The sequence below is a fragment of the Stenotrophomonas sp. GQ19 genome, assembly GCF_059758695.1.
This window is the reverse complement of record NZ_JCAXES010000002.1, coordinates 398,997-726,799: the sequence shown is the minus strand read 5'-3', so window position 1 is coordinate 726,799 and position 327,803 is coordinate 398,997. Positions and strand designations below refer to the sequence as shown.

271 protein-coding genes, 1 other RNA gene and 1 riboswitch (1 of these 273 only partly in view) are annotated in these 327,803 nt (G+C 67.8%); of the genes, 157 read left to right on the top strand and 115 right to left on the bottom strand.

Annotation, left to right across the window (positions count from 1 at the left end):
* Positions 1–492 precede the first annotated feature (492 nt).
* A complete protein-coding gene (locus tag AC6CHL_RS07180) occupies positions 493–1,161 on the bottom strand; it encodes a TetR family transcriptional regulator (protein ID WP_038686169.1) in 669 nt (222 codons plus the stop codon).
* 232 nt (positions 1,162–1,393) lie between these two features.
* On the opposite strand from AC6CHL_RS07180, the gene smeD reads away from it, so the two are divergent.
* Genes smeD through AC6CHL_RS07165 form a run of 3 tightly spaced genes read left to right on the top strand, consistent with a single transcriptional unit; the run spans position 1,394 to position 7,154 of the window.
* Positions 1,394–2,569 carry a multidrug efflux RND transporter periplasmic adaptor subunit SmeD gene (gene smeD, locus AC6CHL_RS07175; protein ID WP_038686171.1) on the top strand — a complete coding sequence of 392 codons (1,176 nt, stop codon included), beginning with the start codon at positions 1,394–1,396 and terminating at the stop codon, positions 2,567–2,569.
* A gap of 12 nt (positions 2,570–2,581) precedes the next feature.
* A complete protein-coding gene (smeE, locus tag AC6CHL_RS07170) occupies positions 2,582–5,770 on the top strand; it encodes a multidrug efflux RND transporter permease subunit SmeE (RefSeq protein ID WP_051598725.1) in 3,189 nt (1,062 codons plus the stop codon).
* Entirely contained in the window at positions 5,763–7,154 is a 1,392-nt protein-coding gene (locus AC6CHL_RS07165) for an efflux transporter outer membrane subunit (RefSeq protein WP_038686173.1), read from the top strand. The genes smeE and AC6CHL_RS07165 overlap by 8 nt, the downstream gene beginning before the upstream one ends.
* A gap of 240 nt (positions 7,155–7,394) precedes the next feature.
* Here the strand turns inward: AC6CHL_RS07165 and AC6CHL_RS07160 are convergent, their stop codons facing one another.
* The 4 genes from AC6CHL_RS07160 to AC6CHL_RS07145 form a co-directional block, all read right to left on the bottom strand.
* Complete coding sequence (locus AC6CHL_RS07160) at positions 7,395–7,841, bottom strand: low affinity iron permease family protein (protein ID WP_498293996.1); 447 nt, start codon at positions 7,839–7,841, stop codon at positions 7,395–7,397.
* 70 nt (positions 7,842–7,911) lie between these two features.
* Complete coding sequence (locus AC6CHL_RS07155) at positions 7,912–8,253, bottom strand: hypothetical protein (RefSeq protein ID WP_038691801.1); 342 nt, start codon at positions 8,251–8,253, stop codon at positions 7,912–7,914.
* 62 nt (positions 8,254–8,315) lie between these two features.
* Complete coding sequence (locus AC6CHL_RS07150) at positions 8,316–8,606, bottom strand: hypothetical protein (protein ID WP_448134440.1); 291 nt, start codon at positions 8,604–8,606, stop codon at positions 8,316–8,318.
* Between the two features lie 257 nt (positions 8,607–8,863).
* Positions 8,864–9,316 (bottom strand): nucleoside deaminase, encoded by a 453-nt coding sequence (locus AC6CHL_RS07145; protein ID WP_463601701.1) that lies wholly within the window; start codon positions 9,314–9,316, stop codon positions 8,864–8,866.
* A gap of 145 nt (positions 9,317–9,461) precedes the next feature.
* Here AC6CHL_RS07145 and ubiE point away from each other — a divergent pair, with 145 nt between their 5' ends.
* The 6 genes from ubiE to AC6CHL_RS07115 all read left to right on the top strand — a co-directional run bounded on the left by ubiE (position 9,462) and on the right by AC6CHL_RS07115 (position 18,079).
* A complete protein-coding gene (gene ubiE / locus AC6CHL_RS07140) occupies positions 9,462–10,223 on the top strand; it encodes a bifunctional demethylmenaquinone methyltransferase/2-methoxy-6-polyprenyl-1,4-benzoquinol methylase UbiE (RefSeq protein ID WP_038686180.1) in 762 nt (253 codons plus the stop codon).
* 68 nt (positions 10,224–10,291) lie between these two features.
* Positions 10,292–11,155, top strand: coding sequence for a GGDEF domain-containing protein (locus AC6CHL_RS07135; RefSeq protein ID WP_447595764.1), 864 nt, complete (start codon positions 10,292–10,294; stop codon positions 11,153–11,155).
* A gap of 84 nt (positions 11,156–11,239) precedes the next feature.
* Positions 11,240–13,165, top strand: coding sequence for a M1 family metallopeptidase (locus tag AC6CHL_RS07130; RefSeq protein WP_038691803.1), 1,926 nt, complete (start codon positions 11,240–11,242; stop codon positions 13,163–13,165).
* A 1,254-nt stretch (positions 13,166–14,419) separates the two neighbouring features.
* Positions 14,420–15,151: a hypothetical protein gene (locus AC6CHL_RS07125; protein WP_038686184.1), complete on the top strand. Its 732-nt coding sequence runs from the start codon at positions 14,420–14,422 to the stop codon at positions 15,149–15,151.
* Positions 15,148–15,771: an HAD family hydrolase gene (locus AC6CHL_RS07120; protein WP_498293993.1), complete on the top strand. Its 624-nt coding sequence runs from the start codon at positions 15,148–15,150 to the stop codon at positions 15,769–15,771. Before AC6CHL_RS07125 ends, AC6CHL_RS07120 begins: the two co-directional genes overlap by 4 nt.
* A 322-nt stretch (positions 15,772–16,093) precedes the next feature.
* The gene (locus AC6CHL_RS07115; protein ID WP_498293991.1) at positions 16,094–18,079 is read left to right on the top strand and encodes an LTA synthase family protein; all 1,986 of its coding nucleotides are present in this window, start codon (positions 16,094–16,096) and stop codon (positions 18,077–18,079) included.
* Between the two features lie 355 nt (positions 18,080–18,434).
* On the opposite strand, the gene AC6CHL_RS07110 is transcribed toward AC6CHL_RS07115, so the two are convergent.
* Positions 18,435–19,373, bottom strand: coding sequence for a carbohydrate kinase family protein (locus AC6CHL_RS07110; RefSeq protein WP_038686188.1), 939 nt, complete (start codon positions 19,371–19,373; stop codon positions 18,435–18,437).
* Positions 19,374–19,658: 285 nt separating this feature from the next.
* Here AC6CHL_RS07110 and AC6CHL_RS07105 point away from each other — a divergent pair, with 285 nt between their 5' ends.
* From AC6CHL_RS07105 to AC6CHL_RS07065, 9 genes are all read left to right on the top strand, one after another.
* Positions 19,659–20,705, top strand: a complete 1,047-nt coding sequence (locus AC6CHL_RS07105) for a rod shape-determining protein (RefSeq protein WP_038686189.1) — start codon at positions 19,659–19,661, stop codon at positions 20,703–20,705.
* A gap of 129 nt (positions 20,706–20,834) precedes the next feature.
* Entirely contained in the window at positions 20,835–21,911 is a 1,077-nt protein-coding gene (gene mreC, locus AC6CHL_RS07100) for a rod shape-determining protein MreC (RefSeq protein WP_498293990.1), read from the top strand.
* Positions 21,908–22,393: a rod shape-determining protein MreD gene (mreD, locus tag AC6CHL_RS07095; RefSeq protein WP_038686193.1), complete on the top strand. Its 486-nt coding sequence runs from the start codon at positions 21,908–21,910 to the stop codon at positions 22,391–22,393. Before mreC ends, mreD begins: the two co-directional genes overlap by 4 nt.
* A 1-nt stretch (position 22,394) precedes the next feature.
* Complete coding sequence (gene mrdA, locus AC6CHL_RS07090; protein ID WP_498293988.1) at positions 22,395–24,464, top strand: penicillin-binding protein 2; 2,070 nt, start codon at positions 22,395–22,397, stop codon at positions 24,462–24,464.
* Positions 24,461–25,573, top strand: a complete 1,113-nt coding sequence (rodA, locus tag AC6CHL_RS07085) for a rod shape-determining protein RodA (protein WP_038686196.1) — start codon at positions 24,461–24,463, stop codon at positions 25,571–25,573. The genes mrdA and rodA (AC6CHL_RS07085) overlap by 4 nt, the downstream gene beginning before the upstream one ends.
* A gap of 204 nt (positions 25,574–25,777) precedes the next feature.
* On the top strand, positions 25,778–26,908 hold the full coding sequence (gene rodA / locus AC6CHL_RS07080) for a rod shape-determining protein RodA (RefSeq protein ID WP_498293986.1): 1,131 nt from the start codon (positions 25,778–25,780) through the stop codon (positions 26,906–26,908).
* Positions 26,909–27,500: 592 nt separating this feature from the next.
* The gene (gene mltB / locus AC6CHL_RS07075) at positions 27,501–28,646 is read left to right on the top strand and encodes a lytic murein transglycosylase B (RefSeq protein WP_137190388.1); all 1,146 of its coding nucleotides are present in this window, start codon (positions 27,501–27,503) and stop codon (positions 28,644–28,646) included.
* Positions 28,643–29,875 carry a septal ring lytic transglycosylase RlpA family protein gene (locus AC6CHL_RS07070; RefSeq protein ID WP_498293984.1) on the top strand — a complete coding sequence of 411 codons (1,233 nt, stop codon included), beginning with the start codon at positions 28,643–28,645 and terminating at the stop codon, positions 29,873–29,875. The genes mltB and AC6CHL_RS07070 overlap by 4 nt, the downstream gene beginning before the upstream one ends.
* Positions 29,876–29,979: 104 nt before the next feature.
* Positions 29,980–31,194, top strand: coding sequence for a D-alanyl-D-alanine carboxypeptidase family protein (locus tag AC6CHL_RS07065; protein WP_038686203.1), 1,215 nt, complete (start codon positions 29,980–29,982; stop codon positions 31,192–31,194).
* A gap of 627 nt (positions 31,195–31,821) precedes the next feature.
* Here AC6CHL_RS07065 and AC6CHL_RS07060 read toward each other — a convergent pair.
* Positions 31,822–32,886 carry a lipid A deacylase LpxR family protein gene (locus AC6CHL_RS07060; protein WP_498293982.1) on the bottom strand — a complete coding sequence of 355 codons (1,065 nt, stop codon included), beginning with the start codon at positions 32,884–32,886 and terminating at the stop codon, positions 31,822–31,824.
* A gap of 193 nt (positions 32,887–33,079) precedes the next feature.
* On the opposite strand from AC6CHL_RS07060, the gene AC6CHL_RS07055 reads away from it, so the two are divergent.
* From AC6CHL_RS07055 to gnd, 7 genes are all read left to right on the top strand, one after another.
* Positions 33,080–33,358, top strand: a complete 279-nt coding sequence (locus tag AC6CHL_RS07055; RefSeq protein WP_038691809.1) for a DUF493 family protein — start codon at positions 33,080–33,082, stop codon at positions 33,356–33,358.
* Positions 33,346–34,053: a lipoyl(octanoyl) transferase LipB gene (lipB, locus tag AC6CHL_RS07050; protein ID WP_038686207.1), complete on the top strand. Its 708-nt coding sequence runs from the start codon at positions 33,346–33,348 to the stop codon at positions 34,051–34,053. The genes AC6CHL_RS07055 and lipB overlap by 13 nt, the downstream gene beginning before the upstream one ends.
* Positions 34,054–34,070: 17 nt before the next feature.
* A complete protein-coding gene (gene lipA, locus AC6CHL_RS07045) occupies positions 34,071–35,081 on the top strand; it encodes a lipoyl synthase (RefSeq protein WP_038686209.1) in 1,011 nt (336 codons plus the stop codon).
* Positions 35,082–35,633: 552 nt separating this feature from the next.
* Positions 35,634–37,811, top strand: coding sequence for a carboxy terminal-processing peptidase (locus AC6CHL_RS07040; protein ID WP_038691811.1), 2,178 nt, complete (start codon positions 35,634–35,636; stop codon positions 37,809–37,811).
* 127 nt (positions 37,812–37,938) lie between these two features.
* The gene (locus AC6CHL_RS07035; protein WP_498293980.1) at positions 37,939–38,568 is read left to right on the top strand and encodes a DUF2242 domain-containing protein; all 630 of its coding nucleotides are present in this window, start codon (positions 37,939–37,941) and stop codon (positions 38,566–38,568) included.
* 70 nt (positions 38,569–38,638) lie between these two features.
* Positions 38,639–39,865, top strand: a complete 1,227-nt coding sequence (locus AC6CHL_RS07030) for a hypothetical protein (RefSeq protein ID WP_498294018.1) — start codon at positions 38,639–38,641, stop codon at positions 39,863–39,865.
* 18 nt (positions 39,866–39,883) lie between these two features.
* Positions 39,884–40,786 (top strand): phosphogluconate dehydrogenase (NAD(+)-dependent, decarboxylating), encoded by a 903-nt coding sequence (gene gnd, locus AC6CHL_RS07025; RefSeq protein WP_448134429.1) that lies wholly within the window; start codon positions 39,884–39,886, stop codon positions 40,784–40,786.
* A 75-nt stretch (positions 40,787–40,861) separates the two neighbouring features.
* On the opposite strand, the gene AC6CHL_RS07020 is transcribed toward gnd, so the two are convergent.
* The gene (locus AC6CHL_RS07020; RefSeq protein ID WP_498293978.1) at positions 40,862–41,905 is read right to left on the bottom strand and encodes an oxidoreductase; all 1,044 of its coding nucleotides are present in this window, start codon (positions 41,903–41,905) and stop codon (positions 40,862–40,864) included.
* 170 nt (positions 41,906–42,075) lie between these two features.
* Here AC6CHL_RS07020 and AC6CHL_RS07015 point away from each other — a divergent pair, with 170 nt between their 5' ends.
* The 4 genes from AC6CHL_RS07015 to AC6CHL_RS07000 all read left to right on the top strand — a co-directional run bounded on the left by AC6CHL_RS07015 (position 42,076) and on the right by AC6CHL_RS07000 (position 46,867).
* Positions 42,076–42,453 carry a BON domain-containing protein gene (locus AC6CHL_RS07015; RefSeq protein WP_038686217.1) on the top strand — a complete coding sequence of 126 codons (378 nt, stop codon included), beginning with the start codon at positions 42,076–42,078 and terminating at the stop codon, positions 42,451–42,453.
* A 638-nt stretch (positions 42,454–43,091) separates the two neighbouring features.
* Positions 43,092–44,909, top strand: coding sequence for a sensor histidine kinase (locus tag AC6CHL_RS07010; RefSeq protein WP_498293976.1), 1,818 nt, complete (start codon positions 43,092–43,094; stop codon positions 44,907–44,909).
* Positions 44,906–45,346 (top strand): response regulator, encoded by a 441-nt coding sequence (locus AC6CHL_RS07005; protein WP_038686220.1) that lies wholly within the window; start codon positions 44,906–44,908, stop codon positions 45,344–45,346. The genes AC6CHL_RS07010 and AC6CHL_RS07005 overlap by 4 nt, the downstream gene beginning before the upstream one ends.
* Positions 45,347–45,349: 3 nt before the next feature.
* On the top strand, positions 45,350–46,867 hold the full coding sequence (locus AC6CHL_RS07000; RefSeq protein WP_038686221.1) for an ATP-binding response regulator: 1,518 nt from the start codon (positions 45,350–45,352) through the stop codon (positions 46,865–46,867).
* A 12-nt stretch (positions 46,868–46,879) separates the two neighbouring features.
* Here the strand turns inward: AC6CHL_RS07000 and AC6CHL_RS06995 are convergent, their stop codons facing one another.
* Positions 46,880–47,617, bottom strand: a complete 738-nt coding sequence (locus AC6CHL_RS06995; protein ID WP_038686223.1) for a proteasome-type protease — start codon at positions 47,615–47,617, stop codon at positions 46,880–46,882.
* 84 nt (positions 47,618–47,701) lie between these two features.
* Between AC6CHL_RS06995 and folK the strand changes: the two genes are divergently transcribed.
* Positions 47,702–48,193, top strand: coding sequence for a 2-amino-4-hydroxy-6-hydroxymethyldihydropteridine diphosphokinase (folK, locus tag AC6CHL_RS06990; RefSeq protein ID WP_137190379.1), 492 nt, complete (start codon positions 47,702–47,704; stop codon positions 48,191–48,193).
* A gap of 162 nt (positions 48,194–48,355) precedes the next feature.
* Here the strand turns inward: folK and AC6CHL_RS06985 are convergent, their stop codons facing one another.
* Complete coding sequence (locus AC6CHL_RS06985) at positions 48,356–49,093, bottom strand: pteridine reductase (protein ID WP_448134426.1); 738 nt, start codon at positions 49,091–49,093, stop codon at positions 48,356–48,358.
* A 56-nt stretch (positions 49,094–49,149) separates the two neighbouring features.
* On the opposite strand from AC6CHL_RS06985, the gene AC6CHL_RS06980 reads away from it, so the two are divergent.
* Positions 49,150–50,334: a class I SAM-dependent methyltransferase gene (locus AC6CHL_RS06980; RefSeq protein WP_038691815.1), complete on the top strand. Its 1,185-nt coding sequence runs from the start codon at positions 49,150–49,152 to the stop codon at positions 50,332–50,334.
* 1 nt (position 50,335) lies between these two features.
* A complete protein-coding gene (locus tag AC6CHL_RS06975; RefSeq protein WP_498293974.1) occupies positions 50,336–50,725 on the top strand; it encodes a VanZ family protein in 390 nt (129 codons plus the stop codon).
* Between the two features lie 288 nt (positions 50,726–51,013).
* On the opposite strand, the gene AC6CHL_RS06970 is transcribed toward AC6CHL_RS06975, so the two are convergent.
* From AC6CHL_RS06970 to AC6CHL_RS06960, 3 genes are all read right to left on the bottom strand, one after another.
* Positions 51,014–53,350 carry a family 20 glycosylhydrolase gene (locus AC6CHL_RS06970; protein WP_498293972.1) on the bottom strand — a complete coding sequence of 779 codons (2,337 nt, stop codon included), beginning with the start codon at positions 53,348–53,350 and terminating at the stop codon, positions 51,014–51,016.
* A 96-nt stretch (positions 53,351–53,446) separates the two neighbouring features.
* Positions 53,447–56,074: a TonB-dependent receptor gene (locus AC6CHL_RS06965; protein ID WP_137190375.1), complete on the bottom strand. Its 2,628-nt coding sequence runs from the start codon at positions 56,072–56,074 to the stop codon at positions 53,447–53,449.
* Between the two features lie 138 nt (positions 56,075–56,212).
* Positions 56,213–57,241, bottom strand: coding sequence for a glucokinase family protein (locus tag AC6CHL_RS06960; RefSeq protein ID WP_448134423.1), 1,029 nt, complete (start codon positions 57,239–57,241; stop codon positions 56,213–56,215).
* A 368-nt stretch (positions 57,242–57,609) separates the two neighbouring features.
* On the opposite strand from AC6CHL_RS06960, the gene AC6CHL_RS06955 reads away from it, so the two are divergent.
* The 7 genes from AC6CHL_RS06955 (at position 57,610) to AC6CHL_RS06925 (ending at position 67,574) form a co-directional block, all read left to right on the top strand.
* Positions 57,610–58,902, top strand: coding sequence for a sugar MFS transporter (locus tag AC6CHL_RS06955; protein WP_038686234.1), 1,293 nt, complete (start codon positions 57,610–57,612; stop codon positions 58,900–58,902).
* A 42-nt stretch (positions 58,903–58,944) separates the two neighbouring features.
* Entirely contained in the window at positions 58,945–60,012 is a 1,068-nt protein-coding gene (locus AC6CHL_RS06950) for a LacI family DNA-binding transcriptional regulator (protein ID WP_038691819.1), read from the top strand.
* A gap of 6 nt (positions 60,013–60,018) precedes the next feature.
* A complete protein-coding gene (locus AC6CHL_RS06945; RefSeq protein ID WP_498293971.1) occupies positions 60,019–61,047 on the top strand; it encodes an SIS domain-containing protein in 1,029 nt (342 codons plus the stop codon).
* Positions 61,047–62,195, top strand: coding sequence for an N-acetylglucosamine-6-phosphate deacetylase (nagA, locus tag AC6CHL_RS06940; RefSeq protein ID WP_498293970.1), 1,149 nt, complete (start codon positions 61,047–61,049; stop codon positions 62,193–62,195). Before AC6CHL_RS06945 ends, nagA begins: the two co-directional genes overlap by 1 nt.
* A complete protein-coding gene (locus AC6CHL_RS06935; protein WP_498293969.1) occupies positions 62,192–63,259 on the top strand; it encodes an acyltransferase family protein in 1,068 nt (355 codons plus the stop codon). Before nagA ends, AC6CHL_RS06935 begins: the two co-directional genes overlap by 4 nt.
* Before the next feature lie 118 nt (positions 63,260–63,377).
* On the top strand, positions 63,378–66,371 hold the full coding sequence (locus tag AC6CHL_RS06930) for an autotransporter family protein (protein WP_498293968.1): 2,994 nt from the start codon (positions 63,378–63,380) through the stop codon (positions 66,369–66,371).
* Positions 66,372–66,530: 159 nt separating this feature from the next.
* Positions 66,531–67,574: a S41 family peptidase gene (locus AC6CHL_RS06925; RefSeq protein WP_498293966.1), complete on the top strand. Its 1,044-nt coding sequence runs from the start codon at positions 66,531–66,533 to the stop codon at positions 67,572–67,574.
* A 54-nt stretch (positions 67,575–67,628) separates the two neighbouring features.
* Here the strand turns inward: AC6CHL_RS06925 and AC6CHL_RS06920 are convergent, their stop codons facing one another.
* Positions 67,629–68,849, bottom strand: a complete 1,221-nt coding sequence (locus AC6CHL_RS06920) for a multifunctional CCA addition/repair protein (protein ID WP_498293964.1) — start codon at positions 68,847–68,849, stop codon at positions 67,629–67,631.
* Between the two features lie 615 nt (positions 68,850–69,464).
* Positions 69,465–71,456, bottom strand: a complete 1,992-nt coding sequence (locus tag AC6CHL_RS06915; protein ID WP_320491786.1) for a transglycosylase SLT domain-containing protein — start codon at positions 71,454–71,456, stop codon at positions 69,465–69,467.
* A 132-nt stretch (positions 71,457–71,588) separates the two neighbouring features.
* On the opposite strand from AC6CHL_RS06915, the gene AC6CHL_RS06910 reads away from it, so the two are divergent.
* From AC6CHL_RS06910 to AC6CHL_RS06900, 3 genes are all read left to right on the top strand, one after another.
* Positions 71,589–71,996, top strand: coding sequence for an ExbD/TolR family protein (locus AC6CHL_RS06910; protein ID WP_498293961.1), 408 nt, complete (start codon positions 71,589–71,591; stop codon positions 71,994–71,996).
* Positions 71,997–72,213: 217 nt separating this feature from the next.
* Positions 72,214–75,087 (top strand): TonB-dependent receptor plug domain-containing protein, encoded by a 2,874-nt coding sequence (locus AC6CHL_RS06905; RefSeq protein WP_038686246.1) that lies wholly within the window; start codon positions 72,214–72,216, stop codon positions 75,085–75,087.
* Between the two features lie 330 nt (positions 75,088–75,417).
* Entirely contained in the window at positions 75,418–76,044 is a 627-nt protein-coding gene (locus AC6CHL_RS06900; RefSeq protein ID WP_038686248.1) for a LysE family translocator, read from the top strand.
* Positions 76,045–76,267: 223 nt separating this feature from the next.
* Here the strand turns inward: AC6CHL_RS06900 and fhuE are convergent, their stop codons facing one another.
* Positions 76,268–78,445 (bottom strand): ferric-rhodotorulic acid/ferric-coprogen receptor FhuE, encoded by a 2,178-nt coding sequence (gene fhuE / locus AC6CHL_RS06895; protein ID WP_498293959.1) that lies wholly within the window; start codon positions 78,443–78,445, stop codon positions 76,268–76,270.
* A 324-nt stretch (positions 78,446–78,769) separates the two neighbouring features.
* Here fhuE and AC6CHL_RS06890 point away from each other — a divergent pair, with 324 nt between their 5' ends.
* Positions 78,770–79,249: a VOC family protein gene (locus AC6CHL_RS06890; protein ID WP_038686251.1), complete on the top strand. Its 480-nt coding sequence runs from the start codon at positions 78,770–78,772 to the stop codon at positions 79,247–79,249.
* A 60-nt stretch (positions 79,250–79,309) separates the two neighbouring features.
* Positions 79,310–79,798 carry a LuxR family transcriptional regulator gene (locus AC6CHL_RS06885; protein ID WP_498293957.1) on the top strand — a complete coding sequence of 163 codons (489 nt, stop codon included), beginning with the start codon at positions 79,310–79,312 and terminating at the stop codon, positions 79,796–79,798.
* Positions 79,799–79,842: 44 nt separating this feature from the next.
* Here AC6CHL_RS06885 and AC6CHL_RS06880 read toward each other — a convergent pair whose 3' ends face one another.
* Positions 79,843–80,313 (bottom strand): Lrp/AsnC family transcriptional regulator, encoded by a 471-nt coding sequence (locus AC6CHL_RS06880; protein ID WP_159497894.1) that lies wholly within the window; start codon positions 80,311–80,313, stop codon positions 79,843–79,845.
* Between the two features lie 73 nt (positions 80,314–80,386).
* On the opposite strand from AC6CHL_RS06880, the gene AC6CHL_RS06875 reads away from it, so the two are divergent.
* Complete coding sequence (locus tag AC6CHL_RS06875; protein ID WP_498293955.1) at positions 80,387–81,259, top strand: EamA family transporter; 873 nt, start codon at positions 80,387–80,389, stop codon at positions 81,257–81,259.
* Positions 81,260–81,651: 392 nt separating this feature from the next.
* On the opposite strand, the gene betA is transcribed toward AC6CHL_RS06875, so the two are convergent.
* The 7 genes from betA to AC6CHL_RS06840 all read right to left on the bottom strand — a co-directional run bounded on the left by betA (position 81,652) and on the right by AC6CHL_RS06840 (position 90,360).
* On the bottom strand, positions 81,652–83,322 hold the full coding sequence (betA, locus tag AC6CHL_RS06870) for a choline dehydrogenase (RefSeq protein WP_498293953.1): 1,671 nt from the start codon (positions 83,320–83,322) through the stop codon (positions 81,652–81,654).
* Between the two features lie 25 nt (positions 83,323–83,347).
* Positions 83,348–84,820: a betaine-aldehyde dehydrogenase gene (gene betB / locus AC6CHL_RS06865; RefSeq protein ID WP_498293951.1), complete on the bottom strand. Its 1,473-nt coding sequence runs from the start codon at positions 84,818–84,820 to the stop codon at positions 83,348–83,350.
* Positions 84,821–84,854: 34 nt separating this feature from the next.
* Positions 84,855–86,834 carry a choline BCCT transporter BetT gene (betT, locus tag AC6CHL_RS06860; RefSeq protein WP_038686262.1) on the bottom strand — a complete coding sequence of 660 codons (1,980 nt, stop codon included), beginning with the start codon at positions 86,832–86,834 and terminating at the stop codon, positions 84,855–84,857.
* A 237-nt stretch (positions 86,835–87,071) separates the two neighbouring features.
* Positions 87,072–87,809, bottom strand: coding sequence for an endonuclease/exonuclease/phosphatase family protein (locus tag AC6CHL_RS06855; protein WP_181406277.1), 738 nt, complete (start codon positions 87,807–87,809; stop codon positions 87,072–87,074).
* Between the two features lie 53 nt (positions 87,810–87,862).
* Positions 87,863–88,690, bottom strand: a complete 828-nt coding sequence (locus tag AC6CHL_RS06850; protein WP_137190346.1) for a thiol:disulfide interchange protein DsbA/DsbL — start codon at positions 88,688–88,690, stop codon at positions 87,863–87,865.
* 124 nt (positions 88,691–88,814) lie between these two features.
* A complete protein-coding gene (locus AC6CHL_RS06845; RefSeq protein ID WP_038686266.1) occupies positions 88,815–89,459 on the bottom strand; it encodes a thiol:disulfide interchange protein DsbA/DsbL in 645 nt (214 codons plus the stop codon).
* Positions 89,460–89,565: 106 nt separating this feature from the next.
* The gene (locus tag AC6CHL_RS06840; protein ID WP_038686267.1) at positions 89,566–90,360 is read right to left on the bottom strand and encodes a c-type cytochrome; all 795 of its coding nucleotides are present in this window, start codon (positions 90,358–90,360) and stop codon (positions 89,566–89,568) included.
* Between the two features lie 153 nt (positions 90,361–90,513).
* Here AC6CHL_RS06840 and yihA point away from each other — a divergent pair, with 153 nt between their 5' ends.
* Complete coding sequence (yihA, locus tag AC6CHL_RS06835) at positions 90,514–91,137, top strand: ribosome biogenesis GTP-binding protein YihA/YsxC (RefSeq protein WP_038686269.1); 624 nt, start codon at positions 90,514–90,516, stop codon at positions 91,135–91,137.
* A 1,036-nt stretch (positions 91,138–92,173) separates the two neighbouring features.
* Here yihA and AC6CHL_RS06830 read toward each other — a convergent pair.
* The 3 genes from AC6CHL_RS06830 to AC6CHL_RS06820 form a co-directional block, all read right to left on the bottom strand.
* A complete protein-coding gene (locus tag AC6CHL_RS06830) occupies positions 92,174–93,151 on the bottom strand; it encodes an MBL fold metallo-hydrolase (RefSeq protein ID WP_498293949.1) in 978 nt (325 codons plus the stop codon).
* Positions 93,152–93,251: 100 nt separating this feature from the next.
* Entirely contained in the window at positions 93,252–94,082 is an 831-nt protein-coding gene (locus tag AC6CHL_RS06825; RefSeq protein WP_498293947.1) for a helix-turn-helix transcriptional regulator, read from the bottom strand.
* Positions 94,082–94,780 carry a VIT1/CCC1 transporter family protein gene (locus tag AC6CHL_RS06820; protein WP_038686275.1) on the bottom strand — a complete coding sequence of 233 codons (699 nt, stop codon included), beginning with the start codon at positions 94,778–94,780 and terminating at the stop codon, positions 94,082–94,084. The genes AC6CHL_RS06825 and AC6CHL_RS06820 overlap by 1 nt, the downstream gene beginning before the upstream one ends.
* Positions 94,781–94,980: 200 nt before the next feature.
* Here AC6CHL_RS06820 and AC6CHL_RS06815 point away from each other — a divergent pair, with 200 nt between their 5' ends.
* Positions 94,981–96,345: a glutamate--cysteine ligase gene (locus AC6CHL_RS06815; RefSeq protein ID WP_038686277.1), complete on the top strand. Its 1,365-nt coding sequence runs from the start codon at positions 94,981–94,983 to the stop codon at positions 96,343–96,345.
* 355 nt (positions 96,346–96,700) lie between these two features.
* Here the strand turns inward: AC6CHL_RS06815 and AC6CHL_RS06810 are convergent, their stop codons facing one another.
* The 3 genes from AC6CHL_RS06810 to AC6CHL_RS06800 all read right to left on the bottom strand — a co-directional run bounded on the left by AC6CHL_RS06810 (position 96,701) and on the right by AC6CHL_RS06800 (position 99,522).
* Positions 96,701–97,036, bottom strand: coding sequence for a hypothetical protein (locus AC6CHL_RS06810; protein WP_498293945.1), 336 nt, complete (start codon positions 97,034–97,036; stop codon positions 96,701–96,703).
* A 45-nt stretch (positions 97,037–97,081) separates the two neighbouring features.
* Entirely contained in the window at positions 97,082–97,957 is an 876-nt protein-coding gene (locus tag AC6CHL_RS06805) for an RHS repeat-associated core domain-containing protein (protein ID WP_498293943.1), read from the bottom strand.
* A gap of 506 nt (positions 97,958–98,463) precedes the next feature.
* A complete protein-coding gene (locus AC6CHL_RS06800) occupies positions 98,464–99,522 on the bottom strand; it encodes an NAD(P)-dependent alcohol dehydrogenase (protein ID WP_447595680.1) in 1,059 nt (352 codons plus the stop codon).
* A gap of 106 nt (positions 99,523–99,628) precedes the next feature.
* Between AC6CHL_RS06800 and AC6CHL_RS06795 the strand changes: the two genes are divergently transcribed.
* The 4 genes from AC6CHL_RS06795 to AC6CHL_RS06780 are packed head-to-tail and all read left to right on the top strand — an operon-like array spanning position 99,629 to position 101,630.
* A complete protein-coding gene (locus AC6CHL_RS06795; RefSeq protein ID WP_038686281.1) occupies positions 99,629–100,522 on the top strand; it encodes a LysR family transcriptional regulator in 894 nt (297 codons plus the stop codon).
* A 37-nt stretch (positions 100,523–100,559) separates the two neighbouring features.
* Complete coding sequence (locus AC6CHL_RS06790; RefSeq protein WP_498293940.1) at positions 100,560–100,712, top strand: hypothetical protein; 153 nt, start codon at positions 100,560–100,562, stop codon at positions 100,710–100,712.
* A gap of 31 nt (positions 100,713–100,743) precedes the next feature.
* Positions 100,744–101,409 carry an SMI1/KNR4 family protein gene (locus AC6CHL_RS06785; protein ID WP_498293938.1) on the top strand — a complete coding sequence of 222 codons (666 nt, stop codon included), beginning with the start codon at positions 100,744–100,746 and terminating at the stop codon, positions 101,407–101,409.
* An 8-nt stretch (positions 101,410–101,417) separates the two neighbouring features.
* Positions 101,418–101,630 (top strand): hypothetical protein, encoded by a 213-nt coding sequence (locus tag AC6CHL_RS06780; RefSeq protein ID WP_185753454.1) that lies wholly within the window; start codon positions 101,418–101,420, stop codon positions 101,628–101,630.
* A gap of 170 nt (positions 101,631–101,800) precedes the next feature.
* On the opposite strand, the gene AC6CHL_RS06775 is transcribed toward AC6CHL_RS06780, so the two are convergent.
* Positions 101,801–102,904 carry an alkene reductase gene (locus AC6CHL_RS06775; protein ID WP_498293936.1) on the bottom strand — a complete coding sequence of 368 codons (1,104 nt, stop codon included), beginning with the start codon at positions 102,902–102,904 and terminating at the stop codon, positions 101,801–101,803.
* A 127-nt stretch (positions 102,905–103,031) separates the two neighbouring features.
* Here AC6CHL_RS06775 and AC6CHL_RS06770 point away from each other — a divergent pair, with 127 nt between their 5' ends.
* From AC6CHL_RS06770 to AC6CHL_RS06760, 3 genes are all read left to right on the top strand, one after another.
* The gene (locus tag AC6CHL_RS06770) at positions 103,032–103,940 is read left to right on the top strand and encodes a LysR family transcriptional regulator (RefSeq protein ID WP_498293934.1); all 909 of its coding nucleotides are present in this window, start codon (positions 103,032–103,034) and stop codon (positions 103,938–103,940) included.
* Positions 103,941–104,020: 80 nt separating this feature from the next.
* A complete protein-coding gene (locus AC6CHL_RS06765; RefSeq protein ID WP_244880174.1) occupies positions 104,021–104,740 on the top strand; it encodes a hypothetical protein in 720 nt (239 codons plus the stop codon).
* A gap of 19 nt (positions 104,741–104,759) precedes the next feature.
* Positions 104,760–105,746: an alpha/beta hydrolase family protein gene (locus tag AC6CHL_RS06760; protein WP_498293932.1), complete on the top strand. Its 987-nt coding sequence runs from the start codon at positions 104,760–104,762 to the stop codon at positions 105,744–105,746.
* A gap of 12 nt (positions 105,747–105,758) precedes the next feature.
* On the opposite strand, the gene AC6CHL_RS06755 is transcribed toward AC6CHL_RS06760, so the two are convergent.
* The gene (locus tag AC6CHL_RS06755) at positions 105,759–106,316 is read right to left on the bottom strand and encodes a DUF4240 domain-containing protein (protein ID WP_498293930.1); all 558 of its coding nucleotides are present in this window, start codon (positions 106,314–106,316) and stop codon (positions 105,759–105,761) included.
* Positions 106,317–106,438: 122 nt separating this feature from the next.
* Between AC6CHL_RS06755 and AC6CHL_RS06750 the strand changes: the two genes are divergently transcribed.
* Genes AC6CHL_RS06750 through fghA form a run of 4 tightly spaced genes read left to right on the top strand, consistent with a single transcriptional unit; the run spans position 106,439 to position 109,087 of the window.
* Complete coding sequence (locus tag AC6CHL_RS06750; protein WP_038691827.1) at positions 106,439–106,714, top strand: metal/formaldehyde-sensitive transcriptional repressor; 276 nt, start codon at positions 106,439–106,441, stop codon at positions 106,712–106,714.
* Between the two features lie 55 nt (positions 106,715–106,769).
* Positions 106,770–107,879, top strand: a complete 1,110-nt coding sequence (locus AC6CHL_RS06745; protein ID WP_038686296.1) for an S-(hydroxymethyl)glutathione dehydrogenase/class III alcohol dehydrogenase — start codon at positions 106,770–106,772, stop codon at positions 107,877–107,879.
* A gap of 7 nt (positions 107,880–107,886) precedes the next feature.
* Positions 107,887–108,246, top strand: a complete 360-nt coding sequence (locus AC6CHL_RS06740) for a YqcC family protein (protein ID WP_038686297.1) — start codon at positions 107,887–107,889, stop codon at positions 108,244–108,246.
* A gap of 10 nt (positions 108,247–108,256) precedes the next feature.
* A complete protein-coding gene (fghA, locus tag AC6CHL_RS06735) occupies positions 108,257–109,087 on the top strand; it encodes an S-formylglutathione hydrolase (RefSeq protein ID WP_038686298.1) in 831 nt (276 codons plus the stop codon).
* Between the two features lie 235 nt (positions 109,088–109,322).
* Here the strand turns inward: fghA and AC6CHL_RS06730 are convergent, their stop codons facing one another.
* From AC6CHL_RS06730 to AC6CHL_RS06720, 3 genes are all read right to left on the bottom strand, one after another.
* On the bottom strand, positions 109,323–110,183 hold the full coding sequence (locus tag AC6CHL_RS06730) for a PA4780 family RIO1-like protein kinase (RefSeq protein ID WP_038686301.1): 861 nt from the start codon (positions 110,181–110,183) through the stop codon (positions 109,323–109,325).
* Positions 110,184–110,305: 122 nt separating this feature from the next.
* Positions 110,306–110,998 carry a M23 family metallopeptidase gene (locus AC6CHL_RS06725; protein WP_498293927.1) on the bottom strand — a complete coding sequence of 231 codons (693 nt, stop codon included), beginning with the start codon at positions 110,996–110,998 and terminating at the stop codon, positions 110,306–110,308.
* Between the two features lie 4 nt (positions 110,999–111,002).
* Positions 111,003–111,968 carry a L,D-transpeptidase family protein gene (locus AC6CHL_RS06720; protein WP_498293925.1) on the bottom strand — a complete coding sequence of 322 codons (966 nt, stop codon included), beginning with the start codon at positions 111,966–111,968 and terminating at the stop codon, positions 111,003–111,005.
* A gap of 187 nt (positions 111,969–112,155) precedes the next feature.
* Between AC6CHL_RS06720 and AC6CHL_RS06715 the strand changes: the two genes are divergently transcribed.
* Positions 112,156–113,598 (top strand): GGDEF domain-containing protein, encoded by a 1,443-nt coding sequence (locus AC6CHL_RS06715; protein WP_498293923.1) that lies wholly within the window; start codon positions 112,156–112,158, stop codon positions 113,596–113,598.
* Between the two features lie 20 nt (positions 113,599–113,618).
* Here the strand turns inward: AC6CHL_RS06715 and AC6CHL_RS06710 are convergent, their stop codons facing one another.
* Together AC6CHL_RS06710 and AC6CHL_RS06705 are read right to left on the bottom strand one after the other, a co-directional pair.
* Entirely contained in the window at positions 113,619–114,077 is a 459-nt protein-coding gene (locus AC6CHL_RS06710; RefSeq protein ID WP_244880175.1) for a hypothetical protein, read from the bottom strand.
* Positions 114,078–114,113: 36 nt separating this feature from the next.
* The gene (locus AC6CHL_RS06705; RefSeq protein ID WP_314404064.1) at positions 114,114–114,560 is read right to left on the bottom strand and encodes a universal stress protein; all 447 of its coding nucleotides are present in this window, start codon (positions 114,558–114,560) and stop codon (positions 114,114–114,116) included.
* Positions 114,561–114,708: 148 nt separating this feature from the next.
* On the opposite strand from AC6CHL_RS06705, the gene AC6CHL_RS06700 reads away from it, so the two are divergent.
* The 4 genes from AC6CHL_RS06700 to AC6CHL_RS06685 all read left to right on the top strand — a co-directional run bounded on the left by AC6CHL_RS06700 (position 114,709) and on the right by AC6CHL_RS06685 (position 119,846).
* On the top strand, positions 114,709–115,617 hold the full coding sequence (locus tag AC6CHL_RS06700) for a LysR family transcriptional regulator (RefSeq protein WP_038686309.1): 909 nt from the start codon (positions 114,709–114,711) through the stop codon (positions 115,615–115,617).
* A 181-nt stretch (positions 115,618–115,798) separates the two neighbouring features.
* Entirely contained in the window at positions 115,799–117,352 is a 1,554-nt protein-coding gene (locus AC6CHL_RS06695) for an MFS transporter (protein ID WP_498293920.1), read from the top strand.
* A gap of 17 nt (positions 117,353–117,369) precedes the next feature.
* On the top strand, positions 117,370–118,425 hold the full coding sequence (locus tag AC6CHL_RS06690; protein ID WP_498293918.1) for an HlyD family secretion protein: 1,056 nt from the start codon (positions 117,370–117,372) through the stop codon (positions 118,423–118,425).
* The gene (locus tag AC6CHL_RS06685) at positions 118,422–119,846 is read left to right on the top strand and encodes an efflux transporter outer membrane subunit (RefSeq protein WP_498293916.1); all 1,425 of its coding nucleotides are present in this window, start codon (positions 118,422–118,424) and stop codon (positions 119,844–119,846) included. Before AC6CHL_RS06690 ends, AC6CHL_RS06685 begins: the two co-directional genes overlap by 4 nt.
* Positions 119,847–119,917: 71 nt before the next feature.
* On the opposite strand, the gene AC6CHL_RS06680 is transcribed toward AC6CHL_RS06685, so the two are convergent.
* The 5 genes from AC6CHL_RS06680 to AC6CHL_RS06660 form a co-directional block, all read right to left on the bottom strand.
* Positions 119,918–120,259, bottom strand: a complete 342-nt coding sequence (locus AC6CHL_RS06680; protein ID WP_463601656.1) for a hypothetical protein — start codon at positions 120,257–120,259, stop codon at positions 119,918–119,920.
* Positions 120,260–120,363: 104 nt separating this feature from the next.
* On the bottom strand, positions 120,364–121,308 hold the full coding sequence (locus tag AC6CHL_RS06675) for a DegV family protein (RefSeq protein ID WP_038686319.1): 945 nt from the start codon (positions 121,306–121,308) through the stop codon (positions 120,364–120,366).
* Positions 121,309–121,400: 92 nt separating this feature from the next.
* Positions 121,401–122,030 (bottom strand): 2-hydroxychromene-2-carboxylate isomerase, encoded by a 630-nt coding sequence (locus AC6CHL_RS06670; RefSeq protein WP_498293914.1) that lies wholly within the window; start codon positions 122,028–122,030, stop codon positions 121,401–121,403.
* Between the two features lie 54 nt (positions 122,031–122,084).
* The gene (locus AC6CHL_RS06665; RefSeq protein WP_498293913.1) at positions 122,085–123,371 is read right to left on the bottom strand and encodes an amidohydrolase family protein; all 1,287 of its coding nucleotides are present in this window, start codon (positions 123,369–123,371) and stop codon (positions 122,085–122,087) included.
* The gene (locus AC6CHL_RS06660; protein WP_498293911.1) at positions 123,368–124,777 is read right to left on the bottom strand and encodes an amidohydrolase; all 1,410 of its coding nucleotides are present in this window, start codon (positions 124,775–124,777) and stop codon (positions 123,368–123,370) included. The genes AC6CHL_RS06665 and AC6CHL_RS06660 overlap by 4 nt, the downstream gene beginning before the upstream one ends.
* Before the next feature lie 232 nt (positions 124,778–125,009).
* On the opposite strand from AC6CHL_RS06660, the gene AC6CHL_RS06655 reads away from it, so the two are divergent.
* From AC6CHL_RS06655 to AC6CHL_RS06645, 3 genes are all read left to right on the top strand, one after another.
* Positions 125,010–128,567, top strand: coding sequence for an autotransporter domain-containing protein (locus AC6CHL_RS06655; protein WP_498293910.1), 3,558 nt, complete (start codon positions 125,010–125,012; stop codon positions 128,565–128,567).
* Between the two features lie 116 nt (positions 128,568–128,683).
* Entirely contained in the window at positions 128,684–129,460 is a 777-nt protein-coding gene (locus AC6CHL_RS06650) for an AMP nucleosidase (protein ID WP_038686330.1), read from the top strand.
* A gap of 53 nt (positions 129,461–129,513) precedes the next feature.
* Positions 129,514–130,053, top strand: a complete 540-nt coding sequence (locus tag AC6CHL_RS06645; protein ID WP_038686332.1) for a DUF924 family protein — start codon at positions 129,514–129,516, stop codon at positions 130,051–130,053.
* A gap of 553 nt (positions 130,054–130,606) precedes the next feature.
* Here AC6CHL_RS06645 and grxD read toward each other — a convergent pair.
* Positions 130,607–131,533 (bottom strand): Grx4 family monothiol glutaredoxin, encoded by a 927-nt coding sequence (gene grxD / locus AC6CHL_RS06640; RefSeq protein ID WP_498293909.1) that lies wholly within the window; start codon positions 131,531–131,533, stop codon positions 130,607–130,609.
* Positions 131,534–131,590: 57 nt separating this feature from the next.
* Here grxD and AC6CHL_RS06635 point away from each other — a divergent pair, with 57 nt between their 5' ends.
* Positions 131,591–132,373, top strand: a complete 783-nt coding sequence (locus tag AC6CHL_RS06635; protein ID WP_498293907.1) for a polysaccharide deacetylase family protein — start codon at positions 131,591–131,593, stop codon at positions 132,371–132,373.
* An 18-nt stretch (positions 132,374–132,391) separates the two neighbouring features.
* On the opposite strand, the gene AC6CHL_RS06630 is transcribed toward AC6CHL_RS06635, so the two are convergent.
* The 4 genes from AC6CHL_RS06630 to AC6CHL_RS06615 are packed head-to-tail and all read right to left on the bottom strand — an operon-like array spanning position 132,392 to position 135,402.
* Entirely contained in the window at positions 132,392–132,745 is a 354-nt protein-coding gene (locus AC6CHL_RS06630; RefSeq protein ID WP_498293906.1) for a hypothetical protein, read from the bottom strand.
* 60 nt (positions 132,746–132,805) lie between these two features.
* Positions 132,806–133,447, bottom strand: a complete 642-nt coding sequence (locus AC6CHL_RS06625; protein WP_498294016.1) for a class I SAM-dependent methyltransferase — start codon at positions 133,445–133,447, stop codon at positions 132,806–132,808.
* 56 nt (positions 133,448–133,503) lie between these two features.
* Entirely contained in the window at positions 133,504–134,127 is a 624-nt protein-coding gene (locus AC6CHL_RS06620; RefSeq protein WP_447595617.1) for an SGNH/GDSL hydrolase family protein, read from the bottom strand.
* A complete protein-coding gene (locus tag AC6CHL_RS06615; protein WP_038686340.1) occupies positions 134,128–135,402 on the bottom strand; it encodes a pyridoxal phosphate-dependent aminotransferase in 1,275 nt (424 codons plus the stop codon).
* Positions 135,403–135,545: 143 nt separating this feature from the next.
* On the opposite strand from AC6CHL_RS06615, the gene rsgA reads away from it, so the two are divergent.
* The gene (gene rsgA / locus AC6CHL_RS06610; protein WP_463601650.1) at positions 135,546–136,643 is read left to right on the top strand and encodes a ribosome small subunit-dependent GTPase A; all 1,098 of its coding nucleotides are present in this window, start codon (positions 135,546–135,548) and stop codon (positions 136,641–136,643) included.
* A gap of 116 nt (positions 136,644–136,759) precedes the next feature.
* Entirely contained in the window at positions 136,760–138,001 is a 1,242-nt protein-coding gene (locus AC6CHL_RS06605) for a flavohemoglobin expression-modulating QEGLA motif protein (protein WP_038686344.1), read from the top strand.
* Between the two features lie 53 nt (positions 138,002–138,054).
* Here the strand turns inward: AC6CHL_RS06605 and AC6CHL_RS06600 are convergent, their stop codons facing one another.
* The gene (locus AC6CHL_RS06600) at positions 138,055–138,600 is read right to left on the bottom strand and encodes a DUF4274 domain-containing protein (RefSeq protein ID WP_498293903.1); all 546 of its coding nucleotides are present in this window, start codon (positions 138,598–138,600) and stop codon (positions 138,055–138,057) included.
* Positions 138,601–138,798: 198 nt separating this feature from the next.
* On the opposite strand from AC6CHL_RS06600, the gene AC6CHL_RS06595 reads away from it, so the two are divergent.
* Positions 138,799–141,096, top strand: a complete 2,298-nt coding sequence (locus AC6CHL_RS06595) for a TonB-dependent receptor (RefSeq protein WP_498293901.1) — start codon at positions 138,799–138,801, stop codon at positions 141,094–141,096.
* A gap of 70 nt (positions 141,097–141,166) precedes the next feature.
* Here the strand turns inward: AC6CHL_RS06595 and AC6CHL_RS06590 are convergent, their stop codons facing one another.
* The 12 genes from AC6CHL_RS06590 to AC6CHL_RS06535 all read right to left on the bottom strand — a co-directional run bounded on the left by AC6CHL_RS06590 (position 141,167) and on the right by AC6CHL_RS06535 (position 154,607).
* Positions 141,167–141,373 carry a PAAR domain-containing protein gene (locus AC6CHL_RS06590; protein ID WP_463602108.1) on the bottom strand — a complete coding sequence of 69 codons (207 nt, stop codon included), beginning with the start codon at positions 141,371–141,373 and terminating at the stop codon, positions 141,167–141,169.
* Positions 141,374–141,461: 88 nt separating this feature from the next.
* Complete coding sequence (locus AC6CHL_RS06585; RefSeq protein WP_463601648.1) at positions 141,462–141,968, bottom strand: META domain-containing protein; 507 nt, start codon at positions 141,966–141,968, stop codon at positions 141,462–141,464.
* Complete coding sequence (locus AC6CHL_RS06580) at positions 141,965–143,533, bottom strand: hypothetical protein (RefSeq protein WP_498293899.1); 1,569 nt, start codon at positions 143,531–143,533, stop codon at positions 141,965–141,967. The genes AC6CHL_RS06585 and AC6CHL_RS06580 overlap by 4 nt, the downstream gene beginning before the upstream one ends.
* Positions 143,530–145,524 (bottom strand): T6SS phospholipase effector Tle1-like catalytic domain-containing protein, encoded by a 1,995-nt coding sequence (locus AC6CHL_RS06575; RefSeq protein WP_498293898.1) that lies wholly within the window; start codon positions 145,522–145,524, stop codon positions 143,530–143,532. Before AC6CHL_RS06575 ends, AC6CHL_RS06580 begins: the two co-directional genes overlap by 4 nt.
* Positions 145,517–146,017, bottom strand: coding sequence for a DUF3304 domain-containing protein (locus AC6CHL_RS06570; protein ID WP_498293896.1), 501 nt, complete (start codon positions 146,015–146,017; stop codon positions 145,517–145,519). Before AC6CHL_RS06570 ends, AC6CHL_RS06575 begins: the two co-directional genes overlap by 8 nt.
* Before the next feature lie 175 nt (positions 146,018–146,192).
* Positions 146,193–146,873, bottom strand: a complete 681-nt coding sequence (locus AC6CHL_RS06565; RefSeq protein ID WP_498293894.1) for a DUF3304 domain-containing protein — start codon at positions 146,871–146,873, stop codon at positions 146,193–146,195.
* Positions 146,866–147,450, bottom strand: coding sequence for a DUF3304 domain-containing protein (locus tag AC6CHL_RS06560; RefSeq protein WP_498293892.1), 585 nt, complete (start codon positions 147,448–147,450; stop codon positions 146,866–146,868). Before AC6CHL_RS06560 ends, AC6CHL_RS06565 begins: the two co-directional genes overlap by 8 nt.
* 131 nt (positions 147,451–147,581) lie before the next feature.
* Positions 147,582–148,427, bottom strand: coding sequence for a DUF4123 domain-containing protein (locus AC6CHL_RS06555; protein WP_498293890.1), 846 nt, complete (start codon positions 148,425–148,427; stop codon positions 147,582–147,584).
* Positions 148,424–150,937, bottom strand: a complete 2,514-nt coding sequence (locus AC6CHL_RS06550) for a type VI secretion system Vgr family protein (RefSeq protein ID WP_498293889.1) — start codon at positions 150,935–150,937, stop codon at positions 148,424–148,426. Before AC6CHL_RS06550 ends, AC6CHL_RS06555 begins: the two co-directional genes overlap by 4 nt.
* Before the next feature lie 350 nt (positions 150,938–151,287).
* Entirely contained in the window at positions 151,288–152,028 is a 741-nt protein-coding gene (gene phbB, locus AC6CHL_RS06545) for an acetoacetyl-CoA reductase (RefSeq protein ID WP_128097684.1), read from the bottom strand.
* 25 nt (positions 152,029–152,053) lie between these two features.
* The gene (locus AC6CHL_RS06540) at positions 152,054–153,382 is read right to left on the bottom strand and encodes a CitMHS family transporter (protein WP_498294014.1); all 1,329 of its coding nucleotides are present in this window, start codon (positions 153,380–153,382) and stop codon (positions 152,054–152,056) included.
* A 40-nt stretch (positions 153,383–153,422) separates the two neighbouring features.
* Positions 153,423–154,607, bottom strand: coding sequence for an OprO/OprP family phosphate-selective porin (locus AC6CHL_RS06535; protein ID WP_498293887.1), 1,185 nt, complete (start codon positions 154,605–154,607; stop codon positions 153,423–153,425).
* Between the two features lie 182 nt (positions 154,608–154,789).
* Here AC6CHL_RS06535 and AC6CHL_RS06530 point away from each other — a divergent pair, with 182 nt between their 5' ends.
* The 4 genes from AC6CHL_RS06530 (at position 154,790) to AC6CHL_RS06515 (ending at position 158,786) form a co-directional block, all read left to right on the top strand.
* The gene (locus AC6CHL_RS06530; protein WP_038686349.1) at positions 154,790–155,491 is read left to right on the top strand and encodes a response regulator transcription factor; all 702 of its coding nucleotides are present in this window, start codon (positions 154,790–154,792) and stop codon (positions 155,489–155,491) included.
* Positions 155,481–156,863 carry a sensor histidine kinase N-terminal domain-containing protein gene (locus AC6CHL_RS06525; protein ID WP_414715946.1) on the top strand — a complete coding sequence of 461 codons (1,383 nt, stop codon included), beginning with the start codon at positions 155,481–155,483 and terminating at the stop codon, positions 156,861–156,863. Before AC6CHL_RS06530 ends, AC6CHL_RS06525 begins: the two co-directional genes overlap by 11 nt.
* Positions 156,860–157,921 carry an ABC transporter substrate-binding protein gene (locus tag AC6CHL_RS06520; protein ID WP_498293884.1) on the top strand — a complete coding sequence of 354 codons (1,062 nt, stop codon included), beginning with the start codon at positions 156,860–156,862 and terminating at the stop codon, positions 157,919–157,921. The genes AC6CHL_RS06525 and AC6CHL_RS06520 overlap by 4 nt, the downstream gene beginning before the upstream one ends.
* Before the next feature lie 208 nt (positions 157,922–158,129).
* A complete protein-coding gene (locus tag AC6CHL_RS06515) occupies positions 158,130–158,786 on the top strand; it encodes a LuxR C-terminal-related transcriptional regulator (protein ID WP_448134378.1) in 657 nt (218 codons plus the stop codon).
* Between the two features lie 1,060 nt (positions 158,787–159,846).
* Here AC6CHL_RS06515 and AC6CHL_RS06510 read toward each other — a convergent pair.
* Together AC6CHL_RS06510 and AC6CHL_RS06505 are read right to left on the bottom strand one after the other, a co-directional pair.
* On the bottom strand, positions 159,847–162,492 hold the full coding sequence (locus AC6CHL_RS06510) for a hybrid sensor histidine kinase/response regulator (RefSeq protein WP_498293882.1): 2,646 nt from the start codon (positions 162,490–162,492) through the stop codon (positions 159,847–159,849).
* A gap of 56 nt (positions 162,493–162,548) precedes the next feature.
* Positions 162,549–163,715 (bottom strand): OprO/OprP family phosphate-selective porin, encoded by a 1,167-nt coding sequence (locus AC6CHL_RS06505; protein ID WP_447595595.1) that lies wholly within the window; start codon positions 163,713–163,715, stop codon positions 162,549–162,551.
* Between the two features lie 314 nt (positions 163,716–164,029).
* On the opposite strand from AC6CHL_RS06505, the gene AC6CHL_RS06500 reads away from it, so the two are divergent.
* Both AC6CHL_RS06500 and AC6CHL_RS06495 read left to right on the top strand, forming a co-directional pair.
* Positions 164,030–165,379 (top strand): dicarboxylate/amino acid:cation symporter, encoded by a 1,350-nt coding sequence (locus tag AC6CHL_RS06500; RefSeq protein WP_038686359.1) that lies wholly within the window; start codon positions 164,030–164,032, stop codon positions 165,377–165,379.
* Between the two features lie 247 nt (positions 165,380–165,626).
* On the top strand, positions 165,627–167,918 hold the full coding sequence (locus AC6CHL_RS06495) for an NADP-dependent malic enzyme (RefSeq protein ID WP_038686361.1): 2,292 nt from the start codon (positions 165,627–165,629) through the stop codon (positions 167,916–167,918).
* Between the two features lie 384 nt (positions 167,919–168,302).
* Here the strand turns inward: AC6CHL_RS06495 and AC6CHL_RS06490 are convergent, their stop codons facing one another.
* The gene (locus AC6CHL_RS06490) at positions 168,303–169,010 is read right to left on the bottom strand and encodes a basic secretory protein-like protein (RefSeq protein WP_498293880.1); all 708 of its coding nucleotides are present in this window, start codon (positions 169,008–169,010) and stop codon (positions 168,303–168,305) included.
* A 128-nt stretch (positions 169,011–169,138) separates the two neighbouring features.
* Complete coding sequence (locus AC6CHL_RS06485) at positions 169,139–172,489, bottom strand: GH92 family glycosyl hydrolase (protein WP_498293878.1); 3,351 nt, start codon at positions 172,487–172,489, stop codon at positions 169,139–169,141.
* Positions 172,490–172,878: 389 nt separating this feature from the next.
* On the opposite strand from AC6CHL_RS06485, the gene AC6CHL_RS06480 reads away from it, so the two are divergent.
* From AC6CHL_RS06480 to AC6CHL_RS06470, 3 genes are read left to right on the top strand one after another with little or no spacing between them, the layout of a single operon-like run.
* Complete coding sequence (locus tag AC6CHL_RS06480) at positions 172,879–173,076, top strand: zinc-finger domain-containing protein (RefSeq protein WP_312239123.1); 198 nt, start codon at positions 172,879–172,881, stop codon at positions 173,074–173,076.
* A 15-nt stretch (positions 173,077–173,091) separates the two neighbouring features.
* A complete protein-coding gene (locus tag AC6CHL_RS06475) occupies positions 173,092–174,204 on the top strand; it encodes a glycosyltransferase (RefSeq protein WP_498293877.1) in 1,113 nt (370 codons plus the stop codon).
* A 10-nt stretch (positions 174,205–174,214) separates the two neighbouring features.
* Positions 174,215–175,519 (top strand): O-antigen ligase family protein, encoded by a 1,305-nt coding sequence (locus tag AC6CHL_RS06470; protein WP_498293875.1) that lies wholly within the window; start codon positions 174,215–174,217, stop codon positions 175,517–175,519.
* A 160-nt stretch (positions 175,520–175,679) separates the two neighbouring features.
* Here the strand turns inward: AC6CHL_RS06470 and AC6CHL_RS06465 are convergent, their stop codons facing one another.
* The gene (locus AC6CHL_RS06465) at positions 175,680–176,600 is read right to left on the bottom strand and encodes an LpxL/LpxP family Kdo(2)-lipid IV(A) lauroyl/palmitoleoyl acyltransferase (protein ID WP_038686370.1); all 921 of its coding nucleotides are present in this window, start codon (positions 176,598–176,600) and stop codon (positions 175,680–175,682) included.
* Between the two features lie 86 nt (positions 176,601–176,686).
* On the opposite strand from AC6CHL_RS06465, the gene waaA reads away from it, so the two are divergent.
* The gene (gene waaA, locus AC6CHL_RS06460) at positions 176,687–177,985 is read left to right on the top strand and encodes a lipid IV(A) 3-deoxy-D-manno-octulosonic acid transferase (RefSeq protein ID WP_498293873.1); all 1,299 of its coding nucleotides are present in this window, start codon (positions 176,687–176,689) and stop codon (positions 177,983–177,985) included.
* A 21-nt stretch (positions 177,986–178,006) separates the two neighbouring features.
* On the opposite strand, the gene mgtE is transcribed toward waaA, so the two are convergent.
* The 5 genes from mgtE to AC6CHL_RS06435 form a co-directional block, all read right to left on the bottom strand.
* Positions 178,007–179,389, bottom strand: coding sequence for a magnesium transporter (mgtE, locus tag AC6CHL_RS06455; RefSeq protein WP_498293872.1), 1,383 nt, complete (start codon positions 179,387–179,389; stop codon positions 178,007–178,009).
* 120 nt (positions 179,390–179,509) lie between these two features.
* Positions 179,510–180,178 (bottom strand): PA4824 family protein, encoded by a 669-nt coding sequence (locus AC6CHL_RS06450; protein WP_498293870.1) that lies wholly within the window; start codon positions 180,176–180,178, stop codon positions 179,510–179,512.
* A gap of 515 nt (positions 180,179–180,693) precedes the next feature.
* Positions 180,694–182,055, bottom strand: a complete 1,362-nt coding sequence (locus AC6CHL_RS06445; protein ID WP_447595576.1) for a TolC family outer membrane protein — start codon at positions 182,053–182,055, stop codon at positions 180,694–180,696.
* Between the two features lie 16 nt (positions 182,056–182,071).
* Positions 182,072–182,719, bottom strand: a complete 648-nt coding sequence (locus tag AC6CHL_RS06440; protein ID WP_038686379.1) for a protein-L-isoaspartate O-methyltransferase family protein — start codon at positions 182,717–182,719, stop codon at positions 182,072–182,074.
* Positions 182,720–182,857: 138 nt separating this feature from the next.
* Entirely contained in the window at positions 182,858–183,529 is a 672-nt protein-coding gene (locus AC6CHL_RS06435) for a TetR/AcrR family transcriptional regulator (protein ID WP_498293868.1), read from the bottom strand.
* 125 nt (positions 183,530–183,654) lie between these two features.
* Between AC6CHL_RS06435 and AC6CHL_RS06430 the strand changes: the two genes are divergently transcribed.
* Genes AC6CHL_RS06430 through AC6CHL_RS06420 form a run of 3 tightly spaced genes read left to right on the top strand, consistent with a single transcriptional unit; the run spans position 183,655 to position 189,111 of the window.
* Positions 183,655–184,785 (top strand): efflux RND transporter periplasmic adaptor subunit, encoded by a 1,131-nt coding sequence (locus AC6CHL_RS06430; protein ID WP_498293867.1) that lies wholly within the window; start codon positions 183,655–183,657, stop codon positions 184,783–184,785.
* Between the two features lie 3 nt (positions 184,786–184,788).
* Positions 184,789–187,959 carry an efflux RND transporter permease subunit gene (locus AC6CHL_RS06425; RefSeq protein WP_463601626.1) on the top strand — a complete coding sequence of 1,057 codons (3,171 nt, stop codon included), beginning with the start codon at positions 184,789–184,791 and terminating at the stop codon, positions 187,957–187,959.
* 6 nt (positions 187,960–187,965) lie between these two features.
* Positions 187,966–189,111 carry a hypothetical protein gene (locus tag AC6CHL_RS06420; protein WP_498293865.1) on the top strand — a complete coding sequence of 382 codons (1,146 nt, stop codon included), beginning with the start codon at positions 187,966–187,968 and terminating at the stop codon, positions 189,109–189,111.
* A gap of 68 nt (positions 189,112–189,179) precedes the next feature.
* Here AC6CHL_RS06420 and gdhA read toward each other — a convergent pair whose 3' ends face one another.
* The 10 genes from gdhA to ilvC all read right to left on the bottom strand — a co-directional run bounded on the left by gdhA (position 189,180) and on the right by ilvC (position 200,297).
* Positions 189,180–190,523: an NADP-specific glutamate dehydrogenase gene (gene gdhA, locus AC6CHL_RS06415; protein ID WP_463601624.1), complete on the bottom strand. Its 1,344-nt coding sequence runs from the start codon at positions 190,521–190,523 to the stop codon at positions 189,180–189,182.
* A gap of 110 nt (positions 190,524–190,633) precedes the next feature.
* Entirely contained in the window at positions 190,634–191,695 is a 1,062-nt protein-coding gene (leuB, locus tag AC6CHL_RS06410) for a 3-isopropylmalate dehydrogenase (protein WP_498293864.1), read from the bottom strand.
* Positions 191,685–192,263: a 3-isopropylmalate dehydratase small subunit gene (gene leuD, locus AC6CHL_RS06405; RefSeq protein ID WP_038686391.1), complete on the bottom strand. Its 579-nt coding sequence runs from the start codon at positions 192,261–192,263 to the stop codon at positions 191,685–191,687. Before leuD ends, leuB begins: the two co-directional genes overlap by 11 nt.
* Positions 192,263–193,684 carry a 3-isopropylmalate dehydratase large subunit gene (gene leuC / locus AC6CHL_RS06400; RefSeq protein WP_498293862.1) on the bottom strand — a complete coding sequence of 474 codons (1,422 nt, stop codon included), beginning with the start codon at positions 193,682–193,684 and terminating at the stop codon, positions 192,263–192,265. Before leuC ends, leuD begins: the two co-directional genes overlap by 1 nt.
* Before the next feature lie 34 nt (positions 193,685–193,718).
* Entirely contained in the window at positions 193,719–194,504 is a 786-nt protein-coding gene (locus tag AC6CHL_RS06395) for a methyltransferase domain-containing protein (RefSeq protein ID WP_447595562.1), read from the bottom strand.
* Positions 194,505–194,513: 9 nt separating this feature from the next.
* Positions 194,514–196,067: a 2-isopropylmalate synthase gene (locus AC6CHL_RS06390; protein WP_425598293.1), complete on the bottom strand. Its 1,554-nt coding sequence runs from the start codon at positions 196,065–196,067 to the stop codon at positions 194,514–194,516.
* The gene (locus AC6CHL_RS06385; protein ID WP_463601620.1) at positions 196,064–197,161 is read right to left on the bottom strand and encodes a threonine dehydratase; all 1,098 of its coding nucleotides are present in this window, start codon (positions 197,159–197,161) and stop codon (positions 196,064–196,066) included. Before AC6CHL_RS06385 ends, AC6CHL_RS06390 begins: the two co-directional genes overlap by 4 nt.
* A gap of 150 nt (positions 197,162–197,311) precedes the next feature.
* Complete coding sequence (locus tag AC6CHL_RS06380; protein ID WP_038686396.1) at positions 197,312–197,566, bottom strand: ACT domain-containing protein; 255 nt, start codon at positions 197,564–197,566, stop codon at positions 197,312–197,314.
* A complete protein-coding gene (ilvG, locus tag AC6CHL_RS06375; protein ID WP_498293860.1) occupies positions 197,550–199,283 on the bottom strand; it encodes an acetolactate synthase 2 catalytic subunit in 1,734 nt (577 codons plus the stop codon). The genes AC6CHL_RS06380 and ilvG overlap by 17 nt, the downstream gene beginning before the upstream one ends.
* Positions 199,284–199,322: 39 nt before the next feature.
* Positions 199,323–200,297 (bottom strand): ketol-acid reductoisomerase, encoded by a 975-nt coding sequence (gene ilvC / locus AC6CHL_RS06370; RefSeq protein WP_038686400.1) that lies wholly within the window; start codon positions 200,295–200,297, stop codon positions 199,323–199,325.
* Positions 200,298–200,948: 651 nt separating this feature from the next.
* Between ilvC and ggt the strand changes: the two genes are divergently transcribed.
* The gene (ggt, locus tag AC6CHL_RS06365; protein ID WP_498293858.1) at positions 200,949–202,667 is read left to right on the top strand and encodes a gamma-glutamyltransferase; all 1,719 of its coding nucleotides are present in this window, start codon (positions 200,949–200,951) and stop codon (positions 202,665–202,667) included.
* A 283-nt stretch (positions 202,668–202,950) separates the two neighbouring features.
* Here the strand turns inward: ggt and AC6CHL_RS06360 are convergent, their stop codons facing one another.
* Positions 202,951–204,519 carry a BCCT family transporter gene (locus AC6CHL_RS06360; RefSeq protein ID WP_498293856.1) on the bottom strand — a complete coding sequence of 523 codons (1,569 nt, stop codon included), beginning with the start codon at positions 204,517–204,519 and terminating at the stop codon, positions 202,951–202,953.
* Positions 204,520–204,765: 246 nt separating this feature from the next.
* Positions 204,766–204,867, top strand: a riboswitch (TPP riboswitch).
* Between the two features lie 112 nt (positions 204,868–204,979).
* On the opposite strand from AC6CHL_RS06360, the gene thiC reads away from it, so the two are divergent.
* From thiC to AC6CHL_RS06335, 5 genes are all read left to right on the top strand, one after another.
* Positions 204,980–206,857 (top strand): phosphomethylpyrimidine synthase ThiC, encoded by a 1,878-nt coding sequence (thiC, locus tag AC6CHL_RS06355; protein WP_498293854.1) that lies wholly within the window; start codon positions 204,980–204,982, stop codon positions 206,855–206,857.
* 100 nt (positions 206,858–206,957) lie between these two features.
* Complete coding sequence (locus AC6CHL_RS06350; protein ID WP_498293852.1) at positions 206,958–207,635, top strand: ion channel; 678 nt, start codon at positions 206,958–206,960, stop codon at positions 207,633–207,635.
* Positions 207,636–207,885: 250 nt separating this feature from the next.
* Complete coding sequence (locus tag AC6CHL_RS06345; protein WP_038686410.1) at positions 207,886–210,207, top strand: winged helix-turn-helix domain-containing protein; 2,322 nt, start codon at positions 207,886–207,888, stop codon at positions 210,205–210,207.
* A gap of 123 nt (positions 210,208–210,330) precedes the next feature.
* Positions 210,331–211,212, top strand: a complete 882-nt coding sequence (locus AC6CHL_RS06340) for a helix-turn-helix transcriptional regulator (RefSeq protein WP_038686412.1) — start codon at positions 210,331–210,333, stop codon at positions 211,210–211,212.
* Between the two features lie 68 nt (positions 211,213–211,280).
* Entirely contained in the window at positions 211,281–214,151 is a 2,871-nt protein-coding gene (locus AC6CHL_RS06335; protein ID WP_038686415.1) for a TonB-dependent receptor plug domain-containing protein, read from the top strand.
* A 644-nt stretch (positions 214,152–214,795) separates the two neighbouring features.
* Here AC6CHL_RS06335 and AC6CHL_RS06330 read toward each other — a convergent pair.
* Complete coding sequence (locus AC6CHL_RS06330) at positions 214,796–215,917, bottom strand: HDOD domain-containing protein (protein ID WP_498293850.1); 1,122 nt, start codon at positions 215,915–215,917, stop codon at positions 214,796–214,798.
* 150 nt (positions 215,918–216,067) lie between these two features.
* Positions 216,068–216,604 carry an inorganic diphosphatase gene (gene ppa, locus AC6CHL_RS06325; RefSeq protein ID WP_354284549.1) on the bottom strand — a complete coding sequence of 179 codons (537 nt, stop codon included), beginning with the start codon at positions 216,602–216,604 and terminating at the stop codon, positions 216,068–216,070.
* Between the two features lie 185 nt (positions 216,605–216,789).
* Here ppa and AC6CHL_RS06320 point away from each other — a divergent pair, with 185 nt between their 5' ends.
* From AC6CHL_RS06320 to AC6CHL_RS06295, 6 genes are all read left to right on the top strand, one after another.
* On the top strand, positions 216,790–217,707 hold the full coding sequence (locus tag AC6CHL_RS06320; RefSeq protein WP_498293848.1) for a hypothetical protein: 918 nt from the start codon (positions 216,790–216,792) through the stop codon (positions 217,705–217,707).
* A gap of 50 nt (positions 217,708–217,757) precedes the next feature.
* Positions 217,758–218,978 carry a helix-turn-helix domain-containing protein gene (locus AC6CHL_RS06315; RefSeq protein WP_498293846.1) on the top strand — a complete coding sequence of 407 codons (1,221 nt, stop codon included), beginning with the start codon at positions 217,758–217,760 and terminating at the stop codon, positions 218,976–218,978.
* 45 nt (positions 218,979–219,023) lie between these two features.
* Positions 219,024–219,692 (top strand): Vgb family protein, encoded by a 669-nt coding sequence (locus AC6CHL_RS06310; protein ID WP_498293844.1) that lies wholly within the window; start codon positions 219,024–219,026, stop codon positions 219,690–219,692.
* A gap of 60 nt (positions 219,693–219,752) precedes the next feature.
* A complete protein-coding gene (locus AC6CHL_RS06305) occupies positions 219,753–220,253 on the top strand; it encodes an RNA polymerase sigma factor (RefSeq protein ID WP_038686421.1) in 501 nt (166 codons plus the stop codon).
* Between the two features lie 132 nt (positions 220,254–220,385).
* A complete protein-coding gene (locus AC6CHL_RS06300; protein ID WP_498293842.1) occupies positions 220,386–221,348 on the top strand; it encodes a FecR family protein in 963 nt (320 codons plus the stop codon).
* A gap of 157 nt (positions 221,349–221,505) precedes the next feature.
* The gene (locus AC6CHL_RS06295; RefSeq protein WP_498293840.1) at positions 221,506–224,430 is read left to right on the top strand and encodes a TonB-dependent receptor; all 2,925 of its coding nucleotides are present in this window, start codon (positions 221,506–221,508) and stop codon (positions 224,428–224,430) included.
* 54 nt (positions 224,431–224,484) lie between these two features.
* Here AC6CHL_RS06295 and AC6CHL_RS06290 read toward each other — a convergent pair whose 3' ends face one another.
* Positions 224,485–224,742, bottom strand: a complete 258-nt coding sequence (locus tag AC6CHL_RS06290; protein WP_498294013.1) for a DUF2789 domain-containing protein — start codon at positions 224,740–224,742, stop codon at positions 224,485–224,487.
* 203 nt (positions 224,743–224,945) lie between these two features.
* Here AC6CHL_RS06290 and AC6CHL_RS06285 point away from each other — a divergent pair, with 203 nt between their 5' ends.
* Genes AC6CHL_RS06285 through AC6CHL_RS06265 form a run of 5 tightly spaced genes read left to right on the top strand, consistent with a single transcriptional unit; the run spans position 224,946 to position 227,884 of the window.
* Positions 224,946–225,539 (top strand): biliverdin-producing heme oxygenase, encoded by a 594-nt coding sequence (locus AC6CHL_RS06285; RefSeq protein ID WP_447595530.1) that lies wholly within the window; start codon positions 224,946–224,948, stop codon positions 225,537–225,539.
* Entirely contained in the window at positions 225,539–225,916 is a 378-nt protein-coding gene (locus AC6CHL_RS06280) for a YbaN family protein (RefSeq protein ID WP_038686428.1), read from the top strand. The genes AC6CHL_RS06285 and AC6CHL_RS06280 overlap by 1 nt, the downstream gene beginning before the upstream one ends.
* 52 nt (positions 225,917–225,968) lie before the next feature.
* Positions 225,969–226,715, top strand: a complete 747-nt coding sequence (gene exbB / locus AC6CHL_RS06275; RefSeq protein WP_428711083.1) for a tonB-system energizer ExbB — start codon at positions 225,969–225,971, stop codon at positions 226,713–226,715.
* A gap of 9 nt (positions 226,716–226,724) precedes the next feature.
* A complete protein-coding gene (gene exbD / locus AC6CHL_RS06270) occupies positions 226,725–227,150 on the top strand; it encodes a TonB system transport protein ExbD (RefSeq protein ID WP_447595524.1) in 426 nt (141 codons plus the stop codon).
* Positions 227,147–227,884 (top strand): energy transducer TonB, encoded by a 738-nt coding sequence (locus AC6CHL_RS06265; RefSeq protein ID WP_498293838.1) that lies wholly within the window; start codon positions 227,147–227,149, stop codon positions 227,882–227,884. The genes exbD and AC6CHL_RS06265 overlap by 4 nt, the downstream gene beginning before the upstream one ends.
* A gap of 39 nt (positions 227,885–227,923) precedes the next feature.
* On the opposite strand, the gene AC6CHL_RS06260 is transcribed toward AC6CHL_RS06265, so the two are convergent.
* On the bottom strand, positions 227,924–229,951 hold the full coding sequence (locus AC6CHL_RS06260; protein ID WP_320489447.1) for a sodium-translocating pyrophosphatase: 2,028 nt from the start codon (positions 229,949–229,951) through the stop codon (positions 227,924–227,926).
* Positions 229,952–230,356: 405 nt separating this feature from the next.
* Between AC6CHL_RS06260 and AC6CHL_RS06255 the strand changes: the two genes are divergently transcribed.
* On the top strand, positions 230,357–230,860 hold the full coding sequence (locus AC6CHL_RS06255; protein ID WP_038686436.1) for a hypothetical protein: 504 nt from the start codon (positions 230,357–230,359) through the stop codon (positions 230,858–230,860).
* A gap of 66 nt (positions 230,861–230,926) precedes the next feature.
* Here the strand turns inward: AC6CHL_RS06255 and AC6CHL_RS06250 are convergent, their stop codons facing one another.
* On the bottom strand, positions 230,927–231,724 hold the full coding sequence (locus AC6CHL_RS06250) for an OB-fold protein (RefSeq protein ID WP_038686438.1): 798 nt from the start codon (positions 231,722–231,724) through the stop codon (positions 230,927–230,929).
* A gap of 158 nt (positions 231,725–231,882) precedes the next feature.
* Positions 231,883–233,142, bottom strand: a complete 1,260-nt coding sequence (locus tag AC6CHL_RS06245) for a 6-phosphofructokinase (RefSeq protein WP_038691859.1) — start codon at positions 233,140–233,142, stop codon at positions 231,883–231,885.
* A gap of 141 nt (positions 233,143–233,283) precedes the next feature.
* Here AC6CHL_RS06245 and AC6CHL_RS06240 point away from each other — a divergent pair, with 141 nt between their 5' ends.
* The 3 genes from AC6CHL_RS06240 (at position 233,284) to AC6CHL_RS06230 (ending at position 236,140) form a co-directional block, all read left to right on the top strand.
* Positions 233,284–233,847 (top strand): adenylate kinase, encoded by a 564-nt coding sequence (locus tag AC6CHL_RS06240; RefSeq protein WP_038686440.1) that lies wholly within the window; start codon positions 233,284–233,286, stop codon positions 233,845–233,847.
* 312 nt (positions 233,848–234,159) lie between these two features.
* Positions 234,160–235,524 (top strand): UDP-N-acetylmuramate:L-alanyl-gamma-D-glutamyl-meso-diaminopimelate ligase, encoded by a 1,365-nt coding sequence (gene mpl, locus AC6CHL_RS06235; RefSeq protein ID WP_447595515.1) that lies wholly within the window; start codon positions 234,160–234,162, stop codon positions 235,522–235,524.
* A 19-nt stretch (positions 235,525–235,543) separates the two neighbouring features.
* Positions 235,544–236,140, top strand: coding sequence for an LON peptidase substrate-binding domain-containing protein (locus AC6CHL_RS06230; RefSeq protein WP_448134345.1), 597 nt, complete (start codon positions 235,544–235,546; stop codon positions 236,138–236,140).
* A gap of 102 nt (positions 236,141–236,242) precedes the next feature.
* Here AC6CHL_RS06230 and AC6CHL_RS06225 read toward each other — a convergent pair whose 3' ends face one another.
* A complete protein-coding gene (locus AC6CHL_RS06225) occupies positions 236,243–238,240 on the bottom strand; it encodes a bifunctional DedA family/phosphatase PAP2 family protein (RefSeq protein WP_038686446.1) in 1,998 nt (665 codons plus the stop codon).
* Between the two features lie 102 nt (positions 238,241–238,342).
* On the opposite strand from AC6CHL_RS06225, the gene AC6CHL_RS06220 reads away from it, so the two are divergent.
* From AC6CHL_RS06220 to AC6CHL_RS06205, 4 genes are all read left to right on the top strand, one after another.
* Entirely contained in the window at positions 238,343–239,005 is a 663-nt protein-coding gene (locus AC6CHL_RS06220) for a protein kinase family protein (RefSeq protein ID WP_038686448.1), read from the top strand.
* Positions 239,002–239,511 carry a DUF2867 domain-containing protein gene (locus AC6CHL_RS06215; protein WP_448134343.1) on the top strand — a complete coding sequence of 170 codons (510 nt, stop codon included), beginning with the start codon at positions 239,002–239,004 and terminating at the stop codon, positions 239,509–239,511. The genes AC6CHL_RS06220 and AC6CHL_RS06215 overlap by 4 nt, the downstream gene beginning before the upstream one ends.
* Positions 239,501–239,653, top strand: coding sequence for a hypothetical protein (locus tag AC6CHL_RS06210; protein ID WP_185753456.1), 153 nt, complete (start codon positions 239,501–239,503; stop codon positions 239,651–239,653). The genes AC6CHL_RS06215 and AC6CHL_RS06210 overlap by 11 nt, the downstream gene beginning before the upstream one ends.
* Before the next feature lie 1,000 nt (positions 239,654–240,653).
* Complete coding sequence (locus tag AC6CHL_RS06205; RefSeq protein WP_498293835.1) at positions 240,654–241,214, top strand: hypothetical protein; 561 nt, start codon at positions 240,654–240,656, stop codon at positions 241,212–241,214.
* Positions 241,215–241,293: 79 nt separating this feature from the next.
* On the opposite strand, the gene AC6CHL_RS06200 is transcribed toward AC6CHL_RS06205, so the two are convergent.
* Positions 241,294–241,977, bottom strand: coding sequence for a hypothetical protein (locus AC6CHL_RS06200; protein WP_498293833.1), 684 nt, complete (start codon positions 241,975–241,977; stop codon positions 241,294–241,296).
* Positions 241,978–242,086: 109 nt separating this feature from the next.
* Between AC6CHL_RS06200 and AC6CHL_RS06195 the strand changes: the two genes are divergently transcribed.
* The 3 genes from AC6CHL_RS06195 to AC6CHL_RS06185 all read left to right on the top strand — a co-directional run bounded on the left by AC6CHL_RS06195 (position 242,087) and on the right by AC6CHL_RS06185 (position 245,088).
* Entirely contained in the window at positions 242,087–242,905 is an 819-nt protein-coding gene (locus AC6CHL_RS06195) for an SDR family oxidoreductase (protein ID WP_038686455.1), read from the top strand.
* 86 nt (positions 242,906–242,991) lie between these two features.
* Entirely contained in the window at positions 242,992–243,957 is a 966-nt protein-coding gene (locus tag AC6CHL_RS06190) for a YiiG family protein (protein WP_498294012.1), read from the top strand.
* Between the two features lie 141 nt (positions 243,958–244,098).
* Positions 244,099–245,088: a YiiG family protein gene (locus AC6CHL_RS06185; RefSeq protein WP_498293831.1), complete on the top strand. Its 990-nt coding sequence runs from the start codon at positions 244,099–244,101 to the stop codon at positions 245,086–245,088.
* A gap of 51 nt (positions 245,089–245,139) precedes the next feature.
* Here AC6CHL_RS06185 and AC6CHL_RS06180 read toward each other — a convergent pair whose 3' ends face one another.
* Positions 245,140–246,012, bottom strand: a complete 873-nt coding sequence (locus AC6CHL_RS06180; RefSeq protein ID WP_448134335.1) for an ion transporter — start codon at positions 246,010–246,012, stop codon at positions 245,140–245,142.
* A 66-nt stretch (positions 246,013–246,078) separates the two neighbouring features.
* On the opposite strand from AC6CHL_RS06180, the gene AC6CHL_RS06175 reads away from it, so the two are divergent.
* Entirely contained in the window at positions 246,079–247,308 is a 1,230-nt protein-coding gene (locus AC6CHL_RS06175) for an acetylornithine transaminase (protein ID WP_498294010.1), read from the top strand.
* Between the two features lie 55 nt (positions 247,309–247,363).
* Here AC6CHL_RS06175 and AC6CHL_RS06170 read toward each other — a convergent pair whose 3' ends face one another.
* Entirely contained in the window at positions 247,364–247,975 is a 612-nt protein-coding gene (locus AC6CHL_RS06170) for an HAD-IA family hydrolase (RefSeq protein ID WP_498293829.1), read from the bottom strand.
* A gap of 113 nt (positions 247,976–248,088) precedes the next feature.
* On the opposite strand from AC6CHL_RS06170, the gene azu reads away from it, so the two are divergent.
* Positions 248,089–248,547, top strand: coding sequence for an azurin (azu, locus tag AC6CHL_RS06165; RefSeq protein ID WP_498293827.1), 459 nt, complete (start codon positions 248,089–248,091; stop codon positions 248,545–248,547).
* 1,642 nt (positions 248,548–250,189) lie between these two features.
* Here azu and hemL read toward each other — a convergent pair.
* Both hemL and thiE read right to left on the bottom strand, forming a co-directional pair.
* Entirely contained in the window at positions 250,190–251,479 is a 1,290-nt protein-coding gene (hemL, locus tag AC6CHL_RS06160) for a glutamate-1-semialdehyde 2,1-aminomutase (protein ID WP_498293825.1), read from the bottom strand.
* Positions 251,480–251,494: 15 nt separating this feature from the next.
* Complete coding sequence (gene thiE / locus AC6CHL_RS06155; protein ID WP_498293823.1) at positions 251,495–252,130, bottom strand: thiamine phosphate synthase; 636 nt, start codon at positions 252,128–252,130, stop codon at positions 251,495–251,497.
* 72 nt (positions 252,131–252,202) lie between these two features.
* Between thiE and AC6CHL_RS06150 the strand changes: the two genes are divergently transcribed.
* Positions 252,203–252,394: a rubredoxin gene (locus AC6CHL_RS06150; RefSeq protein WP_037553342.1), complete on the top strand. Its 192-nt coding sequence runs from the start codon at positions 252,203–252,205 to the stop codon at positions 252,392–252,394.
* A 37-nt stretch (positions 252,395–252,431) separates the two neighbouring features.
* Here AC6CHL_RS06150 and AC6CHL_RS06145 read toward each other — a convergent pair whose 3' ends face one another.
* From AC6CHL_RS06145 to AC6CHL_RS06110, 8 genes are all read right to left on the bottom strand, one after another.
* Positions 252,432–253,277 (bottom strand): SirB1 family protein, encoded by an 846-nt coding sequence (locus tag AC6CHL_RS06145; RefSeq protein ID WP_038686470.1) that lies wholly within the window; start codon positions 253,275–253,277, stop codon positions 252,432–252,434.
* 157 nt (positions 253,278–253,434) lie between these two features.
* Positions 253,435–253,884 (bottom strand): DUF192 domain-containing protein, encoded by a 450-nt coding sequence (locus AC6CHL_RS06140; protein WP_038686472.1) that lies wholly within the window; start codon positions 253,882–253,884, stop codon positions 253,435–253,437.
* A gap of 52 nt (positions 253,885–253,936) precedes the next feature.
* Entirely contained in the window at positions 253,937–254,584 is a 648-nt protein-coding gene (gene rpiA, locus AC6CHL_RS06135; RefSeq protein ID WP_038686473.1) for a ribose-5-phosphate isomerase RpiA, read from the bottom strand.
* 30 nt (positions 254,585–254,614) lie between these two features.
* Positions 254,615–255,091, bottom strand: a complete 477-nt coding sequence (locus tag AC6CHL_RS06130) for an EVE domain-containing protein (RefSeq protein ID WP_137190237.1) — start codon at positions 255,089–255,091, stop codon at positions 254,615–254,617.
* Positions 255,092–255,104: 13 nt separating this feature from the next.
* Positions 255,105–255,704 carry a 5-formyltetrahydrofolate cyclo-ligase gene (locus AC6CHL_RS06125; RefSeq protein ID WP_038686478.1) on the bottom strand — a complete coding sequence of 200 codons (600 nt, stop codon included), beginning with the start codon at positions 255,702–255,704 and terminating at the stop codon, positions 255,105–255,107.
* 80 nt (positions 255,705–255,784) lie between these two features.
* Positions 255,785–255,969: non-coding RNA, 6S RNA (ssrS, locus tag AC6CHL_RS06120), on the bottom strand.
* Between the two features lie 187 nt (positions 255,970–256,156).
* Positions 256,157–256,453 (bottom strand): cell division protein ZapA, encoded by a 297-nt coding sequence (locus AC6CHL_RS06115; RefSeq protein WP_038686480.1) that lies wholly within the window; start codon positions 256,451–256,453, stop codon positions 256,157–256,159.
* The gene (locus tag AC6CHL_RS06110) at positions 256,450–256,671 is read right to left on the bottom strand and encodes a TIGR02449 family protein (RefSeq protein ID WP_038686482.1); all 222 of its coding nucleotides are present in this window, start codon (positions 256,669–256,671) and stop codon (positions 256,450–256,452) included. The genes AC6CHL_RS06115 and AC6CHL_RS06110 overlap by 4 nt, the downstream gene beginning before the upstream one ends.
* 198 nt (positions 256,672–256,869) lie before the next feature.
* On the opposite strand from AC6CHL_RS06110, the gene AC6CHL_RS06105 reads away from it, so the two are divergent.
* Positions 256,870–257,418, top strand: a complete 549-nt coding sequence (locus tag AC6CHL_RS06105) for a UPF0149 family protein (protein WP_354284618.1) — start codon at positions 256,870–256,872, stop codon at positions 257,416–257,418.
* Positions 257,419–257,425: 7 nt separating this feature from the next.
* Positions 257,426–258,751, top strand: a complete 1,326-nt coding sequence (locus AC6CHL_RS06100; RefSeq protein WP_314404263.1) for an aminopeptidase P N-terminal domain-containing protein — start codon at positions 257,426–257,428, stop codon at positions 258,749–258,751.
* A 143-nt stretch (positions 258,752–258,894) separates the two neighbouring features.
* Here the strand turns inward: AC6CHL_RS06100 and pepQ are convergent, their stop codons facing one another.
* From pepQ to rph, 7 genes are all read right to left on the bottom strand, one after another.
* Positions 258,895–260,223 (bottom strand): Xaa-Pro dipeptidase, encoded by a 1,329-nt coding sequence (gene pepQ / locus AC6CHL_RS06095; RefSeq protein WP_498293820.1) that lies wholly within the window; start codon positions 260,221–260,223, stop codon positions 258,895–258,897.
* An 82-nt stretch (positions 260,224–260,305) separates the two neighbouring features.
* Positions 260,306–260,659, bottom strand: coding sequence for a PilZ domain-containing protein (locus tag AC6CHL_RS06090; protein WP_038686485.1), 354 nt, complete (start codon positions 260,657–260,659; stop codon positions 260,306–260,308).
* On the bottom strand, positions 260,656–263,124 hold the full coding sequence (locus AC6CHL_RS06085; RefSeq protein WP_498293818.1) for a DUF1631 domain-containing protein: 2,469 nt from the start codon (positions 263,122–263,124) through the stop codon (positions 260,656–260,658). Before AC6CHL_RS06085 ends, AC6CHL_RS06090 begins: the two co-directional genes overlap by 4 nt.
* A gap of 396 nt (positions 263,125–263,520) precedes the next feature.
* Positions 263,521–264,747 carry a radical SAM family heme chaperone HemW gene (gene hemW, locus AC6CHL_RS06080; protein ID WP_137190231.1) on the bottom strand — a complete coding sequence of 409 codons (1,227 nt, stop codon included), beginning with the start codon at positions 264,745–264,747 and terminating at the stop codon, positions 263,521–263,523.
* A gap of 58 nt (positions 264,748–264,805) precedes the next feature.
* Complete coding sequence (gene rdgB / locus AC6CHL_RS06075) at positions 264,806–265,402, bottom strand: RdgB/HAM1 family non-canonical purine NTP pyrophosphatase (RefSeq protein ID WP_463601590.1); 597 nt, start codon at positions 265,400–265,402, stop codon at positions 264,806–264,808.
* A complete protein-coding gene (locus AC6CHL_RS06070; protein WP_447595489.1) occupies positions 265,399–265,785 on the bottom strand; it encodes a VOC family protein in 387 nt (128 codons plus the stop codon). The genes rdgB and AC6CHL_RS06070 overlap by 4 nt, the downstream gene beginning before the upstream one ends.
* On the bottom strand, positions 265,782–266,510 hold the full coding sequence (gene rph, locus AC6CHL_RS06065) for a ribonuclease PH (protein WP_038686489.1): 729 nt from the start codon (positions 266,508–266,510) through the stop codon (positions 265,782–265,784). Before rph ends, AC6CHL_RS06070 begins: the two co-directional genes overlap by 4 nt.
* A 124-nt stretch (positions 266,511–266,634) precedes the next feature.
* Here rph and AC6CHL_RS06060 point away from each other — a divergent pair, with 124 nt between their 5' ends.
* The 18 genes from AC6CHL_RS06060 (at position 266,635) to AC6CHL_RS05975 (ending at position 289,915) form a co-directional block, all read left to right on the top strand.
* The gene (locus tag AC6CHL_RS06060) at positions 266,635–267,495 is read left to right on the top strand and encodes a YicC/YloC family endoribonuclease (RefSeq protein ID WP_038686490.1); all 861 of its coding nucleotides are present in this window, start codon (positions 266,635–266,637) and stop codon (positions 267,493–267,495) included.
* Positions 267,492–268,157: a guanylate kinase gene (gene gmk / locus AC6CHL_RS06055; protein ID WP_051598735.1), complete on the top strand. Its 666-nt coding sequence runs from the start codon at positions 267,492–267,494 to the stop codon at positions 268,155–268,157. Before AC6CHL_RS06060 ends, gmk begins: the two co-directional genes overlap by 4 nt.
* 112 nt (positions 268,158–268,269) lie before the next feature.
* A complete protein-coding gene (rpoZ, locus tag AC6CHL_RS06050; RefSeq protein WP_005410877.1) occupies positions 268,270–268,569 on the top strand; it encodes a DNA-directed RNA polymerase subunit omega in 300 nt (99 codons plus the stop codon).
* Between the two features lie 237 nt (positions 268,570–268,806).
* Complete coding sequence (locus tag AC6CHL_RS06045) at positions 268,807–270,966, top strand: RelA/SpoT family protein (RefSeq protein WP_038686491.1); 2,160 nt, start codon at positions 268,807–268,809, stop codon at positions 270,964–270,966.
* Positions 270,967–271,324: 358 nt separating this feature from the next.
* Complete coding sequence (locus AC6CHL_RS06040) at positions 271,325–271,717, top strand: RidA family protein (RefSeq protein ID WP_038686492.1); 393 nt, start codon at positions 271,325–271,327, stop codon at positions 271,715–271,717.
* A gap of 1 nt (position 271,718) precedes the next feature.
* Positions 271,719–273,830 (top strand): ATP-dependent DNA helicase RecG, encoded by a 2,112-nt coding sequence (gene recG / locus AC6CHL_RS06035; protein WP_447595483.1) that lies wholly within the window; start codon positions 271,719–271,721, stop codon positions 273,828–273,830.
* A gap of 220 nt (positions 273,831–274,050) precedes the next feature.
* Positions 274,051–274,986, top strand: a complete 936-nt coding sequence (locus AC6CHL_RS06030; protein ID WP_498293811.1) for a nucleoside hydrolase — start codon at positions 274,051–274,053, stop codon at positions 274,984–274,986.
* 112 nt (positions 274,987–275,098) lie between these two features.
* On the top strand, positions 275,099–275,341 hold the full coding sequence (locus AC6CHL_RS06025) for a type B 50S ribosomal protein L31 (protein WP_038686500.1): 243 nt from the start codon (positions 275,099–275,101) through the stop codon (positions 275,339–275,341).
* A gap of 246 nt (positions 275,342–275,587) precedes the next feature.
* On the top strand, positions 275,588–276,955 hold the full coding sequence (locus tag AC6CHL_RS06020; protein WP_414715949.1) for a citrate synthase: 1,368 nt from the start codon (positions 275,588–275,590) through the stop codon (positions 276,953–276,955).
* A 554-nt stretch (positions 276,956–277,509) separates the two neighbouring features.
* A complete protein-coding gene (locus AC6CHL_RS06015) occupies positions 277,510–277,872 on the top strand; it encodes a NirD/YgiW/YdeI family stress tolerance protein (RefSeq protein ID WP_498293808.1) in 363 nt (120 codons plus the stop codon).
* Between the two features lie 479 nt (positions 277,873–278,351).
* Entirely contained in the window at positions 278,352–278,855 is a 504-nt protein-coding gene (locus tag AC6CHL_RS06010; RefSeq protein ID WP_498293806.1) for a CS1 type fimbrial major subunit, read from the top strand.
* 62 nt (positions 278,856–278,917) lie between these two features.
* Positions 278,918–281,641 (top strand): TcfC E-set like domain-containing protein, encoded by a 2,724-nt coding sequence (locus AC6CHL_RS06005; RefSeq protein ID WP_498293804.1) that lies wholly within the window; start codon positions 278,918–278,920, stop codon positions 281,639–281,641.
* 11 nt (positions 281,642–281,652) lie between these two features.
* Positions 281,653–282,777, top strand: coding sequence for a CblD like pilus biogenesis initiator family protein (locus AC6CHL_RS06000; protein ID WP_498293802.1), 1,125 nt, complete (start codon positions 281,653–281,655; stop codon positions 282,775–282,777).
* Between the two features lie 17 nt (positions 282,778–282,794).
* Positions 282,795–283,490, top strand: coding sequence for a pilus assembly protein (locus AC6CHL_RS05995; protein WP_498293800.1), 696 nt, complete (start codon positions 282,795–282,797; stop codon positions 283,488–283,490).
* A 67-nt stretch (positions 283,491–283,557) separates the two neighbouring features.
* Positions 283,558–287,727, top strand: a complete 4,170-nt coding sequence (locus tag AC6CHL_RS05990) for an ESPR-type extended signal peptide-containing protein (protein WP_498293798.1) — start codon at positions 283,558–283,560, stop codon at positions 287,725–287,727.
* Positions 287,728–287,784: 57 nt separating this feature from the next.
* Positions 287,785–288,225, top strand: coding sequence for a hypothetical protein (locus tag AC6CHL_RS05985; protein ID WP_038686515.1), 441 nt, complete (start codon positions 287,785–287,787; stop codon positions 288,223–288,225).
* A complete protein-coding gene (locus tag AC6CHL_RS05980; protein WP_498293796.1) occupies positions 288,216–289,025 on the top strand; it encodes a hypothetical protein in 810 nt (269 codons plus the stop codon). The genes AC6CHL_RS05985 and AC6CHL_RS05980 overlap by 10 nt, the downstream gene beginning before the upstream one ends.
* Positions 289,026–289,084: 59 nt before the next feature.
* Entirely contained in the window at positions 289,085–289,915 is an 831-nt protein-coding gene (locus AC6CHL_RS05975) for a hypothetical protein (protein WP_498293794.1), read from the top strand.
* Between the two features lie 82 nt (positions 289,916–289,997).
* Here the strand turns inward: AC6CHL_RS05975 and AC6CHL_RS05970 are convergent, their stop codons facing one another.
* Positions 289,998–290,645: a hypothetical protein gene (locus AC6CHL_RS05970; protein ID WP_498293792.1), complete on the bottom strand. Its 648-nt coding sequence runs from the start codon at positions 290,643–290,645 to the stop codon at positions 289,998–290,000.
* 228 nt (positions 290,646–290,873) lie between these two features.
* Entirely contained in the window at positions 290,874–293,294 is a 2,421-nt protein-coding gene (locus tag AC6CHL_RS05965) for a penicillin-binding protein 1A (protein ID WP_498293790.1), read from the bottom strand.
* 224 nt (positions 293,295–293,518) lie between these two features.
* Here AC6CHL_RS05965 and AC6CHL_RS05960 point away from each other — a divergent pair, with 224 nt between their 5' ends.
* The 13 genes from AC6CHL_RS05960 (at position 293,519) to tkt (ending at position 309,198) form a co-directional block, all read left to right on the top strand.
* Entirely contained in the window at positions 293,519–294,577 is a 1,059-nt protein-coding gene (locus AC6CHL_RS05960) for a pilus assembly protein PilM (protein ID WP_038686523.1), read from the top strand.
* Positions 294,577–295,413 (top strand): PilN domain-containing protein, encoded by an 837-nt coding sequence (locus tag AC6CHL_RS05955; RefSeq protein ID WP_498293788.1) that lies wholly within the window; start codon positions 294,577–294,579, stop codon positions 295,411–295,413. The genes AC6CHL_RS05960 and AC6CHL_RS05955 overlap by 1 nt, the downstream gene beginning before the upstream one ends.
* Positions 295,410–296,087, top strand: coding sequence for a type IV pilus inner membrane component PilO (locus AC6CHL_RS05950; RefSeq protein WP_038686528.1), 678 nt, complete (start codon positions 295,410–295,412; stop codon positions 296,085–296,087). The genes AC6CHL_RS05955 and AC6CHL_RS05950 overlap by 4 nt, the downstream gene beginning before the upstream one ends.
* Positions 296,084–296,617, top strand: coding sequence for a pilus assembly protein PilP (locus tag AC6CHL_RS05945; protein WP_038686530.1), 534 nt, complete (start codon positions 296,084–296,086; stop codon positions 296,615–296,617). The genes AC6CHL_RS05950 and AC6CHL_RS05945 overlap by 4 nt, the downstream gene beginning before the upstream one ends.
* A 20-nt stretch (positions 296,618–296,637) precedes the next feature.
* The gene (locus AC6CHL_RS05940; RefSeq protein ID WP_498293786.1) at positions 296,638–298,608 is read left to right on the top strand and encodes a type IV pilus secretin PilQ; all 1,971 of its coding nucleotides are present in this window, start codon (positions 296,638–296,640) and stop codon (positions 298,606–298,608) included.
* Positions 298,609–298,744: 136 nt separating this feature from the next.
* Positions 298,745–299,779 carry an AAA family ATPase gene (locus tag AC6CHL_RS05935; protein WP_038686533.1) on the top strand — a complete coding sequence of 345 codons (1,035 nt, stop codon included), beginning with the start codon at positions 298,745–298,747 and terminating at the stop codon, positions 299,777–299,779.
* A gap of 5 nt (positions 299,780–299,784) precedes the next feature.
* The gene (locus AC6CHL_RS05930) at positions 299,785–300,711 is read left to right on the top strand and encodes a DUF58 domain-containing protein (protein ID WP_498293784.1); all 927 of its coding nucleotides are present in this window, start codon (positions 299,785–299,787) and stop codon (positions 300,709–300,711) included.
* Positions 300,708–301,169, top strand: a complete 462-nt coding sequence (locus AC6CHL_RS05925) for a DUF4381 family protein (RefSeq protein WP_498293782.1) — start codon at positions 300,708–300,710, stop codon at positions 301,167–301,169. Before AC6CHL_RS05930 ends, AC6CHL_RS05925 begins: the two co-directional genes overlap by 4 nt.
* Before the next feature lie 5 nt (positions 301,170–301,174).
* The gene (locus tag AC6CHL_RS05920; RefSeq protein ID WP_498294009.1) at positions 301,175–302,197 is read left to right on the top strand and encodes a vWA domain-containing protein; all 1,023 of its coding nucleotides are present in this window, start codon (positions 301,175–301,177) and stop codon (positions 302,195–302,197) included.
* Positions 302,194–303,945, top strand: coding sequence for a VWA domain-containing protein (locus tag AC6CHL_RS05915; protein ID WP_498293780.1), 1,752 nt, complete (start codon positions 302,194–302,196; stop codon positions 303,943–303,945). The genes AC6CHL_RS05920 and AC6CHL_RS05915 overlap by 4 nt, the downstream gene beginning before the upstream one ends.
* Positions 303,942–305,636: a BatD family protein gene (locus tag AC6CHL_RS05910; RefSeq protein WP_498293778.1), complete on the top strand. Its 1,695-nt coding sequence runs from the start codon at positions 303,942–303,944 to the stop codon at positions 305,634–305,636. The genes AC6CHL_RS05915 and AC6CHL_RS05910 overlap by 4 nt, the downstream gene beginning before the upstream one ends.
* 66 nt (positions 305,637–305,702) lie before the next feature.
* Complete coding sequence (locus AC6CHL_RS05905) at positions 305,703–307,025, top strand: dicarboxylate/amino acid:cation symporter (protein WP_447595434.1); 1,323 nt, start codon at positions 305,703–305,705, stop codon at positions 307,023–307,025.
* A gap of 163 nt (positions 307,026–307,188) precedes the next feature.
* Positions 307,189–309,198: a transketolase gene (tkt, locus tag AC6CHL_RS05900; RefSeq protein ID WP_463601572.1), complete on the top strand. Its 2,010-nt coding sequence runs from the start codon at positions 307,189–307,191 to the stop codon at positions 309,196–309,198.
* 1,322 nt (positions 309,199–310,520) lie between these two features.
* On the opposite strand, the gene AC6CHL_RS05895 is transcribed toward tkt, so the two are convergent.
* The gene (locus tag AC6CHL_RS05895) at positions 310,521–312,473 is read right to left on the bottom strand and encodes an acetyl-CoA hydrolase/transferase C-terminal domain-containing protein (protein ID WP_498293776.1); all 1,953 of its coding nucleotides are present in this window, start codon (positions 312,471–312,473) and stop codon (positions 310,521–310,523) included.
* Between the two features lie 31 nt (positions 312,474–312,504).
* Complete coding sequence (locus tag AC6CHL_RS05890) at positions 312,505–313,062, bottom strand: flavin reductase family protein (protein ID WP_498293774.1); 558 nt, start codon at positions 313,060–313,062, stop codon at positions 312,505–312,507.
* A 118-nt stretch (positions 313,063–313,180) separates the two neighbouring features.
* On the opposite strand from AC6CHL_RS05890, the gene AC6CHL_RS05885 reads away from it, so the two are divergent.
* The 3 genes from AC6CHL_RS05885 to AC6CHL_RS05875 are packed head-to-tail and all read left to right on the top strand — an operon-like array spanning position 313,181 to position 315,337.
* Entirely contained in the window at positions 313,181–313,546 is a 366-nt protein-coding gene (locus tag AC6CHL_RS05885; protein ID WP_141057423.1) for a BlaI/MecI/CopY family transcriptional regulator, read from the top strand.
* Positions 313,539–314,765, top strand: a complete 1,227-nt coding sequence (locus tag AC6CHL_RS05880; RefSeq protein ID WP_498293772.1) for a M56 family metallopeptidase — start codon at positions 313,539–313,541, stop codon at positions 314,763–314,765. The genes AC6CHL_RS05885 and AC6CHL_RS05880 overlap by 8 nt, the downstream gene beginning before the upstream one ends.
* 17 nt (positions 314,766–314,782) lie before the next feature.
* Complete coding sequence (locus AC6CHL_RS05875; RefSeq protein ID WP_498293770.1) at positions 314,783–315,337, top strand: hypothetical protein; 555 nt, start codon at positions 314,783–314,785, stop codon at positions 315,335–315,337.
* 169 nt (positions 315,338–315,506) lie between these two features.
* Here the strand turns inward: AC6CHL_RS05875 and AC6CHL_RS05870 are convergent, their stop codons facing one another.
* Both AC6CHL_RS05870 and AC6CHL_RS05865 read right to left on the bottom strand, forming a co-directional pair.
* Positions 315,507–316,313, bottom strand: a complete 807-nt coding sequence (locus AC6CHL_RS05870; protein ID WP_498293768.1) for an MBL fold metallo-hydrolase — start codon at positions 316,311–316,313, stop codon at positions 315,507–315,509.
* Between the two features lie 9 nt (positions 316,314–316,322).
* Complete coding sequence (locus AC6CHL_RS05865) at positions 316,323–317,138, bottom strand: S1/P1 nuclease (protein ID WP_038686556.1); 816 nt, start codon at positions 317,136–317,138, stop codon at positions 316,323–316,325.
* Between the two features lie 104 nt (positions 317,139–317,242).
* On the opposite strand from AC6CHL_RS05865, the gene AC6CHL_RS05860 reads away from it, so the two are divergent.
* A complete protein-coding gene (locus tag AC6CHL_RS05860) occupies positions 317,243–317,944 on the top strand; it encodes an aspartate/glutamate racemase family protein (protein ID WP_448134293.1) in 702 nt (233 codons plus the stop codon).
* 503 nt (positions 317,945–318,447) lie between these two features.
* Here the strand turns inward: AC6CHL_RS05860 and AC6CHL_RS05855 are convergent.
* Positions 318,448–319,077: an OmpW/AlkL family protein gene (locus tag AC6CHL_RS05855; protein ID WP_038686559.1), complete on the bottom strand. Its 630-nt coding sequence runs from the start codon at positions 319,075–319,077 to the stop codon at positions 318,448–318,450.
* 199 nt (positions 319,078–319,276) lie between these two features.
* On the opposite strand from AC6CHL_RS05855, the gene gap reads away from it, so the two are divergent.
* From gap to pyk, 6 genes are all read left to right on the top strand, one after another.
* A complete protein-coding gene (gene gap / locus AC6CHL_RS05850; RefSeq protein WP_448134292.1) occupies positions 319,277–320,281 on the top strand; it encodes a type I glyceraldehyde-3-phosphate dehydrogenase in 1,005 nt (334 codons plus the stop codon).
* 183 nt (positions 320,282–320,464) lie between these two features.
* Positions 320,465–323,161, top strand: a complete 2,697-nt coding sequence (locus AC6CHL_RS05845) for a DUF2339 domain-containing protein (RefSeq protein WP_498293765.1) — start codon at positions 320,465–320,467, stop codon at positions 323,159–323,161.
* Positions 323,161–324,525: a DUF3999 domain-containing protein gene (locus AC6CHL_RS05840; RefSeq protein WP_498293763.1), complete on the top strand. Its 1,365-nt coding sequence runs from the start codon at positions 323,161–323,163 to the stop codon at positions 324,523–324,525. Before AC6CHL_RS05845 ends, AC6CHL_RS05840 begins: the two co-directional genes overlap by 1 nt.
* An 869-nt stretch (positions 324,526–325,394) precedes the next feature.
* Positions 325,395–326,570, top strand: coding sequence for a phosphoglycerate kinase (locus AC6CHL_RS05835; RefSeq protein ID WP_038686567.1), 1,176 nt, complete (start codon positions 325,395–325,397; stop codon positions 326,568–326,570).
* A complete protein-coding gene (locus AC6CHL_RS05830) occupies positions 326,570–327,235 on the top strand; it encodes an HAD hydrolase-like protein (protein WP_498293761.1) in 666 nt (221 codons plus the stop codon). The genes AC6CHL_RS05835 and AC6CHL_RS05830 overlap by 1 nt, the downstream gene beginning before the upstream one ends.
* A 213-nt stretch (positions 327,236–327,448) precedes the next feature.
* Positions 327,449–327,803 carry the beginning of a pyruvate kinase gene (pyk, locus tag AC6CHL_RS05825; protein ID WP_137190187.1) on the top strand. It continues 1,112 nt past the right edge of the window, so the window shows 355 of its 1,467 coding nt (coding positions 1–355); it begins with the start codon at positions 327,449–327,451; the stop codon falls past the right edge of the window.

The window sequence follows — 327,803 nt, the reverse complement described above, 5'->3', positions numbered from 1 at the left end:
GAGCGCCTTGCTCGTTTGTGCAGTCCTGCACAAACGGCAAGACCGGGGTTGGGCGTCCTGCCCAACCCGTCCGGCGCATGCGCCGGACCCATGGCGCCCAACGGTCCCGCAAACTCCCACGCCCCCACCCTCGACACATTCCTGTTTCGCACAGAGAGAGCAACGGCACAGCGCGCCCTCAGGCCACGGAGGTGCTGCAAATTCGTCGCCTTGAACAAGAGGGACAATTCCGCAGTAAATAAATGGATGTCACAGCAATTCGCGCCCGCGTTGGCTGTTGCGTCTCCCAAGGCCACCAGCCCATTGTCGAGGATGGGGCGGTGTGGGTTCGCGGGACCGTTGGGCGCCATGGATGGCGCTCACGAGCCTCCAGGGATGGATTCACGGCGTGTCCCGTGAACCCACACCGCCCCGCCCAACCATGGACAAGCGGAATCTGCCTGGCTTCGGCTTCGGCTTCGGCCTTACGCCTTAAACCTCAAACCTCAAACCTCAAACCTCATCCTCAGTAGGCAACGCCGTCGGCGCCGCCCCCGGGGTGAACACACCCGGCTTCACGAACGCACTCAGAATCGCGTCCAGCGTCTGCGCGCCGTCGCGTTTGATCTCGAACAGCTCCGGCTCCAGCATCGCGCTGTACAGCACCCCGGTCAGACTCGTGCTCACGATACGGGCCACCGTGTCCACGTCCACCCCCTCGCGCAACTGCCCCAACTCGCGCGCGCGCTGGAACGCCGCCGCGAAAATGCCCAGCTCCTCGCGCGATGCCTCCAGCTGCAGCTCCTGCATCGCCTGGCTCTCCACCGACAGATCGTTGCGCAGCATGATCTCCATCATGTTGCGCAACCGCTCGTCATCGGCCAGCTCCTGGAACGACACCAGCAAGGCTGACCGCAGATCCAGCACCGGCGTCGTGCGCTTGGACGACGTCGTCCGCCGCAACCGCTCGATGAACGGAACGCGCTCACGGTCGATCATCGCCGTCAGCACCTCCGTCTTGTTCTTGAAGTGCCAGTACACCGCCCCCCGTGTATAGCCGGCGCGCGCACCGATCATCGCCAGGCTCGTCCCTGCCACCCCGAATTCATGGAAACAGGCCTGGGCCGCGTCGAGGATCCCCGCACGGGTGGCCTGCGCCTCTTCTTTGGTCTTTCTGGCCATTGCGCTTTGCAGTTGCTGGATGAAACCGACCTGAATTGTACCGCTTTACAAACAAACATGCATGTATGTATATTTCCGTCCCACTGATTCCCGGTGAGGACCGCGCGTAGCCGCGCCAAAGCCGAAACCGTCAGATTTGCCGTATTTGCCGCCCTGTTGGCTGTCATTCGTCGCTTTTAAAGGCGGGGTAGTGCTGCAGGCGACCCTTTTTCGTTTCCTGTGAGCCCCCACCATGTCCCGAACCCCGTACCGTCTTCTCGCGCTGTCCCTCGCGATCGCCTTGACCGTGTCCGCCTGTGGCGGCGGTGAGCAGGAGGGGCCGCAGGGCGGCCCGGGCCAGGTCACCGTTGCCACCCTCAAAGGCGAACAGGTCAGCCTCACCCGCGAACTGCCCGGCCGCACCAACGCCTTCCTGGTCGCCGAAGTGCGCCCCCAGGTCAGCGGCATCGTCGCCAAGCGCCTGTTCACCGAAGGCGGCCTGGTCACCGCCGGCCAGCCCCTGTACCAGGTGGATGACGCCAGCTACCGCGCCCAGGCCAACAGCGCCCGCGCCCAGCTTGCCCGCGCCGACGCCACCGCCAACGCCGCGCGCCTGAGCGCCAAGCGCATCACCGAACTGGCCAAGGTCGACGCGGTCAGCAAGCAGGACCTGGAAAACGCCGTGGCCGCACAGAAGCAGGCCGAGGCCGACGTGGGCGCCGCCAAGGCCTCCCTGGATGCCGCCAACGTCACCCTGGGCTACGCCCGCATCACCGCCCCGATCAGCGGCCGCATCGGCAAGTCCTCGGTCACCCAGGGCGCGCTGGTCAGCGCCGGCCAGGCCGACGCGCTTGCCACCGTGCAGCAGCTCGACCCGATCTATGTCGACCTGACCCAATCGGCCAGCGAACTGCTGCAGATGCGCCGTGAACTGGCCAGCGGCCGCCTGCAGGACAACCAGACCTTGCCGGTCACCATCCTGCTCGACGACGGCACCGAGTTCGCCCACAAGGGCACCCTGGAGTTCTCCGAAGTCAGCGTCGATCCCACCACCGGCAGCTACGCGCTGCGGGTCAAGGTCGACAACCCCGACCAGGTCCTGATGCCCGGCATGTACGTGCGCGCCCAGGTCGGCAGCGGCGTGCGCGAGAACGGCATCCTCGTGCCCATGCAGGGCATCGCCCGCGATCCCAAGGGCGACACCACCGCCATGGTGGTCGGCAAGGACAACAAGGTCGAAGTGCGCCCGGTCAAGGTCAGCCGCGCGGTCGGCAGCAAGTGGCTCGTCGAAGACGGCCTGAAGCCGGGCGACAAGGTCATCGTTGAAGGCCTGCAGAAGATCCAGCCGGGCATGCCCGTGCAGGCCACCGAGATGGGCGCCGCGCCGGCCAAGCCGGCCACGCCGGCGGCGCCGGCCGACAAGCAGTAAGCGGAGAATCCAATGGCTCGTTATTTTATTGATCGCCCCATCTTCGCGTGGGTGATTGCGATCATCATCATGCTCGCCGGTGCGCTGGCCGTGGTGAAGCTGCCCGTGTCGATGTACCCCGAAGTGGCACCGCCCGCCGTTGAAATCAGCGCCACCTACCCGGGTGCGTCGGCCAAGGTGGTGGAAGACTCGGTGACCCAGATCATCGAGCAGAACATGAAGGGCATCGATGGCCTGATCTACTTCTCCTCCAACAGCTCGGCCAACGGCCAGGCCACCATCACCCTTACCTTCGAGAGCGGGACCAACCCGGACATCGCGCAGGTGCAGGTGCAGAACAAGCTGCAGCTGGCCATGCCGCTGCTGCCGCAGGAAGTACAGCGGCAGGGCATCAACGTGGCCAAGTCGAGCAGCGGCTTCCTGCAGGTGATCGGCTTTGTGTCCAACGACGGCAGCATGGACGCCAACGACATCTCCGACTACGTCGGCTCCAATGTCGTTGACCCGCTCAGCCGCGTGCCGGGCGTGGGCAACATCCAGGTGTTCGGTGGCAAGTACGCCATGCGCATCTGGCTGGACCCCAACAAGCTGCACACCTACAAGCTGTCGGTGGACGAAGTGACCGCGGCGATCACCGCGCAGAACGCGCAGGTGGCCATCGGCCAGCTCGGCGGCGCGCCGTCGGTGAAGGGCCAGCAGCTCAACGCCACCATCAACGCGCAGGACCGCCTGCAGACCCCGGAACAGTTCCGCAACATCCTGGTCCGCGGCGGCACCGACGGCAGCGAGCTGCGCCTGGGCGACGTTGCCCGCGTGGAACTGGGCGCGGAAAGCTACGACTTCGTCACCCGCTACAACGGCAAGCCGTCCACCGGTATCGCCATCACCCTGGCCACCGGCGCCAACGCGCTGGACACCGCCAACGGCGTGCGCGCCGCGCTGGAGGACATGAAGTCCAACTTCCCGGCCGGGCTGGAATCGGTGGTGCCGTATGACACCACCCCGTTCGTGCAGGTCTCGATCAAGGGCGTCATCAAGACCCTGATCGAAGCGATCGTGCTCGTGTTCGTGGTGATGTACCTGTTCCTGCAGAACTTCCGCGCCACCCTGATCCCCACCATCGCGGTACCGGTGGTGTTGCTGGGCACGTTCGGCATCCTGGCCGCGCTCGGCTTCTCGATCAACATGCTGACCATGTTCGCCATGGTGCTGGCGATCGGCCTATTGGTCGATGACGCCATCGTGGTGGTGGAGAACGTCGAACGCATCATGTCCGAAGAAGGCCTGTCACCGCTGGAGGCCACCCGCAAGTCGATGGGCCAGATCACCGGCGCGCTGGTGGGTATCGGTCTGGTGCTGTCGGCGGTGTTCGTGCCGATGGCCTTCATGAGCGGTGCCACCGGCGTCATCTACCGGCAGTTCTCGGCCACCATCGTGTCGGCCATGGCGTTGTCGGTGCTGGTCGCCATCGTGCTCACCCCGGCGCTGTGCGCCACCATGCTCAAGCCGCTGAAGAAGGGCGAGCACCATGTGGCGCACAAGGGCTGGTCGGGCCGGTTCTTCGGCGGCTTCAACCGCGGCTTCGACCGCTCCAGCGAAACCTACCAGCGCGGCGTCAAGGGCATCCTGGCCCGGCCGTGGCGCTTCATGTCGATCTTCGCCGTGCTGGCACTGGTGATGGGCCTGCTGTTCATGCGCCTGCCCAGCTCGTTCCTGCCCAACGAAGACCAGGGCATCCTGATGGCACTGGTGCAGACCCCGGTCGGCGCGACCCAGGAACGCACCCTGGAAGCGATGTACCAGCTGGAAGAACACTTCCTGAAGAACGAAACCGACGCGGTCGAGTCGGTGTTCTCGGTGCAGGGCTTCAGCTTCGCCGGCATGGGCCAGAACGCGGGCATGTCCTTCATCAAGCTCAAGGACTGGAAGGAGCGCGACGCCGACCAGGGCGTGGGGCCGATCACCGGCCGCGCGATGGGCGCACTGGGCCAGATCAAGGACGCCTTCATCTTCGCCTTCCCGCCGCCGGCCATGCCGGAGCTGGGCATCGGCTCGGGCTACACCTTCTTCCTGAAGGACACCAGCGGGCAGGGCCACGAAGCACTGCTCAACGCACGCAACCAGCTTCTGGGCGGCGCAGGCGGCAGCAAGCTGCTGGCCAACGTGCGTCCCAACGGCCAGGAAGACACCCCGCAGCTGCGCATCGACGTGGACGTGGAGAAGGCCAATGCGCTGGGCCTGTCGGTGGCCTCGATCAACAACACCCTCGCCACCGCGTGGGGCAGCAGCTACATCGATGACTTCATCGACCGTGGCCGGGTCAAGCGCGTGTATGTGCAGTCCGATGCGGATTTCCGCATGAACCCGGACGACTTCAACGTGTGGTCGGTGAAGAACAGCCAGGGCGAGATGGTGCCGTTCAGTGCCTTCGCCTCCAAGCGCTGGGACTACGGTTCGCCGCGCCTGGAGCGCTACAACGGTGTGTCGGCCATGGAAATCCAGGGCGAGCCGGCCCCGGGCGTGGCCTCCGGCGATGCCATGGTGGAAATCGAGCGTATCGCCAAGGACCTGCCGCCGGGCTTCGAGATCGAATGGACCGCGTTGTCCTACCAGGAACGCCAGGCCGGTTCGCAGACGCCGCTGCTGTACACGCTGTCGCTGCTGATCGTGTTCCTGTGCCTGGCTGCGTTGTATGAAAGCTGGAGCGTGCCGACCTCGGTGCTGCTGGTGGCCCCGCTGGGCATCCTCGGCGCGGTGCTGGCCAACACCATGCGTGGCATGGAACGCGACATCTACTTCCAGGTGGCCATGCTCACCACGGTGGGTCTGACCAGCAAGAACGCGATCCTGATCGTGGAGTTCGCCAAGGAAAACCTGGAGAAGGGCGCTGGCCTGATCGAGGCCACCATGCATGCCGTGCGCGACCGTCTGCGCCCGATCATCATGACCTCGCTGGCCTTCGGCCTGGGCGTGCTGCCGCTGGCGATCGCCTCCGGTGCCGGTTCGGGCGCGCAGCGCGCGATCGGTACCGGCGTGCTCGGCGGCATGGTGGTGGGCACCGTGCTGGGCGTGTTCTTCATCCCGCTGTTCTTCGTGGTGGTGCAGCGCCTGTTCAACCGCAAGCTGCGCGCGGCCGAGGCGTCCCCGCAGGCCGGCACGCAACACAACGGCGATACGCCGGAAGGTGGCAATCATGAGTAAGGCATCCTCCCTGCTGGCCCTCGCCGTGGCCGCGGCGCTGTCCGGCTGCGCCACGCTGGTGCCGTCCAGCACCGAGGTCGCGCCGGCGATCCCGGCGCAGTGGCCGGCCACCACCAGCGGCACGTCCTCGGCCACCGTCGAGGTGGCCGACATCGGCTGGCGCGATTTCTTCGTCGACCCGCGCCTGCAGGCGGTGATCGCTCAGTCGCTGGACAACAACCGCGACCTGCGCGTGGCCGTGCTCAACGTCGAAAAGGCGCGGGCGCAGTACCGCATCCAGCGCGCCGACCGCGTGCCTGCGGTCGGCGTGCAGGGGCAGATGACCCGCACCGGCGGCGATGCCCCGGTCACCGAGCAGTTCAGCGCGAACCTCGGTGTGGTCGAGTTCGAGCTGGACCTGTTCGGCCGCGTGCGCAACCTGAGCCAGGCGGCGTTGCAGCAGTACTTCAGCGAGGCGGCCAACCGGCGCAGCGCGCAGCTCAGCCTGGTGGCCGAAGTGGCCAATGCCTGGCTGACCCTGGGCGCGGACAACGAACAGCTGCGCATCGCCCAGGCCACCCTGGCCAGCTACGAAGACTCGCTGCGGCTGGCCGAGGCGCGTCATCAGCTGGGCGGCGCGTCGTCGCTGGAACTCAGCCAGACGCGTACGCTGGTGGAGACCGCACGCACCGACGTGGCCCGCTTTGCCGGGCAGGTGGCGCAGGACCGCAACGCGTTGGTGCTGCTGGCCGGTGGGCCGGTCGATGACACCCTGTTGCCGGCAACCGAAGTGACCGAGATCGCGGCGGTGCGCCCGCTGCCGGCCGGCGTTCCCGGTGAGGTGCTGCTGCGCCGTCCCGACGTGATGGCCGCCGAGCACACGCTGCTGTCGGCCAATGCCAACATCGGTGCGGCCCGTGCGGCGTTCTTCCCGTCGATCAGCCTCACCGGCAGCATCGGCTCGGCGTCGTCGGAGCTGTCCAACCTGTTCGACAGCGGCACCCGTGCCTGGAGCTTTGTGCCGACGCTGAACCTGCCGATCTTCCAGGGCGGCAAGCTGCGCGCCAATCTGGGCGTGGCCACCGCCAACCGTGACATCGCACTGGCGCAGTATGAGAAGGCCATCCAGTCGGGCTTCCGCGAGGCGGCCGATGCATTGGCGCTCAACGACAGCCTGGATGCGCAGCTGGCCTCGCAGCAGGCCCTGATGGCGGCGGCCACGCAGGCACAGACGCTGTCGCAGGCACGCTACGACGCGGGGCTGGATAGCTTCGTGACCCTGCTGGATGCGCGGCGCACCGCGTACACCGCGCGCAAGTCGCTGGTCAGCACGCAGCTGGCGCAGCAGTCCAACCAGGTCGCGCTGTACAAGGTGCTGGGCGGCGGCTGGCACGAGCGCGGCTGAGCCGGTAGCGCTCGACGCACGCGGCGGGCATGGAGGCGTGCGCAATGCGGTAGAGCCGGCTGGTCGCTGACCGGTAGAGCCGACTGTTAGTCGGCTGCTTTCCGGTGGCAGGCAAGGGCAGCCGACTAACAGTCGGCTCTACCATTCGGCTCTACCGGTCGTGATTTCTTTTCGGTGGTCGGTAAGGGCAGCCGACTAACAGTCGGCTCTACCATTCGGCTCTACCGGTCGGCTCTACCGTCATGATCGGTCGTGACCTCGGTCATCCACCCGGTCATCATCCCGCCCATCGCCATGGCAGGCACGCGCGCGTTCCAGCGCGTCACCGGCTTCGCGTGCCATGCGCTCGTATTCGCGGCGGATCTCTTCCAGGCGCTCTTCGTCGAGCTCTTCCAGGTCCAGCAGTTCGTTGTTGGCCTCGGCGGTGGCCCGGATCAGCTCATCGAGCTTGATCTGCACCGCAGCCGCATCCGCGTTCTGGCTGTGCTGGATCAGGAACACCATCAGGAAGGTGATGATCGTGGTGCCGGTGTTGATCACCAGCTGCCACGTATCGTTGAATTTGAAGACGGGGCCGCTGAGTGCCCACAGCGCCACGATGGACACGGCGGCAAGGAACGTCCAGGGCGTTCCTGCTGCATAGGCCGCCTTCTTGGCGACCAGGTTGAACACACTTCGAAGGCTCATGCGGCACGGCAGGGTAGCAACGGGACCCCATCATTGGCGGCGCGCCGTGTACGCGCCGTGCAGCGTGTGCTCAGGCGCGTGCGGCACCCAGGCGCGGGCGCGTGGCCACGTCGTGGCGGCTGGCCAGGTACACATGTTCCCAGCAGGACTCGACGAATGCGCGGGCCTGCTCTTCAGTGAGGCGCGGCATGATCTGCAGTGCGTACTGGGTCTGGAACGTTTCATCGCGCTGCTCGTCGCTCGCGCGCGGCTGGGTGATCAGCGAATCGCAGGCGAACTTGATCCACGGCACGTAGTGGCCGAACGACCCCGAGCCCGTGCCAAGGTTGCCGTCGGCGTGGCGCTGGCGCCAGTACGCAACCTCTGCGTCTACGTCGATCACGGCAGGGATGGAAAGCTGAGCGGAAGACATGGTGGCATCGATATGCAAGGAGGGAGTTTTACAAGAGTGCGTAAAGCGCAGTGCATGCGATGTCATTGTGGTGTCGACTCCGCGTGGCGGTCCTGGCTGACATGTTCAGCGCAGCGTTCGCCCAGCAACTGCGCATGATCGACCACGCCCAGCTGTTCGGCCAACGTGGCCAGCTGGTTGCAGACATCGATGCGCCGCTCCGGATGGGCGTCGGTCAAAGCGTCCTGGATGGCCTGGTAGGCGGTCCAGAACGGAGCGGAGTTCTGGTAGGTGGCGTAATGCACCTGCAGCTGTTCCCAGGCAGTAACCAGCGCGGGGTCCATGGCGGCGGTGCGGCGTATTCGGGCATTCATGACGTCTCCTCGACGCTGCTGCCCCCTGTGCATCCACCATAGGCGGTCGCTGTGCAGGGTTTGTTAGTGCAGCGTCGTCGCGCGGTGCCGCAGGTGTGGACACTGCGGTGCGCGAGGACGGCCATACGCTGCTGGCACAGCGCGTTCACCCGGCTGACGGGAACTGAAGCGTTCAGAACCGGAGATGCTGCGATCGGGTGTCACAGCACCTCACAGGCGCAGCGGAACGGCTCACTCCACTGCGCGAAGCATCGCGATCACTCGCCGATGTCTTCGTTCCAGACCTCCGGGTGGGCCGAAATGAAGCCGCCCAGCAGGTCGATGCAGGCCTGGCTCTGCATGTCGATGACTTTGACCCCGTTTTCGCGCAGCCAGTCGATGCCGCCCTGGAAGGTGACCGACTCGCCTACCACCACGGTGCCGATGTTGAACTGGCGCACCAGCCCGCTGCAGTACCAGCACGGGGCCAGCGTGGTGACCATGATGGTGTCCTGGTAGCGGCGCTGGCGGCCGGCCTTGCGGAACGCATCGGTTTCCCCGTGCACCGACGGGTCGCCTTCCTGCACCCGGCGGTTGTGGCCGCAGCCCAGCAGGCGGCCGTCGTTGTGGTACAGGGCAGCGCCGATCGGGATGCCGCCTTCGGCCAGGCCCTGGCGGGCTTCGGCGATGGCGGTTTCAAGCAGGGCGGCGTAGTCGGGGGTGGTGATCATGGGCGGTCCGTAAGCATCTGGACCGCCATGATAGTGGCCGCCAGCGGCTTCGGCACCGGCCGGCACCGGCCGGCACCGGCCCCCTGCGGCGCCCGGTCGCAGGGGGCGGGTGCCGCAGCGCGCCGAGCGGTGCGATAATCCGTCCATGAGCGAATCCCCCTACAAGACTGGCACCACCCATTTCGGCTTCCGCGATGTCGCAGCCAAGGACAAGCAGAAGCTGGTGGGCGAAGTGTTCACCTCGGTCGCGCGCAGCTACGACCTGATGAACGACCTGATGAGCCTGGGCATCCACCGGGCCTGGAAGCGCTACTACGTGGCCACCGCGCAGGTGAAGCCGGGCGACCGCGTGCTCGACCTGGCCGGCGGCACCGGCGACATCGCCGCGCTGATCAAGGAGCGGGTGGGTGACGAGGGTGAAGTGGTGCTGGGCGACATCAACGCCGGCATGCTGTCGGTGGGCCGCGACCGGTTGATGAACCGCGGCCTGGTCAAGGGCCTGGAGTACGTGCAGTGCAATGCCGAGGCGCTGCCGTTCCCGGACGCCAGCTTCGACTTGGTGACCATCGCCTTCGGCCTGCGCAACGTGACCGACAAGGACGCCGGCCTGCGCGAGATGTACCGCGTGCTCAAGGTGGGCGGCCAGGCGCGCGTGCTGGAGTTCTCCGAAGTCACCGCGGACTGGTTCAAGCCGATCTACGACTTCCACTCGTTCAAGATCCTGCCCAAGCTGGGCCAGCTGTTCGCGCGTGACGGCGACAGCTACCAGTACCTGGCCGAGAGCATCCGCAAGCACCCGCCGCAGGAACAGCTCAAGACCATGATGGGCGAGGCGGGCTTCGCGCGCTGCCATTACAAGAACCTGACCGGCGGCATCGTCTCGATCCACTCCGGCTACAAGGTTTGAGACACCGGTCCAGTTCCCGCTGAGGGAGCTGGTCCACACTGCGGGCAGGCTGTCAGAGAGGGCCTGCCATGCGTCTGTACCGCGGCCTGGCCCGCGTGTTTCCCCGGTCGTTCAGCGCCAAGCTGATGACCGTGGTGTTCATCGGCGTGCACGTACCGCTGCTGGGGCTGCTGCTGTGGATGGCGGTCAGCGGCCACTACCAGCGCGACACGATGTGGACCGTGGTCGGCGTGGTGCTGGGCGCCACCCTGGTGGGCACCGCGATGGCGATGATGGCGCTGTACCGGCTGATGGCGCCGCTGCGCCAGGCCGCCGACGCGCTGGAGGCCTACTACGACGAACAGCGCCTGCCGCACCTGCCCGACCTGGGCCATGACGAGATCGGCCGGCTGTTGCGCAGCATCAACCGCAACCTGCACGGCGTCGACGCCGGCCTGCGCGACCTGCGTCGCAGCGTGCTGCTTGATCCGCTCACCCAGGCGCTGAACCGGCGTGGCTGCGAGCAGGCCCTGGCCGACTCGGCGCAGCTGGCGCAATCGCGGCGGCAGCCGTTGAGCCTGTTCGTGGTGGACCTGGACAACCTCAAGCCGATCAATGACGCGCACGGCCACCTGGCCGGCGACCAAGTGCTGGTGCGCCTGGTGGAATCGGCGCGGCAGTGGCTGCAGCCCGGCGACTGGATCGGGCGCTGGGGCGGGGATGAGTTCGTGTTGGGCGTGCACGCCAGCCACGCGGTGGCCTGCGTGCGGTTGCGCCACTGGTTGGCCGTGCTGGCCGCGGACAGCGGTGAGCAGACGCCGCTCAAGGCCAGTGCCGGTGGCGCGGCGTATCGACCGGGCGAAGACCTGCGCGAGGTCTACCGCCGCGCGGACGCGGCGATGTACCGCGCCAAATACGCCGGCGGCGCGCGGTTGCTGTGCGAACCCGACTGAATGCGCAGCCCGGGGCGCCGGCGCTGCGGGGCGGGGCGGACAGGGGGTAAACTGGTCGTTTCACCCTGATCGGTCCCGATGTCCATGCGATCTCCGTTCCTGCTCATTCCCCTTGCCGTGGCGCTGGCCGCCGGCTGTTCCAAAGAAGCGGCCGCCCCGGCTGCCGCGCCCACCGCCACCGCACCGGCGAGCACTGCCATGAAAGCCGACAGCCGCAGCCACGATGAAAGCTCCTACGCCGAGCCGGACAAGGTGGTGGTCAAGGACCTGGCGCTGGACCTGAAGCTGGACTTCGACGCCAAGCAGATCGGTGGCACCGCCACCTACACCCTGGAGTGGAAGGACAAGGCGGCCAAGCAGCTGGTGCTCGACACCCGCGAGCTGACCGTGTCGAAGGTCGAGGCGATCGACGCCGACGGCAAGGCATCGCCGCTGCAGTTCGTGCTGGCCCCGGCCGACAAGGTGTTCGGCAGCAAGCTGAGCATCGAGGCGCCTGCGCAGCCGGCCAAGGTGCAGATCACCTACCACACCGCCCCGACCGCCTCGGGCCTGCAGTGGCTGGAGCCGTCGATGACCGAGGGCAAGAAGCTGCCCTTCATGTTCAGCCAGTCCCAGGCCATCCACGCCCGTTCGTGGGTGCCGTTGCAGGACACGCCGAGCGTGCGCTTCACCTACAGCGCGCATGTCACCTCGCGCGCGGACGTGATGGTGCTGATGAGCGCCGACAACGATCCCAAGGCCGCGCGTGATGGTGATTACACCTTCAAGATGCCGCAGCCGATCCCGTCCTACCTGCTGGCCATCGCCGCCGGCGACCTGGTGTTCGAGCCGATCTCCGGCCGCTCCGGCGTGTGGGCTGAACCGACCATGGTCGGCAAGGCTGCCAAGGAATTCGAAGACACCGAGAAGATGATCGGCGCCGCCGAGAAGCTGTACGGCCAGTACCGCTGGGGCCGCTACGACATGCTGGTGCTGCCGCCGTCGTTCCCGTTCGGTGGCATGGAAAACCCGCGCCTGACCTTCGCCACGCCCACCGTGATCGTGGGCGACAAGTCGCTGGTGTCGCTGGTGGCCCACGAACTGGCGCACAGCTGGTCGGGCAACCTGGTGACCAACGCCAGCTGGAAGGACATCTGGCTCAACGAAGGGTTCACCACCTACGTGCAGGGTCGCATCACCGAAGCGCTGTATGGCCAGGAAATGGCCGAGATGGAGCGCGAGATCGACCAGAACGACCTGCTGGCCGAAGTGAAGGACATGAGCCCGGCCGACCAGGCGCTGGCGCTGCCGCCGCTGACCGAGCGTGATCCGGACGACGCGCTGAGCCAGGTCGCCTACGTCAAGGGCGCCTGGTTCCTGCAGTTCCTGGAGCAGCGTTTTGGTCGCGAGACCTTCGACCCGTTCCTGCGCGGCTGGTTCGATGACCACGCCTTCCAGAGCGCGAACACCGACCAGTTCGTTGCGTACCTGAAGAAGAACCTGCTGTCCAAGAAGCCGGGCGCCGTGACCGACGCCGAGCTGAAGGCATGGCTGGACGAGCCGGGCATTCCGTCGTTCGCGACCAAGGCCCGCTCGCGCAACTTCTCCATCGTCGATACCGCGCGCATCGCCTGGCAGGGCAGCAACACCCTGCCGAACGTGCAGATCACCGGCGAGTGGGGCACCCAGGAATGGGTGCACTTCATCGATGGCCTGGGCAAGACCCTGCCGTTGGACAAGCTGGCGGCGCTGGACAAGGCGTACCACTTCACCGGAACCGCCAATGGCGAAATCGCGATGCGCTGGTACCCGCTGGCCATCCGCAGTGGTTACGCCGAAGCCAACGAACCGGCCGCGGCCTTCATCGAGCGCGTGGGCCGTCGCAAGCTGATCCTGCCGATCTACGCAGAACTGGTGAAGACCCCCGAAGGCCTGGCATTCGCCAAGGCGGCCTTCGAGAAGGCCAAGCCGGGCTACCACCCGATCACCACCGCGTCGGTGCAGGACATGCTGGACAAGGCAAGCAAGTAGTGCCGGCCGCTGGCCGGCAACTCAGCCCAGCCAGCACCGCGCGACGCACTGCATGAAAACGGCGGGGAAACCCGCCGTTTTTTTGTGCGCGACGCCATGCGCAGCGGCGCCCCGTCAGATCGACACCGCGCTACCCCGGTAGGGTCGCATCCCGATCGACCGCTATTGCATCGCCCCCGTTCGATATCTGCATGAACATCAACGGAGAGAGCCTCGGCTCCGTCCCAATTCACGCCCCCACCGCACGCAGGCCCGCCGAGGGCGGTCGATAGGGATGCGACCCTACCGACACAGGGACCCGTCAGCTCGACGCCGAGCGTCCCCGTCACAGGGATCCGTCAGATCAACGCCGCGCTACCGAGGTAGGGTCGCATCCCAATCGACCGCCATTGCATTGCCCACGTTCGATACCGACATGGACATCAAACGAAAAGAGCCTTGGCTGCGTCCCAGGTCATGCCACCACCGCACGCGGACCCGCCGAGGGCGGTCGATAAGGATGCGACCCTACCAGCCGTCACAGGGCCCCGTCAGCTCGACGCCGAGCGTCCCCGTCACAGGGATCCGTCAGATCGACACCGCGCTACCGAGGTAGGGTCGCATCCCAATCGACCGTCATTGCATTGCCCCGTTCGATATCGGCATGAACATCAGCGGAGAGGGCCGCGGCCCCGCCCCAGGTCATGCCCCCACCGCACGCAGACCCGCCGAGGGCGGTCGATAGGGATGCGACCCTACCGACACAGGGCCCCGTCAGCTCGACGCCGAGCGTCCCCGTCACAGGGCTCCGTCAGATCGACACCGCGCTACCCCGGTAGGGTCGCATCCCAATCGATCGCCATTGCATTGCCCACGTTCGATACCGACATGGACATCAAACGAAAAGAGCCTTGGCTGCGTCCCAGGTCATGCCACCACCGCACGCGGACCCGTCGAGGGCGGTCGATAAGGATGCGACCCTACCAGCCGTCACAGGGCCCCGTCAGCTCGACGCCGAGCGTCCCCGTCACAGGGATCCGTCAGATCGACACCGCGCTACCCCGGTAGGGTCGCATCCCAATCGACCGCCATTGCATTGCCCCCGTTCGATATCGGCATGAACATCAGCGGAGAGGGCCGCGGCCCCGCCCCAGGTCATGCCACGACCGCACGCAGGCCCGCCGAGAGCGGTGGATGGGGATGCGACCCTGCCTGCTCCCCCGTTACAGTAGACCGGTGACGCCATTGGGCGCCTTGCCAATCACGGAGTACGCAATGAAACGACTGATCCTGGCCGCTGCCTGTGCCTTCGCGCTGGTTGCCTGCAGCAACCCCGAGGAAGAGCGCAAGGCGCAGGAAGCCGCCGCTGCTGCCGCCAAGGCGCAGCAGGAAGAAAAGGCCGAAGGCGTGGCCAAGCAGTACGAGATGGCGGTGGCCGCGCAGGACTGGGAGCGTGCGCGCATCCATGGCGGTGCCTTGCTGGACCAGTACAAGGACACCGACGTGGCCGCGCGGATCGAGCCGGGCTTCGCCGAGGTGCAGGCCAAGGGCGATGCCGCGCGCGACCTGCGCCGCATGCAGGGCCTGTGGCAGTACAACCAGATTCCCGTGGGCAGCAAGGGCATGCAGGTCTCGGCGCAGATCTACAGCAAGCAGCGCGTCGACGTGGACGGCAGCGGTGCCAAGCCGGTGCAGCTGGTGTTCCGCGACCACCCCGAATGGAAGCGGCATGCCTACCTGGTGCTGCAGGCCGGTGACTTCCGCTGCCCGCAGTGCAAGGTGCAGGTCAGCGTGGACGGTGGCAAGCCGATCGCGATGGCCGCCTGGCGGCCCAAGACCGACGAGGCGATCGCGATGTTCATCACCGACCAGAAGGCGCTGTGGAAGCTGGCGCGCAAGGCCAAGGTGATCAGCATCGAGTTCCCGGTCAAGGCCGGCGGCACCCGTACCGCGGTGTTCGAGACCGGCGGGGTGGACCCCAACCGCATGCCGAAGTGGTGGGAATGACGGCGGCGGGCGACCCGGCCGCGGCGTTGCCGCTGTCGGCGATCCGCCACTGGGTGTTCGACATGGACGGCACCCTGACCGTGGCGGTGCACGACTTCGAGCGGATCAAACGCGAACTGGCGATCCCGGTGCAGGACGACATCCTCACCCACCTGGCCGGGTTGCCCGCGGCGGAGGCCACGGCCAAGCACGCCTGGCTGCTGGCGCATGAGCGTGCGCTGGCGGCCGAGGCCCAGCCCGCGCCGGGCGCGGTGGCGCTGGTGCGCGCGCTGCAGGGGGCGGGCTGCCGGCTGGGCATCCTGACCCGCAACGTGCGCAGCCTGGCGCAGATCACCCTGCAGGCGATCGGGCTGGACGACGTGTTTGCCGAGCAGGACATCATCGGCCGCGACGAGGCCGAGCCGAAACCCTCCCCGGCCGGGCTGCAGTACTTCGTGCAGCGCTGGCAGGTGGACCCGGCGCAGGTGGTGATGGTGGGCGACTACCGCTTCGACCTGGAATGCGGCCGTGCGGCCGGCACCCGGACGCTGCTGGTCAAAGCCCCGGACAACCCGTGGCCGGGCATGGCCTGCTGGCACCTGGCCGATTGCCGCGCGGTGCTGGCGCACTGCCAGCGCTAGCGCAGGGCGGGCAGCCGGTGGAAACCGCCGCCCAACGCCGGCAAACGGGGGATCACGTTTCCGGTCGACGCAGGCGCTAATCCCTGTATTGTTCGGAACCGGCCGTGTGTCGGATGGATGACGGACGGGTCGGGCGTGGGGCGCGGTGCGGTTGGGGAACCGCCGCCGCTGACCGGTGCGGCCTGATCCAGGCGGTGGGCGTTGAACGCTGCCGGCGGCAGGTGCGCTGCGCTGGCGGGTGTGTCGGGTAACACGTGGTCGGGTGTGGCCCGCTGCCAGGGATGGGCGCGGCTGTTCGTAGTTCCCTTTCTGGATTCCTTTCATGCTCCGAGCTGTATGGGTGTCGCTGTACCGGCGTCTGTCTCCGATTGCCGCCTTCTTCCTGTTCGGCCTGGTGGCCCTGTCGGTGTCCCGGCTGGGGCTGGCGCTGTGGCATGCCGCGCGGGTCAGCGCGGCCGACGGCTGGGGCACGGTGTTCCTGCAGGGGATACGGGTGGATGTGGCCACCCTCTGCCTGCTTTATGGCATTCCTGCGGTGCTGGCGCTGCTGCTGCCGGTGGACGGGCGGCTGGGCCGCGCCTGGCGCCACCTGCTGCGCGGCTGGCTGATCGCGGCGAGCGTGCTGCTGGTGTTCATGGAGCTGGCCACGCCCAGCTTCATGGCCGAATACGGGCTGCGCCCGAACCGCCTGTTCCTGGAATACCTGATCTATCCCGAAGAAGTCGGGATGACCCTGCTGCGGGGCCACCTGCTGGCCGTGGTGATCGAGGTGACCGCGGTGATCGTGCTGTTCTGGGTGTTGCTGCGCGGCTCGCGCCGCTGGGTAGTGCCCACGCCGACGGTCCCCGTCGAGGCCGGCTGGCTGTGGCGGCTGCCGTTGGCGATGCTGGTGCTGCTGCTGGCCGCCATGGGCGTGCGCTCCAGCCTGGGGCATCGGCCCTTGAACCCGGCGCTGGTGGCGTTCTCCACCGACCCGACCATCAATGCGCTGCCGCTGAACTCGCTTTACACCGTCGGCTTTGCCGCGCGGCAGCTGGCAACCCGCAGCGAAACCTCGCGCGTGTATGGCGACCTGCCGCTGGCCGAGGTGGTCAGCGAACTGCGCGTCACCAGTGGCCTGCCGGCATCGGCGTACGTGTCCGATGACCTGCCGAGCCTGGCGCTGCGCCCGCCGATGCACACGGGCAAACCGCGCAACCTGGTGATCGTACTGGAAGAAAGCCTGGGCGCGCAGTTCATCGGCAGCCTGGGTGGGCGGCCGCTGTCGCCCAACTACGACCGCTTGAGCACGCAGGGCTGGGCGTTCGAGCGGCTGTATGCGACCGGCACGCGCTCGGTGCGCGGGATCGAGGCGGTGCTGACCGGCTTCCCGCCCACCCCGGCCGAATCGGTGGTCAAGCTGCCTGCCTCCCGCCAGCGTTTCTTCACCCTGGCCGATGTGCTGGGGCGGCATGGCTACGACACCGGCTTCTACTACGGCGGTGAAAGCCACTTCGACAACATGCGCGAGTTCTTCCTCGCCAACGGTTTCACCCGCATCGTGGACCGCAAGGACTACCGCAAGCCGGCGTTCGTCGGGTCGTGGGGGGCGTCGGATGAGGACCTGTTCGGCCGGGCCGACCAGCAGTTCCGCGAGTTGAATGCGCAGGGCAAGCCGTTCTTCGGGCTGGTGTTCACCTCCAGCAACCACGATCCGTTCGAATTCCCCGACGGCCGCATCGACCTGTACGAGCAGCCCAAGCAGACCCGCGACAACGCGGCCAAGTACGCCGATTACGCGCTGGGCGAATTCTTCCGCAAGGCGATGGCGTCACCGTACTGGGAAAACACCGTGTTCCTGGTCGTGGCCGACCATGATTCGCGGGTGTTCGGCAAGGACATGGTGCCCATCGCCAACTTCCACATCCCCGGGCTGATCCTGGGCGGTGGCATCGCGCCACGCCAGGACGCCCGCATCGTGAGCCAGATCGATCTGCCGCCGACGCTGTTGTCGCTGCTGGGCATTGCCGATCCCACGCCGCTGGTCGGGCAGGACCTGACCGACGCGCGACGGTTGCAGCCCGGGCGCGCGCTGATGCAGTACGACCGCAACCTGGCGTGGATGGAGGGCAACGAGGTGGCCATCCTGCAGCCGGACAAGCCCGCACAGGGCTACCGCTACGACCCGGCCAGCGACCAGCTGCAGCCGCAGCCGCTGAACCCGGCGCTGGCACGGCGCGCCCACGCCTATGCCATGTGGGGCACGCTGGCCTACGAAAAAGAGCTGTACCGGTTGCCGGAGGAGGCCAAGCCGACGCCCCGGCCCTGAGCCGGGCGGACGGGGCAAGGTTGGGCGTTGAAGCACCCGACAGCCGTGACCCCGACCCTGGTAGGGTCGGATCCCGATCGACTGCCGATGTCGCCCATCGGCGCGACGAACGCCGGATGCCTGCCGCAGCCGCGCGCCGCAATGCACAGCAGCGTTCCCGATCCAGGGCCATGCGTTACAGCAGTGGCCGGCAAGGTCGGCAGTCGATCAGGATCCGACCCTACCAGGCGGGTATTGCGCCCGACGCCGCATGAACCAACAGGTCGCGTCCCACCCTCTGGTGAAAAGCCCCCTTGATGTTCAAGGGGGCGCGCCGACAGGCGCGGGGTTTAGGTGGAATGCGCGGGCAATTTGGTTACGCGTTCAGCGCGTAACCAAATTGCTGCTTGAACTGCTCGTTGAACTCTTCAAACGTGAAGCGCTGGTTCTGCGTGCCCGGGTGTTCCACCTTCAGCGCGCCCATCAGGTTGCCCATGCGGCCGATGGTGAGCCAGTCGAAGCCCTTCTCGATGCCGTAGATCAGGCCGGCGCGGAACGCGTCGCCGCAGCCGGTCGGGTCGACCACGCGACGCTCGTGCGCCGGCGGGATGTCATAGGTCTTTTCCGGGGTGTGGATCACCGCGCCCTTCGGGCCACGGGTGGTGATGTAGGCCTTGACCCGGCTCACGATCGCCTTTTCGTCCCAGCCGGTGCGCTCCTGCAGCAGGTTGGACTCGTAGTCGTTGACCACCACGTAGTCGGCCTGCTCGATGAAGGTGCGCAGCTCCGGGCCGTTGAACAGCGGCATGGCCTGGCCCGGGTCGAAGATGAACGGCACGCCGGCCTCGAAGAACTCCTGGGAGTTCTGGATCATGCCCTCGCGCCCGTCCGGGCCGACCAGGCCCAGGGTCACGCCCGGCACGTCCTTCACGTGGTTCTCGTAGGACCGCATCATCGCGCCCGGGTGGAAGGCGGTGATCTGGTTGTTGTCGTGGTCGGTGGTGATGAACGCCTGGGGCGTGAACAGCTCATCGATCACCTTGACCCGCGCCAGGTCGATGCCCAGGCCCTGGAAGTACTCGCGGTACGGGCCGAAGTCCGAGCCCACGGTGCCCATCGGGATCGGGTCGCCGCCCAGCAGGTGCAGGTTGTAGGCGATGTTGCCTGCGCAACCGCCGAATTCACGTCGCATGCGCGGCACCAGGAACGACACGTTCAGGATGTGCACCTTGTCCGGCAGGATGTGATTCTTGAACTGGTCCGGGAACACCATGATGGTGTCGAAGGCAAGAGAACCACAGATCAAAGCGGACATCGATTAAGGCCTATGCGGAAGGGAGTTTGAGGCCCGCCAGGCGGGCAACGAAACGGCGCCTCGAGGCGCCCTGCGGCGCAAAGGTTAACGGGTGAGGCGGCTTTGGGCCAGAACCGGTGCTGTCCGAGCCGGGTCAAATTCGCCTGAATGGCCGTGAAGGCTGGCTTTGCACCAGATTTGTCCTTGCTCGCGCACAGGGGGATTGCTAGGCTTGTCGACCTCGAATTCTGCCCATTTTTTCGCCATCCCGCGTTGGGCGCGACACCCCTCAGGATCAACTCCCAGATGTTCAAGAAACTGCGCGGCATGTTCTCCAATGACCTGTCCATCGACCTGGGCACGGCCAACACCCTCATCTATGTGCGTGGGCAGGGAATCGTGCTGAACGAGCCGTCCGTGGTCGCCGTGCGCCAGGACCGTGCCATCGGTGGTACCCGTTCCGTGGCTGCCGTAGGCGCCGAAGCCAAGCAGATGCTGGGCCGTACCCCGGGCCACATCACCACCATCCGCCCGATGAAAGACGGCGTCATCGCCGATTTCACCTACACCGAGGCGATGCTCAAGCACTTCATCAAGAAGGTGCACAAGTCGCGCTTCCTGCGCCCGAGCCCGCGCGTGCTGGTCTGCGTGCCGGCCGGCTCGACCCAGGTCGAGCGCCGCGCCATCAAGGAGTCGGCCGAGGAGGCCGGTGCGCGTGACGTGTTCCTGATCGAAGAACCGATGGCCGCGGCGATCGGCGCCGGCATGCCGGTGACCGAAGCCCGTGGCTCGATGGTCATCGACATCGGCGGCGGCACCACCGAAGTGGCCGTGATCTCGCTGAACGGCATCGTCTATTCGGCCTCGGTGCGCATCGGCGGCGACCGCTTCGACGAGTCGATCACCAACTACGTGCGCCGCAACCACGGCATGCTGATCGGTGAAGCCACCGCCGAGCGGATCAAGGTGGAGCTGGGCTGCGCCTACCCGCAGGCGGAAGTGATCGAGATGGAAATCTCCGGCCGCAACCTCGCCGAGGGCGTGCCGAAGATGATCAAGATCAACTCCAACGAAGTGCTGGAAGCCCTGCACGAGCCGCTGTCGGGCATCGTCAGCGCGGTCAAGCTGGCGCTGGAACAGACCCCGCCGGAACTGTGTGCCGACGTCGCCGAGCGCGGCATCGTGCTCACCGGCGGTGGCGCACTGCTGCGCGACCTGGACCGCCTGATCTCCGAAGAAACCGGCCTGCACGTGCAGGTGGCCGATGACCCGCTGACCTGCGTGGCTCGCGGCGGTGGTCGTGCGCTGGAGCTGGTGGACATGCACGGCAACGAGTTCTTTGCGCCGGAGTAAGCCGAACCGGCTGCGCTCCCTGCACGCGCCCCTGCGGCGTGATGCCCACTGCGTGCCTGCCACGCCGGGTATCGCAACGCCGGGGCGTTGTCGCATCCTTCTTTCGTTTTCCTCCAGTCGAAGCCAGTCGTGCCGCCCTACGCCGGTCCCCCCGTAGCCTCCCGCCAGGGCGATGCCGCCAGTCCACTGCGGCTGCTCGCCTACCTGGCCCTGGCCATCACCCTGATCGTGCTCGATGACCAGGCCGGCTGGCTGGCGCGCCTGCGCGCGCAGGCCAACGTGCTGGTGCAGCCGGTATGGGCGCTGGCCGGGTTGCCCGGCAAGCTGGGCACCCAGGTCAAGGACAATGCCGCCAGCCATGGCCAGCTGGTGGAAGAGAACCGCGCGCTGCGCAACAAGCTGCTGATCGCCAACGCCCGCCTGACCCGCCTGCAGACCGCCGCGCTGGACAACGCGCAGCTGCGCGAGCTGCTCAACGTGGCCGAGCGCAGCGGGTTGGACGTGCAGCTGGCGCCGATCCTGGACATCGACCTGGACCCGGTCCGGCAGCGCCTGGTGCTGGCCGCCGGCAGCCGCGACGGCGTGCACCTGGGCCAGGCCGTGATCGATTCGGGTGGCCTGATGGGCCAGGTGATCGCCACCACCGGCAGCAATGCCACGGTGCTGCTGCTCACCGACCCGGACCACGCCGTGCCCGTAACCGTGGCCCGCAACGGCGTGCGCCTGATCGTGTACGGCCGGGGCGACACCCTGGAACTGCGCGACATTCCGCTCAGCGCAGGCGTGGAAGTGGGCGATGAGATCGTCACCTCCGGCCTGGGCGGGCGTTTCCCGGCCGGGTTCCCGGTGGGCAAGATCACCGCGCTGCGCCCCGATGACACCCACGCTTTCCTGGTGGGCGAACTGAAACCGGCCGCCCAGCTCGACCGTGGCCGCGATGTGCTGCTCCTTCGCCCCGGCGCGGCGATTCGGATTCCGCCCAACCTGAGCCTCTCCGGCGAAGCCGGCGGACCGTCGGCGGTACCGTTGCAGGAGGCAGCTGGTACGACGGCCCAGCCCCCGCAGCCAACCACCACCCCGGTAGTGCCGGCCGCTGGCCGGCAACCCTCGCCGGCCCAACCCGTAGCGCCGGACTCTGCCCGGCAACCCCAGCCGGTAGTGCCGGCCGCTGGCCGGCAAGCCCCGCCCGTGGAGAATCGCGAATGAGCCGCCTGCGCGATAAACCGTGGGTGCTGCCGGTCAGCGTGGTGCTGGCGCTGCTGCTGGGCCTGCTGCCGCTGCCGGCACTGCTGCAGCCGCTGCGGCCGTACTGGCTGGCGCTGGTGCTGGCCTACTGGGTGATCGAAGCGCCGGACCGGGTCGGGCTGGGCATCGCGTTTGCCAGCGGCGTGGTCGCCGACCTGCTGTACGGCGGGGTGCTGGGCGAACAGGCGCTGCGCCTGGTCATGCTTACCTTCATCCTGCAACGCTTCCGCGCGCGCATCCGCTTCTTCCCGATGTCCCAGCAGATGCTGGCCATTGGCGGTTTGCTGTTCAACGACCGCATCGTCAGTTCGGTGGTGCACATCGTGGTGGGCGAGCCGACCCTGCCGTGGTCGTACTGGTGGGCCCCGCTGCTGGGCATGGGCCTGTGGCCGCTGCTGTTCATCCTGCTCGACGCGGTCCGCTTCGGGCGTCGCGGGCGCTGACGTGTACGTGCGCCGCCAGGCCAAGAACCCCCACGCCGAGGGCGAACAGTTCCGGCGTCGCGCCGCGCTGGGCTTCCTGGGCGTGCTGGTCTGCCTGCTCGGGCTGGGCGGCTGGTACTTCAAGCTGCAGGTGCTGGACCACGACATCTACGCCACCCGCTCGGAAGCCAACCGGATCAAGCCACGGCCGGTAGTGCCCGGGCGCGGCATGATCTACGACCGCAACGGGCGCCTGCTCGCCGAGAACGTGCCTGCGTTCCGGCTGGACATCACCCCGGACAAGGTCAAGGACATGGACGCCACCCTGGCCGGGCTGGCGAAGATCCTCGCGCTGAGCCCCGAGGACATCGAAACCTTCAACAAGTCGCGCAAGGCGCGCCGCAAGTTCCTGCCGGTCACGCTCAAGCTGCGGGTCACCGATGAGGAAATGGCGCGCTTCGCGGTGGACCGCTGGCGCTACCCCGGCGTGGAGCTGGAGCCCTACCTGACCCGGCGTTACCCATACGGCGACCTGTTCGCCCACATCATCGGCTACGTGGGCCGGGTGGACGACAAGGACCTGGAGATCCTCGGCGAAGGCAATGCCGCGCTGACCCACATCGGCAAGTCCGGGCTGGAGCGTTACTACGAGTCGCAGCTGCGCGGGAAAGTGGGCTACGAGCAGGTCGAGACCAACGTGCAGGGCCGCGCCATCCGCACCATCGGCCGGGTGGCCGCGCAGTCCGGCAGCGACCTGCGACTGTCCATCGACGCCGACCTGCAACGGGCGATGGTGGCCGCGTTCGGCGAGTTCGAAGGCGCGGCCGTGGCGATGGACCCGCGCACCGGCGAAGTGCTGGCGATGGTCAGCCTGCCCTCGTATGACCCGAACCTGTTCGTCAACGGCATCTCGCATGCCGATTTCCAGGCGCTCAACAGCAACCCCTCGCGGCCGCAGTTCAACCGGCTGGTGCTGGGCGGCGTGGCCCCCGGTTCGACGATCAAGCCGCTGATCGGCCTGGCCGGTCTGGACAGCGGCACGCGCAAGCCGGAAGACAAGATCCTCTCCACCGGCATGTTCTACCTGCCGGGCACCTCGCGTGGCTGGGGCGATGCCAACCGCGGCGGCCACGGCTGGACCGACCTGCGCAAGTCGATCACCCAGTCAGTGAACACGTACTACTACAAGCTGGCGCTGGACATGGGCATCGAGCGCTTCGACCAGTACATGGGCTACTACGGGTTCGGCGCGCCCACCGGCATCGATCTCACCGGCGAGATCGGCGGCATCCTGCCGTCGCCGCAGCACAAGTACAAAACGCGCAAGGAACGCTGGTACCCCGGCGACACGGTCAACGTGAGCATCGGCCAGGGCGACTGGAAGGTGACCCCGCTGCAGCTGGTGCACGGGGTGAGCGGCATCGGCAACGGCCAGCTGCGCACCCCGCACCTGGTGATGCAGCAGCGCGCCGGGTTCGACGCCGACTGGACCGCGGTGCCGGCCGGCGACACCAAGCCGGTCAGCCCCAGCCCGGGCAACCTGCAGGCGGTGCGCGAAGGCATGATGGGCACGATGCGCCCGGGCGGAAGTGGCGCGCGCGCCGCGGCCGGCGCGCCGTACACCATTGCCGGCAAGACCGGTACGGCGCAGGTGATCAGCCGCCGCGGTACGGCCGCGGTGAATCCCAAGAGCCTGCCGATGCACCTGCGCCACCGTTCGTTGTTCGTGGGCTTCGCGCCGGCCGAGAACCCGGTGATCGCCGTGGCGATCGCGGTCGAGGGCGGCGGCTACGGTGGCTCGGCGGCGGCGCCGATCGCGCGCAAGCTGTTCGATGCGTGGCTGCTGGGCAAGATGCCCGACGGGCTGGAGCCGCTGGACAGCGAGCGCGGCACCACGGCGATCGGAATCACCGGGTTCGAGAGCAGCGACAACAACGCGCGCGCGGCCGGTGATGCGGCCGCGGCGGTGCTTGAATCGCTGCCGATCCAGGTGGGCCTGCCGGTTGCACCGGCCCCGGTGCCATCGCCGGTGCCAGGCGCCCCGGTGCCCGCCACCACCGCACCGCCCACTGCGCCGGAGCGCTCACGATGAAGGTGTTCCTGCGTTGGGCGACCGACATGGTCGTGCGCTTCAGCAGTTCGCTGGACTGGGTGCTGTGCCTGGCCCTGGGCATGCTGATGCTGATCGGGCTGGCGGTGCTGAAGAGCGCTGGCGGCGACGGGCTGGTGTTCGCGCAGGGCGCGCGCTTCGCCGTGGGCCTGGGCGCGATGTGGGCCATTTCGCGGATGTCGATCCTGCGCATCCGGTCGGCGACGCCGTTGATCTATGCGATCTCGATGATTCCGCTGCTGGCGGTGTTCGTGCTGGGCACGGGCAAGTACGGGCGGCAGTGGCTGGATCTGAAGCTGTTCTACCTGCAGCCGGCGGAGCTGTTGAAGGTGAGTCTGCCGATGATGGTGGCCTGGTACCTGCACAAAATGCCGTTGCCGCCGCGTTTTTCGACGGTGATGGTGAGTGCGGTGATCATCGGGGTGCCGACCGGGCTGGTGATGCTGCAGCCGGACTTCGGGACCGGGGTGCTGATCGCCGCGAGCGGTGCGTTCGTGCTGCTGCTGGCCGGCCTGCCGTGGTGGTGGGTGGGGGTGGCCGTGGGCGGTGTGGCGGCGGCGGCGCCGGTGGCGTGGATCTGGCTGCTGCGTCCCTACCAGAAGGACCGGATCATGATGTTCCTGGACCCGGAGATGGACGCGCTGGGCGCCGGCTGGAACATCATCCAGTCGAAGATCGCGATCGGGTCGGGCGGGTTCGACGGGAAGGGCTGGGGGCAGGGCTCGCAGTCGCACCTGAACTTCATTCCCGAGCAGACGACGGACTTTGCGTTCTCGGTGCTGAGTGAGGAATTTGGCTGGATCGGCGTGGCCACGGTGCTGGCGCTGTATCTGGTGGTGATCGGGCGCTGCCTGTGGATCGCGTCGCAGTCGCGGGATTCGTATTCGCGGTTGTTGGCCGGCGCAACGGGGTTGGCGTTCTTTGTGTATGTGCTGGTGAACGGCGGCATGATTTCCGGGCTGTTGCCCGTGGTGGGCGTGCCGATGCCGCTGATCAGCTACGGCGGCACGTCGGCGGTGTCGCTGCTGGCCGGGTTCGGGCTGGTGATGGCGGCACGCAGCCACCAGCCGGTGCACGGCGGCTACGGCTGACGCGTAGCGCCGGGCGCTGCCCGGCTGCTCTTCTGTATTAAAACGACAACATGACCCACCGCGCCCGTGCGCGGGTTGGGCCTGACTCAGCTTGCCCACCGAGCCACATGCTACGGTCGTCCGCTTGCGCCGGACCGCTCGGGTCCGCTTTTTGTTGCCGTGTCGCCGTTTGCTTTGCGTCGCGCATTTCCAGGAGTCGCCCGCATGGTCGAACACCTGCAGCGCGTACGCGCCGCGTTTCATTTCTTGCTGCATTCGCTGGACCTTCCGCTGTTGGTCGCGTTGTGCCTGCTGATGCTGGCCAGCCTGGCGGTGTTGCACAGCGTGGAAGGGCCGGTGCAGGCGCAGGCGATGCGCTATGCGGCGGGGCTGGCGGCGATGTGGGGGTTGTCGCGGCTGCCGGTGCTGCAGTTGCGGGCGTGGTCGCCCTGGATCTATGCGGTGTCGCTGCTGCCGTTGTTGGCGGTGTATGTGGTGGGCACGGGAAAATACGGGCAGCGCTGGTTGAACCTGGGCGTGTTCTACCTGCAGCCGTCGGAGCTGCTCAAGCTCAGCCTGCCCATGATGATGGCCTGGTACCTGCACCGGCAGCCGCTGCCGCCGCGGCCGAAGGTGGTGCTGGTGGCCGCGTTGTTGATCGGAGTACCGGCGGTGTTGATCCTGCTGCAGCCGAACCTGGGCACGGCCACGCTGGTGACGGCCAGCGGGATGTTCGCGCTGCTGTTGGCCGGCCTGCACTGGGGCTGGGTGGCGCTGGCGCTGGGCGGGGTGTCGGTGGCGGCACCGCTGGCGTGGTTCGGGCTGCTGCGGCAGTACCAGAAGGACCGCGTGCTGACCTTCCTGTATCCGGAGAATGATCCGCTGGGTACCGGCTGGAACATCATCCAGTCGCGCATCGCCATCGGGTCCGGTGGGATGCACGGGAAAGGCTGGGGGCAGGGCACCCAGGCCGCGCTGGATTTCCTGCCGGAGTACACCACCGATTTTGCGTTCTCGGTGCTGGCCGAGGAGTTCGGCTGGGTCGGAGTAGTGGCGGTGCTCGGGCTGTTCCTGTTCGTCATCGCGCGCTGTCTGTGGATCGCGGCGGGCACCCGCTGCGGCTACTCGCGATTACTGGCCGGTACGACCGGGCTGGTGTTCTTTGTCTATGTGCTGGTCAACGGCGGAATGATCTCCGGGCTGCTGCCGGTGGTGGGGGTGCCGATGCCGCTGATCAGTTATGGCGGCACGTCGGCGGTGTCGTTGCTGGCGGGGTTCGGGCTGGTGATGGCAGTGCAGGGCAGGCAGCCGGTCCACGGCCGCCAGCGCCACCGTCCGCTTCCAACCGCCGCGTAACCGGTAGTGCCGGCCGCTGGCCGGCTCCTCCAGATGCTCGACCCCCGACGCCCCCAGCAGCGCACCCGTTTCGCAAAATTGCGGAATTCGCGTCATCTGCTGTCGTGTTTGGTGCAGGTTTCGTCAAGAAAGTGGCGCAAAAGTGAGATGTGGCGCACACATATGACGTCACTTGATCCTGATCAATGGACTTGTCGTAAACGGCCTGCACAATGGCGGCCCGTCAGCAGGGTGCAGTGAGCCAAGCGCTGCATCTGGGGAGCTCGACGGGGAGTAGTTGACCTTACGGGTACAAGGAGCGAGGCGCGCGCTGGGGAGTTGCGCGCCGCGCTGGTACCGACCTGGTCGGTTTGGCCGGTTGCGTCCATGGGGATGGGGGCGCAGCCGGCACGACCTCAGTGGCCATGGGGCCCGCACGTTTTGAACCCGTAGCCCAGCTGCCGCTGATCAGTACGCGGCGCTTTATCTGAATGGGGATGTGATCCCCATCGAAATACACATCGCCTTAACGACTCGGCACTGACTGCCGCAATTCGTTGTGATTCATGGTGTTAGGGGTTTTAATTCATCCTTGACCTGCTAACCTGCCGCGATGATTCGACGCACTCTGGCCTGCATGCTCACGCTCGGTTTGGTCGCCTGCGCGACCCAACCGCCCTCTCCGTCACCGTCACCGCAGGCATCGGGTGCACCGAACAAGCCGGTGCCCGGGCAGAAAGGCCCGGCCGAAGCCGCGCCGGAAGCCGCTGCGGCCACCGCTGCGCCGGTCGACCTGACCCCGGTGCCGTTCGAGGTGGCCCGCGCCAACTTCGTGCGTGATACCGCCCAGCGCTACGGCATTCCGGCCGCGCAGATCGAGGCGACGCTGGCCCAGGCGCAGATCCGCGACCCGATCATCGCCGCGATGTCGCGCCCGGCCGAACGGGTCAAACCGTGGAACGAGTACCGGCCGATGTTCATCAGCCAGGCCCGGATCGACGGGGGCCGGAAATTCCTGGCCGAACACCGCGATGAACTCACCCGCGTGCAGCAGCGCACGGGCGTGCCGGCCGAAGTGATCGTGGCCATCATCGGCGTTGAAACCAGCTATGGCCGCAATACCGGCAGTTATCGCGTGCTCGACGCGCTGTATACGCTGGCCTTCAAGTACCCGCGCAGCGGCGACCCGGCCAAGCTGGAACGCGAGGTGCGCCGTGAACTGTATTTCCGCGATGAGCTGGCGCGCCTGTTCGCGCTGACCCGCGACGAGAAGCTGGACATCACCGCGATCAAGGGCAGCTACGCCGGTGCGATGGGCATGGGCCAGTTCATGCCGTCCAGCTACCAGGACTTCGCGGTGGACGGCAACGGCGATGGTCGCCGTGACCTGTTCAACAGCTACGACGACGTGTTCTCCTCGATCGCCAATTACTTCGTCAAGAAGGGCGGCTGGGTGCGCGGCGGCCCGGTTGCGGTACCGGCCACGCTGGCCGCGGGGCGCGAGGAGTTCAACCCCACCGAATGGGCGCCCACCTGGACCCTGTCCGCGTTGGCCCAGCGCGGTTACCAGCCCAGTGTCACCGTACCGGCCGGGCTGACCGCCACCCCGATCACGCTGGAAGGCAGCACCGGCAAGCAGTACTGGCTGGGCTTCCAGAACTACTACGCGATCACCCGTTACAACCTCTCCAAGATGTACGCGATGGCCGTGTTCCAGTTGTCCCAGGCCATCGCCGGACAGGAGTTGCCCCCGGCATGAACGCACGCGCACGCTGCAGATGGCTGGTCCCAAGTCTGCTGATCCTGGCGCTTGCCGCCTGCAGCAGCGCGCCCAAGAAGCCGGCCACCGCCGGTAGCGCCAAGCCCGGTGGCACCCTGGTGCAGGGCAAGGGCAAGGGCGGACGCCCGGCCCATTGCCCGGATGGCTCGCCGTACAAGGCGGCCACCGAAGATCCCAGCACCCGCGGCGACTATCGCGCCGGCGGGCTGTACAAGCCGGGCGTCAACGACAGCACGCCCACCTACATTCCGAACGTGGCCTGCATTCCCGAGCCGGACGTGGTCGCCCTGCCGCGCTCGCCGGTGGGCAACAAGTCGCCGTACGTCGTGCTGGGCAAGCAGTACCAGGTGCTGGACAAGACCAGCGGCTATGCCGAGAAGGGCACCGCCTCGTACTACGGCGCCAAGTTCCACGGCCGGCTGACCTCCAACCGCGAGGTGTACGACATGTACGCCTTCACCGCCGCGCACAAGACCCTGCCGCTGCCCAGCTTTGCCCGGGTGACCAACCTGGACAACGGCGAATCGGTGATCGTGCGGGTCAACGACCGCGGGCCGTTCCATGATGGCCGCGTGGTCGACCTGAGCTACGCCGCCGCCGTGCGCCTGGGCATTACCCAGCGCGGCACCGGCAACGTGGAAGTGCGTGCGCTCAGCCCGGGCGACGACAACCTGCTGGTCGACAAGCCCTCGCGCCGCGAGCGGCGTGCCGCGGCCGCCGCCAGCGTGGCCAGCGCCGCGCCGGCGCGCACGCCCAGCGACATGGACACGCTGGTGGGCCGGCTGCCGTCGCCGTCGACGGCGTCACCCAGCGCGGGCCGTCCGGCCGCTACCCAGGCCGCACAGATCGACAATGCCCCGGTCACGGTGAGCGCGCTGCCCGCCGCCCCGGTGGCCGTTGCCGCCGCCGCCCGCCCGGCACCGCGCCCGGCAGCGGCCGCCACGCCTGTCCCGGGCAGCACCCTGCAGCAGCAGGTGGGCAACGTGTTCCTGCAGGTGGCCAGCTTCGCCAGCCGCGACAACGCCACCCGCGCGCTGGGGCAGTTGTCCTCGGCCGGCATCGTCGGGGCCAGCATCAGCGACATCGTCAGCGGGGGCCGCACCCTGTGGCGCCTGCGGGTTCCGGCCGCCGACCACGCCAGTGCGTCGGAACTTGCCGGCCGCATCGTGGGTCTGGGCTTTGGATCGCCGCAGATCGTGAAGGATTGACCGGCACGGCGGCCCCGCCGGCCGCCACACGCCGCACCGTTGCATGGGCCTACAATGGCCCACCCCTCTTTCCACCTTGGCGCCCTCCAGGAGCTTGCTGTCCGATGAAATTCCGCTTTGCCGCTGCTGCCATGGCCACGACCCTGTTGGTGGGCGTGGTCTCTGCCCAGACCCCGCAGCCGGCCCCGCAGCCGACGCCTGCTCCTGCCGCCGCCCCGATCACCGTTGCCACCCCGCCGGCGCCCAAGCCCAGCGTGTCCAAGGCCTGGGTGCTGATGGACTACGCCACCGGCCAGGTGCTGGCTGGCGAGAACGAACATGAACAGCTGGCCCCGGCCAGCATCACCAAGGTGATGACCTCCTATGTGGTCGCCGCCGAGGTCAAGAACGGCAAGGTCCGTCCCGACGACCAGGTGATGATGAGCGAGCGCGCCTGGCGCGAAGGTGGCGCCGGTACCGACGGCAGCTACAGCGGCTTCCCGGTCAACCAGACCGCGCGCCTGGAAGACATGGAAAAGGGCATGGCGATCCAGTCCGGCAACGATGCCGCGATTGCCCTGGCCGAGCACGTGGCCGGCAGCGAAGAGGCCTTCGCCTCGCTGATGAACAGCTACGCCGCCAAGATCGGCATGAAGAACTCGCACTTCGTCAACGCGCACGGCCTGACCGCGCCGGGCCACCACAGCACCGCCTTCGACCTGGCGCTGCTGGGCCGGGCGATGGTGCGCGACTACCCGGAGACCTACGCCTACAACAAGGTGAAGGAATTCACCGTGGGCACCATCAAGCAGCCCAACCGCAACCTGCTGTTGTGGCGCGACGGCAGCGTGGACGGCATCAAGACCGGCCACACCTCCGAAGCCGGTTACTGCCTGATGAGCTCGGCGCAGCGCGGCGACCAGCGTCTGATCGCGGTGGTGCTGGGCGGCAGCTCGGAAAAGCAGCGTGCCGATGACAGCCTGGCGCTGCTCAACTGGGGCTTCCGCTTCTTCGAAACCCACCGCATGTACGAGCCGGGCAAGGCCGTGGCCGAACACAAGGTGTGGAAGGGCAAGACCGACACCGTGCAGCTGGGCGTGGCCCAGCCGCTGCTGGTGAGCGTGCCGCGTGGCCGTTACAACGACCTCAAGCCGACCATCGACGTGCCCAAGACCCTGGAAGCGCCGTTCACGGCCGGCCAGCAGATCGGCTCGCTGAAGGTGACGCTGGACGGCAAGGTGGTGGCCGAAGCGCCGCTGGTGGCCGTGGCCGCCGTGGAAGAAGCCGGCTTCTTCAAGCGCCTGTGGGACAGCTTCTGGATGTGGTGGGAATCGGAGTGATTCCTGCCCGACCGTAGTGAAAAAAGACCGGCGCACGCCGGTCTTTTTTTTGGTGCGATGCGCCGATTGATGGTGTGCCGACCAACGGTCGGCACCTACCGCGGGAAGCGGTGCGTGTACCGGGTGAACCGGTGCGAATCTGCGTGAACCGCTGCGAATCCCGGGTGAACCGGTGCGAATCCGGGACGAACGGTGCGATTCCGCGTGAACGGCTGCGAATCCCGGGCGAAACGGTGCGATTCCGGGACGAACGGTGCGATTCCGGATGAAACGGTGCAATTCCGGATGAAACGGTGCAATTCCGGGTAGTGCCGGCCGCTGGCCGGCTCCTCGCACACCCGGCTGGGGTCATGGGGCGCCGACCAACGGTCGGCACTACCGGTGTTTGGCTGGGGTCATGGGGCGCCGGCCAGCGGCCGGCACTACCGGTGTTTGGCTGGGGTCATGGGGCGCCGACCAACGGTCGGCACCTACCGGTGTTCGGATGGGGTCATGGGGAGCCGGCCAGCGGCCGGCACTACCGGTGTTCGGCGGGGGAGGCAAAAAAGACCGGCGGGTGCCGGTCTTTTTCTTTTCGGTGTGCCGACCAACGGTCGGCAGCTACCCGCTTCACCATCAGTCGCTCGCCTACAGCGAGCGGCTGATGGTGAAGCTGCCGAATACCGGCGACTGGCGCTGGCCGTCGAACTCGCGGGTGCTGTGGTAGCGGGCCACGGCGAACTTCCAGCGGCCGCGCATCACCGCCACGCCGTAGCCGGCCTGGCCCACCACGTGGCGCTTGTCCACGCTGTGGCTGTTGCGGAAGGTGTTGCCGTCCAGGGTGATGTCGCGGATCACCCAGGCCGCGTCGGTGGTGGCGAACAGATGCCAGGACCAGCCCGCCGGCTTGCCGCCGCGGGTGGGGGCGGTGTTCTCGCCAGCCGGGCGCAGCGGGGTGCTGCCGAAGTCGTCGGGCAGCTTCCAGCCGAAGCGCACTTCACCGCCCGCATTGACGTGGGTGGCCAGGTTGCCCACCGCGCCGCCGTAATGGCTGATCGCATCCCAGCCCCAGCCGGTCGCGTTGTCGGTGGCGTCGGCCGGCCAGCGGCGCATGCGCTCGTGGGTGAGCATGAACACCGGTTCGTTGTGCAACTGGTTGTCCCAGCCCTGGAACTTCTCGTCGCCCAGCAGCTCGTGCACTGCGTTCTGCACCTGCTCGCCCTGTGCCCACGGGCCGACCACGCCCACGGCCAGCTGGGTGGTCTGCAGGCTGTCGCCCCGGCGGGCGTTGTAGCCGAAGCTGCCGATCAGCACGCCGGCGTAGGGCCGGTCGTCCTCGATCAGGTCCTTCCGGGTGAAATCGGTGGGGGTGAAAATGCCCTGGGCCAGGCTGAAGATCATGTTCTGCTGCTCGAACTCGCCCGGGTGCAGCTTTTCCAGGTGCCGGTTGACCCAGCGCGCCAGGCGCGGCAGGCAGGGGTCGTCGGTGTAGTCCACCAGGTTGGGCGAGACCAGGGTGAGCTGGGCGCCGTTGGTGTAGCCCTGATCCTGATCGGCCCCGCCGAACAGGTCGTTGTCGACGCGGAAGTTCACCTGCGGGGGGTGCTCGCGCATCGCGTCGGGGCCGCACTGGTTGGCGGCCTGCACCGCGGGGGCGACGAACGCCAGGGCGCCGGCAAGTGCGGCCGACAACGCATAGGGCTTCAACGACATGGAATTCCCGCTCAGGATTTGTTTTGTTTTTAAGCGCATGCAGCGTAGTGAACGCGTGATGTACTGACCATACCCGCGCACGCACTGGAGCGTTTTGCTGGTGAAGGCCGATTTTCACGTAGCGTTGGGTGCAGCTATGGGCACGATCATGCAGCGCTTGGGTTCGGCCGCTGGCGTCCCCATAATCGCGGTCATGGAGATCAAGTCTGACAACCCCGACCACGGCTTCCAGTTCCCCGGCCAGTTCGAACTCAGCGCCATGGGCGCGGCCGGCCAGGAGCTTGAACGCGAATTGCCGCGCCTGCTTGAGCAGGCCGGCGTCGAAGTACTGACCGAGCGGGTCAGCTGGAAACACTCGTCCAACGGCAAGTATGTGTCGGTGCGACTGGTGTTCAAGGCCGACAACCGCGAGCAGTACGACGCCGCCCACGCCGCGCTGCGTGACCACCCGGAAGTGAAGTGGACGCTGTAGCCGCCTGCGACAGCGTTCCCAGCCCGGGCGCGCGCCCGCCGCAGCCGGCGCGCGTGCGCCAGCTTGGCCGGCAGCCTTATGCCCCGGTCTGGCATGCCATGCAGCGGTTCACCGACAACCGCGACGACACCACGGCCGATGAGCTGTGGGTGGTCGAGCACGACCCGGTGTTCACCCTGGGCCAGGCCGGCAAGGACGAGCACGTGCTGGCGCCGGGCGACATTCCGGTGCTGCACGTGGACCGCGGCGGCCAGGTGACCTACCACGGGCCCGGCCAGATCGTGGTCTACCCGCTGCTGCAGCTGCGCCGGCTGGGGATCGGGGTGCGCGATTACGTGTGCCGGATCGAGCAGGCGATCATCGACACGCTGGACGAATGGAATATCGGCGCTGAACGGCTGGACGGGGCGCCCGGGGTCTACGTGGGCGGCGCGAAGGTCGCCGCGCTGGGCATCCGGGTCCGCCGCGGCTGCACCTTCCACGGGTTGGCCTTCAACGTGGCCATGGACCTGGAGCCGTTCCACCGCATCAACCCCTGTGGCTACGAAGGGCTGCAGGTGACCTCGGTGGTAGACTTGGGGGGACCGTCCGGCATGGCGGCCGTGACGCCGGTGCTGCTGGGCCATCTGGCCCGCCAGTTCGGCCTGGACCTCCAGCCGACCACTGATTTGCCCGATCTGACAGAGGCGGCGTAACGCCGCCGACCAAGGCCATGACTGAAACCACCGCTCGCCTCATTCCCCTGCAGATCGTGCAGGGCGACACGCCGTCCGTTGCGCCGCTGCAGACGGGCGTCAAACAGCTGGGCGGGGACAAGATCGGCCGCTCGCCGGTGCAGTTCGCCGATGCGCCGGTGCTGCGCAAACCGTCGTGGATCCGGGTGCGGATTCCGTCGGGCAACGCGGTGCAGACGCTGAAGGCCAAGCTGCGCGAGAACCGTCTGGTGACGGTCTGCGAGGAAGCCAGCTGCCCGAACATCCACGAGTGCTTCAGCCATGGCACGGCGACGTTCATGATCCTGGGCGAGGTGTGCACGCGGCGCTGTTCGTTCTGCGACGTGGCACATGGCCGGCCGAAGCCGCCGGATGCCAACGAGCCGGCCAGCCTGTCCCAGACGGTGGCCGACATGGGCCTGAAGTACGTGGTGGTGACCAGCGTGGATCGTGATGACCTGCGCGATGGCGGTGCCCAGCACTTCGCCGACTGCATCGGGGCCATCCGCGAGAAGTCGCCGAACACGCGCATCGAGGTGCTGACCCCGGACTTCCGTGGCAAGGGCCGCATGGAGCGCGCGCTGGACATCCTGGCGACCAACCCGCCGGACGTGTTCAACCACAACATCGAGACGGTGCCGGACCTGTACCGCAATGTGCGGCCGGGTGCGGACTACCAGTGGTCGCTGACGCTGCTGAAGAACTTCAAGGCGCAGCATCCGTCGATTGCGACCAAGTCCGGCATCATGCTGGGCCTGGGCGAGGATCTGGACCAGGTGCGGGCGACGATGCGCGACCTGCGCGCGCACGACGTGGACATGATCACGATCGGTCAGTACCTGCAGCCGACGCCGCATCACCATCCGGTGTTGCGCTATTGGACGCCGGACGACTACAAGGCGCTGGAGGTCTACGGCTACGAGCTGGGCTTCAGCCACGTGGCCTCGGGCCCGATGGTGCGCTCGTCGTACCACGCCGACGTACAGGCAAAAGGCGCAGGCGTAGCCTGATTCCGCCTGGCGCTGCTCGGCAAACGCTTTGCACGTAGCGCCGGGCTCTGCCCGGCATCGCTTTACACGTAGTGCCGGGCTCTGCCCGGCATCCAGCAAAACAGCACACAGCAGCGCTTCAGTTCTCCACGTGCCCGGAGGGGGCAGGCCGCCTTCTCCAGGACACGCCAGATCCCCTCCATGGTGCTCGTCTGGCGCCATCCATGGCGCCAACGGTCCCGGAGAGGGCGTCCTGCCCCCTCCCCGACAATTTCCTGCGCTGGCGGTTGCCTACCGCGGTAGGTACCGACCGTTGGTCGGTACGGGCTCGCCCGCCCGGTGTGCGCCACCTCACGTTCAACCCCCACGTTCCGCCCGTTTCCACCGACCAACGGTCGGTGGCTACCCGGCGCGGTGGCGCTGCCTCCACATTCACAATTTGCTACAGACCCCGGTTTAGGCTGGAAATACGTGTTGCGCGGCGATGGATGACAAACCCGGCAACTTTCGGCACTGTCGTGTGGTCTGATCCGCACGCAGTCTCCCCCTTGGCAAGGTGCCATGAGCAAGTTGATGAAATTCAAAGCCCCCGCATTCCTGATGGCCCTGGCGCTCACCGCGCCGCTGGCACTGGCCGCCTATGCCGATTCGCCGGCGCTGCCGTCGGCGGCCACGGCCGACCAGGTGACAACCTCCAAGCTGGTGTACGGGCTGCTCTCGGACAGCCGCTATGCCTACCGTCCGCGCGCGCTTGACGCGGCCACCTCCAAGGACGTGTTCAAGCGGTACCTGGAGGCGCTGGACGGCAGCAAGCAGTTCTTCACCCAGGCCGACATCACCAAGTTCGCACCGTTCGAGGCGAACATCGCCACCGCCATCCGTGGCGGCGAGCTGGAGCCGGCGTTCCAGGTGTTCGCGGTCTACAAGCAGCGCGTGGGCGAGCGGGTCGGGTATGCCCGCAAGCTGCTCAAGCAGGACTTCGATTTCAGCAGCGACGAGAAGTTCGAGTACGACCGCAAGGACGTGCCGTGGGCGGCCAGCAATGCCGAACTCGATGACCTGTGGCGCAAGTCGGTCAAGAACGATTGGCTGCGCCTGAAGCTGGCCGGCAAGCAGCCGGCCGAGATCCGCAAGACGCTGGACAAGCGATACGCGACGCTGGAAAAGTCGGTCAATGAGCTGAAGGGCGAGGACGTGTTCCAGTTCTTCCTCAACTCCTACACCAGCGCGGTGGATCCGCACACCGACTACTTCACCCCGCGCACCGCCGAGAACTTCAACCAGGCCATGTCGTTGTCGCTGGAAGGCATCGGCGCACAGCTGCAGCGCCAGGACGACATGGTGGTGATCCGCGAGGTCATCGCCGGCGGTCCGGTGGCGGTCAATGGCACGCTCAAGGCGGGCGATCGCATCGTTGGCGTCGGCCAGGGCAAGTCCGGGCCGATCGAAGACGTGATCGGCTGGCGCATCGATGACGTGGTGGCCAAGATCCGCGGCAAGGCCGACACCCAGGTGCGGCTGGAATTCATCCCGGCCGAGGAAGGCGTGGACGGCAAGCACCACACGCTGGTGCTGACCCGGCAGAAGGTGCGCCTGGCCGAGCAGGCCGCCAAGGGCGAAACGTTGACCATTCCGGCCAAGGACGGGGAACCGGCGCGCAAGGTCGGCGTGATCAAGCTGCCCACCTTCTATCAGGACTTCGAAGGCCGCCGCCGCAACGCCACCGACTATGCGTCGGCGACGCGTGACGTGGCCAAGCTGCTGGCCGGCTTCAAAACCGACAAGCTCGACGGCGTGGTGCTGGACCTGCGCAACAACGGCGGTGGTTCGCTGGACGAGGCGATCGAACTGACCGGCCTGTTCATCGAGCAGGGCCCGGTGGTGCAGGTGCGCGAGTCTGGCGGCCGCGTGACCGTCAACAGCGACCGCAGCGAAGCGGTGGCGTGGGATGGCCCGCTGGCGGTGCTGATCAACCGCGGCTCGGCCTCGGCGTCGGAGATCTTCGCCGGTGCCATCCAGGACTACGGTCGTGGCCTGGTGATCGGTGAGACCACCTTCGGCAAGGGCACCGTGCAGAACATCGTGGACCTGGACCGTTGGCCCACTGGGGAAGCCCAGCGCTACGGGCAGGTCAAGCTGACCATCGCCCAGTTCTTCCGCGTCAGCGGCAGCAGCACCCAGCACAAGGGCGTGGTGCCCGACCTGGCCTTCCCGGCCAGCGTGGACGCCAGCGAGTACGGCGAAAGCACCTACGACAACGCGCTGCCGTGGACCCGCATCGCCGCCGTGCCGCACACCCAGTACGGCAACTTCGGCCCGCTGCTGCCCAAGCTGGAAACCCGCCATGCCTCGCGCATCGCCGCCGACAAGGAGTTCCAGTGGTGGAACGAGGATGTCGAGCAGTTCCGCGCCGAAAAGGCCAAGAAGTACATCTCGCTCAACGAGGCCGAGCGCCGCGCCGAGCGTGAGAAGCAGGACAAGCAGCGGGTGGATCGTCAGGTGATCCGCAAGCAGCTGGGCCTGGATCTGGACCCGCTGGCCGACGACAGCAACGACGATGGCCTGACCGGCAACGAGCGTGACATCGTCAAGGATGCCGCCCGCGAAAAGGCTGCCGAAAAGCGCCCGGACCCGCTGCTGCGCGAGTCGGCGGCGATCCTGGCCGACGCGGTGAACCTGCTGGAAACCGACCGTCCGCTGTCGGCGCAGGTGCTGCCGCAGTCCACCGGCGTAGGCCGCTGGGCGGATTGAGGGCGGTAGCCGGGCATGAACCGGAAACAACGAAGGGCCGGCCAATGTGCCGGCCCTTCGCCGTTTAGACCCGGCACATACGCCGGGGTGGCTATGCTGGGCGCAGTCTGTCCTTGCAGGAGCGCGCATGCGCCTGTCCCAAGCAATCCCGGCGGGCCTGCTGGCCGTGTCGCTCACCGCCTGCGGCGGCCGCGCCGCCGACAGCACCCTGATCCGCGAATCCTTCGATTCGGGCGACACCTATTCGCGCACCGTGCCCGGCGCCCCGGCGCAGGCCTGCGAGGCGGCGCGCCGCACCCTGCTCAGCCAGGGCTATGCCATCGCGCGGTCCGACACGGCGGCGGTGGAGGGCAACAAGAACTTCCAGCCCCGCGATGACGAGCACGAGCAGCTGGTGCTGCGTATTTCCTGCGCGCCGCGCGGCGACCAGGCGCTGGTGTTCGTCAGTGCGGTGCAGGACCGTTACGCGTTGAAGAAGAGCCCGACCTCGGCCAGTGTCGGCGTGGGCGCGCTGGGCTCGGTGTCGCTGCCGTTCGGCAGCAACGACGACTCGCTGGTGAAGGTGGCCAGCAGCACCGTGCAGGACGCGCAGTTCTACCGCCGTTTCTTTGACCGTCTGCAGCAGTACCTGCCGGTAGTGCCGGCAACGCCGCCGCCCGCCCCCGTGGACCCGGCCGCGCCGCCGACCGCCGCACCGGCCCCGGTGCCCGAGCCAGGCCCCGCGCCGGCGGCCGATACCCCGGTGCCCGCGCACTGACCAGGCGGGCAGGGTGCCATCACCAACCGTAACGCGTGGGTCGCGCCGGTGGCCGCAGCTGCTGGCGGCCATGCTGTGCGCGGTGACCATGGGCACCGTGACTGCCGCGCCGGGGCCGAGCTGCACGCAGGCGCTGCTGGAAGAGCTGGGCTGGCGCTTCGTCGACGCGCCGGTGGCCACGCCGGTCATCCACGGCGGCCCGGTCTGCACGCGCGCCACGTTGCCGCAGGCGCAGCAGGCGGGCGACCTGCGGGTGCAGGTGCCACAGGCGTGGACAGCCACCCAACGCGCCGCGTTGATGACCGGCTTGTTCGACACCTCGGCCACGCTGTGCGCCTATACGTTCAAGCTGGGCCAGGCCACGCGCCGGGCCACCACGCAGCTGCAGGACAATCCCGGTTACCGCTTCTCCGCCCTGCAGCTGGGCTGGATCGGTTTCGGTGCACGCGGTGCGCAGGCGCAGGGTTGGCAGCGCTTCCGCAGTTTCGGACGTGGCTACCAGCCGGCCGGCGCAAACAGCGCCGCGCTGCAGCACTTCTATGATGGCCGGGTGCGCTCCGAATGCGGGGTAGGGCGGCAGGTGGCGCAGCTGGCCACCCAGCGCGAGCTCTATGGCGATGCAGCGTTCGATACCGAGTTCAGCCCTGGCGAACTGTCGATCGGCACCTTCCTGACCCTGCATGACACCGACAGCATCCTGCTCGGCCGCCATGCCGGCGCGTTCCTCGCCGACGGCAAGGCGGTGAAAACCGCGCAGCTCGGCCGCCAGGCCTTCGTCGGCGCGCCCGGCTTCATCGAACACGTGTTCGACAAAAGCTACCTGGACGACATCAACAACCAGGCCGAGAACTTCGTGGTGGTCGATGTCAGCGACGCGGCCGCCGAGTCGCTGCGCGCGCACGGCGGGTTTGCCCACTACGATACGATCAACCGCCAGATCTGGGCGCTGGCCCAGCGCATGCGCGGGCCGGGACCGCGTCGCTTCGAGCGGCTGCTGATCGAACGTGACCCGGTGTGGCGCAAGGGCCTGCCGCCGGAGCAGAAACCGCTGCTGGCCGAACTGGACGCGCTGCTGGACGATCCGTTCTACCAGGGGTTCGTGATTTACGTGCATCCTCGCGGTATACGTCCTGTGCGGTATCACATCGCACGCCTGCTCGACCGCAACCCGCGTACGCCGTTTGCCTTCGAACTGGGCCTGCACAACCTGCATACCACGCTGTACCGACGCTGGATCGACGCACGCCTTCGCCAGTGCGATTCCCCCTCGGCAGCACCCCCACAACACCACTACTGACACGCTGGAAGGAGATACATGGACATTGCAATGATCGGCCTGGGAAAGATGGGCGCCAACATGGCCGAGCGCCTGCATCGCGGCGGCCATCGGGTGATCGGCGTCGATCCCGGTGAGGGCGCGCGGGACAGCGCGGCCAAGCGCGGTTTCGAGGTCAGTGCCTCGATCGCCGATACGCTGGCGCAGTTGCCGGTGCCGCGCGTGGTGTGGCTGATGGTGCCCGCTGGCGTGGTCGACCAGACCCTGGCCGCGCTGGCCCCGCACCTGTCCGAGGGCGATGTGGTGATCGATGGCGGCAACTCGTACTACAAGGACTCGATGCGCCGCGCCGAACAGCTCAAGGGCGAAGAGGTCAGCTACATCGACTGCGGCACCAGCGGCGGGGTGTGGGGCCTGCAGGAAGGCTACAGCCTGATGATCGGGGGCGAGACGGCGGCCGTGGCGCAGGTGGGCGCGATCTTCCGCACCCTGGCGCCGGGCGAAGACCGCGGCTGGGCGCACGTGGGTCCCAGTGGCGCCGGCCACTTCTGCAAGATGGTCCACAACGGCATCGAGTACGGCATGATGCAGGCCTACGCCGAAGGCTTCGCGCTGATGCAGCACAAGACCGACTTCAACCTGGACCTGGCCCAGGTGGCCAAGGCCTGGCAGCACGGCAGCGTGGTGCGGTCGTGGCTGCTGGACCTGAGCGCCGATGCGCTGGGCCGCAACCCGCAGTTGGACGGGATCGCGCCGTACGTGGAAGATTCCGGCGAAGGCCGTTGGACCGTGGCCGAAGCGATCGACCTGGACGTTCCCGCACCGGTCATCACCTTGTCCCTGCTCGAACGCCTGCGCTCGCGCGAGAAGAACTCCTTCAGCGACCGCCTGCTGGCGGCGATGCGCAACGAGTTCGGCGGCCACGCCATCAAAACCCGGTAGTGCCGGCCGCTGGCCGGCTCCCCGCCAACCCGCCAACCCACCACCCTGCGCCGACGCGCGCAGGGCGGTGGGACGCTAACCCAGATCCACCCGTCGCCCGCTGCGCGCACTCTCCGTGCCGGCCTCCAGCAGCCGCATCAGCTGCAGCGCTTCGGCCGCGCTCACCGTGGGCGCGCCGGTACCCTGCATCGCATCGCGGAACGCCGCATACAGGCGCCGATAGTCGCCCAGGGCGTTGTCCACGCTGGCCGGGTGTTCGTGGCCCGCAGCATCCACGGTGACATGCTGGCCATGCACCGGGTCCAGTCCCCAACCTGGCGCGCCCGGGGCGATGCCTTCGCGCAACTGGTCTTCCTGCACGTCGCGGCCCTGCTTGAGGTAACTGCCCCGGCTGCCGTGCACGGCAAAGCGCGGACGGGCGGCGGCCACCAGCGAGCCGGCATGCACGATGGCCCGGTGCCGCGGGTAATGCAGTACCGCATGGAAATAGTCGTCGCTGCGCGCACCGTCGCGTTGCGCCATCAGGTCGGCGCTGATCGCCTGCGGCCAGCCGAACAGCTGCAGCATCTGGTCAAGCAGGTGCGGGCCCAGGTCCATCCACAACCCGGCCCCGGGCGCATCGCTTTCGCGCCAGCGGTCGCGCACCTGCGGGCGGTAGCGGTCGAAGTGCGAATGGCACTCGGCCACCTCGCCCAGCACGCCATCGGCCAGCAGCTGCTGCAGGGTGAGGAAATCGGCATCGAAGCGGCGGTTCTGGAACACGGTGACCACGCGCTCGGCGACCTGCGCGGCACTCACCACGGCGTCGGCCTCGGCCAGGTCCAACGCGAACGGCTTGTCCACCAGCACGTGCTTGCCGGCCTGCAGCGCGGCGATTGCCAGTGGTGCGTGTTCGGCGTTGGGCGTGGCGATGACCACCGCGTCCAGCGCGGGATCGGCGAACAGCTCGGCGGGGTGGTCGCAGATGCGTACGTCGGTGAAGCTGCGCAGCAGGCGATCGCGCTGCGAACTGGCGATGCTGTGCAACGCCAGGCCCGGGGTGTGCTGGATCAGCGGCGCGTGGAAGACGCTGCCGGCCAGCCCGTAGCCGATCAATCCAACCTGCAGGGGCGTGGTCATGACGGGGACTCCAGGCATGCGGGCTGCACAGCGTAGCGCGGGTTGTTGCAGTGCGGAACCATGAACGGTTGTGCATCAACCTGAGCGGTTCACGGCGGCGTTATGTCTTGCCCACGTACTGCACACAGCCCGACACGGAGACTGGCCACACACCCAAGGAGACACCGAACATGACCAACACGACCCGTAATCTGCTTGCTGCTTCGCTGGCCCTCGGCATGGTGCTGGGCACGTCGTCGGCCATGGCCAAGGACCCGCCGAAGACCACCGATCATGCCGCCATGACCCATGCCGATACGCATGATTCGGCCGAGCCGGTGACCGACAGCTGGATCACCACCAAGGTCAAGACCGACCTGCTCACCAGCAAGAATGTGCCGGGGACCGAAGTCAAGGTGGAGACCGTCAACGGCGTCGTCACCCTGACCGGCACCGTGGCCAGCCAGGCCGAGCATGACAAGGCACTGCGCGTGACCAAGGGCATCAAGGGCGTCAAGAGCGTCGATGCCAGCGGTCTGAAGGTCGCGGCCGCCGCTGCCAAGCGCTGATTCCAGCAGCTGTTGCAAGCAACAGGGCGCGCCTTCGGGCGCGCCTTTTTTTCTCCCATCTGCGGGCAAACAGAAACGTGCTTGACGCTTTTCCGGCGCAGCCGTCGGTGGGTCGGGCGCTGGGCTCCCATGCCCTTTCCGGCGAATGTCCCCCGGCGTCGGCCTGCGGCCGCCACCTCCTCCTTTATTTCGCCTCCAAGGGCATGGGAGCCCAGCGCCCGACCCACCGACAGCGCCAGAAAAGCCTGGCTTCCCCTGCTTACCGCAAGCCGAGGCCCCGTAGCAGCCGGTAGGCTCCTGGGCAAAATAAAGGAGGAGGCCGCCCCGCGGCCGGGGGACATTTGCATCAGGGGCCTACCGGCTGCTACGGGGCCCTCACGCTCGCGACCGACCCGGATCGGAGAAGCCAGCCGATCTGACCACCCCCGGCCACCCGCATAGCGTCACGGCCGAAGAACCCTTTTTTATCGGCGGCTGCGCACGAACAGCGTTCGCTTAATTGTTCAGAAAAAAGGGCGCATCCTATTCACAATGCGCTGCGGTATATTGACGGCTTCGCCCGCGACGGCGTGCCAGGGAAGCCGAGGCGGCCGCGACAGGGCACCGCCGGCAACGGCATCGCACGGTGAAGAGGAACTATGGCGCTGGCTTTCAGTGATGAAATCTGGGATCGGTGGCGTTTGCCGGCGTTGGCATTGGCCGCGGCGGCGATCATCGTGGTGCCGTGGGTCACCCTGCGAAAACTGTCTGACGACAATGTCCAAGCCATGCGCTGGGTCACCCATACCCAGGACGTCGGTGTGGCGGTGTACCAGCTGCAGGCCGACGTGCGCGATGTGGAATCGGCCGCGCTGACGATGTCCAAAGGCATCGATGCCCCGGGCCTGCGTGAGCGCCTGGGCCAGTCCAAGGACATCCCGCTGCGCCTGCAGACGCTGGCCGAACTGACCCGCGACAATCCCGAACAGCTGGTGCGCATCGGCCGCATCCAGTCGATGGTCGAGCGGCGCATGGAGGTGGCCAAACAGTTGGCCAAGGCCTCGCCCAACTCCGACCAGCGCGAGCTGGTCCAGGACCTGACCACGCGCTACCCGATCCGCAACCTGATCGAAGAACTGCAGGCCAGCGAAGAGAAGCTGCTGGCGCAGCGCACTGCAACGTTCCAGAAGCAGCAGCGCCAAGGCGAGTTCGTCTCATGGACCGCCCTGGCCGTGCAGCTGGCCCTGCTCGCCCTGGTGCTGTGGCTGCTCTATCGCCAGGCCGGCCATCGTGCCGCCGCCGAGCGCGCCTCGCAGCGTTCGGCCGCGCGTGCGGCCTCGGTGCTGCACACCGTGCGCGAACCGATCGTGCTGCTGGACCGCGAACTGAAGGTGCAGCTGCACAACCCGGCCTTCGCCGAGCTCTACGGCCTGGAGGACGACAGCGGCGAAGTGCGGTCGCTGGACAGCATCGGCGACGGTGCCTGGAGCGATGCGGTCGTGCGCCAGCGCTTGACCGACGTGCTGCTGCGCGGCCGCGAACTGTGGGACTACGAACACGAACAGCGCACCGCCGACGACCAGGTGCGCACCATGTTGATCAACGCCCGCCGCATGCCCTTGCCCGACAAGGACGATGAAGTGGTGCTGATGACGGTCAGCGACGTCACCGTGCAGCGCGCCGTGCAGCAGCGCGTGGAAGAACTGAACCGGCAGCTGGAAGGCAAGGTCGAGCAGGTGTCCGAAGTGAACCGCGAGCTGGAAGCCTTCAGCTACTCGGTCTCGCACGACCTGCGCGCCCCGTTGCGTCACATCGGCGGCTTCTCGGACAAGCTTGCGCGCCACCTGGGCGACGAGGCCGACGAAAAGTCGCTGCACTACCTGGGCGTCATTTCCAATTCGGCGCGGCGCATGGCAGCGCTGATCGACGACCTGCTGGTCTACTCGCGGCTGGGCCGCGCGGCGATGCGCATGCAGGCGGTGGACATGCAGTCGCTGGTGGCCGACACCCGCGCGATGCTGGACGCCAACGTACAGAGCGAGGCCGAAGAGACCGGCGTGGCGCGCCACATCGAGTGGAAGATCGCGCCGCTGCCGATCCTGGTCTCCGACGAAAACATGATGCGCCAGGTGTGGTTGAACCTGCTTGGCAACGCCATCAAATACTCCTCCACCCGCGATCCGGCCCGGATCGAGGTGGAGTACCAGCAACAACCCGACGGCGGCCACCTGTTCACGGTGCGCGACAATGGCGCCGGTTTCGACATGGCCTACGCCGCCAAACTGTTCGGCGTGTTCCAGCGCCTGCACAAGGCCAGTGAATACCCCGGCACCGGCATTGGCCTGGCCAGTGTGCGCCGCGTGTTGACCCGCCACGGCGGCCGCATCTGGGCCGAGTCGGCCGTCGACCAGGGCGCCTCCTTCCACTTCCTGCTTCCTCCTGCGCTCGACGCAATCAACAAAGGCTCCGCCGCATGACCGCTCTCCGCACCATCCTCCTCGCCGAGGACAGCCCTGCCGACGCCGAGATGGCCGTCGACGCCCTGAAAGAGGCCCGCCTGGCCAACCCCATCGTGCATGTCGAAGACGGCGTGGAAGCGATGGACTACCTGTTGCGCCGTGGCGCCTATGCCAACCGCGAGGAAGGCCTGCCGGCCGTCCTGCTGCTGGACATCAAGATGCCGCGCATGGACGGCCTGGAGGTCCTCAAGGAAATCCGCAACACCGACGAGCTCAAGCGCCTGCCGGTGGTGATCCTGTCGTCCTCGCGCGAAGAAAGCGACCTGGCCCGCAGCTGGGACATGGGCGTGAACGCGTACGTGGTCAAGCCGGTGGACGTGGACCAGTTCTTCGGTGCCGTGCAGACCCTGGGCAAGTTCTGGGCCGTGATCAACCAGGCGCCGGAAGTCGAATAACCCATGCCGCTGACTGGCCCCTCCCTGGGTATGTTGCGCGTCCTGCTGGTGGAAGATTCCCCGGAGGACGCCGAACTGATGTGCGAGCAGATGCTCGATGCGGGGCTTGAAGCGAGCTTCGAGCGGGTGGAGAGCGCGCGCGAATTACGCGACGCGCTGACCCGCTTCTCGCCGGATATCGTGCTGTCGGACCTGAGCATGCCGGGCTTTTCCGGCAACCAGGCGCTGGAAATCGTGCGTGCGTGGCATCCCGATGTGCCGTTCATCTTCGTGTCCGGCACGATGGGCGAGGAAAACGCGGTGGCCGCGCTGCACCAGGGCGCCAACGATTACATCATCAAGCACCAGCCGGCGCGTCTGCCGTCGGCGGTGGCACGTGCGGTGCGCGAGTCGCGCAGCACGATGGACCGCCAGCGGGTGGAAGCCGAACTGATGCGCGCGCAGCGACTGGAAAGCCTGTCGCTGCTGGCGGCCGGGCTCAGCCACGACCTGCGCAACATCCTGCAGCCGCTGTTGATCATGCCGGACCTGCTCAAGGCGCGCAGCGACGACCCGCAGCTGCACCACCTGGCCGACATCATCGCCGAGTGCGGCCGGCGCGGGCACGAGATGGCCGAATCGATGCTGTCGTTCGTGCGCGGTTCGCGCAAGCCGAGCGAGCACATCTGCATCGCGCACCTGTTCGAGGCCGTGGAGCTGCTGTTGCGCAGCAACCTGCCCAACAAGGTCAGCCTGCACCTGGATGTGGCCGACGACGGCCTTGGCGTGGACGCCAACTACACCGAACTGCAGCAGGTGCTGTTGAACCTTGCGTTGAATGGGATCCAGGCGATGCCGAACGGCGGTCGCCTTACCCTGCGCGCGTCTGCCGATGCGGGCGGGCAGGGCGAGGAGTGGTTGCGCATTTCGGTGACCGACGAAGGCACCGGCATGGATGCCGAGACGTTGTCGCATCTGTTCAATCCGTTCTTCACCACCAAGGCCAACGGTACCGGCCTGGGCCTGATTTCGTGCAAGCGGATCGTGGAAGGTGCCAACGGCAGCATCCATGTGGACAGCACGCCCGGTGTGGGAACGCGCTTCGACCTGCTGCTGCCGATGCGTGAAGTGCCGGCCGAGGGCGAAGCGGTCGACGCGCCGATCGCCGCCGGTGCGGGCCAGACCATCCTGGTGGTGGATGGCGAAGCCACGCGTCTGTCGCTGCTGGGCAATGCACTGTCCAGCCAGGGCTACCACCTGCAGCTGGCATCGGACGGCGCCGCGGCGCTGCGCTGGATGCAGCAGGAGGCGATGCCGGCGCTGGTGATTGCCGACGCGGGCTCCAAACTGCTGTCGGCCAGCCATCTGCTGGGCGAGATGGCCGCGCTGGGCTACCGCGGTCCGGCGCTGGTGCTGGAAGAGGCCGACGTCACCGTGCCGCTGGCGGTGTTCCCGCCGATCATCAACGTGCACGTGCTGCGCAAGCCGTTGGAGATGCAGCAGGTGTTCCGCTCGGTCGCCGAGGCGTTGGAGACGGCGTAGCCGGGCGTGCGGTCATCGCCCTTCCCAGGGGAATCCCGGCAGGCTGGCCACGGCCTGTTCCAGTTTGTGCGACCAACTCCCGTGGATTTCGGCGTACAGCGGCGAATCGCCGGCCAGCCGCATGCGCTGGCTGATGCGCAGGTCGCCGGTGCGGATCAGCACCAGGTCCACCGGCAGGCCCACCGACAGATTGGAGCGGATGGTGGAATCCAGCGACACGATCGCGGTGCGCGCCGCGTCTTCCAGGCGCGTCTGCGGGCGGATGATGCGGTCCAGGATCGGCTTGCCGTACTTGGATTCGCCGATCTGCAGGAACGGGGTCTCCGGCGAGGCGGCGATGGCGTTGCCCAGCGGGTAGATCATGTACATGCCGGGCTGTTCGCCGCCCACCTGGCCCCCCAGGATCAGCGTGGCCTGCGTGTTGATGCCGTCGTGGCCGTGCTCGGGCGTGCTGGATTTGACCTGGCTGTCGACCAGGATGCGGCCCACGTACTCGGCCACCTCGAACAGGTGCCGGTAGGCGCACAGGTTCTGCTCGCGCTGTTCCTCCACGTCGCGCCGCAGCCGCGAGATCAGCAGCTGGGTGGTAGCCAGGTTGCCGGCGGCCATGATCACGAAGGCGGCCTGGCCCGGGAACTCGAACTCGTGCAGCTTGCGATGCACCCGCACGTCGTCCAGCGACGCGTTGGTACGGGTGTCGGCGGCGAAGACCAGGCCTTCGTCCACCTCGATGCCGACGCAATAGGTCATGTCGGTGTCCTATGATGTGCACCCCGATTCTATGCGCTGGCCCTGTTGGCCCGGTGTGGATTCGCCCCACGCATGCTGAATACCATGACCACTGTGCTCCTGAGCCTGGGCAGCAACCTGCAGCCGCAACAGCACCTTCACGCCGCGGTCGAGGCCCTGCGCGCGCGCTTCGGCGCCGTTGCGGTCTCTCCGGCCTACCGGACCGCCGCCGTCGGTTTTGACGGCCCGGATTTCCTCAACAACGCGGTGGCCATCGAGACCGACCTGCCGCTGGACGCGCTGGATGCCTGGCTGCATGCGCTGGAAGACGCACACGGCCGCGATCGCAGCGGCCCGCGCTTCTCCGACCGGACCCTGGACCTGGACGTGGTGTTCTACGGCGACCTGATCGTGGAAGGCCCCGGCCACCTGCGCATCCCGCGCCCCGAGCTCAAGCACGCCTTCGTGCTGAAGCCGCTGGCCGATATCGCGCCGACGTTCATCGACCCGGTCAGCGGGCTGGACCTGGCCACGCTGTGGCGCGCACACCGCCAGCACGGCGACGCGTTCGAGACGATGGACCTGTTGCCGGGGTAAGCGATGTAGCGCGGATGCCGGCCCCTGGCCGGCAACCCCGCGATGCCCACCGTACCCGGTAGTGCCGGCCGCTGGCCGGCAACCCCGCGATGCAGGTTCCATGCAGAGCCGGCCAGCGGCCGGCACTACCGTTGAGCGGGGCGCGAGGGTGCGACCAAGCCCTTACGACAACGTCCGCCCGCCATCCACGCGCAGCGTATGCCCTGTGATGAATGGCGCGTCGGTCACCAGCCAGTACACCGCCTCGGCGATCTCTTCCACGGTGCCGGTACGCGCCAGCGGCGTGCGCAGCAACAAGGCCTGCTGCGCGTAATCGTCCTTGCCCTGCTCGGGCCACAGGATCGCGCCGGGGGCCACCGCGTTCACCCGCACCTTGGGGGCCAGTTCCAGCGCCAGTGACCGGGTGACCATTTCCAGCGCCGCCTTGGCCGCGCTGTACACCGGGTGGTCGCGCATCGGCTGGGTCCCATGCAGGTCGGTCAGGTTGACGATGCAGCCCTGGTGCCGGCGCAGCTGCGGGGCGGCGGCCTGGGCCAGCAGCAGCGGCGCGCGGGCGTTGACCGCGAACAGGTCGTCCCAGTGGTCGGCGGTGATCTGACCCAGCAGGGTGGGGTAGAAGTTGGAGGCGTTGTTGACCAGCGCGTCCAACCGCCCGAACTGGGCCACGGTCTGTTCGACCAGATCGGGCAGGGTGTCGGCGTCGCGCAGGTCGGCCTGCAGGGCCAGCACGCTGCCCGGGCGCAGCATGTCCAGGTCGAAGGCCATCTGCTGCAGTTCGGCGGTGGATGTATGCGCGTGCAGCACCACCGACCAGCCGCAGGCGTGGAACTGGCGGGCGATCGCCGCGCCGATCCGGCGTGCGCTGCCAGTGATCAGCACGACGGGGGCGGTATCGGTCATCGGGGGTAACTCCGGGCTCGGCTATGCTGTGCATTGTCACCGCAATCGCCTGCACCATGCATTCCCCACTGCCGACCCCCGATACCGACGCCCTGGCCCACAGCGATCAGCTGGCCGCGGCACTGCGTGCTGAAATCCTGGCCAACGGCGGCGCCATGCCGTTCGCCCGGTTCATGGAGCTGAGCCTGTACACGCCGGGGCTGGGGTACTACAGCGCCGGTGCCAGCAAGTTCGGTCAATCCGGCGACTTCACCACCGCGCCCGAACTGGGCCCGTTGTTCGCCGCCACCCTGGCCAACGCGATCGCGCCGGTGATGCAGCAGCTGGGGCCGCAGGCGCGTTTCATGGAGTTGGGCGGCGGCAGCGGCGCGTTTGCCGAGGTGCTGCTTAAGCGCATGCTCGAGCTGGACGCGCTGCCCGACCGCTACGCGATCCTGGAACCCAGCGCGGACCTGCGCGAGCGTCAGCGCGAGCGTCTGGAAAAAACGCTGGTGCCGCCGCTGTTCGCACTGGTGGAATGGCTGGACGGCCCGTTCGATGACGACTGGGATGGCATGGTGTTCGCCAACGAAGTGATCGACGCGCTGCCCACCCCGCGCTTCCTGGCCCGCGATGGCATGGTCTTCGAGGAAACCGTCGAGCTGGATGCCGACGGCGCCTTCATGCGCGGCGCGCAGCCGGCCGACGCCATGCTGAGCGCGGCGGTGCGGCATATCGAGCATTACCGCGAAAAGCCGTTCGCTGATGGCTACCGGTCCGAGCTGCTGCCGCAGCTGCCGTACTGGATCCAGGCCGTGGCCGGTGGCATGCAGCGTGGCGCGATGCTGTTCGTCGACTACGGCTACCCGCGTGGCGAGTACTACCAGGACGAGCGCGACGACGGCACGGTGCGCGCGTTCTACCGCCACCAGGTGCACAACGACCTGTACCGCTGGCCGGGCCTGCAGGACCTGACCGCCTCGGTGGACTTCACCGCGTTGGCCGAAGCCGGTACCGGCGCCGGCTTCGAGCTGGCCGGGTACTGCACGCAGGCCAACTTCCTGCTGGGCAACGGCCTGGATGCGTTGTTGGCCAAGGCAGACGCGCGCACCGATGAATTCGGCAAGGTGCGCCTGCGCGACCAGGTCAAGAAACTCACCCTGCCCACCGCCATGGGCGAGCGCTTCCAGGTGATGGGCTTCCAGCGCGACGTCGATTTCGAGCCTGCCTTCACGCTGGGCGATCTGACTTGGCGCCTCTGACATGAGTGCCACGGGACTGTTGAAGCCGCTGCGGTTTGCGCGGTTCTGGCTGGCGCTGTGGTGGATGGCCATTGCCGCCACCATCGCCGTCTGCCTGGTCCGGCTGCCGCCGATGGCGCTGCCGGACAACAGCGACAAGGTGGAACATTTCCTGGCCTACTTCCTGCTGGCCGGCTCGGCGGTGCAGATCTACCGCACGCGCGCCGCGCTGGTGTGGGCGGGCGTGGGCCTGGTCGGTATGGGCATTGGCATCGAGTTCGCCCAGGGCGCCCTGACCGCCACCCGCATGGCCGACCCGATGGACGTGCTGGCCAACAGCATCGGTGTTGTTGCCGGCCTGTGCCTCACCTTCACCCCGTTGCGCGACCTGTTGGTGCGTTTGCGCGGGTGACAGGTAGTGACGACCAACGGTCGTCATCTACCGATAGTGCAGGTTCGGCGGGTGTCGGTGGCGCAACGGGTGCTGTCTTCGGCGCGAACGAACCGAGGGCCTCCAGAGCGCGCACCCGGTAGTGCCGGCCGCTGGCCGGCAACCCGACGCGGTGGGGTCATGAGGAGCCGGCCAGCGGCCGGCACTACCGAGGGACGCGGCGGGTGCCGGGTCCGCGCGGTGACGACCCACGGTCGTCACCTGCCGAATTACCGGTAGGTACCCACCGTTGGTGGGTACGCGCCGCAATCAACGCGGCTGCAACGTCACCTCATCCACCACCCACATGGTCGGGCGGGTGTCGCCGGTGAAGCGCACGCACAAATCCTGGGTGCCCTTCAACGACCGCGGCAGCGCCGCCTCCAGCGTGATGAAGCCATCGGCGCCCGGCGTGGCCGGCAGTGGCACGCTCACCAGCGGCGTGCCGTCGCAGGTGCCGTTGAGCACGTCCATTTCGCCATGCGCGCCACGCGCCGGGCTGAACTTCCGCGCCGGTTCGTCGTGGGCCAGCTGGAAGTAATACGGAATCTGCCCGGCCCGCACACGCAGCCTGGTGATGCCGTCCACGTCGGCGTCCTTCCACAACCAGCACGGGTTGAAAATGTTGACGTTGAAGATGGCGCGTTCGCCGTCGGCCGGGCCGTCGTCTTCCAGCCGCAGCAGCAGCTTGCCTTCGCCCGGGCACATCGCCAGCTGCTGATCGTTGCGGGTGAGCAACGACGTGGCCGTGATATCGAAGCGGCTGGCGGCATTGGCCAACGCCTTGCCGTTGAAGAACGTGGCGGCCTGCAGCGCGATCGGCAACGGCTGGGTCAGCGGCGCGGTGTAGCGCGGCGACTGCGCGGTGACCGGGCTGCCATCCACGCTGTAGTGGATCTCGTAGCCCAGCGGCGTGCTCAGCGCCAGCGTCGCGGTGCCGGCCTTGCGGTCGTCGCGGCTGTCCTGCTCCACCTGGAACGGGGTCTGTGCATACGCAATGCCCATTGCCTGCCAGCGCTGCAGCTGGTTGGGCAGGCGCGCCAGGAAGTCGGCGTAGTCGCGGCGTTCGCGCGGCGACCAGCCGGTCTCGGCCACCGCGGCCAGGCGCGGGAACAGGTTGTGCTGCAGGCGCGCGTAGGTGCGCGTATGTTCGGTGAACATGTTGGCCTGCAGCCCGAGGATGTGCTGCTGCTTGTCCTTGGGCAGCGCATCGGGCACCGGCTCGAAGCCATACACGCGCGCCAGCGAGGTGACCAGCGGGCGCCCCGGCGGTTCGTTGTCCGAGGTCGTCTGCAGGTAGTCCATGTACATGTCGGTGACCGGCGACATCACCACGTCGTGGCCTTCGCTGGCCGCCTTCAGGCCGCCTTCGGTGCCGCGCCACGACATCACCGTGGCTTCCGGCGGCAGGCCGCCTTCGAGGATCTCATCCCACCCGATCAGGCGGCGGTCATGCTGCTCCAGGAAGGTCTCCAGGCGCTTGATCAGGTGACTCTGCATTTCCATTTCATTGCCCGCGCCAACCTCGCGCATGCGGGCCTGTACGCGTGCCGAGGCTTCCCACTGGTCCTTGACCGCCTCGTCGCCGCCCACGTGCACGTACTTGGACGGGAACAGCGCGATGACTTCTTCCAGCACGTTTTCCAGGAAGGTGAAGGTGGTTTCTTCGGTGTTGAACAGGTTCGGGAACACGCCCCATTCGCTCAACGGCTTGAGCGGCGTATCCAGCGTGCCCAGTTCCGGATATGCGGCGATCGCCGCGGTGGCGTGGCCGGGGACGTCGATCTCGGGGATCACCTGGATATGGCGCGCGGCCGCATAGGCGATCACCTCGCGGATCTGGTCCTGGGTGTAGAAGCCGCAGTACGGACGCTCGGCGCCGGTGGCGGGGTCGCGGCCACCATCGCCGGCCGGGATGCGGCAGCTGCCGACCGCGGTCAGCTTCGGGTAGCGCTTGATCTCCATGCGCCAGCCCTGGTCATCGGTGAGATGCCAATGGAAAGTGTTGAGCTTCTGTTCGGCCATCGCGTCGAGCACGCGCTTGATCTCGTCCAGGCTCTGGAAGTGGCGGGCAGAATCGAGCATCAGGCCGCGCCAGCTGAAACGCGGGGCATCGTCGATGTGCAGTGCCGGCAGGGCACCGTCGGTGTTGCTGGTGAACAGTTGCGACAACGTCGCCGCCCCGTAGAACAGGCCGGCTTCGGTAGCCGCGGCAACGGTCACGCCATCGCCGTTGGAGCGCAGCTGGTAGCCTTCGGCGCCGGTCTTCAGCGCGGTGTTGAGCACGAAGTTGACGCCGTTCTTGCCGTTCCCGTTCTTGACCTGCAGGGTGGGGCCGCCGCTGTCGCGCAACAGCGTGCTGAACTGGCGTGCCACGCGCGTGGCCGCGTCGCCGCGCGCCCACACCGGGGTGCTGGCTTCCACCTTGAAGGGCGCGCCATCGAGGCGTTCCACGTGGGCCGGTGCGGGAATCAGCGACAGCGCGTCGGGGCGGGCCCGCGGGCCGTCGGGCGCCTGTGCATCGGTGGCGTGCGCGAGCGGTGCCAGGGACAGGGCCAGTGCGAAAGACAGCAGCGACAGCGAGGTACGACGGGTGCGGGTGTGCATCGGGTCATTCCTTTGTAGCGAATCGGGTTCCACCTGTAAAAACGGGCCCGGAGGTCCGGGCCCGTCGATCAGGCGTTCAGCATGGTAAGGCAGTGATCAGAACTTGAAGTGCACCGTGGCCATGTAGCGGCGGCCGCTCTTGTAGCGCGATGCCAGGTGGTCCTTGTCGCCCAGGTACTGGAAATACTCCTCGTTGAGCAGGTTCTGTGCGTCCAGGGTCAGCGACCAGTTCTCGTTGAAGGTGTACCCGAAGCTGGCACCCAGTTCGGCGTAGTCGTCCACGCTGGCCGGCGCCGAGCCTGCGACGTAACCACCGGCCAGGTAGCTGTCACGCCAGTTGTAGGTCAGGCGTGCGTTGATCGGGCCCTTCTCGTAGTACGGGCTGAACGCGACCGAGTTGCGCGACTGGTAGGGCAGCGGGTCACCGGAGTTGTTCTCGCCATTGGCGTAGGTGTAGTTGGCGGTCAGGCCGAACCCGCTTTCGCCGAAGGGCTGCTGGAAGCTGAGGTTGAAGCCCTTGACGTGGCCGCTGCCGGCATTGCGCGGACGCTGGATGCTGTAGTCGCAGTAGCCATCGGCGGTGCAGCCGTTGGTGCCCACGACATTGGCCCAGGTGGCCGGCGAGGTGTCGCGGATCGAGTTGTACTGGCGCTCGATGACCGCGCTGCTGTCGATGTAGTTGTCGATCTTCTTGTAGAACAGCGACCAGGCCACCACCGACTGCGGGGCGAAGTAGTACTCGGCCGACAGGTTGTAGTTCCACGATTCGTACGGGGACAGGTCGGCATTGCCGCCGCTGCCGTTGAGCGTGGTGTCGTTGAGGAAGGTGTTGTTCACCATCTGGTTGTACGGCGCCCAGGCGATGACCTTGCTGGCACCGAAGCGGAACACCCAGTCATTGGCGGTGTCGTAGACCAGATTGACCGACGGCAGCACGAAGTCTTCCTTCTTGGTCTGGGTCTGCCACTTGCTGTCCAGGTCGGTCAGGGTCGGGGTGCCGCCGTAGACGAAGCCGCTGCCGTCGGTCTTGGAATCGACATAACGCAGGCCGACGTTGCCGCGAACCGGGCCGTTGGAGAAGTTCAGCTGTGCATAGGCGGCGTTGTTGGTCTGTTCCAGCGCCCAGGTGTTGTTGAGGTAGCTGGCCGGATCGGGGTTGGCGAAATCCAGCGGGCTGCCCGTGACCCAGTTCAGCACGTTGTCACGGCCGGCCTGCACATGGCGGCCCTGGCCATCGCTGAAGCCCTGGATGTTGGTCAGGCCGATGGTGCCGACGTCGGCCAGGGTGCCCGGGCGGACGCCGCCATAGACGTTCAGGTCGAAGCTCTCTTCATGCTTGCCGTGGCGTACGCCGAACTGCAGCTGGTTGAAGATGCTGTCGAACTGCACGTTGAAGTCGAGCTGGGCGTAGGTGTCCTTGCTCTCGGTGGAGAAGATGCCGTTGTTCCCGAACCAGCCGCCGGCCGAACCCCAGTTGGCCGGGTTGCGCGCTGCATCGGGGTTGTCGAAGGTGATGCCCTTGTCCAGATTCCAGCTGAAGCCGCCGTTGTAGAACGGTTCGATGAAGTACTGGGCCAGGTCCTTGTTCTCGGACTTGCTCTGGCCGGCCTGGCCGCTGATGCCCCAGCTTTCGCCCTTCCAGGCACCACGCAGGTCCAGGCCCTTGGTGGTGACCTCGGATTTGCGTACGTTGTTGTCGTAGATCACCGTGCCGCTGTTGGCGGTGGCGCTGGCGTTGGAATGGCCGCTGTTGACCACGCCGTTGCGCACGTCGCCGAGCTGGTTGACCGCACCGACGGTGCCGGGGTTCCAGGTCAGGAAGGAGTACATCGACTGGTTGTAGTTGTCGAAGTTTTCCTTGATGTACAGGCCGCTCAGGTTGAACTCGAGTTCGTCGGTCGGCTTGAACTGCAGGTTGACCACGGCGCTGTCGCGCTTGCGGTCCTGCTGGAACCATGCGGCGTTGACCGAGTTGGGCACGTCGGCATTGGGATCCACGCCCGGTGCATTGGTGAAGGTGGAGGCCTTGGCGTAGCCGAATACCTCCATGCCCTGGCGGTCCACGCGCTCTTCATAGTGCTGCGCGGCCACGTTGATGCCGAAGGTCTCTTCGTCGTTCTTCCAGCTGTAGATCGCCGAGGCGTTCGGCTTGCCTTCGCTGGCCTGGTCGCTGTAGCTGTAGCCCACCGAGGCGGCCACTTCATTGGCGCGCATGTCCAGCGGTTGGCGGGTGTGCATCAGGATCGTGCCGCCCAGGCTGCCTTCGGTCAGGCGCGCTTCGGAGGACTTGATCACTTCCATGCGGCCCAGGATCAGCGGCGACAGCAGGGTGTAGTCGAAGCCACGGTTGGGCTGTTCGCCATACAGCCAGATCGCCTGCGCGACCGGGTGGCCGTCCAGGAAGGACAGGTTGAGGCTGGGGTCGGTGCCATCGATGCTGACCCGCTCACCCTGGCCGAAGCGACGGTCCAGCGAGATGCCCGGCAGCTGCGACAGCGCTTCGGCCACGTTGGTGCTGGGGAACTTGCCGATGTCTTCGGCGGTGATCGCCTCGGAGATGGTCACGTTGTTGCGCTTGGTGTCCAGCGACTTTTCCAGGCTGGCGCGGATGCCCACGACGCTGACCGTGTCCAGGTCGGTCGGGGTAGCGGTTTCCTGCGCCTGCGCGCCGAACACAAGACAGCTGAAAATGGCTGCCGAAAGCAGACTCTTGCGGTGGTTCATGATGTCTCTCCTCATCAATCCGATGGTTCGCCGGCGACGGCGTGTCTTCTTGCGTCTGGTACGACTTTGCCGCGCCCCCCGTTGCCGGGTGCGCCTGGGTGCCACGTACTGCTTTTTTGCTGCGTACCCGCTACGCCGTCAGACGCGCGGGTCGTCCCTATGGCCGAGGTACCAGCTGGCGGCGCCGATGACGCCCAGCTGCCCGTGCTCGACCACCTTCACGGGAATGCGTTCCAGCGCCTCGCGCATCGGCCCCTTGTTGAGGTACCGGCGCACGAAACTGCTGTTCAACAGGAATTCGCGGATCTGCGGCAGGATGCCGCCGGCCAGGTAGACCCCGCCGGTGATGCCGTACTGCAGGGCCATGTCGCCGATGGTGCTGCCGAGCAGGCCGCAGAAGACCTCCAGGCTTTCGCGCGCCAGCGGGTCCTGGTTGGCCATGGCCGCGGCGGTGATCGCATCGGGCGTGGCCAGCGTGGGGGCCACGCCGTTGAGGGCACACAGAGCGCGATACAGATTCATCAGGCCTGGGCCGGACAGGGCGTGTTCCACCGACACATGCGCATGCTCGCGCTGCATCTGGCGCACGATCGCCATTTCCAGTTCGGTGGTGGTGGCCAGGGTGGGCTGGCCGGCTTCGGTGGCCAGCACCACCGCACCGTGCGCGGTGGGAATCCACACGGCCGCGCCCAGTCCGGTCCCCGGGCCGACCACCAGGGTCGGGCCACGCGGGGCGGTGGTCGGGCCGGTCAGCTGCAACACACCGCTGGCGTCCACCTGCGCGGCGGCATAGGCCACCGCTTCAAAGTCGTTGACGATGTAGACCTGGTCCAGGCCCACGTCCTGTTCGATCCGGCGCGCCGACAACGGCCACGGCAGGTTGGCGCTGATCACGGTGCCGTCCAGCCGGGCAACGCCGGCGGTGGCCACCACGCAGTGCGCCGGGCGCTCGCCGGTACCGAGGAACTCGGCCAGGATCGCGCTCAGCCCGGGGTAATCGGCATTGCGGAACTTGCGGTATTCCAGCAGCTGCACCGGATGGTCCGGTTGGGCGCTGGCCTGCACCCGGGCCACCCGGACATGCGTGCCACCCACATCGGCGGCCAGGAACGGCGGCACCGCGGCGGGCAGGGCATGGGCCGGTACAGAGTGGGCGGCTGCGGTCACACGGGCTCCCTTGGATTGTGCAGGACCGGTCCGACCCGGCGATTGAGGCGGAGTCTGTAATCGTTCTGACAACGATGTCAACGATAACCTCAGACTTTCGATGTTGCGCCGCAGCGGGCGCTGTCATCAGAAAACGTTTTCATCCATTGCCCGCCATGTTTTTGCAACCTGCCTGAAATGGCGGGGCCGGGGACCGTCAAGCGTGGCGGGGCGTGCGATCTGCGCAGGTGCAGCACGGCGCGGATCCGCACCGTGATGAAAACCGCTTGTTGACAAACCCGGCAGCGGCGACGAATAAATGTGACAACGTTGTTCCCAGCCACTCTTCCGGTGCGCCATCGCGGCCCGCCGATGCAGGAGCTTTCTTGATGTCTGCCGTGCCTGCTGCCTCCGCGCGTTCGAGCGTGCTTACTTCGATCCTGATCATCGGCGTGCTGTTCTTCCTGATCGGCTTCTTCACCTGGCTCAACGGGCCGTTGATCACCTTCGTCAAACTGGCCTTCGAGCTGGACGAGGTCGGCGCCTTCCTGGTGCTGATGGTGTTCTACCTGTCCTACTTCTTCCTGGCGCTGCCGGCCTCGTGGATCCTCAAGCGCACCGGCATGAAGAAGGGCTTGAGCCTGAGCCTGCTGGTGATGGCCGCCGGCGCGGTGGTGTTTGCCCACTTCGCCCAGCAGCGCTGGTACCCGGGGGCGCTCAGCGGCCTGTTCATCATCGGTAGTGGGCTGGCCCTGCTGCAGACCGCAGTGAACCCGTACATCAGCATCCTGGGCCCGATCGAGACCGCGGCGCGGCGCATCGCGCTGATGGGCATCTGCAACAAGATCGCCGGCATGCTGGCCCCGGTGCTGATCGGCACGCTGGTGCTGCATGGCATCGGCGACCTGGACGCGCAGGTGAAAGTGGCCGATGCGGCCACCAAGACCGTGCTGCTGGATACCTTCGCCGCCAAGATCCAGATGCCCTACATGGCCATGGCCGGGCTGCTGGTGGTGCTGGCGGTGGGCGTGCTGTTCTCGCCGCTGCCCGAACTGAAAACCGCCGAAGCCAACGCCACCCCGGCGCGCGCGCCCGGCACCGCCGAACGCACCAGCATCTTCCAGTTCCCGCACCTGTGGCTGGGCGTGTTGTGCCTGTTCGTGTACGTGGGCGTGGAGGTGATGGCCGGCGATGCGATCGGCACCTACGGCCACGGCTTCGACCTGCCGCTGGACCAGACCAAGATGTTCACCTCGATCACCCTGGGCGCGATGCTGGTCGGCTACCTGGCCGGGCTGGCGTTGATCCCGCACGTGGTTTCGCAGTCGCGCTACCTGAGCGTCTCGGCAGTGCTGGGCGTGGTGTTCTGCATCGGCGCACTGCTCAGCCACGGCTACGTGTCGGTGGGCTTCGTGGCCGCGCTGGGCTTTGCCAACGCCATGATGTGGCCGGCGATCTTCCCGCTGGCCATCCGCGGCCTGGGGCGGTTCACCGAAACCGGCTCGGCGCTGCTGGTGATGGCCATTGCCGGCGGCGCGATCATTCCGCAGGCCTTTGCCGTGCTCAAGCAGCACTTCGACTTCCAGTGGGTGTTCGCCGGGCTGATGGTGCCGTGCTACCTGTACATCCTGTTTTATTCGGTGCGCGGCCATCGGGCCGGCCTGCCCCGCGACGGCCAGTGATCGGCGATCATGGACGTCCAACCGGACCGGCAGGAAAAGAGCATGCGCAGAGCGACCATCAAGGATGTGGCTGAGCGGGCCAAGGTGTCGCTGAAGACGGTATCGCGGGTCATCAACAACGAGCCGTCGGTGATGCAGGCCACCCGCGCGCGCGTCCTGCGCGCGATCGCCGAGCTGGATTACGAGCCCGATCCCGCCGCGCGCAACCTGCGCACCGGCACCACGCTGGTGGTCGGGCTGGTCTACGACAACCCCAACCCGTACCACATCATCGGCGTGCAGAACGGTGTGCTGGCGGCCTGCCGCGAGACCGGCTTCGGGTTGCAGATCCATCCCTGCGATTCCAGCTCGCCGATGCTGGCCGAAGAGCTGGCCGACTGGGTGCAGCGTTCGCGCCTGGCCGGGCTGGTACTGACCGCGCCGATGTCCGAACGCCGTGACCTGGTGGCGGCGTTGACGGCGCGCGGCATCAAGCTGGTGCGGATCATCGCCGCCACCGCCGATCCTGAAGACGGCGCGTGCGTGTTCGTCGATGACCGCGAAGCGGCCTATGAAATCACTGAGCATTTGATCCAGCTGGGCCACCAGCGCATCGGCTTCCTGTGGGGCGGCACCTCGCACCGGTCCAGCGGCGAACGCTATGCCGGCTACGAAGCGGCGCTGCGCGACTACGGCATGAGCATCGACAAGCACCTGGTGGTGCAGGGCGACTACACCTTCGACGACGGCTTCCGCGGCGCACGCCGGCTGCTGGCGCTGCGCGAACCGCCCACCGCGATCTTCGGCTCCAACGATGAAATCGCCGCCGGCGTGCTGGCCGCGGCCAAGTCGGCGGGCATGAACGTGCCTTACGACCTGTCCATTGCCGGCTTCGAGGACAGCCCGTTCTCGCGCCAGTCGTGGCCGCCGCTGACCACCGCCAAGCAGGCCACCGAAGACATCGCCCGGCATGCGGCGCGGTTGCTGATCGCCCAGCTGCGCAGCGATGCCTACGACGACGCACCGCTGCAGCTGCAGAACCAGGGCTTCGTGCCGCAGCTGGTGGTGCGTGGTTCCACCGCGCCGATGCGCCCGACCGGCGCACGCCCTCCTTCCCCTGAAACCACCTGAGTTCCCATGTCCCTGCCTGCTCCCCACGACACCCTGATGTACCGCGAAGCCGCCGAAGCCGCCGACGTGATTGCCGCGCAGTTCGCGCGCAACCAGGTGGCGGTGGAAACGCTGGCCGCCAGCCTGCGCGCGGCGCCGCCGCCGTTCGTGGTGACCTGCGCGCGGGGCAGCTCGGACCATGCCGCCACCTACGCCAAGTACCTGCTGGAAACCCGGCTGGGCCTGGTCACCGCGTCGGCCTCGCCGTCGGTGGGCTCGGTGTACGAAGCGCCGCTGAAACTGCGGGGCGCGCTGTACATCGTCATTTCGCAGTCGGGCAAGAGCCCGGACCTGCTGCGCAACGCCGAGGCCGCGAGTGCGGCCGGTGCGCGCGTGGTGGCACTGGTGAACGTGGAGGATTCGCCGCTGGCGCAGCTGGCCGAAACGGTGATCCCGCTCGGGGCCGGTGCCGAACGCAGCGTGGCGGCGACCAAGAGCTACCTGGCCTCGTTGTCGGCGATCCTGCAGCTGGTGGCCTACTGGAGCCAGGACGCGGCGCTGATCGCCGCGCTGCGGGCGCTGCCCGATGCGCTGCGCCAGGCCTGGAACAGCGACTGGTCGGCGCTGACCGACGGCCTGGTGCCGGCGCACAACCTGTTCGTGCTCGGCCGTGGCCTGGGCCTGGGCGCGGCCCAGGAAGCCGCGCTGAAGTTCAAGGAAACCTGCGGCCTGCATGCCGAAGCCTACAGCTCGGCCGAAGTGAAGCATGGCCCGATGGCGCTGGTGGGCCCGGGCTTCCCGGTGCTGGCGTTTGCCCAGCCCGATGAAACCGGCGCGGGCACCCGCGCGGTGCTGCAGGAGTTTGGCGCGCGCGACGCGCAGGTGTGGCTGGCCGACGTCGATGGCGACCTTGCACTGCCGGTCGCCCCGCACCCGGCCTGCGCACCGCTGCTTACCGTGCAGGCGTTTTATCGTGCGATCAACGCGCTGGCGCTGCGCCGCGGGCACAACCCGGACCTGCCGCCGCATCTGAACAAGGTGACGGAAACCGTCTGATGAAAACCGTCCTGCGCAATGCCCGGATCCTGGCCGGCGATGAGTTCCGCGACGACTTGGCGGTCGTCATCGAAGACGGTCGCATCACTGCGCTGGTGTCCGACGCGGCCCCGCAACTGGGCAGCGCCGACGAACAGGTGGACCTGGGCGGCGGCTGGCTGCTGCCGGGCTTCATCGACGCGCAGGTCAACGGTGGCGGCGGCGTGCTGTTCAACAACACGCCCGACGTGGACAGCCTGCGCACGCTGGCTGCCGCGCACCGCCGCTTCGGCACCACCGGGCTGCTGCCCACGCTGATCAGCGACGACGTGCAGGTGATGCGCCGCGCGGTCGACGCCACCCGCGCGGCCATCGCGCAGGGCGTGCCCGGCGTGCTCGGCATCCACCTGGAAGGCCCGTACATCGCGCCGGCGCGCAAGGGCACGCACGACGCCAACAAATTCCGCGTGCCCGACGCCGACGAGATCGCGATGGCGGCCTCGCTCGACAACGGCGTGACGCTGTTGACGCTGGCCCCCGAACGGGTGCCGCTGGAGAGCATCCGCGCGCTGGTCGAACGCGGCGTGATCGTGGCCGCCGGGCATACCGCGGCCAGTTACGAAGAAGCACGCGCCGGGCTGGATGCGGGCATCCGCGGTTTCACCCATCTGTACAACGCGATGTCGCCGTTGACCGGGCGCGAGCCGGGTGCGGTGGGCGCGGCGCTGGAAGACCGCGACAGCTGGATCGGCATCATCGCCGACGGCGTGCACGTGCACCCGGCCAGCCTGCGCGTGGCGCTGGCGGCCAAGCCGCGCGGCAAGGTGATGCTGGTCACCGACGCGATGCCGCCGGTGGGTGCCGACAGCCCCAGCTATGAACTGTATGGCGAAGTGATCACGGCCGTGGACGGCGTGGTGCGCAATGCCGCCGGTTCGCTGGCGGGCTCGGCGCTGGACATGGCCACGGCGGTGCGCAACGCGGTGCACCTGCTTGGCCTGCCGCTGGACGAGGCCGCACGCATGGCCTCGCGCTACCCGGCGCAGTTCCTCAATCTGGACGACCGCCTGGGCGAGATCGCCGAGGGCTACCAGGCCGACCTGGTGCTGCTCGACGACGCGCTGCAGGTGCGCGCCACCTGGATTGCCGGCGAGCGCGAGGACGCATGACCGCCTCCCCATCGCCACGCATGGGCTCGATCGATGCCCTGCGCGGGCTGACCGTGGCGGCGATGCTGCTGGTCAACAACCCCGGCGACTGGGGCCACGTGTATGCACCGCTGCTGCATGCGGACTGGCACGGCTTCACGCCCACCGACCTCATCTTCCCGCTGTTCCTGTTCATTGCCGGCGTGTCGATGGCCTTCAGCCTGTCGCCGCGTGCGGGTGAGCCGGCGTTGCGCCCGGCCCTGCGCAGTGGCCTGCTGCAGCGTGCGCTGCGCATCGCGGTGGCAGGCGCGTTGCTGCACCTGCTGGCGTGGTGGCTGATGGACCTGCCGGCCTACCGGCTGTGGGGCGTGCTGCAGCGGATCGCATTGTGCGTGGCGGTGGTCGGGCTGCTGGCGATCCAGACGCGCGCGCGCACGCAATGGGCGGTGCTGGTCGGGCTGCTCCTTGCGTACGCGGCGATCCTGCTGGGGGCCGATTCGCTGGCACCGTGGGTCAACCCGGCCAGCCGCCTGGATACCGCGTTGTTCGCGCCGCTGCTCTACAAGTACGACCCGCTGACCGGGCTCGGCCACGACCCCGAAGGGCTGCTGAGCAGCCTGGGCGCGCTCGCCAGCACGCTGCTGGGGCTGCGTGCGGGCGCGTGGCTGCGGGCGGGGCAGGTGGGCGGACTGGCGGCGCTGGCCACGGCATGCCTGCTCCTGGGCGGCGTGGCCGCGTTGTGGCTGCCCCTCAACAAGCAGCTGTGGACCCCCAGTTTCGTGCTGTGGACGGGCGGGATGTCGGTGGCGGCCTTGCTGCTGGCCCACCTGCTGGTGGATCGCTGGGGTGCGCCGGCGCTGGGCCGACGCTTCGGCGTCAACGCCATTGCCGCCTACCTCGGCTCGTCGGCGATGGCCCTGCTGCTGATGGCCAGCGGCGCGTGGGGATGGCTGTACCAGACGCTGTCGGCGCTGCTGCCGACGGCCCCCGCACTGGCCTCGCTGCTGTGTGCGCTGGGCTTCGTGGTGGTGTGGTGGGGCGTGGTGTGGGCGCTGGACGCCCGGCGCATCTACCTCAAAATCTAGGATGGGCGTGCCGTACGTTTACCCCCCCATCACGGCGCGGCGGTAAAAGTACTGACGCCGGTCTGCGTAGAAGCACTGGGCCGTTGCCGTACCCCCTCTTGTTGAACAGGAAAGGCGTATGCGCTCGATGCCCGTTTCGCCGGCACGCACGGTGCTGGCAGACCGTATTTCACATTGGCTGCGTCGGGGCTGCGGGGGCGCGCTGGGTACGGTCCTGCTGGCCGGTACCGCGCCGGCCTGGGCCGGCTGTGACAACCCCGCGCCCGGTCAGGGCCAGACAGTGACCTGCTCGACCGCAGCGCCCAATCCGGATCCGGTGCCGATCGTCACCGCCGGCGGCGCCTCCAACACCACCGTCAACGTGCTGGCCAACGCGCAGCTCGGTGTCGCCAGCGGCAATGCCATCACCGTGCAGGCCGGCACCGGGCATGTCATCAACAACAGTGGCAGCATCATCGCCAACGCCGGCCGCGCGCTGCAGCTCAACGGGGCCACCTACCTGGTCAACCGCGGCACCATTGCCGGCAGCACGGGCGGGGTCGTGTCCGGTGCCGGCAACGACCGCATCGACATGCTCGGCGGCAGCATCCAGGGCGGCGTGCTGCAGGGCGCAGGCAACGACGCGCTGGTGATCCGCGACGGCGTGATCGACAGCGTCGACCAGGGCGATGGCGAGGACAGCCTGGAGATCAGCGGCGGCAGCGTGACCGGCACGGTGCAGCAGGGCTCGGGCATCGACACCTTCCTGATGACCGGCGGCAGCATCGGTGCCCTGCTGCAGGGCGATGCGCTGGACCGCTTCCGCATGACCGGCGGCCGCATCGTCGGCGCGTTCGACGATGGCGACTACGCCGAAATGACCGGTGGCCGCATCGGCCGGGTCAACATGAAGCTGGACGACAACACCTTCCTGATGTCCGGCGGCACCATCGACGGCAACCTGGTGACCGGTTTCGGTCGCGACACCATCGTGCTGTCCGACGGCTACATCGGCGGCAACATCAGCGTCAGTGGCGGCGACGACGCGGTGACCATCACCGGCGGCACCGTGCGCGGCGAGATCCGGCTGAGCTTCGGCAACGACAGCCTGACCTGGAACGGCGGCGGCGTGGTGCACGGCGCCATCGATTTCGGCGAAGGCGATGACCTCGCGCAGCTCACCAACCTCAATACAGCCCACCTGGGCGCACTGCCGGTGTTCGACGCTGGGCTGGGCAACGACGTGCTCGGCTTCGACAACGTCAAGACCGGCGGCGTGGCGCGCTTTGCCAACTGGGAACAGGTGGCGCTGCGCGACGACACCCAGCTGGCCTTCGACGGCACCCTGGTGTTGGGCGACAGCGCCAGCGGCACCGGCCGCCTGGACATCGATGCCACCAGCGCGGTGTTCGGCGGTGGCAGCAACGGCGGCGTCGCCCCGTTCACGGCCGGGCAGCTGGCCACGCTCACCAACGCCGGCCGCATCGATCTGAGCAACGGCGGCGGCGTGGGCGACACCTTCACCGTGGTCGGCAATTACGTTGGCAATGGCGGCGCGCTGTATCTCAACACGGTGCTGGGCGACGACAGTTCGGCGTCGGACAAGCTGGTGATCTCCACCGGCAGCGCCAGCGGCACCACCGGCGTCGGCATCCTCAACGCCGGCGGCGCCGGTGCGTCCACCGTGGCCGACGGCATCCTGGTGGTGCAGGCGATCAACGGCGCCACCACCGCGCCCACCGCGTTCGCGCTGTACAACCCGGTCGCCGCCGGTGCGTACGAGTATTTCCTGTTCAAGGGCGGGGTCAGCGGCGGCACGGCCGAGAACTGGTACCTGCGCTCGACCCTGGTGGCCAGCGTCACCCCCGCACCCGCGCCGCCCCCGGGCGGGGGCACTACGTTGCCACCGCCGCCGCCGGACAGTACCGGCACGCCGCCGGTCGACCTGCCGCCTGCACCGCCGCCGCCGCCGGACGTCAATCCGCCGGATGATCCCAACCCGGCCGCACCCGAGCCGGCCCCGCCGCCGGAGCCGGCCGATCCCGCCGACGTCGCGCCGCCCAGCATCGATACCCCGCCGCCCGTGCCCACCGACGTGGCCGGGGTGCCCGGGCCGCTGGCGGTGCCGCCCACGCCCGGTGCGCGCCCCGCGCAGGGCGACATCATTCCGCTGTACCGCGTCGAGACCGGCCTGTACTCGGTGGTGCCGCCGCTGCTGCGCGAAACCAGCCTGGCCAGCCTGGGCACCTTCCACGAACGCCAGGGCGAGCAGCGTCTGCTGGCCGGGCAGGGCGGCGTGCGTGCGGCCTGGGCGCGGCTGGTGGGGCAGAGCCACGAACAGCAGTGGGACGGCGACGCGCAGCCCGGCTTCGATGGCGATATCCAGGGCATCCAGGCCGGCCTGGACCTGTACGCCAACGCGGGCGATAGACACCGCGACCAGTTCGGCGTATTCGTCGGGCGCACCCGCGCGCAGGGCAACGTGACCGGTTTTGCGATCGGCTGGGAGAACGTCGCGGTGGGCCGCACGCGGCTGGATGACAAACACGTGGGCGTGTACTGGACCCGCGCCGGCAGTGCCGGTGGCTACCTGGACGCGGTGGTGATGCAGAGCCGCTACGACGGCGACGCAACGTCCTCGCGCGGGCTGGGCATCGACGTGCGCGGCGATGGCACCACCGCCTCGCTGGAAGTGGGCAAGCCGCTGCTGCGGTTCGGGCAGAGTGCGTGGTGGCTGGAACCCCAGCTGCAGGTGATCTGGCAGCGCACGTCGGTGGACGATGCCGGCGACGCGGTGTCCGCGCTGCGCTTTGACAACGACAACGCCTGGACCGGACGCGTGGGCCTGCGCCTGGCTGCCGACTACGACATTGCCGGCAACGGCTGGCAGCCGTACATCAAGCTCAATTACTGGCAGACCCTGGACGGCGAGGACCGCATCGATTTCGACAGCAACCGCATCGTCAACCAGCAGGATGCGCGTGCGCTGGAAGTGGGCGTGGGCGTGGTGGCGCGTTTCAACAGCAACGTCAGTGCGTTTGCGGTAGCCGATTACACACGTGACCTCGAAAGCAGCGCACGCAGGGAACGCAAGGTGATCGAAGGCAATATCGGGCTGCGGCTGGACTGGTAGGGCGACGGCCGGTAGCGATCCGCGGCGGCACGCTGGACGGAACCGGCGATGCCGGCTGCGTTGGGGTGGCATGCGTCGCTGGTTATGCGAACGGCGCACTGTACCAATGCCCGCGTGCAGCGCTAAGCTGCGGCCTCTTCACTACACGGATGTAGCACGATGATCGCAGGACGTGGTTGGCTGTTGATGGTGGCGCTAGCAACGGCAAGTGGCGCTGCACACGCGCAGGACGTACCCAGTGCCGAGGCACAGGCGCGGATCCTGGATCTGCTGCAGCAGCAGTCGCTGTATCGCGACCGCGTGGACTGGTCCAAGGCCCGCGCGGAGTTGGCGGCTGCGGGCGACCCGGCGCAGACGCGGCGGTTGCTGGACGATGTGATCCAGCGCAGCAGTGGCGGGCACGGGCGATGGATATCGCCCAGCCAGTTGCGCACGGAGTCGAAACGCGCACCGGCCACGCAGGCAGCGATGGGCGCTGCGCCCCTTCAGACAGAGGACGCCAGCACCGGACCGACAGCGCGGCTGGGGTGGATCAAGGTGGGCGCCTACATGGACGACCAGACCCAGCCCCAGGAAGTGCAGTACCAGGCCCGCAAGCAGGCGGCCATTGCGCTGCAGGCGCGCATCCAGGAACAGGACGATGGCAACCGCTGTGGCTGGGTGGTCGACCTGCGCGGCAACAGTGGCGGCAACATGTGGCCGATGCTGCTTGGCCTGGGCCCGTTGCTGGGCGATGCCAAGGGAAGTGATCCGGTCGGCATGTCCCTTCGCGCGGACAAACAGCAGCCGTGGACGTATCGCGATGGCGCGATCTGGTCGGACGGGAACGGGATGTTGGGATCGAGCAACACGCGGTACACGCTGCGCCGCCCGGGCGCCCCGGTGGCCGTCCTGTTCGGGCCGCGCACTGCCAGTTCCGGCGAGGCATCGGTACTGGCCTTCCGCGGCCGGGCAGCGTCGCGCAGCTTCGGCCAGCCCAGTGCCGGCTATTCCACCTCCAATACCCCGCAGCGTCTGCCCGATGGCAGCATGCTGCTGTTGACCGGCAGCGTGATGGCCGACCGCAACGGCGTAGGCGATGGCAACCGCCTGCAGCCTGACGTCACGGTGGCCCCAGGGCAGGACGCGGCCGCGGTGGCGCGCGAATGGCTGCTTGCGCAGCCGGCCTGCAAACAGGCCGCTGCCGTGGTGGATGCACGCTGAAACCGGATGCGCCGCGCTGGCCCGTTGATGCACGGGCCGCAGGGGCGCAGACGTTCAACGCACCGCCGCAATCGCCCGCGTACGCGCTTTGGCCAGCGCTTCCCCCACCGCCGGTCCCTTCAGGTGGGTGAGGTCCAGGTCGCGCGCCTGGATCGCCAGCGCCGCCTGGTGCAGGCGCGTGAGCGTTGCGCCCTGCAGATAATCGCTGTCTTCAAACCCCAGCCGGCCCCGCTTGTCGGCCTCGCAGCACAGCGCGATCTGCGCGATGCGCTCCGGGCGGCGGAAGCCGTCGCAGCGGCCCAAAAGTTCCAGGACGGTGGCATCGCGCAGTTCATCGATGCGGTGCACGTTGAGGTGGTCGCGGCACACCGCTTCGGCCAGCTGGCGGTGGTCCAGCGGCACCTTCAGGCGGTCGCACAGGGCATGCAGCGGGGCGACGCCGCGCTGCTCGTGCATGATGTGGCGCGGCCATTCCGACGGTGGCGTCAGGCCTTTGCCCAGGTCGTGGGTGAGCGCGGCGAAGCCGATCAGGTCGTCGCCCGGCGCCAACCGCGCGGCCATGTCGCTGACCATTTCCTGGTGCACGCCGGTATCCACTTCGGGATGGAATTCGGCCCGTTGCGGCACGCCATACAGCGCTTCCAGCTCGGGCAGGATCGCGCGCAAGGCGCCGGTCTCGTGCAACGTGCGCAGGAAGGCCGACGGCTGGGCGCTGCGCAGCACGCGGCGCAGTTCCTGCCAGACGCGCTCGGGCACCAGCGCGTCCAGTTCGCCGCTGTCGGCGATCTGGCGCATCAGGTCCAGGGTTTCCGGGGCCACGGTGAAACCGAGCGGCGCAAAGCGGGCCATGAAGCGCGCCGCGCGCAGTACCCGCAGCGGGTCTTCCACGAATGCGGGGCCCACGTGGCGCAGGATGCGCTGCTGGATGTCGCGCGCACCGCCATACGGGTCCACCAGCGTACCGGTGGCCTCGTCGCAGGCGATTGCGTTGATGGTGAAGTCGCGGCGCAGCAGGTCGTCTTCCAGCGTCACTGACGGGTCGGCATCGACCACGAAGCCGCGGTAGCCGCGCCCGGATTTGCGCTCGGTGCGCGCCAGGGCGTATTCCTCGCCGGTGTGGGGGTGCAGGAACACGGGGAAGTCGCGGCCCACGGCCTTGTAGCCCTGCGCTTCCATGTCCGCTTGGGTGGCGCCCACCACCACCCAGTCGCGGTCACCGGGGGTCTGCTGCAACAGGCGGTCGCGTACGGCGCCGCCAACAAGATAGATCTTCATGCGCCCATGATGCCGCAGTGGGCCAACGCGACGCCAACCGGTAGTGCCGGCCGCTGGCCGGCTCGCCAAGAATCCTGACAATAACGTAGTGCCGGCCGCTGGCCGGCTCCTGGGAATCTTCGGGCAATGCGAGGAGCCGGCCAGCGGCCGGCACTACCGGGGTGTTCGGGCAATGCGAGGAGCCGGCCAGCGGCCGGCACTACCGGGGTGTTCGGGCAATGCGAGGAGCCGGCCAGCGGCCGGCACTACCGGGGTGTTCGGGCGGTGCGGGGAGCCGGCCAGCGGCCGGCACTACCGGGGTGTTCGGGCGGTGCGGGGAGCCGGCCAGCGGCCGGCCTACCGGGGTGTTCGGGCAATGCGAGGAGCCGGCCAGCGGCCGGCACTACCGGGGTGTTCGGGCGGTGCGAGGAGCCGGCCAGCGGCCGGCATTTCCAGGGTGTTCGGGCGGTGCGGGGAGCCGGCCAGCGGCCGGCACTACCGGGGTGTTCGGGCGGTGCGGGGAGCCGGCCAGCGGCCGGCCGTGCCGGGGTGTTCGGGCGGTCCGCATAGCCGGCCAGCGGCCGGCACTACCGGGATCGTCGCCGAGCCCGCCAGCGGCCGGCATACCGGGGCGGGTCAGTCGCCGCCCTTGTCTGCGTTGGCGGCGCACGCGAAGTTCTTGCGCTTGGCCTGCAGGCGGCCGTTCATGCGGTCGGTCACCGGCAGGGCGTTGCCGTTCAAGCGCCAGTCGTAGATCACGCTGAAGGCCAGGATGCGGGCCACGTACTCGCGGGTTTCCTTGTAGCTGATGGTTTCGATCCAGATGTCCGGGTCGAAGCCCGGGCGCTGGGTCTGCCAGCGCGCGGTTGGCGTGGGGCCGGCGTTGTAGGCGGCGATGGTGATGTAGGGCAGGCCCTCGTACTTGTTCATCAGCTGGCGCAGGTAGGCCGTGCCCAGGGCGATGTTGGTGTCCGGGTCGTACAGGCTGGCGGCGCCGCCATAGTTGGTCAGGCCGATCGACTTGGCCACGCTGGCACCGGTGGCCGGCAGCACCTGCATCAGGCCCATGGCATTGGCCGGCGAGCGTGCCTTCGGGTTGAAGATGCTCTCGGCGCGGATCTCGGCGGCCACCCAGGCCGGGTCGATCGCGTTGCGGGCCGATTCGCGGCGGATGGCGTCGTCGTGGTGCAGCGGGAAGCGCAGCGAATACAGGCGCTGCTCGTCCGGGGTCTTGCCAAGCGAGAACACCGCACGGTCGAACCAGCCGTTGTCGCGCGCCACTTCCACCGCGATGCGGCGCTGGGTGGTGTCGTAGCGGCTCAGGGCGTCGTTCCACTCGGCCACGGCCCAGCCGGCGCGTTCGATTTTGAACAGCTCCATGGCCCGCACGATGGCCGGGTCGCGGGCGACCGCCGCCTGCGCCTGCGCGCTGTCGTTGGGTTCCCACGGGCACAGCGTGTAGGTGGACTGGCCGAGCTGGTCGGCGGCGAGGAAGCCATGGAAGGTGGCCGCACGTGCCGCCTCGCGGTACAGCGGCTGGGCCTCGCTGCGCTTGCCGGTTTTCTCCAGCATGCGGGCCTCGAAGTAGCGCCAGCGCGAGTCGCTGCGCTGGGTCGGGCCCATCTTGCGGATCGCGGCCAGCGCCTGCGGCCAGTCGCCGCGCGACATCGCCTCGCGCGCGCGCCATTCGTGCAGGCGCTCGTCGTAGGCCGAATCGGGCACCGCGTTGAGACGGCGCGCCGATTCGGGGCCGTACGAGGCCACCGTCCACAGCGCCACCTGGTACAGCACCTGCGCCTGCTGGGCCGCGCTCAGCTGCAGCGCGTTGGCGTACTGCGGCAGCTGCTGCTCGGTGGCGGCCGGGTCGGCCTTGGCCAGCTTGGCCAGGCCATCGGTGGCGATGCGCCGGCTGCGCTCGTTGCGCGGCCAGTTCAACGCGCTGGCATTGGGTTTGTCGACGAAGGCGGCATAGGTGTTGGCCAGTGCCAGGTCGGCGGCGGGCAGGCCGCGCGCTGCGCTGCGCATCACCGCCGGCTGCTGTTCGTCGGCGGCCGCATCGATACGGGCCCAACGCAGGTCGGCGCTCAGGCCGCCCTTGGCATCGAGCACGGCGAACACCGCGTCGCACGCATCGGGCAGCGACTTGCCGGTGCTGCGCCAGATCGCCTGGGCCTCGCTGGTCCACTGTGCGTCGGCCTTGCCGGTGGCCTGGCGTGCATTGAGCTGGGCACAGCGCAACCCGACGTTGTCGGTAGGCACCCAGTTGGCCAGCAGCGTGGGCCAGTCCTGGCGGCGTGCCAGGGCCGGCAGCCAGACGCTGCGGAAACTGCTGGCCACGGCCTGGCCGTTGTAACGCTTGAGGAAGTCCTGCGCCTGCGTGGCGCTGACGGTGTCGATGTTCCGGCGCAGGTTGGCGTATTCCAGCCAGCCGTACAGCGGGTGCCTGGCCAGCGCTGCGGCCTGGGCCGGGTCGTACTGGCCGCGCTCGGCGTTGTCGATGGCTGCCTTGAGCTGCGCGCGCTGCGCATCCAGGTTCTGCGCATCGGCCACCGGGCTGACCCCGGTGCAGGCCAGCAGGACGGAGGCGCTGAGGAAATACAGGGGAAGTCGAGTCATGGCCGAAAGCATAACGGCGCGCGGTGAAGGGCGGTGAGGGCAAGCCGACTCGATCATGAACGAGCGCCGCACAACGCCGTGAAGACCCGCCGCGCCGGGCGTAGTGTCGGCCATGGGGCAGCCCGCTCCAGGGAGAGACAGAGCATGGCATTCCGCGCAGCCGCGACGTCTGGACCACTGGCCGAAATCAACGTCACCCCGTTGGTCGATGTGATGCTGGTGTTGTTGATCATCTTCATTGTGACCGCCCCGATGGTGTCCATGCCCATCCCGGTCAACCTGCCGCAACGCACCACCACCGTGGTGCCGCCCACCCAGCCACCGCCGCCGATCGAGCTGCGCGTGGATGCGTCCAACCAAATCACCTGGAACGGGCAGGTGGTGCCGGTCGCCTCCCTGCAGGCACGCATGCAGGAGCAGGCCCAGGCGCACGCCGGCAACCTGCCGGAGCTGCGCATCGCCAGCGACCCCGACGCCGCGTACGCGGTGATGGCCAAGGTGCTGGCGGCCGCCAGCAACGCGCACCTGGAGCGCATCGCCTTCGTGCAGTAGCGCGGGTACGCACTGCAGCGCACCAAACAACGCCCTTGCCTGCAGGGGCGTTTTGCGTTGCGGCGCCTACATGTTGCCTGTTCGGATTTGTCGTAGCGACGTGAAAAGGTGCCTTCCGTCACGACCGGCGTTTTACCGTTTGTTTACAAAGGAGACGTTGCCGCCATGCAGGGGGAGTGCGGCAGCCCAGCCCAACATTCCTTTGTGGAGAGAGCGAATGAACGACCTGCACTACCGCCCCTTGGCGGTCGCCGTATCGCTGTGTCTGTTGTTGGCAGTGCCCGCGCTGGCCGGCGCGCAGGAAACGCCCCGTACGACCACCGAGCTGGACCGCGTCGAGGTGACCGGCAGCCGCATCAAGCGCGCCGAAGTAGAAGGCCAGGTCCCGATCCAGACCCTCACCCGCGCCGAGATCGAACGCACCGGCATGAATTCCATTGGCGAAGTGCTGCAGCAGCTGACCGGGTCCGGGTCGGCGCTGAACGCCAAATTCAACTCCTCCGGCAACTTCGGCTTCCCGCCTGACGGCAGCGGCGTGGGCGCCGGTTCGGCCCAGGTCGATCTGCGCCACCTGGGGGCCAAGCGCGTGCTGGTGCTGGTGGACGGCATCCGCTGGGTCAACGAATCCTCGGCCTCCGGCGTGGGCGCGGCGACCGATCTCAATACCATTCCGCTGGCGATCGTCGAGCGCATCGAAGTGCTCGAAGATGGCGCGTCGTCGCTGTACGGCTCCGACGCCATCGCCGGCGTGGTCAACATCATCACCCGGCGCGAGTTCGACGGTGGCCAGGTCACGCTGAACTACGGCGAATACAGCAAGGGCGACGGCACCCAGAAGGGCGTGGACCTGGCCTGGGGCACCAGCGGCGACCGCTACACCCTGTTCCTGGGCGCCAGCTGGACCAAGCAGGACCCGGTGTATGCGCGGGACCGCGAGCAGTCGCGCTTCCCGATCCCCGGCACCGGGCTGGCGTTCGGCAGCGGTGGCATTCCGCAGGGCCGCTTCGCCTTCGTCGACCCCAACACCGGGGCCGAGCAGGACATCGTGCCCAACACCGGGGTGAGCAACCCGCGCTACGACGGCAGCGCCGGTTGCAGCCGTACCGACGACTACCACTGCTTCACCTCGGCCGACCGCTTCAACTTCGCCGAATACAACATGGTGCTGACGCCGTCGGAACGTAAGGGCATCTTCGGCCAGTTCCGTTTCGACATCACCGACAACGTCCAGTGGTACATCAAGGCGCTGGGCAACCGCCGCGAATCGACCAACCAGGCCGGCCCGGAGCCGCTGTTCTTCGGCCCCGATGGCGCCACCGGCAACCCGCTGGCCGACAACATCGTGGTGTCCGCGCTCAACCCGTACAACCCGTTCGGGTTCGACCTGGTGTCCTCGGGCAACATGAGCCTGATCGGCCGGCGCCCGGTGGAAGGCGGCGCGCGCATCTTCGAGCAGGAGGTCAACACCCAGTACTTCGCCACCGGCCTGGTGGGCCAGTTCGAGGCCGGCAGCCGCAGCTGGTTCTGGGACGTCAACGGCATGTACAGCAAGAACAAGGCCGAACAGACCAACTACGGCAGCTATGACATCTTCAAGGTGAACATGGCCCTGGGCGACCCGGCCGTTTGCGCGGCCACGCCCGGCTGCGTGCCGCTTAACATCTTCGGGGGCGCGGGGTCGATCACCCCGGCGATGCTGGACTGGATCCAGCCGGTGGTGCGCGACCGCAGCCAGAACGAGTTGAGCCTGTTCACCGCCAACCTGAGCAGTGACCTGTTCAACCTGCCGGCGGGCCCGGTGTCGTTCGCCACCGGCTACGAGTACCGCAAGTACGAGGGCCGCTACGATCCCGATCCGCTCACCGTGATCGGTCATTACAACGGCGTGCCGTCGCTGCCCACCTCCGGTTCCTACGACGTCAATGAAGCGTACCTGGAGCTGAGCGTGCCGATCTTCGCCAAGAGCGCGATCGGCGAGAAGCTCGACCTGAGCCTGGCCGGGCGCTACTCGGACTACTCCACCTTCGGCGGCGAGTTCACCCCCAAGTACGGCCTGCGCTGGCAGGTGACCAACGACTTCGTGCTGCGTACCAGCTACGCCGAAGGCTTCCGCGCACCGTCCATCGGTGAGCTGTATGGCTCGGCGGCGCGTGCCGACCTGCAGCTGTTCGACCCGTGCTCGATCGGCCTGGGCGGTACCGCGCCGCGCGGCAACCCGGCCAACTGCGCCGCGCTCGGCGTACCCAGCGGCTTCCAGCAGGCCAACTCGCAGATCTCGGTCACCACCGGCGGCAACGCCGAACTGGATCCGGAGCGCTCGCGCAGCTTCAGCGCCGGGTTCGTGTGGAGCCCGTGGTTCGGCAACGATGCGGCGTGGTCGGAGCGCTTCGACGTGGAAGTGACCTTCTACCGTCACACCATCGAAGGCGCCATCCAGGCCATCAACGCGCAGACCCAGCTGGACCTGTGCGTGGACACCCTGGACCCGGTCTACTGCGAGGGCATCAGCCGCGCCTCCACCGGTGCGGTGAGCAGCTTCAACAACCGGCTCACGAACCTGGGCTCGATCAAGACCGACGGCTGGGACGTGGACCTGTTCTGGACGTTCCCGCAGAGCGACATCGGCCAGTTCAAGCTGGGCTGGCAGAACACCTTCGTGGGGCGCTATGAAGCGCTGGGCGCGGCGGGCCAGCGGCAGCCGCAGAAGCCGGGCGTGGAAGTGGCCGACAGTTCGATCCCGGAGTGGACCAGCAACGCGACGCTGAGCTGGGCCCTGGCCAACTGGAGCGCGTCCTGGACCGTGCGGCACATCTCCGAGCTGACCGAGGACTGCGGCGACGCGGTGGCGTTCCCGGTGTGCAGCAACCAGCAGGAGGGCACCAATACGCTGGATGCCACCACCTTCCATGACCTGCAGGTGGGCTACAAGGTGGACTGGATGAAGGGCCTGCAGCTCAGCGCCGGCTTGAACAACGTGTTCGACAAGGATCCGCCGATCTGCCTGTCGTGCTCGCTCAACGGCTACGACGCGTCCACCTATGACATCCCGCGTGGCCGCTACTGGTACCTGCGCGCGGACCTGCGGTTCTGATCCGGCGCTGACCCACCGGCCACGGTCCGCCACCCGGGCCGTGGCCGGTGGCACCGCGTAGCGCCGGGTTCTGCCCGGCTGTCCATGCCGATCGCAGCCACGTAGAGCCGGGCTCTGCCCGGCTGTCGCTGTCGATCGCGTGGCCGATGCAAGCCGGGCAGAGCCCGGCTCTACGTGGGGTTGGCCGTCCCATTGCAGCTGGGCAGAGCCCGGCTCTACGTGATTGGTCGATCGCAGCCGGGCAGAGCCCGGCTCTACGGCGGCGGCCGCGTCAGGCATCATGTACAGCCGGGCAGCGCCCGGCTCTATTCCCTTCAGAACGTTGTTGCCATGAACCTGCATACCTGGTGGATCTTCGCCGTCACCGTGTTCGTCCTGTGCGGCACCCCGGGGCCCAACATGCTGCACGTGATGACCCGCAGCGTGCGGGTCGGCTTCCGTCGCAGCGTGGCGGCCATGGCCGGCTGCCTCACGGCGCTGGTGCTGGCCCTGTCGATCTCCGCGGCCGGGCTGGGTGCGGTGCTGAAAGCCTCACCGATGGTGTTCGACGTGCTGCGCTATGCGGGCGTGGCCTACCTGGTCTACCTGGGCATCAAGGCCTGGCGTGGCGGCGACGCGCCACTGGACGTGGGCAGCGCGGCAACGATCGCGCCCAGCTCGCGGCGCATCCTGTTCCGCGATGGCTTCATCATCGGCATCAGCAACCCCAAGCTGCTGTTGTTCGCGTCGGCGTTCCTGCCGCAGTTCGTCGACCTCGGCCAGCCGCAGCTGCCGCAGTTCGTGGTGCTGGTGGGAACCTTCGCGCTGATGGAAATGTTCTGGTACGCGGTGTACGCCGCCGGTGGGCGCGGCCTGGCCAGTTATCTGGCGCGCCCGGGCCTGCGCAAGGTGTTCGATCGCGTGGTGGGCACCATCTTCATCGGCTTCGGGCTGGCGCTGCTGCGCGCCCGACCGTAGTGCCGGCCGCTGGCCGGCAACCAGGCAAGACCGTCATCGTTCATGAGGTTGCCGGCCAGCGGCCGGCACTACCGGCGCCCGGCCAGGCGTGGCCGCGCGACGCATCGCGCCGCGGCCGGTAGAGCCACGCCATGCGTGGGTGCGCATCCCCCGCGCGTCGTGCAGAACGCAGAACGCCGGGCAATGCCCGGCGCTCTGGTGTCCGCTTGCGGTCAATGACCGGTCAGAACGACCAGTTGAACGTGATCGAGCCGTTGCGGCCGTCGCCGTAGGCACCGTAGCCGTTGATCTGCGAGAAGTACTTCTTGTCCAGCAGGTTGTTGAGGTTGGCCTGCACGCTGAACTCGGGCGAGATGCGGTAGCGCACGAAGGCGCTGACCAGTGCATACCCTTCCTGCTCGATGCGTCCGTACGCGGGCACCGGGTAATAGATGCGGTTCTGCCAGTTGGCACCGCCGCCCACGGTCAGCGCCGTCAGCGACTGCGGGGTGTAGCTGGTGAACAGCTTGATCGTCGTCTGCGGCAGGTTGGTGTTGATGTCCGCGTCGTTGATGTCCTTGGCCACGTAGCGCGAGGCACCGAAGGTGGCATTCCAGCCCGGGGCCAGTTCGCCGTTCACTTCAAACTCGACGCCACGGCTGACCGTGCCGCGCGCGGCGATGTAGGCGGTTTCGCCGCCCGTTCCGCCCACCACCGGTTCGCCGGTGGACTGGCCCACGTTGTCCTGCTCGATACGGAACACGGCAAGCGAGGCATTCAAGCGGTCGTCGAACCATGCGCCCTTGACGCCCACTTCGTAGCTCTTGCCGTCCACCGGGTCCAGGTAGCTGCCGGTGCGGTTCTTCAGCATCTGCGGCTGGAAGATCTCGGTGTAGGACGCATAGGTGGAGTAGGTGTCATTGATGTCAAACACCAGGCCGGCATACGGCGTGGTCACCTTGTGCGAGCGGTCGGCGTCTTCGCCTTCGCTCTTCCAGTCGGTGTAGCGCGCGCCGATGATCAGCTTCAGCGGGTCAGCCAGCGACAGGCGGGTGGCGGCGTAGCCGGCCTTCTGGGTGATGGTGCCTTTGCTCGCGAGCGTCAGTGGGTTCCAGTTCGGCTCCGGGAAGTTGCCCGTCCATCCAAGGTAGCTGTCCAGTGGCTGCCAACCAGGATTGTCCGCTGTGCCCTGATAGTCACCGTAGTTGGCGAAATCGCGCTTGTTGTAGCTCAGCCCGGCCATGAACTGATGCTCCCGCCCGAACAGCTGGAACGGACCTTCCACGTAGCCGTCCACGGCATCGACCTTGCGCTCGGTATTGTAGAAGCCTGCCGAGCCCACCACGCCTGCGCCAGTATCCTTGTCCAGGTTGGAAGCACCGGTCACCCAGTCGTTGTAGGCCGGGTAGAACAGCTTGTCATCGGCGTTGGTCTTGTCGTGCGAGGCTCCAATCCTGACCTTCCAGTCATTGGCGAACGCATGTTCCAACGTGGCGAACAGGCGCTTGCTGGTGGTGTCCCAGTAGGTCCAGTTCGGGCTGGCGTTGAACGATGCGTCGTAGCCGGTGGAGGTGCCGTCGGAGTACAGCATCGGGAAGCCACCCCAGGTGGCGCCGTTGGCCCGCTTCTGCTGGTAGTCGTAGCCCACGCTCAACTGCGTGTCCGGGGTCAGGTCAGCATCGATCACCGCATAGCCCAGCGTCTTGTGCTGGTTGTAGCGGTCCATCTGTGCGTCGGTGTCCAGGTAGCTGCCGATCACGCGCGCGCGCACCGAGCCGCTGGCATTCAGCGGGGTAGTCACGTCCACGGTGCTGCGGGTGCGGCCCCAGCTGCCCACGTTGACCGACACGGTGCCCGTCAGCTCAGCGCTGTCGGCGTGCTTGCGGATCAGGTTGACCGAGGCGGAGGGATTGCCCGCGCCGCTGAGCAGGCCGGTGGCGCCACGCACCACTTCCACGCGGTCATACAGGGCCAGGTCCAGGCCGGAATCGCCGTAGCTCCAGTTCTGCACCATCTGGGTAGGCAGGCCATCGAACTGGTAGCTGTCGATGTAGAAGCCACGCGCGTAGAACTCGGTGCGTTCGGTATCGGACTGGGTGCTGCTCACGCCGGTGGTGTTGGCCAGCACGTCGATGATGTCATCGAGGTTCTGGTCCTCGATGCGCTGGTGGCTGATGATGCTCAGCGACTGCGGGATCTCGCGTGGGGCCAGGTCGAAACGCGTGCCGGCCGAGGTCTTGCGCACGGAGTAGCCTTCGGCACGCTCACCCTTGACCACCACCTTGTCCAGGGTGGTGGCATCGGCAGGGGCGTCCTGCGCGAACGCAGGGGCGGCGGCCAGCGCGCACAACGCAGCGAGCAGGGCCTGGGTCAGGCGGGCCTGTGGCAACAGGCGGGGCAGCACAACGGAAGAACGGGTCATCGGCGGTTCCAGGGCGGCAGCACGCACATGGCCGACATCCTCGGTGGCCGGGCGCGCTGCAGTGGGTGGGGGTCAGTACGCGGCTGGCGGAGGCCTTGCAGGACAAGGCGCGGGCGCAGGCACTGATCGCCGCAGCGCCTCCCTGGCGCGGACGGGATAACGCCATGTTAATGCGAATCAGTCGTATCAGCAATTCAGGCTGGTCCATCGGGCCGCATCCGGACACCCCCGACGCCTTGCGCTGCCTGGGTCTGGGCCTGCTGGGCAGCGGCTTAACACCGTCGGTCGTAGGCTGGCCCCACTCGATCGCTGCAGGAGACCGCCATGGTGGCCAGGAACACGATCTGCCTCTGGTACGACGGCACCGCGCTGGACGCGGCCACGTTCTACGCCCAGACCTTCCCCGACAGTGCGGTCAATGCCGTGCACCACGCGCCAAGTGACTTTCCGTCCGGCAAGCAGGGGGACGTGCTGACCGTGGACTTCACCGTGGCCGGCATCCCGTGCATCGGTCTCAATGGCGGGCCGGCGTTCAAGCACAGCGAGGCGTTTTCCTTCCAGATCGCCACCGACGACCAGGCCGAGACCGACCGGCTGTGGAATGCCATCGTCGGCAACGGCGGCCAGGAAAGCGCCTGCGGCTGGTGCCGCGACAAATGGGGCCTGTCCTGGCAGATCAGCCCGCGCGTGTTGACCGAGGCGGTCACCAGCAAGGATCCGGCAGTGGCCAGGCGCGCGTTCGAGGCGATGATGACCATGCGCAAGATCGACGTGGCGGCGATTGAAGCAGCCGTCCGGGGCTGATCTCGCCACCGTTGCCCCGTGCACGGTTCACGTCGTGCACTCACCCAGGAAGGAGCTTCCATGAAGAGGATGTTCGCCGTCTGCCTGACCACGGCCGTACTGCAGGCCGCGCCGCTGATGCTGTTTGCCGCCACGCCAGCCGCGTCCCCCCTGGCCGGACGCTGGGCGATCGATGTCGCCACGCTGCCGATGCCGACGGCCGACCGGCCCAAGAGTGTGCTGCTGGAGTTCAAGGATGCCGGCGCGGGTCGCTGGACCACCCGCGCCGAGATCGTCGATCCGAAAGGCGGAAAGATGACCGCCGACAGTACCCTGCCGCTGGATGGCACGCCCGGCCCGATCGTGGGCAACTACGGCGCCGACGTGGCCTCGCTCAGCATGCCCGCGCCGAATGTCCTGGTGATGCAGCTGGTGGACCACGGCACGCCGGCCTCCACGCGCATCTATACCGTGGCCGGCGATGGCAACCGGATGACCGAGTCCAAGGCGTTCTTCAGCAAGGACGGCAAGCCGATCCTGATGACGATCCACTTCACGCGCATGCCCTGAGGGCGCGGGTGGCCGGTGCACCCCCCGCGGGCGCGCCGGCCGTCCTACAGCGGCACGTCCAGCCCCCGCTTCAATGTACTCAGCGCCACCGCCGTGCGGTAGCGCTCGATGTTGTCGTCGTTGCCGAACAGGCGTTCGCTGATGGCCTCGTACTCTTCCATGGACGCGGCGGTGAGGATCAGCAGGAAGTCGGCGTCGCCGGTGATCGCATAGCACTGCTGCACGGCCGGGTCGTCCTGCACGCGGCGGCGGAACGGGGCCACGCGATGCGGCTGTTCGCTGCTCACGCGCACCTCGACCATGATGGTCAGCGGGCGGCCGAGCCGGCTCTGGTCGAGCACGGCCACGTTGGCGCGGATGAAGCCGGCTTCCTGCAGGCGCTTGATCCGGCGCTGCACGGCGGGCGCGGACAGGTGCACGGTCTCGGCGATCTCACGCTGGGCGGTGGTGTTGTCGCGCTGCAGGATGGCCAGGATGGCGCGGTCGAATTCGTCGGGGGCGTACGCGGCGGTCATGGGTGAGTGAAACATGCAGGAAGGCCCCTGCAATTGAGCATCTCCTTCGGCCGCTACGCAATATGCTGGCCGGATGTCGACCTCCCGCCATGCTTCGCTCATTCCCGTCCTGGCCGTGCTCGGCTCGGTCACCGCCCTGTCCGTGGGCACCTCCTACGCCAAGCAATTGTTCCCGCTGATCGGCGCGCAGGGCACCAGCGCGTTGCGCGTGGGGTTCTCGGCGCTGGTGCTGCTGGCAGTGTTCCGGCCGTGGCGCTGGACCACCACGCGCGCCGACGCCGGGGCGATCCTGCGCTACGGGATCACACTGGGGGTGATGAACCTGCTGTTCTACATGGCGCTGCGCACGATTCCATTCGGCATCGCGGTGGCCATCGAGTTCTGCGGGCCGCTGGCGGTGGCGATGTGGTCCTCGCGCCGGCCGATCGATTTTGTCTGGGTGGGCTGCGCGCTGGTCGGGCTGCTGCTGTTGTTGCCGCTGGGCCATGGCGCGCCGCTGGATCCGGTGGGGGTGATGTTCGCGCTGGGCGCGGCGGCCTGTTGGGCGATGTACATCATCTTTGGCAAGCGGGCAGGGCATCTGCACGCCGGGCACACGGTATCGCTGGGGTTGTGCGCGGCGGCGCTGGTAGTGGTGCCGGTGGGCATCGCGCACGCCGGCATGGCCTTGCTGGACCCGAAGATCCTGCTGTTCGGGCTGGGCGTGGCGATCGTCTCCAGCGCGATTCCGATGTCGCTGGAGATGATGGCGCTGAAGCGGCTGCCGAAGGAGACGTTCGGCATCCTGATCAGCATGGAACCGGCGGTGGCCGCGTTGCTGGCGATGGGGCTGCTGGCCGAGCACCTTACTCCGCTGCAGTGGGCGGCCATTGGCTGCACGGTGGTGGCGTCGGTGGGAAGCACGGTGACGGCACGGCGGGTGGCGCCGGCCGTACCGGTCACATGACCCGGTAGTGCCGGCCGCTGGCCGGCTGCTCAGGATCCAACGGTATCGGGAGCCGGCCAGCGGCCGGCACTACCTCAGGATCCAACGGTATTGGGAGCCGGCCAGCGGCCGGCACTACCTCAGGATCCAACGGTATCGGGAGCCGGCCAGCGGCCGGCACTACCTCAGGATCCAACGGTATCGGGAGCCGGCCAGCGGCCGGCACTACCTCACGATCCAACGGTATCGGGAGCCGGCCAACGGCCGGCACTACCTCAGGATCCAACGGTATCGGGAGCCGGCCAGCGGCCGGCACTACCTCACGATCCAACGGTATCGGGAGCCGGCCAGCGGCCGGCACTACCTTGGCGCGCGCCCACCAACGGTGGGCGCCTGCCGTTTTCGCCGCGGTTTCAGCGCCTTACCGGCGCGTCCCCGGCCACGTAGTAGTCCGCCGTGCTGCGGGGCAGCGGGGCGCGGCCGCGGATGCGGTCGGCGATCTTCTCGGCAATCATGATGGTGGTGGCGTTGAGGTTGCCGGTGATGATGCGCGGCATGATCGAGGCGTCCACCACGCGCAGGCTTTCCATGCCGTGCACGCGGCCCTGGCCGTCCACCACGCTCATCGCATCGGTGCCCATCGCGCAGGAACACGACGGGTGGTAGGCGGTCTCGGCCCGCGCCCGCACGAATGCATCCAGCTCCGCATCGGTCTTGCAGTCCGCACTCGGGCTGATCTCGCGGCCCCGGTATTCGTCCAGCGCGGGCTGGGCGATGATCTCGCGGGTGATCCGGATGGCATCGCGGAACTCCTGCCAGTCCTGGTCGGTGGACTGGTAGTTGAACAGGATCGACGGATGCTCACGCGGGTCCACCGATTTGGCATGCACGCGGCCGCGACTGGGCGTGCGCATCGAGCCCACATGCGCCTGGAACCCATGCTCCTTGACCGCATTGGTGCCGTTGTAATTGATCGCCACCGGCAGGAAGTGGTACTGGATGTTGGGCCATTCGAATTCGTCGCGGGTGCGGATGAACCCGCCGGCCTCGAACTGGTTGCTGGCGCCGATGCCGGTGCCGGCGAACAGCCACTCCGCGCCGATGGCCGGCTGGTTCCACCACTGCAGCGCCGGGTACAGCGACACCGGCTTCTTGCAGGCGTACTGCATGTACACCTCCAGGTGGTCCTGCAGGTTCTCGCCCACGCCGGGCAGGTCGTGCACCAGCGGCACGCCAAGCGCGGCCAGCAGCGCCGGCGCGCCCACGCCGGAGCGCTGCAGGATCTGCGGCGAGGCGATGGCACCGGCGCACAGCAGTACTTCGCGGCGCGCGGTGGCATCGATCGGCTCGGCGCTGTTGCCGGCCAGGTAGCGGACGCCCACCGCGCGCTTGCCGGCGAACAGGATGCGGTCGGTGGTGGCGTGCACCACGATCTCCAGCCCGGCGCGGTCCTTGGCCATGTCCAGGTAGCCGCGTGCGGTGCTGGAGCGGCGCCCGCGCGGGGTCACGGTGCGGTCCATCGGACCGAAGCCCTCCTGCTGGTAGCCGTTGAGGTCGTCGGTGCGCGGGTAGCCGGCCTGCACGCCGGCCTCCACCATCGCGTGGAACAGCACGTTGTTGCCGTTCTTCGGGGTGGCCACGCTGACCGGGCCCTCGCCGCCGTGGTAATCGTTGGGGCCGATGTCGCGCGTTTCGGCCTTGCGGAAATACGGCAGCACGTCGAGGTAGCTCCAGTCGTCCAGGCCGTCGAAGCGGGCCCAGTTGTCGAAGTCCAGCGCGTTGCCGCGGATGTAGCACATGCCGTTGATCAGCGACGAGCCGCCCAGGCCCTTGCCGCGCCCGCACTCCATGCGCCGGTTGTCCATGTGCGGCTCCGGCTCGGTTTCATAGGCCCAGTTGTAGCGTCGGCCCTGCAGCGGGTAGGCCAGCGCGGCGGGCATCTGGGTGCGGAAGTCCAGCCGGTAGTCCGGGCCGCCGGCTTCCAGCAGCAGCACGCTCACGCCGTCGTCCTCGGTGAGGCGCGCCGCAAGCGTGTTGCCGGCCGAGCCGGCGCCGATGATGATGTAGTCGTACTCGCGCTTCATCGCGGTGTTCTCCTGTCAGGCCGGTTCAGAACACCGACGCGTAGCGGTCCAGTTCGATCTGGATGGACTTGGTGCGGGTGTAGGCGCGCAGCGTGGCCAGGCCGTTCTCGCGGCCCACGCCGGACTGCTTGTAGCCGCCCACCGGCATCTGTGCCGGTGATTCGCCCCAGCAGTTCACCCAGCAGATGCCGGCCTCCAGCTGGTGGATCAGGCGGTGCGCGCGGCTCAGGTCACTGCTGACCACGCCTGCGGCCAGGCCGTACTCGGTGGCGTTGGCGCGGCGCACGGCTTCCTCTTCGGTCTGGTAGGCCAGCAGGCTCAGGACCGGCCCGAAGATCTCCTCGCGCACGATGCGCATGTCATCGCGGCAGTCGCTGAACAGCGTGGGGGCCACATAACAGCCCTTGCCGAACGCACCGTCGGTGAGCCGCTCGCCACCGCAGACCAGGCGCGCGCCTTCGGCCTTGCCGCTGGCAATGTGGTCCAGCACGCGCTGCATGTGCGCGGCGCTGACCAGCGGGCCGAAGTTGGTGTCCTCGTTCAATGGATCGCCAATGCGGATGCGTGCGATGCGCTCGCTCAACGCCTGCTCGAAGTCGGTGAGCAGCGCCTGCGGTACGAACACCCGGGTACCATTGGTGCAGACCTGGCCGGCGCTGTAGTAGTTGGCCATCATCGCCACGTCGGCGGCCAGCTCGATGTCGGCGTCGGCGCAGATGATCAGCGGCGACTTGCCGCCCAGCTCCATGGTCACTTCTTTGAGGGTGGAGCTGGAGGCGCTGGCCATCACCTTGCGCCCGGTGCTGGTGCCACCGGTGAAGGAGATCTTCTCGATGCCGGGGTGCTCGGTCAGCGCCGTACCCACGCCGGCACCATCGCCGGGCAGTACGTTGAACACGCCATCGGGCAGGCCGGCTTCGGTGAAGATCTCGGCCAGCTTCAGCGCGGTCAACGGCGTCACTTCGCTGGGCTTGAAGATCATGGCGTTGCCGGCGGCCAGCGCCGGGGCGGCCTTCCACAGCGCGATCTGGATCGGGTAGTTCCATGCGCCGATGGCGCCGACCACGCCCAGCGGCTCCTGCCGGGTGTAGAAGAAGCTGCCTTCGCGCAGCGGCACCTGGCTGCCTTCCAGTCCGTGCATCACCCCGGCGTAGTACTCCAGCACGTCGGCACCGGTGACGATGTCCACGCTGCGCGTTTCGCTGAGCGGCTTGCCGGTGTTGAGCGTTTCCAGCTCGGCCAGCGCGTCGTTGCGCTCGCGCAGCAGGGCAACGGCGCGCAGCAGGATGCGCGAGCGCTCCACCGTGGTCAGCGCGGCCCACACCTTCTGGCCGGCCTGTGCGCTTTCCACGGCCGCATCCAGGTCGTCGCTGTTGGCGCTGTGCACCTTGGCCACCACCGCCCCGGTGGCCGGGTTGATCACCTCGAAGGTGCGTCCGCCCTGCGAGGGAACGTAGCGGCCGCCGATGTAGAGCTGTTGGTCGGGGAATGTAGGCATGTCGATGACTCCTTTGCAGCGGGAGACCAGCGGTTCAACGGGTCAGATGCAGGAACTGCAGGTGGCGCTCGTACTGGTCGATGATGTCGTTGATGATCTGCTGCCGGCTGTAGCCGAACAGCTCGTAGTCCTGTCCACCTTCATAGAGGTGTACTTCGGCGCGGTAGTAGCGCAGGTTGCGGAAGCGCTGCGCGGCGAACGACGGGGTGAGGTAGCCGCGCATGATCACCTGGTAGGTGAACACCTGCTGCTCGCCATGGTCCACGGTCAGTTCCATCTGGCCGGGTTCGAATTTGGTCTGCACGTCCAGGCCTTGTTCGCCCAGTTGCGCGGCCACCGCTTCGATCGCCGGCTTCACGTCGGTGTCCATGAACCGGTACACCTCGTCGCGCACCGGGAAATGCACGGCCTGGGTGATGCGCTGGCGCCAGCCACGCTGGTGCCGTGACTGCCCGATCAGCGGAATCGGCGAGTACTGCGAGGCCTTCTTGCGCTGCGATTCCTCGCCCAGGGCGCGGGTCAGTCCCCAGATCATGAGCAGCAACACCACCGAGAACGGCAACGAGGCCAGCACCACCGCCGACTTGAGCGCGTCCATGCTGCCGGCCAGCAGCAACCCGGCGGTGACCAGCCCGGTCATCACGCCCCAGAACACGCGCAGCCAGCGCGGGCCGTCGTCTTCCGGTGCGCCGCCATGCGAGGACAGCGTGGACAGCACCACCGTGCCCGAGTCGGCCGAGGTGACGAAGAACACGAAGCTGACGATCACCGTGACCGCGATGACCGCGCGGCTCCACGGGTAGCTTTCCAGCAGCGCGTACAGCACGGTGGGCGGGTTATCCACCGCCATCTGCGCCAGGTGCACCTGGTCGTGGTGCAGGATCTGGTCCAGCGCGCTGTTGCCGAAGATCGACAGCCACGCCAGGGTGAAGCCCAGCGGGATCAGCAGCACGCCGAGCACGAATTCGCGGATGGTGCGGCCGCGCGAGATGCGCGCGATGAACAGCCCCACGAAGGGCGCCCAGCCGATCCACCAGGCCCAGTAGAACACCGTCCAGTTGCCCAGCCAGTCCGGGCGCCCGCCGTAGGCATACACGTCGAAACTCTTGCCGACCACGTTGCCCAGGTAGTCGCCCATGTTCTGCATGAGCGCGTTGAGCAGGTACTGGGTGGGGCCGGCGAACAGCATGAACAGCAGCAGGCCGATCGCCAGCAGCATGTTGATGTTGGACATCCAGCGCACGCCTTTTTCCACGCCGGAGACGGCCACGGTGATCGCCGCGCCCATCATCAGCACGATCAGCCCCACCTGCACCCAGGCCGCATGCGGCACCGGGAACAGGGTGTTGAGCCCGGCGTTGAGGTGCAGCACACCAAAGCCCATGTCCGCGCCCAGCCCGAACACGGTGGCCACGATGCCCAGCGCGTCCACGGTGTAGCCGATCGGCCCGTTGATGCGCTTGCCGATCAGCGGGTACAGCGCCGAGCGCAGCGCCAGCGGCAGGTTGTGGCGGTAGGCGAAGTAGGCCAGCGCCATGGCAGCCAACGCGAACACGCCCCAGCCGTGCAGGCCCCAATGCAGGAACAGCAGCTGCATTGCCTGGCGCGCGCTGGCTTCGCCTTCGCCCACGCCGCCCTGCGGGGGCAACAGGTAATGGGTGAGGGGTTCGGACACGCAGAAGAAGAACAGCGTGATGCTGATACCGGCGGCAAACAGCATGCCGGCCCAGGACAGATAGCTGAACTCCGGTTCGTCGTGGTCCGCGCCCAGCTTGACGTTGCCGTAGCCGGACAAGGCCACGCCGACCACGAAGACCAGGTACACGGTCATGGCCAGCAGGTAGTACCAGCCGACATTGCGCGACGCCCAGGTCTGCGCGTCCAGCAGCAGGCTGCCGGACTGGATGGGAAACACGGCGACCAGAATGGCAAATGCCGCCACGATCGTGGCGGCAAGCAGGAAGACCGGTCGAAGCGTGCGTACCTCGTAGGGAGGCGACTCCACAGCGCTCATGGGGAGCAATACTCTCGGTGCCGAACACGGCAGACCCGGAGCATTAGCGCATAGCGGCTGTGGACGGGCTGTTTACGCGACCGCCAAGCCCGTAGAGCCGGGCTCTGCCCGGCTGTCGGGGTGCATGCGAAATGCAGCGGGGCAGAGCCCCGCTCTACGAATTCTGGTGCAGCGGGGCAGAGCCCCGCTCTACGAATTCTGGTGCAGCGGGGCAGAGCCCCGCTCTACGGGGACGTGTCAGCGCAGTGCGTGGCTGGGGACGTCGATTTCCATGGCCAGCGCCAGGTGGTCCGAAAAGGCGGCCGGGACTGCTTCGGCGCTGCGTTGCTGCAGGCCGGTGCTGAGCAGGATGTGGTCGATGGCCCGGTCCGGGCGCCAGCTCGGGAACGTCGGCACCGCGCAACCCGGCGGTTGCAGGTTGGTCTTCTGGTACAGCGCCTGCATTTCCGGGCGGTCGGCCAGGCAGTTGAAATCGCCCATCAGCACCGCGTTGGGATGGTCGGTGAGCAGGTCGGCGATGAAGGCCAACTGCGACATCCGCGAGTTGGTCCCCAGCGACAGGTGCGCCACGGCAACCGCCAGGCCTTCGCTGCCTTCGCCGAACTTGGCCAGCAGCACGCCGCGCCCGCCGATGCGGCCGGGTAGGGCGTGGTCCTGTACTTCCACCGGTTCCAGTTTGCTCAGCAGGCCGTTGGCGCTGGACGCCACCCCGCCCATGCGGCGGTTGGGCTGGTGGCTCCAGTAATTGAAGCCGGCGCGCTCGGCCAGGTAGTGGGTCTGGTTGGTGAAGCCCGAGCGCAGGCTGCCCGGATCGGCCTCCTGCAGGCCAACGATGTCATGACCGCGCGCCAGCTGGGCAATGGCGTCCAGGCTGGTGCGCTTGCGCCCCGCCGGCAGCGCATGCGACCAGCTGCGGGTCACATAGTCGCTGTAGCGGCGGGTGCTGCTACCGGCCTGGATGTTGGCCGTCAGCAGGCGCAGGGTCCGCGTGGTGGGGGAATTCACGACGGTTGCAGGCTCGGTAGGAATCAGTTGCCCTTGGCGGCGCGTTCGCGGGCGATCAGGTGATCGGCGATGCGCAGCATGTCGGGGAAGCTCTTGCCCTTGACCAGGTACTTGCCGTTGACGATCACCGACGGCGTGCCGGTGATCTGGCTGCGCTGGGCGAACTGCTTGGCGGCGTTGGTCTTGGCATTCACCGCGAAGCTGCTCATGGTGCTGGCGAACTGCTTGGCGTCGGCACCGTGCTTGCCGTAGAAGGCGGCGATGTCTTCGACCGAATCACGGCCGCGCTCGCCCTTCAGGGTCTGCTCGGCGTGGATGGCCGAATACAGCGCTTCATGGGTCTTTTCCTGCAGGCCCATGCTCTGTGCCGCATAGAAGGCACGCGCGTAGTTGTCCCAGGTGCCGCCGAACATGGCCGGCACGTAGACGAAGTTGACATCGCTCGGCAGGCCCGCCTTCCACGGCCCGATCAGCGGCTGGAACGCGGCGCAGGCCGGGCACACGTAACCGAAGATCTCCGCCACTTCGATCTTGCCGGCGGCCGGCTGGAACGGCTGGCCGTTTTCAATCAGCACGTAATCGGTGCCTGCCACCGGCTCCGGGCCGGTCGGGCGCGAGGACGCCGCGGCCGGGGCCGGGGTGGTCGCGGCGGCAGCGGCGGTTTCGGCGGCGGCGGTGTCACCGCTAGCAGCCGGTGCCTCGGTGGCGGGCGCTGCCGGTTCGGCGGCCGGGGTGCTGCTCGGGGTGGCCGGTTCGGTCGGAGCGGTGGTGTTGGCGGTGCCGTCCTGGGCCTTGCAGGCCGCCAGAATCGGCAGCAGGGCCAGCAGCGAAATCGCGAAACGGGTCTTCATCTAGGCATCTCCAGCGGATGAACATGGTGGGGCCGGCACCCGGGGTGCCGGCCAGAGGGGAATGATGGCATGCGCCAACGCGCGTCCGGCGTGGACGGTGTGTGACGGTTCAGCGAGCCTGCACTCAGCGCGTGCGTTCGCTGCGGGCCTTGGCGATGAGGGCATCGGCGTTGCGCAGCAGCGCTTCGAACGAGTCGCCCTTGACCAGGTAACGGCCATTGACCACCAGTGCCGGGGTGCCCGGCACCTTGGTGCGCTGGGCGAAGGCGCGGGCGGCCTTCAGCTTCTGCTCGACCGCATCGCCCTTGATGGTCGCCAGGAAGCGCTCTGGTGCCACACCGTAGTCTTTGTAGAAGACGGCCAGTTCGTCCGGCGAGACGTTCTGCATGGGCAGGCTGTTCTTCTCATGCAGCGCCTCGAACATGGCCCGATGGCTGCGCTTGGCCACGCCCAGCTGGTCGGCGCTGAAGTAGGCGCGTGCGAACGAATCCCAGACACCGCCGAACGCGGCCGGCACGGGGGTGAAACGCACATCCTTGGGCAGCTTGGCGGCCCAGGCTTCCAGCTGCGGCTCGAAGCGCGCGCAATGCGGGCAGGTGTAGCCGAACATTTCCACCACTTCGATCTTGCCGGCCAGCGGCGCATACGGGCCGGGCTGTTCGATCAGTTCGTAGTCGGTGCCTTCGACCAGGGCGACCGGCGCGGCCGCCAGCGTGGACAGGGGGCTCAGGGCCAGCAGCAACAACATCAGGCGGGGCATCAACGTCATCTACATCCATCTCCATCGGAAAAAACAACGCCGGCCCAGTGCCGGCGTGGCGGTGAACATAACCCGCCACGGGGGCGGGGGCGGCCATTGCGCCGCCGAGCGGTCTTTACGGGGCCTTCGCCGGTTGCGCGGGCGTGGCCGAGGCCACATCGTCGGCACGGTTGTGCAGGCCCTGCAGGTAGCTGCCCAGGGCCTGGATCTCCTGCTCGGTCAGCTGCTTTGCAATGGTGGCCATGATCTGGAAGTGTGCCTTGTCGGTTTCCTGGGTGGTGCCGGCCTGGTACTCCTGCAGCCGGCGCGCCACGTAGGCCGCATGCTGCCCGCCGATATGCGGGTAGGCCGGGCCCGGGTTGCCGGCACCGGTGGGACCGTGGCAGGCCATGCACGCCGGGATGCCGCGTTCGGCATCACCCCCGCGATACAGCTGCTGCCCGATCTCGTAGAACTTCTTGCCGGCGTACGGACCTTCGCCCACCAGACCGTCGTCGGCAAGCCCGGCGCTGGCCTTCTGCGTTGCGAAATACGCACCGATGTCGCGCATGTCCTGCGGGGTGAGGTCCTGCACGAACGGCACCATCGCCGCCGAGGCCCCGGAGGTGCGCTGGCCGTTGGCGATCAACGCCATCTGCTGGGCGGTATAGCGTTCGCTCTGCCCGGCGATGCTCGGATACATCTCCACGGTGGAGTTGCCGTCGGCCGAGTGGCAGGCCGCGCAGGCGGCTGCCTTGGTCTGGCCGGCCTTCGCATCCCCCCAGGTGGTCTTGCTGAAATCGACCTCCAGCGACGCGGTCTTGATCGGCCCGTTGTCAGGCAGGGGCGTGATCGAGGTCTGGGCGACCGCAACAGCGGCCAGCAGCGATACAGCAACAGCGGAAACGGCAAGAACGCGAGCGTGGCGCATGCGGAAGCTCCGTGTGGACCGGCCTGGCAGGTACAGGGTGCACCCGCGGGGATCGCCCGATTATCCATGCGCTTTCACGCCACGGTCAACGCAGGGTGCAGCAAAACCGGCCGCGGCAGCGCGGATCTGGCCCGGACATGCGATCCTATGCCCATGTCATTGCTCCTCGAACGTGCCCATTACCTGCTTTCGGCCCACAACACCCGGCAATTGCCGGAGGATGTCGGGGCCGAAGTTGCCTTTGCCGGGCGCTCCAACGCCGGCAAATCCAGCGCCCTCAACGCCCTGACCCGCCAGAACAGCCTGGCCCGGGTCTCCAAGACCCCCGGCCGCACCCAGCAGCTGGTGTTCTTCGAAGTCACCCCGGAGGCCAAGCTGGTCGACCTGCCCGGGTACGGCTACGCCAAGGTGCCGCTGGACCTGCAGGCCCACTGGCAGGCCTTCATCGACCAGTACTTCCGTACCCGCGAGGCGCTGCGTGGCCTGGTGGTGGTGATGGACATCCGTCACCCGCTGAAGGACTACGACCGCCAGATGCTGGCCTATGCGGTGCAGCGCGGCCTGCCCGCGCACGCGCTGCTGACCAAGGCCGACAAGCTGGGCCGTGGCCAGCAGGGCATTGCCCTGCAGAAGGTGCGCAAGGAACTGCAGTCCTCGTTCGGCGACACCGTCAGCGTGCAGACCTTCTCCGGTCCCGCCCGCCAGGGCGTGGACGAAGCCCGCGGCATCATCGGCGGCTGGCTGGGCCTGAACAAGCCGGCCCCCGAAACCGCGTAACACCGCGCGGCCCCGTAACCGTGGGCCGCACCCCGGTAACGGGGCGCGCATCCCGGTAGTGCCGGCCGCTGGCCGGCTCCCGATACATCCGGCCGAAAGAGGAGCCGGCCAGCGGCCGGCACTACCCGGTCAGCTTGCGGCCCGCCAACGAACGCCGGTCAGCCGCGCGCCCACCCACGAATGCCGCGCAGCCCGCATCCCCGTACTACCGCACGCGGCCCCGTAACCGTGGGCCGCCCCCCGGTAACGGGGCGCGCATCCCGGTAGTGCCGGCCGCTGGCCGGCTCCCGATACATCCGGCCGAAAGAGGAGCCGGCCAGCGGCCGGCACTACCCGGTCAGCTTGCGGGCCCGCCAACGAACGCCGGTCAGCCGCGCGCCCACCCACGAATGCCGCGCAGCCCGCATCCCCGTAATACCGCGCGCGGCCCCGTAACCGTGGGCCGGACCCGGTAACAGTGCGCGCATCCCGGTAGTGCCGGCCGCTGGCCGGCTCCCGATACATCCGGCCGAAAGAGGAGCCGGCCAGCGGCCGGCACTACCCGGTCAGCTCGCGGCCCGCCAACGAACGCCGGTCAGCCGCGCGCCCACCCACGAACGCCGCGCAGCCTGCATCCCCGTAACACCGCGCGCGGCCCCGTAACCGTGGGCCGGACCCGGTAACAGTGCGCGCATCCCGGTAGTGCCGGCCGCTGGCCGGCTCCCGATACATCCGGCCGAAAAGAGGAGCCGGCCAGCGGCCGGCATTACCCGGTCAGCTCGCGGCCCGCCAACGAACGCCGGTCAGCCGCGCGCTCACCCACGAACGCCGCGCAGCCCGCATCCCCGTAATACCGCGCGCGGCCCCGTAACCGTGGGCCGGACCCGGTAACAGTGCGCGCATCCCGGTAGTGCCGGCCGCTGGCCGGCTCCCGATACATCCGGCCGAAAGAGGAGCCGGCCAGCGGCCGGCACTACCCGGTCAGCTCGCGGCCCACCAACGAACGCCGGTCAGCCGCGCGCTCACCCACGAACGCCGCGCAGCCCGCATCCCCGGGTTAATGCCCCGGCAACGGCGCGAACTCGCCCGGCACCCACGCAAACGCCTCACCCTCGCGCCGCACGTGGCCCAACCCCGGGAACGGCAGGTGCGCACCGGCCACCCACCAGCCCCCATCCGCCGCCTGCGCCATCATCGCGCGACGGCTGGCGACGGCGGCCGTGCGGTCGCTGTCGGCCTCGTAGGCCGCCTGGGGCTGGGCGAACTGCACCGCGTGGAAATGCACGATGTCGCCCCACACCAGCACCGCCTGGCCCTTGCCGGCGTCCAGCTTCCAGGACACATGGCCCGGCGTATGCCCATGGCTGTCCAGCGCCGCCACCCCAACCGGCAAGGTTTGCCCGGGGCTGAAACGACGCAGCTTGCCCGCCGCCTCGTAGGGGGCCACCGCCTTGCGCGCCAGCGCAAAGGCAAAGCGCACGCCCTGCGGTGCGGTGGCTTCGCTGGCCGGGTCCAGCCAATAGGCCGCGTCGGCGGCCGACAACCACACCGTGGCATTGGGGTAGGCCATCGTGTCCTGCGCATCCAGCAGCCCGCACAGGTGGTCCGGGTGGGCATGGGTGAGCAGCACGTCGTCCACCTCCGCCGGGTCGTAACCGGCCGCGCGCAGGTTGCCCAGCACTTGGCCCAGGCCGGGCCCGAAGCAGGCGGCCGTGCCGGTATCCACCAGCGTCAGGTGATTGCCCCGCTGCACCAGATACGCGTTGACCGCGGTCTGCAGGCCTTTGCCGTCTTCGGGCACGTAACGGTGATCGAGCAGGCGGGTCACCGCGCCGGCATCGATCCCGGTCAGTTCCTGGCGGCCCAGTGCCACGGTGCCGTCGAACAGCGCGGTGACCTGCAGCGTGCCGATCTGCTGGTGATAGACGCCGGGCACCTGCGCCGAGGGCGTGTGCGCGGTGGTGGCCAGCGCCGGGCCGGTGGCGACGGCCAGCAACAGGGCAGCAGCATGTAAGCGGATGCGGGGAAGGGACATGGCAGAGGCTCTACACAAGGCGGCGGTGCCGCGGTGCCCCCATGCTGCACGCGGGCGATGCCGCGTACCGCTCAGAATGCGCCGTGATCCGCTCGCCGTTTCAGCTGTTGCCGATTGCTGCCGGTTCCAGCCCGTAGCGCGCGGCGAAGCGCTTGTTGAAGCTGCCCAGCGAGCGGTAGCCCACGCGCGCGGCCACGGTCTTCAGTGGCAGCCGGGTGGTGTACAGCAGGTTCATCGCGTGCGCCAGGCGTGCATCGGCGATCAGCTCGCGCACGCTGGCCTGCTCGCTGGCCAACCGCCGACGCAGCGTCGCACCGCTCAGGCACAACTGCGCTTCGAAGTCGCGCGATTGCCAGTCGCGTTCGGGCTGGGCGGCGATCAGGTCGCGGATGCGTTCGCCCAGGCTGGGCTCGGGCGGCACCAGCAGGCTGCCGTGGCCGCGCCGGCAGAATGCCAGCACCAGCGCGGCCAGCGCGAGGCGGGCCTCGGTGTAGCGCGCGTGTTCCAGCGCATGGCGCCATTGCCGCAGCGTGTCGCCGTGGTCGTCCAGCGACAACCGCGCCAGCGCGTCACCGGCCTCGGGCAGGGGTTCGTTCCAGAGCACGCGCGCGGCGGCCAGCGCTTCGCTGCACAGGGGCACGATCGCGCTGAGGTACACGCCGCTGTGCGGATCGGGAATGTTGACCACGTCGATGCGGCAGCGGCGGGTGATCAGGAACAGGTCGCCGGGCACGAACGTGAGCGACTGCGTACCGCAGGCCACTTGCTTGCGCCCCTGCAGCAGGATCGCGAACTGCGGCTGCGGGATGTCCACCGAGGAGGCGCCGTGCTCGCGACGCGCGGTGACGCAGGCATAGCCGTCGGCGCGCGCGCAGGTGGCCAGGCTGGCCATGTCGTCCAGTAGCGAGGCGGGGTGCAGGAGGGCGTTCATTACCGCGCAGTATCGAACAACTGGCCGATCAGTGCCGCTGCCGCCATCGCCAGCGCGCCCCAGAACATCACCCGCACCGCGCCGCGCAGGGGCGGTGCGCCACCGGCACGCGCGGCCATCGCGCCGGTCAGGCCCAGCCCGACCAGGGTGGCGGCGGTGGTGACCTGTGCAACGTAGGCATGCGGGGCCAGCAGTGCGGTCAGCACCGGCAGCGCCGCGCCGCAGATGAAGGCACCGGCCGAGGCCATCGCGGCCTGCAGCGGGCGGGCGCGCAGTTCGTCGGTGATGCCCAGCTCGTCGCGGGCATGTGCGGCCAGGGCATCGTGGGCGGTCAACTGCACCGCCACCTGCTGGGCCAGTTCAGGGGTCAGGCCGCGATGCCGGTAGATGGCCGCCAGTTCTTCCAGCTCGCTGTGCGGGTCTTCGCGCAGCTCGCGCTTCTCCACTGCCAGGTCGGCATGCTCGGTATCGACCTGCGACTGCACCGACACGTACTCGCCAGCTGCCATCGACATGGCCCCGGCCACGGTGCCGGCGATGCCGGTGGCCAGGATCGTGGTGGCACTGGCCCCGCTGGCCGCAATGCCGACCAGCAGCCCGGCCACCGAGACGATGCCGTCATTGGCGCCCAGCACGGCGGCCCGCAGCCAGCCCACGCGGTCGGAGCGATGTACTTCCGGATGTCTGGATCGGCTCATGGGGCAGTGTAGGGCGCGCCCGCCGCGCGGGGCGAAATGCGTCGCAACGGCGCTGCGGCCCGGTCAAGCCCTTTTTTATAGGATGCTGAAAACCGTCACGGTGACACGACGGTGGGGGACGCCACGATATAGTGCGCCCTTGCGATGCGGGGGCTGCAACCCCACATCCCCGCCCTGACCAGAATACTGCGAGCCTCCCCTTGTCGAGCCCCAGCCACGTCGCCGAGACGCCGATCACCGACCGAAATGAACTGGTCGCCACGTTGGCCTCCGGCGAAAAGCCCCAGGCGCAGTGGCGCATCGGCACCGAGCACGAGAAGTTCGGCTTCCGCCTGGACGACCTGCGCCCGCCCACCTTCGACGGCGACCGCGGCATCGAAGCCCTGCTCAACGGCCTGACCCGCTTCGGCTGGGATCCGGTGCAGGAAGAGGGCCGCACCATCGCGCTGCTGCGCGACAACGCCTCGGTGACGCTGGAACCGGCCGGCCAGCTGGAACTGTCCGGCGCGGCGGTGGAGACCATCCACCAGACCTGCGTGGAAACCGGCACCCACCTCAATGAAGTGGCGCAGGTGGCCGGCGAACTGCAGCTGGGCTTCCTGGGCATGGGCTTCCAGCCCAAGTGGACCCGCGACGCGATGCCGTGGATGCCCAAGGGGCGCTACAAGATCATGCGCGAGTACATGCCCAAGGTCGGCACGCTGGGCCTGGACATGATGACCCGCACCTGCACGGTGCAGGTCAACCTGGACTACGCCACCGAAGCGGACATGGTCAAGAAGTTCCGCGTGTCGCTGGCGCTGCAGCCGATCGCCACCGCGCTGTTCGCCGATTCGCCCTTCACCGAAGGCGCGCCGAACGGCTACCAGAGCTACCGCTCGCACATCTGGACCGACACCGACAACGACCGCACCGGCATGCTCGACTTCGTGTTCGAGGACGGCTTCGGCTACGAGCGGTACGTCGACTACCTGCTCGACGTGCCGATGTACTTCTCTTACCGCGATGGCAAGTACCACGATGCCAGCGGCCAGAGCTTCCGCGATTTCATGGTCGGCAAGCTGCCGGTGTTGCCGGGCCAGTTGCCCACGCTGCGCGACTGGTCGGACCACATGACCACCGCCTTCCCCGAAGTGCGCTTGAAGAAGTACCTGGAAATGCGCGGTGCCGATGCCGGCCCGTGGAGCCGCCTATGTGCGTTGCCGGCGTTCTGGGTGGGGCTGCTGTACGACGATGCCGCATTGGATGCGGCCTGGGACCTGGTGCGTGATTTCAGCCTGGTCGAGCGCAATGTCCTGCGCGATGGCGTGCCGCGGCATGGGCTGAAGCTGCCGTTCCGCAACGGCACCGTTCTGGACCTCTCGCGCGAAGCCCTGAAGATCGCCGTGGCCGGCCTCAAGCGCCGCGCGGCGCGCAACGCCGATGGCCAGGACGAAAGCAAGTTCCTGGAGGTGCTGCAGGAGATCGTCGATTCCGGACTGACCCCGGCCGATCGCAAGCTGGCGCTGTTCCATGGCGAGTGGGGCGGCAACATCGATCCGGTGTTCAAGGAGTTCGCGTACTGAGTGGAAAAAGCACCCTGGAAGAACGGCGCTCTCCCGGTCCGGGTAAGCGCCGTTTTCCCAAGTGACAGCTTACGACCAAGCCCGAGGATTCTCGACGCATCTGGTGCCGGGAGTGGGAATGGAACCAACCACCTGAACATGACGAGCTCAGGGAAGGGCAGAGTCCGGCCAATGCCTTATGGAAGGACGGCACACCCTGCGCTTGGCGCCATGACAGGAAGCGTGTCGGTTCCAGATCATGATGCTGCCGTCAGGCCGATCAGTTGCGTGGCGCCTGGGCCGGTATATCCGTCGCCGTAGGGTCAAGGTGGAGATATCAGTCGGGGCATTCTTCAGAGATCTCAGAACCATGTAGTCAGGCAGGCCTTACCGCCGACAAGACAGCTTCAATTCCGACGTCTGTACAGATCTGAAGCGCGAGCTCCCGCGCTTCAGAGGCCGTCAGTCGCCCTGCCGTCTTCAATGCTTCGGCTGAAAACTCCGGATCAAACGAGATCTTGTTCACAACTTCCTCCTGAATCCGGCGATGCAACTCGATAGCCGGACCTAGCCGAACCCTATCTTCCGCATGTATTGCACTTGAAACCTCGTGGCCGTCCAACGCCTCGTAGTAGTAAAAATTAGAGTACTTGTCGATGAAGCTCTGGGCGTTGACAGCGCCGAGTGCAAAATCTTTAACAAGCCTCGTCATCTGGATTAGTCCTGCCTCGTTATCCATTTTTCACGGACTCCTCACTCATTGTTTTACGGGAAGCCAAGGGGTCCCGTCGGCATTGGTTACACCTGGCACATGGCCATGCGGCTGCTGCGCTCGGGGATCGGGATGGGTTGATGGTTTATGTCCTCCATCAATACGCACCCCAGTAGGCTGACCGTCGGGCCCTTTCGCCTGAACGAAGCGGCCATCTGGGGATCCTTCAATTCTTCCGCCTGGCGGTGTCGGGATAGCGTTTCCCTTGGAATCGACATAGATGGTTCCAGAAACCTTCTGCTCGCTGGCGACCTTCCGTCCCAGTTGCGCGGCTTCGTCACCGTGCTTCAACACTGCCTTTCCGGCATCACCGGCAAATGGGATCAGACCCATTGCGGCCCCGGCAATATTCGCAGGTGTTGGAGCGTGGACTGCCTCAACGATACCTTTGACGTCCCCCAGGACCGGCGTGAAGTCGGCAACTACAGGGAGAATCTGCTGGGCTTGCTCAGCTGTTACAGGATGGTAGAAATCCCTGGGTGCTCCCAACGCTTGACGACCATCTGGGTCAATAAAGCGATATGGGTTGCCGTTCGCATATCGGTATCGATTGAACTGCCCCACCGGCTGGTCATACGCCGTCACCGGGTCCACCGACAGGAATGCGCCCAATTGCGGATCCATATACCGCTGCTGCATGTAGCTCAGCCCTGTGGCCGCATCGCTCACATGCCCCGTGTACCCCGGTCCATCCGTGACCTGGCCGCCTACCACAGCACCGTAGGGCTCGTAGTCATAGCGTTTGGTCACGTTTCCATTGGCATCAGATTCGGCCACTACCGAACCGACAGCATCAGTGTGGATGTAGGTGACGGTCTGAGCGCTCGCGATCGGCATCAGTGACAGGCCGACCAACAGCATGGAGCAGAGCCATGCGCCCACGACACTCAGCTTTCGAAAGAAGCTCTCCAATTTCCTGCGGCGAGTAAACGCGCTGCCAGCACCTCCACCGAATCTGCCCATCCTTCCAATCCCTGAAAGAGCCTTGAAGCAAGGCGTGTCATTGATAGCACAGCAATGAGAGGCCCGGGGCTGAACTGCTTCAGCGCGGCCAAAGGTGCCATGTCGGATTGGATTGCGCGAGAAGCGCCAAGCGGCAGGGAAGCCGGACCAGATAGAAGTAGCGATGCCAATCGCGGCGCGTCAGCGGAAGATGACAACGGCAAGATCGCATCTCGGCAACCGGCAGATAGGTGTCACAGCTCTGATCGGAGAGGGGGCCGATCCTGGGTCACCGTCCTCGGCCAACTACGCCGAGGACGGTGAAGATCTCCAAGCCGCCCTATCCGTTCGATGGCAAGACTGCTCCTCTCAGGCGAACAGCAATGCGGTATCTCCGGGATTTTTCATTTGAACCTGCGGAAGGATCAGGCCGCTTTTTCCAGCGTGGCCATGTCGATCACGAAGCGGTAGCGCACGTCATTCTTCGCCATGCGTTCCCAGGCTTCGTTGACGGTCTTGATGTCGATCACTTCCACATCGCTGACGATGTTGTGCTCGGCACAGAAGTCCATCATCTCCTGCGTTTCGGCCATGCCGCCAATCGCCGAACCGGTGATGTGCTTGCGGCCGAAGATCACGCTGACGCCGGTCGGCGGCGGATCCAGCTCGGTCAGCACGCCGACCAGGCACATGGTGGCATCACGCTTGAGCAACGCCATGTACGGGTTGGTGTCGTGACCCACCGGGATTGTGTTGAGCAGGAAATCGAAGCTGCCGGCATGCGCCTTCATCTGCGCCGGATCACGCGAGACCAGCACTTCATCGGCGCCCAGGCGCTTGGCATCGGCGCCCTTTTCGGGAGTGGTGGTGATCATCACCACCGTGGCGCCCATCGCCTTGGCGAACTTCACGCCCATGTGGCCCAGGCCACCCAGACCGATCACGCCGACCTTCTGGCCGGGGCCGACCTTCCAATGGCGCAGCGGCGAATAGGTGGTGATGCCGGCGCACAGCAGCGGCGCAGCGGCCTTCAGGTCCAGCTTCTCGGACACCTTCACCACGAAGCGCTGCTCGACCACGATGTGGTCGGAGTAACCGCCGAAGGTCGGCTGGCCGCCATCACGCTCGGTGCTGTTGTAGGTGTAGGTGGCACCCTTCTCGCAGTACTGCTCCAGATCTTCATCGCAGGCCGCGCAGTGGCGGCACGAATCGACCATGCAGCCGACGCCGGCGAAGTCGCCAACCTTGAAGCGGGTGACATTGGCACCGACCTCGGTTACGCGGCCGATGATCTCGTGGCCGGGCACCATCGGGAACATCGCGCCGCCCCAGTCGTCGCGGGCCTGGTGCAGATCGGAGTGGCAGATGCCGCTGAAGAGAATCTCGATGCGGACGTCATCGGGACCGGCCGGGCGACGTTCGAAGGAGAACGGCACCAGCGGGGCGGTCTGGTCGTGCACCGCATAACCATGGGCGAGGGACATGGGGAATCCTTGGCAGGTTTGTAGAAAGGCGCTTTACAATACGCCCCGATCCCGTGCACAAACAGTCAGGATATCGGCATGATTCATCAAGTGAAACGGGATAATCATGGCCACTGACAATCTGACCCATCTGGCCGCCTTCGCCGCCGTGGCCCGCCACCGCAGCTTCCGTAAGGCGGGCGCCGAGTTGGCCCTGTCCACCTCGGCGGTGAGCTATGCGATCCGCGCGCTGGAAGAACGGCTGGGGGTGGGCCTGTTCCATCGCACCACCCGCAGCGTGGCCCTCACCGAGGCCGGCCAGCGCCTGCTCGAACGGCTGCAGCCGGCCCTGGATCAGGTGCATGACGCGCTGGAGGAAATGAATCACTTCCGCGCCGCCCCGGCCGGCCTGCTGCGTATCAACGCCACCCGCGCCGCCGTGCAGACCCAGCTCGGCCCGCGCCTGGCGCGGTTCCTGCAGGCCCACCCCGACGTGCGCATCGAACTGGCGCAGGACGATGGCCTGGTGGATATCGTCGCCAAGGGATTCGATGCCGGCGTGCGCCTGCATGAATCAGTGCCCGAAGACATGGTGGCGGTGCCGCTGGGCCCGCCGTTGCGCGGCCTGATCGTGGGCGCGCCGTCCTACCTGCAGCGCCGCGGCATTCCAGCGCATCCGCACGAACTGGCGCAGCATGAGTGCGTGCGCTTCCGTTTCGCCAGCGGCCATCTGTACAAGTGGCAGTTCGAACGCGACGGCCAGGAACTGGAGGTGGACGTTCCCGGCCGGCTCACCCTGGGCGACCAGCACACCATCCTGCAGGCCGTGCTCGACGGCCTTGGCCTGGCCTACGTGCTGGAAGACTCCGCGCGCCCGTACCTGGACGATGGCCGCCTGGTGGCAGTGCTGGAAGACTGGAGTGAACCGTTCCCCGGCTTCGTGCTGTATTACCCGCGGCAACGGCAGATGTCGTCGGCGCTGCGCGCATTCGTGGACATGGTGCGCGACACCACCGCCTAGCCGCGCAGGCGCGTGCATTGAGCCACGCCTGCACGCCATGCTGGCGTCGCGGCGGGCAGGCCATGCGCGCGTCGAGCATGTCGGTGTGATGCGCGATGGCAGCTATGCGCTGCCGGTGGTCGCCGTGTCCGGGCAGTCGATTGCACGCCCTTCTTCGTCCAGCGTGGTCTATCGTTACACCACGCGCTGAGCGCGCCTCTCTTCGGCTTCTTGGATCCTGCATGCACACGCTTTCCGATATCGAACAGGCCACCGGCCAAGCCTTCCCGCCGCTCTACCGGCAGCTGGACGCCGAGGATCGGCTGGGCTTTGGTGGCCCGCACCCGGAGTGGGTCAAGGTCGTGTTTCCGGCGCTGCAGGCCGCACCGCCGGTGCTGCTGTATGCCTACGACTACGAGCCGATCGCGCGCGAGCGGCTGCACGAGGCGTGGTCGGACCTGACTGCCGCCGACCACTACAACCCGCTGCGGGCGGACATGCAGCTGCTGCCGTTCGCCGAAACCGGTGCCGGCGATGTGTACTGCTTCTGGACCAACGCACCGGGCTTTGCCGAACCGCCGGTGCTGCTGGTCTGGCACGACGACGACCGCGCCGACCTGCTGGCCGCGAACTACCAGGACTTCCTGTTCCGCAAGATGGTGGAGTCGGTGCTGGACCTGGAGGATTCGCTGCTGGACGACGGCGCGTTGGCCGACAACCTGCAGCGTTGGCTGGGCACGCACCGCGCGTGGCTGCGTGCCGACCAGGTGCAGGCACTGGAAACGTGGTTCGGGCAAACCGACGCCATCGCCGATGGCGCACTGCACGAAGACCAGGCCGATGCACTGATCCGCCAGGTGATCGGCTTCGCGCGCCTCAACGAGCGCATTCCCTACGTGCAGGCATGACGGCGGCCATGCCTGGGCCTGCTGCACTCAGCGACGCGGACTTCCGCCAGCTCGCCGACCATCTGCTGGCGTTGGACGCCGGACGGATGCCGGCGCCGTTGCCGCCGCACCTGCGTGCGCACCCGGTGGCCACCTTGGCCGCCACCGGGCAACTCGATGCAGCGGTGGTGGCCCTCATGGGCGACGTACCCAACCCATGGCGGGGCCTGATGTTGCGATGACCCCGCGCGGGCGGACGGTAGAGCCACCCCATGGGTGGCTGCACGCAGCGCCGACGTCGAAAACCCAGCCACGCATGGCGTGGCTCTACCGCCGGCGGGGCACAGGTAGAGCTACCCCACGGGTGGCTGCACGCACGCACGGAATCACCACGCCCGCGCCGGCCCGATGATCAGCCGGCAACCGGATAGTCGGTATATCCCTCCGCCCCACCGCCGTAATACGTGCCCCGATCCGGCACCGCCAGTGCCACGTCGCGCTCCAGCCGCGCCACCAGATCCGGGTTGGCGATGAACGGCTGGCCGAACGCCGCCAGATCGATGATGCCGTCGTCCACCAGCTGCAGCGCCCGCGCGCGGGTGAGGCTGCCGGCCAGGATCAGGGTGCCGCCGTAGCTCTGCTTGAACGTGCGCAGGAATGCCTCGCTCAGGACCGACACGCCCCGTGCATGGTTGTCGTTGAGGTGCACGTAGGCCAGGTCGCGCTTGCCCAGTTCCTGCGCCAGGTACAGATACGCCGCTTCGTTGCCGACGTACTCGGGCATGTCGAACTGCAGGTTGTTCGGTGCCAGCCGCACGCCCACGCGGTGCGATCCGATCCGCGCAGCCATCGCATCGATGGTGTCCAGGATCAGACGTGCGCGGTTCTGCAGCGTGCCGCCGTAGCCGTCGGTGCGGTCATTGGTGACCGGGTTGAGGAACTGTTCGAACAGATAGCCGTTGGCCGCATGCAGTTCGATGCCGTCGAAACCGGCGGCGATCGCGTTGTCGGCCGCGCTAGCGAAATCGTCGACGATGCCGGGCAGCTCGTCGGTGCGCAGGGCACGCGGCGGGGTCGGATCGGCCTGCCCACGGCTGCCGTCTTCGCGGTAAACGAACGCGCTGCTCTTCGGGTCGCTGGCCACCGGGCGGGTGCCCGCGCTGACCGGCTGTCCGCCGTCGGGCTGCAGCGAGGCGTGCGACATGCGGCCCACGTGCCAGAGCTGGGCGAAGATGACGCCCCCTTCGGCATGCACGGCAGCGGTGACCGGCTTCCAGCCGTCCACCTGTTCGGCCGACCACATGCCCGGCACGTCGATGTAGCCCTGGCCCTGCGGCGACACCGGGGTGCCTTCGCTGATGATCAGCCCGGCACTGGCGCGCTGCCGGTAGTACTGCGCGGTGAGGGCGTTGGCCACGGTGCCGGGGTTGCGTGCGCGGGTCATCGGCGCCATCGCGATGCGGTTGCGCAGGGGGGTGCCGGCGAGGTCGTAGGGCTGGAAGAGCAGGGCGGTCATAAGGCGGAACTCGTGGGGAAGGGGGCGCCAGCGGCGCGACCCCTTCAAGATAGGGTTGACCTGGAGGTGCATAAAGGACTTCAATTTCCCAGTAAGTGGGACATTGTGTCCCCAATGGAGCGCGGTGATGCTGCCAGTGGAATCGTTGAACGGGCTGGTCACCTTCGTCACCACGGCGCGCTCGGCCACGTTCACCGAAGCGGCCGAGACCCTGGGCATCTCGCGCTCGGCGGTGGGCAAGGCGATCGCGCGGCTGGAGGAGCGCCTGGGCGTGCGGCTGTTCCATCGCACCACGCGGCGCATTTCGCTCACCGCCGATGGCCAGGCCTACTTCGCCTCCTGCGCCACCGCGCTGGAAGAGATCGCTTCGGCCGAGGCATGCCTGGGCTCGGCCTCGCACCTGCCGGCAGGCCGCCTGCGCATCGACATGCCGTCCTCGTTCGGGCGGCTGATGATCCTGCCGGTGCTGCTGCGCATCTGTGCCGAACACCCCGAACTGCAGCTCACCATGACCTTCACCGACCACTTCGTGGACCCGGTCGAAGAAGGCATCGACCTGTTGATCCGCTTCGGTGGGCTGGACCAGGCCCAGCACCTGGTCGCGCGACGGCTGGGCACCCAGCAGCTGATCACCTGCGCGTCACCGGCCTACCTGGACAGGCACGGCACGCCCGCCACCGTGGACGACCTGCATGCGCATCGCAGCATCGTCGGCTATCGGTACGGCCAGCCGGTGGCGTGGCGGATCGGAGAAGACGCGGGGCAAGCGCGCTTCATTCCCAGCGGCACCCACCAGCTCAACGATGGCGATGCCGTGATCGAGGCGGCCATCGCCGGCCTGGGCATCTGCCAGATGCCGCACTTCCTGGTGAAACAGCACCTGCAGACGGGCGCGTTGCAGCAGGTGCTGGGCCACTGCATGCAGCACCATGTGGAGATCCACGCGCTATGGCCGCAGACCCGGCACCTGCGCCCGAAGGTGCGTTACGTGGTGGATGCGCTGGCGACATTGGCCGATGCCGGTGCGTTCGACTGAGCCGGGCCGGTAGGCATCGGTTGTCAGTGCCGTGCCAAGCAGGCCATCATCAATGCCACCAACCACGGACGGGAGTGGAGATGCGCGGCGCACACGCAGTGATGAGCACGATCCGGTGCGGGCTGCCGATACTGCTGCTGGCAAGCCCGGCGGCGCAGGCCAGCCAGGCCGCAAGTACCGAGGCCATCTACATCGAATTTCTGTGGGCCAGGACACCGGTGGGGGCGTTGGCACGGCAACAGACGCGGCAGTTCGTTCTGGAAGGTGGTCCGGTGCACCAGGTGTGCGTCGCGGCGAATGCGCACGATACCGATGTGCAGGGCCTGACCCTGGCGATCCGCGACGGGGCTGGCATGGAGGTGTCCCGCAGCACCCATGCCGACTATCGCGGCCGCAAGCAGTGTTTCCCCGCAGAGCTGGGCCACGACGGCGCGCCCGGGCAGTGGACGGTGGACACGTGGCTGGGCGATGGACGCCATGCCAGCGCTACCGTGCGGGTGGATCGCACGCTGGATGATTCACCGTACATGCGCGACCCCGCCATCGCCTATGTGTACGGCCGCCCCAACTACGACGCGGACATTTCGCCCGCGGATTGGGTGGGACGGGTGGAATGGCAGATGGACGTGGACCCGCAGGGGCGCGTCACCCATGTGGCCATCGTCGCGGCCGAGGGCGTGGGCACGCGCCTGCGTGACCGGGCGATCGCTGCCGGTTACATCAGCCTGTTTCCGCCCGACGCCGCGCGCACGCAAACGCCGCTCCGTGCGCGGCGCGCGCTGACGTTCGCAGCGGAATGACACCGCCAATGGATGCACCATGATCAACGCGATTCATCGTGTCACCTGGGCAATTGTCGGCGTGCTGTGCCTGGGCGCGGCAAGCGCGTCGCCGCTGCATGAGCAGCTGAGCGTACCCCGCGTGGACGGAACCCTTCTGGATGTACAGGTGCACCGGCCTGCGTCGGCGGGAAAGGTGCCGTTGCTGGTCTTCATCGATGGCTCGCTGTGCATTCCGTCCACGCTCAACGACAGCGTGGCGTGGCTTCAGCAGCAGGTGGACGGCCCGCATCCTTTCGCCTTGGCCGTGATCGAAAAGCCCGGCACCGTCGTCCCGCCGCGCACTGCCGACGGTGGCATCGACATCGGCCCGGAGTTCCACTGCAGCGACGCGTTCCGCCAGCACTACACCCTGGATCAACGCGTTATTGATCACCTGCGTGCGTTGCAGTATCTGCACCGCCACGCACCGTGGTGGAACGGCGCGCTGTGGATCTGGGGATTCTCCGATGGGGGGCGCATCGGCGCGCAGCTGGCCGCGTACGCGCCGCAGACTACGGCGGTGGCGCTGATCGGCTTCGGCGGCGGGACACCGATGGCCGAATCGATGCAGGACATGGTGTGTGCAGCCAACGGCACGCCAACCACCTGCCGCCAGGAACTGCGCGCCAGGATGGACACCATTCGCGCTGAGCCAGTGCCCGGCAAGGACTGGATGGGCGAGGCCAACACCTTCGCGGTCTGGGCCGGTCGCCTGGATGCGGTGGAGGCCAACGTGCTGCGGGATCTGCGTGCCCCGTTGCTGGTGGTGCACGGTGAGCGCGACGGCTCGGTGCCGGTGGCGTCGGCACGGAAGTTGGCCACGGCGATGCAGGGGGCGGGCGTTACCTTCCGCTACGTGGAGGTGCCCGGCATGCGGCACAGCCTGTGGAGTACGCCCACTGAGGCACAGGCGCTTGAGTTGCACCGGGACGTGCTGGACTGGTTGCATGGCACGCCCGCTGTCGAGGACGGCGGCGAAGGGTAGGAGGTTTCTGGCTCAGCCGAACCGCGCCGCCAACCGCGGCACCAGCGCCTCCACGTCGCCATCAACGTCGTCCCACGGCGCATCGATATCGGCGGCGTAGTGGATCGTGGCCATGAGCGCGGCGTGGTCGGCTGCACTCGGCGCGTGCGCGCGCATTGCCTCGCCCAGCGCGACATGGTCCGGCTCCATGCCCTGGTGCTGAAACCAGGCCGCGCCTCCCACCGCAAGCATGCCTTCGCCCTCCGACGGCGTAGCGCCCAGCGGATGGGCGGCCAGGGAATCGGGGTCGCGCAGGGCGGCCAGGAAGCACGCCTGACCCTGCCCGATCAGCCAGCCGCGGAAGTAATCGAAGCCATCGTCGCTGCAGCCGTCGGTGATGATGTAGGCCGCCGCCCACAACCGGCTCTTGTATGACAGGGCATGGTAAATCTGGAAATACCCGCACCAGCGCAGGAGGGCATCGGCGTCCTGTGCGGCCAGGCGCTGGGTCAGCAGCGCGGGCAGGGCGTCCGGCGACGGGGCGTCCTGCCGGGCCTGCTCGATGAGGGTCCAGAATGCGTGGCGGTCCATGCGGGCGGTTCACGAGGGGGAGCACCGTTCTAGCCCATGGCCTGCGCCGAAGCAACCGCGCAGTGACCCGCGCGAGCGGTTGTGTATACTATCCCCCAGTATAGTTCTCTGGTCATTTGCCCGTGCCGCACTCCCCGGAAGAAAAGAAGAAGGTCCTGGCCCGCGTGCGCCGCATCCGCGGCCAGTGCGATGCGCTGGACCGGGCGCTGGACGCCGGGGCCGAGTGCGGGCCGGTGCTGCAGCAGATCGCGGCGATCCGCGGTGCGGTCAACGGGCTGATGTCCGAAGTGATGGAAGCCCACCTGCGTGAAGAATTCGGCCAGCCGGCGCAGTCCGATGCGCAGCGCGCCGAGCGTGTGCGCGACATGAGCGCGCTGATCCGTTCCTACCTGAAATAAGCGCGCGGCTACCCGCGCGCGCACCTGTCTTGTTCCTTGCCTTGGAGAGTTCCCGATGAAATCCCGTGCCGCTGTAGCGTTTGGTCCCGGCCAGCCGTTGAAGATCGTCGAGATCGACGTCGCCCCGCCGAAGAAGGGCGAAGTGCTGGTCAAGATCACCCATACCGGTGTCTGCCATACCGATGCGTTCACCCTGTCCGGCGATGATCCGGAAGGCCTGTTCCCGGCCGTGCTGGGCCATGAAGGTGCCGGCATCGTGGTGGAAGTGGGCGAGGGCGTCACCAGCGTCGCGCCGGGCGACCACGTCATTCCGCTGTATACCGCCGAATGCGGTGAGTGCCTGTTCTGTACCTCGGGCAAGACCAACCTGTGCGTGGCCGTACGCGCCACGCAGGGCAAGGGCGTGATGCCCGATGGCACCACCCGCTTCAGCTACAACGGCGAGCCGATCTACCACTACATGGGCTGCTCGACCTTCAGCGAGTACACCGTGGTGGCCGAGGTCTCGCTGGCCAGGATCAACCCCGAGGCGAACCCGGAACACGTGTGCCTGCTGGGCTGCGGCGTCACCACCGGCATCGGCGCGGTGCACAACACCGCCAAGGTGCAGGAAGGCGATTCGGTGGCCGTGTTCGGGCTGGGCGGCATCGGCCTGGCGGTGATCCAGGGCGCGCGCCAGGCCAAGGCCGGCCGCATCTTCGCCATCGACACCAACCCGTCCAAGTTCGACCTGGCCAAGCAGTTCGGTGCCACTGACTGCGTCAACCCGAAGGACTTCGACAAGCCGATCCAGCAGGTGATCGTGGAGATGACCACCTGGGGCGTGGACCACACCTTCGAGTGCATCGGCAACGTCAACGTGATGCGTGCGGCACTGGAATGCGCGCACCGTGGCTGGGGCCAGTCGGTGATCATCGGCGTGGCCGGCTCGGGTCAGGAAATCTCGACCCGTCCGTTCCAGCTGGTCACCGGCCGCTCGTGGAAGGGCACCGCCTTCGGCGGCGTGAAGGGCCGCAGCCAGCTGCCGGGCATGGTCGAAGACGCCATGAAGGGCGACATCGAACTGGCGCCGTTCGTCACCCACACCATGGACCTGGAGCAGATCAACGAGGCCTTCGAGCTGATGCACGAAGGCAAGTCGATCCGCTCGGTGGTGCATTACTGAGCGGCCCATGGGACTGACCGACTTCTGGAAGCGTCCGGCCGTGCCGCTGCGTGATGCGCTGGTCGACCAGATCGAGCAGGCGTTGCGCGCGCTCGGCTGGTTGCAGGGGCCGGTCGGCGCGCCGCGTCACGTCGATTCACCGTTCGGCATCGACGAGATGCCCTTCGAACAGTGGCTGGTGCAGGTGTTCCTGCCGCGCCTGCACGAAGCACGCCGCGACGGGCAATGGCCGCCGCAGAGCCAGGTTGCGGTGGCGGCGCGGCGCAACCTGGATGGTCAGGACGAATGCGAGCCCTTGCTGCAGCTGCTTGCGCAGCTCGACCATGACATCAACACCGGCGGCGCGCCTGCGCGCGACCGCCCCTGAAGGAACTTCCATGGAACGCATCGAACATCGCGCCGCCTTCGGCGGTTGGCAGGACGTGTACCAGCACCGCTCGGCGGTGCTGGGTTGCGAGATGAAGGTGGCGGTGTACCTGCCGCCGCAGGCGGCCACGCAGACACTGCCGGTGCTGTACTGGCTGAGCGGGCTGACCTGCACCGAGCAGAACTTCATCACCAAGGCGGGCGCGCAGCGCTATGCGGCCGAGCATGGGGTCATCCTGGTGGCCCCGGACACCAGCCCGCGCGGTGACGACGTGGCCGACGCCGAGGGCTACGACCTGGGCAAGGGTGCGGGCTTCTACCTCAATGCCACCGAGCAGCCGTGGGCGGCGCACTACCGCATGTACGACTACATCGTGGACGAACTGCCGGCGCTGGTGGAAGCGCATCTGCCGGCAAGCGGTGCGCGCAGCATCAGCGGGCATTCGATGGGCGGCCACGGTGCGTTGGTGATCGCGCTGAAGAACCCCGGCCGCTACCGCAGCGTGTCGGCGTTCTCGCCGATCGTGGCACCCACCCGCGTGCCGTGGGGCCAGAAGGCGTTCACCGCGTACCTGGGCGAAGACCGCAGCGGCTGGGCGGCGTGGGACGCCAGCGAACTGGTGGCCACCGCCGAAGAAAAGCTGCCGCTGCTGGTAGACCAGGGCGGTGGCGATGAGTTCCTGGACACCCAGCTGCAGCCGCAGTGGCTGCAGGCCGCCTGCACCGCCGCAGGCCACCCGCTGCAGCTGCGCCTGCAGCCGGGGTACGACCACAGCTACTACTTCATCAGCACGTTCATCGGCGACCACATCGCGCACCACGCCAAGGCGCTGCACGCCTGATCGGCGCACCACGCCAACGCGCTGCACGCCTGATCGTAGAGCCGACCGTTGGTCGGCTGCACGCAGCACCAGAGGGGTAGAGCCGACCGTTGGTCGGCTGCACGCGATAACGGAAGGGTAGAGCCGACCGTTGGTCGGCTGCACGCGATAACGGAAGGGTAGAGCCGACCGTTGGTCGGCTGCGCGCGATACCGGAACAAGGAACAGCCACCCATGGGGTGGCTCTACCGCCGCCTCAATCCTCGTCTTCTTCCGCGGCCTCGCGACCCTGCTGGCGGATCAGCGCTTCTTCGCGCGCATCGTTGATGGCGTGGCGCACGCTGTCCAGGTCGATGGTGGTTTCGTCGTGCACGAAGGTGCCGGTGAGCGGGCTGTCGGGCAGCAGGTCGCCGGCCTCGAACAACGCCCACATTTCCTCGCCATACCAGCTGTCCAGCAGCTCCGGCGCAAAACGCCCCAGGTAGGCAGTGAGGTTGTTGACGTCACGCAGCAGCATGCTGCGCGCGGCATTGTTGCCGCCGGCGCTGACCACCTGCGGGAAGTCGATCACCACCGGGCCATCCGGCCCCACCAGCACGTTGTACGGCGACAGATCGCCATGGATCAGCCCGCAGCACAGCATGCGCACCACCTGGCGGACCAGGGTCTGGTGGAAGTCGCGGGCCTGGTCGGCCTCCAGCTCCACTTCGCCCAGGCGCGCGGCGGAAAAGCCGTCGGCGTCGGTCACCAGCTCCATCACCAGCACGCCATGGTAGTAGCCATGCGGTTCGGGCACGCGCACACCGGCGTCGCGCAGCTGGTACAGCGCGTCCACCTCGGTGTTCTTCCAGGCCGTTTCCTGCTGCTTGCGACCGTACTTGCTGGCCTTGCCTACCGCACGCGCTTCACGGCTACCGCGCACCTTGCGGCCTTCCTGGTACTGCACGCGCTGCTGGAAGCTGCGTTGGGCCATGTCCTTGTAGACCTTGGCACAGCGCACGTCGTCACCGCTGCGGACCACGTACACGGCCGCTTCCTTGCCGCTCTTGAGCGGGCGCAACACTTCATCGATCACGCCGTCGTCGATCAGCGCCTGCAAGCCTTGGGGGGTCTTCACGGAATCTCGGGTATGCGGCCGGCGCCAATGTGCCAGCCTGAAAGGGGGAGGGATTTTCGCATCTTCCGGGCGGGCCGGCCATCGGCGGCTGTTCAAGCGGGCCGCCGCACCCCCGGGCGGGCTCAGGGCAGCCGCTGCTCGCCGCGCAGCACCGGGTAGGGATTCAGCGAGGCGCCCTCCCACCAGTGCTTTTCCGGGCCCAGGGTATGGATCTCGAAGTGCAGGTGCGGGGCCTCGGGACTGGCATTGCCGGTGCTGCCGACGTAGCCGATGACCTGGCCGCGGGTGACGGTCTGCTTCTCGACCAGGCCGTCGGCATAGCGCTCAAGATGGGCGTAGTAGTAGCAATACCGCCCGCCGGGCTCGAACTGGTACACCGTCAGCCCGCCGCGATCGCTGTTGAACAGCTTCTCGATGGTGCCATCGGCCACCGCCAGCACGGGGGTGCCGGCCGGCGCCAGAATGTCGATGGCATCGTGCACGCGGCCTTCGCTGCGGGCGTCGGTGAAGGTGTCCTGCAGCTGGGCGGCGGTGATGCCCTGCACCGGCAGCACCAGCGCGCTGCCGTCTGCCGGGCGGGCCGGTGCCGCAGCCGGAGCAAGCGTCAGCGGCGCTACCGGGGCCGCACTGCTGGCCATGGCCGCTGGCGCCGCCCGGGTCGGGGCGGCCAGCGCCGCCGGATCAGCCGGGGGCGGCACCGGGACCGCAGCCGTGGCGTCCGCATCCGCGCGCGGGCCGTTCACCACCGGGCCCAGCCACCACCAGCCGGCAATCCCGACCACCAGTCCCAGTGCCAGCAGCTTGGTCAGTTTCATCCGGTTACTCCTGCATCACCACCGGCACCGACGCATCCACCGCGTCGGCCACCTGCAGCGCGTCCCAGTTGGTCATGCGCACGCAGCCGTGCGATTCGGTCTTGCCCACGTGGCCCGGCTCGGGCGTCCCGTGCAGGCCGTAGTGCGGCTTGGAAATATCGATCCAGACCCGGCCCACCGGGTTGTTCGGGCCCGGCGGCAACAGCGCCTTGCTTTCCTTCTTGCTGGCGTCCCAGAACAGCTTGGGGTTGTAGTGGAACGTCGGGTCGCGCGAGATGCCCAGGATCTTCCACTTACCGATCGGCAGCGGGTCGTGCTTGCTGCCCGAGGACACCGGGAACTGTGCGTACACCTTGCCCTGCGCGTCGTACAGGCGCAGCGTGGAATCGGACTTGTCGATCACCAGCTTGGCCGCCTTGGGCAACGCCGCCGGTGCGATGTTGGGCACCTGGATCTCGCTGCCGGCCTTGGCCAGGTCCACGCCGGGGTTGAGCGCGCGCAGCAGTTCGGGCGCGGCGTGGAAGCGTTCGCCCAGCGCCTCGTCCACCGATGCGTAGCCAAGCGCCTTCAGTTTGGCCTGCTCGGCCGGTTTCTTCGGAATGGGCGCGAACGGACCGGCCACATCCTCGGCAGTGAGCGTGTAGCGCGCCAGCACCGGGGTTGCGTCCGGCTGCAGCGCCTGCCAGGTGGCGTCATCCAGCTCGCCGGTCACTTTTAGTCCACGTGCGGCCTGGAAGCCGGCCACCGCGCGCTTCTGGTTGGAGCCGGTCAGCCCATCGATCTGGCCGGGCGAGAAATGCGCGCGATCCAGCAGCACCTGCGCGTGCAGGTCCGAACGCGGGCCGGTGGCGGGTGTGCTGCTTTCGGCAACCGGTGCGGGCAGGGCAGCCGGCTGCTGGGCAAATGCGGGCGTAGCGCTGGCAAGGGCCAGCGCCAGCAGCGAAACGGTGGCAGTGGGACGCAACGGCATTGACTACTCCAGGGCGGGCTCACCTGCACCATGCCGCAGCGGTGTGCACGGCTGTTGTGAAAACGCTGACGCGCAGCTGAGCGCAGCGGCGAGCGCGTGCAGGCGCTGTGAAGTGACACGCGCGGCTGCACCGGGTGCACGGCAAAGGCGGTATCGTGGGTCCACATCGCATCCGGGCGGGGATGGCATGGCAGCTGTGTTGGCGGCGTTGTACATCGTGTGCCACGGATTGGCCCTGGTGCTGTTGCCGGGCCATGCGCAGGCGGTGTCGTTCTCGTTCCTGATCGGTGCGCCGGTGTTGGCCGCCCTGGCTTGTCTGTGGCGGATGCTGCACAGCGAGGCGCGGGTGGGTTGGCTGGCCTTGAGCGCCGGCATGCTGCTGTGGGCCGGTGGCATGGCGTTGAACATGTACCAGGAAATCGGCCTGGGCACGCCCGATGCAACCCCCGGGGTGAGCATGCTGTTGTACGTGCTGTACGGGGTGCCGTTGACGTTTGCGATGGCCCATCCGCGTTACGAGCCGTGGTACCTGGTGGTCATCGACGGCGCGCTGGCCCTGCTGCTGGGCTATCTGTTCTTCGTGCACACCTTCTCGTTCGCCACGATGAGCGATGCCCCCGAGCAGGGCATCAACAGCCTGCGCCTGATGTTCGACATCGAAAACCTGTTCATCGCCGCCTTCGCGCTGGTGCGCTATCTGGCCAGCGAGGACGCATCGCGGCGCATCTTCTTCCGCGCCCTGACCGCCTTCGCCTGGGTGTACATGGGCGTGGCGGCCTACATCAACCATGTCGCCACCGAGGCCAGCTACGGCGGCCTGGCCGATCTGATCATCGACATTCCGTTCCTGCTGCTGGCCTGCCTGGCGCTGCGCCGTGGCGACGCGGTGGCCATGGACGCGCGGCGCCGCCTGGCCCTGGCGGTGCGTGCCGGCAGCCCGTTGATCCTGCCGGCGGCCTTGCTGGTGGTGTCGGCCTTGATGGTGGAGGCACACCCGCACCTGGCCGTGGTTGGCTTCGCGTTGGCCACGCTGGGATCGGGCCTGCGCGGGGTGGTGATGCAGGTGCGCGCGATGGAACGCCAGGATCAGTTGGACGTGCTGGCGCGGGTGGATGCACTGACCGGTGTGGCCAACCGCCGCCAGTTCGATCAGGTGCTGCAGGCGGAGTGGAGCCGCGCGCGACGCAGCGGCCAGGGCATGGCGTTGCTGATGGTGGACATCGATCATTTCAAGGAATTCAACGACCGCTTCGGCCACCCGCTGGGCGACGCCTGCCTGCGTGCCGTGGCCACCGCGCTGTCCGGATGCGCTACCCGTGGCACCGACGTGGTGGCCCGCTACGGCGGCGAGGAGTTTGCGGTGGTGGTGTCAGGTACCACCCGCGACGGCGCGCTGGCCCTGGCCGAGACCATGCGCCTGGCGGTGGAGCGGTTGCGGCTGGCCACCGCCGATCCGATCGGCAGCGTGGGTGTCACCATCAGCATCGGGGTGGCGCACGTGGCGCAGGTAACCTCGGCCGACCCCATCGCGTTGCTGGCCGCTACCGATGCCGCGTTGTACGAGGCCAAGCGCGCCGGCCGCAATCGCGTGGTGGAAGGTCGGCTGCCCGAGGCGCACGCTCAACCGTAGATCCGTATCCCGCACGACAGTCAGCTGCGTACCCAGGCAGCCGGATCGAGCAGGCGCAGGCCCACCGGTGACAGCGTGGTCAGGCGCAGGCCAAGGTCGGCCTGGCGTGCGGCGTGGGCACACTGCGCCAGCTGGTCGCGTAGCGCCACCATGGCATCGCCGTCGTGGTGTGCACGCGGGCGCGGATGGCGCCATTGCGACAGCCGGCGCACGCAGGCCAACAGGTCCAGTTCGGTGGCGCCAATGAACGGCGAGCCGGGTTGCAGCAGTTCGATCGGCGCGTGGCCGGTGCGCAGCAGTGGCACCAACGCAGTGAAGGCGCCGACGCCGTCGGCATCCAGGCCAAGGCCGCCCAGCAGGGCGACGGCGTCATCGCGGGTCGCGGGGTCGGCCACCCGGCGCAGCGCGCACAGCAGGCGCTGCTCGACGGCATTGCATCGCCTGCCGATCGACTGGTAGCTGACGCGGGTGGGGGACATGGGGGTGCGATAGGGCATGGGCGGCCTGCGAGGGGGTCAGGGACCGGCGTCGCGGACCTCGACCAGCACCGGGCACGGGGCGTGGTCGATGGTCCATTGGCCGACGGAGCGTTCAAACAAGCGCTCCATCCGGGAAAGATGCCGGTGGCCGATGACAATCAGGTCGCAGTCGTGCTGGCGGGCGTAATCGCACAGGACCTGCGCCGGTTCCCCGGCCGGGTGGCTGGCCACGCCATCGATGCCGCGCTCGCGCAGCTGGTCCAGCGCGGTGGTCAGCAGGTGCACGGCCTGCTGGCGCTGGGCGTCGGCGGCCGCGTACTCGGTGCGATCGGCGCGCGGGGCATCGTCGGCCAGCGCAAAGGCCGGGTCCAGTACGCACAGCAGGTGCAGGCGGGTGTGCGGGGTGGCCAGCGACCCGGCCAGTGCCAGCACCTGGGCGTGCTGGGGGCCGCCGTCGATGGCGACCAGGATGGAGGTGAACATGCGGCATCTCGCAAGGGGGACGGGGATGGTCGCGCAAAGCACCGCGCGCACCCATGCCGTGCGCCGCAGGCATGGATTGCGTCAAACGCATGAATCGTCGAATTGGCATGCCGTAAAGTGACTGCCATCCTCCCTGTGTGCCACCGCCATGCCTGACCTGAACCTGCTGCTTGCCCTGGACGTGTTGATCGAGGAGGGCAGCGTGGTCGGCGCTGCGCGGCGGATGAACCTGAGCGCGCCGGCGATGAGCCGCACCCTGGGGCGCATCCGCGAGGCGGTCGGCGACCCGGTGCTGGTGCGCTCGGGCCGGGGGCTGGCGCCCACCCCGCGCGCGCTGCAACTGCGCGAGCAGGTGCGGGAGGTGATCGAACAGGCGCACCTGGTGTTCAACGCCGGCCGCGAGGTCGACATGCTGACCCTGGAGCGCACCTTCAGCATCCGCGCCAACGATGTCTTCGTGGGCACCTACGGCGGGCGCATGCGCGAGTTGTTCCAGTCCCAGGCACCGCGCGCAGTGCTGCGCTTCGTGCCCGAAGGCGACGGCGATGACGATGCCATGCAGCAGGGCCGCATCGACCTGCACATCAGCACCGCCGGCAAGCACGGCGCCGATACCAAGGTGCAGAACCTGTTCAGTACCTCCTTCTTCGGGGCCGCGCGCGAGGACCACCCGCTGTTCGCCGACGAGATCACCGTGCAGCGGTTCGTCGCCTACGACCACATCGCGGTGTCGCGGCGCGGGCGCGCGCATGGGCCGATCGACGATTACCTGACCACGCAGGGCCTGCAGCGCCGGGTGGCGCAGATCATGCCCACCTTCCATTCGGCGATCTTCGCCGCGGCCGATTCGGACCTGATCCTGCCGCAGATGCCCAGCGTGATGCTGGGCCGGCTGGAACGGCTGGGCGTGCCGCTGCGGCTGTTCGAGCTGCCGATTCCGGTCAGCACCGCCGTTGTGGTGCAGGCATGGCACCCACGCCTGGACAGCGATCTGGCGCATCGTTGGCTGCGCCGCAGCATCAAAGCCCTGTGCGATGCACAGTCAGGCCTGGCCTGAGTTGGGGACGCGGGCGGGGCGTGCAGGGTGACCCTCGAGACGTGCGCGTGACGCATTCCAGGATTGGCCGGCACAGCATTTTTCGCAGCATGCGCACTGCCTAGACTGCCGCTCCCCGTCGTGGAGTGGTTGCCATGTTCCTGCTGTATGCCGTGCACTGTGCCGTTAGCGGCGGTGCGCGATGAATGCGCTGAGCGCACCCGTGCCGGCCGCCGCTGCACCTGCCGCACCTGCCGCCCCGGCGTCGCCGCCGCAGGCCGTGCTGAGCCCGCGCCTGGCGGTCGGCCTGTGCGGCGTGCTGCTGGCGGTGCTGATCTCGGGCATCAACGAAAACGTCACCAAGGTCGCGCTGGCCGACATTCGCGGTGCGATGGGTTTCAGCGTCGATGCGGGCAGCTGGATCGTGGCGGTGTACACGGCGATGTCGGTCAGCGCGATGGCGTTCGCGCCGTGGTGTGCGGTGACGTTCTCGCTGCGTCGCTTTGCGATGTGCATGATCGGTGCGTTCATGCTGCTGGGCGTGCTCTGCCCGCTGGCCCCGGACCTGCCGTCTTTCCTGATCCTGCGCGCGCTGCAGGGCCTGGCCGGTGGCGCGTTGCCGCCGCTGCTGATGAGCGTGGCGCTGCGCTTCCTGCCGCCGGGCATCAAGTTGTACGGGCTGGCCGGTTATGCACTGACCGCCACCTTCGGGCCCAGCCTGGGTACGCCGATGGCGGCGCTGTGGGTGGAATACGTGGGCTGGCACTGGGCCTTCTGGCAGATCGTGCCGTGGTGCATCGCGGCCATCGCCATGGTCGGCTGGGGCCTGCCGCAGGATCCGCTGCGGCTGGAGCGCTTTGCACAGTTCAACGGGTTGGGCCTGGCGTTGGGCCTGCCGGCGCTGGTGATGCTGGTGCTGGGCCTGGTGCAGGGGCCACGGCTGGACTGGTTCGCCTCGCCGTTGATCTGCACGCTGCTCGGCGGCGGCAGTGGCCTGCTCGTGCTGTTTTTCTACAACGAATGGTCGCACCCGCTGCCGTTCTTCAAGCTGCAACTGCTGGCCAACCGCAACCTCAGCTACGCGCTGATCACCCTGGGCGGGGTGCTGTTCGTGCTGCTGGCGGTGATCCTGATTCCGTCCAGCTTCCTGGCCCAGGTGCAGGGCTACCGGCCGCTGCAGACGGCGCCGCTGATGCTGTGGGTGGCCATTCCACAGCTGCTGGCACTGCCGTTGGTGGCCACGCTGCTCAATCAGCGCCGGGTGGACTGCCGCTGGGTGCAGGCGACCGGGCTGGCGTTGCTGGCGCTGGCCTGTTGGCTGGGCAGCCACCTGGGCACCGACTGGAACCGCGACAACTTCGTGCTGCTGCAACTGGTGCAGATTCTTGCCCAGCCGATGGCGGTGCTGCCGTTGTTGCTGCTGGCCACCGGCAGCCTGGCGCCGGCCGACGGCCCGTTCGCCTCGGCCTGGTTCAACACGGTCAAAGGCTTTGCCGCGGTGCTGGCCGGGGGCGTGCTTGAGGCGGTGACCACCGCGCGCAACCACCTGCATTCCACCGTGCTGGTGGAGCGCCTGGGCAACGCGCCGTGGCTGGACGCTGCCGCCTCGCCGTCGCTGGGCGCGCGCCTGCATGCGCAGGTGGTCGCACTCACCGCCGCCGATCTCTACCTGCTGGTTGCCGTGGTCGCCGTCGCGTTGATCGCGCTGATTCCATGGCTGCCCACCCGCATCTTCCCGCCACGCGCCGTGGCTTGAATTCCAGGATATTTCCCATGAGCGACACCCGAAAACACGTTCCCTTCGTCATCGCCGCAGGCGTTCTGGTGCTTGCCGTCGGCGGCTGGCTGCTGCTGCGCGACGGCCGCCACCAGCGCACCAACAATGCCTACGTCACCGCTGATTTCACCGTGGTGGCGCCCAAGGTGGCCGGCTTCGTCAGCGAAGTGCGCGTGGCCGACAACCAACCGGTGAAGGCCGGCGACGTGCTGGCCCGCATCGATGACCGCGACTACCAGGTGGCCCTGACTGCCGCGCGTGCCGACCTGGCCAATGCGCGTGCGCAGCTGGCCAATGCGCAGGCCGCGCTGGCCCAGCAGGATTCGCTGATCGACCAGGCGCGCGCCACGCTGGATGTGACCCAGTCCGAACTGACCCTGGCCCAGGCCGACCAGCAGCGCTACGGTGCGCTGGCCCGCGACGGCGCCGGCACCGTGCAGAACGCGCAGCAGGCCCAGTCGCGCCAGGCCGTGGCCAGCGCGCACCTGCACCAGGGCCGGGCGGCGCTGCTTACCGCACGCCAGCGCACCGGCATTCTCAGCGCCGGCGTGCAGGCAGCGCAGGCGGCGGTGCAACGCGCCGAAGCGGCGCAGGCGCGGGCCGAACTGGACCTGTCGCACACCGAACTGCGCGCGCCGATCGACGGTGTGGTCGGCCGTCGCGCGATCCGCGTGGGCGCCTATCTCACCCCGGGCACGGCGGTGCTGGCGGTGGTGCCGCTGCAGCAGGCGTTCGTGGTGGCCAACTTCCAGGAAACCCAGCTCACCCGCATGCGCGCGGGGCAGGCGGTGGACCTGCAGGTGGATATGTTCCCCGGCCAGCCGCTGCATGGCCACATCGACAGCATCGCGCCGGCCACGGGCGTGACCTTCGCGGCGGTGGCCCCTGAAAACGCCACCGGCAACTTCACCAAGGTGGTGCAGCGGGTGCCGGTCAAGATCGTGCTCGACAAGGACCAGCCGTTGCTCGGCCAGCTGCGTGCGGGCATGTCGGTAGAGGCCAGCGTCGACCTGGACAGCGGGCATCGCGGCCTTGAAGGAGCGGGCGCATGACCGGCAAAGTAACCTGGCGCGCGCTTCCGCTGGGCGTGCTGTGTGCGGCGTTGACGGCCTGCACCCTGGGCCCCGACTTTGTGCGCCCGACCGCGCAGCTGCCCGCCCAGTGGCAGGGCGCTGCGGTCAGCGCTGACACCTTGGCCAGCGATGCACAGTGGTGGGCCGCGTTCGAGGATCCCACCCTGGCCGCGTTGGCCGCGCAGGCACTGCAGGCCAACCTGGACATCCAGCTGGCGGCCAACCGCGTGCAGCAGAGCCGTGCCGCGCGCGGCTTCGTCGCGGCCGAGCGCGTGCCCAGCGTGGGTGCCATCGCCAGCGGCGTGCGCGCACGCAACAGCGAAGTGGGTCTCAACGATCCGTCCGGCAATGGCGGACGTGAGGATTACGGCCTGTTCCAGGCCGGTATCGGTGTGAGCTGGGAGCTGGACCTGTGGGGCCGCGTGCGGCGCCAGGTGGAGGCCGCCGACGCGCGCATCGAGATCGCCGCTGAGGACGCCCATGCGATGCAGACCGCGGTGCTGGCCGAAACCGCGCGCGACTACCTGCAGCTGCGCGCGACCCGCCAGCTGCTGGCCATCACCGAGGACAACCTGCGCATTGCACACGACATCGCGCGATTGACCCGCGTGCGCCAAACGCAGGGCGTGGCCAGCACCCTGCAGGTGGCCAGTGCGGCGGCCCAGGTGGCGGCGCTGGAGGCCCGCCTGGTGCCGTTGCGGCATCGCGATGCGCAGTTGCGCAACGCACTGGCAATGCTGCTCGGTCACCCCCCGAAAACGCTGGATGCAGACCTTGCCGACATCCGCCGCGACTGGCCGGCATTGCCCACCATGGCCACCGGACTGCCCAGCGAACTCGCCGAGCGCCGCCCGGACATCCGGCGCGCCGAAGCGGCCCTGCATGCGGCCACTGCCTCGATCGGCGTGGCCAAGGCCAGCTTCCTGCCGCGCATCACCCTCAACGGCGACATCGGCTACCAGGCGCAGCAGCTGGACGATCTGGACGGCTGGAACGCGCATCGCTTCAGCATCGGGCCATCGATCAGCCTGCCGATCTTCCAGGGCGGCCGACTCAAGGCCAACCTCGCCGTGAGCCGGCTGCAGCAGCAACAGGCGGCGCTGCAGTTCCAGCGCACCGTGCTGCAGGCCTGGCATGAAGTGGATGATGCGATCGACGGCTACGCCGCCGAGCAGCAACGCGGTACCGCGCTGCAGGTGGCGGTGGACCAGAGCGAACGCGCGCTGGACGCGGCGCGGCGCCAGTACCAGGCGGGCGTGGTCGACATGCTGGACGTGCTCACCACCCAGCGCATCGCGCTGGACAACCAGGCGGCGCTGGCCAACAGCCAGGCCACCGCGGCCATGGCGCGGGTGGATCTGTACCGCGCGCTGGGCGGCGGCTGGCACGACACCCGGTAGTGCCGGCCGCTGGCCGGCAACCCGCAATGTCACAACACCCGGTAGTGCCGGCCGCTGGCCGGCACCCAACCTCAACGCACGTCGCGCAGTTCCCAGTGGTGCCCGGCCAGCATGCGCAGGCGCTGCTTGAACACATCGCTGTCGATGCGGGTGGTCACCACCAGGTTGATGCGCAGGTCATCCTGCGCGCCGATCACGGTGGCATCGGGGTCGGTGGCACCCCACTGCGACTCGACCGCATCCGGGTCGGGCTGCTTGGCGCGCCACTTCTCGAACAGGGCGGTGCTGCGCAGGGCGTCCTGCAGTTCCTCGGCGAAGCCGGCCGCGCTCTGCGAGTGGAAGGACAGGTCTGGATCGTTGCCGCGGGCCTTGGAGGGGTCCGGCAGGCTGATGTGGTACTGCGACATGGTCATCTCCGTTGAAGGCTGCAAGGCTGGCAGAAACGCGGTGGATTTGGCGTGCAGATCGCGGCGGTTGTTGCCGGGCAGAGCCCGGCATTACGCGCTGAAGACCGGCACTACGCGCTGAAGGTATGCGGCCCGTCGGCAAACCCCACCGTGAGTGCGCCCTTGCCCACGTTGACCATGCCGGTCAGGCTCATCACCGCTTCGAACATCTGCACGCCGTGCGCCTCGCAGGTCTGGCGCAGGCTGGCATAGCCGGGCAGCGCCTGCAGGTCGGCCAGCTCGCCGCCATAACTGACGCACACGGTGGGGGTCATCAGCCCGGCCTTGACCCGCTGGCCGACGAAGTCGAACAGCTTCTGTACCGCGTTGTCGAAGCCCTTGATCTTGGCCACCGGGCCGGTCTCACCGCGGTACCCGTGCAGCACCGGCTTGATGTCCAGTGCACTGCCCAGCGCCGCGCTGAGCAGGCCCACGCTGCGGTCCCCCTTGTGGCGTGCGCGGGCGCGCATGTAGTACAGGTCGCGGGTGACCATGTAGCCGTGCACGTTCTGCGCCAGCATTTCCAGCCGCTCGCGGATCTGCTGCACGCTGGCCCCGCTCTCGCGCAGGCGCACCGCTTCCACCGCGGTCACGCCCTGGGCGGCGAACAGGTTCTGGGTATCCAGCACCCGCAGCGCGAAGGGCGAGTTGAAGCCTGCCGCCTGGCGCACCGGCTTGTAGTCGTTGAGGATCGCGAAGCTCGCCTGCATCGCGTTGTCGTGGATGGGGCTGCGGGTCTTGGTGATCGTCATGCAGAACACATGGTCGTAATCGATCACCAGCTTGCCCAGGAACAGGTCGCGGATCTGGGTGACGCTGAACGGAATGGTCTCCGCTTCGGCGCCGTGTTCGGCTACATGGGCGTGCAGGAAACTGAGCGTGGCCTGCTCGTCGCGGTGGTCGGCAAGCACGGCTTCGCCGATGCGCACCGTGATCGGCAGCAGCACGATGTTGTGTTGTTCAATGAAGTCCTGCGGCAGATCGCAGGCAGAGTCGACGACGATTCCGATGCGCATCCTGAGCCCCCCTCCGGGCAGGTTGTAGGTTCGGAACTGTGAAAGCTATCCCAAAACTGCCGCCGCTGCCTGACCGGGGACCTGGCGTCGGGTCAACGGCTGCGCTGGACCGCCACCGGCAGGGTATCCACCCGGTCCCACTCGCCGCCCTGGACCGTGTCGGGATCGGCCAGCACGGCCTGCATCAGCGCGTGGGCGTCGTTGCCCCAGTACAGCTCGCCGTCGATGGACAGGGTGGGTACCCCGAACACCCCGGCGGCGATGGCCGCATCGGTATTGCGCCGCAGCTGCTCTTTGACGTCGGGCGCGCTGATCGCCTCGGCCACATGGGCCACGTCCAGCATGGCGCCCGGCAGGGCCAGGGCCGCGGCACTGTCGGCGGTGTGGCCGTCGCGCCAGATCCAGTTGAACAGGATGTCCACCGACGCCGGGGTGGCACCGGCGGCCAGGCACAGCCGCAGTGCGGCCAGCGGGTTGAACGGGTGCCCGGGCGGGAAGCGCAGCGGCACACCCTGCTGCTGCGCCTGCCACAGCACCTGGCGGTAGGTGAAGCGGCGTTTGGCCGGAATCTCGGCCGGGCCCAGGTTGCCCAGGTGGTGCAGCACCGCGCCGAAGGCGATCGGCACCGGGGTGATCCGCTCGAACTGCGGCAGGGTCTTGAGCTGCTGCCAGTGCAGGTAGGCGAAGGGCGAGACGAAATCGAAATACCAGCGCAGCGCCATGGGCACTCCCGGGGGGACGGTGCGGCGGGCGTCATGCCCGCCGCAGGATGGGGCTCAGCGTGAGTATGCGCGCGGTTCGGCCGACGCTGGCGTCATGTAGCGGTCGCGCAGCTCGGTCTGCCGCGAGCGCATCGGCATGGCGCGGCCGCCCAGCCAGACCTGCTCGGCATAGTGGCCCACATCGAGGGGGTCGCCTTCCCACAGCACCAGGTCGGCCAGCTTGCCCACCTCGATGCTGCCGATGCGATCGCCCACGCCCAGCACCTGCGCCGGCACCCGGGTCAGCCCGGCCAGACCGTCCTGCCAGGGCAGGCCGTTGGCCACGGCATTGCCGGCCAGCTGGCGCATCTTGCGTGCGTTGTGCGAGGCATCGTCGCGCTGGGCGAAGCTGACCTGCACCCCGGCGGCACGCAGCCGCGCGGCGTTTTCCAGCGTGGCACCGAGCTGGTCGAAACTGCTGGGCAGGTTGCCCAGTGCATCCACGAACACCGGCACGTTGGCCTGCGCCAGCTGCGGGGCCAGGCGCCAGGCCTCGGTACCGCCGGCAATGGCGATCTTCACGTTCTCGCGGCCGGCCCAGCGCAGCAGCTGGCGGATGTCAGCGGCGCGGTCCACCTGCACCACCAGCCGGCCTTGCCCGGCCAGGTAACGTGCCAGCGTGGCGCGCCCGGCGGGGGTGAGCAGGGCATGCGGGGAATCGGCGGGCACGCGCCCGCGCGCTTCGCTGACCATCTGTTCCAGCAGCATCCACTGCGCCGCGCGCGAGTTGCCGGTCAGTTCCGCCCCCGCCGCGCCCAGCCGGATATACAACGCCAGCGGCCCGATCGGGTCGGCGCTGCCGTCCAGCCGCATCACCCCGCCCTGGCCGGCGATGAAGCCGCCGCCGCTGTTGGCGCCCAAGGCGGTGAAGCCGATGCCATCCAGCCGTGCCACCGGAATCAACACCGACGTCGGGTTGAAGGCCAGGCTGACGTCGAATTCGGGGCGCAGCGGCTGGTCGTCCAGCTTCAACGTGCTGTCCACCGTGGCCGACTCGCCGGAGATCTCTTCGATGCCGATGTCGGTGATGCCACCGAACAGGGCCGGGGTCAGCGGCTTGCCCGCCGCCTCGACCACGCTGACGCCGGCCGGTGCGACCAGGCCGGCACCGACCGCGCGGATGATGCCGCCCTGGACCAGCACGTCGGCGTGTTCCAGGCTGCCGCGCGCGCTGGCGGTATGCACCGTGGCGTTGCGCACCAGCAGGTCCTGGGCCTGCACGGGCAGCGCGGCCAGCATCAATAGCGCGGTCGTGCCGAGCCACGCCCGGCGACGCGCGGAAAGGCGCAGACCCCGGCTCATGGACGTGCCTCCTGGCCCAGCATGAAGTCCGACAGCGGCTGCCGCCGCGCATCACGTCGGTCGTACACCTGGTGGCCGTCGATGAACACCTGTTCGGCCTGCGCGTAGGAACTGAAGGGGCTGCCGTTCCACACCACCACATCGCCCATCTTGCCCGCCTCCAGGCTGCCGGTCTGTTTCTCCACGCCGAGTGAGCGCGCCGCGTTGTAGCTCAGCCACATCATCGCGCGCTCCGGGGCGATCTCGATCCCGGCCCGGCGCGCGTTGGCGATCACCTTGGCCGCTTCCTGGTTGAGCCGCTGGATGCCCTCGGGGGAATCGGAGTGCACGATCGCGCAGCTGTTGGCCGGTCGGTCGACCAGCGCGATGTTGTCCTGGATGCCGTCGAACGCTTCCATCTTGAAGCCCCACCAGTCGGCCCACAGCGCGCCGCACACGCCTTCGGCGGCGAGCCGGTCGGACAGCTTGTAGGCCTCCACCGCGTGGTGGAAGGCGGCGATCTTGAAGCCGAATTCCTTGGACAGGTCGAGCATGGTGGCCATTTCATCGGCGCGGTAGCAGTGGATGTGCACGCGGATGTCGCCCTGGATCGCACCGGCCAGCGTATCCAGCTTGAGGTCGCGCTTGCCGCCGGTATCGCCGGCGCTGTCGCCCTTGTCGCTGCCGCTGAACCAGCGCTTCTTCTGTTGTTTCTTCGGCGCGTTCTTGGCGATGTACTCGCTGGCATCGATGAAGGCCGCGCGGTACCCGGCCACGTTGCCCATGCGGGTGCCCGGGGCCACGCCCTTGCCGCCGCCGTACACGCGCTTGGGGTTCTCGCCGCAGGCCATTTTCAGGCCCCACGGCGCGCCCGGGAATTTCATGGCCTGGTAGGTGGTGGCCGGCACATTTTTCAGCGTCACCCCGCGCCCGCCCACCAGGTTGGCCGACCCGGGCAGCACCTGCATCGCGGTCACGCCCCCGGCCAGCGCGGCGGCAAAGCCCGGGTCCTGCGGCCACACCGAATGCTCGGCCCACACGTTGGCGGTGACCGGCGCGGTCATCTCGTTGCCGTCGCTGTGCGCGCTTACCCCAGGACTGGGGTAGACGCCCAGGTGCGAATGCACGTCGATGATGCCGGGGGTGACCCACTTCCCGGCCGCATCGATCCGGACCGCGTTGGCCGGTGCCGCCAGCGCGCTGCCCACCGCGCGGATGCGGCCGTCCTGCAGCAGCACGTCGGCGTTGTCCAGGCGCGTGCCGGTGCCAGTCAGCACGGTGGCGTTGTGGATCAGCACCGGTGCCGAGGCGATCGGCGCATAGGTGCTGGGGTAGGGGTCCTGCACGAAGCGCGAGGCGGCGGGCGCAGGCGAGAGGCCGATCGAAAACAACGCCAGGCCGACGCCGACGCTCAACAACTTGTGCATGGATTCCCCGGGGTTACATGGACGCAGCCGCCGACGCTAGCCGGGCAGGGGGGCGTTTGCCAAGTGACGAACTGCAGGGGTGTTGGCTATCGCGAAATGTTTCGTAATCATTAAACGGTTGTGAACAAATGGTGAATATGAGGTACGCTCGGGGTGGGGCTCACCCCGCTCAGTTCCGTGAAATTGATCACGTATTTGCTCTGAAAGCGCATCACTCAAGGAAGGTAAACAGATGAACCAGCGTTCTTCCGCAGTCTCCCGTCGCCCGTCGCCCAGCCTGTTGGCGACCACCATTGGCGGCATCCTGCTCAGCGCACTGGTGCTGCCCAGCGTGGCCAGCGCCGCCGACGACACCCTGACCAGTTACCAGCAGCAGCGCCTCGTGCAGCGTGCCGCCTACCAGCTGACCCCGAACGTGGTGGACGTAGCCCCGCGCACGAGCGCGGCGATCGTTCCGACCGCACCGGGTCCCACCCAGCCGACCATGGGCGTTGCCGGCGATGCAGCCAGCTGGCGCACCGACGAATTCAAGGCCGATTGGGGCCTGCAGGCCGTCAATGCCGAGTACGCCTATGCGCGCGGACTGACCGGCAAGGGCATCCGCCTGGGCGTGTTCGACAGCGGCACCGGGCTGGATCACGATGAGTTTGCCGGCAAGGACCATCGCAGCATCCACCTGGCCGACGTGATGCCGGATGGCACCCTGTGCACCAACACCGCCGCAGTGGACGGCCCGGACGCGTGCTTCGCCACGGATGGCGACCAGGTCGCCATCGAGTTCAACATCTTCGATCCCTCCTTCGACCAGCGCATCGTCGACCTGCTCAACAGCTGGGGGTACTTCGAAGGGGGCAGCTACGGCATCCACGGTACGCACGTCAGCGGCACGATCGCGGCCAACCGCGATGGCAGCGGCACCCATGGCGTTGCCTTCGGTGCCGACCTGAGCGTGGCGCGCCTGTTCTCCAACAGCGTCTCCTATTACACCGCCACGCCCGATGGCTACCTCGACGTGCAGAACGTGGCGTCCATCGGGGCGTCCAATTCGATCTTCCCGCAGTTGTACAACCAGCTCAACGAGCAGGGCGTGCGTGCGGTGAACCACAGCTGGGGCCTGGCAAGCGAGCCGAACTCGGAAGAGGATCTGGACTTCTACCTGTCCCACCCAGTGTTCGAAGAGCGGTTGCAGGCCATCGCCGACGGTTCGCGTGCCAAGGGCATGATCCAGGTGTGGGCCGCCGGCAACAGCGGCGTCAACCCGAGCCCGGAAGAAAGCCCGATCGCCGGCATGTACGCCTCGCTGCCGCGTGCGATGCCCGATATCGAGAAGTACTGGCTTGCCGTGGTCAACGTCGACCAGGACCTGGTGCTGAGCAACCAGTCGATGCGCTGCGGTTTTGCGGCCAACTGGTGCCTGGCCGCGCCCGGTACGGATATCAACTCCACGGTGTATGGCGGTGATTCGCAGGTCAACTCGGATCTGTACGCCGACGACAACGGCAACCTGATTCTGGACGTCCTGGAGCGCCTGCCGACCTACTCCTACGGGCTGCTGAGCGGCACGTCGATGGCGACGCCGCATGTGACCGGTGCGCTGGGTCTGTTGTTCGAGCGTTACCCGTACCTGGACAACGCGCAGGTACGCGACGTGCTGCTCACCACCGCCCGTGACCTCGGTGCAGCCGGCGTCGACGATGTCTACGGCTGGGGCCTGATGGACCTGCGCAAGGCTATCGAAGGCTACGGCCTGCTGCGCGTGGACACCGACGTGGTGATGAACCAGCGAGCCGGTGGCCTGAAGGTGTGGGAAGGCGATGCATGGGACGACTGGACCAACGACATCGGCGGCCCGGGCAAGCTGACCAAGTCCGGTATCGGCTGGCTGCGCCTGAGCGGTGACAACACCTTCAACGGCGCCGTCGTGCGCGAGGGCGTACTCGAGCTGGACGGCACCAATGCGCTCACCGCGTCGGTGGATGTGCAGGCGGGCCGGTTCGTGCTCAACGGCAGCCTGGTGGCCACCACCTTGAACAACCTCGGCGGCACCAGCGTCATCAGCGCCAAGGGCGTGCTCGACGGCTCGGCACTGAACGTCAGCGGCGGTACGGTGACCCTGGACGGCGTGCAGTCAGGCGCGGTGACGGAGGTCGGCACGGCCGGCACCTTCGTGCTCAACGGCAGCCTTGAGGCCGGTACGCTGCGCTCGTCGGGCACCACCCGGGTCAACGCCGACGCACTGCTGGAGAATGTGGACCTGTTCGTCAACGGCGGTACCGTGTCGTTCAACGGTCTGCAGCAGGGCGGCTCCACCGTGGTGGGGAGCAAGGGCGCGTTGAAGGGTATCGGCCATCTCGGCGACACCCGCGTGGAAGGCATCATCGCGCCGGGCAACTCGATCGGCACGCTGACCATCGACGGCGACTACGTGCAGACCGCCAGCGGCATCTACCTGGCCGAACTGGCCCCGGGCAGCCGCAGCGACATGCTGCACGTGACCGGCACCGCCACCCTGGACGGCACCCTGAAGGCGCTGCCGGAAGTGGGCACCTATTACCTGGGCGAGCAGTTCAACTTCCTGCAGGCCGACGGCGGCGTCAACGGTCGCTTTGCGACGCTGGACTTCTCCTCGTTCTCGCCGTTCCTGAAGTTCAACCTGGGCTACGGCGCCAACGGCGTGCAGATCAACGTGGCCCGCGGCAACGCACTGGCCAGCGCGGCGGTAACCGCCAACCAGCGCGGCGTGGCCACCAGCGCCGACAGCCTGGGTATCAACCAGGGCCTGCCCAAGCCGCTGACCCAGTTGTTCCCGGCCCAGGTGGGCGCGGCACTGGATGCCTTGAGCGGTGAACTGCATGCCGCCACGCCGATGGCGTTGGTGGAAAGCAGCCGTTACCTGCGCGATGCCGCGCTCAGTCGCAGTGTCGGCGCGCGTGCGCCGGGTGCGGGCGATGCGGCCGCCACCGGCGCCTGGGTGCAGGCCATCGGCGGCAGCGGCAAGCTCGACGGCGATGCCAATGCGGCGCGCACGCAAAGCAACACCAGCGGGCTGCTGGTCGGTGCCGACCACCGCTTCGCGGGGGGCTGGCAGGTGGGTGGCCTGATCGGTACCGGGCGTACCGACAGCAAGCAGGCCCAGGGCCGTCGCGCCCGTGCGGAAATCGACAACACCCACCTGGGTGCCTACGTGGGCAACCAGTGGGGTGGGTTCGGCCTGCGCGCCGGTCTGGGCTACACCCGTCACGAAGTGGACAGCCGCCGCGAACTGGCCTTTGCCGGGTTCCAGGACGCACTGACCGCGCGTTACGACGCCAAGACCCGCCAGCTGTTCGTGGAAGGTGCCTACCGCATCGGCGGCGCCGAAGCGGGCCTGGAGCCGTACCTGCAGTTGGCGCGCGTGGAAGTGGACGTGGACGGCGTCAACGAGCAGGGTGGCGCGGCTGCGCTGCACGGCAACGTGGCCGATACCCGCACCACCATCGGCACCGCCGGTGTGCGCTTCGACCGCGGCCTGAAGACCGCGTGGCAGCAGGAAAGCTGGCTGCACGTGCGTGGCGGGGTGGGTTACCGCCGTGCCTCGGGCGACCGCAACCAGGTGGCCAACCTGGCCCTGGCCGGTGGCAGCGGCTACACCGTCAGTGGCGCGGCCATCGCCGACCATACGGTGGTGGCCGAGCTGGGCCTGTCGGCCTGGTTGAGCCCGCGCAACCAGCTGGAACTGGGCTACAACGGCCAGTTCGGCAGCGAGTCGCGTGACCACGGTGCCACCGCGCGCTGGTCCGTGCAGTTCTGATCCAGCGGTAACGGCAACACGGAAAAAGGCGGCCATTGGCCGCCTTTTTCTTGCTTGTTGGGTGCGCACCCGCAGAATAGGCACACTGGAACCACTTGCCGGACCGCACGCGCACTATGAAGAACAAACAAGAAATCGTCGAAAACTGGCTGCCACGCTACACCGGCGTGCCGCTGGACCAGTTCGGCCAGCACATCCTGCTGACCAACTTCGCAGGCTACCTGCACACTTTTTCTCACCTCACCGGCGCGCCGGTGCAGGGCATGGACCGGCCGATGGCCAGCGTCACCAGCGATGACATCACGCTGATCAACTTCGGGATGGGCAGCCCCAACGCGGCCATCGTGATGGACCTGCTGTCGGCGGTGATGCCCAAGGCGGTGCTGTTCCTGGGAAAATGTGGCGGTCTGAAGCGCAAGAACCAGCTGGGCGACATGATCCTGCCGATCGCGGCGATCCGTGGCGAGGGCACCTCGGGCGACTATCTGCCGCCGGAAGTGCCGGCGCTGCCGGCGTTTGCGCTGCAGCGGGCGGTGTCCACCACCATCCGCGATCTGGGCCATGATTACTGGACGGGCACGGTCTATACGACCAACCGCCGGGTTTGGGAGCACGATGAGGCGTTCAAGGAGAAGCTGCGGCTGATGCGCTGCATGGCCATCGACATGGAGACGGCCACGCTGTTCGCGGCGGGCTTTGCCAACCACATCCCGATCGGGGCGCTGCTGCTGGTGTCCGACCAGCCGATGATCCCGGACGGGGTGAAAACCGAGGCGTCCGACGCCAAGGTCAGCTCGCAGTTCGTCGAAAACCATATCCAGATCGGTATCGAGGCGCTTAAGCTTATACGGCGCAACGGCAAGTCGGTCCGCCACCTGCGTTTTGACGAGTGATGGCAATGGAACCGGCGGGCGTCCTGGCGACGTTCCGCCCTCAGGGGTAGTGAATGGACGTGGCGGTACAAGTGGTGGAGTTCTGGCGCGATGCCGGCCCACAACAATGGTTCACGCGCGATGACGCGTTCGATGCGCGGTTCCGCGAGGCGTTCCTGGAGGAACACTTCGCGGCGGCGCGGCGTGGGCGCGAACATTGGCTGGGCAGCGCGGACGGTGCGCTGGCGCTGATGATTCTGCTCGACCAGTTCCCGCGTAACTGTTTCCGCGACACGGCCCATTCCTACGCGACCGACGGTCTGGCCCGGCACTACGCGATGCGCGCGGTGGAGGAGGGCTTGGATCTGCAGCTGGTGCCCAAGCTGCGTGCGTTCATCTATCTGCCGTTCGAGCATTCGGAAGATCCGCAGGACCAGGAGCGGTCGGTGGCGATGTTCGATGTGCTGGGCGACAAGGAATACCTGCAGTTCGCCGAGCTGCACCGCGACATCATCCGGCGTTTCGGCCGTTTCCCGCACCGCAACGCGGTGTTGGGCCGGATGCCGACGCCGGAGGAGCTGGATTACCTGGCCGAGGGTGGGTTTGCGGGTTGAGGTTGGAAGAGCGTGAGCAACTTCAACTTCAACTTCAACTTCAACTTCAACAGCTAACTGCCAAGCCACAGCGGCGGGTGCGCGCCTGCGCTGGCTTGGCGGGTACGGGTGGGTTGGCGGGACACGCCGTGAATCCATCCCTGGAGGCTCGTGGGCGCCATCCATGGCGCCCAACGGTCCCGCCAACCCACCCGTACCCACCCATTGACAGTGTTCGGGTGCTCAACGGAAAAGCGGTGGAGCACTACCTCTAATACCTCGAATTACTCGGACCACTCGAATCACTCGAACCAGTGGGTGCTGCTTGTGCTGTGTGTTTTTTGCCATGGCTGCCAGCCAACTGTCAGGGGTGGGGGTGTGGGGGGTCGCGGGACCGTTGGGCGCCATGGATGGCGCCCACGAGCCTCCAGGGACGGATTTACGGCGTGTCCCGTGAACCCCCACACCCCCGCCCAGCCCGAGACTTCACAGCCAAGCTGCTTTGGCTTCAGAACAGAAAACGAAAAACGCCGGCATTGCCGGCGTTTTTCTTTGAGCGCTGAACTGACGTCGATCAGTACTTCGGCACGCTGTTGTCCACGTCGTTCGACCAGGCCTCGATGCCGCCGGTGATGTTGTGCACGTTGGTGAAACCCAGGGCGCGGAACTGCTCGGCGGCCTGTGCGCTGCGGCCGCCGTGGTGGCACAGGAAGCCCAGCGCGGTGTCCTTCGGCAGGGCCTCCAGACGGGCGCGGTTGTCACCGTCGAACGTCTCGAACGACGCGTTGATCGATGCGATCGCGCGCTCGTCGGCCGGGCGCACGTCCACCACCATCAGGCGGCCGGCGCGCAGCTGGTCGTCGGCATCGCGTACCGCCAATTCCTTCACCGCACGCGGTGCGTTCGGGTTGTCGATCGCCAGACCCTTGCCGCGGATATCGTCCACCCAATCGATGGTGATGCCCTCGGCGCGACGCGCGCTGGCCAGATCGAACTGCACGCGCAGCCCGTTGGACTCGGCCGCGATCGCGTTGTCGTCGTGCGGGGCCAGCTGGAAGTTTGGCTGGAAGTTTGCATCGATGCCCAGCTGCAGCGACGCACCCGGTGCATCGGCCAGCGCGCCGCGCAGCATCTCAACCGCTGCCGGCGTCACCGTGATCGAGGGCGCCGTGCGGTCCGGTGCGGCCAGACCCAGCACGCTGCTCAGCTCACCGCTGCCGGCCATCTGCAGGATGATGTCGCTGCCGCCCACCAGCTCGCTGTCGATGTACAGCTGCGGGATGGTCGGCCAGTCGCCGTAGGCCTTGATGCCTTCGCGGATCTCCGCGTCGGCCAGCACGTTGACGTGGGCGAACTCCACGCCCAGGTCCTGCAGCGCGCCCACGGCCTTGGCCGAAAAACCGCACTGCGGCATGCTCGGCTGACCCTTCATGAACAGCACGACGCGGTTGGCGGTGAGGATGGATTCGATGCGCGAGCGCAGGGCGGGATCAAGGGACATGACGGTCGGGTCCGGCGTTTGGAACCGGTCATTCTACGCCGCATGGCATCATGGGGCATGACCGTACCGGAAACATTGCATCGCGTTCCCCTGCGCCCCTGGCGCTGGCTGCCCTGGCTGCTGGTCTCACAGCTGCTGGTGGTGCTGGCGTGGGTGGGCCTGGGCTGGCCCGTCGGGCTGGCGCTGATGGTGGCCTCGCACGCGCTGTTCATGGTGCCCGTGTTCCTGCCCAACAGCCGCTTCTACGCCCCCGTGCTCAGCCGCCTGCCGGGCAGCGCGCCCCGGGTGTGGCTGACCATCGACGACGGCCCCTCGCCCGAAACCCCGGCGGTGCTGGACCTGCTGGACCGCTACCAGGCCAAGGCCACCTTCTTCCTGGTCGGCGAACGGGCCCTGGCCCAGCCCGAACTGGTGCGGCAGATGCTGGCCCGCGGCCACACCCTGGGCAACCACAGCCACCGCCACCCGCAGGCCCGCTTCTGGCGGCTCGGGCGGGCGGCGATGGCCGACGAGATCGCGCAGTGCCAGCAGGCGCTGACCGCCCTCGCCGGGCAGCCGCCGCGCTGGTACCGCTCGGTGGTGGGCATGACCAACCCGTTCGTGGCCCCGGCATTGGCGCAGTGGCAGCTCACCCGCGTGGGCTGGAGCGCGCGCGGGTTTGACGGGGTCGATTGCCAGCCGGCGGCCGTGGTGGAGCGCATCGTGGCCGACCTGGGGCCGGGCGCCATCGTGCTGCTGCATGAGGGGGCCGCCCACGGGCACAACCTGGCGATCATCGAAGCGGTGCTGCAGGCCCTGCAGGATCGTGGCCTGAGCGCGGTCCTGCCCGACGCGGCCTAGGCGGCACGGGCCGCCGCGTTACGGCTGCGCGCTGCCCGCCACCGGGTGCGCGTGTTGCCATTGCTGGCGCATCCAGCTGACCAGTGACACCTGGGCCAGCAGCAGGGTGACCGCCAGCCCCAGCGCCAGCACCCCGGTGACCCGCCGGCGGCGGTGCTGCAGCAGGCTGCCGATGCCCATCACCGTGGCCAGCACGGCCAGGCCGATGCTGATGCACACCACCACCAGCAGCACCACCGGCAGCGTCTGCATCTGCGCATGGGCCGGGGTATGCGCGTAGTGCGCGCTGATCGCAAACATCACCAGCCCGCACAGGCTGATCACCAGCGCGGCGATGCCCAGGGCGGAATGTCGGGGCGACGGCGGGGTCATGCGGGCTCCATGCCGGTATCGGGGCGCGAGTATGCGCGTGCGCCGCGCCGCGCGCGACCCTCAGGCAAGCGCGGGCCGCTCGGCACTGACCAGCCAGTTGTTGAACGGGGTGTTGCCATACAGCGGGCGCATCTGCAGGTGCAGGCCCGCCGCTTCCAGGGGCGCGCGCACGCTGGCGGCGTCCGGATAGTGGCGCGGGCGCGTGCCCATCCAGCCCACCAGGTGCGCCAGCATGTCGGTGATGCGGGTGGTGCGGTCGCGGCCGCTGTTGTCGGCCAGGGTGGTGCGGATCACCAGCCGCCCGCCCGGTGCCACGCGGGCCGCCGCCGCCTGCAGCAGCCCCGTCTGGGCGTGCGCGGGCAGGTACTGCAGCACATCCAGCAGCGCCACGCTGCCGTGGTGGGCGGGCAGGGTGGCACTGGCATCCAGGCAGTCGAACCGCGCATCGGCCAGTGCTGCGCGCGTCCCGGCGCGTCGCGCGCGGGCAATCTTGTCCGCATCGATGTCCACGCCCAGGTACGGCTGCCGGTGCCCGGCCTGGCGCAGCACGTGCGCCAGCAGGCCCAGGCCGCAGCCGATGTCGAGCAGGGCGCCGTGCGCGGGCGCCAGCGCGGTCAGCACGCCCGGGTACAGCGGATCGCTGCCGAGCTTGCCGCGGCTGTAGTAGTAATCGCGTCGGTTGCCGAAGCGCTGGGCCGGCATGAAGGCGTCAGCGATGCGGCGGGCCTGTTCCTTGGCCAGTGGCAGGGCGTCCGTGCTCAGCGCGGCACCTCGTCGGCCAGCTGCACGCGCGCCACCTGGAACGCGCGTTCGGTCCACAGCGCGTACATCGCCGCCGACGGATGCAGGCCATCGTCGACCAGCATCACCGCTTCGCCGCCGGGTACCCGGCTGAGGTCGGTGATGTCGATGAACGACACGCCGTGTTCGGCGCAGATCGCGGCGGCGGCCGCGTTGTAGGCGTCCAGTTCCTGCCCGACCTGCACGCGGTCGCGGTTGTTGTCGCGCGCATACGGGGTTACGCCCCAATCGGGAATGGACAGCACCAGCACGCGCTGCGCACGGTCGCCGGCAAAGCCGAGTGCGCGCTGCAGCAGCGCGGTGAAGCGCGGGCGGTAGTCGTCCACGCTGCGGCCGCGGTACTGGTCGTTCACCCCGATCAGCAGGCTGACCAGGCCGAACGGCCCCTGCGGCGCGGCGGCATCGATGCCGGCCTCCAGCTCGTCGGTGGTCCAGCCGGTGGTGGCGATGATCTGCGGGTCGTCCACCGCCACGCCGATGTCGCGCAGGCCGGCCACCAGCTGCAGTGGCCAACGCGCGGCCGGTTCAACCCCTTCGCCGATGGTGTAGGAGTCGCCCAGGGCCAGGTAGGACAGCGCCACTCAGGCCACCGCGCTGCGCGGCTTCAGCGGCACCACTTTGGTATTCGCTTCGGCACGCCGGGCCAATGCGCGGTCGATACGGGCGAAGACATCGCGCATCACCTCTGCTTCGGGCAGCAGGGTGACCCGGAAGTGGTGGCGGTAGGGCACGTTGAAGCTCGAGCCCGGGACCACCAGTACGCCTTCCTCGTTCATCAGTTCCAGCGCGAAATCGTGGTCGTCGAAGCTGCGGGCCGCCGGCCCAACCACCGCCGGGAAGGCGTACAGCGCGCCGGCCGGCGCCACCAGCGACAGGTGCTCGCTGGCGTTGCAGGCCTCGATCACCGCGCGGCGGGTTTCATACAGGCGGCCGCCGGGCGCGCACAGCGCCGAGACGGTGTCCGGGCCGTTGACGGCCGCATCGATGGCGTACTGGCCGGGCACGTTGGCGCACAGGCGCAGCGCGCTGAGCAGGTCCATCGCCGCGCGGAACTCGCCCAGCCGTTCGGCTGCACCGGACAGCATCGCCCAGCCCACCCGCCAGCCACAGGCGCGGTGCACCTTGCTCAGCCCGCTGAAGGTGATGCACGGATGCTCGCCGGCCAGCGGGGCCACCGGGTGGAACTGCGCGTCGTCGTACAGGATCTGGTCGTAGATCTCATCGACCATCAGCAGCAGGTTGTGCTTGGCGGCGATGGCGACGATGCGCTCCAGCAGGTCGCGCGAGTAGCTGGCGCCGCTGGGGTTGTTCGGGTTGATCAGCACGATGGCGCGGGTGCGCGAGGACACCAGCGTCTCGATTTCCACCGGGTCCGGCTGGAAGCCGTTCTCCGGGGCGCAGCGGTAGTACACCGGGCGGCCGTCGTTGAGGATGGTGGCCGCCGACCACAGCGGGTAGTCGGGCGAGGGCACCAGCACTTCATCGCCGGGGTTGAGCAGGGCGCGCAGCGACAGGTCGATCAGCTCGCTGACACCATTGCCGACGAACACCCGGTCCGGATGCGCATCGGGCGCGCCACGGCGGGCGTAGGCGGCGGCGATGGCCTCGCGGGCCTCCGGCAGGCCCTGCTGGTGGGTATACGGGTCGGTGCGGCCCATGTCGTCGGCGATCGCGCGCTGCAGGTGTTCCGGTGCGCGGAAGCCGAAGTTGCCCGGGTTGCCGATGTTCAGCTTGATCAGCTTGCGCCCCTGGGCCTCCAGCTCACGCGCTCGCCGCGCCAGTTCGCCCCGGATCTCGTAGCGGACTTCGGACAGGCGCTCGCGGGTGGCAAGCGGCTTGATCGGGGGCGTGGACATGACTGGGCCGTTGGAGGGCATGGAATCTGCATGGTAGCGGAATTGGTGCGTTGCGGGGCAAGCCCCCGCCGGGGCCAAAACCCCATTGTTGGCGGGCAGTTGCCGGGCCCGGCCGGAGCGGCGGGGGAGGGTAGAATGGGGCGATGAGCGAACCGATCGATTTCCGCGCCCTGCAGACCATAGGCTGGCCCTGGGCAGGCGCCCCCGAGCTGCCCAGCTGGCAGGCCTTGTTCGATGCACACCCGCAGGCCCGTCCGGGCCGGGTGATCGAGCAGCACCGCACCGGCTACATCGTGGCCGACATGCCGGACGCGGCGATCAAGACCGAATCCCCGCCGGAGTGGCAGCGGCCGCGGTTCCCCAGCCATGAACGCGCGGCAGTGGGCGACTGGGTGCTGCTGGACGGCATCAAGATCATCGCGCTGCTGCCGCGGCGCACCGCGATCAAGCGCGGGGCGGCCGGCGAGCATTACCACCAGCAGGTGATCGCGGCCAACATCGATACCGTGTTCATCGTGTGCGGGCTGGATGCGGACTTCAACCCGCGCCGGATCGAGCGCTACCTGCTGCTGGTGGGCGGTGGCGGCGCGCAGCCGGTGGTGGTGCTGACCAAGGCCGACCAGACCGAGTACAGCCAGGATGCCCTGGACGTGCTGGAAGAGCTGGCCGCGCAGGACATTCCGCTGCTGGCCATCAACGGCCGCGACCCGGCCAGCGCGTCGGCGCTGCTGCCGTGGCTGGGCGCGGGGCGCACCGTGGTGCTGGTGGGGTCGTCGGGGGCGGGCAAGTCCACGCTGACCAACACCCTGCTTGGCGAGGAGCGCATGAAAACCGCCGATGTGCGTGTGAACGACTCGCGCGGCCGCCACACCACCACCCACCGCGCCTTGATCCCGCTGCCGGCCGGTGCCTGCCTGATCGATACACCCGGCATGCGCGAGCTCAAGCCGACCGGTGAAGAGGCCTTGAGCGAAGGCGGTTTCTCCGACGTGGAAGCCCTGTCGGCGCAATGCCGTTTCCGCGATTGCGCGCACCAGCGTGAGCCGGGCTGCGCGATCCGGGCGGCCATCGAAGATGGCTCGCTGGATGAAGAACGCCTGTTGAACTACTTCAAGCTGAAGGAAGAAGTGGCGGCCGCGGCGGCCAAGCTGGCGGTGCGCCAGGCGCAGCAGGCCATCGAGCGCAAGCACGTGGGCAAGGGCGCGCAGTGGCGACCGGGCGGAAAGGGCGGCCGGCGATAACCCACGTGCCGCCACCGGTGGGTCGACCACGATCGGGCGGTGTGCGGCGGCCGTGGTGGGGCCGCGGGTAGAGCCACCCCATGGGTGGCTGCTATTGTCCGCCCATGGACACACCGATGACCGTGGATCGTGAGGTGGCCCACCACACCGCGCTCGATGCGCAGCTGGTGGAGGCGGTGGGCGGCATCAAGCTGCTCGGCCTGACCAGTTGGCCGGCCGCGCTGCAGGCGCCGTTCCTGGCCAGCGTCGCGCGCGGCAACCCGGTGCTGCCCCAGGTGTCCTATCCCCGGCTGGACTTCAGCGATACGCGCCGCGCCCTGGCCGCGATCAGCGCCCAATGCGATCCCACCCATCCCATCGGCCTGTATGTGCAGCGCTCGGCGCACAGCTGGGACCTGGCCGCCGGCCTGCTGGAATCGCTGGGCACCGCCGCGGTGGACCACTACTCGGTGGAGCTGTTCGGCGCGCCCGAGCACCCGCTGCCCGGCAACGGCCCCAGTACCCGCGAGGCAGCGCGCCACTTCATCCAGATCGCGCAGGAACTGGACCACGAACTGCTTGCCCCCGAAGAACAGGTGCCGGTCTCGGCCACCGCGCTGCAGCTGCAGCTGCAAAGCGACCTGGACGCTTTCTTCGAATCGCGCATCATCAGCGTGCAGCTCGACCCGGAGCTGATTTCCAAGGCCGCCGCCGGTCCCACCCGGATCCGCCTGCGCACCAGTGCACGCTTCAGCGCCTACGACCGTGCGCAGCTGTTCCACCACGAAGCGCTGGTGCATTCGTTGACCGCCCTCAACGGACGCGAGCAGCCGCACCTGCCCAGCCTGGCGTTGTCCTCGCCGCGGGTCACCGCCACCCAGGAAGGGCTGGCCACGTTCGCCGAACAGATCACCGGCAGCATCGACATCGAACGGCTCAAGCGCATCAGCCTGCGCACCGAAGCCATCGCGATGGCGCGCGAAGGCGCCGATTTCATCCAGGTGTTCCGCTACTTCTGCGAGGCCGGGCAGAACAACGAAGAGAGTTTCGCCTCGGCCCAGCGCGTGTTCCGCGGCGTGCCGCCGACCGGCGGCGCGGCCTTCACCAAGGACACCGTGTACCTGCGCGGGCTGGTGTCGGTGCATACCTTCTTCCGCCATATGCTGGCCGAAGACCGCCTGCAGGTCTGCCGCTGGCTGTTTGCCGGCAAGATGTCGCTGCACGATGCCATCGCCTTCGCGCCGCTGTTTGAAGAGGGCATCCTGCGCCCGCCGCGCTGGTTGCCGCATTGGGTCAGCCGCGCCAATGGCCTGGCCGGCATGCTGGCGTTTTCGCTGTTCGCCAACCGCATCCGCATGGACCAGCTGGCCGCCGAGTAGGTCACCACCAACGGTGGTGATCTACCCGACGCGTCACCACCAACGGTGGTGACCTACTGCGGGTTCGCTTCTTCCCAGGCGATATGCACGTCAGCCAGCGCGTACAGTTGCTCGACCAGCGCCATCGGCAGGCCGTCGTCGTAGTCCTCGTCGTAGGCTTCATCGAACGGATCGATCTGATGCTCGCCATCCACGGCCTGCAGCATCTGCGCCGGCACGCGCTGCAGTTCGGCGGCCGAATGCTCGTTCGGACCGGCGCCGTCCCACCGGGTTGGATCGAAGCCGATACCGTGGTCGGCATAGAAACCGTCCAGGAAGCGTTGCTGCACCAAACCGATGAACTGGTGGGTGTCGCGATCGTAGTCGGGCACGTCGTCCAGCGTTTCGTACTGCGCATGCGCGCCCGCACCCACGCTCCAGAACAGCATCAGCGCCGTGGCGCGGTCCAGGTCGGGCTGGTCGGCCAGCCAGGCCAGGGCGCGCTGGTTGTCACCGTAGTTGGAGCGCGCCACATAGAGGTGCCGCTGTTCCGGCGTGGCCTGCACCAGATGCGCGTGCAGCAGCGCCCACTTGGTGGCCTCGTACTCTTGTTCGTTCATTGCCTGCTGTCCCTGCCGTTGCGGTAAGGCGGGCATTGTACGTTCGGTGCATGCGGGGAGCATGCGCGCACGGTTTCGCGCGTCGGGTCGCATTTCATACGCCGCACCCCGTGGCGTAAGAATCCTTTCATGTTGCGCTCGCATGATGGTCACGCACCTGCAGTGCGCAGGTCATCACCCCCCATGCAACGGACTACCATGCTTACCCGACCCCTGACGATCGCCGTGGCGATTGCGCTGTGCGCCGCCAATGCCCACGCTGCCGACGTAGCCGCCAACGCAGGCCCCGATGCCACCGTTGCGCTCAGCGCGCAGACCCTGGACACCGTGTCGGTGATCGGCCAGGGCGAAACCCGCCAGGTGCAGCGCATCGGCACGGTGGACAAGCAGGTGCTGCCGCCGGGCACCAGCGGCCAGAAGATCCTCGACCGCCTGCCGGGCGTGTCGGTGCAGTCCAACGATGCCTTCGGCGCCAACGAAGAATCGCAGAGCATCACCCTGCGCGGCTTCGACAAGAGCCGCCTGGGCTACACGCTGGACGGCATTCCGCTGGGCGACAACAGCTACGGCAACTACAACGGCCTGAGCATCGCGCGTGCCCTTATCGCCGAGAACCTGGCCGGGGCGGAACTGTCGCAGGGCATCGGCTCGCTGGGCGTGGCGTCCACCAGCAACCTGGGTGGCACCATCCAGTACTTCTCGCAGGACCCGTCCACCGAATTCGGCGGCCGTGCCAGCGTGACCGTGGGCGACGACAACCAGCGCCGTGGCTACCTGCGCGTGGACACCGGCGACCTCAACGGCTTCTCGGCCTACGTGTCCGGCGTGCACCAGGATTCGGACATGTGGGCCGCGCCGAACCAGAACCAGACCACGCGCCAGTTCAATGCCAAGGCCGTGTGGAACGTGGGCGACCACCGCTTTGGTGCGTTCGCCGCCACCTCGCGGGTGAGCCAGGCCAACTACGCCTACCTGTCCAAGGACATGCTGCGGCGTGGCCTGGGCTATGACTGGAACATCTACGCGCCGGACTGGGACCGCGCCGTGGCCGCCGCGTACTGCGCGCCGGGCACCTACAACGCGCAAAAGTGCGCCTTCAGCGGGGGCGTCAACAGCATCGACGATGCCTACTACCAGAGCCGTGCGCTGCGCGACGACAACCTGTACGCGCTGGATGCCGACCTCGCGCTGGGCGACACCGCGCGGCTGAAGCTGCTCGGCTACCACCATGAAAACCGTGGCCAGGGCCACTGGTGGGCACCGGGCCAGCCGTCCTACCCGGGCACCGCGCAGGCGCTGCCGATCTCCATCCGCAGCACCAACTACACCATCAACCGCCAGGGCATCACCGCCGCGCTGAGCTGGCAGTGGGGCATCCACGAGCTGGAAGCGGGCCTGTGGTACGAGCGCAACGACCACAACGTGGAGCGCAACTTCTACTACATCACCGGTCCGTTCCTGGACGACGCCTACCTGAACTACCCGAACCGCCGCCTGTTCGACCAGGACTTCGACATCCGCACGCGCCAGTTCTACGTGCAGGACCGCATGCGTTTCCTGGATGACCGCCTGACCGTCGATGTGGGCATCAAAAGCCCCAACACCCGCATGACCGCCAACGCCAAGCCGGGCACCGAGGCCAGCTACGCGTCGGGCACGCTGACCGCCAAGGAATCGGTGCTGCCGCAGGCCGGCATCGGCTTCAAGCTGAGCCCCAACCAGGAGCTGTTCGCCTCGTACTCGGAGAACATCGCCGCATTCGTCGGCGGTGGCAGCGGCGGCCCGCTGCAGGTGTCGCCGGAATCGTTCGCGGCCAGCGCCGGGCTGGAGCCGGAGAAGTCCAAAACGCTGGAAGCGGGCTTCCGCACCTTCGGCGAAAAGTACCAGGCCTCGATCGCGGCGTACCACGTCATGTTCGACAACCGCCTGCTCTCGCTCAACCCGTGCACCAGCATCGAGGTGGGCACGCGCCCGGAGTGCATCACCCGCTTCATCAACGTGGGCTCGGTGAAGAGCCGCGGTGCCGAGCTGACCTTCATCCTTAAGCCGGTGGATGGCCTGCAGTGGTACAACGCGCTGTCGTGGAACAAGACCACCTACGAGGACAACTACACCTCCGGCGGGGCGATCGTGCCGGTGGCCGGCAAGATCACCGTGGACACCCCGCAGCGCATGGCGTCCAGTGAAATCAGCTGGAACCGCGATGGCTACTTCGCCAGCCTGCGCGCCAAGTACACCGGCAAGCGCTATTACACCTACACCAACGACCAGTCGGTGGCGGGCGTGACCACCTTCGATGCCGGCGTGGGCTATTCGTTCGGCCCCGGCCTGGGCCTGCGCGACGTCAAGGTGTCGCTCAACGCGACCAACCTCACCAACAAGCGCTACGCCGGCCAGCTCAGCTCGTTTGCCCCGACCGACCCCACCGGCACCCGCTACGCCATCCACGCCAGCGCGCCGCGCCAGGTGTTCATGACGTTGGCAGCGGAGTTCTGACCAACGCGGGCACCGCCGAACGCCACCCCCGCGGTTGGGGTGCGCGGGTGTGCCGACCAACGGTCGGCACCTACCGGATACGAACGTGCGTAGCATGCCCGGCGATGCCGTGGCAGCCACAGGCCAGGCGGTGGCCATCCACGACCACCGCCTGGCCTTCCACCCGCACCCGTTCGCTGCCCTCCACAAACGCATGACGCCCGGGATGCAGCAGACACGTGGCCAGATCGCCAACCACGGCGATCGCGCGGCCGCCAATGTGGCGACGGCCATCCATCTGACATGAGACGACCTCGCCCCCGCCACTGGTGGGATCGCCCAGGCATACCGGGTGTTTCATGCCGGCCTCCGGGTCGTCGCGCGGTTCACCAATGCCCCTTCGGTGGCGTGCGATAGATCAGGGTTGCGGTGACCGTGTCGCCGTCCAGTACGTGGAGCAACGCGTCATCACTGGCCATCCGGTAGCCGGTCGCCGTGCTGAGCGCGGCGGCAAAGCGGTCGCCGATGTCGTCCATGCTGTCCTTGTGGCAGCGCGAGCCGGTGCGGACCAGGCCTTCCACGTTCAGCGTCGTGCCCTGTTGCCGGTACAGTGCGGTCATCGGCTGGCAGCCGGCGTAGCCGGTAAGGTGCTGGCCATCGGCTTCCAGGATGATGAAGCCCACGTGCGATTCCGGCGACACCGTCACTGCGGTGTGCGCGCCATTGCCGGGCAGGTCGTGCAGCTTCCACACCGTCCCCAGCAGCGGCTGCGGTGCTTCGGGTGTTTCAGGCCAGGTGTTCCAGATCTCCGGCAATGGGATAGGTTGCGGCTCGCAGGCGCTCATTGCGGTAACGGCGGCCAACAGAAGGGGCAGGGCGATGCAGGATTTCATGGCGCTCCAGAGAGGACTTGGCAATCGGAAGTGGGCAGGGGGCTGGCAGATGCCTGCGACGGCGTTGCGGTGATCACCGGTTGCAGCAGTAGACCGCCGTTGCCGTCGGCAATGACCACGACATGCCGTCCTGGGCAGGCCGCTGCCAGTGCCAATGCGGCGCCGCCGGCGCCACTGCCCAGCGGACCCAGTCGGGTGGCCAGATCCACGGCACGTGCAGGGTCGTCGAGGTCCACCGGCGGCAACAGCCCGCGCAGGGCCAGCCGCAGCGCGACGGTGAGGGCTGCATCGGCGCGGCTGTCGTGCCAGACGCGCCACGGCGCTTGATCGTCCGGCAGGCGAGCGCACAGCGCCTGCCAGCCGGCGGCGATCGCATGCTCGCATTCGAGGGCAGGCAATCGGTTGCCGTGCGCGTCGTGCAGCGGCAGGTGCAGGGGGGGCGGCAGGCGGGCCAGCACGGCCGCAGCGTCGTAGGCCTCCACCTGCTGGGTGCTCCAGGGCACCGGGTGCCAGGTGTCGTCGCCCAGCATGCGGGCAGCTCGGGCATGGTCAGCCAGCTCGGGATCGTCGGACGCCCTGTATGCCTTGAGCAACGCATCTACCGTCGCCGTCGGCAGCACCCGCGTCTGTGCTTCGTCCGGGGACAACGCGTGGACGCTGTCCATTTCCCTGCTCCACCACGCCATCGCCTGCCGGGCGCGTTTCCCATCGGTGCTATTGGCATCCACCGCCTGCTGGCGCAGGGCGACGGGCAGGCCGTCGCGGGTAATCCACAACACCACCACGCTGTCGTGCACGGGCGGGAGACGCGGTGTGTCCGGGTCTCGCCGTTGGCTGGAGTAGTGGCCGCGGATCAACTCACCGTCCACGCTCAACAGTACGGCGTTGCACAGCATTGGCGATGCCGAGAACTGCGCGTGCAGCGCTTGCAGCACGGGCGCCAGCGACGGGCCGTTCTGCTCCACGGCCCGCAGCAGCGGCGGGCGCACCGTGGCCTGGGCCGCCATCAGTCCGGGCCAGTCGGCGGCGGCGTAGCGGCTGTCAGGGGTAAGGGTAGGGGCGAGCGTAAAGACCGGCACCGGGCCGGCGCTGGGCACGTGGCTCACCAGCATGTCCATCGCCTGGGCCAGGCGTACCTGCAGTGCCATGCCGCGCTCGGCCAGTGAGGCGCCGGGGTCGGGCAGGTCGTTGGCGAGCAGGGGGGCGTGCGACGTGGACTGGGTCAGTTGGGTGGCCAGGCACTCGGGTGGATGCTGCTCCAGACGTGCGAAGCAGGCGCGTAGTTGCAGCGTGGGTTCGGTGGACGCCGCCGACGCCGCGCCGGCGGCGGCCGGGATAGGACTGGCGTCGCGATGGGATGGGCGAGCGGACCACGCCTGCACACCCCCATGCAGGCCGCGGCCCAGCAGGGCAAACGCGGCTGCGGCAACACTGCCCACCGCCCAGGGGCCCAGCGCGTCCAGGCGCTCGCCTGGTGGCAGGTCCAGCGCGTACCAGCCCATCAACAACGACCACGGTGCACAGAGAGCGTAGAAGACTCGCCGCCAGAGAGCTGCCGGGGTCATGACAGGCCGTCCTCGTGTGTGAGGCGTTTGGCGGCGTGACTTTGCGTGGTTCCTTGCGGCACGGCATGTATCGTGGTTGTAGGCCGAAATATCTGCCGCCTTCGCAGATAGCTCCAACGCGGCTCGCGTCGCGACACCCGCGCGATGTCATCCAGAATGTCCTGCTTCCCATCCATGCTCGACGCAGGCTTGGCATCGGTAAAAATCGGCTTGTCACCCCGGCGATAGATCTCCAGTGCCCTGCGCTCATCAGCGCTCATCGGATCCTCCGGCGGGGGATGGTCGAGCAGAGGCAATGGACGGGGAGGCCGGGTATGCCCCCACCCTGTGGGGACGAAGTTCTCATGCGCGTCGACGGCCCGCTGATACTTGTCCAACTGGGCTTTCCTCTCCTGCGCATGTGTGCGCAGGCGCTTGCGATAATCGTCGTCCTTCTTTTCCAGATGTTTGGCCATGTTCTCGTAGTCACGCTCGCATTGGGGATCGGTCAACACGAAGCCCGCGCGCGAGTCGTGCACGTACTGCGCCATGAAGGTGCTGACCGCCGTAGTGGGCACGGGTGCACCCGCCCAGTAACGGTCGTACATCCGCAGGCACTGGTGCTCACGTGTAATGGCGTTGACAGGGCCTGACTGCAGAAATTTCACCCTCAGCCGGTCCGTGGTCTGGCTGAAGGGCTGGATATAGACGCCCAGCTCTGCATTGGCCTGGTCCAGGTTGATGTGGTCCTGCACCTGGGTGCCCTTGCAGTGGGTCATGAAGGGATGTGCGATAAACCGGGCACGCGGCAACACGTCTCTTCGCCACCCGATGTAGGTGAGGTAGTGGCTGTGCATGAGGCGCATCAGCGGCGCGCCGCCGCGATGTTGCTGCAGCGTGGCTTGGTGAGCGTTGAAGCTGCGTTGTAGTTCGGGGGAGATGGCGAAGGCGTCGGTGAGCTGGGCATCCCCCAACGCAGCCCTCGGGATTAATGGTACTGCTGCTGCGCAGGCGCGTTCATACATATCGTTGAGTGGAATCTGCGACAGCATGTCGTACTGATCCTGTCGAACCTGATGCTGGCCAAGAAGGCTTCCTTTGCCTTGTGCCACGGGGCCATAGCCACCGCCAACGTCCGCATGTACGCCCGGATACACAATCTCCAGCCGCGCGGGCGCCTGCTCACGTGAAGCACCGATGGTGGTGAGCGGGAAGGAGTTGCGGGCCTCATGCCCTGCCACCATGTGCACACACTGCTCGACGAATGTGGGAATGAGCATGTGCTCGGGCTTGGCCCACGCCATGTGGCCATCGAAGGGCAGGGGAACGGAGTCGGCTTGCTCAACCGACGCAACCGTGTCGAACAGTCCCATGAAGCGCACCCGCAGTGGAATGCCGCAGACGCGCGGCTGGCCGCCGCCGGCCCATTCAGTCAGGTGATTCAGGAACGCGCGGGCCGCGGCGGCTCCGCGGGAGAAGCCGAACAGGTCCAGTGTGATCATCGGGATCGTTGGTGCCCCGGGCTTCGGGTTCGCCAGGATCTGTTCCAGCTTTCGTCGCCACACCTTGACCTGCGCGTCATCCTCCACAGCGCGGCTGATGTCGGAGATCGTTTCGGGCACGATGACGGCGCCTGATGCAAGTCTGGCCAGTTCGTTCGCGATGAACAGGAATGCGTATCGCAGGCGTCTGTCGCCGTAGGTTCCCTTCTGGGCGCCCGTTGGGTGTGGCTCAGCCTCGTAGATTTCGGGGAAGGGGGTGCCTACGCCCTGCACATACAGGCGGAATTGCCCAGTCAGAGGTTTGTGCTTGCAGCTGTCAAAAAGACGCGCGATATTGCTGTGCGAACCGGATGCCTTGTCTTCGTCCTTGTGGTTGCGCGTACCATCGAAGAACACCGAGAACTGCACGTTCATCCAGCATGGAACATTTTCCATGCCGGCACTGGACATGACCGGGTGGAAGAGCTGGGTTGCGGGCGCGTCTTCTGGCAGCCATGCGGATTCACTCATCACTGCCAATTCCTTGTCGTTCGTCGAAGTCTTTGTTTGGGAATTCAGCGCCGGGATAGTCGGGATGATTGGGTCCCAGCATGGCCGGAATCACCAGTACCTGATCGTCGGAAAAGATGTGTAACCAGGTTCGACCCACATACGAATAGGGATGCACTGGTACGTCCTTCTCCAGCCAGCGGCAGCCCTCGTTCTGAGGTTTGCCGGGGATGTAGAACGTTCCCCGTGTGCAACGCCGCCATTTGACATGCACGGTCAAGCCCGGGTGCCAGCGCTGCGGCAGGCTGATGGCACTGAGTACGGTGCTGCCGCCCGTGCCCGCGCTGTCGCCACCGCGGCCGTTGACATAAACAGGGCGCACGAAGGTGTCGGTCGGCTCATAGTCCATCGACGTCAAGCTGCCGCCGACGCGCGCGTTGGGGTCCGAACTTCGCTCAGGTGGCTTACAGCTCGTCAAGGTGAGCACGACGGCGGCGAGCGCGGCTATGTGCATTGCACTGCGTCTAAGGTGGCTAGGGGACTTCATCAACGTGCATGCGGAGGAGTCTGCTGGCTCGGTTCCCATGCAATGTGCGCTGCCGGGAGTCGTCAGGGAGTGTGCATCCAGTGTGCGCGACACCCGCTGCATGCCAAAGATCACGTTCGCTTCCTCGGGGAGCCAGGAGCATTCACTCATCTCGGCCAATGCCTCTGCGCTTGTTGAAGCTCTTGTAGGGAGATTCAGCTCCTGGATAGTCAGGATGATTCGGGCCTTTCATGGACGGAATGACCAGCACTTCGTCGTCAGCGAAGATGTGTAGCCAGGTACGCCCCACGTAGGTGTAGGGATGCACCGGAACATCTTTTTCGATCCAACGACAGGCCTCTTCCTCCGTTTCGGGCCGATCCGCATAGAAAGCCCTGCATCGACGCCATTTCACGCGCACCGTCAGCCCGGGATGCCACAGCTGCGGCAGACTGATCGCGCTGAGGACGGTGCTTCCGCCAGTTCCAGCACTGTCTCCGCCTCGACCATCGACATACACCGGACGCACGAAGGTGTCGGTCGGCTCATAGTCCATCGACGTCAAGCTGCCGCCGACGCGCGCATTGGGATCTGAACTTCGCTCCGGAGGCTTACAGCTCGTCAAGGTGAGCACGACGGCGGCGAGCGCGGCTATGTGCATTGCACTGCGTCTAAGGTGGCTAGGGGACTTCATCAAGGCGCATACGGAGGAGTCTGCTGGCTCGGTTCCCATGCAATGTGCGCTGCCGGGAGTCGTCAGGGAGTGCGCATCCAGTGTGCGCGACACCCGCTGCACGCCACAGATCACCTCCGCTTCCTCGGGGAGCCGGGAGCATTCACTCATCTCGGCCAATGCCTCTTCGCTCGTAGAAGTTCTTATAGGGGAATTCAGCTCCTGGATAGTCAGGATGATTCGGGCCTTTCATGGACGGGATGACCAACACTTCGTCGTCAGCGAAGATGTGTAGCCAGGTACGCCCCACGTAGGTGTAGGGGTGCACCGGAACGTCCTTTTCGATCCAACGACAGGCCTCTTCCTCCGTTTCAGGCCGATCCGCATAGAAAGCTCTGCATCGCCGCCATTTCGCACGGACTGTGAGTCCTGGATGCCACCGTTGCGGCAGACTGATCGCGCCGAGTGCGGTGCTTCCGCCGGTTCCGGCGCTGTCTCCGCCCAAGCCATTGACATAAACAGGGCGCACGAAGGTGTCGGTCGGCTCGTAGTCCATCGACGTCAAGCTTCCGCCGACGCGCGCGTTGGGGTCTGAACTTCGCTCCGGAGGGTTACAGCCTGCCATGGTGAGAGCCACAGCTGCGAGTGTGGCTGCATGGAGTACGCTACGCTTGCGGCGACGCCAGTGTTCAATCACTTCATGCGCGTGGGAAGCGTCTCTTTCGCTGTCCTTGAGGTGTGCTGCCATGGGTCGTCTTGAAACCTGAAAGTGAGCGCAATGGGGTGACTGCTCCCGGGCAGAGCTTGCCTTCGAGGGGGTGAGAGTTCGCGTTGCGCGGGCGTCTTCAGGAGCCCAAGCATATTCAGGGGGTAGGGTCATCATTGCTCCACGTCGTCAGGTAGTTGAGCAGTGCGAAGATCCGACGCCGCCCCATCCATCAGCGCGCTCCACAGCGCATCACCGCGCAACGCCAACGCGTGCACCGGGTGCCCATCCAGTGGCATGGAGCAGCCGCCCGGCATCAGCGCGAATGCAATCCAGCTCACCTGGTCCGGCGCTTCCACATACCCCGCGGCCACCGCTGCCCGCTGCACCTGCGTGGCGACGGCGTGTCTGCGCTCGCGCGAGGTCAGCGATGCGGCGTACCGCACATGTCCTTTAAGGCTGTGCAGCAGCTGGTCCACCCCGCTGTGCTCTGCCAGTGCCTCGCGCTGCGCATCGGTCCAGCCCGCCGTTGTGCCCGGCTCAAGGGACAACGGTTCGGGCAGCGCAAGCGCCAACGCTTCGCCATCGCGGTCAGCCAGCCACCAGCCACGCCACGGCATGCAGAAGGCAGCCCGCTGCGCTGGAGTCCACACCGTCATGGCCGCACGCAGCACGCGACCATCGGCCAGGCGGGTGTAGTGCAGCCCGCGCGGGTGGCCATCGCGCAGCCAGTGGCGCAGGTGGTTGGCCGCGTCTGGCAGCGCCAGCGCACTGGCCAGCCAGTTCACGCCTGGGCCACTACCGTCCAGCCCCATTGCCTGTGCCTGCGCTGGCGACAGCAACCACGGGCCAAGCGCCTGCGCATCCTCGGGCAGGTCGTCAAACAACGACATGCCCGCGCCCGGCGTGCGGGCCAGCCGGACGCCGGCGGCGTGTTGCATGGCGCCGTCCACGAGCACGCAGGGCGTCACCCCGTGGGTGGCCAATGCGGCATGGCACGCAGGCGGCAGGGGATTCATGCCGCGCCTGCCAGATTGACCGCCGCGCTGCCGCGCATGGCCGCCATGGCCAGGCAGGGCAGGCATACCGGCGGAATCGGCGCAGCCACCAAGGCGCGCTGCCACTGCTCGGTGCGCGGCCCATCCCAGTCATGGCTGGCACCATGGAACGCGATGGCGTCCTTGCTACCCCCGGTCACGCCCCCGCCCACGCGCAGGAAGCTGCCGTCGGCCGCCACCAGGCGGATCACCGGTGCGGCCAGCACGATCTCACCGTTCTCGGCACTGATCTGCACGCCTTGCAGCGCATGCGCCTGGATTTCCGCACTGCGCGCCTGCACCGCTACGTGCCCGGCGTTGGCGATGGTGCTGATGCCGCCGTCACGGGCAAACAGCGACAGGCCTTGGCCCGCCTGCAGGTGCATGCGCTCGACGCTGGTCTGCTGCAGGCTGCCGGTGGCAATTACATCGTGGTGTCCTTGGCTGACGTGCAACTGCGAGGCCGGGGTGGCGCTTACCAGGCCAGCAGCGGCCGATACGGCGATTACAGGTGCCTGGCCGCCCTGGTCGCCCCAGCCGCGCAGTGCCTCGGCAAGTGCCTGCTGCGGGGCAGTGGCCGGTGCGCCCGCCTGCTGTTCGATGGCCAGGGTGGCCAGGTCCTCGAACACACGGCGGCAATCGTCCAGAAGGCACTGCAGTTCCTGGCGGTCCAACTGGTGGCCCTGCGCGCGCTGGCGGCCGTGGCTGCTCAGCAGCAGGCCGTGCGCCGAGCGCAGCGCCAGCGCGGCATCGGTGCGCAACTCTGCGCCTTCGCCGCGCGGACTTGCCTGGCCGTCGGTGCGGGGGCCGTGCAGGTGTCCCAGGTGCAGCGCGCTGTCATGCGGGCTCGCGCGCAGCGTGGTGGCCAGCTGGCCGGTGCTGTCGTCAAAGATCAACTCGCCATGTGCATCACCTGCATGTTCCTGCGAGCGGATGCCGGACAGGGCGCGGTTGCCCGGCAAGTGCCCAACCCCGGCGAAGCGGGGTGTCGCATGGCGCCCGTTGTAGAGGACGCCGGTCACCAGCGGCCGGTCGATATCGCCGTGCAGGAAGGTGACCAGCACCTCCTGACCGATACGCGGCAGGAACTGGTGACCAAAGCCATCGCCCGCGCTGGGCAGGGCGACGCGCACCCAGGTGGAGGCGCGGGCATCTTCGGTGTGCCCTTCGGGGTGGTCCTGTGGGCGCTGCCAGTGGAAACAGATCCGAATGCGGCCCAGCGTATCGGTATGCACCGTCTCGCCGGGTGGGCCGACCACGGTGGCGGTCTGGGGGCCGTTGGCGGTGGGGCGGTGCAGGCGGTCGGCGTACGCGGGTACCACCGTCTGGTCATGCGGCACTGCGCGGAACCGGGTGCGACACTGGCCGGGCGTGAGACCCTCGCCATCGCCGGTAGGCACCGCGTCGGGCAGGTTGTTGCACGCCTCCAGATGGATGCCCGTGACCAGAAAACTGCGAGCGGCACTTTCCGGGGCCGCATATAACGGGTGCTGCTCGATGATAACGGCGTCGCCGGTGGCCAGGCTACGCAACTGCCCCTCACCCAGCCATGTGCGTGCGCGCAGCTCCCGCGCCTGCATGCGCAAGCGCGCATAGCGGTCAAGGTCCTGGTTGCCGTTCGCGTAGTAGAGCGTCTGCGCCTCATGCGCCTGCAAACCCAGCGTGGCGTCACTGGCCGGCAGGTCGCGGTGCAGCGCAGTGTCGTCGCTGCCCTGCAGAACCTGCGCGCTGGCGTAGTCATAGCTGGACAACGTCACGGTCGACGGCACCAGATGTTGACGTGCCTGCCACTGCTGCAGATCGTCGTCGCGGTCCTCGGTAAGTGCGCTGCGATACCGCAGTGGCCGGGCACGGCCCGGGTCGAACAGACTGCTGTCGCTCAGGTGCAGGCAGTGCCGTGGCTGCCGCTGATCCACGTTGAAGTGGAAGTGGTAACTGATCCCTTCCTCGGCAAGCAGGCGCTCCATGAAGGCATGGTCGCTCTCATTGAACTGCACGCAGTAGGAGCGCGGAGGATGCTCGCGCAGCAGCTGGCGCGTGTGCTCGAACGCGGCGGCAATGCGTGGATTGCGGTGCCGGTGTTCGTCCAGGATCAGCGCCACGATGTCGGGCACGCTGATGTCCTGAAAGACCCGGCAGGCGCGGCGGTGCGCCAGCAGAGCCAGTGCCGAGCCGATCTGCAGGTTCACCTGCGGCAGGCCGCCATGCAGGCCTGCGCGGTGCGCGCCAGTGATGATGCCGGTCAGCCAGCGTCGCCGGCCTTGCGCGCTGATGAGCCCGACACCGATGGAGCGGCCGAGCAGCGCGCTGGTGTCGAGATCGGGACGGGAGGCGACGCACGCGGCGGTGAGTTGGAAATCGCCGCTGAGGCTGTCGCGGTACTCGATGCGCTGCGGGAGCAGCGGAGCAGGGCTGGCCTCCGGTCCCCACACGATGTCGATCAAGCGATGTTGCGAGTGGGCCTTGGAGGCTGCTGCGATTCCATGCGACATGCGGGAGTCCTTCTAATCCACTGGCCACGAAGACGTGGCTGATGCTGTAGGTGGATTAGAAGTGAAGCGGGTCAGTGCGGGTAGCTGGAGAATGTCGCATCCAGCGTGATTTTCGCTGGGAAAACGTGCAAGACGGCAGATGTGTGACTGTGGTCACCCGACTTGTGCGCGGGCCAACGAGCGGCGCCGATAGGCATCGATCGTTTGATGTTGCGGGGCCGTGGCGTTTCATGGCGTGTCGATCAACGGTGAACACGCGCCGGTGTGGCGTACAAAAAAAAGCCGCAACGCCTCGCAGCGTCGCGGCCACCTCGTGGGGGAGGTCACGCGTCAACTTGACGCGTCAAACATCAGAACATGTGCAGCCCACCGTTCACCGCGTAATCCGCGCCGGTCACATACGCCGCATCATCCGACGCCAGCCACGCGCACAGGCTGGCCACTTCTTCCGGCTTGCCCAGGCGGCGGATCGGTACCGAGCCGGCCAACCGGTCCAGCACGTCCGGCGGGAAACTGCTGATCGACTGGCTGGCGATGTAGCCCGGCGAAATCGTATTGACCGTCACCCCGCGCGTGGCCACTTCATTGGCCAGCGCGCGGCTGAACCCATGCATGGCCGCCTTCGCGGTGGCGAAATTGACCTGGCCGATCTGGCCCTTGTGCGCGCTCACCGAGCCGATGTTCACGATCCGGCCCCAGCCCCGCGCGGCCATGCCGTCGATGACCTGCTTGGTGATGTTGAACAGCGCATGCAGGTTCGAGCCCATCACCGCGTTCCAGTCGTCCGGGCTCATCTGCCGGAACAACACGTCGCGGCTGCCGCCGGCGTTGTTGACCAGCACGTCGATCTCGCCGACCTCGGCCTTGACCTTGGCGAAGGCGGCCACGGTCGAGGACCAGTCCGCGGCGTTGCCCTCGGAGGCGATGAAATCGAAGCCCAGCTCGCGCTGTTCGCGCAGCCAGCCGGCCTTGCGCGGCGAGTTCGGTGCGCAACCGGCCACCACGGTGTGGCCGTTGCGGGCCAGCTTCTGGCAGATGGCAGTGCCGACACTGCCCATACCGCTGGTGACGTAGGCGATGCGAAGGGTCATGGCAGAACGCTCCTTGGTAGGCGGATCAGGACGCAAGCGGGTACAGGCCGAACAGCAGCCCACCGATCATCAGCAGCAGCGAAATGGCGACCGCCCACTTCAGGGTGAACTTCTGGTGGTCGGCGAACTCCACCTTGGCCAGGCCCACCAGCAGGTAGGTCGAGGGCACCAGCGGGCTGAGCAGGTGCACCGGCTGCCCGGCCAGCGAGGCGCGGGCCATTTCCACCGGGGTGATGCCGTAGTTGCCGGCGGCCTCGGACAGGATCGGCAGCACGCCGAAGTAGAAGGCGTCGTTGGACATGAAGAAGGTGAACGGCATCGAGGCGATCGCGGTGATCACCGCCAGGTACGGGCCCCAGCTGTCCGGGATGATCGCCAGGAAGCTGTGCGACATCGCCTCCACCATGCCGGTGTTGTTGAGGATGCCGGTGAAGATGCCCGCGGCGAAGATCAGTGCCACCACCGACAGCACGTTGCCGGCATGGTTGACCACGCGGCGGCGCTGCTCGGCCAGGTTGGGGTAGTTGATCACCAGCGCGATCGCAAAGCCGACCATGAACAGCACCGGCATCGGCAGCACGCCCATGATCAGCGCGGTCATCAGCGCCAGGGTGAGCGCCAGGTTCACCCACAGCAGCTTCGGCCGCTTGGTGTCTTCGGCGTCTTTCACCGTGGGCAGCGCGTTGCCGTCATCGGACACGCTGTTGTCCATCCAACTGCCACCCTGCGGCAGGCTCACCACGCCGAGCCGGCGGCGCTCCTTCAGGCCCAGGTACCAGGCCAGCAGCAGCACGCCCGCACAGGCGATCACCATCGAGGGAATCAGCGGCACGAACACATCGGCCGGGTCCACGTGCAACGCAGTGGCTGCACGTGCGGTGGGCCCGCCCCACGGGGTCAGGTTCATCACGCCACCGGCGAGGATGGTCACGCAGGTCATGTTCAACGCGTTCATGCCCAGCCGCTGGTACAGCGGCAGCATCGCCGACACGGTGATCATGTAGGTGGTCGAGCCATCGCCATCGAGCGAGATCAGCATCGCCAGGATGGCGGTGCCGAGCACGATCTTCATCGGGTCGCCCTTGACGAAGCGCAGGATGATCCGCACCAGCGGGTCGAACAGGCCCGCATCGATCATCACCCCGAAGTACAGGATGGCGAACATCAGCATCACGCCGGTGGGCGCGATCTTCTTGATGCCCTCCAGCATCATCTCGTCGATGTCGGCACCGAAGCCGCCCAGCAGCGCGAAGATGATCGGAATGGTGATGAGGGCAACCAGCGGCGACAGCCGCTTGCTCATGATCAAATACATGAATGTAATGACCATGCCAAAGCCGAGGATGCTCAGCATCATCTGCAGACTCCTGGAAGGGAAAGACGGAAGGGAAGGCTCAGAAATCGAACTGCAGGCGGCCGGTCACCGCGCGGGTGCGGTCCACGGTGGTTGCGGTCAGGCGGTCGCGGTTGCGGCTTTCGATCAGGTTGAGCATGAAGCGCAGGTTCGGGCGCATGTACCAGTTGCTGCCCAGCGTCCATGCCTCGGTCTGTGCATCGCGCAGGTCCGGCTGGCCGATCAGGTGCTGGTCGCCGCGCATCTGGTCGTAGCGCAGTGCCAGCTCGAAGGCGCCTGCCTTGTGCTGGAAATCCTTGACCCGACCGAAGCGGCCGGTCTTGCGGTCGTACACGCGCGACTCGCCGGTGACGAACCAGCTGACCAGGCCGTAGCCGGCCAGGACCTTGCCGCGCTGGCTGCCGTCGTCGAAGGTGGCGCCGCTGAACTCGCCCTGCCAGGACAGCGGGCCGCGCACCTGCGCGTACTCCAGCGACCACTTGTTGACGTCGGTGTCGCGGCCGGCCGAAAAATCGACCAGGGTCAGGCGGCTGTTGTCGGACAGGTGGCCGGCCGGGCGCGGGCGGATCTTCAGCCCGGGCACGCCGTTGGCGCCGGGATTGTCATAGCGCTCGTGGGCCAGCGACAGGCCCAGATGCAGCACTTCGCCAGCGGTGGCGCCCGGTGCCCAGGTGGCACGGCCACCGGCGGCGCGGCCCTTGACCTGCCAGGCGTCGATGCTCTCCAGGCTGTAGGCGCTGGCCGCCCAGGTCATGTCGCCGCGCGCGGCCTGCCACGAGGCGCCCAGCCGGTACAGCGGGGCCAGCGTGGTGCCGGCGTTGCCGCGTTCCAGGAAGGTGCCGTAGTTGGAGCTGGTGCGGTCGTCCAGCGAGAAGAACTGCTTGAACTGGCCCACGGTGAGCTTGCCGGCGTCACCGAAGCTGCGGCTGACGAACACGTCCTTGGCCTCCACCCGGTCGCCGGAGACGTCCGCTTCCAGCTTGTAGTCGACCACGAAGAACTTGCCGGACACATCCAGCCAGGCGCGGCGGATCTCGGTGTCGTCCTTGTTCGGGGTGCCCCGGCCATCGTTGCTGAAATCGGCGAAATCCAGGTGCAGGCGGCCGCCGACGGTGGCGGTGACCGGGCGGTCGTCGTCGTTGTCCTCGGCGGCCCAGACCGGCGCGGTCAGCAACAGCAGGGTGCAGGCAGCCGGCGTGCGCCAGCGCAGTGAGTTCAGTTCCACGGACCCTCCCAGGTACGTCAGTGCGGTGATGTCGCCAATGGCGTGGCAGGGGACTGCGACGCGATGGCGCAGCCTAGTGCCGCGAAGCTGTCATCCACCTGTCAGGGGTTTGTGCAGTGCAGCGAAGCCCACGGCAGCGGCCGCTCGCGCTAGCATTCATGCACCTTCGACGAATTGACCCGATGCGCCTGCTGCTGGTGGAAGACAACCCGGACCTGGCTGATGCCATCGTTCGCCGCATGCGCCGCAGTGGCCACGCGGTGGACTGGCAGAGCGACGGGCTGGCGGCGGCCAGCGTGCTGCGCTACCAGAGCTTCGACTTGGTGGTGCTGGATATCGGCCTGCCCAAGCTGGACGGCCTGCGCGTGCTGGCCGGCATGCGCGAGCGCGGCGACAGCACCCCGGTGCTGATGCTGACCGCGCGCGACGGCATCGAAGACCGCGTGCAGGCACTGGACGTGGGCGCGGACGATTACCTGGGCAAACCCTTCGATTTCCGCGAATTCGAGGCGCGCTGCCGGGTCCTGCTGCGGCGTACCCGTGGCCAGGCCAGCGAAGTGGTGCAGATCGGCGCGTTCCAGTTCGACAACGCCTCGCACCGGGTCAGCCTGGACGGCCAGCCGATCGAACTGCCCAACCGCGAGTACCGCCTGCTGGAAATCTTGATGGGGCGGCTGGGCCAGGTGGTGGGCAAGGACGAGATCGGCAACGGCCTGTTCGGCTTCGACGACGAGGCCGGCCCCAATGCGATCGAACTTTACGTGGGCCGCCTGCGCCGCAAGCTGGCCGACGCGCCGCTGCGGATCGTGACCGTGCGTGGCAGCGGCTACCTGCTCGAAGCGCTGGGCGACGACGCCGGCAGTGCGGGCGGCGATGACGACTGACCCGCGCACGTCCGGCTCGATCCGGCACACGCTGTGGCTGTACCTGGGCGCGTTCCTGGCGCTGTTCGCGGTGGCGTTGCTGTTCGGCGCGCGCGCCTACGGGCAACGCGCGGCCAACCGCTCCTACGACCACCTGTTGGTGTCCTCGGCGCTGTCGATCATCGATTCGGTGGCGCTGGTTGAGGCGCAATGGCAGGTCGATCTGCCGTATGCCGCGCTGGACCTGCTGGCCATGGCGCCGGAAGACCGCGTGTTCTACCGCGTGTCCGACGCGCGCGACCAGACGGTGACCGGGTATGCGGACCTGCCGCTGCCGCCGCACGCGCCCAGCGACCGTCCGCAGTTGTTCGATGCGCTCTACAGTGGCGAGCAGGTGCGTTTCGTGGTGGTCTCGCGGCGGGTGTCCTCGCCGTCGGCGCAGGGCGAAGTGCGGGTGCAGGTGGGCCAGACCCGGCGCGCGCGCGAAGCGCTGGCGCAGGACATGGTGACCCGTGCGTTGCTGGCCATCGCCGTGTTGTCGCTGCTGTCGCTGGCCCTGGTGGGTCTGGGCGTGCACCGCGCGCTACGCCCGCTGGTGCGGATGGAGCGCGAACTGGCACGGCGTGAACCGTCCGACCTGAAACCGCTCGATGCCAGCGTGCCGCGCGAGATGGACAAGATGGTGGGTGCGCTGAACCACTTCATGGGCCGTCTGCAGGGCAGCAATGAAACCCTGCGCGCGTTCATGGCCGAGGCGGCGCACCAGATGCGCACGCCACTGGCCGCACTGCGCGCGCAGGCGCAGCTGGCACTGGACGAGGAAGACCCCGAGGACATGCGGCGCAGCCTGCACGCCATCGAACGCAACGCCACCCACATGAGCCGGTTGCTCAACCAGCTGCTCAGCGACGCCAGCGTGATCCACCGGGCCAACCTGCAGCGCTTCGCCCCGGTGGACCTGGCCGAAACCGTGCACCAGGCGCTGCATGAAGCGCTGCCGCAGGCACTGCCGGCCCCGCGCGTGCAGCTGGCGGTGAGCGCACAGGCGGCCTGGATACATGGCGACGCGCTACTGCTGCGCGAGGCCATCAAGAATCTCATCGACAACGCCCTCAAATACGGCGGCGACGGTGCGCTGCAGGTGGCGCTTACCGAAGAGGCGCAGCACTGGGTGCTGACCATCGCCGACCACGGTCCGGGCATTGCCGCGGCCGATGCCGAGCGCGTGTTCGAGCGTTTCGCGCGCGGCGAAGGGGCCGCAGCGGGCGGCGCCGGGCTGGGCCTGGCGATCGTCAAGCGCGTGGTGGACAGCCATGGCGGCCAGATCGACCTGAGCAACCGCGTGGGAGGGGGCCTGGTGGCCACCATCCGCCTGCCGAGGATGCATGCATGAAGTACGTGTGGCTTGTGCTGTTGCAGTTGTTGGTGGCAGGCCCGGCGCTGGCCGCACCGGGCGATGTGCAGCGCTTCCCGGCCAAGGGGCCGGCAGTGGCGCAGCTGCGCATCCATGGCTCGACCGACATCGAAGTGTTCGCCACGGTGATCGCCGACTACCAGCGCCTGCACCCGGGCACCGAGATCCTCTACGAGGATGTCATCACCCAGGACATCTACGCGCGCTACCTGCGCGATCGCGGCGGTCCACAGGCGCCTGACATGCTGATCAGCAGCGGCATGGACCTGCAGACCAAGCTGGTCAACGACGGCCATGCGCTGCCGCACCGCTCGGTGCAGACCGACGCCTTGCCGGCGTGGGCGCAATGGCGGCACGAAGCGTTCGGGATCAGCTACGAGCCGGTGGCCATCGTCTACAACACCCGCACCCTGCCAGCGGCGCGGGTACCGCACACGCGCCGGCAACTGCTGGAACTGCTGCGCGCGCCGGACGCACCGCTGCAGGGCAGGGTGGGCACCTACGACGTGGAGCGCAGCAGCGTGGGCTACCTGCTGGCCACCCAGGACGGCCAGCGCGGCAGCATTGCCGGCGCGCTGCTGGGCGCGCTGGGCGACAACGGCGTGCACCTGGAAGAACGCACCGGCGTGCTGCTCGACCAGGTCAGCAGCGGCAAGCTGTCGCTGGTCTACAACGTGCTGGGCTCCTACGCGCAGGCGCGGATCGAGGCCGGTGCACCGCTGGGCATCGTGGAACCGGAGGACTACACGCTGGTGGTGTTGCGCACGGCGGTGATTCCTCGCAGCAGCCCGCATCCGGACGAGGCGCGGCGTTTCCTCGACTACCTTCTGTCGCCCCGCGGCCAGCAGGTGCTCTCGCGCGAAGCCCGCCTGATGCCGATCCTGCCCGCACAGGGCCAGCAACGTGGCCGCTCGCCCGCGCGCAGCTACCGCCCCATCCAGCTGGGCCCGGGCCTGCTCGTGTACCTGGACGGCCTCAAGCGCCGCCAGTTCCTCGAAGCCTGGCGCGGCAGCATGCGGCAGCGCGACGACCGGTAACGACGGCCACCGGCCTCCACCCGGTAGTGACGGCCGCTGGCCGTCAACCTCATCACAACGAACCACCCCGGTAGTGACGGCCGCTGGCCGTCAACCTCATCACAACGAACCACCCCGGTAGTGACGGCCGCTGGCCGTCAGCCTCATCACAACGAACCACCACGCGTAGCGCCGGGCTCTGCCCGGCAACCGCATTACAATGGACCGCATGAGCGAACTCACCGTCCTGATCGCCGACGACCACCCGCTGCTGCGCGCGGCCGTCGTCCATTCCCTGCGCCAGTCACTGCCGCAGGCGCAGGTGATCGAAGTGGCCAGCGCCGCCACGCTGGAAACCGCGCTGGACCAGCACCCGGAAATCGAACTGGTGCTGCTGGACCTGACCATGCCCGGCGCCCGCGGGTTCTCCTCGCTGCTGCACGTACGCGGCGCGCACCCCGACATCCCGGTGGTCATCGTCTCCTCCAACGACCACCCCCGCGTGATCCGCCGCGCGCAGCAGTTCGGCGCAGCCGGCTTCATCCCCAAATCCGCCCCCGCCGAAACCATCGGCCAGGCGGTGGCGGCGGTGCTCGATGGCGGGGTCTGGTTCCCGGCCATGGCACCGGAGCGCTCCGAATCCGACGCGCTGCTCGCCGCACGCCTGGCCCAGCTCACCCCGCAGCAGTTCCGCGTGCTGCTGTGCCTGGCCGACGGCCTGCTCAACAAACAGATCGCCTACGAACTGGGCCTGGCCGAGAACACGGTGAAGGTGCACGTCACCGCGATCCTGAAAAAGCTCGAATGCCACAGCCGCACGCAGGCCGCGGTACTGGTGAAGGCGCTGGAGCCGGAAGGCGATGCTGGCGCGGGGATGGACGGCTGACGCGCGCAGGCGAACATCCGCCCATCCCTCGCGAGTGGCAAAGGTGCGATGCGTAGACCGAGGTAGGGTCGCATCCCGATCGACCGCCGATAACCTGCGCAGCGGTCGGTGGTGGCATGACCTGTGTTGAAGGCGGCTTCGTCGCAGGGCATGCGTTCGCCGCGCGGATCGGCACGGTCGGCGGTCGTTTGGGAACCGACCCTACCTTCAGCAGGATGCGTTGTCCGACGTGGGTTCGCATCCAGATCCACTGCCGATACCCCGCGCAACTCGCGATGCGTTGACCGAGGTAGGGGCGCATCCCGATCGACCGCCGATAACCTGCGCAGCGTTCGGTGGTGGCATGACCTGTGGTGAAGGCGGCTTCGTCGCAGGGCATGCGTTCGCCGCGCGGATCGGCAGGGTCGGCGGTCGTTTGGGAACCGACCCTACCGCTGCAGTGCATCGCGAAGGTTACTCATGCGTTGACCGAGGTAGGGGCGCATCCCGATCGACCGCCGATAACCTGCGCAGCGTTCGGTGGTGGCATGACCTGTGTTGAAGGCTGCTTCGTCGCAGGTCATGCGTTCGCCGTGCGGATCGGCAGGGTCGGCGGTCGTTTGGGAACCGACCCTACCGCTGCAGTGCATCGCGAAGGTTACTCATGCGTAGACCGAGGTAGGGTCGCATCCCGATCGACCGCCGATAACCTGCGCAGCGTTCGGTGGTGGCATGACATGTGTTGAAGGCGGCTTCGTTGCAGGGCATGCGTTCGCCGCTCGGATCGGCACGGTCGGCGGTCGTTTGGGAACCGACCCTACCTTCAGCAGGATGCGTTGTCCGACGTGGGTTCGCATCCAGATCCACCGCCGATACCCCGCGCAATTCGCGATGCGTATACCGAGGTAGGGTCGCATCCCGATCGACCGCCGATAACCTGCGCAGGGTTCGGTAGTGGCATGACCTGTGCTGAAGGCGGCTTCGTTGCAGGGCATGCGTTCGCCGCTCGGATCGGCAGGGTCGGCGGTCGTTTGGGAACCGACCCAACCGGCATTTCGGGTCGGGGATAGGTGTAGCCGCTTTATGCCCTGTGTCGCACCAGCAACTGCGTCATCAACGCCCGCAGCGCCGGTGGGCGCACCGGCTTGGACAGGAAGCCCCAGCCGTTCTCCGCCGCCTGCGCCTTCAACGCGTCGTCGCGCTCGGCGGTGACCAGGATCACCGGCGGGCGCGCCTGCCACAGGTCGCACAGGGGGTCGTACAGGTCCGGGCCGTGCCACTGGCCCATGCGTACGTCCAGCAGCAGCAACTGCGGCACGTTGAGTGCCGAGGCGATCTCCAGCGCGGCCTGCGGGCCGTCGGCCAGCTCCACAGCGCAGCCCCAGCGCTCCAGCAGCGCACGGGTGGCGGCGCACACGCGCGGGTCGTCATCGATGCTCCACACCCGGCAATGCCGCAGCGGGCTGTCATCGCCGGCGTCAGCCGCCACGGCCGGCACCGGCGTCGGTGCCGGAATGGCCGCCGCATCGCCCAGCGGCACGCTCACCGCGAACACACTGCCGCGGCCCAGCGTGGAGTGCAGGTGGATGCCATGACCCAGCAGGCGGCCGATGCGTTCGACGATGGCCAGGCCCAGCCCGGCACCGCGCTCCTGTTCGACACCGTCGTCCAGGCGGCGGAACTCTTCGAAAATCTCGCCCTGCAGGCTCTCCGGAATGCCCGGGCCCTGATCGTGCACCTCGATGCGCAGCTGGTCGCCCACGCGCCGGCAGCCCAGCAGCACGCGCCCACGCGGGGTGTAACGCAGCGCGTTGGAGAGGAAATTCTGCAGGATGCGGCGCAACAGCGCCTCGTCGCTGACCACCACCGCGCGGGTGTCCACCCAGCGCAGCTGCAGGCCACGGCTGTCGGCGGCAATGCCGAATTCGCGCGCCAGCGTTTCCAGCAGCGGCGACAGCTCGAAGGCCTGCACCTGGGTCTGCAAGGCGCCCGATTCCAGCCGTGAAATATCCAGCAGGCTGGTCAGGATCGCATCCTGCGCGGCCAGCGCCGCATCCACGTGTTCGCTCAACTCACGTGCATCACCGGCCAGCTTGCCGCGCAGCACCGACACGAACATGCGCGCGGCGTTCAGCGGCTGCAGCAGGTCGTGCACCGCCGAGGCCACGAAGCGGCTCTTGTAGCGGTTGGCCCGCTCGGCCTCGCGGCGCGCCTCGTCCAAGTCGCGGGTGCGCTCGGCCACGCGGTGTTCCAGCGCATCGGCCAGCGAGCGCAGTTCACGCGCGGTGTTCTTGTAGGCGGTGATATCGGCGTAGCTGGTGACAAAGCCGCCATCGGGCAGCGGATTGCCGCGAATCTCCAGCACGGTGCCGTCGTCTTTCTCGCTCTCGCGCATGTGCGGGCGGCCGCTGCGCAGGTGGTTCAAGCGACGCTCGATGGCTTCGTCGATCGGCCCCGGCCCCAGCAGGCCGCGGCGCGCGTTGTAGCGGAAGATCTCCTCGATGGGGCGACCTTCGCGGATCAAGCCGGCCGGGAACTTGAACAGTTCCAGGTAGCGCGCATTCCACGCCACCAGCTTCTGCGTGTTGTCGATCACCACGACGCCCTGCGGCAGGTGCGCCAGACTGCGGCTGAGCCCGCTGTCGGCCTGCTGGGCGGCCTGCAGCACGCCATCCTGCGCGGTGCGCAGCTCCTCGGCATGTTGGGCCAGCACGCTTTCCAGCTCGCGTCGGCTGCGCTGCCGATGCGCATCCAGGCGCCGCCGCTGCTGCACGAACAGCACCAGGAACCCCAGCGCCAACCACGCCGCGCCGCCGCCGATGGCCGCACTGCGCCCGGCGCTGGTGGCCGCGCCGGCATCGTGCAGCAGGTGCAGGTTCCAGTGTTCCTCGGGCAGGGCCAGGCTCTGCCACAGCATCGGCCCGGCCAGCAGGGGGTCGAGCAGGCGCACCATGCGCCCGCCGTTCTCAAGCACATCCTCGGTGCGGACCCGCAGCGGCTGCAGCGAGCGGTCGGCGTACTGCCGCGCTTCCAGCATCTCGCGGCGCTCGCCCGGCCCCAGCGGGCGCAGCAGGCGGTAACGCCAGGCATCGCGGTTGGCCAGGAACACCACGTCGTGCTCGTCGCTGGCCAGCACCACGTCCGGGCTGGACAGCCATTCCTGTTCCAGTGCCGACAACTCGATCTTGATCACCACCACGCCCATGCGGCGGCCGTCTTCCTCGATGGCCTGGGACAGGAAGTAGCCGGGCACGCCGGTGGTCATGCCGATGCCGTAGAAGCGGCCCCGGCCGGTGGCCAGCGCCTGGCGGTAATAGGGGCGGTAGCTGTAGTCCTCGCCCACGTTGCTGCTGGGCTGGTCCCAGTTGCTGGCGGCCACGGCCACGCCGTCGTGGCCGACCAAGGTCAGGGTGGAGGCGCGGGTCACCTGATTGGCGCGTTGCAGTTTCAGGTTGAGGCGCTGCCGGGCGGCGGCATCGGGCACCTGCAGCAGCGCGCGGCGCAGGTCCGGGTCCAGTGCCAGCACCTGCGGCAACGTGCCGAAGCGGTCGATGCGTTGTTGCAGGCCCTGGCCGTACAGTTCCAGCTGGCGCTGCACCTGCGCGCTTTCGGTGGCCAATGCACGTCGCCACGCATAGTGCCCGGCGGCGGCCGCGCACAGCACGGTACCGCCGATCATCAGCAGCAGGGTCAACAACAGGGTGCGGTGGCGGCCGAGCCAGTACATGGCGGCAGTCTACGGGTGTGCGGCGGGCGCGGTGTACACGCCCGCCGCGATGCCGATCAGAAGTGCATCTGGGCGCGCAGCTCGAAGATTTCCGGCGTGGTATGCACGCCGCGACGGCTCGCATCCGCCTTGACGTAGTTGGCCTGGAACTTGAAGTGGCTGGTGAGGTACCAGTTGGCGCCCAGGGTCCAATCGTGCTGGCGGCCACCGAAGACATCGGCGTCGTCCAGGTCCAGGCGGCTGTAACGGGCCACCAGTTCCACCGCGCCGTAGTCATGGGCCGGCTTGATGTTGGCTACCGCGCCGGCGTTGTACGGACGCGATTCCCCGGTGAGCACCCAGCTGGCCATGGCGTACTGGCCGTTGCCGGTGTAGTCCGGCTTGCCTTCACGGGTGACGGTGGTCTGCAGCGCTTCGGCCTGCAGCGAGAACGGGCCACGGATCCAGATGCCTTCCAGGCCGGTACGGCGGATCTGGTCGGCAGTGGCCAGCGCGCCCGAATCCACCAGGCGGATGTCGGTCAGGCCGGCTTCCGGGCGGGCGCGCAGGCGGGCGCTGGCGTCGTGGTGCACATCGCGGCCATCGCGGTAGCCGCGCGGGTTTTCCTGCGAGTAGGCCAGGCCCAGGTGCAGCACGTCGCCGGCGGCCTTGACCGGGGTCCACACCGCACGCACGGCCTGGGTGGTGCCGGGGTTGTCGCCCTGCAGATCCTTGCCGCCGTAGGCGCCGGCCTGCAGCAGGTACTGCGGGCGCTCCAGCACCCATTCGGCACCGGTGCGGCGGCCTTCGTAGAACGCCTGCACGGGCAGGGCGGTTTCCAGGAAGCTGCCGGCGCGCGAGGAGGTGCCCGCATCCAGGCCCACCGGGGTCTTCATGTAGCCGAAGCGGAAGCGGCCGATGTCGCTGCCGAAGAAGGCCTTGCTTTCAAAACGCACGAACACGTCCAGCCAGGTGTCGGCCTGGAAGTCGTAGTACACCATCGCGTCGTACACGCCCTTCTTCTTCAGGGTGGCGCCGAATTCCTTGCGGCGCACCGCGTCATCGTCTTCGATGCCGCTGTTGCCGGAAAAATCGTTGAGGTCGTAGGCGATGTTGGCGGTGGCGGCCAGTTCGGTGCCATCGCTGAAGGCGACCTTGGTCGGCCAGTTGTCGAAATCGGCGGCCGAAGCCAGGGCGGGGGTAGCAGCCAGGCACAGGGCCAGCAGGGTCGGGGTCGGGCGCATGGACGTGCAGCTCTCTCTTTGAGACGGGACAGGACAACAACGGCCGCTGCGCCGGAAACTGTTGCCCAGCCGGCCGCGCGCGCGTCACTTGCCGCCGTGGGGGAGGGCGGTGTGGGGCGCAGTGTAGGCACCCAACGCCACCTGAACCGGGGGGCTAGTACCAATAGGTTATCTGCGTGGCGGTGACTCGCGCGTACAAATGCGTCCATCCGCCGCAACCCCCGACACACGATCCGGGCTGCGGTGTTGCCCACGGAACCGGCCCGCACCCCCTGCAGGCCGGACGCGCCGATACCGTCCCTCCGGAGTCCGCCATGCACATTCCCACCGCCGCCCCCGTCGCGGCCAAGCCGCTGCCGTTCTACCGCCAACTGTATTTCCAGGTGGTGGTGGCGATCGTCCTTGGCGCCATCCTGGGCCACTTCGAGCCGGCCTTTGCCGAATCGCTGAAGCCGCTGGGCGATGCCTTCATCAAGCTGGTGAAGATGATCATCGCCCCGGTCATCTTCCTGACCATCGTCACCGGCATCGCCGGCATGACCCACCTGCGCACGGTGGGCCGGGTGTTCGCCAAGTCGATGGCCTACTTCCTGTTCTTCTCCACCCTGGCCCTGATCGTGGGCATGGTGGTGGCGCACGTGGTCCAGCCCGGCGCCGGCATGAACATCAACCCGGCCGACCTGGACCAGACCGCGGTCCACAGCTACGTGGAAAAGTCCCATGAGCTGACCCTCACCGGCTTTGCGATGGACATCATCCCGGCCACCCTGGTCAGCGCCTTCGTCGACGGCAACATCCTGCAGGTGCTGTTCGTGGCGGTGCTGTTCGGCGTGGCCCTGGCACTGACCGGTGCCAAGGGCCGCCCGGTGCTGACCTTCCTGGAGGCGCTGACCGCCCCGGTATTCCGCCTGGTCCATATCCTGATGAAGGCCGCCCCGATCGGCGCCTTCGGTGCCATCGCCTTCACCATCGGCAAGTACGGGGTGGGTTCGCTGGTCAACCTGGCCTGGCTGGTGGGCTCGTTCTACCTCACCGCCTTCCTGTTCGTGGCGGTCATCCTGGGCGTGGTCTGCCGCCTGTGCGGGTTCTCGGTGTTCAAGCTGGCCCGCTACCTGAAGGCCGAACTGCTGCTGGTGCTGGGCACCTCCTCGTCGGAGTCGGCGCTGCCGTCGCTGATGGAGAAGATGGAGCGCGCCGGCTGCGCCAAGTCGGTGGTGGGCCTGGTGGTGCCCACCGGCTACTCGTTCAACCTGGACGGCACCAACATCTACATGACCCTGGCCGCGCTGTTCATCGCCCAGGCCACCAATACCGAGCTGACCCTGGGCCACCAGATCGCGCTGCTGCTGGTGGCGATGCTGAGCTCCAAGGGCGCCGCCGGCGTCACCGGTGCCGGCTTCATCACCCTGGCCGCCACCCTGGCCGTGGTGCCGGAAGTGCCGGTGGCCGGCATGGCGCTGATCCTGGGCGTGGACCGCTTCATGAGCGAATGCCGCTCGCTGACCAACTTCATCGGCAATGCCGTGGCCACCGTGGTGGTGTCGCGCTGGGAAGGCGCGCTGGACCGCGACCGCCTGGCGCTGGCCCTGGACGGCCGCGAGGCCGAACTGCCGGCGCTGACCACCGACGACCTGCCGTCGCCGCTGACCGCCCCGGCCCGCTGATACCCGTTTGATGCGTGCGTGTGTTGCAGGGCCTGCACCGTCCCCCCGGATGGCAGGCCCTGATTTTTTCATTGACGTACCGCCGCTGATGCGGGTTGTCATCGCACTGCGCCACGCTGCGCATACGCTGCCGAACGGCGCCGATATGTGCGGTTGCAGCATGATCGCGACAGCGTAGCGACAGGTCCATCCACGCCAACGGGGGTATGATCCCCTGTTCCTCTCGCCCATTCATCTGCAGAAAGCGATGTCCAACGAAGATTTCAAACAGGCTGCCCTCGATTACCACCGCATGTCGCCGCCGGGCAAGATCCGCGTCGCAGCGACCAAGCCGATGCTGACCCAGCGTGATCTGTCGTTGGCGTACTCGCCGGGCGTGGCACACGCCTGCGAGGCGATCATGGCCGACCCGCAGCAGGCCAGCGAACTGACCGCCCGCGGCAACCTCGTCGCCGTCATTTCCAACGGCACCGCCGTGCTGGGCCTGGGCAACATCGGCCCGCTGGCCGGCAAGCCGGTGATGGAAGGCAAGGGCGTGCTGTTCCAGAAGTTCGCCGGCATCGATGTGTTCGACATCGAGATCGACGAGAACGACCCGGACAAGCTGGTCGACATCATCGCCTCGCTGGAGCCGACCTTCGGCGGCATCAACCTGGAAGACATCAAGGCCCCGGAGTGCTTCATCGTCGAGCGCAAGCTGCGCGAGCGGATGAACATCCCGGTGTTCCATGACGACCAGCACGGCACGGCGATCATCGTCGGTGCCGCGGTGCTCAACGCCATGGTCGTGACCGGCAAGCGGATCGAAGACGTCAAGCTGGCCACCACCGGCATGGGCGCGGCGGGTATCTCCTGCGTCAACATGCTGGTGTCGCTGGGCCTGAAGAAGGAAAACATCCTGGCCTTCGACCGCGACGGGGTGATCCACACCGGCCGCACCGACCTGGACCCGGAAAAGGCGCGTTACGCACGCGACACCGACAAGCGCACGCTGGCCGAGATCGTCGACGGCGCGGACATCTTCCTGGGCCTGTCGGCGCCGGGCATCCTGACCGCGGACATGGTCAAGACCATGGCCAAGGACCCGGTGATCTTCGCGCTGGCCAACCCGACCCCGGAAATCATGCCGGAAGTGGCCCGTTCGGTGCGTCCGGACGCGCTGATCGGCACCGGCCGTTCGGACTACCCGAACCAGATCAACAACGTGCTGTGCTTCCCGTACCTGTTCCGCGGTGCGCTGGACGTGGGCGCCACGGCGATCAACGAAGAAATGAAGATCGCCTGCGTGCACGCGATCGCCGCGATGGCGCGCCGCGAGGCCAGCGACCTGGGGTCGGCCTATGGCGATGAGACCCCGAGCTTCGGCCGCGATTACCTGATTCCGCGTCCGTTCGACCGCCGCCTGCTGGTGGAGCTGTCGGCCGCCGTGGCGCAGGCCGCGATGGATTCCGGCGTCGCGACCCGTCCGGTCGCCGACATGGGCGCCTACCGCGAAAAGCTGGCCCAGTTCGTCTACCGCACCAGCCTGATGATGAAGCCGGTGTACGACCGTGCGCGCGCCGACAAGCAGCGCGTGGTGTACGCCGAAGGCGAAGAGGAAGTGGTGCTGCGCGCGGTGCAGAACGTGGTGGATGAAGGGCTGGCCCGTCCGATCCTGATCGGCCGCCCGGACGTCATCGAATCGCGCGTGGAGCGCCTGGGCCTGCGCATGAAGGCCGGTGATGATTTCGACATCACCAACATCAACGACGATCCGCGCTTCAACGAGTACTGGCAGTACTACCACAACCTCACCGGGCGTCGCGGCGTGACCGTGGCGGCGGCCAAGAACCTGATGCGTTCGCGGCCGACATTGATTGCCGCGGTGATGGTGGCGCGCGGCGAAGCCGATGCCATGCTCACCGGCGTGGTGGGCCGCTTCCACAAGAAGCTGGGCTACGTGCGCAGCGTGCTGCCGCTGGAATCGAAGGTGACCTCGACCTCGGCGATGACCGGCGTGATCAACCAGCAGGGCGTGTTCTTCTTCGTGGACACCCACGTGCAGGAAGACCCGACCGCCGAGCAGATCTGCGAAGCGACCCTGCAGGCGGCCTACCGCATGAAGCTGTTCGGGATTGAACCGAAGGTGGCGCTGCTGTCGCACTCCAACTTCGGTAGCCACGATTCCCGCGACGCGCTGAAGATGCGCACCGTGCGTTCGCTGCTGCTCAAGCGCAACCCGCGTTTGAACGTGGACGGTGAAATGCAGGGCGACACCGCCTGGGACGAGGCACTGCGCCAGAAGCTGCTGCCCGACAGCACGCTGAAGGGCCGCGCCAACCTGTTCGTGCTGCCCAACCTGGAAGCGGCCAACATCGCCTACAACCTGGTGCGCGTGTTCACCGACGGCGTGGCGATCGGCCCGATCCTGATGGGCGTGGCCAAGCCGGTGCACATCCTGACCACCAGCGCGACCTCGCGCCGCGTGCTCAACATGACCGCCATCGCGGCCGTGGATGCGCAGATCCGCAAGCAGCTGGAGGCGGAGAAGAACGCCTGAGGCGTTCTTCCCCCTGCAGTTGCCAAAACGCGCCCTTCGGGGCGCGTTTTGGTTTCGCGCCGCGAAACCGGTAGCTACCGACCGTTGGTGGGCAGGCGTTCTGCTCTGCCACACGCACGCCGCACCCCGGTCACCCGCCTGCAACCTGCCGAGGGCCCAATACCCCCACGCGGCCCGGCCGCGGCGGCGGGCTACCGGCTCCCGCCGCCCTGGGCCCGACCAGATCCCCTTGAGAGTCCGGAGCCGTGCCATGCGCCATCGAATGACCCGACGCTATTTCCAGCAGTTGTTCGCGTTGTATGCCGGCTTGGTGGGCGCGCGCTGACCCACGAAAGCGTACCGACCCACGGTCGGTACCCGCCGCCCCCTCGCCCAGCGGTCGTCTCAACGCGCCTTTACGTACGCCGCCCACAGCGCCGGCAACGCCATGCCGGTGCGCGCTTTCCACAATGCCGGCGTGTAACGCCCGTCGCGCAATGCGCCATCCAGCGACTTCACCAGCCCCGGATGCTGCGCCTCGCTCCACGACAGAAACGCACCGGTCACCCGGTAGCCCGTGTCGAAGTTCTGCCCGTCCTTCACCGCCGTCGGCAGCGCCCAGCCAGCGGCTGCATTTTCCCGGCCGTAGCGATCCCGGGCGTAGTCGGCAATGCCTTCCACCAGCCAGCCCGGCACGCGCTCATTGGCGTATTCGGGGTAGCCCTGCACGATGTGCATGGCCTCGTGGGTGACCAGGTCGACGTCGTCGGGGTGCTTGGCCAGCCAGGCCGGATTGATCGTGATGGTGGCCGCGCCCTTGCCTTCGCCGACGAAGGCGATGCCGTCGTAGGCGGGGTCGATCACGATCCGCACCTGCGACGGCGCACCGGGATGGAAGTCGGCGCGCTCGCGCACATACGCAGCAAAGAACGTGTCGATGATGCGCGTGCGCATCGGGGCGGCCAGCGCGTCGGCCGGATCGCTGTAGGCCAGCGTCACCCCCTCGCGCTGCTGGCTGGCCTCGAACGCGGCAGCATCGAAAACCACCAACGCCCCCAGCAACACGGTAGTGCCGGCCGCTGGCCGGCTCCACGCCACCATCGGCACACGCACCCGGGTGTTTCCTGCCGCTGGCAGGCTCCACGCCACCATCGGCATACGCACCCGGGTAGTGCCGGCCGCTGGCCGGCTCCCCACAATCCAGGCCGCCGCCCGCTTCAAAAAACCGGTCCTGCCCATTCTCACTGCTCCCCCATCGGCGCCAGCAGCTCCACCTCGGCCAACTGCATCCGCCCCGGCCCGGCAATGCGCAGCCGGTATTCGGCATAGCGACCGGGTTTGCCGATGGCGAACGGCCGGGTCTGCAACGCCCAGGCGAAGTCCTCGCCGCGGCGCTCGTCCAGCGTGACCCAGCGGCCGCCAGCGCGGCGGGCTTCCAGCGTCCACGCACCGCCGCGTATCGCGCCGTTGCCACTGGTCAGCGTGTACATCGACGGCGTGCCATCGCTCACCCCGCTGAACACCACCGTGCCCGCGCCAACCGGCACCGTCGTGCCGGCATCGTCGTCCAGCAGCGCCGGCACCGCGCGGCCGTCGGCGAGCTGCGCGCGTGCGCCGCTGCCCAGCAGGTCATGCAGCAGGGCAGGGCGCTGGCCGCGTGCGGTGAGCGAGCGCGGCGCATCGTCCGGGCCGCTGCCCCAGGTGGAGGGCTGCGGGCCCATCACGAAGTCCAGCGTGGCACCCTTGGCGATCATCTCATGCGGCACCCAGGTCTTCGACCACGGCTTGCCGTTGATCTTCAGCGACTGCACGTACACGTTCTCGCGCGAGTTGTTGGCGGCATTCACCGTCAGCACCGCGCCGCCCTGCAGTGCCACCTTTGCGTGGCGGAACGCCGGTGAACCGATCGCGTATTCGGGCGCGCCCATGCGCAGCGGGTACAGGCCCAGCGAAGCCAGCACGTACCACGCCGAGGTCTCGCCGTTGTCCTCATCGCCCGGGTAGCCCTGGCCGATCTCGCTGCCCACGTACAGCCGCGCCAGGATCTCGCGCACGTGCTGCTGGGTCTTCCACGGCTGGCCGGCGTACAGGTACATCCACGGGATGTGGTGTGCCGGCTGGTTGCTGTGCGCGTACATGCCCATGCGCACGTCGCGCGCTTCGGTCATCTCGTGGATGGTGCCACCGTAGGAGCCGGCGAAGGCGGGATCGGCGGTTTCCGGGGTGGCGAAGAACGTGTCGAGCTTGGCGGCCAGCTGGGCGCGGCCGCCGTACAGCCCGGCCAGGCCCTCGCCGTCGTGCGCGGCGGTGAAGGCGAAGGTCCAGCCGTTGCTCTCGGTGTAGTCGTGGCCCCACACGCGCGGGTCGTAGTCCTTGGCGGTCAGGCGCCAGTTGCCGTCGTCAGTGCGGCCCTGGAAGAACCCGGCGGCCGGGTCGAACAACGTGGCGTAGGTGCCGGCGCGATGGCCGAAGTAGTCGGCCTCCGTGGCATAGCGTTCGCGTGCGGCGGCGCTGGTGGCGCGCTTGGCCAGGGCCTGGGCCATGTTGGCGATGCCGAAGTCGTTGAGCGCGCCCTCCATCGTCCACGACATGCCCTCGTGCACGTCGGCACTGGCGTAGCCCCGGAAGGTGGACCGGTCCATGCCCTTGCGCCCGACATGGCGGTCCGGCGGCACCACGGTGGCGTTCTTCAGTGCGGCCGCGTACGCCTCTTCCGGATCGAAGCCGCCGATGCCCTTCAGCCAGGCATCGGCGAAGGCCACGTCCGAACTGGTGCCCACCATCAGGTCGGCATAGCCCGGCGAGGACCAGCGCGCCACCCAGCCGCCGGCGCGGTACTGCTCCAGGAAGCCCTGCACCAGCGCACCGGCGTCGTCCTTGGTGAACAACGCATAGGCCGGCCAGGTGGTGCGGAAGGTGTCCCAGAAACCGTTGTTGACGTACACCTTGCCGTCGCGCACCGGGGCGAAGCTGCGCGTGGCGCTGCCGTCGGTGTTGTCCTCGGCGGCGCTGGCCTGGCTGGCGTAGCGCCATTCGGGCGCGGCGGCGCTGCCCACGTTTTCGTGGCCGGAATTGGGGTACAGGTACAGGCGATAGAGGCTGGAATACAGCGTGGTTTTCTGGTCGTCGCTGGCATCGCCGATGTCGAACGGAGCCAGCCGTGCATCCCACGCGTCCTGCGCGCGCCCAGCCACGCGGTCGAGCGTGTCATCGGCGGCCAGTTCCAGGGCCAGGTTGTGGCGGGCCTGCTCCACGGAGATCAACGAGGTGGCAATGCGCATGGTGACCGTGCGCGTGCTGCCGGCATCGAACTTGATGTAGCCGGTGGGGCGGCCGGTCTTGATCTGACCGCTGCTGCGCCAGGGCGCGTCGAAGCTGGCCACCACGTACATGCGGGTGGCGCCGTTGGACAGGCCGCTGCGGGTGTCGGTGTAGCCGGACAGCGTCTGCGTGGCCGCATCCAAGGTCAGCCCACCGCGGGCGTCGACGTTGTCGAACAGCAGGTTGGCGTCCCCCTTTTCCGGGAAGGTGAACTGGAACAGCGCGGCATGGTCGGTGGGCGCGATCGACGCGGCGATGCCGTTGTCGAAACGCACGTCGTAACGGTAGGGGCGCGCACGTTCGTTGTCGCGCGAGAACGACAGCGCGCGTTTGCTGCGGTCGGCCTCGGGCACGCCGCGGCCGCTGGACGGCATCACCTGGAAGGTCTGGCGGTCGCCCATCCACGGGCTGGGCTGGTGGCTCAGGGCCAGCGCCTGCAGCTGCGGCCGGTTGCGCGCGTCGTTCTGTTCGCTCCAGCGGTACAGCCAGTTCAACGCGCCGGCATCGGTCACCGGGGTCCAGAAGTTGAAGCCGTGCGGCACCGCCGTGGCGGGGAAGTTATTGCCGCGCGAGAAGGTGCCGTTGGCCTGCGTGCCGCGCGTGGTCAGCACCCAGTCCGACGCGCGCTGCGGGGCAGTGCGGGGTTGCGCGGCCAGCTGCACGTCGTCGATCCAGCCCGACACCGGCGCCCCGGCCGCACTGGCCACCTGCAGTTCCACCGCCACCACGCGGCGACCGCGCAGCGCCGGCACCTCGCCCAGGCGCACGGCCTTGCGTGCCCACTGCTGCGGGTACAACGTCTTCGAGTCGCCCTGCGCGGCGGCGCCCAGCGCACTGCCGTGCTGGTCGCGCGCGTCGCTGGCCGAGACCCGGCTGCCGTCGTCCAGCAGCAGGTCCAGCGACACGTAGGTGGAGGCCACGGTGTCCGTGCCGACGATCTCCGGCAGCACCAGCCAGCTCAGCGTGGTGTCGGCCTCGATGGTCACGTCGGTGTTGAACAGGCGGCGCTGCTGGGTGCCGCCGCTGCCGGTGTAATGCAGAGCACGCAGGCCGCTGTAGCCGACCCCGGGCTTGGCCGCATACGGCGCGCGCGGACCGCCGCCCACTTCCACCTGCAGGGCCTGCTTGCCGGCAAGCGGGGCCGGTTCGCCGCGCTCGAAGGAGGTCTGCAGGCCCTGGCCCAAGGCGGGCAGGGCCAGCGAGGCGCACGCCACAGCAAGGGCGAGGGGCAGCAGGGCGTGGCGGGCAGGGCGCGGGGCAGGCAGGGTCATGCAGGGAACTCCCGGGAAGGGCAGGCGGCAGGCAGAGCCCGCATCGGCGACCTCGGCAGACAGGCACCACCCCGGCCGCCGGGGGCGGACACAAGGGCGATGCAGGTCCGGCGGGGGACGGGCCATGCGATCGGGGCAGGAATCGAACCGGACCGATGCTGCAACAGCCGGGGCGATGCTGGCAAGTGCCATTTAGTTCGATCCAAACCCGGAAAATCAGCCTGTTGCGGGCGCGGTTGACAGTTTCTTTGGATCGATTTAAAAAGAACGGTGCTGTGCGCCGAAGGTAGGTCCCGGGCGGCATGTGTCGGTCTGCGCGAGGACGGCGATGCAACAGCCCCGGGTGCTAGAATCACCCCCTTCGCAATTCCTTTGTGTGTGTCCACGCCATGAGCCATACCGCCACTGCGCCCGCCAACGCCGAGAAGCGCTACACCGTGCATCGCGCCGACCTGCCGCTGAGCTGCCCGACCCCGGAAATGGCGCTGTGGAATTCGCACCCGCGCGTGTACCTGCCGATCGAAGACGAGCCCAACTGCGAGGCCAAGTGCCCGTACTGCGGCGCCGTGTTCGTGCTGGCCGACTAAGTCAGCGCTGCTCCCGTGCGCCGACTGACCGTGGTGCAGCTGCTGCCGGCGCTGCACTCCGGCGGGGTCGAACGCTCCACCCTTGAAATCGCCTCTGCCCTGGTTGCCGCCGGCCACCGGGCCATCGTCGTGTCTGCGGGTGGACGACTGGTCGAGCCGCTGCTGGCCAGCGGCGCCGAACACCTCACCCTGGACATCGGCCGCAAGTCGCTGCTGACCCTGCGCCACGTGCGCAGCCTGCGCACCCTGTTCGCCGAAGTGGGCGCCGACATCGTGCATGCGCGCTCGCGCCTGCCGGCCTGGCTGGGCCTGTACGCCCTGCGCAGCCTTACCGAGGCCCAGCGCCCGCGTTGGGTCACCACCGTGCACGGGCTGAACTCGCCGGGCCGCTACAGCGCGGTGATGACCAGTGGCGAGCGGGTGATCTGCGTGTCCAACACGGTGCGCAGCTTCGTGCAGACGCACTACCCCCGGGTGCCTGCCGAGCGCCTGCAGGTGATTCCGCGCGGCGTGGACGTGGCCCAGTTCCCGCGCGTGGCGCGCACCGATCGCCGCGCCCGTCTGGCGGTGGCCGCCCAGCACCCGACGCTGGCCGGCGATGCGCCGCTGTTGTTGCTGCCTGGCCGTGGCACCCGGTTGAAGGGCCACCGGCATGCGCTGCAGCTGCTGGCCGGCCTGCATGCGTCCGGTGTGCCCGCCACGTTGTGGATGCCGGGCACCCGCGAGCCGGGCCGCGAGGCCTATGTAGCCGAACTGGAGGCACAGGCACGCACCCTGGGCGTCGCCGATGCGGTGCTGATGACCGCGCCCACCACGCGCATCGCCCAGGCCTACGCGGCCAGCGACCTGGTGCTGCAGGTGTCGGACAAGCCCGAAGCATTCGGCCGCACCGTGGTTGAAGCGCTGTCGGTGGGGCGCCCGGTGCTGGGCTGGAACCACGGTGGCGTGGGTGAACTGCTGACGCAGCTGCAACCCTCTGGTGCGGTAGCCTTGCACGACGGTGCGGCGCTGCTGTCGCGTGCGCTGCAGCTGCTGCAGCAACCGCCCAGCCTGCCTGCCCGGATTCCTTTCACCTTGCAGGCGATGCAGCGTGACACCCTCAAGCTCTACACCTCCCTTGCCAGCTGAGCCGGTGCTTGTGCCCGGCTCCCCGGCGTCCCGCGCCGGTCGCTGGGCGCCGTGGTGGGTGCTGGCGTTCGTGGCACTGTGGCCGTTGCCCGGCATCGCCGAAAGCGTGCTGGTGCTGGGCGCGCTGTATGCCGCCGTGCGCATGGTGCAGCTGCGCATGCAGGGCAAACAGCACCTGCTGAGCAGCCCGGCATGGGCGCTGACCAGCATCCTGTTCCTGGGCTACTGGCTGCCGCAGGCGTTTTCCGCGTTCGATGCGATCGACCCGGCGACGGCCTGGCGCAAGACCGCGGCCGGCCTTCGCTACCTGCCCTTCATGTGGCTGGTGGCGATTGCCGTGGCCACCCCGCAGCGGCGGCGTCTGACGCTCGGCGGCATCGCGCTGATCACCGCGGTGTGGACCGCCGATGCGCTGGCCCAGGCCGCCTTCGGCAGCAGTGCGTTGTTCTGGTCGCTGGACCAGCTCAAGCAACTGGTGAGTGGGCACGGCCTGTGCAACGCCGCTGAAGTGGCTGCCGTGGACCGGCTCAGCGGCGTGCTGGGGCCGTGCAACCTGAAATTTGGCCAGGTCCTGGCCAGCCTCTCCCCGTTCCTGCTGTTTGCCGCCGCGCGACGCGGCGGACTGTGGGGCTGGGGCGTGGCCGCTGCCGCAGTGGGCGTGGTGCTGGTGCTGGCCGGCTCGCGTGCTGCGTGGCTAACCTATGCGCTGGTTGTGGCGTACTCCGGCTGGCGCCTGCTCGGCGCGCGCGCGTTGATCGGGTGTCTGGCCATCGGGCTGGTGGCCGCGGTAACGATCGGATTTGGTTCCAGCCAGGTGCGTGAGCGCGTGGCGCGCACCGCGATGGCGTGGGAAGGCGACGGCGACGGCGTCAACCAGGCGTTGTCCGGGCGCGCGCAGATCTGGGCAGCGGCCGGTTGCATGATTGCCGACCACCCCGTCAACGGTGTGGGTGCGCGCGGGTTCCGCGATGCGTACCCGGGCTGCAACCCCGCACCGCAGGCGCAGGAAGTGTGGGGCGAAGGCCCGGCGCTGCACGCGCACCAGATCGTGCTGGAAATCCTCGCTGAAACCGGCGTACTGGGCCTGCTGCTGTGGCTGGCCGCCGCCGCCCAGGCCTGGCGCGCGTGGCGTTTCGCGCCGCTGCCAGCCCGCGAACGCGCCCGCCCGGCCATGCTGGCGCTGGCGGTCACCGTGTTCCCGCTCAACACCCACCTGGCGTTCTATTCCACCTTCTGGGGCGGGCTGACGCTGCTGCTGGCCGCGCTGTATGCCGGCAGCCTGTTGGCGCGGGACGACGCCCACCCGGACGCGTGATCGGCAGGCGAAGTACCGACCAACGGTCGGTACCTACCGAGGATGCCGCGCCCCACCCGGTAGCGCACGACCGTTGGTCGTGAGGCGTTCCCGGTCGTGCGGCGTTTTCGGTCGTCAGGCATCCCGGTCACGACGCACGCACTGAAAACACCATCCGGTTTTACCGGTAATAATCGCTGCGGCCGCCGGGCTGGCGCTTGAAGCGGCGGTGGATCCACAGGTACTGGTCCGGTGCTTCGCGCACCATCGCTTCGATGGCCTGGTTGACGCGTGCGGTATCGGCTTCCACATCCTCGCTGGGGAAATTCTCCAGCGGCGCGCCGATCTTGAGGAAGTACCGGCCGCCTTCGCGGCGATGGAAATACGGCACCACCGCGCAACCGGTCATGCGGGACAACTGGTGGGTGGCGGTGATGGTGGCGGCGGTGTGCCCGAAGAACGGCACGAACACGGTGTCCTTGCCGCGCATGTCCTGGTCCGGGGCGTACCACAGGAACCCGCCCTTCTTCAGGTGGCGCACCGTGGCGCGGATGTCCTCGTTGGCATACATCGCCTTGGCATAGCGCAGCCGGCCGAACTTCACCGCCCATTCGTACACCGGGTTGCGGTGCTTGCGGTACATGCCCGACAGATCCACGTGGTCGCACAACAGGCGCCCGCACATCTCCAGCGTCATGAAGTGGCCCGAGACCAGCAGCACGCCGCGGCCTTCGGCCTGCAGGCGCTGCAGGTGCTCCAGCCCTTCGATCTGCACCTGCGGGCGGATGCTGTCGATGCTGCCCCACCAGGCCCGGGCGAACTCGAAGATGCCCACGCCCAGGGCGTCGAAGCTGTCGCGCAGCAGGCGCTGCCGCCAGGCCTCGTCCTTCTCCGGGAAGCACAGGCGCAGGTTGACCTCGGCCGCGCGCCGGCGGCTGCCGGCCAGGCGGTAGGCCACGGTGCCCACGCCGCGGCCCAGCGCGCGCTGCAGCATCCAGGGCAGCCGGGCCACGCCGAAGGCGGCGAACATGACGGCGAACATCGGCCAGTTGCGCGGGTCGCGCAGGGACGGGCGGGTGGCGGTGGAAGCGTTATCTGACATGGATTGGATTCTAATGGATGCATCCCGGCAGGCCCATCACGGCGGTGCGGGATGCCTTCCCCGCGCCGCTCCCGTATCCTCTGCGCATGCGCAAAAGCCCTGTCGAATGGATCCTGCGCGGCCTGTACTCGGCCGTGTTGTACCTGTTGCTGCCGATCACCGTGTACCACCTGGTCTGGCGCGGGTTCCGGGTGCGTGAGTACTTCCGCCGCTGGGACGAGCGTTACGCTTCCTATCCGCACCCCAGCGGGCAGCCGCGGGTGTGGCTGCATGCGGTGTCGGTGGGCGAGGTCAACGCCGCTGCACCGCTGGTCAATGCCCTGCGTACGTTGCGCCCGGATATTCGTTGGGTGATCACCACCATCACCCCGACCGGCTCCGAACGCGTACGCGCGCTGTGGGGCGACGCCCTGGACCATGTCTACCTGCCCTACGACGTGCCGGGCAGCGTCGGCCGCTTCCTTGGCCACTTCAAGCCCAGCCTGGCGCTGATCCTGGAAACCGAGCTGTGGCCGAACATGCTGTTCGGCTGCCGGGACCGGGGCATTCCGGTGTACATCCTCAACGCGCGGCTGTCGGCGCGCTCGCTGCGCGGGTATCGCCTGCTGAGGTCATTGATCGGGCGCGCGCTGCGCACGGTCACCTGCGTGGCCGCGCAGTCGCAGGACGATGCGGAGCGCTTCATCCAGCTCGGTGCACGTCCCGAGCAGGTGCAGGCGCTGGGCAACCTGAAGTTCGATATCGCCGCACCCAACGTGCAGGCCTTCGTGGCCCAGTTCCATGCGCTGGTGCCGGGTGATCGCCCGGTGTGGATCGCCGCCAGCACCCATGAAGGCGAAGAGCAGGCCACCATCGACCTGCACCGGCGCCTGCGCGAGGCACTGCCGGGCCTGCTGCTGTTGTGGGCGCCGCGCCATCCCGAGCGCTTCCCGCGGGTGGAGGCACTGGCCCGCGAGCAGGGCTGGAAGGTGGCCACGCGCCGCCAGCAGCAGTGGCCGCAGGCCGACACCGACGTGTTCGTGATCGACACGCTGGGCGAGCTGATGTCCTTCTACGGCTGTGCGCAGGTCGCCTTCGTCGGCGGCAGCCTGCAGGCGATCGGCGGCCACAACCTGCTGGAACCGGCAGCCATGGGAACGGCGTCGGTGACCGGCCCGCACCTGCACAACTTCGCCGAGATCTCCCGGCGCATGCGCGAGGCCGGTGCGGTGGTGATCGCCGACGATGCACAGGGCGTGGGCGATGCGCTGTTGACCCTGCTGCGCGATCCGCAGGCGCGCGAAGACATGGCCCGCGCCGGCTGCATGCTGGTCAGCAATGGACGCGGCGCGCTCGACCGCACCGTGGCGCTCATCGCCCCGCACCTGCCGCCGCCGGTGGCGTGAGCTCCGGCGGCAGCAGGCCGCTTATGCCGCTGCCACCAGCAGGTCGCCCAGGAACAGGTAGGCGAAGCCGAAGTAGATGAACACGCCGATCAGATCCATGATCGAGGTGATCATCGGCGACGACAGCGTGGCCGGGTCGGTGCCGATCCGGCGCGCCGCAAACGGCAGCAGCGCGCCGATGATGCCGCCCAGCGCGGTGCACACCAGCATGCTGGAGCCGACCACCAGCAGCACGTCCATGCCCACGCCCTTGCTGAAGTACGCCAGGACGGCTTCCAGCACGGCGATGGTGACGCCCAGACCGGCGGCCACCGGCAGCTCGCGCCGCACCACGAACCACACGTCGCGCCAGCTCAGCTTCAACTCGCCCAGCGCCATGCTGCGGATCACCAGCGTGGCCGACTGGCTGCCGGTGTTGCCGCCCATGTCCACGATCGGGGCGATGAACGCGGCGAGCACGATCACCTGCGACAGCAGCTCCTCCTGCGCGGCCACGAAGGTGCTGGTGAGGATGCCGAAGCCGGTCAGGATCGCCAGCCAGAACACGCGCACCCGGAACATCTGCTTCAGCGGCGTGGTGCGTACATCCAGGTCGTTGCCCTGCGCGCTCACCGTGCCGCCGAAGCGCGCCAGCTGCGCGGCATCCTGTTGCTTCTCGATGTCCATCGCATCGTCGACGGTGACGATGCCGATCATGCGCCCGTCGGCATGGGTGACCGGCAGCGCCAGCAGGTCGTAGCGGCGGATCAATTCGGCAGCCTGCAGCTGCGGCCAGTAGGCATCGGCGGTGGTGGGCGGGCTGCGCATGATCGATTCGATCGGCGCGTTGCCGTCGGCCAGCACCAGGTCGCGCAGCGAGACGTTGCCGTGCAGGCGCTGGTCGAGGTCGAGCACGAAAATGATGTCGATGGTCTCCTTGTCCAGTGCGGTATGCCGCAGGTGGGCGATGGCGTCGGCCACCGTCATCTGCGGGGCCAGGCAGGCGTAGTCGGAGGTAGTCACCGCGCCCACGGTGCCCTCGGGGTAGGCCGCCATGCGCAGCAGGTCATCGCGCTCGACCTTGGCCAGCGCGGGCAGCAGGTGCTGGCGTGCCGCATCATCGAGGCGGTGGTAGAGGTCGGCGCGGTCGTCGGACGGCAAGTGCTCGAACAGCGTTACCACGGCGTCGCGTGGCATCACAGTGAGCAGTGCGTCCTGCGCACCGTCGGGAAAGTGGGCGAACAGCTCGGCACGTGCGGGCGCTGGCAACAGCATCAGCAGGTCCAGGGTGGCCTCAGTGCCGAACAGATCGAGCGCTTCGACCAGATCCAATGCATGCGTGGTGCTGGCGATGCTGGCAAAGGCAGCGGCATCGCGCGAGCGGATCAGGGTGCGGATCGAGAACAGAAGGTCTTCGCGGTTCATGGAATTCTCCAGCAGGTAGCAATGGGGCAGGCCGCAGCGGGCATCGGGAGCGACGCTGGCGCGCCAGGCGGTCAGTGGACGAAGTGACGCGGTGCGACAGGCGACGCGCGCAACCGCGGCTCAGGGCAGGGCGGCGAGATTGAAGCCCAACGTCAGCCACTGCCCGTTGGGGTGGTGGTGCACGCGCCCGGCGAGCAGGTCCACGCTGGCACCGGGCCACAGCAGCCGGCGCAGACCGATCTGGCTGCTGCGCTGGCGGTCGGCATCGCGCGCGCTTTCGGCCAGCAGTGACCAGTCGCGGTGCAGCGCGACCTCGATGCCGACGCCGCTGGTGCGCCCCTGTCCGTGTGCGTGGTGGGCCCAGCCGAGGTTGAGGTGCAGCTGCACCCGGTCCTGCGCATCCAGCGCGACAGTCAGCGGAACCGTGAGGTTCCAGTCATCGCCGCGCGGTCGGTGCGTGGTGCCGCCCAGGCCGGCGCTGGCGGCCAGGCCCCAGCGTCGCTCCTTCCGCTCGACCACCACGCGCTTGGCGCCCATGGCCCATTGGGTGGATGGCTGGCCCGGCAGGCGGGTGAGGCCGAGCGACCATTCGGTATCGGCCACGGTGCAGGCCGGCACGGCTGTCCATTCCTGGCCGTCGCGGGTATGCCGCACCCAGCTTTCCAGCTGGCAATGGTGCGCATCGGTGATGCTGGCATCGTCCACCAGCAGGCTGGCGGCGGCGCGGGTATCGAGGGGAAGCACGGCCGCGCTCAACAACAGCGGGACCAGTACACGGCAATGGTGCATGGGCAATCTCCAGGCAATCGGAAACGCCAGCGGCACCCTCGTCGGGGTCGTTGGAAACGGCGATGCAGGTGATGCGAGGCGGGCGCATCATGCGATGCGCGGGCAAGCCCCGTCCTGTGCGGACGGAGCCAACCTTGGGGTCAGCGGGTCCGTCGGCTCAGGAGCAGCAACGAGGTCGACTATGACTGTCCAAGGAGGGGTCTCTGGGCGAAGGGAAGGGTGGTGCGGGGCGGACGTTAGAGCGTGGCGATGGCACGGTCAAGCGCATTTCGGCGATCTATACCAAGGTATCGCGGCGCTATGCCGGTGCACGCCCGGAAACGTGGAAAACGCCGGTTCTGTGGCGAAATGGCGTGCGGGGGAGGATGCCGCGCATTGACGTGATCGGCTGGCGTGGCGCAGCTCGGTAGACCCGCAATGCGTACCCACCAACGGTAGGTACCTACGGCGGGCGAAGCGGCAAAAAAAAACCACCCGCATGCGGGTGGTTTTTCATCCAACGCTGTTGCGGCAGATCAGTTGACCTGGGTGCTCGGCGTGGCGGCCGCCTGGGTCAGCAGGCGGTTGATGTCCTGCAGTTCGGCGATGTCCAGCGTGCCCACGGCCTGGCCCAGCTGCAGACGGTTCTGCAGGAAGGTGTAGCGCGCGTTGGCGTAGTCCAGCTGCGCCGAGAACAGGATGCGCTGGTTCTGGATCACGTCCAGCACGGTGCGGGTACCCACTTCCAGGCCCACCTGCGAGGCGTCGTAGGCGCTCTGTGCCGAGACCACGGCCAGGCGGCGCGCTTCCACTTCGCTGATGCCGGCCACCAGTGTCTGGTAGGCATTGCGGGTGTTGCGGTCGAGGGCGCGCTTCTGCTGCTCGTAACCGTCCTGCGCGATGTCGCGCTGGGCCAGTGCCTGGCGCACGCCTGACTGGGTGGCACCGCCGGAGAAGATCGGCACGCTCAGGGTCAGGCCGACGCTGTTGGTGCGCAGGTCGGGGTTGAATGCACCGCCGCTGCCGACGTTGGAATCGCCCCAGGTTGCGCTCTTGCCCCAGCTGCCGCCCAGCGACAGGGTCGGGTAGTGGCCACCGCGAGCGGCCGACACGCCGGACTCGGCCGCGCTGACCTTCAGTTCCTGTGCCTTCAGCGCCGGGTTCTGCGCCACCGCTTCACCGACCAGCTGGTCGATCTGGGCGTACTTGGCCGGCAGTTCCGGGCGGAAGTCGGCCGGCAGGGCGCGCAGGTCGGCCACCGGCTGGCCGGTCAACTCGGTCAGGGCCTGGTAGCTGTCGGCCAGGGTGTTCTGCGCGACGATGGTGTTGGCGCGGGCCTGGTCGTACTGGGCGCGCGCTTCATGCACGTCGGTGATCGGGGCCAGGCCCACTTCCAGGCGCTTGTCGGCGAAGTCGAACTGCTTCTTGGCCGCCGCCTCGTTGGTCTGCGCAGCGGTGAGCGATTCGATCGCCACCAGCACGTTGAAGTACGCTGCCGAGGTGCGCACGATCAGGCTGTCGTTGGCCGAATCCAGAGTGAAGTCCGCGGCCTGGCTCAGTTCGCGCTGCGAGCGCAGGTTGGCGAACTGGGTGAAGTTGAACAACGTCTGGGAGCCGTTGATCGTGTAGGTACGACGCTTGGTGGTGGACGTGCCGGTGTTGAAGCCCCGGTCGTCGCTGCGGCTGCGGTTGAGCGCGGCCTCACCATTGAGCTGCGGCAGCAGCGCGGCACGCGCCTGCACGGCGCCTTCCTTGTCGTACAGACGGGTCGATTCAGCCGCGGACAGCTGCGGGTCGCCATTGCGCGCCATTTCGTAGACCTGCAGCAGGTCGGCGGCAGAGGCGGTCATCGGCAGCAGGGCGGCGGCCAGCGCAATAGCGAGGGATCGGCGGATCATTGCGGCTTCCTTGGACTCAGAGTTGGAACTGGGGCGCCGGAGCGGCACCGCGCAGGTAATCGATATCGGTTTCAAACAGCGACTCGGTGCTGCCGTCGGCCTTGACCAGCACCGCTTCCATCACCGGCGACTGGCCGCGGATGACGAACAGACGGCCACCGGGACGCAGCCACTGGGTGAAACGTGACGGGATGGTGTCCACCGCGGCGGTCACGCAGATCGCGTCGAAGCGGCGCTCGGTTTCCCAGGTCAGCGCATCGGCGGTTTCAATCCGCACGTTGTTGCCCAGGCCGGCGGCATCCAGGCGCGCACGCGCACCGGTAGCCAGTTCCGGCTGGATTTCCAGGCTCAGCACTTCGCGGGCCAGCTCGCCCATGCAGGCGCTCAGGAAGCCGCTGCCGGTGCCGATTTCCAGCACTTCGTCGCCCGGCTGCAGATCCAGCGCCTGCAGGGTGCGGCCTTCGATGACCGGCTTCATCATCTTCTGCCCGAAGCCCAGCGGCAGTTCGATGTCGGCATACGCCAGGGCCTTGTGCGATTCAGCGACGAACGCTTCGCGCGGCAGGCGTGCCAGTACATCGAGCACGCGGATCTCCAGCACGTCCCAGGGACGGATCTGCTGTTCAACCATCAGTTCGCGGGCGTGGGAGTAATCGATCGTCATGAGGTTTCTAGTTCCAGCGCAGTGGGCCGGCCATTTTACCGGTGCCGGGAGCCGGCGGCGCGCTGAGAGCATCGCTGCCGTCGCGCCGGGGTCGCAGTGCCGGAAGTCACCGCGACCTCCGGTCCATTCATGTTGTTCTCACGCCGTGGGGCGCGGCGCGTAGGCCCTCAGGAAGAACGCCACGCTGGCGCTCACGTGGGCATCGGCGTCGCAGTCGGCCGGGGTCGGTCGCAGCCCGCACATCATATGCGTATGCAGCTCGCCTTTGATGAGGGTCATCAACTGCAGCGCGGCGGTTTCACAGTCCTCGATCTCCAGCTCGCCACGGGCCACGCGGGCCCGCAGGAACTCGGCCAGGGCGTCGGTGGTGCGTTGCGGGCCGGCCACCCAGAACATCTCGCGCAGGCGGTCGTCGGTTTCGGGGGCCATCATCACCCGCTGCACCGCCACCGCCTCGGCCGAGGTGATCATGCTGAAAAACGCGTGGCCGATGCCCAGCAGCTGGTCGTGCAGCGGCCCTTCGGCGTCGGTGACAAACAGCGCGTCGGGCAGCATGGCGACACAGGTGGACTTCACAGCTTCGGTGAAAAGTGCCTCTTTGTCGCCGAAATGGCTGTAAACGGTCAGCTTGGACACCCCCGCCTGGGCGGCAATGCTGTCCATGCTTACCCCGTTGTAGCCCTGGTCCACGAACAGGGCCTTGGCCGCCTCCAGGATCGCCGCGCGCTTGCCCAGGTCCTTCGGGCGCCCCGGCCCGGAGGCCTTGGCGGCGGGCTTGGCAGGGGCAATAGGGGCGGTCGGATCGGTCATCCAAACAATACTAGACCAATCGGTTCGATATTTATACTATACCGGCTGGTTCACTATTAGCCGTGCTGCAACAGTATGTTGCCGGCGCGAATTTTTCCCGGATTTCTTCTCAGGTCCTGTACCTCATGAAAAGCATGCGTTGGATGGGCGGTGGTTTGCTGGTGGTGCTGCTGGCGGCGTGCGGCAAGCAGGATGCCGAGCCGGTGGCGGCCATTCCGGTACTGGTGGTGCATCCGGGCACCGTGGCCGGGCAGGAAGCGGCCGCCTATCCGGGTGAAGTGCATGCCCGCCAGGAGAGCCAACTGTCCTTCCGGGTGGGAGGCAACATGGTCAAGCGCCTGGTCGATGCCGGCCAGCGCGTGCGCAAGGGCGAGCTGCTGGCCGAACTGGACGCGGCCGACTACAGCGCCCAGGCCGCCGCCTCGCAGGCCCAGCTGGCCGCCGCCGATGCCGACCTGGTGCGCGCACGCGACGACCAGAAGCGCTACGCCAAGCTGGCCGAAGACCAGCTGGTGAGCCGTTCCGCGCTGGACCAGCAGACCGCCGCCTTCAAGGCCGCGCAGGGCCAGGCCAACGCCGCCCGCGCCAACCTGGCCGTGGCACGCAACCAGGCCGATTACGCGCAGCTGCGCGCCCCGGCCGACGGCGTGATCGCCAGCCGCCAGGCCGAAGCCGGGCAGGTGGTGAGCGCGGGGCAGACCGTGTTCACCCTGGCCGCCGACGGCGGGCGCGAGGTGTTGATCGCACTGCCGGAAAGCAGCATCCGCGACTACCAGGTGGGCCAGGCGGTGCAGGTGGAACTGTGGAACCGCCCGGGCCAGCTGCTGCCGGGCACGATCCGTGAGATCGCCCCGGCCGCCGATGCGCAGGCCCGCACCTACGCCACCCGGGTCAGCCTGGCGCCCGAAGCGCTGAGCGAAGTGGAACTGGGCCAGAGCGCACGCGTGTTCGCCCGCGCCGGCCGCAGCGGCACCCTGCAGCTGCCGCTGGCGGCGGTGCTGCGTGGCGCCGACGGCACGGCCAGCGTGTGGGTGGTGAACCCGGCCAACGGCGCGCTCAAGGCCACCCCGGTAACGGTGGGTGCCTACGGTGCCGACGCGGTGCCGGTGCTGTCCGGTGTCACCGGCACCGATTGGGTGGTCGCCGCCGGCGGCCACCTGCTGCGCGAGGGCCAGGTGGTGACGCCGGTAGACCGGCAGAACCGACCGGTGCTGGTACCGGCGGCCGCGCCCGCTGCCGCCGGCAAGGGGCACTGAGCCGTGCGCCGCTTCAATCTTTCCGAATGGGCGTTGAGCAACCGCCCGCTGGTGCTGTTTGCGATGCTGGCGTTCGCGGTCATCGGCGCGTGGTCGTACAAGCACCTGGGCCAGTCCGAGGATCCGCCGTTCACCTTCAAGGCGATGGTGGTGCGCACAATGTGGCCCGGCGCCACCGCCGAGCAGGTCTCGCGGCAGGTTACCGAGCCGATCGAAAAAGCGCTGATGAACACCGGCGAATACGAGTTCATCCGGTCCTACTCGCGCCCGGGCGAATCGCAGGTGATCTTCATGGCGCGCGACAGCTTGCGCTCCAAGCAGATTCCGGACCTGTGGTACCAGGTGCGCAAACGCGTGGGCGACATCCGCGCCACGCTGCCGCGCGAGATCGTCGGGCCGTTCTACAACGATGAGTTCGGCGACACCTTCGGCAACATCTACGCGTTGACCGGCAAGGGCTTCGATTACGCGGTGATGCGCGACTACGCCGACCGCATCCAGCTGGAACTGCAGCGCGTGCCGGACGTCGGCAAGATCGACCTGGTGGGCCTGCAGGACGAGAAGGTCTGGATCGAACTGTCCAACACCAAGCTGGCCACGCTGGGCGTGTCGCTGCAGCAGGTGCAGCAGGCGCTGGCCGACCAGAACGCGGTCAGTGCCACCAGCTTCTTTGAAACTCCCAGCGACCGCGTGCAGCTGCGCGTCACCGGCCAGTTCGATTCCATCGAGGACATCCGCCGGTTCCCGATCCAGGCCGGCGACCGCACGATCCATCTGGGCGATATCGCGCAGGTCAAGCGCGGCTTCGCCGATCCTGCCTCGCCGAAGATGCGCTTCATGGGCGAGGACGCCATCGGCCTGGCCGTGGCGATGAAGGACGGCGGCGACATCCTGAAGCTGGGCGCCACCCTGGACGCCGAGTTCGAGCGCCTGCAGAAGACCCTGCCGGCCGGCATGCAGCTGCGCAAGGTGTCCGACCAGCCGCACGCGGTGGAAGAGTCGGTGGGCGAGTTCGTGCAGGTGCTCACCGAAGCGGTAGTGATCGTGCTGCTGGTCAGCTTCTTCTCGCTGGGCCTGCGCACCGGTCTGGTGGTGGGCGTGACCATTCCACTGGTGCTGGCGATGACCTTCTTCGTCATGCATTACTTCGGCATCGGCCTGCACAAGATCTCGCTGGGCGCGCTGGTGCTGGCGCTGGGCCTGCTGGTGGACGATGCGATCATCGCGGTGGAGATGATGGCCACCAAGATGGAGCAGGGCTACGACCGCCTGCGCGCGGCCAGTTTCGCCTGGGAATCCACCGCCTTCCCGATGCTCACCGGCACGCTGATCACCGCCGCCGGCTTCCTGCCGATCGCTACCGCGGCATCGAGCACCGGTGAGTACACCCGTTCGCTGTTCCAGGTGGTGACCATCGCGCTGGTGGTGTCGTGGATTGCCGCGGTGCTGTTCATTCCGTACCTGGGCGACAAGATGCTGCCGGACCTGTTCAACCGGCAGCCGCCCAAGCCGACCAGCCTGGCCGGGCGCTGGCACGCCCGCCGCCTGCAGTGGGCCGACCGCCACCCGGCGTTCGCGCGCTGGATCAGGCCGACCGAGCATGCGCACGACCATGACCCGTACCAGCGGCCGTTCTACACCCGCTTCCGCAGCTTCCTGGATACCTGCCTGCGCCACCGCTGGTGGGTGATCGGCGCGACGATTGCGTTGTTCATCTTCTCGCTGGCGATCTTCCGCTTCGTGCCGCAGCAGTTCTTCCCCGATTCGACCCGGCCCGAGCTGATGGTCGACATCGAGCTGGCCGAAGGTGCATCGCTGGCCTCCACCCAGGCCCAGGCCAGCAAGCTGGAAAAGCTGTTGAAGGGCCGCGAGGGCATCAGCAACTACGTGGCCTACGTGGGGACCGGTTCGCCGCGCTTCTACCTGCCGCTGGACCAGCAGCTGCCGGCCACCAACTTCGCCCAGTTCGTGGTGCTCACCGCCGACGCCAAGGCCCGTGAGTCCACCCGCGACTGGCTGATGAAGGACGTGATCAAACAGTTCCCCGATGTGCAGATGCGCGTGACCCGCCTGGAGAACGGTCCGCCGGTGGGCTACCCGGTGCAGATGCGCATCTCCGGCGAGCACATCGCGCAGGTGCAGGCCATTGCCCGCCAGGTCGAGGCCAAGGTGCGCGAGAACCCGCACGTGATCAACGTCAACCTGGACTGGAGCGAGCCGAGCAAGGTGGTGCGGCTGGTGATCGACCAGGATCGTGCCCGCGCCTTGGGCGTGAGCAGCGCGCAGGTGAGCCAGTTCCTGAGCAGTTCGCTGTCGGGCATGAGCGTAAGCACTTACCGCGAAGGCAACCGCCAGATCGAGATGCTGCTGCGCGGGCCGGACAACGAGCGCGCCCAGCTGGGCCTGCTCGGCAGCCTGGCCATTCCCACCGCCAGCGGCACCCCGGTGACGCTGTCGCAGGTGGCACGCCTGGAGTACGCCTTCGAGGACGGCATCATCTGGCACCGCAACCGCCTGCCTACGGTGACCGTGCGCGCCGATATCGGCGATGGCATGCAGCCGCTGGACGTGGTGCAGCAGATCCTGCCCACCCTGGACGGCATCCGCGCTCAGCTGCCGTCAGGCTACCTGCTGGAGACCGGCGGTACCGTGGAAGATTCGGCGCGCGGGCAGAACTCGATCAAGGCCGGCATGCCGCTGTTCCTGATCGTGGTAGCCACGCTGCTGATGCTGCAGCTGCGCAGCTTCTCGCGTGCGGCCATGGTGCTGGTCACCGCGCCGCTGGGCATCATCGGCGCCACGCTGTTCCTGCTGCTGTTCCGCGCGCCGTTCGGCTTCGTGGCGCTGCTGGGTACCATCGCGCTGGCCGGCATGATCATGCGCAACTCGGTGATCCTGATCGACCAGATCCAGCAGGACATCGACGCCGGGCATGACCGCTGGCACGCCATCATCGACGCCACCGTGCGCCGCTTCCGCCCGATCGTGCTGACCGCGCTCGCCGCGGTGCTGGCGATGATTCCGCTGTCGCGCAGTGCGTTCTATGGCTCGATGGCGATCTCGATCATGGGCGGGTTGATCGTCGGCACCGTGCTGACGTTGGTGTTCCTGCCGGCGCTGTATGCGGCATGGTTCCGGGTGAAGCCGGATGAGGCCAAGACCAGCGAAGGTTGATGGACGATGAAGCCGGCCGATGGCCGGCTTCTTCTTTTCGGCGCGATGGCCTGTCGTCTCGCGGTACTGGCGAGTGCACAATGCACACCGGATTGTCTTCGGCCGCGCATGATGTCGCTTCGTTTTTCCTCTCTGTTCGTTTCTGCTGCGGCCGTTGCCTTGTTGATGGCCGTCGCGCCGCCCGCGCAGGCGAACACTGCTGCCAGTTTCCAGCGCGATCTCGTCGAACTCCTGGAATGCCGTGCCTCACCGGCGACGGTGGAGGCGGTGACGACGGCGCTGCGGGGCGCACGGTACGGCTCGCCGCAGGAGCGTCCGGCCTATCTGCAGGGCTGGGGCTTCACACGCAGCAGTGACGAGGAGGACATGACGACCTTCATCGACATGCCGGACGCGTTGACGGTGCACGGCATCACAACACGCCGCGTGGTGGCGGATGACAGGGGCTTCTCGATTCCCATCGATGCCGGGCAGCGTGCGCGCATTGTCAGCGAGACCGGACTGCGGCGTCGGTCGAGTACGTTGCGTGAGCCGTTCCAGGTGTGGTCAGCGCCCCCTATAGCCGTCAACACGTCATCGCCCGGCGCGATCGTGGTGAGCAGCGATGGTGAGGGCTATCGGGTGGGATGTGACTACCCGGGTCCGATGCGCGAAGCGCGCATTCCGCCCCGATTGCGCGAGACTGCCACGGCGGATGATATGGGCGCTGCGCTCGAATGTCGGGCGGACGACGCTGCCATGCGGCGCATCGCCAACATGTGGGAGCGTGTCTCGGAACTGTCGCCGCTGGCATGGCCGGACAATGTAAGCGCGGTCGCCGAGCGTGAGTACCATGCCGATGGTCAGAAGATGCCCGTCATGGTCGTCACGCTGGAGCAGCCGGTGGCGTTGAAGGGTCTGCCTGCGCAGTCGCTCGTCCTCGCCTATGGAGGTTACTTCGCGGCGGACATGGGCGATGCGCCGCTGAGGGCGGTGCTTGATGTCACCGGTCTGGGCGCGGCGGATCGGCAGGTGGAGGGGTATTGGAGGCGCGAAGCAACGCGGGAGGCGTCCTCTGGATACACGCGCGTGCGGTCGTTCAGCGTCATACCCACCGACAGCGGCGGGGTGCTGGCCGGCTGCATGACGAGCGACATTCGCTCCGCGCACTGACCGCTGCGGTAAGACACGCCGCAGGGCGCCGCGGATGAACACCGCCGCGCCTCTTCAACGGTCCGCCTTCAGTAAACGCCCTGCGCCAGCATCGCATCGGCCACTTTGACGAAGCCGGCGATATTGGCGCCATCCACGTAGTTCACGCTGCCATCGGCACGCTTGCCGTGGCGCACGCAGTTGGCGTGGATGTCCTTCATGATCCCGTGCAGGCGCTCGTCGACATCGGCGTGATGCCAGGACAGGCGCTGCGCGTTCTGGCTCATTTCCAGCCCCGAGGTGGCCACGCCGCCGGCGTTGCTGGCCTTGCCGGGTGCGTACAGGGTGCCGGACGCGAGGAAGACGTCCACTGCCTCCAGCGTCGAGGGCATGTTGGCGCCTTCGGCCACGCACAGCACGCCGTTGTCGACCAGGGCGCGCGCATCGTCTTCATCCAGTTCGTTCTGGGTGGCGCAGGGCAGGGCGATCTCAGCCGGGATGTGCCAGGGGCGCTTACCGTCCAGGTACTCGAAGCGCTTGTCGTCAGCCAGTTCGGACAGGCAGCCGCGACGTTCGTTGCGCAGTTCCACCACCTCCTGCAACGCCGCTTCATCGAAGCCGTCGCGGGCGTACAGCGTGCCGCCGGAATCGGAGAGCGTGAGCACGTTCGCACCAAGTTCGATGGCCTTGATCGCGGCATGCTGAGCCACGTTGCCGGCGCCGGAAATCAACACCCTGGCGCCATCGGTATCGCGGCGGGCATGGTGCAGCATCTGCTCGACGAAGTAGACCGTGCCGAAGCCGGTCGCCTCCGGACGCATCAGGCTGCCACCGTAGGAGAGCCCCTTCCCGGTGAACACGCAGGAGGCGTCGTTGGTGATCTTCTTCATCATGCCGGTCATGTAGCCGACCTCGCGCGCGCCGACGCCGATATCGCCCGCGGGCACGTCGGTGTCGGCACCGAGGTGGCGGTGCAGTTCCAGCATCAAGGCCTGGCAGAAGCGCATCACTTCGGTGTCGCTGCGGCCCTTGGGATTGAAGTCCGAGCCGCCCTTGCCACCGCCCATCGGCAGGGTGGTGAGCGCGTTCTTCAGGGTCTGCTCGAACGCGAGGAACTTCAGGATCGACTGGTTGACCGACGGATGAAAGCGCATGCCGCCCTTGAACGGGCCGATCGCCGAGCTGTGCTGCACGCGCCAGCCGCGATTCACATGGATCTTGCCGGCATCATCGGCCCAGGCCACGCGAAACTGGATCACCCGCTCGGGCTCCACCAGCCGCTCCAGCAGGCCATGTTCAAGGTAGCGGGGATTGCGCTCCAGGAACGGCCACAGGCTTTGGATCACTTCTTTGACGGCCTGCAGGAACTCCGGCTGATGCGGATCGCGCTGGGCCACGTGGGTGAGAAAGTCGGCAGAGGAACGAGGGTTCAAAGGCTTTCCTTGTTGGGGGCCGGCCGCTGGCTGCGACGTGGCCGACGGGACAGGGAGGCCGTGCGGGATGTGGAAACACGAACGCGGCCCTCAGGCCGCGTTCGTGACGATCATTGCAGCTTGGCAAGGACCGCGTCGGTTGCTGCGGCGGTACTGACCGCAAAACCCTTGGCGGCGAGATCGGCGGTGAACACGCCGTCATCCAGCACGGCATACACCGCAGCCTCGACCGTAGCAGCCTCGTCGTCCAGCCCCAGTGAATGCCGCAGCAGCATCGCGGCACTGAAGATCGTGGCGTACGGATTGGCAATGCCCTTGCCGGCGATGTCCGGCGCCGAGCCGTGGATCGGCTCGTAGATGCCCACTGCGCCGGGCTCGCCCAGCGAGGCCGATGGCAGCAGACCGAGCGAGCCGGCCAACATCGACGCTTCATCGGTGAGGATGTCACCGAACATGTTCTCGGTCACGATCACATCGTATTCGCGCGGCTTGGCCAGCAGGTGCATGGCCATCGAATCGACCAGTTGGTGCTCCAGTGCAACGTCCGGGAATTCCTCGCGGCCGATCCGCGCGGCGACATCGCGCCACAGGCGCGAGGTTTCCAGCACGTTCGCCTTGTCCACCGAGGTGACCTTGCCGCGGCGGGTCCGGGCCAGGCGGAAGGCGGTACGCAGCACGCGTTCGATCTCGCCCACGCTGTAGCTGCACAGGTCGCTGGCGGTGTCGGCGGTGCGGGTCTTCTCACCGAAGTAGATGCCGCCGGTCAGCTCACGCACAACCACGAAGTCCACGCCCTCCAGCAGTTCGGCCTTGATCGGCGACGCGCCAAGCGCGGCCGCGTGCGTGCGCACCGGGCGCAGGTTGGCGTACAGACCCAGCGCTTTGCGGATGGCCAGCAGGCCCTGCTCGGGGCGGACCTTGGCATTCGGGTCGGACCACTTCGGGCCGCCGACCGCGCCAAGCAGGATGGCGTCTACCTTGCGGCAGGCCTCCAGCGTGGTGGCCGGCAGCGGCTCGCCGTGGCGATCGATGGCGATGCCCCCGATATCGTGTTCCTGGAACCCGAAGGTGTGACCGAAACGGGTGGCGACGGCCTCCAGCACCGCGACGGCGGCGGCGGCGACTTCCGGACCGATGCCGTCACCCGGCAATACCACAATCTCAGCGTGCATGTTCACTCTCGTAGCGTTCAATGTCAGGGGTACGGCCCAACAGATACCCCAATTGGTCCACGCCTTCCAGCAGGCAGGTCTGCGAGAAGCCGTCCAGCGGGAAGGCATACACGCGTCCATCGGGCGTGCGCAGTTCGCGCGCGGCCACGTCGATGGTCAATTCGTCATCCGGGCGCTGCATCAGCGTCTGCACATCGGCCTCGTCCAGCACGATCGGCAGCAGGCCGTTCTTCAGCGAATTGCCGCGGAAGATATCGGCGATCTCGCTGCTGACGATGGCGCGCAGGCCCAGGTCGGTCAGCGCCCACGGCGCATGCTCACGCGAGGAGCCGCAGCCGAAGTTGCGCCCGGCCAGCAGGATGCTGCGCCCGGCGTTGTGTGGCTGGTTGAAGGCGAATGCCGGGTTCGGCACGCCCTCGCTCTGCCAGCGCCAGTCGTTGAAGGCATGCTTGCCCAGACCGGCGCGCTCGGTGGTGGACAGGAACCGCGCCGGGATGATCTGGTCGGTGTCGATGTTGGTCTCGCGCAGCACCACGCTGGTCGAGGTCAGGGTACGGAAGCCGCTCATCAGGCCACCTCCTGGGTGGCATACAGTTCACGCGGGTCGGACACCCGACCGTTCACCGCGGCCCAGGCCGCGGTCATCGGCGAGGCCAGCAGCGTGCGCGAGCCGGGGCCCTGGCGGCCCTCGAAGTTGCGGTTGCTGGTGCTCACCGCCAGCTGGCCCGGGGCGACCAGATCGCCGTTCATGGCGATGCACATCGAGCAGCCCGGCTCGCGCCATTCGGCACCGGCCGCACGTACGATGGTGTGGATGCCTTCGGCCTCGGCCTGGCGCTTGACGATCTCCGAACCGGGCACCACCAGCATGCGTACGCCATCGGCGACGTGGCGGCCCTGCAGCACCTGCGCCACTTCGCGCATGTCGCTCAGGCGGCCGTTGGTGCACGAACCGACAAACACCACGTCCACCGGGGTGCCGGCCAGGGTCTGGCCGGCGTGGAAGTGCATGTAGTCCAGGCCTTTCTGGTCGGCGGCATCGTTGGCCGCCGGGATTGGCTGGTCCACCGCGATCGCCGTGCCGGGGTGGGTGCCCCAGGTCAGGGTGGGGCGGATGTCGGCGGCCTCGATGTGGACCTCCACGTCGAAGCGCGCACCGACGTCGCTGCGCAGCTGCGACCAGGCGGCCACGGCGGCGTCGAAGTCGGCGCCCTTGGGTCCGCGCGGGGTATTGGCGACCCAGTCGAAGGTGGTCTGGTCCGGGGCGACCATGCCGGCGCGTGCACCGGCCTCGATCGACATGTTGCACAACGTCATGCGCTGCTCCATGTCCATCGCCTCGATGGCGCTGCCGCGGAACTCCAGCACGTGGCCGGTGCCGCCATTGACGCCGATCACGCCGATGATGTGCAGCACCACGTCCTTGGCACCCACGCCCACCGGCAGCACGCCGTCGACGGTGATGGCCATGGTTTTGGCCTTGCGCTGCAGCAGGCACTGGGTCGCCAGTACGTGGCCGACTTCACTGGTGCCGATGCCGAACGCCAGCGCGCCGAACGCACCGTGGGTGGAGGTGTGGCTGTCGCCGCAGACGATGGTCATGCCCGGCTGGGTGAAGCCCTGCTCGGGCGCAATCACGTGCACAATGCCGCGATTGGCCGACTGCAGGTCGAACAGCTCGATGTCATACGCGGCGCAGTTGCGCGCCAGCATCGCCACCTGCGCTTCGGAGGCGGCGCTGGCGTAGGGCAGCTTGCCGTCGGGGCCGGCCGGCAGGGTCGGGGTGGAGTGGTCCATGGTGGCCTTGGTCCGGTCCGGGCGGCGCGGCGCCAGGCCACGCTCGCGCAGTTCGGTGAAGGCCTGCGGCGAGGTCACTTCGTGGATCAGGTGCAGGTCGATGTACAGCACGGCGGGCGCGCTGTCCGATTCGGGCACGACGATGTGGGCGTCCCACAGTTTGTCGTACAGGGTGCGGGGAGCTGGGGTCATGGAATGGCCTTGCTGTGTGCGTGTCAAAGATGGATCAAACAGTGCGCAGGCGCGCGTCGAAGCGCAGCCGCACGTAATCGGCGGTCCACTGGCCGCGCCCGTCGCACTGGGTCGGTTCGAGCAGCGCGACCGCCGCGTCGATGACGTGCTGGCGCTGCGTGGCGTCCAGGCCGGCCAGGAACGGAGGGGCGAAGGTCCGCAGCCAGCCGCGCATGCCGGTGGGCAGTGCGGTGGGACGCACCTGCGACTCGATGTAGCGCACCTGGAAGCCGTGCGCGCGCAGGCGATCGGCATAGTCGTCGGCGGTGGGGAAGTACCACGGGAACGCCGGCACCGCGTGGCCGTTGCTGCACAGGGCGGCCTGCAGCGCGCTGGTGATGGCCACCACGTTGCCGTGCCCGCCCATCTCGGCGACGAAGCGGCCGCCCGGCTTCAACGCGCGGGCAACGCCGGCGATCACCTGGTCGGCGCCGCGCATCCAGTGCAGGGCGGCGTTGCTGAACACCGCATCGAACTGGCGGTCGAAGGTCATGGCATGGGCATCCATGACGTGCGCCTCGATGCCGCGTGCGCGCGCACCGCCGACCAGTTCCGGCGAGGCATCCACGCCGGTGATGTGCGCGCCGCTGAGGGCCAGGTCGAAGCTCAACACGCCGTCGCCGCAGCCCAGGTCGAGGATGCGCTCACCGCGCTGCGGGTCGAGCAGCCGCGCCACCGCGCCGCCGAGCACGGGCACGAAGCCGGCGTCGATGGCGTAATCGTGGGCGTTCCACGGGTGGGCATCCGTGCCGGGGGTGTCGAAGCTGTCGAAGGCGCTCATGGAAACTCCTTATGCCGCGGCGCTGGCCGCGGGTTGTTCGGCGGTGGCGTTGCGCTGGCGCAGCAGGCGGTTGGCCACGTCCAGCCAGGCCAGTGCGGAGGCTTCGATGATGTCGCGGCTGGTGCCGGTACCTTCGTACTCCACACCGTCGTGGCGCACGCTCAGGTTGGCCTCGCCCCGTGCATCGGCACCGATACCGACGCTGTGTACGTGGTAGCTGTCCAGCATCAGCTGCACGCCGGTGGCTGCCGACAGCGCGCCGAACAGCGCATCCACCGGGCCATCGCCCTGCGAGGTTTCGGCCACGCGGTTGCCGTCCGGGTCGGACAGTTCCACCAGGGCGTTGGCGCGGCTGCCCACGTCGCTGATGGTCATCGAGGCCAGGCGGTAGCCGTTCTGGGTGGCGCTGCCCTGCATCAACACCTGCAGGTCGGCGTCGGTGACCACGCGCTGCTGCTCGCACAGTGCCTTGAACTGTTCGAACACGTGCTTCAGTTCGTCCTCGTCCAGCCAGAAGCCCAGCGCACGCAGGCGCTGTTCAACCGCGGCGCGGCCGCTGTGGCGGCCCAGCACCATCTGCGAGGACTCCCAGCCCACGTCTTCCGGGCGCATGATCTCGTAGGTGCCACGGTGGCGCAGCATGCCGTGCTGATGGATGCCCGACTCATGCGCGAACGCGTTGGCGCCCACGATCGCCTTGTTGCGCTGGACCGGCATGCCGACCAGCCGCTGCAGCAGCTGCGAGGTGGACACGATGCGCGGGGTGTTGATGCGGGTGTCTTCCTCGTAGAAGGCGTTGCGCACCTTCAGCACCATGGCGATCTCTTCCAGCGAGCAGTTGCCGGCGCGCTCGCCGATGCCGTTGATGGTGCACTCCACCTGCCGCGCGCCGCCTTCGATGGCGGCCAGTGAGTTGGCCACGGCCAGGCCCAGGTCGTTGTGGCAATGCGCACTGAAGATGATGCGGTCGCTGTCGGGCACCCCGGCGATCACCCGCTGGAACATGCCGCGGATCTCTTCGGGGGTGGTGAAGCCCACGGTGTCGGGCAGGTTGATGGTGGTGGCACCGGCGGCCACGGCCACGCGGGCTACCTCGATCAGGAAGTCTTCTTCGGTGCGGGTGGCGTCCTCTGCGGAGAACTCCACGTCGTCCACGTAACCGCGGGCCAGGCTGACGTGCTTGTGCACCGATTCCAGCACCTGCTCGCGGCTCATGCGCAGCTTGTGTTCGCGGTGCAGCGGGCTGGTCGACAGGAACAGGTGCAGCCGCGGATGGGCGGCCGCTTCCAGCGCCTTGGCCGAGGTTTCGATGTCGGTCGCCAGGCAGCGCGACAGCACCGCCAGGGTGGTCTGGCGCAGTTCGCGGCCGATCAGCGTCATCGCTTCGCGGTCGGACTGCGAACTTGCCGGGAATCCGGTTTCGATGATGTCCACGCCCAGCTCGGCCAGGGCGCGGGCCATCACCAGCTTCTGCGGCGGGGTCATGCTGCAGCCGGGGGATTGCTCGCCGTCGCGCAGGGTGGTGTCGAAAATTCTAATGCGGGGGGAGTTGGGCGTGGTCACCAGGAGGTCTCCTCGACAGCGATGTCGGATGGGGTCACAAAGGAAGGGGAAGCGGCGGGAATCTTGGGTGGGGCGAGCGCGGTGGGCAGTGGTAGTCGCGTTCGCTCGCTGGCACGGCGGCGGGGTTTGCGCGGGGGGCGCGGGCGGATGTCGGCCAGCAGCTGGGCCAGCACCATCGCGTCGATGTTGCCGCCGCTCACCACCGCGCACTTGCGCTTGCCGGCCACGCGGCGGCCGGCGGCCAACGCCAGGGCACCGGCGCCCTCGGCGATGACATGTTCTTCCAGGGCCAGCCGCACCAGGGTTTCGCGCAGCTCGGCCTCGCGCACGATCACCACATCGTCCAGCAGCGCGCTGCACAGCTTGCGGGTCAGGAAGCCGGGAATCTTCACCTTGACGCCGTCGGCCAGGGTGGCCACCGGGGTGATCTCCCGGACGTCGCCGCGGATGGCGCGGGCCATCGAGTCGACGCCTTCGACCTGGGCACCGACGATGCGCACGCCCTGCGATTTCAGCGCCAGCGCCACGCCGGAGGCCAGGCCACCGCCGCCGATGGGCACGATCACCACGTCCGGCGCATGCGGCGCCAGTTCGATGCCCAGCGTGCCTTGCCCGGCGATCACGTCGGGGTCGTCGAACGCAGACAGGAAGCGGTAGCCGTGCTGGTCGGCCAGCGCACGCGCGAAGGCGTAGGCCTCGTCGTAGCTGGTGCCGTGCTGGCGCACGGTGGCGCCCCAGTGGGCCACGCCGGCGATCTTGGTGGCCGGTGCGCCGTGCGGCATCACCGTGATGGCCGGAATGTTCAGCCGGTAGGCGGCCCAGGCCACGCCCTGGGCGTGGTTGCCGGCCGAGGCGCAGATCACCGGGCGGTCGTCACCGCGTTCGCGCCCGGCCAGCAGCGCGTTCAATGCGCCGCGCACCTTGTAGGAACCGGTGCGCTGCAGGTTCTCCAGCTTCAGCCAGACCCCGAAACGCTCGGCGTAGTGCAGCGGGGTGGGCGGCAGATAGCGGCGCAGCCGCGCCTGCGCGGCCAGCACGTCGGCGACGCTTACGTCGCCTACGTCCGGTTCCTGCGGGGTACGGCTAGCCGGCATCACGCACCCGGCCATGGTGATCGTCGCGGCGCGGTACGCGCTGCGACGGCGCACGGTGCGACGTCGTGCCTCCTGCACGCGCACCATTTGCACATCCATGTGCTGCAAGAAGAGACCTCCGTACCGGCACCGATGCAACGGTGCGGGCGTTCATGCGGATACTCCGGGTTCGAGCGCGCTGATGCGCACCGAAACACAGTCGTAGATCTTCTCGATCTGGCGGCACAGGGTTTCCGGCGGACGGCTGCTGTCCACCACCATCTGCAGGTGCCAGCGGCCGTTGTCGGCCGCGTTGGGCGCACCGGCGATCGCGCGCGGCGCGAAGCCGCGGCGTTCGGCCATGCCGATCACGCGCAGCAGCGCGCCCTCGGCGGGAACCAGCACCAGGTCAAGCCGGTATTGCATTGGGGAACTCCTGGGACTGATGGGCAGGGTTGCTTTCCAGCATGGTGCTGTTGGCGTTGTTGGGCGGCACCAGCGGCCACACGTTGGCGCGGGCATCGATGGCCACGTGCAGCAACGCCGGGCCCGGCTGGGCCAGCAGCGCGGCCAGGCCACCCTCGACGTCGTCGCGGGCCTCGATACGGGTGGCGGGAATGCCGAACACCTGGGCCAGCGCGGCGAAGTCCGGGTTGTCGGACAGGTCGATCTCGCTGTAACGCTCGGCGAAGAACAGTTCCTGCCACTGGCGCACCATGCCCAGCGAACTGTTGTCCAGCAGCACGATCTTCACCGGCAGGCGGCACCGCGCGATGGTGGCCAGCTCCTGCACGTTCATCATGAAACTGCCATCGCCGGACACCAGCACCACGGTGCGGTCGGGGCAGGCGAACTGCGCGCCCATCGCGGCCGGCAGGCCGAAGCCCATGGTGCCCAGTGCGCCGCTGGTCAGGTGGTTACGCGGGTGGTTGAAGCGGCAGTGCTGGGCCACCCACATCTGGTGCTGGCCCACATCGCAGGCAATGATCGCGTCGCTCGGGGCCAGCTCGCTCAGCCGCTTCAGCAGCGCCGGGGCGTAGATGTGCTTGCCCGGTGCATCGTAGCGGGCGGCGAAGCGTTCGCGGTGGCTGCCGCAGCGCTTGCGCCAGGCCTCCTGCGACGCCGGCGTGGTGGCCGCGGCGGTCAATGCACGCAGCGCGCTGCCCACGTTGCCCGGCACGGCGATGTCGGCACTGCGCAGCTTGGAGATCTCATACGCATCGGCGTCGATGTGGATGACCCGCGCGAACGGGGCGAACTCGTTCAACTTGCCGGTGGCGCGGTCGTCGAAGCGCGCGCCGACCACGATCAGCAGGTCGCTTTCCTGCACGGCCATGTTGGCGGCGCGGGTGCCGTGCATGCCCAGCATGCCCAGGTAGTGCGGATGCTGCGGCGGCAGCGCGCCCAGCCCGCGCAGGGTCAGCACGGTGGGGATCGCGCTGGCGTCGACGAAGGCACGGAAGTCCTCCACCGCATCACCCAGCGCAACACCGCCCCCGGCGTAGATCACCGGCTTTTCGGCGGCGGCGATCGCGGCAATGGCCTTCGCCACTGCGTCGTCCTGCGGTGCCGGCGGCGGGCTGACCGTGGCCGGGGTGTGCGCCGGCAGGTGCGAGGCATCGGCGATCTGCACGTCCTTGGGCAGGTCGATCAGCACCGGCCCGGGGCGACCCTCGCGGGCGATGCGGAAGGCTTCGCGGACCACGCGCGGCAGGTCGTCCACCGAGCGCACCAGCCAGCTGTGCTTGACGATCGGCATGGTCAGACCGAACACGTCCAGTTCCTGGAACGCGTCGGTGCCCAGCAGCGGGGTGGCGACCTGGCCGGTGATGCAGACCATCGGCACCGAATCCAGCATCGCATCGGCGATGCCGGTGACCAGGTTCGACGCGCCGGGGCCGGACGTTGCGACACACACGCCGACCTGGCCGCTGGCGCGGGCATAGCCGTTGGCGGCCAGTGCCGCACCCTGTTCGTGGCGGACCAGGATGTGCTTCAACCCGGAATCCACCAGGGCGTCGTAGAACGGCATGATGGTGCCGCCGGGGTAGCCGAACAGCGTGTGCACGCCCTCGGCTTCCAGGGCCTGCGTCAACCAGCGTGCGCCGTTGCGGGGCGCGGTGCTGTGTGCGGAGGTATTCATGCGGTGACCTTTACGAAAGCGGGTGGGGGAGCCGCGCGGTTACGCGGCTTGACTTTGCAACCAGACCATCTTGGCGCGCAGTTCCTTGCCTACCTTCTCGATCGGGTGCTCCAGGTCGGCCTGCTTGAACTTGTTGTAGTTGGGCAGGCCCGCTTCGTACTCGGCTACCCAGTTCTTGGTGAAGGTGCCGTTCTGGATGTCGGTCAGCACGTCCTTCATGCGCGCCTTGGTGCCGGCATCGATGACGCGCGGGCCGCTGACGTAGTCGCCGTACTGCGCGGTCTCGGAGATGAATTCCAGCATGCGGGTGATGCCGCCTTCGTAGAACAGGTCCACGATCAGCTTCAGTTCGTGCAGGACTTCGTAGTAGGCGATTTCCGGCTGGTAGCCGGCTTCCACCAGCGTTTCAAAGCCGGCCTGCACCAGCGCCGAGGCACCGCCGCACAGCACTGCCTGCTCGCCGAACAGATCGGTTTCGGTCTCTTCCTTGAACGTGGTCTGGATCAGGTTGGCGCGTGCGCCGCCCAGCCCGGCCGCATAGGCCAGCGCGTACTCGGCGGCCTTGCCGCTCCGGTCCTGGTAGACCGCCCAGATGCACGGAACGCCCCGGCCGATCTCGTACTCACGGCGCACCAGCGCGCCCGGGCCCTTGGGCGCGACCAGCACCACGTCCAGGTCGTCACGCGGCTTGATCATGTCGAAATGCACGTTCAGGCCATGCGCGAACAGCAGCACCGCGCCCTGTTTCATGTTCGGGGCGAGCACGTCCTCGTACAGTTTCTTCTGGACCATGTCCGGGGTCAGCACGGCGACCAGATCCGCATCCTTGACCGCCTCGGCCGGGGCCTTGACGGTGAAGCCATCGGCCTGCGCCTTGACCTCGGTGGGGCCACCCGGGCGCAGCCCGATGACAACGTCGAAGCCGGATTCACGCAGGTTCAGTGCGTGGGCGCGGCCCTGGCTGCCGTAGCCGACAACAGCGATCTTGATCTGGGGCAGGTCGTTGGTGCTCATGGGGGAGGTCCTTTGGCGGAAATAAAAAGATGGCCGACGGTCAGCGACGCGTCGGCCAGTCAGGGGAAGGGGTGGCACGCGCAGCGCCACAACCGCACGCATCCGCCGTGGGGGCGGTGGGCATGAAGGCGGTGGTGGCGGACGGGCGGGTCATGGCGGGAAGGGCAACTCGGGAAGGGGGAGGAAAATGAGGAGGCTCTGAAACGAAAAAACCCGCACCTGGGTGGGTGCGGGTTTTGATGGATACCTGGCAGTCTTGCTTACACGCCGGTCCGTCCCGCACCTGTTGGTTGGGTAATAAGTACGAGGACAAGAAGCGAACGGATCGACGCCCCGCCGGTGTCGGCGTGCTCGATGGATTCGCGGATGGCTGTGCGCTGCAACATGAGATCGAGAAAACCACAGCGGTTTTAAGGCTGTCAACCCTGGCAGGCATATTTCCAACAGTTTCGCCTGCATCCAGCGCAAAGCCCCGCCACGCAAGGATGGTTGCGGTTGAAAGCGTTGCGGTGAACCCGAATTCACTATTTTGCAGGCACGTTCTGCGCGGATTTCGGTGCCGATGCGGCCCACGGCATGACCATTGTGGGATGCCATCGCGGCCGCTCTGCCGCCACTATCGGTGTGGCTACCACCCATCAGGAATCCCCCGTGTCCCGACGTCTTGCCCGCGGCCTGCTTGCCGCCGCCGTGCTGTGTGCCCTTCCCATCGCCGCCAGTGCCGCCGACCGCGTCACCGGCCATCCCTTCGCCACCCGCTCGGAGGTGATCGCCCCGCACGCGATGGCCGCCACCTCGCAGCCGCTGGCGACCCAGATCGCGCTGGACGTGATGAAGGGCGGCGGCTCGGCCGTGGACGCGGCGATCGCGGCCAACGCCGCGCTGGGCCTGATGGAGCCGACCGGCAACGGCGTCGGCGGCGACCTGTTTGCCATCGTGTGGGACCCGAAGACCCAGAAGCTTTACGGCTACAACGGCTCGGGCCGGTCGCCCAAGTCGCTCACCCTGGCCGAGTTCCAGCGCCGCGGCCTGAAGGAGATCCCGGCCACCGGCCCGCTGCCGGTCTCGGTGCCGGGCGCGGTGGACGGCTGGTTCGCGCTGCACGAGCGCTTCGGCCGCAAGCCGATGGCCGACAACCTGGCCCCGGCCATCCGCTACGCCCGCGAGGGCCATCCGGTGGCCGAGGTGATCGCCTACTACTGGGACCGCTCGGTGCCCAAGCTGTCGCAGTACCCGGGCTTCAAGGAGCAGTTCACCGTCAACGGGCATGCGCCGCGCAAGGGCGAGATGTGGAAGAACCCGAACCTGGCCAACACCCTGGAACAGATCGGCCGCGGTGGCCGCGATGCCTTCTACAAGGGCGACATCGCCCGCACCATCGGCAGCTACTTCAAGGCCAACGGCGGCTACCTGAGCTACGAGGACATGGCCAGCCACCACGGTGAGTGGGTGGATCCGGTGAGCAGCAACTACCGTGGCTACGACGTCTGGGAGCTGCCGCCCAACAGCCAGGGCATCGCGGTGCTGCAGATCCTGAACGTGCTGGAGGGCTACGACTTCTCGAAGATCCCCTTCGGCTCGCCCGAACACGTGCACCTGTTCGTGGAAGCCAAGAAGCTGGCCTTCGCCGACCGCGCGCGCTTCTACACCGATCCGGCATTCCACCCGGCACCGGTGGAACGGCTGGTCTCGAAGGGCTACGCGGCGCAGCGGCGTGCGTTGATCTCGATGGACAAGGCCCTGCGCGAAGTGCAGCCGGGCACGCCGAAGCAGCTGCAGGAAGGTGACACGATCTACATGACCGTCGCCGACGCGGACGGGATGATGGTGTCGCTGATCCAGTCCAACTACCGCGGCATGGGCAGTGGCATGGCGCCCCCGGGGCTGGGCTTCATCCTGCAGGACCGCGGTGAGATGTTCGTCCTGCAGAAGGACCACCCGAACGGCTACGCGCCGGGCAAGCGCCCGTTCCAGACCATCATTCCCGGCTTCGTGACCAAGGACGGCAAGCCCTGGATGAGCTTCGGGGTGATGGGCGGGGCGATGCAGCCGCAGGGGCACGCGCAGATCGTGATGAACATGGTCGACTTCGGCATGAACCTGCAGGAAGCCGGCGATGCGCCGCGCATCCAGCACGAAGGGTCGACCGAACCGACCGGGCAGGCCACGGCGATGAGCGACGGTGGCGAGGTCAACCTGGAAACCGGCTTCCCATACGAAACGGTGCGCGCGCTGATGCGCAAGGGCCACCGCGTCACCTTCGCCGACGGCCCCTACGGCGGCTACCAGGCCATCCTGCGCGACCCGGAAACCGGCGTGTACTACGGCGCCTCAGAAAGCCGAAAAGACGGCCAAGCCGCAGGCTACTAAACCAACGCGGCGGGGGTAGAGCCGACCGTTGGTCGGCTGCTCTCCTCAACTCACCGACCCACTGTCAGAGGGGCGCGGTGGGTGGGTTGGCGGGACCCTGAGCCGCATGGATGCGGCGACGGAGCTTACATGGGTGAGGGCACATTGCTTGCGAGGCACTGCCTCGCATGTGCCCGAACGCACAGCCGCCAGCGGCTGGGCCGGGCCGCGGAGCGGGACTTGCAGCGTGTCCCGCCAACCCACCCGGCGCGACCCTGCCACCGACAGCGCAACGGTGTACGCCCTACGGCGCCCGCGCCGCCTCATCCCGCGTCTCTTCCTGCGCGGCGATCTCCCGCTCGATCCACTCGTCCATCATCCGCCGTGCCCGCTGCGCACGCCGGCGCTGCAACGCGTACTCCATATCCAGCACCCGGTACAGCGACCACATCACCAGCAGCATCAACAGCGCGAACGGCAAGGCCGCAATCGTGATCATGCCCTGCAGCGCGGTCAGCCCACCGGCCAGCAGCAACACACCGGCAATCAGCGCGATCGCTACCCCCCACACCATCCGCCGCGCCAACGGCGGGTCACCCGCCTCCTCGGTGGACATCGTGGCCAGCACCAGCACCGCCGAGTCGGCCGAGGTCACGAAGAAGATCATCAACAGCACCAGCGCAATCACCGACAACACCATCGGCATCGGCAGGCTGTCGAACATCGTGAACAGCACCGTCTCATAGCCGTTGCCCAGCGCCTGCGCCAGGTCCACGTGGCCGAAGATCTGCGACCACAGCGCGGTGCCGCCAAACACCGAGAACCACAGGAAGCCCAGCACGCTGGGTGCGATCACCACGCCCAGCACGAACTCGCGGATGCTGCGCCCGCGCGACACCCGCGCAATGAACGAGCCCACGAACGGCGCCCACGCGATCCACCAGGCCCAGTAGAAGATCGTCCAGTCGGCCACCCACGTGCTGCCCGAGAACGGCGACATGCGCAGGCTCATCGTCACCAGCGAATTGAGGTAGGACCCGATGGTGGTGGTGAACGTATCGAAGATGAACCCGGTGGGCCCCAGCACCATCACCAGCGCCAGCAATACCGCCGCCAGCCCCAGGTTGAAGTTGGACAGCCACTTGATGCCGCGGTTCACCCCGCTGGTGGTGGAGGCCATGTACAGCACGAACGCCACCGCGATGATGGTCAGCTGCACCGGAATCGAATCCTGGATGCCGAACACGCGATGCAGGCCCGCCGCGATCTGGATCGTACCGAAGCCCAGCGTGGTGGCCACGCCGATCGCGGTGGCCACCACCGCCGCCACGTTCACCACCGTGCCCATCCAGCCGCGGTGATGCGCGCCGATGATCGGCTGCAACAGATCACTGATCAGGCCGCGGCCGTTGCGGTTGAACTGGAACCACGCCATGGCCAGCCCGATCAGCGCATAGATCGCCCACGGATGCAGGCCCCAGTGGAAGAACGCGTAGCGCATCGAGGCACGGGCCGCTTCCATGCTCTGCGGTGCCAGCCCTTCCGGCGGCTTGACGAAGTGCGAGATCGGCTCGGCCGCGCCCCAGAACACCAGGCCGATACCCATGCCGGCGGCAAACAGCATCGACATCCAGCTGGCGTTGGAAAAATCCGGCTCGGCATCTTCGCCGCCGATGCGCAGCGAGCCCAACCGCCCGAACGCCAGGTACATCAGGAACGACAGCGTGATGAACACAACCAGCAGGTACAGCCAGCCGGTGCTGCGGATGATGTGGCCCAGGCCACTCTGGATCACGTCGTTGAAGGGGCCGGGCGCGAGGCCGGCGATCAGCACCAATGCAATGATCAGTGCGATGGAAATGCGAAACACCATGGAGGAGTTTCTCCGTACAAAGGGGGCGAGCGAATGCCTGCCGTCTCCAGCGCTGCCGAGGCGGCGGCTGGGGCGATTCAAGCCGGTCGATGCCGGTTGCGGAACTCCAGGGCGGACCAGCCAGACGGCCATTCCGCGCCGCAGCATTCTAGCGGATGGCAGATCAGCGCCTTTTTCACGTTCCAGCCGCTGTCTGCACGGCTTCGGGCCGGACGCGGCAATTGCGTCAGGGTTGTGGTCTAATTCGCCCCGAAGCGGGGGTACCGCGGCCCAGTGGCCACGGTTGAGACAGTCCCTTCGAACCTGATCCGGTTGATACCGGCGTAGGGATGCTTCGCAATGCTGACGCAATGCGCCGTAGGGCTGCCCCGCCCGAAGACCGCCCGTGTTGCGTCCGTCGTGCGCCGCCGCTTCGTCCGTTCCGCCTATTCCTGGGCGGAACCCGATCCAGGACGAAGTCATGAACGCAGCGCTTTCCTCCCTGCAGCAGCAGGCCCAGCAACTGTCCGAATCGGTCACCCGACCCATTCCCGGCTCGCGCAAGATCCATGTGCCCGGCTCACGCAGCGACCTGCAGGTGCCCATGCGCGAGATCGTGCTGACCCGCACGCCAACCCTGTTTGGTGGGGAAGAGAACGCGCCGGTCACCGTGTATGACACATCTGGCCCGTATACCGATCCGAATGCGCGCATCGACCTCTCCTGCGGCCTGCCGCCGTTGCGGGCCGGCTGGGTGGCCGAGCGGGGCGATACCGAACTGCTGCACGGCCTGAGCTCCAGCTTCGGGCGGGCGCGCGAAACCGATGCACGCCTGGACGCGGTGCGTTTCCCGTCGCGGCTGCAGCCACGCCGTGCGGTGGCCGGCGCCAACGTCACCCAGATGCACTACGCACGGCGCGGCATCATCACCCCGGAAATGGAATTCGTGGCCATCCGCGAGAACCAGCGCATCGAGGCCATCCGCGATGCCGCGCTGCTCAGGCAGCACCCCGGGGAGTCTTTCGGCGCGTCCATCCCAACGCGCATCACGCCTGAATTCGTGCGCGACGAGATCGCCCGCGGCCGCGCGGTACTGCCCAACAACATCAATCACCCGGAAAGCGAGCCGATGATCATCGGCCGCAACTTCCTGACCAAGATCAACGCCAACATCGGCAACAGCGCGGTGTCGTCGGGCATCGCCGAGGAAGTGGAAAAGCTGGTGTGGGCGATCCGCTGGGGCGGCGACACGGTGATGGACCTCTCCACCGGCAAGCACATCCACGAAACCCGCGAGTGGATCCTGCGCAACTCGCCGGTGGCGATCGGCACCGTGCCGATCTACCAGGCGCTGGAGAAGGTAGATGGGCGCGCCGAGGAACTCACCTGGGAGATCTTCCGCGACACGCTGATCGAACAGGCCGAGCAGGGCGTGGATTACTTCACCATCCACGCCGGCGTGCTGCTGCGCTACGTGCCGCTGACCGCCAAGCGCGTGACCGGCATCGTCTCGCGCGGTGGCAGCATCCTGGCCAAGTGGTGCCTGGCCCACCACAAGGAGAACTTCCTCTACACGCACTTCGAGGACATCTGCGAAATCATGAAGGCCTACGACGTGACCTTCTCTCTCGGCGACGGCCTGCGCCCCGGCTGCATTGCCGATGCCAACGATGCCGCCCAGTTCGGTGAGCTGGAAACCCTCGGCGAGTTGACCAAAATCGCCTGGAAGCACGACGTGCAGACCATGATCGAAGGCCCGGGCCACGTGCCCATGCAGTTGATCAAGGAGAACATGGACAAGCAGCTGCGCGAATGCGGCGAGGCGCCGTTCTACACGCTGGGGCCGCTCACCACCGACATCGCGCCGGGCTACGACCACATCACCAGCGCGATCGGTGCGGCCATGATCGGCTGGTACGGCACCGCGATGCTTTGCTATGTCACGCCGAAGGAACACCTGGGCCTGCCCAACCGCCAGGATGTGCGCGACGGCATCATGGCCTACCGCATCGCCGCGCATGCCTCGGACCTGGCCAAGGGCCATCCCGGCGCGCAGGTGCGTGACAACGCACTGAGCAAGGCGCGCTTCGAGTTCCGCTGGGAAGACCAGTTCCACCTCGGCCTGGATCCGGAGAAGGCCAAGGAATTCCACGATGAAACCCTGCCCAAGGACGCGCACAAGCTGGCGCACTTCTGTTCGATGTGCGGCCCGCACTTCTGCTCGATGAAGATCACCCAGGACGTGCGCGACTATGCCGCCGAACACGGTCTGTCCGAACAGGACGCGATCGAGGAGGGCATGGCCGACAAGTCGGCGCAGTTCCGCGACCTCGGCGCGCAGGTCTACCGGCAGGAATGAGGCCGGTGCCGGGGCGGCGGGCCGTCGCCCCGGTGCTCATGCGGCAGGGGCGGCAAGCGCGCTAAGCTCGGCGGCGAACGGGGCAGGGAAGGGATCTGGCATGGCAATCGCACGTACCACCAAGTGGCTGGCCATCGCACGGCGGCATCCGTCGGCGTGGTTGCTGGCCGTGCAGTTGCTGGGCGTGCTGCTGTACCCGGCGATGGACGAAGCCGGGGCCAGCCGCGCGGTGTTCGGTGCGTTCGGCATCGCCGTGCTCGGCCTGGCCCTGTGGGTGGTGCGGCGCAGCCCGTTGGGCATATGGCTGGCGCTGCTGCTGGCCATCCCGGCGGTGGTCTTCTCCATCGCCGGGGCACTGCTCGGCAGGCCCACCCTCACCACCACCGCCCAGTTGCTGGAATGCCTGCTGTATTTCTATACCGCCGGCAGCCTGACCGCCTACATGCTCCAGGACCACAAGGTCACCCGCGACGAACTGTTCGCGGCCGGGGCAACGTTCACCCTGTTGGCTTGGGCATTCGCGTTCGCCTTCTCGGTCTGCCAGCAGTGGTACCCGGGCAGTTTCCTGGCCACCAGCGAGAGCGAATTGCGCACCTGGATGGAGCTTCTTTATCTCAGCTTCAGCTTGCTGTCCGGGGTGGGTTTGAGCGACGTGGTGCCGGTGCATCCGCAAGCACGCGCACTGGTCATGCTGGAGCAGTTCGCAGGCGTGATGTACGTGGCTTTGGTGGTCTCGCGACTGGTCGGATTGACCATGATCAAGCGTGTACAAAGCTGAATCGCAGATAAAAAATTCGCGCCCGAAGGCGCGAATACTGAAGCGATTTATGTGAATTCGTCGGCGAGAGAGAGCCTGATGTTGGCCGCACGCACAGGCGCGGTTAACCGGCATAGGCTAGTATTCGCGCGCTTCAGTTGTTTTACGGTTTGCGCTGATGGCATGTGCGGAATCTGGCGGTTCGTTCGATCGGTGTCGGTTGCGATGAATGCTGCGTTCCTGTTGTTCTGCAGTCCTTCGTACCACTGGAATGATCAGCAACATTAGTGAGCCTCCTTCGGCCGATGTCGTGCGTATCGGCAGCTGCACCGTCACGTTGTCCTCGCGCGAGGTCACGGTGCCCGGTGCGCGTCGCGTGCGCCGGCTCACCCCCAAGGCGCTGGGCGTACTGAAAGCGTTGCTGCGTTCGCCCGGTGCGGTGGTCACCCGCGATGAACTGTTCGCCGAGGTGTGGCCCGACACCCTGCCCACCAATGATGTCCTCACCCAGGCTGTCACCCAGCTGCGCAAGGCGTTTGCCAGCGACGACGGCGACGGCGCCGCGTACATTGAAACCATCGCCAAGACCGGGTACCGCCTGCTGGTGCCGGTACGCATGCTGGCCGACGATCCCGTCGTGCCGGCGGCCGCCGAACCGGACGTGGCGCCTGCGGCCAACGCGGTAACCCCTGCGCCAGCGCGCACCGCACCTGGCCCGGCAACGGCGTCGGTACGCAGCCGCTGGCGGCGCCACCGTCGCTACGTGCTGCTGGCCGTTGGGCTGGCCATGCTGGTGGCGCTGCTGGTGATGGCCGCATTGCTGCTGCAGCGCCCGTCGGCCGAGCCCGGTTCCAGCGGCGTGCTGGAGGATGGCAGCCGGGTGATCGGCAGCCCACAGCGGCCGTACCGGCTGATCACCGCCACGGCCGGGTTCGAGACCTATCCCACGCTGTCCCCGGACGGTTCGCAGGTTGCCTACGAGGCCGACAGCAGCGCCCGCAATGGCAGCTCGGTGAAAGTGCAGACGTCCGGCAACGCGCCGGCGCGGCTGCTGGCCGAAACCCCGGACGGCTATTCCGACCGCTTCCCCAACTGGTCGCCCAACGGGCGCGACATCGCGTTCGCGCGGTTCGGGCCGGGCGGCAGCTGCGAGGTGCTGATCGCCAGCGCCACCGGCGGCGCGGTACGTCACGTCACCCGCTGTGACGGCACCGAACTGCTCAGCTTCGACTGGACCCCGGACGGGCGCGGCCTGGTGTTCGGCTCCCTGGCCGGCGCGCATGCCCACCGCGGCATCCGCGTCCTGGATATCGCCAGTGGGCGTTGGACGCCGCTGGCCTACGAGGTGGCCGAGGACAGCTTCGATTACGCGCCGCGCTACTCGCCCGATGGGCGCTGGATCGTGTTCGTGCGCAACCCGCAGATTGGCGATCTGTGGCGTCTCCCGGCCAGCGGCGGGGTGCCCGAACAGCTCACCGCCGATTCGGCCGAGATCCGCGGCTGGGCCTGGCGCGGTGACAGCCGCCACATCGTGTTCGGCCGCCGCGTGGACAGCGAATCGCGCCTGTATGAACTGGATACGCAGAACCGCACGCTGCGCGATGTCGGCATCGACGATGCGCAGTCACCGGCGGTGTCGCGCCACAACGAGATGCTGGCCTTCGTGCATCGCAAGGCGCAGTTCGGGCTGTTCCGGGTGCCGCTCAAGGACGGCCAGCCGGGGCAACCGCAACGCCTGTTCCCCTCCAACGGCCGCGATGGCCAGCCGATGCTCGCCCCTGACGGCCGGCAACTGGTGTTCACCTCCGACCGGTCCGGCAATTACGGCCTGTGGTGGGCGGACCTGACCCGGCCCGACTCGCTGCGCCCGGTGGAAGGCCTGCGGCCGGAAACGCGGCAGGCCGCGGACTGGTCGCCGGACAGCACGCACCTGCTGGTGTCCGGGCGCGATGCGCAGGCCAACCCGGTGATCTATGAAGTGTCACCGCGCGATGAGCAGGTGGTGGCGTTGCCGGTTCCGGTCGCCCAGCCGCTGCAGGCCCTGTACGGCGGCGACAGTGACCACGTGCTGATCGTCGACCGTGACGCGCGCGAGCGGCTGCGGCTGTCCCTGTTCGATCGTCGGCAGTCGCCGTGGCGGCTGCTGGCCAGTATCGAAGGGGTGTCGCAGGCGCGCTTCGACCGCAGCGCGCAGCGGGTGCTGTTCACCCGGCTGTCGGCAGGCGGGTTGTGGTCGGTGGATGCGCAGCTCAGCACCGGCAGCATCCAGCAGGTCAGCGAAGACCGGCCATCGCGCTGGCGCTACCGGACCTGGACCGTGGCGCGCGATGGCAGCGTGGACTACCTGTCCAACGGCGCCGCGTGCGCCACGCTGTTTTCGCGCATCAACGCCGGCGCTGCCCGCACCGAGCACTGCCTGGACGTGGATCGGCTGAGTGCCGGCAACGGCTTCAGTGCGCAACCCGATGGCAGCGCCCTGTATGTGGCGCTGGCGGTGGCCGACGGTGCCGACATCGGCGTGATGCCGCTGCCCGAGGCCCCGGTGGCGGTCTTCTCGGCGGTGTCCAACGCCCTGTTTTTGAAGGGAAAATAGTCTTCGTACTTCTTTCGTATCGGCCTCGTGTCGAATTCGGATGAATCTCGTAGGACTTTCCTGACCTGGCTCGCCTGATTTGGCAAAACGTTTGCCCCGCAACGGCAAACACGGTGTGCAGTCATGCGTCAGCTTTCCTTGGCCGATCGCGGCCAATCGCTTTCCCTGGACAAGATCGTCGACGACGGTCCGCTGCCCACCTGCTTGGGCGTGGCCCGGCTCGGCAGCCTGCAGACCGCCGGCGCAACCTTCACTGTGTGGATGCAGCTGCGTGGCAGCGCGTGGGTGGAATCCAAGGAAGGTCGCTTCCGCCTGCGCCAGCGCGAATGGATTGCCTTCGAGAAAGAATCCAAGCCGATGATCCAGGCCGGCCGCGATGGTCTGTGCATCGGCCTGAGCCTCACCCCCGATGCATTGCGCGCGCTGGGCGAACTGGAAGACTGCAGCCTGTATGCCGGCCGCGGCAGCATGAGCCGCGCCGAAGTCCGCGTTGCGCTGCGCCTGTGGCGCGATGCACTGGCCAGCGGCCAGCCTGCGCAGGCATTGCGCCCGGTGCTGCTGCATCTGGCCTCGCTGCAGCGCGTGCTGGCCACCGGCGTGCAGCGTTGCCCGGGCCGTTCGCGCGTGCGCAAGCGCCAGGTGTTCGGCCGCATGCAGCGTGCGCGCCTGTACCTGGAAGGCAACAGCCACCGCGTGGTGCGCATCGGTGAACTGGCCGAGCTGACCAACTTCTCCAGCTGGTACTTGTCCAAGACCTTCCAGAGCCTGTATGAAGAAAGCCCGCAGTCGCTGTCGGCACGCCTGCGGCTGGAGCGCGCGGCGGACCTGCTGCGTGATACCGACATGATGATCGGCGAAGTCGCCGCTGCCAGTGGATTTGACAACTGCTGCAGCTTTGCAAGGGCGTTTCGGGCACGTTACGGGCAGTCTGCGTCAGGCTTCCGCGAGGGCGGTGGAATGCTCCCGCCAAAGTCGGCAAAGCCATCGGTTGCTTCCCGCAAATAATTAACCGCAACGCAATCGTAACTTTCCGAGGCGGTTTAACACGCTACTAACGTACCTCGGAGAGATAAATGAATTTTCGTACTCCTGCAGTGCGGCTGGGCCTTCTGCCCGCCGGCATTGCGCTCGCGCTGTCGCCGACCTTTGCCTCGGCGCAGGAAGCTGCAGCCGGCACCACTGACCTGGATCGCATCTCGGTCACCGGCTCGCGCATCCGCGGCGCCAATATGGAGACCCAGCAGCCGATTCTGACGATGACGCGTGAAGCCCTGGAGAAGCAGGGTTTCTCGAACGTCGCTGACGTGCTGAACAACCTCACCTCGGCCGGCTCCCCGGCCATCTCGCGTTCGGATTCGCTGTCCTCGGGCGAGAACGTGGGCGGTTATTACGTCGACATCCGCAACCTGGGCGCCCAGCGCACCCTGGTGCTGATGAACGGCAAGCGCCTGGGCGCCACCACGGCCGGCTACCAGGATCTGAGCCAGATCCCGATGGCTGCCGTGGAGCGCATTGAAATCCTGAAGGACGGCGCGTCCTCGATCTACGGTTCGGACGCCATTGCCGGCGTGGTCAACGTGATCACCCGCAAGAACTTCGACGGTGGCGAAGCCAGCGTCCGCGTTGGCCAGTACGGCAACGGTGACGGCGACGAACAGCAGTACTCGATGCTGCTGGGTGCGTCCGGCGAGCGCGGCAGCCTGACCCTGGCGGCCGAATACTCCAAGCAGGATCCGGTGTGGGCCAAGGACCGCTGGTACAGCCGTGATGGCGGCCGTGGTCCGAATTCGGTTGCTGGCGACGGCAGCCCGATCACCGAGACCGGCAGCTGGTGCAACCCGCTGCAGGTCAACTGCGGCGACTCCAAGACCGCCGTGTGGAAGACCCTGAACCCGGGCGGCGATCCGAAGAACCCGAATGACTACCACGTCCTGACCGAAGACGAGTACGTCAATTCGAACGAGCAGATGAGCCTGCTGACCGGTGTGGAGCGCAAGTCGCTGTACATCAACGGCACCTACGACTTCACCGACCGCATCAGCCTGAACACCGATGTGCTCTACAACGAGCGCAACACGTTCCAGCAGATCGCCGGCTACCCGTACCAGTCCAGCGCGTCCAACATCAAGACCCCGCTGTCGGCCTCCAGCGCCTTCAACCCGACCAACGTCAATGGCGTCGGCGGCAAGGACATCGAGTTCCGTCGCCGCCTGTGGGAAGTGCCGCGCACCACCGACAGCCAGCTGAAGACCCTGCGCTTCGCGCCGACCGTCAGCGGCTACTTCGAAGTGGCCGACAAGACCTTTGACTGGGACGTCGGTGCACTGTGGAACCGCAATGAGTCGATCAAGACCCAGCGCGGTGACATGAGCCTGATCGGTTCGCGCAAGGCATTGGGCCCGTCCTACATCGATGCAGGCGGCGTGGCACGTTGCGGCGTTGCCGGCGTTGTGGATCCGTCCCTGGCCGACTGCATTCCGTGGAACCCGCTGCTGCCGTACGGCGTGGCTGGCCAGGGTTCGCTCGCCGACCCGGCGCTGCAGGAATACCTGTTCCCGACCTTCACCACCCGTGGCGTCACCAAGACCACCAGCTTCACCGCCAACCTGGCCGGTTCCATCGTGACCCTGCCGGCCGGCGACCTCGGCTTCGCCGTGGGCGTGGAGCACCGCAAGGAAGAAGGCTCCTACGTGCCGGACGCCTTCGCGCAGTCGGGCCAGTCCACCGGCCTGGGCCAGAAGTCGACCCAGGGTGAGTACGATCTGAACGAGGTCTACCTCGAACTGAACGTGCCGATCCTGGCCGACATGGCGTTTGCCAAGGAACTGACCCTGAATGTTGCCAGCCGTTATTCGGACTACAGCAACTTCGGCGGCACCACCAACAGCAAGTTCGGTCTGACCTGGCGTCCGATGGACGAGCTGTTGGTCCGCGGCACCTATGCCGAGGGCTTCCGCGCTCCGACCATCTCCGATCTGTACGGTGGCCTGAGCTCGAGCTTCGAGCGTTACACCGATCCGTGCGCCGTGGGCGTGTCGGGCAGCGTGGCCGGCAATGCCGCCTGCCTTGCCGGTGGTGCACCGGCCAACTACGTGCAGCTGGGCCAGGGCAACGTGCCGTGCTCGACCACGCCGTGCCAGTCGGGTGACCAGTTCGTCTCCGGCGCCAACCCGAACCTGTCGCCGGAAACCTCCAAGAGCAAGACCATGGGTCTGGTCTGGAGCCCGCGTTGGGTGCAGGGCCTGGACATCTCGCTGGATTGGTACCGCTACGAGATCAGCGACATGATCATCGAAGACAGCGTCGACCGTATCCTGCGTGACTGCTACGTGCTGGGCAATGCTGGCCGTTGCAGCGGCGTGACCCGTGCGGCTGATGGCCACATCAGCGGCATCACCTACGGCACCGCCAACCTCGGCAAGATGGAAACCGAAGGTTACGACCTGGGCATCAAGTACCGCCTGCCGGAGCTGGCCATCGGTCAGTTCAGCATCGACTGGCAGACCAGCTACCTGGCCAAGTACGACGAAGCCAACCAGAACAGCGCCGGCGACAGCATCATGATCGGCAAGGTTGGTCAGGACGCGCTGTTCCGCGTGCGTTCCAACCTGGGCGTCAACTGGGCGATGGGCGACTTCGGTGTCAACTACACCGCGCGTTACTACTCGGGCCTGAACGAGCCGTGCATCGACATCGGCTGCACCGATCCGGACCGCTTCGCCTATGGCGAAACCGCTCCGCTGCGCAAGACCGGCTCCAACACCTTCCATGACCTGCAGGTCAGCTGGAAGGCGCCGTGGGATGCCACCATTGCGGTCGGCGCGAACAACGTGTTCGATCACAAGGGTCCGCTGATGTACTCGCAGCAGAACTCGAGCTTCGCCTACTACGGCGGCTTCGATATCGGCCGCTTCCTGTACATGAAGTACACCCAGCGCTTCTGATCCATCGAAGCTCTGTTGCAGTAAAAAAGGAGGGCGGACCGCAAGGTCCGCCCTCTTTGTTTGTGCCGGGGCCTGAGCGTTCCACCCTCCCGGTTTCGATGCTGCGGCCACAAAAAGGTTCTGAGGGAAGCGTCTCGTTGCGAGGGCCGTCGCAGCGTGAGCACGACGGTGCGCGGGTGGCCGGGCGTGCAGGCGCCGTTCGGATCGGCTGGTGTCTCCGATCAGGCTGGTCGCGAACGTGAGGGCCCCGCAGCAGCCGGTAGGCCCCTGGCGCAAATGTCCCCCGGCCGCGGGGCGGCCTCCTCCTTTATTTTGCCCAGGGGCCTACCGGCTGCTACGGGGCTCGGCTTGCGGTAAGCAGGGGAAGCCAAGCCTTTCTGGCGCTGTCGGTGGGTCGGGCGCTGGGCCCCCATGCCCTTGGAGGCGAAATAAAGGGGGAGGGGGCGGCCGCAGGCCGACGCCGGAGGACATTCGCCGGAAAGGGCATGGGGGCCCAGCGCCCGACCCACCGACGGCTGTGCCTGAAAAGCGTCAAGGCACGTTTTTGCTTGCCCCGCACATGGGTGAAGAGCCACAAAAAAGCCGGCCACTGGCCGGCTTTTCCGTTGCACTGCTGCCCCCCGTCATGGCGCGGGGCGGTGCCCTCAGACTTCGGCAGCCACCAGGCCCATCAGGCCATTGGCGTGGTCCCGCCACTGCGGCAGCTTGTGCAGCACGCCGGCACGCTGCAGGTACTCCTCATCCACCGGGTCCCCGTTGATCAGCGCCAATGCCACGTGCACCGCACCGGTCACCCAGAAGCTGCGCGTGTTGGACTTCTGCGGCTGCAGGTGGAACGCCACCGCCTCGATGATCGGCATCGGCAGGCCCCACAGGCCCAGCAGGTAGGCGCCGGCCTCGGCATGGCCGGGGCGTTCATCGGTCGCGTCGGCCGGGGCGCCGCGCTCGTTGCGCACGCCCGGCAGCAGCAGCCCGATATCGGCCAGCAGGGCGGCGGTTGCACCCAGCTCGGCGCTGGAATCGGGCAGCAGCTTGGCTGCCAGCCGCGAGGCCAGCAACGCGCGCTGCTGCAGCGAATTGCGTTCGGCACCGGACAGCGCCGAGGCAGAGAACACCTCGCTGGCCAGCACCAGGTCGCGCAGGGTCGACAGGCCCAGCCGCGTTACCGCGGTGCGCAGGTCGGAAATGGTGCGGCCGCTGTTGAAGAACGCCGAGTTGGACAACTGCAGCACCTTGGCCGCAATCGCCGGGTCGGCCGACACCAGCTTGGACACATCGGCGGTGTTGGTGTCGTCGTCGTGTTCCAGCGCCTGGGTCAGGCTCAAGTACAGATGCGGCGGCGAAGGCAGCTTTTCGATGCGGCCGATCGCGCTGCGCAGATGCGCGCTGTCGAGCAGTTCGCGCAGTTCTTCCAGGCTGGTCAGCGCTTCCAGCAGCACTTCCGGGGCCAGCGGCATCGGCAGGAAGCGGTGGGCCACCCCGATCAGGCGCGCCGGCGGCGGGCGGTTGTTGTGGTCGGCATCCACCAGCGCGATCCGGATCGTTTCCGGGCGCAGGGTACGGATCTGCCCCAGCAACGTGGTCGCCGTCAGATCGGGCAGGGTAGGGCAGGCAATGACCGCGTCCACCGGACCGGCGGCGACAATGCTCATGGCCGACTGGCCATCGGAGGCCGTCAGCGGTTGCCACTCTTCCCCAAGATCGGCAATGAAATCCATCAGTTCAGCCGACAGGCTGGCCTGGTCCCCAACAAGCAGAATGCGCACGACAAGTCCCCTGGCTGACCACGGTGAAACGCACCGTGGACGGTGTGAAGACGCAATGTACCCAATCCGGCACAAATAGTGATGTGCCGCAGTCAAAAAACGTGATGTCCATCGCTTCGGCGGCCAGCGCCGAAGCGATGCGGTTCAGCCTCAGCCGTTGTTGGCGAGGTAGCGCTGGTGCGCTTCCACCAGGATCTGCTTGGCTTCGGCAGCGCCGGCCCAGCCGTCAAGCTTGACCCACTTGCCCTTTTCCAGGTCCTTGTAATGCTCGAAGAAGTGGCCGATGCGCTCCAGCCAGTGGCTGGACACCTGCTCGATGTCTTCCACGTGGGCGTAGCCGCTGAACACCTTGGAGATCGGCACGGCCAGGATCTTCTCGTCGCTGCCGGCTTCATCGCTCATCTTGAGCACGCCGACCGGACGGCAACGCACCACCGAGCCGGGGATCAGCGGCAGCGGCAGCACCACCAGCACGTCGGCCGGGTCACCGTCGCCGCACAGGGTGCTCGGCACGTAGCCGTAGTTGCACGGGTAGCGCATCGGGGTGGACAGGATGCGGTCGACGAAGATCGCACCGGTTTCCTTGTCCACTTCGTACTTCACCGGCTCGGAATCCTTCGGGATCTCGATGATGACGTTGATTTCTTCCGGCGGGTTCTTGCCGGGCGAGACGAGTTCCAGACCCATGGGTGTACTCCGAGAGGGGGGATGAAGGCAGATAGCCCCCCATTTTATGCCTTTGCCGGGCCGCGTGCAGCGGGGGCCGGATGACCGCCCCGCGATGGGTTTTCCCACGGCCCGGCGCGGCCTTGCCGGATGGGCCCGTGCACCGGGCCAGGCCACGCTGGTTCTCCTTCCGTTGGAGTCTGGCCATGTACCCACGTTTCCGGCCGTTGCTGCGCCTGTTCGCCCTGCTGGCCTGGCTGCCCAGCGCCCCGCTGCTTGCCCAGCCGTTCGTCGACCTGGTGGATTTCCCGCGCAACGAGGCCAACTGGGACCGCTTCTATTCCCTGGAAGCCCATCTGGCGAACCGCTTCGACGCGGTCTGTGCCGATACCCTCTGCGAAGGCGACTACAGCAACCTGCGCGCACTGCAGCTGCGCTGCTCGGTCAACGCGGCCAGCGGGCAGGTGCACGCCTGCAACTGGCTGTTCATTGCCAGCGAACTGCAGGTGGCGCCGGACACGGGCGTGGTCCTGGTGGACAACCGACGCTGGGACTGTCCCTTGCCGCTGGGCACGGGGGTGGGGGTGGAGGCCTTCCATGCGTCGCTGGAACGCGCCGACGCGCTCGATGTCGTGCTGCCCGGTGCGGCGATGTCCATCGGCGAGGCGGTGGGCGGCTGCCTCCAGCAGGTCTGGCAGCCGGAGCGCGCAGCGTCGGCGGCCCGTTATGTGGACGCGCGGGATTATCCCGGCCAGGGGCAGGGTGGGGCGCGTTTCCGTGCGCTGGAACAGGCGCTGGTACGCGGTTTCGATGACGTCTGCGGCGACACCTTCTGCGAAGGCGAGTACTACAACCTGCAGGCCATGCGCCTGCGCTGTTCGGTACACGCCGCCAGCGGCCGGGTGGGTGAGTGCCGGTGGACATTCGCCGGCAGCAACATGGACGTCGTCGCCGCCACCGGCGCGGTCACGGTGGATGCCCGCGATTGGGCCTGCCGGCTGCCGCTGGCGGCGCAGACCCCCTTGCCGCGGCTGCTGGCCACGCTTCAGGGGCCGGAGGCCATCGACACCGTGTTGCCTGGCACCGCCACCACCGTGTACGAAGGGCTGACCACCTGCCTCTAAGCTGCGGCGCGATCGCTGCAGGCGCCACGCCGGGCAGGTAGCCTGTGCAGATGGATGCCCTCATCACGGCTGCCGCTCGCGCCCTTGCCAACGGCGATGTGCTGGCCGCGCTTGGTTGCGTTGCGCTGCGCGACGACCCGCCCGCGCTGGCGCTGCGCGGCATCGCCATGGCCCAACTCGGTCAACTTGATACCGCGCGTGACCTGCTGCGGCGCGCCCGTCGCGCGTTTGGCCCGCAAGAGACGGTGGCGCGGGCGCGTTGCATGGTCGCCGAGGCCGAGGTGGCACTGGCCATGCGCGAGCTGGCGGGATCGTCGCAGCCCCTGCAGGAGGTGGCGGCGCTGCTGGATGCGCGGGGAGACGGCGCCAATGCGTTGCAGGCCTGGCTGATCCTGGCCCGGCGCTGGCTGTTGCTGGGCCGCCTGCGCGATGCCGAATACGGCCTGGCCCAGCTGGCCGACCGCCCGATGCCCCCCGCGCTGGCCGCCATGGCCGAGTTGACCGCTGCCGCGCTGGCCTTGCGTGCGCTGCAGGTCGCACCGGCGCGTGCCGCCCTGGCCCGCGCCCAGGCGGCGGCCGAATGCGCTGGCATCGCCCCGCTGCGGCGGGAGGTGGACGAGGCGCGTGCCGCGCTGGATCGGCCGGCCGCCCGCAGCCTCCAGGCCGGCGTGGCGCGCAGCCTGCGCATCGACGATGTTCCGGCCCTGCTCGCGTCCGGCGCGCTGGTGGTGGATGCATGCCGACGGGGCGTACGCACCGGCACGCAGTGGCACTGTCTGGCGCGGCGTCCGGTGTTGTTCGCCTTGCTGCGCGCACTGGCCGAGGCGTGGCCGGGTGGGGTCGAACGCGATGTGCTGATTGAACGGGTCTTCGGTATTGCCCACCCCGACGACTCGCTGCGTGTGCGGCTGCGGGTAGAGCTGGGCCGCCTGCGCGCGCTTATCGCCGCGCAGGCCCGGATTGACGCCACCCCGCAAGGATTCCGGATCCAGCCCTGCCACGCGCAGACGGTCACGGTGCTGGTGCCCCCGTTCGATGGCGAGCAGGCGGCGTTGGTCGCGCTGCTGGCCGACGGTTCCGCCTGGTCCACCTCGTCGTTGGCGCTGGCGGTGGGCGCCAGCCAACGCAGCGTGCAGCGTGCGCTGGCCGAGCTGCAGGCCGCAGGGCGGGTGCACACCCGGGGGCGTGGCCGGGCGCAGCGCTGGCGGTCGGTGCCGCTGGCCGGTTTCACGACGATTTTGTTACTCCCTGCCGCGCTGCCGATTGGCTAGTGTCGCTGGCAGGCACCGCCTTCCACGGGCCAGGAGACTGCAACGATGAACACGGACACCTTGGGTACCGCTGCCCCCGTAGAGGCCGCCGAACTGGTGCGCGAATACGGCCCGTTCGCCGGCTCGGACTGCGTCAACGGCGTCAGCTTCGACGGGCACCACGTCTGGGCGGCCACCGGTGCTGCGCTGGTGGCGTTCGACCCGGACAGCGGTGACGCGGTGCGCACCCTGGCACTGCCCTGCGATGCCGGCACCGCCTTCGACGGCACCCACCTGTACCAGATCGCCGGCGCGCGCATCGACCGGATCGATCCGCGCAGCGGCGAGGTGCTGGCGTCGATCCCCGCACCGGGCGGCGGCACCGACTCCGGCATGGCCTGGGCCGAAGGCAGCCTCTGGGTGGGGCAATACCGGCAGCGCCGCATCCACCAGGTCGACCCGGCCACCGGCAGCGTCCTGCGCACGATCGCGTCGGACCGCTTCGTGACCGGCGTGACCTGGGTGGACGGCGAACTCTGGCACGGGACCGACGAGGCGGGGCAGAGCGACATCCGCCGCATCGACCCGGCCAGCGGCGCGGTGCAGCACCGCCTGCAGATGCCGGACGGACGTGGTGTCAGTGGATTGGAGTCCGACGGCGCCGGGCTGTTCTACTGCGGCGCCGGCCACGGCAGGGTGTGCGCGGTGAAGCGCCCGGCGCCCCCACAAACGTGACTCATTCGCATTTGCGGGGTAGCATGGCGCGCCTTCCGCCCCGGCCCCTGCGTCCGTCGCATGACCACCAACGCCTCCGCCCTCACCGAGATGCTGATCCGCGAACGCCCGGCGTTGCTGCGCCTGGTGCAGCGCATCCTGGGCAATGACGGCGGCGCCGAGGACGTGATCCAGGCGATCTGGTTCAAGGCGCGCGGGGTGGACAGCGGCCAGGCCATCGACAACCCGCGGGCCTATCTGTACCGGCTGGCCACCAACCTGGCCACCGACCACGGGCGTGAGCGCACCCGCCGCGCGCGCCTGCTGGCCGAGCATTACCTGTGGGGACCGGACGAAGTGCTGTCGACCGAAGAACAGGCGATGGCCCAGGACGAACTGCAGCGTGTGCTCGCCGCCGCCGAGCACCTGCCCGAGCCAACCCGCACCATCTTCCGGCTCAACCGCCTGCAGGGAATGACCCAGGCGGACGTGGCCAAGCGCCTTAAGGTGTCGGTGACGACCGTGGAGAACCACGTGCGCGCCGCCCTGCAGCGCCTGGCCTGGGCCCGCAACGGGCGCTGATGGCGCCCGCGCGCGTCATGGCATTGGGGAACCGCACCCGCCATTCGTCTTGATCATACTGGGGCGGTGTCGCGTGCCCCGCTTCCGTCCCTTGCCGGTGGTATTGCCCCCGACCGCGCCACCCCGCCAGCCATGAGCCCGCCGCACATCGATCCGCTTCCGCCGCCGTCCGCATCCACCGATTCTGTCGCCGTCCAGGCGCAGGCGTGGATCGCGTGGCTGGCCTCCGGCACGGTGGATGACACCGGCATGCAGGCCTTCGAGCGGTGGCTGGCCGCGCCGGGCCACCGGCGCGTGTTCGAACGCGAACGCCAGCTCTGGCGCAGCGTGGGGCCACGGCCGCAGGCCACCCTCGCGCCGCCGCGCCGGCGTGCGCGGGTGCGCCGCTGGTCGCTGGCCGCGGCGGCGGTGCTGGCGCTGGCCTGGGTGGCACCGGATACGTGGCTGCGGCTGCAATCTGACCACCGCACCGGCACCGGCATCGCCGAGGTCGCGCTGCCTGACGGCAGCCGCGCCGTGCTGGATGCCGATTCGGCCATTGCCGTGCAGTTCGATGGCCAGGTGCGCCGCATCGCGCTGTTGCGCGGTCGTGCCTGGTTCCAGGTGGCGCCCGGCCAGCCGCAGCGGTTTGAAGTACGCGCGCAGGGCGGGGTGGTCGAGGACATTTCCACCGCGTTTGCGGTATCCAGCGACGCCACCGGCGTGCAGGCCGACGTCGAACAGGGCCAGGTGCGGGTGGCGGCCAGCGGCCGCGGTGGCTGGACCTGGCTGCAGGCCGGGCAGCGTGCCGCATTCGCGCCCGGTGGCCGCGTGCAGCGGCTGGCCGACCAGGCACCCGACCGGATCGCGGCCTGGCGGCAGGGCGAACTGCTGCTGGATGAAGTGGGCGTTGCCGAGGCGGTCCAGCGCATCGGGCGCTATCGGCGTGGCCCCACCTTCGTCCGCGGCGACCTGGCGCAGCTGCCGGCGATCAACGCGGCGTTCCGCATCGACCGGCCCGAACAGGCGCTGGACGCACTGGCCGGCAGTGCCGGCCTGCGCGTCACCCGCCTGCCGATGGGCGTGGCGATCGTGCAGGTCGACGCCCGCAAGTAGCGGCGCGCGCTGCCGAACGAAATGGGTCTTGGGGTTGTCGCCGCCCCAGTCGTCTCACCCCCCGAACGTACCCGCCGCCGCCACGTACTTCGCAGCGCCCGCACACCGTATGCGGGGACGTCGCTTCTGCGATATCGCCTTCTCGACAGGTTCCATCATGCGCATCACCTCCTCCCCGGGCCGTTCTCCGCGTCGGTCCCGCCTCTGCATCGCCTTGCTGGCCGCCGGCCTGGTGGCCGCGCCTGCATTCCCGGCGATGGCCCAGGCCAGCACGCCGCGTGCCGCCGCCGTGCATCGCTTCGATATTCCCGCCCAGCCGCTGGCCGACGCACTGCGCACCTACATGCGCCAGTCCGGCGTGCAGGTGGCCTGGCCGGCAGCGCTCACCGAGGGCGTGCGCTCCAGCGCGGTCAGCGGCGACCTCGATGCGCAGCGGGCCCTGCAGCAGCTGCTGCGTGGCAGTGGTCTGGTGATGCGCAGCGTCGGGTCCGATGCGGTGACCCTGGAACCAGCCGCCACTGCCAGCCGCGAGGACGGCGTGATCGTCACCGACGCGCTGCGGGTGGCCGGTGAGCAGTCCGGCGACGGCGACAGCGATGCCGCGCGCGCACTGGATGTGTACCGCACCGCCGGCTCCAGCGTGTACGTGCCGCGCGCCACGATCGAACGCTTCCGCGGCACGTCCGCCGCCGACATCGTCAAGGGCGTGGTCGGCGTCACCGCCGGCGACCCGCGTACCGCCAACGCGCTGGACCTCAACATCCGCGGCATCCAGGGCCAGAGCCGCATCCCGGTCATCATCGACGGTGGCCAGTCCAGCATGGACACCTACCGGGGCTACGCCGGCCAGTCGCAGCGCACCTACCTGGACCCGGACCTGATCTCCAGCCTCACCGTGACCAAGGGCCCCAGCCTCGGCGCCAACGCGTCCGGCGGCATCGGCGGCGTGGTCGAGATGGAGACGTTGAAGATCGGCGACGTGCTGCGCGAGGGCCAGGACGTCGGCCTGCGCGTACGCAGCGGCGTGTCCAACGGCAGTGCACGCGATGTGCCGGCGTATGGCGCTGCGCCGCGCAGCAACCGCAACAGCCTGGGCGGGCAGTTCTTCAACATCGCCGGTGGCAAGCACTGGGATGCGTTCGACCTGGTGGCCGCCTATGCCTGGCGTGACACCGGCAACTACTACGGCGGCAAGCACGGCTACGACGACTTCCCGCAGACCCGGCGCACGCTGGCCCCGTTGAACCCGCCCAACACCGAAGTGTTCAACACCTCGTCCAAGTCCAACTCGGTGCTGTTGAAGGGCACCTGGCGCATCGACGACACCCAGACCCTGGAAGCCGGCTACCGCCATTACAGCGGTCGCCAGGGCGAGATCATGGCCTCGCAGATCATCCGCGTGGACCGTGACCGCGTGCCGCAGTGGGAGCCGGGCAGCGTGGATATGGATGCCTACAACCTGCGCTACCGCTTCAACCCGGGCAACGACCGCGTCGACCTCAAGGCCAACCTCTGGTACACCGACGCCGACAGCCTGATGTACAACGGCCTGACCGGCATCACCCCGTGGTACTTCGATCGCCGCACCGAGTGGTATGACGGCCCGAGCTTCAATACCGACCCGGGTTACAAGGACGCCTACCGCAACAGCATGCAGCAGCAGCGGCTCGGGTTCGACGTGTCCAACACGACCCACCTGGTGACCGATGCCGCGGGGGTGTTCACCTTCGACTACGGCCTGTCCTTCAGCGACGAGGACGTCGGGCCCGGCAAGAATGCGCCGATCATGCACGACGACCTGATCAACAACCGTTTCCTGCGCAACGCCGACCGCAAGGAATACAGCGCGGTGGCCTCGATGAAGTGGCAGCCCGACGACCATTGGGAAGTGCTGCTGGGCGGGCGCTTCAACCGCGTCAGCGTGCACGACCGCAACCGCCTGGCCACGCCGGACGGTGAGGAAGTGATCGGCCAGTACCGCTACACCCAGCTGCTGGACGGCAATCCGGCGCTGCCGGCCTGGCGTGCCAAGCGCATCGCCATGCTCAACTGGTACCCCGATGCGAACGGCCAGTTCACCGAAGCGTCGCTGCTGGCCTCGCCGTACAAGAAGGGCACCGTGGCCGACATCACCGGCTGGAACTTCCACGACATGACCGAGGCCGAGGACCTGATCGTGCCGACCAGCTGGACCTGGTCGCAGCCGATCCGCCGTACCGACCATGCCTTCATGCCGACTGCCAGCGTCACCTACCACTTCAACGACGACAGCATGGTCTACGTGAAGTACGCCGAAGGCGTGAAGCTGCCGAGCCTGTTCGAAAGCACGCTGGGTCTGTTCACCGCCGCCAAGCCGATCGGGGGCGAACTCAAGCCCGAACGCGCCGGCACCTGGGAAATCGGCGCCAGCACGGTCCGGCAGGGGCTGTTCACCGACGGCGATACGGCGGCGTTCAAGCTGGCCTACTTCAACACCCGCATCGATGACCTGATTACCCGCGACTACCGCACGCTGTCGGCCGGCTACATCCGCAACATCGACCGCTTCAAGGTATCGGGCATGGAATTCCAGTCCAGCTACGATGCCGGCAAAGTGTTCGCCGACCTGTCAGCGCACTATTACGTCGAAGCCAAGACCTGCGCGCCGGACATCGCCGCCGAGCGCCGTACCTACGGCGTGCAGCGCAGGATCGAAGAACTGGCCAATACCCCCGACTGCGTTGATGGCGGCTTTGAGGGCTCCTACAGCAACACGCAGAACCCGCCGCGCTACACCGTCAACCTGACCCTGGGCTCACGCCTGTTGGACGAACGGCTCAGCTTCGGCACCCGGGTGATCCACAATGCCGGTCCGATCAGCAAGCTGGACAAGGAATGGAACGTCGGCCTGTCGGCGATCCAGCAGCTGTACCGCCCGGCCACCGTGGTGGACCTGTTCGCCAGCTGGCAGGCCAGCGAGCAGTTCGCGGTGGACCTCAATGTCGACAACCTCACCGACCGCTACTACCTGGATCCCCTGGCGCTGGGCGTAATGCCGGCACCGGGCCGGATCGTGCGGCTGGCGCTGACCTGGCGTTACTGAGGATGCGGTGATGTACCCCACGGGGGCCGGCAACTGCCGGCCCCCGTGTTCGTTTCAGGCGCCAGTCTGCCGCGCCACCGCGTCGGCATGCAGGGCCTCGCCCAGTTCATCGACGATGATCGCCCAGTCCGCATCGGACTTGAGCTGCTCGGCCAGGAACTGGCGCTGGCCATCATTCCAGTACGGCGCCTCGACCAGGGCCACCTCGGCGGGCAGCTGGTGGTCAACGATGAAGCGCGCGATCGCCGCGTCGCTCGCGTCCAGGCCCAGCTGCAGGAACAGGTTGGTCATGCGCGGTTCGGTGGTGATCATCATGGCGGGGTGCTCCTCAAGAATGTGCCGCCATTATCGGTGCAGCCGCGTGAGGCCGACATCGCCGGATCGGGTAGGGGTGGCCGGCCGCGCAACCAGGCTTGGGGTTGCCGCCGTGGCAGACGTCTCAATCGGGAAACCTGCGCACGGCCTGTTCCCGGGGCCTGCGCGGGCTGCATTCCCCATTGCCCAGCACGAGCGCCATGACCGTCATCGATACCCTTGAAGCCACCCGCAGCCAGCGCCTGAAGGCCGCCACCCGCGACAGCCACGGCGCGCTGGACAAGCGCATCATGGCCGGCGACATCTTCGCCAGCCGCGGCCAGTTCGCGCGTTTCCTGCGCGTGCAGTACCGCTTCCATCGCGATATCGACGCGCTCTACGCCAACGCCGCGCTTGACGCCCTGCTGCCTGACCTGGAGGCACGCCGCCGGCTGCCGCTGATCGCGCGCGACCTCGCCGACCTTGAACAGATCCTGCCGGCCCCGGTGCCGATGCGGCTGGACCCGGACCTGGCGCTGCCAGCCGCGCTGGGCTGGCTGTACGTGGCCGAAGGCTCCAACCTGGGCGGCACCATCCTGTACAAGATGGCCGCCAGACTGGGGCTGGATGCCGGTTTCGGTGCACGCCACCTGGCCGCGCACCCCGACGGTGCAGCACGCCATTGGCGCGAGTTCACCGCCGCGCTCGACGGGGTGGTGCTGGACGACGCGCAGGAACAGCAGGTCATCGATGCCGCCGATGCGGCGTTCCGCAGCGTGCACGGACACGTCGAACTCGAGTTCGACGCGCGCTGATGCGCTGGCTGTGGTTCTGCCTGGGCTGGGTGATGGTGGCGCTGGGCGTGATCGGCGCGCTGCTGCCGGTGATGCCCACCACCATCTTCCTGATCCTGGCGGTGGGCTGTTTCGCCCGCAGCTCGCCACGCTTCGAACGCAAGCTGCTCGACCACCCCCGTTACGGCCCGGCCTTGCGCCTGTGGCGCGAGCAGGGCGCGGTGAGCCGCAAGGGCAAGGCCTTTGCGGCCGGCGGCATGGCGTTCGGCTTTGTGATGTTCTGCTGGGGCGCGCATCCGTCGTGGCGGCTGCTGCTGGGCGTGGGCGCGTTCTTCATTGCCAGCGCGGCCTACGTGCTGACGCGGCCGTCGCCGCGCCTGCCGCCCACGCCCGAGTGAGCCTGTCCCTCCTTCCGGCGCGCGTTGCCGCAACGCCGCGCCCCCTTTCCTGATGAGCCTGACCATGACTGTGTTGCTTCCCTTCGCCATCGCCGCCCCGGCACCTGCACTGACGCCATGGGGCATGTACCTGGCCGCCGACGTGGTGGTCAAAGCGGTGATGATCGGCCTGGCCGTCGCCTCGGTGGCCACCTGGACGGTGCTGCTGGCCAAGGGCTGGGAACTGGCACGCGAGCGCCGCCGCCTGCTGCAGGCGCGCGCGCTGCTGCTGGAGAGCGTGCAGCTGCCGGACCCACAGCTCGACCCGCGCCTGCAGGAAGAACCTGTGCGCCTGTTGCTGGAGGCCGCGCGTACCGAGCTGCGGCTGTCGCCGCACGGGGGCGACCCGGCGGGGGTAAAGGAACGCGTCGGCTCGCGCCTGGAGCGTATCGAACTGGCCTGTGCGCGGCAGGCGCGGCGCGGCATCGGCGTACTCGCCAGCATCGGCGCGATCGCGCCCTTCGTGGGCCTGTTCGGCACCGTGTGGGGGATCATGAACAGCTTCGTCGGTATCGCCCAGTCCAACACCACCAACCTGGCCGTGGTGGCGCCCGGCATCGCCGAAGCGTTGCTGGCCACAGCGCTGGGGCTGGTGGCGGCCATTCCCGCGGTGGTGATCTACAACCACTTCACCCGGGTGCTGGCCGGCCTGCGCGCGCTGCTGGGCGACCTGTCGGCGGCGGTGCAGCAGCTGGTGTCGCGCGACCTGGACCGCGCGGCAGTGCATGCCGGCCCGGTGCTGGCGCGCGCTGCGCACTGAGGCTTTGACATGGCACTCCGTACCGCACGCCACGACGACGACGCGCTGGAAGAAACCCACGCGATCAACGTCACCCCTTTCATCGATGTGATGCTGGTGCTGTTGATCATCTTCATGGTCGCCGCACCGCTGGCCACCGTGGACACCGCCGTGGACCTGCCGGCCAGCAGCGCGCGCCCGCAACCGCGCGAGAACGAGCCGGTGTTCCTGACCGTACAGGCCGACCTCTCGCTGCGGGTGAACGATGCCGCCGTTAGCGCCGACGCAGTGCCGGCCGCATTGCAGCGGCTGACCGGCGGCGACCGTGAGCAGCGCATCTACCTGCGCGCCGATCGCCAGGTGGCCTACGGCGACCTGATGCAGACCATGAACGCGCTGCGCGCGGCCGGCTACCTCAAGGTGGCCCTGGTCGGGCTGGAACAGCCCGCGCCATGAGCGAAGGCCGTGCAGGGCATGCACGCTGGGCCGGCAGCCTTGGCATGGTGCTGGCCATCTACGCGATCAGCATCGCGGCCACGCTGTGGTGGATGGGGCGTGCGCCGCCCGCACCGGCCAGCGCGCCGCCGGAAGCGCTGATGGTGGAGCTGGCACCGGTCGCCGAAGCACCGCCGGTGCCGCCCACCGACATCGCGCAGGGGCCCTCGCAGCAGGAACAGCACCGCCCCACGCCGGAACCGCGCCCGGTGCGCGCGCTGGCGCTGCCCCCGCAGCCGCACCCGGACGGTGAGGCGGTAGCGCAGCGCACGCCGCCGCCCACCGAGCAGACGCCCGCGGACGCCCACAACGTGGACCAGACCCTGGCTCCGCCGGACGTACAGGCGAAGGCCACGCAACGCTACGCGGCGCCGCAGACAATGGCCGGCCAGCGCAGTGACGCGCAGGTCACCTGGCAGGGGTTGCTGCTGGGCCATCTGGAGCAGCACCGGCGCTATCCACGCGGGGCCGAGCGCCTGCGCCAACAAGGCGTGGCCTATGTGCGCTTTGCGGTGGACCGGCAGGGCAATGCGAGCAACATCCGCATTGGCCAGAGCAGTGGGCATCCGTTGCTGGATGCCGAAACGCTGGACACCGTACGCCGCGGCAGCCCGGTGCCGGCGCCGCCGCCGGAGATCGGCGGCGACCCGGTGGAGGTGATGGTGCCGGTGGCGTTCTTCATCCGCCGGCGCTGACCCCGGTAACGCCCGGCCATGCGCCGGGCGACGGTGTGCCTACAGCAGCGGCACCAGCAACAGCGCGACGATGTTGATGATCTTGATCAACGGGTTGATCGCCGGGCCGGCCGTGTCCTTGTACGGATCACCCACGGTGTCGCCGGTGACGGCCGCCTTGTGCGCCTCGCTGCCCTTGCCGCCGAAGTGGCCATCTTCGATGTACTTCTTGGCGTTGTCCCACGCGCCACCGCCGGTGGTCATCGAGATCGCCACGAACAGGCCGGTGACGATGGTGCCGATCAGCAATCCGCCCAGTGCGCGTGGCCCCAGCAGCAGGCCCACCACCACCGGTACGGCCACCGGCAACAGCGAGGGCACGATCATTTCGCGGATCGCCGAGCGGGTCAGCATGTCCACCGCGCGGTCGTACTGCGGCTTGCCGGTGCCTTCCATGATGCCGGGGATCTCGCGGAACTGGCGGCGCACTTCCTCCACCACCGCACCGGCCGCGCGGCCCACCGCTTCCATCGCCATCGCACCGAACAGGTAGGGAATCAGCCCGCCGATCAGCAGGCCGATGATCACCGTGTGGTCGGACAGGTCGAAGGCGAACGTCTGGCCCGGATTGGCCGCCTGCAGGTTGTGCGTGTAATCGGCGAACAGCACCAGCGCGGCCAGCGCCGCCGAGCCGATCGCATAGCCCTTGGTGACCGCCTTGGTGGTGTTGCCCACCGCATCCAGCGGGTCGGTGATGTCGCGGATGCTGGAGGGCAGTTCCGCCATCTCGGCAATGCCGCCGGCGTTGTCGGTGATCGGGCCGTAGGCATCCAGCGCCACGATCATGCCGGCCATCGACAGCATTGCGGTGGCGGCGATGGCAATGCCGTACAGGCCGCCGAAATAGTGCGCCAGCCAGATCGCCACGCACACCGCGATCACCGGCAACGCGGTCGACTTCATCGACACCCCGAGCCCGGCGATGATGTTGGTGCCATGCCCGGTGGTGGACGCCTGCGCCACGTGCTGCACCGGCTTGTACTGGGTGCCGGTGTAGTACTCGGTGATCCACACGATCAGCCCGGTCAGCACCAGCCCGATCAACGCGCAGAAGTACAGGTTCAGCGCCCCGTGGCTGTTGTCGGGCATCAGCTGCAGGGTGATCGGATAGAACGCGATCGCCGCCAGCACCGCCGACACGATCACGCCCTTGTACAGCGCGCCCATGATCGAGCCACCGGGCTTCACCTTGACGAACAGCGCGCCGATGATCGAGGCGATGATCGACACACCGCCCAGCACCAGCGGATACAGGATCGCGTTGCGTCCCGCTTCGGCGATCATCAGGCTGCCCAGCAGCATGGTGGCGATCACCGTCACCGCATACGTCTCGAACAGGTCGGCGGCCATGCCGGCGCAGTCGCCGACGTTGTCGCCCACGTTGTCGGCGATCACCGCCGGGTTGCGCGGGTCATCCTCAGGGATACCGGCTTCCACCTTGCCGACCAGGTCCGCGCCGACGTCGGCGCCCTTGGTGAAGATGCCGCCGCCCAGTCGCGCGAAGATTGAAATCAGCGAGGAACCGAAGGCCAGCCCGACCAGCGCATGCAGGGCCTGCGCGGTATCCAGCCCCAGCCGGAGCAGCAGCGCGTAGTACCCGGCCACGCCGAGCAGGCCCAGCCCGACCACCAGCATGCCGGTGATCGCACCGCCGCGGAACGCCACGTCCATGGCGGCACTGAGGCCGTTGCGGGCCGCTTCGGCGGTGCGCACGTTGGCGCGCACCGACACGTTCATGCCGATGTAGCCGGCCGCGCCGGACAGCACGGCGCCGATCGCAAAGCCAATTGCGGTGTACCAGCTGAGGAAGAATCCGACCAGCACGAACAGTACGACGCCGGCGATGCCGATGGTGAGGTATTGACGGTTGAGATAGGCGCGCGCGCCTTCCTGGATGGCGGCGGCGATTTCCTGCATGCGGGCATTGCCAGCCGGTTGCCGGAGGATCCAGCGTGCCGACACGATGCCGTAGAGAATCGCGAGAATGGCGCAGAACAGCGCCAGAGAAAGCCCATAACGTTCCAGCATGTCCCCTCCCGGGTGATGGAATGGCATCCAGACGAACGGATGAACCTCTCCACGCGGGGGCACAACGGGCTGCAACCTTGGACCAACCCGTTCAGACCGTGCCCGGTCTTCAAGCGTGTGGCGGTGTTCAGCAATCCCTGGTGACCCGAGTATGCGGGCAACAGCCCGCAACCGGGTAGTGCCGGGTACGCGCCATCGCATGCGCGCTGTCGCCCCACGGTTTGCTGCGCAAACCATGGGACCCTCTTATCAGCATCCAATCCCCCGCCGCTTCGCGGCTGCCCCCTGACTCAGGGGGCTGGTGTCCAGTCGTCTGGATCCCGCCAGGCGTTGATGGGCGCCTTGCCACGCCGTTCAGCCACCCACTGGCAGCCTCGGCCCATCCCCAGCATCCGGAGTTCCGCCATGTCCACCCGTCACCTGCTCTGGCTGGCCCTGCTGCCCGCCGTGGCTGCCAGCGCCGCTGAAACCCCCGAGCTGAAACGCGCCGTCGGTGCGCCGCAGGCGGTGGGCGCGGCCCATACGCTGCGCCAGATCCCCGAAGCCTGTGCACGGTTGGAGGGCATGTTCACCGCCGATGCCGCACAGCCCTACAAATTCGCCGTGGTGCGCACCAGCGAGCAGTGCCAGCCGCGCGCCCGCTTCGTTGACTTCGACAAGGCCCAGCCCAGCGAGGCCAAAGGCTGGAAGCTCAACGACGTGATCCGCGTGCCGAACGCCGCGTGCCCGGCGCAGCAGGCGGTGGTACGCGTGTGGCGCATGCCGGTGGCGCAGAAGGCCGAACTGGATGGCCAGGGCCAGTCGCGCATCTATCTGGAAGAGGCCAAGAAACAGGCGGCCGCCGGCAAGATCGCACAGATCCCGATGTTCGCCGCGCAGCTGAAGGTGGAAGGCACCGCCTGCCGCTGAGGCCCACGAAAAAGCCCGGACGGCAGGGCCGGTCCGGGCTTGGGTGCGACGCGAGGCTGGCCGGGGTCAGTTGCCCTTGCAGTCCTTCAGCCACAGCACGCGGCCGATCTGGTCGTAATGGTCGACCACACCGACCAGGGTGACCTTTTCCTTCGGGCGCAACGCCAGCGCGAAGGCGGCCTGGCTCGGCGCGAAGGCGCAGGTGATGGCCACGCTTTCGAAGTCGATGCCACCGGAGCCGTTGGGCAGCTCGAAGCCGGTGTTGTAGGTGCCACCGCTCTTGAGCACGCCGTTGACCCGGCCGGTGATCGAATAGATCTTGCCCTTGTAGCGCGGTTCGATCGCGGCGGGGTTGTCCTTGTTCTGCGTCCGCAGCTGGTAGCCGAAATCGCTGGCCGAAATGTTCACCGTGGAGGCCTTCGGCGTGGACGCGGCAAGCTGCTCGCCGGCCTTGCCCGGCTTCACCTGGGTGAGCATCTTGCACATCTCGGCGCGGATCGAATCGGCCTTGGCAAAGGCGCCGGGGTTGAGCTTGACCGTCATCGCCACGGTGCCGGTGCGACCCTCGCTGGTGGCGCTGATGATGATCGGAATGGTCTTGTGCATCGCCGTCTGCGGATCTTCGATCAGCATCGCGCCGTTTTCCACGTCCGAGCTCAAGACGTCCATGTTGTTGCCCTTGGCAATCACGTTCATCTGGCCGATCGCGCTCTTGACGGTCAGCTCAGGCACGGTCACCGAGGCGGTATAGGTGGTGCCGGACAGGGGGTTGCCCTTCTTCTGGAAGCTGCTTTCGCAGGTATCGGCAAAGGCGGGCGCCGCTACGGCGAGCAGCAGCAGGGGAACCAGGGTGTGGCGCTTCATCGGTACAGTCCTTGTCATCGCACACAAGTGCGGAGGGTGGGTCGCGGGTGCGAAAGCCCGCATGTCCTGCCGGCTCGGCGCGATTGTATGGGGCGTCCCGGCGCGCCGCAATTGCCGGCGAGCGGCACGCCCCGGGGCGCGCCACCCGCCGGAGGGGCTCAGCCTTCCTGCCAGGCCGGCAGCTTCTTCTTCACGCCCACGTTCTTGAGTGTCACGTACTTCGGCAGCCCATCGGCACCGTAGGGCAGGGGCGCCTCGCCCTTGATCAGCGGTGACAGGTAGGCGCGGGCCTTGGCCGTGATGCCGAAGCCGTCCTTGCGGATGAAGCCGGCCGGCATCTTCTTCTCGTGGTTGGCCACCTTGTGCAGGGGGGCGGCCTCGATCTTCCAGCGGTAGGGCGCGTCGCTGCTGCGCACGATCACCGGCATCACCGCGTTGTGGCCCTTCAGCGCGAACTGCACCGCCGCCTTGCCCACTGCCTGCGCCTGCTCCCAGTCGGTCTTGGACGCGATGTGGCGCGCCGAGCGCTGCAGGTAGTCGGGCAGGGTCCAGTGCACCTTGTAGCCCAGCGTGTCCTTGACCCGGGCGGCCAGCTGCGAAGCCACGCCACCCAGCTGGGTGTGCCCGAACGAGTCCTTGCCGCCGCCGGCATCGGCAACGAACGTACCGTCCGCAGTCTGGATGCCTTCGGAGGCCACCACCACGCAATGGCCCACGCGCTCGACCACCTGCTTGACCTTGGCCAGGAAGGCGGCCTCGTCGTAGGCCCGCTCGGGCAGCAGGATGATGTGCGGGGCGTCGTCGGGGCCTTGCCCGGCCAGGCCGGCGGCCGCCGCCAGCCAACCGGCGTGGCGGCCCATGGCTTCGTAGACGAACACCTTGGTCGAGGTTTCCGCCATGGCCGCCACGTCCAGCGCCGCCTCGCGCACCGACACCGCGGTGTACTTGGCGGCCGAGCCGAAGCCCGGGCAGGTGTCGGTGACCGCCAGGTCGTTGTCGATGGTCTTGGGCACGCCGATGCAGGTGAGGTCGTAATCGAAGGCCTTGGCCAGCTGGGAGACCTTCCAGGCGGTGTCGGCCGAGTCGTTGCCGCCGTTGTAGAGGAACCAGCGCACGTCGTGGGCGCGCAGGACCTCCAGCAGGCGTTCGTACTTGCCCCGGTCGGCCTCGAGCGACTTCAGCTTGTAGCGGCACGAGCCGAAGGCCCCGCCCGGGGTATGGGCCAGCGCGGCGATGGCCGCCGCCGACTCCCTGGTGGTGTCGATCAGGTCTTCGCGGAGCGCGCCAAGAATGCCGTTGCGCGCGGCCAAGACCTTGATTCCCTTGGCTCGGGCGGTGCTGATCACCGCCGAGGCGGTGGCGTTGATCACGGCGGTGACACCGCCTGACTGGGCGTAGAGCAGGGTACCTTTGGACATCATTTCACCTGGGGGTGGGGGAAGGACATTGCAGAGACATTACCGGTATGGGGTAAAGTGCGCGTATTGCGGTGCAGCGTGATTGTGGACAATCCCGGGGCGCGCGCCCTTCCATTTTTTTACCAAGTTGGAGTCAGGTTGATGCGATTGGTTCTGTTGGGACCGCCCGGTTCGGGCAAGGGGACACAGGCGACGCGCCTGAAGGAACACCTGTCGATTGCGCACATTTCCACCGGCGACCTGCTGCGTGCCGAAGTGGCTGCAGGCACCGAGCTGGGCAAGCAGGCCAAGGCTGTCATGGACGCCGGCAACCTGGTGTCCGACGACATCCTGCTGGGCATGCTCGAATCGCGCCTGGGCCAGGCCGACGTGGCCAACGGCTTCATCCTCGATGGTTACCCGCGCAACGTGGCCCAGGCCAACGCGCTGGACACCCTGCTGGTGAAGATCGGCCAGCCGCTGGATGCGGTGGTGCAGCTGGACGTGCCGACCGAACTGCTGGTCGAGCGCATTGCCGGCCGTGCCGCCGAACAGGGCCGCGCCGACGACAACCCCGAATCGGTGCGTCAGCGCCTGCAGGTCTACAACGACCAGACCGCCCCGGTGGTCGATTTCTATGCCGGCCGCGGCACCCTGGCGCGCGTTGATGGCGTGGGTGAGCTGGACGACGTGGAAGCGCGCATCCGCGCGGCGATCCACGGCTGAGCCGGTGGCGCTGCTGCGGCAGCGCCTGCCTGGCTGTAAACACACACGCCTGGCCCCATGGGGCCAGGCGTGCGGTTTAAGGTGCCAGCGGACGGGCTTGCTCAGAGCCCCGCAGCATGAGCTCCCCTGGGGATGGCCTCTTGGGGAGTAGGACCAATGGGGTGCTGCGGCTGGCCACCTGAATTGTGTCCGTCTTCACACTGCATCGCTATCGGGAATTCCCCGACACCCAGAGTATTTTTCCTACACGCATCTGGGGAATTGTCTGACGACAATATCCACAGTCGCAGGTGATCGGTCACAATCCACCGCATGAGCAAGATTCATATCCTTGGTATCGCCGGCACCTTCATGGGCGGCGTGGCCGCGCTGGCGCGGGAACTGGGCCATGAGGTGCATGGCAGCGACCAGGCCATCTATCCGCCGATGTCGACCCAGTTGGAACAGCTGGGCATCGCACTGGATCCGGGCTATCGCGCCACCAGCGTTGCCGCCGACTGCGATGAGGTGATTGTCGGCAACGCGCTGTCGCGCGGCAATCCGGCGGTGGAAGCCGTGCTCGACGCCGGCCAGCGCTACATTTCCGGTGCGCAGTGGCTGTCCGAGCAGGTCCTGCCGGGGCGTGACACGCTGGCCGTGGCCGGTACCCATGGCAAGACCACCACCACCACCATCCTGACCTGGCTGCTGCAGGCCGCCGGGCGCGAGCCGGGTTTCCTGATCGGCGGCGTCGCTGAAGACTTCGGCGTGTCGGCGCGTCTGGGCGGCGGGCGCGAGTTCGTGGTCGAGGCCGACGAGTACGACACGGCCTTCTTCGACAAGCGCAGCAAGTTCGTGCACTACCGGCCGCTGGTGGCCATCCTCAACAACCTGGAATACGACCACGCCGACATCTTCCCGGACGTGGCCGCGATCCAGCGCCAGTTCCACCATCTGGTGCGCACCGTGCCCGCGCGCGGCCGCTTGATCGTCAATGGCGAGGACGCCTACCTGGCGCAGGTGCTGGCGATGGGTTGCTGGACCCCGGTGGAGCGCTTCGGGTTTGATCCGTCGCTGGAATGGCATGCCGAGCTGGTCAACGCCGACGGCAGTGCGTTCGTGGTGCATCACCGTGGCACCCGCGTGGGCGAAGTGCGCTGGCCCCTGCTGGGCCGCCACAACGTGCTCAACGGCCTGGCGGCGCTGGCTGCCGCGCACGCGGTCGGGGTGGAACTGAGTGCGGTGATCCCGGCGCTGGCCCGCTTCCGCAGCGTCAAGCGCCGCCTGGAAGTGATCGGGCAGGCGCAGGACATCACTGTCTACGACGATTTCGCCCATCACCCCACCGCCATCCACACCACGCTGGAAGGGCTGCGCGCCAAGGTCGGTGCCGCGCGCATCGTGGTGGCGATGGAACCGCGCAGCAATTCCATGCGGCTGGGCGCACATGCCGAAGCGCTGGCGCCGTCGCTGGACCTGGCCGATGCGGTGGTGTTCCTGCACCGCCCGGAGCTGGCCTGGGATGCGGCCGGTGTGATCGCCGCCGTGCGTGGGCAGGCCCACGCCGTGCCCGACACCGATGCGCTGCTGGCGCGGTTGGGCGAGATCGCAGCCCCCGGCGACCATGTCGTGTTCATGTCCAACGGCGGTTTCGACGGCGCGCCGCGGCGCTTCCTGGCGCAGCTGCAGCAGGGATGAAGCGGGCGCGCCACAGGCCATGACCGATACCGCTTCGCTGCCGTTGTTCCCGCTGCACGTGGTGCTGTTGCCTGGCGCCGCGCTGGGCCTGCGGGTATTTGAACGCCGCTACCTGGACATGCTGCGCGAGTGCAGCCGGCAGGACACCCGTTTCGGCGTCTGCCTGATTCTGGACGGCGATGAAGTGGGGGCGCCGGCGGTGCCGGCCGCGTACGGCGTGGAAGCGCGCGTCGAGGATTTCGACGTGGGCGCCGACGGCGTGCTGGTATTGCGCCTGCGCGGCCAGCGTCGCTTCCATGTGCTGCGCACGCGCATCCGCGACAACGGGCTGGTGCTGGCCGACGTGGAATGGGCACCCCCCGACCACGACGACGAACTGCGCCCGGAGCACGCGCTGCTGGCCACCGTGCTGGAGCACATCATCGAACAGGCCGGCGCGGCCTTCGCCCCGACCCATCCGGCCCAGCTGGAGCAGGCCGCCTGGGTAGGCTGGCGCCTGGCCGAACTGCTGCCGCTGGATGAGCCGCAGCGCCTGCAGCTGCTGCAGCAGGACGACCCCCACCAGCGCCTGCAGCACCTGCTGGCCTGGATCCCCGACCTGACACCCCCCGCGTAGAGCGGGGCTCTGCCCCGCTGCTCGACGCAACAACGCTACCGCACCTACCCGCACCTGCCGGGTAGAACCTGGCACTACGTCATGCGTGGGCCGGCTTCCGCGTCATTCGGCCTTCGTGCGCACCCGCAACACCGGCATCTGCGTTTCCGGATGCGTGTCTACCTGCTGCGGCAGGCCGTCCAGCGCGTCGCGCACCGCCTTCAACGACGGGTCGATGCCGCGCATCGGCCGCCACATCCCGATCAGGTGGAAATGCTGCTGGTAGTGCAGCGTCTGGGCGCTGCCCAGCCACAGCGGCTGGTTGCCCGGCTGCAGCCGCGCCGGTGCCGGCCACAGGCGCAGCGCGAAGATCTCGTTGGGCGCATTGCCCGCGCGCAGCATCAGCAGCGACTCCACCTGGGTATCCAGCGTGGCCGGCAGCACCGGCACTTCGTCCGGCGTGGCCGACTTGTCGAGCATCAGCAGCGCCTGTTCCCAACCGGCCTGCGGCTGCACGCGCCAGCCCTGGCTTTCCAGGCGCTTCTGCAGCGGTGCCAGCGGGCCCGCCACCTGCACGTCCAGCGGCCAGCGCTGGTCGTCATCGAACTCGTTGCGACGCGCGGGCAACTGCCGCCACGCGTCCTGCAGCCAGGCCGTGGCGGGCATGTCCACCGGGGCCGGCTGGGCCGGCTCGAAGCGGGCCAGCTTGAGCGGAATATTGCGCGGCGCGTACCAGAGCGCAGCCACCGCGAACACGCCGTAGAACAGCCAGGCCACCGGCTTGACCCAGAACGAGCGGTTGAAGCGGCGGCGGTAGGCGATGCCCAGTACCAGCAGCCAGAAGATGCCAAACAGCATGCCGCCGATGACATCGCTCAGCCAATGCGCGCCCAGGTACAGCCGCGCAAACCCGATCAGGCTGACCACGATGCCCGACAGCAGGTAGGGCCACACCCGCGTGCGGCCCGGCAGCTCGCGCGCGATCAGCACGGCGAAGAAGCCGAAGATGATGGTGGCCATGGTCACCGACACCGACGGGAAGCCGAAGCCACTGCTGGCATCCGGCGGGCGCACCACGTGCACGGTGGCGCCCAGCAGCTTGGTCAGTGCCAGCCCGAAGGCCAGCGCGGCCAGCCAATGCGCGGCCGCCATCCAGCGCCGGCGCCAGACCAGGTAGCCCATGCCGGCCGCCGTGGCTGGCAGCAGCACCTGCCATGCGCCCAGCGACGCCAGTGCGGCCATCGGGTAGTCGGCCAGCGGGTTGCGCAGCGCCAGCATGGCCTGGTGGACCACCATGTCCAGGCGCAGTGGCTCACCGTGCGCCACCACCGCCATCAGCAGCGCAAACCAGCACCAGCCCAGCAACAGCAGCATCAACGCCAGCATGGCCAGCGGCACCGACTCACGCCGCTGCGGGTCGAACACGGCCACCGAGTAACGGCCCAGGGTGGGGTGGCGCTGCGACCAGCGCAGCAGCGTGGCCAGCCAGCTGTCCATGCGCGAGGCCGACCAGCGGTAGCCGTACAGCACGATCGCCCACACCACGCCCATCAGCACCGCCACCAGACCCAGCACCATCACCAGCCGCCCGGCCACGGCCGCAACGGCGTCGTAGGCTTCGCCCAGCACCCAGCCCGGCGCCAGGAACAACACTGCCCAGGACAGGCTGGCAATACCGCTGGCCTGGAAGTAGCGCGACAGCGGCATCTTCATCATGCCGGCAATGGCCGGTACGAACGGCCGGATCGCCCCCACATAGCGCGCCACCAGGATGCTCTTGAACGCATTGCGGCGGAACATCGTCTCGCCGCGATCCAGCAGCTGCGGGTACTTGCTGAAGGGCCAGAAGCCGCGCAACCGGTCGCCCCAGCGGCGGCCCACCCAGTAACTGATGCCGTCACCGGCGAACGCACCCACCGCCGCACATGCCACCGCGTACGGACCGGAGATCTGGCCCAGGCCGATGAACACGCCCACGGCGAACAGCAGCGGCAGCGCGGGTACGATCGCGCCCAGCACGATGACCGCATCGCAGAAGGCAATGAGGAAAATGACCGCACCGGCGAGCACGGGGTGAGCTGAGATCCACGCAAGCGTGGTATCGATCCATGACGAGTCCATCGTCGGATTATAGAGGTGTGAAGGTGACTGACTGCCGGCCAGCGGCGGCCAACGTGCGTGATCTACAGTGAATGAACGCGATCGCACGCCTAGAATGTCGCCATGAACCGCCCCCCTGATCCCGCTCCGCATGCCCTGAAGGCCGACAGTTTCGGCTGCATTCTGTTGATCGAGCAGGACGGGCAGCGCTTTGTCCGCCGCGACCTGGGCGCCACCCCGTGGTGGCTGCGCCTGCCGGCCTGGTGGCTGGCCCGGCGCGAAGCGCGCGCGCTGGCCCACCTGGACGGCATGGCCGACACCCCGGCGCTGCTGTCCTGGAACGGGCGCTGGCTGGACCGCAGCTTCATGGCCGGCGATGCGATGTACCAGCGCCCGCCGCACGGCGACCTGGCCTATTTCCGCGCCGCGCGCCGGCTGCTGCAGCGCGTGCACCGGCATGGCATCGCGCACAACGACCTGGCCAAGGAAGCCAACTGGCTGGTACGCGAGGACGGCTCGCCGGCCCTGATCGACTTCCAGCTGGCGGTGATCGGCAACCCGCGCTCGCGCTGGATGCGCCTGCTGGCCCGCGAAGACCTGCGCCACCTGCTCAAGCACAAGCGCATGTACTGCCGGCAGCACCTGACCCCGGTGGAGAAGCGGCTGCTGAAGCGCACCTCGTGGGTACGCGACCTGTGGTTCCGCACCGGCAAGCCGGTCTATCGGTTCGTCACCCGGAAGATCCTGCACTGGGAAGACAACGAAGGGCAGGGGCCCAAGCCGTGAGTGCGCCGGTGGTGCGCGTGGTGCCGGTGGACGCCGGCAACGTGCTGCATGCGCAGTTGCCCGGCGCCGACTTCGTGCACGCGTGCCGGGCGACGGTGCCACGCGGCGGCCGTTCGGCGTTGCAGGCGTACAAGGACATGGCGTCCACCGTGCCGGGCTGGTTCGACGGGCTGATGGCGGTGCGCAACAGTGGCATGCGGCTGCTGGGCATGAAGGACCTCGGATCACTGCGTGCCGTGCAGGACGCGGCCGACCCCACGCCCGGCCAACGGCTGGGCATCTTCACCGTGCAGCGGTGCACGGCCGACGCGATCGTGCTGGAGGACGACGACCGCCACCTGCACGTGCAACTGGCACTGCAATGGCGTGGCGACGCACTGGAGATCGCCACGGTGGTGCATACGCACAACGCCTTCGGGCGGCTGTACATGCTGCCGGTGGCGCCGGTACATCGGGTGATCGTGCCGCATCTGTTGCGGCGGCAGGTGGCGGGGTATGCATCTTGACGTTCAGCTGGATTCGGACAAGACCGAGAGAAAGCTGGACTCAGGCGTCGAGCTGACGTACTCGGTGTTGGTCGTTGACAGCCTTGCCGAGGTGGAGCAGCTTGCTCGCGGCGAGACGACACATGTGCTGTATCAGGAATAAGGATCGATGAGCAGGGCGCACGGAGACGAGAACGCGATGGGCTGGTGGTGGAGTAGGTCTCGCAGCGCCCGGGCAGGTGCAATGCCGTCGTGCGTCCAAATCGCAACCCGGTCCGGGCAGTGTGCGGTGAAACGTTATCGTGCATCCCCGTTGCTGCTGACGGCTGCTCTCGTCCTTTGTGGCAGGTTGCGGTGTCGCCGATCATGATGATGCTGCGCTACGCGATGGCGATTGCTGGCATGTCGGTAACCGTGCCGATCGCATTTACTGCGCCACGACCTACACGCAGTTGCTTGCGCATCCCGAGCGCTATGATGGTCGGCGTATCCAGATACAGGGTAGAGCGGTGGCGAAGGATGTCATCGAACTCTACCCCGCGCTTGATTCGTTCGAGGGCAATGAGATCCAGGCGTCGCTGTCACTGCGTTCGGGTGACGGAGTGCCTGAGCTGAGGGCGTATCTGCTATCACCAACGCGTGTGGATTCCGCGTCGCGCGTCGTTGTGATGGGTGTCTTTCATTTGAATCGAACAGTTCCGGTTGGAAAGAGGCAGGGCGTAACCCTTGAGAGGATTCGTCTGGGCAGCCTGGAACTGGATGGCTTCAAGTTGTAGGTGGGCTTGTGTGGGGATGAACCTCACATGCCGCCTGCAGGTGAATCCGCTTGCGGGAGTTCGCCTTGTTATGCCTTTGGGGCGCTTCTGCGTGAGATCTTGGTTTTGCGCAGCCGGCCAGCGGTCGGCACAACCCCATCACCAGATCACCCCCTGTCACTGGTGCAACTGCTGGGCGGCATCCTGTAGATGTCGCGCATTGCCTCAGCAGAAGCCATCCAAGGCGCAAGAGTAATCCGCGTTTTCATGCCTCGCGTTCCAGCTACCGGCGGCATGTGTTGCCCGATGACGTGGCGAATGTGGTTCTTTCTAGTTGGCACAATCGGCGATCCCATTCCGGGGTGACGGAAAGAGGATGCGGCTTGGTGGCCTGGTGAGGGAGGTGAAATGATTAGTATCAGAGTATCGGCGTTGATCGTCCTGGCGCTGGCGGGATGCCAACGCGCGGAGCCCGTTACCGTCAGCGGCGTCGAAGATATATGCGCCTATCGGATGAGCGGCGGCGTGTGCCACGTCTCGCCGACCCAGCTGCTGACCGCGCCGGAGAAGCTGGCGGGCAGGGACGTCGTCGTGGTCCTCTACTACCCCGGCTTCGGAGCCCGCGTGTTGTTCTCCAGCCGCGATGCGGCGCAGAGCAACGATCTGTCATCCGGGTTCGTTGTTCCCGGCGACGACCGTGCAAGAGGGGAGGGGACGCAGCCAACGCTGGATCAGCCCGGCTATTACCGCGTGCTCGCTCACTTCGAACGCTCAAAGCCGGTGATTGTCGGTGAAGGGGTAACACCGTTGGCCGTTGTTGCCGGTCGATTTGATCGCATTGCAGAGGCGCAGCGCATGTCCTCCCTGGAGGAAATTGTGGAGGAGTGCAATGCGCTCGGAAACTGCAGCATGGGCTACTCACACGGGGTTCTGCCCATGCCAAGGCTGGAGGCCATCGACAAGAAGTAGTGTGCCGTCCCTGGCAGCGTATCGATGCGTCGAACACCCTGTGTGACATCGGCGCGGCCTGACGTTGGCCGCTTCGCCATCAGGGCGTAGCCACCGGCACCACCTGCTGCCCGATGAAATGCCGCGTTCCATCAAAGTCGTAGCCGATCTGAATCTGCCCGACGTCTGCGCAGGCATGGCAGTCGCGCAGCGGCGTGCGGTACAGCAGTCGGATGCCGCCATTGTCCAGCGGCGTGCTGCCGCCTGCCTGCGCCGGCGCGAACGGCGTCGCCTGTGGGTGGGCGGCCAGCAGGGCCTGCACGCCCGGGTCGGCACGCACGGTGTCGTCAAGCTGCACGGCGTCCACATCAATGCGCTTGCCGGCAGCATCCACCAGCCGCGTGCCTTCGTTGGTGTTGGCGCGGAACGGGTAGGCCACCGTGGCCACGCCGATGCCGTCGTGCTCATGCCAGGCGGTGACAAACGCCAGCTCACCGGCACTGGACAGTTGCCCGGCCGCCGTGACCGCATCCGCGCTGGCGCCACCGGCCTGCATCGCCTTGATCAGGCACTCGCGGGTGGCGGCCGCCTCGCCCTGGCGGCAGCTGTTCAGGTCGCCGCTCCACACCACCGCATTGCTCCAGCGCACCGTGGCATCGGCCGCCATCTTCTGCGCGCTTGGGGTAGCGGTGGGGGTCGGGGCGGTGGGTTCGGCAGGGTCTTTCTGGCAGGCGGCTAGCAGCAGCAGGCCCAGGGCAGGCAACAGACAACGGGAACGGCGCATGGCAAGTACCTCGCAGCGGTAACCGGGAGGCCACTATCGTCAAGGAGCGGTGAAAATTCTGTGGGCGCGGCATACTGGCGCGAGACATTCATGCGCAGGAGCTTTCGACGTGGCCAGTCTGCAAGGCAAGACCATTTTCATCACCGGTGGCTCGCGCGGCATCGGCCTGGCCATCGCCCTGCGCGCGGCGCGTGATGGCGCCAACGTGGCGATCGCGGCCAAGTCGTCGGTGCCCAACCCGAAGCTGCCTGGCACCATCCACAGCGCGGTCGAGGCGGTTACCGCCGCCGGCGGCCAGGGCCTGGCGCTGAAGTGCGACATCCGCGAGGAAGACCAGGTGCGCGCCGCGGTGGCCGCTACCGTGGACACCTTTGGCGGCATCGACATCCTGGTCAACAACGCCAGCGCGATCTGGCTGCGCGGCACGCTGGATACGCCAATGAAGCGCTTCGACCTGATGCAGCAGGTCAATTCGCGCGGCAGTTTCCTGTGCGCGCAGGCCTGCCTGCCGTACCTGCTGCAGGCGCCCAATCCGCACATCCTGACGCTGGCGCCGCCGCCGAGCCTGGACCCGAAATGGTGGGGCCCGCACACCGGCTACACGCTGGCCAAGATGGGCATGAGCTTTGTCACCCTGGGGCTGGCGGCCGAATTCGGTCCGCAGGGCGTGGCGGTCAATGCGCTGTGGCCGCGCACCATCATCGCCACCGATGCGATCAACATGATTCCCGGCGTGGATGTTGCTGGTTGCCGCACGCCGGAGATCCTGGCCGATGCCGCGCACGCCGTGCTGACCCGCGATGCAGCCGGCTTCAGCGGGCAGTTCCTGCTCGATGACGAGGTGCTGGCTGCGGCCGGTATCACCGACCTGAGTGGCTATGCGATGGACCCGTCGCGGCCGCTGTTGCCGGATCTGTTCCTGGATTGAAGTTACGGGCGGCATGGCGTGACGTTATCGACAGCGATTGCACGCGCAGCTGTTAAGGTGCGCACCCCGTGTTTCAGATCCCTGCCATGTCCCAGCGTGTTTCTTGTCTCTCCCTCGCCACTGCCCTCGTCGTGGCCGGCCTGCTCGGCGCCTGCAGCAAAGGCGCCTCCACCGCCGCCGATGCGCAGGGCGTGGAAAAAGTGAATGCCTACATCAACTGCTTCAACGCAGTGGAGGAGCCGATCCATCAGGGCTTCCAGCAGTACACCGGCTGGATGAAGGACGCCGACGCCGGCCCCACTGGCAAGGAAACGCAGGTGCGCGGCCCCGGCACGGTGCTGTCCCATCGCGTGGATGCGTGCAACGCCCCGATGGTGGCGGCACTGGCCATGACCCCGGCCGAGCCGGACCTGGACCCGGCGGCACGCGCGTATCAGAAGACCTTTGTCGAGCTGTACGCGCTGATCGAGCAGGCCGACCGTTACTACAGCCGCGAAGACTACCTCCGCGATGACCATGCCGGCATGCGCAGCCAGCATGCGCCGCTGATGCAGGCCTACGCGGCGTTCTTCGCCGCCGGCACCGCACTGGATGCCGCGCTGGAGAAGCGCGAGGACGAACGACGTGCCACGCAGCTCAAGGAGATCGAAGCCGACGAAGGTCGCTCGCTGGCGTACTACCAGCTCAGGATCGTGGGCGATGGCAAGCGGCTGACCCAGCTGCTCAGCGCTGATGCACCGGACCTGGCGCTGGCGCGCACCGAGCTGGCTGCATTCCAGGCGCTGTTGCAGCAGGCGCAGAACGACAAGGTCGGGCAGGGCGATGCGATGTGGGGTCACGTAGAGCGTTCGGCCGATGCGCTGGCCCGTGATGCCGGCCGCCGCATCGAACGCGTGCAGGCCAACACGCCGCTCACCCGCAGCGAGCAGATGCTGCTGCAGGGCGGTGGGCGCGCGAGCCTGCCGCAGGGGTCGGCCGAAGCGGTGATGGCCAGCTACAACGATCTGGTGGACATGGCCAACCGGATGGCGCGGTTCAGCGGCGCGCGCTGAGGGCCGCATCGGCAGGATGCCGGTAACGTGAAGCGCTCCCGCGCGACGGCGTTGCACGCACCGCCAACCCGGACCGCAGACCTGTGCGGTCCGGGTTGGTAAACTACGTCTCTGGAATCGTTTACAACACGGAGACGTTTGATGAAGCACGTTCTTTCCACGGCGGTACTGGCCGTGTCGATCACCCTGGCGCTGGCCGCCTGCGGCAACAAGTCCGCCGAGCCTGCCAAGGATGCCGCCGCCCCGGCCAGCAAGGCCGACGCCCAGGCCGAAGAGGCCGAGCAGGCGCTCACCGGCAAGCTCAACAGCTACATCGACTGCTACAACGATGTCGATTCGGGCATCCACCAAGGCATTGGGTACTACACCAGCTGGATGAAGGACCCCAAGGCCGGTCCGACCGGTCGCGAAGAGCGCCCGATCGGCCCGCCGGACCTGGACGCCAACGACCTCAAAACCTGCGATGCGGCCATTCCCACGGCGATCGCCGCCGCGCCGGCACTGCCGGAGCTGGACAAGGCGGCCAAGGCCTACCTGGACAGCCTGCACACCCTGCAGCCGCTTACCCACGCGGCATACGACTACTACAAGCGCGAAGACTTCGAAGACGACGGCTACGCGCGCGGCAAGGCAATGCATGCGCCGCTGATGGAGGCGTTGGCTGCCTTCGTGCAGGCCAGCGGTGTGTTCAGCACCGCGCTGGAGGCCGAGAACGACCGCGCCCAGCAGGCGCAGCTGCAGGCGCTGGAGAAGCAGGAAGGCCGCACCCGCACGTATTACCGCCTGGCCATCATGATGGAGGCCAAGTCGCTGATGGACCTGATGGCCGAGGATGACTTCGACGTGGTGCAGGGGCGTGCCCGACTGGATGCCTTCAATACCATCGCCGACGAAGCGCACGCCAAGGTGGCCGACCAGGAGCCGGGCAAGATGGACTGGAACAGCTTCGAGACCGCCGCGGAGAATTTCCGTCGCGAGGGCAAGGAGCGCATCAAGCGCGTGGTCGACAAGACCCCGTACACCGACTTCGAGCAGCGCATGCTGGATTCGCCGTCGCATGCCCCGCAGGGCTCGGCCGGGCGCCTGTTGAACGAGTACAACAGCCTGGTGTTCCAGAGCAACCGCCAGTAAACGGCATGGCGATCCACCCCGGTGCGTGCCGCGCGCCGGGGTGGATCGCGGTCACTGGTTGAAGGTATCGGGCAAGGTGTCGCCGCACCGGCGGCAATGCCGGGCGTCCGGTTCGTGGCCTTCCAACCCGCAGTGCGGGCAGCCACGCGCATCGCGCCGCGCCGCCAGGTCGGCCTCGCGCATGGTGCTGGCCAGTTCGGCGGTGTAGATGCCAGTGGGCACGGCAATGATGCTGTAGCCGATCAGGATCAGCACCGAGGTGACGAAGCGGCCCAGCACGGTCTGCGGCACGATGTCGCCGAACCCTACCGTGGCCATGGTCACCACCGCCCAGTACATGCTGCTGGGGATGCTGGTGAACCCGTGGTTCGGCCCCTCGATCACGTACATCAGGGTGCCGGCGATGATCGTGATGGTGACCACCGTGAACAGGAACAGCAGCACCTTGCGCCGGCTGCGCCACAGCGATTCCATCAGCACGCCGCTTTCTTCGATGTAGCGGGTCAGCTTGAGGATGCGGAACACCCGCAGGATGCGCAGGGCGCGCACCACCAGCAGGCTCTGCGCGCCGGGGATGAACAGGGACAGGTAGGTCGGCAGGATCGAGGCCAGGTCGATGATGCCCCAGATGCTGAACGCGTAGCGCAGGGGCCGTTTGACCACCACCAGCCGCAGCAGGTACTCGGCGGTGAACAGGATCGTGAAGCCCCATTCCAGCACGTACAGCCAGTCGGCATGGGCGATGTGGAAGCGCTGCACGCTGTCGAACATCACCACCAGCACGCTGGCGATGATGGCGTACACCAGCAGCAGGTCGAAATTGCGCGACGGGCGGGTGTCGTGGCGGTAGATGATCTCGAACCAGGTCCGGCGCCAGCCGGTCTCGGTGGCGGGGTTGAGCTGGGGGGCGGTGAGCGGTCGCATGCGCCGCATTGTGCCTCACCGGCCGGAAGCGCGAGAATGGGACTTTCCCGCAACCCCCTGACCGCCATGACCGCCGCTGCCACCGATCCGCTGTTGTCCCTGTCGCATTACTACCTGCCGGTGTACAAACCGCGCCAGGTGGTGCTTGAGCGCGGCCAGGGTGCGCGCGTGTGGGATACCCAGGGGCGTGAATTCATCGACCTGGCCGCCGGCATCGCCGTGTGCGGGCTGGGCCACAACGACCCGGACCTGACCGCCGCGCTGATCGAGCAGGCCGGCAAGCTGTGGCACACCAGCAACGTGTTCTACAGCGAACCGCCGCTGCGCCTGGCCGAGGAGCTGGTCACCAGCTCGCGCTTCGCCGAGCGTGTGTTCCTGTGCAATTCCGGCGCCGAAGCCAATGAAGTGGCGATCAAGCTGGTGCGCAAGTGGGCGTCCTCGAAGGGCCGCCCGGCCCACCAGCGGGTGATCGTGACCTTCCGCGGCAGCTTCCACGGCCGCACCCTGGCCGCGGTCACCGCCACCGCCCAGCCGAAGTACCAGGAAGGCTACGAGCCGCTGCCCGGCGGCTTCCGCTACGTCGATTTCAACGACGAGGTGCAGCTGGAAACCGCGATGGCCGCCGGCGACGTGGCGGCGGTGATGCTCGAGCCGATCCAGGGCGAGGGCGGGGTGATGCCGGCCAAGCCGGGCTTCCTGCAGCGCATCCGCGAGCTCTGCGACCAGCACGACGCCCTGCTGGTGCTGGATGAGATCCAGGTGGGCATGGGCCGTACCGGTACCCTGTTCGCGCATTGGCAGGAAGGCATCAAACCGGACATCGTGACCCTGGCCAAGGCCTTGGGCGGCGGTTTCCCGATCGGCGCGATGCTGGCCGGGCCGAAGGTGGCCGAGGTGATGCAGTTCGGCGCGCACGGCACCACCTTCGGCGGCAATCCGCTGGCGGCGGCGGTGGCGCGCGTGGCGCTGCGCAAGCTGTCCTCGCCGGAGATCGGGCACAACGTGGGCCGCCAGTCGCAGGCGCTGCGCGATGGCCTGGGCCGGATCAATGATGAGTTCAAGGTGTTCAGCCAGGTGCGCGGCCGCGGCCTGATGCTGGGCGCGGTGCTGGATAAGGATTTCGCCGGCCAGGCCGGTGCCATCCTGGACCACGCCGCCGATCACGGCCTGCTGACCCTGCAGGCTGGGCCGGACGTGCTGCGCTTCGTGCCGTCGCTGAACATCACCGACGAGGAAGTGGCCGAGGGCCTCAAGCGCCTGCGCGCGGCGGTGTCCTCGTTCATCGCGTCGCGATAAACCTCGCCGCTCGATTGCCATTCGGGTGGGTACCGACCGTTGGTCGGTACCCGTGTCACACCATGGCGTACCGCTTCAACACCTTGCCGATGCTGCGGCTGTCGGTCGCCGTTTCCGCCTGCAATCCCGCCTGACGTGCACCGCGCACGTTGGTGAACAGGTCATCGATGAACAGCGTGCGCCCGGCGCGTGCGCCCAGCAGTTCCACCGCCTGCACGAAGACGGCCGGGTCCGGTTTGCGTCCGCCCAGCGCACCGCTGCACAGGATGCGTCCGTGCAACGCCGTGGCCAGGGTGGGCAGGATGCGCGGGATGGTGTCGGCCATCAGCGCGCCGTTGTTGGTGAGGATCGCAATCGGCAGGCGGCAGGCGACCTGCTCGATGCGTTCGATCACCCCGGCCTGCGGCAGGGAGGCGGCGATGCGCGCCGCCTGCCACTGCGCAATGCTCAGCGTGCTGCCCAACGCAGTGCTCACCTGCTGCAGGTACAGCGTGCTGTCCAGGCCGGCGTCGTGCTGCTGCTCCAGGCCGCTGTCGAACAAGGCCGCCTGTACCTGCGCGACGCTGCAGCCGGTGCTGGCCGCCAGGTGACGCACGCGCAGGTGGCGCGCATGGCGTACCAGCACGCCATCGAAATCCAGCAGCAGGCACTCCACGGCAACGGCCATTGCGCACTCTCGTCCAGGTCCAATGCTGACCGTACCCCACCCGGGGCACGCGCTGCGACATCGCGTCGCAGGCCGGGCATGGGCACGGACTCTAGAATCGCGTGGACTGTTCGATGGAGATTGCCGTGAAACTGCTTGTTCCCGTGTTGCTCGCCGGCCTGATGCTGGCCCCGGCTGCCCATGCCCGCGTGTGTGCGGTCAGCATCGACAGCACCGACCAGATGAGCTTCAGCCAGAAGGAGATCAAGGTCGGGGCGGACTGCAGCCAGGTGAAGCTGACCCTGCGCCATACGGGCAAGCTGGCCGCCACCGCGATGGGCCACAACTGGGTGCTCACGCGGACCCCCGATTATCAGCCGGTGGCGATGGCCGGCATGCGCACGACCCTGGCCGACAGCTACCTGCCCAAGGGCGATGCACGCGTGCTGGCGCATACCGCGGTGATCGGCGGTGGGCAGACCACCAGCGTGACCTTCTCGACCGCGAAGCTGGCCAAGGGGGGCGATTACACGTTCTTCTGCTCGTTCCCGGGGCACTTCGCGATGATGAAAGGCAAGCTGGTCTTCGGGTAAGAACGTCATCGGTGCGGCGACGGCACGCGCCCTGGTCAGGTCGGTTCCCAAACGACTGCCGATGATGCGTGTGGGTGCGGCGAACGCATGACCTGTGCCGAAGCGATCTGCGCTCTGGGGTCATGCCCTCAACGAACGTTGCGCAGACCAACGGCGGTCGATCGGGATGCGACCCTACCAGCGAGGCGCATCGCCGAACGCTCTCGGCATCATGAAAACCGTTGGTGGCTCCGCGATGATGGAGGGCACGCGCTTGGTAGGGTCGGTTCCCAAACGACTGCCGATGATGCGTGTGGGTGCGGCGAACGCATCACCTGTGCCGAAGCGATCTTCGCTTTGGGGTCATGCCCTCACCGAACGTTGCGCAGACCAACGGCGGTCGATCGGGATGCGACCCTGCCAGCGAGGCACATCGCCGAATGCCCTCGGCATCATGAGAACCGTTGGTGGCTCCGCGATGATGGACGGCACGCGCCTGGTAGGGTCGGTTCCCAAACGACTGCCGATGATGCGTGTGGGTGCGGCGAACGCATGACCTGTGCCGAAGCGATCTCCGCTCTGGGGTCACGCCCTCAACGAACGTTGCGCAGACCAACGGCGGTCGATCGGGATGCGACCCTACCAGCGAGGCCCATCGCCGAACGCTCTCGGCATCATGAAAACCGTTGGTGGCTCCGCGATGATGGAAGGCACGCGCCCTGGTCGGGTCGGTTCCCAAACGACTGCCGATGATGCGTGTGGGTGCGGCGAACGCATCACCTGTGCCGAAGCGATCTTCGCTTTGGGGTCATGCCCTCACCGAACGTTGCGCAGACCAACGGCGGTCGATCGGGATGCGACCCTGCCAGCGAGGCGCATCGCCGAACGCTCTCGGCATCATGAAAACCGTTGGTGGCTCCGCGATGATGGAGGGCACGCGCCTGGTAGGGTCGGTTCCCAAACGACTGCCGATGATGCGTGTGGGTGCGGCGAACGCATCACCTGTGCCGAAGCGATCTTCGCTTTGGGGTCATGCCCTCACCGAACGTTGCGCAGACCAACGGCGGTCGATCGGGATGCGACCCTGCCAGCGAGGCACATCGCCGAATGCCCTCGGCATCATGAGAACCGTTGGCGGCTCCGCGATGATGGACGGCACGCGCCTTGGTAGGGTCGGTTCCCAAACGACTGCCGATGATGCGTGTGGGTGCGGCGAACGCATCACCTGTGCCGAAGCGATCTGCGTTCTGGGGTCATGCCCTCACCGAACGTTGCGCAGACCAACGGCGGTCGATCGGGATGCGACCCTGCCAGCGAGGCACATCGCCGAATGCCCTCGGCATCATGAGAACCGTTGGCGGCTCCGCGATGATGGAAGGCACGCGCCTTGGTAGGGTCGGTTCCCAAACGACTGCCGTTGATGCGTGTGGGTGCGGCGAACGCATGACCTGTGCCGAAGCGATCTGCGTTCTGGGGTCATGCCCTCAACGAACGTTGCGCAGACCAACGGCGGTCGATCGGGATGCGACCCTACCAGCGAGGCCCATCGCCGAACGCCCCCGGTTCCCTCCTGCATCGCCGAAGGCCATGGACCGGGGCCGATCCGTCGCCCCCGCCCTTGACCGGGGCCGATCCGTCGTCCCGGCCGTCGTCCGGTACCCGATCAGCCCTTGACCACCTTGAACGCCTCGCGGGCGGCGTCGATGGTCGCGTCGATCACGCTGTCGTCGTGCGCGCTCGACATGAAGCCGGCCTCGTACGCCGACGGGGCCAGGAACACGCCGCGCTCCAGCATCGCGTGGAAGAAGGTGTTGAACGCAGTGATGTCACAGGCGGTGGCCTGGGCGTAGGTGTCCACCTTCTGGTCGGTGAAGAACAGCCCGAACATGCCGCCCACCTGGGTAGTGGTCACGGGCACGCCGGCCTCGGCCGCCGCCGCTTCCAGCCCGGCGCACAGGCGCGCGCTGGCCGCGCTGAGGCGGTCATGGAAGCCCGGTTCCTGCACCAGTTCCAGCATCGCAAGGCCGGCGGCCATCGCCACCGGGTTGCCGCTGAGCGTGCCGGCCTGGTAGATCGGGCCGGCCGGGGCGATCTGCGACATCAGGTTGGCACGGCCGCCGTAGGCACCCACCGGCATGCCGCCGCCGATGATCTTGCCGAAGGTGGTCAGGTCCGGGGTGATGCCGTAGTGGGCCTGCGCACCGCCGAGGGCGACGCGGAACCCGGTCATCACCTCATCGAAGATCAACAGCGCGCCGTACTGGGTGCACAGCGCGCGCAGGTGCTGCAGGTAGCCGTCGCGCGGCGGAATGCAGTTGGCGTTGCCCACCACCGGCTCGATGATCAGCCCGGCGATGTGCTCGCCCTGTTCGGCGAACAGCGCGGTGGCAGCCTCGAAATCGTTGTAGGGCAGGGTAAGGGTGAGTTCGCTCAGGCCGGCGGGCACGCCCGGCGAGGTGGGCACGCCCAGGGTCAGCATGCCGCTGCCGGCCTTGACCAGGAACGAGTCGCCGTGGCCGTGGTAGCAGCCTTCGAACTTGACGATGCGATTGCGCCCGGTGGCACCACGCGCCAGCCGGATCGCCGACAGCGTGGCTTCGGTGCCGGAGTTGACCATGCGCACCATCTGGCACGACGGGATCAGCCGGGTGAGGGTTTCGGCCATCACCACTTCGGCCTCGCACGGCGCGCCGAACGACAGGCCGTTGTTGATCGCATGCTTGACCGCCTGGCGCACGGCCGGGTGGTTGTGGCCGACGATCATCGGGCCCCACGACCCCACGTAGTCGATGTAGCGGTTGCCATCCACGTCGTACAGGTACGGGCCATCGGCGCGCTGCACGAAGAACGGCTCGCCGCCGACCGACTTGAACGCGCGCACCGGCGAGTTGACACCGCCCGGCAGCAGCTTCTGGGCGCGGGTGAACAGGGCGTGGGACTGGTCGTGGTTCATGGGGTGTCCTGGGTCTTACGGAAACTGGGCGAGGAAAGCGCGCTGGGTGGCGACCGGATCGGGGGCGGCAAAAATGCCGCTGACCACGGCCACCAGCTCGGCACCGGCCGCGATGATGGGACCCACATTGTCCGGGCTGAGCCCGCCGATCGCCACCCGCGGTACGCCCAGTGCGGCGCTTTGCCGCAGCAGGTCCGGCGTGGCACGGCTGGAGGTGACCTTGGTGGTGGTGGGGAAGAACGCGCCGAACGCCACGTAGCTGGCGCCCTCGGCCACGGCACGTTCGGCATTGGCCAGCTGGTCGTAGCAGGACGCGCCGATGATGGCGTCGGGGCCCAGCAGGGCACGCGCGGCGCCGATGTCGCCGTCGGTGCCGCCCAGGTGCACGCCGGCGGCGCCCACGGCCTGGGCCAGTGCCGGGTCGTCATTGATGATCAACGGCACCCCATGCTGGGCGCACAGTGCCTGCAGCGCGGTGGCCTGCTGCAGGTGCAGGGCGGCTGCGGCGGTCTTGTTGCGGTACTGCAGCCAGGTCGCGCCGGCGGCCAGCAGCGGCGCGGTACGCGCCAGCAGGCGGGCGGTGTCGGCCTCGTCGGGGGTGATCAGGTAGACGCCGCGTGGGCGCAGGGGGGAGGCTGAAGCAGAATTCATCGGTGGCTACCGGTAGCACGACGGGAGTGGGACAATGGCGGTCGCCCGTTTTTGTCCAGCCGTGATTATCCAATGACCGATGCCACCGCCACCACTTTCCGCACCTGGATGTGCGTTGTCTGCGGCTTTCTGTACAGGGAAGAAGACGGCCTGCCGGAAGAAGGCATTGCGCCGGGCACGCGCTGGGAAGACATTCCCGACACCTGGACCTGCCCCGATTGCGGCGTGACCAAGGACGATTTCGAGATGGTCGAGGTCGATTGACCGGCGGGTATCGACCGTTGGTCGATACGCCCCCTCGTCAATGCAACCGCGGCGCCCGTCCGCCCAGTTCCACCAGCTTCTCGCGCACCCACTGCGCATCGGTGGCCTGACGGTTGCGTTGCAGGTACAGCGCCAGGTCATGGCGCGCCCCGGCCTCGTAATCCAGGTTCAGGTACGCCAGGCCGCGGTCACGCAGCGCATCGTCCTGTTCGGGCGCCAGCTTGAGCAGGCGGTCGGCACTGCGCGCGGCGCGGTCCCATTCGCCGCGCTCCACATACACGCCGTGCAGGTTGCGCAGCATGCGCATCAGGATCGCGCGTGCCGGGGCGGCATCCAGGATCTGCGCCAGCACGTGGTCGTCCGGGGTTTCGCCGCCCAGGTGCGAGCGGGCGCGTTCGCGCAGTTCTTCCACGTCCAGCGGGCGGCCGCCGTTGTAGGGGTCCATCACCAGCACCCCGTCGTCCACCGGCAGGCGCACCAGGAAGTGCCCCGGGAAGGACACCCCGTCCAGCGGAATGCCCAGCCGGCGCGCGACTTCCATCTGCACCAGGGCCAGCGAGATCGGATTGCCCAGGCGGCGTTCGAACACCTGGTTGAGGTAGCTGTTGCGTGGGTCGTAGTACTCGCCGTGGTCGCCGCCATAGCCCAGTTCGTCGAACAGGTGGCGGTTCACTGCGGCGATCTTCAGCGGCCAGTGCTCGATGGTGTCCACCTCGGTACGCAGGTGGTCGGCATGGGCCTGCACCACCGCGTCGTAGACGGTGGGGTCCAGGTCGGGGTATTCGTCGCGGGCGATCAGCAGTGCCGTGGGCAACAGCGGCAGGGCCTCGTCATCCAGCTCGGCCAGTGAATCCCACGTCGGCAATGTGATCTGCCCCTGCATGGCTACAGACTGGCGACAAACGCAGCCGGTTTCAAGGGCTTCAGCGCCGGATCACGCCCGCCGGTAGAGCCGACCGTTGATCGGCTGAGCGGAAACGTTGAGGAGGGCCAGGGGCGGCCGACCAACGGTCGGCTCTACCCCGGGCGGGGACGCGGTGTCAGCGGTCGGCGATGCCCGGGCCGAAGGTGATCTCGGTGCCGTCCTTCAAGCCCAGCTTTTCGGCCTGGCCGGCATTGAGCTCCAGCACGTAACGGGCCGGGCCGCTGCTGGGGTAGGGCGGGCAACGGTCGCCGGCCGAGCACGGCGGCACATCGCGCTGCTGGCTGACCAGCCGGCGCTGTTCGTCGAAGTACAGGATGTCCAGCGCGATCTTGGTGTTCTTCATCCAGTACGCCTGCAGTTCCTCGCGCTCGTGCAGGAACAACATGCCATGGTCGGCATCCATCTGGTCGCGGAACATCAGCCCGCGCGCGCGGCTGGCGTCATCGCGGGCCAGTTCCACCTGGTAGCGGGCACCGCTCAGTTCCACCCAGTGGCGGGTGCCGCTGCTGGCGCAGCCGGTCAGGGTCATCAGGAGCAGCAGCGGCAACAGGCGGATCAGCGACATCGGGGTCTACCTCGGCAGGAAGAAGGCCGGCCATCGTGGGCCGGCCGCGGAATCAGAATACGCGGGGCGGCTCGCCGCCGACGATCACCACGTCGGCCGGGCGCCGCGCGAACAGGCCCACGCTCACCACGCCGGGCAGCTGGTTGAGCTCGCGCTCAAGCTTGACCGGGTCGGTGATCTGCAGGTGGTGGATGTCCAGGATCACGTTGCCGTTGTCGGTGACCACGCCTTCGCGCCAGGCCGGCTGGCCGCCGGTCATGTCCAGGATGCGGCGCGCGATCAGGCTGCGGGCCATCGGGATCACTTCCACCGGCAGCGGGAAGCGCCCCAGCACGGGCACCTGCTTGCTCGGGTCGATGATGCACACGAAGCGCTCGCTGGCCTCGGCGATGATCTTCTCGCGGGTCAGCGCGGCGCCGCCGCCCTTGATCAGGCACTTGTTGCCGTCGCACTCGTCGGCGCCGTCCACGTACAGCGACAGGTTGCCGGTGTGGTTGAGCTCCATCACCTCGATACCGTGCGACTTCAGCTGGGCGGTGCTCTGCTCGGAGCTGGACACGGTGCCCTTGATGCGGTGCTTGATGCGGGCCAGGCCGTCGATGAAGTAGGCAACGGTGGACCCGGTGCCGACCCCGACGATCATGCCGTCTTCGACGTATTCCAGGGCTTTTTCAGCAGCCAGGCGCTTGGCTTCGGACATGGCGGGCAACTCTATGAGGGAAAGGGGGAATCAGTGTTTTTCAAGCGACAGCAGCAGCTTCCACTGCGCGGCGGTCACCGGCAGGATCGACAGGCGGTTGCCGCGCGCGGTCAGCGGAAAACCTTCGCCCAGCGCATCGGCGTGCAGCTTGATCTCGTCCAGCGAAATGGTGTCGCGCAGTTTGCGCTCGAAGGCCACGTCCACCAGCATCCAGCGCGGTTCTTCGCGGGTGGCCTTGGGGTCGTAGTAGTCGGATTTGGGGTTGAACTGGGTGTCGTCCGGGTAGGCCTCGCTGGCCACCGTGGCAATGCCGACGATGCCGGGCACCTTGGTATTGGAGTGGTAGAACAGCACCCCGTCGCCGACCTTCATGCCGTCGCGCATGAAGTTGCGCGCCTGGTAGTTGCGCACGCCGTTCCAGGGCTCACGGCCCACGCGCTGCAGATCGTCGATGGAAAAGGCGTCCGGTTCGGACTTCATCAGCCAGTAGCGCTTGCGTGCGGTCATGCGGAGTCTTTGATTACGGTAGGTGCCGACCGTTGGCCGGTACGCAGACGAGGGTGGAGATGTCGGTGCAGATCGCATCCACCGCGACATCCCAGGGCTGTACCGGCAGGTCATCGACCTGCTGCACCGAGAAGCCGACCCCCACCAGCCACGGCGGTGCTGGGCGCTGGTGGCGGAACGCGAAGCTGCGATCATACCAGCCGCCTCCCATGCCCAGGCGCCGGCCCTGCGCGTCGAAACCGACCAGGGGCGCCACCACCAGTGTCATCTGCTCCGGTGCCAGGGTGGCCTCCAGTGCGATGTCCGGTTCGGGAATGCCGTAGCGGTTGGCGGTCAGTGGCTGGCCGGGTCGCCACGGCGCGAAGCGCAGCGTGTCGCCGGCGAGGATCGGCAGGCAGTACTGCAGCGCGTCGGGCAGCTGCATCTGCCAGCGGTGCAGGGCGATTTCGCCATCCATCGCCCAGTACCCGGCAACGAAGCCGTGTGCAGGGGCGAAGGGGAGCTGGAGCAGGCGATCGGCCAGATGTTCGGCGGCGGCCAGGCGCTGCGCGGCGGGGATGTCTCGGCGGCGTTGGCGCAGCTGCTGGCGCAGTGCGGAGCGCGGGTCGGTCATGCCTGGGTCCGGGGCGTGGTGCGGGCGCGGATAAAACAAGAGCGACGTCCCGGTAGGGGCGTCGCTCTTGCAGGAATACTGCATTCTCCGCGGTGACGATGCGTGCGAAACGACCTTGAACCCGGGGTTCAAGTGGGTACGCTGGGGTTCCTTCGGGCTTCCCGCTACAAGGCGGACTTGCACTCCCGGCGCCGTCGCGCACCCGTGGTCGTAATTAAGGGACAAGGCGAATGTTTGCACACGCCGTCGTTCACAGCAGAGAACGCGTCGCCATTATAGCCAAGCGCGCGCCGAGGGATAGGCCGTTCGTCGGTCGGATTGCACCTGAATTCAGATCGATGAAGGCCATGCGATGGCCTTGTTGAATGGAACATGCCGTGGAACATCGGCCGTTGGTCGGCTGCATGACAATTTCGGGGCGCCGACCAACGGTCGGCTCTACCGCCGGCGGCTCACGCCCCGTCGATCGCCCGGTCCAGCCGCCGGTTCAAATCGGCCAGGGTCTGCTGCAGTGCCACGCCCTGGCGGGCGTGTTCATCGCGCAGCTGCTGCAGTTCATGGGCCAGATTCAAGGCGGCCAGCACGGCCACCCGGTCCACGGCGGCCATGCGGTTGCTGCCGCGGATCTCGCGCATCTTCGCATCCAGCAGGCGGGCCGCTGCGGTGAGGATTTCTTTCTCTTCCGGGCCCACGCCCACCGTGTATTCACGGTCCAGGATGCGGACACTGACCGGTTCGGTCTGGCTCATGTGTGCTGCTCCAGGGACTTGAGGCGGGTGATCATCGCTTCGACCCGGGAGCGGGCCTGTTCGTTCTTGGCCAGCAGCTGGGAGCGCTCGGCCACCAGTTGCTCCTGCTGATGGCGGAGGCTGCGGTTCTCCTCGGCCAGGCGCTGGTTGCGTTCCAGCAACGCCTCCACCCGGGCGGCGAAGGCCTGCAATTGGGTGATGGCGTCGGAAGGTTCCATGCCCGGCACGATAGGCAAGGGCGGTGGAGCCGGTCAAGCGAATAATGACGGGGGCTTCAGCAGGGGTCGGGTTACCCCCGCAGCGCCTGCCCGGGAACGCGATGGCAACCCGACGGCCACGGGCGGATTGCTACACTGTGAGGCTGCCAGAGCGCCGCCCCCGGCGGCCCCGGCGCCTTTTTCCGATCGAGCCCCAAGATGACCGAACTTCCGAGTGTCGATGACGTAAACAAGGCCAGCCAGGCGTTGGGCCTGGGCGCCAATGCCGCCGAACTGCATGGCGGGCTGTGCGGCTGGCTGTCTGCCGGCGGTGCGCCGGTGCGCGAATGGCCGGCGCGGGTGCTGGCCGATGACAACCTGCCGCTGCCCAGCGAGGACGATCCGCTGTCGCAGCTGCTGCAGGCCAGCGTGGCGCAGCTGGAAGACCGCGACTTTGCGTTCGAGCTGCTGCTCAGCGACGCCAGCGACACCGCCGCGCAGGCCGATGCGCTGTTCACCTGGGCGCGCGCCTTCCTGGGCGGCTTCGGGCTGGGCTCCGGTGGCCGTCGCCCGACGCTGTCCGAAGAGGGCGAAGAAGCCCTGAACGACCTGGCCAAGCTGGCCCAGGCCTCCAGCGAAGACTTCGAAAGCGGCAACGATGATGACGAAGACGCGCTGGCCGAGATCGAAGAGTTCATCCGCGTGGCGGTGCTGCTGCTGCACGGCGACTGCGTGATGGCCGCGCGCCACCGGCAGCGTCTGAACTGAGATGGATATCCGGCAGCTGACCGGCATCTCCGCCGCCGAGTACACCCGCCGCCGCCAGCAGTTGATGGAAATGGCCGGCGACGACGCGATCCTGGTGCTGCCGGCCGCGGCCGAGCGAGTGCGCAGTCTTGATACGCATTTCCCGTTCCGCCAGGACTCGGACTTCTGGTACCTGAGCGGCTTCCCGGAGCCGGACGCCGTGCTGGTGCTGATCCCCGGTCGGCGCCACGGCGAGGTGATCCTGTTCTGCCGTGAGCGCGACGCCGACCGCGAAGCCTGGGACGGCGCGCGTGCGGGGCAGGAAGGCGCGGTGTCGCAGTACGGGATGGACGATGCGTATCCCATCGACGACCTCGACGACATCCTGCCCGGTCTGCTGGAGGGGCGCTCGCGGGTGTACTACCACTTCGGCCGCGACGCCGAGTTCGACCTCAAGCTGATCGGCTGGGTCAACCGGGTGCGCTCGCAGGTGCGGCATGGCGCGCAGCCGCCGCATGAATTCCTGGAGCTTGGCCATCTGCTGCACGAACAGCGGCTGTTCAAGTCCAGCGCCGAGATCGCGCTGATGCAGCGCGCCGCCGATATCAGCGTGCAGGCCCACCGGGTAGCAATGCGGGTGGCGCGCCCGGGCATCCACGAGTACGAACTGCAGGCCGACCTGGAGCGCGAGTTCCGGGCAAATGATGCGTGCGCGGCATACTCCAGCATTGTCGGGGCCGGCGCCAACGGCTGCATCCTGCACTACCGCGACAACAACGCGCGATCGCGCGATGGCGAGCTGGTGCTGATCGATGCAGGCGCCGAGTACCGCGGCTACGCCAGCGACATCACCCGCACCTTCCCGGTGAACGGGCGCTTCAGTGCCGAACAGCGCGCGCTGCACGACCTGGTCGGCGCGGCGCAGGCGGCAGCGTTGGCGCAGGCCAAGCCGGGCAACGCGTATGAAGCCGGGCACCTGGCGGCCGTGCAGACCCTCACCGAAGGCCTGCTGCACCTGGGGCTGCTGAAGGGCAGTGCGGAAGAGAACATCGCCGAAGGCCATTACCAGCGTTTCTACCGGCACAAGACCGGGCACTGGCTGGGGCTGGACGTGCACGACGTGGGCGATTACCGGCTGGCCGGCGACTCGCGCATGCTGGAACCGGGCATGGTGTTCACCATCGAACCGGGCCTCTATGTGTCGGCAGATGACCGCAGCGTGGAAGCGCGCTGGCGCGGCATTGGCATCCGCACCGAGGATGACGTGCTGATCACCGAGGACGGGCACCAGGTGCTGACCGCGGCGCTGGCGCGCAGCGCCGATGAGATCGAAGAGGAAATGGCGGCGCGCTGACACCCGTAGAGCCGGGCTCTGCCCGGCATTGCGTGCAGCCGGGCAGAGCCCGGCTCTACGGGCGGCCGGGACACCGGTAGTGCCGGCCGCTGGCCGGCATTGCGTGCAGCCGGGCAGAGCCCGGCTCTACGGGCCGGCTGCCGTCAATCGGCCGCGGCGAACGCCGGGCGGGTCAGGTTGTCGGCATCGCCGTCGGTGCACAGCACTTCGTCTTCGATGCGGATGCCGCCGTAGGGGCGGAAGAAGTCGACGCGGCTCCAGTCGATGCTGTCACCGTTACCGGCCTGCTTCACTTCGTCCAGCAGCATGTCGATGAAGTACACGCCCGGTTCGATGGTCACCACCATGCCCGGCTCCAGCACACGGGTCAGGCGCAGGTACGGGTGGCCCTGCGGACGTTCGATGCGGCCGCCGCGGTCGCTGGCGGCAAAACCGGCCACATCGTGGACCTGCAGGCCGATCAGGTGGCCCAGGCCGTGCGGGAAGAACGCCGCGCTGACGCCGGTGGCCAGGGCCGCTTCGGGCGATACCTTGAGCACGCCGAAGTCCTTCAGGATCCCCATCAACGACAAGTGCGCGTCAACGTGCAGCTGCTTGTAGTCCACCCCGGCACGCACCCCGGCGGCCATCTGCTGCTGGGCCGCGTCGACCGCATCGATCATGGCCTGGAACTCGTCATGGCCGGCGGCGGCATAGGTGCGGGTGATGTCGCTGGCATACCCGTACGCGCTGGCACCGGCATCGATCAGGAAGCTGCGCAACGGCGTCGGCGCGCTGCGGCCCAGGTCGGTGTAGTGCAGCACGGCGGCATGTTCGTTGAGGCCGATGATGTTGCCGTAGGGCAGTTCGTTGGCGTCCTGGCCCACCGCACTGCAGTAGGCCATGTGGATCTCGAACTCGCTGGCGCCGGCGCGGAACGCGGCCTCGGCGGCGCGATGACCGCGCACGCCCAGGCGCTGGGCCTGGCGCATCAGTGCGATTTCATACGGGGTCTTGTAGCCGCGCTGCCAGTCCAGGTAATGCAGCACCGGCTCGGGGTTGTTCGGCACGAACGCACCCAAGGCGCTCTGCGGCTCGCCCAGGATCGCGCAGCGTGCCGGGTCCTTGGGCAGCAGCGCCAGGGCATGCTCGGCGCTGCGGATGATCTCGATGTTGAAGTGCTCCACCCACCAGCCGTTGGGGGCATCGGGCACCACGTGCCAGTAGTCGAACGGCTGGAAGAAGATCAGCGTCGGGCGCTGGCCGGGGGTGTACACCAGCCAGCTGTTGGGCAGCTTGGTCAGCGGCAGCCACGCCTTGAAGTTCGGGTTCACCGCGTAGGGGTAGTCGCGGTCGTCGAACGCCTGGTAGTGCTGGGTGCCGCTGGGAATTACCAGGTGGTCGAAACCGCCGCGGGCCAGCGCTTCATCGGCACGCTGGCGCAGCACGCTGACGTGATGGGAGTACAGGGCGCCAAGGTCAGGCTGGTTCATCGCGGAGGCTCGTTGGGCAGTGCGGAGTGCAGCCCATGATTCTGCCGCAATCAGGCCCGTCGCGCTGTGCCGGAACCGGCACTCAGACCGCCGAAGTTTCCTGCGCGATCCACGCCCGCAGCAATTCGCGGTGCTCGCGGCTGAGCGTGATGAAACGGAAGCCCACCCAGGCCTGGCCGGGGGCATGGGTCTGCTCGCTCCACAGCTGGTGCGCGCCCACGTCCAGGGCAACGGGCTGGCCGTTCGGGCCGGGAATGGCGAACTGCAGCTGGTACAGCGCGTCGTCGTGCATCGGTGCCGAGGCCAGCATGAGCATGCCGGTTTCGGAAATATTGCCGAGCCGTCCCACCACTGCCTCGGCCAGCATGTCGGTGACAGGCACCAGTTCGGCCACCTGGCGGCGCGGCGCGCGGCGGGTATCGGTATCGGCGGTCATGGAGCGGTCTCTGCGGCAGGGCCAGGGCCGGCCAGCGAACGCAGCGTGCGCAGCGTCGCCTGCCAGGCGCGGTCGATCAGGCGGCTCTTGTCCTCGTTGACGATGCGCACCTGGCCATGCGCCATCAGGCGGGCCAGCGCATCCAGCGAGTGTTCCCCCACCTTCTGCCCGCGCGGATTGACGAACAACGCATTGTCGGTGAGCAGGCTGTACCACGACAGCCGCTGGCGGCGCAGGTCGCCCTGCTGGTTGGTGGTGAATTCGAACCAGGTGCCGAACGGCAGCGTGCGCAGCTGGCGATAGCAGTCTTCCTCGGCCAGGCTGCGTGCCAGCGGCGCGACCTTGCGTGGCTCGTGGCCCTCGCCCTGTTCGCCCAGACGGGTGCGGGCACGGATCCGGGCGGTCAGTTCGGTGCGCGAACTGCCTTCATCTTCGCCGCCCGGGGAGGACAGGCGCCGCGCGATCGCGGCCGCTTCGTCCTGGTGGTAGCCCACCTGCAGCAGCGCGGCTTCCACCTGGCCGCCCAGGTCGGCATCGCTCGGCGCGGTGCCGGGCGGCTGGCAGGTCACCTCGGCAATCCGGGCGGTTTCCTGCTCGCGCTGCTGCCATTGCTCGGAGCCTTCGCCATGCCGAAGCAGGGTGAGGGTGAGCACGTCCGACCACGCCTGCTTCAGCAGCGACTGCACGAAGCGCGGGGGTTCGGATTGGGCGCACAGCTGTTCGATGCTGGCGCCGGCCTGCTGCTTGGCCGACTCCAGGCGTTCCTTGCCGCGCGCGGCTTCCACATGGCGGCGCTCGGCCAGTTCGGCCTTGTGCGCCAGTGCGCGGAAGTGCTGCTGGATGTCTTCGTTGGCGGCCTCGAACACCGCCGCGTCGCCCTGGTAGTCGTCCACCACCTGGTCTACGGCGCGGCCCAGCTTCTGCACCAGCTGCGGATCCACGTCGTCTTCGCCCAGCCAGTTGGCACCCGCTTCGGCCACCGCATTGAGCAGCTCCCGCGCGGGATGCTGGTCGCGCACGAAGAACGCCGGGTCGGACAGGGCGGCCCGGGCCACCGGGACCTGCAGGCGCGCGAGCAGGTCGGCGGCGACCGCGTCCGGGCGCACTTCGCGCTGGATCTGCCCGTAGAGCATGTCCAGCAGGTCGAAGGTGTCGCTGTCCTTGACGGTCAAGGCGGCCTGCGCGCCATGGTCGGCGCGCATCTGGGCCAGCAGCGCGTTGTGCAGGTCGGCCATGCTGCGCCGGGCCGTGCCGGTACCGGCGCTCTGGGCCTGCAGTTTGGCCAGGGTGGCATGGACCGATTCGCTGGCCACCGCAACTTGCGGGCCGGCAGAGGAGGCGGGGCTGGCCGCCGTTGGAACACCCGGCGACTCCACGGCGCCGCCAGCCGCCGCGCCGCTGCTTGCAGTGGTACCGCCAGAACTGCCCGTCGCCCCGGCAAGGCCAGTGGCGCTGGCTTGGCGCGCGGCGTCGAGCAGCTGGTGCAGGGCAGACATGGCGGGCGCCGACAGATCCTGCGGCGCAGCGCCTGCTGCTGAAACCGGTGCGTTACTTTCCGCACCGGCGGGCACGGGCGGGCCGGTGCGCAGCGAGGCGGGCAGGTCGCCCATTGCCTCGCTGGTCATCGCCGCCCACGCGCTGTTGCTGGCCGATCCGCTCCACCCGGTCAGGGGGCGATTGACCTTGCCGCCTTCACGCGCCGGGCCGCTGCGTTCGGCGCCGGTGACGATGCGCCGGGTGGTGGCCGACCGCGCCAGGTAGGGGGTGTAGACCAGGCCGGGCAGGACACCTTCGTGCCCGAGCAGGATGTTGGCGCGTTCCAGCAGTTCGCCCAACCGGTCGATCAACTGGCGGTCGAACACGCGGTAGAGCGCCAGCTGGGTTTCCAGCCCCAGTTCGAAGCGTTCACCGAGTTCCCGCACGATCCGGCACAGCACGTGCGGGCCGAACGGCAGGTCTTCGACATCGAACTCCGGGCCGGCGGCGAGCACCGCGAAGCGTTGCCCCAGCAGTTGCAGGGCGCTGGCCGACCGTTGCGCCTCGCGGCGGGTGATCTCCACCAGCACGATGTCGCGGTCGATGTCGGTGTCGGCCACCAGGGTCAGGGTACTGGCGGTGAGGGTGCTGGCCGCCGGGGTCGGCACATGGCGCACGCGCGGCTCGCGCAGCTGGGCCAGGGCGTCCCCCAGTGCGTCCAGGAACAGCGGGGCGAACTGTGCGTTGACCTCGTGCAGGCGCCGTGTCTGGGCATAGATGTCGGCCTGGATCTGGCTGTTGCGCGCGCGCTCGGCATCGCGGAACAGCTCGCGCTCCAGTTCGACGATGGTCAGTTTCAGCGGGGTGGCCAGGGTCTGCGCGGCCAACGCGTGCAGCGACGCCAGCAGGCGGCGCACGCGCGGCGGCGCGGCCACGTGGGCGAAACGGGCCGGGTCGGTCTGGGACGATGAAGGTGCGGACGCAGACATCCGTTGTGGTTCCGGCTCCCCTGAGAGTAAGGAATTTAACGGTTTCGCGGTGTCCCCGCCAGAAGGGATCCCCCGACACCCGGCGCTGCTCTTCGCGCACGGTCGGGATGTCGCCAACAGCAGCCGACCAACGGTCGGCTCTACCCCCGCGCATCGCCCCCGACGTAGAGCCGACCGTTGGTCGGCTGCCGTCGGCGGAATCCCAGGCATGCGCAGCTGGCACCAGATCGACGGCAACAGATCAACAGCAGCCGACCAACGGTCGGCTCTACCCCCACGCATCGCCCCCGACGTAGAGCCGACCGTTGGTCGGCTGCCGTCGGCGGAATCCCAGGCATGCGCAGCTGGAATCAGATCGACGGCAACAGATCAACAGCAGCCGACCAACGGTCGGCTCTACGCGGGGAGGAACAGTTCGACCACGTCGTTGGTGAAACGCCGGCCCAGCTCGGTGGGGCGGGCATGCTCGCCGTCCAGGGTCATCCAGCCGCGCTGGATCGCCGCCTGCAAGGGCACGGCGATGCTCGCGCGCTCCAGACCGGTGCGCGATTCGAAGTCCTTCAGCGTGAACCCTTCATGCAGACGCAGCAGGTTGAGCATGTATTCGAACGGCAGGCGCTCGCCATCGATCACGTCATCGCCGCCGATCGCCGCTGCCGTGCCCGCCGCGTCCATGAAGGTCTGCGGGTGCTTGTGCTTCCAGCGCCGCAGCACGTGCTGCTCGGCACCGCTGCTGATCTTGCCGTGCGCGCCCGCGCCGATGCCCAGGTAGTCGCCGAAGCGCCAGTAGTTCAGGTTGTGCGCGCTCTGTCGGCCCGGCTTGGCGTAGGCACTGACCTCGTACTGCGCGTAGCCGGCCTCGGCCAGCAGCGCCTGGCAGTGCTCCTGGATGTCCCACGCCGAATCCTCGTCGGGGATGCCCTGGGGCGGCCGCGCGAAGAACACCGTGTTCGGCTCCAAGGTGAGCTGGTAGTGCGACATGTGCGTGGGCTGCAGCGCGAACGCGCGTTCCAGGTCATGTTCGGCCTGGGCCAGCGTCTGCTGCGGCAGCGCGTACATCAGGTCGATGTTGAAATTGTCGTAGCCCGCATCCTGGGCCAGCTTCACCGCACGCTCGGCTTCACCACTGTCGTGGATGCGTCCCAGGCGCTTGAGCGCCTCGTCGTTGAAGGTCTGTATGCCGAAGCTGATGCGGTTCACCCCGGCCGCGCGGTAGCGGTCGAAACGGCCGTGTTCGGCGGTGCCCGGATTGGTTTCCAGGGTCACTTCCAGGTTCGGCGCAAAGCGCAGCCGGGCCGACGCCGCCTGCAGGAAACGGTCGATCGCCTCGGGCGGGAACAGGCTGGGCGTGCCACCGCCGAAGAACACGCTGCTCACCACCCGGCCCCAGACCAGCGGCAGGTCCTGATCCAGATCGCGGATCAGGGCGTCGATGTACGCCTCGAACGGCAGTTCACCCTTGGCCGCATGCGAGTTGAAATCGCAGTACGGGCATTTGCGCACGCACCACGGCAGGTGCACGTACAGCGCCAGCGGCGGCGGAATCAGCCGCGGCGCGTGGTCGTGGTCGCCCGCGCAGTGTTCGCCGGGCAGGTGGTCGCAATGGTCGTGGGGCTGAGGCATGGAATTCACGGGTAGTGCCGGCCGCTGGCCGGCTCTCCAGACATCATCAGGGGAGGCATCACAGCAACGCGGGCAGTTTCTGCTTGAGCAACTGCAGGGCCAGCGCGCGATGGCTGATGGCATTCTTCTGCGCGGGGTCCATTTCCGCCGCGGTCAGGCCGTGCGTCGGGTCCAGGAAGACCGGGTTGTACCCGAAGCCGTTGCTGCCACGCGTTTCGTCCAGGATCACCCCTTCCCAGCTGCCTTCGCAGATCAGCGGCTGCGGGTCGTTGGCGTGGCGCAGCAGTACGATCACCGCGTAGAAGCGGGCGGTGCGGCGCTCGGCCGGCACCTCGCGCAGCGCGTCGAGCAGCTTGGCGTTGTTGGCCGCATCGTTGGTCGGACTGCCCGCATAGCGCGCGCTGTACAGACCGGGCGCGCCGTCCAGCGCGTCCACGATCAGGCCCGAATCGTCGGCCAGCGCCGGCAGGCCGGTGACGGCACTGGCGTGGCGGGCCTTGATCAGCGCGTTCTCGACGAAGGTCAGGCCGGTTTCCGGCACGTCACTGACGCCCAGCTCGCCCTGCGCCACGATCTGCAGCGGCAGGTCGCCCAGCATGGCCTGCAGTTCCTTCAGCTTGCCGGCGTTGCCGCTGGCCAGTACCAGTGTCTTCATTTCGGCTCCAGCAGGTCCCAGGTGTTGCCATACAGGTCGCGGAACACCGCCACGGTGGCGTACACCTCGTCGCGGGGGGTCTCCAGGAATTCCACGCCACGCGCGGTCATCGCGGCGTGGTCGCGCCAGAAATCGTCGGTGTTCAGGAAGAAGCCGACGCGGCCGCCGGTCTGGTTGCCGATCCGGCTGCGCTGCTCGTCATTGCTGGCACGCGCCAGCAGCAGGGCAGCTGCGCTGCCGTCGCTCGGCCCGACCACCACCCAGCGCTTGTCGCCCTGGTCGATGTCGTCGATCAGGGCAAAGCCGAGCATGCCGGTGTACCAGGCAATGGCCTCGTCGTAGTCGGCCACCACCAGGGTGGTCAGCGCGATGCGGCGGTTCATGCAGACGCCAGGGCGGCCTGCTGCGCCGCGAACAGGTCCTTGATGCCCTTCTCGGCCAGCACCAGCAGCGCGTCCAGCTCGTCGCGGCGGAACGCGTGGCCTTCGGCGGTGCCCTGCAGTTCGATGAAACCGCCGCCGTCGTTCATGACCACGTTCATGTCGGTGTCGCAGTCACTGTCTTCGGCGTAGTCCAGGTCGAGCACCGGGGTGCCGCGGTACACGCCCACCGACACCGCCGCCACCGCGCCGAAGATCGGGTTGCGCTTGATGTCGCCGCGCTTGATCAGGAAGTTCACCGCGTCCACCAGCGCCACGTAGGCACCGGTGATGGCGGCGGTACGGGTGCCGCCATCGGCCTGCAGGACGTCGCAGTCCAGGGTGATGGTGCGTTCGCCCAAAGCGCCGCGGTCGATGCAGGCGCGCAGGGTGCGGCCGATCAGGCGCTGGATTTCCAGCGTGCGGCCGCCCTGCTTGCCGCGCGCCGCTTCGCGGTCGTTGCGGGTGTGGGTGGAGCGCGGCAGCATGCCGTACTCGGCGGTGACCCAGCCTTCGCCCTTGCCACGCAGGAAGCCGGGCACGCGGTTTTCCACGCTGGCGGTGCACAGCACGCGGGTTTCACCGAAGCTGACCAGCACCGAGCCCTCGGCGTGACGGGTGAAGGCGCGCTCGATGCGCACTTCGCGCAGCTGGTCGGCCTGGCGGCCGCTGGGACGGGTGTCGGACATGCGTTGGGGTTCCGTGAAAGCTGGGGGAACGCGACCATGCCCGCACCCCGAGGGGGCAGGCAGGGAGGCTCGAATGAGACCGCTAGGGTACCATTCCCCCTTTGGGAACATCGGAAAACCCACCATGATTCGAAGCATGACCGCCTATGCCGGCGGCGAGCGCGCCACCCGCTGGGGCACGCTGGCCTGTGAGCTGCGCTCGGTCAACCACCGGTTCCTGGAGGTGGGCGTGCGCCTGCCCGACGAGCTGCGTGCGTTGGAACCGCAGCTGCGCGAGCGCGTCGCTTCCCGCTGCAGCCGCGGCAAGATCGACCTGGTCATGCGCCTGCGCGCGCCGGAGGTCACCGGTGCACTGGTGGTCAACGACGTGCTGCTGGCCCAGCTGGGCGAACTGGCCCGCCGTCTGGCGCCGGGCTTCCCCAGCCTGCAGGTGAGCTTCACCGAGCTGCTGCAGGTGCCGGGCGTGATGCAGGGCGAAGCGGTGGACGCCGCGGCGCTGCATGCCGAGGCGCTGGCCCTGCTGGATGCCACCCTGGACGGCTTCGTGGCCGCGCGTGAGCGTGAAGGCGACAAGCTGGCCGCCGCCATCCAGGAACGCGTGGACGGGGTGGAGCGCATCGCTGCCGAGGTCACCACGCTGATTCCGCTGATCCGCGAGGGCCAGCGCACCAAGCTGGCCGCGCGCCTGGCCGACCTGCCGCACCCGGTCGATCCGGGCCGTGCCGAGCAGGAGCTGGTGATGTGGCTGCAGAAACTGGACGTGGATGAAGAGCTGGACCGCCTGGGCAGCCACATCGTCGAAATCCGCCGGGTGTTCACCCAGCGCGAGCCGGTGGGCCGCCGCCTGGACTTCCTGCTGCAGGAATTCAACCGCGAAGCCAACACGCTGGGCTCCAAGTCGGTGGACAGCCGCACCTCCAATGCCGCCGTCGAGCTGAAGGTTCTGATCGACCAGATCCGCGAACAGGTGCAGAACATCGAATGAGCAGCCAGCCCACGCCCGCCGGTGCGCCTGCGCGCGGCACCCTGTACATCGTGGCCGCGCCCTCCGGGGCCGGCAAGAGCAGCATCGTCAACGCCACGCTGGCGCGCGACCCGCAGATCGCCCTGTCGATCTCGTTCACCTCGCGGGCCACGCGCCCGGGTGAAATCAACGGCGAGCACTACCATTTCGTCAGCGCCGAGGAATTCGAGCGGATGATCGCCGCCGGCGATTTCTTCGAACATGCCTGGGTGCATGGCGACTGGAAGGGCACCGCGCGGCAGTCGGTGGAACCGCAGCTGGCCGCCGGCCAGGACGTCCTGCTGGAGATCGACTGGCAGGGCGCCCAGCAGGTCCGGCAGCTGGTGCCGGGCACGGTGACGGTGTTCATCCTGCCGCCGTCCAAGCAGGCCCTGCAGGACCGCATGCGCAAGCGCGGCCAGGACAGCGAGGCGGTGATTGCCCAGCGCCTGTCCGCCGCGCGTGAAGAGATGCTGCACTTCAACGACTTCGACTACGTGATCGTCAACGAGGTGTTCGAGACCGCAGTGGACGAGCTGTGCGCCATCTTCACGGCCAGCCGGCTGCGCCGGGAGGCCCAGAAGGTCCGCCACGCGGGCCTGATCCAGGCCCTGTTGACCCAGGATGCGGCCTCAACTGACTGATTCCAAACGGGGTGCTAGCGGGTTGGCTTGATTTTGTCCAGCCCCCGCCGGTACAATCCGTCCCCTTTCCCTCATTCGATTGAGCAGCCCTCACCGGCTGCCGGGAGCCCGCATGGCCCGCATCACCGTAGAAGATTGTCTGGAAGTCGTGAACAACCGTTTCGAACTGGTCATGATGGCGTCCAAGCGCGCCCGTCAGCTGGCCAATGGCGTTCAGGCCACCCTGGACAACAGCGAAACCGAAGACAAGCCGACCGTGCTGGCGCTGCGCGAAATTGCGGCCCGCAAGATCGACAACGCCCTGATCGACGAAGTCGAGAAGGCCGAACGCGAGCGTGCAGAGCGTGAAGCACTGGAATGGGCCGCTGCCGAAGTCGTTGCCGACGAAGACATGTCCAAGAACGACGACTGATCGCCTCGCGCGAACCGGTTGTGGTTGCACGAACAGCCCGCCTTGGCGGGCTGTTCTGCGTCTGGGCCGCGGAAACACCGGAACGCAACGACGCAGGGTGATCTGTCCAGGCAACGACCGTTGGCCATCGCGCCACCACCGTCCAACGAGGTAGACGACGACCGTTGGTCGTCGCAGCCCCCTCCGATCCCTGTTCAGATGTTTGCCGTTATCCCGCCGCTGGAATAGTCTTCCAGCATGAACCCAGGCCCCACTGCCAAGGTCGCCTCGCCCCCCGGCGCGGCCGTACCCGACTATGTCCTCCAGCTCGAACGCGCAGCGCATTACCTGCCGCCCGAGCAACTGCCGTTGCTGCGCCGTGCCTGGGAAGTGGGTGCCTCCGCGCATGCCGGGCAGACCCGCAAGTCCGGTGAGCCCTACATCACCCATCCGGTGGCCGTGGCCCAGGTGCTGGCCGAGCTCGGCCTGGACGTCGAAGCGCTGATCGCCGCGATCCTGCACGACACCATCGAAGACACCCCGCTCACGCGCGAGGAACTGGCCGCCGAGTTCGGCGAAGCGGTGGCCGAGCTGGTCGACGGCGTAACCAAGCTGGACAAGCTGAAATTCCGCGACCGCCAGGAAGCGGCCGCCGAGAGCTTCCGCAAGATGCTGCTGGCGATGTCGCGCGACCTGCGCGTGATCATGATCAAGCTGGCCGACCGCCTGCACAACATGCGCACGCTGGGCGCGCAGAGCCGCGAAGCGCGCGGCCGCATCGCCCGTGAAACGCTGGAGATCTACGCCCCCATCGCGCAGCGGCTGGGCATGAGCCTGGTCAAAAGCGAGCTGCAGAACCTGGGCTTCAAGGCGCTGTACCCGTGGCGCCACGCCATCCTGGAAAAGCACATCCGCAGCCAGCCGGTGGTCCGCCGCGAGGCGATGGCGCAGGTGGAAGTGCAGCTGTCGCAGCGGCTGGCCAAGGAAGGGCTGGAGCACCGGCTGGTCAGCCGCATCAAGACCCCGTGGAGCATCTACAACAAGATGCACGACGAGAACAAATCCTTCGACCAGGTGATGGATGTCTTCGGCTTCCGCCTGGTCGTGCGCAACGTGCCCAGCGCCTACCACGCGCTGGGCGCGGTGCATGCCACCTTCAAGCCGCTGGACGGGCGCTTCCGCGATTTCATCGCGATCCCCAAGGCCAACGGCTACCAGTCGCTGCACACGGTGCTGTTCGGGCCGTACGGGTCGCCGATCGAAGTGCAGATCCGTACCGAGGAAATGGACCTGATCGCCGAGCGCGGCGTGGCCGCGCACTGGACCTACAAGTTCGGCGGCGACTCGCCCAACAGCGCGCAGAGCCGCGCGCATGCCTGGATCGTGGAACTGATCGATTCCCAGCGCGCCGCCGGTTCGTCGCTGGAGTTCCTGGACAACGTCAAGGTGGACCTGTTCCCGGACGAGGTCTACCTGTTCACCCCGAAGGGCAAGATCCTGGCCCTGCCGCGCAACTCCACCGCGCTCGATTTCGCCTACGCGGTGCACACCGACGTGGGCAACATGGCCGTGGCCTCGCGCGTGGACAAGAAGCTGGTGCCGCTGCGCACCAAGCTGGTCAGCGGGCAGACCGTGGAAGTGATCACCGCGCGCTCGGCCACGCCCAAGCCGCAGTGGCTGGAGTTCGTGGTCAGTTCCAAGGCACGCACCGCCATCCGCCACCAGCTCAAGCAGCTGGAGCACGAAGACGCGGTGCAACTGGGCCACCGCATGCTCGACCGCGCGCTGGAGGCGATGGACAGCTCGCTCGAACGCCTGCCCAAGGGGCGCCTGGATGCGTTCCTGGCCGAACACCGGTACCCGCGCCTGGAGGCCCTGCTGGCTGAAGTGGCGCTGGGCAACTGGATGCCCAACCAGGCCGCGCAGGCGCTGATGGCCTACGCCGAGCTGCGCGGCGGCGCGCATTCCAAGCATTCGCAGGAAAAGATCCTGATCAACGGCAGCGAGCGTGGCGTGGTCAGCTTCGCCAACTGCTGCCAGCCGATCCCGGGCGACGACATCATGGGCTACCACACCGCCGGCAAGGGCATCGTGGTGCACCGCATGGACTGCCCGAACCTGGCCGAACTGCGCAAGTCGCCCGAGCGTTGGGTGCCCATTGGCTGGGACACCACCGTGTCCGGCGACTACGACACCTCGCTGGTGGTGGAAGTGGAAAACGGCACCGGCGTGCTGGCCCAGCTGGCCGCGGCGATCGCGCAGAGCCATTCCAACATCGAACGCGTGGACTACCTCGACCGCGATTTCAATGCGGCGGTACTGGCCTTCAACATCCAGGTCCGCGACCGCAACCACCTGGCCGAGGTCATGCGCAGGCTGCGACGGTTGTCGGTGGTGCAGTCGGTTCGCCGGCAGTAAACCGCGTTCCGCGCGGCGATGATGGGCGCCGACGCTCTTGGCGCACCACCGGGGGTAGAGCCGACCGTTGGTCGGCTGCTCGCGCACCGGACGGCGATGATTGCACCCCCGGGGTAGAGCCGACCGTTGGTCGGCTGCCGTACATCTCGCGGCAATGATCGATATGGTCGGCCGGCCGACCAACCGTCTTCGTCATTTTCCGGCCAGCCGACCAACGGTCTTCGTCATTCTCCGGCCAGCCGACCAACGGTCGGCTCTACCAGGGATTTCGGCTTCGATGTCGGCTTCGGATGCGTCGTCGGGGAGGGCGAGTCCGACGGTACAATGGTGGGCCCACTTTTGTTCCCCTGGAGCTCCCATGTCCCGCCAGATCATCACCAGCGCCAACGCCCCGGCCGCGATCGGTCCGTATTCGCAGGCTGTGCGTGCCGGCAACACCGTGTACTTCTCCGGCCAGATCCCGCTGGACCCGGCCACCGGTGACATCGTCGGCGCCGGCGACATCGAAGCGCAGGCCCGCCGCGCTTTCGACAACCTCAAGGCCGTGGCCGAAGAAGCCGGTGGTTCGCTGGACCAGATCGTCCGCCTCGGCCTGTACCTCACCGACCTGGCCGAATTCGCCAAGGTCAACGCGGTCATGCAGGATTACTTCAAGGCCCCGTTCCCGGCCCGTTCCACCATCGAAGTGTCCGGCCTGCCCAAGGGCGCCAACTTCGAGGTTGATGCGGTGATGGTGCTCGACCAGGCCTGACGTGGCACGGTCACGGGCTCCTGCACCGGCCCTGGCCGCGGCCGGGGAAGCATCGCTGTCGATGCTTCCCGGGATCGGCCCGGCGGTGGCCACCAAGCTGGAGGCCCGTGGCCTGTCCTCGTTGCAGGACCTGTGGCTGCATCTGCCACTGCGCTATGAAGACCGCACCCGGCTGACCACCATCGCCCAACTGCAGCCCGGCGTGGCCGCGCAGGTGGAAGGGCGGGTCAGCGCGGTTGAACGCGGCTTCCGTGGCCGCCCGGTGCTGAAGGTCGCCATCGAGGACGACTCCTACGGCACCCTGGTACTGCGCTTTTTCCATTTCCGCTCGCAGCAGGTGTCGCAGTTCGCCGTTGGCGCGCGCATCCGCTGCTATGGCACCGCCAAGCCCGGCCATACCGGGCTGGAGATCGTCCACCCCAGTTACCGGGTGATGGGCGTCAACGACGATGACGATCTCGGCGACAGCCTCGACCCGGTCTACCCGGCCATCGAGGGCGTCGGCCCGGCCACCCTGCGCAAGTTCATCGGGCTGGCGTTGGACCGGTTGCCGGAAGAATCCACGCTGGAACTGGTGCCGCCGGGCTGGTTGTCCGGCATGGGCCTGCCGTCGCTGCGCAGCGCGCTGCTGACCGTGCACCGGCCGCCGCCGAATGCCGACCTGGCCGCGCTGGCCGCCGGCCGCCACCCGGCACAACGCCGCCTGGCCATCGAAGAACTGCTGGCCCACCATCTCAGCCTGCGCCGCCAGCGCATGGCACTGCAGGCGCACCACGCACCGTCGCTGCGCGGGCCGGGCGTGCTGGTCCAGCAGCTGCGCGACAGCCTGCCGTTCCAGCTCACCGGCGCGCAGCAGCGCGTGTTCGAACAGATCCGCAAGGACCTCATCAAGGCGCACCCGATGCTGCGCCTGGTGCAGGGGGATGTGGGGTCGGGCAAGACCGTAGTGGCCGCGTTGGCGGCGATGCTGGCAGTGGAGCGGGGCAAGCAGGTTGCGCTGGCCGCGCCCACCGAACTGCTGGCCGAGCAGCATCTGAACAACCTGCGCGCCTGGCTGGAACCGCTGGGCGTGCGCACTGCCTGGCTGGCCGGCAAGGTCACCGGCAAGGCGCGCACCAAGGTGCTGGCCGACGTGGCCTCCGGCGACGCACAGGTGGTGGTCGGCACCCATGCCCTGATGCAGGACAGCGTGGTGTTCAAGGACCTCGCCCTGGCCATCGTCGACGAGCAGCACCGCTTCGGCGTGCATCAGCGCCTGGCCCTGCGCGACAAGGGGGCGGACGGGCGCAGCGTGCCGCACCAGCTGGTGATGACCGCTACCCCGATCCCGCGCACGCTGGCGATGTCCGAGTATGCCGACCTGGATGTGTCGGCCATCGACGAACTGCCGCCGGGGCGCACCCCGGTGCAGACCGTGGCGTTCAACAACGACCGGCGCCCCGAACTGATCCAGCGCATCGCCGTGGCCTGCGCCGAGGGGCAGCAGGTGTACTGGGTGTGCACGCTGATCGAGGAAAGCGAAGAGCTCGATGCCACCCCGGCCCAGGCCACCTTCGAATCGCTGCAGGCGCTGTTGCCGGGCGTGCGCGTGGGCCTGGTGCATGGGCGGCTCAAGGCCAGCGAAAAACTCGCCACGATGGTGGCGTTCAAGGCCGGCCAGCTCGACCTGCTGGTGGCCACCACCGTGATCGAAGTGGGCGTGGACGTTCCCAATGCATCGCTGATGATCATCGAAAACGCCGAGCGACTTGGCCTGGCCCAGCTGCACCAGCTGCGCGGTCGGGTAGGGCGCGGCTCGGCCGTGTCGCGCTGCGTGCTGTTGTACCAGGCACCGCTGTCGGCCATGGCCCGCGAGCGGCTGGAAACCATGCGCCAGACCAACGACGGCTTCCTGATCGCCGAAAAGGATCTGGAACTGCGCGGCCCCGGCGAACTGCTCGGCACCCGCCAGACCGGCCTGGCCGCATTCCGCATGGCCGACCTGGCCCGCGACGCCGACCTGCTGCCGGGCGTGCACGACCTGGCCGAGCGCTTGCTGGCCGAAGCACCTGAGGTGGCCGACAAGGTCGTGCGCCGCTGGATCGGCACGGCCGTGCGCTACGCGGCCGCGTAGAAACAGCGCGGCTTTCCTGATTTCTCCACGTGCGCTGACGTGCTCCGTTCCGCAAGTCGGCCCCGTAGCGGCCCATCCGGTCGCCAGCGGACCGATCGAAGCGACGCCTTTCAACCCTGTGCCGACCAACGGTCGGTACCTGCCCGCACCCGATCGCCCCCGCCTTGTATTTGTCATGACAGGGTGCGAAAGTCCCTTGCCGATTATCAAGACGGCAACGATGACCAAGAAGATTCCGCTGTTGATCGACACCGATCCGGGTGTCGATGACGCCCTGGCCCTGTTGATGGCCTTCGCCGATGAGCGCCACGATATCGTCGGCCTGACCATCGCCGCCGGCAATGTCGGCCTGGACCACACCGTACGCAACGCGCTGAAGCTGTGTGAAGTGGCCGGCCGCGAAGACGTGCCGGTCTACGCCGGTACCGCCGATCCGCTGCTGCACCCCTCCGTCGACGCGGCCCACGTGCATGGCGCCGATGGCTTTGGCGATGTGAACCTGCCGGCCGCCAAGCGCCAGGCCGAAGCCGAGCACGCCGCGCTGGCTATCCTGCGCCTGTCGCACCAGTACGCCGGCGAGCTGTTCCTGGTCGCCCTTGGCCCGCTGACCAACCTGGCCCTGGCCCTCAAGCTCGACCCGAGCCTGCCGCAGCGCGTGAAGCGCTTCCTGGTGATGGGCGGGGCGGTGACCTGCCACGGCAACATTACCCCGGCGGCCGAGTTCAACATCGCCTTCGACCCCGAAGCGGCGCACGTGGTGTTCACCGGCTTCCCGCACATCGAAGTAGCCGACTGGGAGGCCACCGTCGCCCACGGCCTGCTGCACGCCGATGTCGAGAAGTGGCTGGCTGCCGACACCGACAAGGCCCGCTTCTATGAGCTGATTTCGCGCCAGACCCGCCTGTGGTCCGAAGACAGCCGCGGCGAGCGCTGGTTCGCCGCCGATGCCCTGGCCATGGCTTGGGCGCTGCAGCCCGACGGCGCCCTGCGGGTCGAATCGCGTCCGCTGAACGTCGAACTGGCCGGCGTGCACAGCCGAGGTGCTACCATTGTCGACTGGAACCGCCAGACCGGGCAGCCGGATAACACCCAGCTGCTGATGGCCTACGACCAGGGGCGTTTTGAAGCCCAGGTCCGGGCGGCACTCGGCGTCTGACGACGCCGCTGCGGCGGACCTTTCGCACGGTTGATGGTCCCGGCTTGCCCTTTGCGGCATCCGGGGCTATAATGCCGCTCTTGATCACCAGCCCTTATTACGGTGCGCGCCCATGAAGGCCGATACTCATCCTGTTTACCGCGACGTGGTTTTCCACGACGTTACCTCTGATTTCAAGATCCTGACCCGTTCGACCATGTCCGCCAAGGAAACGGTCAAGTGGGAAGATGGCAACGAGTACCCGCTCGTCAAGGTTGAAATCTCCTCGGCTTCGCATCCGTTCTACACGGGCAAGCACAAGGTGATCGACACCAGCGGCCGTATCGACAAGTTCCAGAAGCGCTACGCGCGCTGAGTTGTCGCTGCAGTTGCACGAAAACAACGGTCGCCTTGGCGGCCGTTGTTTTTTTGTGTCCGCTCCAGGGCCGTGAACTGAACGCAGGCCAAGCGATGCACGGGTGCCTGCGGAACGCTGTGTCCGGACGTTGTTGTCCGCATCCCGCGCGGAGCCTTGGCGCTGCTGGCAGGGCGCACCATACGCAGCCCCGTACCCGCGTCTACGACTTCCGTCCTAGGGCGGCAGAAATGTTGCTGTGCGATAATGGCGGGATCCACGGTAACGATCGTGGACTTCCTTCACGTGCCTGCCCCATGCGCTTGGGTGGGCGCCTTCCCTCGAGGAGCGCACACAGTGTCCGATCTTGATCAGGTCACGCTCAACGCCGGCGAAAAGTCGGTTGTTTTGCCCGTCATCAAACCTACGCTCGGCAACGATTGCGTCGATATCTCGAAGCTGACCAAGGAAACCGGTCTCTTCACTTACGACTCCGGCTTCACCGCCACCGCCAGCTGCAAGTCCGCCATCACCTATATCGACGGTGACAAGGGCGTGCTGCTGTATCGCGGCTATCCGATCGAGCAGCTCTCGGAAAAGTCCAGCTACGTCGAAGTGGCCTACCTGCTGATCAATGGCGAGCGTCCGAGCGCCGAGCAGTTGAAGGCCTTCACCGACGAGCTGGCCGCTGAAGCCAACGTCGATGCGTCGATCAACACCCTGATCGGCAGCTTCGCCAAGGATGCCCATCCGATGGCCATCCTGACCGCCGCCATCGCGCAGCTGTCGGGCATCTACCACGCCTCGCTGGACCTGTCCGACGCCGAACAGCGCCGCCAGGCCGCCGTGCGCCTGATCGCCAAGGTGCCGACCCTGTCGGCGCTGATCTACCGCCACGGCAAGGGCCTGCCGGCCAACACGCCGGACACCTCGCTGGACTACGTCAGCCGCTTCCTGAAGCAGACCTTCGAATCGGCCGACGGCCAGTACGAACTGAACCAGGACGTGGTCAAGGCACTGGACCTGCTGTTCATCCTGCATGCCGACCACGAGCAGAACGCCTCGACCTCGACCGTGCGCCTGGTCGGTTCGACCGGTGCCAACCCGTACGCGTCGGTCGCCGCTGGCGTCACCGCGCTGTGGGGTCCGGCCCACGGCGGTGCCAACGAAGCCGTGCTGAAGATGCTGGAAGAGATCGGTTCGGCCGACAACGTCGAGTCCGCCGTGCTCAAGGCCAAGGACAAGACCTCCGGCTTCCGCCTGATGGGCTTCGGCCACCGCGTGTACAAGAACTTCGACCCGCGCGCCAAGGTCATCGGTGAGATGACCGGCAAGGTGCTCAAGCAGCTGGGCGTGCAGGATCCGCTGCTGGACGTGGCCGTCAAGCTGGAACAGGCCGCGCTGCAGGACGACTACTTCGTTGCCCGCAAGCTGTACCCGAACGTCGATTTCTACAGCGGCATCATCTACAAGGCGCTGCAGATCCCGACCGAAATGTTCACCGTCATGTTCGCCCTGGGCCGTACCTCCGGTTGGGTGGCCCATTGGCTGGAACAGCAGGTCGATCCGGAAATGAAGATCGGCCGTCCGCGCCAGGTCTACACCGGCAGCGACGTGCGCGACTACCAGGGCTGATCGTCCCGGTAACGCGTGTTGAAGAACGCCCCGCACTGCGGGGCGTTTCTTTTGGTTCTTCTCCCATATGGGTGCAAGCAGAAACGTGCCTTGACGATCTGCAGGTGCAGTCGCCGGCGGGTCGGGCGCGGGGCCCCCATGCCCTTTCCGGCGACGCCCCCGGCGTCGGCCTGTGGCCGCCACCTCCTCCTTTAGTTCGCCTCCAAGGGCATGGGGGCCCTCGCGCTCGCGACCGGCCGGATCGAGACGCCAGCCGATCCAAACGGCGCCTGCACCCCCCGGCCATCCGCGTCGCGGCGTACTCACTCTGCGACGGCCGTTGCAACAAGACGCTCGCCGCACATGGGCGAAGATGCTTGGTTTTTGCGCGGTGGCGCGGTTGGTGTGGGCAGTCCGTGCAGCCACCCATGGAGTGGTTCCACCCGTCATGACGATGAACGGTGCCTCCGCGCAGGCGCGCTGCGCTGACGTTTTCGTACTTATTGCATGGGTCTATCGGGCTCTGCGGATCAGGCTGGTCGCATCAATCGAGCCGATCCCGAAGGAGACCGACCATGAAGCGCTACCTGTTGATTCCCCTGCTTGTTGCCCCCGTTGCCCTGCATGCCAGCGACGCCCTGGCCGGCTACACCGGGCCGGGCGCCTCCGCCGTCGCCACCACGGTAGCGCAGGCGCGCCAGCAGCGTGACGACCATACAGTGCTGCTGCTGGGCCATCTGGTCGCCAAGGTCGGCGACGAACGCTACCGCTTCCGCGACGCCACCGGCGACATCGAGGTCGAGATCGACGACGAGGACATGCCTCACCCGCCCATTGGCGCATCTGCCATGGTGGAACTGCTGGGCAAGGTCGACACGCACCGCTTCAAGCCCACCGATATCGAGGTGAAGCGCGTGCAGGTGCTGCCGCCGCGCTGACCTCCCGCATGCCCGTTTGCGCACATCGCTGTATCTCTGCGCCAGCCCGGTGCGTGAAGGTGCCGGTGCCGGCCACGCGCGACTCGGCGATGGTGCGGCGGGTGCGCGAAAAGATGTGGAAGGATGTCCAGGAGATGCTGCTGGAGGAGCCGGTGTTGAGTGAGGTGTAGACCGCAGCGACACAGGTTGAAGCGGGTGGAATGAACGAATATGCAAAGGACGGCTACGGCCGTCCTTTGCGCATCCAACGCCTTGCCATGCGAGCCGATAGAGGGATGCTGCGTAGGAATTTCTGCAATGTCCCGGGAGTGCGCGTGTCGTCGCAGAACCGCACCCGCGATGCGATTTTTAGGAGTGGTTGAATGGGTAAATCACGCCTCGCTGACTAACCTGACTGGGCTGCCACACCCCCACGCGGTGACGGCGGTGCTTCCTGCGGAAGCTTACTTTCGAAGTACCCAAAATAGAGAGAGAACCCCATGTCGAACATTCTCAAGAAGGCCGCGCTCGCCGTAGCGCTGGTCACCGCTTCGCTGTCTGCCCATGCGGCACAGACCGATATCAAAGTCTGGGCGGAAGTGGACAACAACCTGGCCCTGTTGAAGGCCGATGGCCGCCCGCTGGATGACGTCGTGCGCTTGGGCTACAACCCGATCCGCGGGCTGAACCCCTGGGCCGATCAGGTACGGATCTTCTCCAACGACACCACCAAGGATGTGCAGGTGCGCCTGAACAGCCCGGTCGAGTTGATTCCCACCAACACGCCGCCGGGCACCCCGTCGGTGCCGATGACCGTCACCCTCAACAAGCGCGTGCTCGACGTCGCCGCCCAGGACTTCACCGCGGCAGACCTGTACGACGGCGCCATTCCGGGTGCCTCGGTCAGCATGGAGCTGGCGGTTGCCCAGACCACCCTCGGCGAGATCGCCGCGGCCGGCCGCTACGAAGGCATGGTGAGCGTGATCCTGGCACTGAAGCCCTGATCACAGCGTTCTTCCCCGCGCCGGCCCGATAACCGGGCCGGCCGCTTCCGGCCGTACCCCCTATGAAGATTCACGCCCCTGCCGTTACCCGGTTGGCGGTCGCGCTTGCCTTGTCGTTGGCTGCACCGACGGTCCTGGCCAGCGGCGTTCCCGCCGGTTTCGAGGATCTGGTCGACGGCCAGGTCGAGCAACTGGACATCCGCCTGTTCGGCCGCTCGGCCGGGCTGTCGCCGGTGCGCGTGACGCTGCAAAGCGTGCAGTTGGAAGCGCCGGAGCAGGTACTTCAGGCCCTGAACCTGTCCGCCGATGCCCAGGCCGCGCTGCTGCCTGCGTTGTCCCAACCGCTACCGCGCAACAGCCATCTTGCCTGCCGCTACGGCGGCGCCAGCGCCGGTTGCGGCTACATCGACCCCCCGGAGGACCCCAACACCGTGCGCGCACTCTATGACGAAGGCGAAGGTGCCGTGCGCCTGTTCGTTGCCCGCCAGTGGATTCCCGGCGAGCCGGCCGCCGAGCGCTACCATCAGGTCAGCGCCAGCGCCGAGAACGCCTTCCTGCACCAGCAGACCCTCAACGTCAGTGGGGGCCGCGACTACCAGGCGCTGGCTGCACAAGGCACCGGCACGCTGGGCCTGTTCCAGCGCGGCCATCTGTCGGCCGACTGGACCTTCAGCCGCCAGCAGTACCGCGGCCAGCACGCGCGCACGGACGTACAGCTCGACAACGCTTACTACCGCCATGACCTGGGCCAGCAGCACTATCTGCAGCTGGGCCGCATGGACCGCCGCAACCTGTCCAGCCCACAGGGCGGCACTTTCAGTTTCAGCATGTTGCCGCTGGGGCGCTTCCAGGGCCTGCGCGTGGGCACCACCCAGGCCTACGTGGACGCCGATGCCGCCGTACAGGCCACGCCCCTGACCGTGCTGCTGGCGCGCGATGCGCGCGTGGATGCGTTCGACGGCGAACGCCTGCTGCAGACCTTCTACCTGCAGGCCGGTATCAACCAGCTGGACACCCGCCGTTTTCCGTTCGGTATCTATACGGTGAGCCTGCGCATCCACGAAGACGGGGTGCTGGTACGCACCGAAGATGCGCCGTTCGACAAGGGCGGCGATTGGACTGACAGCAGCGTGCAGTGGTTCCTGCAGGGCGGCCGCCGCAACGAGCGACGCAGTGATCGCTTCGATGGCGAAATGGCAGCCATGGGGGGCGTGCGCGTGCCGATGGGACGCAACCTCACGATGACCGCCGGCGTGGCCGACCTCGGTGGGTTCAGCTACGGCGAACTGCGCATCGACCTGCGCCATGTGTTCGCCACCCAGGAGCTTCGCGCCACCTCCAGTGGGCTGCATGGCAGCGACGGCAGCCGTGGCCAGCAGCACCAGCTGTCCTATCGCCGCCGCGCTTCGTGGAATGTCTACCAGCAGCGCATGCGCGGTACCGCCTGCCAGTTCGAAGACGACGCACGCGACCGCCTGGGCTGCGCCGATTCGCTCAGTGCATCCATGGCGCTGCCGGTCGCCGGTGGGAGTGCCTACCTGGCCTATACGCGGCGACAGACCTGGCGCCCCGGCCGCGACCTGCCCGGCGGCAGCGACGATCCCCTGGACCAGGTGGCGCCCTGGTTGCCCCCGCTGCGGCCCGAGCCGAGCCGGCAGGCGCAGCTCAGCCGCACCTGGCAGGCCAGTTACAGCCGCACCCATCGCTGGAACGCGTTCAGTGTCGCCACCCGCGTCGGTGTGTGGCAGCAGCAGGCCGCCGGACAGCTTTCGGCGGAACGGGATCGCGGCATCTACCTCAACCTCAGCCTGACCCGCCTGCAACGCGGCGACCGCGGCAGTGCGCAGCGGCGCTACGGCCTGGACATCCGCCAGCCCGAACACAGCCGGCCGGACGTCGCCTACAGCGCGGGCCAGTCGCTTCGCCAGGACGCGGACAACCAGTACCGCGAACTGTCCGCCGAGGTGCGCGGCAACAACAGCGACCGCTACAGCGCCTCGCTGGGCGCACAGGTGCAGAACAGCTGGGGCCACACCGGCGCCACGCTGGCCAGCTACCAGCAACGCGGCCGCAGTGAACTGGCCTACAGCGGCACCCACAGTTCGGGTGTGGCGCTCAGCCGGCGGGGCCTCTACTGGGGCGGCGGGCTGGGTGCGGACGCGGGCCTGGCGGTGCAGGTGGACGACAGCGACGACCTGGACCTCACCGGCGTAGCCGCCGAGTTGCAGGTGGGCGGATTGCGTCGGCAACGGCTGCGCCTCGGCGAGCGCCGGTTGCTGCCGCTGTCGGCGTACCAGTCGCACCGTGCCGAAGTACAGGACGCCAGCGCGCTGGACAGCATCGCGGCGATCCGTGTCACCGGCGTGGGCGGGTCGCGGCCGCTGTTCCTTGCCCCGGGCCGACTCATGCAGATGCCGATTCCGATCGAGGTCACCTACACCTTCATCGGCAACGCGCGTGACATTGCCGGCCTGCCGCTGCGCGGCGCGCGCATCCTCAATGCACCGGTGCCGGGCACGGGCCCCAACGGCGGTTTCATCGCCGACTTCCCGCGCCGCGAGACGATGCTTTACCTGCTGCAGGAAGACCGCCTGCTGCACTGCCCCCTGCAGGTGCGCGAGCGCCGCAGCGTAGTGCTGCTGGTGGGGCAGGTGCAGTGCGAACCGTTGAGCCTGGCGCAGCTGCCGGCCGACATCCGCCAACAGGCGCGGGTGACCCGCTTGCTGCAGGAGCAGGCGTTGATTGCGGTCTCACCGCAGACGGCTGCGACGGGAGGTGTGCGGTGAAGGGGTGGGGAATGCGGTTATGTGTACTGCTCGGCATGACTGCTGCGAGTGTGGAGCACGCACGGGCGCAACGGCCGCCAGAAACCCATCCGCCCGGGGGCACCGTGCGCCAGGAGATAGCCATGAGCTGGGATCGCTCGGCGATGCCGGGAGACATTGAGCTATGGGCACGGCGAACCTTGCTTGGCTATAGCGCCGACGCAACACTCGGCTATGGGCTTCTCCACCTGACGTGCAATTCAAGCACGGACGCATCCAAAGGCCAGTGCCCAACCACCGGGACGACAGATTCGTCAATGGGACCGGCATCCATCCGACTGGTGGCGACGGAAACGAGAAGCGGACTGAGGACTCAGTTTGATGTCACCGGACAGTTAGAGCGCGCCATGCCGAGTTTCAGATGCAGCTCGGACTATTGGTTCGGGGGAGTACGCCCACTCTGGTCAGCAAGGCCCGAACTCTGTGCAGGCGAGTCCCCTATCGGGACAGGCGTGTCCCTGGCGATCTCGTCACGGGAATTGGAAAGGCTCGTTGCCGGGCGATGGACTGCCTCCCTCGAGCTCACCATGAAAGCCGGTTCGGACGGCTCGGCAGTGGGGACGTACATCTTCGACCTGATGTTCACCGTCACCGATCACAACGCGGTCTCCATCTACTTCCCCGCCTTCGACCAGGTAACGCCGCACGTTGGCCTGAATCTCCAGTACGACCCCGTCGGTCAAACCGTGGGCGGCCGCGCATTGCTGGACATGTGCCTGTACGACGGTCTTGGCTCGCAAAGCGAGTACCTGGGCGTGACCGTGCGCGACACCGGTACGCATCCACCCGGCGCCACGGGCTACTCGGTCTGGCATGCCGATGGCGGCAGCGATGACACCCAGCGCGTGGACTACACCGTCAGCCTTGCCCACTCCGGGGCGCGGTTGCCCATGGCCAATGGCGTGGAGCAGCAGCTGCGCGGCATCGATACCGCGCAGCTGCGCCTGGTGATGTTGCCGGGCATGACCATGCCGGTGTTCTGCGTGCCTACACCGCTGACCCTGGAGACGCCCAGCGTGCCCATCAACACCAAACGGCCGGGCTACTACAGCGGCGACCTGAACGTCGAACTGCGCCTGCCGACGGCCATACCTTGATCCATCGGAACCCCACCATGAAGACCCTGATCCTCCGACTGTTGCCGCTGTTGTTGCTGTGGGCCGTTCCCGCGCAGGCCAACCTTACCGTGCATCCGATGCGCACCTGGGTGGACAACAAGCGCGGTGCACAGATCCGCGTGTACTCCCAATCCACCCAGCCGCAGTACGTGCAGTTGTCGATCCGCCGCATCATCGACCCGGCCGACGCCCATGAGCAGGAAGTGGAGGTCGAGCCGGGCGAGGCTGCATTGGCGATCACGCCGGGCAAGTTCGCCCTGGCCGGCGGCGGAAACCGGCTGATCCGGGTCATTCCCCTGCAGCCGGTCCAGCAGGAAACCGCGTACCGGGTCTACTTCGAGGGAGTGCGCGGACCGGAGGACGCCGTCGTGGAGGTCGCCGACGGCGCCCAGGCGAGCGTTGGCGTCAATCTTGTCTGGGGCGCGCTGGTGAATGTGTTGCCCGCCGACGGCACCGTGGATGTGCGAGTGCAGGACGGCCAGTTGCGCAACACCGGAACCCTGCGCCTGGGCCTCACCAGCATCGCCGACTGCGATGGCAGCCGCTGCACCGCCCATGACGTGTCGCGCAGCCTGTACCCGGGCAATGCGCTGCCGTTGCCGTTCGCCGTGCAACCGGGCCATACCGTGCAGCTGCGCTACCGGCTGACCCGCGATGGCTACCGCGAGCACGTACAGACCCTTACCCCCTGAACCATCCCGGCATGGCGGACCGTGCCGGGTACCCATCATTTTTCGCTTAGTTTCCCAAGGAGATGTCATGAACAGGATTCATCGCCGTGTCTGGTCCACCGCCCTGCAGTGCTGGGTGGTCGTCAGTGAGCTCACCCGCATGCGTGGCAAGCGTGCGCAGACGGTATGCCGCAGCGCTGCCGTCGCAGCGCTGCTGACCACCCTTCCGCTGGCGGCGGGCGCAGCCGAGACCACCGAGGAAGAACTGGACTGGTGGCAGTGGCAGACGCTGAGCGCATTCCAGTCCAATGGCATGCTGCCGTCATCGGTAGGCACGAAGGCAGTCCACCGCTTGGATGTCTACAACAACACGACGGCTTCGGCCTGGAGCCTGATAACGGCGGCGGAAACCATGGCTGTTGGCGCGGAAGCGCACGCCGGCGGCGTGGAGAGCATCGCCGTGGGTATACGGTCGAAGTCGTCCGGTCCTAATAGCGTGGCGGTAGGCAACCGCGCCGAAACCTATGGCTCACATGCCGTTGCCGTTGGCTTCGGTAGCCGCGCCAACTCGGTCGGCACGGTGTCGATTGGTAATGCCGCCCGTTCTGACGGCCACAATGCAATGGCGATTGGCAGCGGTGCCACATCCGCGGGCAGTGGGGCGATTGCACTGGGTGGCGACACCCGCGCGCGTGCGGAGGGTTCGATCGTGCTGGGCGACTTCGCCGAGGTAGCCAACAACAGCTCCAGGCACTCGATCGCCATCGGCAATCGTGCGTCTGCCGGCGGTTATGCCGACAGCATCGCACTGGGTCGCTCGGCCCGCGCGCACGGCACCGGCAAGGCCATGGCACTGGGTGCCGAGGCCAAGGCTGACCACGCGAATTCGGTTGCACTTGGCGCAGACTCCGCCACCACGGCGGGTAACCAGGTATCGGTGGGCAACGCCAGCCTTAAACGAAAGATCGTCAACGTTGGCGACGGCACGCTCAGCAGCACCAGTACCGATGCGGTGAACGGCAGGCAGCTGCACACGGTGAGCCAGAATGCGGCCACCGCGCTGAGCACGGCCAACACGGCGCTGGCCAACAGTCGCCTGGTGACCCAGACCTCGGCCAGCAGCACCATCCGCATTGGCGCGGACAACACCGGCACCGTGCTGGACGTGGCCAACCGCAGCGGCACCCGCCGCCGCGTCCAGAACATCGCCAACGGCGTGCTCAGTACGGCCAGCACCGACGCGGTGACCGGCCAGCAGCTGCACGCCACCAACACCAACGTGACGGCGGCGAGCACCACGGCAACCAACGCCCTAACCACTGCAACCGCTGCCAGGACCGCCGCCGACGGCGCGTTGGCCAAGGCCACCGTGGCGACGAACACCACCGCGACCGGAACCGCCATGACCAGCACCAACAAGGCCACGGCCACCGGCACGGGCGCACTGGCCAGCGGCACGTCGGCCAAGGCGCAGGGCACCCACGCCATCGCGCTGGGCCTGAGTGCGCAGGCCACGGGCAACCAGACCACGGCACTGGGCCGTGAGTCGCTGGCCAACGCCACCTATGCCACCGCGCTGGGCAACCTGTCCAAAGCGACAGCAGGCAGGGCAGTGGCCCTGGGCGATCGGGCCAGCGCGAGCCATGAAAACTCCGTGGCGCTGGGTGCCGGCTCGGTGACCGCCAGCGACAACAGCGTGTCTGTCGGCACTGCCAGCAGCAAGCGCAGGATCCAGTACCTGGCCGATGGCAGCATCAGCGCCACCAGCACCGACGCGGTGACCGGCAGCCAGCTGTACAGCACCAACCTGGGTGTGGCAGCGGCCAAGGACGTCGCCGACGCCGCCAGCCTGGCGGCCGGAACGGCAAAATCGCTGGTCGAGGCGATCGCGGGGCAACTGGGCAGCACCCGCATCGCGCTGGGCGGCAGCGCACTGGCCGACGGTGACTTCGCAACCGCTGTCGGCCACATCAGCGTGGCCAGTGGTGAGCGCGCGCTCGCCATGGGAGTACGGTCGCAGGCGTCCGGCAAGCACGCCAACGCACTGGGCTCCGGTGCGCAGGCCAGCGGCGATGAGGCGACCGCCCTGGGCCGCGATACCCGGGCCAGCGCAACGTCGGCCACCGCCGTGGGCAACCTGGCCGTTGCCAGTCATGCCAATGCGGTGGCCTTGGGCGCCGGCTCGGTGACCGCCAGTGCCAACAGCGTGTCGGTCGGCAGCGCCAGCAACAAGCGCCGCATCCAGCACGTGGACGACGGCAACCTTGCCGCCAACAGCACCGACGCGGTGACCGGTGGCCAGCTGCATGCCACCAACAGCAACGTGGCCAAGGCGCAGGGGGCGGCCGGTGAGGCACACACGGCCGCCAACGTGGCCCAGACCACTGCCGATGGCGCCGTGGCGCGGGCCACCGCGCTGGAAGGCCTGGTGAGTCAAACATCGGCCAACGGCAATCTGCGCTTGGGCGTAGCCAACACCGGCACCACGCTGGACGTGCGCAACAAGGACAACCGCAACCGCACGCTGACGGGTCTGGCCAGCGCGGTGCTGGATGGCAACAGTACCGAGGCGGTGGCGGGCAAGCAGCTGTATGCCACCAACCAGCTGGTGGACAGCCAGGGGCAAGTGCTGGCGATGCACGGCCAGCAGTTGTCCGGACATGCGCAGCAGTTGGTGGCGCAGGATGGACGCATCGCACGCAACCGCACCGACCTGGACAAACTGCGCGAGGACGTGGACAACTTCGACCCGGATCTGGACGGCGTGGTGAAGTTCAACGGCGACCGTAGTCTGGTCGATATGAACGGTGCACGGGTGGTGGGGGTTGCTGCGGGGGATATCAGCTCTGCGGCGAGCAGCGAGGCTGTGAATGGTGGGCAGCTGTACGCAACAAACCAGCGCGTGGCCGAAGTCGAATCGAAGGCAGCCTTGGTTGCATCGAACGTCCCCGCTGGCTTGGGTCATGCCCAGGCAGGCCTGTTTGGTTTGGCAATCGGCGCAGAGGCGGAAGCATCGCTGGAGTCGGAAGGCGCGACAGCGATAGGCCATTTTGCCTTGGCTCAAGCAAAAAACTCTGTTGCCCTGGGCCGCGCTGCCTTTGTCGACCGGACGGCAACCAACGGCTTCGCCTTGGGCACTGGGGCGAACGTTCTCGATGAGGACGGTACCGCTATAGGTGCAATGAGCCAGATTGAAGCGGGTGCGAAGAGATCCGTCGCACTAGGTTTCGGTTCTGTTGCAACGCAGGCGGACACGGTCTCGGTCGGCAACTCGACACTCCAGCGCAGGATCACTCAGGTAGCGCGCGGCAGGGATGAAAGTGATGTCACCACCGTATCTCAGCTCAGCGATTCGCTCGCTGCGCTCGGCGGCGGAGCACGCGTAGATGCAAACGGCAATGTAATCGCACCAACCTACACCATGCAGGGGGGCACCCAGAATACGGTGGGGGATGCATTGACAGCCCTGGACGGTGCCGTGGTCACTGCCAGCACCCGCGTCGACCGCGTCGAAAGCCAGCTCCGTGCCACCTTCCAGGATGCCCCCTCCCTGCGCAGCGATGGCCTCAACCAGCTCAACCTGGCCGGTGCCAACGGCATGGTGCTCGGCAACGTGGCCAATGGCCTGGTTGCAGCGGGGAGTCGCGATGCGGTCAATGGTGGGCAGCTGCATGCTCTGCAGCAGCGCCTGGATGGACGCATCGACGGCGTGGAGCAGCGTCTGGATGGCACCCCGCAAGGCCGGGCAATGGCGTCGGCGGATGCGCCGCCGGTGCCGCAGGCCGAGGAGGCGCCCCAGGCATCCGGTACGCCCGATATCGCATCGGCGAAGGGTGACAAGGGCGGCAACCTCGCCAGCGCCGACAACGAGGGTGCAGCACCGAAGGGTGATGCGCCGGCTTCCCCGCCTTCTCCGCCGGTCGATACCCGCCAGCTGGACGAAATGCTCGCCCGTGCCAATGAGTACACCGATGGGGCGATCAAGGGCGTCGAACAGCGCCTGGACAAGATGGACAAGCGCTTCAACCGCATGGCGGCGATGAGCAGTGCGCAGACGGCGATGGCCATGAACACCGCCGGCTTGGCCACCTACAACCGCCTCGGCGCGGGCGTGGGCTACAGCGATGGCGAGTCGGCCATGGCGGTGGGCTACCAGCGCGTGCTCAACGAGCGCGGCTCGGCCACCTTCAGCCTCAATGGCGCGTTCACCAACAGCGGTGAGCAGAGTGTGGGCCTGGGCGTGGGTATCGGCTGGTAAGGGCCGGGGCAGGGCGCCGACGAGGCGCCCTGCCGGCCTCCATAGAAGGGGATCGTCATGGAGAACGTCAGTAACCAGATCGCCTTGCGGCTGGGGTATCTCACCATCCTGCAGGGGATCATCGCGCGCCTCGCCAACAGCGCGTCGGCGATGAAGGGCGGCAGCGTGGCGGTGATGACCGCCCTGCTGGCCTGTTCGGTTGGCGAACAGACGCCGTTTCATTGGGCGTTGTTCGTGCTGCCCGGCGGGCTGTTCATGGGCTTTCATGCCTTCTTCCTGCAGCAGGAGCGCGCCTTCGTGCAGCTGTACAACGCCGCCAGCGACGCACCGCTGGCGCAGGTGCTTGCCTTCCGGATCGATGCGACTCGGCTCGCCTTGGTACGCGAGCCGCTGTGGAAGGTGATGTGCCGGCCGACAGTGCTCGCCTTCCATCTCTCCCTGGTGGCGGCGGTCCTGCTGGTATACGGGGTTGTCGAGGAGGCACGTCGATGCTGCTGAAACTGCGCATCCGGAACTTCGCCGCGGACAGGTTGAAGGTGGACACCTTGGCCATCGCGGCCTTCCAGGCACGGTGCAGGCCCGCCTCGCACGACATTGCCGCCTACCTGATGGACAGCAACAATCTGCTGGATGCCGAGTCGGTGCAGCAGGCCTTGTTACCTGCGCTCCGGGCCGATGTGTTCCTCTCCCATGGTGCCGTCGATCGTGAGCAGGTACTGCAACTGGCGGTGATGCTGGAGGCACTGGGGCTGACGGTGTTCGTGGACTCCTGCCTCTGGCGCAACGTGTATGCGGTGCAGCAGGAGATGGACGACATGCTCTCCGCGCGCCGCGATTCTCCCGGTACGCATCATTTTCACTACTTCAAGGTGGCGCGTACGTCGGCCAGCGTTTGCATGGTGCTCAATGCAACGCTGCAGCGACTGATCGATGGCTGCGAGCTGTTCCTCCATCTGGAGGGCGAACCTGCCCGGGTACACGCATGCGTGGAGGACAGCCGCCATGTCGGCGCGCCGTGGGTGTTCTCCGAGCTCATGTTCGCCCGCCATCTGCCACGACGTGGCCGTCCCCGACTGGGCCTGGAAGCACTGAAAGCCATGCAGCCCACACGGCCTGCGGCATTCGCTGCGCCCGAAGCGACGCACGTTATGGAGTGGGACGTTCTCCAGCGTGCCATCGCCGATACCACGGGATTTCCAGCTGCGTCCTACTGCCACGACCATCCGGTGTTCCTGGATCACCTGTACGGAAAGCTGCCCCTGAGTGAGCAGGAACGAGGCCTGCTGGGCTGGATATGAAGTCTGCGAGGGAACGCCATGCTCCGCGAAAACACCCCCATGAATGAGAAGGAACGAACATGCTTCTGGATGCAAGAATCACCAACTTCGATGCGCTGGCGATCGATGCCGATCGCAGCGCCATCGACACGTTCAAGAGCCGCAACGAGCACCGCCTGGTGAAGATCAAGGAATACATCCTCAATGATGACAACCTGATCGACGCCGATACCATCGCCAAAGACCTGTTCCCGACCGAGCGGGCCGATGTCTTCCTGTCCCACACCCACCAGGATCACGATGCGGTGGTTGCCCTTGCCGTGCAGCTGGAGGGCCTGGGGTTGAAGGTGTTCGTGGATTCCTGCGTATGGGGCGACGTGTACACGCTGCTTCAGGACGTCGACAAGATCCGCTCGATCATGCCCCACAAACCGAACACGTACTACTACGAGCGTGTAACACGCACTGCGGCGAGCATGTACATGATCTTGAATGTGGCCCTGCAACGCATGATCGACCAGTCCGAATTGCTGCTGTTCCTGGACAGCAAGGCGGTGAGGATCGAGGACTACGTGGAGGGGCGCGACTACATCGGCTCGCCGTGGATATTCTCGGAGTTGATGTTCGCGCAGATGGTGCGGCGCCGCCCGCGCAAAACCGCATCGTTGGAGTCGTTCACCGAAGCGGTGGCCAGGACCATGGACAGCGCGCTGCCACCGACGGCACGCTTCTCCCTGCCAGACAGCTCGTACGCGATGGCCGCTGAAGACCTGTGGCAGGTGATCGATGATGTCCGTGTTCCGGCGGCCGCCGCGATAGTGGATGGGAAGCCGGACGGTACGATCTTCCTCGATGCGTTCTACGGAAAGCTCAAACCCGGTGCATTCGAGCGGGGCTTGCTGGGCTGGTGAGGCCGTAGGCGCGCAGCATTCCCGACGCGTGACGTCCGGTCCATCGCGTTGGCGCACGGCGGTCATGCCGCACTACGCAGCACTACCCCGTCTGCAGGTAGCCGGCCATCTCCGCTTCGGCCAGCATCTCGCGAACCTGCGCCGCCGACGCCCGCCGCATCGGCTTCTCATCGATGGCCGACAAGGGCGGCTGGCGCAGCGCGTCGTACGGCAGTACTGCGATGTCGAAGGTCAGTTCCTCCGCGCTGAACACCCACACCGGCACGTCCAGCACGCGCTCGCGGTCCAGCCGCAGGCGGCGGGTACGCAACTCGGCCGGAATGCCGTGCTCGTCGAAGTAGCGTTGCACCGCATCGGGGTCGTCGCTGTGCACCTGAAGCTGCACCGGGCTGTTGGCGTCGGCGGTGCCGTCCAGCACCGGGCCGCACAGACGCGGGGCGAACTGCCCCAGGAACTCCATCGCGCGCAGGGCCGCCTCGCGGCGCTGGCGCAGCTGCGCGCCATGATCGGCGCCGGCGAACAGACGCTGGTACTCGCGCAGCGCGTCCTCGATTTCGGCATTGCGGGGCAGGGAGGCATCGTCGTGGATGTCCAGCCGGGCCGCTGCCTTGAGCTTGGCCTGGTGGTAGTCGCGGATGCCACCCTCGGCCATCAGCCGGGCGGCTTCATGGGCAAGCCGGTGGCGGCGCTCGCGGGTCTGGGTGGCTGCATGCTGGCGGGCTCGATGCATGACCGGTACTCCTGTGCGACCTGCACGGCAATGTACACCGGCGATGTGACATACGTGTAGAGCCGGGCTCTGCCCGGCCGCCGGCGTGTAGAGCCGGGCTCTGCCCGGCTGCCCGGCTGCCCGACATGGCAGGCAGCCGTGCAGAGCCCGGCTCCACGTGACGTGGGGGCGGTGGCAACGTAAAAGGCCGGGCAATGCCCGGCCTTCCTCGTCATCCTGCCGTCGACATCAGAAGATATCGAACGCGGCGTCGTCGGCCTGCTGCACATGGGTATCGAAGCTGTACTCCTCGATCTTGTCCATGTCCTCCACCTTGACCCACTCGGTGGCGCCGTTGAGCGTGGCCTGGACCATCCCGGACGGCGGCTCGTTCTGCGCGATCGGGGTGTCCTTCAGCGCGGCGCGCATGTAGTCGATCCAGATCGGCAATGCGGCCTTGCCGCCGTACTCGCGGTAGCCGAGCGAGCGGAAGTCATCGCGACCCACCCAGACCGTGGTGGCGTAAGGGCCGCCGAAGCCGGAGAACCAGGCGTCGCGGTGGTCGTTGGTGGAGCCGGTCTTGCCGCCCACGTCCTCGCGGCCGAGGACCTTGGCCGCGGTGCCGGTGCCGCGCTGGACCACGTCGCGCATCATCGACACCAGCTGGTAGGCGGTGCGTGCGTCGATGGCGCGCGGGGCCACCTTGGCGTCCGGGTTCACCGGCTTGGCCGGTTCAGCCGCCTGCTGCGGCTTGGCCGTCGCGGCGGTGGCCGGGGCAGGCGGTGCACCAAAGTTGAAGCCGTCCACCACCTGGCTGACCGGCGCGCCGCCGCTGGTGCCGGCGCAGTCGCGGCAGGCCATCGCCGGGTTTTCCTTGAACACCACCACGCCGTCACGGTCGGTCACCTGGTCGATCACCCAGGTATCCACCCGCGAACCGCCATTGGCGAAGACGGCATAGCCGCGTGCCACCGACAACGGGGTCACCGAAGCGGTACCCAGCGACATCGACAGGTTGGGCGGCAGCTCGGCCTCGGCAAAGCCGAACTCGCTGATGTACTTGCGTGCGTAGTCCACGCCCATGCCGTCCAGCAGGCGCACCGAGACCAGGTTGCGCGACTGCACCAGCGCCTCACGCAGGCGCATCGGGCCACGGAAGCCGCCGCCGTCGTTCTGCGGCGACCAGGTCTTGCCGCGGCGGTCGCGGAACACCACCGGGGCATCCAGCACGATCGAGGCGGGGTTGAAGCCCTTGTCGAACGCGGCCGCATAGATGAACGGCTTGAAGCTCGAACCCGGCTGGCGGCGCGCCTGGGTGGCGCGGTTGAACTTGTTGCCGGAGAAGCTGAAGCCGCCCACCAGTGCCTTCAAGGCGCCACTTTCAGCATCCAGCGAGACCAGCGCGGACTGGCCGCGCGGGATCTGGTCGATCAGCCACTCGCCTTCCTTCTCGCCGGCGCGCACCCGCACCAGGTCACCCCGCGTCAGCAGCTTGGCCGGGGTTTTGTTGACCCAGCGGCTGGCCGCGACGGGCAGCACCAGCTCGCTGCGGTTGGCCAGCACCACCGTGGCGCTGCCATCGGCGGCGGTGGACGCCACGATCGCCGGCAGCAGCCCGGACTGGGCCGGAATGCCGACCAGCTTGGCCGCCAGCGCCTTGGCATCGGCATCGGCCGGCACCTCGAAGTGCTGCTCCACGCCATGCCAGCCATGCCGGTGGTCATATACGCGCAGGCCATCGCGCACGGCGATGTTGGCCGCCGTCTGCAGCTCGGCGTTGATGGTGGTGGTGACGTGGTAGCCCTTGTTGACCACGTCGCCACCGAAGCGGGCGATCATTTCCTGGCGGACCAGCTCGGCCACGTAGGGGGCTTCCACCTGCACCGGCGGCTCATGCGCGCTGGCGTGCATGGGCACCGCCTTGGCGGCGTCTGCCTCGGCCTGGCTGACGAAGCCCAGGCTGGCCATGCGCTGCAGCACATAGAAGTCGCGGCGCTCGCGGGCCCGCTCGGGGTTGCTGATCGGGTTGCCCGAGGACGGGAACTTGGGGATACCGGCCAAGGAGGCCATTTCGTCCAGGTCCAGATCGCCCAGCTTCTTGCCGTAGTAGAACTCGGCCGCAGCGGCCACGCCGTAGGCGCGGTTGCCGAAGAAACTCTTGTTCAGGTACAGCTCGAAGATCTCGTCCTTGCTCAGCTCGGACTCGATCTTGCGCGCCAGCAGGATCTCGGCCAGCTTGCGCGTATAGCTGTATTCGGAGCTCAGGAAGAACTGGCGGGCGACCTGCTGGGTGATGGTGGACCCACCCGGCACGCGCTTGTCGTTGGTGGTGGCCAGCAGCCAGACCGCGCGGCCGATGCCCTTGTAGTCCACCCCGCCATGCTCGTAGAAGCGGGCATCCTCGGTGGCCAGGAAGGCCTGCTTGAGACGTTCCGGGACCTCCTTCATGGTGATCGGTACGCGCCGCGACTCGCCGAACACGGCCATCAGCTTGCCATCGCTGGCATACACGTACATGGGCTCCTGCATCTCGATGTCGCGCAGGGTCTGCACGTCCGGAAGCTTGGAGGAAATGGCGTAGTACAGGCCACCTGCGACGGCGGCGCCGATCAGGCCCAGGACCAGGATGGCGACCAGCAACCAGCGCAGCCAGCGGCGAAAGCGTGTCATCAGTGACAGATTCCGATTGCGAATTTCGTGGCCGCAGAGTATAGATTACGCAAGGGAACGGCTGGGGTTGTTCCCGGGGAGCGCAGATCGACGACCGTCTGGGGAGCCGTGAAACGTGCGGTAGTGCACGTTTCACTGCGTGATGGTTGCGGTTTGCAAAAAAAACGTTATTAATGCGCGGGCGCAGGTTATGCGTCCAAGTGCCCGTCGGCAGGGGAGAAACCGTGGGGCTTATCCCAAAAAGCCAGTCGCCGCTTATTGGCGTCGACATCAGCTCGACTGCAGTAAAGCTCTTGCAGCTTTCCCGCAGTGGCAATCGTTTCCGCGTGGAACATTACGCTGTGGAACCACTTCCGCCGAATGCGGTCGTGGAAAAGAACATCGTGGAAGTGGAGGCCGTGGGTGAGGCTATCCGCCGCGCCGTGAACCGTTCCGGTACGAAGGCCCGGCATGCTGCCGCAGCCGTCGCCGGCTCGGCGGTGATCACCAAGCTGATCCCGATGCCGGCTGATCTGGACGAGAACGACATGGAAGCCCAGGTCGAGCTCGAAGCGGTCAACTACATCCCGTACCCGATCGAGGAAGTGAACCTCGATTTCGAGGTGCTGGGCGCCATTCCCAACAACCCGGAGATGGTCCAGGTGCTGTTGGCGGCGTCGCGGTCGGAGAACGTGGAGCTGCGCCAGTCGGCGCTGGAGCTCGGCGGGCTGACCGCCCGGGTCATGGACGTGGAGGCCTTCGCGGTCGAGAACGCCTTTGCCCTGGTCGCCAGCGAACTGCCCATTGCCAGTGATGGCGTGGTCGCCCTGGTCGATATCGGTGCCACCATGACCACCCTGAACGTCCTGCGTGGCGGGCGTAGCCTGTACAGCCGCGAACAGGTGTTCGGCGGCAAGCAGCTCACCGACGAAGTGATGCGCCGTTACGGCCTCACCTACGAGGAAGCCGGCCTGGCCAAGCGCCAGGGCGGGCTGCCGGAAAGCTACGAGATGGAAGTGCTGGAGCCGTTCAAGGAAGCCACGGTCCAGCAGATCAGCCGCCTGCTGCAGTTCTTCTATGCCGGTAGCGAATTCAACCGCGTGGACCACATCGTGCTGGCCGGCGGTTGCGCGGCGCTGGCCGGGTTGCCGGAGATGGTGGAAGAACAGCTGGGCGTGGCTACCGTGGTGGCCAACCCGCTGGCACAGATGACCCTGGGTCCCAAGGTGCAGGCGCATGCCCTGGCCCAGGACGCCCCGGCGCTGATGATTGCCACCGGTCTGGCGCTGAGGAGCTTTGACTGATGGCAAGAATCAATCTATTGCCGTGGCGCGCCGAGCGGCGCAAGCAACGCCAGCGCGACTTCTACGGCATGCTCGGCTTTGCGGCCATCGGCGGCCTGCTGCTGTCGTTGATGATCTGGTTCTACTACGACCGTCAGGTCAGCGGGCAGGGCGAACGCAATGCCTTCCTGCAGGCCGAGATCGACAAGGTCAAGGAACAGAACAAGGAAATCGACCGCCTGGATCGCCAGAAGGAACGCCTGCTGGCACGCAAGAAGGTGATCGAGGAACTGCAGGCCAAGCGTTCGCAGATGGTCCACCTGTTCGACGCACTGGTACGTACGATTCCGGACGGCGTGGTGCTGACCGCGCTCAAGCAGGAAGGGGACATCCTCACCCTGCAGGGGCGCACCCAGTCCAACGCCCGCGTCAGTGCGTACATGCGCAACCTGGAAAGCTCGGGCTGGATGAGCAAGCCGGAACTGTCGGTGATCGAGGCCAAGAAGCCTGAGGCCGGCAAGGATGGCCCCGGTCCGGTGACCGACATCAGCGCACTGCCGTACATGTTCGAGGTCAAGGTGACTCTGCCTGCGCAGAGTGAACCGGTCGGTGGCGTAGGTCCCGATGGCAGTGTGGTGGTGCCGGCCGATGCCGCTGCCATCCCGGCCGATCCGGCCGCCCCACCGGCACCGGAGGTCGCCCCGCTGTCGCCGGCCGCGACGCCTGCGTCGACCCCGCCGGCCGCTGCGCCTGCGCCGGCCGCCGAGCCGTCCAAGCCGTCGGGCAGCCGCATCGCCCCGCCCGCCGCACCCGCACAGCCGGCGGCGTCCAGTACGCCGCAGAAGGGGGGCGCATGAGCCAGAAAATGAACCTCAAAGAGCTGGACTTCAACAACATCGGCAACTGGCCGCAGCAGGCCAAAGTCGTCTTCTGCGTGCTGCTGTCGCTGCTGATCGTGTTCCTGGCCTGGTTTGCCCTGATCAGCGGCAAGCGTGAAGAGCTGGCGTCGCTGGAAAGCACCGAGACCAGCCTGCGTGCCGAGTTCGAGAAGGAACAGGGCCGCGCGGTGAACCTGGCGCCGCTCAAGCAACAGCTGGCCCAGATGGAGCAGGTGCTGCAGCAGATGCTGCGCCAGCTGCCCAGCAAGACCGAAATGCCGGACCTGATCATCGACATCTCGCAGACCGCGCTGTCCAGCGGCCTGGTCAATGAGCTGTTCCAGCCTGGTGCCGAGCAGCCCAAGGAGTTCTACGCCGAAAAGCCGATCGCCCTGCGCATGGTGGGCAGCTACCACCAGTTCGGTGCCTTCGTCAGCGGTGTGGCTTCGCTGCCGCGCGTGGTCATCCTGACCATGCATGACATCAATCTGAAGCCCAAGGACCCCAAGACCGGCATCACCGCGCGCAGCGGTGCGCTGGAGCTGTCCGGTACGGTCAAGACCTACCGCTACCTGGACGAGCTGGAAATGGAAGCGCAGGAAAAAGCCGCCGCCGCCAATGACAAGACCGCCAAGTCCGGAGGCAAGCAATGAGCCTGGGGATGACCGCACGGGTGTGTGGGCTGCTGGTGCTGGCGTTGCTGGCCGGTTGCGCGCGCGGGGTGAGCAGTACCCCGGGCGATGCGCCGAACCTGGCCAAGTGGGTGGAGGACGTGCGTGCGCGCCCGGCGCCGCCGCTTGAGCCACTGCCGGTGATGCAGCAGTTCGAGACGTTTGAATACTCCGCGCAGGGGATGCGCGATCCGTTCACCGATGCCTGGACCAATCCACAGGGCGGCTCGGGGCTGCGTCCCGATCCGAACCGTCGCAAGGAGCCGCTGGAAGCCTTCCCGCTGGATGCCTTGGACATGGTCGGTTCGATCGGCAAGGGCGGCGGGCTGGTCGCGCTGGTGATGGCGCCGGACAAGGTCACCTATCGGGTGCGTCCGGGCGTTTATCTGGGGCAGAGCGACGGCCGGGTGACCGGGGTCTTCGAAGACCGGATCGAACTGATTGAACTGGTGCCGGATGGCGCGGGCGGCTGGCTGGAACGGCCTGCATCGCTTGCGCTTGAAGATCAATGAATGATTACGGGGATAGCACGATGACCTTTTCCAATGCCATGCGGCAGCGTCCCAACCGGCGCCCGAAGCTGATCCACCTGTGCGCGCTGGGAGTCGCGCTCATGGTGGCCAATGGCACGCTGTTGGCGGCCACGCCCGCCGCAGCGGTTCCGCAGCCTGCCGCCAGCGCCGCGCCGATCACCGCGCCGGCCTCGCTGTCGGTATCCAAGATCGATTTCAAGCGCAGTGAAGACGGCGCCGGGCGGTTGATCCTGCAGTTCGACGGCAAGGGCGCCAGCCCGGACCTGCGCACCCAGGGCAACAACGTCGTGATCGACGTCGGCAACGTGCGTCTGCCGGAAAACCTGCAGAAGTCGATCAACGTGACCGACTTCGCCACGCCGGTGCAGCGTATCGATCCCAAGCCTTACGGCGGCGGCACCCAGCTGGTGCTCAATACCAATACCGCGTTCGAATCGCTGGCCTACCAGACCGGCAACGAGTACGTGGTGGAGATCAGCCCGCGCAAGGCGGCCCCGGCCACCGGTGCGATCAACGCCACCGCCGTGACCCAGGCGGCCAGCGCGATCGCCCAGCGCGGCTACAGCGGCAAGCCGGTGACCTTCAACTTCCAGGACGTGCCGGTGCGCACCGTGCTGCAGTTGATCGCCGAAGAGTCCAACCTGAACATCGTGGCCTCCGACAGCGTCGAAGGCAATGTCACCCTGCGCCTGGTCAACGTGCCGTGGGACCAGGCGCTGGACATCGTGCTGCGTGCCAAGGGCCTGGACAAGCGCCGTGATGGCGGCGTGGTGTGGGTTGCCCCGCAGCCGGAACTGGCCAAGTTCGAGCAGGACAAGGAAGACGCACGGATCGCGATCGAGAACCGCGAAGACCTGGTCACCGATTACATCCAGATCAACTACCACAATGCCGCGCAGATCTTCAAAGCGTTGACCGAAGCCAAGGGCATCGGCGGCGGCGGTAGCAGTGGCAGTGGCGGCAGCTCGCAGGAAGACAGCGGGTTCCTGTCCTCGCGTGGTCGCATCGTCGCCGACGAGCGCACCAACACGCTGATGATCAGCGACATCCCGAAGAAGCTGGCGCGCATGCGCGAGTTGATCAACGTTATCGACCGTCCGGTCGACCAGGTGCTGATCGAAAGCCGCATCGTCATTGCCACCGATACGTTCGCGCGTGAGCTGGGTGCGAAGTTCGGTATCAGTGGCAACCGTGACAATGTGTTCTTCGGTGGCAGCACGGAGAGCAATGGCAAGAACATCAACGATCAGGCCAAGGTCAACAACGACTACGCCAAGGCGCTCGCCGATTGGGATGCCGGTGGTCGCACCGGTGCCGTCCCGATCCGCGCGCCTTACACCATCAGCACCAATCCGTTGAACTGGAATCTGCCGGTCGCCGCGGCCAGCAACCCCGGTTCGTTGGCGCTGTCGATCCTCAACGCGGGCTACCTGCTGGACGTCGAGCTGTCGGCGATGCAGCAGGAATCGCGTGGCGAGGTGATCTCCAACCCGCGCGTGGTCACCACCAACCAGCGCGAAGCGATCATCAAGCAGGGTAAGGAAATCGGCTACGTCACCATCAGCGGCGGCGGAGCGGCCGGTGGCGCTGCCACGCCCAACGTGCAGTTCAAGGAAGTGGTGCTGGAGCTGAAGGTCACCCCGACCATCACCAACGACAACCGCGTGTTCCTGAACATGGCGGTCAAGAAGGATGAAGTCGAAGGCTACATCCGCCTGGCCGGCTACGGCGAAGTGCCGACCATCAACCGTCGCGAAGTGAATACCGCGGTGCTGGTGGAAGATGGCCAGACCGTGGTGATCGGTGGCGTGTACGAGTTCACCGACCGCAACAGCGTCAACAAGGTGCCGTTCCTGGGCGACGTGCCGTTCCTGGGCAACCTGTTCAAGAAGCGCAGCCGCAACAAGGACAAGGCCGAACTGCTGGTCTTCGTCACCCCGAAGGTGCTGCGCGTGGCCAAGACCAACTGAGGTCGCGCCACCTGCTCCAACGAAAGGGCCGCCACGTGCGGCCCTTTCGCGTTCAGGCAATCTTGATGCCGATCCCCGGCGTGCCTGCCATCATGTGGATGGAACCTTCGCACGCCGCGCGGGTCACACGGACGCCATGAACCTGCCTCCCCCCATGCCAGACGCCTCGATCGATACCCCTGCTGCCGCCGAACTGGCCCACGACCGCCTGCACGACGGTTTCCGCGCCCTGCGCGATGCCCTGGCCGGCGAGATCGTCGGACAGGCGGCGCTGGTCGATCGGCTGCTGACCGCCTTGCTGGCCGACGGTCACCTGCTGGTCGAAGGTGCGCCCGGGCTGGCCAAGACCACCGCCATCCGCGCGCTGGCCGCACGCCTGGAGGCCGACTTCTCGCGCGTGCAGTTCACCCCGGACCTGTTGCCGGCCGATCTGACCGGCACCGAAATCTGGCGTCCCCAGGAAGGCCGCTTCGAATTCGTACCAGGGCCGATCTTCCACCCGATCCTGCTGGCCGATGAAATCAACCGGGCCCCGGCCAAGGTGCAATCTGCGCTGCTGGAGGCGATGGGTGAGCGCCAGGTCACCGTGGGTCGCCACACCTACGCGTTGCCGGCGCTGTTCCTGGTGATGGCCACGCAGAACCCGATCGAGCAGGAGGGCACCTTCCCGCTGCCCGAAGCACAGCTGGACCGCTTCCTGATGCATGTGCGCATCGGCTACCCCGACTCCGACGCCGAAGCGGAGATCCTGCGCCTGGCGCGCGAGCGTGCGCGCGATGCCTTGGGTACACCGCCCCCAGCTCCGGCGCGGATGCCGCTGCAGGATGTGTTCGACGCACGCAAGGCGGTGCTGTCACTGCACATGGCGCCGGCGTTGGAACGCTACCTGATCGAAATCGTGCTGGCCTCGCGCGACGCCGCCCGTTACGACCCCGCACTGGCCCGACGTATTGCATGGGGCGCCAGCCCGCGTGGCTCCATCGCACTGGAGCGCTGCGCACGTGCGCGAGCCTGGCTTGCCGGGCGCGACTTCGTGACGCCCGATGACGTGCGCAGCGTAGCGCCGGACGTGCTGCGCCACCGCGTGCTGCCCAGCTACGAAGCCACCGCCGAAGGCTGGGATGGCGACCGCCTGGTGGCCGAACTGCTGGCCCGCGTACCGGCACCCTGATCCAGATGGAATTCAACGCGGACAGCGCTGCAGGCGCGACCAACGGCGACGGCCTTCGCCCCAGCCTGGCCGAACTGGTCGCCTTGCGACGCAATGCGCACCGGTTGGCGCCGGCCCGGCGTGGCCGGCTTGGCCATGCCGGCAGCGCGCCCGCACCGATGCGGGGGCGCGGCATGGAGTACGCCGAGTCGCGCGAGTACGTGGCAGGCGACGACGCCCGCCACATCGACTGGCGCGTCACCGCCCGCACCGGCCGCGCGCATACCAAGCTGTTCCAGGCCGAGCGTGAGCGTCTGACCCTGCTGGTCGCCGATACCGACCCGGTGCTGTATTTCGGCACACGGGTGCGCTTCAAATCGGTGCAGGCCGCGCGCGTCGGCGCGATTGCCGCCTGGTTGGCGCAGCGCCAGGGCGATCGCCTCGGTGCACTGCGCGGCAGTGCGGTCGAAGCGCCGGTGCCGCCGGCCGGTGGCACCCGGGGCGTCCTGCGCGTGCTGGATGCCTTGACCCGCTGGTACGCACAACCGCCTTCCGACGATGCCGGCCTGGACCGTGCACTGGAACATGCCGCCCGTCTACTGCGGCCGGGCGCGCGCGTGGTGGTGCTGGCCGACCCCGGCCAGGCTTCCGCCATCAGCGTTGCACGCTGGACCGCCCTGGCGATGCACCACGAAGTGGTGGTGATGCTACTGGTGGACCCGCTGGAACTGGCCCCGCCATCGGCACCGCTCGCGTTCCTGTCGCAGGGCCGCCGCGTGATGCTCGACCTGGACCGGGCCGCTGTCCGCGAGCACTGGCGCGAGCGCTTCGTGGCACCGTTGGAAACGCTGCAGAAGCAGCTGTCGTCGCGCCGCATCCAGGTGCACGTGGTGGCCACCGATGATGCCAGTGACTGCTGGTTGACCCCGATGCCCTCGGCGGTGGTGGCATGAGCGCGGCCAGCAGCCTGCCGCTGCGCGATGTGCACCTGCCGCCGTCGCCGCCGTGGTGGCCGCCGGCCCCGGGCTGGTGGCTGGTGCTGGCGGCGCTGCTGTGTGTCGTGGCGCTGCTGTGGTGGTGGCGTGCGCGTCGCCGTCGCCGCGAACAGCGCTGGATGCGCACGTTCGACGACGGCGTGGCGCAGGCCACCACCCCGGTGGATGAAGTGGCCGCCATCGCCGCGCTGCTGCGCCGTGCCGCGCGTACCCATCAACCCGGCGCCGAGCTGCTGCAGGGTCAGGCCTGGCTCGAGTTCCTCGATGAGCCAGGCAGCCGCGCCTTCTCCGATGGCGATGGCCGACTGCTGCTGGACGGCGGCTACCGCCCCCAGGTGGAGGCCGAGGCCGCCACGCGGCTGCGGGTACTGGCGCGCCGGCGCTTCCTGGGGTTGATGGCGGGGCGTCGCCGATGATCGCGATGCAGATACCCGAACACTGGGCCGCCTGGTTGCCCAGCTGGCTGGCGTGGTTGGACACGCTGGCGTGGCCATGGATGTTGGCCGCGCTGCCGTTGCCGGTGCTGATGCACTGGTGGCCACAGCGCAGCGCCACCGCTGCCGCCCTGCGCGTGCCCTATGCGGCGGCGCAGTTGCAGGCGTTGGGCGAGGCAGCGGGCGGGCGTTCGTTGGGGCTGGGGCGGCTGGTGTTGTGGCTGGCCTGGGCCTGCCTGTGCGTGGCCGCCGCGCGCCCGCAGCAGCTGGGTGAGGCGGTGACGCCGCCGCAGCAGGGACGGCAGATGATGCTGGCCGTCGATGTGTCCGGCAGCATGAGCGAGGCCGACATGCTGCTCGGCCACCAGGTGGTGGACCGTTTGACGGCCGCCAAGGCGGTGCTGGCGGATTTCCTCGACCGGCGTGCCGGTGACCGCGTCGGTCTGCTGATCTTCGGCGAACGCGCCTACACGTTGACCCCGTTGACCGGCGACCTGGCCAGCGTGCGCCTGCAACTGGGGGACAGCGTGGTCGGCCTGGCCGGGCGTGAAACCGCCATCGGCGATGCGATCGCGCTGGCGGTGAAACGCCTGCGCGAACAACCGCAGGGGCAGCGCGTTCTGATCCTGCTCACCGACGGGGTAAGCAATGCCGGCGTGCTCGAACCCCTGCGCGCAGCAGAACTGGCCAAGGCCGAAGGCGTGCGCGTGTACACCGTGGCCTTCGGCGGTGACGGCGGCTTCAGTCTGTTCGGGGTGCAGATCGCGCCGGGCGAAGATCCCGTTGACGAAGCCACCCTGCAAAAGATCGCCACGCTCACCGGCGGCCGCGCATTCCGTGCGCGCAATACCGACGAGCTGGCCGGTATCTATGCCGAACTGCAGCGGCTGGAACCGGTGGCATCGGCCGGGCCGGCGGTACGGCCCCGCATCGAACGGTATGCATGGCCGTTGGCGCTGTCGCTGCTGTTGGCCGGCCTGGCGTGGTTGCTGCCAAGGCGGTGCGCATGAACATCGACTGGAGTGCCCTGCACCTGGTGCGTCCAAACGCACTATGGCTGCTGCTGGCGCTGCCGCTGATCGCCGCGTTCTGGTACTGGCGCCGCCGCCGCGGCAGCGCCTGGCACAGCGCGGTGGATGCGCACCTGCTGCGCCACCTGCTGGTGGCCGGTGGGCAGCGTGCGTGGGGCGGCTTGATGGTGTTGCTGCTGGGGTGGACGCTGGCCGTGGTTGCGTTGGCGGGTCCCAGCTGGCGGCAGGTGGCCCAGCCCTTGTGGCAATCGCCGGCGCCGCTGGTGGTGGCGCTGGACCTGTCCTCGCGGGTGACGGCCACCGACCTGCCGCCCTCGCGGCTGCTGCAGGCGCGGGCCAAGCTGGCCGCGCTGCTGCGCGAGCGCAAAGGCGGGGAGGTTGCCCTGCTGGTGTACGCCGACGATGCGTACACCGTGGCGCCGCTGACGGCCGATACCGCCAATGTGGCGCTGTATCTGGATGCGCTCGGGCCGGACGTGATGCCGCGTGATGGCCAGCGCGCCGAGCGCGCACTGGACGCGGCCGTATTGCTGCTGCAACAGTCCGGCGCACGCAGCGGCGACATCCTGTTGCTCACCGATCGTGCCGACGCTGCCGCCAGCAGCGCGGCCACCGCGGCGCGCCGCCAGGGCGTAACGGTCTCGGTGCTTGGCGTAGGCACACCCACCGGCGCCGCCTACCGCAGTGGCGATGGGCAGATTGCCCAGGCGCGTTTGGAAGAAGCGTCCCTGCGCGCGGTGGCCAGTGCCGGGGGCGGCCAGTACGCGCGGATGGCCAGCGACGATGGCGACCTGCGCGCCTTGGGCGTGCTGACCCCCAAGACGAGCATGGACGATCGCCGCGACGGCAATGGCATGGCCTGGCGCGATGAAGGGTTCTGGTTGCTGCCGCCGTTGATGCTGCTGTCGTTGTGGGCGTTCCGCCGCCGCAGCCTTGCCGTGGTGCTGGTGGCCTGCCTGGCGGTGCCCCTGGCGTTGCCAACCCCCGCGCATGCTGCCGAAGGCACCTGGTGGACGCGTGCCGACCAGGTGGACCAACAGGCACTGGGCGCGGGTGTGGAGGCCTACCGGCGGGGCGATTTCAAGGCTGCGCAGGCGCAGTTCGACGGTATCGACAGCGACGTCGGCTGGTACAACCTGGGCAATGCGCTGGCGCGCCAGGGTCAGTACGACGCCGCGATCGAGGCGTATGACAAAGCGTTGCGCAAGACCCCGGGCATGCCCGATGCGGTCGCCAACCGCGCGGCGGTGGATGCCGCCCGCAAGCGCAAGCCGCCGTCGGCGCCGCCCAAAGACGGCCAAGGCAAGCAACCGCCCACCTCGCCACCGTCGCAGGGCCAGGGCCAACCGGGCAAGGACGCCGGCCAGCCGCCGAAGCAGCCCGGGCAGCCCGGGCAGCCCGGGCAGCAGACCCCTGGCCAGCCGCCGGGCACGCCGGCGCAGGGCAAGGACAAGGACACGCAGGGCGCCGGCAACCCGGATCCCAACCCCGCCGCGCAGGCCCAGGCCGATGCGGCCCAGCGCCAGCAGATGCAACAGGCCCTGCAGCGGCAGGGCAAGGACGGCAAGGACACCCCGGCGCAGCGGCAGGCCGCGGAAACCCCGCAGCAGCGCGAGCAGCGCCAGGCCGTGGAAGCCTGGATGCGGCGGGTGCCGGATGATCCGGGCAGCCTGTTGCGCGCCAAGTTCCAACTCGAAAACGAACGCAGGAAACGGGAAGGACGATGAGCACCATTTCGACCACGCGACGCTGGATGCGCGGCTGCTGCTGGCTGCTGCTGGCGGCGAGCAGCTGGGCGCAGGCGCAGACCCGTGCCTGGCTGGACCGCGAGCAGATCAGCGACGGCGAAACGGTGACCCTCAACATCGAAAGCGATGCGGGCGGGGCACCGGACTACACGCCCCTGCGCGCTGATTTCGAGCTCAGCGCGCAGACCAGCAGCCGCCAGATGCAATGGGGCACGGGCGGTACCACCGCGCGCAATCTCTACGCGGTGGCCCTGTCGCCACGTCGCACGGGCACGCTGCAGATTCCCGCGTTGCAGGTGGGGGCCAACCGCACCGCACCGCTGCTGCTGCAGGTGGGCGCCAGTTCCGCTGCGCCGGCGGCCGTCCCCGGTAACGCGGCGGTCTTCATGGAAACCGAGGTCGACGACCTTACCCCCTACGTCCAGCAGAGCGTGGGCGTGGTGGTGCGTCTGTACTACGCCTCGCAGCTGGTGTCGGGCGAACTGCTGCTGGATACCCCAGCCGGTGCGTCGATGCAGCGGGTAGGTGAAGACCGCAGCCTGGTGCGCGAGGTCAATGGCCGCCGCTACAACCTGGTGGAGCGGCGTTTCCTGCTGATTCCCGAACGCAGCGGCCCGCTGCAGCTGCCGGCCGCCCAGTTCAACGGACGTGCCGCCGGTGGCTTCTTCGATGACATGTTCGGTGGCGACGGACGGCTGCGCGCAACGGCGCCGACGCGCACGCTGCAGGTGCAGCCGCAACCGGCCAACGCGGCGCAGCCGTGGCTGCCGCTGCACGACCTGCGCCTGCGCTACACCGCCGCCCCCACCCAGGCGCGTGCCGGGGAGGCGGCCACGGTAGTGGTGGAAGCCGTGGCCCAGGGCGCCACCCGCGCGCAGTTCCCGGAACTGCCGGCGCTGGACGTCGGCCCCGACGCGCAGGTGTTCGCCGAACCGGCCCAGTTCGACGAGACCTTCAGCGGCAACACGCCCCAGCTCAAGCTGACCCGGCGCTACTCGATCGTGCCGCGCACGCCGGGCACCCTGCGCGTGCCCGGGCCGAGCATGCCCTGGTGGGACGTAAAGGCGGGCGAGGCGCGGACGGCCAGCTTGCCGGCACTGACCCTGCAGGTCGCCGCAGCGGGGGCGGGCAGTGCCGCCGCCGCGGTGCCGGTGGACACCCAGTCGGCGCTGCCGGGCGAGGCGCCGCCGGCCTCCAACGCGCTGCCACTGGCCGACCCGCCGGCGTCGGCGCGTCCCTGGGGCTGGATCGCGGCCGCCAGCGGGTTCGCGGTGCTCTGGCTGCTGACGCTGTGGTGGGGTTGGCGCCGGGTGCAGCGCCGGGATACGGCCACCGCCCCGCAGCCGGGCCCGCCCGGTTCGCCCGTGGTCGTGGTGTCGCGCGCGGAACTGCGGCGCGCGCTGGAAAGCCAGGGGCTGGATGAAATCATCGCGCTGCTGGCCAGCATGGGCGGGGTAGTGGGCCTGGAGGCCCTGCTGGCACGGCTGGCCGACCCGGTCCAGCGCGAGGCGCTGCTGGCGATGCAGCGGGTGCGCTGGTCCGGCCAGGGCGGCGACGTGGCCGCCGCGCGCCAGGCGCTGCGCCGCGCCTTCCATGACGGACCGCACTGGCAGGCCGCCGCGGTGGCGGAAAACAATGGGCTGGCGCCTCTATATCCTTCGGGATCTTGATGCGCTGCCGGGCCTGAGGGGCCGGCTTTGCTAAGCTCGTTCAATTCTTTACAGGAAAGCTGCTAGATGACTGAGGCCGCAACGACCCGCAAGAAACTGCCCTTGCACTGGAAAATGGGCATTGGCTTCGCGCTGGGCCTGGTGCTGGGTCTGATCGTGCACGCCGCCGGCCCGGGCGTGCCCGGCCTGACCGACGTCGCCAAGGGCGTGATGGCCTGGGTGACCACGCCGCTGTCGGGCCTGTTCCTCAACCTGATCTTCATGCTGATCGTGCCGCTGATCTTCTCGGCGCTGATCATGGGCGTGTCGGAGATGGGCGACATCCGCGCGCTCGGTCGGATCGGCTGGAAGACCCTGGCCTACACGGTGCTGCTGTCGGGCATCGCGGTGGGCATCGGGCTGGTGCTGGTCAACGTGCTCAAGCCCGGCGCCGGGGTGGACCCGCATGTGGCCGCGCAGATGCTCTCGGAGAACGCCGAGCGCAGCAAGGAAATCGTCGCCGGTATCCATGAAACCCCCAAGGGCATGGACATGCTGCTGTCGATCGTGCCCAGCAACGTGCTGCAGGCCGCATCGGACAATGGCGCGATCCTGTCGCTGATGTTCTTCGCGCTGATGTTCGGCATCGGTATGGTGCTCAGCGACGAGGAAAAAGTTGCCCCGCTGCGTCGCGCCGTGGAAGGCGTGTTCGAAGTGTCGATGACGCTGATCAACCTGGTCATCCGGCTGGCCCCGTACGCGGTGGCCTGCTTCATGTTCAACCTGGCCGCGCTGTTCGGCTTCGACCTGATCATCCGCCTGGGTGCCTACGTGGGCGTGGTGGTGCTGGCGCTGGGCCTGCACATGGTGGTGACCTACGGCACCGCGGTGTGGCTGTCCGGGCGTTCGCCGCTGTCGTTCTTCCGCGACACCCAGGAAGCGACGGTGATGGCCTTCTCCACCGCCTCCAGCAACGCCACCCTGCCGACCGCGCTGCGCGTGGCCGACCAGATGGGCCTGCCGCAGAAGGTGTCACGCTTCGTGCTGACCGTGGGTGCCACCGCCAACCAGAACGGCACCGCGCTGTTTGAAGGCGTGACGGTGATCTTCCTGGCCCAGTTCTTCGGCGTGGACCTGAGCATCGGCCAGCAGATCATGGTGATGGCGGTCTGCATTCTGGGCGGCATCGGCACGGCCGGCGTGCCGTCCGGCTCGTTGCCGGTGGTGGCGATGATCTGCGCCATGGTCGGGGTCAACCCGCTGGGCATCGGCCTGATCCTGGGCGTGAACCACTTCCTGGACATGTGCCGTACCGCGCTGAACGTCACCGGCGACCTCGCCCTGACCACTCTGGTGGCCAAGGGCGAGACCGAGGACAGCCCGGTGCCGGAACAGGTCAAGCGCGACTGACCGCCCGGCGTGGCGCGGCCTGCCGCGCACCGCCCCCGAAAACGCCCCGCCCCCGTGCGGGGCGTTTTTGTTCAGAAAGCCGACGCCCGGCCTGACCCCGCCGGAGGTCTGTGGGACAATTGGCTGCCCGCAGCTCCGCGGGAGCCTCCCGACTCTCAGAACCATGACGCAGCCTACCCGCCGCCAGTTGGCCAATGCCATCCGCTTCCTTGCCGCTGATGCGGTCGAAACCGCCAAGTCCGGGCATCCCGGCATGCCGATGGGCATGGCCGATATCGCCGAGGTCCTCTGGAACGACTATCTCCGTCACAACCCCAACAACCCCAAGTGGTTCAACCGCGACCGCTTCGTGCTGTCCAACGGCCACGGCTCGATGCTGCAGTACGCGCTGCTGCACCTGAGCGGCTACGACCTGCCGATCGAGCAGCTCAAGCAGTTCCGTCAGCTCGGCAGCAAGACCGCCGGCCATCCGGAGCACCATGAAACCCCCGGCGTGGAAACCACCACCGGTCCGCTCGGCCAGGGCCTGGCCAACGCCGTGGGCTTTGCGCTGGCTGAAAAGCTGCTGGCCCAGCGCTACAACCGCCCCGAGTACGAGATCGTCGACCACCGCACCTGGGTGTTCCTGGGCGACGGCTGCCTGATGGAAGGCATTTCGCATGAAGCCGCCTCGCTGGCCGGTACCTGGGGCCTGGGCAAGCTGGTCTGCTTCTGGGACGACAACCACATCTCCATCGACGGCAACACCGACGGCTGGTTCACCGACAACACCCCCGAGCGTTTCGAAGCCTATGGCTGGAACGTGGTGCGCGGCGTCGATGGCCACGATCCGGACAGCATCAAGGCGGCCATCGACGGCGCGCTGGCGCAGTTCGACAAGCCCACCCTGATCTGCTGCCGCACCACGATCGGCTTCGGTTCGCCGGGCAAGGCCGGCAAGGAATCCAGCCACGGCGCGCCGCTGGGCAAGGACGAACTGGAGGCCACCCGCAAGCAGCTGGGCTGGAACTACGGTCCGTTCGAAATCCCCGAAGAGATCTACGCCGGCTGGCGTGCCGGCGGTACCGGCACCCTGCGCCAGGCCGAATGGGAACAGCAGTTCGACAAGTACGCCGCGCATTTCCCGGCCGAAGCCGATGAACTGACCCGTCGCTCGCACGGCGAACTGCCGGCCGACTTTGTCGCCAAGGCCGATGCCTACATCGCCCAGGTGCAGGCCGACGGCCAGACCATCGCCTCGCGCAAGGCCTCGCAGCTGGCCATTGAAGCCTTCGCGCCGCTGCTGCCGGAACTGGTGGGCGGCTCGGCCGATCTGGCCCATTCCAACCTGACCCTGTGGAAGGCCAGCAAGTCGGTGGCCACCGACGACCCGAACGCCAACTACGTGTACTACGGCGTGCGCGAGTTCGGCATGACCGCCATCGCCAATGGCCTGGCCCTGCACGGCGGTTTCATTCCGTTCGACGCCACCTTCCTGGTGTTCAGCGATTACGCCCGCAACGGCGTGCGCATGAGCGCGTTGATCCCGGCGCACGCCATCCATGTGTACACCCACGACTCGATCGGCCTGGGCGAAGACGGCCCGACCCACCAGCCGGTGGAACACCTGGCCTCGCTGCGCTACATCCCCAACAACGATGTGTGGCGTCCGTGCGATGCGGTTGAGTCGGCGGTCAGCTGGAAGTCGGCGATCACCCGCACCGACGGCCCGAGCTGCCTGGTGTTCAGCCGCCAGAACCTGCCGCACCAGCCGCGCAGCACCGAGCAGGTTGCCCAGATCGCGCGCGGTGGCTACGTGCTGGCCGACGCCGAAGGCGGTGTGCCGGACGTGATCCTGATCGGTACCGGTTCGGAAGTGGGTCTGGCCGTGGCCGCCAAGGCCGAGCTGGATGCCGCCGGGATCAAGACCCGCGTGGTGTCCATGCCGTCCACCGACGTGTTCGAGCGCCAGGACGCGGCCTACCGCGAATCCGTGCTGCCCAACGCCGTGCGCAAGCGCGTGGCGGTGGAAGCGGGCGTTACCGGTTTCTGGCGCCAGTACGTGGGCCTGGACGGTGCGGTGATCGGTATCGACACCTTCGGTGCCTCGGCCCCGGCCGAAGCGCTGTACAAGCACTTTGGCATCACCACCGATGCGGTGGTCGCCGCTGCGAAGGCGCAGCTGGCCAACTAAGGGGCAGCCACTGACGTAGTGCGAACGGCGCTTCCCGAAACGGAAGCGCCGTTTTCGTTTGGGCGCGGAGGCGATGGATCTGCCGTTGCTGTTGCGGGTAGGGTCGGTTCCCAAACGACTGCCGACACGGGTGAGCGCTGCTGGGACGCATGACCTTCGAATCGAAACGCGCCTTCGTTTCAGGTCATGCGTTACCGGATGTTGCACCGCCGTCGGCAGTCGTTTGGGAACCGACACTACCGGCGCGCGATGCGTGCCGCTTCATTTGGGCGCGGAGGCGATGGATATGCCGTTGCTGTTACGGGTAGGGTCGGTTCCCAAACGACTGCCGACACGGGTGAGCGCTACTGGGACGCATGACCGTCGAACGGAAACGCGCCTTCGTTTCAGGTCATGCGTTACCGGATGTTGCACCGCCGTCGGCAGTCGTTTGGGAACCGACTCTACTGGCGCGCGATGCGCGCCGTTTTCGTTTGGGCGCGGAGGCGATGGATCTGCCGTTGCTGTTACGGGTAGGGTCGGTTCCCAAACGACTGCCGACACGGGTGGGCGCTGCTGGGACGCATGACCGTCGAACGGAAACGCGCCTTCGTTTCAGGTCATGCGTTACCGGATGCTGCACCGCCGTCGGCAGTCGTTTGGGAACCGACTCTACCGGCGCGCGATGCGCGCCGCTTCATTTGGGCGCGGAGGCGATGGATCTGCCGTTGCTGTTGCGGGTAGGGTCGGTTCCCAAACGACTGCCGACACGGGTGAGCGCTGCTGGGACGCATGACCGTCGAACGGAAACGCGCCTTCGTTTCAGGTCATCCGTTACCGGATGTTGCACCGCCGTCGGCAGTCGTTTGGGAACCGACTCTACCGGCGCGCGATGCGCGCCGCTTCATTTGGGCGCTGAAGCGATGGATCTGCCGTTGCTGTTGCGGGTAGGGTCGGTTCCCAAACGACTGCCGACACGGGTGGGCGCTGCTGGGACGCATGACCGTCGAACGGAAACGCGCCTTCGTTTGAGGTCATGCGTTACCGGATGTTGCACCGCCGTCGGCAGTCGTTTGGGAACCGACTCTACCGGCGCGCGATGCGCGCCGCTTCATTTGGGCGCTGAGGCGATGGATCTGCCGTTGCTGTTGCGGGTAGGGTCGGTTCCCAAACGACTGCCGACACGGGTGAGCGCTGCTGGGACGCATGACCGTCGAACGGAAACGCGCCTTCGTTTCAGGTCATGCGTTACCGGATGCTGCACCGCCGTCGGCAGTCGATTGGGAACCGACTCTACCGGCGCGCGATGCGCGCCGCTTCATTGCCGGGCCACGCGTTCACCATTACGCGGTGCGCGCCAACCCAAGGCGCACCAAGCGTGCTTCCACCTTTTCGCCAAACGTCGCCGGTGCATCCAGCCCCATCCGCTGCAGGTACACCGCGTCACCATCGCCGGCCGGCTGGCGCAGGGCGGCCAGCACCGTGCGCAGCTTGCTGCCGCGGGTCTGGGTGTTCTGCTTCAGCCAGCCCAACGCTTTCACCAGGTGCTGTTCGACCTCGGTGAAGTCGCTGCCCAGCGGATAGTCCGGCAGCAGCCCCGACTGGCGGAACGGGGCCAGTGCGGCGCTCACCGCTGCGGCGGTGTTGCGCTGTTGCCAGTGCGCCGGTGCCACGAACGCGGCGTCCAGCTTTTTGGCGGCTATTGCGGTCTGCAGCAGCGCGCCCTGGAACGCCGCATCGGTGATCGCGGTCATGCCGGTCACACAGTCCTCGTCGGTGAGGTTGCGCAGGTCGGCGATGCCGTACTCGTTGATGTAGATGTCACGCAGGTGCCGCGGAATGGTGGTGTGCCCGTAGTTCCAGCGTACGTTCGACTGCACCTGGCCCTTGTCTTCGCGCACCGCGCGGAACATCAGCGCGCTGCGGGCTTCAGGCAACGCATGCGCCATTGCCACGAAGTTGTACTGCCCGCCCACGCCCGACACCACGCGCCCATCTTCCAGCGCATCGGAGGCGGCCGCGCCCAGCGCGGTGGCGATCATGCAGGAGTTGAAGAAGCGGGCGTGGCGGCGCTGCACGCGCTCCAGGGCCTCGTTGCCCCCGTACAGCTGGTTGATCTCACTGATCCGGCGCATGCCGATCGCGCCGCGCTCGTCGTCGGGCAAGTCGCGCAACCACTGGTAGAACTCCGGCGAGCCCAGGTAGAACGCGCCATGCAGGTATTCGCCTTCGGCCTCCAGCGTGGCGTGGTCGATGGTCAGCGTGCTGCCGTTCTCGATGCGCTGCATCAGCCCCAGATCGTCATGCACCTTGCGCCGGATCACGCCGGTCTGCACCAGCCGCCGGAAGCCCTCGTTGAGCATCTCGCTGCAGCCATACAGGCCGATCTCGAACGGGTCCAGGCCACCGCATTCGAGCACGGTGGGGTGGGTGGCCAGGGTCGGATCCAGCGCGTGCAGGATCTGCCGGTAGCGGGCATTGTCGGTATGCCGCAGCACCAGCGCATGGCTGATCGCATCGGCCAGCGTGCCAATGCCGATCTGCAGCGTGCCGCCGTCCCGGACCAGCGCGCTGGCATACAGCCCGATGGCGTAGTCGGCATCGCTGACCGGTTGCCGCGGCAGCCCGAACAGAGCGGGGTAAGGCGGCGGCGGGGTGATCACCAGGTCGAAGAAGCTCACATCCACCGTGGCCGAGCCGCCGAGGTAGGGCAGCTGCGGGTCGATCTCGGCGATCATCAGCGGACGCGGCAGGCCACGCGCGGCCATCGCATCCAGGGTGTCCTGGGTGATGTCGTTGTTGCACGACAGCGACAGCCGCCGATCGTCCGGCCGCATCGCTACCTTCTGCACGATCGCATGCGGCGCACGCTGCGCCACCGCATCGGCGGCATGGGTGTAGTTGAGGCTGGTGTAGCTGCGCTGCGCCTGCGAGGAGCCGAGCAGGGCGCCGGACTGCATGTAGAACTCTTCCACCTGCACGTGCGCGGGCAGGCGGTCGCGGACCATGGCGTCGGCATAGGCCAGGCGCGGGAAGTCGTCGCCGAAATGGCGTTGCGCGAACGGCGCCATGAAGCGCGCTTCCAATCCACCCGCGGCGGGCTTGGGCGGGTTCAACGACAGCGCGGTGTAGATCTGCAGCGGCCGCCCCGGGTCGTTCTCCACGCGCGCATACAGCGCATTGAGCAGCCGATGCGGTTTGCCCAGGGCCAGCGGCGCGCCGATGCGCAGCGGGCCGTCCACCCGCTGCAGCAACCAGTCGGTGGCCGCGTCGAGGTCGGTAAGGTGATCGGTCATCCAGCGCCATCCTGCAGAGTCATGCGGGCCATTACAGCATTTCCGGTTTGAACAGACCGCGACGCGACACTTCGGCGCCGGACAGCATGAACTGCCCATCGCCACGGTAGTGCAGGGTTCGAGGCCGTTTGGGCACCGTCGCCACGTGCGCCTTGACCACCTCCCAGATGAAAAGGCCGTGCCGCTTCACCTGGCTGGCATCGTGCAGCCGGCACTCGAAGCTGGCCGGGCACTGCGTCAGCAGCGGCGCATCCACGTCGTGGGCGGGGGTGGTGTCCAGCCCGAAGCGTTCGAACTTGTCCACCTCGGCGCCGCTGCAGTTGCCAATGCCCACCACGGTGTCGAGCAGGTCGGCGGTGGGCAGGTTGATCACGCACTGGCGGCTGCGCCGGATCAGCTCGAAGCTGTGGTTTCCGCTGGCAATCATCGTCCCCAGCAGCGAAGGCGTGAACGCCAGCACCGTGTGCCAGCCCAGCGTCATCACGTTGCGCTGGCCCTTCCACGCCGAACTGACCAGCACCACCGGGCCGGGTTCCAGCAAGCGACGGACCTCGTCCACCGGGTAGTCCAGCTTTCGGTAGCGTTTCATCGCAGGCTCCGCAGGCAATGCCTGGATCCTCGCAGCGGGCGCATGAACCGACCGTCGAAGGGGTTGACACGCGATTCGATTACGTGCGTAATCGGTTCGTCGATTACGGATGTAAATGATGAGCCAGATCAGCGAAGCCGAAGCGGTGGTGATGGACGTGTTGTGGCGCAGCCACCCGCTGGGCGCCGACGACGTGGTGGCCGCCCTGGCAGAGCGTGACTGGGCCGAGCCCACCATCAAGACCCTGCTCAACCGGCTGTTGACCAAGGGCGCGATCAGCGCCAGCCGCGATGGGCGTCGCTACCTCTACTCGCCGGTGCTGCAGCGCCAGGCCTGGGTGGCCGAGCAGAGCAGCGGCATGCTGGACAAGCTGTTCGACGGGCGCGTGGCACCGCTGGTGGCGCACTTCAGCCAGCGCGGAGCACTGAGCCCGCAGGATATCGCCGAACTCAAGGCGCTGATCGAGGGGCTGGACCATGGCTGAGTCGCTCAACGCACTCCTGCAGGCCAGCGTGTGGCTGGCAATCACGGTGGTGCTGCTGGCCGCGCTGCGACCGCTGTTGCTGGCCTTGGGTGGGGCGGCGCTGGTGTATCGCAGTTGGTGGTGCGTGCCAGTACTGCTGGTGGCGCTGCACCTGCCGTTGCCGATGGGACCGATGGTCGATGCATTGCCGGTGCTGGCCGCCGCCGTCGCCTGGACCGCGCCGGTCGTGGTGCCCGCCGCACCCGCGTGGCCGTGGTTGCTGCTGCTGGCGTGGGCACTGGGGGCACTGGGCATGGGCGGTGCAAGCTGGCGCGCGCAACGCCGCTTCGAGCGGGCCATGGGCACGTTGCGGCCGCGCGCCGACGGCACCTGGCAGGCCAGCGCCGACCCCGGCCTGCCGGCGTTGGTGGGGCTGTGGGCACCGCGCATCGTGGTGGGCCCGGCCTTCGAGGCAGATTTCAGCCCGGCCGAACAGGATCTGATTCTGCAGCATGAACGCAGCCATCGCCGCCATGGCGATCCCTGGGCCAACGCCGTGCTGGCGCTACTGCGCTGCGTGTTCTGGTTCCATCCGCTGCTGCCGTGGGCGGCGCGCCGGTTCCTGCGTGACCAGGAGCTGGCCTGCGACGCACGCACGGTCGACCCGCATCCGGCCCTGCGCCGGCTCTATGCCAACGCGCTGCTCAAGGCGCAGTTGGTTCACCCGGTTGCACCGATGGCCTGCCATTGGCGCAGCCAACCGATGTTGAAGGAGCGAATTGCCATGTTGAAGGAACACAAGCGGAAAGCACTGCCGTGGATGACCGGGCAGGTGCTGGTGATGGGGCTGTGCGTGGGTATGGGAACGGTGGCGTGGGCCAGCCAGGGCGGCGCAGGCGCGGGGCCGTCGGCCAGTACCGGCCCGGCCGCGCAGGCCAACGCCGCCGCAGGTAACGTGGATGCCCAGGCGCGCACCACGACGCCACCGACGTATCCCAAAGCGGCCTTCGACCAGGGCATCTCCGGCAAGGTGGTGCTGCGCGTGGAGGTGGACGCCAGCGGCAAGGCGAGCAACGTCCGCGTACTCAGTTCGACCCCGGCCGGCGTGTTCGACGCGGCCTCGGTGGCGGCGGCGAAAGAATGGACCTTCGAGCCGGCACGCCGGAATGGAACTGCCGTTGCCTCGGCGTTGAAGATCCCGATGACCTACGAGATGAACGAGAAGGCCCCGACACAGTGAAGCAGGGACTGCGGGCGATGACGCTCACACTGCTGATGAGCGGCTGTGCCGCTCATCAGCCGCTGACCACGACAGACACGGTGGACACCCGCACGGAGAACGTGAACCTGCAGCGCCTGCGGAGTGATGGCGACGGTGGCGCGGGCGCGGTGCAGCCGTATCAGCTGCAGTCCAGCCAGGGGTACCGGATGCCGCAGCTGTACGCCGCACCCGACCCGGTGTTGGGCGACCGCGATCCCCGCCGCGAGCTGGCGCCTACGATGGTCTGCCTGCAGGTGGTGGTGGATGCCGACGGCCGGGTGGAGCGCAGCCTGGCGCTGCTTGACCGGGCCGAATGCAAGGCCGGCGGCATGCCCGAGAACGTACCGCTGGTGGAAGCGGCACAGGCCGCGGTGGCGCAGTGGCGTTACTCGCCTGCGGCGGTGTGCCACTACCCGGCCGGTCACGTGCCGGGGGACCGCAGTGACTGCACCGGCGCCGAACGCGTCGAGCCGGTGCCGGTGAGCCTGCTGTACGCCTTCACCTTCGAGATTGTGAAAGGCAAACAGACCGTGCATCGCCAGGGGCGGTAGAGCCACCCCATGGGTGGCTACGCTACCAACCGGGTAGAGCCACCCCATGGGTGGCTGCGCGGCGGCAGAGGAAGGCAGCGGGGCAGAGCCCCGCTCTACGTGATCGGTGAGGCAGCGGGGCAGAGCCCCGCTCTACGTGATCGGTGAGGCAGCGGGGCAGAGCCCCGCTCTACGTTGATGGGCCGCCCTGGATGTTGGCCTTTACCGAGGGGTGCATCAGCGCGGGCTCGGCTAGCGTTGCATCGCGTGCCTGTCGGGTGGCGACGAAGTCGGCTTCACTGACCCCATCGCGCAGGTGGATGTTGCGCGCGCGCTGTTCGCCGATGGTGGTCTGGTTGGCCACCGCGCGCCCACCGGGGCCGTAGTCGTGGCAGATGAACACGCGGGTGCCATCGGGGAGCGCCAGCAGGCGCTGGATCGACCGGTACAGCTGCGCCGCATCGCCGCCGGGAAAATCGCAGCGGGCGGTGCCGCCATCGGGCATGAACAGCGAGTCCCCGGTGAACAGCGCATCGCCGATGCGGTAGGCCACGCTGTCGCTGGTGTGGCCGGGCACTGCGATCACCTCGGCATCGATGCCGCCCAGTGCGAAATGCTCGCCATCGGCGAACAGGTGGTCGAACTGCGAACCGTCGGTCGGCACTTCCAGCGCATACCGCGGCGCGAAGGTCTTCTGCACCTGCACGATCCCGTCGCCCATCGCCAGCGTGGCCTGTGGCCAGTGCTGCTTGAGCCAGCGGCCGGCACTGACGTGGTCGGCATGGGCGTGGGTTTCCAGCAGCCAGTGCACCTGCAGCGCGTTGCCCTGCACGTGGGCAAGCAGCGGCTGCAGCGGCCCGGCACCGAGCGCGTCGGTGTCCGGGTCGTAGTCCAGCACCGGGTCGATCACCGCGGCCTGCAACGTTGCCGGATCATGCACCACGTAGCTGAAGGTATGGCTGTCGGGGTGGAAGAAACTGGCGACGTGCAGTGACATGGGGGTTCCTCAGCGTTTGCCCAGTGTGGCGTTGAGCAGCACGGCCAGGCGTTCGCCGGCCAGGCGCAGCTCCTGTTCCGCGACCGGGCGGTAGGTCGCGGCATACTCCGGGGCCAGCGTACGCTTGCCCGGGTAAACGCCAGGTGCAATGGCGATGCGGCAGCTGGCCTCGGCCCACTGCACGGCGTCGGTGTTGATGCTGGAGCGCTTGCCCAGCTTGGGTGCGGGCAGGGCCATCAGGCGTTTGAGGTACTGGTCGTCATCGAGCTTGAGCTCGTTGAGCATGCCGCTGTCCCACAGCGAGTGCAGGTTGGTGCCGCGGTTGTTGAACTGCACCTGGAAGTCGTTGCCGCCCTTGTCGTGGCCGTAACCGGCATGCATGGGCTGGTGGATGTCGCCGGTGAAATGCACCACGAACTTCAGCGCCTGGGCGCGCTCGGCATCGCTTTTGCTGCGGTCGCCGAGGATCGCGGTCTGCACCTTCAACGCGTCGACAATGCAGTTGCCGCCCTTGCAGTGCTTCTGTGCTTCGTAGTGGCAGTTGTCTTCGCCGATGTTGACGTAATGCCAGCGCGCCGAGCGCTTGCCCAGGCCCGGGTCCTTGGCGCGCAGCTCGTCGGCCCAGGGGGCGATGGCGTGCAGGGTGGGGTCGGGCTCGCTGGCGAGCAGGCGGTCCACTTCGGCCTGGGCCGCCGGGGTGAGACGCGTTTCGGCGACGCGGGCGACCAGGCGGTGGCCTTGTGCGCCCCAGGCCAGGGCATCGGTGGAAACAAGGGTGAGGGCCAGGGCGAGGGCCGTGGCCGGAATCAGGGAGGCGATCTTCATCGGCCTCATTCTAGCGGGCTGCCTGCGGGGCGGCTTGGCCGGATCTGGCTGGCGGCACGCGCGGGCGATAGGCTGGGGCCTGGACGACTACGGGAGCAGCGGCAGTGCAGAAGGTCTTGGGCCTGATCGGCGGGATGAGCTGGGAAAGTTCGGCGCACTACTACCGGATGATCAATGAGCAGGTGCGCGATGCCTTGGGCGGCATGCACTCGGCGCGCATGCTGCTGTGGTCGTTCGACTTCGCCGATATCGAGGCGATGCAGCGGGCGGGCGACTGGGCCGCCGCCACGGCGGCAATGGTCGATGTTGCGCGTCGGCTGCAGGGGGCCGGGGCCACGGCGCTGGTGATCTGCACCAACACGATGCACCTGATGGCCGACGAGGTGCAGGCGGCGGTGGAGGTGCCTTTGCTGCACATCGCCGATCCGGTCGGGGAGGCGATCAGCGCGCTGGGGCTTGCGCGGGTGGGGTTGCTGGGCACGGCCTTCACCATGGAGCAGGAGTTCTACCGGGTGCGGCTGGCGCAGCGGCACGGGCTGGAGGTGCTGGTGCCCGACGCCGACGACCGTGCGCAGGTGCACCGGATCATCTACGAGGAGCTGGTGCAGGGGCGGGTGCTGGATTCATCGCGCGCTGTGTACCGCGCGGTGATGCAGCGGCTGGTGGACCGCGGTGCGCAGGCGATCATCCTGGGCTGCACCGAGATCATGCTGCTGGTGGGCGACGAGGATGCCACCGTACCGCTGTTCGACACCGCAGCGTTGCATGCGCAGGCCGCAGCCCGGCATCTTCTTGCACCGCGGTAGAGCCACCCCATGGGTGGCTGCCTTTCGATCCAGAAAAGTGGTTCTCGTTTGGATCGACTGGCGATCTCCGATCGGGCCGGCCGCAAGCGTGAGGGCCCCGTTGCCGCCGGTAGGCCCCTGGCGCAAATGTCCCCCGGCCGCGGGGCGGCCTCCTCCTTTATTTTGCCCAGGAGCCTACCGGCGGCTACGGGGCTCGGCTCGCGGTGAGCAGGGGAAGCCAGGCTTTTCTGGCGCTGTCGGTGGGTCGGGCGCTGGGTCCCCATGCCCTTGGAGGCGAAATAAAGGGGGAGGGGGCGGCCGCAGGCCGACGCCGGAGGACATTCGCCGGAAAGGGCATGGGGACCCAGCGCCCGACCCGCCGACGGCTGTGTGCCGGGAAAGCATCAAGGCACGTTTCTGCTTGCCCCGCTTATGGGAGAAAAAACAAAAAAAAATCCCCGGCCGAAGCCGGGGATAAACGCTTGCTGCGAGGGGTGTTGCGCTTGTCAGTCCTGATCCGCCGATCAGAACTTGAACACGTAGGACACGCCGTAGGCCAGCGGGTCGATATTGACGGTGCCGATCTTCTCGCCGTCGAGCTTCACCTTGCTGTCGATGTCCATCCAGCGCACATCGACGCGCAGCGAGCCCTTGTCGTTGATCGCGAAATCCAGACCAGCATGGGCGGCCAGGCCCCAGGAGTCGTCCATCTTCAGCTTGCTGCCGGCCAGCGCGCCGCTGGTCTTCTCGCTGAAGAAAGTGGTGTAGTTGATGCCGGCGCCCACGAACGGGGACACCTTGCCCTTGCTGTTGAAGTGGTATTGCAGCGACACCACCGGCGGCAGGTGCTTGGTGCTGCCCACGTTGCCCAGGCCGGCAATGTTGATGTCGTGCTTGAACGGCAGCGCGGCCAGGATCTCGATGCCCAGGTTGTCGGCAATGAAGTACTCACCGGTGATGGTCGGCTTGACGTCGTTGTCGACGTCCACCTTCAGCGTGCCGCCGGCCAGCGAGCCGTTGTTGGACTTCGGGGCGACCTGGTGCACGCCGGCACCGATCGTCCAGTCGCCCTTGGACTGGGCCATGGCCGGGGCGGCAGCCAGCGCAAGTGCGGCGGCCAGGGCGGACAGCAGGAGGGGGGAGGTGTTGCGCATGAGGGTGTCTCGTTGCGGGTGGAATGGGGCCAGTTTTCCCGTCCCCGGCCCGCCGCGCCTTGATCCGGATCAATCCAGGAAATTCCACATGTAACCGGTTCCCATTCGCCTCCCGAGGGCCGGGTCCGGTCTGGCCCTGCTAGAATGAGCGCCCCTTTCCATCGGCGCCGCACCGTCGCGGCTGCAGGAGCTTGTGAACATGGCAATCAAGGTTGGCATCAACGGTTTCGGTCGCATCGGGCGCAACGTGCTGCGCTCGGCCGTGCTGAACTTCGGCAATGACATCGAAATCGTCGCCATCAACGATCTGCTGGAGCCGGACTACCTGGCGTACATGCTGAAGTACGACTCCGTGCATGGCCGCTTCAAGGCCGACGTGGAAGTGTCCGGCAGCGACCTGCTGGTCAACGGCAAGAAGATCCGCCTGACCCAGGAGCGCGACCCGGCCAACCTGAAGTGGGACGAAGTCGGCGTGGACGTCGTCATCGAATCCACCGGCCTGTTCCTGACCAAGGAAACCGCGCAGAAGCACATCGATGCCGGCGCCAAGAAGGTGATCCTGTCGGCGCCGTCCAAGGACGACACCCCGATGTTCGTGTTCGGCGTGAACGACAGCACCTACGCCGGCCAGGCCATCATCTCCAACGCCTCGTGCACCACCAACTGCCTGGCCCCGCTGGCCAAGGTCATCAACGACAAGTGGGGCATCAAGCGCGGCCTGATGACCACCGTGCATGCGGCCACCGCCACCCAGAAGACCGTCGATGGCCCGTCCAACAAGGACTGGCGCGGCGGCCGTGGCATCCTGGAGAACATCATTCCGTCCTCCACCGGTGCGGCCAAGGCCGTGGGCGTGGTGATCCCGGAACTGAACAAGAAGCTCACCGGCATGAGCTTCCGCGTGCCGACCTCGGACGTGTCGGTGGTCGACCTGACCGTCGAGCTGGAAAAGGAAGCCACCTACGCCGAGATCTGCGCCGAAGTGAAGGCACAGAGCGAAGGCGCGCTGAAGGGCATCCTGGGCTACACCGAAGACAAGGTAGTGGCCACCGATTTCCGCGGCGAGACCCACACCTCGGTGTTCGACGCCGATGCCGGCATCGCGCTGGACAGCACCTTCGTCAAGCTGGTGTCGTGGTACGACAACGAATGGGGCTACTCCAACAAGTGCCTGGAAATGGCCAAGGTTGTTGCCGCCAAGTAAGCGCGGCGCGTCCTAGGTAGTCCCTGCGAACCCCGGCCCTGTGCCGGGGTTCGTCGTTTCCGGAGTGCAACCGGTCCGGGCGGGCGACCGCCCGCAGCCGCCGCCGATCCATTAGCATGGCCGCGTGCCACCGGCATGGCGTTGGCAAGTGCCGCCGGGGCTTCCCTATGAGGATGGCGTGCAATGGAAGCGTTGATTGCCTTGGTAGCGGTGGTGCTGCTGCTGATCCCGGTGCTGCTGATCGTGGCGCTGGTGATGATCGCCGGCCTGCGCCGGCGGGTTGCCGCGTTGGAACTGCAGCAGTTCGAGGGCGGGCCGGCCAACGTCGCTGACCCCGCACACGCCGACGCGCCGGAGGTGCGCTCGGTGCATTGGGCCGACCAGCCCTACCAGGCACGCGTCCCGGTTGCCGACGCTACCCAACCGCCAGCCACCCTGACCGGGCCGGCCATGCCGGACGCATCGGCCTCGGCCGCACCTGCCGCAGCTGCTGACCCGGCCCCCGCCGCGCCCCCCAGCCGGCCGCCACCGTTGCCACCGGCACCGAGCGCGCCGCCACCGCCTTCGGAGCCGGGCCTCGGCGAGCGCCTTGTGGGGGCCATCAAACACTGGTTCACCGACGGCAACGTGCCGGTCAAGATCGGCATGCTGGTGCTGCTGGCCGGTGTCGCCGCGCTGCTCAAGTACGCCAGCGACCAGGGCTGGTTGAACGCGCCGATCGAGCTGCGGCTGGCCGCCATTGCCGCTGCCGCGCTGGGCGGGCTGGTGTTCGGCTGGGTCCAGCGCGATCGCCGGCGCCTGTTCGCGCTGGCGCTGCAGGGCGGGGCGATCGGCGTGCTGCTGCTGACCGTCTTCGCCGCGTTCAAGCGCTACGACCTGATCGATGCCCTGCCGGCGTTTGCGATGAGCGTGCTGCTGATCGCCGGCATGGGCGTGCTGGCGGTCGTGCAGAATTCGCGCACGCTGGCGGTGCTCGGCATCCTCGCCGGGTTCATGGCGCCGATCTGGCTGTCCACCGGCAGCGGCAACCACGTCGCACTGTTCTCGTATTACGCGGTGCTCAACGCGGCGATCCTGGCCATTGCCTGGTGGCGTCCGTGGCGGGTACTCAACCTGCTCGGGTTTGCCTTCACCTTCGGCATCGGCACTGCCTGGGGCGTGCTGCAGTACAACGCCGACAAGTTCAGCAGCACCGAGCCGTTCCTGCTGCTGTTCTTCGCCTTCTACCTGCTGATTCCGATTCTGTATGCACGCCGGCAGCCGGCGGAGAAGCGCGACCTGGTCGACGGCAGCCTGGTGTTCGGTACGCCGCTGATCGCCTTCTCGCTGCAGGCCGGCATGCTGCATGACGACCGGCTCGCGTTGGCCCTGTGTGCACTGGGCCTGGCGGCGTTGTACGCGGTGCTCGGCTGGGCGCTGATCCGGCGCGCGCGCTACGCCGCATTGGGCCAGTCGCACGCGGTGCTGGCCGTGGGCTTTGCCACCCTGGCGGTACCGCTCGCGCTGTCTGCGCGCGCCACCGCCAGCGTGTTCGCGCTGGAAGGCGCCGGGCTGGTCTGGCTGGGCCTGCGCCAGAAGCGGTGGTTGCCTCAGATCGCTGGCGCGCTGCTGCAGCTGGGCGCGGCGTTCGGGTTCGTGGTGGGGGCCGACTACTGGCACAACGACGCCACGGCAATTGCCAATCCCACCTTCATGAGCGGGCTGCTGCTGGCCGTGGCCGGCTTCGCTTCGGCGTGGTGCTACCGGCGCGCACGCCAGGATGCGCCGGCCATCGTCTATTACCTGTGGGGCCTGCTGTGGTGGTTGGGCGGCGTGGTCCACGAAGTGGGCCGGTTCGTCGCGCGCGACAGCCGCCCGGACGCGCTGCTGATCGCGGTGGCCTTCAGCGCCTGGATGGCAGCCGAAGTGCATCGCCGCGCACCGGCCCGCGCACTGGTGCTGACCACGCTGGCGATGCTGCTGGCCGCGTTCCCGCTGGCGCTGTGGCAGGCCGACGTGCACCAGCAGCCGTTCGCCGGCTATGGCGCGCTGGCCTGGGCCGTGTTCGCGCTGCTGGGCGTGCGCAGCCTGTGGTGCCTGCGCGGCGGGCAGGACCGGGTGGCGCTGGCCGCGCAGTTCAGCTGGTGGCTGTTGTGGCCCAGCGTGGTGTCGCTGGCATGCATGTGGCTGGCCGATCGCTTCGCGTTGGCGCAGGGCTGGTCGTTGGCGCTGGCGTTGCTGCCGTGGCTGCTGGTGGCCGCCGCCGCACTGCTGCGCTGGCCGTGGCTGGCGATGCCGCTGGGTGCACGCTTCGACGTGCTGCGCACCGCGCTTACCGCCACGCTGTTCGGGGTACTGGGCGTGAGTTGGCTGTGTCTGCTGATCCAACCGGCCTCGCCGGCACCGCTGCCGTGGCTGCCCCTGCTCAATTCGATGGAACTGGCGCAGCTGGCGGTGCTCGCCCTGGCGGCACGCTGGCTGTGGTCGGCCCCGGCACCGGCCGGGCTGCGTGGCCGGCGCGTACCGGTGCTGGCCATCGCCGGCTTCGCCCTGCTCACCAGTACCACTCTGCATACCGTGCACCACTGGGGCGCGGTGCCGTGGAACGACGCACTGTGGTCCTCGACCCTGGCCCAGACCAGCCTTACCGTTGTCTGGAGCGTGCTCGGCGTGATCAGCTGGGTGTGGGGCTCGCGCCGTGGTCAGCGCACGCTGTGGCTGGTGGGTGCGGTGTTGATGGGCGTGGTGCTGGCCAAGCTGGTGCTGATCGACCGCCAACACCTGGGCAACCTGTTGGGCATTTCCTCCTTCATCGCCTACGGCCTGCTGTGCACGGTCGTGGGCTACCTCGCACCGGCACCGCCGCGCGCGCCGGACGCTACCGTGGAGTCTCAGTCGTGATGACGTTGCGCACCTTGATCGCCGTGCTGTCCCTTGCCGCGGTGCCTTCGCTGGCGCAGGCCGCCGATGCGCGCCAGGACTACCGCCAGCAATGGCCGTTGCAGCTGTCCCAGCCGCAGGCCGGTGCCTACCGGGTGATGCTGGACGAGGCGGTGTACCGCAGCGCGGTGTCGCCGCGGCTGGCGGATGTGCAGGTGTTCAACGCGCAGGGCCAGGCCCTGCCGACCACGTTGCTGAGTGCCGACCAGCCGCTGGCGCGTCCTGCGCAGTGGCAGGACCTGGCCTGGTTCCCGCTGCCGGCGATGGCCGGTGCCGGTGCCGATGACCTGCAGCTGCTGACCGAACGCAACACCGATGGCAGCGTGCGCCGGGTGGAAGCGCGGCTGGGCCGCAGTGGCGGCGGCAGTGCGCAGGCCGCCGGGTGGCTGGTGGACGCAAGCGCGCTGAAGGCGGGCGTGCAGGCGCTGCGGCTGGACTGGCAGGCGCAGTCGTCGCTGCAGGCGCGGGTACGGGTGGAGGCCAGCGACGATCTTCAACAGTGGCAGCGCATTGCCGACGACGTACCGTTGGTGGACCTGCAGCACGATGGGCGGCGCCTGCAGCAGCGGCGCATCGAGATCGGCCGCCAGGCACGCTATTTCCGCATCCTGCCGATCGGTGCCGATGCACTGCCGGTGCTGTCCAACGTGCAGGCGGAACTGGCACCGGCGCTGGAGGCGATCGACTGGCGCTGGGAATCACTGGGTGGCGCGGCCGGCAAGCCGGGGGAGTTCGAGTATCAACTGCAGGGGCGTTTCCCGATCTCGCAGGTCGACATCAGCACGGCCGACAACAGCGTGGTGCAGTGGACGCTGCTCAGCCGCGACGATGCCGCGCAGCCGTGGCAGGTACGCGCAGGCCCGTGGGTGGCCTACCAGGTGCAGGACGCCGCCGAACGCCGTCGGTCGCAGACACAATCGTTGCCGGTGCCCACGCGCGACCGCTACTGGAAGCTGGTGGCGGCGCAGGCCGAGCCGAACCAGGCACCCACGCTGAAACTGGGCTACCAGCCCGAGGCCCTGGTGTTCCTGAGCCAGGGCGAGCCGCCGTACAGCGTGGCCGCCGGCAGCGTGCGCGCCCGCCGCAGCGATGCACCGGTGGGCACGGTGATTGCACAACTGCGCGAGCAGCAGGGCGCGCAATGGCAGCCGGCCACCGCGACGCTGCAGGGGCAGGCGCAGGTCCTGGGCGGCGACGCCGCCGTGGCCCCGCAGCGCGACTGGAAGCGGTGGCTGCTGTGGGGGCTGCTGGTGCTGGGCGTGCTGATCGTGGGCGGCTTTGCAGTGAGCGTGCTGCGGCAGAAGCCTGGGGATGTTGGTGGTTGATTGTTGTTGTTGTTTTGCTGACGGCTGAGGCGGCGTTTTGGTTGTTCCTGCGGTGAGGTGGCCGGGTGGCCTTGCCCAGGACACGCCGTAAACCCGTCCCTGGGGGCTCGGTGTTGCCATTCATGGCAACACACGGTCCTGGGCAAGGCCACCCGGCCACCTCCGGACGGTTCACCGCGTTGGCGGTGGGGGAAGAGCTGCCGGGCAGCGCCCGGAACTACGTGTCCGGGCGCCGCTCTGTGGTCGTGCTTCTCATCATCCATCCGCATTGGTGAGGATGAGAGCTGCCGGGCAGCGCCCGGCACTACGTGTCCGTGCGCCGCTCTGTGGTCGTGCTTCTCATCATCCATCCGCATTGGTGAGGATGAGAGCTGCCGGGCAGAGCCCGGCACTACGTGTCCGAGCGCCGCTTTATGGACGCGCTTTTCATCATCCATCCGCATTGGTGAGGATAAAAGCTGCCGGGCAGCGCCCGGCACTACCGGTGGGCTTTTGCATGCGCGCCGACCAACTGTCGAGTGTGGGGGCCTGTGGGTTCGCGGGACCCTGAGCCGCATGGATGCGGCGACGGAGCTTACATGGGTGAGGGCGCATTGCTTGCGAGGCACTGCCTCGCATGCGTCCGAACGCACAGCCGCCAGCGGCTGGGCCGGGCCGCGGAGCGGGACTTGCAGCGTGTCCCGTGAACCCACAGGCCCCCGCACAGCGCAGGAGCATCGGCCGCAGGGCTCTGGACTTGGACTTGGACTTGGCTTTTGGCTTCTACCTTCCATTTCCGCCCGAAAATTTGCGATGCACCCGCGCAGCCGGGACAATGGGTGTCTGCGCCGTGCGTGGCGCCCTTTCCTTTTTCAGCCAAAGAGTTGCCCATGTCCATCGTTCGCATGACCGACCTCGATCTCTCCGGCAAGCGCGTGCTGATCCGCCAGGACCTCAACGTACCGATCGAGAATGGCCGCATCACCTCCGAACAGCGCATCACTGCATCGCTGCCGACGCTGAAGCTCGCACTGGAAAAGGGCGCCGCCGTCATGGTCACCTCGCACCTCGGCCGCCCCACCGAAGGCGTCTGGAGCGAAGCCGAATCGCTTGCCCCCGTGGCCCTGCGCCTCTCCCAGCTGCTCGGCGTCCAGGTCCCCCTCGTGCGAGACTGGGTCGACGGCGTCGACGTTGCCCCCGGCTCCATCGTCCTCCTTGAGAATTGCCGCATGAACGTCGGCGAAGGCAAGGACGACGAAACGCTCGCCAAAAAGTATGCCGCCCTCTGCGACGTCTTCGTCATGGACGCCTTCGGCACCGCGCACCGCGCCCAGGCCTCCACCCATGGCGTCATCCGCTTCGCCCCCATCGCCGCCGGTGGCCCGCTGCTCATGGCCGAACTGGACGCGCTCGCCAAGGCCCTGCTCGCGCCCGCCCAGCCGCTGCTCGCCATCGTCGCCGGCAGCAAGGTCAGCACCAAGCTTGAACTGCTGTCCAGCCTCGTTGGCAAGGTCGACCAGCTCATCGTCGGCGGCGGCATCGCCAACACCTTCATCGCCGCCGCCGGCTACCCGGTCGGCAAGTCGCTGTACGAACCGGACCTGCTCGACACGGCGAAGAAAATCGTCGCCGACGCCAAGGCCCGCGGCGCCGACATCCCCCTGCCCACCGACGTCGTCGTTGCCAAGCAGTTCCTGCCCGACGCCGAAGCCACCGTGAAGGCCGTGGCCGACGTCGCCGAAGACGACCTCATCCTCGACATCGGCCCGGACACCGCCCAGCACTACGCCGGGCTCATCGCCAAGGCCGGCACCGTGGTCTGGAACGGCCCCGTCGGCGTGTTCGAATTCGAGTCCTTCAGCCACGGCACCCAGGCCCTGGCCCAGGCCATCGCCGCCTCCCCGGCGTTCTCCATCGCCGGTGGCGGCGACACCCTGGCGGCTGTTGACAAGTACGACATCGCCGACCAGGTCAGCTACATCTCCACCGGCGGCGGCGCGTTCCTGGAGTTCCTGGAAGGCAAAACCCTGCCGGCGGTCGCCGCGCTGGAAGCACGGGGCGCCTGATGACCCTCGGTCGTCACGCCTTCGAACAGCGCGCAACGCTGTTCTTCGACCTCGATGGCACCCTGATCGACTCGGCGGTCGGCATCACCCAGTGCGTGGCCCATGCGCTCACCCAAATGGGCCAGCCGGTCCCGCCGCAGGAGGAACTGCGGCGCTGGATCGGCCCATCGCTGCGCACCAGCTTCGCGCCGCTGTTTGCCGACCCGGCCGATGTCGAACAGGCAGTCACCTACTACCGCGAGCGTTTCGACGTGGTGGGCTGGCGCGAGCACGAGGTGTATCCGCGCATCGGCCAGGTCGTGCAGGAACTGCACGGCCGCGGCCACCGCCTGGCCATTGTCACCGCCAAAAACGAGCCGCACGCACGCCGCATCATCGACCACCTGCCGTTTGGCAGCTGCTTCGAGGACGTCATCGGCGCCACGATCGACGGCAGCCGCAGCGAGAAACCGCAGCTGGTCGCCGAAGCCCTGCAGCGCCTGTCGCTGACCCCGGATCAGTGCTGGATGATCGGCGACCGGCGCATGGATATTGCCGGCGCGCGTCATCACGCCATGCGCAATATTGGCGTGTTGTGGGGATTCGGCGGCGCCGAAGAGCTGCAATTGGCCGGTGCGCAACATCTGGCAAACACGCCGGACGACCTGCTCACGCTGCTCGCCTGAGGCACGCGGCGGCGTCCCGTACGCCGCCGCATGTCCCGCGCAAAGCCAACCGGGTCGGGGCTTGTCGGCATTTCGGCGTCAACCGATGTCCGCCCGGCGGTCCGCCGGTGTCTGCAGGACAACAGCAAGAGCCAGCTGCCCCAAGGCTGTAAACGTATTCATGGGACGTGAAGGGTGTGCTAATTTCGATCCTTTCCCGGGAGCCCATTTACCATGATTGAGCGTCAGCGTCGCACCAAGATCCTTGCCACCCTCGGACCGGCAACCGACCCGCCGGGCGTGCTGGAGGATCTCTTCCGCGCCGGCGTGAACGTGGTTCGCCTCAACTTCAGCCACGGTGACCCGTCCGGCCAGGCCAAGCGTGCCGCCGACGTGCGCGCCGCCGCGCAGCGCGTGGGCGTGGAAGTGGGCATCCTGGCCGACCTGCCGGGCCCGAAGATCCGCATCGAGCGTTTCGCCGAAGGCAAGATCAAGCTCAAGGCCGGTGACCGCTTCGACCTGGTCGCCTCGGCCACGCCGCCCCCGGGCGACACCACCCAGGTGGGCGTGAGCTACCTCGGCCTGCCGC

Excerpts from the sequence above, each read along its gene's own strand:
- AC6CHL_RS06435 (WP_498293868.1), bottom strand. The coding sequence starts at position 183,529 with ATGACCGATCCGACCGCCCCTATTGCCCCTGCCAAGCCCGCCGCCAAG.
- AC6CHL_RS06875 (WP_498293955.1), top strand. The coding sequence starts at position 80,387 with ATGTCGACCTCCCGCCATGCTTCGCTCATTCCCGTCCTGGCCGTGCTC.
- AC6CHL_RS06550 (WP_498293889.1), bottom strand. The coding sequence starts at position 150,937 with ATGTCGCATGGAATCGCAGCAGCCTCCAAGGCCCACTCGCAACATCGC.
- AC6CHL_RS05835 (WP_038686567.1), top strand. The coding sequence starts at position 325,395 with ATGTCCATCGTTCGCATGACCGACCTCGATCTCTCCGGCAAGCGCGTG.
- AC6CHL_RS06985 (WP_448134426.1), bottom strand. The coding sequence starts at position 49,093 with ATGACCGATACCGCCCCCGTCGTGCTGATCACTGGCAGCGCACGCCGG.
- mreD (WP_038686193.1), top strand. The coding sequence starts at position 21,908 with ATGAGCCGCCTGCGCGATAAACCGTGGGTGCTGCCGGTCAGCGTGGTG.
- AC6CHL_RS06630 (WP_498293906.1), bottom strand. The coding sequence starts at position 132,745 with ATGACCCCGCCGTCGCCCCGACATTCCGCCCTGGGCATCGCCGCGCTG.
- AC6CHL_RS06745 (WP_038686296.1), top strand. The coding sequence starts at position 106,770 with ATGAAATCCCGTGCCGCTGTAGCGTTTGGTCCCGGCCAGCCGTTGAAG.
- rpoZ (WP_005410877.1), top strand. The coding sequence starts at position 268,270 with ATGGCCCGCATCACCGTAGAAGATTGTCTGGAAGTCGTGAACAACCGT.
- AC6CHL_RS06720 (WP_498293925.1), bottom strand. The coding sequence starts at position 111,968 with ATGCCGTTGCGTCCCACTGCCACCGTTTCGCTGCTGGCGCTGGCCCTT.
- AC6CHL_RS06565 (WP_498293894.1), bottom strand. The coding sequence starts at position 146,873 with ATGAGTGAATGCTCCCGGCTCCCCGAGGAAGCGGAGGTGATCTGTGGC.
- AC6CHL_RS06015 (WP_498293808.1), top strand. The coding sequence starts at position 277,510 with ATGAAGCGCTACCTGTTGATTCCCCTGCTTGTTGCCCCCGTTGCCCTG.
- AC6CHL_RS06880 (WP_159497894.1), bottom strand. The coding sequence starts at position 80,313 with ATGACCGCCGCGTACGCCCCCGACGAATTCGACCGCGCCATCCTGGCC.
- AC6CHL_RS05875 (WP_498293770.1), top strand. The coding sequence starts at position 314,783 with ATGACGCTCACACTGCTGATGAGCGGCTGTGCCGCTCATCAGCCGCTG.
- AC6CHL_RS07030 (WP_498294018.1), top strand. The coding sequence starts at position 38,639 with ATGCTGTGCGCGGTGACCATGGGCACCGTGACTGCCGCGCCGGGGCCG.
- AC6CHL_RS06340 (WP_038686412.1), top strand. The coding sequence starts at position 210,331 with ATGCGTCAGCTTTCCTTGGCCGATCGCGGCCAATCGCTTTCCCTGGAC.
- ppa (WP_354284549.1), bottom strand. The coding sequence starts at position 216,604 with ATGGGTCTGGAACTCGTCTCGCCCGGCAAGAACCCGCCGGAAGAAATC.
- lipA (WP_038686209.1), top strand. The coding sequence starts at position 34,071 with ATGACTGAAACCACCGCTCGCCTCATTCCCCTGCAGATCGTGCAGGGC.
- AC6CHL_RS06265 (WP_498293838.1), top strand. The coding sequence starts at position 227,147 with ATGAGCGAAGGCCGTGCAGGGCATGCACGCTGGGCCGGCAGCCTTGGC.
- rodA (WP_498293986.1), top strand. The coding sequence starts at position 25,778 with ATGGTCGAACACCTGCAGCGCGTACGCGCCGCGTTTCATTTCTTGCTG.
- AC6CHL_RS06085 (WP_498293818.1), bottom strand. The coding sequence starts at position 263,124 with ATGTCTGCGTCCGCACCTTCATCGTCCCAGACCGACCCGGCCCGTTTC.
- AC6CHL_RS06615 (WP_038686340.1), bottom strand. The coding sequence starts at position 135,402 with ATGTCCACGCCCCCGATCAAGCCGCTTGCCACCCGCGAGCGCCTGTCC.
- AC6CHL_RS06885 (WP_498293957.1), top strand. The coding sequence starts at position 79,310 with ATGAAGAGGATGTTCGCCGTCTGCCTGACCACGGCCGTACTGCAGGCC.
- AC6CHL_RS06445 (WP_447595576.1), bottom strand. The coding sequence starts at position 182,055 with ATGATCCGCCGATCCCTCGCTATTGCGCTGGCCGCCGCCCTGCTGCCG.
- AC6CHL_RS06965 (WP_137190375.1), bottom strand. The coding sequence starts at position 56,074 with ATGAACCACCGCAAGAGTCTGCTTTCGGCAGCCATTTTCAGCTGTCTT.
- AC6CHL_RS06560 (WP_498293892.1), bottom strand. The coding sequence starts at position 147,450 with ATGGCAGCACACCTCAAGGACAGCGAAAGAGACGCTTCCCACGCGCAT.
- AC6CHL_RS06300 (WP_498293842.1), top strand. The coding sequence starts at position 220,386 with ATGAGCCCGCCGCACATCGATCCGCTTCCGCCGCCGTCCGCATCCACC.
- AC6CHL_RS06765 (WP_244880174.1), top strand. The coding sequence starts at position 104,021 with ATGCGCGGCGCACACGCAGTGATGAGCACGATCCGGTGCGGGCTGCCG.
- AC6CHL_RS06430 (WP_498293867.1), top strand. The coding sequence starts at position 183,655 with ATGAAAAGCATGCGTTGGATGGGCGGTGGTTTGCTGGTGGTGCTGCTG.
- AC6CHL_RS06675 (WP_038686319.1), bottom strand. The coding sequence starts at position 121,308 with ATGCGCATCGGAATCGTCGTCGACTCTGCCTGCGATCTGCCGCAGGAC.
- AC6CHL_RS06800 (WP_447595680.1), bottom strand. The coding sequence starts at position 99,522 with ATGTCCCTCGCCCATGGTTATGCGGTGCACGACCAGACCGCCCCGCTG.
- AC6CHL_RS06840 (WP_038686267.1), bottom strand. The coding sequence starts at position 90,360 with ATGCGCCACGCTCGCGTTCTTGCCGTTTCCGCTGTTGCTGTATCGCTG.
- AC6CHL_RS06350 (WP_498293852.1), top strand. The coding sequence starts at position 206,958 with ATGGCAATCGCACGTACCACCAAGTGGCTGGCCATCGCACGGCGGCAT.
- AC6CHL_RS05970 (WP_498293792.1), bottom strand. The coding sequence starts at position 290,645 with ATGCATCGAGCCCGCCAGCATGCAGCCACCCAGACCCGCGAGCGCCGC.
- AC6CHL_RS06725 (WP_498293927.1), bottom strand. The coding sequence starts at position 110,998 with ATGAAACTGACCAAGCTGCTGGCACTGGGACTGGTGGTCGGGATTGCC.
- AC6CHL_RS06930 (WP_498293968.1), top strand. The coding sequence starts at position 63,378 with ATGCGCTCGATGCCCGTTTCGCCGGCACGCACGGTGCTGGCAGACCGT.
- AC6CHL_RS07065 (WP_038686203.1), top strand. The coding sequence starts at position 29,980 with ATGAAATTCCGCTTTGCCGCTGCTGCCATGGCCACGACCCTGTTGGTG.
- AC6CHL_RS07000 (WP_038686221.1), top strand. The coding sequence starts at position 45,350 with ATGCCGCTGACTGGCCCCTCCCTGGGTATGTTGCGCGTCCTGCTGGTG.
- AC6CHL_RS06755 (WP_498293930.1), bottom strand. The coding sequence starts at position 106,316 with ATGGACCGCCACGCATTCTGGACCCTCATCGAGCAGGCCCGGCAGGAC.
- AC6CHL_RS06740 (WP_038686297.1), top strand. The coding sequence starts at position 107,887 with ATGGGACTGACCGACTTCTGGAAGCGTCCGGCCGTGCCGCTGCGTGAT.
- AC6CHL_RS07120 (WP_498293993.1), top strand. The coding sequence starts at position 15,148 with ATGACGGCGGCGGGCGACCCGGCCGCGGCGTTGCCGCTGTCGGCGATC.
- leuB (WP_498293864.1), bottom strand. The coding sequence starts at position 191,695 with ATGCACGCTGAGATTGTGGTATTGCCGGGTGACGGCATCGGTCCGGAA.
- AC6CHL_RS06045 (WP_038686491.1), top strand. The coding sequence starts at position 268,807 with ATGAACCCAGGCCCCACTGCCAAGGTCGCCTCGCCCCCCGGCGCGGCC.
- AC6CHL_RS06715 (WP_498293923.1), top strand. The coding sequence starts at position 112,156 with ATGGCAGCTGTGTTGGCGGCGTTGTACATCGTGTGCCACGGATTGGCC.
- AC6CHL_RS06580 (WP_498293899.1), bottom strand. The coding sequence starts at position 143,533 with ATGACCCCGGCAGCTCTCTGGCGGCGAGTCTTCTACGCTCTCTGTGCA.
- AC6CHL_RS06975 (WP_498293974.1), top strand. The coding sequence starts at position 50,336 with ATGAGTGCCACGGGACTGTTGAAGCCGCTGCGGTTTGCGCGGTTCTGG.
- AC6CHL_RS06995 (WP_038686223.1), bottom strand. The coding sequence starts at position 47,617 with ATGACCTATTGCGTCGGCATCGAGGTGGACGAAGGCCTGGTCTTCGCC.
- AC6CHL_RS06485 (WP_498293878.1), bottom strand. The coding sequence starts at position 172,489 with ATGACCCTGCCTGCCCCGCGCCCTGCCCGCCACGCCCTGCTGCCCCTC.
- AC6CHL_RS07020 (WP_498293978.1), bottom strand. The coding sequence starts at position 41,905 with ATGACCACGCCCCTGCAGGTTGGATTGATCGGCTACGGGCTGGCCGGC.
- AC6CHL_RS07180 (WP_038686169.1), bottom strand. The coding sequence starts at position 1,161 with ATGGCCAGAAAGACCAAAGAAGAGGCGCAGGCCACCCGTGCGGGGATC.
- AC6CHL_RS06315 (WP_498293846.1), top strand. The coding sequence starts at position 217,758 with ATGGATGCCCTCATCACGGCTGCCGCTCGCGCCCTTGCCAACGGCGAT.
- AC6CHL_RS07070 (WP_498293984.1), top strand. The coding sequence starts at position 28,643 with ATGAACGCACGCGCACGCTGCAGATGGCTGGTCCCAAGTCTGCTGATC.
- AC6CHL_RS06030 (WP_498293811.1), top strand. The coding sequence starts at position 274,051 with ATGACCAAGAAGATTCCGCTGTTGATCGACACCGATCCGGGTGTCGAT.
- AC6CHL_RS06230 (WP_448134345.1), top strand. The coding sequence starts at position 235,544 with ATGACCGATACCGCTTCGCTGCCGTTGTTCCCGCTGCACGTGGTGCTG.
- betA (WP_498293953.1), bottom strand. The coding sequence starts at position 83,322 with ATGAAGCGCGAGTACGACTACATCATCATCGGCGCCGGCTCGGCCGGC.
- AC6CHL_RS06180 (WP_448134335.1), bottom strand. The coding sequence starts at position 246,012 with ATGCGACCGCTCACCGCCCCCCAGCTCAACCCCGCCACCGAGACCGGC.
- AC6CHL_RS06980 (WP_038691815.1), top strand. The coding sequence starts at position 49,150 with ATGCATTCCCCACTGCCGACCCCCGATACCGACGCCCTGGCCCACAGC.
- hemW (WP_137190231.1), bottom strand. The coding sequence starts at position 264,747 with ATGCCTCAGCCCCACGACCATTGCGACCACCTGCCCGGCGAACACTGC.
- AC6CHL_RS06200 (WP_498293833.1), bottom strand. The coding sequence starts at position 241,977 with ATGCGCCGTTCCCGTTGTCTGTTGCCTGCCCTGGGCCTGCTGCTGCTA.
- AC6CHL_RS06145 (WP_038686470.1), bottom strand. The coding sequence starts at position 253,277 with ATGCAGGGGCAGATCACATTGCCGACGTGGGATTCACTGGCCGAGCTG.
- AC6CHL_RS05985 (WP_038686515.1), top strand. The coding sequence starts at position 287,785 with ATGGAGAACGTCAGTAACCAGATCGCCTTGCGGCTGGGGTATCTCACC.
- rpiA (WP_038686473.1), bottom strand. The coding sequence starts at position 254,584 with ATGTCCGAAGCCAAGCGCCTGGCTGCTGAAAAAGCCCTGGAATACGTC.
- AC6CHL_RS06590 (WP_463602108.1), bottom strand. The coding sequence starts at position 141,373 with ATGGATGGCCGTCGCCACATTGGCGGCCGCGCGATCGCCGTGGTTGGC.
- AC6CHL_RS06645 (WP_038686332.1), top strand. The coding sequence starts at position 129,514 with ATGGACGTGGCGGTACAAGTGGTGGAGTTCTGGCGCGATGCCGGCCCA.
- betB (WP_498293951.1), bottom strand. The coding sequence starts at position 84,820 with ATGCCTACATTCCCCGACCAACAGCTCTACATCGGCGGCCGCTACGTT.
- AC6CHL_RS06970 (WP_498293972.1), bottom strand. The coding sequence starts at position 53,350 with ATGCACACCCGCACCCGTCGTACCTCGCTGTCGCTGCTGTCTTTCGCA.
- AC6CHL_RS05930 (WP_498293784.1), top strand. The coding sequence starts at position 299,785 with ATGGAATTCAACGCGGACAGCGCTGCAGGCGCGACCAACGGCGACGGC.
- AC6CHL_RS06295 (WP_498293840.1), top strand. The coding sequence starts at position 221,506 with ATGCGCATCACCTCCTCCCCGGGCCGTTCTCCGCGTCGGTCCCGCCTC.
- AC6CHL_RS06695 (WP_498293920.1), top strand. The coding sequence starts at position 115,799 with ATGAATGCGCTGAGCGCACCCGTGCCGGCCGCCGCTGCACCTGCCGCA.
- AC6CHL_RS06900 (WP_038686248.1), top strand. The coding sequence starts at position 75,418 with ATGAACCTGCATACCTGGTGGATCTTCGCCGTCACCGTGTTCGTCCTG.
- AC6CHL_RS06890 (WP_038686251.1), top strand. The coding sequence starts at position 78,770 with ATGGTGGCCAGGAACACGATCTGCCTCTGGTACGACGGCACCGCGCTG.
- AC6CHL_RS06345 (WP_038686410.1), top strand. The coding sequence starts at position 207,886 with ATGATCAGCAACATTAGTGAGCCTCCTTCGGCCGATGTCGTGCGTATC.
- AC6CHL_RS06090 (WP_038686485.1), bottom strand. The coding sequence starts at position 260,659 with ATGACCGCCGATACCGATACCCGCCGCGCGCCGCGCCGCCAGGTGGCC.
- AC6CHL_RS05845 (WP_498293765.1), top strand. The coding sequence starts at position 320,465 with ATGGAAGCGTTGATTGCCTTGGTAGCGGTGGTGCTGCTGCTGATCCCG.
- mltB (WP_137190388.1), top strand. The coding sequence starts at position 27,501 with ATGATTCGACGCACTCTGGCCTGCATGCTCACGCTCGGTTTGGTCGCC.
- AC6CHL_RS06290 (WP_498294013.1), bottom strand. The coding sequence starts at position 224,742 with ATGATCACCACCGAACCGCGCATGACCAACCTGTTCCTGCAGCTGGGC.
- AC6CHL_RS06540 (WP_498294014.1), bottom strand. The coding sequence starts at position 153,382 with ATGCTGAGCATCCTCGGCTTTGGCATGGTCATTACATTCATGTATTTG.
- AC6CHL_RS07115 (WP_498293991.1), top strand. The coding sequence starts at position 16,094 with ATGCTCCGAGCTGTATGGGTGTCGCTGTACCGGCGTCTGTCTCCGATT.
- mgtE (WP_498293872.1), bottom strand. The coding sequence starts at position 179,389 with ATGAACCGCGAAGACCTTCTGTTCTCGATCCGCACCCTGATCCGCTCG.
- rsgA (WP_463601650.1), top strand. The coding sequence starts at position 135,546 with ATGAGCGAACCGATCGATTTCCGCGCCCTGCAGACCATAGGCTGGCCC.
- AC6CHL_RS06690 (WP_498293918.1), top strand. The coding sequence starts at position 117,370 with ATGAGCGACACCCGAAAACACGTTCCCTTCGTCATCGCCGCAGGCGTT.
- AC6CHL_RS06850 (WP_137190346.1), bottom strand. The coding sequence starts at position 88,690 with ATGAAGACCCGTTTCGCGATTTCGCTGCTGGCCCTGCTGCCGATTCTG.
- AC6CHL_RS06760 (WP_498293932.1), top strand. The coding sequence starts at position 104,760 with ATGATCAACGCGATTCATCGTGTCACCTGGGCAATTGTCGGCGTGCTG.
- ilvC (WP_038686400.1), bottom strand. The coding sequence starts at position 200,297 with ATGAGCACCAACGACCTGCCCCAGATCAAGATCGCTGTTGTCGGCTAC.
- AC6CHL_RS06360 (WP_498293856.1), bottom strand. The coding sequence starts at position 204,519 with ATGGTGTTTCGCATTTCCATCGCACTGATCATTGCATTGGTGCTGATC.
- AC6CHL_RS06505 (WP_447595595.1), bottom strand. The coding sequence starts at position 163,715 with ATGCGCCCGACCCCGACCCTGCTGGCCCTGTGCCTGGCTGCTACCCCC.
- AC6CHL_RS06250 (WP_038686438.1), bottom strand. The coding sequence starts at position 231,724 with ATGAAGCGCCACACCCTGGTTCCCCTGCTGCTGCTCGCCGTAGCGGCG.
- AC6CHL_RS06210 (WP_185753456.1), top strand. The coding sequence starts at position 239,501 with ATGCATCTTGACGTTCAGCTGGATTCGGACAAGACCGAGAGAAAGCTG.
- AC6CHL_RS06810 (WP_498293945.1), bottom strand. The coding sequence starts at position 97,036 with ATGACGAGGCTTGTTAAAGATTTTGCACTCGGCGCTGTCAACGCCCAG.
- azu (WP_498293827.1), top strand. The coding sequence starts at position 248,089 with ATGGAGATTGCCGTGAAACTGCTTGTTCCCGTGTTGCTCGCCGGCCTG.
- AC6CHL_RS05925 (WP_498293782.1), top strand. The coding sequence starts at position 300,708 with ATGAGCGCGGCCAGCAGCCTGCCGCTGCGCGATGTGCACCTGCCGCCG.
- thiC (WP_498293854.1), top strand. The coding sequence starts at position 204,980 with ATGAACGCAGCGCTTTCCTCCCTGCAGCAGCAGGCCCAGCAACTGTCC.
- AC6CHL_RS05830 (WP_498293761.1), top strand. The coding sequence starts at position 326,570 with ATGACCCTCGGTCGTCACGCCTTCGAACAGCGCGCAACGCTGTTCTTC.
- AC6CHL_RS06105 (WP_354284618.1), top strand. The coding sequence starts at position 256,870 with ATGACCGAACTTCCGAGTGTCGATGACGTAAACAAGGCCAGCCAGGCG.
- yihA (WP_038686269.1), top strand. The coding sequence starts at position 90,514 with ATGTCATTGCTCCTCGAACGTGCCCATTACCTGCTTTCGGCCCACAAC.
- AC6CHL_RS07150 (WP_448134440.1), bottom strand. The coding sequence starts at position 8,606 with ATGAATGCCCGAATACGCCGCACCGCCGCCATGGACCCCGCGCTGGTT.
- AC6CHL_RS07035 (WP_498293980.1), top strand. The coding sequence starts at position 37,939 with ATGCGCCTGTCCCAAGCAATCCCGGCGGGCCTGCTGGCCGTGTCGCTC.
- AC6CHL_RS06655 (WP_498293910.1), top strand. The coding sequence starts at position 125,010 with ATGAACCAGCGTTCTTCCGCAGTCTCCCGTCGCCCGTCGCCCAGCCTG.
- AC6CHL_RS06680 (WP_463601656.1), bottom strand. The coding sequence starts at position 120,259 with ATGACCATGTCGCAGTACCACATCAGCCTGCCGGACCCCTCCAAGGCC.
- AC6CHL_RS07125 (WP_038686184.1), top strand. The coding sequence starts at position 14,420 with ATGAAACGACTGATCCTGGCCGCTGCCTGTGCCTTCGCGCTGGTTGCC.
- AC6CHL_RS07105 (WP_038686189.1), top strand. The coding sequence starts at position 19,659 with ATGTTCAAGAAACTGCGCGGCATGTTCTCCAATGACCTGTCCATCGAC.
- AC6CHL_RS06525 (WP_414715946.1), top strand. The coding sequence starts at position 155,481 with ATGACGACTGACCCGCGCACGTCCGGCTCGATCCGGCACACGCTGTGG.
- fhuE (WP_498293959.1), bottom strand. The coding sequence starts at position 78,445 with ATGACCCGTTCTTCCGTTGTGCTGCCCCGCCTGTTGCCACAGGCCCGC.
- AC6CHL_RS06910 (WP_498293961.1), top strand. The coding sequence starts at position 71,589 with ATGGCATTCCGCGCAGCCGCGACGTCTGGACCACTGGCCGAAATCAAC.
- AC6CHL_RS05940 (WP_498293786.1), top strand. The coding sequence starts at position 296,638 with ATGACCTTTTCCAATGCCATGCGGCAGCGTCCCAACCGGCGCCCGAAG.
- nagA (WP_498293970.1), top strand. The coding sequence starts at position 61,047 with ATGAAAACCGTCCTGCGCAATGCCCGGATCCTGGCCGGCGATGAGTTC.
- AC6CHL_RS06285 (WP_447595530.1), top strand. The coding sequence starts at position 224,946 with ATGACCGTCATCGATACCCTTGAAGCCACCCGCAGCCAGCGCCTGAAG.
- AC6CHL_RS06805 (WP_498293943.1), bottom strand. The coding sequence starts at position 97,957 with ATGCTGTTGGTCGGCCTGTCACTGATGCCGATCGCGAGCGCTCAGACC.
- AC6CHL_RS05915 (WP_498293780.1), top strand. The coding sequence starts at position 302,194 with ATGAACATCGACTGGAGTGCCCTGCACCTGGTGCGTCCAAACGCACTA.
- AC6CHL_RS06480 (WP_312239123.1), top strand. The coding sequence starts at position 172,879 with ATGAGCCATACCGCCACTGCGCCCGCCAACGCCGAGAAGCGCTACACC.
- leuD (WP_038686391.1), bottom strand. The coding sequence starts at position 192,263 with ATGAGCGGCTTCCGTACCCTGACCTCGACCAGCGTGGTGCTGCGCGAG.
- AC6CHL_RS06665 (WP_498293913.1), bottom strand. The coding sequence starts at position 123,371 with ATGAGCCGGGGTCTGCGCCTTTCCGCGCGTCGCCGGGCGTGGCTCGGC.
- AC6CHL_RS07010 (WP_498293976.1), top strand. The coding sequence starts at position 43,092 with ATGGCGCTGGCTTTCAGTGATGAAATCTGGGATCGGTGGCGTTTGCCG.
- AC6CHL_RS06255 (WP_038686436.1), top strand. The coding sequence starts at position 230,357 with ATGTCCACCCGTCACCTGCTCTGGCTGGCCCTGCTGCCCGCCGTGGCT.
- AC6CHL_RS05855 (WP_038686559.1), bottom strand. The coding sequence starts at position 319,077 with ATGCGCAACACCTCCCCCCTCCTGCTGTCCGCCCTGGCCGCCGCACTT.
- AC6CHL_RS05895 (WP_498293776.1), bottom strand. The coding sequence starts at position 312,473 with ATGACCGATCACCTTACCGACCTCGACGCGGCCACCGACTGGTTGCTG.
- AC6CHL_RS06820 (WP_038686275.1), bottom strand. The coding sequence starts at position 94,780 with ATGAGCCGATCCAGACATCCGGAAGTACATCGCTCCGACCGCGTGGGC.
- AC6CHL_RS06510 (WP_498293882.1), bottom strand. The coding sequence starts at position 162,492 with ATGTACTGGCTCGGCCGCCACCGCACCCTGTTGTTGACCCTGCTGCTG.
- AC6CHL_RS06570 (WP_498293896.1), bottom strand. The coding sequence starts at position 146,017 with ATGCACATAGCCGCGCTCGCCGCCGTCGTGCTCACCTTGACGAGCTGT.
- AC6CHL_RS06040 (WP_038686492.1), top strand. The coding sequence starts at position 271,325 with ATGTCCCGCCAGATCATCACCAGCGCCAACGCCCCGGCCGCGATCGGT.
- gap (WP_448134292.1), top strand. The coding sequence starts at position 319,277 with ATGGCAATCAAGGTTGGCATCAACGGTTTCGGTCGCATCGGGCGCAAC.
- AC6CHL_RS07040 (WP_038691811.1), top strand. The coding sequence starts at position 35,634 with ATGAAATTCAAAGCCCCCGCATTCCTGATGGCCCTGGCGCTCACCGCG.
- AC6CHL_RS07110 (WP_038686188.1), bottom strand. The coding sequence starts at position 19,373 with ATGTCCGCTTTGATCTGTGGTTCTCTTGCCTTCGACACCATCATGGTG.
- AC6CHL_RS05910 (WP_498293778.1), top strand. The coding sequence starts at position 303,942 with ATGAGCACCATTTCGACCACGCGACGCTGGATGCGCGGCTGCTGCTGG.
- thiE (WP_498293823.1), bottom strand. The coding sequence starts at position 252,130 with ATGAATTCTGCTTCAGCCTCCCCCCTGCGCCCACGCGGCGTCTACCTG.
- AC6CHL_RS05995 (WP_498293800.1), top strand. The coding sequence starts at position 282,795 with ATGAAGACCCTGATCCTCCGACTGTTGCCGCTGTTGTTGCTGTGGGCC.
- AC6CHL_RS06280 (WP_038686428.1), top strand. The coding sequence starts at position 225,539 with ATGCGCTGGCTGTGGTTCTGCCTGGGCTGGGTGATGGTGGCGCTGGGC.
- exbB (WP_428711083.1), top strand. The coding sequence starts at position 225,969 with ATGAGCCTGACCATGACTGTGTTGCTTCCCTTCGCCATCGCCGCCCCG.
- AC6CHL_RS06125 (WP_038686478.1), bottom strand. The coding sequence starts at position 255,704 with ATGACCGACCCGCGCTCCGCACTGCGCCAGCAGCTGCGCCAACGCCGC.
- AC6CHL_RS06335 (WP_038686415.1), top strand. The coding sequence starts at position 211,281 with ATGAATTTTCGTACTCCTGCAGTGCGGCTGGGCCTTCTGCCCGCCGGC.
- AC6CHL_RS06130 (WP_137190237.1), bottom strand. The coding sequence starts at position 255,091 with ATGACCGCACGCAAGCGCTACTGGCTGATGAAGTCCGAACCGGACGCC.
- AC6CHL_RS06600 (WP_498293903.1), bottom strand. The coding sequence starts at position 138,600 with ATGAACGAACAAGAGTACGAGGCCACCAAGTGGGCGCTGCTGCACGCG.
- AC6CHL_RS06140 (WP_038686472.1), bottom strand. The coding sequence starts at position 253,884 with ATGTCGCTGATCCGCCTGTTGCCGCTGCTGCTCCTGATGACCCTGACC.
- AC6CHL_RS06915 (WP_320491786.1), bottom strand. The coding sequence starts at position 71,456 with ATGCTTTCGGCCATGACTCGACTTCCCCTGTATTTCCTCAGCGCCTCC.
- AC6CHL_RS05905 (WP_447595434.1), top strand. The coding sequence starts at position 305,703 with ATGACTGAGGCCGCAACGACCCGCAAGAAACTGCCCTTGCACTGGAAA.
- AC6CHL_RS05890 (WP_498293774.1), bottom strand. The coding sequence starts at position 313,062 with ATGAAACGCTACCGAAAGCTGGACTACCCGGTGGACGAGGTCCGTCGC.
- AC6CHL_RS06500 (WP_038686359.1), top strand. The coding sequence starts at position 164,030 with ATGCACATTCCCACCGCCGCCCCCGTCGCGGCCAAGCCGCTGCCGTTC.
- betT (WP_038686262.1), bottom strand. The coding sequence starts at position 86,834 with ATGAGCGCTGTGGAGTCGCCTCCCTACGAGGTACGCACGCTTCGACCG.
- AC6CHL_RS06770 (WP_498293934.1), top strand. The coding sequence starts at position 103,032 with ATGCTGCCAGTGGAATCGTTGAACGGGCTGGTCACCTTCGTCACCACG.
- smeD (WP_038686171.1), top strand. The coding sequence starts at position 1,394 with ATGTCCCGAACCCCGTACCGTCTTCTCGCGCTGTCCCTCGCGATCGCC.
- AC6CHL_RS06775 (WP_498293936.1), bottom strand. The coding sequence starts at position 102,904 with ATGACCGCCCTGCTCTTCCAGCCCTACGACCTCGCCGGCACCCCCCTG.
- AC6CHL_RS05990 (WP_498293798.1), top strand. The coding sequence starts at position 283,558 with ATGAACAGGATTCATCGCCGTGTCTGGTCCACCGCCCTGCAGTGCTGG.
- AC6CHL_RS06385 (WP_463601620.1), bottom strand. The coding sequence starts at position 197,161 with ATGCCGGCTAGCCGTACCCCGCAGGAACCGGACGTAGGCGACGTAAGC.
- AC6CHL_RS06380 (WP_038686396.1), bottom strand. The coding sequence starts at position 197,566 with ATGCAATACCGGCTTGACCTGGTGCTGGTTCCCGCCGAGGGCGCGCTG.
- AC6CHL_RS06440 (WP_038686379.1), bottom strand. The coding sequence starts at position 182,719 with ATGACGATCGATTACTCCCACGCCCGCGAACTGATGGTTGAACAGCAG.
- AC6CHL_RS06060 (WP_038686490.1), top strand. The coding sequence starts at position 266,635 with ATGATTCGAAGCATGACCGCCTATGCCGGCGGCGAGCGCGCCACCCGC.
- gmk (WP_051598735.1), top strand. The coding sequence starts at position 267,492 with ATGAGCAGCCAGCCCACGCCCGCCGGTGCGCCTGCGCGCGGCACCCTG.
- AC6CHL_RS06025 (WP_038686500.1), top strand. The coding sequence starts at position 275,099 with ATGAAGGCCGATACTCATCCTGTTTACCGCGACGTGGTTTTCCACGAC.
- fghA (WP_038686298.1), top strand. The coding sequence starts at position 108,257 with ATGGAACGCATCGAACATCGCGCCGCCTTCGGCGGTTGGCAGGACGTG.
- exbD (WP_447595524.1), top strand. The coding sequence starts at position 226,725 with ATGGCACTCCGTACCGCACGCCACGACGACGACGCGCTGGAAGAAACC.
- waaA (WP_498293873.1), top strand. The coding sequence starts at position 176,687 with ATGCGCAAAAGCCCTGTCGAATGGATCCTGCGCGGCCTGTACTCGGCC.
- ilvG (WP_498293860.1), bottom strand. The coding sequence starts at position 199,283 with ATGAATACCTCCGCACACAGCACCGCGCCCCGCAACGGCGCACGCTGG.
- AC6CHL_RS06530 (WP_038686349.1), top strand. The coding sequence starts at position 154,790 with ATGCGCCTGCTGCTGGTGGAAGACAACCCGGACCTGGCTGATGCCATC.
- AC6CHL_RS06785 (WP_498293938.1), top strand. The coding sequence starts at position 100,744 with ATGCACACGCTTTCCGATATCGAACAGGCCACCGGCCAAGCCTTCCCG.
- AC6CHL_RS05920 (WP_498294009.1), top strand. The coding sequence starts at position 301,175 with ATGCAGATACCCGAACACTGGGCCGCCTGGTTGCCCAGCTGGCTGGCG.
- AC6CHL_RS05980 (WP_498293796.1), top strand. The coding sequence starts at position 288,216 with ATGCTGCTGAAACTGCGCATCCGGAACTTCGCCGCGGACAGGTTGAAG.
- AC6CHL_RS07165 (WP_038686173.1), top strand. The coding sequence starts at position 5,763 with ATGAGTAAGGCATCCTCCCTGCTGGCCCTCGCCGTGGCCGCGGCGCTG.
- AC6CHL_RS06830 (WP_498293949.1), bottom strand. The coding sequence starts at position 93,151 with ATGTCCCTTCCCCGCATCCGCTTACATGCTGCTGCCCTGTTGCTGGCC.
- AC6CHL_RS06070 (WP_447595489.1), bottom strand. The coding sequence starts at position 265,785 with ATGAACCGCCGCATCGCGCTGACCACCCTGGTGGTGGCCGACTACGAC.
- AC6CHL_RS06305 (WP_038686421.1), top strand. The coding sequence starts at position 219,753 with ATGACCACCAACGCCTCCGCCCTCACCGAGATGCTGATCCGCGAACGC.
- AC6CHL_RS06795 (WP_038686281.1), top strand. The coding sequence starts at position 99,629 with ATGGCCACTGACAATCTGACCCATCTGGCCGCCTTCGCCGCCGTGGCC.
- AC6CHL_RS05950 (WP_038686528.1), top strand. The coding sequence starts at position 295,410 with ATGAGCCAGAAAATGAACCTCAAAGAGCTGGACTTCAACAACATCGGC.
- AC6CHL_RS06395 (WP_447595562.1), bottom strand. The coding sequence starts at position 194,504 with ATGAGCGCCTTCGACAGCTTCGACACCCCCGGCACGGATGCCCACCCG.
- AC6CHL_RS06920 (WP_498293964.1), bottom strand. The coding sequence starts at position 68,849 with ATGAAGATCTATCTTGTTGGCGGCGCCGTACGCGACCGCCTGTTGCAG.
- phbB (WP_128097684.1), bottom strand. The coding sequence starts at position 152,028 with ATGACCCTTCGCATCGCCTACGTCACCAGCGGTATGGGCAGTGTCGGC.
- AC6CHL_RS06625 (WP_498294016.1), bottom strand. The coding sequence starts at position 133,447 with ATGCCGGCCCAGCGCTTCGGCAACCGACGCGATTACTACTACAGCCGC.
- AC6CHL_RS06245 (WP_038691859.1), bottom strand. The coding sequence starts at position 233,142 with ATGTCCAAAGGTACCCTGCTCTACGCCCAGTCAGGCGGTGTCACCGCC.
- AC6CHL_RS06595 (WP_498293901.1), top strand. The coding sequence starts at position 138,799 with ATGCTTACCCGACCCCTGACGATCGCCGTGGCGATTGCGCTGTGCGCC.
- AC6CHL_RS06700 (WP_038686309.1), top strand. The coding sequence starts at position 114,709 with ATGCCTGACCTGAACCTGCTGCTTGCCCTGGACGTGTTGATCGAGGAG.
- folK (WP_137190379.1), top strand. The coding sequence starts at position 47,702 with ATGACCACTGTGCTCCTGAGCCTGGGCAGCAACCTGCAGCCGCAACAG.
- AC6CHL_RS06635 (WP_498293907.1), top strand. The coding sequence starts at position 131,591 with ATGACCGTACCGGAAACATTGCATCGCGTTCCCCTGCGCCCCTGGCGC.
- AC6CHL_RS06240 (WP_038686440.1), top strand. The coding sequence starts at position 233,284 with ATGCGATTGGTTCTGTTGGGACCGCCCGGTTCGGGCAAGGGGACACAG.
- AC6CHL_RS06185 (WP_498293831.1), top strand. The coding sequence starts at position 244,099 with ATGAAGCACGTTCTTTCCACGGCGGTACTGGCCGTGTCGATCACCCTG.
- AC6CHL_RS06420 (WP_498293865.1), top strand. The coding sequence starts at position 187,966 with ATGAAGCCGGCCGATGGCCGGCTTCTTCTTTTCGGCGCGATGGCCTGT.
- AC6CHL_RS06110 (WP_038686482.1), bottom strand. The coding sequence starts at position 256,671 with ATGGAACCTTCCGACGCCATCACCCAATTGCAGGCCTTCGCCGCCCGG.
- hemL (WP_498293825.1), bottom strand. The coding sequence starts at position 251,479 with ATGAACCACGACCAGTCCCACGCCCTGTTCACCCGCGCCCAGAAGCTG.
- AC6CHL_RS06845 (WP_038686266.1), bottom strand. The coding sequence starts at position 89,459 with ATGACGTTGATGCCCCGCCTGATGTTGTTGCTGCTGGCCCTGAGCCCC.
- AC6CHL_RS06465 (WP_038686370.1), bottom strand. The coding sequence starts at position 176,600 with ATGTCAGATAACGCTTCCACCGCCACCCGCCCGTCCCTGCGCGACCCG.
- AC6CHL_RS07005 (WP_038686220.1), top strand. The coding sequence starts at position 44,906 with ATGACCGCTCTCCGCACCATCCTCCTCGCCGAGGACAGCCCTGCCGAC.
- pepQ (WP_498293820.1), bottom strand. The coding sequence starts at position 260,223 with ATGAACCAGCCTGACCTTGGCGCCCTGTACTCCCATCACGTCAGCGTG.
- AC6CHL_RS06955 (WP_038686234.1), top strand. The coding sequence starts at position 57,610 with ATGTCTGCCGTGCCTGCTGCCTCCGCGCGTTCGAGCGTGCTTACTTCG.
- AC6CHL_RS07130 (WP_038691803.1), top strand. The coding sequence starts at position 11,240 with ATGCGATCTCCGTTCCTGCTCATTCCCCTTGCCGTGGCGCTGGCCGCC.
- rph (WP_038686489.1), bottom strand. The coding sequence starts at position 266,510 with ATGTCCGACACCCGTCCCAGCGGCCGCCAGGCCGACCAGCTGCGCGAA.
- AC6CHL_RS06925 (WP_498293966.1), top strand. The coding sequence starts at position 66,531 with ATGATCGCAGGACGTGGTTGGCTGTTGATGGTGGCGCTAGCAACGGCA.
- AC6CHL_RS06450 (WP_498293870.1), bottom strand. The coding sequence starts at position 180,178 with ATGCACCATTGCCGTGTACTGGTCCCGCTGTTGTTGAGCGCGGCCGTG.
- AC6CHL_RS06170 (WP_498293829.1), bottom strand. The coding sequence starts at position 247,975 with ATGGCCGTTGCCGTGGAGTGCCTGCTGCTGGATTTCGATGGCGTGCTG.
- AC6CHL_RS07015 (WP_038686217.1), top strand. The coding sequence starts at position 42,076 with ATGACCAACACGACCCGTAATCTGCTTGCTGCTTCGCTGGCCCTCGGC.
- AC6CHL_RS07160 (WP_498293996.1), bottom strand. The coding sequence starts at position 7,841 with ATGAGCCTTCGAAGTGTGTTCAACCTGGTCGCCAAGAAGGCGGCCTAT.
- AC6CHL_RS06150 (WP_037553342.1), top strand. The coding sequence starts at position 252,203 with ATGACCGATGCCACCGCCACCACTTTCCGCACCTGGATGTGCGTTGTC.
- AC6CHL_RS05965 (WP_498293790.1), bottom strand. The coding sequence starts at position 293,294 with ATGACACGCTTTCGCCGCTGGCTGCGCTGGTTGCTGGTCGCCATCCTG.
- mpl (WP_447595515.1), top strand. The coding sequence starts at position 234,160 with ATGAGCAAGATTCATATCCTTGGTATCGCCGGCACCTTCATGGGCGGC.
- AC6CHL_RS06935 (WP_498293969.1), top strand. The coding sequence starts at position 62,192 with ATGACCGCCTCCCCATCGCCACGCATGGGCTCGATCGATGCCCTGCGC.
- AC6CHL_RS06225 (WP_038686446.1), bottom strand. The coding sequence starts at position 238,240 with ATGGACTCGTCATGGATCGATACCACGCTTGCGTGGATCTCAGCTCAC.
- AC6CHL_RS05885 (WP_141057423.1), top strand. The coding sequence starts at position 313,181 with ATGAGCCAGATCAGCGAAGCCGAAGCGGTGGTGATGGACGTGTTGTGG.
- AC6CHL_RS06585 (WP_463601648.1), bottom strand. The coding sequence starts at position 141,968 with ATGAAATCCTGCATCGCCCTGCCCCTTCTGTTGGCCGCCGTTACCGCA.
- AC6CHL_RS06660 (WP_498293911.1), bottom strand. The coding sequence starts at position 124,777 with ATGCACAAGTTGTTGAGCGTCGGCGTCGGCCTGGCGTTGTTTTCGATC.
- AC6CHL_RS06950 (WP_038691819.1), top strand. The coding sequence starts at position 58,945 with ATGCGCAGAGCGACCATCAAGGATGTGGCTGAGCGGGCCAAGGTGTCG.
- AC6CHL_RS05840 (WP_498293763.1), top strand. The coding sequence starts at position 323,161 with ATGACGTTGCGCACCTTGATCGCCGTGCTGTCCCTTGCCGCGGTGCCT.
- AC6CHL_RS06515 (WP_448134378.1), top strand. The coding sequence starts at position 158,130 with ATGAGCGAACTCACCGTCCTGATCGCCGACGACCACCCGCTGCTGCGC.
- AC6CHL_RS05955 (WP_498293788.1), top strand. The coding sequence starts at position 294,577 with ATGGCAAGAATCAATCTATTGCCGTGGCGCGCCGAGCGGCGCAAGCAA.
- grxD (WP_498293909.1), bottom strand. The coding sequence starts at position 131,533 with ATGTCCCTTGATCCCGCCCTGCGCTCGCGCATCGAATCCATCCTCACC.
- AC6CHL_RS06790 (WP_498293940.1), top strand. The coding sequence starts at position 100,560 with ATGCTGGCGTCGCGGCGGGCAGGCCATGCGCGCGTCGAGCATGTCGGT.
- AC6CHL_RS06000 (WP_498293802.1), top strand. The coding sequence starts at position 281,653 with ATGCGGTTATGTGTACTGCTCGGCATGACTGCTGCGAGTGTGGAGCAC.
- AC6CHL_RS07060 (WP_498293982.1), bottom strand. The coding sequence starts at position 32,886 with ATGTCGTTGAAGCCCTATGCGTTGTCGGCCGCACTTGCCGGCGCCCTG.
- AC6CHL_RS07145 (WP_463601701.1), bottom strand. The coding sequence starts at position 9,316 with ATGATCACCACCCCCGACTACGCCGCCCTGCTTGAAACCGCCATCGCC.
- AC6CHL_RS06175 (WP_498294010.1), top strand. The coding sequence starts at position 246,079 with ATGACCGCCGCTGCCACCGATCCGCTGTTGTCCCTGTCGCATTACTAC.
- AC6CHL_RS06220 (WP_038686448.1), top strand. The coding sequence starts at position 238,343 with ATGAACCGCCCCCCTGATCCCGCTCCGCATGCCCTGAAGGCCGACAGT.
- AC6CHL_RS06705 (WP_314404064.1), bottom strand. The coding sequence starts at position 114,560 with ATGTTCACCTCCATCCTGGTCGCCATCGACGGCGGCCCCCAGCACGCC.
- AC6CHL_RS06710 (WP_244880175.1), bottom strand. The coding sequence starts at position 114,077 with ATGTCCCCCACCCGCGTCAGCTACCAGTCGATCGGCAGGCGATGCAAT.
- AC6CHL_RS06780 (WP_185753454.1), top strand. The coding sequence starts at position 101,418 with ATGCCTGGGCCTGCTGCACTCAGCGACGCGGACTTCCGCCAGCTCGCC.
- AC6CHL_RS06670 (WP_498293914.1), bottom strand. The coding sequence starts at position 122,030 with ATGGCGCTGCGCTGGTATTTCGATTTCGTCTCGCCCTTCGCCTACCTG.
- AC6CHL_RS05975 (WP_498293794.1), top strand. The coding sequence starts at position 289,085 with ATGCTTCTGGATGCAAGAATCACCAACTTCGATGCGCTGGCGATCGAT.
- AC6CHL_RS05945 (WP_038686530.1), top strand. The coding sequence starts at position 296,084 with ATGAGCCTGGGGATGACCGCACGGGTGTGTGGGCTGCTGGTGCTGGCG.
- AC6CHL_RS06190 (WP_498294012.1), top strand. The coding sequence starts at position 242,992 with ATGTCCCAGCGTGTTTCTTGTCTCTCCCTCGCCACTGCCCTCGTCGTG.
- AC6CHL_RS06575 (WP_498293898.1), bottom strand. The coding sequence starts at position 145,524 with ATGAGTGAATCCGCATGGCTGCCAGAAGACGCGCCCGCAACCCAGCTC.
- AC6CHL_RS06905 (WP_038686246.1), top strand. The coding sequence starts at position 72,214 with ATGAACGACCTGCACTACCGCCCCTTGGCGGTCGCCGTATCGCTGTGT.
- ubiE (WP_038686180.1), top strand. The coding sequence starts at position 9,462 with ATGAGCGAATCCCCCTACAAGACTGGCACCACCCATTTCGGCTTCCGC.
- AC6CHL_RS05935 (WP_038686533.1), top strand. The coding sequence starts at position 298,745 with ATGAACCTGCCTCCCCCCATGCCAGACGCCTCGATCGATACCCCTGCT.
- AC6CHL_RS05880 (WP_498293772.1), top strand. The coding sequence starts at position 313,539 with ATGGCTGAGTCGCTCAACGCACTCCTGCAGGCCAGCGTGTGGCTGGCA.
- gnd (WP_448134429.1), top strand. The coding sequence starts at position 39,884 with ATGGACATTGCAATGATCGGCCTGGGAAAGATGGGCGCCAACATGGCC.
- AC6CHL_RS06205 (WP_498293835.1), top strand. The coding sequence starts at position 240,654 with ATGATTAGTATCAGAGTATCGGCGTTGATCGTCCTGGCGCTGGCGGGA.
- AC6CHL_RS06605 (WP_038686344.1), top strand. The coding sequence starts at position 136,760 with ATGACCGTGGATCGTGAGGTGGCCCACCACACCGCGCTCGATGCGCAG.
- AC6CHL_RS06115 (WP_038686480.1), bottom strand. The coding sequence starts at position 256,453 with ATGAGCCAGACCGAACCGGTCAGTGTCCGCATCCTGGACCGTGAATAC.
- tkt (WP_463601572.1), top strand. The coding sequence starts at position 307,189 with ATGACGCAGCCTACCCGCCGCCAGTTGGCCAATGCCATCCGCTTCCTT.
- AC6CHL_RS06555 (WP_498293890.1), bottom strand. The coding sequence starts at position 148,427 with ATGAATCCCCTGCCGCCTGCGTGCCATGCCGCATTGGCCACCCACGGG.
- AC6CHL_RS06320 (WP_498293848.1), top strand. The coding sequence starts at position 216,790 with ATGTACCCACGTTTCCGGCCGTTGCTGCGCCTGTTCGCCCTGCTGGCC.
- AC6CHL_RS06495 (WP_038686361.1), top strand. The coding sequence starts at position 165,627 with ATGTCCAACGAAGATTTCAAACAGGCTGCCCTCGATTACCACCGCATG.
- smeE (WP_051598725.1), top strand. The coding sequence starts at position 2,582 with ATGGCTCGTTATTTTATTGATCGCCCCATCTTCGCGTGGGTGATTGCG.
- rodA (WP_038686196.1), top strand. The coding sequence starts at position 24,461 with ATGAAGGTGTTCCTGCGTTGGGCGACCGACATGGTCGTGCGCTTCAGC.
- AC6CHL_RS06520 (WP_498293884.1), top strand. The coding sequence starts at position 156,860 with ATGAAGTACGTGTGGCTTGTGCTGTTGCAGTTGTTGGTGGCAGGCCCG.
- AC6CHL_RS06005 (WP_498293804.1), top strand. The coding sequence starts at position 278,918 with ATGAAGATTCACGCCCCTGCCGTTACCCGGTTGGCGGTCGCGCTTGCC.
- AC6CHL_RS06020 (WP_414715949.1), top strand. The coding sequence starts at position 275,588 with ATGGCGGGATCCACGGTAACGATCGTGGACTTCCTTCACGTGCCTGCC.
- AC6CHL_RS06825 (WP_498293947.1), bottom strand. The coding sequence starts at position 94,082 with ATGAACGCCCTCCTGCACCCCGCCTCGCTACTGGACGACATGGCCAGC.
- leuC (WP_498293862.1), bottom strand. The coding sequence starts at position 193,684 with ATGACCCCAGCTCCCCGCACCCTGTACGACAAACTGTGGGACGCCCAC.
- AC6CHL_RS06310 (WP_498293844.1), top strand. The coding sequence starts at position 219,024 with ATGAACACGGACACCTTGGGTACCGCTGCCCCCGTAGAGGCCGCCGAA.
- AC6CHL_RS06010 (WP_498293806.1), top strand. The coding sequence starts at position 278,352 with ATGTCGAACATTCTCAAGAAGGCCGCGCTCGCCGTAGCGCTGGTCACC.
- AC6CHL_RS05870 (WP_498293768.1), bottom strand. The coding sequence starts at position 316,313 with ATGTCACTGCACGTCGCCAGTTTCTTCCACCCCGACAGCCATACCTTC.
- AC6CHL_RS06260 (WP_320489447.1), bottom strand. The coding sequence starts at position 229,951 with ATGCTGGAACGTTATGGGCTTTCTCTGGCGCTGTTCTGCGCCATTCTC.
- AC6CHL_RS06685 (WP_498293916.1), top strand. The coding sequence starts at position 118,422 with ATGACCGGCAAAGTAACCTGGCGCGCGCTTCCGCTGGGCGTGCTGTGT.
- rdgB (WP_463601590.1), bottom strand. The coding sequence starts at position 265,402 with ATGAAGACACTGGTACTGGCCAGCGGCAACGCCGGCAAGCTGAAGGAA.
- AC6CHL_RS05865 (WP_038686556.1), bottom strand. The coding sequence starts at position 317,138 with ATGAAGATCGCCTCCCTGATTCCGGCCACGGCCCTCGCCCTGGCCCTC.
- AC6CHL_RS07055 (WP_038691809.1), top strand. The coding sequence starts at position 33,080 with ATGGAGATCAAGTCTGACAACCCCGACCACGGCTTCCAGTTCCCCGGC.
- AC6CHL_RS06945 (WP_498293971.1), top strand. The coding sequence starts at position 60,019 with ATGTCCCTGCCTGCTCCCCACGACACCCTGATGTACCGCGAAGCCGCC.
- AC6CHL_RS07135 (WP_447595764.1), top strand. The coding sequence starts at position 10,292 with ATGCGTCTGTACCGCGGCCTGGCCCGCGTGTTTCCCCGGTCGTTCAGC.
- AC6CHL_RS07155 (WP_038691801.1), bottom strand. The coding sequence starts at position 8,253 with ATGTCTTCCGCTCAGCTTTCCATCCCTGCCGTGATCGACGTAGACGCA.
- AC6CHL_RS06650 (WP_038686330.1), top strand. The coding sequence starts at position 128,684 with ATGAAGAACAAACAAGAAATCGTCGAAAACTGGCTGCCACGCTACACC.